Here is a 411,015-nt window from a genome sequence, read left to right on the forward strand (position 1 = left end):
AGATAATATGGACACATAAACTGGATACGTCACGGGGCTACTATTATTTTATCCACAAATTAATATTTATATTTAGATGAAAGTCTAGCCTCTCAAAATATGTTACAGGAAGTATTAAAGCGGCACCAGGCCACTTTTGAACCCGTTATCCCGCTATTACACCAGCATGAAAAATTACTGGTCATGGATTTCACGGCCAATAATACCGTTCTCACAAAAAATATTCTTAACAACATAGACCGGTTTTGCGGATATATCACGCACACCCTGGAAGCAGGCGGCTGCCGCCTGGGTATCGGCGGATACAATGAACACCGGACCATTTATGCGGTAAGCCCCCATTTCGATGCCGGGGAAGAGCCGCGGCGACTGCACCTGGGTATCGATGTATGGGGCCCCACGGGCACGCCTGTTATGGCGCCCATCAAAGGGCATATACACAGCTTCCGGTTCAACGATGATTTCGGGGACTACGGTGCAACCATCATCCTGCAGCATAAACTTGACGGCTATACGTTTTATACGCTGTATGGTCATCTGAGTATCACCAATCTGCAGGGATTGTATGAAAATATGCCGGTAGCTGCCGGTCAGCAGCTGGCCTTCTTCGGTACGCCCGCCGAAAACGGCGGATGGCCGCCGCATCTGCATTTCCAGGTCATCAGGGAAATGCAGCACTACCGGGGCGATTATCCCGGCGTCTGCCGCTACAGCGAACGTGAAAAATACCTGCAGAACTGCCCCGATCCCGATCTTATCTTACAAATGAATCAATACGCACGATAAAAAAGGCCGCCGGTAAATACCAGGCGGCCTTGTGTCTATTATGGTCGGTTTATAATCAGTTACTTGGAATTCTGCTGCAGACTTGAGTTATACGCCAGCGCCTTCACAGAAAAAGGCATAATCCACAACAGCGACTCCGGCTTAATGGAGTAGGTCTTATCCCCTTCCGTTTTAGTAATGGTAGTCCTGAACAGCGGATCGTTATTAAAGCGGCGTATATCCAGGTAAGGCAGCCCCGTTCCGCGGTATTCAGACAGCTTCTCCCGGCGAATCAGCCGCATGGCCTCTTCCAGTGTGGAAGCGGTAGCATCGGCATATAATTCAGGCAGTATGCGCTTCCGGCGAACAGTATTGATATATGTCATCGCTTCGCTGTACCTGCCTGCACGTGCCAGACATTCTGCCTTGATGTAGTACATTTCCGGCGTACGGATACCGCCCGCATTGACGTTATCCATCCTGCGATAGTACCAGATGGTTTCCAGCCCAACACCCATACTTCTTGTCATAAAATTCACCAGAAACCGCGCATCACCTTTATCATACGCGGAAGAATCCGCATGCCTGAGCGAGGAAATATACATTCCCTGAACCTGCATATACTGACTGCCATAGTGGAAAATATAATTCTCCGGATTGGTGAATTCAAACTTGGGAGTATTGATAGAAATTGTTGGCTTATCAATAACAGCCTTATTATCATTGTAATATTTCACATAATCAAACAGGTTGCTGTTATAGCTCAGCGCCGAATCAGCAAAGGCTTCAGCCTGTTTGTAATTCTTCATAAAAAGATGCACACGGGAGAGGAAGGCAAAGCCGGTCCCCTTATTCGCATACAATACGTTTTCAGCCGTTTTGGGAAGATCCGGCATCGCAGCATTCATATCATTCAATACAAAATCATAAATGCTTTTTACAGATAACTGCTGTGGCTTGCCTTCCGGATCGGTGGTAAGATTCAGCACCACGCCCGGATCGCTTGCGGAAGTAGCCGGATCATACATTTTAGCATAGGAGGTAATCAGGTAAAAGTACAGCATGCTTCTTCCCACCCTTGCCTGGGCTACCAGCCGCGCCTTATCTGCAGCGCTGCCCGTAGTAGCTTCAGGTACATTGTTCACCAGTACATTATAGGCAAATATCCCTCTGTAGGCATCGTTATAACCACCGTCATCATTAATCTGGTCTACCCTGCTTTTATCTTCCTGCCAGTTGTAGTTGATGGTAGTGAGATTGACTGCTATCTGCTGTGAGAGCGGCAGGTAGAACTCATTGGCGACTATTGTCTGATTTGAATAATCAAATGTATGTACGAATTTGGATTCCATCATGGGCTTGTAGTCCTCAAACTTCTGCGGGATCTTCTGGCCCTTTGGAACGATCTCCAGGTATTTTTTACAGCTGGTGGCTCCTATCATCAGACTGCCACATAATACTAGTTGTATGATTCTTTTCATAAACAAAATCATTTGCCGGATGAATTAAAGAGAGATGTTAAACCCGAAATTATAAGTAGGCATGACAGGCAGCTGACGGCCACCCAGACGCAGGCCGTTGGCCTCCGGATCAATACCATCCTTATTGAAACTGATATAGAACAGGTTGTCTGCCTGGAAACGCACCCGTGCATCCGCCAGCCTTACCCGCTGTATCCAGCTTTTGGGCAGGGAATAACTCAGGGCAATATTCCTTGCCTTGATGTAGGCAGCGCTGCCCACATTCTGATCGCCGTAGGTATAGTAGGCGCCTCTGAAGTTCGCTTTGCGCTTGTCATACTCCCAGGATACACGTGGTATATTGGTAAATTTCTCATCGCCGGGTTGTTTCCAGCCATTGGCTGCTCCTGACAGAACACCGCCGTAGCTGGCAGTACCGCCAACGGTAGCGGCATCCAGGCGCATTACGTTACCGGCATGGTATACCAGCATCATGGACAACTGGAGGCTCTTATAGCTGAAGTTATTGATCAGCGCGCCACTGAAAGTAGGCACCAGCGATCCGCTGTACACGGCGATAGCCGGGTTAGTGACCGATGAATTCACCGCTTTGCCGTCAAAATTATAGATCAGAGGTTCTCCGTATTCATTGAGGCCGGCATACGGATAGCTGTACATACTTCTGTAAGGATAGCCCTCCTGGAAGTTGCTGCCCATGTCGCCGTCAGATATTAACACGCTGGCAGTAGCCGGCTTGAGATCCACACGGGTCACCTTATTTTTGTTGAAGGAACCATTCAGCGTTACCTCCCATCCAAAGTCGCGCTGACGGATCACTTGTCCCTTGAGAGATAATTCCAGGCCCTTGTTGTTCATAGCGCCGTTGTTCAGCTTGGCGGTGGCATAACCCAGTGTAGGGTCTACGCTGGTATAGGTCAGCAGATCTGTACTGTTCCTGTTATAAATATCAACGGAACCGGATATACGATTTTTCAGTACGGAGAAGTCCACACCGAAGTTGGTGGTAGCCGTACGCTCCCAGCGCAGGTTAGGATTGGGCGGGGATACTACGGAACCCGCCATATTGTTGGTTAATATATTCATGGCATAAGATACCACCATGAACGGACCGGCATCGCGCGCTACGTTTCCGTTGATACCGTAAGAAGCGCGCAGCTTCAGCATATCCAGCCAGGAAACATCTTCCAGGAACTGCTCCCTGTTCATGATCCAGCTACCGCCAACTGACCACAACGGCCGGTACTGATAGGTAGGATTAGTACCAAACAGGTTGGATAAATCATAACGCGCACTTCCGGATACCATATACTTATTGTTATAGGTATAGCTGGCATTACCATAGAAAGAGAAGTAGCGGTTAATATTTTCACCCAGGCTGGACAGATCTCTGTAACTCAGTCTGCCAACCGCCCTGTTCAGCCCTGTCACACCGTTTATCAGGTCGTTCAGGTAACTCAGCGGAATATAATCGAGCGTAAGGTCATCATAGCCGAAGAAGGTCAGGTTATCCCTGTTATTCTTTATCTCCCTGGTTTCAGAACCGGCTATGGCTACTATTTCATGCTTACGGTTGATGTTTTTATTAAAGTTCAGCTGGTTACGCAGCGTATAGGCGCGCAGGCTGTTATTGAACGTACGGAAAGAATTTCCTCTGGGCAGTTTCCATAATACATTCCCTTTATCATCGAGGGTGGTATAGCTGTTCAGTTTCTTCTGCATGTAGTTGGATTGCTCATCCAGCAGCTGTTCTGACCGGCCGTTGTTCCTTTCATACTGGAACATGGTTTCATAGGTAAGCCAGGGTGTTATTCTTGCATTGAGTTTTCCATACAGCCTGGTTTTCATATTCCGGACCCTGGCAGTGTTATATTTCAGTTCATTTTCCAGTACCATCAGGTGCTGGGGATAGAGATTATATTTTTCCAGGTCGGCAATTTCATCCGGGAAGGCGGCATTACGCATGGGCAGTGCCTTTCCGTTCTGATCGAAGATAGGCTCGAATGGCAGTTGATTATACAGGTAGCTGCCGGCGGAAACACCATCTGCTCCGGTAGTAGTGGCATCGCCATAGCTGATAAATGCACCGGCTTCCGCTGTCAGCCATTTATTAATTGACAGGGTATTTCTGAAGTTCAGTCCCAGTGTTTTGCCATGGTCGTTCCGCTCCATTCCCTGTTCATTCCGGAAAGTGGCGGAGAAGTTGAAAGCATTGCCTGCTGTGGCTTTGGAGACAGACAGGTTAAACTGCTGATTGGAGGCCGGGCGCATGAGAGAGAGTATCTGCTTCTTATACAGGTTCTGTGAGCGCAGCTCATTCATTTTAGCGTCGGCTTCGGCCTGCGTCAGCTTGCCTTCTGCTGCCTGCAGCAGTATATCCAGGCCGGGAGTCATGGCGCCCCTGTAGTTACGGATACGTGCCGCTTCCTGCAGTGGCGATGTTTTCAGCGCAGGGTTATCGTTGATATAGCGGTAGATGAGGTCCACGCTTTCGTTGGCATCCGTTGTCTTCAGGTAAGAGAGATCATATTTTGATGTCACGGCATAGTCTCCGGAGAAGTTGATACGGGCCGCGCCGGATTTAGCTTTTTTAGTAGAGATAACGATCACGCCGTTGGCGGCACGCGCGCCATAGATAGATGCTGCAGCGGCATCTTTCAGTACGGTGATGCTTTCAATATCTTCCGGGTTAATATCCGGCGGAGCATCTACTAATCCTCCCATATCGGTATAGGAAACATTTTCAACCGGGAATCCGTCTATTACATAGAGCGGAGCTGCACTGGCAGCCAGGAATGTGCTGGTGCCGCGCACGCTGATTCTTCCGTTGTAGCTCACCACACCTGGCAGGTTACCTTCCAGCATCTGCGACAGTCCGGAGATACGGCGTTTTTCCAGGTCGGAAGATTTTACCGTAGCGAAAGCGCCGGTAGCGCGTTCTTTTGATAACGTCTGATAACCGGTAACTACCACTTCGTTGAGTACTTTGCTATTCAACACTACATTCATGAACGCAGATTTTCCGAGCGGCACTGTTTTACGATCCATACCGGCGAAGGTGAATACCAGCCCGGCAGTATTTGACGGAACGCTGATAACGAAGGAGCCGTTATTATCTGTGAGCGCCCATTTCTTAGCACCTTCCGCCTGGATGGTAACACCGGGTAACGGCGTACCGTTCTGGTCTTTCACTGTACCGGACAAGGTGCGTTGCTCCTCGCCTGCCGTTACGCCGGGGCCTGCCGCCGGCAGGTTGGTAGCCGGCAAATCCTTTTTCTGCCGTGCTACAATGGTGTAATGGTTCTGATCTACATAGAGGAAAAGCAGTCCGTTATTATACAGGATGCTTTTTAATATTTCTTCCACCGGCTTGCCTTTCATGGCATCTACATTGGTGTTGGTATGTTTCTTTTCTACCAATACCCCTTCATACATAAAAGTAGTTCCGTAAAGCTGCGTTACCCTTTGCAGTGCATACTTCACCGGTACAGGCGTTCCTTTTGATGCGGGTGATTGCTGCGCTACAGCACACATGCCCGTGAGTAACAGTACGCATAGGTACAGGAAGCCATACAGGCTTTGTCTGGTACAAATCCTCATTGATCTTGGTTTTAGTAATATGTCATTTAATATCCGCGCTGACCGTTGTCCCGGAATATCAGCGTATCATTGTTCTTCTCAATTTTTACGTTCAGTATTGCAGATAATTCAAACAATACGTTGTTAACATTTTTCAGTGATAATGTTCCTTCAATAGTGCGGCTGGCAATGGATGTATCCTGCAGTATGATGGTAAAGCCATAGGTATCCTGCAGTGTATAAATAATATCCTGTACAGATGTTTGTTTAAGTTGCATTTTATGTACTGTCCACGCCAGCTCAGAAGTCTTGCTGGACAAGGATTTCAGCAGCTGTTTTTTCTCTTCGCTCCAGGCGGCTTTCTGATCCGGCACTAATATCAGCGGCTGTTGTTGTGGAGCAGATACCTTCACCTTTCCCTGTTTCAGGAATACAATGGTGCTGCCGCGGCGTTGCTTTACATTGAATACCGTTCCCAGCACTTCCACATTCACCTGGCCGGCATGTACGGTAAAATGTGGTACGCTGGCTATGTTGACAGGACGCACATCAAACAGTGCTTCTCCCTGCAGCCATACTTCCCGTTTGCCATCCTTCCACCGGGGATACTGTAGTTCCGAGTGCGAATTGAGTACTACTACAGAAGAATCGGGTAATACCACCCTCACCTGCTGCCCGTATCCGCTCCTGACTTTATGCATACGCGGCGGAAGAAGCAGGTACCAGGCAGTAAGGATGAATAACGGTATCAGTACCGCGGCTGCCAGCCAGCGTTTCCTGCTATGCTGCCGCACAGGTATAACCGGCACTGCTGTCAGTTCTGCCTGGATCTGTTGCCAGACCAGTGCTTTATCTGCCGGCGCCGGACTGATACGCTCCAGGCTAAGAATAGCATCCATGGCGGCTATAGCCTGTTCCAGCGCAGCCAGGTTACCCGGAGCCCCGTGATGATATGTTGTCCAGAAGGCAGCTGCTTCCGGGGTGGCATACTTTCTCCACTCCAGAAAAAATGCATCTTCCAGAAAATCATCCTTCGTAAATAAATGATAGTTTTTTTTCAATACCAGTATCTCATTAGCCTCAAAATCGCCCCACAGGAAAGTAAAAATGACTTAGCCGTGTTCATAGAGAACACAAAGAATTTGCAAATCACCCCACTTTTTCTCAATTATTTTATAATTTTTTAATTAAAACTTATAGATGCCTTGATTTTATTGATTTTACGTTCATCAATAATTTTCATATTTATTTATTGCCTGGCAGTTGGCAAACAACCGGGTACGACTATACTTTTTTTTGTACATTTAGCCGATCAAGAGGGAGATGGATCTTTTATCAGCTGCTGACACCGTACTCTGGGGAGCATTCCTACAAGGCAACCAACAGGCATTTGCAACCATATATGACCGTTACTTTGAACGGTTGTACGAATATGGTATGCGCCTGCATTCCGGTAGCGACCTGGTGAAAGATGCCATACAGGAGCTTTTCATTAAACTATGGACCAACCGCAGCACCCTCAGCACTACTGTAGATCCGCGCCCCTACCTGCTGGTAGCCCTGCGCGGTGTTATATATAACCGGCTGCGCCCCCGGAAAAATGTGTTGCTGGTTGCTTTTGACCAGCAGCAGCACGACTTCCACGCACACTTCTCCTCCGAACACGCCTATATTAAAAAAGAACAACTGCAGGAACAGCAGCAGCAGCTATTACAGGCGCTGAACCAACTCAATGCCCGTCAGAAGGAAATCATCTATCTCCGGTATTTTGAAGAACTGGATTATGAACAGATCGCCGGCATCATGGGCATCTCCGTAAAAGGCGCCTACAAACTATCTGCACGCGCGCTCAAAAACATGCGGGACATCATGCAGGTATCCGTTGCAGTAATCCTTAGAATACTGGCGGGTTTGAGACCGGAACACCATTCCTGAATTGCGAATTACGAATTAAAAGCGAAGACTTAAGCGGGTAAATATTATCGTTCGTTTAAATCTTCGCTCCTCATTCGTAATTCGCAATTCGTAATTTGTAATTCTTTCTATCACGTATTATTTTGTGCGTTTAAATCTGAAAAGCATGAAAAAGATATGGCTATCGGGTCTTTGCTGCCTGATGATAAGCGCGGCTATGGCGCAATCACCGTTAAAGGTAATGACCTTCAATATCCGGATGAATACGCCGCACGACAGCTTAAATGCCTGGCCTCACCGTAAGGATAAGGTGGCGTCTACCGTATTATTCCATGAAGTAGCCACGCTCGGCGTACAGGAGGCCCTGTATGACCAGATGCAGGACCTGCAGCAAAGACTGCCGCAATATAAATCTATCGGCGGCGGCCGTGATGATGGGAAAACCAAAGGCGAATTTTCTGCTATCTTCTATGATACTACCCGTCTGCAGTTACTGAAAACGGCTACCTTCTGGCTGTCAGAAACACCGGATGTTCCCGGCAGCAAAGGCTGGGATGCGGCTATTACCCGTATTGTTACCTGGGGGCTGTTCAGAGACCGGCAAACGAAAAAAACATTCTATCATTTCAATACCCACTTCGATCATATGGGTAAGGTTGCCCGCCGTGAAAGCGCTAAGTTCCTGCTGCAGCAGGTGCATAAGATTGCCGGCAGCACCCGCGCCATCATTACCGGCGATTTTAATGCCACACCGGATGATGAACCCATCCAGGTAGTGATGAATGCAGGCGATCCGTTACATTTTACTGACAGCAAAGCTATCAGCACCACGCCACACTACGGCCCCGTGGGCACTTTCAACGGATGGCGCGCCGGCGAAGTGGAAGATAAACCTATTGATTACATCTTCCTGAAAGGCGCATTTAAAGTAAAAAAACACGCCACCCTCTCCGAAACCTGGGGCGGCCGCTATGCCTCCGACCACTTCTCTGTATTCGCGGAGCTGCAGTAAAAAAGAATTTTATTATTTAATTATCTGAGATTTTGTTTCACATAAAAATGCCCGCTGAATTATCAGCGGGCATTTTTATGTGAAACAAAATCTCAAATAATTAAATAACTACATCATAAATTAATTGTGGGTGTGTTCAACAGTCATGCTGTTTTCCAGTGCGTCTACCACTTTGTTGTGGAGATTGCCGTTTACATCCACGCTGATCTGGAGCTTGCCATTGGTAAACGATCCGGTGAAGTCGCCCACCTGCAGCTTGGTCAGGATCAGATCCATAGAAACCTGCAGCTTGCCTTTCCAGATAATGTTTTTGTCTGTTACAACTACATCCTTTCCATGCGCCTTTAACTCGATGACACCGGAGAGGAGAATTTCCATCGGTATCTTCTTGCCATCCCAGGTAAGGAATCCTTTCAGCCTTACAGCAGGATTTTTTCTGTCGCCTTCAACGCGGGCATATACTTTTACCTGCTGGTAGGTACCAACCGGGATTTTAATGCCGCCGATGATAGCTGGTACTTTCTTCAGGTCAATCTGACGATCTGTTCTCAACCTGAATTCCAGTTCATCTTTACCACGTTTTGCATCGAAGCGGATCTCTCTCAGACGTGCGGTAGCTGTGTCCCACGTGATATCGAAACCGCCGGATGCAGCTTTAGCCATAGCAGCGTCGCCGGTGAGGGCAGATAAACGGCCGGAAGCATCAGGTGTTAAGGTGGAGGTTTGGTTGATAGCAGAAACTTCGTAGTTGACAGTAGCTGAATCCTTGATTAAGGCTGGTTGATCGCCCCCATCAGGAGAAGCCATTTCTTTTGAACATGATGCGAGCACCATGGATGCAATGCACACGGCACCGCAGAATTGTAGGATTCCGGTTTTCATATTTGATATGGTTTTAAATGACTATTGGGGAAATTACGCCGGTAAAAATAAATAAGAAATCCGATAAAAAAACTATTTGTGTATTAATTAAAAAAGAAAGATCCGGATGAGACAGTCTCATACCGGATCAATATATGATGCGCTACCCGCCTTTATCTTGCAGGAAGCGGTGCAATTCGTGTAGGCGTTGCCGTACCATTCACAATACTGGTGGAACTGGTGGCAATAGCTTTAATAATATCTGTAATATTTGTTACATCCAATGTAGCCAGCTCATCATCTACCGTGTGATAAAAGGTATCTTTATCGATCTGTGTGGTTGAGATCGTATGTGCAGGTACGCCCAGTCTGGCCAGGGTGGCGTTGTCCGAGCGATAGAACAGATCCTGTTCAGGATAAGGGTCCGGGTAAAAATGGAAAGCGGATCCTTCCAGGCTGCGTTGCAGGATAGTGCCGAAGTCCGATTTATCGAAGCCGGTAATGAAGGCGCTGTTCTTTCCAAATTTGGATTCCTTACCAATCATTTCAATATTGAACATGGCTACCACCTTGGCAGGGTCCAGCTTTTCAGAGAAGTAGGAAGAGCCGTAACCACCGCTTTCTTCGGCAGTGAAAGCAACAAAGATGATGGAGCGCGCCGGACGTTTCTTGCTGAAGTAGCTTGCCAGCGTAATCACCGCTGTGGTGCCGGAGGCGTCATCATCGGCGCCGTTGGCGATGCTGTCGCCAGCAACTGCAGGCAATACACCCAGGTGATCGTAATGCCCGGAGAATACCACATATTCATCCGGTTTGGTGCTGCCTTTAATCATACCGGCAACATTCGCATAATCACGGCTCTTTACTTCACGCGTTACTTCCAGTGACCAGCTGGCAGTATCTGGCACCGGATCTTTTTCGTATATCAGCACTACCTGGTGTGCTGCTTCCTTAGCGATAATCTCTTCCGGGGTGTTATAAAATCTTCCGGAGAAGGAATGGGAAATACCATCGAGATAGCCGGCCATGGAAGGGTCCAGCCAGATAACCAGGTCTTTCTGACGCGGATTTTTATCGCGCAGCAATTTCATCATCTGTCCCGGATCTTTGACGTGTACAATAGTGGTGGATGTATCGTTCTTGATCCGGATATGTGTGCTGGTGCCTACCGGTACTACGGGCCAGTCTTTGCTTTCACCGTTTATCACCAGTTGCTGGCTGACAGGTTGCAGGCCGTATTTGATAAAGTGCTGCTGAAAATCCTTTTCTCCCGGCAGAGGTTTAATACCTGCTTTTTTAAATTCACTGCTGATAAATGCTGCAGCTTTTTCAATGCCGGGAGTTCCGGGGGAGCGGCCCTGCATATCATCAGCAGCGAGGGTTTGAATGATGCGCGCTACTTCTTTCTGCTCAATTTTCTGCGCGTTGGCAGCGGTCATATAACCGGCGGCGAGCGATAACAATAGAATCTTTTTCATATTGCGGTTTAGTCCTTTTTTATTGCTTTTATTTTGTGTCGGGTTGTCGTATTTCCGTGCGGGCACAGGCTGCGGTAAACTAATGTATAACGGCGGCTTATCTGTACCGTACCGCAATGCTAACATTTTTCCGTCAGGTGATACTAACATCTTAGTACCATAGTGCCGGCCGCAGTGGCGGCGGGTATATGGCAGCCATGCAGTAAGGCCGCAGCAGCAGTATGATTGACCTGCATACGGTCAGTCTTCTCTGCATGCCCATTACTGCTCTCCGGGAAATGGTATTGGATGCGGATGCCGGTCAGCCGGCAGAAAGGGGGACGGAATACCATGGTGGATTGCTGGTTGTATAATGGTTGTCAAGATACAAATATCCGGATAAGATACAGTGCCGAATTATTTGGTACTTTTGATACAATTATTATGTCCAATCAGCCTTTAAGACCAGAAGAGAATAAGCTCAGCGCTGCTGAGAAAGAGTTCGAGAACAGTATCCGGCCCAGGGAGATCATGGATTTTTCCGGGCAGGATCAGATTATCGAAAACCTGAAGATATTTATCAAGGCCGCCAAAATGCGGGGCGAAGCGTTGGACCATATTCTGTTCCATGGTCCACCCGGACTGGGAAAAACAACGCTGTCGCGCATTGTAGCCAACGAGCTGGGAGTAAATATCAAGGAAACCTCCGGTCCGGTTATTGAGAAGCCGGGCGATCTTGCGGGATTGCTGACCAACCTGGAAGATAAGGATGTGTTGTTTATTGATGAGATTCACCGGTTAAGCACGGTAGTGGAAGAATACCTGTATTCTGCCATGGAAGATTACCGCATCGATATTATGATTGATACGGGGCCGAGTGCACGCAGTATCCAGATCAACCTGCACCCGTTCACGCTGATCGGGGCTACCACGCGTTCCGGCCTGCTCACCTCCCCGCTGCTGTCCAGGTTTGGTATTAAATCCAGGCTGGAATACTATAGTGCGGCCACCCTGCAGAAGATCATCTGGCGGGCTGCCGGTCTGCTGAACACCAAAATTACCTCCGATGCGGCTGCTGAAATAGCGCGCCGTTCCAGGGGCACTCCGCGTATTGCCAATGGCTTATTACGCCGGGTGCGCGACTTTGCGCAGGTGATAGGTAACGGTGTTATTGATCTTGACATAGCGCAGCTAAGCCTGAAAGCCCTCAACGTAGATGAATACGGCCTGGATGAAATGGATAACCGTATCCTGCAGGTCATCATCGAAAACTTCAAGGGAGGTCCGGTAGGTATCACTACCATTGCCACCGCAGTGGGAGAAGAATCCGGTACCCTGGAAGAAGTGTATGAGCCGTTCCTGATCCAGGAAGGCTTTTTGAAGCGAACCCCGCGCGGCAGAGAAGTAACGGAGAAAGCATACGTGCATTTGGGGAAAAGCCCGTTCAGGGGAGAAGGAAATCTGTTATTTTAATTACGAATTAAGAATGATGAATGATGAGTTAGGGCGAAGATTAAAGCGAAGAACAAATTTTGTCATTCGCTTTAATCTTCGCCCTAACTCATCATTCATAATTCTTAATTCATAATTTATTCCTTCACTACCAGCCTGAATCCATTTCCATGAATATTCACTATTTCAATATTCCCGTCATCTTTCAGGTATTTGCGTAGTTTGGCAATATACACGTCCATACTGCGGCCGTTGAAATAGGTATCGCTGCCCCATATTTTTTTGAGTGCGAGTTCGCGGGGGAGCAGGTCATTTTTATGTTCGCAGAGCATGTGCAGCAGTTCGTTCTCTTTGGGGGAGAGCGTGTGTGTTTCTCCGTTATGAGCCAGTGTGCGCAGGCGGGAGTTGAAGGCGTAGGAGCCTATCTGGAATTCGTGTTGTTCTTCCTCTTTGCTGTTCAGTTCCTGGTTACGTTTCAGGATGGCTTTTATTTTCAGGAGCAGCAGTTCGCTGTCGAATGGTTTGGCGATGTAGTCGTCTGCACCGAGTTTATATCCCTGAATGATGTCTTCCTTCATGGTTTTGGCGGACAGGAAGAACAGGGGGATATCGGGATCTACGTCACGGATTTCTTCCGCGAGTTTGAATCCGTCCATGTTGGGCATCATGATGTCCAGCAGGCAGATATCGAATTTCTCACGGCGGAAGGCTGCCAGTGCCAGGATACCATCGCGGCATAATTCCACGTCATAATCGTTCAGCTCGAGGTAGTTTTTAAGTACCATGCCCAGGTTGGTGTCATCTTCTGCCAGTAATATCTTTGGTTTACGTTCTTCCATAATCATAAAGGGTTGATTATAACAAATATAAAGTTTTTCTGTGGCACGAAAGGTCGGTAAAATTTGGACCTTACGGGTCAAAAGAATTGTTAAAACTCAGGCCGGCGCAGATTATGCAGAGGGTTAACGCTTGTCCAGCAGGGAGCTGAAGGGGTAACGGAGGTTGCTGTAGTTCACCATATCCACGATGATATTTCCAACGGAGATGGGGCTTTCCACGCGCAGGGGTACTTTATTGGCGTCGTCGCTCACCCATACGGTCATTTTTTCACCGCCTTCAAAAATGGTTCCCTTGATAAGCAGGGGTTTGAATTTGATGGCTCTGAACTTACCGAAGCGGGTGTTTACGTCTTCTTTTCCCAGATACCGGATATAGATATTATACACCTGGTCATCGAGGAACATGGCGAAGGGGATTTTATCGCCTTCCTTATACTTGCTGAAGTCGATATTACGGGCGTAATAGATGGCGCTGATAACGTCCTGTACGCAGGGAGGCACGGTAAAGGTGCCGTTGGTACTGATTGCCTGATGGGCAGCCTGGTTGAATACCACGTTGTTATAGATTTTATAACCGCCTTCATTTACGTTGCGCAGAAACTTCAGGGGCTGCATGGTAGCGGTGTCCAGGAAGGTTTCGTAGGTATCGCGCACTTTGAAGATCCAGTCGTAGGCACGGAAGGTTTTTCCGTTGCCGGTGATATGATATACATCGCGGTTGGCGAACCGTTCCAGGGCTACGTGAAAAGTGGCTTCTCCGGCGCCTACATACATGCGGCCGAGGTTGTACATAACTTTAAACGTGATATTTTCTCCTGCGTTGAAGCTGGTATTACGGATAGAGCAGAAGTCGTTTTGCGCTTCAGCGGGGTTAATACAGGAGAGACATAAGATGAGTAGCAGAAAATACCTCATTGCTTTGGTAGCTATTTTTCCTTAAAAATTTTTACTCCTAAAAGCAGCACACTTCCCAACACCGCCGGCAGTACCAGGTTGATCAGCCAGATACCGACAGTGGCGGCTATTATTGCGGCTGTATTGGAACTAAGCAACCCTAAAAAATATATGCTCACTTTTCCCCGGAGTCCTAACTCAGCAATGGCAATGGTAGGAACAATGGCCATTACGAGGTAAATCACGCTGTTTAACAGAAAGCCCTGCCACCACCAAAACTCCAGTCCGAGTGCGTCCAACAAAATCAAATACTGTGCCGAGAAGACGATGTACCGGAGCCCTGAAAGCAGCAACAGATACCGTAAATCACCGGATGAATATTTGACTATGATCTGTACAAATACTTTTGCCTTTCGCAGAAAAGGTATTTTTTCAAATACAGCCAGAATAATTTGTAACCGAAAATATAACAATATCGTCAGCGCACAAATAACTAAAAGTACACCGAACAGTATTTTCTCCCAGAAATTAGGGGCGAAATAACTGTTTTCCTTTACTGGCGCGAAGTTATTGAGGTAATAAATCATCCCGATTAACCCAAAGATAACAGTGATGATCAGCTGGCTGAAACTTCCTACTATGGTTGCCGCAATGGCTTTCAGCTTGTTATGATTTTTGAGATAAAGGATGCGTCCACCGTATTCGCCTACACGATTCGGGGTGTTGATAGACAGGGATACACCTGAAAGGATGGCACTGAATGCCCGCAGGAAAGAGATACTTTCCAGGGGTTTTACCAGCTTTTGCCATTTCCGGGCTTCCAGTCCCCAGTTGAACAGCATCAGTACCAGTACCAGTACAATCCCCATCCAGCCTTTCTTCTCCAGCGATTCGCCCATCTGTCGGAGGGACTGTTCCAGGTTATCCCGGTGGAGCAGCTGATGGTAAATTGAATACGCCAACCAGGCAAAAAGCCCCGTCCCTAATAAGTAATTGAGAATTATTTTGGTACTTTTGTTCAGATATCAAGATTTTTGCAAAAATATACTGTGGTTGGCAAACAAGTCAAAAATAATTCTCGGCATTGACCCCGGCACGCTGGTAATGGGCTACGGACTTATACTCGTAGAAGGAAAAAAAGCCAGTCTGATAGAAATGGATGTGCTGAAACTGTCCAGACTGAAAGATCACTATGAAAGGCTGCAACTGATTCACACACGCGTCCATGAACTGATTCAGCAACACAAACCTACCTGTTTCGCTATTGAAGCTCCCTTCTTCGGTAAAAACGTACAGAGTATGCTGAAGCTGGGCCGGGCACAGGGAGTCGCCATTGCTACCGCCATGCAGGCCGGATTAGCCGTAACAGAATATTCCCCGAAAAAAGTAAAGCAGTCTGTTACCGGCAACGGTAACGCGGACAAAGAACAGGTATGGCTTATGTTACAACGTATCCTCAGCATCACCGTACGCCCTGATTACTTCGATGCCACTGATGCACTGGCCGTTGCCGTATGCCATTACTATCAGGAAACCAACCCCTTGGCCGGCCTTTCCAAAGCAAAAGGATGGGAACAATTTTTGCAAAAGCACCCCGAAAGGATTTCCAGGTAATAAAAGCTTATTTTATAAATTCGTAAATTGTAGTTACTTTGTTTGAAATTGTTCATCCTGATTATAGGGCTAACCCGGTAGCATGACCGGAAAATAGCTTCACTATGAAAAATGACCATCATTTGTTAAGCAGCAATTTTGCAACAAGCTTTTTTATATTAATCAGCATCAGGCAAATATGAAAGCAAGAATCCTATTGGTGGAAGACGATCAATATATTGGTGCAGTTACAAAGAAACGATTGGAAGAAGCGGGCTATGATGTTGTGCACAGTATAGACGGCCAGGCCGCGTGGGAACAGTTCCAGTTGCGCTCTTTCGATATTTGTTTGCTGGATGTGGTAATGCCCAAAAAAGACGGACTGGCACTTGCCCAGCAAATACGTTCCGTTAATGACCACGTTCCCATCTTATTCCTCACTTCCAAAAATGAAAAAGAAGACAGGATCGCCGGGCTGCGCACCGGTGCAGACGACTATATCAGCAAGCCTTTCAGCATGCAGGAACTTATACTGCGTATTGAAGTTTTTCTGAAAAGAACCCGTAGCGCAGGCGCAGATAAAACCAACACCTACGCCATCGGCAAACTGACCTTCGACTACGAAGACCTCCGCCTCTACAATGAGTCCGGCGATGTTTCCATATCCCTGACCCAGAAAGAAGCGGAATTACTCAGATACCTGTGCAACAATCCGAATAAAACCCTGAAGAGAGAAGACATCCTTTCACACGTATGGGGAAAAGATGACTACTTCCTGGGCCGTAGTATGGACGTTTTTGTCACCAAACTGAGAAAACATTTTAAATCAGATCCCCATGTCAGACTGGAAACACTCCATGGCGTCGGATTCCGTTTTAATATCCCGGTAAAATAAATATTACAGCGCGGCGATAATCTGTGCCTGAATCTCCCTGAACTCATCAGGTGTGAGCTTTAACTTGCTGCGGGAAAAATTCATGTCATCCGCTGAATTGATAGGTATGAGGTGCATGTGCGCATGCGGCACTTCCAGCCCTACTACGCTCACCCCTATACGATTACAGGGAACCACCTTCTCAATGGCATGGGCAATAGGTTTCGCAAACAACAGATATTCCCGCATCAGCTCATCCGACACATCAAAAAACTTATCCGTTTCCGCTTTGGGAATAACCAGCGTATGACCCTTTACCAATGGAAAAATATCCAGGAAGGCATAGAAATGATCGTTTTCAGCAATTTTATAACTGGGAATTTCGCCGTTGATGATTTTCGTGAAAATAGTCATGATGCAAATGAATTAGAAATTATGAATTATGAATTATGAGTTAGCACGAAGATCAGAGCGAAAAATCAAATAACGTCATTCATTCCAATCTTCGCGCTAACTCATAATTCATAATTCATAATTTAAAAGAAGGGTTCATAAAAAAGGGAATGCTCCCGCATCCCCTGCAAATATCGTGAAAAAGCCATATCCACACTTAAGCGGAAATATTTTCAATTTTAAATTTAATACTACCGTTCGGCGCCTGCACATCAGCGACCTCGCCTACCTGTTTGCCTAACAGCCCCTTGCCTATCGGAGAAGTCACGGAAATTTTGCCGGCCTTCAGATCAGCCTCGGTTTCAGATACCAGCTGATACGTGAATGTTTTCTTGTTGGCTATATTGGTGATGGTCACTTTACAAAGAATGGAAACCTTGGATGTATCTATAGCATCTGCACTTACAATGCGGGAGGTAGCAATAGCGTTCTCCAGCTGTGCTATCTTGGCCTCGTGTATACCCTGCGCTTCTTTGGCGGCATCATATTCGGCATTTTCCTTCAAGTCGCCCTTTTCACGTGCTTCCGAAATAGCTCTCGCAATCTCAGCGCGTCCTTTGGTTTTCAGGATGCTCAGCTCATTCATCATTTGATCCAGGGTTTCTTTCGTAACGTAGTTTATGCCAGACATAACCTGCTTTGTTTTTATTGGTTATAAGAAAAAAAAATCAACGCCTCCATTTGCACAGAAGCGTTGTTTACTGGTGTTATTGCAAATATAATAAAAAATATGCAAAGAAAAAAAAGTGCCCATCCGGACTAAAACAAGTTGATAATCAACCGTTTACCCCGGACAAAAATGCAATTTTCTTCTTATATGATGTTCAGTTTCTCCAACACAATACGAGCCATTTTAACACTGGCTTCGTGGGAGTAACCTGCTATATGCGGCGTCAGTACCACATTGGGCGCAGCCAGGAAAAAAGCCAGCTGCTCCTTCTCTGCAGCCGTATAAGTAGGCAGCTTTTCATTCTCGATCACATCCAGACAAGCTCCCGCTACTTTACCCTCCTGCAGGGCCTTGATAAGATCACCGTTATTCACCAGCTTCCCCCTCGCAGTATTCATGAACCAGATGGGACGGGCAAACGATGCGAAAAAGTCATGGTTGCCGATATGATGCGTTTCCGGTGTCAGCGGCAGATGCAGACTCACAATCTCCGCCTCGGCAAAGATCCGCTCCAGCGACGCCTCCTGCACGCCGGCAGTACTAAAACCTTTCAGGTATTTATCGTAAGCCAGGATGTTCACATCAAAGCCGCTCAGTTTACGCGCCAATGTGCTGCCGGTATTACCATAACCGATGATACCCACCGTTCTGCCATTCAGCTCAAAGCCACGGTTCAGATCACGCTCCCATAACCCCTGGCGCAACTCCAGATTGCTCTTCAGCACATTGTTCATGAGGCAGAGCAACATGCCCACTGCCTGCTCGCCAACGGCGTCGCGGTTACCTTCCGGGCTGCTCACACAGTGAATACCTTTGCTCTCCGCATAAGGCACGTCTATCAGCTCCATACCGGAACCCAGGCGGCCTATCCATTGCAGCTCCCGCGCATGGTCTATTATATGCTTGTCTACCCTCACACGGGTGGTAACAATCAGCCCTACACAGTCTGCAATAGTGCTGTATACTTCATCATATGTTATTGCCGGCGCATAAATAACTTCAAAACCCTTGTTCTGCAGTTGATCGGTTAAATACGGATGCGTTTTCGCGGTGATTAATACTTTCCTGCTCATATCATCTTATGGGATAATGCTGCAAAGTCGGCTACAGACAACTCTTCGGCTCTTTTGGTAAAGATAGGGTCCTGTAAAACTTCCTTATCGAATAATGGTTTCAGCGGATTACGCAACTGCTTGCGCCGCTGGTTGAATGCTGTTTTTACCAGCACCAAGAATTTCCGCTCAGAGGCAATATCTGCCGGCTGCTCCAGCCTGGTAAGCCGGATCACGCCGGATTTCACCTTGGGCGGCGGATTAAAGCAATTCTCATGTACCTCAAACAGATACTCAATTTTATAGAACGCCTGCAACAGCACACTCAGGATACCATAGTCCTTGTTGCCCTTGTCAGACGCAATACGCACAGCCACTTCCTTCTGAAACATACCTACTACCACATCTACCTGGTTACGCCATTCCAGTACCTTAAACATGATCTGGGTGGAAATATTGTAGGGGAAATTACCAATGAGGCGGAACTGCCCGTCAAACGGCAGTTTCGCATCCAGGATGCTTTCGTTGACCAGCTTGCCTTTAATAGCAGGGTAAGTCTTCTCCAGGTATTCCACCTTCTCCGTATCCAGCTCTATGGCTTTGAAATCAATACCCGGTATCTCCAGCAGGTATTTGGTGATAGCGCCGCCTCCCGGCCCCACTTCCAGCACTTGCTGGCCTTCTTTTACAGGTAGTGCGTCCACGATTTGCCTGCACATATTTTCATCTGTGAGGAAATGCTGACCCAGTGATTTTTTTAATGTGTACATCGGACCGCAAAGATACACCTTTAAAAGCTTATCTTTGCCGCTCATTAGAGGCAATCGTATGAGTACACAACATAAACCGGTTATCGGCATCACCATTGGTGATATCAACAGCATAGGCGCAGAAATCATTATCAAAACCTTCCTGGACAACAGGATGATGGAATTCTGCACGCCGGTGATCTTCGCATCTAATAAAACCATCAACTTTTACCGGAAGCTGATGAATGAAAACAATTTCAACTACCAGAGCATCAAAGACTTTACCCGCCTGAATCACAAGCAGGTAAACGTATATAACTGCTGGGAAGAAGAAGTACAGATCACACCGGGTATACTCAACGAAGCCGGCGGAAAATATGCCGCCCGCGCCCTCGAAATTGCCATCCAATGCCTGAAAGAAGGCAACATTCAGGGCCTGGTAACAGCTCCTATCCATAAGAACAATGTACAAAGCCAGTCTTTCAACTACACCGGCCATACCCCCTTCCTCAAAGCCTCCTTCAATGCCAAAGACGTACTCATGTTCATGACCGCCGATAACATGCGCGTGGGCCTGCTCACAGAACACGTTCCTGTGGCCGAAGTAGCTAAATATGTTACAAAGGAAAATATCCTGAGCAAATTACAGCTCATGAAAGAAAGCCTGGTGAAGGATTTCGGTATAGATCAGCCGCGTATTGCCGTACTGGGCCTCAACCCGCACGCCGGCGATGATGGCCTCATCGGCAGGGAAGAAATTGAACAGATCACCCCCGCTATCAGGCACGCCAAAGGCAACGGTACCCTCTGCTTCGGCCCATACAGCGCTGACGCTTTCTTCGCACGCGAAATGTACCGGCAGTTCGATGGCGTACTCGCCATGTACCACGATCAGGGCCTCATTCCATTCAAATCCCTCGCCAATGGCGAAGGTATCAATTACACTGCCGGCCTCGGCATTGTACGCACTTCTCCGGATCACGGCACCGCCTTCGATATCGCCGGTAAAAATGTGGCAGATCCCGGCTCATTCAGACAAGCCATCTTTACCTGCCTCGAAATTATGGAACAAAGGGAACGCTATGCGGACAACACCCGCAATCCGCTGAAGAAAACAGAACTGGCGTCTGAATAGCGAATAGCGCTACGCCTGGCGGTTGGATTTATTGATGTTCAGATAGGTCTGGATAGAATTCACGTAATTCTCAAAGGCTTTCCTGCCTGCAGGGGTTATCTTGCAAATCGTCTGGGGATAATTGTCTTTAAACTGCTTTACTACCTCTATATAGGAAGCATCACGCAACTTGTTGATCTGAACACTCAGGTTACCGGCTGTAGCATTCGTTTTCTCTTTCAGCAAAGTAAACTCCGCTTCCTTCTCACTCAGCAGCACATTCATGATAGCCAGCCGCAATTGTGAATGCAGCACCGGGTCCAGATCTTTAAAGTCCATCCTTCTTTCAGATTTAGTTTATTGAAATTTAATTATTTATTTACGGATTTTGAGATTTTGAAATTCTGGAATCTGTATACAGCGAATGATGTGCCCGAATATCGCTGCCGCATACAGGATTCCAAAAATTTCAAAATCTCAGCATTTCTACTCCGTAAATATTTTACTGCGCTTTACTCAGCAGTTCTTTGGTATAAAGCTCACCCCAATGAGGCACTATCGGACTTTCTGCCTTGAAGGCTGCATACTTCTGTACAGCTACTTCCAGGTTTTCCTTTGCTTTTACTTTACTACCACCAAACTGCTCAGGCGTAAATAAAAATGACTGACCCAGCAGCATATATACACGCGGATTTTCCGGATTATATGTTTTCGCCAGCTGAATCTGCTGCCCCGCTTCCATACCATATTTCATACCTCTGGTCATCGGATCAACCGTGAGCCTTGCAGAAGCTATCAGGGAACGGATACAGGCAATCTCAGAATTTTTGGGACTGAGTGCCTCAGCCTTATCCAGACTGGCTTCTGCCTTATCTGCCAAAGGATCTATCTTACTTTTATCCTGCAGCAGAAACGCGTGCATAATATTGCAGTAAGCTGCGTAGTAATAAGGTAACCACTGACTTTTTTCAGCGTCAGCAATGCGCTCAAATGTGTTTGCTTTCTGTTGCAGGCCATCCGGGGTAAATACATAACCACTGTCCAGGTCTGATGTCTGCTTCGACATAGCATCCTGGTATTGGGCCGACTGCGCCATAGCGCCGGTTGTCAGGCCGCTGAGCAGTAAAAGGGAATAAATGAAACGTTTCATATCTGTTGGAATTATAAATTATTAATTACATCCTGTCTTCTGTCTATGCCGAAGTTCATGAACATTCCAAGATATATAAATCGTGGAACACTTGGCGTAATTTCACTTCTGCGCATACCATCGCTGGAATAGCGGTAACCGAATACCTGCTTGAAGCCAGGCGCATTGCCCACAGACAATACAAAGATGGTAAACGCTTTCCGGATGCTCGTCAGATAACTGGCGCTCACCCCCAGCGAATTGAAGGTCATGGTGCGGTCTGACATAAACTTGTCTGCCGGCTGATTAGGATTGAAATACGGCCTGCCGGTAGCGAAGCTGTAAGTCAGGCCCAGACTGGTACTCAGCTTTGGAAAGAAGTGCTTGTATACCACACTGGCAGTATGACTGGCCGCAAAGTCAGGCTGCACCTGCATCGGGTAATTCAGGAAATCCCGCTTTGTGTCCAGGTAAGAATAAGACACCCAGTAATCCACGTTCTTAAAGGTTTTCCGGTCGCGCCAGAAAACTTCTACTCCCTGCGCATAGCCCTTACCGTTATTAGTATATGGATTTGTTTTAACCAGGTCTGCATACTTCTTGTAGAACAACTCTGTACGGAAAGTATAATCACTGGCTACCCGCTGAAAACTCACGATGTAATGGGTGGCTTTCATGTAATCCAGGCTATTGGCAAACCGCAGGTACTGCGGTTCCGGCTTCTGGAAATAGTCGCCATAGGCTACTGAAAACTGGCTGAAGTTACTGAGCTTGTACGCCAGCGATACACGGGGCGCTACATTCATGCGGGCCAGTACGGAAGAGTATTCCGCACGTCCGCCGAAACGCCCTACGAAGCTGGGGGTAAAGTATATATCCGTTTCTGCAAATGCAGCGCTGTAATTATCAACGAAGCCCGCATTCAGGCTGTTCAAAGCGCTTTTTTCCACTGCATACTGGTATTCTCCGCCGAAACGCAGCGCTGAAAAACGCCCCAGGTCACGGGTCAGCATCACGCGTGACTGCGCCAGCGTGGAAGTACTTTTGATATAGGCAGGCGGTATCGATTTTACAGAGGTATCAGTGTTGATATTATCCCTGTTGGAGCTGAAGGACAACCCGGCATACAATCTCCAGTTACGGCCAAGGCTCTCTTTATAGGTCAGGTTCGTATATACGTTATCGTTATGCAGCGTAAAAGACTCGGTCGCACCGGGATATTCAATACTTTCAGAACGGAATCCCATATTGCTGCGGTTGTAGTAACCATAAAATTTCAGCATGCCCGTTTTCGATGTCTTCCGGCGGAAATTGGCGGAAGTACCGATGATCTCCGGCCCGAGAATAGGATGCTGCTTGGGTTTGATCAGGTTAAAGTAGGGAGACAGGTTCGTGTAATCTGCTTCGATGCCATAGGATGTTTTTTTATCTTTTGACAGATTATCGATACCGGCATTAACACCTATGACAGATACCCCTACCGAAGAAGAGGAACGGTCAGGCAGGTCAGTAGATTCAAGGATCAGCGCAGAGGAAAGCCCCTGGCCGTACTGAGCGGAATAACCACCGCTGCTGAAAGTGGTTCCTTTGAATAGAAAGGGCGAAAACCTGCCACGGCCGGGTATTTCAGGCATACTGCTGAAAAAGGGGTTCCTCACCAGCATACCATCAATGATGGTTTGCGTTTCGTATCCGGTACCGCCGCGCACAAATAATCCTTCGCGGTCATTGGTCTGCTGCGCACCGGGCAATGTCTTGATAGCGTTGGCAATGTCAGCGCCGGCGCCGGCGGTGGTAACAATATCCAGCGGTGTGAGCACGGTTCCTTTTTTGCTGTCGCTGGCTTCGAAGCTGCCGGCAGATATAGTCACCACACGTAACGCGTTCACCGCGCTTTTCAATACGATGACCAGCTGCTCGCTGCTGCCGGTATTTATTTTCAGTTCCAATGGCTGATAGCCTGTCAGCGTAGCTGCCAGTATCTGGTCGCCGGAAGCGGTGGCTGTAAAGGAAAAACTGCCGTCTGCCGCAGTGGTGGCCCCGTCGTAGGACCCTTTGATGAATACATTCACACCTGGTAACGGATGCTTTTTACTATCTGTGACCTTGCCGCTGATCTTGCCCTGGGCAAGCATATACAGTGGTGACAGCAGTAGCAGAAACAGACATCGGTTGAATCTGGTCATAGTTGGGGATTAATTTGCACATCAAAAATAAACTAGTTTATAATATAAACCAAATATTACGGCAGGAAGATTTTCCTGCCGTAACCTGGTAAAATAAACGTAATTATTGATGGTGGCTATTTTGGGGCTAAGTGGAGAACAGATAAATTCTCCGGGAATATTTTGAGGGGATGACCAGGCAAAGTCTGCTCCTGTTCACTTATTTTTTATGATGCCCCCGCTTGTGCTTTTTATGGGCCGGCACGGAAGGCTTTACTGTCGCAGGCTCCGGCCTTACCGGCTGCGGACAGATTGTTTTACTGATAGGTGCTGTACCGGTATAATTGCGGGTATCAAACGCCAGGCGCTCTATACGGTCGCGGTAGTGCACTCTCACTTCATACTCCGCATCCGGTTCCAGTTTGGCTTCTATCTTGCCGGACGGCGGCGCTACCATATAACACCAGCCTATACCGCGGGTTTTATTATAAAGGTATACGCAGGTTTCTGCCGGCACACAGATATCCACTATAAGCGGAATACGCAGCAGCGGCACGGGTACTGGCTGCAGTCCGGGTATAATGTCCGGTGCAGCGAAGCTGTAAATATCATCTCCGCCCCTGCCACCAGGCCGGTTGGAGGAGATAAAGCCCTGCTGCGCGGTATGCATGGTATAATAAAAATCGTCTCCGCTGGTATTAAACGGCGGCCGCAGATTAACGGGCGCTGACCAGCTGCCTTTACTGCCTTCAGCGGCAAACACATCATAGCCCCCCATACCTGCCCAACCTTTACTGGCATAATAAAGCACATCGCCTGGTCCGAGTACCGGAAACGCATCGTCATCAGGGGAGTTAATAGCTGCACCGCAGTTCTGCGGTGTTCCCCAGGTATTATCTCCCTGTTTCTCGCTGTACCAGATATCCGTTTCCCCGGATCCGCCGGGCTTATCAGACGCATAGTATAAAATATTTCCTGCGCTGTTAAGCGAGGCATGTCCCAGCGAGTAGTCGTCACTGTTATAAGGAAAAGCCACCGGAGATTGCCATTTGTCTTGCTTTTTGGTGAACACCAGCAGTTTCAGTCTGCGGGTGCCATAAACCGGCGCCTCCTTCCTATCATAAGGTATTTTCCTCGCCGGATCAGTAACGGTTACATAGGCAGTATCGCCGTTGGGTGTAAAGCATACCGGTCCTACGTGATATTTATAGTTATTAATAACCGATGAAAAATCTTTACTGTAGCCGATTCCGGACGGGCCGTTCTCTGCTGCGTACAACTTACCGAAGGCGGCATTATTCCGGTAGTAACGATGCCTGCTGCCTTTCACATACCAGATGTCTCCCCGCAGGCTGTCTGACACAAATACAATCTCTTTTCCATAAGGTGTAGCGCCCCAGTCATTGGAACGGGAGTTGATGCCCTGTTCATTCTTCAGTATAACGTTTGCCGGGAGGGATTGCCATACAGTGGCAGAATCGCAGCCGGCTACGCGCAAGGCTACACGCTGCTGGTCGGGATACTGCCGGTATTGCTGCTTTGCTTCTTCATAACGTCCCAGGCTTTTCAGCATATCCCCGTAATATAACCGGGCAGTAGCGCTGTTGGCGCTGTCCTGCAGGAGTTGCGAATACCAGTAGGCGGCCTTATCATACTGATTATACAAACGATAGCTGGTAGCCAGCCTTTCTTTTACCATACCAGCCTGACGGCGGCCTTTGCGTGTCTTTATCAGCCGTTCGTACAACCCGGCAGCCCTCGCATATTCTTCCCGCCGGAAATAAACATCTGCACTCTTCCCGATGGAAGGCTGCTCCTGGGCAGCTACTTCCGCCGGTACTAACGAACAGGCATATACGACAAAGCAAATCAATAGTTGTTTCCTCATACATCAGATGTTTTAGAAATACCGGGGACTGGTGGTACGTGATTTCTTACTGTTAAACAGGAAGCCGACAGAAATTTCATGTGATCCCTGCTGATAACTCGCCATTTTGTTGATGGTAATATCATAGGAATACCCGATTCTCAGCTGCGGGGTGGCGTAAAATTCCACCAGGGCACTGGCGGCATCCAGCTGTTCCAGATCTTTGTCCAGCGCAGGTTTACTCCACAGCTTCACCCCGGTTCTGTAGGAACCGCCGATCCAGAGTTTCTCCGCTATCAGCAAAAACACGTTGATGTCCAGATTGGTAGGGCCTTTGAAATCTTCTTTCACCAGGATAGACGGCTTCAGCTTCAGGTTTTCTGACAGATCCGCCAGGTAGCCCGCCTGAATGTACATATGCTGTGTTTTACGGATGGTTTTATAGTTGTAACCGCCCCAGTAGTAGCGGGAGTTATCGGTATACAGCGAGAACAGGTCCATCACGGAAGCGCCCAGGTAGAATTTGGGCGTGTAGTAATATATCCCGAAGCGGGCATCCGGAATAATCTGGGAAGTTTTACCCAGCGGGATGGCGTTATCGATATCGTCCACATACTTCAGCGCAGTACCGTCAATGCTGTACTGGGTGATACCACCGCCAAGTCCGATACACAAACGGCGGGTATCTTCATCATCGAGCGGAATGCGATAGTTATAGAACCCGTATGCAGAAAGCGTTTCCTGCGGTCCCAGCTTGTCTACCATCACCTGTGCGCCCACCCCTACTCTTTCGTCCCGTGCATTGGTAAGCCCGTCGATAGATATAGCGGCCGTCTGCGGCGCACCGGGGAAATCCACCCACTGGTGGCGGTAAACAGCATGCAGGTACCAGTCCTGCTTGTAGCCCGCATAGGCGGGGTTCACACTCAGGCTGTTGAAAATATACTGGCTGAACTGCACATTTTGCTGGGCATTGACCCGTAACAGGCCTGCACAGCAGGTTGCAAGCAATAATATCCTTCTGATCATAAACTATCTCTGTTTAAAATATTATGGCGCTTATCGCAGCAATTCGATCCATCCCTTGTAAGATTTTTCACCATCCGGCGTTCTCAGTTTTAAGATGTAGTAATAAGTACCTTCATTCAATCCGTTACCATCCCATTCGTTCTGGTAATTCTTCGACTGATACACCTGGTTGCCCCAACGGTTATATATCAGCAGGGTTGAATTCGGGAACCGTTTGATATCGATAATTGTAAACTTGTCGTTCTTGCCATCACCATTCGGCGTGATGACATTCGGAATAAAGATGCCATCGTCATCTACTGTTACCGGCGGTGTCACTGCAGTATTGTTGGACGGATCCGGATCTGGTGTTTCCTGTGTTGCCGTAGCCCTGTTGGTGACTACGCCGTTGTTATTAATCCTTGCAGTAATTCTCAGTGTAGCCGTTTGCGTTGCCGCCAGGTTACCGGCTTCCCATACAATGATTCTGGTCGCCGGATTGTACGTTGCATTACCGCTGCTGGCTACTGCTGCGCCCAGGAGATCCAGGTTGCGGCTCAGCGTATCTCTGACAATAATGCCTTTTGCAGAATCCGGTCCGGCGTTGGTAACGGTAATCTGGAATTCAGCTTTACCGCCGGTCTGCAACGGTGTATTGTTGAGCAGCACCTTCTTCACCTGTACATCTGCTGATTTCGCCAGTATTTTCGGGTTCACGGTAGTACTTACATCACTGCTGGTATTGTTGTTCAGATCCGGATCTGCTGCGCCGTCCGGTACGCTGATGGTTGCTTTGTTAACAAGGGCATTTCCGGTGTTCACGGTGCCTTTCACAGACAGGCGTACGCTGGCTCCCTCTGGGAATGTGCCGATAGCAGCGGTAACGGTGTTGCTATTCACTGCAATCCTCACATCTGCTGCGCCACCGGTAATGGAAAGCACCCTGGCGGTGACATTACTGATACCGGCCGGCACCACATCTGTTACTACTGCCCCGTCGCCGGCTGCCGGGCCGCTGTTGCCGGCAGTGATAATATATTCTATCTCATCTCCGTTAGTAATTTCTGCCGGGCCTGTTTTGGTTACGTTCAGGTCCAGTATACGGCTCACATTGGTGGTGGCAGTGGCGGTAGCGGTGCTGTCGCCGGCACTCACCGAAGCTGTATTGGTAATAGTACCCGCAAATGCCGCCCCTACCTTACCGATAACCATTATATGAATCAAATTGTTGCTTCCGGCCGGTATCATTCCGTTAACAGTAATGTTATTACCGGTACCGCTGCCGGCTCCTGTTACCCTGGCACTGCCACTGACAACCGTTCTCCAGCTCACGCCGGTTAACGTAGCAGGTACCACGTCGCGGATAACAACATTATTAATGTCGGAGATACCCGTGTTGCTGACGATGATGTCATATTGCAGGCTGTCGCCGGAGCTGATGGAAGACGGCGCCTGTTTCTCAATATTGAGGCTGGTGGTTCTGGTGATAACAGTTTCTACCGTATCGCTGGTCACTTTACCGCCGTCAGGTTTGGTGAGCAGGGCGCTGTTCTTCACGCTGCCGGCTGTAATGCTGTTGCTCACCGTACCATTCACGGTAATGAGTATATTATTGGCGCCACCCGCAGGAATATTACCGGTTACGGTAACATTATTGCCGCTGCCGCTGGCCGGACCGGTCACTTGCGCATTGCCTGCGGCGGTGGCTGTCCAGGTAACATTGGTAACACCTGCAGGAACTACGTCAGTAATCTTCACACCGTTGGCAGCAGACGGGCCGTCGTTTGCTGCCACAATCGTGTAGGTGATGGGGCCACCGGCTACGGCAGTCTTCGGCGCTGATTTGGTCAGCGTTACATCCGACCTTAATCTTACCAGGGTAGTGACGAAATCCGTATAGGTATTTCCGTTATTCTCCTTCACATTGGCCATATTGGTAATGTTGCCCGCGAAGCTTTCATTCAGGCTGCCGCTGATGGTGACTATTACCTGGTTAGCCGCCCCTGCAGGCACGGTGGTGGTAAAGCCTATCTGGCTGCCGCTGCCGCTGACCGGCGTGCCCGCTGCCAGGGTGGCGCTTCCCAGCGTGCTGATTTTCCATGTTACATCTTCTACCTGTGCCGGCACCAGGTCGGATACCCTGGCATTTACCAGGTCTGACGGACCTTCATTGCCTAACGTAATCGTGTATACAATATCGCTGCCAGCTACCGCTTCCTGCGGACCTGCCTTAGTGAGTATTACTCCCGGGGTATTGATGATCCGGGTCTGCACCGTATCCACCGCTACCACCTTACCACCTTCAGATACAGAAGTTCCGTTCACCAGCGTGCCGTTGGCTGCTGGTGCGAGCGTACCGGAAATAGTTACCGCTACATTATGGCCGCTGCCTGCCGGCAGATCTGCATTTATACTGATATTGTTACCGGTGCCACTGGTAGCACCGTGCAGGGTAGCGCCGGTAGCCACTGCATTCCAGCTGACATTCTGCACCGATGCCGGCACTATATCCGCGATGGTGATATTGGTAGCAGCTGATGGTCCGGTGTTCTGCACCAGCAGCGTATAGGTGATACCGTTACCTGCCGCTACGGTATCCGGAGCGGATTTGCGCACAGACAGGGAGGTTTCGGCGCTCACCGTTGTTACCACCGGCGGTGTGGTAACCGTATTGCCATTATGCGTGTAGCTGGCTGTGTTGGTGATAGTACCTGTGAAGGCCTGATCTATAGTACCATCCGCAGTAATCACAATCCTGTTGGCAGCTCCGGCAGGCACATTGGCCGTCAGGGCTACATTACCTGTACGGTCAACAATATTACCTCCGTTAATGGTGGCGCTGCCGAACGCTGTTGCTGACCACACGGCATCTTTCAGGACTGCCGGCAGTACATCGGCAACCGTCACGCCGGTAGCGTCGGAAGGTCCGCTGTTCGTTAATACAATGCTGTAACTGATGTTACCTCCGGCAACTGCTTTATCCGGACCGGACTTCACGATTGCAAGTCCGGGCTGATTGGTAACCGTAGTATTTATATCGTTTGATTCGAAATTATCAGTACCTGTTTTCGCGGTAGCCCTGTTATTGATCACACCTGTGAAAGACGCCTGCAAACGACCGGTAACCGTGATGCGGATCACATTACCACTGCCGGCAGGGATGTTACCGCTCAGATTTACATTGCCTGTCTGATGCTGCAGGTCACCACCGCTGACAACTGCTTTTCCAACGGCAACGGCAGACCAGTCCACTGCTTCCAGCTGTGGCGGCAGCACATCTTCTATCTGTACATTGACCGCATCTGAAGGCCCATCATTGAGCACATCAATAGTATAAGTGATCATACTGCCCGCAGCAGCGGTATCCGGTCCGGCTTTCACCAGGCGGATACCCGGTTGTGACAGTATACTGGTATTTACTGTATCTGTAACCGGGAGGCCATTTTCCGGTGTTACAGCCGCAATATTGGTCAGCACGCCTGTAGCTGCTGATGATACCGTTCCTGCCACTGTCACACTGATGGTATTACCGGCGCCCACAGGGATACTGGCAATGAAGTCCACATTACCGGTGGCGTTGCTGATATTACCACCATTGATGGTAGCCGCACCCTGTGCCGTAGCCGACCAGGTAATACTATCAATACCATCCGGCAGCACATCGGTAATATTCACGCCTGCAGCATTGGACGGGCCGCTGTTGGCGACCTGGATATTATAGGAAATCCTGTTACCGGCAGCTATATTATCAGGACCCGACTTCGTAATCCGGAGTCCTGGCTTATTCACCACGCGGGTATCTGTTATATTGCTGGTAATAGGATCGCCTCCGAAGGATGCAAAGGCTTTATTCAGCAGATTACCTTCAAAGTCAGGATTCACCGTACCGCTGATGGTGACGGTTACCATACCGTCTACCGGAATATTGGCGGTCAGCAGCACATTACTGCCGGTACCGGTTCCCGGATCGGTAATAGTAGCGTTGGTAGCCGTACTGGTCCAGGTAACGCCGGTTACCGGAACAGGAATAGTATCGGTGATGGTTACTCCGTTCGCTACAGACGGACCATTATTCCTGATCTGCAGCTGGTAGGTGATATTACTGCCGGCATTTACCTGCATTGGAGCAGACTTGATAACGCTCAGCCCTGCGCGCGCGGTGACAATCGTGTTAACGGTCACCGTTGCAGGACGGGGATCTACCACACCCGGTTCTGGTGTAGCTGTGGCCGTATTGGTAAGTGTACCTGCAAATGTAGGATCTACAATACCATGTATACGCAGTATCACTGTGCCTTTGTTGGCTACCAGGTTCGCCATGGTACTGATGCTGTTACCACTTCCGGAGCCTGTTGTCACAGAAGCGGAATCAACGGCTTCTGCAGTCCAGGTAACATTGGTAATACCTGCTGGCACCGCATCTGCAATTGTTACATTCATCGCATCAGCAGGACCGGCATTTACTACGGTTACTACATAATTTATTTCTTCTCCGGCAGACAGAGATGCCGGTGCTGTTTTATTTATTCTGAGATCAACTGATTTATTGACAGAAGTAACAACGGTGCTTGTTTTGGTACCACCCGCAGTAGCTGTAACGGTATTGGTGATGGTATTGGCAGCATCCGGTTTCACAGTACCGGTTACCACTATGGTGATGCTACCGGAGTTGTTACCTCCCAGTCTGCCGGTTACATTGATATTATTGGTATTACCGCTGACAGGGTTATTCAGGTTAGCGTTACCGGATACAGTGGCATTCCAGGTGACGTTGGTAATATCTGCGGGCACCAGATCAGAGATCGTCAGCGGATCTGCATCGGAGATACCTGTATTGGTCACCACAATGGTGTAGGTGATTTTATCCTTCACATTCACCGTAGCCGGACCGGATTTGGATACCTGTAATCCCAGGTCTGTATTGATAACAGTGCTGATACTGCTGGTATTATTGGCAGGTATTGTTTCTGTTACATCTGCCGGTGGTGTTACCGTAGCCGTATTGACGATGGTACCTGTTGCAGAAGGATTCACCGTACCGCTGATAGTAACAATGATGCTGTTACCTGGCCCTGCAGCGATATTACCGTTAATGCTGATGTTGTTGCCGCTTATAACCGGTGCATTGGCAGCCGCATTGCCGGTGGTGGTAGCAGTCACATTACTGATGAGAATCTGTGCAGGTACATTATCTGTAATCACCGCATTGCTGACATCAGAGATACCGTTGTTGGTAATTTCCAGCTGATAGCTGAAGTTCTGACCGGCAGTCAGGTTAGCAGGACCTGATTTCACGATCACCAGGTCGGCTTCCTTACGTACGGCTGTAGTTACGCTGGAGGTCACCGGCGTCTGGTTTTCCAGGTTAGCCGGTGGTGTAACCGTAACGGAATTGGTGATATTGGAACCATTTGCAGTGGAAGGATCAATTCTTCCTGTTACCGTAATGGTGATGGTGCCTGTATCCGGAATATCAGCCGTGATATTGATATTACCGGTACCGCTGGCAGCAGATACAGTGGTGCCTGCACCGCGGGTAGTGGCGGTCCATTTCGCATCCAGTATGCCGGCCGGAATGAAGTCGGCAATAACTGCGCCATGCACGTTAGACGGGCCGGCGTTATTAACCGTGATCGTGTAGGTGATGTTTTCACCGGCTACTGCAGTACCCGGTCCGCTCTTCGCCACACGTATATCCGCTCTGCGTTTAGTCGTTGATGTTACAGTGGATGTCACCGGTGGCTGACCACTGATTTCCGCAGTAGCGGTATTCTGCAGTTGCGCTCCCGTAAAGTCCGGATTCAGTGTGCCCGTTACCGTTATATCAATCACATTACCTGCACCGAACGGAATGTTTCCGGTGATATTGATATTACCGGTACCGGCAGTGCTGTTCACGGTAGCGGTACCTTTTACAGCCGCTGTCCATTTCGCATTCAGTATTGCCGGGTCAATCACATCGGTGATGGTAATATTCTTCGCATCGGAAGGACCGTTGTTAGACAGGTGGATCGTATAGCTGATCTGCTCTCCGGCGAATGTTTCCGCAGGTCCGCTCTTTGTAATACTCAGGGCAGCCCTGTTATCTATTTTCGTAGTAACGGTGTCTGTAGCCGGTTTCGGCTGGTCTGCGGATGAAGCATATGCAATGTTGACCAGCGGCGGTCCGTCATAGGCCGGATCTATCTGTCCGCTGACTGTTACCAGTATACCATTCACGCGGTTGCCTGCAGGCACATCCACATCTGCTGTAACAATATTACCGCTACCTGTTGCCGGACTGTTAACAACACCGGCGCCCAGCGCCTGTACAGACCAGGTTACATTTTTAATGGCGGCAGGTACGGTATCTTTAAACTGTATGTGTGTAGCATTGGACAATCCGGTATTATGAATAGCTATCAGGTAATGGATTTCATCTCCTGCAGCCAGTTCAGTTGCTCCTACCTTCAGCACTGCCAGTTTCACATTTTTCGTCACATGGGTATTAGTGGTATTGGAAGTCACCGGTGGCTGACCATCGGCAGTAGCTATGGCCACATTCGGAATATCGCCGGTAAATGCCGGATCGATAGTACCGCTGATGGTAATGCGGATGGTGTTACCGGTACCGGCAGGTATACTACCGGTCACGAGTATATTATTTCCCGCGCCGCTGGAAGACTGTGTAATAGCGGTGCCTGTGGCATTGGCCACCCAGAAGATATTTTTGATAAATGCCGGTACAGCATCCGTTATGTTTACTTTTTTCGCATCAGAAGGGCCAGGATTGGTCACAAGCAGCGTGTAGGTGATCTGACCGCCGGCAATAGCAGTATCCGGTGCGCTCTTCACAATCTGCAGCCGCGGTTTGTTCCGCACTACTGTGCTGATGGTATCTGTATAGGCCGTGTCCCTGGCCTGCATTGTTGCATATCCTCTGTTGTGTATTACACCTTCAAAGTCAGGCGCAATAGTGCCGGTAACGTCAATGAATATATGATTATTGGTACCTGCCGGCAGGTCGCCTGTCAGCGCAATGTTATTGCCGGACCCGCTGGCGCCGCTGGTTACTTTCGCGCTGTCGGATACACGGGTAGTCCAGGTAACATTAGTCAGCTGCGGCGGAACAACGTCCTGCATTTTCACATTGCGGGCGTCGGACAGGCCGTAGTTGGTAGCCACCAGGCGGTAGGTGATTTGTTCACCGGCATTTGCGGAATCCGGACCCGCTTTCATGAAGCTGATCTGCGGATTGTTGATCACCACACTGGAAATAGAGCTGGAGGCTGGCGGTTCATTGCCGGTCACAGCATAGGCAGTATTAACAATAGTACCAGCGGCCGCAGGATTCACTACGCCCCTGATATTAACAAGTACTTTAGCGCTGCCAGCTGCCGGAATATCCGCTACGATGCGGATAATACTTCCACCGCCGGTTGCACCGGAAGTAATAGCAGCCCCGCCGCTGGCAGTTGCTGCCCAGTCTGCATTACGGATAACTGCATCCAGTGTATCGGTAATAACTACGCCTCTCGCATCGGACGGACCGGCGTTATTTACTTCCAGGGTATATTGTATGTAGGCACCGGCAACTACTGTACCAGGGCCGGCTTTGGAAATCTGTATACCAGGCTTGTTGGTAAGATGCGTTGTCACCGTATCTGATGTTACCGGCGGGATGCCCGGTACATGCACATCTGCCACAGCATGATTCTGTATATCACCGGTAGCGGCAGGAGAAACCGTGCCGGTAACTGTGATGATGATGTTGTTGTCATTGCCGGTACTGATGTTTCCGGTAACGCTGATATTATTCCCGGAACCGGTAGCGCCGGCGGTCACCGCTGCATTGCCGGTAGCGGTAGCCGTCCAGGTAACATTGGTTACGGCTGCAGGTACCGCATCAGTAATCACTACACCGGTAGCATTTGACAATCCGGTGTTGCCTGCAGTAATAGTATACGTAATCTGCTGGCCTGCCGCAATGGTATCAGGTGCGCTCTTAGTCAGCACAATTCTCGGATTGTTAACAACATTGGTCACCACTACTTCTGAGCGTACATTATCTGCTTTCGCCTGGTTGTTAATTTTTCCGGTGTATCCTGGATCTACTCTTCCCGCGATCAATACAGTTACGTAGTTACTATCTCCGGCAGCTACATCAGCAGTAGCCGTGAACACATTATTGGAAATGGCGGAGGCAGATACTGTTGCCTTACCATGTGTAACGATATATGAGGAAGGGTTGAGGATCACCAGACTGAGGCTATCGGTGATTTTCACCTGCACTGCATCAGAAGGACCGTTATTCACCAGTTTCAGGGTATATAAAATATAACCACCTGCCGATACCGTATCCAGACCGAGCTTCTGTATTGTCAGCCTTGCATTGCGTCCTATTTCTGTAATCACCTCATTGGAAGTCACCTTCTGTACTCCCGGCACCTCTACAGTAGCTGTATTTCTGATATTACCGCTTGCGCCAGGCAGAATGGTTCCGTTGATAGTGACCGTAATTTTATTACTGCTGCCCGCAGGGACATTTGCATTCAAACTCACAGCATTACCGGTACCGGAGGCGCCACTGTTGATAACAGCTGCACCAGTGGCAGTGGCTGTCCAGGTTACATCTTTCAGGGAGTTAGGTCCTGCCAGGTCAGTAATTACAGCATTCACCGCATCTGACGGGCCTGCATTTGTAACGGTTACCGTATAGGAAATCGGTGTACCCGCATCCGCAGTAGCCGGACCCGCCTTCACAATTTCCAGACCCGGCTTCACCTGAACAGCGGTTTTATTGGACGCGTTGGAAGTATCGATACCCGGTAGAATGGCTGATGCCGTATTCAGGATAGTATCGGTGGCGGCAGGATTAACTGTACCGTTAATAATCACCTGGATACTGTTGGCAGCACCTGCAGGAATATTCACCGTAGTACTGATGTTATTGCCACTGCCGCTGGCAGGAGCGCCGCTGGCTACAGCAGCAGTACCATTTGCGTTTACATTCCAGGTAACATTCTGTACTGCTGCGGGCACTACATCTTTCAGCTGGATGCCAATCGCATTTGAAGGACCTGCATTGGTAAGATTCAAGGTATAGCTGATAGATGTACCTGCAGCTACCGTACCTGAAGGAGGCCCGAGTTTGGTGAGGGTAAGCCCTGTTTGTTTTACCACCACCGTATTGACCGTGTTGGACATAACCGGATTGCTACCTGGTACCGTTACACTGGCCGTATTACTGAACGAACCGACAGCTGCAGGGTTCACGGTACCATTGATAGTAATCTCCAGCGTATTACCCGCACCTGCCGGTAAATTTGCATTGAATTGCACATTGCCGCTGCCACTGGTAACAGTGGAAGTGGCGCTGCCTGTTTTGCTCACTGTCCAGGTAGCATTCTGTACTACGGATGGCAGCATATCTGCTACCGCCGCATTGACAATATCAGAAGGCCCATTATTCACAATGGTGACTTTATAGGAGATGGCGCCTCCCGCGGTAGCCCTTGCCGGGCCTGTTTTTACAACGGAGAGATCATAGCGCGGGGCAGGCGTATCTGTATCGGTGGCAGTATTACCAGCCGGATTAATATTGGTATAACCTGATGGAACGGTTACCGTAGCAGTATTCACCAGGTTACCTTTATAATCTGATGGAATATTGATGGTAATGGAATAAATGATTCTGGATCCTGCCGGAATATTCACCTGCTGGTCAATAGGACCATTACCGGAAATTGCCGGCTGTGAGCCATCCGGAGATACGGCTGTCCAGGATGCTACGGTAATACCCGGTGGCAGCGGATCTTTGAAGGTACCTCCTACCAGGTCAGAAGGTCCTTTGTTCACGATCGTAACCCGGTAGAGTGTAGTCGTTCCCGGTGTATAGGTATCTGTATCATCTGTTTTAGTCACCTGGACCTCTACAGATTTAGTTACGGGTGTAACTATAATAGCAGTATCAGGCACGGGATCATTATCTCCCGGCGGCGGAGTTACATACGCCAGGTTTCTCAGGCCGCTGCCGGCGAATTGTGACGATACTGTTCCGGAAATAGTCAGGGTTACCTGCTCACCGGCCTTCATGGTTACACCGGTCCACTGGCTGCTGCTGGCATCGTAAGTTCCGGCAGACGCAGTGTAGGTGGCGCCGGTGAATCCTGCAGGCAGCGAGTCTACTACTTTAAATGCTTCTGTCGGCAGAATTGTGGACGGACCGTTATTGGTTACCGTGATGGTATAGGTTAACGGCTGGCCAGCTACAACCGGCGACGGGCTGGCGGATTTGGTAATTTTAAGATCTGTGACAGCGGGTTGTACTGTGATGGTCACCTTTGCCTGAGCGCATGCGCCCTGGTTATCACATACTTCATATACATAGCTGTCTGTTCCCACAAAACCTGTATTCGGCGTGTAGGTAAACGTACCATCGGCGCGCTGTACTACTGTGCCGTTTGCCGGTGAAGTAACCGGGGTAGTCTTCACCGTTAATGGCTGACCTTCCGGATCGCTGTCGTTGGTTAATACATTACCGCTGACAGGCACATCTCTGGGGGTAGTATAATTATCATCCACGGCTATCGGCGGGTTGTTGGGCACAGTGCCTACTACCTCAGACGTGTTGTTGCTCTGGTCAGGGTCCGGCGTACCGGATGGGAAAGACACTGCTGCAAAATTGTCTATTACATCTCCTCCTTTGGCAGTGGCAGCCACTGTTCCCTTAATAGTAATCACTACTTTGTTACCGGCTGCAAAGGGGATATCGATGGAAGCCCGCACCAGTTGCGGATTAGAGTAATCCGGTGTAACGGTTACACCTGCACCGGTTACCGCATATGTCCAGGATGGATTTACTATCAGGGATGGAATCAGGTCATGCACACCGGCGCCTCTTACATCGGAAGGCCCCAGGTTTTCAATGGTAAGCGTATAGGTAACTTCGCTGCCGGTTCTGTAAGTATTGCCCGCGCCTGATTTAACGATCTTCAGGTCTGCCTGACGTCTGTAGGTAAGTACTACCGTATCTACGGATGGCGGACAGGTACCGTTGGTGATTGTCCAGGTGAAAGTACCGGTAGTATTGGGCTGCAAGGTAACGGTAGTATTTGCGCTGGCGGTATTGTCAATTACTCCGGAGCCGCTCACCAGCGCCCATACACCGGTACCGGCAGCAGGAACGTTGGCATTCATTACAAAAGTACCGTTATTGAATTTCGTCTGATCCGGTCCTGCATTGGCAGTAGTCGGTAAGGCTGCTACTGTAATCTGCATGGTATCGGCAGTGCCGCCGCAGGCGCCGCTGGTAATAGTCCATACCAGCTGGTATACGCCCGCCTGCAGATTGCTGACCTGCGTATTCGCCGCATTCCTGTTGGCAAACGTGGCCGTATTGGGGCCTGCAATCTGCGACCACACGCCGGTTCCGGGAGCCGGGTTATTTCCTGCCAGTGTAGTGGAAGTTACATTACACAGGTTCTGATCAGGACCGGCGTTGGCATTAGGCCCCGGTGCACTGATATTTACCGTCACCGTATCCTTAAATCCTGTACAGGCACCGTTTCTGGTAGACCAGATAAACCGGTAGACGCCGGCGGTTAATCCGCTGACACCTGTATTCGCCAGGGCAGTATCCGCGAAAACAGCGGTATTGGGGCCACTTAGCTGACTCCAGCCACCAGTACCTGTTACTGGCGCAGTAGCTGCCATTGTAGTGGTCGTTACATTACACAGATCCTGATCTGGACCGGCTACCGCTACGCTGGGCAGCGCATCTATCCGCACCTGCACCGTATCCGTAGCTACCGCCGCCGAACATCCGCCGTTGGCCACCTTCCATACAAACTGATATGTGCCCGTAGTAAGGTTGCTAACAGTAGTATTGCTGGCATTGACATTAGCGAAAGCCGCTGTGGAAGGACCAGATGCCTGACTCCAGGTACCTGTTCCGATAGCCGGACTCACAGCAGCCAGTGTGGTGCTGGTAACAGCGCACAACCTCTTATCCGTGCCGGCATTCGCGTTGCTCGGTGTATTTCTTACGAAAGTGGTATCGCGGAGAATATTATTACATCCCCCTCCGGAAGGCGGCGCATTACATTCTGCCAGCGCATTGGAAGGGAAAGGATTGGTAGGATCAGAAGCATCGATATCAAGATCAGTGGCGCTACGCAGCAGGGCCGCTTCAAATATGGCCAGGTCCGCAGGCGCAGGCGCCGTTACCCTGACAGAAAACACATAGCTGACTGTTCCACCAGGACTCAGGGTAATGGAATCAGTATAGCCGGTAGTAGGATTCATACTGCCTGTGCCGAAACTTCCGCCACCGGACGTGATATTACGGCTTACCAGTGTCATCACGTTCAGAGCGGTAGACAATACGTAGGTGAATTTCGTATTGATCGCCGAATCCGGACCATTGTTCCGGATATTCACCTGTACGTTGAAAGGCGTATTCAGACAGCCTTCCTTATTGGGCGGCATCACCAGAGATCCCACCTGCATATCCATATTGCGGCGGGTATCAACCGGGTAAGTGTAAGTATTATTAGCCAGGTTGCTTTCATAGGCATTGCTGACAGTGGTCGTATTGAAGATGCTGTCAGGCGCGTTCACCGCCACTTTCACGGGAATGGTAATATCCGGGTACGAAGCGCCGGAAGCCAGTGCATCGCTACGTGTAGCCGTCACCGTATTTCCGGAAGTACTGATGGTCCATCCTGTTCCGGTAGGAGTGCCAACAGTCATTCCGGCAGGCACGGCATCTGTAACCGTAACCGGACTGAGGTTAGGTTTGGCATCCGGTCCTGCATTCCGCACAGTGATCACATAATTGCCGCTAAGCCCTTTGCGCAGGTTGCCGGTATGTGTTTTCGTGATGGAGAGGTCTGGTACAATTACATTTGTGATGGCCCGCGACGTATCATTGGAGGGGTCGCCGTCCGAAATACCCGTCGGAGACGGATCTACATAAGCCGTATTAATGAGTCGGCCGTCATTCGGCTTAGCCGTCACCGTTCCTTTTACCGTAAATGAGGAAGTACTGTTTCCTCCCATTGTCAGTGAAGCGGAAGACAGGCTGGTAGGCGTATATCCTGTAGCCGTATTACCGGCAAAGCCATCATTGGAGAAGGTAACGCTGGTAGTATTGAATGCGCTGGAGGGAGTAAAAATATCTCTCAGCGGCATGTTGTTAAGCTGGGAGGTTGTTTCGTTATAGGTAGTGATTTTATAGGTCAGTGTATCGCCTATTCTGGCAAGTGGTTTATCTACCAGCTTTTGAATACGCACATTCCCGGGGGTGGTGATAATGAGGTTACGCACTTCGTGGCGGTTAAAGCCGCCGCCTGTAGAAGCAGCAAAGCCCAGCTTGAGCCGGGAAGGCGGAGGAGCCGTGAGGGTGATGGGACCGAAAAGTGTTGTCAGCGCGCCTCCCGGAGTGGTAGTGGATTTCACACTCAGCATGTACTGCCCGGAGCCGTTGGGTTCGATGATTACCTGTACTCTTCTGTAAAACTGCGATGGGGTTGGCCTGGTGCTGGTGATAACGTCGTAGTCCAGCGAGGTGCCTACTGAAGTACCGCTGATAAAGGAATAGGTGGGAGCAGGGCCTCTGGCAGAGATATAATCCCTGAAGTTGAGGTTACAGTTCGTAGAGGCGCCCCCGTTCTTACCGTCACCGCAATTGGAATAGTTACCGAATTCATCGATGCCCACCCCTACGTAACCACCGGCAAGACCGGTATTTCCTGTGCTGGTAGAGTTGGAATATCCGAGGCTTCCGCCGGCAGATCCCAGTTTAAAGGTAGCAGCGGTGATGTTATCATTAAAGAGAAAAACGGAGAAGCCGTCTGCTCCGCCGAAGTTAGGCACGCTTCTTCTCCAGGCCACATATTCGAAATCCATGAGTACCCCCAGGGTGGATGGGAATCCCTGGTTCACGAAAGCATAACCTACCTGGTTGGTAGCATCCTCTGTGAGGCGCAGCCAGCCCTCACCTACGGGGTCGTCTACTCCGGAGGTAAGTTTAGCGGCTCCTCCGAGGGTAACGTTTCCGCTGGAACTGCTTTTAAAGTTTTCTGTAATGGTAAATTGTGCGGCCGCCTGTAGTGATACTAACAGGAAAGCATATACGAATAATAGCCGCCGGCAGGATACCAGACCGTTACAACCTCGAACAATAAAGGATAACGCACGTAAACATACATCCATGGAAAAGCGATTTAAGGGACTTTCCAGGCATGGGGACAAGAACAGGCATTACAGCAGCTGCACTAATCAGGAGCACAAAAAAATGATAATGAGGTGATCTAAAGTCAGGGGCAGGTTATGAACGGGGTAAAAAACGCTTGAAATAGATTTGGTTATACACAGAACAATCTTGTTCTATCAAATATAAAGCGGGCTTTTCAGAAAATAAAAAAAAATTGCACCTGTCATCTTTCTAACAGACTGAAAAGTAATAATATATAAATATTATCATATTTAATTTTTATTTGCATGAAATAGCGGAAAGGATAAAAACGGAAAGGCCTTTGCCGTGCTGGCAAAGGCCTTTCCTATAGTATAAGTAGTTAATTACTAGATGAAGCGTGGTTTCAGTTCATTAGCCAGGGTAACCATTTTCTTGATGCCATCTTCCGGCAGGTTACCTTTTTTGAATTCGCCCAGTACTTCCGGCAGACGAACGGTCATTTCGTTCAGGAAGGCTTCTTCGAAAGCGCGTACCTGTTTAACCGGAACATCGCGGAGCAGGCCGTTAACACCCAGGTAGATGATAGCTACCTGTTTTTCTACTGCCAGCGGGCTGAACTGTGCCTGTTTCAGGATTTCCACGTTACGGGCACCTTTGTCGATAACTGCTTTGGTAGCAGCATCCAGGTCACCCCCGAATTTGGAGAAGGCCTCCATTTCGCGGTATTGAGCCTGATCGAGTTTCAGGGTACCAGATACTTTCTTCATGGATTTGATCTGTGCGTTACCACCTACGCGGCTTACAGAGATACCTACGTTGATTGCAGGACGGATACCGGCGTTGAACAGGTTACCTTCCAGGAAGATCTGACCATCGGTGATGGAGATCACGTTTGTAGGAATGTAGGCAGATACGTCGGACGCCTGTGTTTCGATGATCGGCAATGCTGTGAGGGAACCGCCACCTTTTACCAGGTGTTTGATAGACTCAGGCAGGTCGTTCATCTGCTGTGCGATAGCATCGTTGTTGATGATTTTCGCAGCGCGCTCGAGCAGGCGGCTATGCAGGTAGAATACGTCACCAGGGTATGCTTCACGGCCCGGAGGACGTTTCAGCAGCAGGGATACTTCACGGTAGGCAACCGCCTGTTTGGACAGATCATCATAAACGATCAGGGCAGGACGACCGCTATCGCGGAAGAATTCACCGATAGCAGCACCCGCGAACGGAGCGTAGAACTGCAGCGGAGCAGGATCAGAAGCAGAAGCAGCTACGATGGTAGTGTAAGCCAGCGCGCCAGCTTCCTGTAATGTTTTCATTACACCGGCAACGGTAGATGCTTTCTGACCAATAGCTACGTATATGCAATACACAGGTTTACCTGCGTCAAAAAATTCTTTCTGGTTGATGATGGTGTCGATACAGATCGCGGTTTTACCGGTTTGACGGTCACCAATCACCAGCTCACGCTGGCCACGGCCTACAGGGATCATCGCATCGATCGCTTTGATACCGGTCTGCAGTGGTTCCTTCACCGGCTCACGGTAGATTACGCCCGGTGCTTTACGCTCCAGCGGCATTTCATACAGGTCGCCAGTAATAGGGCCTTTACCATCGATAGGCTCGCCCAGTGTATTAACAACGCGGCCAACCATGCCTTCGCCCACTTTAATGGAAGCGATCTGACCTGTGCTGCGTACTTTATCACCTTCTTTAATGCCTTTTGATTCACCCATCAAAACCACACCCACGTTATCTTCTTCCAGGTTCAATGCAATAGCTTTAACACCGTTGCTGAATTCAACCAGTTCACCATAACGCACATTACCTAAACCGTAAATGCGGGCAATACCATCACCCACCGACAATACTGTACCTATCTCTTCGAGATCGGCAGAAGCATTGAAGTTGCTTAACTGCTGGCGTAATATCGCCGAAATTTCATCAGGTTTAATATCAACCATAATTGTGATTTTAAAAAAAAGTCGTTAAAAGAAATTTGGTATAACGACAACAGCTTTGCGTGTACGCAGCGGCTGCTGTATTTATTAACGTATGTTGGATACGTAAATGTTCTGACTGAATTGTTTTTTGATATCCTGCAGATCGCGCAGTACGGAAGCGTCAAACAGTTTATCTGCTGTTTCCAGTACAAAACCGCCGATCAGTTCGGGGTTTACGGCTGTTTCCAGCTGTATCTGCTGAGGTACCTCAGATGCTATTTTCTGTTTGATAACATCCAGTACAGGTGCATCCAGGGCAGCGGCAGTAGTGATTTTCACCACGCTGATGTTACGGATGATATTGTACTGACGGGAAAACTCCGTAGCGATTTCCGGCAACGCGCTTTCACGTGTCTTGTTAATCAGTAATGTTACGAAAACCTGCGTGGTGGAGCTTACGCGTCCATCCAGGATAGCATTCATGATTTTGATCTTTTTGTCAGCCTTGATGATCGGGCTTTTCAGCAGGTTCACGACATCACGGTTGGACTTCATCAGCTGCTGTAAAAACAGCATATCGTTATGCACCGCTTCCAGCTGGTCCTTTTCCTGAACCAGATCTATCAATGATTTTGCATACCTTGATGCTAAACGGGGATTCTGCATATAGCTTATAGCTTTTAGCCGTAAGCCTTCGGCGCAGGGCCGGAGGCTTACAGTTAATCTCTTAATTCAATTTAATTTCTCCTGCCAGTTGTTTCACGTAAGATTCCTGTGCTGATTTGTCAGCCAGTTCTTTTCTCAGCACTTTCTCTGCCACTTCGATTACGAGACTACCAACCTGGTTTTTCACATCCGTTAACGCAGCCATTTTCTGGTTTTCGATAGCGGTATATGCTTCACTGATGATCTTTTTAGCTTCAGCCTGCGCCTGTGTTTTCGCTTCGCTGATGATCATGTCTTTCGCGTCTTTTGCTTCTTTCAGGATCTTGCTTCTTTCAGCTTTCGCTTCAGCCAGCACGTGTTCGTGCTCAGCTTTCATCTGCGCCATTTCTTCTTTCACTCTTTCAGCGGTAGTGATAGAGTCCTGGATAGAACCTTCCCTTTCTTTCAGGGTGGCGAGGATCGGCGTCCAGGCAAATTTCTTCAGGACAATGAAAACGATAATGAATATCAGTAATGAAATAAGAAACAAGCCTAATGCGGGCTGCAACAGATCCATATAATTAGAATTTTATTATGTTGATTTTTAGTTTTTTCGTTATCCGGTAAGGCAACACTGAAAAGATTACTGCATCCATTGCCCTGTGCGCCGGATGCAGTAAAAAGTTTGGCTTACAGAACTACCGCCAACAGACCAGCGATTACACCGAAGAGGGCAACACCCTCTACCAGCGCAGCAGCCAGGATCATGTTTGCACGGATGTCGTTAGCAGCTTCTGGTTGACGAGCGATAGACTCCAGAGCGCTCTTACCGATGTTACCTACACCAATACCAGCTGCGATAGCAGCGATACCAGCACCAACAGCACCACCAGCTTTAGCTAAACCAGATGCAGCAGCAGCCTGCAATAAAACAGTCAAAAGTGCCATAATGAATATGTATTTGAAATTAAAAATGTTTCTCTCTAAAAGTCGCAGTTAGCTTTCGGCTAATAGCTTAGTGATGATCATCATGAGCGCCTTCCATTGCCTGACCGATAAATACCGCTGTCAGGTTAGCGAAGATGAACGCCTGGATAAACGCTACCAGCAGCTCCAGCATCATCATAACAATGTTGAAGAGGATGGTGATAGGCAGGAAGCCGTAACCAGCTACCTTGTTTAATGAACCAAATATGAACACCAGGGAAATAATACTCAGAATAATGATGTGACCAGCGAGGATGTTGGCAAACAACCTGATCATCAGGGATACCGGTTTGGTGAATACACCGATCAGCTCTACCGGCGCCAGGATGAATTTAACACCGAAAGGCACAGGAGGGTTGAAGATGTGGCCCCAGAAATGCCTGTTGGTGCTGAACATGGTAGCTATAAAGCTGATGAGCGCCAGCGCCGCTGTTACCGCAATATTACCGGTTACGTTGGCAGAACCCGGTAACAGTCCCAGCAGGTTGTTGATAAGGATAAAAAAGAATATCGTCAGAATAAAAGGAACATATTTTTCGTAGTGTTTGCCAGGGATGTTAGGCTTTACTACTTCGTCGCGCATGAAGATAATCACCGGCTCTATCAGGTTCTGGAAACCTTTGGGAGCTTTTTTCGCGCCACGGATTCTGTATGCTTTGGCCACACTCAGCATCAGTACCACCAGCAATACAGCGGCGATAATCATGGAGGTGATGTTTTTAGTCATGGAGAAATCGTAGATCTTCTCGCCGGTAGGATTATCATTAGCATCTACGGCAATGATGGAGCCATCAGCGTATTGATTGGGATCCAGTCCTTTTTCATGCACGTAATGAGCGTTTACCAGGCGGTAACCATCATGTACAGCATGACCATGGTGGAATTCAGAAGAAGAAAAAACGGATGTTCCACGCGCAGGATTGTAGATAATAACCGGCAGCGGCAGCGTAACATGGGTTTCGCCAATGCTCAGCAGGTGCCAGTCATGCGCATCCTTTACGTGTCCGAGAATTACTTCCTTAGCATCGAATTTCTTTGGCTCGGCAGCTTCCGTTGTTTCGTGGCCGGAGGCTGCTTCAGTTCCGTGCTCAGCATGCTGCGCATAGGAAAAATTACCAATACTGTGAAGGCCTAAAACCATCACCAGTGCTACCATTCTATGTTTGAACTTACTGAAAGAAATCACCGTTTTCTGAAATTTTGCGCAAAGATAAAAGATTTTATCTCAAAAATTCAGCGACTATGGAAAAAAAGGTGGATATATTATAAACCTATTGAGACACAGCGAGTTATATACTTGTAAAACCCATAAAAAAAGCGGCCCTTTTTAGCCGCTCTCCCCTGAAAATATCATATATATCTTTTAGTAATACATCACTGCGCTTTGGTCGCATTAAACTGCATGCTATGCAACTTATAATAGAACCCTTCCAATCGCAATAATTCTTCATGTGTTCCCATCTCCCGGATTTCGCCCTTATCCAGCACAATAATCTTATCTGCCTTACTGATGGTAGACAACCGGTGTGCGATTATCACCGCGGTCCTGTCCGCAATCAGCTTGTCGATGGCATCCTGGATCATCATTTCAGATTCTGTGTCTACGGAAGAGGTGGCCTCATCCAGTATCAGGATAGCCGGATTATACAACAGCGCCCTGACAAATGAGATCAACTGCCGCTGCCCCAGCGACAGGGTACTGCCTCTTTCCATCACCTGGTAGTCGTATCCGCCGGGCAGCTGCATAATGAAATCATGAATACCTATCAGGCGCGAGGCATCTTCTACCTGCTGCCGGCTGATATTACTGTTATGCAGAGTAATATTGTCATAAACAGACCCTGAAAACAGGAACACATCCTGCAGCACAACCCCTATCCTGCTCCGCAAAGATTGCAGCGAATATGCCGGGAGGTCTATATCATCTATCTTAATACTCCCCTTCTGTATTTCATATAAGCGGTTCAGGATACTGATAATAGTGGTTTTACCGGAACCGGTATGTCCGACTATGGCAATGGTATCGCCAGGTCTGGCATGAAAGGTAATATCCTTCAGCACATAACGGTCTTCTACATATGCAAAGGACACATGGTCAAATGTAATGGCACCTTTCATGTTATCCGCCTTTTCGTGCCCCCTGTCCGGTATATAATCCTGGTTATCCAGCACTTTGAATACGCGCTCGCTGGCCACCATACCCATCTGCAGGGTATTAAACTTATCTGCCAGCATACGCAGCGGACGGAACAGCATATTCAGATACATGATGAAAGCAATCATCACTCCCTGCGTTACTTCATAATTCAGCACCTTGTTGGAACCCCACCATACCATCAGCCCTAGTGATATGGCCAGGATGATTTCCACTACCGGGAAAAACACCGAATAGGCGAAAATGGCGTCTATATTAGCTTTGCGGTGCTCCTTGTTGATATGCTTAAAGCGGGCAAATTCCCGCTTCTCTCCGGTGAATGCCTGCACCACCATCATACCTGTCAGATGTTCCTGTACAAAGGCATTCAGCGCCGCTACGGCATTACGTACCCGGTAGAAGGATTTATTAACGCTTTCCTTAAAAATATAGGTGGCAAAAATCAGCACGGGGAAGGGTGACAGGCTCACCAGCGTCAGCCGCCAGTCTTCAATAAACATCACCACCAGGATAGCCACAATCATCAGCAGATCGGATACAATGGAAATAATTCCTTCTGAAAACACGTCATTGATGGCCTCAATATCATTGATGGTACGGGTGGTCAGCGTACCGATAGGCGTCTTATCAAAAAAGGCCAGGTTCAGGTGCACAATCTTTTTATATACCGTTACCCTCAAATCCTTTACTACCGATTGTCCCAGCCAGTTGGTCAGATATGAAAAATAGAACCGCACCACGGTTTCCAGCAATAACAGGGCAATCTGGATAACCGTTACGGTTACCACCATCCGCGTAAGCTGATTAGCGATGTATTTATCTACTGTTACCTGAATCAGATAGGGCCTTAACGGGGAAATCACCGCAAATATCACGGTCATAATCATGGACAGGTACAATGCCCGCTTATAAGGCGCCGCAAAAGTGAAAATGCGTCGTAGTAAACTAAAATCAAATACTTTCTTTACGGCCAGATTTTCCAATGAAACCAATTTACCAGTAAAATTAAGCAACATCTTTCATTAATGTAATTACGAATTGCGAATTACGAATGAGGAGCGAAGATTTAAACGGATAAAGAATTTATCCGCTTATGTCTTCGCTCCTCATTCGTAATTCGCAATTCGTAATTATTTCTTCTCGTCCTTCATAATCTGCCTGTACGCTTTGATAAATATGGCGCCGAGATTTTTATGCGGTGGTACATAGTCGCTGAAGAGTTCCCGGTTGCGGGCATCGGGGGCAAATCTTTTGGAGAGCTGCGACCACATGATTACCCAGTCTACATTTTTACCGGAGCGGACTACATCTTCTATGCTGTGAATGATAGGTTCGTTTACAAAGCGTGTTCCTACCTGTTTGGAGGAGATGATATGCGCTTCAGGAGATTTTTCCAGTACGGTAGCCAGGTTATGATAGCCGCCGCAGGAGCCGAGTACTACAATTTTGGCAGAGCTCTGCAGGTTGTCCAGCGTAGTGTTGATGTGGTAGCTGTGTCCGCGGTGAATGAAGATGGTAGGGTGAATATCTTCTTCATCCAGGTAGTCAGACAGCTTGGAGATCGCTTCCTTATCGCCGGGTTCATCGATGGGCAGGTTTGCGTATATAGTAGTAGGCTTGCCTTTGGTAGAACTGATGGTAGCCCAGTACTTGTTCTTCGTTACTCTCCAGTCTGACGACGGGAAGTTGGTCATAAAGCTGGAGAAAGATTCCTGTCCGTCTTTATCCCCGTAGAAGAATACCTGCTGGTAAATGCGGCCACTGTCGCTTTGCAGCGTGCTGTAGGTAACGTAGTTGATAGGCGGTAATGACAGCTGTGCGGCCATATCAGAGGCTTTGGAGGAATCGTTGCCACCTTTGGATTCTGTTTCAAAGAGGCTGGACAGCAGCTGATAAATTACCGTACCGCGTTTATCGTTATGGCGTTTCACGTACGTCAGGTTCTTTTTCACTTCTGTGCGGAGGAAGTCCAGCAGTTTTTCATCGCGGATACTGCCGAAGGAATTGGCAACATCCACGGCGTCTTCCAGGTCTTCCGTCTTCTCCAGGTTCTGCACATATTTCTGCATGAGATAGTTGGCATTCTCCGGAGCCATTGATTTCAGGAAGTGGTCCAGGGTATTGAAGCCTGCCGCCATGGCGATGAATTTCTTGAAGCGGTCGAAGTTTATCTGCATCAGCAGGCTGTCGCCGCGGGAAGGTTTCATGCGCGCCATCATCTGGTCATACAGACCGGCGTTGTTGCGGTTGGTATAGCTGGATGTATAGAGTTCTTCCTGACCGTTGATGATCAGGTAGTAAAGTTCTTCCGGGGTCAGGTCTTTCACGATGCGGAAACGTACCGGCGCTGATTCTTCGTGCAGGTCGTTCACTTCGCGGATATACAGCAGTGATTTGGCCTGCATATTTTCCATCATGGCTTTCAGTCCGTAAGGGTTTTTCCCTTCGTTCTTCATTTTCTGCAGGGCGATGGTAGATTTCACCATTTGCTTATAGTAGGCGTAATCGTTATCAACCGTTTTCTCCAGTTTCTCGATGGTGGTGGTACCTGCGAGCAGTTCATCGATGAAAGGCAGAATTTTGGTGCTCTGGGAAGATTTCCCGATGGCTACAATCTGTCTTACAATCGGATCAGGATTGCGTTTGATGGCGTTGGCCATCGGCGTGTAGGAGGTAGCGTAGGTGAGTACCTGGTTAGGATATTTGCGGGCAACGGCCGCTATGATGGAATCTGTTCCCGGAGCGTCCATATAGTCCACCAGTTTGGGCATGACTGTTTCCAGGTTATTGAATGCGTATTTGGTGAACACTTCGCCGCGGGCATCTTTATAGCCGGGGTTTTCCCGGAATATTTCGATCAGCCTTTCGGAGGCAGCGAATGAGAGGTCGCGGATAAACGGCTGAATGCTCTGCCCTTTGATATCGGCATGCATCATATTGCGGTAGGCCTGAATGATGGCGGGCGCTTCATCCGGTTCTATATTGCGGCGGGCGCGTTTCTGGTTATAATCTTTCAGTACGGAATAGAGGCCGGAAAGGTATTTTACTTTCAGGCGGTGATCCAGTGAAGAATCTTTTTCTATCTCCAGCTGCATATCATCCACTTCCTTGATGAGTGCGTTGGTCACCTGCAGGTTGGTAGTCTGATCTTCGGACACTTTGATCAGATCATCTGCCTTGCCGTCGAACCTGGCTGCAGCAGCCTGTTCTTTATCGATATTATCATGAAATCCCTGTCTGCTGATAGGTATCTGAATATGATTGCTTTGTGCATGTACCCAGCTGCTTTGAGAAGCCGCCAGTAAAAAGATGAATAGAAATTTTCTCATTGTAGATGTACTTTTCACTCGAACCTGATAGCAAATTTACAACCAAAATATAAAGCTGGCGTGCATTCTGCACTATTGCATAAAAATCATCAAAATACGAATATTAAATTTAGAACATATAGAGACATGGTAAAATTTGGCGTAACTTGCTGCATGTCAATGTGAAAGGCGATGGTACTGAATTAACAATTTCATAATGTTAATTTTCCATTAATCACCGAACAGGCTGTATAATTTTGTGCCGTCTTTTAAAAAGGAAATTTTTATGATAGACCAAGCGGTTGCAGGAAAAATACTGGTAGTGGATGATGAGTTGGATATTCTGGAAATAATCAGCTACAATCTTAAAACAGCAGGTTACGATACAGTAACCGCCAAAGATGGCAGCGAAGCTATCCAGAAGGCTAAAATATTCAGACCCGATCTGATTATGCTGGATATCATGATGCCGAACAAAAATGGTATTGATACCTGCCGCGAACTCAGGAAGATACCTGACTTCAAAGACACCATGGTGCTGTTTCTGACAGCGCTGAACGATGAAAAATCAGAAATAGACGGGTTGAACATGGGGGCAGACGATTATATCGCCAAACCTATTAAACCCAAATTGCTGGTAAGCCGTATCAATGCGTTATTCCGCCGCCTGCACAAAGCGGAGGAAACACAGGTACAGCTGGGCGATCTGATCATTGACCGCGAGAAATTCACGGTAACCTATAAAGGCCAGGAAATCATTCTTGCTAAAAAAGAATTTGAATTGCTGCAGCTGCTCGCGTCCAAACCCGGCCGTGTATTCCTGCGCAACGAAATATTAAACCAGGTATGGGGTACCGAAGTGATTGTAGGCGACCGTACTATTGATGTCCATATCCGTAAGATCCGCCAGAAAATCGGCATTGACCTTATCACTACAGTTAAGGGAGTAGGATATAAATTTGAAATGTAGGCGGATAGCCCCTCCCCTTTTCCTCCACCAAACAATTTTTGTTGACCGTCAGTTATAGCAGCCCTATAACTAACGGTTGACAGCTTTTTTTATGGCACGTAAGAAATTTACAGTAATTTCCCATTATTATTCTAATTACTCACTCTGGAGTATGTTTAAAGCAAAAAACCTATCCCCGCAGAAGCTGGCGGGATTTACCGCACTGGTAATATCAGCCGTAATAGCACTGGGCAGCCTGCTTGTAGATGGTAACTGGAAAGTTGTCCTGGGAGCTTTTGTGCTTACCTTCCTGGTATCCTATTACCTGTACCTGTATACCTTACAGAATTTTATCTACCGGAAGATAAAACTCATTTACAAATTCATCTATCAGACAAAAGCATCCAAGCGGGAAGAATTCTTTCACAAGAACATCCTGCCGTTGAAAACCATTGATGAAGTAAGCGAAGATGTGGAAAAATGGGCCAGCCAGAAGAAAGAAGAACTGGAGAGCCTGCGCCGCAACGAAGCCTTCCGTAAAGAGTTTCTGCTTAATCTCTCCCACGAGCTGAAGACGCCGATCTTCGCCGTGCAGGGATACATCCACACCCTGCTGGATGGCGCGCTGGAAGATCCTTCCGTCAACAAGATATTTCTGAAAAACGCGACCAAGAATATTGACCGCCTTTGCCGCCTGATCGACGACCTCGATGAGATTTCCAAACTGGAAAGCGGTGAAATGACGATCAACAGCGAAACATTTGTTATCCAGGATCTCCTGAAAGATGTATTCGATACCCTCTCCCTGAAAGCTAATACCAAAGGCATCAAATTCACCATCAAAAAAGGTTGTGAAGCGCCGGTGCCAGTGCTGGCCGACAAGGAAAAAATCCGCCAGGTACTCATTAACCTGATCGACAACTCCATCAAATACGGTAAACCCGATGGCCATACCATTGCCAGCATCTACAATATGGATGATAAACGGGTGCTGGTGGAAATATCCGATGACGGTATTGGTATGTCTGAAGACCATCTCCCGCGCGTGTTTGAGCGTTTCTACCGTACGGACCGTGCCCGCAGCCGCGACATTGGCGGTACCGGCCTGGGCCTCGCCATCGTAAAACATATTGTGGAAGCGCACGACCAGTCCATTACCGTCAGGAGCAAGCCGGAAGTAGGCAGCACCTTCGGTTTCACCATGGAAGCCGGAAAAGAATAATCAGAAACGATACTGCATCCTGCAGGTAAACACATTATCCCTGATGTCTTCCGTGAAGCCATCAAGGCTGGTAGACTCATTTTTCACCATGTCGTAGTAAAGGGTGAATTTGAGATGCGGGTTAGCATAGTACAGGTAACCGAATCCCAGCGTATTATAGCGTATATCCGCCTCCGTGAGTCCTTCTCCGGGAACACCTATCTCCTTGCCTTTCACCTTTTTATTGGGGTCATACCAGTCATACCGCACTACTACCTGGTGGTGTTCATTACCCAGGTGCTGAATGAAATACAGGTAAGCGCCATCGAAATTCCTGATATACAAAGGCAGCCTTTTGCCCTGTGCATCCACCGGAATAACGCCCGGCGTTTCAGAAGTCAGCGCCGTAGCTGTTTGTGAACCTCGGATATATTCCGCCCGGAACTGCGTACTGCCTTTACCGGGGCCATTGGGAATTCTTACCTGCATATCGGCTCCGTAATAATGGCGGGGCGCGATCCTGCCTACATTGGCGGTAGCAGAATCCCTGATAAAGCCGGGCTGCCCGTTCACTATACCCATCCGGTTAATCACCGGCGTGAACTGCTCCATGCCGCCGTAGAGTACCGACACGCTGCCGGAAAGAATAATATTGGTGCCCTTCACTTTACGCGGCCGTATACTCACACGCCCGATAAAATCCTTGTGGCTGTCGAAATCGGTAGGCCCGGCCAGTCCCTGTCCGTTGAAAACACCGGCATCTATCTTCAGAAAACGCAGCGGATGATCTTTACGCCTTGGCTCAAAAGAAACCATCGCTCCCAGGTCACGCTCCGTTTTCATCAGTATCTGCGACATGCGCCCACGCTCAGGCGTTTCGCGGTCGCCGGAAGACAGGTTGACCTCATAGCCGAACGGCCGTGCAAACATCCCGCCGGCCAGGGAGAAGAGATTGTATTTTGTTTCAAAGACACGTCCGTAGAAATCGCGGATAAATACCCCCCGCTCCGTTCCATCAAACTGAAAGGCAAACTGCACAATGGGCATATTATCCTTGTTATAGCGCTCATAGTCTACACGCAGACGGCCACGACGCAGGGTAAACCGGTTATTCACCGCGGCCCCGAAGTTACCGCCGGCATAACTGTTAATGCCTTTGGCAGCGGCCAGCTGAAACTGCGGCTGTATGTATCCGCTGAAACGCAGCGCATCATACTTCTGATACATCGCCATCATCCCCCTTCCCAGATCTGTTGTGGTATCAATCATATCCATCAGGAACTGCGCACGCGCAGCCATACCGGAAAACAACAGCATAACAAGTAGAGAGAAGATTCTGGCAGTTCGCATCTGAGCTTTAAATTATTGCGCAAAAGTATAGCATTCAGTTTATTAATCATCGGTTAATCACTCGTTAATCCATGCATATCCGCCATGGTAAAAGCTTACATTTAGTTACCATACTCTTTTCCCATGAAGCCATCTACCATTGAATTCTGGAAGTGGAATATCCAGCAGGCTATTTCCTTCGCACATAGTCAACCGTTGGAAGAAATTGAACTACAGGAAGTTGCCGACAGATTACATGTATCGAAAGACAACTTTTCGCACATGTTCAAGAAGATCAGGAAAGAGGCATACCAGCAATTTGTGAAACGCAGCCGCCTGGAAGCAGGTGTGGGATACTTGCGGCACAGTGGTTACAGCATCAGCCAGATCAGTGAAATGTGCCGTTACACACATGCCGCCTTCACCAAGGCCATCAGGTCACGGTTTAACTGTAGTCCCACCCACATGCGTGATGTAGACTTTCTGCCGGAAGAAGCCAATACCCTTCAGCAGACAGAACTTGTCACACATTCCAAAGATTACGCGGATATTTTTAACCTGGATAAAACAGAAGATGTAAGATTACCTTCCATGACCCTCTACTATCATATTCTTCCCGGCCACAACAACCCGGTGAAAAGCATGATGGCCTACATGGATATTTATACCAAACAGCTGCAATATATTATCAGAACGCTGGGCCTGCATGATGCCCGCATCATTACCGGCTCGCTGGATGTTGTACCTATCACCACCTACACTAAAATGATGATGTATGTAGGATTGCTATTGCCGAATACACTTGAATACAACACCGCACACTTCCAGATCATCCAAACCTACCGGGAGAGCTTCCGCCTGGTTCACATGCAGATGGCCGGCGGAGACTTTAAAAAGCTGACCGTACCCATGAGCTTTGCGGAAGCCGGCCTGCCCATGTACAAATTCATTAACAACAACTGCCGGGAAAGCAATTTTAAGATGAGCAACAACTACTTCTTCATCTCCCTGCCCGCACCAGACAAATCGGAGATTTATATTCCGTGGCAGAAAACGCCATGATTATTTGAGATGTGGTTATTTTTTTATTTGAGATTTAAAAATGCAGCGAAGATCCAGGCGTACAATATTTGCTTAGGTCTTCGCTGCATTTTTAAATCTCAAATAAAAAAATAACTACATCTCAAATGATTAAAACTGGAAGTATATCGGAATCATCGGCTGTGTACTTTTTACCTGTACCAGCAGCCAGATGAATATTACCATTACGGCAACGCTGGCGGCAAGGGGCAGGCGGCCGAGGAGTTTTTCGGTAGTAAATTCCATGCGGGAAGGCAGGAAGTGCAGGATGAAGCCCAGTACCATTACCCAGAATACGGCGGTATAGCCCTGGTAGAGTTCAGCCCAGATACCTGGCTGGAAATCATACACGATCTGGTGAATCAGCGACCAGGCATCGTGGAAGGTAGCTGCTTTAAAGAATATCCAGCAGAAGCATACAAAGTGGAAGGTGATGAGCACACCCAGGATCTTCAGGGAAGTAGCTTTCCAGCCGGTGATAACTGTTTTGCTTTTCTTCAGCCAGTCGATACGTACTTTATCTACTGCGAGTGCTGCGCCATGCATACCACCCCAGAAGATGAAGTTCCAGCTGGCGCCATGCCAGAAGCCGCCGATCAGCATCGTCAGCGCCAGATTAACATACTGGCGCACCTTACCTTTGCGGTTGCCTCCCAGCGGAATGTACAGGTAATCGCGCAGCCAGCTCGACAAGGAAATGTGCCAGCGGCGCCAGAATTCCGTGATAGAAGAGCTCTGGTAAGGGGAATCAAAGTTAGGCGGAATCTTAAAGCCTGTCCAGCGGGCAATACCCAGCGCCATATCAGAATAGCCGGAGAAGTCGCAATAGATCACTAACGCGTACCCATATACGCCGATCAGGCATTCCAGTCCTGTGTGCTTGCTGGGATCATCAAAAATATACTGTACAAAGTTCTGGTAGATGAAATCCGAAATGACGATCTTCTTAAAAAGGCCGCCGATAATGAGGTACATACCCTTGCCGATATCGTCTGTATTAAGGCGGTAAGGCTGCGAGATCTGCGGAATAAAATCTGCCGCACGTACGATAGGGCCCATCATCAGTTTCGGGAAGAAGGACAGGAAGAACAGGTAATCCATGAAACGGTTTACCGGCTTGATTTCTCCGCGGTAGACATCTATCGTGTAACTCAGATTTTCAAATGTATAGAAGGAAATCCCGATGGGCAGTAACAGATGCAACGGACGGATATGGCCCTGCGTCAGGTCATTGATGATACCGATAAAGAAATCCGTGTACTTGAAATAAAACAGTAATCCGATATTCAGGATGATACTGAAAACCAGCAGCGATTTTTTCACGGAGCGGCTGGGCGTGTTGTATATCCATCGCGACAGGTTAAAATCCACGATGGCGGAGAGTATAACGAGTCCGACATAAAACCCGCAGGCTTTATAAAAAAAGTACAGGGAAAAAACGGTGTACACCCATACCCTGCCCTGGCTGCTACGGCTGACGGCCAGGTAGCATAACAGGAATAAAGCGAAGAAATAGAAAAAGAAGGCGCTGTTAAAGAGCACAGGATCTGCGGGATTGTACAGCAGTTGAGATAACAGCCTGTTAAAGTCGATCATCAGTGTTAACGGAATTTTTCTTTACCTGTAAATATTGTGCATAGGACTTTTGCAGGGCTTCGTATAAAAGCTGGCCCTGTAACTGATAGCCTTTCACACTAAAATGAATATGGTCTGACGCCCATCCGCCTGCAAATCTATCGCTCTGCGCCTTATTAACTGCATTAAAATTCCAGCAGGCAATACCGTGCTGTCTGGCATATCCTGTAATCTGCTGTGTAACCATAGCGATATAGGGATTCGGGTAGTAAGCGGTTGTATAAAAGGTTTTATACTTACGCTTACTTACTTTTTTTCTGACGGCTTTACGTACCGCGCGCATACAATCCGGCGGCGTTGTCAGCAGAATAGCTGCCTCCGGGCGCTGGCTGCGGATCAGCTGTACCATTCTGTCTATTTCATTTCTGAACTGTAGGGGATCAAAGCGGCTATAGGCTTCATTGGTACCCAGGGAAATGATAATCAGTGAGGGTTTGAGGGCAGAAAGTCCTGCCATCACGGTATTGTTAAGATCGTTGTAGTGCAGGTACATGGCTCCGTTGATACCTACGCTATGATACAGCACCCCCTTATGTCCGTTTTGCAATACGGCGCCGTAGAAGCGGAAAGGTGAGCTGCCGCGTTCGCCCCAGGTGACCTGGAAGGATTGCTGTGGCTGCGGGAAATCGAGGGTAGCCATACCGATGGTAGGCGAGCCGGAAAAGGGTGCGGGCGTTACCGTTACAGAGGCGGAAGGGCAGTAAACAGCGCTGTTTTCGATGCCGGCATCGTACAGTAGCTGTGCTTTGCTGAAGCTGTTGTCTGTTTCCGGATTTTCTTTCAGGGAGAAGGAAATCGTTGGTTCGTTGGCGGTAGTGCTGATGGCGATGGCGCCGGGGCCCAGTACCGGCGGCTTGTAGCGGTCAATGATTCTTTCTGACGACCAGCGGGAGGTGCTGCTCCAGCGGGCGTCGTCGGGACCGTTGGTACCGGCTGTGCTGTACGGGAATACGAAGCCTCTGCCGGCATTGCCGAAGCGTTGCTGCAGCAGGGCGCCGGTGGTCAGTGAAAAATGTCCTGCCTGAATGTGGGAGTCTCCCAGGTGCAGGATGGAAATAACGTTACTGTCTGCGTGATACAGCTGGTTGAAAACACGGTACAGCGCGGTGTCCTGCTGGATATCTCCTGCAGCGTCCTGCTGTGCGTGAGCAGTAAAAGATACGAGCAGCAGCGAAGCTGCGGCCATCATACATTTACTAATGGTTTTCAGCCTGTCTGTAATCATTCATAATAGCTTTATACAGCAGCGCCCCTACTTTGGCCGCTCCCTGTCTGTTTAAATGTGTGTAATCCTTGTTGGCCAGTACGGTATCTCCTTCCACCCATTTCACCATGGAGCCGTCGCCGCCCATGGCAGCGTAGAGGTTCCAGTAGCCGGTACCGAAGCCGGTAGCCAGTTCGTGCTGTACTTTCAGCAGGGCTTCCACACCGGGGGCGGTGATATACCGGTCGCCCTTGCGGTAGGATTTATCTGCAGTGCCTACGATCAGGAAAGATGTTCCCGGCAGGTCATTACGGAGGGAGTCCATTACTTTTTTCATCGGGCGTTCGTACCAGCTGTAGTCTGTCAGTTCCGGGCGGAACAGTACGTTCGCGCCGTAGTGCAGTACTATCAGATCGTACGGGCGCTCTTCCTGCATTTTACGGACCATACCGGCAGAGAGGTGCCCCAGCTCCACACCGCTGATACCGCGGAAGGAGTAGTTGTCTACATACACGCCGTTATCGCTTTCAAAGCATACGCCGTAGAACGGGAGCGACGGGCCGCCGTATTTAATCATCAGCGGGGAAGCGCCGGTATCTGCGCGCAGGTCCAGCCTGTTCACCGGCTGATTGCCGGAAAGCGTATATGCCTTATCGTTAATGCTGAGTGTGGTAGCTTCAGCGGGACCGAATAAAACGGACACTTCTTCAAACTTATCCAGTCGGGGCTTTTTCACTGGCGCATACCTTACCCAGCTGCCACTGGCAGGGAAGAAGGTGTGCCCGGAAAGTCCGAGGGTAATATTGGAAGGGGGAGAATTTTTATAATGATAATCCTTCCAGTCTTTGGAAAAGGTGTGGTTGATAGTAGTTCTGTACGTAGCTACTACGGAGGTAACGGGAACAAACCCGACGCCGGCGCCGCCGAAGTTGGTCTGCAGGCTGTCTCTCAGATCGGAGGTGATCAGGTCACCTTCAATCATGGAGTCTCCGAAATAGGCGATGCGTACTTTTTTACGTTTACCGGCTTTCAGGTCGCGGAGGGCGGTTAGGAACCGGTCGATACCTGCGTTGCCGTCTCCGGAAGCCGGACTGGCATAGTTCAGGATCCCCTTGTACGACATAAAATCGTAGGCGGCATCAGGGTTGGCGGTGCTGCCGGGAGTGGTACCGGCTACCTGCGTAGAATCAGAAAGAGAGAGCTTACTGCTGTCTTTACCAGCAATAAGCTCTCTCTTTTTGTCTGCCGGATCTGTTCTCAATTCTGATAACATATCCAGGCGCCTGAACTGAAAATCTTTTAATGAAAGGTTGAGATGTAACTGGGATAATACAACCAGACAAATCAATGATCCTGTTACGATATAAAAAGGATAGGCAGACTTATTTTCGCCAGGCATAATACAATGAAACGTTTAGTATCACTGGTCATCGGTAGTAGGGGGCGCTCCGACGGTTAACCAAGATGAACCACGGGCTACACTATCCATTCCTTCGTCCAGCTTATACAATTTGTGACTGTTAATGATATTTGTTACTCTTCTTATCCATTCATGGCCTGCGGAGGAATAGCCGCTGTGATTCATGTGTTTTAACCATACGGCAAACTGGTTGTTGCCTTTCAGGTTGTTAAACCACTTCTTTTTCGCGAGCACTGCCACGAAATGCTCGTAGGATGCGAGATCATTTGCATATTGTTTGTACCTGGAACGGGTGCCGGGTTTTATCTGGTGGATGTTGTTTTTACCAACAATACCAAAATGGTTATGCAGTAATCTGGCGTTTCTGCTGGTGCCTGTTCCGGATTCCAGCATGGCCACGCCCAGAATTACACTGGCGGGTATGCCGGTTTCCTGCATCAGTTCCACAGATACCGGTTTAAATTTTTTCAAATAACTACTCGTGGATTGTTGAGCATACCCAACATTGCTGAGCATCAGCAATAAAAACACCGCACATACCCATACCGGCCTTTGGAAGAATGTAAAAATTCTCATGGTCGTACTTTTTGTAGGTGATAGATTGTTGTTTGTTTTCAGCATCATTTCTTACCTCACATATCAACGATGATCACACCGCAATATTACTTTAAAAAATTAAATAATACGTCTTCTCTCTAACCTTATCTTCGTCGTTAATTTCTTGTTAAAAAATATAGTTCCTTATAATTGCGCCAATCCCCTTTGATGCGGCCGGAAGCCATATCAAAGGGGATTTTTTTCGCTTAAAGCATCCGCTTATTGCAAAGATTAGGCCAATAACCAGCTGTGGACGGACGTGGACAGGCATTTATGACAGTTACGTGAGAGTTTGCTATTATCTCACTATATAAATCCCTGACGCTAAAGCCCTCAGCTATTTTACCAGCTGAATCTTTAATTCTTTCAGTTGGGCGTCATCAATAGCAGCAGGAGCATCGAGCATGACATCGCGACCAGAGTTATTTTTCGGGAAAGCGATGAAATCACGGATACTTTCACTGCCGCCCAAAAGCGAGCACAAGCGATCAAATCCGAAGGCAATACCACCGTGGGGCGGTGCACCATATTCAAATGCTCCCAGCAGGAAGCCAAATTTATGTTCTGCTTCTTCTTCAGACATACCCAGCGCAGCGAACATCTTCTGCTGTAAATCGCGCTGGAATATACGGATAGAGCCACCTCCGATTTCTGTTCCGTTCAATACAATATCGTAGGCGTTTGCTTTGATCTTTGCATACTGTGATAAATCATTCATCAGTGCGATATGGTCCGGTTTGGGTGATGTAAACGGATGGTGACGTGCTACCCAGCGGTTTTCCTCTTCTGCATATTCAAACAGGGGGAAGTCTACTACCCACAACGGTTTATAATCGTTTTTATTGCGGTAACCCAGGCGTTCTCCCATTTCCAGGCGCAGCTCGCTCATCGCTTTACGGGTACGCTCTTCCTTGCCAGCCAGCACCAGGATGAGATCTCCGGGTTTAGCCCCGCATTTCTCCGCCCATAATTTCAGTTGTTGTTCGTCAAAAAATTTATCCACCGAGCTCTTCAGTGTGCCATCTGTATTGTATTTCACATAGATGAGTCCGCTCATGCCGATCTGCGGGCGTTTTACCCATTCCGTCAGCTCATCCAGCTGTTTACGGGTATATTCCGAACAACCGGTGGCAGCGATACCTACTACCAGTTCCGCTTCATCAAATACTTTAAAGCCTTTGTTCTTCACGGTATCATTGAGGTTCGCCAGTTTCATTTCGAAACGGATATCCGGTTTATCGTTACCATAGAACTCCATGGCATCGTCCCAGGTCATCCGTGGAAATGCACCGTCGAAACGGATGCCTTTTATTTCCTGGAAAACATGCTTCAGCATATTTTCAAAAGTGTTGAGGATATCTTCCTGGTCCACGAAGCTCATTTCGCAGTCAATCTGCGTAAACTCCGGCTGGCGGTCAGCACGCAGGTCCTCGTCACGGAAGCATTTCACGATCTGGTAGTAACGGTCGTAACCGCTCACCATCAGCAGCTGTTTGAACGTTTGCGGAGACTGTGGCAGTGCATAGAACTCGTTGGCGTTCATACGGCTGGGCACCACGAAATCGCGGGCGCCTTCCGGGGTGGATTTAATCAGGAACGGCGTTTCAATATCCATGAAGCCCTGGGAGTGCAGGTAATTGCGCACTACGCGGCCTACATTGTAACGTAATTCCAGGTTCTGCCTTACCGCATTGCGGCGCAGATCCAGGAAACGGTATTTCATACGCAGTTCATCACCGCCATCCGTATCATCTGTAATGGTGAAAGGCGGCGTTTTAGCTGCATTCAGAATTTTATAGTCGCTTACCGTGATTTCGATATCGCCGGTAGGGATATTTTTATTTTTGCTGGAACGCTCGGTTACCGTGCCGGTTACCTGAATAACGAACTCACGGCCCAGGGGCTGTGCATCCAGTTTGGCGTTCAGGTTTTCGCCGAATAACAGCTGCGTAATACCGTAGCGGTCGCGTAAATCAAAAAAGTTGATGCTTCCAAACTTTCTAACTGTTTGTACCCATCCGGCCAATGTGACTTCCTGGCCCACCTGTTCCATTCTTAATTCCCCGCAAGTGTGCGTCCTATACATGCGTAAATAGTTGTTTTTAAAAGTGTTATGGTTGAAATCCGGAATGTGCTGCCAGCTGATTGCGACCACTCCTTCAGTTGTTCAGCCATGCCCATAAGGGGGGCAAAGATACGGTTTGCAACGGGCATTTACCGCTGAATTATGTTAAAATATCGTGACACGTCTATTTCCTTCATCAGTGGGGCCCTGCCGGCCAGCACTTCTGTGAAATGCGCTGCCATAAAGGGTGCCAGCGAGCAGCCTTTGGTGCCTAATCCGTTAAATATCCCAATGACGGGTATTTCGGGGTGCAGCCCTGCAATAGGCCGGCGATCGTTGCCGGAAGGGCGTACGGCGGCCAGCTGACCGGTTACTTCGTAAGGCACCTTCAGCAGCTGCTGCAGGCTTTGTTCCAGCTTCTCCCGCTGCGCGGCCGTCGGATCATCGTCTGCGTAATCCCATACGAAGGAAGATCCTGCCCAGAACTGTTCAGGCCCCTGCGGCACCAGCGTTATGCTTTTCTTGATAATATCCTGCGTATCAAGCCCGGGAACCTTTACCAGCAACACTTCGCCCTTGTTGGGCAGAAATTTTATATTCCGGAAGAAGGGATACTGCATGGTAGCCATCCCGTCGCAAAAGATGATTTTATCTGCCTGCACATCATTGTATATCACACTGTCATCGCGTATCTCCAGGGAGGACAGGTCGAAATGTACCGGTAGCAGTGCCTCCTGCGATTGCAGGTAATTACGCCACGCCGGAAGCAGCGTTTTCAGGTTAACCGTTGCTCCTTTAATGATGGCTGCACCAAAAGGCTGATCGAGGAAGGAAGCATATTGCAGCTGATCCGGAATCTCCGTATATACGTGACTGTTGGGTTTGGAGAAGAAGGCATCCCGCATTTGCTGCGAGGGGAATACGCTCCAGAGGTTACGTTCTGTGAAGACAGGCACCTGCAGCAAGGCAGATAGCTGGTTGTAGGTATCCTTTGCAAAAGGATAAATGGTATCGTACATCCAGGCCGGCTCAAAGCGGCGACCGGAAACAGGATTAATGATTCCGGCCGCCACTCTGGAGGCACTGTTTATTTTTCCGTCGTCGGCCACCAGTACGCGCTTTCCTGCCTGCAGCAGGAACCAGCTGAGCATGGTGCCGGCTATTCCCTGACCAATAATGAGGTAATCCACTCGTTTCATGGCGGGAAATTACGAATTGCCGCGCAACTACTTCTCCACTACTTTCACGCTGAGACCTTCGCTGTGCGCGCTGAATTCAGGTGCGTACATGCACTGCGCCGTACTTATACCGTTGGAGAACTTACCCTGATGTGTTACAAACAACACATACTCGAATACATAAGTTCCTTTTGGCAGATAGCTGAAGAAGAAGTCGGTGGAAGCGTCTTTGGTGCTTTCATAATAACTCAGTCCGCCCTGCCATTTGCTGGCGCTGATAACATTGAGCGGCTCAAAGCAGGCTGCGCGCATATCTCTCAGGTGGATGTATTCCATTGTTCTGTCCGCACGCAATACAATTCTCACTTTCACCTTATCTCCTACTTTCAGCTCGTTACCTTCAGTTATTTTCGTCAGCGCTGCCCCTTTATCTGTATTCACTTCTTTATACAGTTCCTTTTCCAGTACCAGCGGTGTTTTAGCGGCAGAGATCTTATCGAGGTTCTCGAAATACTGCCAGTACACGGCGCCCCAGGAAGGCTGACCTTTGCTACCGTCAACGGTTACGGTGATATTACCCATATCTGCTTTCACTGCTTTACCATCTATACGTTCCTTGAAGTAGCCGGTACCCGCTTCGGTTGGCTGCGTACTGCTGCTCACCGTGGTTTTACCCAGCCGGATGGTTACCTGCGGAGCTGCTGCCAGCCAGTTGCTGCCGTTGAGCAGCATAGCATAACATGCATCAGCAGTGGCTTTGGTAGTATGCCAGTTGTTGGTTTGCTTATTTTTCAGCAACCAGGTTTTCATATCTGCAACGGCTGTTTTGTCATTGCCTTCTTCGAATGCTTCGATCAGCAGGGCCTGCGTTTCTATCGGCGCTTCGTGCCAGTTGTATCCTCCTGTCAGATCTTTCCAGTACATACCCATTTCAGGATTATTGATGGAATTTTCTTTCAGTGATTTCAGTATAGCCGTTGGCGTTACCTTATCATTTTTTCTGCTGAGGGTAAGCGCAGACATACCTTGTGCGTACTTGCCCAGCTTAGGCCAGTACTGCTTTTCCTGTTCCAGGAAATAATCAAAGGATTTCTGCATGGCAGGCGCAATGTCGCTGCTGAAGAAGCTGCGCGCATACAGGTAATGCACCTGCAGATAACCAATCTGTTGTTTTTTCAGATCAGCCTTATGTTTAATAAGATCGTAATAGTCTTTGTCGAGCTGACGATCCAGCCACGCCATCGCTTTGGCCGCAATAGCTTCTGCTACCGGATCTTCCTTACCGGTGAGTTTACGCAGGTGACCGATGCCGGCAACGATATATTGTGTAATGAACCTGTCAGCCCACATGCCGTTAAACCAGGAGAATGAGCCATCGGGCTGTTGTTTGGCTGCCAGCTGATCCAGTGCGGTTTTTCTTTCCCGCTGCATGCGTTGCAGGTCAAACAGCAGTGCGATATTCTTTTTCTGCTGCTCTTCGTTCTTTGCTTCCAGCACCCACGGTGTCTGTTGCAGCAGTACTGCCTTCAGCTCTTCATTTTTCTGCAGGTTACTCAGCAGGGCGGCAGTATCGGTATTTTTCCATCTTTCAAAAATAGCTTTGATACCGGGTGTAACAGCTGTAATATGAGTTGCCAGGGCATTGGCATAATAACGGTTAAATACCTGTTCTGCACAATCGTACGGATATTCCATCAGGTACGGTAACGCCTGTACGGCGTACCATGCCGGGTTGCTGGTATACTCTACTGTAACGGCCTGCTGGCGTAGTGTTGAAGAAGAATCGCTGTGCAGGAGTTTATCAAAAGTAAAGGTATGTTTCCCGTCGCCACGCACCGGCAGCGGCAGGGATTCAGTTACCAGCATGGAGTTCGTCAGCACAGGTATAGCATTTTCTTCTCCGTCGCTGAAATTGCCGGCCTGCGCGGTTACGCGGTACAGCAAAGCGCTGTTGAATCCGTGCGGCGCCTGGAGCTGGAATGTTACAACGGTACTTTCCCCTGCCTTGGCAGTGAAGTGCTGGGTAGGGAAAATATTCTGGAACCATCCGTCTACCGGCTGCATGGTAGCGGCATCCAGCAGTTCAAGGTGTGCCTGGCCAATGAGCAGGGTATCTGTCAGGTTGCTCACTTTAGCGGTGAAATCAATCTTATCTCCTTCTCTGATGAAGCGCGGCGCATTAGGCTGCACCATCAGTGATTTCTGTGTTACGATGCTGGCATTGACATAACCGAATGCCAGGTCCTTTGTATGTGCCAGCCCCTGGAAGTTCCATTTGGTCAGGGCTTCCGGCATGGTGAATTCGAAAGATACATTTCCGTTTTTATCGGTGCGCAGGTCTGGCAGGAAGAAGGCTGTTTCCTGGAAATTCTTTCTGATGCTGATATTTCCATTGGTATTTTCTGTTTGCTGTTCTGCTGGTTTATTCTCCTGTTGTGCCACGCCTTTACCGGCAGCATCTTCGGCAACTGCGGCGGGAGCTGGTGCGGCAATTTCTGCTATTGCTTCAGACCTGGACCGTTTGTACATAGCGGCAGGTTTGTCTTTACTACCGCTTCTGACACTTATACCAGAAACAACACCGCCCATGAATCCGTTACCGTCATGCATATTCCAGTCGAAGAAATTGAGCGCATCATAGCTTCTGTCTGTTATCGGGTAATCTTTACTCACAGTAGATTCAAAGAAATACTGCGATGTCACCTGCCGGAAATTATCATATGCAGAAAAGCGTCTGCTATTGGAAACGGAAGGGTACAGATAAGGGGCGCTCCACTGGTGTGGTGCAAATGCGTCCAGCGATGCGTCGTACATGGAAGCCAGCAGTTCAGCGGCTACCTTCTCTCCTTTGTTACCGGCTATTTCCACGGTCCACTTTTCTTTTTCGCCGGGCAGCAGCTTATCGCGGTGCGTAGCTGTTTTCACCTCCAGCGTTTTATTATCCCAGGGTACGTTGATGTATTCTTCTGTGGCGTAGAAGCGATTATCTTTTACAAAGACGTAAGTGGCCAGCAAACCGCCTCTGTCCTGCTCAGTAACCGGATACTCCAGTCTGTTCAGACCGGAAAGGTTCAGTGTCGTAATTTTTTCCGGTTGCTGTACAGATTGCAGCGACTGAATGACATGAACATCCTTAGCGGAAGTACCCAGCAGCACAGTTGCTTTCTGACCAGGCTCCCGGCGTGGTTCCGGCTGGAATTGCCACAGATAGGCAGGTGCAGCCAGGGTTTTAGCGTCTGTATCTATCAGCTCAAAAACGGTTTTCTGGATCACCTCTTTCCCGTTTCTGTCTTTGGCAGTTGCTACCAGCTCATAGTAGCCTGGCGCAAGCTTTTTGCTATCCAGTGTTACTTTACCATCAGGAGCAGTAACGAAGCTCTGTTGTATGGCAGCGGCCTTGCGTTGCCAGGAGGCCGGCTTATCTTCATCTTTATAGATATCTGACGGGAACGCCTGTACGAATGCTGCTTCTGTCATCACAAACTGATCCGGCTGTTCCCAGTAGCGTTCGCGCAATAAGCGGCTGGTGGGTTGCAGTGGCAGCAGTTGCAGATTAACGGTAGCTTTCTCGTAAGCGCCGTTAAGATTTTTTGTGAAGATATTCAGCGCGGATAAATCTTTTGCCACCACACGGGATGCCAGCTGTATGCTGATTTCCATTGTCTGGTATCCTGCCTGAATCCATTGCTCAGCACTGCGGGTTTCTCCGTTCAGGTCTGTTATATCAGCGTGTACTACATAGGAGAAAACAGGCAGCGTTGCCGGGTCCAGGGATCTGTCGGGCAATGCAGGGAACTTTATTTCAAAATGTCCGCCGGCGTCGGTGGTAGTTTCTCCATGTGCTATTTCTCTGGAAGTACCGGTGGGTACGTATCTTCCGAACATCCAGGGATACGGGAAGCGCACTTTCCTTTCCACCCGGTATTTAACGATGGCGCCGTTGATATTGTTTCCGGCGTATGCCAGCGCTTTACCATTGGCAGTAACGGTTTCGCCTAAACGATAACTGTTCTTTACGGTATCAAACTCCACGAAGAATTTAGGTCTTTTATATTCTTCCACATGTACTGCCAGGCCACCGATTCCTTCCTTCGTTTCAAGTTTGAAGTATCCGTTCATACGGCCTTCCGGTATTACAAATTTACCGGAGAAAGAGCCGTATTCATTGGTTTGCAGCGTAAGCGTATCCACTTTCTCGCGATTGGCATCGAGCAGTTGTATAGTGGTTTTATATCCGCTTACAATATCGGAGACAGATTGTTCCTGCTTTCTTTTTACTACAATTCCCTTGAACCAGATAGTTTGTCCCGGCCGGTAAATACTTCTGTCTGTAAACAGGAACAGTTCTGGTTTTATGTCTGTTTTTTCAGCAGGCTGATTATGATAGATGTATTTGGTATCATCCAGGAAAAGGAGATCATTCTTCAGTTCCCATTTAATACGGATGGTATTGTAATTGGAGCCTTTGGCGATGGCGGAATCAAATTCCACCCTGCCGTCTCTGGCAGTGGATAATGTTTTATACAGTTTCCAGTTGTCGCCGTCGTAGCTGCCTGTATTACGCCAGACGCCAGCCTGTACATTGGCCAGCGGTTTACCGGTGGTACGGTCCAGCGCATAGTAGCTGGTACCGCTTTCCATATAGCTGATGCTGGAAATCCAGGTAAACTGCAGGGCCATCGGGTTGTCTTTCAGGGCGAAAGCCGGCTGGGTGCTGGCAACGATCATGTATTGTCCGAGCGGCAGGGCATCTATCTTTATTTCAGCGCGGTGGCTGGTATAATCCTTCGGATCTGGAAGTGACTGTTCCCAGTGTTTGGCGGCTGGCCGGGAAGTAATCAGTTTCCAGTAGGCATTTTCGGCTTCCTGGTAGTTATTGCGGGCTTTGCGCAGCTGTTTCAGAAATGCTTCATCAATGGCTACGGCGCGCAGGTATATTTTGCTGATATTCTTATAGTTCACGAGCGTACGGAAAGGAAGTCCGGGTACATTCACCTGCTCTGTAGAAAGCTCCAGGAACGGGGCATTGATCTGATCCAGCAGATAAGCGCAGGAACTGGCGCCATTGGTGTGGGGAAACTGCTTCATGGCATCTTCGCAGATGGCTTTGGCTTTTTTAATATTGCCTGCGCTGTCTGTTCTTTCCGTCTGACCGTTGCGGTAATACCAGGAGGCCAGCTGGTGCATAACACTACTTACTTCCGGCAGCCCCTTATAATCTTTGGTCATCTGTTCCAGTGCCTGGCGGTAGAGTTCATCCTTATTATCCACCACTGCCATCTGGTTCATATAGTCCAGGCGTTTCATATCTACATCCAGCTGAGCGGCCTTATCATTTTCGTGCAGGCGTAACAGTTGCTGCAGCAGCAAAACGGCCTGGTACTGCAGGGAGGTAGCATCGGTGGTTTTGAAGGTATGTGCGGCAAAGGCAGCGGCTGGTGCAAAGGCAGCAGCATCATCCAGTTCAAACTGGTTGGCTGGCTTTGTCAGCCGTTCTTCTCCGCTCTGGAAATAGTCCAGCGCGCGGTGTGCGAGCAGGTCAAATAAGGTATTGCGCAGCGGGCGGGTATGTTGTCCTTTGATAAGAATGGGATCAAAGACAGCGATATCGGTTTTCTCCAGCAGTGTTTTATCTGCCAGGGAAGCCTGGTAGGCGGAGGTGATCTCTTTGGTAAGGCGATCCAGGCTCCAGGAGGTAATATCGTTTCCTTCCTCATGGCTGATGGCCGTACGGTTATAGAATTTATACCGGTTCTGCTGCAGGTAGCCGTATAGCATTTCAGCGCGGATAGTTTGCAGGATGGCGCGGGCAGGGCCTTTGGCTGCGGCAATGTTGCCGTTGATTGTCTCCAGATTCTGCAGGGTGCTGCTGTCGCTGATCTGTGAATTGTATTTCAGCCGGAAGATGAGCGCCTTTATCTGCTGGGCTTCCGCTTTATCTTTCACGGCCTGGGCGTAAATTTTATTTACTTCTTCCAGGGCGGATTTGGGCAGCCCTTTCTCTTCCAGGGCAGACACTTTTTTCCAGTTATTGTCGTAATTCGTCTGGGCCATTATTTTATAGCTGCTAAAGATTAAAACAATGAATAATCCAATGAATGAACGCATAAAGAATCGTTTATTATTGATATTAAGTTACTTTATTTATCAGGATGCGGGAAGAATACAGGTTTCCATAACGGGGCAAAAAAAAAGTGAAAAGTGATGGCAATCCGCTTCACTTTTCACTTTTCTAAAGAAATATCGGAGAGGCTTATGCCAGTGCAGCTTTTTTGCTGAGCACTTCTGCCATTGTTTTACCGATGTTGGCAGGGCTTTCCACTACGTGAACGCCGCATTCGGCCATGATTTTCATTTTAGCAGCGGCTGTATCGTCAGCACCACCGATGATAGCGCCGGCGTGGCCCATACGACGTCCCGGAGGAGCTGTCTGGCCAGCGATGAAACCTACTACAGGTTTAGTACCGTGTTCCTTGATCCAGCGGGCAGCGTCAGCTTCCATACCACCGCCGATTTCACCGATCATGATGATACCGTCAGTTTCAGGATCGTTCATCAGCAGTTCAACTGCCTCTTTGGTAGGCGTACCGATGATCGGGTCGCCACCGATACCGATAGCGGTAGAAACACCCAGACCAGCTTTTACTACCTGGTCAGCAGCTTCGTAAGTCAGGGTACCGGATTTGGATACGATACCGATTCTGCCTTTCTTGAAGATGAAACCGGGCATGATGCCTACTTTAGCTTCTTCTGCAGTGATAACGCCAGGGCAGTTAGGTCCGATGAGGCGGGTAGCAGTACCTTGCAGGAAGTTTTTCGCCTTGATCATATCCTGAACAGGGATACCTTCTGTGATACATACTACGAGAGCAATTCCTGCTTCGGTAGCTTCCATGATAGCGTCAGCGGCAAATGCCGGCGGTACAAAAATGATGGAAACATTGGCGCCGGTTGCTTTTACAGCATCCGCCACGGTGTTGAATACCGGACGTTCCAGGTGAGTGGTGCCACCTTTACCCGGAGTTACGCCACCAACAACCTGTGTACCGTATTCAATCATCTGAGTAGCATGGAAAGTACCTTCTGTACCGGTAAATCCCTGCACAATCACTTTACTATCCTTATTAACTAAAACACTCATCGCGCTTGTTTTATTGGTTTATTATGTAATATATTTCTGCTATAGGTGCGGCAAAAATAAGACATTTTCATTTGGTTATTTGGTTATTTGAGATTTGGTTATTTAAAATGTAGCGGAGATGGTTGCGAATATGATATACGCGAAAATCTCCGCTGCATTTTAAATAACAAAATCTCAAATAACCAAATAAGTAAATATCTAGTCTTTTTTGAGCTGGTCGCGCCAGGAGCCGTCTTTGAAAAGGTCCAGCTGACGCATTTCCTTGGCTTCCCGGAGGAATTCAGAGGCAAAGATGAAGTCGTTCAGCTTCTGGTCCTTACTGAAAACAATGTCCTTGTTGCTGCCTTCCCATTGTTTCTTGCCCTGGTACATGTATACGATATGATCGCCGCTTTCCATTACGGTATTCATATCGTGGGTATTGATGACAGTAGTGATATTATATTCTACGGTCAGCTCCTTGATCAGTTTATCGATGAGCAGGGAGGTCTGCGGATCCAGGCCGGAGTTCGGCTCATCGCAGAAGAGGTACTTGGGGTTGAGTACGATGGCGCGGGCGATACCGACCCTTTTCTTCATACCACCGCTGATTTCCGCAGGGAACTTCTTCGCTGCATCCTTTAGCTGTACTCTCTCCAGGCACTCCATGACACGTTTCTTTTTATCTCTCAGGGTATCCCGGCTGAACATATCCAGCGGGAACATGACATTTTGCTCCACTGTCATGCTGTCAAACAGGGCTGATCCCTGGAACAGCATGCCTATTTTCTGGCGGACGAGTTTTTTCTCTTTCTCTTCCATAGCGGTAAAATCCTCCTGATCATAGAGGATTTTGCCGGTGTTGATGGTCATCAGGCCCACAATGCATTTCATCATCACAGTTTTTCCGCTGCCGCTGGCGCCGATGATCAGATTCACTTTGCCGGACTCCATTACTGCCGAAACGCCCTTCAGAATCTCCTTATCCCCAAAGCTCTTGGTTATGTCTTGCAGTTCAATCATGATTTACAGTAATATAGCCGTTAATGCGTAGTCCATAAATAATACCAGTACACAACTTACCACCACTGCGGTGGTGCTGGCCTTACCGATTTCAAGGGCGCCACCCTGAACGTTATAGCCATAGTAGGCTGATACGCTGGCTATGATGAAACCAAAGGAAAATGATTTGGCCATCGCAAAAAATACGTTGTATGCCTTGAACTCCTGTCGCAGCCCCTGCATAAACTGTTCACTGGAAAGTACGCCGGACAGTACGCCTGCTTCCTTTCCACCCCAGATGCCCAGGAAACCGGCAATAGCGACCAGAACGGGTATCATGAGGGTCGCAGCCAGAATTTTCGGTGCTATCAGGTAACCTTTCGTGTTGATACCCATCATTTCCAGGGCATCAATCTGTTCGGAGATACGCATGTTACCCAGTTCAGAAGCGATCTTGGAACCGATAACACCCGCCAGTACAATACTGGTCAGCGTAGGAGCAAACTCCAGAATGATGGTATCCCGCACCACCTGCGCAATAGTACTCTTGGGAATGATAGGACTTACCAGCTGGTAGGCTGTCTGTAAAGTGGTTACACCACCCATAAAGAGGGAAATGATAAAGACTATCCCAAACGACCCTACGCCAATATCCACACACTGCTGCATAAACTGCTTCCAGTACATCTTAAAGTTTTCCGGACGGGAAAACATGCCTTTCAGCATCAGCAGGAAGTTTCCGAAATGATAGAAGAATTTGAACTCCATAACTTTTCAAAGATATGAATGATTTTGCCAATCATATCTTAATTTAATATTTTATACTATCGTTATCTTAAGCTACTTACTAGCAAGCGTTTCAAACTACGCTCGATAATTTCACCCATTGTTTTGCAACGGGCAAAAACGGGATCATGGTAATAGTCTGCCAGCTCATCTCCCAGCTGCTGGATTTTTTCAGGGAAAGATACGCGGTCTGCCATGATGACGTCCCGAAGATCCTTGATGCGGTGACGCTGCACTTTAATCCTGCGCGCAATCAGCGCCCGCTCCTCCTGCTGATATTGTTTCACTACCTCTGCATTCAGATGTTTCATGGCCAGTTCCACAAAAATCCGGTTCTCTTTGAAAAACTGCGGCATATATAAGGTGCGTTTACCTTCATAAAACTGCTGGTCAAAGTCGATGGCCCTGATACGGAACTGTACATCATCAAAATCAGGTGTGATATCGAAGATAAAATTATAGGAACGCATATCTCCCAGCAGGCGTACAAAGCAGCGCTCATTGAATTTGACGAACTCCTTAGCGATACGCTTGGGATTAAACTCCGGCCTGTCCAGATACTGCAGGATAAACTGATCTCCCGGCACGCCCGCAATATGTTCTTCCACCAGCGTGTTGCCGTCTATCAGGAAGTTCATCCAGTAGGGAGACAGGATATGTTCCAGTTCCAGTCCATAGATACGGGAGGCATCCGCCACTTTGATATAGAAGTAGTCATACACCTCATTGTAATTGTTGACAATTTTTATGCGGAACGGGTGAGAATTACCAAAAGTGCAGTAATCGATGCGTTCAATGTGCAGGTGCTCTTCTGCTGTCTGATCGCCGCCGGCTTTCAGAATGGAGTAGATCCGTTTCAAACCGGCATGAATGGACCCCATCATACTCTGCGGATAAAATACGGTTTCCCACAGGGTATCTTTTCCTTCCTTATCATATACGGAGATGGCATGATCGTAGTAGCGCAGCTCCTGATAAGTCAATGGCAGCTTCACTTCCCGCTCATACATTTTGAGATATTTGCGGAATGCTTGATTGATAGGAAAGAATATTTTCTTCCGGGAGATGGTTTGCATAAAACAAAAATAAGGCTTGGCGGCTGATTTATAAAGCACGAAACCGTTTGGAGATCGGCTCCAAACGGTTTCGTGCTTTATGATGTGCTTCTACTATTTCTTCTTTTTGCCTTTGGCGTCTTTAGCTACGGCGTCGCGGCAGCATTTCTCCTGCGCGTCTACCACAGCGATGTTCACCATATTCACAATCTGCCTTACGGTACTACCCAGCTGCAGAATGTGTACAGGTTTCTTCATACCCAGCAATACCGGACCGATGGCGTCGAAGCCAGCCACTTCCTGTAACAGGTTGTAAGCCACGTTACCAGCGGTGAGGTTCGGGAAGATGAGGGTATTCACCTCTTCGTTCATCAGTTCCGTAAACGGATAGTTATCTTTCAGGATTTCCTTGTTGAAGGCCATCGCTGCCTGGATTTCACCATCAACGATCAGTTGCGGGGCGCGTTGTTTTACAATTTCGCGTGCCTTGCTGACCAGCTGTGCTTCCGGCGTCTGGCTGGAACCGAAGTTGGAGTAGGAAATCATGGCAATACGCGGGGTGATGTTGAAGTGCTGTACTTCCTTGGCCACCATCAGCGTAATATCTGCCAGTTCTTCCGCAGTAGGGTTAAAGTTTACGGTAGTATCGGCCAGGAACAGCGGTCCGCGCTTGGTCTGGATGATATACATACCGGCTACGCGTTTCGCGCCTTCTTCCATACCGATTACCTGCAGCGCCGGGCGGATAGTGTCCGGATATTTGCGGGTAAGACCGGAAATCAACGCATCTGCTTCTCCGGTTTCCACCATCATGCAACCGAAGTAGTTGCGCTCACGCATGATTTTGCGGGCTTCATAATGGTTAAATCCTTTACGTTTGCGTTTTTCGAAGAACAGGTCACCAAAGTGATGGCGTTTTTCCTGCATCTCGTCGCTCTTCGGATCGATGATAACTGCATCATCAATTTCAATGGCATTTTCAATCATCAGCTGACGGATACGTGCTTCATTACCCAGGAGTATCGGGTATGCAATGCCTTCATCATTCACCACCTGAGCGGCCTTCAGGATTTTCACGTTATCCGCTTCTGCAAATACCACTTTACGCGGATCGCGGCGGGCTTTGGTACCAATGACCCTGAACAGCTGGTTATCCAGTCCCAGACGGTTATTCAGTTCCTGCTGGTACGCATCCCAGTCGGTGATCGGGTGCGTGGCCACGCCGCTTTCCATAGCAGCTTTGGCTACCGCAGGAGACACCGTGCTGATCAGTCGCGGATCCAGAGGTTTCGGAATAATATATTTAGGACTGAAGAAGATATTTCTTTCGTTATAGGCCAGATTTACGATATCCGGCACCGGTGATTTGGCCAGGTCGGCCAGCGCACGTACGGCAGCCAGTTTCATGGCTTCGTTGATCTGCGTAGCCCTTACGTCGAGCGCTCCGCGGAAAATGTACGGGAAGCCCAGTACGTTGTTCACCTGGTTGGGGTAGTCAGAACGGCCGGTAGCCATAATGATGTCCGGACGTGCGGCCACGGCTGTATCGTAGGCAATTTCCGGATCAGGGTTGGCCATCGCAAAAACGATCGGGTTTTTCGCCATGCTCTTCACCATTTCCGGCGTTACCACGTTACCTACAGAAAGTCCCAGGAATACATCAGCCCCTTTCATGGCTTCTGTCAGGGAAGTTACTTTCGTATTGGTGGCAAACTGCATGTGTCTTTCGGTCAGGTCGGTACGGGACTTGTTGAGTACGCCGTCCTTATCGAACATAATGATGTTATCGGGCTTTACACCAAGTGCCACGTACAGCTTTACACAAGCCATGGCAGCGGCGCCGGCGCCATTCACCACCAGTTTTACCTTTTCTATTTTCTTTTTTACCAGCTCCAGCGCGTTGAGCAGCGCAGCTGCGGAGATGATGGCCGTACCATGCTGGTCATCGTGCATGATAGGGATTTTCAGCTCTTTGCGGAGCCTTTCTTCAATTTCAAAGCATTCCGGACTTTTGATATCTTCCAGATTGATACCCCCGAATGTGGGCTCCAGGGCTTTCACAGCCGCCACGAAGCTATCCGGATCCTTGGTATTCAATTCAATATCAAAAACGTCGATGTCTGCAAATATTTTGAATAATACCGCTTTTCCTTCCATTACCGGCTTGCCGGCTTCCGGACCAATATCCCCTAACCCCAGTACGGCTGTACCATTGCTGATAACGCCCACCAGGTTCCCTTTGGCGGTATATTTGTACACATTTTCTACGTCCCTGTGAATTTCCTTACATGGCTCGGCTACGCCCGGAGAGTAGGCCAGTGAAAGATCCCATTGTGTTTTAGTGTTCTTTGTAGGTATTACTTCAATTTTACCCGGCCTTCCCATTGCATGATAATCCAATGCATCCTGCTTATTCAGTTTTCTTGCCATATAAATATAAAGATTGTTATTGGGCGTGCAATATACAAAGTATTGCGGTAAGCCTGCTTATCAAAATAGTCAGATACCTGACAGATATTGCACTTTTCAACCGTTAAAATTGCTTACTTTTACAGCGTTAAACATTCACAAATATCATGATACAACGCATCCAGAGTCTTTATCTGCTGTTGGCTGCCGGTGCAGGCACCGCCACCCTGTTCTATAATCTGTGGAAAGCTAAGCTTAGCAATGGTACAGAAACATATGTGAACGCATCCAGCAACTACCTGTTGTTTGTATTGTATGTTATCATCATCCTGCTGGCGTTGACCACCATTTTTCTCTTTAAGAAGCGCAAATTACAATTTCGCCTGACAGTTTTCAACATCCTGTTTGCCTTCGCTGCACTGGCCTATCAATACTATGTAGTACAGCAAACAGCCAATAAAATTGTTGCCGGCGGCGTTGCCATCACTTCCGCTTCCTATCTCATCGCCTCCTTTCTCCCCATCCTGCTGATTGTATTGTTGTTTATGGCAGCAAGAGGCATTTATAAAGATGAAAAGCTGATTAAATCTTTAGACAGACTAAGATAAATTTAATTACGAATTACGAATTGCGAATTACGAATGAGGAGCGAAGATCTAAGCGATTAAGTATAACTTAATATCCTCTTAGATCTTCGCTCCTCATTCGTAATTCGCAATTCGTAATTCGTAATTAACTTATTTCAATTACCTTCTTATTCTTCTGCACCTTCGTTTTCTCCGGTACGTGCATCAGTATTTCTTTCTTAAACGCCTCTATCAAAGCCTGTTTAATAAAGTGGCGATGGGTAACGAGGCTGATTTCCCTTACAGGCTCCGGTGCCTTGAAATAGCGCACCATATTGAGCTGACGGGTAGTGAGGTCCTGCAGGGACAGTTCCGGCAGAATGGTATAGCCTTCGTTGAGGTCTACCATTCTTTTCAGGGTTTCTACACTGCCGGTATTGTATTCCAGGTTTTTGTGCTCGCCCATGGTGAATTTATCCTTGCAGATATTCAATACCTGATTGCGCATACAGTGGCCTTCGTTGAGCAGCCACACATCTTTCAGCTCCAGTTCATCAGCGCGGATAACCTTTTTATCGAAGAGAGGATTGGTTTTGGAGGTATACACTACAAAAGACTCATAAAACAGCGGATGCTCTTCCAGGTGCGGATTGTGAAGGGGAGTGGCCAGCAGTCCGCAGTCCAGCAGCTCCTGCTTTAATTGCTGAATGATTTGTTCTGTAGGATATTCCCAGATTTCCAGCTTTACCTTCGGGTATTTCTTCATGAAACCGGTGAGGATGCGGGGAAGCAGGTACGGGGCCAGCGTGGGGATGATGCCCACTTTCAGGTTACCCTGTATCTCTTTTTTCTGGTCAGCGATGATTTCCCGGATACGGGCATTTTCTTTCAGGATAATCCGTGATTGCGCAATAACGGCAATACCGATTTCAGTAGGTACTACGGGCAGTTTACTCCGGTCAAATAATTTGATTCCCAATTCATCTTCCAGCTTTTGTATCTGCATACTCAGCGTAGGCTGTGTAACAAAACACTTTTCTGCAGCTATCACAAAACTCCTGTAGGTATCTACCGCTACAATGTACTCCAATTGAACCGTTGTCATTCCCCAAAGGTATTGATAAAATCTATCCGATTTTGTAAAAACATTGCCAGCTGACTTTTATCAGTTTTTGATAATCACTGTATAAAAGCGGCTGGCAATAGCTTAGAATATTCTGTATCTGTATTTGATTTTTTCGGTATTGCTGTACAGCTCCCTGATATTGATGGAAGCCTGGATTTCCTGTACGGCATCTGTTTTCAGGCTGCGGAATTCGGCCTGTTTGGTGTCGATAATGCTTTTATCTGCCAGTCCGTTGTCCTGCGCTATCTTCAGCGAATTATTTACTTTGGTATAGTAGGAATCCAGCAGGGTGAAGTATTCATTATACAGATTTTCAAAACGTTTGGTCTGTAATACCAGATCTTCCAGCTGGTTGTTTACTTCTTTCAGATTAGGATTTTCACGCAGCAGCGATTCGTAGTCGATGCGCTTGTTTTTGTTGGTATATTTTGCTTCGAGCTGGTTGAAATAATCGATGACCTTTTCTTTCTTGAAATCGAAGAAGTATTCGTTCATAGTCTGGCTCAGCGGCTGATTACCTTTCTGCGGTGCGGGGAACTTCATGGAAGTAGCCGTAAAGGAAAGGTGATCGTACAGGTTGTCCTGCAGCAGGCTTAACTGATCCTTGTTGAAGTTCAGGCCGTATTCGAACTTCTGGTTGGCGTCATTCAGCGCTGTATAATACACTACGTATTTGTTGAGTTCCTTTTCGAAGTCCTGTAAGGATTTCTGATTGATCTGTTTATTGTTTACGCTGACGCTGTGCAGGAAATTCATTACGGAGTTGGCGATGGCCAGCGGAGGCGTCAGGGAGGTAAAGCTCTGGAAGATCGGACTGTTGATAATGGATTTGGTAGACTCCACGATCTTCGAATTCTTTTCTCCCTTGTCAGATTTATTTTTCAGGATGATTTTTTCTACCAGCTCTACAATGCGGTCGCTCAGCGAAAAACCGAGCGCCTTGCTTTCCGGGTTATTGAGGGAGGTGATGAAAACATCCAGATTGTTGGTAGTAGTACGGGATTTTAAGTCAATGATTTTTTTGTTCAGGAGATAATAGGTTTCGCTGGCGTTTACGATATTAGTTTTCATAAGATCGTATTTGCTCATATTATCTATCTCCTTTCCCTGCAGCAGAGCCTGGATGGCATTGGAGTTCTGCTTGTCGTTATCCGTGATCCGCTGCATTTCCTCCACTATTTTACGGATAGTGGTATCCTGCGTTTTTATGATAGGGGTGGCTTTAATTTCCGGGTCCTGGGCCTGGGCAACCTGCATCGTCAACAAAAAAATAAAAGGAGCGGGAAGCACTTTCATCCATTTGGCAGAGAAGAGTTTCCTGCCTTGCTGTACTAACGGTAATGCCGCACCGGGATGCGTATTCAGACTTGTGTCCTGCCTCATTTCCGTTGGTAGGTATTTTAACATGTTCTTTTTGCTTTTTGTTAACAAAAATTTAAGAAAATATGATGCCAAAAACATCGAAGGACAAAGATAAATAATAAATAACAGTTAAAATTAAATCATGATAGGTGGACTATTTACACAATTGTGCAATATATTTTGAATTATCGGCAGGTGACTTACCTTTGCACCCAAATTTAATCCACTTTCATGCTGAATGATAAAAAGATAGTGGTTGTATTACCGGCCTACAACGCAGCCCTTACGCTGGAAAAAACATACCGGGAAATTCCTTTTGACATCGTGGATGATGTAGTACTGGTAGATGACGCCAGTAAAGATGATACGATCGAGGTAGGAAGAAAGCTCGGGATTAAGCACCTGATCCGCCACGATAATAACAAGGGTTACGGCGGTAACCAGAAATCCTGTTACAACAAGGCCCTGGAGCTGGGAGCAGACATAGTAGTGATGCTGCATCCTGATTACCAGTATACACCGAAGCTGATTAAAGCCATGTGCAGCATTATTGCAAACGACGTGTACCCGGTGGTTTTCGGCTCCCGTATTTTAGGCAAAGGCGCGCTGAAAGGCGGTATGCCTATGTATAAATACATCTTTAACCGTATGCTTACTTTTGCCCAGAATGTCCTGATTGGTCAGAAACTGAGCGAATACCATACCGGTTACCGTACATTTTCTGCAGAAGTACTGCGTAATATCAACTATATGGCAGATAATGACGATTTCGTATTTGACAATGAGATGGTTTCCCAGATCTTCATGAAAGGATATGATATTGCAGAAGTTACCTGTCCTACCAAATATTTCGATGAAGCCTCCAGCATCAACTTCAAACGCAGCGCCATTTACGGGTTGGGCGTACTGAGAGTGTCGCTGCAGCACCGTTTGCATATGTGGGGTATCATTAAAGGAAAGATTTATTAAAATTTCGTATAGCCAGTGAGTTTAGCACAGCAATATAAGTTGGCCGGTAAATACTTCCGGTATTATTTTACAGCCGGAGGCCGGCATGATGTTCATTCCCCTTTTGTATACGCCCTGATTGAAGACGTACTGAGGGATAAGTATAAGCATCCTGCTTTCGGTGAAATAGAACAGCTGCGCAAACAACTGCTGGCAAGCCGGGAAACGCTGCGGGTCACCGACCTCGGAGCGGGTTCCCTTATATCAGCCGGTAATGAACGTAAGGTGAGCGATATTACACGCTATGCCGCCAAACAGCCTAAATTCGGGCAGTTGTTCTACCGGCTGATACAATACCTCCAGCCGCAGACCATGCTGGAACTGGGTACTTCCATGGGTTTGTCCACGGCCTATATGGCCAAGGCCGCCCCTGCTGCCAGGGTATTTACCATTGAAGGCTGTCCCAATATCGCTGCCAGGGCCGCCAAAAATTTTGAAGCGCTGCAGCTGCACAATATCACCCAGGTAACCGGTAACTTCGATACCGTTTTGCCTGAAGTGTTGCACCGCATCGGGCAACCTGACTGGGTATATATAGACGGTAACCACCGTAAAGAGCCCACACTGGCCTATTTTGAGCAATGCCTGCAGCACATTCACGAATACTCCGTACTCATCTTCGACGATATCCACTGGACACCCGAAATGGAAGCAGCCTGGCACACCATCCAGGAAAACAGCCAGGTAACAATGACGATCGATCTCTTCTTCATCGGACTGGTATTCTTCCGGAAAGATTTTAAGATCAAACAGCACTTTACCCTGAAATATTAACCGCCTCTTGATATAGTAACCTTCAGATAGTATATTCGGATTAAAATTTCCCTTATGCGTTATCTGCATCTACTACTATCCTGTCTGCTGCTGACCGGCGGTATGCGCCTGGCTGCCCAGGACTTCAGCCAGTACAGCAATGAAGCCTTCTACCAGAAAGGAGATACCCTCCGGTACAGGTTACTTATGCCGGCCAACTACGACACACATAAAAAATATCCGCTGATCGTATTCCTCCACGGCTCCGGCGAAAGAGGCTGGGATAACAACGCGCAGCTGCTGCATGGCGGCGAACTGTTCCTGCGCGACAGCATCCGGAATAAATATCCGGCTTTCGTTCTCTTTCCGCAATGCCCCGGTAACACCACCTGGGCGCCGATGAACTTCCTCCGGGATTCCACCGGTAAAATAGTAAAGGCCGACTTCCCGGCAGATGCGGCTCCCACCGTTCCGGGCGGATTGGTCATCTCCCTGCTCGACAGCCTCGCCCGTTCCGGAAAAATTGATAATAAACGAATCTATATCGGCGGGCTTTCTCTGGGTGGCATGGGTACCTTCTACCTCATCACCAGGCGTCCGGACCTCTTCGCTGCTGCCTTCCCCATCTGCGGAGCCGGTAACGTAGCTACCGCCGACCGCTTCGCCAAAAAAGTGCCTTTATGGATCTTCCATGGCGACGATGATAAAGTAGTACCCGTTGAAGCCTCCCGCGCCTATAACGAAAAACTCAAATCCCTCGGCGCTGATGTTAAATATACCGAATACGAAGGCGTAGGGCATAATAGCTGGGATAATGCTTTTCATGAACCGGAGCTGGTGAAGTGGCTCATGGAGCACAAAAGAAAGTAACCACGAAATCATTTTATTATTTAGTTATTTGAGATTTTGTTCTAAAAAAGAAGCCCGCCTGACAATCAGGCGGGCTTCTTTTTTAGAACAAAATCTCAAATAATTAAATAATAAAATGAATTTATTTCCCCCCAAGTGATCTGTACAATGAAACCATCCCCTGATACATTCCCCTGCGCGTGGTTACCAGTGCCAGTTCGGCTTCCAGTACGTTTTTCTGGGCGGTGATAACTTCCAGGTAGTTGGCATAACCGGTGGCAAAGAGTGTGTTGGCGGTGGAAACAGCTTCCTGTAATACCTGTACTTCTTTGGTTTTCAGGTTGTATGCCTGTTGCTGATTTTCTACTTTATTCAGGGCGGTGGCTACTTCCTGGTAGCCGTTTACGATGGCCTGCTGATAATCGTAGAAGGCAGTATAGGCGCCTGATCTGGAGAGATTGTATTGGGCGGTGAGCTGCTTTTTATTGAAGAGCGGCGCCGTGATATTACCCAGTACTCCCCAGGCAATAGAGGCGGGCGACTGGAACAGGAGGTCTGCCTTGAAAGCATTGAACCCTACGTAGGGCGTAATAGCCAGAGAGGGCAGGAAGGCTGCCCTGGCGGCGTTTACGTCTGCTTTGGCAGCTGCCAGTTCCAGTTCGGCGCGGTGTACATCCGGCCGTTGTAACAAGAGGCCGGAAGGAATCCCGTTTTTGATGGCAGGAGGCAGTATGGCTGCGGCATCCTGTGCAGTACTGCGTGTAATGGCTTGCGGAAGGCGGCCCATCAGCGCGTTGAGCTGATTTTCCAGCGCGGCGATTTCCTGTTTAACACCATATTCCAGCGCCCGTGTACTCAGCATCTGGGCGGTGAATTGCTGTACAGCCAGTTCTGTGGCTCGTCCGGCAGCTTTCTGAATATTGACGGTAGCTACAGCCGCTTCCTGCAGATGTATGTTACGTTTGATGATAGCCAGTTCGTTATCCAGCGCTACCAGCTCATAGTAGATGCCGGTTACTCCGGCCACAATCTGAGTGGTGAGCAGCCTGCGCCCCTCATTGCTGGCCAGGAAGCGCGCATAGGCAGCTTTATGCTGTTGCTTCAGCTTGCCCCACAGGTCTATCTCCCAGGAACTTCTGATGCCTGCAAAATATTCCGGCGTAGGGCCGGGAATGCGCTGAGCCTTGCTGATGTTGGGAGACAGGTTGGTGTCGTAGTTACCAACGCCGTTGAGTGTGTAGTCCGCGTACCTGTCAACACCGGCAGACAGGGCCAGGTTAACGGAAGGGAGCCATGCATTCCGGGCCATCATCAGGTTGGCCTGTGCGGCAGCTACGCGCTGGGAGGCGGATAACAGGTCGTAGTTGTTATGCAGGGCGCTGTCCAGCAACGATTTCAGATGAGAGTCATTAAACAGTTGCGAGAAGTTATCCAATGACAGCGTATCGGCGGTACTCACTGGAACGGCTATACGTTCCGGCAGTTCCAGTTTCTTTTGTGTGGCACATGCGCCGGCGCCTGTAAGTATACAGGCGTACAGCGCATATTGATATATTCGTTTACTCATTAGTGTAGGCTTTAAGTTCAACGGTTTTTTTACGGATCATGGAAGCAAACAGCACATATAATCCGGGTATGATCAGTACACCGAAAATGGTTCCTATCAGCATCCCGCCGGCAGCGGCCGTACCGATAGAACGGTTACCCATGGCGCCTGCGCCGCTGGCGATACACAGCGGAATCAATCCCGCAATGAATGCAAAAGAGGTCATGAGAATAGGACGGAGCCTGGATACGGCGCCTTCTCTGGCAGCTTCAAAAACAGATGCGCCATGTTTGTTTTTCAGGATCGCAAACTCTACGATGAGGATAGCATTTTTCCCCAGCAGTCCTACGAGCATTACCAATGCCACCTGCGCGTAGATATTGTTTTCCAGGCCGAGTAATTTGAGGGAAAGGAAGGCGCCGAAGATACCTGCGGGCAATGAAAGCAGTACCGGCAGCGGGAGCAGGAAGCTCTCGTATTGTGCCGCCAGCAGCAGGTATACGAATATTAATACGATGATAAAGATGTAAACCGCCTGGTTACCGGAAAGGATCTGTTCACGTGTCATACCGCTCCATTCGTAGCTGTAGCCGCGTGGCAGTTCTTTGGCAGCTACTTCCTGTACGGCGTTGATCGCCTGGCTGCTGCTGTATCCGGGAGCCGCGTCGCCGTTTATCATGGCGGCGGTGTACATGTTATAGCGGGTAAGCTGTTCCGGTCCGTATACGCGTTCCAGTTTTACGAAGTCGGAATAGGATACCTGTTCGCCGCGGTCATTTTTTACATGGAGGCGCAGCAGGTCATCCGGCTTGGTTCTGTAGTGAGGGTCAGCCTGCACCATTACCTTGTACATCTGCCCGAAGCGGATGAAGTTGGAGGCATAGAAGCTACCCATCAGCGTTTGCAGGTTGCTCATGGCATTATCGATGCTCACACCTTTTTTGGCAGCCATGGCCTGGTCCACATGGATAAGATATTGCGGGAACTCCGCATCGAAGCTGGTGAAGGCGCTACCTATCTCAGGTCTTTTCTTCAGCGCTTCGATGAAGTTGTTGGTTGTCTGGGCCGTCTGCCGCAGATCGCCGCTACCACTGCGGTCCAGCAGGCGTAATTCAAAACCGCTCGCATTACCGAATCCGGGTACAGTCGGCGGCGGGAAAAATTCTATGGAAGCATCAGCAATACCTGCGGTCTTCTCCTGTAATTTTTTGATGATATCGTTGACAGTAGCTTTACGCTGATCCCATGGTTTCAGGTTCACCATGCCCATCCCGTAAGATGCACCGGCTACCTCGTTTACGAGGCTGTAACCTGCCAGGGTGGAAACAGATTCCACTTCATCCAGCTGTGCAGCTATTTCCTGTATCTGATCCAGCACATCTTCTGTACGTTCTACGGTAGCGCCCGGAGGAGCGGTCACGTTCACGTAAATCATACCCTGGTCTTCCGTAGGAATGAAGCCTGACGGGAGAATGGCGCTGGCGCCCCAGGTAGCGATGAAGAAGAAAATAAGGATGATAACGGTAAGCAGCTTCCGGCCGGCGATGAAGCTGACCAGTTTCGCATATTTATTTTCAGTAGCGGTATATCCTTTGTTGAATCCGTTGAAGAAACGCTGCAGCAGGTTCTTTTTACGCGGTTTGCCATGGGTATCCTTTAACATGATGGCACAGAGTGCAGGCGTTAACGTTACCGCATTGATACCGGATATAACGATAGAAATGGCGAGCGTCAGGGAGAACTGCCGGTAGAAAACCCCTACCGGGCCGGAGAGGAAAGCCACCGGAATAAATACAGCGGACATTACCAGCGTGATGGCTACCAGCGCGCCGCTGATTTCTTTCATCGCTGCTATGGTAGCTTCCATGGGGGGGAGGTGTTCCTCGCTCATCTTCACATGCACGGCTTCCACCACCACAATGGCGTTATCCACTACAATACCGATAGCGAGCACCAGTGCGAAGAGGGTGAGCAGGTTGATGGAGAAGCCCATCATCTGCATGAATGCCAGCGTACCTATCAGCGCTACCGGCACAGCCAGCGCGGGGATGAGGGTAGAGCGGAAATCCTGCAGGAATATAAATACCACAATGAATACCAGCAGGAAGGCTTCGAACAGGGTTCTTACCACTTCGTGGATAGAAGCGTCGAGGAAGCGGGATACATCGTAGTTGAAGTTGAAAGTCATGCCCGGCGGGAAGGAAGTATTTTTCATCTCCTCCATTTTCGCTTTCACGTTGTTGATAACATCGCGGGCGTTGGAGCCGGGGCGTTGTTTGAGCATGATGGAAGCAGAAGGCTTACCATCTGTTTTGGACACCATGCTATAGGTCAGTGAGCCGAATTCAACATCGGCAATATCTTTCAGGTGCAATACAGATCCGTCGTTTCCGGCGCGGAGTACGATCTGCTGGTATTGTTCAGGTTCGAAGAACTTACCGGTATAACGGAGTACATATTGCAGCATGAGGGGATTCTTATCGGAGCTTTCGCCGGTTTTGCCGGGGGCGGCTTCGATGTTCTGTTTACGTATAGCCTGCACCACCTCTTCAGCGGAAACGTTGTAGGCCAGCATGCGGTCAGGTTTCAGCCATACGCGCATGGCGTATTCTTTTGCGCCCATGATTTCCGCGCGGCCTACGCCGTCAATACGTTTCAGCTCCTGTAATACGTTGATGTCGGCGAAGTTGTAGATAAACTGTTCGTTCAGTGTCGTGTCTTCACTCATCACATTGAGATACAGCAGCATACTGTTTACCTCTTTCTCTGTGGTAACGCCGGCTTTGATAACTTCTTCGGGCAGCTCATCAATGATGGTGGCCACCCTGTTCTGTACGTTTACGGCAGCCTGATCGGGGTCAGTACCTACCTGGAAGAATACCTGGATAACAGTGATACCATCGTTACTGGATACGGACGACATATACGTCATGCCGGGAACACCGTTGATAGCGCGTTCCAGCGGAGTAGACACTGCCTTGGCAGATACTTCCGCATTGGCGCCGGTGTATTTGGCGGTCACTGTAACAGATGGGGGAACAATATCAGGGAACTGGGTCACCGGCAGCGTGAATAACGCAAGAAGGCCTACCAGTGTGATAATAAGCGATATAACCAGTGACAGCACCGGTCGTTTTATGAAAGTTTCAAACATTGATTCCGTTTTCGCGGCCGCAGCCGGGTGATTATAATCTCAATAAGCTATCCATGGGCACTGTGCGTGGCGCAATGCTGATGCCGTCGCGGATATTGCGGACACCTTCGCAGACGATGCGCTCTCCGGGCTGCAGACCGGATTTTACAATATAGAAATGGGAGAAGCGGGCCTGCGGCTCAAAGTTGCGCATGGTCACTTTATTGGCGGCATCTACAACGAAAACATAGTTTTTGTCCTGCATTTCGAAGACGGCTTTCTGCGGAATGATAACCGCACTGTCCATCTCGGTGGTGAGCCTCACTTTACCGCTGGCGCCGTGTTTCAGGAGCTTGCCGGGGTTGGGGAAACGTGCCCTGAAAGCGATGGAACCGGTGTTTTCCTCGAATTCGCTCTCCATGGTTTCTATTTTACCCGGATGATTATAATCACTGCCATCAGCGAGTACAAGCTGTACCTGGCGGTAGCTGTTATCGCCTCTGGCGATGGCTTTACTGTATTGGAGGTATTCTGTTTCCGATACGTTGAAATAAGCATATACTTCGCGTGTATCCGATACCGTGGTGAGCAGGGTACCTTCGCTGATAAGGCTTCCTTTCTTCAGCGGAATACGGTCGATGATACCATCAAAAGGTGCGCGGATACTGGTATAGGAGAGGCGCATTTCTGCATTGCCGGCAGCAGAGCGGGCTTCGTCGATTTTTGCCTGTGCAGCGGCGAGGCGCGCATTGGCTACATCGAGTTCAGAGGCTGCCACTACTTTTTTATCTACAAGCAGCGTTACGCGTTCCAGCTCCAGGCTGGCAGCTTTAGCTTCTGCAACCATATTGCTCAGTACCGCTTTGGCTTTGCTCAGTTCAGTACGGTATTCTGCATCGTTAATACCAAACAGCAGCTGTCCTTTTTTGACTTCCTGTCCTTCGTCTACATAGATTTTATCCAGAAATCCGTTTACACGTGCACGTATTTCCACATTCTGTACGGCCTGTATGTCTGTTACATAAGAGCGGTGCAGGGTGGTGTCTTTGGCTATCAGTCTGGTAACAGGCAATGATTTCAGATCTTCCTTGCCCGTGCTTTCTCCCTTGGTGGCGCAGCCTGCCATGAAAAGAGCGAGCAGCGGTATATATATCCCTGTATATTGGCGCATAGATAATAAAATATTGGTTCCGGTGATGACCGGAAAAGTGAATACAACACAATACAACGCCTATACTGCTATGGGAGCAGCATGCGTCATTTTCGTATTAAAAGAATGATTAAACAGAAAAACAAACAACTGTGAGAGGGTTGTATTCAGAAGGGAGTAAACCGGAAGAGGAATGTATAATACGCAGGAAGAAATGCTTTCTGCCCGTTATATTCTCCGGTTTTATTTTCCTGGATATAACAGCTTTGTGAGATGTAATTGCTGTCTATATAGGCAACGCGGGTAGCTATGCTGAATTGCTGGGAAGAAGCGCTGAGATAGTAGCGGGTTTTGCGGCGATGTTTGGTAGCGTGTATAACATCCGGTGCTTCGGTGTCATCCGCTTCCAGCTGTACCGGTATCCGGGATATCAGCCCTTCCAGATAATCTTCACGGGCGGCCTGTACATTGATTTCCTGCAGCAGCAGGTGCCTGTGTGAGGCAAACGAAGGCATGATGCCTGCTGTAAGCTGAATAATCAGCAGCAGACATATATAGCTCCATCTTTTCAATATGTGTGACTCAACGCTCATGAGTACGCAAAAATAATTTTAATTTTCGGATTTTTTTGCTTCTGCAGAATTTGATAACGTTTTTTACACAGATGGTTTTATGATAAATATTATCGGTAAATAATATCATGATAAAATAAAAAGGGTTGGCGTAAGCCAACCCTACCACTCAGCACAGGATTGAATTGTTAACTATTTTATCGCCTGCATGGCGGATTTCGCTGCATGAATTGTTGCATCCAGTTCTTCGTTGGTGAGTGCATGGCACATAAACCAGCTTTCGAAAGCGGATGGCGGTAAATATACGCCGCGTTCCAGCATGGCGTGGAAGAAGCGTTTGAATAATTCATTGTTGGCGGCAGAAGCGCCGGCAAAGTCAATGATCGGATACTCTGTGAAATGTACACTGAGCATAGATCCCAGCTGATTGATCTGATATACGGTGCCTGCGCCGCCGAATGCTTCGCGAAGACCTTTTACCAGGTATGCAGCTTTTTCTTCCAGCTGCTGATAGATGACCGGATTTTCATTGAGTGTATTCAATAAGGTATAACCGGCTATCATAGCAATGGGGTTACCGCTCAGCGTGCCCGCCTGGTAAACTTTTCCGGCCGGAGCCAGGTTTTCCATCAGCTCCCTGGAGCCGGCTACAGCACCTACCGGCATACCGCCGCCGATGATCTTGCCAAAAGTTACCAGGTCCGCCTTGATACCGAACAGTTCCTGAGCACCGCCGCGGGCGAGACGGAAACCGGTCATTACTTCATCAAAGATCAGTACGATACCGTTTTCATCACATATTTTACGCAGTCCTTCCAGGAAGCCCGGCTGAGGCAGAATACAGCCCATATTACCAGCTACCGGCTCAATGATGATGGCCGCAATCTGATCCGGATTGTCTGCTACCAGCTGTTCTACTGCAGGGAGGTTATTGTAGGGCGCAGTGAGGGTGTCGTTGGCTACGGTGGCTGTAACGCCGGGTACCGACTGGATTCCTAACGTTGCCACACCGCTGCCTGCACTCACCAGGAACGCATCTGCATGACCATGATAGCAACCTTCGAACTTAATGAACTTGTTGCGTCCGGTATAGCCTCTGGCCAGCCTGATGGCGGTCATGCAGGCTTCCGTACCGGAGTTCACCATGCGGACCATATCGATGTTCGGCACCATGCCAACAATCAGTTCCGCAATTTTTATTTCCAGTTCGGTAGGAGCGCCGAAGGAGGTGGAGAAGGTGGCATATTCCTGAATGGCCTTTACCACCGGCTCGTAGGCATGTCCCAGTATCATGGGGCCCCATGAATTGATGTAGTCGATATACTTGTTACCGTCTACATCATACATATAGGCGCCTTTGGCATGTTGCATAAAAACGGGGGTGCCGCCTACGCTTTTGAATGCACGCACGGGAGAGTTTACGCCGCCGGGTATTACCTGCTTTGCCTTCCCGAATAACATTTCACTTTTGCTGTACATGAACCGGAATATTTTGAGATTTACGGATTTGTTGATTTACGTATTTAATACTGAGGGTGCAAGTTACTGAATTATGCATTCAGCAATTTCACGGCATCTTTTGCGAAGTAGGTCGCAATCAGGTCAGCGCCCGCACGTTTAATGCTGGTCATGCTTTCCAGGATGGCTTTTTCCTCGTTGAGCCAGCCCATCTGTGCGGCAGCCTTAATCATTGCGTATTCGCCGCTCACATGGTAGGCGCTTACGGGAACGGTTGTACGATCTTTGAGGATGCGCATAATATCCAGGTAGGCCATTGCGGGTTTTACCATCACTATATCTGCTCCTTCTTCAATGTCCATCAGTGTTTCCTTGATAGCTTCACGGGAGTTGGCATAATCCATCTGGTAGGTTTTCTTATCTCCGAAGCCGGGAGCAGAATCCAGCGCATCACGGAACGGACCGTAAAAGCAGGAAGCATACTTGGCGCTGTAAGACATGATGCCTGTTTTATCGAAGCCGTTAGCTTCCAGGATATTGCGGATAGCCAGTATGCGGCCATCCATCATGTCGCTGGGCGCTACAAAGTCAGCTCCGGCCTGCGCATGACTGAGACTCATCCGTGCCAGCACTTCCACTGTCGGATCATTTACTATCTCCGTACCTTCCACAATACCATCATGGCCGTAGGAAGAGTAAGGATCCAGCGCTACGTCAGTCATCACCACCATCTCAGGTATCGCATTTTTGATACCACGGATAGCACGCTGCATCAGCCCGTCCGGATTCACCGCTTCAGTACCTTTATTATCTTTTACACTGTCAGGCGCCTTTACGAACAGCAATACACTTCTGATACCCAGGCTCCACAATTCCTTCGCCTCCCTGATCGTGAGATCCAGGGAATGCCTGAAATATCCGGGCATGGAGCTGATTTCTTCCTTCACATTTTCTCCTTCTGTCACGAACAACGGCGCGATAAAATCGCTGGGCGTCAATATTGTTTCAGCCACCATTGCACGAATGGCGGGGGAGACTCTCAAGATTCTGTTCCTTCTGACCATTTTATTATTTTTTTATTTAGTTATTTGAGATTTTGTTTCAGCAAGTTGTCCCTGGCTGTTTTACAGGTGGCACTGAAGATAAGAACAAGTTCCTTTGATTCTTTTTAATATATCTTCAATGGTGTTTCCCGGGACAAGATTTGCATCTTTCAAAATCTCCAGCCAGTACATTGATTCGTCTGCATCTTCCGTACCGCCTTATTATTTTTTTATTTAGTTATTTGAGATTTTGTTTCAGCAAGTTGTCTCTGGCTGTTTTACAGGTGGAACTGAAGATAAGAACAAGTTCCTTTGATTCTTTTAATATATCTTCAATGGTGTTTCCCGGGACAAGATTTGCATCTTTCAAAATCTCCAGCCAGTACATTGATTCGTCTGCTTCTTCTAATATCACTTTGATTTTATAAACAAAATCTGCTGGTGATTTAGCATGACATGCAGCCCTGTAATTAGCTCCTACGCTGCCTGCGCTGCGTATTAACTGTTTGGCTATCTGAAAAGCAGCCATATTACGGGGTAGCATTTCACAGAGTTTAATGATACTGATATGAAATCGCTTTGTTCTGTCTTTTAACTGCTGTTTGTTCATTTCATGAGGTTAACAAAATGACATATTCAAATGTATCGAATAACAATCATCTAATTGGCCTCTGTTACCTTCATCCAAAAATGAACAAAAAAATATTCTTCTATTATAAAATGAATAAACTGATTTGCTATTTCTCTCTCTAATCTCTTCGCTTCAATCAAATAAATCTCAAATAATCAAATAATCAAATAATTAAATAATCACGTCCTACGCTCTAATCCCTTTGCTTCAATCAAATCTCAAATAAACAAATAAACAAATAATCAAATCCACACACGGGGTTTCAGATACTCCACCAACTCCTCCTCCCTGCTTCCCGGTTGGGGGTGAAAGTCGTATTCCCAGCGGGCAACGGGCGGGAGGCTCATGAGGATGGACTCCGTGCGGCCGTTTGTTTTCAGGCCGAAGAGGGTGCCCCGGTCGTGGATGAGATTGAATTCCACATAACGGCCACGCCTATACGCCTGCCAGCTTCTGTGGGCATCGGTGTAGGGGAGGTCTTTGGTTTTTTCCACGATGGGCAGGTAGGCTTTCAGGAAAGCGTTACCGTTGGAGGTGGAAAAAGCGAGTAATGTCTCCGCGGTTTTATGGGCATCCGGACGCAGGTAGTCGTAGAAGATGCCGCCGATGCCGCGGGCTTCGTTATTGCGGTGTTTATTGATGAAGTATTCGTCGCAGTGTTGTTTGTAGCGGGGATACAGCTCGGGGCCGAAGGGGTCGCAGGCTTCCTTGAAGGTACGGTGAAAGTGGCGGCCATCTTCTTCTTCGAGGTAGTAGGGCGTGAGGTCGGCGCCACCGCCGAACCAGCTGTCTTTCAGACTGCCCTGCTCATCATATAATTCAAAGTAGCGGAAGTTGGCGTGTACGGTAGGTACAAAGGGATTCAACGGATGAATCACCAGGGAGATACCGCAGGCCATGAACTGGCTGTTGGTAACGCCGAACTGCTGTGCCATGGCTTCCGGCAGTACGCCGTGAACGATAGAGGTGCTGACGCCGCCTTTCTCGAATACGTTACCGTCGGCGATGACACGGGATTTACCGCCACCGCCTCCGGGACGCTCCCAGAGATCTTCGCGGAAAACCGCCTTGCCGTCTATCTTTTCCAGGGCGCTGCAGATTTCATCCTGCAGGCCATGTATGAATGATATGAATTGCTCTTTAATCATGATCTTGTTTTTTAGCGTTTAGCCGTTAAGGTGAGTTAACGACAGCGGCTATCCGTGTGCTTTTACCGTTTCTACGAATGCCCTGGCATGGTCTACCGGTATATTGGGCAGAATACCATGGCCCAGGTTGGCAATGTAACGCTCACGGCCAAAGCCTTTCAGCATGGCTTTCACGGCTTTCTCAATTTCAGGGACAGGAGACAGCAGTTTAGCCGGATCGAAATTACCCTGGAGGGTAATGTTACTGCCGGCAAACTGGCGGGCCAGTTCCGGTTTAATGCACCAGTCGATACCCAGGCCATGCGCGCCGGTGGCGGCCATGTCTTCCAGCGCAAACCATGCGCCTTTGGCAAATACGATCGTCGGACAAACATCCTTCATCGCAGCTACGATCTGGCGGATATAGCGGAGGGAGAAGACTTCAAAGTCCTGCGGGCTGAGGAGTCCGCCCCATGAATCGAATACCTGTACGGTGTCCGCACCGGCGGCCACCTGAGCTTTCAGATATGCAATAGTAGTATCGGTGATCATCTGGAGCAGCTGATGCGCCACTTCGGGTTGCTGGTAGCAGAAGCCTTTGGCTTCATCGAAGGTTTTGGAGCCTTTACCCTGAACCATATAGCAAAGCAATGTCCAGGGAGCGCCGGCAAAGCCGATCAGCGGCACGCGGCCGGCGAGGGTCTGCTTCGTCAGCTTCAGCGCATCAAAAACGTAGTGCAGTCTTTCGTGTACATCGGGAACGCATAAACGTTTCAGATCTTCTGCGCCTTTAACGGGTTGCGGTAACAGCGGGCCTACTTTTTCGATCAGCTGTACTTCCATACCCATGGCCTGTGGCACTACGAGGATGTCAGAGAAGATGATGGCTGCATCTACCCCTACCTGGTCTACCGGCATAACGGTGATTTCGGTAGCGAGTTCCGGGTTTTCACAACGTTCAAAGAAACTATATTTATCACGCAGTTTAATATAATCCGGTAAATAGCGGCCTGCCTGACGCATCATCCATACTGGTGTGCGGGAAACAGTTTCGCCTCTGAGGGCTTTCAGCAGTAAATCATTCTTCAATGCGCTCATTCGTAGCAGTTATTGTTGTTAAAATAATATATGGCTGTTTGTACCATGGAAACTTCCATGGTATCATGGCTCATAATAATGTTGTTGTCAGTATGGCTTTTCAGCGCTGCGGCAGTAGTGCTGCCGATAGCGAAGCAAACGGTTTCCGGAGGTAGTGTGTTGGCGGAAAAGAAACTTTTTACCGCGCTGGGGCTGAAAAACAGGATACCATCATACTTTTCAGCGGTGACTGCCGGTGTGGGCACATTTTCGTAGATCACCATTTCATTTACCTGTATGCCTGCCTGCTGCAGCATCTCCGGCAGTTCATCCCTTCGTTGGTTGCCGCAGAAGAAATTCACTTCGCGTATATGGCCTGTCCGGATGATGGCGGCTGCGAGATCTTTACCATAAGCGGCATCCGCTATTACCGGGCAGTCCGGGAACCGGGTGGTTACTGTTTTACGGGTGTTGCCGGAAATACAGCATACCGGATTACGGATGGTGAAGCGTGCTGGTTGCAGATAAAAGTCATCAAGTATCTGCACGGCATGTGCGCTGGTGAATATGCAGGGCCTGTTATCCCCGAATACCTGCTGTAAGCCGGAAACGTTGGCGAGTGCCGGTAGCAGCAGTGGTTTTATCCGGATGAATTCCTGTACATCAATGAGAATACCGTTTTCACCAGCAGCAGCGATAGTGCTGTCTGTTAATGGCCTGGTGCATAATATGCGGTATTTATAAGGTTGCATTTCTTATCTGGGCTACAATTTCAGCGCCGCCCTGCGCCATGATCTCTTCGGCGGCGGCTTTCCCGATTCCGGCAGCGTTTTCGGCGGCTGTTTCGCGGGAGGTGCTGAAGAACTGTGATCCGTCAAGGCTGCAGAGTTCTCCGCTGAAGTGTACAGTATTATCTTTTATGTATGCATACGCGCTGATGGGAGTGGTACATCCGCCCATCAGGGTGCGCAGGAATTCGCGTTCAATATGTGTGGTGAGGGCTGTTTCCTTATGGTGAAAAGCAGCGCATGCTTCCAGACAGCAGGTATCATCTTCCCTGCAAACGGCTACCACAGCGCCCTGTGCGGGTGCGGGCAGCATCCAGTCCAGGTCAATGGAATTGGCCGGGCGTACGTTGATCCGTTCCAGGCCGGCTACGGCAAAGATGGCGCCGTCCCAGTTTTCGGCAGCGAGTTTCTGCAGGCGTGTATTTACGTTGCCGCGCAGGTTATGTAGCTGGTGTTGCGGATACCGGCGGAGCCACTGGGCTTTCCGGCGTACGCTGCTGGTAGCGATACTGGCAATATATCCAGGCTGTTCCAGGAAGGAAGTATCATTTTTATATACCAGCAGATCCTTTACAGGACCGCGTTCCAGTATAGCTGCATGTACTATTTGCCGGGGAAGTTGTGTGGGTACATCTTTAAAGGAATGTACGGCAATATCAATACGGTTGTTGAGTAATGCGAGGTCCAGGCTTTTGGTGAAGATGCCCTGTACACCTATTTCGTATAGCGGCGTTACCAGGTCGATATCGCCTTCGCTTTTGATAGGCACCAGTTCTGTGCGGTATCCCTGTGCGGTCAGCAGGCTGTTGACCTGATGCGCCTGCCACATCGCCAGCTGGCTTTCTCTTGTACCTATCCTGATAATTTTATCCATTGTATTAATCCTGCTTAACTCCAGTCTCAAAAATATCGTTGATCATAGCGATGTAGAGGTCACTCTTTTCCGTTTCCTTCCGCACTTTACCTGCCATGAGATTGATCATTTTCTGTATGATGCGGGAAGATACCTGTTCCACATCTTCCATTTTATAGTCGTTGCCGTTTTTCTGCTGCTGGATTTCGCGCATGTGTATTTCATGCAGCTTATCTTTCACCGCCTTGAGTACTACGGCATGCTTGCGCATTTTGTACCAGTAGAGGAATTCGGCCATGTGTTCTTCTATGATGCCAAGTGCCTTGGGCACTTCGCCCAGCCTGTTCTGCAGGGTTTCGTCCTGAACTTTGGAGAGTTCATCCACATTTACGAGAGATACTTCCGGCAATTCGCCTACGGCAGCTGCAACGTTGAAAGGAATGGACAGGTCTATCACCAGTTTAGGGCCGCTGTCTGCCAGGTGAGGGGCCAGTACGGTAGGTTGTGGCGCGTTGGAGGCTACGAGTATCACATCGGCGGCCCGCATTTCCGGCACCATATCTTCGATGGGAGCAAAGCGCAGCCCGTGCTGGCCTGCGAAGTCCTGCGCCACCTGCATGGTACGGTTAATCAGCGTAATCTGTTTTACGCCCAGGTATTCAATCATGTTTTTGCAGGTGTTACGGCCTATTTTGCCGACACCCAGCAATACAATCTTTTTATTTCTGATGTCCGGGCAGATGCGTTCCAGCATACGTACCGTTGCGAAAGCTACAGATACGGTGCCTTTGCTAAGGCCGGTTTCGGTTTTAATCAGTTTGGAAACCTGCAATACGCTGTTGACCAGTCTTTCCAGGAAGCCGCCGAGGCATTGCTTCGCTTTGGAAAATTTGGCGGCATTGCGTATCTGTCCGATGATCTCATAATCGCCGAGGATCTGTGAATCAAGACCGGTGCCTACCTGGTACAGATGCCTGATGGCGTCTTCCCCGGATTTGATATAGGCCATTTCTTCCAGCTGCAGCATAGTCCCCTGGGACTTCCGGCAAAGAAGTTCCATCAGATCGCGTGGGCTGGGAGCGAATCCATAAATTTCCGTTCTGTTACAAGTGGAGAGTACAAAGAGATCGTCTAATTGCACAGTCCTGGCATGCTCCAGGAGTTCTTGGTATTGGGCCTGATTAATGGCGTATAATCCCCTGATAGCAGCGTCTGTTTTCTTATAGTTGATCCCAACGATATGAAAATTTGCTATTTCTTTTGAATGACTGACCTGCATGTTTTTGTATAAGCTTCCGGCTGCAAAAATACTTGCATACGCCGCAAACAAACGGGATTAGGCTGTCATTAGTGTGTCATTTCTCCTACTGGTAATCAATACGATGAAAAAATGATTTTTATCAGTTTTTGGGTACCGGATGTTTGAAAGCGGATGTATTACACGAATATACGAAAAGTTGACCGCTAATCATTACAAACACATGACATTAACATGTTCCGGGCCTCGTTTCCGCTGTTTTGAAAAAGCAGTTTATGTGTATTTGTTATTTACTTTTGCAGCAATTTATGAAGAAGGACATGGTCTCAAAATCTGATGTTGGAATAATTCTGATGAACCTGGGCTCGCCGGATTCTACGGCAGTTCCGGATGTGAAACGTTATCTGATAGAGTTTCTGATGGATAAGCGCGTAATTGATTATCCCTGGTTGTTCCGTAAGATATTGATAGAAGGGATCATCGTTCCCCGTCGCGCGGCGCAGTCAGCCAAAGCGTACGAATCTATCTGGTGGGAAGAAGGCTCTCCGCTTATTGCACTCACTAAACAGCTGCAGACAGCTGTACAGCACGATATGGACATTCCCGTGGAGATTGCCATGCGCTATGGCAATCCGCATCCGGAAGTGGCCTATAATAACCTGCTCCGGAAGAATCCAGACCTGAAAGAAGTGATAGTCCTGCCGCTGTACCCGCATTATGCCATGTCGTCCTACGAAACGGCAGCCGAATACGCGAAGGAAATCTATCTGAAGAAAAAGTATACATTCAAACTCTCCGTTATTCCTCCTTTTTATGATGAACCGGATTACATCAATGCCGTAGCTGAAAGTATGCGTCCATACATGCAGCAGGACTACGATTACATCCTGTTCAGCTATCATGGCGTGCCGGAAAGGCATATCCATAAAGGTGACATTACCGGCAGTCACTGCCTGAAAGTAAATGATTGCTGTCATGTCAGATCGGAAGCGCATAAGTTCTGCTACCGCCATCAGGTAACCATTACCTCTGAACTGGTAGCTGCAAAACTGGGACTGCCGAAAGATAAATGGGGTATTTCCTTTCAGTCCAGGCTGGGGCGGGAAGAATGGCTGAAACCATATACAGCAGCCACTTTGGAGCAACTTCCGAAAGAAGGAAAGAAGAAACTGCTGATTGTTTGCCCCGCATTTGTATCTGATTGTCTGGAAACACTGGAAGAAATTGCCGTGGAAGGAAAGCATAGCTTTATGCATGCCGGGGGAGACAGTTACACGATGATACCCTGTCTGAACATCCATCCGCTGTGGGTGAAGGCAGTGGTGAAATACTGTAACCAGATTATGGAAACAACTACTGTTTAATACGCACCATATGCCACAGGAACCAGTACTGATTATCGGAGCCGGTATTTCCGGTCTGAGCATTGCCTATGAACTGCAACAGCTGCAGATACCTTATGTGCTGACGGAGGCTGCCCCGGCAGCTGGCGGTGTTATCCGCTCCCTCCACCAGAGTGGGTTTGAGCTGGATGCCGGACCTAATACCATTGCGGCCACTCCTGAAGTACTGGCGTTTTTCAAATCCCTGGGGCTGGAAGATAAAATACTGGTGGCTGCGGCAGCGGGCAAAAAGCGCTTCCTGGTCCGCAATAACCAGTTGCATGCGGTTTCTCCGCACCCCTTTAAAATCATGGGTTCTCCTTACCTGAGCCGCGGCAGTAAATGGAAACTGTTCACCGAACGTTTCCGCAAACCAGCGCCGGCAGCGGGGGAGGAGTCTGTCAGTAGTTTTGTAGCCAGAAGATTCAATAAAGAGATAGCAGAATATGTATTTGATCCGGTATTATCCGGTATCTATGCCGGTAATCCCGATCTGATGAGCGTTGGAGAAGTATTGCCGGCATTGCCGCGCTGGGAGCGGGAGTACGGAAGTGTTACCAAAGGGCTCATGAAGGAGAAGGAGGTGATGGCCGGCAGGAAAATCATCAGCTTCAAAGGTGGCAACGAAGTGCTTGTCATCCGTTTGCAGGAATTGCTGCAGACGCCGGTGCGTTTCGGATGCAACGTGAAAACCGTTACCCGTAAAGGCGACAGCTATGAGGTAGCTTATGAAGAGAAAGGAACCGCCGGTACACTCACTGCACAACAGGTAATATTTACGGGGCCTGCCTATACGGCCGCCGATCAGATAGCAACGCTGGATGCCGCTACTGCTGCCCTTTTACAGGATATTGTGTATCCGCGTATGGGCGTTATGCATCTGGGCTTCAATACTGCTGATATATCCAGTCCGATAGACGGTTTCGGCTTCCTGGTTCCCCATGCGGAAGGTCTTCATTTCCTGGGCGCTATCTGCAATTCCGCTATTTTCCCCGACAAGGCGCCGGAAGGAAAAACGCTGCTCACGGTATTTATCGGCGGGGCCAGGCAGGAACACTACTTTGACCAGCCGGGCGCTGAGCAGCTGAAACAGCATGTACTGAGGGAAGTAAGCAGCCTGCTGGGTATTACTGCGGCCCCGGTCATGCAACATTTTGGCTATTGGGATAAAGCCATCCCCCAGCTGAATATCGGTCATGCAAAGTTGCGTGCCGCCGCCAAAGCCTTTGAAGAAAAATATCCGGGCCTGCACCTCAGCGGGAACTATCTCCAGGGCGTTGCTATCCCCGGACTGCTGCAACATGCAGCCACATTGGCGGCATCACTGAAGAAAAATTAATGTGTAAAAATTTATAATTGTTGCTGTTTTTTCTTTAAATTCCGATATAAATCTTCCACCAGATGATTGCAGGAATTCTGAAAGAAAAAAACAGCGAAACCAGGGTATCCCTCACCCCAGAAGTAGTGAAACAGCTGCAGCAGATGTCGGTAACCGTGTGGGTGGAGCAGGGCGCCGGCGACGCATCCTTTTATAACGATGACGCCTATATGCAATCAGGCGCACAGATTAAAACTGCAGGTGAAATTTTAGCACAGGCAGATGTCATCTTTACCCTGCAGCCGCCTTCCAGGGAGGTTGCCAGCCAGCTGGCTCCCGGAAAAATCATCATCGGCGTATTACAACCACTTTATCATTCCGCTGAAGTAAGCTACTGGGCTTCCCGGAACCTGACCACGTTCAGTCTGGATACCATCCCGCGCACCACGCGCGCCCAATCAATGGATGTGCTCAGTTCACAGGCCAATATCGCCGGGTATAAAGCCGTACTCCTCGCGGCGTATAGCTATTCCCGTTACCTGCCCATGTTTATGACGGCCGCCGGCAGCATAGCTCCGGCCAAAGTACTCATACTGGGGGCCGGCGTAGCCGGGCTGCAGGCTATCGCTACCGCACGCCGCCTCGGCGCCGTAGTGGAAGTGTTTGACACACGCCCCGCCGTAAAGGAAGAAGTAATGAGCCTCGGCGCAAAATTCGTGGAAGTGGAAGGCGCCGCAGACGCCTCTGCTGCAGGTGGCTACGCCGTGGAACAAAGCGAATCCTATCAGCAGCAGCAACAAAAGAAAATCGGCGAAAGCATCGCCAGGGCAGATATCGTCATCACTACCGCCCAGATACCCGGAAAACCCGCGCCTGTGCTGGTTACACAGCCTATGCTGGACCAGATGCGCCACGGCTCCGTGATTGTAGACCTCGCAGCTGCCACCGGCGGTAATACCAGCGTTACGAAAAATAATGAAACCGTGCACTACAAAGGCGTAACGATCATCGGTAATTCCAACCTCCCCGCAGCCATGCCTGCCGACGCCAGCAAGCTCTATGCAAAGAATGTGTTCAATTTCCTGAAACTGATATTAACAAAAGAAGGCGGCCTCGACCTGAACTTTGAAGATGATATTGTGAAAGGCGCCTGCATCACCCACAACGGTGAAATCGTCAATGAACGAGTGAAGAGCCTGATGCCCGCTGCCAGTGCAATCTAGCAGCCGGACCACGTGCAGCCACGTTATACCCGACTAATCATAAAACCGTAAGCATGGAACATATTCTATCTTTTCTGCATCAGCATATCGAGCTAATCTATATCGTTATCCTATCCATATTCCTGGGCGTGGAAGTCATTTCCCGCGTGCCCTCTGTACTGCATACCCCGCTGATGAGTGGCGCCAACGCCATTCACGGGGTGGTCATCATCGGCGCTATCATTGTCATGGGCAAGGCGGAAACAGATAATTACCTGGCACTCATACTCGGATTCCTGGCCGTAATTCTCGGTACAATCAATGTGGTAGGCGGTTTTGTAGTAACGGACCGTATGCTGGAAATGTTCAGGGGAAAAAAGAAATAATGGTTAAAGCGCTATAATTATGGGTTCCAGCATACTATCTCTGATCTATCTGATCGGCTCTGTTACTTTTATTCTGGGTCTGAAAATGCTCAGCAAGCCGGATACTGCCCGTAAAGGCAATCTGGTGGCGGCTGCCGGCATGACCCTCGCCATCCTCGGCACCATCTTCCTGTATACTTCTAACGGTGAACACCTGCATAACTACGGCTGGATTACAGCCGCCCTGATTATCGGCGGCGTTATCGGCGTAATGTCTGCCAGAAAGGTAAAGATGACCGCCATGCCTGAAATGGTGAGCATGTTCAACGGTATGGGCGGCGCCTGCGCAGCACTTATTTCCGTGGTGGAATTCAATCACCTGATTCACCGCGGCGCCGGCGGACAAATCACCGTCGGCCAGTCGTCCGACAAATTACTGCAACAACTCCTGGAATCACGCATCAGTGAACTGGCAGACACGCTGGCACTGAATCTTAATACGGACCTCAGAGGCTCCCTGCTGATTATCCTGCTCGGGCTCATCATCGGGGCAGTATCTTTTGCCGGCAGCGTCATCGCATGGGGAAAACTCAACGGCAGCATAAAAGACTTCTCTTTCAAAGGACAGCATATCCTGAACCTGGTGGTGATGGCAGTAGTGCTGATCGGTGCTGTGGTCCTGATTTTACAGATAAACGAGAAAGTGATGGCCACCGCCGTGGACGGGCACAGCGCACTGGCCGGACTACAGGTTTTATTCTACCTGGTATTACTCTGTTCCTTGCTATATGGCATCCTCTTCGTATTGCCTATCGGTGGCGCGGATATGCCGGTCGTAATATCCCTGCTGAACTCCTTTACCGGCGTGGCGGCGGCCTGCGGCGGATTTCTCTATGATAATCCGGTAATGCTCACCGGCGGTATCCTCGTAGGCTCCGCAGGTACCATCCTCACCATCCTGATGTGCAAGGCGATGAACAGATCGCTGAAAAATGTGCTGATAGGCTCTTTCGGCGGAACAAAAGCAGTTGCCGCAGGAGGAAAGGAACAGGGAGCGTACAAGGAAATCAGCCTTTCCGATGCCGCCGTTGTACTGGCATATGCCAATAAGGTCATAATTGTACCGGGCTACGGCCTCGCGGTGGCACAGGCCCAGCATGCCTGTCATGAACTGGAGAAACTGCTGGAAGAAAAAGGAGTGGAAGTGAAATATGCCATACATCCGGTAGCCGGACGTATGCCCGGACATATGAACGTGCTGCTGGCAGAAGCTGATGTGCCGTATGAGAAACTGCTGGAGATGGAAGACGCCAACGCAGAACTGCCTGCCACAGATGCGGTGCTGGTACTCGGCGCCAATGATGTTGTGAACCCTGCCGCTAAAAATGATCCTGCAAGTCCGATATACGGAATGCCCATACTGGAAGTGGAAAATGCCAAACTGGTGATTGTAAACAAACGCAGCATGAAACCAGGATATGCAGGCATTGAAAACGATTTGTTTTTTCAACCAAAAACTTCCATGTTGTTTGGAGATGCCAAACAGGTACTTCAGCAACTGGCGGCAGAAATTAAAACGGTCAGCTGACCGTCTGCAGCCTTCAGCAGTTAGTTAAAGACCGGCTGCTGAAAGCTTGCAGCTTTTCTTTAGTTTTGCCGGAAAAAAGACCATTGTCAAATCCATTACCATCTGCACTTGTTGATTCGTTAGCCGGTCTTCCCGGCTTCAACCGGGCATCATTTGAAGCGGTGCATACTGCGGCGGAGAAGATTACTTCCCTGCGATTAAATCCGCTTAAACTGCATACTGCCGTACAACGTGAAGCGGTGCTGCAATCCTTGTCTCCCGCAGGTGTGAGTAAAGTGCCATGGAGTACAGAAGGCTGTTATCTGCCGGAAAGACCTTCCTTTACTTTTGATCCGTTTTTTCATGCAGGCGCCTACTATGTCCAGGAAGCATCTTCGATGTTCCTGGAACAGGCGGTACGCGCTACCGTTGATCTGTCGTCGCCGCTGCGTGTACTGGATCTGTGTGCGGCGCCCGGAGGCAAATCCACACTGCTGCAATCGCTGATAAGTCCGGACAGCCTGCTGGTGGCCAATGAAGTGATTAAGCCGCGTGCGGCGCTGCTGGCAGACAATCTCACCAGATGGGGCGCTGCCAATGTAGTAGTCAGCAATAATGATCCGCGTGATTTTTCCAGGCTGCCAGGGTATTTTGATCTCGTGGTGGTAGATGCTCCCTGCTCCGGTTCCGGACTTTTCCGCCGTGATCCTGAACTGGTAACAGAATGGTCTCCTGAAAATGTACTCCTCTGCAGCCAGCGACAGCAGCGTATTCTGGCTGATATATTACCATCGCTGAAAGAAAACGGCGTACTGATTTATTCAACGTGTTCCTTCTCTGCAGCAGAAGATGAAGCGATCCTGGACTGGCTGGCAGATCATTTTGAACTGGAAAATATTCCGCTGGCACTGGCGGAAGACTGGAATATTGTTACAACGGTAACGGATAAACGAAATTGTACCGGCTATCGTTTTTATCCTGACAGGCTGAAGGGAGAAGGTTTTTTTATCGCCTGTTTCCGCAAGCGCGGGGAAGCGGCTGTACGTAAACAGAAGGAGCAGAAAACATTATTTCTTGCTGCTGCAGAACAGGAACGGCTTGCGGCCTGGGTAAACCTGCCGGAAGGCTACCGGTATATGCTGCACCAGGAAGATGTACTGATATTACCACCGGCACTGGCAGCAGATATCGCGTTGTTGCAGCAACAGTTGTATATTCGCAAAGCGGGTGTAAAGGCAGGGCAGCTGAGCAGGAAAGAGCTGATACCCGATCATCAGCTGGCAGCCAGCACATTGCTGGCAGACGCCATACCTGCAGCAGACCTGGAGTTAAAGGATGCCTTGTTATACCTGCGCAAGGAAGATCCGCGCATTGATACCACGGTGAAAGGCTGGGCGTTGATGCGTTACGGACAGATGAACCTGGGCTGGGCAAAACTATTACCCAACCGCATGAATAATTATTACCCGAAGGAATTGCGCATCCTGAAGGAAATCACCGGACTGTAAAGTTGGCCACCGCTATTTATTCCCTTTGGCACATATCTTGAAACATGCTGCAGGCAAGCAGTTGACAGCAACCCGTCACCGATGGGCTCCACAACAAAATGCCTGTGTTTTTCGTTTGTTTTATGAAATAAATTTGTCAATTTTAACACATATATTCGTTGCCCGAAAATGTATTATCCGGACAGTAATTTTTTTGGTTGTCAACTGAGTTCGGGTAACCGGATCCCAAAAAGTAAAAACTATAATAAACAGAGTTAGTATGGTAAAATCGATTCTATCAATTGCCTTGTTTGGTTTAAGTGCAGGAGTGGTAAAAGCGCAGGACACGCTGCAGGTACAGGGAACCTCACCGGCTCTCTATATAACCCACACCGTTAAAAAGGGAGAAAATTTTTATAGCCTGAGCCGCGCTTATGGTCTGCCGCCGAAAGAAATTGCCGCCGCCAACAAGGTAAGTATGGATAAGGGGTTGCAGCTGGGTAATACACTGCATATTCCTCTCACTGCCTCCAACTTCTCCCAGAAGGCAGAAGCAGCCGGAACGCCTGTATATCACAAAGTAGCTGAGAAAGAAACTTTATATCGTATCAGCGTTAACTTCAACAAAGTACCGCTGGACAATATCAGACAATGGAATAACTTCCAGGGCGATGGTCTTAAAAAAGACAGCTATATCATTGTAGGCTATCTGAAAGCCAATGGTGGCGCCACGGCAGCGGTACCACCGCGTACAGAAGTAGTGAAGAACGAACCTAAAGAAATGCCTGCCCCGGTAACGGAAACACCTAAAAAGGAGATCGAAGCGCCTAAGAAAGAAGTGAAGAAAGAAGCAGAGCAACGTCCGGTTGAAACCGCAGAACCTACTTCTTCAACTCCACCGCCACCGGCTAAACCCGCACCAGTAGCAACCAGTACCGACTTCGAACAGCTCTACGAACAACAGACTAAAGGCGGTAAAAATGCCACCTCTGAAAAAGGCCCCGGCACCTGGTTTAAAAGCAATGCTGTCGGAAAATACTACGCACTGCACAATACCGCACCACGTGGTACCATCATCAAAGTCACCAATCCGCTCAACGGTAAATCTGTATACGCCAAAGTTCTTGACGTTATCCCGCAGATGAAAGCCAACGCCGGCCTCATCGTGAAGCTGAGCGACAGTGCCATGCAAGCTCTTGGTAGCAGTGAAACAAGGTTTTATTGTGAGCTGAATTACGAAATGTAATAGGCAGGAATTGCGAATTACGAATTGCGAATTACGAATGTAAGCCGAAGATAAAAGCAAAGACCGAAGCGACATACTTTTAAGTATTGCTTCGGTCTTTGCTTTTATCTTCGGCTTACATTCGTAATTCGCAATTCGCAATTCGTAATTATCTCAAAACCGGTAACCTCTCAAAAACGCCTCTATCTCCATTTTCTTCTTGCCCTCCAGTTGTATTTCCTCCAGGTAGAGGTAGCCGTCGGGTGCGGCTATTTTAAGGTATGATTTCTGGTCTGTGTCAAAATCACCGGGTGTTTTGGAGGGTGTAGTGTGTTCTTTGCGCGCCTTGAAAATCTTCAGGTTTTTTCCCTGCAGCGTAGTCCAGGCGGTGGGATAGGGGCTGAGGCCGCGAACGAGGTTGTAGATATTGTCGAGCGGATGTTGCCAGTTGATTTCGCAGGTTTCTTTAAAAATTTTCGGAGCATGTTTTACGTCTGCTGCCGGGATATCGGCTTGTGGCGTGCCTTTGGCGGTACCGGCAGCGATGGCCTGTACCGTTTTCAGCAGCAGGGTAGCGCCGGTATGCATGAGGTCATCGTGCAGTTCGCCGGCGGTTTCATCTTCACGGATGGCAACGGTATCGCTGAAAAGTACGTCGCCGGTATCAATTTCATGCTGCAGTTTAAAGGTGGTTACGCCGGAATTTTTTTCTCCGTTGATGATAGCCCAGTTGATGGGCGCTGCGCCTCTGTAGTTGGGTAACAGAGAGGCATGTACGTTGATGGTGCCTTCCGGTGGCATGTTCCATACTATTTCCGGCAGCATACGGAATGCTACTACCACCTGCAGGTCTGCGCGGAGTGCACGTAGTTCTTCCAGGAAGGCAGGATTTTTTAATTTCTCGGGTTGCAGTACCGGGAGGTCTTTGCTTACCGCATATTTTTTCACGGCGCTTTCCTGCACCTGTAAACCTCTGCCAGCGGGCTTGTCAGGTGCTGTTATTACAGCAACGATATTAAAACCGTGCTGTACCAATATATCCAGGGACGCCACTGCAAAATCTGGCGTACCCATAAAAACAATGCGAAGCTCTTTACTCATAGGATGCAAATTTACGCGAAGCGCCGCTTAATACAGCAGGTATTTTGCGCGGATGGCTTTAAACCTTGTCAGCCCCGGTTCCCAGCTTGCGCGTATTTCCTGTTCAGACAGCCCGTTCTTTATCTGTTGTTGCAGCTGTGCATTGCCTGCGAGTTTATTGAAGAAGTTATTGAAGAATTTATCTTTCTGAGGGTATAACTGATATGCCTGCATCAGCCATTTGATCTCCATACGGCGGCCCTTTGCCGGCGTGGATTCCGGCGCATTGCTAAGGTCGAAGCCATAGCACAGTTGATCTTTCAGCGGCGGATTTTTGGCGCCGGGTACGCTGCGGGGCGTAAAGGAAAAACCTTGCTTCGGGAAGGCCGGTGAGCCAAACAGCTGGAAAGGCTTGCTGGTGCCTCTTCCCAGGCTTATCACGGTGCCTTCAAAAAAGCAGGTGGACGGATACAGGTTGATAGCCGCCATATTGGGCAGGTTAGGAGAAGGACGTACCGGCAGCTGATACCAGGTGTGATGGTCGTAATTTTTGCAGGTGATAACCGTGATATCGCATTGTAATCCTTTGCTGAGCCAGCGCTCGCCGTTAAGCAGCTGCGCGTATTCGCCTACCGTCATACCATGTACGACCGGGATGGGCTGCATCCCTACAAAGGAGCGGTAGGTGGTATCCAGTATGGGCCCGTCCACGTAGTCGCCGTTGGGATTGGGACGGTCCAGTATCAGCAGGGGTTTGTGATTTTCTGCAGCTGCTTCCATGAGCTCCTGCAGGGAGGAGATATAGGTATAGAAGCGGGTACCTACATCCTGAATGTCAAATACGAGGATATCCACATCCTGCAGATCTGCAGCAGTGGCCTTTCTGTGTTGCCCGTAAAGAGATACTACAGGCAGGCCGGTATTGGGATCAGTGCTGTTGCCTATCTTTTCACCGGCATCGGCATTACCACGGAAACCGTGCTCAGGGCTGAATATCTTCTGAATACGTACATGTAATTTCAGGAGTGAGTCTACCAGATGCGTATGCCCGATGGTAGCAGTCTGATTCACCAGGAAAGCTACCCGTTTATCTTTCAGTAACGGCAGATAGCGGGATATCTGCGCTGCGCCGGGAATTACATTGATGGCGTATTGCGCCTGCGTGCCTGTGCAGAGGCCGCATAGGAGGATGCAGAGAAATAGTATACGGTTCATGCCTTTAAGATACATCAAAACCAGTACGGACGCCAGAAAAAATGGTGATTCCCGTCTGTTTTAGTATCTTGCGCGTAATTATTAACACTAAACAATTAATTTTTATGCAAGCTGTAAAAAACGGGGATACTGTGAAGGTGCATTACCACGGCCGTTTGACCAACGGAACCACCTTTGATTCTTCAGAAGGCCGTCCGCCACTGGAATTCAAAGTAGGCGCCGGTATGGTGATCAAAGGCTTCGAAAATGGTGTGCTGGATATGAAGGTTGGCGACAAGAAAACGATTCATATCCCTGTTGATCAGGCATATGGCCCCAAAAACGATGAGATGATCATGGAATTTCCAAAGGAAAATATTCCAGCTGACCTGAATCCTGTTGTAGGCATGGACCTTCAGATGAGCAATCCGCAGGGCCAGGTTTTCCAGGTAAAAGTTGCTGCTATCAGTTCCGAATTCATCACCCTGGATGCTAACCATCCGCTGGCTGGTGAAGACCTGGTCTTCGATCTCGAACTGGTTGAAATCGCTTAATTATTTGAGATTTGGTTATTTGAGATTTGGCCATTTTGTTGTTATGCAGGGGTGCCTGCCGGAACAAAACGACCAGATCTCAAATGACCGGATCCTGTACGGTGAATGATCTTCTTCTTTTCTGTCTTTTGTTTTTTCTTTCTTTCTTTCCTTCTTTCTTCCTACTTTTCCGGATCCGGATTTTTCAAGGTCAACTTTAATTTCTTTTAGCGGTGACACCTGGCTTCTTTGGCAGCCATGACCATGTTACGCAGCGCTGTTTCTGTTTCCGGCCACTTCCTGGTTTTCAGACCGCAGTCAGGATTCACCCAGATATTGCGCGCAGGTAGCAGCGTGGCTGCCTTGTCCAGCAGCTTTTCCATTTCAGTAACATCAGGTACACGGGGAGAGTGAATATCATATACACCCGGACCTATCTCATTAGGATAGCTGAAGCTGGCAAAGGCTTCCAGCAGCTCCATCTGGGACCGCGATGTTTCAATTGTAATCACATCTGCATCCATAGCAGCAATATGTGCAATGATATCATTGAATTCAGCATAACACATGTGTGTATGTATCTGCGTAGTGTCTTTAACGTTAGATACTGCCAGCCGGAAGGCTTTTACCGCCTGGTCCAGGTATGTTTCATGCTGTGCTTTCCGTAGTGGTAATCCTTCGCGTAATGCAGGTTCATCTACCTGTATCACCACAATGCCGGCATCTTCCAGGTCTTTTACCTCATCGCGGATAGCCAGCGCCAGCTGAAAGGCTGTATCCATACGTGGTTGGTCGTTTCTGACAAAGGACCATTGCAGAATGGTAACAGGGCCGGTGAGCATGCCTTTCACCGGTTTTTCGGTGAGCGACTGCGCATAGCTGCTCCAGTTAACTGTCATCGGATGCGGACGTTGTATGTCCCCGTAGATAACAGGCGGTTTCACGCAACGGGTGCCGTAGCTCTGTACCCAGCCATTTTGCGTGAATATGAAGCCCTGTAATTGTTCTCCGAAATATTCTACCATGTCGTTCCGTTCAAACTCACCGTGGACAAGTACATCCAGCCCCAGTGCTTCCTGCAGGTGAATAGCTTCACGGATAGCGTTGCGTATATCATTATCATATTCAGTGGCGGTGATATGTCCCTTTTTCAGGTTGGATCGCAGCTGGCGTATTTCTACCGTCTGCGGGAATGAGCCGATGGTAGTGGTAGGAAACAACGGCAGCTGCAGGCGCTCCTGCTGTAACCGCTGGCGTACGGAGAATGGCTGTTGCCTGGTAGTGTCGGCAGCTGAAATCTGCTGCATACGTTCTTGCACTGCTGGAATATGTATGCCGGGCGCGGATTTCCGGCTGTTCATCACCCGGCTGTTTTCGTCCAGCAGGGTGGTGTCGCCTTGCAGGATGCTGCGCAGCGCTGCTACCTCCTGCACTTTCTGCCTGGCAAAGGCCATCCACTGTCTGATTTCCGCATCCAGTTGTGTTTCTTCGCCGAGGTCGTAAGGCGTGTGCAGCAGTGAGCAGGACGTACCGATCATGATGCGGTTTTCGCCGATAGCCGCGATGGCCTGCCGGAGCATGTCAACGGAATTGGCGAAATCATTTTTCCAGATGTTGCGGCCGTCTACTACGCCGAGCGATAGGTGCATATGCGCCGGAAGTGTTTCCAGCACACTGTTCAGCTGTTCCGGTGCACGTACCAGGTCTATATGCAGCGCATCAGCCGGCAGCGAGGTCGCCAGGCTGATATTATCTTCCAGTCCGCCGAAATAGGTGGTCAGCAATATTTTCAGTTCAGGCAGCGCAGTGCGGATGGCGTGGTACGCCTGTTCGTACAGCGCTGTGGCAGCGGGTTCCAGGTCGGTAACGAGGCAGGGTTCATCGAGTTGTATCCAACCGGCGCCTGCCTGCTGCAGTTCCTGCAGCAGCTGAATATAAGGCGGCAGCAGCTGTTGCAGGAGCTGTTCCCTGGTAAGTCCGGCGGATTTTATTTTGCCACACAGGATATAGGTCACCAGTCCTATCAGTACGGGTTTGGTAGTAATCCCCAGTTGCAGGGCCTCTTTAAATTCGTGGACACATTTCCGGGAGAGTATCTCAAATCCGCTGCTATGGTCAAATTCAGGCACCAGGTAATGATAGTTGGTGTCGAACCATTTTGTCATTTCCAGTGCGGTGATATCAAAACCGTTTTTCTGGTAACCGCGGGCCATGGCGAAGTAGAGTTCCAGGCAGGCCGGATTGGCAAAGGATTGCTGCAACGGCCGGAAGCGGGCAGGTATAACGCCCAGTGCCAGGCTCATATCCAGCATCTGGTCATAAAAGGAAAAATCATTGGAAGGAATCAGGTCAATACCCTGCTGCTGCAGTATGTCCCAGTGCTGTTTTCGTAGCTGCCTTGCCGTTAGTTCAAGTCTTTCGAGGGAGAGTTTCCCTGTCCAATAGTTTTCACAGGCTTTCTTCAATTCCCGCTGGATGCCGATGCGCGGGTAGCCGGGGATGTTGGTAATCATGTCCGGGAAGGTTTTTGTTCGTAGCAAACCTATTAATATTAAATATTTGTTCGATCATCTGCTTGAAATTTAGATTTTTGTCTTAAAAAATATCATTTTAGAAGAATAAATTACTTTTTGAGCTATTGTGGGAAATGGTAAAACAGAAAAATGTACGGCAGGAAGGGACACCGGTTTTTTCCTTACGTTTGCAATATGTTTACAAAATATCCATACACCGTAGATACGCGCTTCATCCGTTATGCGCAGATAGATACCCAATCTGATCCGCAAAGCACCAGCTTTCCGACAACTGAAAAGCAGAAAGACCTGTCGCGCCTGCTCGTACAGGAACTGCAGGAAATGGGCATTACCGATGCTGAAATGGACGAGCATGGCTATGTTTATGCTACCATTCCGGCCAATACCGATAAAACAGTACCGGTCATCTGCTTCTGTTCACATGTAGATACTTCTTCAGACAGCAGCGGCACTGGTGTAAAACCTATTATACACCGTAACTATGACGGGGGAGATATTATGCTGCCGGATGATAAAAATGTAATCATCCGCGCGAAGGAACATCCTTACCTGGCCAGCAAAAAGGGAGACGACATTATTACTGCCAGCGGTACCACACTGCTGGGAGCAGACGATAAAGCCGGCGTAGCAGAGATCATGGATGCTGCCAACTTCCTGATGACGCATCCCGAGATAAAACACGGTGCTATCCGCATCCTGTTCACGCCCGATGAAGAGGTAGGCCGCGGAGTGGAAAAGGTAAATATGGAGAAGCTGGCCGCACAATTCGGCTACACAATGGATGGTGGCGAGCTGGGCTCCCTGGAAGATGAAAACTTTTCCGCCGACGGCGCCCGCATCACCGTATACGGTATCAGCGCACACCCGGGATCGGCCAAGGATAAGCTGGTCAGCGCCATCAAAATAGCCGGCGAAATCGTAGATGCGTTACCGAAAGACAGCCTCTCCCCGGAAACTACCGAAGACCGCGACGGCTTTGTGCATCCCGTTCGTATATCCGGCACCGTGGAAAAAACAGAAATAGACTTTATTATCCGTGATTTCGATACCAGCAGCCTGGAAGCGCATGAAAATTTCCTGCGCCGCACCATGGACAAGGTATTGGAGCGCCACCCAGGCGCCAAAGCCACGCTCAAGGTAACGGAACAATACCGCAATATGAAGGAGGTGCTGGATCAGTACCCACAGGTGACTGCCAATGCCGCGGAAGCCATCCGCCGCGCCGGTATACAGCCGCTTAAAATGAGTATCCGCGGTGGTACAGACGGTTCCCGCCTTTCCTTTATGGGCCTGCCCTGCCCTAATATCTTCACCGGCGAAATGGCCCTGCACAGCAAACATGAATATGTGAGCATCCAGGATATGCAAAAAGCGGTGCAGACGATTGTATATCTGGCACAGGTTTGGGAGGAAAAGGCATAATTCGTAATTATTTACTATTTTAACCGTTAATAGAAGAAAATCCATCATGATATTAGGGCTTATTACATTACTACAGGATTCGTTATTACTTCCCAAGGCAGATACGGTGGCACAGGGCGTTTCCGCCACCGCCGCCGCGCAGCAGCAGATACACCTGATTGATATGCTGATGAAAGGAGGCGTGCTGATGATTCCATTAGGCATCCTTTCCCTGTTGGCGGTTTATGTATTTGTAGAAAGATATATTACGATTTCAAAAGCCGGCCGGCTGGAAGATAATTTTATGCCGATGATCCGCGATCAGATCACCTCCGGGAATATTCAGTCCGCCCGCTCGCTGGCCAAGAATACGCAGGGACCTATTGCCCGCATGATCGATAAAGGTATTCAGCGTATCGGCAAGCCGATAGATTCCATCGAGAAATCAATGGAAAATGTAGGTAAACTGGAAATTTACCGGATGGAAAAGAACCTGGTGATACTTTCCATCATCGCCGGTATCGCGCCTATGTTCGGGTTTCTGGGTACTATTGCCGGTATGATCCAGACATTCTTCAACATCTCCATTACTTCTGATATTACGCTGGGCACCATCGCCGGTGGTATCTACGTGAAGATGATCACATCTGCCACAGGTCTGATTATCGGTATCGTAGCATTTATCGGCTACAGCTTTTTAAATGCACAGATAGATAAAGTTGTTAACAAGATGGAAGGCGCTGCTGCAGAATTCACCGACATACTGCAGGAGCCTACCCGCTAAAACCAGGAATAATGAATTTACGCAGGCGAAATAAACGACATGTGGAAATGCACAACTCAGCGTTGAACGATATCCTGTTCATCCTGCTGTTGTTCTTCCTCATTGTATCTACGCTGGCCAATCCCAACGTCATCAAGCTGATGTTGCCGAAAGCACAGAGTAATACAAAGGCCAAACAAACCGTAGTAGTAAGCATCAACGATAAACACGAATTTTTTGTAGGCACCACCAAAGTTCCTTTCGAAGGACTGAAACAAGCGCTGGCGCCGGCCATCGGCAATGAAAAGATCGATCCCACGATCGTTATCAACGCCCAGAAAACCGTTCCCGTAGAAGAAGTAGTGAATGTGATGGAAGTGGCGAAGGAGCTGGGGGCGAAGGTGGTACTGGCAACGGCGAAGAAATAATTGCGAATTACGAATTGCGAATTACGAATGTAGAAGCGAAGAGCTAAACGAAGATTAAAGGTGATGTTTAATAAATATCCCTGATAATCTTCGTTTAGCTCTTCGCTTCTACATTCGTAATTCGCAATTCGCAATTCGTAATTAATCAAATCTTCCCCTTCACCATTCTATCTTTCCCAAACATATCCTGCTTCAGCAGCACTTCTTTAAACCCGTTGTTTTCCATCAGCGCTACTACTTCTTTGCCCAGTGATTCATTGATTTCAAAATAGAGAGCGCCGCCGGCGGAGAGTCTGGTAGCGGCAAACTGTGTGATGTGGCGGTAGAAGAGCAGGGCGTCCTGGTCGGGAACGAAGAGGGCGAGAGACGGTTCGAAGCCCCAAACCTGTTGTTGCATGGTGCTTTTCTCGCTTTGCGTGATGTAGGGAGGATTGCTGACGATGATATCGAAGGTGGGGAGGGTAGCCATCTGTTGCGGATTCAGGGCATCCATCAGTTGAAAGCTTACATCCAGGCGTAACCGCGAAGCATTGCCGGAAGCCACTTCCAGCGCATCCGGGCTTACGTCCACAGCGGATACCTGTGCCGGGGGCAGCGATTTTTTCAATGCCAGCGGAATACAACCGCTGCCTGTACCGATGTCGAGTATATGTAAAGACGGCCTGTGGCCCGCATCCTGTACAATCCATTCCACCAGTTCTTCCGTCTCCGGCCGAGGGATGAGCACATGATGATTAACGAGCAGTTCCATCCCGTAAAACCAGCCGATACCGGTGATATATTGTACAGGTTCCAGCCGTTGCAGGGCTTCTATGGCTGCTTTCAGCTGTGTGTTCTGGTCTGGGGTCAGCAATTTTGCTTTATGGACGAGGCGGTCCAGTTTGTTCATACCGGTAATATGTTCCAGTACGATATGGGCTATGTTAGCCGCTTCGCGCGCATCGTATAAATCGCCTATAGCACCTGTAATATAGGTAAAGGCTGTTTGTATTGTCAAAATTGATAATTTAATAATGGTGGCCGGAAAAATGCAAACCTGGGGAAGATGACATTTTCCGTCGGCTAAAAACGTACTTTTGGCAAAAATATTACATAGCAGGGGATTATGAATAGCACAAACCGTGAAATTTTTATGAAGCGATGCCTGGAGCTGGCAGCTATGGGCCATGCGCAGGCAGCGCCCAACCCGATGGTGGGAGCAGTGCTGGTACACCAGGACCGTATCATCGGTGAAGGCTATCACCGGCAGTACGGGCAGGCGCATGCCGAAGTGAACTGTGTTAACAGCGTGCATCCGGAAGATGAGTCATTGATTGCGCGTGCCACCATGTACGTTAGCCTGGAACCTTGTGCGCATCATGGCAAAACTCCACCCTGCGCAGATCTTATTGTAGCGCGGAAAATTCCGGAAGTGGTCATCGGCTGTGTGGATACTTTTTCTGCGGTAGCAGGCAAAGGCATAGAAAAGCTGGAAAAGGCCGGTGTGAAAGTACATACAGGTATGCTGGAAGCTGCCTGCAGAGATCTGAACAGGCGCTTTTTTACTTTTCATGAAAAGAAGCGCCCTTATATTCTGCTGAAGTGGGCGCAGAGCAGCAACGGGTTGATGGCGGGCAGCGATGGGGCGCCAGTGCGCCTTTCCAACGCCTGGAGCGACCGCCTCGTGCACCGCTGGCGCAGCGAAGAAATGAGTATCCTGGTGGGCACCCGCACGGCTATCACGGACAATCCCCGGCTTAACAACCGCCTGTGGACAGGCAAAGACCCGGTTCGCCTGGTGATAGACAGAACATTATCGGTACCACGGACACACCATCTCTGGGATGGTAGCATACCCACCATCTTTATCACAGCGGAAGCCACGGATACCAGCGGGTTCACAGAAACCATGCAGCTGGATTTCCGCCAGGATCTCCTGCCGCAGCTGATGGAACGCCTGCATCACCGCCAGATCCAGAGCATAATGGTGGAAGGCGGCCCCTATGTATTGCAGCGATTCCTGGAAGCCGGCCTGTGGGATGAAGCGCGCGTGATAACGGGAACGGTTACACTCCCCGGCGGCCAGCCGGCGCCGGTGCTGACAGACGCTGTACCGGAACAGCGCATCAGCCTGAATGGCGACCGTATCGATTTTTACCGTCGTAAACAGTAGTATTTGGTTTTCTAAATTATATAGATGGAGGTTTATTTTACGATTGATAAAACCGCTGTAGCAGAGTTCAAGGACAGAGGCAGCAAATTCCTGGCATATGCTTTCCCCGTTAAATCCACGGAGGCCGTGAAAGAATGCCTGCTGGAAGTTAAGAAGGAACATCCCAAAGCAACACACCATTGCTATGCTTACCGCCTGGGAACAGATGGCATGCAGTTTCGCGCCAATGATGACGGAGAACCCTCCGGATCAGCCGGGAAACCTATCCTGGGGCAGATAGACAGTAAGCAGCTGACAGATGTACTGGTAGTGGTCGTGCGTTATTTCGGGGGAACACTATTGGGGGTGCCGGGATTAATCAATGCCTATAAAATGAGTGCCAGTATGGTATTACAGCTGGTGCCCGCCATACAGAAGAATATTGAAGCCAGGTATCATCTCAGTTTCGACTATACGATTATGAATGATGTGATGATAGTGGTGAAGCAAAATAATTGTACCGTGCTTTCGCAGGAGCTGCAGTTGTTCTGCGCTATGGACATAGGAGTGCCGAAGAGCGGAGAGGAGCTGTGCCTGCTGCGTTTGAAGGACATCCACGGCCTGGAGATAAAACCGGTGAAGTAGCACAGGGTTTAGCAGATCCGTTCAGCTGCAGATGAAAATCCATAATCAGTTCCAGGCAGATAAAAGGCGATTGCAGTGCGCCGGCGCTCTTATCTTTTAACCCTTCCCGCTTCAGCAACATTAACATCGTTGCCATAACGGCTATAGTGATGAAAGTAGCTTTATAACGTTTTAACATGGTAGTAAAATTTCCGGTGATAACAATTGATTATAAAGAATGTGCCAGATACTACAATATTGATAATGTGATAGTTATAAAGAGATTAGTGGAAAGAGATGTCCGTTTACAGGCCGGTAATGTCCGGTATTGAACAAGTCAGCATAGTGGCAAAAGTCCGGGCTCCGGAGAGCACCGGACTTTATATCTTCTCAGAAAATTATTTAAACCGGGTACTCACTACCAGGTCTTTACTGCCGGCAGCGTATTTGTAAAACCCTTCCCCGCTTTTGATGCCCAGGTATCCGGCCGTCACCATATTTACCAGCAGCGGGCATGGCGCGTATTTAGGATTGCCGAAGCCATCATGTAATACGTTGAGTATGGAGAGGCATACATCCAGTCCGATGAAATCCGCCAGCTGTAAGGGGCCCATCGGATGTGCCATTCCGAGCTTCATCACGGTATCAATTTCTTCCACACCGGCAACGCCTTCAAACAAAGAGCAGATAGCTTCATTGATCATCGGCATAAGAATACGGTTGGCAATAAATCCGGGATAATCGTTTACTACACAGGGTACTTTGCCGAGGTTGGCAGACAGTGTAACAATCGTATCTGTTACTGCTCTATCGGTGGCATATCCGTTGATGATTTCCACCAGTTTCATGACAGGTACAGGATTCATGAAATGCATACCTATCACTTTTTCCGGACGTTTGGTAACTGCCGCTATTTTAGTGATGGAGATGGAAGATGTGTTGGTAGCCAGGATTGTTTCCGGATTGGCGTGTTGATCCAGGTCCTGGAAGATTTTCAGTTTGAGGGCTACATTTTCAGTAGCGGCTTCCACTACCAGCGCCACATCTTTCACGCCGGCAGCCATTTCCGGCTGTAAGGTGATGTTGGCAAGCGTCTGCGTTTTATCCGCTTCTGTGATAGTGCCTTTGGCTACCTGTCTGTCAAGATTTTTGCTGATGGTCTGCAAGGCTTTTTCCAGCGCTGCTGCCGATACATCCACCAGGTTTACTGCATGTCCGTTCTGGGCAAATACATGGGCAATACCATTCCCCATAGTTCCTGCGCCGATAACCGCAACTCTCTGCATAAAGAAGGTTTTATTTTTTGGTGCACAATTATAATTACGAATTACAAATTGCGAATTACGAATGAGGAGCGAAAATATCAGCGAATAAAAAAATCATCCACACATATCTTCGCTCCTCATTCGCAATTCGCAATTCGTAATTCGTAATTTCTATTTAATAGTCGTCTTTTCTCTTAAAATCTCCCCGTTTCCAGGCCTGGATAAACTGGGCCCAGGCGAGCGGGTTGAAGATGTTCTGCGGTGGCGGCTGGCCCGCATAATACAGGGATTGCGCCTGTTTGTTGAGATACATACCGGTTCCCTCAGCGCCGTCTACCGGGGTATAACGGGCCATGGCGCGTAGCCTGGCATTCTCTGTATTTTTTCTGGCCACTTCATAGGCATCGTCCGGAATGTCCATGCTGGCGAATGCGCGTTCAAATTCCTGTCTGGACATATACGGTTTGATGATGGTTACCGGCAGGTAAGTGGTATCTTCCACCATCAGCTGTATCAGTGAAAAATTATTTCCTTTCAGGGTGGGCGGTATTTTATAGTCTTTGCGTTTAAATCCTACAGCACTGAATGTCAGCGTATCGCCCTTGAATACCACAATGGAAAATACGCCGGCGTTATTGGAAATGGTTCCGCGGCCCTGTCCTCTGACAACAATACTTACTGCAGGAATGGCCCGCAGGCTGTCTGCCGTCATGGTTACGCCTGAAATCTGGATAACGCTGTCCCGGAATTCCGAAATCTGGGCTTTCAGCAGGAAAGGAGATAAAAGGAAAACCAGTATAAGTGACAGTATGTAGGATCTTTTGTGATGCATGCCGGCCCTAAGATATAGAAATTTAAATTACATATTCCGTCACAGTAAATGGCTGAAACGAGAAATTGTAAATTAACCTCCAATTGGGTTAACTTTGCAGTCTGGATTCAAATTTTAACAACAATTTATGATGACGAAAGAGCAGATTTTACAAGCCCTGAGCAACGTAGAAGAGCCTGATCTGGGGAAGGATCTGGTGACGTTGAACATGGTGAAAGATATAGAGATTGACGGCAATAAAGTGAAGTTTACCGTTGTATTGACAACACCGGCCTGTCCGCTGAAGGACCTGATCAGAAATGCCTGTATCAATGCGATCCATATGATGGTCAGCAGGGAGGCGCAGGTGGAAGTGGTGATGACGGCCAATGTGAGCACCAAACGTAAGGATGGCCAGGGAGTGTTGTCCGGCGTGAAAAATATTATCGTGGTGGCCTCCGGTAAAGGCGGTGTGGGTAAATCCACGGTGGCGGCCAATCTGGCCCTGGCCCTGGGCCGCGATGGCGCCCGGGTAGGCCTGATGGATGCAGATATTTACGGTCCGTCCGTTCCTATTATGTTCGGCCTCCGCGGCGAAAGACCTATGATGGTGAACGTGAACGGCAAAGGCATGATTCAGCCAATGGAGAAATATGGCATCAAGGTGATGTCTATCGGATTGCTGATAGATGAAAGACAGGCAGTTGTATGGCGCGGACCTATGGCCAGCAGCGCACTGCGCCAGTTTATCACCGATGTGTACTGGGATGAGCTGGATTACCTGGTTATTGATATGCCTCCCGGCACCGGCGATATTCACCTGACATTGGTGCAGACAGTTCCCGTTACCGGCGCGGTGATTGTTACCACACCGCAGGATGTGGCATTGGCGGATGCCTCCAAAGGTATCGCCATGTTCAATGGTCAGCAGATTAATGTACCCATTCTCGGACTGGTAGAAAATATGGCCTACTTCACCCCGGCAGAATTACCGGATAACAAATACTACATCTTCGGTAAAGAAGGCGGTAAGAAGCTGGCGGAAGACCTGGAAATTCCATTCCTGGGTCAGATTCCGTTGGTACAGAGCATCCGTGAAGGCGGCGATGCAGGGGTGCCTGCCATGGCGAGCGACGATAAAGTTACCCGCAAGGCATTCCTCGACGTAGCCGGCGCCACTGCCAGAAGCATTGCTATGCGTAATGCCAACATTGCCCCCACCAAAATAGTGGACATCGTCGTGTAATTTTATGATTTGGTTATTTGAGATTTGGTTATTTGAGATTTGCGTTTAATCAAAATACCCGCCTGACTGTTGGAAGGGATCCTGATTAAAAATAAATCTCAGATAAACAAATCTCAAATAACTAAATTCTCTCTGCCGTAGCCCCTTTTAGCGAATTTCTCCGCGTTGGTTTCCGCTCCTTATTCGCCATTCATAATTCGTCATTCGTAATTAATTTTCCTTATCTTTATTCAAGTCATTCCCCGATGAGATTGTCGGTAACTCATAAAACAACCACAACGAATTTTTAGAGTAGAATTACAAGTAATCATAATATATGTTTTAAAACTGCGGCAATGCTTAAGTTTTACTTAACTTTGCGCCCCAAATTAACCGACTATGAATCGACAGGAACTGGTGAATCTAATTAAGGAAAAGCAATCTTACCTCTGTGTAGGATTGGATACAGACATTACGAAGATTCCGAAACACCTGCTGTCTCATGCAGATCCGGTGTTTGCCTTTAACAAGGCGATTATTGACGCTACCAAAGATCTTTGCGTAGCATATAAAATTAATACGGCTTTCTACGAATGCATGGGCATCCGCGGATGGGAAAGCCTGCAACGCACGGTAGAGTATATTCCTTCCGGCATCTTTACCATTGCAGACGCGAAACGCGGTGATATCGGCAATACCTCTACCCAATACGCAAAGACTTTCTTTGATACGTATAACTTTGATTCCGTTACGGTTGCGCCGTATATGGGTAAAGACAGCGTGCTGCCTTTCCTGCAATTCCCTGAAAAATGGACGATCCTGCTGGGACTTACTTCCAACGAGGGCAGCCAGGATTTTCAGCTGCAGCAGACCGGCGACGAGTTTTTATTCGAAAAGGTGATGAAATCCGCCATGGAATGGGGTACACCGGATAACCTGATGTTTGTGGTAGGCGCTACCCAATCCTCTCAGCTGGGGTATATCCGTAAAATGGTACCGGATCATTTCTTCCTGGTACCGGGAGTAGGCGCCCAGGGTGGCAGCCTCCAGGAAATATCCACCCAGGCAATGAACAAAGATTGCGGCCTGCTGGTAAATGCCAGCCGCGCCATCATCTACGCAGGCAACGGTGAAGACTTCGCCACAGACGCCCGCAACGCCGCCCTCCAATACCAGCAGGAGATGGCAACCTATCTGAGCCAAATGGTGTCATCCGAAATTTAAGTGTCATTTACGGATTTTGAAATTTAGGAATTTTGAGATTTATTAAATGCAGCGAAGCTTTCCGCGAAAATCTTCGCTGCATTTAATAAATCTCAAAATTCCTAAATTCCTAAATCCCAAAATCAATTGAACAGGCAGTTCTTCTCTGTCCACCAGGGGAGTATTTCGAAATTTAACCGGCCTGCTTTTACGGCGGGATCCTCCGCAGCCAGGTTTGCAGCCTCCAGGCTGTCTTTACAGTTCAGGATAAATATGCCACGCAGCTCTCCTTCATTACCGAAAGGTCCGGCCAGGATCAGTTTCCCGGACTTCGCCAGGTAATTTATATTCTTCATGTGATCCTGTTGGATTTTCTCTGCTTCCGCTGCAGGCTGATCGCGGTGGAGGCCTTTTTTCAGTAATACCATCCAGTAACATTTGATGTGTTGGGGGGCTGTATTTTTCCGGGATTGTAATACGGACAGTGCAGCATTCTTCATCGGGGGGTGAAAGGAAACAATCACAACAACCAGAAATCCCAGCAGCAGCAGCGCAGGAACTACTTTGCTTGTCATAGTGCTCGAATTTGCAGCTAATATACCAAGTACTTAGCAATTAGGGTGTTAATCATTTGCGATTACAAATCTGATTTGCGGATTTTGTGATTGACGGATTTTACGATTTTATCGGGCAGCGATGATTTTCCCGGATATCATTCCGGCAGGATAAAATTCCAAAATTGGTAAATCAAAAAATCCGTAAATTCCTGAATTCTTTATATTGAGAATTAAATAACGAGTAGATGTTAAAAGATTTGTTCCAGTCCCCTGATTACTTTGCTGTAGATGGTTTGTTAACGGAAGAACACCTGTTAATTCGCGATTCCGTCAGACAATGGGTAAAGAAAGAAATTTCTCCCATCATTGAAGATTATTGCCAGCGCGCAGCTTTTCCTTCGCAGATTATTTCCGGCCTGGGACAGCTGGGCTGTTTCGGACCCACTATTCCCGCAGAATATGGCGGGGCCGGATTGGACTATATTTCCTATGGCCTGATGATGCAGGAGCTGGAGCGGGGAGATAGCGGTATCCGATCAACTGCCTCGGTACAGGGTTCCCTGGTCATGTTCCCTATTTATACGTTCGGCAGCGAGGCTCAGAAACGCAAATACCTGCCCAAACTGGCCAGTGGCGAATGGATGGGATGCTTCGGGCTTACGGAACCGGATCATGGTTCCAATCCTGCCGGTATGATTACCAACTTCCGGGAAGATGGCGACCATGTTATCCTGAACGGCGCCAAAATGTGGATATCCAATGCACCTTTTGCGGATGTTGCCGTAGTATGGGCCAAGGATGAATCCGGCGATATCCGTGGCCTCATCGTGGAGCGCGGTATGGAAGGTTTCAGCACTCCGGAAACAAAAGGTAAATGGAGCCTGCGTGCCAGCGCTACCGGCGAACTCGTATTCGATAATGTACGCGTACCGAAGGAAAATATTTTCCCGGAAGTGAAAGGGCTGAAAGGACCTTTAACCTGCCTGTCATCCGCCCGTTATGGTATTGCCTGGGGTGTTGTAGGCGCTGCCATGGATTGTTATGATACTGCATTGCGCTACGCAAAAGAACGTGTGCAGTTTGGCCGCCCGATTGCCGGTTTCCAGCTGACGCAAAAGAAGCTGGCAGAGATGATAACAGAAATCACCAAGGCACAGCTGCTCAACTGGCGGCTGGGCGTATTGAAAAATGAAGGCAAGGCCACACCGGCACAAATATCCATGGCTAAACGAAATTCCTGCGAGATAGCGACCAAAATCGCCAGGGATGCACGTTCTATATTAGGTGGTATGGGTATCACCGGCGAATTCCCCGTTATGAGACATATGATGAACCTGGAAAGCGTACTCACCTATGAAGGCACGCACGAAGTACATCTGCTCATTACAGGTATGGATGTTACCGGACTTGATGCGTTTAAATAATTCCCGGAGAAAATAATAATGAGATTTTTTCAGTTACTGGCCTGCCTGCTGCTTACATTGCGGCTGACAGCCCAGGAGGCGCCGCCATTGCGGTTGGTGGCCTGCGAAGGTAAGGCGCAGGGTACCTATTATATTGTCAAATATTTATCTGCTGATACTACTTCCCTGCAACCACGTATAGATTCTCTGTTTGAGGTGATAGACAAATCCCTGTCGCTTTACAGGCCGGGTTCTCTTATCAACATCTTCAATGCTACCGGCAGCGTACAGATGGATGAACATATGAAAGCAGTAGTGGAAAAAGCCGTTCTAACGTCGAAGGCTACACGGGGTATTTTTGATATAACCGTCAAGCCGCTGGTATACCTCTGGGGATTTGGGGTTACAAAGCCATCATTTAAGGGAATACCGCCGCAGGACAGTATCCGGAAGGCATTGTCGTATGTGGGTTACCGTTATCTGAAGATAAACGGCAACCGGCTTACTGCTATTAAAAAACATACAGAGATAGATTGCAATGGTATTGCACAGGGGTACACGGTAGATGTGCTGGGGAAGTTCCTGGAGCGGCAGGGGATCCGCAATTACCTCGTAGACGTAGGCGGAGAGCTGTGTGCCAAAGGAATGAATCAGCAGCATAAAACCTGGCGGATAGGCATTGAACGGCCTGCACCGGGGGATACCGCCTATGAGCCCATCCAGGGCCTGGTACAGCTGCCCGACAAAGGGATTGCCACCAGTGGCAACTACCGCCGTTTTTTTGATCAGGGACGTACCCGTTTCGCGCATACCATTGATCCGGTTACCGGCATGGCGCTGCACAACCACATCATCAGCGTCACCGTGATTGCAAGGGATTGCTTTACGGCGGATGCATTTGATAATCCGCTGATATTAATGGGCGTTGAAAAAGGGCTGCAGTTTATCGCGCAGCATCCGGAATATGACCTGGAAGCTCTCTACATCTATAAAGCGGCGAATGGTACTATCAGCGAAGCCTGTAGTAACGGATTCAGAAAATATATGGAATAAAAAAATCCCGCGTTGTGTACACAACGCGGGATGACATCCTCACATTTTCCTCTTTCATGAATATGGATAAAGTCTTGTCAATTCAGGTGGAATTTCAAACCGATGCTTCCCTGTATTGAATTGAAACTGGTAATCTCATTATATTTATACGGTGCATAGTTGTAGCGTACATTGGCGTTGAACATCACCGGTGAGTATGCCCCGAAAGGCACGTTGATACCCACTTCCGGGCTTACCATAAACTGCCAGCTGTTATTCTTCTCCACGAACTGTCCCCAGTATTTTTCGTAATTCATGCTGGCTGCGCCGATGCCCAGGTTGGCATAGGGAATCACCGGGCTGCTGGCTTTGGTGAAAGCATAGCCGATGGTAGCCTGAATAGGTATTACCTGCAAGGTGCGTGACTGCACCGCAGATACGTCGCCTTGTTTATCAGGGTATACAGCGCGCGGTACTCTTTCGTAGAAGTCCTGGTAGCCGCTGCGCAACCCTACAGACAGGTTATCGTTCAGCATATATTGTAACCCGGCAGTCCAGCCATGGAAGCTGGTTTTATTGCTGTAATCTTTCAGAGAGCCGAGCGGTTGAGCTATGGAATAATTGATATCAACGGATAATGGTGGGCGACTTTGAGCTGAAACCGCCTGTGCAGCAATACATCCCGCAAAAATCAACAGCCAGTTTTTTATCTTTTTCATCTTTCTATCAATTTAAAATTTTCAAAATCAACGTTATTTATTCCTGGTCAGATAGGCAGACTGGTCGAAGGATGCCTGTACCATACTGTTTACATTACCGGTATCCCACACGCCGGAGCCGCGCCAGAGGGCATTCCATACGGCGGTGAACTTGTCGCCTTTCGGATTTTTCAGATCAAATACGTCGATAGCAGTTTGTTTGTCTCTGACCTGGTATACGGTGTAGTAGGAAGGCCAGTACCAACCCCAGCCGCCGCCGGGAAATCCCCAGTAACCAGGGTCCCAGTAGCCGGCGCCGCCCCACCATCCCGGATTCCAGGAGATGTTGGTGTAGGAGTTATCAATGCGGGTAAGGTTCACTGCCAGGTCAGGCTTGGCTGATTTGCTGACGAGCGTGTAACCTCTCTGTTGCAGCTGTGTGGTTACAGCTGATATCAGCTGTTTGTCGTAGGTAGTCAGTGCTTTCTTTGCGGCATCGCTGCCACCGGCGAATACAGCTACTGAATCTACTATACTGAAGGTGTTATAGGAGGTGAAGTTAGCCTGGCTGTCGTGGTTGGTGATATAAATCCTGGATTCTTCTTCCGTCATATCTTTTAACGGGTCTTTACGACAGCTGCTGAAAGTGATTGCCATCAGAGCGGCAACCGTGCCTAGTAAATACAATGTTCTTTTCATATCCTAGCGTATTAATTTTAAAAATGGTCACAGCGAAAAGAAAAGGTTAACAGCGGAATGCGTGTCATGAAAATCTGCCGGCTGGCACGCGGCTGCAGGAAAAAAAGTTTCCGTTTTCTTTACTGTTTAACGCTTTAGATAGCAAGATGTTACCGGAGGTTTAGCATAGATATGTTAAGGTATTCATAAAATGAACACCCGGCTAACAAAGACAATAAATAACAGAGATGATTAACTTAATATATTTTTCTTTGCTAATTCATCTTTTAACTGGTCGGGGTGCAGGTAATGAATACTGCTGATACCGCATTCTTCTGCTGCCTTCACATTGCGCAGGTTATCATCAACAAAAACCGCTGTATCCGGATTTACCTGGTAGCGATCCAGCAGCAGCTGGTAAAAGGAATGATAAGGCTTGCGTTGTTTTTCACGGCCGGATACCACGAGGCCGTCAAACCATTGAAGAAAGGGGAATTCTACCAGCGCCAGCGGAAATGTTTCGTTGGACCAGTTGGTGAGAGCATATAGTTTATACCGGCCGCTGTTTTTCAGTGTCCGGAGTATTTCTACAGAAGCGCTGATTTCTCCGGCCAGCATTTCTTTCCAGCGGCCATAGAAGGCGCGGATAGCGGCTTCATATTCCGGATGTTGGGTAATCAGCAGTTCTGTGCCTTCCTGAAGGCTTCTGCCGGCATCCTGTTCTTCATTCCAGTCTGCCGTACAAACATGTTGCAGAAAGTGTGCAGCTTCTGCTTCGGTAGCAAAGAATTTATTATACAGATAGCGTGGGTTCCAATCAATCAGCACGGCGCCCAGGTCAAAAATAATAGTATCGTACACTTGATGATGCTGGTTTTTCATAGGTTTTAAAAAATAATAAGACAACTTGATGTTTGTCAGGTTTAATGGAACATTCAGTTTATTTAATCGGTATCGTTGGTATTATTCAAGTATTTCATCGGCGGCATCTTCCAGCAGCTTCAGGTCAACGGAGTCGCTGCCGGCAATGCCTTCGATGGAGCCTTTGATATGAGCGGCGTTGAGCAATACTTTTTCCAGTTGTTTTTCGCGTGCCTTCCATAATTTTTCCATGGCATCGCGTTCCCGCTGAATGGATATTTTCATGGCCATGAAACCTTCGCGGATGGCTTTCCATTGTTCGGCAAACTCGCTGCTGGTAAGGTATGCATAGAGCATATGCATTTTGTCTCCTTTGTTTTCCTGCGTGCGGACGCTGCCGGCTATTTTGATGATGCCGTCGCGTAATACGTGTGCGAGTGCCTTCACCTCTGCGAAGGTACAGATCCAGATGCCTTCCTTTTCTCCGAAGCGCTCCATATCTTTTGGCATGGTCTGGGTAACGAGGATGGCTACATCCACGCCCTGGCTGCGCATATCGGCTTTTAGTTTTTCCACCCAGTCGCGCACAAATTCCTTGGTACGTTTGCTTTCATAGATGATGCGGCCGCATTCCTGGCCTACGGAATTACGGATCAGCTGAATACAGTCTGCCCCGCGGATGCCTTTACCCACGGGAGTTACCTCGTCAAACGGGAAGGTGCTGCGGAGCATTTCTTCCAGTACCAGTTCCTGTATTTCGCCATGTAGCTGGGAAGAGCCTTGTTCGGCGCGGCGTTTCATTTCTTCTGCGAGGCGGCGCTGGTCTTCCAGCTGTTTTTCCAGTTCGCGGAGGCGCATCTGGTGCTCGGTTTCCTTGAGGCTGTTACGCTCTGCCTCTTCTTTTCTGATCTTTTCGGACAGTTCTGAGCGGGCTTCCAGCAGTTTTTTCTGCAGGTCTATTTCCAGTTCCTGTTCTTTATTTTTAAGATCCTGTTCCTTGCGCAGAAATTCCAGTTCCTGCAGACGGGCTTCTTTCAGCTTGGTTTCCTGTTCTTCGTTGGCTTCGCGGAGCAGGGCCAGCTGGTTGTCGAAATCAGCGGAAATGGTTTTACGGAGGTCTTCAGACAGGGTATCGTGCAGCGTTTTTTTCTCTGCCTGTACGCGGCGCGCGATTTCTTCTTCCTGCTGCTGCCGGAGCATATCTATCTGCTGGCGTTCCTGAACCATTTTATTTTTTTCTGAAAGCAGGGTGTTTTTTTCAGCCTGTAATGCATCCAGGCGCCTGCGCCATTCAGATTCCATTTTACCCCGCATTTCTTTTTCTATATCTGCAGCAAAAGCATCTTCCATGACAAATTGATGCTTACAACTCGGACAGGTGATTGATGTTCCCATAATCTTCTTTCAAAAAATTAAGTAAAGATAGGGAATAAAAAAAGGAAGGTATAAGCCTTCCTTCCAGTCAACATAACGGCACAAACAATAGTAAAATAAGGTTTCCGTAATAAGAAAGTCTGAATCCTGCGGGGTTACTGCTAAATTCCCCTTTTATTATTAGCTGTCTGTTAAGCGGGTATTACGAAATTGTTAAAACGGGAAAGAATAAAAAAAAGCAAGACCCGCGGTTGTGGCGGGTCTTGCTTTAATGCTGCAGACAGCGGTTATTTTATCATTTTCTTTTTCCCGGCCTCATTCGTCATGGAGGCATTATCGGCGGCGGACAATTCGGCCGGTGGCAGAATTTCGCCGTCATGGATAGCGTTGTCTATTTCTACCCAATAGTTAACAATTCTGCCTACATCTACCTTGGCAATAATGGTGTATCCTGTTTTCTTTTTGCCGAAAGCCTTCAGGGCTCTGATCCTGACAGACTTTCCGGCCATGCTGCTGGGAGCATGTTCGTTTTTTGTTGACCGCTGGTAGATGAAAGCAAACGATTTGTCGGGCATGGTACCGCGTCCTAATCTGAGCTTGTCGCCCTCACGGATGGTCCAGCCGGAAGGTGTGGTGTAGCCTTTCGAGAGCTGGGATTCAGCCTTTGCACGGCTTGTTCCTGATGGGATGACAGAAGGTGATTGCTGGCAGAAGGAGATGGCGGGAAACATCAGGCTGGCGCTGATGAGAAGGGAGGATAAGCGGTTCATAAATGGAAGTTTTATAACAACTTTCTATGAAATAATAATGCCACATTTTAACAGTAGTAAAAGAAAAAAGGAACATGGAAAGTTGCATCCGATTGAAGGAAAAAATACGGTGTTTATAACAGGGATTTGCTGTTTACCGGCACTGAAAAAATGAGAATTGTTTACTTTCAGTTAAAATATTGATATGGCCCGATACCATTCCTCTTACCCCTGTTTGAAAGTAATACAGACTGTTATAACGATGCTGCTGTTGCCGGCCGGCGTATTTGCCCAGGCGCTTCAGGATTCACTTACTATTAAACTGGAAGAACAGTTTCAGCATTCCGCCTTCCCCGGATTTGTGACTGCTATTGTGAATGCTGATACCATCCTGTACGAGCGGGCCTTTGGCTATGCAGATATTGAGAATAAAAAACCATATACGCTGCAAACGTTGCAGCCGGTTGCTTCTGTCAGCAAGCTGCTGATAGGCATGGCAGTCATGAAGGCAACTGATCAGCAGTTACTGACACCGGGTACGGAGATTAACAGCATCCTGCCGTTTACGGTAACCCATCCGGGGCAGCCGCAGGTGCCGGTAACCGTGCTGCATCTGGCAACGCATACTTCCGGTATCAGGGATAATCCTGACATGTACAGAAAGACCTATTTTTTCTATCCGCCGGAGCCTGCGGGGAATCCGGTATACCAATACATGAAAGCCAAGGGTTATGGCGCCGCCCTTCCTCCTGCAGATACAACGCTGGCAGGCTTTCTCAGAGATTATCTGAGTCCGCGGGGAGCTTTCTATCACAGGAGCAACTTTGGGAAATATGCACCCGGCAAGGCGTACAGTTATTCCAATATAGGAGCGGACCTGGCGGCGTTACTGGTAGAATACAAGGCAGGCGAGAGTTTTGCCGCCTATACGAAGAAAAATATATTCCTGCCGCTGGGGATGAAGCATACTTCGTGGACGCGTGATCTTGCGGACATTGCTTTATATGCAGCTTTGTATACAGGCAGCCGGCAAAGGTATCCGGCGTATGGGTCCGTATGTTATCCGGATGGCGGCCTTATTACATCCGGGCATGAGCTGGCCTTGCTGCTGAAGGAGAATATCTCCGGATACTTCGGGAAGTCAGCGGTTTTATCTCCTGCTGCCTGTGCAACTTTAATGCAGCCTGTATTTTCAGCTGATAATACACCGCGGGACACAGACCCTGCCAACCCTAATTCGGGAATATTCTATGCCATCAAAAAGTCCGGCATTATCGGGCATACCGGTGGCGATGGGGGAGTCTCTTCCTTTTTCTATTTTAATCCGGCGAAGAAGTTTGGTATGTTGTTGCTGACCAATACGGAGATAGAAGGGGCAGATGGTATTAATAAACAGGTGCTCGAAGATTTTGAGAAGGTATGGCGGGTGCTGGGGCAGTATGGAGAGCAGTTGCAGCGCGGCTATCAGGGAGAGCGCCGGTAGCAGGGGATGCTGAAAAAAAAACGAGACAAGTGAGGAAAGCCTCATTTGTCTCGTTGGTGCGAAGGAGGAGATTCGAACTCCCAAGCCCTTTCAGGCACTACCACCTCAAAGTAGCGCGTCTACCAATTTCGCCACCTTCGCATCTGGTAGATTGGGGTGCAAAAATAACGGCTTTTTCAAAATAAGCAAATTTATTTATGCTTTTTCTCAGAAATATGTTTGAAAATATTTTTCAGAATCGGCTACTTCCTAAGCAGGATGCGGAAAGTAGTGCCTTTACCTACTTCGGAATTTTTTACATAAAGTCTTCCTTTATGGTATTCCCCGATGATTCTTTTGGCGAGTGAGAGCCCAAGTCCCCATCCTCTTTTCTTGGTACTGAAGCCGGGTTTGAAGACTTTTTCAAAATTCATTTTTGGGATTCCCTTGCCGGTATCGGCTACATCGATGGTGATGAAGGTGGGGTGATTTTCTATGGTGATATCTATTTTTCCGGTACCTTCCATGGCGTCGAGTGCGTTCTTCAGCAGGTTTTCCACAACCCAGTCAAACAGTGGCGGGGAGATCATTGCAGCCAGTTCCGTTTCCTGTGTATGGATATTGAACTGTACTTTCTGCGGCGCTCTTTTCCGGATGTAGTTGGTCATATTTTCTATCTGCTGCACGACGTCCTTTTCTTCCAGTTTGGGTACGCTGCCTATTTTGGAGAAGCGGTCAGTAATAAGTTTGAGGCGGTCCACATCTTTGGCCAGTTCATTTACCATCATGGAGTTGGCTTCATTTTCCCGGAGTATTTCCAGCCATGCTTCCATAGAGGAGAGGGGAGTGCCCAGCTGGTGGGCGGTTTCCTTGGCAAGGCCTACCCATACCTGGTTTTGGGTGGCGCGGTTGGTACTGGAGAGTGCAAAAAGTACAATACCGATGAACAGGGTAACCACCAGCAGCTGTATATACGGATAATAGCGGACCTGTTTCAGGATGAGGGAGTCGCCGTAATAGATGTAGTTATATAATTTCTGGCGGGCATCCACTTCCATGATAAAGGGGGGATGTTGTTTTTTAAAGGCCAGGAGCTGTTCCTGCAGGTAGGTAGGATTTTGTGCGATACGTGCTGAATCCAGGTTGCGGCTATCGAGTATGCGTCCTTGTTCGTCTGTCAGGATCAGCGGTATAGTGGTATTGGTGGTAACAATTTCGATGGCCAGGTTGAGGTTGGCGCCGGTGCTGTCCTGCAGTACTTCCCGGTTCGCTGCTACCCAGGTGGCTACCTTCTTCCGTTCTTCTTCCTGTATTTTTCTCGACAGGTTGCTGACAAACCATATGGTGGTCACAATAATGACCATTGCTATGGAGGTCAGTACGAACTTCCACCCGATATACTGTTTAAACATACTTCTAATTTAAGCCTAATTCCGCTTTGATGTTTCTGTATTTGGAAGCAAATATTAAAATCCTTTGTCGCATATTTGCATCTCCTAAAATTATTGTTCACGCATAAACGTAATATCAGTTGCCCATATTGCCATCAGTAGCAGTTGTTATTTTAAATTGGAATGGAAAGGCTTTCCTGGAGAAGTTCCTGCCGTCTGTCTGCGCTTCCACGTATGGCAATCTGCAGCTGGTATTGGCGGACAATGCCTCTACGGATGACAGTGTTGCGTTTGTGCGGGCTAACTATCCGGCTGTCAGTATTATTCAGAATCCGCGCAATGATGGTTTTGCGGGAGGGTATAATGACGCGCTGCAGCATGTAAAGGCAGACATTTACGTATTGCTGAATCAGGATGTGGCCGTAGAGCCGGGATGGATAGAGCCGGTAGTAGCCCTGATGCAGTCTGATCCGCGTATTGCTGCCTGTCAGCCTAAAATGCGGGCCTACCATCAGCCGGACGAATTCGAGTATGCCGGCGCTGCCGGCGGCTGGATGGATGTGCTGGGATATACGTTCTGCCGTGGCCGTATTCTCTACACTACCGAAAAGGATAATGGTCAGTATGACGATGTCCAGGATATTTTCTGGGCTACCGGGGCCGCTTTGTTTATCAGGTCGGCCTGTTTCCACGAGGTCGGCGGTTTTGACCGTGATTTCTTTGCGCATATGGAAGAAGTAGACCTTTGCTGGCGGCTGCAGCGGGCAGGATACCGCATCTGCTACTGCCCGGATTCAAAGGTATTCCATGTGGGCGGGGGCAGTCTGCCGCAAGGCAATCCGCGCAAGCTGTACCTGAATTTCCGGAACAACCTGATGATGCTCTGGAAGAACCTGCACAGTGAAGACCGCTGGATCGTACTTTCACAGCGTTTCTTCCTGGATATACTGGCAGGCGTGAAGAGCCTGGTGGCCGGTAAACCCAGGGATATGACCGCCATTTACCGCGCTTACCGCGACTACTGCCGCTGGCGCAAACGATACGTAAAAAAGGACCAGCTGCCCGAAATGAAACTGATGAAGATGAGAGGAGTATTTCATGGTATTATGATATGGCGGTATTACTTTTTAAGAAGGAAGAAATTCTCGGAACTCATTTGAGATTTGGTTATTTTATTATTTTATTATTTGAGATTTGCATCTTATACAGGCTTGCTTTGAAATATCAAAAAATACCAGGATGGGAAACAAATCTCAAATAATAAAATAACCAAATCTCAAATGACATTTTAATTTCTAAATCCGTAAATAATTTATTAGGTTTGCAGCGGAAATAATCTGAATATGGAACACAATACAGTAGAAAATAAGAATGACATCACCCGTGACAGGGTTTCCCGCTCCCGCTTTATGTTTTACGTGCAACTGTTTTGTATCGTAGCTTTCATGCTGGGTGGTTGCTATAACCTCTACAAACACAGATATGCAGGTAAGCCTGAGGTAGCTGTACCAGAGAGCACACTGTATAATCCGAAATATAAATAAGCTAACAGCTTCAACATAATTATCCAGCCTCCTCCGGTTATTCCGGAGGAGGCTTTTTTGTGCCTGTTTTTCCTTTTGCGTAAAAGAATTTCCGGAATTGAGTAAGGAATCAGCTGATTTACCGGCAATTTTGTATCTGCCGGTGGTGTTTGCCGGCAGATGATCTGAAAACTATGCTCAGCAGAAAAAAGAAGGAAGCAAAACATCCGGCGAAGAAAAAATCGCTGGCCAGACTGATTGTTGAAAAGCTGCATTTGTGGCTGGGATTGGCATCAGGTATTATTGTAGTTATTATCAGCGTAACCGGCTGCTTGTTTGTCTTCCAGAAAGAAATCAATGACGTAGTTTACAGAAAAGCCCTGTTTGTAGCACCGCAGACCACCGGCGTACTACCGCTCAGTACCCTGAAGCAGCGCGCACAGGAAGCGCTGGGCCCCGATAAGCCTGTGTATAATGTTACGACCTACACTGCCCCGGACAGGGCCTGGGAGTTCATGACCTATAAAGGAAACGATACGGCGCTGACTTACTTCGGCGCATTGGAATACTATGATGTTGTTACCGTAAACCCTTATACCGGAAAAGTTACGGGGCAGCTGGACCTGAAATATAATTTCTTCAACATCGTGAAGATGATGCACTGGAGCCTGCTCCTGAAAGATTCCATAGGACAGCCCATTGTAGGCTGGAGCACTTTTATCTTTGTTATACTACTGATAACCGGACTGGTATTATGGTGGCCCAAACGCTGGAACAAGGCTTCCCGCGAGCAGAGCTTTAAAATAAAGTGGAAAGCCAGCTTTAAAAGAGTCAACTACGACCTGCATAACGTACTCGGTTTCTATAGCCTGCTGATAGCGCTGGTATTGGGGCTGACAGGAATGGTATGGGCTTTTAAATGGTTTGAATCCACCGTGTATGTTGTCGCTTCCGGCAGTACGGCAGCGCCGGTGGTGAAAGAAGAAAAATCCGTGAAGCCGGCGGCCGCCATTACCGGCAACCCGCTGGATATAGCTTTCAATACCGCTTTGCCCATGCTGAAAGGCGCTGATCGTGTTTTCGTATATCCGGCAACGTTTCCCGAAGGCGTGAACGTTGTGGGCGGTTTAAAAGGCAGGGAAATCTATTACGGCGCAGATGAGCTGAAGTTTGACCAGTACACCGGAAAGCTGCTCGGAAGGCGGAATAACACGCATAAAAACCGCGGAGAGAAACTGCTGGAGATGAACTATGATATTCACGTAGGCGCGATAGGAGGTATTGTTGGAAAAATCATTGTGTTTATCACAGGACTTATCTGCGCATCGTTACCCATCACCGGTTTTTATGTATGGTGGGGAAAACAGAAAAAGACAAAAAAGAAACTGGTAAAGCCGGTAGCCAGACTACATACTGTACAGTAATGAAAGAAATTTTATGAAATTCTTGAAGCCTTGAAATGGTTGTTGGTACAGCCTTTCAAGGCTTTTTTGTGTATAGTGGAAACAAAAAAGTTTATAAAAGAAGCAAAAAAAATTTTGTGTTTTCAGTCCGTTTCCTATCTTTGCAATCCCAACGAAAAACGCCACACGGCAAAGCAAACGGAAACGTTGCTGACAAGTTGGAAAAGCTCTTAACAAAACGAAAGTTTTACACACCTGCGGAAGTAGCTCATTTGGTAGAGCACGACCTTGCCAAGGTCGGGGTGGCCGGTTCGAGCCCGGTCTTCCGCTCCAAAGTCTGATGGCAGCATCAGCAACAAGTTCTTACAAAACGAAAGTTTTACACCTGCGGAAGTAGCTCATTTGGTAGAGCACGACCTTGCCAAGGTCGGGGTGGCCGGTTCGAGCCCGGTCTTCCGCTCTAAAAGCCTGATTGATTCATTCAATCAGGCTTTTTTTATTTTATTATTTTATTATTTGAGATTTACATAAGAAAGGAGATCTGAGCAAATATTTCTGCTCAGATCTCCTTTCTTATGTAAATCTCAAATAATAAAATAATAAAATGACTAGTATTGGCCGCTTGCGCCTCCTCCGCCTCCGGTGCCGCCGCCGAACTCCATGCCCTGCTGGGGGGCAGAAGGGGTGAGGGTTTCGGATATAATCAGCGACTCAACCTGAAGTTTATCCATGAGGGCCTGTTGGTCCGTTTCTTTGTAGGTGAAGCCGTTCCTGGGTGTCTGGAGGTATCTGATCAGCAGCCATGCTCCGCCGATGAGCAGGATACCTGCCGCTACCATGGCTGTTTCCAGAGGCAGCAGGTGATGGTAGTAACGCACGGTAAATACAATGGCCGCTACCAGCAACAGGCCGGTACGCAGCCGTATCACATCTTTTTTGCGGATCCCGTAATACAGGTACAGCAACGGAATGGTTACCGTCAATATCCAGAACAGCCAGCCGAAAGGTATGTCCTGACCAGGGGCCAGCTCTATTTCAAACATGGTAATACTTAATTCACGCACAATGTAATAGTTGCCCGCAGCGTATAAAGTAATGAGGGAGAGGACTTCCACCACTGTGAGACAATTCCTGTAATAACGGAAGCTATTCCGTGTTTTCCATTTTCTCACTGCCAGATAAACGCCTCCGGAAATAAGCATTATCAGGAAAGGCAATACGGCCATGGCTACCGGACCTGTACTCAGATTGAAGATAAGCATGAGCAGGGCGAGGTAGGCAACGCCCGCACAGAACGCGTTGGCAAAACGGAGTGTAGCCAGTAATGTTAATAGCAGTGCGATGGCACTGTGCACTGTCATGGAAGGATCGCTCTTCAGCGTAAGTCCGCCATGAATAAAGATAATAGCGCCATACAGCAGCGCATCGTCAATACCGCAATGAAAGCACTGTCTGCCACCACGAACAGATAACTCACACGCAACGTAACAGAGCAGTCCCCAGACAATACCTAAAATATGGAAGTTATCGCCAAACATCTCCAGGTTAAGCAGACCAAAAAAACACAGCGATAAAATGATAACGATACAGGTAAGTATAAACAGGCCGATGCTGATCATCAGGTTGGGCATGTAGAGCTTTACCGGATATGCTTCATGGATAGCGCGTTGCATATCTTCGCTGATGCATCCCTGTTTAAATGCTTCGTTGGCCTCCTGCCGGATTTCGAGGTTATCAAGACTTTGTCGATTATAGGCAATCATGATTTAATTTTTTTGTTGAGATGAATCAGGAGGATAATAATACCTGTAGCAGAAGCAATGAGATAGAATAACGCCAGGAGAATAGCATCGATGTCTGCAAAGCGGTAGAGCACACACCCTATAGTGATGGTGAGCGCCACATACATATACAGGACTGCTATCAGCACAAAATAGAAGGAGCGGAGTCTGAATCCATGGCGGATGACCAGTGCACCAGCGCCTGCTGCCAGCAGGAACCACAGCACATATGTGTGCTCAAATACCACGATAGCCGCGCAGGCTGCAATAAAGAAGATGTGTGCGCCGAAGTTCTGATAGGTGAAGGCAAAATGCGGCTTGATTTTTTTCTGTTCAGACAGTATGCCCGCGATGTATAATCCTGCACCGAGTAACAGCGCGGTGTAGGTAAGCGTATGATTGGAAAAATCGTTGGCGTAGAGTATGCGTCTCAGGGAAACGGTAATGCCGGCCCATGCTGCCAGGTTGGTAATTGCCAGGGATAATACGCCCAGATGGTCGAAATAATAGGCGCTGAAGAACAGGACCGCCATGGGTACAAAGGTAGCCAGCCCGTACCGGGAGCCGAACAGGCCGTACTGGAACTGGAGGTAGCCGATGAAGGTCACGAAAGTCAGACAACCTAACAGCAACGCATAATCGAAAAATGCGTTGGGGGATTCCACTTTATCGTAGGAAAAGGGAGCTTTTTGTTTGTAGCAGTAGGTGAAACCGGCGATGCTGACGGCCGCCAGGAGTACAATGATAATCTGGTGCCCGATGGTATCCAGGTTTTTGTAGACCAGGATGCCCAGGCCGCCGCTGAGTAGTAAAACGCCGAGGTACAGGATGGTTTTGATTTCCCAGTGCAGGGAAAAGAGACGGTTACGGTTGGCAGTCTCCATCTTTTCAAGTGCCGTTGCATCAATCAGGTTTTCCTGATACAGTTTTTTAAATAAGAGAATGTTCATGTGGGGAATACTATAATTATGAGGTGTAAAATTAAACGGAAAGCGGTATAATTTCATCAAATAATGTGTGCCACAGCCAATTTCGGGCTATTATGCCCTTGCGGGTACTGTTGCAGACTGCCGGTATCCGGTTGAAAAAACGCAGGTCTGCAGCAGCAACTTACAGAAAAATCGATATTTTGGTATAGCCGGCTGCATTTAAATTAAAAAATGACACAACTGTGCGTAACAGTGATGCGGCGGGTATAACCTGATTAATAACCGGAACAGTTTATTTTATGGAGATATTTCAGGCATCCTTATTTTCAGCGGAGCAGTATGAACTGGGGGAAGGTGCTTTCTGGTGGCCGGAGCGGGCAGTATGGTGCTGGGTAGATATCCTGGGGCATACGTTTTATATGCAGGATCCGGCCGGCCGGCGCAGCACATTTCATATAGGCGAATACGTTAGTGTAATGGTGCCGGTGGCTGGCAGCGGGGAACTGTTGTTGGGCTTACAGGGGCGCGTGGTGCGGTTTTCGCCGGAGCAGGGGCTGGGCCGTATGCTGACGGTACTGGACGGTAATCCCGGGATGCGTTGTAATGATGGCGGCTGTGACCCTGCCGGCCGGTTATGGATAGGCACCATGCACCTGATTACCCAGCACGACAACGGGGCTTTGTATTGCGTGGAAGGCAACCGGCCGCCGGTGATCCGGCTGGCGCAGGTAAGCATCCCCAACGGGATCGTATGGAAGGGAGATCTCATGTATTTTACCGATACAGCCACGAATATGATACAGGAATACCGCTATGATGTGGAAAAGGGTACCGTGAGCCAACCCCGGAGGGCGGTGACGGTACCGGCGGAGCTGGGAAGCCCGGATGGTATGACGATAGACAGTGAAGGGATGTTGTGGGTGGCGCATTGGGGTGGCCGGGGTGTATATCGCTGGAATCCTGTCAGCGGGGAACTGCTGGCACATATTGAAATACCGGCCCTGCAGGTCTCTTCCTGTATTTTCGGAGGGCCGGATATGCAGGATATGCTGATTACTACTGCCCGGGAGCATATGACTGCAGAGCAGTTACAGCAATATCCCCTTAGTGGTAGCCTGTTTCACGTTAAATTGCCTTACAAAGGTTTACCAGTCAATTATTTTAAATATTAATTATTTATACATTTAAATGTTTCACGTTAATGTGCTGCTTATTTCGTATATTTGCAGCCGGAATAGCTTATTGAAGGTATTTTAATACCATATCACGCTAGATTGACATTACTACTTTCCCTTTTTGCAGAAGATACTTTCCTTTTAGTACGCTACTATAAGAGCACAGTTTGTATAAACTAATTAATGATCATGAAGGATTTCAAAATTATTGACAACAAGGAAGCCAGACAGTTTGAGGCGCATATTGCCGGACAGTTGGCGAAAGTGATTTATGAAAGAAACGGCAGCCGTATTTTCCTGACAGGTGCGGAAGTACCTCCTACCCTGGAAAAACAGGGCGTTTTGCCGGTGATGCTGGGAAAAGTGATGGAAGAAATTTCTTCCCAGAACATCCGCATGGTACCTTCCAGCAAGAAGGTAGCGGAGTATGTACGCAGTAACCCGCAGTGGAAGACGCTGCTGGCGCACGGCCTGCATATTTAATTACGAATTACGAATGATGAATGATGAGTTAGGGCGAAGACCTAAGCGACTAAAGAAATTTAATCATCGCTTAGGTCTTCGCCCTAACTCATCATTCATCATTCGTAATTCATAATTTTTTGATTTCGGTATCCGGACAACAGCGATGATCTCCTTTTTAGAATGGCGGAAAGAGAACAACACACAGGAGGAGTCGCCGGACCCGAAATCAGAAACGTAAACAGGTGAATTATTTATTTTAACCCCAGTCTGGCTTTTACTGCTTCCAGCAGGTCATCCGTTTCTGAGGCGATAAGTACGGCATCTTTGGAATTATCTATCACCATCGTATAGCCTTTACCGGTAGCCACTTCTTTCAGTGCCTTTTTCGCTTTCTCCATAATCGGTTTCAGCAGCAGCTGGTCTTTCTGGGCTATTTTCTCTTCCATGCGCTCCCGGTAATCGGTGATTCTTGTCTGCGCATCCCGGATTTCCTTTTCCATTCCGGCCAGTTTCTCCTGGCTGGCATGGGTGTTGGCTCCGGTGCTGTCATATTGCTTTACAAGCCTTGTATATTCATCTACCAGATATTGCCCGTCTTTAGCCAGTTCATCCTGATACAGGCGTAAAGTATCATTTGCCAGTTTAGTTTCCGGCATGAGCCCGATCAGCTGCTGAAAATTGATGTAGGCTGTCTTGCTTTGTGCAGATACTCCCAGGGTAACGAAAAATAACAGTGTGGCAGTAAAGATGAACCTCATGGTATAGTTTTCAGCAATATTATAGAATAGATATATAAGATAATGTTAAATTGGCCTTAATCAGGACAATAATATCCCGAAAAGCAATTTTTTCACAGGGCGTAGGGGTACTTTCTGCTCAGCGTGTCGTTAAAGAAAGCATTTCAATTGGCAGAAGGAATTATCTTTGACCTCAGTTATCAAAACTTTAGCATGGATTTGCATCATCCAGGTGATACCTCATTACTGGAAAAAGAAGACACATTAACCTTTGAGCAAGCCTTTAAAACTCATTTTAAGGGTCTGCATGCCTATGCCTGCACTATACTGAAGGACGAGATCATGGCCGAAGAAATGGTGCAGAATGTATTCTGCAAACTCTGGGAGAAATCCGGAGATATAAAGATCAGGCAATCCATATCAGGATACCTCTACCGCGCTGTATATCATGAAAGTATCAATTACCTGCGGCATCAGAAAGTGAAAGCCACCCATCAGGCACATACCCAATACCAGATGAGCAATAACAGGGATACCGGCAATACCTCCGGTAAGGTGACCATGAAAGAGCTGGAAGAAAAGCTGGATAAGGCACTGCGCGAACTGCCGGAAAAATGCAGGACCGTTTTCCAGATGAGCCGGTTTGAAGAATTAAAGTACCAGGAAATTGCTAACCGCCTGGACATCTCCGTGAAAACAGTTGAAAATCAGATGGGTAAAGCATTACGGCTGCTTCGCCTGAACCTGGTAGACTTTCTGCCCCTGATTTTATTATTGCTCAATCTTCTAAATTTTTGATAAGGTGAAAAAGCGTACGGATCATATTAATGATGACCTTCTGGTAAAATACCTGCTGAAGATAACGACCGCTTCAGAGCAGGCGGACGTAGAACAGTGGATGGCAGAAGATGCAGCCAATGCGCGGTATTTCGAACATTTCCGCCTTATCTGGGAGGAGAGCAGGAAGCTGGCAGCTGTGAGCACCGTGAATGAAAACGATGCCTGGATGCGCTTTCAGCAACGTGTAGGCGCAAACGAACATAAACAGGAAGCCCGTATTATACAGACAGATACCTCCTTCTGGAAACGTAATCTGAGCATCGCCGCTTCGCTGCTGGTACTGCTCGGCGCCGCAGGATACTGGTACATGTCCAATTTTCATGTATCCCAGGAAGTACTGTATTCCCATACGGCTGTCAGAACAGATACCCTCCCCGACGGCTCCTTTGTGACACTCAATAAAGAATCTTCCCTGCGCTTCCCTTCTTCGTTCGGCAAGGAACGCCAGGTAAAACTGGAAGGCGAAGCCTTCTTCAACATAGCCCAGGATCCGGGGAAACCCTTTGTCATCCGGGTGAATGAAGTAACCGTAACAGTATTGGGTACATCTTTCAATATCAAAAGCGCCAACGGAAAAACAGAAGTTATTGTGGAAACAGGCGCCGTAGAAGTCTCTAAAAATAATAACAGCATACAACTCCGGCAACATGAAAAAGCTGTGGTGACAGCTGCAGATGCCAGCCCGGTAAAACAGGAGAATACAGATGAGCTGTATAACTATTACCGCACCCAGACTTTTGTCTGCAACAATACACCCCTGTGGAAACTCGCAAACATCCTGCAGGATGCCTATGGCGTGGATATTGTGATTGCCGATGCCGCCAAAAGAGAGCTGCCGATCAATGTCACTTTCGAAAACAGTTCGCTCGACAGCATCTTAAAAATTATTGGCCTCACCTATGATATTACCGTAGAAAAAAACGGGAATCAGATTATCTTGAAATAATTGTATGCCATTCAGCAGAATAATTTTAATCATATTACTGACAGCAGGATTGTCATGGCAAACGGCCGCACAAAGCCTGTTAAACAAAACGGTTTCACTGGAAGTAAAACGGCAGCCACTTTCCGAAGTACTCAACCAGATCTCCAGACAAGGCAATTTTTATTTTTCCTACATCAGTAATATTCTGCCGCAGGATAGCCTGGTCAGTATCAGCGTAAACAGGAAATCGGTCAGACATGTACTGGATATATTATTTGAAGGCGACTATGTATACAAGGAATCCGGAAATTATATCATCCTGCTGAAGAAAGTGTCGGGACAGGCCTATTACCAGATCAGCGGGTTCGTCACGGACAAGCGAACGGGAATGCGCATTTCCAATGCCAGCGTGTATGAACGACAGCAACTCATCTCTACACTAACAAATAACGACGGATACTTCAGGCTGCGGTTAAAGGATAAATATCCTACCGCAGCCATCAGCGTTAGTAAGGAGCTGTATGCAGATACCTCGCTGACGATTAACACCGGCCAGGATCAGGAAGTAGCGGTAACCATTTCTCCGGTTACCTTTCAGCTGAAAACTGTTGAAATTACCAGCCAGGTGGAAAGAACATGGCTCGGCCGTATGCTCTTATCTTCCCGCCAGAAAATGCAGAGTATGAACCTCACCTCTTTCCTGGCGGATAAGCCCTACCAGGCATCCCTGGCTCCCGGCCTGGGTACGCACGGCAAAATGGGCGCTCAGGTTGTCAATAAATTTTCTGTCAACATATTAGGCGGTTATACTGCCGGTGTTGATGGTGTGGAGATAGGTACCGGATTCAATATCGTAAAGGGGAATGTGAAGAATGTTCAGATAGCTGGTATCTTCAACGTAGTAGGTGGTAAAACCAGCGGTGTACAGATAGCAGGGCTGCACAATAACGTGCTGGATTCCATGAATGGCGTGCAGGTAGGCGGCTTCAGCAACATTACCAGGGGCAACCAGGAAGGGGTGCAGATCAGCGGCGTCTACGGACAAACGAGAGGTAATTTCAGCGGCGTGCAGTTATCGGGCGTACTGAACGTCAGCAAAGGAAATATAGACGGGTGGCAGGTAGCAGGCGTGGTAAATGTGGCAGCTAAAAATGCCAAGGGCGTGCAGCTCAGTGGTATTGGTAATTTCACACAGAACGAATTTCATGGCGTACAGCTCACCGGTATCGGCAATATCAGCAAGAGCACCGTTAAGGGTGTGCAGCTCAGTACCATATTCAACTATGCCCGCAGGCTGGACGGCGTGCAGGTAGGGCTGGTCAACATTGCAGATACTACCACCGGTTACAGCATTGGCCTGATCAATTTTGTGAAAAAAGGATACCACAAGGTATCTGTATTCAGTACAGAAACGCTGAACCTCAACGTAGCCTGGAAAAGCGGCCGGAAAGAACTCTACAGCATACTGCTGGCAGGTATGAATGCCGGCACTGAAAAGGCTTATCAGATAGGATATGGTATCGGTAAGGAAATTCCTTTCAACAGAAATTTCTTCCTCGCTGCAGAAATCACCGGCGCCAGCCTGTATATTGGTGATAAAGATGGTATCAATACACAGATGATGCGTATGCAGCCGATGCTGAACCTGAGACTGGGCAAAAGTGTTTCTATCTTTGCAGGCCCTTCCTTCGTGATGCACTTCTTTGATAAAATAGAGCCGAAAGAAGGCTTTAAAACAAATATTCCGGGGAACAGTTACCCATCTTTCAATATGGGAGAACATGTTAAAGGATGGCTGGGGTGGCAGGCCGGCATCACTATCCTGTAAATTAAATTTTTTTGCGTAGGGGTATGTTCTTCCTGGCGTGTCGTTAATCAGTACGAAATAATTAACACAGCCATGAGAACAACGATCAAACTGATAATCTTATCCCTCTTTGTAATTTTATCCGGAACCATTGCGCAGGCGCAGGACAGCACACAGAAGGTGCCTAACCTGACCAGTGTGGCGCACATCGGATTCGTATATCCTGTCAGCTCCAATGGCAGGAAAGCAGGAGAGTACACAAATGCATTTTCCTTACATATTTTAGCAGGTCTTTCCAAAGCTGAAACCGGTACCAGTATTGCCGGTATCTCCAATGTTGTAAGAAAGAATGCACGCGGCGCACAGGTCGCCGGCATTTCCAATCACCTCGGCAGTACCACCGGCAGCGCTACCATTGCAGGTATTGCCAATATAGTAAAAGGCAGGGCAGAAGGTGTCATGACAGCCGGTGTGCTGAATAAGTCTGCTTCTCTGAAAGGTGCTCAGGTAGCGGGTTTTGCTAACCTGGCAGATAACAGTACTTCAGAAAGCGTACAGGTAGCAGGATTCCTGAATAAATCAGATAGCGTCAACTCCTCCCTGGCCGGATTTATCAATATGGATAAGCATGCCCAGGTACAGGTAGCCGGATTTATAAATACTACCGGTAACGCACACACGCAGGTAGCCGGTTTTATGAACATCGCTAAAAAAGTTAAAGGCGTACAGGTGGCAGGCTTCCTCAATATTGCCGACAGCAGCGATTATCCTATCGGATTAATCAACCTGGTAAAAGGCGGCGAGAAGCAGCTCAGCATCAGTATCGATGAAAGCAGCACCACTATTCTCTCCTTCAAATCAGGTGGCCGTACCCTGTATGGTATCATCGGCGTAGGATACAACTTCAAGGATAAAAAAAGTAAGTATGCCCTGCAGGGTGGTATAGGTGCACATCTGCCATTACTCTCACATTTCCGTATCAATCTGGAAGTTACTTCCACTTCCCTGACAGACTTCAAACGCTGGGAATATCACCGTGCATCCTTCGGCGCTTATCCTGCCTACCGCTTTGGCAGAAAGATAGAGGTATTTGCCGGACCCACCTTCAATCACGTATACACCAAAAACGGCGCTGCCCAGGATCTCGTAAGCCACTATTTCTGGACCCGTGAGAAAGGCAATAATAAATTCCAGGGCACGTATATAGGGGGAACGCTGGGGGTACAGGTGAAGCTGTAAATAAAAAATTAATTACGAATTACGAATTGCGAATTACGAATGCGGAAGCGGAGATTTAATCGAAGATGAATAGGATGAAGGATTAAATGCCTTTCTTTCTTCGAATAAATCTCCGCTTCCGCATTCGTAATTCGTAATTCGCAATTCGTAATTCCTGATTAAAACTTCATCACATTGCCTTCCATCATAGCCGGTGTTATAATCTTTCCGGATTTGTCGATGGTGAAATCGGCGGGGCCGGAGATGGGTTCTTTGTTGAGGGTAACAACTTTTCCGTTGTTGATGTCCAGTTCAATGATAACACCTTTTTTCTCGAAGGCTACCCAGTCGGATATGATGAGTTTACTGTTTTTGGTGAGGGTGATGCCATCATAATAGCCGGTGCGGGTGGTGAGCGGAACAAATTTCTTTTCGGGGGCGGAGAGGTCTATATATCCGATTTGTCCGTCAGGGGCGCCGAGGGAGCCGAAACCGCAGGCGTACAGCCGTTGGCGTTTGCTGTCGTAGGCGAGGCCGTTGGCGCCTCTGATGGGGTTGAATATTTTCACTTCTTCAAAAGAGGGAATATTCCCCAGTTGCACGATGTAGATTTTGTTGATGTCAGTAGCAGAAACAAAGATGCTGTTTTCATCGCGGGGGGTAATATCGTTGAGGAGGGCAGAGCCGGTAGCGGACATGTCCAGGTTGAATACCTGTTTACCGTTACGGAGGTCGTATCCGCGGATGTGGTCTACATCAGTAACGTAGAGGATGTTGCGGAAGATGGCCGAACCTTTGGGAGAGTCCAGGCTGTCTGCAAATACAGTTACATCGCCCTGTGGGGTCATCTTGTAGATAACGCCGTCTCCGTCTTTTTTGGTAGGGTCTCCGCCGGTATCGCTGATATAATAGTAACCGTCATGTATGATAACGCTCTCCGGCGCTTTCATGGGAGTTTTGTTGATTCTGGTCTGGGTATGGGCCGCTATGGCTATTCCCAGCAGTGGCAGTAACAAGGCTGTTGCTTTCATAGTTTGTGATGATTTATGACAAAGGTAGGGTGAGCGGTGAATGGGCTGATAACAGGATCCGTTCAAAAAGTAGCAGTTTTGGTTCGCTGTGTATTTTTGGGTGTGATGCCATACAGCTGCTTGTATTGGCGTATGAAATAGGAGGTACTCTCAAATCCGCACTCATCGGCTATTTCATTGACATTTTTAGGTGTATGCTGCAACAGGTAGTGTGCATGCTTCAGTTTCTCTTCGTTAATCCATTTTTTGGGAGGCGCCTGGTATAGTTTAGCGAATTCTCTTTTGAAGGCCGAAAGGCTTAATCCGCATATTTTAGCGTATTCCGCCAGTGACAAGGGTTTTAGCAGATGTGCCCTGATGGTCATTGTCAGGTTTTCTGCACTGGTATCAAAGAGATGGTGCAGGAATGAAAGCACAGCGGCGCGGTGTTTACCAGATAGCAGCAGTAACAGCACTTCTTTTATTTTCAGTTCCAGCAGCCGCGGCGTATGTTCGCCGGGTTGCTGCATGTAGCTGATGATACTGTCGCGCACAGCGGTCAGTTGTGTAGAACAAGGCAACACCATGGGAATGTTTGTCTGCGTTTCCTGCACGTGTTGTACATCATCGAGGAAGCTCCGGAGAATATTATCATCCACACAAAGCATGAGTCCCTGGTATTCTGCGCCGTCGGTCAGGAAAGCAGACATAAAATAGGTGCCTCTTTTCAGCAGCATGACATCACCGGAGCCGGCAATGATTTTGCCTTGCGGCAGATGCACATGTTTACTGCCGCGGATAACGAATACCAGTGTATTTTCTGTAAGAAAGCCCTCTGCCTTGTCCTGACGGTCCAGTAGCCTGAACCAGGCCATGGCCGATTTTCCGCTGTGGCATAATTGTAGTGGCGGGATTTCCTGAAATGCTGCTGGCAGGCGATATAACATAATATTACCGGAGATTTTGATTTTTACAAATATCAGCATTTTCATATTTGTATAAGCGAATTTTGTGGCATTGTATTTGGATTATGCGGACAAAAGCGTTTCGTATGAAAACATGGCTATACTTACCACTGTTATTGCTGGGTTTCATATTGCCCGGTTGCACCAAAACCACGAATGAAGTGGTAATTCCCAACAAAACAATTCTTCAGGACGTACCGCCCAACAAATGGGGCGTTGATGGTAATGTACGTTATGTACAGATCGCCGTTCCGGAACTGGATGCCACCTCCAATCAGCTGGATGGCGTTATTGTGTCTATCGCCAGGGATGGAACGTTGTATGAACTTTTACCTGAAGTATTTGATGGTGAAAGTTATAATGTGATCCATTCCAGCCAGGAAAAAGGTTTTGTGACAGTGGAACTGAGAGGCGCCAATGGTCAGCTGGCCAAGCCGGTTACAAAGACCTACCGCTTCAAGATAGTTATTATTCCGTCTTCACAGATTGACTAATTCATCTTTACCATTTACTTCAACATAAAGGTTTCCGTCACGTACGGAAACCTTTTTTGTTGCCCTTATTTTTACCATTCCTCCCTGTTAATTGTGAGGTAACATTCTTTTTGTTATTTTAAGCGGCATTTTAGACAAAACCCTTATTGACAGGGAGTAACAGTGAACAGGTAAAAATTCATTATTCATGGATACCAGAAGAGATTTTATAAAGAAGGCAGCACTGCTGTCCGGGGCCACCGGCGTAATGGGCACCCTGCCCGGCTCCATTCAGCGCGCATTGGCCATAAACCCCAGGCCAGGCACCACCTGGCAGGATGCGGAGCACATTGTAATACTGATGCAGGAGAACCGCTCTTTTGACCATTGCTATGGCTCCCTGAAAGGTGTCCGCGGTTATAACGATCCCCGCGCCATACAACTGCCTGATAAGAACCTGGTATGGCTGCAAACGAATGAAAAAAATGAAACCTTTGCACCTTTCCGGCTGAATATAAAAGATACCAAAGCGACGTGGATGAGCAGCCTGCCGCACTCCTGGGCCAACCAGGTGGATGCGCGCAACGGAGGAAAATACGATCAATGGCTGCTGGTGAAAGCCTCCGGCAATAAAGAGTGGGCGCCTATGCCGCTTACCATGGGCTTCTACAACAGAGAAGATATTCCTTTCTATTACGCTATGGCAGATGCTTTCACCGTATGTGACCAGAACTTCTGTTCCTCGCTGACAGGCACTACACCCAACCGCCTTTATTTATGGACCGGTACCCTCCGCGATGAACAAAAGGCATCGGCCAAAGCCAACGTATGGAATGAAGATGTTGACTACGGTGCAGAAGCACACTGGACAACTTTCCCTGAACGCCTGCAGGATAACGGCATCAGCTGGAGAATATACCAGAACGAAATCAGCGCCGCCGGCCTCGAAGGAGAGAAAGACGGGATGCTGGCCAACTTCACCGATAACCCGATAGAATGGTTCAGCGCCTTTAATGTGCGCTTCTCCACCGGGCATATCAAATACCTGCAACGCCGTTTGCAGCAGCTGCCGGAAGAAATCTCCGGGCTGCAGGGGAAAGTGGCTGCTGCCGCTGCCGGCAGCGAGGAGGCCGCAAAACTGCAACGGCAGCTGGAACGCAAACAAAAGGAACTGGAAAAGGTAAAGCAGGATGCGGTGACCTTTACCGCTGCCAACTTCAGCAAATTATCCGCGAAGGAACAGGAACTGCATAACAGGGCCTTTACCACCAATATCGGCGACCCCGATTATCATGAACTGGAAACCCTGAAGTATAAAGACGGCGATACAGAAAGAACCGTACAGATACCTAAAGGAGATATCCTGCATCAGTTCCGCACTGATGTTAACAGCGGACAGCTACCCACCGTTTCCTGGCTGGTAGCCCCCGGTGAATTCTCTGACCACCCCGGAGCGCCCTGGTATGGCGCCTGGTATGTGTCTGAAGTGCTGGATATTCTCACCCGGCAGGAAGAAGTATGGAAGAAAACCATTTTTATCCTCTGCTATGATGAAAACGATGGCTACTTCGACCATGTGCCGCCATTTACCGCTCCCTTCAAACCCGGTACCGGACTGGTTTCTAAAGGAATAGATACTGCCCTGGAATATGTGGGGAAAGCACAGGAAGAAGCTAAAAGACATGTAGGCAAAAACGAGGTGCGGGAAAGCCCTATCGGCCTGGGATACCGCGTGCCGCTGGTGATAGCATCACCCTGGAGCCGCGGTGGTTACGTGAACTCCCAGGTGTTTGACCACACTTCTATCCTGCAGTTTATGGAGCAGTTCCTCCAGCATAAAGGCAAGGCCGTTAAAGAAACGAATATCAGCGCCTGGCGCCGTACTGTTTGTGGTGACCTGACCTCTGTTTTCCGGCCGTTTAACGGAGAAAAAATAAAGGTGCCTTTCCCTGAACGCAAAGAGTTCATTGAAAGTGTTTACAATGCCCGCTTCAAGAAGCTGCCGGATGAATTCAAAAAGCTGACAACTGCAGAGATAGAGAAGATCAACAGCGATCCCGCCCATGCAGAATGGATGCCGCGCCAGGAGAAAGGCACCCGCGTATCCAATGCATTGCCGTATCAGCTCTATGCTTCGGGTAAACTGAGCGCAGACAGGAAAGCATTTGAAATCAGCTTCTCTGCCGCCAGCGAAGTATTTGGTAAAAAAGCCGCTGGCTCTCCGTTCAACGTATACGCTCCCGGAAAATACCTGCAGGCAGAAACCCGTCAGATGGAGCCTGTACGTACCTGGGCCTACGCTGTTACCGCCGGAGACACCCTCCGTGACACATGGCCGCTGCACGCTTTCGAAAATGAACATTATCACCTGCGTACCTACGGTCCTAATGGTTTCTACCGCGAATTCCGCGGCAGCATCCAGGACCCGCAGGCCTCCATCGTGTGCGAATACCATCACGCTGCCGGTAATACGAAAAAACTCAGCGGCAATGTACTGCTGCGCATTATCAACAGCAGCGCCAAAGCCATTACTGTCATCATCGAAGATAAAGCCTACGGCAAGCCTCCGGTAAAGAAAACCATCGCTGCAAAAACAGAAGGCGCCGTTATCATGGATCTCGCCTCCAGCCACAACTGGTACGACTTCTCCGTGAAAGTCAACGACTACGCTGACTTTGAACAACGTTACGCCGGCAGGGTAGAAACCGGGAAAGAAGGAATCAGTGATCCGGCTATGGCATAACATAACATAACATAACATTTAGTTATTTAGTTATTTGAGATTTGGTTATTTAAAATGCAGCGGAGATCGTTGCGGATATGATATACGCGAAAATCTCCGCTGCATTTTAAATAACCAAATCTCAAATAACCAAATAACTAAATGACAGGTCTTTTAACCTTTAGCCGTCAGTTGTTGTTATTTATTCAACTGACGGCTGAAGGTTGTTCAGTTGGTACCCGATTTGATGTGTGACCAATATGATGAAACTTATCCTGATTTTTAGCCTCATAACAGCAGTGGTTGCCGGCTGCCATTCCCCAGCAGCACCGGCAGAAGCTACCCGGATGTACACGGATAGCATTACCCCCCGCAATATCTCCATTACCAGCTCCGGCAGCTATAATGACCTGTTTCTCGACAGCAATGCAGTGACCCGCTTTATCACCGCACAACACCTGGATGATACCGTCGCCAACAGGTTAATCAGTTTTTACAATGCACGTAATTATGAGTTTGCATGGCTGGACAGTACGGGGCTGACAGAAGAAGCCGCCGCTTTCCGCAGCCTGTACAGCTATCTGAAAGACAGTGTGCATAACAGGGAACTGGATACCCGTATGAATGCGCTGATGGAGGAAGACAGTCTGCATGTCAGTGCCAGAGATCCTGCCATGGTGAATACGGAGCTGATGCTGACCATCCGCCTGATACAATATTTCAGGGAGAAAGGTGGCAGCGTTGCCGTGATGGAACAAATGGTGCCTGTCAGCAAACAGACTACGGAACAGCTGACGGAAACCATGATGGGCGTGGATGATAAGCTGTATCCTGCTGCCGCTGCAATGAAGCCCTGGCTGAAAAAGTACCGCGATATAGTAAAGAACGGCGGCTGGGAACCGGTGGCCATCTCGCGTAAAGCATACAGCAAAGGTCAGTCATCTCCCGAAATAATACCACTGAAGAAAAGACTGGCGATAACGGGAGAATTAAAACAGATGGATTCCACAACAGTGTTTACGGAAGAACTGGAAGCAGCAGTGAATACCTTTCGTAACGCGCACGGATATACGCAAAATGGCGTCATCAACGATACGGTTATCAGAGCGATGAACATACCTGCCGCACAGCGGCAGCAGCAGCTGCTCATCAACATGCAGCGTATGAAATGGATGCCGGCAGAGCCGGAAGGGAAGCTCATACTGGTGAATATACCGGCCTTTGTACTGCATGTCACCAATAAAGGGAAGAAAGTATTTGACATGGATATTGTGGTAGGAAAAGAAGGCCACAGTACCACTATGTTCTCCGGTAAACTGAATATGGTGGTGTTCAGTCCGTACTGGAATATTCCACGTAGTATTGTCCGCAAGGAAATATTGCCGGCCATGCGACGCAACAGTAGCTACCTGGCCAGGCGTAACATGGAAATTACCAAGGTGGTGAACGGCGTACCCAGGATCAGGCAGCGACCAGGCCCCCGGAATGCGCTGGGCCGTGTAAAATTTCTCTTCCCCAACAGCTTTAACATCTACTTTCATGATACGCCGGAGAAGAGTCTTTTTAACCGCGATATACGCGCCTACAGCCACGGCTGTATCCGACTGCGGGAGCCACTGAAGATGGCGCAGTTCCTGCTGGAAGACTCACCCCGGTGGACAAACGAAAAAATTGATTCTGCCATGAACAGCCGTAAGCAGCAATATATTCCCATACGGCCGCCGGTGCCGGTCATTATCACCTATTTCACCTCCTGGGCGGATGACGCAGACGGGCTGCATCAGGTGACTGATGTATATGGCCACGATGAAAGAATGCGTACGAAAATGTTCCTTTAGATATCGATGCTGTCCTTCAGCATTTTGGTGTGCAGGGAATAATATTTATCCGGACTGTAGGAAAACAGGCAGGTACCGTTGCGGATACGTTCAATTACCTTGCGGTGGAGCTTCTCCGGGATGGCCGGGCATCCAAGACTGCGGCCGATATATCCCTGACTTTTTATCAGATTATCATTTACATAGGCGGCGCTGTGCATCACAATACCTCTGCTGAGCGCATTGTCATTGATACCCGCTTCTTCGCCCTGAAGGCGGAGAGAATAGCCGTGTTCACCAATGTAGGTATCTCCGGTGATGAAAAATCCCAGGCTGCTTTTGTAACTGTTCATCGCATTGGAGAAAGTATTGGCGTTAAGTGTGCCGGAATTCCTGCCATGCGATACCAGTGTATTAAACAGCAGCAGTTTATTTTTGAGGTCGATCACAAATAATCTTTTCCTGCTGGAAGGCAAAGAGTAATCGATGATAGAAATAATATCCGGATTTTTAATACGTCCTTTTTCTTCCAGTTGCTCATAGCCACGCATGGCGTTGTCGAAGGCATCCCTGGACAAGCCCGCACTGTCTAGCCCCAGCTGTTCGTACAGGCTTACCGGTACGGTCATGAGCGTAGAATCTGCCGGCATCAGCTGCCTGGCGGAAACAGTATTTTTTTCAGTAGTGGTAATAGTGGTAATCAGGAATGCAGACAAGCTGGTTGTTACAACGAATATAAACGGTTTAATCAGTTTCTTCCATTTCAATTTCATGTTCACGCCGTTAATATTTTTAATAGGTTAGCAATAAATTATCAATAGCACATCAGACGAAATTAACGCATATCGCGCGGAAATAGTATGAAAAAGGATTGTTTCAGATTGCTTGTAAAGTCATTTTAACATAGTGTTGACATAACAGAAAAATAGTTATATAGAACAAGATTAATGAAATAACGGACAATATCAGCATAGTGAAAGAATAGCGGGTGATTATCTTTAAGTGCAGGAAAAAGCGCTTTTATATATGAAAAAACAACGAATAGTAATTTTTGCTATCATGATTATCAGCTGCGGGCTAAGTGCGCGTGCGGGCGAGCCGGTAAAGGAGCTGATTCAGCAGGTGAATGCAGATGTGGATGACCTGCACCGCGTATATATTTTCCGTCAGAGTCCGGAGTACTTCAACAGGATGCGCGCTTACTACAACGGTACGCTGCAACAGCTGCGTAAGCTGGATTTCAGCTCCCTGCCCGTGTCTGAGCAGATAGATTATCTGCTGCTGCAGCGTAAGGTAACGCAGGAACAGCAACGCCTGAACGAAGATGAAAAGATGTACGGCCAGCTGCAGCCGGCTATTCCCTTTGCAGAGGAGATCATGACCCTGCAGCAGCGCCGCCGCCGCGGCGATAAGCCGGACGCAGCAAAAGTAGCGGCCACCCTCCGCCAGGTGCAGGAAGAGATCCTCTCCGCCCGCCAGGCGCTCACTGCCAGTAATCCCTTCAGCGCCGCGCAGGCGCGCAGAGCCGCAGAAATTACCGGTAGTCTGCGCAATGGCCTGAACCACGTCTATACATTTTATTACGGCTATGATCCGGAATTTACACGGCAGGTAAAAGCTCCGTATGCCGTGACCGATTCCCTGCTGGGAAAATATGCAGCCTTCCTGCAGGAAGAGCTGGCAGACAAGCACGACAAATCCCTGGATGCTTCCGGTATCAAAGGAACGCCGATAGGCAGAGAAGCGCTGATAGCGCAGCTGCAATATGAAATGATTCCCTATACGCCCGAAGAACTGGTGGATATGGCCAACAAAGAGTTTGCCTGGTGTGATGCCGAAATGCTGAAAGCCTCTGCTGCACTCGGTTTTAAGAAAGACTGGAAAAAGGCGCTGGAGAAAGTGAAGGAGAACCATGTAGCGCCCGGAGAACAACCCGAGCTGATTCACCGCCTGGCAGATGAAGCCATCAGATTTGTGGAAGACAGCAACCTGGTGACCATCCCTGCGCTGGCGAAGGAAACCTGGCGCATGTCCATGCTCAGCAAGGAACAGCAGCGTTTCGCACCTTTTTTCCTGGGCGGAGAATCCATACTGGTGGCCTATCCCACGGAAGATATGGATGAAGCTACCAAAGCGATGAGTATGCGCAGCAACAATTATGCATTTGCACATGCCACCGTTTTTCATGAACTGATTCCCGGCCACAACCTGCAGGGCTTTATGAATAAACGCAACCGGCCGTACCGCCGCATGTTCAGCACGCCATTCTCCGTAGAGGGGTGGGCGTTATATTGGGAGATGCTGCTGTGGAATAAGAATTTTCACAGTACACCCGAACAGAAGGTAGGCGCGCTTTTCTGGCGCATGCACCGCTGTGCGCGGATCATCTTCTCGCTGAATTATCACCTGGGCAGATGGACGCCACAGCAATGTATTGACTTCCTGGTAGACCGTGTAGGACATGAACGTTTCAGCGCGTCTTCAGAAGTACGCCGGTCCTTTGAGGGCGACTATGGCCCGCTTTACCAGATTGCGTATATGATGGGCGGGCTGCAGCTGCGGGCATTGCATCATGAAGTAGTTGACAGTGGTAAGATGACGGAGCTGCAATTGCACGATGCCTTCCTGAAAGAGAACGCTATTCCCATAGAGCTGTTCCGCGCCATCATCACCGGACAGCGCCTTACGCCCGATTTCAAGACGCAATGGCGTTTTGCAGATCATTGATTATTTTTAAAGAAAAAAGCCATGCCTGAATTACCCGACCTGCAGGTATTCCGTTCCAATCTGGAAAAGGCCCTGTTGCATAAAAAACTGAAGACGCTTACTGTCATCAATAAAAAGAAGCTGCACCAGTCCGAAAAGGAGCTGAAAGAGGCGCTGGAAGGACAGGCGCTGGAAGATATAGTAAGAATCGGAAAAGAGCTGCATTTTGTGTTTAACAACGGGCACGTACTGGGGATGCACCTGATGCTGCATGGTAAACTGTACCTGTTTAAGGACGAATACACAGACAAGTACCCGGTATGCACGCTGTTGTTTACCGGCGGTACCGGGCTGGCACTCACCGATTACCAGGGGCAGGCCAACATCACGCTGGATCCTCCGGAGAAAGAAGCGCCGGACGCGATGTCTAAGTCTTTCACAGAAAAGTACCTGAGCGAAGCGCTGGCAAAGAAGAAGATAACTATCAAAAAATATCTGCTCGACCAGAAAAATGTGCTGGGTATCGGTAATGCCTATGCAGATGATATTCTGTGGGAAGCGCGTATCTCTCCGTTTTCTGTCTGCAACAAAATTCCGGCAGTGCAGGTGAAAAAACTGCATACTGCTATCAGGGAAGTATTACAACGGGCAGAGAAGATGATTAAAAAAAATCATCCGGATATTATCAATGGAGAAGTGAGGGATTATATGCTGGTGCATAGTTCCAGATTGAAGGAAAGTCCGGGTGGCGCACCTGTTCTGCATGATACCGCCGGCAGAAAAACATATTATACCGATGAGCAGGTATTGTATGCATAAAAATATCAGCGGGCAGACAGCAGCGATTGCAGCGTCTGCCCGTTTTTTAAGGCATAGCCGTGACCATCATTGTTGAAGAAAGCCCAGATGTTATGTTGCTCCCGCTCCCACGCCTGAATCTTTTCCGCATATTCTTCCATCGTTTTTTTCGTGTAGGCAGTATCGTAATGACCATTGGGACCATGAAACCGCAGATAGATATGTTTAGCCGTAACGAATTCTGCAGAAGGCCAGCGTTTGCCGGCCACAGCTATTACCCAGGCAATATGATATTGCTGCAGCAGTTGTGTGGCTGACGTTTCCAGCCAGCTGTCATGCCTGGCTTCCAGTGCAAACCGGTAGCCCCGGTAGCGGCTGTGTAGCAATGAGAAAAAAGGAGTCACCCGTTCCGGGTCAAAAGCCAGTGATGGCGGGAGTTGTATAAGTACCGGTCCCAGATGTTTTTTTACAGGATCGAAAATATCAAAGAATTTCTGCACAGGCTCTTCCGGATCCAGCAATCGTTTTATATGAGTAAGGTAGCGGCTGATTTTAGGACAGAACTTAAAACGTTGTGGAACTTTTTCTACCCATCCTGCCACAGTAGCAGATTTGGGAAGATGATAAAAACTGGTGTTGATTTCCGTTACGTGAAAGAACCGGCTGTAGTAATGCAGCCACTCTGCCGGCTTCAGATCCGGCGGATAGAAGATTTCCTTCCAATGTTTATAACTCCATCCCGAAGTACCAATGTGAGCCATGTTATTATTTGGTTATTTGAGATTTATCCCCAAAAAAGATGCCTTCCGATTGTTCCGGAAGGCATCTTTTTTTTATACAAATCTTAAATCTTAAATAATCAAATAACCAAATAATAAAATGGTTGCTATCTGATGATGGTGATAAAGCCTTTGAATAATGGAGCGCCGGTACCCATGTCGATGGCAAAGTAGTAGGTGCCTTCTGCGAGTGGCTGTCCGTTGACGGTGCCATCCCAGGTGTTGCTGTAGCTCTTCTGTCTGAACAGGAGGCGGCCTGCGCGGTCAAATATTTTCACTTCATTCTGCGGATACATGTCGATGTTTTTCACAATCCAGCGGTCGTTGATACCATCGCCGTTAGGTGTGAGTACGTTGACAGCTTCCAGCTTATAGTCTTCCTTAACAATGATGACTATGGATCTGGTGACACTGCATCCGTTGCCGTTGCTGATGACTACTTCGTAGGTAGTGGTTTCAGCGGGGCGGCAGATGGTTACCGCTGTGTTGGTGCTGCTCAGGCCATTCGCCGGCTGCCATTTGTAGGAGGCGCCGCCGGAGGCAATCAATGTCAGGGCATCGCCTTTACTGATGGTGGTATTGCCGTTGGCGCGCACGCTGCCGGAAGGAACCGGAGTAACGGTAACGGCTATACTGCTTGTGCTCAGCTGGTAGCCGTTTTCAAATGTTACGGTAACGGAGTAGCTGCCGCTTTCTTTTGCATCGTACTGGCGGCTGCGGGCGCCGTTAACAGCAACGCCGTTGCGGTACCACTGGTAGGCGTTGGCAGGGGTGGAGGTGAGGGTTACCTTACCGCCTTCGCAGAAGGTAACACTGCTTTCCGGTGTGATGACCGGCGCCGGCCAGTTGGATACATGAATATCGAAAGTAACCGGAGGTGCAGCGTTGTAGTTACTGTTACCCGGCTGGGTGATAGTGATGGTAGCAATACCTGCTATGCCTACTTTGGCGGTAGCGCCGGTGAGGCTGATAACAGCGGAGTTGTTGCTGGCAATAGCTACCGGCAGTCCGCTGCTGGCGCTGGCACTGATCGTGAAATCAGGGTCTCCCTGGTTTTTATTGCTCACAGCCGTGTAAGTAATCTGCTGTGTTGCTTTTCCTATCACTAAGGTTCCCTGCTGGTAAGTGATGGTATAGTTGGCGCTGCTGAGGCCGGATGGCATAATGATGTAGCTGCCGGCATTTACAGCTCCCTGTGAACTGCCGCCGTAGGCAAGCGTTCCGGAGAGTACCGCCGCCTGTTCACCATACACCAGGCCGGTGTAGGTAACACCATTTCCGCCCGTATAGGCGTTGCCGGTATAGCCCTGGCTGTCGTCTTTTGCTTTTACTGTCAGGGCAGCCGGTGTAACCGTGAATGTCTGCGTCACTGCCGGAGCTGCATTATAGCTGCTATTGCCGGGCTGGTCAGCAGTAATGGTTATGCTGCCGGTTCCGGTGATGGTTACCACATTGTTGCTGACAGTTGCCTTGCCGGATGTAACCGTTAATACCGGAGTAAGTCCGGAAGTAGCGGTAGCACTGATGGTGAATGGCGCATCGCCGTACACATGATTGCTGATAGCCGGGAAGCTGATAGTCTGATTGCCTTTTCCAACGGTAAGTGTGCCGGGCTGGAAATGGAAGGTGTAATCAGCTGCTGCCAGACTTCCTTGTGCTACGGTGACAGGGTATGTGCCTACCGGAGAATTTATATCGGCAGTAGTGCTTATTGCCGGTGTGCCTGTGAGAACAGCTGCATTGTCAGTATATACAAATCCGCTATACGCCCAGGTGAGCAACGGATTAGCCGTATTGACCAACCTGGATTTATCATCAGCTTTTACCGTCAGGGTAGCTTTGCTGATATGTACGATGAAGTCAACGGGTGAAGCTGCTTCGTTGTTGGCATCGCCTGCAGCACTGGCCGTTACGGTTACATCGCCGGCATGTGTGATGGTGAAGGTGCTGCCGCTGATGCCGGCATTTGCTGCACCCGATTTGATAGTGTATACAACCGGGAATCCTTTGGAAGAAGCGGCTGTTAAGGTAAATGGTGCATCACCATATTGTTTGGAGACATCCACCGCCTGTGTGATCTGCTGGGTGGCTTTGCCGATTACCAGTATACCTTTTACAAAGGTGATGGCATAGTTGGCGCTGCTGAGTCCTGCGGGCATAATATCGTAGGAGCCGGCATTTACAGCCCCCTGTGCGTTACCGGTATAACTGAGCGGCCCGTTAAGTACGGCAGGCTGTTCGCCGTATACCAGACCAGTGTAGCTAACACCGTTACCGCCCGTATAGGCGTTGCCGGTATAGGTGCGGTTGTCATCTTTCGCTGTGATGGTTAACGCAGCCGGCGCAACGGTGAATGTGTGCGATACATCCGGAGCAGCATTGTAGCTGTTGTCGCCGGCTTGCGCCGCGATGATGGTAACGTTCCCTGTTCCGGTGATGGTCACCACATTATTGCTGATGGTGGCATTACCTGAAGTAACACTCAGTACCGGCGTGAGTCCGGAAGTGGCGGTAGCGCTGATGGTGAATGGCGCACCGCCGTATACATGGTTACTGATAGCGGGGAAGCTGATAGTCTGATTGCCTTTACCAACGGTGAGTATACCAGGTTTGAAGCTGAAGGTATAATCGGCCGCTGCCAGGGAGCCCTGTGTGAGTGCAATCGGATAAGTGCCTACCGGCGAGTTAAGGTCAGCGGTAGTGCTGATGACCGCTGCGCCGGTAATGGCGGTAGCGTCATCGCTGTAAACAAATCCGCTGTAGCTCCAGGTGAGTGCCGGATTAGCAGTATTAAACTGTTTGGATTTATCGTCTGCCTTTACTTCAAGCGGCGCTTTGCTGATATGTACGATGAAGTCAACGGGTGAAGCTGCTTCGTTGTTGGCATCGCCTGCAGCGCTGGCCGTTACGGTTACATCGCCGGCATGTTTGATGGTGAAGGTGCTGCCGCTGATGCCGGCATTTGCTGCACCTGATTTGATAGTGTATACAACCGGGAATCCTTTGGAAGAAGCGGCTGTTAAGGTAAATGGTGCATCACCATATTGTTTGGTGACATCCACCGCCTGTGTGATCTGCTGGGTGGCTTTGCCGATTACCAGTGTACCTTTTACAAAGGTGATGGCATAGTTGGCGCTGCTGAGTCCTGCGGGGATAATATCGTAGGAACCTGCATTTACAGCCCCCTGTGCGTTGCCGGTATAGCTGAGCGGCCCGTTAAGCACGGCAGGCTGTTCGCCGTATACCAGACCGGTGTAGGTAACACCGTTACCGCCCGTATAGGCGTTGCCGGTATAGGTACGGTTGTCATCTTTCGCTGTGATGGTTAACGCAGCCGGTGTAACGGTGAATGTTTGCGATACATCCGGAGCAGCATTGTAGCTGTTATCGCCGGATTGCGCCGCGGTGATGGTAACGTTCCCTGTTCCGGTGATGGTCACCACATTATTGCTGATGGTGGCATTGCCGGAAGTAACGCTTAGTACCGGCGTGAGTCCGGAAGTGGCGGTAGCGCTGATGGTGAATGGTGCATCGCCGTATACATGGTTACTGATGGCGGGGAAGCTGATGGTCTGATTGCCTTTGCCAACGGTGAGTATACCTGGTTTGAAGCTGAAGGTATAATCGGCTGCTGCCAGGGAGCCCTGTGTGAGTGCAATCGGATAAGTGCCTACAGGCGAGTTAAGGTCAGCGGTAGTGCTGATGGCTGCTGCGCCGGTAATGACGGTAGCGTCATCGCTGTAAACAAATCCGCTGTAGCTCCAGGTGAGTGCCGGATTAGCAGTATTGAACTGTTTGGATTTATCGTCTGCCTTTACTTCAAGCGGCGCTTTGCTGATATGTACGAGGAAGTCAACCGGTGTAGCTGCTTCATGGTTGGCATCGCCTGCAGCGCTGGCCGTTACGGTTACATCGCCGGCATGCCTGATGGTGAAGGTACTGCCGCTGATGCCGGCATTTGCTGCACCTGATTTGATAGTGTATACAACCGGGAATCCTTTGGAAGAAGCGGCTGTTAAGGTAAATGGTGCATCACCATATTGTTTGGTGACATCCACCGCCTGTGTGATCTGCTGGGTGGCTTTGCCGATTACCAGTGTACCTTTTACAAAGGTGATGGCATAGTTGGCGCTGCTGAGTCCTGCGGGGATAATATCGTAGGAGCCGGCATTTACAGCTCCCTGTGCGTTACCGGTATAGCTGATCGGCCCGTTAAGCACGGCAGGCTGTTCGCCGTATACCAGACCAGTGTAGGTAACACCGTTACCGCCCGTATAGGCGTTGCCGGTATAGGTGCGGCTGTCATCTTTCGCTGTGATGGTTAACGCAGCCGGTGTAACGGTGAATGTGTGCGATACATCCGGAGCAGCATTGTAGCTGTTATCGCCGGCTTGCGCCGCGGTGATGGTAACGTTCCCTGTTCCGGTGATGGTCACCACATTGTTGCTGATGGTGGCATTACCTGAAGTAACACTCAGTACCGGCGTGAGTCCGGAAGTGGCGGTAGCGCTGATGGTGAATGGTGCATCGCCGTATACATGGTTACTGATGGCGGGGAAGCTGATAGTCTGATTGCCTTTGCCAACGGTGAGTATACCAGGTTTGAAGCTGAAGGTATAATCGGCCGCTGCCAGGGAGCCCTGTGTGAGTGCAATCGGATAAGTGCCTACCGGCGAATTAAGGTCAGCGGTAGTGCTGATGGCCGGTATGCCTGTGAGAACAACTGCATTGTCAGTATATACAAATCCGCTGTAGCTCCAGGTGAGTGCCGGATTAGCAGTATTAAACTGTTTGGATTTATCGTCTGCCTTTACTTCCAGTATTGCTTTGTCAATCTGTACGGTAAAATCAACTGGTGCAGCATCTGCATAATTGGCATCACCTGCGGCGCTGGCGGTGATAACTACTGTGCCGGCATGTGTGATGGTGAAAGTGTTACCTGTAATATTACCGTTACCTGCGCCGGATTTGATGGTATAGGTTACCGGGAATCCTTCGGAAGAAACGGCATTCAGGGTATAAGGAGCATCCCCGTATTTTGCTTGAATACCAGCAGCTCCGGTGATCTGATGGGTAGCTTTTACAACCTGCAGTGTTCCCTGGGAACCGCTGACAGTATAGTTGTCAGCCGATGTGGAGCCATTCTGGTATACAATCGGATAATAACCAGGCGCTGAAGTTTTAACTGCCACTGTGGTGAATACAGGTGGAGTTTTTAATACATCAGGCTGGTCATTGCGTTTCAGCCCCAGTACCTGGAAGCTGAATGTAGGATTATCGGTATTGTAAGGTCTGATGACATTGACAGGCACAATGGTTAACGGCGCCGGCGCCACGGTGAAAGTGACCTGTGTCTGTGCCGGAAGGTATTCACTGTTTCCTGCCTGATTTACGGTTACTGTGATATTACCTACATTACCGGTGATGATGGCTGTGTTGTCAGCATTCATGGCGCCATCGCCTGTAACCGTATAAGTAAGCGGTAGCCCGGAATTGTTGCTGGCAGAGAATCCTATGTCAGTGCCATAGCGAACTGTTCCACCAAGCGGCACATTGATATACTGTGTTTTTTTGTTGATAATGAGTGTTCCTGCCTCATAGTTCAGCAGATATTTGCCGGAAGTATAAGTTGCATTTGTTATGCTGATGATATATGACCCCGGTGTATTGTTGTTGGGGGCATTGTGACTGTAGGTGACATTGAGACTGGAAATATCACCCGGACCATCACTTCCAACAAATCCGTCGAGACGATAGGTAAATGCCGGGAATGCATTGCCCGGATTCATGCTTTTATCTTCTGCAATAATCCGCAGTATTGCTTTTGCTGCAGTGAAACTGCCTGTAACGGTAGTAGCAGGTAAGGTGTTGCCATCTCCTGCCTGGCTCACCGTAAACGTGATGTTACCTGCACCTGTGATAACGATGTTGCCATCAGGGTTGACAGCAGCAGGGCCGGAAGTAATGGTATATTTCACCGGTAAGCCGCTGGTGCTGTTATATCCCGGATCAAAGGGAGCATCTCCGTATGTTTTGTTAAATGCCGCAGGGCTGTTGATCGCCTGTGTCCTTTTATTGATAGTTAAAGTGCCCTGCTGGAAATTAAAGGTATAGTTATCAGCTGCCAGGGTACCGGCAGTGATAGCAATGGTATAGTTGCCTGCCTGTGTATCCTGATTTACAATTGACAATACAGGTTCTCCGGTAAGAGAGCCGGCGGCATTATCTGTGTATTTAAATCCGGTGGCAGACCAGGTCAGTGCCGGTGGCACAGGATCGCCGTATGTCTGGGTTTTATCATCGGCAGTAATGTTCAATACCGCTTTGCTGATATGTACGGTGTAAGATACTTCCGGTGCTGCTTCATAGTTCACATCTCCGGGCTGACTGGCTTTCAGTACGATGTCGCCGGCTCCCTTAATGGTAAGCGTGTTTCCTGAAACAGCAGCCAGTGCTGCGTATTGTGCATCCAGTGTATACGTTACCGGTAGCCCGGAGGTAGTGAAGCCTTTCAGCGGGAAAGGCGCTGCTCCATAGGTAACGGTGGTATCCGGATTAACGAATTTAACGGTCTGTAATTGTTTGATGATATTGTAGTTGCCGGGTTGCAGATTGAAAGAATAATTATCTGCATCCAGCGAGCCTTGCGTCATCGTGATATTGTACTGACCGGGAGAACCGGCAGGATCAGGGTTGAATACGGGAGTACCTCTTACCACATCTTTCGTGTCAGAGAATACAAAGCCCGCATATTCCGGTATCCAGGAAGGGAATGCTTCCCCATAGTGAATCGTTTCCGGTTTTACGGTTACCGTCAGCGGATGTTTGACCACATTGAGCATAAGGGAGGCTGTAAGCGGCAGGAATTTATTGGAGCGTATGGCCGTTACCGTTACATTGGTAGTACCCGCTTTAATACCGGTGAATTTACCGCCGGTAGTATCCGCCAGTTTGGTTACCTGCGCATATTGCAGAGGGCTGGAAGCCGTTACCTGCGGGTCTTTATCAGTATCTCCGTAAGTGATGGTGAACGGATTGCTGCCGAGTGTAATAGTTTGAGGCTGCGCCTGATATTCATACGCACCGAGATCTATGATGGTGTTGCTGATACGCAGCTGACCGGTAATATCCCTGGCGCCTGCCTGTACAGCGCCGGGGTTGTTGGTTTGCGGGTCGCCGGCATTGAAAACAGACTTCGGAATATTGATATCCGGTGCGTAATTGAAGGTGGCTGCGTTGGGGAAGGCAGAGGTAATTACCGTTCCATCGCTGACGCCGCTGCCGTTAAAGTACCGGTTGTTTACAATGCTGTACCTCAGCATGGCAGATGGAGAATTGGCGCCTCCCTTATAGATCGACTCTGTAATGAGACTATTATAGATAATAATTCCACCGGTTACCGAATTGTTGTTATAGTTTATGGATGTTGAGCGGTTACCGGTACTGGTAACATTGATCAACGTATCATTGTTATCTGAATACTTGACGAAGGAGCTGCTGTTGTTGTAAAATGCACTGTTAAGGATGGTTACGCCTCCGTTGCCGGAAGTGTAACATGCTCCGCCATCCGTTAAGAATGTTTTGTTATACCGGAAGTGTATATTTCTGAGTTTGAGGGAGAAGCTGGTATTGTTGCCGTTTGTTATCAGGCCGGCTCCTACGCGGGAAAGCGTGGTACCGCCATCTGCCAGACCGCAGGTGATAACGAAACCATCCAGCACAGTTCTGTTATTCACGCCTATAGCCGTTACTACGTGATAGCTGTTATTACCGGTAATGCCTGTCAGGTCAGCAGCTGCTGTATTATCATTATCGTCGATATCACCGGAAAGTATGGTCTGGTTGATATCCAGCTTTCTTAAAGCAGGATCATTTTCTCCGTCAAAGCCGCCGAATACTTCTACGTTGGCGGCCAGTGGGAATGACAGCGTTCTGTCGCCGGTAGCAGTAGGTTTATGTGTACCTTTTGCTACCCATATCTGTTTTATATCGCCGTTGGAAGCTGCTGCTGCCACGAGTGCGTTGCGGAGGTCGGGATAGGCGCTGGTCCAGCTGCTGCCGTCGCCGTTCATGCCGGCTTTATTATCTACATATACAATATGATTGGCATCGGGATTTACTACAACCAGATTGGCAGGTGTGGCGCCGGGAAGCTGAAATCCGGCAGGAGCGGGGCTGATCTGCGTCTGGTCCTGCCGCCATCTGGCAGGGTCCTGTAAATAGGCGCGGAGACTATGTGGTGTACCGGCAATTACGCTGTTATCATATTTTCCGTTGATGGCGGTAATAACCGGGAAAGCGACATCGGTGGCGCTGGTAGCCGGTTTTACACTGGAGGATGCTGTCAGCTCATCGTCGAGTGAAGCGTCCCAGTCGGTTCTGTTAACAGCAACACCCGCAATGATTTTCACCTGGTTACTGATTTTGGTATAGGCAATCAGCTGATCGCCGGCCAGCCCTATACTGATATATTGTTTCTGCGGGGCAGAGATGGTATTGTACGTTGGCTGTGTAAGGCTAACCGTGCCTTTGCTGGCACTGGGGGCATATTTACAGAATACGACAATCTGCGTGCCTGCTTTTATCAGGGTAGCGCCGCTTTTCCATTCTATGATGCCATCAGACTGTGTGCCGTAATTGGGATCATTGGAAATCTGGAAAGTGGCGCCGCCGGATTTAAGGCCGATGTCTGTGAAGAATACGCTGGTGTTAGGCTGGAGGTCTACCAGCGTTACAAACGAGAATGCGTCATTCTGCGTAGTGCCGTTTGCGTTATCATCAAAAAGATTAAAGGCGGTAATGGCGAGGTCGCCGGGTTTTAAAACTGTTTGTGCATGCAGGCCAGCGGACAATAGCGTACTGGCTGCTAATAGCAATAGTGGGGCAATCCTGCGTAAAAATAATTTCATGGCAAGGGTATCTTAATGAGTTAAATCAGGTATTTGTCAGGCACACAGATAGGTGTTGATCCATCCGGAAGAAATGCCGGTACGCTTTTCTTCTGCGATGTATTTCCACACATCATCTGTCTGACTGACACAGGTAACAACAGATAGCTGAAAGTTAGGGTCTGCCTGTACATACCAGGCAGGTGCAATAATATGATGGGTATTATTATCCATGGAAATCGGGCCCCTGGGGCTGTTAATGGCAATGTCACGAAGCAGTTGCACTATTTTTCTGCCATTGAACTCATGTGAGGGGGCGTTATGAAACAGGTGTGCCAGCAGCAGGCCGTTTTCCCAGCCATGCATAGACAGCACGCTGCCTTCGCGTTTCGCGAAGCTGCGGAAATGTTGAAGGAACTGTTTGTTTTCTTCCGTATCCAGCGTACGTGTCCAGGGTACGTAGCCGCCTATACGAAAATGGGGATTGAGTTCGCCGTATACAGGTGCTAAGGTTTCATCCAGCAGCATAGGGCTGGCGAAGATGTTCTTTCCGGCCGCTTCCGGTAACTGTTGCAGCCGGTGTAAAAAATGCCAGGCAAGATCACCGTTGAACAACGTCAGCAGGGAAGGAGTATCAGGGTTTGTCTGCAGAAATGCCTGTAGTTGCTGCAGATGAAAGTCCTTCACTTTATAGTCGCTGACAAAATTAAACATTACTTTTCCTCCATGATCTGCATATGCCTGGGACATAGCATGTACATGAGAATAGCCGCCGTCATAGTAAGAGGTGCATACGCCTGCAGCGCCATGTGCAGCGGCATGAATACCGGTAAGTCTGCATTGCACCACATTCTGCAACGTATGATAAAGGACAACAGGGTTAGGCGCTATATCTTCCTGATACTTTGCACCGTTGTTGACGATGATTACCAGTTTGTTTAACGACAGCGCCAACTGTTGTATGGCAGACAGTTCCGGCTGATCGCCATAAACAATGAGTATATCTGCCTGTTCCTGGAAAAACATTTTTTCTGCTTCTGCCCTTACCTGTTCCTGGTTAATGCCATAGTTGATATTGGCAGTAACAAGCGTTACCTCCTTGTCAATACCGGCGTATTGTAATGCCGCCTGCAATCCCTGCAGGAAATCATGCCGTATCAGCGGCAGCATGGTAGAACCGGGAAGAAGTAGACCTGCTTTCATCATACTGGCTGAGGGTAAACGCCAAAAAGCGAAATAATAAAATTAATGGTGAGATAAGGTTTGAGCAGCGAGTAAGGCTGATAACCACCGGTGTAATCTACCTGCATCATACTGCCGGCAGTAGGGCCGGCGTTAACAGTCAGCGGCGCCAGTTTCGCAGAGGCGTGCCTGGTTTTGCTGTACAGCTGTGTGGTGGTATGAATAGCAGGATAATGTGCAGCAGGAGAGGTGCTGTTGCCTGGGTTTTCTCCCAGTGCCTTTATTGCCAGTCCTCCTGTTATCCCGTGTGAATGGGTCGGAAGCTGCTGGGGCGTTAACGTATGAGTTTCACTTCCCAGTTTTTGTCCGAGCGTATAGGTTTCTGTAAGTGTGGTAGTTCCCAGTTGGTACTTAAGCGTCCCTGAGCCTATTGGTATTCTGCCCTGCAGGTCGGGGAGGGCAAAGGTATTTTCTCCGTCGCCGCCATAGGTAGTGCCTATAAGATTGAATAGTGACTCATACTCTGCGATGAGGAGCAGTTGCCCCTGGCAGAATGCCCAGTCTTTAGGCGGAAAATTGCCTGCGAACATTTTTATCTGTCCTATATATGGAGTAGCCATAATTTTGTTTTAGTGTTTTACGGTCGCTCTGGAAATATTCCCTGAAGTGCGATGCAGATGTTGATTCCCAGCATAGGTTGCTTGTTATTTAAAGCCTGGCTGGCTCCTGCCGGGGTAAGTTGTAAGGTAGACCGGAGCTTACCGGATTCGCCTGTGGGCGCCTCTGCGGCATATTGTTGCAGTCCGGCTCCCGTACCCAGATATGCATTGATCGGGTTGGTGGTATTGTTTGTATTTCCTGCCGGTATAGCGAGTGGCAATTTTTTAATTTCGTGTGTGTGACCCGGAATTTCGGTTTGCAACAATGTAATTTCAGCCGCACCTCCTGCCTGGCCTTGCCAGTATTCACTCAGGCCCGGGCCCTGCCCGGCGCCCAGCGGTGTGGCGTTCTGTAAATTGGGTAATGCAAAAGTACTTTTGCCATCGCCTCCGTACGTGGTGCCCAGTAAGGAGAACAGCGCTGTATTCTGGGAAATAGGCAATACCTGACCATTACAGAATGCATAGCCTTTGGGGGCAAAGTTAAAACCGTACATGACTATTTCTGCTACGAAAGATTCTGCTGCCATAGGGGTTACGTTTGACTGGGAAATATTCCCCTTAATGAGATAATGAAATTAACTACAAGAGAAGGCATTAAATGCCCGTAGGGGTCACCGGTGGAAACGTAGTTCTCCGTCGTTGCCGGCATACCCAGGTCTGCTGCACTGATAGTTGCCATGTGTTCATCTGCGGCCGTACCGAAATACGCAGTTGTTCCCGGCGCCAGGTAATGGCCGGCAGGATCATCACTGTTGCCCGCGGGTGCTACAGGTAATGTTACGGCAGCATTCAGCGTATGCGAGTGTGCAGGGATGTTGTCGGCAGACAATTTATTGACGGGGAGGCCGGATGCCTGACCCAGCGTAACCTCGCTGCCAAAGTGAACAGGGCAACGGCCCCGGAAATCAGGTAAGGCAAAAGTAACTACACCATCACCTCCATAGGTGGTACCCAGTAAAGAGAATAAAGCCTGATTGGAACTAATGGGCAATAATTGCCCGTTGCAGAGGGCATGACCTGTTGGGGCATAAGGAAAAGCTACCATGGAGATTTCTGCCAGAAAGAATTCATCAGCCATCGTTGGTAAGGGATATAAAAGTGACGTATATATGAAAAACCGGAACAAAAATATATCTTCTTTAGGTGACATGCAATTTTTGCACTGCTTAATTTGAAAACTGTTTCTATCTTTGTCGTGATTTTACCCCCTTACCAATGAATATACATCGTCGCTCCTTTCTTCGTAATGCCTCACTGGCAACCGGTTTGCTGCTGATAGAAAAGCCGTTGCGCGCCGCCGCAGGCCTGGCAGAGAATGCACAAATCATCTCCGGCAGCAGTAATGCCCTGATTATCAGACATACCAATGATCTGCATGGCATATTACGGTCACGCTTATATGAAAATGGCGCCGGGCTATTGCTGGATGCCGGTGATTTCCTGGATGATAACCATAGCGTTGCACAGCAACGCGCTACCATTCAGGCAATGAATCAGGCAGGCTATCATGCTGCTACTATCGGCAACCGGGAGCTGAGCAACGGCCAGGAACAACTGGCTGCCCTGCTGCCAGACATGAAGTTTCCGCTGGTAAACTGCAATTACCGGTTTACCAATGCAACATTAACGCAGCATGTCCGCCCTTATGTGATTGTGTATGCAGGACCTTATAAAGTGGGGATTACCGGCGCAGGCCCGGAATTAAAAGAGGTAAAAGGCGTTACCTGCCTGCCGGCTGTTGAAACAGCCAATCAGACAGCCAGACATTTAAAAACAGTTATGGGCTGTGATTTTGTTATCTGCCTCTCTCACCTGGGTTTTGTACAGAAAGGTGATGTGGCAGACAACAAAACCATGGCCACCGCTTCTTCGCATATCAACTTTGTTATCGGTGGGCATCAGGATACCCTGATACCTTCTACCATGGTGTATCGTAATGAATTACACCAGGAAGTGTATTTAAGCCAGGCTGGTAAAGACGGCCGTGCTATGGGGCAACTTACCTTTCATTACAATGATGAAAGACAGGCAATTGGCATAGCGCCACACATTATCCTGTCGTAAGTGTAACTACCGCCGCTTTTTCTTTGGGTACGTAGATATTGGCTGCTATTTTTTCCACAAAGGTTTTGGGGAAGAATTTTGGCAGCCATGCATTCAGCTTATTGGTGAATCCCGGAATAATTTCCGCCTTTCCTTTGAACAGTCCGTCAACGGCAATTCTGGCCACGCTTTCAGCGGTCATGTTGAAACGGTCTGCTATCTTCCGTGTGCTGTCACCCATGCGGGCGCGGTTCACGAAATCAGTATCCGTGCTGCCAGGACTTAATGCACTCACCGATACCGGCGAATGCCGCAGCTCATGCCGCAGCCCGCGGGTAAATGACAAGGCAAACGCTTTAGTGGCCGCATAGATATTCAGATAGGGCACCGTCTGATAAGCAGTAGTACTGGCCAGATTGAGCAGGTACGCTTTCGGAAACTGCCGCAGCACCGGTATGTAGGCATACGATAGCCCTACCTGCGCTTTTATGTTTACGTCAATGATGTTGAACTGTTCTTCCAGTGATAGCTCTTCAAATGCGCCATTGAGGCCATATCCGGCGTTATTCACCACTACCGTCAGTTCCTGGTGCCAGGGCCGGCTCCAGCCTGTAACCCGCTGCAGGGCTTCCGGATGCGAAAGGTCCTGATACAGCGTATGTACGTTCACGTGATAAGCCGCCGCCAGCTGTGTGGCAGTATCATGCAATGTTTTTTCATCCAGATCTATCAGCAGCAGATGGTAATTTCTTTGTGCCAGCTCCGCCGCAATTGCTTTACCAATGCCTTTGGCAGCACCGGTGATTAATGCGTAAGACATACTGTTTTTATTTTTCAGATAGATGAACTGTTTACTTCGGCCAGCGCGCCTTCAGTGCTTTTGATGGCTGCCCATTGCGGTTTGCCGCCGTAGAACGACTGCTTCAGCTGCGCCAGCTTATGATAAAAAGGTGTAGGCGATTGTGCGTGTTTGGGTTGATAAGCACCGGTGATAATAGGAATATACATCACTCTTCTGCGGCTCTTTTCACCTGTATGCGGTGATTGCTGCACGCGGTGCCACAGCCGGCCGTCATGTACGGTCAGGTCGCCGGCTTCAATATCAAAACCCACTTCTTTCTTATCAGGATTATTATCGATAAAATATTTTTTCCTGAACAGCAACCTGAATATTCCCTGCCGGTGCGTACCCGGCAACACTCTCAGGCCACCATTGTCCAGCGGGCAGTCATCCAGATGGATACCCACATTGAGCATAGGCAGAATGCGTGAACCCAGGAACAGGTCCCGCGGACTGTCCGTATGCCAGCCCAGTTGCCTGAACTGGCTGTCTGCCGAATTCACATAGTGATTCACTACCAGTCCGTCTTTCTCATTTTCTCCGATGCGGCCGTGATAGTCGCCCAGCAAATGAATGAGGGACTGTAGCCTTTCCTCTTTCAGCAGCCCGCGTAAAATGCTGCTGTAATGAGAGGCAAAGGCGATACGCTGAATCAGCGGGCTGCCATCCAGGTCGGTACCAAACTTCAGCGGTATGCCATTGACTTTCTGAATATTATTTCTGAGTAATAATTGTTGTACATGCGTGACTTCCTGTAGTATAAGCGCCAGCGTATCCTTGTCCAGGAAATTTTTAAACTGGATGATTCCATGCTGTTGAAAGTATGCGAGATGCGTATCCGTTACCGCTGTGTCTAAGCGGAAAACGGGTTGGGTATTCGTTTTCATGACGATCGGTTTTTGTGGCAGTAAATAATGGTTGTACTGTTTAATAGATCACAGATGCGGAAATTGGTGGGGTAACCGCAGAGAGGAAGGCATTAACAACAACAATAAGCGAACATGACAGCCGGTGAATAATTGGCTGAAGCCCCATTCGGGCGCAGGTTTAGGTTTTGATGATAACTTTCCATTTTTGCAGATTTTTAATAGTCCACTAGTTTTGTAGACAAATATAGGGAGTAATTTTGAAAGAAAAAAATAATTACGAATTACGAATTGCGAATTACGAATGTAGAAGCGAAGATTAAAGTGAAGATTTAAGGTGATATTTAATTGTTATCGCTTTAAATCTTCACTTTAATCTTCGCTTCTACATTCGTAATTCGCAATTCGCAATTCGTAATTACTTCATATTATGATAGTCATCCGGCGTATCAATATCTATTGCTCCCTGCGGAAAATCTACGGTAGCGATATCTTGCGGGTGGGCGCGGAGAATTTTCCTGGCGCCTTCCTGGCCGGTGAGAGAGAGGAGTTGGGGAAAGAAGGATTGGTGGAAGAGGACGGGGGTGCCTGCGATGTCGTTGTAGGCGGAGGCGATGATGTTTTTGCCGGTGGTGGTTTGCAGCTGCATCATTTCCTGCAGGAGCGGAGTAGTGATGTAGGGCTGGTCACAGAGGAGCAGGAAGGTACTGCTAACGTCGGGGGATATACGAAGTAGGGTTTCCATGCCGGTGCGTATGGAGCCGCCCATACCTTCCGGCCAGCGGGTGTTGACAACGGTGTGTGCGGCGGTGGTGGTGATATCTTCCCTGATGCCGGCTGCGTAAGCGCCCAGCACCACTATTACAGGAGAACAGGTGGTTTGCAGGGCGGTATCGGTGATTCGTTGCAGCAGTTTCTTATCTTCAAATACAAGTTGCTGTTTAGGTGTGCCGAGCCGCTTGGAAGCGCCGGCAGCGAGTATGATGATGCCTGTTGATTGCATTAGTCAGATTTTGAGTGAATAGATGTTTTTTTGTTTCGCAGGGGTTGCGCACTGGCATTACTCATGACAGCCCTGATTTCGCTGATGATGGAGAGCGCTATTTCATCGGCGGTTTCTGCATCGAGATCAAGACCGGCAGGGCCGTATATGCGTTCCCGTTGTTCAGGCGTTATGCGGATGCCGGTAGCTTCCATTTCCGAGAGCATGCGTTCCAGTTTTTTAGCCGGACCAAGTACGCCGGTATAGCGGACAGCCTGGGGGAGTAACGTGGTGAGCATAGCAAGATCGTAGTTGTAATTGTGTGTCATCAGCACAACTGCAGTATACGCATCAACGGTGAAATGGGACAACACTTCATGCGGTTTGGCGGCGATAACGCTGCCGGCTTCGGGGAACCGGCTGGCTGTAGCATAGGCCGGGCGGCCATCGGCTACCAGTGTCTGCCACCCCAGGATAGCTGCCATCTTCACCAGCGGCATTACATCGTTGCCGGCGCCGGCTACCAGCAGCTGAACAGCCGGCGGCTGGAAGGCTATCAGCGCTGTCAGTTGCTGACCGCCGCTGTGATAGTTTTTCAGTGCATGATGTTTGCCATCCAATGCCTGCTGCGCATCATGTTTTACTGCCAGCAGCAGGTCGCTGTCGGCGATGCACTGCTCGAACAATCCGTGGTTGCTCAGCAGCAGGCAGGTGCCGGGTTGTGGCGCGTTGCGGTACTGCAGATCGAACAGGGTGACCATAACGGTGGCCTCGCGGGTACCGGCAACGGCCTGCAGGAGCAGCAGCGGATTAAAATAGCTGCGGGGATACAGCGGTTCCAGCAGGATATGGATAATACCGTTGCAGCCGAGTCCTACGCCCAGTTTGGCATCGTCTTCATCCATCGTGTCGTAGGTTACCAGCATGGGCCGGTCCTGCATCATAGCCAGCTGTGCTTTCCGCAGGGCGTCGCCTTCCAGGCAGCCGCCGCTGATGGCGCCTGTCAGTTCTCCCTTTTCGGTGATGAGCATACGTGCGCCCGGCCGCCTGTAGGAGGAACCCTCCACATGCACTACCGTCGCCAGCGCCGCTTTGATGCCCTGTTGATACACTTCCTGATACCGTTGTACGATATCTTCCAACTCTTTCAGCATGATGGCGTTTAGCCTTTAACGTTAGGTAATAGCTTGTCTGGTGTGATGGGCAGATCCCGTACACGCGTGCCCGTTGCATTGAATACCGCATTGGATACCGCAGCGGCGAAGCCTATCAGGGCTATTTCGCCCATTCCCTTGGAACCCATCGGATTGATTACAGGATCTTTTTTATTGATGAACAGCACGTCCGTCGGCGGCGTATCCGCATGTACGGGTACGTGATAGTCTGCATAGTTGTTATTCACAAAACGGCCAAAGCGATGATCTATCAGCGCTTCTTCTGTCAGCGCCATACCAATGCCGCCCACCACGCCGCCAATCATCTGGCTGCCGGCAGTTTTGGCATTCACGATAGTGCCGGAATCAGCTACGCTGACAACATGTTTAATCCGTACCACTCCGGTAGCGGGATGTACATGTACTTTGGCGAAGTGTACGGAGAAGGAGTACATGGAATACTTCCTTCTTTCTTCCCCGCCCTGCGAGGTGGCGGTCACTTGTAGTTCAGGTTGCTGCCGGTGCTGCAGCACTTCCCGGAAACCGGCTCTTATAGCAGGCTTCCCGGTAACGATGAGCTGCCCGTCTTCATATCCTATATCGGCAGGCTTTACATCTTTAAAGGCGGGCATGCTTTCTGCCGCCATTTCCCCCAGCTTTTGCAGCAGCAGTTTACATACATCGCTGACAGCGCTGCCCACGGTAGAAACGGTGGAAGAACCACCCTGCCGCGGCGCTTCCGGGTATTCGGATTCTCCCAGTAAGAACCTGATTTTCGCAGGGGCGATACCGGTGGCGTCCGCAGCTATCTGCACCATGGCAGTGGCGGTGCCAGGGCCTATGTCTGCCGCCGCACTGCGGATGGTTAGTGTGCCATCTGCTCCAAAAATGGCGCTGGCAGTAGCTTTACCGCGTCCTGCGCTGAAAACGCCGCTGCTCATGCCGTAACCTACCAGCCAGCCGTCTTCCTGTAACTGCCGTGGTTCCATCGTTCTGTTCTTCCAGCCTATCTTCTCCGCGCCCATCTCATAAGCCTCTTTCAGGTATTTGCTGGAGAAGGGAAGATTTTTTTCCGGGTCTGTATCTGCGTGGTTGATCACGCGGAATTGGAGCGGATCCATTTTAAGTTTATAGGAAAGCTCGTCGATGGCGGATTCCAGCGCAAAGGAGCCGGTAGCTTCGCCGGGGCCGCGCATCCATACCGGCGTGCTCAGGTTCAGCGGCACCAGCTGGTAATGCGTATTTACATTGGGGCAGGCATACATGAATTTGCTCATGCCCACAATAGCTTCGGTAAAATCTTCGTAGGGAGAGGTCACGGCTACCGCCTCGTGGGTGATGCCGGTCAGTTTACCGTCTGCCGTAGCGCCGATACCGATTTTCTGCATCGCAGCAGGGCGGTAGCCCACCAATGTAAACATATCTTTTCTGCCGATGACCAGCTTCACTGGCTTGCGTACTTTTTTTGCGGCGATGATGGCAGCCACTTCCATGGGCCATACGCGGAGGGCCATCCCGAAGGCGCCGCCTACAAAGAGCGAATGCACAACAATATTCTGTTCTGGCAGCTGGAAAAGATTTTTGAGTGTCTGCTGCACGCTCTTGACGCCTTGTGTTTTGGCGTACAGCACCAGTTTGTCCGGCGTTTCCCAGTGTGCGGTAATGCCGGCCAGCTCCATTGGGTTATGCACTTCCAGGGGAATATTATATTCCGCTTCCACGGTTACCGGCGCTTTCTTCCAGGCGTCGGGTTCGCCGCGCAGGTAGTCTTTCATACTTTTATTCTGAAAGGCTTTGTCCAGGTTGGCGTACAGGTCGGTGGCATGGGTTTCCTGGTTATAGGTAACTTTCACAAGGGAGGCCGCATGTACTGCACGCTCCAGCGTGTTAGCGACTACGATGGCTACCGGCTGTCCGTTGGAATAGATGCGGTCGTCATGGAATATTTTCAGTCCCTGTTTGGGATTGGGGGTTTCCTGTTTATAGCCGGGAACGGGAGGGGCGTTGAGGTGAGATATCACATCTGTTACGCCGGGCGCGCGGAGCGCCTCTCTGGCATCAATAGCAGCAATGCGGCCGCTGGATACGGGGCTGCATACCAGGGCGGCATACAGCATACCTTCCAGCTGATGATCCGCGAAGTACCTGGCAGCGCCGGTTACTTTCAGGCGGCCGTCTACACGGTCCATGGATTGCCCTACAGCAGGTTGCTTCATATGGCGGCGGCTTTAGAGAGTGCGGTAATAATGCTGTTCTGTGCCATCGGCACCTTGAAGGCATTGTGTTGAAAGGTGGCGGCAGACCGGGTTGCTACGGTGGCGGCTATACGGAAATTTTCTTCCGTAGGCGCTTTGCCTGTCAGCATTTTTTCTGCTTCGTATAACCGCCAGGGTTTATGCGCTACACCGCCCAGTGCCAGGCGTGCCTGGCGGATGGTGCTGCCGCTGATGTCCAGGGCGGCTGCTACGGATACCAGCGCAAAAGCGTAGGAAGCGCGGTCGCGCACCTTGAGGTAGTATACATGCCTGGTGAAGGGATTGGCGGGGATTTCCACGCCGGTAATCAGCTCTCCCTTACCCAGGTTATTGTCTTTTTCCGGCGTATTACCCGGCAGCCGGTGGAAGTCCGCAAAAGGGATGCGTCGTCCGCCTTTAGGCCCGGCTACGATAACGGTAGCGTCGAGCGCTGCCAGCGCAATGCACATATCGCTGGGATGTACGGCGATACACTGATCGCTGGCCCCGAAGATGGCATGCATGCGGTTGATGCCGCCGATAGCACCGCAGCCTGTACCCGGGCTACGTTTATTACACGGCATGGTAATATCATAAAAGTAGCTGCAGCGGGTACGCTGCATCATATTACCGCCGGTGGTAGCCATATTGCGCAGCTGCTGCGATGCGCCTGCCAGCAGGGCCTGCGACAGCAGCGGGAAATGCGTTTTTACCAGCGGATGTGCCGCCACCTCACTGTTGATAGTGGTAGCGCCGAGGTGCAATATATTGTTGCTGAAACGGATATCTTTCAGGGGCAGCCGGTTAATATCCACCAGCTTCTCCGGCGCGGTCACCCCGTTTTTCATGAGATCCAGGAGGTTGGTGCCGCCGGCGATAAAGCGCGCGGTATTATCCCTGAAAATAGCGTCTATCGCCGCTTTCTGACTGGCGGGTCTTACATAGGAAAACTGGTTCATACGGATTGCCCTCCCTGTTTTACTTCCATAATAGCGGCTACAATATTATCATATGCGCCGCAGCGGCAGATGTTGCCGCTCATAAATTCACGGATCTCACCGGGCGAGCCGGCATGCCCTTCGCGGATGCAGGCTACCGCCGACATGATTTGTCCGGGTGTACAGTAACCGCACTGGAAGCCGTCATGTTTAATAAAGGCCTCCTGCATGGGATGCAGCTGATCGCCGGCGGCCAGCCCCTCTATGGTGGTGATTTTTTTCCCTTCCTGCATCACGGCGAGGGTGAGACAGGAGTTCACCCGCTGCCCGTTGACATGCACTGTACAGGCGCCGCACTGTCCGTGGTCGCAGCCTTTTTTGGTGCCCGTCAGCGCCAGCTGTTCCCGCAAAAGGTCCAGCAACGTCACGCGGGGTTCTACAGAAAGGCGATACGCCTTTCCGTTGATCTCCATATTCACCGGCATCTTCTCAAAGATGCCCGCAATCGCTTCGTCATGCTCCCCGGCTTTGACGATCAGCGGAGGAGCCAGCGCCAGCGCCATAATGGCGGAAGATTGCCTGAGAAATTCGCGCCTGGCTTCGTGTTTGTCCGGTTTACCCGGACAAGATGATTGTTCCTTATCAGCTTGTGACATGTACACAAGATTTTTAATCCGGTAAAAAGTTATATTTTTTTTGAGAGATCTGCAAGCAGAATGTGACCACTGACAAACACAGCCTGTTAATATTTGTCGCTTTTCAAAAAAATATCTACATTACCATAGTTTAACGTTTTAGCCGACAAATAAACCGAAGTCTGTTTTCGCTGTAAATGATCCACGCATGCCTGCAATGAAAGACAAGTTTTTCAGTGACGATGATTTATGGAAGCGGTTTAAATCCGGTGATAGATCAGCCTTTGCGCTTATTTATCAGGAGTATACCGTTTATCTTTTCCAGTATGGCTTCCGGTTCTGCGATGACCGGGAAAAACTGAAGGACATTATCCAGGATTTGTTTGTAGAGATGTGGAACAGCCGGGAGGCTTTGTCGGAAAAAGTGATGATAAGATTTTACCTGTGCCGCAGCCTGAAATATAAGCTGCTGCGGGCCAATTATCAGTTCCGCAGTAAAACGGGCCGGCAGCACCAATACCTCCATGAACAACCGGCCACCATTACCGAAAGTACGGTGGAAGACAAGCTGATAGATGCAGAAAATAACGCCTGCCGCAGCGTACTGCTGGAAAACGCCATCCGCAAACTCTCCCGCCGCCAGCAGGAAATTATTACCCTCCGTTTTTATATGGGCTTCACCAATGCCGAAATTGCAGACCTGATGCATATGAAGTATCAGTCTGTCAGCAACCTGTTGTACAACGCCCTGAACCGTATTAAGGAAACCCTCCAGACCTCTCCGCTGACAGTTCGGCTGCTGGAAACCCTCCGCGTGTTTTTTATTTGATTATTTAATTATTTGAGATTTTATGTTCATCAGGATGCTCCTGCAGCCCTGAAAGGGTTTTTATTGCCGGGAAAAAAATATCTCCCGGAATGAGTATAAAAATATAGTTGTTGTCATTTAGTGTTTATAGGGATACTGTGGGATGATCCTGCTGAAATTTTCTTCCGGAAAAGAGAGTTGCCTGAAACTCTTCGGCAGGGGCATTCTATGAGAGAAATCCCAGATGAAAAAATCTCAAATAACACAATGGAGCATTTTAACGAAGAAACGTGGGAACTGATACAGGATGATACTTTCATCGGGTGGGTATTGTTTCCGGATGCGGAAAGCAATAGTTACTGGGAACGGTGGAAGGCAGCTAATCCCGGAAGAGTGGAAGTGCTGCAACATGCGCGGGCAGCTGTGCTGGCTATGCGGGATTTGCCGCAGCCTGCAGTACCGCAGTCTTTACTGCAGGAAGTGTATGCCAACGTGGAAGAAAGAATTGCTACCGGCCGCGAAGACACTGAAATAAGTGTAGAAATGACACCCATCGGAAGAAGTGTGCCGTTCCGCTGGATAGCGGTAGCAGCGGCTGTTATGGCCGGTATGCTGGTAGTGTCATTGCTGGTGCGCAGGAATACTCAGCTGCCTGCCATGGCGCAGCTGGAAAGCAGAATGGAAAACGATAAAATGGTGCGTACCAACAAAACCGGGGAGCGGCAGGTGGCTTATCTGACAGACGGTTCTACCGTGGTATTACAATCCGGTGCTACTATTCAGCATCAGTCGTTTTTTGTACAGCCGCAGCGGGAAGTATACCTGCAGGGAGGGGCCTTTTTTAATATTGCCGGCGATGCACAGCGGCCGTTTGTGGTGTATACGCCCAAAGTGGCTATCCGGGTGCTGGGAACCAGCTTCTATGTAAAACAGGAAACGGACGGGCATATCACCGTTACTGTAAAAACAGGTAAGGTAGCGGTTTGCAGCAGAACGAAACAGGAAGAAAGTCATATTGTAACACCGGACCATCAGCTGCGTTTTGATCCGGGTACCCAGCATTTTACCGATGCCGCCATCAGTGCGGATGAAACAACAATTCCGGAAATACCGGTTATGCACGCGAAAGATTTTATTTATGAAGAAGAACCAGTGAACAATATTTTCAAAGCCCTGGAAAATGCCTATGGAATTAAAATCAATGTCAACGAAGCGGTCTTCAGCAAATGTAACATCACCACCAATGTGTCCGGTGAAACATTTGAGAACAAGCTGAAGATCATTTGTGCGGCTATCAACGCAACGTACCGGATTACGGGCGAAGCAGTATTCATACAGGGAAAGCCCTGTAATTAGTTAAAATTTATCAACCAACACGTTACTTGTAATCCTGCTAAAACTGATCTCATGTGTACCTAGTTTTATCCACCAATTAAAAAGTGGCGATGCGTCAACATCGCCACCTGTAATTTTTTTCCTGCACCAGTCTGGTCCACTTCTGCAGGAAGCGCTTTGCTGTACTCATTATTTACTATCACAACAAAACAATTGAAGTTATGCACAAATTTGCAAACTCCAACCGGACAGTCATTTTTTTTATGAGGGTTGCGTTGCTACAAACAGGTTTGTTGTTCTGTCTGCTGACCTGCACTTTCGCTGAAACGCTGAGAGGGCAGGAGGTGTTGAACAAAAAGTTATCACTGGATATGCCGCCCAGTGATCTGAAGCATATTCTAAAGGCGATCACCGAGAAAACCACGGTGAATTTTACCTACAGTAACAACACCCTGCCTGCCCGGCAGCGTGTGGCTGTATCTGCGCGTAATGAGCAGCTGGGAAGTTTGCTGCAACGCCTGCTTTCTCCCCTGCACATCACTTACGAAGTAATTAACGAGCAGGTAATTCTCCGCCGGGAAAAAGCTGCGGAAGGCAGTATGATTATTGACGCCGGCAATGTACTTTTCCAGAAGATCAGCGGCACCGTACGTGCTACCGACGGCTCTCCGCTGCCGGGCGTAGGGGTAATGATCCTGGGCACCAGTAAGGGCACGGCTACCGATGTAAACGGCCACTTTGAGCTGGAAGCCAAAGAAGGCGACGTACTGGTATTTTCTTCTATCGGGTTCACACAAAAACGTATTACCGTTGGCGCTGCCGCGGTGATAGATGTGGTGCTCGCCAGCACGGCCACCTCCCTGGATGCTGTGGCTGTTACTGCGTTAGGTATCAAAAGAAGCAAACGCACGCTGGGCTATTCACAGGAAGAAGTGAAAGGCGCAGAAGTGGCGCGCTCCAACGCTCCCAACATCATCAACGCCCTTGGCGGAAAGATGGCGGGCGTAAATGTCACCAATCCCAACGGCGTGGATGGCGGAAGTACCCGTATTGTGATCGGCGGAAATAACGCCATACAGGGCGATAACCAGCCGCTGATTATTGTGGATGGGATGCCTATGGCCAACGATATGCCTACCCAATACAATGTGCGCACCGCTCCCACAGGCAGCGCCATATTTGCCGGAGACAAGGCCGATGCTACCAGCACCAGCTCTCCCAAAGATTATGGCAGCCCTATCAATATGATCAACCCGGAAGATATTGAATCTATCAGCGTGCTGAAAGGGCCTACGGCTGCAGCGTTGTACGGCGGTAAAGGCGCTAATGGCGTTATCCTCATCACTACCCGCAAAGGCGCCAAACGTACCGGCCTGGGTATAGACTATACCTACGGCTACAAGAATATTCAGCCCTACCGTTTCCTGAAGCTGCAGAACGAATTCGGCGCAGGGGGGATGGTATCGCTGAATGAACCACAGTACCGCCTGGTGAACGGCAAGCCTGCCCTGACCTCCGGCTGGGATGGCATGTATGTGGATCCCAAAACAGGCTCCGGTCCTTATGGCATAAATACCTACAGTCAGGCAGGATGGTCCGGCGCAGGCCTGTCATGGGGCCCGCGCATGACCGGGCAGATGATTACCTGGTGGGATGGCACGCAGCAGGCGGATGTACCGCAGCCGGATAATATCAGGCAGCTGTACAGAAACGGATTACAGTCTACACATAATGTGGCGCTTTCGGGCGGTAATGAATGGGGCTCTATACGCGCCTCCTTTTCCCGGCTGAGCAACGCAGCAGTATTGCCCAACAGTGATTACAGCCGTAACACCTTCAACCTCGGCGCTAATGTTAAAGTGACCCAGAAGGTGAATATGCAGATCACTTCTTCCTATATCGTCAACAATTATCATAATCCGCCACAGCTTGGGAACAATGATGCCAGCTCCTGGCAGAAACGCCTGCTATATAATGCAGGACGTAATTACAAGGGAGAAGATATTGCCATGTATAAAAATCCGGATGGCACACAGAACACGCTGTCAGGCTTCCCCTGGGCGGGTAACGGCGGTTACATGATCTGGAACCTGCTGGAAAACAGCACAGATCAGAACCGGCGTAAACTCATCGCCGGCGTGCAGCTGAACTATGAAGCTACTCCATTTCTGGACTTCATCTTCCGGGGCGGTATCGATAATAACACCAACGAACTGGAAACGAGAAATCCGCCTACGGATGCACTCGGAATCAAAGGATACTATGGCCATGGCACTGAGCGCGATAACGCCTCCAATATGGATTTCATCGGTACCCTGCACAAGGAGAAAATGGTGAATGGCGCCCTGAATGCAAAGTTTTCTGTCGGCGGTACTATCTATCGCCGCGATATGTACGGACAGTTTAACTACAACGATAACTGGTCTATTCCCTACATCTATTCCGTTAACGACGGTACTTACCTGGGCACACCGCATCCGCCGGTAGAAAGCCAGCTGCGTAAACGCATGAATTCTGTCTACAGTTTCCTGAACCTATCCTATAAAGATTTTCTGTATCTGGATATCACCGGACGCAATGACTGGTCTTCCGCCCTGCCAAAGGGACAATGGTCTTACTTCTTCCCGTCTTTTGCCGGCAGCTTCGTGTTCTCCGATCTGTTACAGACAGATCCCGCAGTCCTGAGCTTCGGTAAGTTAAGGGTAGCATGGGCGCAGGCCGCCGTAGATCCGGCGCCGTACCAGGTAAACTATAACTTCACGGCTTCTACCTTTGCCGGACAGGCAGCAGTGAAGCTGCCCACTTCTCTCCCTGCCTTCGGCTTCCGGCCGGCCATCAATACCACCATCGATTTCGGCTTGGTACTGGGCTTTCTCAACAACCGCCTCAACCTGGATATGCGTTACTACAGAGGTAAATCCAGGAACCAGATACTGCGCTCACCATTACCGCTCAGCAGCGGAGTAGATAACATTGTTGTGAATACGGGCGTGTTGGAAAATTCCGGCGTGGAGCTGATTCTGAATGCTAAAATCATCGATCAGAAAAATTTCAAATGGGAAACAGGTCTTAACCTCGCTCACAGCAATAACAGGCTGCTGTCGCTCTCTGACGGTACCGACCGGGTAGACATGGGCAGTACCTGGAACGACGGCGGCGCACATGGTCCCGTTGTATCTGCCAGGGTGGGCGACCAGTTCGGCACCATCTACGGATATGACTACATGTATGATAAAGCAACAGGTCTGCCGCTGATGATTAAAGACCCGTTCGGCAAACCGGAAATGAATGGTACCATCTACCAGGCTACCCCCGGACTGGTACCTATCGGTAACGCCACACCGCGGTTAACCGGCGGTATCACCAATACCTTCACCTTTAAAAACGGTATATCGGTAGGAACCCTCATTGATTGCAAGATAGGAGGAGACATCTGGTCCGGCACCTATTCCACCATTATGCAGTTGGGACAGGCGCCTGAAACGCTGAAGGAAAGAAATGGCGGCGGACTGCCCTATACTACTCCTGACGGCACCAAAACCAACTGGGGCGTGGTTTTGCCGGGTGTGTTCCCAGATGGAAAAGTGAATGATAACGTAGTACATTACTACTATAAATACATGACTTACGGCGTATGGAGCAGCACCGACCTGGGCAAAGGCGTGAAGGGCAGCGACTGGATAGACAAGAACGGTGTATTTGAAAATACCTGGGTGAAAATGCGGGAGATCTCCGTTAACTACCAGGTGCCTGCCAGCTTCGTGAAAAGAACAAAGATCTTCCAGTCAGCCTCCCTCTCACTGGTAGGCAGGGATCTGTTTTACCTGTATACCACTCTGCCCGACAACATCAATCCCGAAGGCGTGAATGGCGCAGGTAATGCACAGGGCCTGGAATTTATGTCCCTGCCCAGTTTCCGCTCACTTGGCTTCCAGGTAAGGGTATCATTCTAGTCACCATTAAATTCAGTACACATGTGTTATGCTAAGAAAATACTGCTTTATATATCCGGTATGTCGCTGATGTGGAGCGCCTGTACCAAAGATTTTGAACAGATCAATACCACACCGGGACTGCCGGTCACTACCGGTATAGGACCGCTGGTGAATGGTGTTATCAGCACCCTGTTCCTGAAAGGTCAGGAGCAGGCAGCCATTCACAATGAATACTATTATCCGGTAACACAGCTGGGGGCCATCAGCGGTAACTCCGGCTACCTGGTGCAAAACGGTGCGCTGGACATCTGGACGGATTACTACGCCACCCTGCAGAACCTGAACCTTATACAGAGCAAGATAGATGCATATACCGGCGATAAGGTCCGTATGGATAACATCCAGGCCATCACCTATATCCTGCGGGCCTATAAAACGTTCAGGATTACCGATCAGTTCGGGGATATGCCGTACTTTAAGGCGGGCATGGCCTTCACCAATGCCACCGATCAGTTCAGACCGGCCTATGACTCACAGCAACGTATATACGAAGATCTGCTGTCACAGCTGAAATGGGCATCCCAGCATCTGTCCGCAGCGGCGACTACGCCATCGGGCAATGCCTATGAGTCATTGGGATCTTCCGAAACATTATTTAATAATAACATTGGCAAATGGCAGAAATTCTGTAACTCCCTGATATTACGCTATGCCATGCAGATGGTAGAGAAGGCGCCCGAAAAGGCTGCACCACTGATCCAGTATGCACTCAGCGGTATACCTTTAATAGGAGAGAAAGAAGATGCAGGCATGTGGCCTCAGCTGCTCAACAACTACATTCTTACCGACAGCCGCTTCTGGGCGTTCAGCTCCCACAAGTTTGTGCGTATGAGCACCACCTGCTGGAACATGCTTGCTGATGGGCTTACCACCGATAAAATTTTCGATCCAAGAGCATATCTGTTTTTCGAAACCAACCAGGCAGGCGCCTGGGCGCCGTTACAGCCGGGCAGTACACTGACAGACAACCGGAATCCCTACCAGGATAAAAGGGATAACACCCCGGAAGATAAAGACAATGCCATCTATTCTGCCTTTAACTACTACCTGGTGCGGGACCTTTACTATCAGCCGGAACTGTTTATGACAGCGGCAGAAGTGCAGTTCCTCACCGCAGAAGCGTATCATCGCGGTCTGGGTGTACCGAAGGATGCCGCCCGCGCTGCTACCGCCTACAAGGCAGGCGTCACATCTTCCGTGAAGTTCTGGTACTACATCGCCCGCAACACCAATGTGGTCAACGATAACTGGGCTGCCATAGCTCCGCCGGATCCTACTCCCGCACAGATGGACGTGCTGATGAACAATCCTAAAGTTGCCTTCACCGGTACCGATGAGGAGAAGCTCAATAAAATCTATGCACAGGAGTGGTTATCTTTCTTCCGCGAACCCTGGCTGGCCTTCAATCTGTGGAGAAGAACGCAGCGCACTCCGCGGGACGGCAATCCCGCCACCTACGCCAGCTTCTACCGGCTACAATATCCTGAACGCGAATCAATTGATAATACGCTTAATTATAAGGCGCAGGAACAGGCTATGGGAGGGAATTCTACGGGAGTGAAGGTGTGGTGGATGAAGTAGGAGGAAGTCTAATTGCGAATTACGAATTGCGAATTACGAATGTAGAAGCGAAGATTAAAACGAAGATTTAAGAGGATGCCTAGTAGTTATCTCCTTAAATCTTCGTTTTAATCTTCGCTTCTACATTCGTAATTCGCAATTCGTAATTCGCAATTACTATTTCAGCACCGATATCCATTGTTTCGCAAACTCATTCCCTGGTTCCAGCTCCAGTACGCGCTCAAATGAGGCGATGGCAGCCGGAATATTTTCCATGTGGTAAAAGAGGATGGCGCGGTTCAGGTGAATGAAGGTGTTGTCGGGGGCCAGGGTCAGGGCTGCGTCGTAGGAGGCGAGTGCAGCGGGATAGTTTTCCTGCAGCAGGTGAAGGGAGCCTTTGTTGACCAGGATGCCCGGATCGTTGGGCGCCAGCTCAACTGCTTTGGCGGCATATTCCAGGCCTTGTGCCAGTTTGTTGCCAACGGCTTCCTGTATAGCATCATCATGACCGTTATCTTCCATGGAGGCGATGGCCTGATTAATTTCTTCCAGGTAGCGGCGTACCTGTGCATCGTACCAGGTGGCGGTTTTTTCTACCTCCTGCGTGAAGGGGATGGAGTCGAGGTCTATCTCTTCTGCTGGTTCGTCGGCGGTAGTTTTCATTTTATCTTTTGCCGGTTCATACCACCAGGCGCAGAATTTTCCCAGTTCGCCGCCAACGGGCAGTTCATCGGCCGGCGGTAAGCCTTCCCCGCTGATGGCATCTTTGCTAACGACCAGCTCCAATATAGATTCCAGTGCTTTGTAGTTGATGGTAGTACCTTCCTGCTCTGCCTGCATCACCATGTAAGGCAGCAGCTGGTACCAGCTGTTGAGGAGGTCTTTATTTTCCTGTTCTGCAGCGGTTTCCGCCACTTCATATGCCAGGGTAAATACGTCCGTGACTTCCGGCGCCACGGCGTCGTTACCTGTCAGCGTACCTTTGGCTACCAGCGCTTCCCACAGGGGGGAGCCGGCATCACAATAAAGGATATACGATGCTGACGGATGGTCATAGTTCGCGTAACCCGCTACCGGGTTGGTTGCTGCATCCCATTCCTTTTCCGGATCGGTATAGATGAAGCTGAACTTGCCTCCTGCTGCCAGCGCATCAAAATATGCCGCATGCTGCGCATATGCGGGATGCGCCGTTACCGGGAAGGTATAAACAAAACGGTGCTGAATAAGTATATCCATCACCCGGAAATGTGTAAAGCCTGTATCAAACTGCTGCTGTAACTGGTAGAGGTTATAGAAAAGACTGCGCCTGTCCAGCTCCTCGTCTTTGCTTTCATGCAAACTATAAACGGATAATTCCACCAGTGATTCAATTTCATGCATAGACATGGTGTCTTTTTGGTGCGAATGTAAGATTAATTACGAATTACGAATTGCGAATTACGAATGCAGAAGCGAAGAGCTAAACGTAGATGAAAGCGGATATTCTAAGGTATTATCTTTCATCTACGTTTAGCTCTTCGCTTCTGCATTCGTAATTCGCAATTCGCAATTCGTAATTATTTCAACAGCGTGTTTTTCACATACTCAAAACTCTTCTTTGTGCTTTCAAACGGGTCGCCGTTAATTTTGTCCTGTTCAACAAAGAGATGTTTCACGCCTGCCTGTCTGGCTTTGGCGAAGATGTCCCTGAAGTGGATGCTGCCTGTGCCTACTTCGGCGAAGGTTACACCGGAGAGGAGTTCCATGGAAGATTTGTTTTCGTTGCCGGCGGCGGTGAGGCTGGCAGTATTGTTTTTATCCATGTCTTTCACGTGCCAGGCAACGAAGCGGCCGGGTGCTTTCTGAAAGAGGCTGAGTGGGTTTACACCGGATTTGACGGCCCAGAAAAGGTCCAGTTCAAAGGATACCAGTTTGGGATCTGTGTGTTGCAGGAGTACGTCATATCCGGTCTGGTGGCTGTCAGCCAGTTTTTTGAATTCCCAGTAGTGGTTATGGTAGCCGATGTGTAGCTGGGATTTTTTGCATTGTTCACCGGCTTTGTTGAGCTGGTCGGCCATATATTTATAGTCATCTGTGGAGAGATGTTTATCCCACAGGGACAGGGGTAATACAGGTACAATGAAGTACTGCTGCCCCAGGGCGGCGGCGAGGTCTATCTGTGGCTGAAGAGCGTCAGCATTGCCATTGCCGCGGGTGAGGTAGTCGTTGAGCTGATAGTGGCCGCTGGGTGTGCTCAGTTGATGTTGCTGCAGCAGCGCTTTGAGGGCGTTGGGCTTCATACCCCAGAATTCGCCGCTGTCCTGCGGACCTTTATAGCCGTAGAAAGTTTCCACTTCCTGGTAGCCTGTCTGCGCCACCCTGGCGATAGTGCCGCGGGCGTCTTTATCCAGTTCATCACGGAGTGTGTACAGCTGGATACCTATTTTTTTAGGCAGTGCAGGATGAGGCGCTGCAGTCAGTATACCGCGCGGCAGCATCATGGCGGCAGCCATTACGCCTGCCTGCTGAATAAAGGAACGTCTGGAAGATTGCATGAGTCGAAAATTTTATAACGTGGATAAAAATACATCCGCTGTCAGATGAAGGTATGAAGGTAACAAAACGATTTTATCCGGTATGTTTTTTTAGTGCAAATATTACTGCGCCCTTGCTGCAGGCGGATTTGCCGGTGTAATTTTTCTGTTTAAATGATTTTTATTGGTTAAATTGTTTAACAACATATTTATCCTAAAGCGCAACTTGATGAGTTTTATTTTCAGTAAGCGAAGCAGGACAGATAGTGGGGTACAGCGGAAGAAATCTAAAGTAAGGGAATGGACAGAAGCTGCACTTTTTGCGATAGTAGCAGCCACCATTATCAGGATGTTTATCTTCGAAGCGTATGTTATCCCCAGCAGTTCAATGGAACGGACACTGCTTATCCATGACTACCTGTTCGTCAGTAAAATCAGCTACGGTCCACGTATCCCCATGACGCCGCTCGCATGGCCGTTTACACACCACACCCTTCCTTTCACCAAACGTACCAATGCCTACTCCACTGCCGTACAGTGGCAGTACCACCGCCTGCCCGGCTTGTCGTCACTGAAGCGTAACGACATCGTGGTGTTTAACTATCCCTGTGGCGATACGCTCTATAAAACAACGGACGGCAGCGATGTGGACTATTATATCACCAACCTGGAAATAGGGCTTAAAGCCGCCCTTAAACAATACGGGCAGCCGGTATACCGCCCCGTAGATAAAAGGGAAAACTGGATAAAACGTTGTGTCGGCATCCCCGGAGATACCCTGCGGGTGATAAAGGGCGACGTATATATCAACGGGAAACCCAGTGATAACCACCCTTTCCGCCTGATGGCCTACAATATAAAAATGCCTAACTACTGGCCTATCGGGAAAGATACCCTCGCTCAGATGGGACTGCCCAGGAATGAATACTTTACTGGCTCTATAGATTCCGGTGTTTATATCTACAACTTCACTCCGGAAAATGTAAAAAGTATCAAAGCGCTCGGCGCTGAAGTAAAGGCTGACCTGCGCGACAGAAACAGCATCCGCATCTTTCCCTTCGATACCCTCAAATATCCGTGGAATATGGATAACCTGGGCCCCGTCTACATACCGCAGCAAGGTGTTACCATCGCCATAGATACTTTTAACCTGCCTTTCTACAAACGGATCATCAGCACGTACGAACATAATACCCTCGCAGTTCGCAACGGAAAAATATTCATCAACAACCAGCCTGCATCTTCCTACACCTTCAAAATGAACTACTACTGGATGATGGGCGATAACCGTCATGAATCCACCGATTCCCGCTTCTGGGGCTTCGTTCCGGAAGACCACCTTGTAGGGAAAGCCTGGCTGATATGGCTGAGCTACGGAGAAGGAGGGTTGAGATGGAGGAGGATGTTCAGGTTGATAAAATAATGTTGAAATAATTATGAATTACGAATTATGAATTATGAGTTAACGCGAAGATTGTAGCAGATAATACTATTTACTTAATCGCTATAATCTTCGTGCTAACTCATAATTCATCATTCATAATTCATAATTATTTCAACATCTCTTCAATCCCTTCCTGGTTTATCAATTTCCCTTTTACTACTACTGCATTTATCCGTTGTGTATTCGTGATATCTTCCAGCGGGTTGGCGTTGAGCAGGAGAATGTCTGCTTTCTTGCCGGGGGCGATAGCGCCGTAGTTGGTTTTATGCAGGTATGCAGGGGAGTTGATGACAGAAGCCTGCAGGGCCTGCAGCGGGGTGAGGCCGTATTTTACCATCAGGGCGAGTTCGCGGTGGAGGCCTATGCCGGGATAGGTGAATGAGTTGAGGTATCCGGCGTCGGTACCTGCCATGATGCGGACGCCTGCCTTTTGGAGTAATGGTAATATGGAAGATGATTTTTCGTAGATGAGCTTACGCCACGCGATGGCGGCGCTGTCGTCCTGAAGGACATGTTTGATACGCATTTCGTAGGTACGCTGCAGGCCTTTGCCGATATATTTCAGATAGGGATCGTTTTGGTGATTGTCCTGATCGAAGTAGGCAAGGATGTGTCCCAGCGAGAGGGTGGGCGTAACGGCAGTGCCGTGTTGCGCCATAAAGCGGTAGGCTTTGAGGGCAGCGGCTGTGTCGAAGTGTTCGAGGATGTACCGGTTGATATCCCGTCCTTTGATGGCGCCGGCGGCGATGCTGCGGGAGAGGGCAGCTTCGTCCTTTACGCCGGCTTTCCATACATAGGAGAGGTGTTCAACGGCACTGAGTCCTGCTTCGCTGACCTGTTGCAGGGTGAGGGAATAGGGCACATGGCCGGAGATGGCGAAACCCCGTTTCCTGGCAGCTTTTACTGCTTCGAGGTAGAGTTCCGGTTTAATGGTGTTGTCGGTGATTTTTACGAAATCGACCTGTAGTTTTTTGAGAGAATCGAGGGCCTGGTGAAGCTCTGTGATAGTACCTATTTCAAGGTCGCCCAGCCATACGGATTTGTAGCCTTCCAGTTTAGGACCGGAGGTGAAGATGGTGGGACCCTGAAGGGCGCCGTTATTAATTTCATCGCGCCACCGGAGAACGAGGTGGCTGATGTCTGCGGCACAGTCGCGGATGGTGGTGATGCCATGTGCGAGGTAAAGGGAGAGGAAGCGTTCATTTTCTGCTGCGAGCGTATCACCTCCGCCGAAATGCATATGCATGTCCCACAGGCCGGGCATGGCGTATTTACCGCTGCCGTTGTAGGTCTGCCTGGCAGTGAATTTTTTCGCGTGCCGGTTGCTGACAACGCCGATGATGGTATCATGACGCACGATGATCGACTGATCCGGTGTGACGCTGCCGGTTTTTACATCTATGACCTTTACGGAGGAGATGATGAGGTCTGCCGGCTGCTGCCGGGCGGAGGACAGGAGTGCGCCCAGCAGGGCAAGGGTGGTGAACAGTAGTTTTTTCATGTTGTTGTATTGTTCCTTTTTTTCAGGTTGATGAGCAGGGCGGCAGCGATGAAGGCGGCGCCCAGTATACATACACCGGTCCAATGCCAGCTGCTCCATACCTGCGCGCCCATCCATGATCCGATAGAGCCGCCGGCAAAGGAGCCGGAGATGTAGATGGTGTTGAGTCTGCTGCGTGCTTCCGGGCGCAGGGCAAATACTTTCGACTGGTTGGAGATATGCGTTACCTGCATACCGATATCCAGGAGAATGACGCCGGCTATGAGTCCTGTCAGCGAGGCGCCGGAGAAGCCCATAATGCCGTATGCTGCCAGTGCGGCGGTGATGCCTGCCAGGATGGTAAACTGAGGTCCTCTGGCGTCGGTGGATTTGCCGGCCAGCGGGGCTGCCAGCGCGCCGCAGGCGCCTATGAGTCCGAACATGCCTACCATATCGCTTTTATAATGGAATGGCGGCCCTTCCAGCAGGAATACCAGGGTTGTCCAGAAGATGCTGAATGCGCCGAACATAAAAAATCCGGTGAGCGCTGCCTGTCGCAGTGGCGGCAGCTCTCTGAGCAAGGTGCCGAGCGACCGCATCAGGTGGCTGTAACTGCCGGTGAAGGTGGGCGGGTCTGCGGGTAGCATCATCGCCAGGGTGACAGACAGCAGTATCATCATGGTTGCGCCGAAGAAGAAGACGGCCCGCCATCCGAAATGTGCGCCCATAAGGCCGCTCAGCGTTCTTGATAAAAGAATGCCGATGAGCAGGCCACTCATCACGCGGCCTACAATTTTTCCTCTGGTAGCAGATGGCGCCAGGGTGGCCGCCATCGGTAGCAGCAACTGCGGCACAGCGGAGAAAAAGCCTATAAACAGGCTGGCCACCAGCATCATATAGTAGTTGGCGGCAACAGCGGCTACGAGCATGCAAATGGCTGCGCCGGCCAGTTTCAGCAGTATCAGTTTCTTTCTTTCGGTTTTGTCGCCCAGGGGTACAATAAATAACAATCCCAATGTATAGCCGGCCTGGGTAATGGTGGCGATAGCACTGATGCGGCTTTCGCTGACATGGAAGGCTTCTGCCAGCTGCAGCAGCAACGGCTGATTGTAGTAGATGTTAGCTACCACCATACCGCAGGTGAGCGCCATCAGCAGTACCAGCGTACTGTTCATGGCATTGCCGGCGGCGGCGGTCATCACATTTGATCTTTCCTGTTTCATCTGTACAAAATTACCCGGCAATGGCGGCGTAAGATGGTACTGATTAAAACAGAGCGGGTACTTTTTATGCCTGACGACGGAAATCCACCGGTGTTTGTCCGGTATATCTTCTGAAGAAACGGGAGAAGTAGGAGGTATCATTGAATCCGAGCGAATACGCTATCTCCTTGACATCCATTCCGGTGAGCGTGAGCATGCGTTTGGCTTCCAGCAGCAGCCGTTCACGGATATATTCCCCGGCGGTGGTGCCGGATTCCTTTTTACAGACGAGGTTCAGGTAGCTGGGAGTAACATGTAGCCTGTCGGCATAATAATTCACTTCACTGTGCTGCATGTAGTGTTTCTCCAGCAGCTGCAGAAAACGGTTGATAAGATGATTCCCTGCTGCTGCGGCTTCTGCCGGATGTGCGGCCACATACCACCGTTGCAGTAACAGCAGCACAATCTGCAGCCGGTGTTGCAGAATATCGGCTGCCTTTTCGGTGGTCATCAGCTGCAGCTCTGCTGCCAGCTGTCTGTATTGCACGGCCTCCAGCTGCAGGAGCGGAACGGCAGCCGGTGTAAAGAAGGGCCACAGCGGCCCCTTGGGCAACATAAAAGCTGCAGAAAACATCACCTGGTAGCCACTGGTATTCCGGGAAAGATACCACTGGTGCGCCTGTCCGGGAGCCAGAAAAAAAACGGTATGATTACTTACCGGATACTCCCTGAAATCAATGGTATGCGTACCCTTCCCCTTTTCAATCACCAGCAGCATAAAAAAATCATGCTTATGCGCTTCCGTTATCTCCGGCTGATTGATCGGCGCATGATGCATAATTTTAAAATCTTCCTGCCGGTACGGCAGGTTGAAAATTTTTTCTATCCCAAAGGTTGGAAGCTGCATGGTGCGAAAGTAGGATTAATTATGAAACCCATTCTGATTAGGATCAGCCTTTAAAATAATTATGAATTAAGAATTATGAGTTAGAGCGAAGATTATAGCAATTAATACCATTTACTTAATTGCTATAATCTTCGCTCTAACTCATAATTCATAATTCTTAATTCATAATTATTTTAAAGGCTGATCCTAATCAGAATGGGTTTCATAATTAATCTTAATTTCGCACTATGCCGGTATTAGCCCATTCCAATTACCACGCGCCTTTTTTGCTGCAGAATCGTCATATGATGACGATCTATCCTTCTTTGTTCAGGAAGGTGCGGCCGGTGAATTATGATCGGGTGCGTATTGATACGCCCGACGGGGATTTCCTGGATCTGGATTTCAGCAGAACGGGGGCGGAGAACGATAGCATTGTAGTGATTCTGCACGGACTGGAAGGGAATTCCACGCGTAAGTATGTGCTGGGGATGGTACATATTTTTAACGGGGAAGGGATAGATACGGTATCGGTGAATTTCCGGGGATGCAGTGGTGAGCCTAACAGGAAGCTGCGGTTTTACCATAGCGGGGAAACCGGCGATCTGGATACGGTGATCAGCTATCTCGTGTCTTTGCAGCAGTATAAGGTGATACACCTGGTGGGCTTCTCACTGGGAGGTAATGTAACGCTGAAGTATGTGGGAGAAAGAGGAGGGAGCCTTTTGCCGGCAATCAGGTCGGCGGTGGCTATTTCCGTACCCTGCGACCTGAAAGGCAGCACTGCCGAGCTGGAGAAGCGGCATAACATGATTTATATGCAACGCTTTATCCGGGAGCTGGGAGAGAAACTGCGGCAGAAGCAGGTATTTTTTCCGGAAGATATTCAGCTGGACGGATATGAGAAAATCCGTACGTTCAGACAGTTCGATGATCGCTATACTGGTCCTATGCATGGTTTCCGGGATGCGCTGGATTATTGGGAAAAGAGCAGCTCCTGCAACTGGCTGCATCAGATCAGGATACCTACCCTGCTGATTAATGCCAAAGATGATCCCTTCCTGGGGCCTGGTTGTTTTCCGTATGCCGTTGCTGCACAGCATGACTTTTTCTTCCTGGAAACGCCTCTCCTGGGCGGACATGTCGGCTTTGTCGGTTTCGGGGAAGAATACTACTGGACAGAACGCCGTGCGCTTGACTTTATCCTCAGCACCCGCGGGTAGCCCCGATATTGTTATATTTACTCCTTTTAACTATTTTACGGCCTGCCGGAAGCTGCCGGTGATCTAATTATTACCACCTGTTATGGAGCGAATGCCATCTGAAGAGGAAGTGTTGTTACGGATGATAGCGGGAGATGAGTCAGCTTTTTCCAGTATCTACCGGCATTACCATCCTTCTCTCTATATCTATCTGTTACGTTTCTGCAAAGTGCCTTCCCTGGCGGAAGACCTGGTGCATGACGTATTCCTGAAAGTCTGGGAGATCAGGGAGCGTATCAATCCGGAATTATCTTTTTCCGGTTACCTGTACCGTATTGCCCGTAATCACGTGCTGAAGACGATCAACAGGATAGCGACAGATGAGCAGTTGCGGGAACAGCTGTTCCGGCAGCTGGCGGTACCGGAACAGCCGGAGCAGATTGTGTATGAGCGCGAGTATAACAGGCTTTTCCAGGAAGCGCTCTCCCGGCTGACTACCCAGCGCCTTAATGTATTCAGGCTGTGCCGGCAGGAAGGCAAAAGCTATGATGAAGCTGCCGCCCTGCTGGGTATTTCACGTAATGCCGTCAAAAAACATATGGTGCTCAGCATGCGGTTTATCCAGGATTATATCTATCGCCACGGAGATATTCTGGTGGCGATATGGCTGATAAAAAATCTTTCTTAAAAAAATATTTTTCCGCAGGGGTACCCTCTTTCTTCATTTCCGGATATTATATGCAGAGGCCCGGCAATTAACCCGGCGATCCACGTAATGCAGCCACCCGAAAACAACCAGGAAGAACTGATAAAACGCTATCTCGACGGGCAATGTACACCGGAAGAGGCGATAGCCTTGTATGAACAGCTGCAGGCTTCCGGATCGCAGCGCGCGCTTCTGGCGGTAATGCAGGCAGAGTTCGGCCGGCTCATGTCCGCCCCGCAGGAGATTTCACCGGCTATCAGCAACCGTATTGAAACGCGGCTTTTACAGGAAATCGGCAGGGGCAGGGTAGTATCCCTGCGGGCCCGTTACCGCCGTATATGGGCGGTAGCTGCAGGGTTGCTTGTATTGATAATAGCCTCCGGCATCCTCATCTTCCTGAACAAAAAATCAGTTACCGCACCTCCCGCTGATATGCTGGCAGATGTAGCCCCGGGCAGCAACAAGGCTATGCTCACGCTGGCCGATGGTTCGGTAGTAACGCTTGACAGCAGCGGCCACCAGATAATACAGCAGGGACAAACGAAGGTGCAGCAGGTCAACGGACAACTGCAGTACGATGCTGTACATAAGGAGGCCGCTATCGGCTACAATGTGCTGGCAGTACCCAGAGGCGGACAATTTAACGTGGTATTGCCCGATGGCAGCCATATCTGGCTCAACTCAGCTTCCAGTCTGAAGTACCCGACTGCATTCTCCGGAAATATACGCCAGGTGGAGCTGCAGGGGCAGGGCTATTTTGAAATCAGCCCTGACAGCCGGCAACCGTTTGTCGTAAAAGTGAATGACATGGAAGTACAGGTGCTGGGTACCCATTTCGATATTATGGCCTATAACGATGAAAACGAAACCCGGACAACACTGATACAGGGAGCTGTAAAAGTGAAGCAGGGCCGTGCGGAAAAAGTGCTGAAGCCGGGGCAACAGGTGGCTGTGGATAACAGCACAGGCGCCTTTTCTGTTGTCGATGCGGATATACAGGAAGTCACCGCCTGGAAAACCGGCTTCTTTGAATTTGATAATACTGACATGAATACCATTGTACGGCAACTGTCACGCTGGTACGATATAGAAATTGATAACCGCGCCGCCACCTCCGGGCGCCGTTTCGGCGGCCGCATCAGCAGGAACCTGCCCTTGTCGGACATCCTGCATATGCTGGAATCGAATGGCGCCACATTTAAACTGGAAGGAAGAAAACTGACGGTAGGATCTGCCGCACCATAATATCGTATAGCCGTAGCTGTTTCCACGGACAGCCGGCGGAAGTAAAACTGAAAAAACTGATAAACTCAAACAACATGGCAACAACCGGTACTGGCTAGTCGGGAAGGTATGCCCATAAAAATGCCGGAATGCTCGCAACACTCCGGCAGGATTGGGTTCCCGTAACATTATCCCTTTTACGAACTATTTACAAGAAATTCCCAAACACTACAAAAGTATGCAATTAAACTTTAGTGGTATGGTTTCCTGTGCCCGGAAACTACTATCGACCAAAATGTTCTGCGTTATGAAATTGACCACTGTTTTGCTGCTCGCAGCCTGCCTGCACATCAGTGCCAAAGGTTTGTCCCAGCAGGTCACCCTGTCAGCAAAAAATGCTCCCCTCAAAAAGGTACTGAAAGAAGTGGCGCGGCAAACGGGAATGTCGCTGGTATATGACGAACAAATGATTGCCGTGGCTCACCCGGTTACCATACAGGTGAAGAACGCCCCCGTACAGCAGGTAATGGATGAATGTCTGAAAGGACAGCCTGTAAGCTATGTGATGGAAGGAAAAAGAATTACCCTCATCAACAATACTTCCACCCATCTGGCCGATTCTGCCATCACCATTACCGGTGTGGTTACCGGCGAGAAGGGGGAACCTATTCCCGGTGCAACGGTACGCCTGCAGGGCGCAGTTACCGGTACCGCTACAGATATCAACGGCCGGTTCACCCTCCGGGTGCCTGGCAGCAAAAGCAGGCTGCTGGTATCTTTTATCGGTTATGAACAGGCGGTGGTAACTGCTTCCGGCTCCCCGCTGCAGGTGAAACTGGTGCCTGCACAAACTGCACTCACCGAAACGGTGGTGGTAGGTTACGGCGTACAGAAGAAAAGCGTCGTAACCGGCGCTATCTCCAGTGTACGCGCAGCAGATATAGAATCGCAGCCCGTAACACGCCTGGAGCAGGTGCTGCAGGGCCGCACCTCCGGTATTACGGTAGCTACCAGCTCCGGACAACCCGGCTCCGATGCATCTGTCCGCGTACGTGGTATCACTTCTTTCAATAACAATAACCCGCTGTGGGTGATTGACGGCGTGGTGGTAGACAACGGCGGCATCGGCTACCTCAATCAGTACGATATTGAATCGGTGGAAGTGCTGAAAGATGCTGCCTCCCAGGCGATCTACGGTGCGCGTGCAGCCGCCGGCGTTATACTCGTGACTACCAAGAAAGGGAAGTCAGGGAAGCTGTCTGTCAGCTATAACGGCTACTACGGCACTTCTGCCCCTGCCCGGAAATTGAAGCTGCTCGACGCCACGCAATACGCTACCCTCATCAATGAAGCTACGGCGGCCGATGGCGGCGCACCGGTATATGCCAATCCATCTTCTTTCGGCAAAGGCACCGACTGGCAGGAGCTGATCTTCAACAAACATGCAAAACGCCAGAACCACGAAATCAGCATCAGCGGCGGCGGCGATAAATCTACCTTTTATACTTCTTTCGGATACCTGAAACAGGAAGGGGTGATCGCCACAGATATCTCCAAATATGAACGCGTCAACTTCCGGCTGAACTCCACACATAAAATTACACCCTGGCTCACCTTCGGCGAAAACGTAGGATATGCCTATGATAAATCCATCGGTATCGGCAATACCAACAATGAATTTGGCGGACCGCTCAGCTCTGCTATCAACCTGGATCCGATAACGCCGGCAATCATCACCGATCCTGCGGTAGCGGCCACCTATACGCAGGCAGGCATCCGCCGCGATCCGCTGGGCCGCCCCTACGGCATCGGTATCGTGCAGCAGGAGATCACCAACCCGCTTGCCTATATCTCTACCCGCCTCGGCAATTACAACTGGTCGCATAACATTGTTGGCAACACCTACCTGGAAATGGAGCCTGTAAAGGGACTGCGCATACGCTCTACCCTGGGCGCCAAAATAGCCTTCTGGGGAGATGAAACCTTCAACCCTATCTCTTACCTGAACAGCAGTACCATCAACAGCCGTACTTCTTTCAAACGCGGTACCCACCAGGGGTACAACTGGAACCTGGAAAATACGGTATCGTATACACGTAGTTTCAATAAACATGCTGTAACACTGCTCGCCGGCCAGGGCGCGTATATGGAGAACAGGACCCGCGAAACCAGTGTGATGTTCTATGATATTCCGGCAGATAATTTCAACGACGCCTCACTCAATTTTAAATCCGCACAGGCAAACCGTATCTCCGACGGGGGCGAAGGCATTGAACACCACGTGTCCTCGCTGTTTGGCCGTATCAACTATAACTACGATGAGAAGTACCTGCTGGAAGCTATCATCCGCCGTGATGGTTCCAGCCGCTTCGGTGCTAACAAGAGATATGGCGTATTCCCTTCTTTCTCCCTGGGGTGGGTAGCTTCCAAAGAGTCCTTCTGGCCGCAGAATGATGTGGTAGACTTCCTGAAATTCCGCGGCGGCTACGGTGTTGTCGGCAGCGATGAAATCGGCGACGGCGCATTCCTCTCTACTATCGGCAGCGGCAGGAACTATACTATCGGTACCGGCGATCAGGCTATCGTGATAGGATACAGCCCCAATGCGCCTTCCAACCCGAACCTGAAATGGGAATCTACCAGCCAGGCTAACATCGGCTTTGAAGCGACTGTCCTGAATAATATCACCATCGGGTTCGACTGGTTCAGTAAAGAAACCAGGGATATCCTCATGAAACCACGTATACCCCTGTACGTAGGTGCTATTGATAATCCGGCAGACAACGTAGGCTCCATGAAAAATACCGGTTTTGAGATAGAACTGGGATACCGGAAGAAACTGGGAGAAGTAAATTTCAGCGCCAACGCCAACGTATCACATATCAAAAATACCGTTACCTGGCTGGGCAACGGCGTATCCTTCCTCACCGGTCATGAAGTGAATTTCAAGAATATGGACCAGATCGTAAGAACTGCTGTAGGACATCCTTTCAACGCTTTTTACGGGTATCAGTCAGCCGGTATTTTCCAGACGCAGCAGGAAGTAGACAGCTATGTAGACAGCAAAGGCAAGAAGATACAGCCGGATGCCCAACCCGGCGATTTCCGCTGGGCTGATCTCGACGGCGACGGCGTTATCACCGATAAGGACCGCAAGTTCCTCGGCAACCCTACGCCTACCTGGACTTACGGTATTACCCTCAACGCTGCCTGGAAAGGTTTTGATATCGTGGTATTTGGCCAGGGTGCAGGAGGTAACAAAGTATTCCAGGGGTTACGCCGCCTGGATATTGCCAATGCCAACTGGCAGACAAAAGCCCTGGACCGCTGGACAGGAGCCGGTTCTACCAATGACAATCCGCGTCTGACCATGCAGGATAAAAACAAAAACTATAACAGGCTTTCCGACTTCTACCTCGAAGACGGCAGCTATTTCCGCCTGAAATCCCTGCAGATTGGCTATTCGCTGCCCGCATCCGTAACAGGTAATATCGGCCTGCAGAGAATCAGGATATACCTGATGAGCGAAAATCTCTTCACTATCACCAAATACACCGGATACGATCCTGAAATCGGTGGTACCAACGCGCTGAGCGTAGACCGCGGCGTATACCCGCAGGCACGCTCCTTTATGGCAGGACTGAACGTTACCTTCTGATCACTTTAAAGCTGAATGAAAATGAGAACAAAACATATCTTCCCTATCATAGCACTGGCCGCAGGCATGCAGCTGGTCACCTCCTGCAAGGACAGTTTCCTGGACGTACAACCCAAAGGGTCCTTCCTGGAATCTAATTATTACCGCAATGAAGCAGAAGCCTATACCGGCCTGGTAGCCGTATATGACGTAGTAGGCTGGCAGAGCGCCGGCTTCATCACCAAAGTAGGTACGCTCAACAGTGCCTCCGACGATCACTTTGCCGGCGGCGCTACTATCGGTGATATACAGGCCTACCAGGTAATGACCAACTGGCAGATAACACCGTTTATCGGTCCGCAGGAAGACCTCTGGAAGAAAGGCTTTGCCGGTGTATTCCGTGCCAACACCCTGCTGCAGAAGCTGCCCGCAGTGCCCATGGATGAAGGCAGGAAAAAACGTTTCGTGGCGGAAGCCAAATATCTCCGTGCTTTCTTCTATTTCGACCTGATCAGGTTCTTTAAAAATATACCGCTGCTCACGCAAACCGTCACACCCGCCGGCATGTACGATGTGCCGCAGGCTGCGCCTGCCGACGTTTACGCGCAGATCATCAGCGACCTGAAAGATGCCATTGCAGAAACGAATCTGCCTGACCGCATACCGGTAGCTTCCGAAGGCGGCCGCATCAGCAGAGGCGCCGCTCATGCGCTTCTCGGTAAAGTGTATCTGTACCAGCAACGCTGGACAGAAGCTGCTGCAGAACTGAAAGAGGTAAACGGTGAAACACCCGGTCAGCCCAGCGCTAAATACGGCTATCAGCTGGTGGAAAAATTCGCTGACCTCTGGCGCTCTGATGTAGCCCATAAATTCAACAGTGAGTCTGTTATGGAAATCAGCTTCACCTCTCTCTCCGGCGGTACCTGGGGTACTGCGGCAGGCACAGAGGGTAATATGCTGAACATCCTCGTAGGCCCGAGAAAATATGAACCAAAGGCCGGCTTCACCGTACCAGACTTCGTTTCCGGCTGGGGCTTCAACGTGGTATCAAAAGAGTTGTATAATGTATTGCACTTCGATCCCCGCTTTAATGCCACCATTGCGGATCTGGATAGTATGGAACGTATCGGGGCAGTGAAATATGAACATTCCTATAACAACACCGGCTACTACCTGAACAAGTTCGCCGGCCGTGTGTCTAACGAAAGCCAGGGCGGCGGCGACAAACCGCTGAATTTCCCGCAGAATATGTACGAAATACGTCTCGCAGACACCTACCTCATGGAAGCAGAAGCCCGTGTAAAAGCAGGTGAGGGAGGTGGTGCAGGCACCCGCGCCTATGCACTGCTCAATGCTGTCCGCACCCGCGTCGGCTTAGGCCCGGTAGTAGCTACCTTCGATAACATCTTCAACGAAAGAAGACTCGAACTCGCCGGTGAAGGTCACCGCTTCTTTGACCTCGTCAGAACAGGGAAAGCAGCAGCCTTCCTCAGCACCCGCGGATTCACCCCTGATAAAAACGAAATCCTTCCCATACCACAACTGGAGCTGGAAAATACAAAGCTGGAGCAGAGCAGGGAGTGGGGAGGGAATAAATAGCATGTTGTAATTACGAATTACAAATTACGAATTGCGAATGTGGAGCGAAGAGCAGAGCGGATGTGGTATGGGAGATTTTTTGTTTGGAATGTTGATACCCATCATAGCATTCTTTTGTACCTGTAAGCCAGGGGAAACATGGATTCATGTCAGTAGCTCAAATAAAAAATCTCAGATTGTGATCCGCTTCGGTCTTCGCTTTACATTCGTAATTCGTAATTCGCAATTCGTAATTACCCTAAATCACCATCAATATGATAGCACTATTCCTGCTCTTATTGGATACTGTGGCACCGGTGCAGCAGCGCCGCGCAGCATTCGAAACCACACCTGTGTGGGCGGATGAGTTTAATATAAATGGGTTGCCGGATACCGCGAAATGGAATTATGATACGGGAGGTAGCGGCTGGGGAAATCATGAGCTGCAGTATTATACCGGTCGCGGTGGAAATGCTGTGGTGGAAAATGGGGTATTGAAGATTACTGCACGGAGGGAAGAAAAAAATGGTAACAGGTATACTTCAGCGCGGATGGTGACCAAAGGGAAGGGCGATTTCCTGTACGGACGTTTTGAAATCCGTGCAAAGCTGCCGCAGGGAAAAGGCACCTGGCCCGCTATCTGGATGTTGCCTACTGACTGGGAATATGGCCCCTGGCCTAATTCGGGCGAGATAGATATCATGGAACATGTAGGATATGCTCCGGATACCGTGCATGTCAGTACACACAGTGCGGCGTACTATTTCAAAATCAATACGCAGAAAACAGCCCGGCAACACGTGGAAGGCGCTATGACCGGCTTTCATCTCTACCGGGTGGACTGGACACCGGATGCTATCCGCGGATATATTGATGACCGGCTGGTATTTGAATCGCTGAATGAGCAAAAGACTTTCCGGGAATGGCCTTTCGATAAACGTTTCCACCTGCTGCTGAATGTGGCGGTTGGCGGCGACTGGGGCGGAGCGCAGGGTATTGATGAAAATATTTTCCCTGCAACGATGGAAGCAGATTATGTACGCGTATATAAAATGATAACTAAGTAATGAAACGTATCTGCCTGATAGTATTAATGCTGGCCGTTTATTTCCCAGCATTGCCGCAAACGCTGCAGAGCAGGGTAACTGCTGGGGATAGGTCAGCTGTGTTGCAACCCGGCGCCATAGCGGTATTCAACCATAAGGATAATGGTAGTCCGGTTATTGAGGTGAATGAGACGGAAACGTATCAGTCCGTAGACGGTTTCGGATTTACCCTTACCGGTGGCAGCGCAACACTGATTAATAAAATGCCGGCTGCACAGCAGCAGCAATTACTACGGGAACTGTTTCTGACAGCTGGGAATGGGATTGGTATCAGCTATCTGCGTGTTACCATCGGCGCTTCCGATCTGAGCGATCATGTTTTTACCTACGATGAGATGCCCGCAGGACAGACGGATACTGCATTGCAGCATTTTAGTATGGATGTGGAGAAGGCAGACCTGATACCGGTACTGCAGAAAATTGTGGCGCTTAATCCGGCTGTTAAGATTTTGGGTTCACCATGGACAGCTCCTACCTGGATGAAGAACAATCATGCTTTCATTGGCGGAAGCCTGCAACGGCAATACTTCCGGGCATATGCCCGCTATTTTGTGAAATATATCCAGGCGATGAAAGCAGCCGGTATTACGATAGACGCCATTACACCGCAGAATGAACCGCTGCATCCCGGCAATAATCCCAGTATGCTGATGCTGGCGGAAGATCAGCGCGACTTTGTGAAATATAACCTGGGACCAGCTTTCAGAGAGGCGGGCCTCTCCACAAAAATTATTCTCTACGATCATAACTGCGACCGTCCTGATTACCCGTTGTCGATTTTGCAGGACAGCGTCGCGTATCCCTTTATCGACGGTTCGGCGTTTCACCTGTATGGTGGCGAAATTACCGCGCTGACTACCGTCCATAATGCATTCCCGGAGAAGCACGTGTATTTCACGGAACAATGGTCCGATGGGAAGGGCCGCTTTGACCGCGAGCTGAAAGGTAATGTTACCCGTCTCATTATAGGCGCTATGCGCAATTGGAGCCGTAATGTGCTGCAGTGGAACCTGGCCGCCGACCCGCAATGGAATCCGCATACTGATAAAGGCGGCTGTACGCAGTGCCTGGGCGCGGTAACGATCGATGGCAGCGAGGTTACGAGGAATTCGTCTTACTATGTCATCGGTCACGCTGCTAAGTTTGTGCCGGCAGGATCCGTCAGAATTGCTTCCGGTAGCATACCACAGCTGGATAATGTGGCGTTTAGAACGCCTGCCGGGAAAAAAGTGCTGATAGTGGTCAATAACCATCTGCAGCAACAGTCCTTTCAGATCAGGAGCGGAGGCAGGCTTGCCGCCGTTAGCCTGCCATCCGGCGCAGTAGCCACTTACGTCTGGTAATATTCCAAAAAGAAAAGGATACAACAACTAATACTGACCTGACCCATCATTGGGGCTCCTGGAAAGCGCTGCCATGGCGCAGCAACGCGTAACTGTCTGCACTTATTTGATTATGTAATTTTTTGAGATTTGTTTCTGTTACAGATGTCCGTTACCTTCCATGAGGCATCTTGAACAGCACAAATCTCAAATAATCAAATAATCACATGAATAATGAACTGATCAACTTCACGGCTTTTCAATCTTCGCCGGAATTACGGGAGAAGCTCTATGAGCATAGTGTTATCCGTACTTTCAGCGAAGGGGATGTGATATTGCAGGAAAACGCGAATATCTACGCTATTCCTATTGTGGTGAAAGGAAGCATTCGGGTGATGCGTACGGAAGAAGACGGGCGGGAGATCCTGCTGTATTATATCCGGGCGGGCGAGAGCTGTATTATGTCATTCCTGGGAGGGATGCATCAGGAGAGCAGCAAGATAAAAGCGGTGGTGGAAGAGGAAGCGGAGATTTATTTTCTGCCGGTAGATAAGGTGAATCTCTTTATCAAAGAATATCCGGAGTGGCTGGATTATATATTCAGATTATATCATAAACGTTTTGAAGAATTGCTGGAAGTGGTAAATGCCGTAGCATTTAAGAAAACGGATGAACGTTTGCTGCAATTGTTAAGAAAGAAGTCGGAGCTGACCGGCGCCGCTACGCTGCGGATTACGCATGAACAGCTGGCCAATGAGCTGGGAACAGCCAGGGTAGTAGTTTCCCGCCTGCTGAAACAACTGGAGGATGCTGGCGTAGTCACCCTCGGCAGAAATAAAATTACCCTTATGTAACAAAAGTAACCGGGCAGCCGCCGGATAAAACAGACCTTTGTCGTATGGTAACTGTTTTATTATTGTTGGGTATACTGATCGGGCTATTGCTCGGTTTAACCGGCGCAGGAGGGAGTATTCTTACTGTTCCTGTGCTGGTATATATTGCAGGGCTGGAAACTTCTGTTGCCACGGCCTATTCTCTTTTTATAGTAGGCGTGACTGCCCTGTACGGCGCTGCCGGTCCTGTGATGCAGGGCAAAGTTGATTTCCGGACAGCCCTGTTGCTGGCCATACCTTCCTTTATCGCTGTTTTTTTTACCCGTCATTTACTGCTGCCGGTTATCCCGGAACATTGGGTACATACCGGACGTTTAACAATAGATAAGTCCGGTGGCCTGATGCTGCTGTTCGCGCTGGTGATGTTGTGGGCCGGCAGGGCCATGGTGACGCAGCCAGTGCGTGTAACCGGTACCGTTAGTTATCCGGCCGTGTTGATTGCCGGTGTGCTTACCGGTGTGGTAGCGGGGCTGGTAGGGGCCGGCGGTGGTTTCCTGATTATTCCGGCGCTGATATTGTTTGCCGGCATGGATATGAAAACAGCTGTCAGCACTTCGCTGGCCATCATAGCGGTGAACTCACTGCTGGGCTTTTCGGGAGATCTGTTGAACGGATTGCATCCGGACTGGCGTTTTCTGGGTTGGTTTAGTCTGCTGACTGTAGCGGGAATGATGGGTGGCAGGCTGCTGGAAAGAAAAGTCCGCAGTCATCAGCTGAAAACACTTTTCGGATGGCTGGTGATGGTGCTCGGCGTTATTATCATTATAAAAGAATTGTTATGCACATAGAACAGATTTATACCGGCTGCCTGGCGCAGGGAGCCTATTATATCACTTCAGGCGGCGAGGCTGCTATTATTGATCCGTTGCGGGAAACGAAGCCCTATCTGCAGCGTGCGGAAAAAGACGGTGTGACGGTTAAGTACATTTTTGAAACACATTTTCATGCAGATTTTGTTTCCGGTCATCTCGATCTGCACGAACAGACGGGCGCACCTATTGTGTACGGACCCGGCGCTAATCCTGCTTTTGCTGCTGTCATTGCGGAAGACGGGCAGGAGTTCCGCATAGGAGATGTTACCATTAAGGTATTGCATACGCCGGGGCATACACTGGAAAGTGTTACCTATCTGCTGAAAGATGAAACGGGAAAGGACAGGGCTATTTTCACCGGGGATACGCTGTTCCTGGGAGATGTAGGCCGGCCGGACCTGGCGCAGAAAGGGGCAGACCTTACGCAGGAAGATCTGGCAGGTATGCTGTATGATAGCCTGACACAAAAGATACTACCGCTGGCAGATGATATCGTCGTATATCCGGCACATGGCGCAGGGTCTGCCTGCGGCAAGAATATGATGAAAGAAACCTCCGATACGCTGGGACATCAGAAGGCTATGAACTACGCCCTCAATCAGCCGGACAAAGCGGCTTTCATCGCTGCCGTTACGGAAGGACTGACGCCGCCTCCGGCTTATTTCCCCATGAATGTGCTGATGAATAAAAAGGGATATAAGCATCTGGAAGATGTGATGAAGCAGGGGCTTATCGCTTTTCCGCCGGAGGAATTTGAAACGGCCGCCAACAGTACACGTGCGCTGATCCTGGATACACGGAACAGCGATGATTTTGCCAAAGGCTTTGTGCCGCAGTCCGTCAATATAGGGCTGAATGGCGATTTCGCACCCTGGGTAGGCGCGCTGGTAGCCGATGTAACGCAACCTTTGCTGCTGGTGGCCGCACCGGGTACAGAAGAGGAAGTAATTACACGCCTGAGCCGGGTAGGCTTTGATAATATCCTGGGATACCTGAAAGGCGGCATAGAAGCCTGGATCGCAGCCGGGAAACAGGCAGATACCGTTAACCGTATTCCGGCTTCAGCATTGGCGGATGCATTTACCCGGGATGTAACGGTGATAGATGTACGAAAAGAAACAGAATATCTCAGCGCTCACGTGGAGGGTGCATTTAATAAGCCGCTGAACTATATCAGCAGCTGGGTCCGGGATCTGGACGATAGTCAGCATGTTTACCTGCACTGTGCCGGCGGCTATCGCAGTATGATGGCGGCCAGTATATTACAACTGCATGGCTTCCGTAATTTCAGCGAGATAGCCGGCGGCTTCAAAGCTGTCAGTAACAGCGGTGTACCTGTTACCACCGCTCCTGATGAGGATAAAATATTTAAACCGTAAGTAATGGAACAATGGATCGAAACGTTGCAGCAGCCCTGGCCCTGGTATGTGGCAGGGCCGCTGATAGGGCTGACTGTGCCCTTGTTATTGTGGCTGGGCAATAAATCATTTGGCATCTCTTCTTCACTGCGGCATATCTGTGCCGCCTGTGTACCTGCAGGTATTTCTTTCTTTCAGTACAACTGGCGCAAAGAAAAGTGGAACCTGTTTTTTATCGCCGGTATTCTGGCCGGTGGTTTCATAGCGGCGCAGCTGCTGGACAACGGCGCGGCTGTCAGCGTACATCCTGCGCTTGCCGGAGAACTGGCGGGGTATGGTATTACCCGTTACGATTCCCTGATACCTGCAGAGCTGTTCAGCTGGCAGCAGCTGTTTACCTGGCGGGGCATACTGCTGATGGCGGGAGGCGGGCTGCTGGTAGGCTTCGGCAGCCGCTATGCCGGCGGATGTACCAGCGGCCATGCCATCATGGGCCTGGCTACCTTACAGTGGCCGTCACTGGTAGCTACCTGCTGCTTTATGGCCGGCGGATTTATCATGGCTAATTTTATATTGCCGTTTATTCTTTCTCTCTGAATCTGAAAAAATGTTGAAATATTTACTGGCAGGAACTGCCTTCGGAATTATATTGTATAAAGCGGAGCTGATAAGCTGGTTCCGTATTCAGGAGATGTTCAGGCTCCAATCCTTTCATCTGTACGGTATCATTGGCAGTGCGGTGCTGGTAGCTATGGCGGGCGTATGGCTCATGAAAAAATTCCGCATGAAAAGTATAGACGGTACCGTTATCAGTACTGCTCCGAAGCAATTCAGCCGCGGACAAATATACGGAGGCCTGCTGTTCGGATTTGGCTGGGCTGCCACAGGCGCCTGTCCGGGCCCGCTGTTCGCTCAGGTGGGCGCCGGCGCCGGTGTAGTGCTGGTGACTATCGCCTTCGCTGTTGCGGGTACGTGGTTATACGGAAAATGGAAACACCGGTTGCCACATTGACGCAACGTATCCGATCTTTTTTTATTTTGGTCTCCGAAAAAATCAGATGAAGTAACTTCACCGTTTTATATCTGTAATGACCACCACAAACCATCCGGATAAACCAGACAGTTTCCGCTCCCGGCTGCAATGGTATAAATGGGGCCTCGCAGCTGCCCTGGTTATCATCGCGGCTACCGCCCTGTACCTGCTGCTGCCGGACCTTACCGTGCCCTCCGCACGGGAACTGGTGAGAACACGTATGTATGTGCCGCTGCAACGTCCGGTACAGCTGATGATGGCCGGAAACGTTACCTGCAGCCTCACCGGGGACAGCGCCATTCATACTAAACAAATAGGAGATATTACCCTGTATAACACTACTAACGGTATTGCCTATACGGGAACATCCCGAAGCAGCTATATGAATACCCTGCTGGTACCCGCGGCACAAAGCTATCGCATCACTTTGCCAGATAGCAGCGTAATATGGCTGAATGCCGCTTCCAGAATACGTTTCCCGTTTACCTTCTCCGGAAACAAACGGGAAGTGTATATGGAAGGAGAAGCTTATTACCGCATCATGCGGAATGACAGGCAACCTTTCATTATTCACACGCCTAATACTACCGTGGAGGTAACAGGCGCTTCTTTTAATATTAATGCCTACGATGCAGAATGGGTACGGGTGTCCGACATTGAAGGCGCTGTGCGCGTAACCGGCACTACTGATACTGCCGTGACGCTGAAGCCCGGTATGGAAGCCATCTATGGCGATTATTCCGGTATCCGTACCGACTCCTTCAAGGCGGAAGGTACCGCCAGCTGGCTTAAAAGTAAAACTACTTTCAGCCAGCGCAGGCTGCGTGACGTAAAACCTATCCTGCAAAGATGGTTCGGGGTGCAGGTGATACTGGATGAACCGGAGCTGGGCAATTACCAGGTCAGCGGCCCGCTGGAAAAAGGCGGCCTGATGGCTTTCCTCAGCCACCTGGAAGCAACTACGCCCCTGCGTTATTATTTTGTCGACAACGAGCTGCACCTTCACATGAAGCAATAATACTTTCTTCACATTTTCCGGATATGGTTTCTCCTCCGGATACAACAACATAGGAATTTTTTTATCTTGAATGCAGTGGACAATCGCAGCAGCATGCACGTACACCTGCGCCTGACCCTGTCAACCACAGGCGTATCATCTGCCTATCCATATACAAAAGCACCATCGTTATGACAATGCAACGCAGAAAATTTATCAGGAATGCGGGTCTTTCCATGGCCGGTATCATCAGTCTGCGGCTGCCTGCCGCCGGCATAAGCCGCTGGGTCAGCAGTCTGCAGCCCGACGCCGCCTGGATAAATTCCCTATATGAAAGAGGAAAAGTCACTACCTATCTGAAAAGCAGGAATGAATTACAATATATCGGTATGCCGGTTGGCGGCATCGGTTGCGGTACCGTATACCTCGGTGGCGATGGCCGCCTGTGGCTGTGGGATATCTTCAATAAAAACCAGGAAGGTATAGAGCCGAAGGTTGTAAGCTGGAATGCTGAGGTGCTGGACGGCGGCAAAAAGGTGAGGTCCCGCGACGGCGCCTGTTATATTGCGCCATCCAAAGACATACGTCCGCTGGACCAGGGCTTTGCTCTGCAGCTGACCTATGGCAATACCACCATCATCCGCCCGTTTGATGAAGCCAGCTGGCCGGAGATCAGCTTCGAAGCTACCTATCCGATGGCTACCATCCGCTACTCAGATCCTTCGTTGCCGGTGGCTGTTACGCTGGAAGCCTTTTCCCCGTTCATCCCGCTGAATGAAGATGACAGCGGGCTGCCGGTCACGCTGCTGTCCTGGCAGATAAAAAATACCGGCAAAGTGCCTGTCACCGCGGCTGTTATAGGCTGGCTGGAAAATAAAACGGCGCTCTATAATGCCGTTGCTGCCAGACATGAAAGAGTGAATACCGTTACCGCCGGTAAGGGATGGAAAGGCGTTCAGCTGTCCGCACGCACCATCGGTGGCGATAACAGCCACTTTGCGCAGCAGCATGATTTCGGGAATATGTGCCTGGCCGCACTGGATAATACCGCTGTTACCGTTACAGACATGCCACCGGGCCCGCTGACAGCCGCCACTTTCAGGTCGGCCGTAACGAAGCAGGCCGTTAAAGGTATTACGGATAAACTACAGGCAGCAGTTACAACAGTACATAGGATACTACCGGGAAAGGATATACGAACAACATTTGCTGTCAGCTGGTATTTTCCCAATTTGCGTTTTAAAGATATTCAGGGAGAAGGCAGATATTATACCAATAAGTTCAGCGATGCCGCTGCTGTTATGGGTTACGTACAGCAGCACTATGCAAGGCTCAGCGCCGAAAGCCGCCTGTGGAAAGATACGTGGTATGACAGCGTATTGCCCTGGTGGTTTATGGAACGTACCTTCCTTAATATATCTACGCTGGCTACCACTACCGCACACCGCTTTACGTCCGGCCGCTTTTATGCATGGGAAGGCGTAGGCGCCTGCGAAGGTACCTGTACCCATGTGTGGCAGTATGCGCAGGCCGTTGGCCGCATCTTCCCGGCGCTGGAACGGGATACCCGGCAACGGGTAGACCTGGGCATCGCCCAGCAACCCGATGGCGGCATCCTATTCCGGGGAGAAGCCGAAAAGCGCCCGGCTATTGACGGGCAGGCAGGCACCGTACTGCGCATCTACCGCGAACATCAGATGAGTACAGACAGCTCCTTTCTGCAGCATAACTGGCCGCAGATCAAAAAAGCCACGCAGTTCATCATCAACCAGGACCGCAACGGCGACGGCATGGAAGATACGCCCATGGAAAATACCCTCGACGCCATATGGGACGGAGAAATAGCCTGGATAGTAGGCTTATGCATCGCCGCCGTCAAAGCAGGAGAACTAATGGCCATTGAAATGAAGGATGACGACTTCGCCGCCGCCTGCAAGTTGTACGCAGACAAAGGCCGGCGTAATATGGAAACGCAGCTCTATAACGGAGAATACTTCATTCACCAGCCGGATAAAATAAAAGGACGGTCTGTAATCGGCAGCTATAATACCTGTCATATAGACCAGGTATATGGCCAGAGCTGGGCCTTCCAGGTAGGCATGGATCGCGTGCTGGATAAAGAAAAAACATTGTCTGCCCTCCACGCCCTCTGGAAATATAATTACATGGCCGACGTAGGCCCGTATATAGCTAAGCATCCCGGTGGCCGCCCCTATGCATTGCCGGGAGAAGGCGGCATGATCCTCAACACCAATCCCCGCAGGGAAGAATTTCCTTTCGGTGTAAAAAACGCCTGGCAGCTGGGATATTTCAATGAATGCATGAGCGGATTTGAACATCAGGTGGCATCGCATATGATGGCCGAAGGTATGGTAACAGAAGCGCTTACGCTGACCCGCGCTGTTCATGACAGATACCATGCTTTCAAGCGTAACCCCTTCAATGAAATAGAATGCAGCGATCACTACGCCCGCGCCATGGCCAGTTATGGTACCTTTGTTACCGCCTGCGGTTTTGAATACCATGGTCCTAAAGGTCATATCGGCTTCGCACCTGCTATGCGTGCCGATCAGTTCAGGGCGCCATTCGTTACTGCCGCCGGATGGGGCGTATATTCACAGCACCTGACAGGCAGCCGCCAGCAACATGTGCTTACGCTTAAATATGGTAACTTAACAGTGCAGACATTAAAGTTCCGTAAAGCACAGCCTGCCACCATCACCGTAACAGCAGACGGCCGGCAGCTGCCAGCCACTTTTTCGGCTACGGATGGATGCGTACATATTCAGCTCGCAGCCCCGGTTAAGATACAGGCAGGTCAATCGCTTAACATTTCAATTGCATAGCATGAAAGTATTTATTCATATAGCCGTTACCGTTATATTGCTATCATCCTGCCTGCAGGAAGCCAAAGTATCAGATATAGTACCCGGTTCCCGCAACAGCTGGCACGTACAGCTGGACAGCCTCCTGCCATTGCTGGGCCACCGTAACTGGATACTGGTAGTGGATAAAGCGTTTCCCCTGCAATCGGCCCCGGGTATCGTATATATCAATACCACCCTGCCACTGCCGGAAGTAGCGGCCTATACCATCAAAAAAATCAATGCTTCTTCACATGTAAAGCCCATCGTTTATACAGACAAAGAGCTGGCCTATGTGCCGGGAGCCGCTGCCTACCGCGATTCCCTGCAAGCGATACTGCAGGGATTCACCCCGCAACAGCTGCTGCACGATTCCGTATTCACCAAACTGGATAAGGCTTCCTCCCTGTTTAAGGTAGTCGTACTGAAAACCACTACCACCGTGCCTTATTCTTCCGTATTCATCAACCTGGATTGCAAATACTGGAATGCGCAATCGGAGAAGAAGATGAGGGAGGTGATGAAGAGCGAATAGAATAATCAATTACGAATTACGAATTGCGAATTACGAATGAAGAAGCGAAGAGCTAAACGTAGATTTAAGCGGATATTTTAAATTATCACCTTTCATCTACGTTTAGCTCTTCGCTTCTTCATTCGTAATTCACAATTTATAGTTCAATCGCCAGTTTACCTCTGGTTTTACCGGTAGCAATCTGCTGATGGGCTTTTGCCATCTCTTCAAACGGATATACTGCGGATACATGGGTGCGTAAGGCGCCGGAGGCCAGCAGGTCCGCCAGCTGCTTCATGTCTTCTCCATTGGAAACAACGAGTATACGGTTGGCGCTTACATTTTTCTGTTTTGCTTTTTCTGCTACCTCGCCTTCAATAAAGGTAAGCAGGCTGATAAGACGGCCCCCGTTTTTCACGGCATCCAGGGAGCGGAGAATCTGATCGCCGGCAATAGCCTCAAATACTATATCTGCATCTTTTACGCGGTCTTCAAATTTTTCCCTGGTATAATCAATGAACTCATCTGCTCCCAGGCTCTTAACAAAGTCTTCGTTGGCTCCCGAACCGGTGGCAATTACATAAGCGCCCAGGTGGTGCGCAATCTGCACCGCATAGTGCCCAACGCCGCCGTTAGCGGCATGAATCAGCACCTTTTCCCCTTTCTTTAACCCGGCAATAGTTACCAGCCCCTGCCAGGCAGTAAGCGCTGCCAGCGTGGCGCCAGCGGCCTCTGTATGAGGGGTGCCGGCGGGTTTCAAAGCCAGGTGGGAAGCGGGCGCTGCTACATATTCCGCATAGGCGCGGCCCTGACCAGGGAAATTAACCATGCCAAATACTTCGTCACCGGCTTTGAAGTCCTTTACTGTGCTTCCGACAGCTTCTACCACCCCGGAAATATCCCATCCCAGGATGAAGGAATCCTGGTCGGGCAATGGTTTGAAATAGGCATTTAAACCGGTTCTGTCCTGTCTTAAATAATTGTCCACCGGATTGATGCTGATCGCTTTATTCCTGATCAGTACTTCATCTGCCCTGATTTCAGGCTTAGCCACATGGGCAATAGTCAGTTTTTCCGTTCCGCCGTTTTCTGTAATTATAATCGCTTTCATCGTATGTGTTTTAAAATTTGATAACACAAAACTCGGTCAGGACGGAGGTTAAATTCTTGTATAATTTTGGGTTAATTAAGTAGTTTTACAGGTATGCAGACAGAAAATTTGTTTCAACCCTTTGCAATTGAGTTTAAGACAACGGATGATTGTCCGGTGAAGCCGCATAAGCATACTTTCTTTGAGCTGGTCTATATTCTGGACGGGAAGGGGATACATCACATCAATCAGAATAAATTCCCCTATGAACCGGGGAACCTGTTCCTGCTGATGCCGATGGATATGCATCATTTTAATGTGACTACCACTACTTCTTTCCTGTTTATCCGTTTTAACAATGTGTACCTGAATTCCCAGAAAAGCAGTGATAAAGGTCAGCTGGGAGAATGGATACAGAAGCTGGAATATATCTTTCAGAACAGCAGTCACCCGGAGGGTTGTATTCTGCGTAATCCCCTGGACCGGCCGCTGACGAAAGCCGTACTGGATGCTATTATGCTGGAGCTGAAGAATGAGCAGACGCTTCACCAGGAATTGCTGCAGCAGCTGGTAAATACGCTTATCACGATAGTGGCGCGCAATATATCCCTGATAGTCAGAGATACGATGCCTGCAGCTACACAGCAGCATATGTCTATGGAAATGCTGCATTATATTCACCGCTATATATATGAGCCGGAAAAACTGAAAGCAGAAGCGATGGCTGCTCATTTCAATATATCGCTGAATTATATCAGCGAATATTTTAAGAAGCATACCAACGAAACCCTGCAGCAGTATATCATCAATTATAAGTTGTCGCTGGTAACGGTGCGGCTTGCTCACAGCGATATGCGGCTTAATGAAATTGCCTGGGAACTTGGCTTTACCGATGAAAGCCACCTTACCAAAACATTCAAGAAATACAAGGGAATGAGTCCGGCTGCCTATCGTAAGAATCTGCCGGCAATAGCCTCCTGACCTTATTACTAAAATATCATTGTTAAATGGAACCGTTAAAATTGTATATGCTATTGCTGGGAGCCGATCTTCCCGGCCGCCATATTGAGCAGCATGATATTTTCTTTGGCATTGCGCCCTCCCTGAAAGAGCTGGTCCCTGACATTAAAGCGCACTGGCCGGAAGCCGGTGAAAAACTCCATATCGATGGCTGGAGAGAAGTGAACTTTGTAGAAGGATACCAGGTAGAAGTAGTAGCCAAAGGCGCCGCCGGAAACAATCCGCTGGGATTATTCTTCCTGAACCTGGGTGGCTACAAACCCAACGAGATGGAAGAATATCACTACAAAATGATCAGCGTGAGCAAAGACATGGGGGAAGCCATCCGCGCCGCCAAAGAAACCACCTTTTATAAACATACTGGATTCGGCAATCTCGCCGCCTCTCATGTGGATAATAAATACGGCGTAGATGTAGACAACATCTATGAAGTGAAAGAAATATTACCTGCCCACATGCGTGAAAAATATCAGCTGAAAATTACGCCTGTCACAGAACCCAAAGACGACGAAATACACCTGGGGTATTTCCAGCTGCACAAAATCTAGGTATTTTATTATTTGGTTATGTGAGATTTGGTTATTGGATTTACGGATTTTGGAATTTTCTGATTTTGAGATTTTAAAATGCAGCGGAGATATACGCGAATATATCTGCTGCATTTTAAATCTCAAAATTCCAAAATCCGTAAATCATTAAATCATTCTCCACCGGGCTTTCCGGGCTTCTTCTCCTGCTGCTTCTTCGGTTCGGGTGTTGCGGGTTCTTCTTTGCTGATATCGAAGTTATTGGTGTTTTCTGTTTGCTGGAACTGGCCTGTCCGTTCCCGGAGGGGAGCGTTTGTGTTGTCGGTGTCGGGTGCTTTTTTTTGCTTTGCCATATACCGTTTTTAATAAATGCGGCACAAAGACTACGCCATGACGTGATGCATTCATTGTCAATTAATAAAGGGGAGGAGGTGGGCAGATATTCTACATTTTTGCGTGTTGGCTGAAGAGAAATGGAGACAGGAAAGGAGGGGAGATGAAAGGAAAACCAGCAGGGAAAAGCATTTGAGCCCTGATTTAAATGACAGCCGGATTGGAGGACTGATAAAAAAATAATATTTTGCCGGCAAAACCAACCAACCAACGATGAAAAAAACGGTATTTGTATGTCTGGCGCTTTCTGCGACCAGTCAGCTGTTTGCCCAGAAGACAGGCATAACCATTACAGGTAAGGCGCCTGCAGTCCTCAATGGCCAGCTTATTTACCTGCTGCCTGCAAAAGGTGGTCATGCCAGCGATTCAGCCCGCATTGAGAAAGGATCATTTAAAATGAATGCGGCGTGGACGGATACAGCAGCAGCTGTATTGACAGTACATTTTAAGAATGGGAATGAATTTGTTTCCGGTAGAAGGGAACTGGTGCTGGCTCCCGGAGATAAAGTGAAATTTACAGCAAAAGAGACGGCTTCCGCCAATTTACTGGATGACAGTAAAGTGTCAGGCTCCGTGTTTACCCGCCAGCAGGACGAATTTAAAGCAATCACCCGTCAGGTGGATAAAAGTATTGATTCTATGCGTAATATTTTTATGCAGAAGATGAGAGAGGGGGGTAATGATACTACGGGCTTGTATGCACGCAGTATGGTGATGAATGAATGGTTCAAACAGCGCGATGGGATGCAGTATGATTTTATTGCAGCACATCCTGATTATTACTATAGCCTGATGCTGCTGAGAGATAAAATAGGCAAGCGCGTGGTGGATGTGGCAGCTATGCAGGCGCGCTTTGACAAGCTGACGCCTGGTCTGAGATCCTCTAATCTGGGTCTGGCGGCAACAGCCATACTGAAGGCTTCTGCAACAGTAGCTGTAGGACAGATGTCCATGGATTTTGCAGCCCCTGCGCCGGATGGCAAGATCGTTAAGTTATCAGACCTGCGTGGTAAATATGTATTGCTTGATTTCTGGGCCAGCTGGTGTGGTCCCTGCCGTGCAGAAAATCCGCATGTAGTAAAAGCCTATAACCGTTTTAAAGATAAGAACTTTGATATTCTGGGTGTTTCCCTGGACCGCGAAGGCGACCATGACAAGTGGACTGCGGCTATTGAAAAAGACGGACTTACCTGGCATCACGTAAGTGAGCTGAAATGGTGGAAGGGTGAGATATCAAAGAAGTACCTGATTACCGCTATTCCCCAGAACTTCCTGTTGGATCCTTCCGGCCGCATTATCGCGGTGAATCTGCGTGGAGAGGCGTTGGAAAAGGAACTCGAAAAAGTATTACAGTAGCAGTTTAATATTCCGGAATCATGGACATATGTGCATGATTCCGGAATAAAATATCTTCAGAAATGATCCGGAAAACCGGTGACGATTGAATTCCTGTCTGCCATTGATGTTGTTAATTACTATCTCCCACAGAAAAAGAACTATCTGCCGCTTTGCTGTTTTGCCTGTTAATGTTCCAGTATTGCGGTAACACCCATTCCGCCGGCAGTACAGATAGATACCAGCGCTCTGCCTCCGCCGCGTTCCTGTAGTGTTTTAGCTGTTTGCGCCAGTATTCTGGCTCCGGTAGCGGCAAACGGGTGTCCTATGGCTACGCTGCCTCCTTTGATATTCAGTTTGCTGCGGTCAATACTGCCCAGTGGCGTGTCATATCCCAGTTTTTTGCAGTAGTCTGCATCTTCCCAGGCTTTGAGGGTACACAGTACCTGGCCGCAGAAGGCTTCATGAATTTCATAGATATCGAAATCCTGCAGGGTAAGGTGCCGACGTTTCAGCATACGTGCCACGGCATAGGTGGGGGCCATGAGCAGGCCTTCGCCGTGAACATAGTCCACTGCGGCAGATTCGGCATCGATGAGGTATGCCAGTACCGGCCAGTTTTGCCGTTGTGCATATTCTTCAGAGGCCATCAGGATGGCGGCAGCGCCGTCTGTATAGATGGTGCTGTTGCCCGCTGTGAGCGTGCCTTTACCGCTATGGTCGAAGGCGGGTTTCAGTGCGGCCAGTTTAGCCGGCGTGGTGTCCGGACGCACGATGGTGTCTTTTTCCACACCTTTAAAGGCAAAGACAAGATCGCGGAAGAAGCCTGCCTCATATGCCTTTGCGGCATGTATATGGCTGTCGTATGCCAGTGCATCCTGCTGTTCGCGGGTGATGCCCCATTCCTTCACCATGAGTTCCGTATGTTGTCCCATTGACAAGCCTGTTCTGGGTTCCACGATGGAAGGGTACAGGGGAGAGAGGTCTTTAGGTCTGAAGGAGGCCAGTATTTTCAGGCGTTCTCCGAATGATTTCGCTGCTCTCAGTGCTACTATTTTCCAGGCGAACTGCTGACTGAACATAATGGGGAGGTCGCTGTTGGTATCGCTGCCTCCGGCGATGCCGGTGTCTATCTGCCCGGCGGCGATACGCAGCCCTATCTGTATGGCCGCATCAAGGCTGGTGCCGCATGCGCGTAATACGTTGTAGGCAGGCGTATGAGGGTCGAGCGTAGTGCCGAGTACGCACTCGCGTGCAAAATTCCATTCTGTGGAGCGGTTCAGCAGGGTGCCCAGTGCTACGTCTCCGATGCGCCGGCCTTCCAGTCCGAACTGCCGGACCAGGGAAGACAGACAGGCGGTCAGCATTTCCTGATTGGATATCCTGTTATACTCGCGGAACGACTTTACAAAAGGTATCCGTTGTCCCCCTATGATGGCCACTTTACGCATAGTATTGTATTTAATTAAAGTTAATGATTAAAATAACACACGTATAGTTTTAAACTATATCTTTGCGATCCAGTTCTTTACAGATCTATCGCATTATGGTGGGCGTGTATAACGCTCTTAATAAGGAACCGTGTGTAAATCACGGGCTGTCGCGCAACTGTAAGTAACGTTTCAGGTTGTTGCCGCTGATATCCATTTTTCCGCCAGGAAAGAGAAGGATGGCAATAATGTTACAAGCCAGGATACTTGCCATATTGTTACAGACAAATGCTTTCGCGGTTTTGAAGCAGTAGTCGGAATTGCCCTGCAGGCAGCTCTGATTACTAATTACGAATTACGAATTGCGAATTACGAATGTAGAAGCGAAGATTAAAACAAAGATTAAAGAGGATGCCTAGTAGTTATCTCCTTAAATCTTCGTTTTAATCTTCGCTTCTACATTCGTAATTCGCAATTCGCAATTCGTAATTAGTAATCAGCATCTCCACGGGTATTTCATATCTACATTATTCCCGGAAGCATACCAGAAAACGTAAGGAGCATTATTCACATAATGTTTACAACCAGGTTTTATGCGTATGCTAAAAATTTACATGATTGCCGGCGCGCTGACGCTGCCAGGCGCTGCTATGTCTCAGCAGCAGGATTCCCTGAACAATAAAACACTGCAGGAGATAGTGGTACTATCAGGTACGGCTACACGAACTTCTTTCAGTAAGCTGGATGTGCCGCTTCGTACAATTCCGGCTACGATTAACAACATCAGCGGTGCTTCGCTGCAGCTGCAGGGTATTGATGATCTTACCGGCGCGCTGGCAAAGGTGCAGGGAGTCAGACCAGTATCTACCTATGGTGCATTTCAGCACTATGTGATACGTGGTTTTAATGATTTTCTGCTGGTGGTGGATGGTTTCCGCGATGACAGGCAGAACATTGCCTCCAGTGCACCTATGACCAACCTGGCGGCAGTAGATCATATAGAAGTGCTGAAAGGCCCTGCCGGTGCTATGTTTGGTCATTCAGGCATTGGCGGTATCATTAGCGTTGCCCGTAAGACGCCGGGAACAACGCCGTCGGCGGAGTTCAATATCCTCTACGGTGGTTTTAACACCCGCCGTATCAGTGCCGGTGCGGGCGGCCCGCTTTCTCCGACCCTGCGGTACCGCGCAGATGCCGGTATCTCGGCCACCGACGGTTGGCGCGGTGCTGGCAGTAACCGCAACAGTGCCTATCTGGCGTTTGATTTCACCCCTACAGAGAAGGACCGTTTTCAGCTGCGCCTGGGCGCCAATAAGGATATGTATGACAACGATGCCGGTATTCCTACGGTCAACGGTGAAATGCTGCCGGAGGTAAAACGGAGTTACCGCTATAATACCACCCAGAGCTATACCAAAGCCAATCATGCTGATGTGCAGCTGCAGTACACACGCCGGCTCAACAGTCGTATGACCGTTACAGAACAGCTGTCCTATGCGACAGATCTGATAAACTACCTGTCTTCAGAATCGCTGGAACTTACCCGCGGTAAGGATAGCGTAGCACGGGGTTACCTGCAGTTTGAACATCATACGCAGCCTTTCCAGCACTCGCTGGACTTCACCTGGGATGTGCCTTCCGGCCGCATACAGCAGAAGATACTGGCGGGGTGGTCGCTCAACGTACTGCATCGTTATACAGATTATGATAATCCGCTGCGCAGCAGAACGGCTACCACTATTCCGCTGACAGCCCCCCTGGATAACCAGGGTAATCTGCCGGTTATCAACACGCATCGCAAAACAATCGATGAAACGATGAACGGCATCTACCTGCAGGATTGGCTTAACTTCTCCCCGAAATTTAAAATACTGGCTGCTATCCGCTTTGATCAGTTCAGTGGCAGCTACCGCAGCGATACCCTGCAAAGCCCCACTACTACTGCCTCAAAGGGCGATCCTTACCGGAAGCATACCAGCCGCCTTACTTACCGCGCAGGTTTTGTATATGAGCCACTGGAAGCGGTGAATATCTATGGCTCCTATGCGACCTATTTCAAACCGGCCAGACAGGTACCCGGAGTAACGAACCTGTCACTTGATCCTGAAAGCGGCTATCAGGCTGAACTGGGTACGAGGCTTACCCTGGCCCGTCATCTTACGCTTAATGTGGCAGGCTTCTATCTCCTTAAACGAAATATCATTGTGAGCCTCGGTAAAGGATTATATGACCAGGCCAGCGAGGCGGCTTCCAAAGGAATAGAAACAGACATCACCTGGCAGCCGTTGCCGGTATTCAGTATTTCCGCAGGGTATGCCTTTACGGATGCCCGTTTTAAAAACTATACCAGCAAGGTCACCGGTGCCGGCAATCTCACTGATAAAAGACTGCCATTCGCTATGATACATCAGTTCAATATACAGTCCAGCTATACCGTATGCCGCGGCGCTACTGTATTTGCGGGGCTGAGCTATAACGGCGACAACTACACGGATTCCCGCAATACTGTATTACTGCCGGCTTACTACCTGGTAAATGCCGGTGCATCCTATACTTTCCGTCGTGTGCGCGTTACCGTGAATGCGGAGAACCTGCTGGACAACCGGGAGTATTTCATAGGGGCGATCAATAATACGCAGCTGTATCCCGGTGCGCCGGTGAATTACAACGTAGCATTACATTATACCTTCAACGGCCGCTGATATGCCTGTTAAAAGAAGTCACTGGTTACTGCGCATACACCGCTATCTGGGCCTGCTGTGCAGTGTTTTGTTCCTGATATGGTTCCTGTCAGGCATGGTAATGATGTATGTACGCTATCCCGTGTTAACACGGGAAGAGCGTGTCCGCCATGCACCGCTGCTGCGTACAGCAGCGGTGACCACACCGCCTCCATCCGCAGATGCGGTGCTGGGAATGCTGCTGGGCAGGCCGGTATACCGCAGCAACAAGGGCGTGGTCTATGCGGATGATAATACCGTTATGCCTGGTATCACCTCCGCCCAGGCCAGGCAGACGGCCATTGATTATTTTGCTGCGCGTTACACCATCCGGGATATGCGGTGGATTACCACGCAGGATCAATGGCTCAATAAGGGCAGTTTCACTGCTTACCTTCCTGCATGGGTCATTCAGCTGAATGATCCGGCGCATACTTCGCTCTACGTTTCTGCTGCTACCGGCGAGGTTTTTCAGGATGTCAGCCGCAGGGAGAAGATCCTGTCATGGCTGGGGCCCATACCACACTGGATTTACTTACGCGTACTGATTATCAAACCACACCGGTACATCTGGACACAGGTAGTCATCTGGACTTCCCTGCTGGGATGTATCATGTGCCTGAGCGGCATTGCTGCGGGCCTTATCCGCTGGAAGCGAAAACGTATTTCTCCCTATAAAAAGCCCTGGCTGCGCTGGCATCATTATACCGGCCTGCTGTTTGGACTGTTTACCTTTACCTGGATACTGAGCGGCCTGTTTTCCATGGATCCGTTGCATATGGGCAGTCGCCGTGCCGCTGCTCCGGCATCGCCACAGCCGGCTGCTGCCGCTGCCTGGCTGCCGGCGTTACAGCTGCTGCGTCAGCAACCGGTAAAGGAAATTCATTTTACGGTTGTGGGACAACACCCTTACCTGATTGCCGGCACGGAGGCACAGCGGCCATTGGTGATATCGGCTCTCAGCGGACAACAGGTAGCCGGTGTTGATGCTACCCTGCTGGACAGTGCCATCCTGCAGACCGTAGCCGCCCCACTGCTGGAGCGTACCCTGCTTACTCATTATGATGCCTATTATCGTGCGCGCGACAGCAGCAGGCCATTGCCCGTTATCCGCTACCGTTTCGCGGATGAAGGAGCTACCTGCGTATATGCAGACCCGTTAACGGGAGCAGTCCTGTCACGCCAGGATAACAGCACACGCCGCCTGCGCTGGCTCTATAACGGCCTGCATAGCTTTGACTTTCCCTGGTTTCACCATCAGCGACCACTATGGGACATTACCCTGCTGATACTCCTGCTGGGAGGAGCAGCACTGAGCGTCACCGGCGTGGTGCTCTCCTTCATATGGCTGCGCCATAAGGGAACTAAAACAAAACTGATGTCACGGAACAGGGGGTAACAACAGGGTAAAAATAAAGAGCGAAGATGAAGCGAAGATGAAAAATCATCCCGGCGCTTCTTCTCCGCTCTTTTATTTTGAAAAAAGTTACAGGCTGGTTACCTGGTTGGGTAACGGCTCGCCCTTCATGGAAGCAATAATATTCTGTGCTGCCATCTCACTCATTGCATTCCTGGTTTCTGCAGTAGCAGAGCCTATATGCGGCAAAACAGCTACTGTAGGCATCTCCAGCAAAGGATTATCCGGCTGCATCGGTTCCGGATTAGTAACATCCAGTCCTGCGCCCCAGATAATACCCTGTTGTATAGCGGCTATCAGATCTCCTTCATGATGTATTGCACCTCTGGCGGCATTCACAAAAATGGCAGAAGGTTTCATCTGTGAAAAGGCTGTCATATTAAACCTGCCGGCTGTTTCCGGCGTCAGCGCAGTATGCACGGAAAGCACATCGCTCTGTGCCAGCAGTTCCTCAAACGATACCCGTTGCGCTCCCAGCTCTTTTTCTGCGGCTTCATTACGGCCCCGGTTATGATAAATCACTTTCATGCCAAATGCCTGCACACAGCGCTGCGCCATCACATAACCAATGCTGCCCAGTCCCCATATACCCAGGGTCTTTCCCTCCAGCGCAATACCCAGATTGGCCGTAGGTTCTGAAAAGCCCCATTCGCCGCGTATAATCCGCTTATGCTGAAAGAAGGCTTTCCTGGAAGACGCCAGCATCAATAGAAATGCAGTATCTGCCGTAGCAGCGCTCAGTACCCCCGGCGTATTGGTAACCGGTATGCCCAGCTCATTGGCTGCAGCGATATCTACCTTATCGTATCCTACCGACAATAAACTGATGACCTTCAGGTGGCGGCACTGTTCCAGGAACGCACGGTCTATAGTATTGTCGCTGGCCAGCAGCAACGCATCATACTGCTGACAATGCGCTACCAGCTCATCGTGCGACAATCCCCGCCGCTCCGTCCACTGCGTAACCTGAACGCCTGCACGTTCCAGCATCGCCAGCCCCGCCGGCGGCAATACCCTCGTGATAAATATCTTCATACTTTATACTTTAATTACTTACATAATCCATACCCACCAATCTCCGCTGTCTTCCAAATCTCAAATAACCAAATAATCAAATATTAAGGTCGCATCAGCTTCCACACTTCAAACCACAACACAGACACTGCGCCGGTAACTGCACATATACCCAGCGAACCCCCATCCAGCGCCCTGATATGAAAAAACTCCGCTATAGGCGGAATGTACAACATCGCTGCCAGTAATGCCAGTGTCAGCATAATAATACCGGCCATCAGCCGGTTGCCGTTACGCATACTGGTGATAAAGGAGTAGTGAAAAGACCTGTTTACCTGTGTGAGAAAAACATTGGCAAATATCAGTGTGGTGAATACCATACTCCGCGTATATGTTTCATCTGCCTGCCCCCGCAGGCTCCACTGATATACCAGCAGCACGCCCGCTGTAATCATCAATCCCTGCAGTATGCTGATGTTCATCTCCCGGAAAGATAAAAAAGTTTCTGAAACCGGCCGTGGAGGCACTGACATGGCATTCTTTTCCATCGGTTCGTTTTCATAAACAATGGAGCAGGTGGGCCCCATGATCAGCTCCAGGAAAATAACATGTACGGGTGTGAATATATTGGGATACACCCAGCCCAGAAACAGTGGCAGCGATACGGTGAGTATGATGGGGATATGAATGGAGATGATATATTGTACTGCTTTTTTGATATTGGTATAAATGCGCCGTCCCATGGCAACGGCGTCCACCATAGCGGACAGGTCATCATTCACCAGGATGAGCGCTGCTGCCTGTTTGGCGATCTCTGTGCCTTTCCGGCCCATCGCAATTCCAATATGCGCCGCTTTCAACGCCGGCCCGTCGTTGACACCGTCTCCTGTCATCGCTACGGTTTCATTACCGGCCTTCAGTGCATTGATGGCTGCCAGCTTGGCTTCCGGAAACATCCGTGTGAAGATATTTACCTGCTTCAATTCCTGCTGCATAACGGGAACGTTCATACGTAGCAATGTTTCTCCGTCCGTCGCTTTGTCCGGCTGATGCAGCCCTGCCTGTGCCGCAATGGATTTGGTGGTGGCGCTGTTATCTCCGGTGATGATTTTTATCTGGATGCCTGCCTGGTAAAACTGCCGGAATACATTGCTGATATTGGCTTTGGGCGGATCGTAGAAGGCTGTCAGTCCGGAAAATGTAAAAGAGAAGTCCTGCTGTGCTGCGGGATAATTGTTGCCATCAAATGTGGCGGTAGCGATACCCAGCAGACGATATCCTTTTTCTGCCAGTGATTTTATCTGTTGTTCGATTTCTTTTTTTGCTTCGGCAGATAACGTGCATACTGCCAGTATCGCTTCGGGTGCACCTTTGGCAGCAATGATCCGGTGTCCGTTTCTGTCTTCGAAAATATGCGTCATCATCGGCGGCCTTCCTTCCAGCGGATATTCATGAACGATCCGGTAATGTGGTCTTTCATCCTGAGGAGTACTTTTTTCATATAACTGATGCAGGGTTTTTTCCATCGGGTCAAACGGTACCGGTTCGCTGGCCCACATGGCGGCGTTTATAACATCCTGCGGCCAGGGCGCCTGTTCGTACAACCTGCGGTTGGCGTTGCTGTACACTGCCTGCAGGCTCATCCTGTTCTCTGTAATGGTGCCGGTTTTATCTGTGCAGATGATAGTGGCGCTGCCCAGGGCTTCTACGGTACGTATCTTTTTTACAATGATGCCGAGCTGCATGAGCCTCCTGGAACCCAGGGCCATAAAGGTGGTAAAGGCAACGGGTATTTCTTCCGGAAGTATGGACATCGCCAGTGTAAGCCCTTTCAGCAGGCTGTCCGTAAAATTGCCGCTCTGCATAAAATTATATCCCCAGACGGCCAGAAACACTACAACACCTGCTGCTGCCATCCACTTCACAAATTGCCGGATCTGTAACTGCAGGGGAGTAGGCTCTTCTTTTATGTCGAGAATGGCCGCGCCCAGCTGCCCCGTTTTAGTATGTTCTCCTACTTTCTCTACCCGGCAGATAGCCAGTCCGGATACCACTACGGTGCCGCTGTATACATAGTTGTCCTCACTGTCTGCCTCCTTGAAAACAGCATATGGTTCGCCGGTAAGTACGGATTCATTAACGGAAAAATCGTTACTGTGTACAATGACGCCGTCTGCATTGATGGTATTACCTTCGGCTACCACCATCATGTCGCCGGTAACAATATCCGCTGTGGGAACGGATTGCAGCGCACCATTGCGTATCACCCTGCTCAGCGGCTCATTTAGTTTCTCCAGCGCTTCCAGCGCCTTACGGCTGCGGCTATCCTGGTAAAATGAAATACCGGACACCACCCCGATGGCTGCCAGCATAAAGTAAGCCTCTCCGTATTCTCCCATCACAAAATAGATGGCCGTTACCGCTATCAGCAATACCAGCATCGGCTCCTGCAAGATCTCTTTCAGCAATGCCAGCACCGGATTGATAAAAGGCTCCGGCGGCACATTCCTGCCGTAGGAAAGCCTGGATGCTGCTACTTCTGCATCGGTAAGACCGGTTATGTGTTCTGGAAGATTTATCATTATAATTACGAATTACAAATTGCGAATTACGAATGAAATGCAGCGAATAAAAAGCGCGAAGATTAAAGGAGATACTAAAATAAAGCATCTCCTTTAATCTTCGCGCTTTTTATTCGCTGCATTTCATTCGTAATTCGCAATTCGTAATTCGCAATTGCATTACAGATGCAGATCCACAATGCCTCCCACTTCCGTACTCACTTCTCCCAGCAGCCTGTCCTGATTGCCGGGATCATTTGACAGGTTGCCATTGCAGTTCTGGCCGGTGTATACTTTGATGAAGTCAATGTATTTCAGGTTTACTTTTTCGCCTTTGGCATTGACTGCGGTGGAGATGTCCAGTGTATTGTAGCCTCTTCCCTTTGCTTCGGTGAGATCCTGGTATTCTTTGGAGCCGTTGTCTGCATAGCCGGCGCCGACGGGTTTATTGTTGAACAGCTCGCTGTGGTATACCGGGTTGTACTCCTTTACGAGCGTATTGCGGAGAAGGGTGCCTTCAAACACCAGCGAATCCTGGTTGGGAGCAAAAAGGGGATAGTAGCTCTGGTTGTGGAAAGTGTTGGACAGCACATATCCTGATTTGCCCTGGTTATCTTTCCATAATACATCGGTGGCAGTAGCCTTTTTAGGGTTGTAGTAGATGATGCGGTAATTTCTGATAGTGCCGGGAGCGTTGTATTCATTGCCAGCCAGCTCATACCATTCGCCGTCATCGGGTTTACCGTTGCCGTTGAGGTCCTGCATCACCATGATGATGCCGGGTTCTGACCAGTCTGTGCCATTCCCCAGGATAACATTGCCGTAAATGCCGAAGTCCATACCGGCCTTGTTTTCGATGGAGTGATCAAACCCTGTGATGACATATCCGCCGAAGCTGCCGAGGGAAAGTAATCCGTTGATGCCGCCGATCAGCTTTTGTGCGCCGGCCGGTGAGCCGAAGGTATTTTCGTTCACGAATTGCCCTGGCGCCGGTTTGTATTCCAATATCTGGCTGATGTATTTACTGCTGTTCGGAGTGGCAGGACGCATACCGTCTCTGGTAGGTGCACCGTTATCCTCATTGTTTTTGGAACAGGCAGCCAGGGCCATGGTAGCGGCTAAGCAGGTGATACGCAGCGATGTTGATAATTGCATGATAAATAATTTATGATGATAAGCATGTTTACTTTTTCAGGAAGGCAAAATGGGCGGGAATATCTCCTGTCTCCATTTTCCATTTCTGTTTGCCGGTTTTATCAAAGCAGTACAGGATGCCGGGAGATACATAGTCCAGCGCATCTGTTACAAATACGTCTTCTGTATCCGGATCTACGGCAATGCCGTAGGGAATTTCAATTTTGGCGTCGGTGCCGTCGGTGATGAATTTGCGGTCCAGCAGTGTTTCTGAGCGCACATCTATCATCGCATAGGAAATGGTATTCTTATGGGTATGATAGCTCCACTCCACACAGTAGATATAGGCCAGATTCCCGTTAATACAGATGTTGCTGGCGCCGATGGGAAACTCTTTCTTGACAAGGTCCGTTTTGGTGTCAATAACGTATAGCCGTGAAGGTATGTCGTAGTAATCACCGCGGGAGGTCACGTAAAGGTCGCCGTACTTATCGGCCACAATACGGTGCAGATTGATGGCTACGTCTATGCGTTTCAGCTCCTGCTGCGTATCCAGATCTATAACGGAAACGGTGCGTTCATAATTTTTAGGATTGTATCCGCCGGAGTTGGCTACGTATAGTTTGTTGCCTGCAATTGCCATCTGTTCCGGATTGCGGCCGGTCGGAATACGCGCTGTTTCCTGCAGTGCGGTGGTATCCATCACGGAAATATATCCGGCATTGGAAGTAACGTATGCTTTCTCTTTATAAAAGGTAATATAGCGGCACTGCTGGATAATAACCTGCCTGATACGCTTTCCGGTGGCGGCATCCAGTACTTCTACCTTGTTGGAGTTGTTGATGATGGCGTAGAGCTTGCCGCCGTAGATCTGCAGGTCATTGCCTACATCTCCCAGCCCCTTTACCACTTCCGGGTTCTGTGCTTCATAGGTTCTGCGTACATATGCTCCGTTAATCAGGTCTACATAATCCAGTGAGGATTTGTTCATGTTCATGTTGCCTTCGTTGAGCAGATAGAACCCCTGTACGGTGCCCGCGCCGTCCGGCTGTCGCTGAAATCCGGGGATTTCTTCGGACATGATGGAGGGTATAATAATGCCCTTCCGGCAGGAGGCCAGCAGGAGGAGGGAGCAGACAGTTAAAAATAATGATCGCATCATGACTTAATAGTTTACGCTCAGCGTTACTCTGTAATTACGTCCCGGCATGGGGAAGTTGGCAATTACATCATACTGCTGGTTGAGCAGGTTATTGAGTTCTGCTGTCAGTTTATATTGATGATGGCGCCAGGATGCTGATACATCGCTGGTATACCAGGGTTCTGTATAATTGAAGATGTTATTCCTTTTCTGATTATAGCGTTCGCCGGTGTAGATAAAGCTGTAGTTCAGATTGAATTCCCGCCAGTCTATGCCTGCCGTGAAAGAGCCGCTGTGCCAGGGGGTGTAGGGTATCTGCTGCCCGTAATTATGCGAGCCCGCGCCGGTGGTACGGTCCTGCGCATCCTGGAAGGTGTACGCCACGGCAGCGTTGAGCATGATGTCGCGCCAGGGCATCCAGGCGGTAGACATATTCACATCAACACCTTTGATGACTACGAGTCCGAGGTTCATCATAGACCAGCCGAAGAGATTTTTAGACGGTACGGCTACAATTTTATCGTTCACCCGGTTGTAGTAGGCATCGGCCTGAATGGAGAAGAACTGCCATCTGCCGCGCAGGGCGGTAGTATAGGTGAATCCGGCATCGTATTGCCGCACGAACTCAGGCTTCAGGTCGTTGTTGCCGATATAGGTATAATACAGGTCGTTGAAGGTAGGCATGCGGAAGATGTTCTTGTAGAATGTGCGCAGCCAGAGGTTTTTACGGGCAAAAGGCTGCCACGCCAGGGAGATGGCCGGCGTATATTCCTGTTTGTTGCCTGCGCCTGCATAGGCTTTCACGTTTTCCTGCACCAGGGTGGCCAGTACGTTTCCCTGTATCTCAAAGCGCCTGAAATGTACGCGGGAAGCAAGGGAGATCAGTTCTGAATAACGGGTGGGATAAGGAAACCTGTCTATGTTGGAGTTCATGGTGTTTACGATGAAATCTCCTGCCAGCGCAGTTTCCAGCCAGGGGGTAATATCATATTTGTTTGCTATGGAGGCATAGATTTCCTGCTGCCGGTAATGATTGATGAGCAGCCTTTCCTGGTTGAGATATTCCGGATCGGTATATACGTTATAGAAGTTGCTGTACCGGGCATTGGCCATGATACTGTATTTGCGGCCTATCTTTTTACTCCAGGAGCCTTGTGCAAACATATCCTGGTCTTTCAGGTGCTGTCCGTAATGGAATTCGCCGCCTACTACTGCACCGGGAAGTCCGCGGGCGGAGCTGTACAGGTAATATTTCAGGCTCCAGGCGTTGCTGTCGCGCAGGGTGCCGTACAGACCGGCTTCTGCACGGAAGGCATTCACGTTGCCATTCAGGCGGGTGGCGGTGGAGTCATATTTCCGGTCGCGCATCCGGTAAGGGTAGCGGCCGTTGGCATTGATCCATTCGGCGCTAACGGTGCTGTATAAACGCTGATTGATTTTCTGCTGCCACAGCACAGCCGGGTTAATCAGGCCGTAGGAACCTGTTTTGACGGAGGCTTTGCCATGCCAGCGGGCGGAGTCGGTGAACTGCGGTATTTTGGACTGCAGGTAAAGCACACTGCCGGCGGAGAAGGCGCGGGCGGTCTGGAAGATATTGTTCCGCTGCCCGTTGTATAAAGATATTTCTTCGATGTTGTCGAGAGAGAACTTTCCCAGGTCTACCTGCCCGTTCTGTGCGTTGCCTGTCATCATACCATCGTAGAAAACAGAAGTATGATTGGTGCCCATACTCCGTACGTTGATGGTTTTAAGTCCGCCTACACCGCCGTAATCCTTGAGTTGTACGCCGGAGAAATAGCGTACGGCATCTGCTACAGAAAGACTGTTCAGCCGTTCCAGCTTTTTGCCGGAAAGTGTTTGCACGGGCGTTACCGGGTTAATATTTTCCGGGATACGCTGCGCATTCACATGAACTGCTTTTAAGGTATCCGTTTTCTGCTGTGCTGCCACGCTGGCGGATAGCAGTAGTAATAATACGGATACATATTTTGGTATACACATAGTTGTTGCCATGTGCGCCTGGGAGAATGAATTGTATCAGTAGTTGAGAACATATGCCTTGTGGGCTTACATTCCTGGCCTTTCACCCGAAAGCGCTGAATGATGTAATACTTCTGGCAGGTCTTCTGGCTTTCCTGGTTTCCGGCGGCCTTCCCGTTTTGGTAAACAGTGGCGAGGAGTATTTGCCGGAAATGAGTTCCGCCGCAAAGTAGCGGCAGGAGCAGGATTACAGCTACGGGGATAGCTCCGGTTTCGCACCGGATTCCCTTTTAATGCGGCGAGGATTGGTCAGCCGCAACCAGTTGTGGTTGCAAACCTACAGTATACGCAGGGAATAACCAAAATCTGTTGAATCCCGGAATGGTTCTTGCGGGTAGCAGACTGACTGTCACAAACTTACATTTATACATGAGAAAACCCGCTACGGCCCATGCATGGATAGCCGCTGTCGCCGCAAACCGGTGGATGGCTATTGCGATTATTATCATCACCATGCTGAGAATCTCTTTTATATGGGTGATGGGCCTGATGCCGCAGGATGCCTACTATTATTTCTACGGACAACATTTTGCGCTGTCCTATTTTGATCATCCGCCTGCCATAGCGTGGATACTGCGCGGGTTTACCACGCTGCTGGGCCGTCATGCCTATGTGATCAAACTGGCAGATACGCTGGTGACCTTATGTACTATACTGGCTTTTTACCGGCTGGCAACCTGCTTCCTCTCGCGGCGCGGCAGTCGCAATGCCTTGCTGCTGTTATGTTCCACGCTGATGGTTACCCTGCTGTCGCTCGTGTCTACGCCGGATGTGCCGCTGATGCTGTGCTGGACGCTGGCGCTGACAGCCCTGTACAAAGCGCTGTTCGAAGAACGCCGTGCTGCCTGGATATGGGCTGGTATAGCCATGGGGCTGGCATTCGACAGTAAATACACCGGCCTTTTTCTTCCTGCAGGCACGATCCTGTTTTTATTATTATCAAAAAGATACCGTCATTATCTGTGGTCGCCGTGGTTGTTACTCTGTGCCGCGTTCTTTATGCTGATGATCTCACCGGTGATTATCTGGAATGTGGATAACCAGTTTGCTTCTTTCCGTTTTCAGTCGGCCGGCAGGGTGAGTGGTATAGAACTGCATCTGACGGACTTCTTCGGCGTATTGGGGCATCAGGCGGCAGTACTGATGCCGGTGCTGCTGGCGGCCTTGTTTTATTACCTGTGGAAGGCAGTGAGAAAATACGGCCTGCATATCTTCCGGATACCGGAGCAGCAGCGTTTCCTGCTTTGTTTCTTTCTGCCATTGTTTCTTGGTTTTATCATCATCTCCCCGGTTTACTGGGTGAAGCTCAACTGGATGATGCCGGCTTATATCACGGGGATTATCTGGGTCAGTCTGTGGATGGGACTGCGGTATATCCGCTGGCAGTGGATGATTTCGCTGGTGGTGCATATCGCACTGGCAGTGGAAATTATTTTTTATCCGGTGCCTATTCATTCAGACGATACGATGGTGGGCTGGGAGGGCCTGGGGCAAGGAGCTGCTGCGCTGCACCAGCAGTATCCGGATGATTTTATTTTTTCTGCAGATGATTACAAAACCAGCGCCATGCTGAATTTCTATCTGGGAGAGCTGGTGTATTCAAAAAATATCCTGGGCGAAAACGCCCTGCAGTTTGATTTTATAGGTACTGACCTGGAAACGTTGAAAGGCCGCGATGCTATATTTATCAACTCACTGACCGATGTGAATGATGAACAGGATGAACAGGCGTTTGTGCAGGAGCTGCAGCCGTTTTTTGCCAAAGTAAAGCCGTTGCCGCCCATTGTGGTAAAGCGCCAGGATAAAGTGATCCGTAAATTTCTGGTATTCCGTTGTTTTGATTATCGCCCGCCTGAAAAGAAAGGAAGGTAGCGGCTATTTGTCCCTGAAGATTTCGTTCTCCATATCGTGCTGCAGCATGGGAACCACGCGTTTGGTGGTATCGAGCAGCTTTTGCAGGCTTTTATCAGTAGCCTTATCCCAGCTGCCTGTCTGTTCAATCTTAACAAAATGAGGTTGCAGGTAATCCATGCCCAGGGATGTGAAGCTGCTGCTTGTCTTGTGTGTCAGCTGTTTGAGAGAGGTAAGGTCGCCTGCCTGCGCTATGTCTGCAGCCTGCTGCTCAAAATCGAGCAGGGACACGATAAATAGCAATGTCATCATTTTTACAAATGAGAGATCCCCGGCCCCTACCAGCTCGAGGTACTGGTAGGAGTAAAGCTGTTCTCTGGCAGCTTCCTTTGGTCTGATTTTATCTGCTGTATAATTCATAAGGGTTAGGATGATAAGGGCTGTAACCTGCAATTTACGGGAATCTCCGGGAAAGTGATGATGACCATCACCGGAAGGGGTGATTTCTATCATCTGTTTTGCCAAAAATATCATTGTTCAGGGTACAGGCTGATAGTACTTTTGTGTTGTCGGGAATGTTTAATGGTTTTCTATTTTAATTGAAAGTATATGTTTTCCGGTTTTTTTTCTTCCTCTCTGCAACGCCGATTCTGTGAAGGGTTTTTGTTTTACCCGATCCGGCGCCTGAGACAATACGGGGGATTTATTTATAAACAATATAAATCCAAATCAGGTATTAAGAGCTTGCTGGAATCTCACCGCGAGGTCTTCGATTATAACGGATATTACGCAGGAGAGCTGGCAAGGCAGGTGAAGTATGCAGCATTGCCGCAGGCTGCAAAAGTAATGCAGCAGCTGGAGGCATTGTATGTGACGAGCCGCGATGAGATGATGAACAATGCCGTGATATACCTGGAGTTCAATGAAGTAATCGTGTCGTATTACCATGAACTGAGCACGTATCAGTCGGTAGTACTGGAAAGCCTGGGCAAGGAACTGAAGCCCGCCCTGAAGATAAGTGCAGAAGACACGGCGGTAGCCACTTTCCGGGTGGAATATCATGCCAGTGTACGTGATGTGATGAAGGCATTCATCAGGCAAAGTAACCGTACGACAAAATTTTTGCAAAATTGTGTACATAATGACAATGATATTCATGATATTTGTGCGGACAGAAAAATGCAGGAGTTGATAGCTGGTATCAGGGAAATGGCCATGATACAGCGAAAGATGGTGAATATGTTGCAATACTGGGAATCCCAGCAGCTGCTCAACGGCCTGCAGATGTATTACAACTAGCATAATTAATATGAATAACCAGGAAGAAAATAAGAGAACATACCTCCAGGATCAGCAGGTATGCAGATCGTGGCTTAAAATCCTGGAGTCATTAAGACAGGAAAACGCGTTGTTGCTGAACCGGCTGGCAGAAGCACTGAGAGATGCAGACAACCCACGTTTTCTGGAACAGGCTGAAATCTTCCAGACAAAAATAATTTCGAAAGAGGAATCCCTGGTACTGTTACGTCATGAAGTAATGGAACAGCTGGATTGGCTGGATATTGTGCCTCAACCTACAAAAGAAGCTCCGCACGAGTTTGCCGTGCTGGAAAAAGATGTGAACAAGATGCAAGTGGAGTTTGAGAAGATGCAATACACTTTTAATTTGTTTCTTAAAAACTGAGAGAAGTAGTTGCGGAAGATGATGAATTATGCCGGAGATGTTGATAAGATTGGAAATGATGAGGGGGAGACGAACAAGGGGAATGTTTTGTGCGCGTGATGTTCGGGAATGGTGATGAAAGGGGCAGTGAGATGTTTTTAAAAAATAAAGAAAGTAGTTGCGATGAAAGGGCGAAGCCATCAGGCTTCGCCTTTTTTATTTTTATGCGGATTAATTTCTCAGTTCCGCAATTTTATTTTTCTGTATCAGGATAATAGCGCCATCTTTCAGCGTAATCAGCTTTTCATCCCGGAAATCGCCCAGGGTGCGGATCAGTGATTCTTTGGCCACGCCCGCGACGGCAGCCAGGTTCTCCCGGCTGATGTCTATTTCAAAATGACTATCCTGCGTGGTATTGTATTTGGCATCGAGCGTAATGAGGGCGGCAGCCACTTTTTTCCGCAGGGAATTATAGGCCAGCGCAATCAGTTGCTGTTCCTTCTCCGCTATATTTTTGGCGAGCAGCTGCACAAAACGTCCCAGCACTTCGGGGTTGCTGCTGACCAGCTGCTCAAAATCCTGATAGGGTATAATGGCCAGCTCTGTATCTTCCAGTGCTTCCGCACTTTCCTGGTACACGGCGCCTTCCAGCAGGGGGGTGTAACCCAGGAAATCGCCCTCGTTATAAAGACCGGTAATCAGTTCCTTGCCGTCATCGTTACGATGATAGGCTTTTACTTTTCCATGCAGGATGTAAAAAAGACAATCCGGGTGATTGCCGGCGGCATATATCTGTTGCTTTTTTTTGTAGTGGTTGGTGTTACGGTCTTCTTTCAGAGAGGAGAGTAAATCCTTACCGGTAGCGGCAGAGAGTAGAGTGTGAAGGCCGTTGATACCGGAACTCTCTGTTTGCCTGATTTCGGCGCTGCGCCGCAGCCGGCTTTCAATGGCGCTGAGCAGTTCCGCCCCCTCAAAAGGTTTGGTGATGTAGTCGTCCGCTCCCATTTCCATACCCCGCCTGACATCCGTACGTTCCGTTTTGGCGGTCAGGAAAATAAAAGGGATAGGGCGCAGGCTTTCGTTTTTATGCAGCATATGCAGCACGCCGTATCCATCGAGTACGGGCATCATAATATCGCATACGATAAGGTCAGGTTGTTGCTCCAGCGCAATGGTCACGCCTTCTTTTCCGTTAGAAGCCGTCAGTACGCTGTAGTTGGCCAGTTCAAGGATCTCCGCCAGGTTATTGCGGATATCTTTGTTGTCTTCAATGAGCAGAATTTTTTCCACGGTTAATCAGTTTTGAGGGGTAGGAATGGTAACGGTAAATTCGGTGCCTTTATTTTCTTCACTGGTAAAGGTAATGCGTCCTTTCATGATCTCGGTGTATTTGGCTACGATATGCAGCCCAAGACCGGTTCCCTGAATATTGTCCACGTTGCTGCCACGGAAAAATCTTTCAAAAAGATGCTGCTGATCGGCCATGGCAATACCGATACCGGCATCTTTCACCCGCAGCACCAGCTGCTGGTGATCTGCATGTGAATATACGCTGATTACGCCATCATCTGCAGAAAATTTAATTGCATTGGAAACAAGGTTCATCAGGATATGCCGGAGCAGGTTGGCATCCAGCGATATGGTATCAGTACCCTCATGGTTATATTCAATCCGCTGCTGCTCTCTTTTTAACCCTTCCATTTCCCGCAGCAGCTGTGAGATATACTTCCCGGTGTCCAGTATGCTGTAACGCACCTGGATCTTCCCTTCTTCTATTTTTCCGAGCGACAGAAAATCATTGAGAATATCCGTGAGCATATTCACTGCGTTGGTAATGCGCTGGATATGTACCTGCCTTTTAGGATGATCGGCAGTGGTTTCGTATTTAGACAGCAGGTAGGTGGAAGACAATACCGTGCTGAGCGGCGTACGGAATTCATGCGAGGCAATAGATACGAAGCGGGATTTCAGTATGTTCAGCTCCCGTTCCTTATCCAGTGCGATTCGCAACTCTGTCTCCGATTTTTTACGGGCGCTGATATCCAGTCCGATAGCGATGTAACCGGTAATGATCTTCCCGTCGCGTATAGCCGATACCGTTAGCGACACAGGAAAGCGGCTGCCGTCCTTACGGATATACGTCCATTCATATTCATTGGGGAGGTTGAGCCGTGCACGGATGGTCAGCGCTTCCAGCCCGGGCTGTACATGCTGGCCCAGCTCTTCAGCAAACTGGTCGGCACGTTGCGTCAGCTCCTCTCGGTCGTGAAACAGGAGCAGCGTATTGATGTCGCTTACTTCCCGGGTAGGATATCCCAGCATCCTTTCGGCAGCAGGATTGAAAAAGCGGATCTGCCCCTGGGTGCCGGCTACAATGAGAATGGCGTCCAGGTTAGTCCATATGCTGTAAAGAAAAAGATTAATCCTTTTGAAAGAGGCATCTTTGCCGCGGGAAATAATGGTTTCATACTTCAGCGCATGTTGTGCATGAGTCAGTGCATTGTTTTTTTCTGTTGCCTGCGCCTCTGCCCTTTTCTGTGCACTGAGGTCGGTAATAAAAACGAGATGCTGCTGCTCCCACGGCGTGGTGCTGATGTTGACAGGAATAGTATGGTTACTCTTGTTAATCAGTATGGATTCCTTATCACTGGTGCCGGTATCAAATGCAGGTAATATCCTGGATACCCTGTTTCCCCGGAGTTCTGTTGCCGTATAGCCGCAAAGCTGCTGTATGAAAGGATTGGCAAGCAGTATGCTGCCTGCCTGATCGGTCAGCAGTATGCCCTGGGTGGCGTGCTCAAATAAAATATCAAATCCTGGGTTATTGCCGGAACTAAAAATTGTCATGGATGTCGGTCTGCTATAAATGTAAGCATTTAGATTAATCCGTCCGAATCCGGACAACCTTTGTTGCAATATGAACAAAGTATTTATTTAAATAATTGCTAATGTATTCATTTTTATATAATTATGCATTGGTACATTTATAGCCGGCCTGAAAAATATGATAAATAGTTATATCAAAGTAGCATCCCGGAACCTGATCCGGAACAGTATTTACTCCACCATCAATATCACGGGGCTGTCCGTCGGCATAGCGGCACTCAGCATTGCATTGATCACAGTGAGCTATCATGCGGTACGCGCTGCACTGGCCAATCCGGTGAAAAGCCTGCAGCAGTAGTAATCTATTTCTGATTCACCGGCGTTTCTATCACCAGGAACTCCGTTTGTTCTCCGTAACGCAGGCTGATTTCGCTGACATCCCACAAACCGGCAGCATCACGGGGATGCAGCCGCTGCTGCTGTACCTGCAGCGTGCCGGCAATCAGGAAAATGAAAAGACATTTGTTTACCGGGTTCAGCACATAAGGAATGGAACCGGGGTGTTCATAATAACCTAATGACAGGCGTGTATTCTGATTTATCCAGCAGTGCGCCTGTCCTTCTTCATGCGATACAATGGTTGTCAGACTGTTTTTCCGGCGTTCCTTCGGAAAGCTGCGCTGCTGGTACCGGGGCATGATATTCTGTAGTTTAGGCTCGATCCATATCTGGAGAAAATTTACATCTCCGTCGCCGATATTATATTCCTCATGACGCAGACCTGCGCCTGCACTCATGATCTGCACCGCACCGGCTTCCAGTTTGGTGCTGTAGCCCAGGGTATCCTTGTGGTTCATTTTACCTTCCAGCAGTACAGAGATGATTTCCATGTTCACGTGCGGATGAATGCCAAAGCCCTTTCCCGCAGTCACATAGTCATCGTTGAATGCTGTCAGCGTTCCGAAAGCACTGCGCATCGGGTGGTAGTAATCGCTGAAACTGAAGAAGAAATGGCTTTTCAGCCAGCCTGTATCTTTCACGCCTCTTTCACCGGCAGGGAAATATTGTATTTGCATAGCAGATGATTTACGTATACTGTAAACAGCTGCCGCACATATTGTGTTCAATAAAGAAGAAGAGGAACTGCAAAAAAAATCCCACGACTCCGGAGAGCCGTGGGACGGTATAATGCAGTGTTATCATCAGCTGTTGAAGCTGTTGTATCTTTCAATGAGATAATCGTAGTTCCTGTTCAGATTATCCAGCTGGTACTGCGTCAGGCTTCCGGCATCGCCGGCGTCGCGCAGAATTTTACGGGATTCCAGCAGGAAGTCATGCATCCTGTCATAGAACAGTTTGTAGGCATTGTCCTTGTGGGCTTCTTTCGCATTGTCGATTTTAATCTGACTATGCTCGCTCTGCGCTTTCTCCAGGGCATTGTAGGCTGTCTGCGCCTTATCTTTTACTTTGGTAAAACTGCTGTCGCTTTCCACAATATCGATGAAGCTGCGCACCGCCTGCAAATCGGCTTTCATCGCGAGGATGTAATCTTTCAGCGGACTATCCTTCAGTACAATAGCTTCGCTGGCATCTGCAATTTTATTTACCTTGCCGATCAGTTCCGCTTTGATGGTCAGCAGCTGCTGGGTGCTGAGACGAACGGAATCCACCAGTGCCAGGCCTTTCACGCTTTTATCATCTTTGTAGTCCTGTGCTTTCAGGTAATCGCTCAGTTGTCCGTACTGATCCTGTATCTTTTTAAAAGCGGTATTGTAAACACCTACTTTTTCCTTAAAGAATTTTTTGTCTTCGCTGCTCAGTTCATCTACCGGTTCTTCCGCCTTTACTTTGCTGTATCTAAGCGGGCCGTGGTAAGAAGGGGAGATAATACCGATAAAGGCAAAATGGTCATCCGGCTTATGCAGCCCTTTCTCAATCTTATCAAGGTTTTCCAGTACGCGGTCGATATAATCATTCTGCTTATTGGAAATATCGATCAGCAGATTGGTATATTCTATCACATGACTGGCTGCTTCGGCAGATTTATTTTCATAATCTGCCGCATTGCCGCCTTTGGAACTGTTGTTACAGGAGGCTGAGGCTAATAGCAAGGATACGCTTAACGACGTGTACAGAATTGTTTTCTTCATGACTTTTCCGGGTTAAAATTCAGATTTGCCCGCAAATTAGCTAATCTATGCGAATTCTGCATTATTTCAGCCTGTTTGTGTCCGGTTCCGGTGGCACAGAATGTGTGACGCATGTGCTGTAACCAAATACCGGAAACTATGGCAAACCCAAAAGATCCACAGCAGGATAAAAAGACGGAGAACCTCGCTCCGCACACGGCAGATAATGCAGACCAGTTGCTGACTACCAACCAGGGGCTGCGGATTAATGACAATCAGCATTCTCTCAAGGCCGGTGAGCGTGGGCCGAGCCTGCTCGAAGATTTTATTTTACGGGAGAAAATTACCCATTTTGACCATGAGCGTATTCCTGAGCGGGTAGTGCATGCACGCGGATCCGGAGCACATGGTTACTTTCAGGTGTACGAGCCGATGGGAAAATATACCAAAGCAGGTTTTCTGAATGATCCTTCCCGGAAGACGCCGGTATTTGTCCGGTTTTCCACAGTGGCGGGCTCCCGCGGATCTACTGACCTGGCGCGGGATGCGAGAGGCTTTGCCGTAAAATTTTATACGGATGAAGGGAACTATGACCTGGTAGGAAATAACATACCGGTATTTTTTATTCAGGATGCGATGAAGTTCCCTGACTTTGTACATGCCGTTAAACCGGAGCCGCATCATGAGATGCCACAGGCGGCTTCTGCACATGATACCTTCTGGGATTTTATTTCCCTGATGCCGGAGAGTATGCACATGATTATGTGGGTGATGAGCGACCGGGCCATTCCGCGCAGTTACCGCATGATGGAAGGTTTTGGCGTGCATACTTTCCGGTTTATTAATGAAGCGGGGCAGTCGCACTTTGTGAAGTTCCACTGGAAACCATTGCTGGGCGTGCATGCTGTAGCCTGGGATGAAGCCCTGAAAATTTCCGGCAAGGACCCCGACTTTCACCGGCGCGATCTGTGGAATGCCATTGAAAGTGGTGCCTTCCCCGAATATGAACTGGGTGTGCAGATAGTACCGGAAGAAGATGAACACAAGTTTCCCTTTGATCTGCTGGACCCGACGAAGATCATCCCGGAAGAAGTAGTGCCGGTACAGCGGATCGGCAGGATGGTGCTGAACCGCAACCCGGATAACTTTTTTGCAGAAACCGAGCAGGTAGCCTTTCATCCGGGCCACCTGGTGCCGGGTATTGATTTCAGCAATGATCCCTTGCTGCAGGGGCGGTTGTTCTCCTACCTGGACACACAGCTTTCCCGGCTGGGCAGTCCCAATTTTCATGAGATACCCATCAACCGGCCGGTGGCGCCGCTGCATAACAACCAGCGCGACGGGCATATGCGGCAAACCATTAACAGGGGCGGTACTTCCTATGAACCCAATACGCTGGGAGGAGGGTGCCCTTTCCAGGCGAAGATGGCAGACGGTGGTTTCACCTCACATCAGGAGCGCGTGGAAGGCCATAAGGTCAGAGCCCGCAGCCGCAGCTTCTTCGATCATTTCAGCCAGGCGGCCCTGTTTTATCACAGTCAGTCAGCACCTGAAAAAACACACATAGTGAACGCACTCCGTTTTGAACTGGGTAAAGTAACGGTAACGGATATACGTATCCGTATGCTGGGTTTGCTGAACCAGGTAGATACATCGCTGGCAGCACAGGTAGCAGCAGGGCTGGGGCTGGAAGTACCCGCCACGCCGGAGCAGCCGGTCAACCACAGCATTCCGGCCGACGGAGATCCGGAACAATTCCAGCCGTTTACCGTAGCGCAGCAGGTGACTGCCTCTGCAGCACTGAGTATGGCGCACACCGTGAAGAACACCATTAAATCAAGGCAGATTGCCTTCCTGCTGGCCAATGGCGTAGCGGCAGAAGAAGTGGATAAAATGAAAACAGCATTGGAACGGCAGGGGGCCGTAGTACAGCTGGTAGCGCCACATCTGGGAGCCATCACCACCGATACGGATAAGGTACTGGAAGCGGATCAGAGCTTCCTGACCACCGGTTCTGTACTGTTTGATGCCGTATATATTCCCGGCGGTGCCGCCGGCACTGCACAGCTGCAGACGCATCCGGACGCGTTGCATTTTATCCGGGAAGCCTGCCGCCATTGTAAGGCCATTGCAGTTACCGGTGCCGGCGCCACCGTACTGGAAGCCGCTTTCATTCCACCGGCAGATGACCCAGGCATCATTACTGATGGCCATCCGGAGGCATTTATAGCTGCCATTGCACAGCACCGCTGCTGGGACAGGGAAAGCCAGCGTAGCATACCCGCATAATCCGTTTTTATGCTGATTTTTTCCTTCTTTTGCGATAGTGAACAAGTTGTCAGCATCAACCTAAAACTATCTGCATGCATTACAGGAACCCCTGGCGAAAATTACTGCTGGTACTGCTGTGTGGCGGTATCTGCCTGTCTTTGTCCGCACAGTTCAGAGATCCGCGGCCAAAGAAAAAGCAGCCCAACATCATCGTTTTCCTCGTGGATGATATGGGCTGGGAAGATACTTCCGTGCCTTTCTGGACGCAACTAACGGAAAAGAATAAACGATTCCGCACGCCCAATATGGAACGCCTGGCACGCCAGGGGGCTAAGTTTACCAGCGCCTATGCCACACCGGTATGCACGCCCTCCCGCGTAAGCCTGATGACAGGCATGAACGCCGCCCGTCATGGCGTTACCAACTGGACATCCCCGCGGAAGGATAACAACTCCGACGCACCTGATACGCAGGTGGGTGCTGCCGACTGGAACTACAACGGCTTCAGTCCGGTCAGCAACGTGCCGCATACCGTATATGCCACCCCGTTACCGGCATTGCTGAAAACGGCCGGATATTATACCATCCATGCAGGCAAGGCGCATTGGGGAGCAATGGGCACACCGGGAGCCAATCCCTATAATATGGGCTTCCAGGTAAATATTGCCGGTCATGCCGCCGGGCACCCCCAGAGCTACCTGTCGGAAGAAAATTACGGCAACATGCCCGGAAAAGCCACCGTGCAGGCAGTTCCGGACCTGGAAGAATATTATGGCAGCGGTACTTTCCTCACAGCGGCACTTACGCAGGAAGCGCTGAAAGCCGTGAACGACCCGGTACGCCTGCAGCAGCCGTTTTACCTCTACCTCTCGCACTATGCAGTGCATGTTCCGCTGCAGGCAGACAAACAATACATACAACGTTACCTGGATATGGGACTGGAAGAGCCGGAAGCCCGCTACGCCTCTATGATAGAAGGTATGGATGCGAGCCTGGGCGCAGTGATGGACTACCTCGATGCAAAGAAGATAGCAGATAATACGGTGATTATTTTCATGAGCGATAACGGCGGACTGAGTCTGGCGCCACCCCGCGGCGGGCAGCCCTTTACGCAGAATGCGCCGCTGCGCGCAGGCAAAGGTTCCGTATACGAAGGCGGTATCAGGGAACCCATGCTGGTAAAGTGGCCCGGCGTAACGCAGCCCGGCAGCGTGATTCCGCAGTATGTGATAATAGAGGATTTTTTCCCGTCTGTATTGGAAATGGCGGGCATACAGCTGTATGAAACAACGCAGGAAACTGATGGCCGCAGCTTTGTTCCGCTGTTGCAGCAACCGTCTGTAACAGATTCCATGCGTACGCTGATCTGGCATTATCCTAATAAATGGATACCCGACGACGGTCCGGGCATCAACTACAAAAGTGCCTTGCGGCAGGGCAGATGGAAGCTGGTGTACGACCTGCTCAGCGGTCAGACAGAGCTGTACGACCTGGAAACAGATATAACAGAAAAAAATGATCTGGCAGTAAAAGAACCTCAGCGTGTAAAAAATCTGACCCGTTTATTGGCTGCCGAACTACAGCGGCGTCATGCACCTATGCCACTCAACAGGGCCACCGGTAAGCCTTTCCCCTGGCCGGGCCAGCAGCCGCTGTAAATTGTTGGTAACCTCCGGGAAAGTAATCTATGTTTTATTACATCTGCTACCTACCTTTGCAGGGTGTTACTAACAGTGTAACAGTTGTAGGTTATCTGATGACTGGAATAATCTTATCCCGGGTCCAAATAAAAGAAAGCGCCGTGAATACTATTCACGGCGCTTTCTTTTGAATTACGAATTACGAATTGCGAATTACGAATGAGGAGCGAAGATATAAGCGAATTAATAAGAGTTTAATATTCGCTTACATCTTCGCTCCTCATTCGTAATTCGCAATTCGTAATTCGTAATTCAAAGAAAAAGTTTTACTTTACGTTAAAATGACGCAAACGAATGAAGCAATTTCATGAATACCAAAACCCTTCTCTGGCAGTGGATCTCGTAGTATTTGGCTATCATGATAATACCTTGTCGGTATTGCTGCTGAACAGGAGGGAGGAGCCTTTTAAGGATTGCTGGACTTTGCCGGGAGGTTTTTTGCAGATGAATGAAACGTTCCGGGACACCTGTTCCCGTATCCTGAAAACCAAAGTGGGGATGGATAATGTGTTCCTGGAGCAGCTGTATTCATTTGATGATCTGCAGCGTGATCCGCGGGGGCGGGTGATAGCGGTAGGGTATTATGCCCTGATTAATCCGGCGCGGTTCAGCATTATAGCGGGCAGCATGGCCAATGATGTGAAGTGGTTTAACGTGCGTAAAATGCCGGCGCTGGGGTTTGATCACCGGGAAATATTTCAGCTGGCGCTACAGCGGCTGAAATCCAAAATATTGTATTATCCGGTAGGCTTTGAGCTGCTGGATGAGCTGTTTACCATTACGGAGCTGCATGAGTTGTATGAATGTATCCTGCAGACAACCATCGACAGAAGGAATTTCAGAAGAAAGATACTGGATGCGGAATATATCATCAATACCGGCACCAAGCGGGAAGGGTTACAGAACCGGCATCCGGAATTGTACAGATTTAATAGGAAGCTGAAGAAAAATAATTTTCAGATTAATATTAACATATCATGAGTATCGAAATTGTTAACTACACACCGCAGATCGTTGTGCTGAAAAATTTTCTGACTCCTGCGGAATGCACCGCCCTCATAGATAAGAGCGAGGCGATGGGATATGAAGAAGCTACCGTGGATGTAGGCAACGGGGTGCAACGGATGATAAAAGGCGTCCGTAATAATGAACGGGTGTTGTATAAGGATGAAGCTTATGCTACCTTTATGTGGGAAAAGCTCAGGCCCTATGCGCCGGAAGGAGACGAGAACAGGGCTGCCTGCGGTCTTAATGAACTGTTCCGCTTTTACCGGTACAGCCCCGGCCAGCGCTTTAAAATGCATAAGGACGGGAGCTTTCAGCGAAACAGGTTCGAAGCCAGCCAGTATACCTTCATGATATACCTGAATGAAGGCTATGCCGGCGGCGAAACGGTATTTAAATCAGGCGAAACTATCCGGCCTGAGACCGGCGCCGCACTGATTTTTTATCATCCGCTGCTACACGAAGGCGCACTGCTGACGGAAGGTATCAAATATGTGCTCCGGACGGATATAATGTATAAATAAAAACAGCACATGTCTGCTACTTACGTGATTGGCGATATGCACGGCGCATTGAAAGCGCTGCAACAACTTATAGAACGGATTTCGCCGGAGAAAGATGACCGGTTTATTTTCCTGGGTGATTATGTGGATGGCTGGTCCGAATCAGCACAGCTCATCTCCTGGCTGATGGAACTGGAAAAACAATATACCTGCATCTTTATTAAAGGAAACCATGATGCCTGGTGCGAAGCCTGGCTCGCCGGAGAACAACCGGTGCAAAGCTGGCTGCAACACGGTGGTACCGCTACTGCTGCGAGTTACAAACACCTGTCCGGAAAAGAAAAGTTGCACCATCTCGCTTTTTTTAACCGGATGCTGAACTATTATGAAGACGACCACCGCCGGCTTTTTATACATGCCGGCTTTGCCTCCCTGCACGGCCCCTCCCACGAAAGATTCCAGGCCATGCACTACTGGGACCGTACCCTTTGGGAACTCGCCATGTGCATGGATAAACGCCTGAAAAAAGACTCCAGATGCTACCCTAAAAGATTATTACTGTACGATGAAATCTATATCGGGCACACCCCTACGCTCAACTACGACGAAACAATGCCCATGAACGCCGTTAACGTATTTAATATAGACACCGGCGCTGCTTTCACTGGCCGTATCTCCGCCATGAACATAGAAACTAAGGAAGTATGGCAGAGCGATGTGGTACAAATGCTGTACCCGGATGAGAAAGGAAGAAACAACTAGGAAGAGATAGGGTTATTTTGTTATTTGGTTATTTGAGATTTTGTATCTGATCCTGGTTGCCGGTGTACTTACAGGTACAAAAGAAAACCAGGATCAGATACAAAATCTCAAATAACCAAATAATAAAATTATTGAACGACCTCCTGCATACTCTGCATTCCCGCACCCATGTTTTTGCGTTTGAACAGGCCCACATCGACTTTACCGAAGCGGTAGGCGAAGTTCAGGCGGATCATCTGCGGATCTTTGAGACGGTTGTAGTATTGAATGAAGTAGGGGCTTTCAGCGTATTGGTTCATGCTGCGTGTTCTGAAAATATCGGTGAAGCTCAATGTCACAGAGGCGGCATTGTTCTTCAGGAAACTTTTCTTGATGGCGGCATCGACGCCGTAATAGGAGGCGATATAACCCTGTGAGGCGCTCTGGGACTGTGTCATTGGTGGTCCGTCCTGGCGGCCTTTGTTTTCATTGACAGGCAGGTTGGATTTGGACTGATAGGTACCGGAGAGCTGTACTTCAAAGTTGGCCGGCAGCTTGAACGTATTGTTTATTTTACCGAACCAGCTCACCATGGCGTCCTGCGACGCACCGTCTACATTATCTGTATTGATTTTCGAGTTGTAGATGTTCACGTTACCGGTGAGCGACCACCACTTCCTGACGTTAATCATGGTTGTTAACTCTGCTCCCATTGCATAGCTGGAATTGGCGTTGATAAAGGTGTTAACCAGTATTTCATTGCCGTTCGGATCCATGTCTTTGGTCAGGTAACGGGTAATCAGGTTGTTGGTGTGTTTATAGTAAACAGATCCGAGGAAGGTGTGGTTACCTTTGAATGTTTTCAGGTAAGACATTTCCACGGATTGTGTGAACTCCGGCACCAGCGCAGGGTTACCTTTGGTGATGTTCAGCTTGTCGGTGGAATCGGTGAACGGAATGAGCTGGAAGAAGTTCGGACGGTTGATCCTGCGGGTATAGCTCAGCTGCAGTTCCTGCTGGTGTTTCAGCTTCTGGCTCAGGAAGAGGGAAGGAAACAGGCTGACAGGATAACTGTTTTTGAAGTATTGTTTTACATTGATCAGCTCACCGTCGTATTCGGAACTTTCTGCACGCAGCCCCACTTTGTAACCGAAGTTACCGAGGGTGTGACCGATGCTTACATAGGCAGCATATACCTTATCATTGTTTTTAAAATTGCTGGAAGCGGCTGGTATCAGCACGTATTCACCTGCTCCATTCTGGAAGTAGTTATCGAAGTTACTTTCCGTATGGCGGATAGACACGCGCAAACCTGTTTCCAGCTTTAATTTCGGCGTAAGCGGGTTTACGTAGTCCGTCTGTGCGGTGAAGAAGGTGATTTTACCATTACCGCGGATCTGTTGCCGGTCGGTACGGTATATTTTGTCCAGCCTGTAGTAATCGGTGGTATAGTCAGCGTTGTTATCGCTCTTACCGCCAAAGTAGTTGGCGTCTACAGTAAACTCTTCTCCTTCTTTGGGGAACAGGCGTTTCAGTCCCAGTACCAGGCCGTTGGCATTGAATTTCATATCGGTCTTGGAGTTACGGTGACTGAAGCCGTAGTCAAAGCCATCTGCCGGGCGCAGGGTATCGCTGTGTATGTCGATGGATTCGGACGGTTTGAATCCGCCGTGTACCTTGATACCGGCAATGGAGATGGTGGTACGGTTGGTAACAAAGTAGTCCAGCCCCAGTTTACCGAAGACGAACCCGCCATCGCTTTTGTTATAGTTGTCCTGGAAAACGTGATTGGCAGGAGTGGTAAAGTTGGTACGCTCTGTTGTACCGGTGGTGCGGCTTTTAACCTGGTTACCCATTACGCTGGCAGAGATGTTTACTTTACCCTGGCGTACGTTGAAATCGCCGCCGCCGTTGAGGGCGCCGCGTTTGTCTACTCCGGCGCGGAGGTTACCATTGTAGCCGGTTTTACGGTTTTTCTTCAGCACGATGTTGAGGATACCTGCATTACCACCGGAGGCGTCGTATTTGGCAGAAGGGTTGGTGATCACTTCCACGCTTTCGATGGCGTCGGCGGGTATCTGTTCCAGGGTAAGGGTAGTGGGCCTTCCGTCTATAAACAGCTGCGGAGCGCTGTTTCGGAGGGTAACGTTACCGTCTATATCCACGTTTACGGAAGGAACGTTTTTCATAACATCTACTGCAGTACCGCCGGCACTGGTAAGATTTTTCTCCACGTTAAATACTTTCTTGTCGATGTCCATCTGCATCAGCGGCTTGGTACCTGCTACGGTAACGCCCTGGAGCTGGTTGATGCTGACTTCCAGTTTGATGTTGCCCAGGTCTTTATCGACCGGAGGGAACGTAACGGGGAGTACACGGGTTTTATATCCGGTGCCGGATATCTGCAGTTTCAGTGGTCCTCTCAGCGGCAGTTCGTCGAGGCTGAATTCTCCGTTGGTTTTGGTGAGTACGCCTTTCAGGAGTACATCTTTCATTTTCTTTGTTGCTGTGTCCATACGGCCCTGTAAGATAATAACAGAGGCATAGTTAACCGGTTTGTTTTCAGGGTCAAGAACTTTTCCGTACACATGCCCGATATTGCCCATGGCATTACCTCCTCTCGGAGCCTGGGCGTTCACCTGCCACGTCAGCAGGGAGAGCATAATCACAAGGTAGATTTGTCGCATGTTAGTGGTATTCAATGATACAAAGTTAGAAGGTGCGAAATCGTTTTTTTTTGTAAATGAGATAAGCGGGCGAAATATATCTACAAACGGGTTGTCTGAACGATGGCACGTTGGCATTCCCGGAAATGCAGGCAGATAGCCGGCTGACATGGCTTTTAGATGTTGTCACAACTGATTTTTACCCGCGATGGCATATACGGCATCCCGGTAGGTTTCTCCGACAGGCAGTTCAAGATCCTGCAGAAATACACTGGTTTTTCGAATCGCAGTAATGGCTGCTACGGAAACGATATACGATTTATGTATGCGGATAAAACGGGAAGAGGGAAGCTGTTCCTCCAGCCCTTTGATACTCATCCGTGTTACCGTAGGCCTTGGCATGTTTTTCAGGTGTATTTTTACATAGTCTTTCAATCCTTCTATCCAGATAATATCGGTAAAAACAATTTTTACCAGGCTGTAATCCACATTCACAAAAAAGAAATCAGCCTGATCTTTACCATTTTTACCGGCAGTTTTCAGTTGATGCAACTCCTGCGCTTTATTGCACGCTTTGATGAAACGCTCCAGCGACACCGGTTTTACCAGGTAGTCTGTTACATCCAGGTTAAAACCCTCCAGCGCATATTTTTCATATGCTGTAATGAGGATCACCAGCGGCTTGCTGGCCAGGGATTGTAAGAACTGTAAACCTGTTAAGCCAGGCATCTGGATATCAAGAAAAATCAGGTCCACCTGTTCCTGCCGTAAAATTTCCATGGCTTCAAAGGCGTTACTGCATTTGCCTGCCAGCTGCAGATAGGGTACTTTACTGATATTATCTTCCAGCAGATCCAGCGCTAAAGGTTCATCGTCAATGGCTATACATCGCATGAGACATGTTGTTGTAAATTCAGAATTTTGGTTTCAGATTTTGATGCGCTTTAGTTTAAAGGTTAAGGGAAATGGATTATACAGATTAATTACTTCCTTAATGTAGACTCAACTGCAATGTTACATAAAACCAATCATCTTTTTTATTTATCTGTAAAACATAATTCTCTCCATATAATAAATTTAAGCGTCTTTTTACGTTGGCCAGCCCTATTCCGCTGGTTTTATCCTTTACGTCCGGAGTAGTATCACTATACCGGTTCTTGACGGCAAAGAAAAGCTGATCCGTGGTGGTAAACAGGCTGATGTAAATCTGAGCGTCCGGAATCAGGCCGGTACCATGTTTGAAGGCATTCTCCACAAACGGGATCAGCAGCATTGGTTCAATTTCGTACGTGCTCTCCGGTACATTCATCTCCACCTGTATGGTTACATTGCGCTGAAACCGCTGCCGCTGCAGGTCTATGTAACTCTGCAGGTACTCTACCTCCCGCTGCAGGGGCATCTTTTCTTCATCTGCTTCATAGAGCATATACCGCATCAGGGAAGAGAGCTTTATCAGGGATGGCTCCAGCAGGTCCGACTTTTTCCGGGCCAGCGATACCATGTTATTCAGCACGTTGAACATGAAATGCGGACTTACCTGCGACCGTAGCAGGGACAGCTCGGTTTTCAGGTTTTCATTCTCCTTTGCCGTCACCCGGCGCTCCAGCTCTAACCGGTCGCGTATCATCCGGAAGGCGGTACTGGCAGATAATACCAGGAAAAATATAAAAAACAGGAACAAAATCAGGGGTTTGACATCCCTGACAGGTTCTTTCAGAAAAAGTTTCTCAAATCCGTACCGCAATCCCAGGAAGTAACAGAAAATCAGTATCACCGCAGTAATATATTCTGCGTACCTTTTTTTATGTAACAGCCTGGGAATGAGATAGAAGGCATTCAGGTAAAAAAAGCCGGCCATGGTCAGGTAAAACAGCAGCATATACCACATCCATTGTGGCTGCTCCGCAGTCATTTTACTATGCGCTTCCTTACTGTAGGTTGGTTGCAGCAGAAACGGCAACGAAAAGAATATAGCCCAGAACAGCACGTGCCATACCATCACCATCCCCTTCCGGTTGTACCATAACATTGTCATGCCGCAATTTACAGCATTGCGGCTGCCCCGTTGGTAAAGTTGCGACCAACTGCGGGATTTATTCGATGAAAGGCTTAGTTTACTGCAGGCTGGCCGCTGATCATCTGCTGTATCCTCGTCTGGCTGGTGATGACATTGGCTTTCAGGTCACTCAAAATGGAATACAGGCCGAAATAGGTCCTGTTGATGTACAGGCTATGCCTGGAACCTCTTGCTACCTTGGATTCCCGGATTTCTTTCATATTGTACAACTCATCCATGTAGGCGTAGATTTCATTGAAATACGCTTCATTCCCGAAGTCAAAGTTCTCAAGTGTGAACGGCAGGGTGAGCAGGTCAATCATATGCTGGAAAAGGCCGGAGAAGAATTCGATTTCCTTCGGCGTATCTGTCGGATGAATCATTTCCAGGTTAGTATAAATTTCGTAGCGGCGCTTATCGTCTTTCAGCACTTCCTTGTCTACCAGCAGGAAATAGTTGACATAAAAGTCTTCCGGAATTTCCTTCACGCAGCCAAAATCAAAAATACCGACGGTGCCGTCCGCCCGCATCAGGAAGTTACCGGGGTGCGGATCGGCATGTACCTGCCTGAGTTTATGTACCTGGAACTGGTAGAAATCCCACAGCGCCTGTCCGATTTTATCCCTGGCTTCCTGGCTGGGATTGGTTTGCAGGAACTCTTTCAGGTGCAGGCCATCCAGCCAGTCCATGGTGATAATACGTTCTGATGACAGCTCCGGATAATATCCCGGAAATCGGAGGTGCGGAATGTGGGCGCATTCACGGGAAAGGGCCATAGACCGGCTCAGTTCCAGCTTGTAATCCGTTTCTTCCAGCAGCTTGCTTTCTATCTCATCAAAATATTTATCCATATCCACCTCGTTCATACCTACTATTCTGATGGCGAAAGGCTTTACCAGCCGGAGGTCTGACTTAACGCTGTTAGCTACGCCGGGGTATTGTATTTTCACCGCCAGGGGCTTGTCATTTTTCCAGGCTTTATGTACCTGGCCTATGGAAGCAGCATTGGAGGCGTGCATATCGAACTTGTCGTACAGCTGTGAGGGCGATTTGCCCAGCGTTTTCATAAAGGTATTCACCACCAGCGGGCCTGATAGCGGTGGGGCGCTGTATTGCGACATAGCGAATTTTTCGCTGTATGCCTTTGGCAGCATGCCCTTGTCCATACTGAGCATCTGCGCCACCTTGAGGGCGCTGCCTTTCAGGTTGCTGAGGGTATTGTAGATATCTTCCGCATTATCCTGATGCAACGCCTCTTTGGTAACGGAGGGGTCCATCAGTTTGCGGGTGTAATGCTTAATATAATTGCTGCCTACTTTCAGCCCGGTGGTAACAAATTTTCCTGCCCTTTCCACTTTGGTGGTCGGGATGTTGGATTGTTCTTTCATAATGCCTGTTTCCGCGTAAAAATAAATTTGCCGAAGTCCAGCAGACTATCCAGCGTATTGGACCGTATCAGCTGGAAGCTGAGATTAACGGCCTTTTCGATGGCGGCATCCGTCATTTCGAAATTAACGCTGGTGTCATTCAGCCAGTATTTGAGTACAAATAATGCCTGTACCCAGAAACCATGGACGTATTGATCGGAAATATATTTTCTCTCTTTTATTTCGCTGGAAGAATATCCTTCTTTTATCAGCGCCGTTACATAATCATAAAAGGCGTGCTTGAACGTTTCCAGCTTGCTGCGGTACAGGTCCGGCAGGCGGAACTGCTCTTTCTGCAGCAGCAGGTAGCTCCGGTCTTCCTTCAGTTTCTGTACCCAGAGGAAATAAAATGCCAGCAACTTTTCCTGTGCGCCGTACTGCTGATAAATTTCATCGTTGCTGAGCTGGTCCAGCGTTTCCCGGAAAATTGCCAGCCATACATCTTTTTCAATGGCTTCCAGGGAGCTGTAGTACTCATAAAAGGATGCCTCTGTGATTTCCAGCTGTTTGCACAGCGCATACACTGAAACGGGCGCTTTCCCGTTTTCCAGCCAGTGAAGTTTATACGCGTTGAGGATGAGTTGTCTGTCCATGACTGCAAGGTTTTACTATGTTGTAATACCCCGCCCGGATAAGGCTTCCGGCGGTTTAACATCTGCGGGGGAAAGTACATACAAATTTACTGCATCCGCCGTTATAAAGCCTCCGGAGTTTCTATTTCAAATGTTAAATTTCCTGCCTGAAAAGTTAAAATCTTTCCATATCTTTGCGCCCGCAGATATTTATTTATCTGAAAATTTTCATTTGAGATTTTCAGCTGCTATGGGTCTTCGTCAGCATTTTACAGAGGCAGCAGTTGCAGAAATCACTTAGAATGAATTACCGGAAAAATGATTGTTTCATTTTAAAAGTAAAGAAGTCATGACTGCACGTTTCTACATATCACCTCTTGCTCTCCGTGCCTGCTAAGGCAACGCCGTTATTCCTTTTATGTAATAACCCGGATTGAGCTGACATTATTATTAATGTCCGCATACCCTTTGTCATTTTATTATTTTATCATTTTATTATTTGAGATGTAATCCTCTGAGATGTACTTCAGATGGGCCATCTGTTATTTTATCATTTTGTTATCTGAGATGTCAGATAGGGTATCTCATGCCAGGTTACCCCTGCATGGCAACAAATAACCCAATCTCAAATAATAAAATTCCATTCACACTATATGGGCAATTTAAAAACCAAGGACCTCAGTAAAATAGGTTATACCAACGACCGGGCGCGCAGCCTGGTCATCAATATTATATCGCGCCATTTCAAGCATCATGATAAAGCGGCGCTGACAGCGCTGTTAACAGCTGTAAAAGACAGGCCGCAGGATTATGCGGATGACCCGGTGCTGGGTCCGGTGGCAGCTACATTTATGGACCGGGAGATCACCTGTGATTTCCGTTCTTTTCAGCTGCTGGAAGCAACCGGGCAGCTGAAGATTTATGGCGCCAGAGAAATTGAATATGCTGCCAGGCAGCAGATGGAAGTAGCCATGTCGCTGCCGGTTACCGTTCAGGGCGCCCTGATGCCGGACGCTCACATGGGTTACGGGTTGCCGGTGGGCGGTGTGCTGGCTGCCGATAACGCCGTGCTGCCTTTTGCCGTCGGCGTAGATATCGGCTGCCGTATGGCCCTCAGCATCTTCGATGAAGGCGCTTCCTTCCTGAAGCGTTACGGCCACCAGGTAAAAGTAGCGCTGAAGGAGTTCACCCACTTCGGTATGGAAGGCGGACTGGAATTCCATCAGGAGCATGAAGTGCTGGACAGCCGCGTGTTTCAGTCTACCGACCTGCTGCGTAAGCTGCAAGGTAAGGCTGCACGGCAGCTGGGATCTTCCGGCAGCGGCAATCACTTTGTAGAGTTCGGACTGATTACCCTGAAAGAAGATAATGCCCTGCAACTGCCCGCGAAGGAATACCTCGCGCTGTTGTCGCACTCCGGCAGCCGCGGCCTCGGAGCTACTATCGCGCAGCACTATACGAAAATAGCGATGGATACCTGCAAACTGCCAAAGCCTGCTCAGCAGCTGGCCTGGCTGGATATGAACACGGCAGCCGGACAGGAATACTGGATGGCCATGAACCTCGCCGGCGATTACGCTCAGGCCTGCCATGACAGGATTCATCTCAACCTGAAGAAAGCGCTGGGATTGCAATCGCTTGCCACCATCGCGAACCATCACAACTTCGCCTGGGAAGATACGCTGGCAGATGGCCGTCAGGTTATCATTCACCGGAAAGGAGCCACCCCGGCGCATGCCGGCGAGATGGGCATCATCCCTGGCAGCATGACAGCGCCTGCTTACCTTGTACAGGGAAAAGGCGTTGCATCATCCCTTTTCTCTGCGTCGCACGGCGCCGGCAGAATGATGAGCCGCAGCCGCGCCAAACAGAAAATGACCATGTCGGCGCTTAAAAAACTTATCGCCGATGCAGGCGTAACCCTCATCGGTGGCAGCGTGGAAGAAAACCCGCTCGCCTACAAGGATATCGAAAGGGTGATCGCTGCACAGCAGGACCTGGTAGCTATTCAGGGAAAGTTTGTGCCGGTAGTGGTGAGGATGAACAAAGAATAACTATTTACGATTTTGGAATTTTTTGATTTACGTATTTAAAATGCAGCGAATAAGAAAGAGAGGCGCTATGAGTTTTCCAGTATATCTTCGCCGCATTTTAAATACGTAAATCAAAAAAATCCAAAATCGTAAATTGTTTGCGTAAATTTATTTATATTCGATATTGCTTTACTTTGCGTATATGCAGGCGGGTTAGTAAGGGTGTTGTAAAGGATGCTTGCATAAATGGCAGAAACAACCATTATCACATATCTTTAAATTCGCCGTCGTAGCAGCTTTTAGCTCATATTGCGGAATTTGACTCATGGCGGCAGATGCAATGTATCGTTTTGTACTACTTCCGGGATTTTTGAAAAACCATTTCCTGGTCATACAGTGCGGCAATTTTCTGATACTGTACTGATAGCAGGAAAATCAATCAGGAAGGATAGGGTAGCCATCAACGTTATACCCCCGGCGGCAGATAAAAGGGGAGTGCCGGCCGGAAGTTGCTTGTCAGCAACAAATCAGCACGCGGAAAAATGAGAACGTGGGATTATCCATTGGATATAACCCGGATATAGCCGGTAGTATACCTGTTATCAATGGCAGTATTGCTTTGCATAGCGGTACACGGAACCGGAGAAAGATAACAATGCGGTATTGCTGTATAAAAAACAGCCGTGCAGTGATCCGGTTATTTATTAAGAAGATATATTTCAGAACTTCATAGCTATCTTAGAAACCCCTGTGAAAAAGCCCTGGCAGCAAGCCGGGGCTTACCCTTTTTCAGGGCTCTTCCTTCAGTCCGTTTACCATCAGTATAATCGCCAGCCCGCAAACAGCCATGATGCCGAAAGACCAGCGCAGACTGGATGCCTGGGCTACAAAACCTATCAACGGCGGTACCATCAGGAATCCGAGGTAACCAATAGTGGAAATAGATGCGAGCGTTTGCCCGCTGTTAGTTTGCTTCGATTTACCGGCCATGCTGAAAACCAGCGGCACCACACAGGATACCCCCAGCCCGGTAAACATATAGCCGATACCGGTAGTAACAGGGTAAGGCAGCCCGATCGCCAGCAGCAGCCCTATCAGTATCAGCCAGCCACTGTTGCGCAGCATGGTTTTAATGCCAAGCCTGACTACCAGCCTGTCGCCAAGAAACCTTCCGGTGGTCATGGAAATCATGTAAACCACAAAAGCCGCAGTGGCCGCCGCTCCGGTGCCTCCCACTATTTTATGGAAATAAATACTGCTCCAGTCATACATGGTATTTTCTGTGGCCATACATGCGAAACAGATAAATGAAAAACGCAGCAGCGACTTGTCCGGCAATGAAAAGGCAGGCTTCTTTTCGGTCTGCGGCAGCGGCTGGTCCGCATAGGATTTCGGGTAATAATACCACGTAAAAGCCAGCAGCAGCACGCTTACCGCCAGCAGGTGCCAGGAGGGCGCAATATTCATGGACACCATCAGGTAACCGATAGCCGCTCCAATAAAACCGGCAACGCTCCAGATACCATGGAAGGTAGTCATGATAGATTTACCATACATGTGCTGTACCTGCACCGCCTGCGCATTCATAGACAGATTCAGCAGGTTGCGGGAAGAGCCGAAACAGAAAAGTACCAGCGCCAGCTGCCATACGCTGGTGGTAAATCCTGGCAGACTGATAACAACATTAAATATCATCGCCCCCAGCAGCATGATCTTCCGGCTGCTGAAACTGCCCAGCAGCCTGCCCGTAACAGGCATGGTCAGCATCAGCCCGATAGGCAGCGCAAACAATACAGCTCCCAGCTGCGCTTCATTCAGCTGCAGTTGCTGTTGTATAGAGGGAATCCTGGATGCCCAGGTGGAATATCCCAGTCCGGAGATAAAAAAGAAAACGGAAATAGCAATCCTGTACTGACGGATATGGCTTTGCTGCTGAACGGCTGCGATCATTGACTATCGTACACACAACTTTTGTGTTGTCATGAGAAGCACAAAGGTAGAAAAATCACCTCATTCCGTTTTACGTTTATGTGCTTCGCTGATGATTTCCTTGTTAAATATCCTGACCTCTCCGACCATCAGCAGCCGCATGTCTGCTACAATGTAATCGGCCAGCTCCCGGTCGCTGATATCATCTCCGGGGATATCCAGCCTGAAATCTTCTCCGTTAAGATGACCTCCGTTGGTAAATGAAATATGGAAGTCAAATTTTACTCTTTTATGCATAGCTTTATAGTGTTACTAAAAATTTACTTCCTCGAAATGAACAAGAAACCATTTGAGTTAATCTCCTACCAGCAGGCAGTTTCACAGTACCATATCGCTGCCGCAGTCTTCGAAAGTGAAGACGTATTTAATGATGTTATCGATGAAAACCTGCCATTTTATCTGTATGAAGGCGACCTGAAAATATCCGGTAACCTGAACCTGGATACGGATGTTGTAGACAGAATCCTCAACGAGAATGAAGTAGCCGGTTATATTATCACCGGCAACCTGGAAGTGACCGGTAACATTATCAATGACGAAGGCGATTATGGTCCCATCTTCTACGTACAGGGAGATGTTTCCTGCCGGAGCCTCGTGATCGGCGGCTGCCCCACACGTATCACCGGTAATGTGCTTGCGGAAGAGGTCATCATGCTGCACTACAATCATGGGTGGATGCAATGCGACGGCGCATTCATTGCGCCGGTAATGATTGTGGAAGACTATCACCTGCAACCCGGTGCGGCCAAAAACATCAGCCGCTTTTATTACAATGACCGTGAAGAAGAGTTCCGCGATGAAACCGGCGAATGGCGCATCCCCGCCGCCCTGCAGGAAATGCTGAACAACCGGCTGACCACCGATTTTGAAGAGCTGCGCCGTGACCTCGTTGCCGGTGAACACGTACTGCTGCAGCAAGACAGGCCTTATGCCTACTGGGAGCAGAAGGTGGCTGCCAACTGGCGTGATCTGCAACGGGTGCCGGTAACCTTCCGCAAGGAAGCATTATGTATGACCGCCCTGCACCAGTATGTAGGCGCCCTGGAATTTTTTCCGGCACTGCTCATCACCGACTCGTTGGTAGAGTATGTTATAACCCGCGACGGTAAAGGATTACGCTATGTGCCTGCCTCCATGGTTACCCCGGAACTATGCCGCGTGGCTGCCCGTAACGGCGCTTCCCTCAAAGCAGATTTTCCGGAAGATATGCTGGACTACGAACTGGTATATACCGTTATCCAGAACGACCCCGCAGAAATGGAAAGCGTGCCCGTACATTTCATCGATGAAGACCTGCTGGCGGCATACGTGAAAACCGGGTACAACCTGTGGCTGCAACGGTATTGCGACCTGGCAGGCATCGCCAAGATAAAGGTGCTGCAACGCGTCATGGATGAAGGCGTAGATCAGGTAGACTACGTATTCCGCGCTTTCCTCACCAACGAGGTGTACCACTACGCCAGGGAACGTTATGATACCGTTTCTTCCCGGCCGCAGTGGGAGGATCTGACGCAGCGGTATGCAAAGAAGATCGCAAAATTTTATTGATCCATGTACATCACCAGCTTGCGGCCATTGGTCTGATTAGCTTCCATCATCATGTGCGCCTGTCTGACGGCAGCTGCGCTGAGTTTTCCGGTAATATGCACTGCCGGCGGCGTAATGACGCCTGCCTGCAGCAATGACGTCATGTGTTGCAATGTCTGCCCGTACCATCCCAGCCGGTTGTCTGCCGCATATGCATAGTTGGAAATATTCAGGATAAAGCAGCCTTTATCAAACAGTAGTTCCCTGGTGCGTGGCGTGCTCAGGAAGGTGATGTCTGCATATCCTTTATTAACGCCCAGTACTGCGGCTGCGGTGGCTGAAATACTGCCGCCTGCAATATCCACGGCCCAGTCGAACGGCTGCTGGCCGCGGATCGCCATGATTTTTTCTTCCAGCTGTTCCTGTTTATAGGAGATGATTTCGCGGGGAGATAACCCGGCTGCTATTAATGCCGCCACGCTATGTTCATTGCCGGCGGTAGACATGATGAAGGACGTGCCGTGTGCCCGGAGCAGCTTGATCAGTACGCTGCCAACGCCACCGGCGCCGCCGGTGATGAATACGCTTTCCCCTGGTTGCACGTTCATTCTGCTGAATGCCTGCCAGGCGGTAAGTCCGGCAGTAGGTACGGCTGCTGCGGTTTCAAAGGAAATTCCGGCGGGCATATGCGCCACCATACGATAGTCCAGCGCAATATATTCCGCATAGGTGCCATTGGAGCCTTTGCTGCCGGCTGCAGCTATGACAGCGTCGCCGGGGAGGAAACCGGTGGTATGCCTGCCTGTCTCCACTACCGTGCCCGCCAGCTCCCTGCCCAGTACAGGCGAGTGCATATGTGCGCTTTCCCTGCGCCCCTGCCGCATCTGGTAATCAATAGGGTTAAAGGCCGCCGCCCTGATCTGTATCAGCAGCTCATGATCCTTCGGAACAGGCCGGGGGAGGGTTGTCTGCCTGAACTGATCCACTTCTCCGAAGCCTTCCAGTACAATAGCCTGCATAGTATCCATAATGACGATTGTTGTATTTTTGGCAAAGCTAATCTGCCGGAAAGGAGCATTCAATAACTCCGGAAAAAGAGAGCTACTCAATAAAAAGTGAGCGGTAACATGACGAAAGTAACTTCTAATGCATTGAACAGGGCCTTCCTGCATAGTTCCTGCCGGATTAATGCCGCTTTGGAAATGATTGCAGGCAGATGGAAGCCATTGATATTAATACACATTTCTGAAAATCAGAATCGTTTCAGTTTACTGAAGCAGGCGATGCCTGGCATCTCGGATCAGGCGCTGGGCAAGCAACTAAAGGAGCTGGAGGCCGACCGGCTGGTGACAAAGGAAATCATTCCTGCCATCCCGGTGCGGGTGGATTATAGTCTGACAGAAAAGGGCGCCGCGCTGCTGCCTATCCTGCAGGCGCTGGCGGAATGGAAGGATCTGTAGGGATCACCCTTCTGCTGTTTTCCGTAATTTTTTTTCGTTGAGGATCGTAATGGTTTTTCCTTCTGTAGTAATCAGCTGTTGCTGTGTGAAATCCTGTATGATCCTGTAGATGGTTTCATAGGTAGTACCGGCAAAGGAGGCCAGATCCTGCCGGCTGATGGTAAATTGTTTGTTGTTATATACCCGGCTTATTTCCAGCAATGCTTCTGCCAGTCTGCTTTTTACCTCCATGTGCACCAGGTTGCGCATTCTCTTTTCTGCTTCCTGCAATTCGTCTGCATAAAACTGCATCAGCTTATAAGTGAGGGCAGGGTTTACTTTCAGCGAGGCTTCGAAAAAACTGATGTCGATATAGCAGGCGGTGCTGTCTTCCAGGGCCGTCGCGGAAACCGGGTATACGCGCTGGTTGCCGCCCAGGCCACGATGCCCCAGTATGTCACCTGTTCTGGCAAAGCGTACGATGAGATCTTTATCTTCCCCCCATTGTTTATGCACTTTCACTTTCCCGTCATACAGGAAGTAAATACCTGTAGCCGGAGAACCTTCCCGGAAAAGAGTTTCCCCTTTTCTGTAAGCCAGGTGCTGCCGGTTCACGGCCACTGCCGGAATCCATTCCGCCATGCTGCAACGGCATAGAAAACATGTCTTTAAATCACAGTCGCCCGCTTTTTTCATGGTTGCAATAGTAATACTTTTTTTAAGTTTTTGCCTTAAAAAGTGTTTTTTATATGATTTGAATCATATTTTTGTGTTGTTTTCAGCAACTGTTACAAGTAATAATATAATATGAATCATAAAAAACGGGATAAGTCGCCCGGAAATGTATCGAGAAGAGTTTTTTACCTGAGCGTGCAGGCATTTATGAACGCTGTTCTGGTGGGTTTTGTGGCGAAAGGGCTGGTGATGCTGATTAGTTTATTCACCAATTTATCTTTCTACGGAGAATTTTCTTTTGAAGAAAGGGGGCCGGCGGGCAATCATCTGGGCTGGTATGTGGTGCTGGTGCCCATAGCGGGCAGCCTGATTGTGGGGGTGATGGCGCGTTTTGGCAGCAAGGCTATACGGGGTCATGGTATTCCGGAGGCCATGGAAAATATTATTCTGAATGAAAGTAAGATACCACCGATTATCACTTTTCTGAAACCTTTATCAGCAGCCATTTCGATTGGTACGGGTGGTCCCTTTGGTGCAGAGGGGCCTATCATTGCCACGGGCGGTGCTATGGGATCGTTTACCGGACAGGTAATACATATTTCTTCTGCGGAACGTAAAGTGTTGCTGGCGGCAGGCGCCTGCGCCGGTATGTCGGCCATCTTCGGCAGCCCGCTGGCAGCTATTCTGCTGGCGATAGAGTTACTGTTGTTTGAGTTTTCGCCGCGGGCGGTGATCCCTGTGGCTATTGCATGTATTACCGGTGGTGGTATGCACCTGCTGCTCTTTGGGGCAGAGCCGGTGTTCATGATGCCGGCAATACCGGCAGTATCGGACATGGCGCTGGTAACCTACGTACTGATGGGCGTAGCTATCGGTGTGGTAGCTGCACTGGTGTCCAGATCCGTTTACCTGGTGGAAGACCTGTTTGAGAAACTGCCTGTACACTGGATGTGGTGGCCGGCGCTCGGTGCTGTAGCCGTAGGCGTTATCGGGTATTTTGCGCCACATACCATGGGAGTGGGGTACGACAACATCACCACATTGCTGACGGGCAATGTACCGCTTAACCTTATCATATCATTGTGTTTATTGAAATACCTCTCCTGGGTTATATCCCTGGGCAGCGGCACCTCCGGAGGAACCTTAGCGCCCCTGTTCACTATCGGCGGGGCGCTGGGGGCGCTGACCGGCGTGCTGGTACTGCAGCTTTTCCCGAATTGCGGCATTAACCTGGCCACTGCCGCGCTTATCGGCATGGCGGCTATGTTTGCCGGAGCCTCCCGCGCATTGCTGACAGCCATCGTTTTTGCGATGGAAACCACCGGACAGCCGCACGGATTACTGCCACTGATCGGCGCATGTACGGCTGCCTATTTCGTCTCCTTCTTTTTAATGAAAGGAAGTATCATGACAGAAAAAATACGCCGCAGGGGAGTAGTAGCGCCGGAAGAATATACCCCGGACATGATGCAGCTGATTAACGCCGGCTCCCTGCAGGAGCAGCCTTTGACGGTATCTTCCCGGCTGGCATTGTCAGAAGTAAATTTCCTGCTGAAAGATTATCCCTGGTATCACCGTCACCTGATCGTGACAGATGATGGAGGTAACTTCAACGGCTATCTGAATATGGAAAAATTACGGGAGAACACCTCGCTGAAAGTCAGTGAAGTCATGGAAAAATCAGCTCCCTTTGTAAACCAGGGTGACGATGCGGCGGCTATATCCCTGTTACTGAACAGGTATCAGCTGAGTATCATGGCTGTGATGAAAGACGGCAAACTAACGGGCATCGTATCTGCAGATGCCATCCTGCACGGATATGCGGAACGCTATCATGCTACCACCAAATATCATTCTGCCTTCCTGGGTAATATCCGCTTGCTGCGGCTCATGGCAGGCGGTAAACGTATCCTGCAACGTTAAATATCTGTCATAAAAATGCCGTGTTGTGAAATATGGTATTTTTGTTGCGGAATTTACCACCATGCATCATAAGTCATTGTCACCCAAAGATAGAATTTTAAGATCGCAGCATTTTAAAAACGGCGCGTTTCAGAATTTATCTCTCACCCCGATGAAATCGGAGGACGTCTCTTATTTTAAAATAATTAAGGACGCCCTCCGCAGAGCCGCCAACGTGAAGCCTCCGGTGGTGCTGCCATCCGTTAAAACAGACCTGAAAGCGGTACAAAGCACCAAGCCGGTAGTCACCTGGTTCGGGCATTCCTCGTACCTGATTCAGATCAATAACTTCAATATACTGGTAGACCCGGTGTTCAGCGGCAGCGCGTCGCCCATGTCTTTCGCCGTGAAAGCCTTCCCCGGCGCTGATGTATATGCGCCTGCCGATTTCCCCGCCATCGATATGCTTATCATCACGCATAATCATTACGATCATCTCGACAGAAAAACCATTGCCCGGTTGCTGCCGCAGACCAAAGCGGTATATACCGGCCTGGGGGTGGGCAAAGATCTGCAGGGTTGCGGATTACAGTCAAAGCTGATTACGGAACTGGACTGGTGGGAAACGGTGGAAGTATCAGATGAAATCATACTAACGGCGACACCTGCACGACATTTCTCCGGCCGTGGCCTCAAAAGAGGCGGCAGCCTGTGGGCTTCTTTCGTACTGCAGCTGTATGGCTACACGCTGTTTCTCGGCGGCGACTCCGGATATGATACGCATTTCAAGACAATAGGCGACGAATACGGTCCGTTTGACCTGGCCATCCTGGAATGCGGGCAGTACAACCTGGACTGGCCCTTTATTCACATGCAGCCGGAAGAAACCGTTCAGGCAGCGCTGGACCTGGATGCAAAGGTATTGTTACCCGTACACTGGGCGAAGTTTACCCTGGCTAGTCACCCCTGGAATGAGCCACCCACAAGGGTTACAGCCATTGCTGCAGAAAGAGGGCTGGCAGTCACCACCCCGCTGATAGGCGAACAGGTCATCGTAGGCGAAAGTTACCCGCAGCATCATTGGTGGAATCTATAAACGGAAAGATGCCATCTCCATAATCCCTTCCCCGGGTTCGTGAAACACCTGGTTACGGCCTGTTAGCCTTTTTTCTGTTTCAGATAAACTTTCCAGCCTGTCAGGAATACCTCCCAGCTCCGTAATGAGCGCCAGCAGCGACGTTTTGTTGTGCAGGTTGAACCTGCCGCTGATATGCTGTTCCAGCAAGGCTATCACCTGGTGGTGTACAGGCAGGAATTTTTCCGGTACGGTATCTTCCCGTATGGTGTAATTCATGGCTATCATATTACGCAGGTCATCAGTCTGAAACAACTGCATGATGCCGGTAAATTCTTCATTGGTGATATACGCAATAACACCCTCAAAAACAATGACAGCGGGCTCACCGGGCTGAAAACCGTGTTGCCCCAGCGTGGCATACAGTTTTACCGTATCAGTGATATCGCATAGTATCAGCTGCAGCGGGCTGTCTTCCTGCAGTATTTTATCATATATTTTTTTCTTCTCTGTAATATACCCGTTGTCTACTTCCAGTATGCGGCTGATACTACCGGGGTATGTTTCCAGCAGGTGCAGGGAAAGCGGATCCAGTCCGGCTCCCAGTATAATCACCTGTTGCGGGGCCTGTTGCTGCAAACGTTCCCTGACAGCTTCCCGGATGAATTTTTTGCGATAGCAGACCGCGTCGCTGAACCAGGCACAGGTACGTCTGATGTCGCTGGCTACCCGGCTGGTTTCACTGAAATCAATGGCGTCGAGGTACGCCTTCTCCAGCGGGGATTCATACATTTTAATCGCGTGCTCCAATATCAGCCGTGACGTTGAGGGAACTTTTAATTTATCCGTCATGGGGAAATGGTTATTTTTATAAAGCTAACGGAAAACCGCGCGTTTATGCAGCAGTCATACGCCCTGAAACGGCTTTCTGCTATTAGCGCTGAAATAGGAGCGGAGCTGAACAAATGCCCCTCCGCTTTGTTTGTAAGGAATGTCAACAATCCAGTCTTATGCAACAACGAACCGCCTCGCTCAGTAAATTGGAAAAAGAAGGACGGCAGATCTCCAGGCTGCCATTTTCCATCAGGATTTTGCTTGAAAATGTGTTACGTAATCACGACAACTTTGCTATCACGGATGAACATGTGGAGACACTGGTGAACTGGAAACCGGAAGGCACCGAAAAGGAAATTCCGTTCAAGCCCGCCAGGGTATTGATGCAGGACTTCACCGGCGTTGCCGCCGTGGTAGATATCGCCTCCATCCGCGCCGAAGTGATCCGGCGGGGAAAAGACGGATCGAAAATTAATCCGGCTATCCCGGTGGATCTTGTGGTGGACCACTCCGTACAGGTAGATTTTTTTGCTACTGACTACGCCTATACGAAAAATGTTACCTACGAATATGAACGCAACAAAGAGCGCTATCAGCTGCTGAAGTGGGCGCAGCAAGCGTTTGATAACTTCACCGTTGTACCGCCGGGTATGGGCATCTGCCACCAGGTGAACCTGGAATACCTGGCGCAGGGCGTCATCAGCCGCGATGGCTGGGTGTTCCCGGATACATTGGTAGGCACGGATTCGCATACGCCCATGGTTAACGGTATCGGCGTACTTGGATGGGGAGTAGGCGGTATCGAAGCGGAAGCCGCTATCCTCGGCCAGCCGATATATTTTACCTGTCCGCAGGTAATAGGGCTGAAACTCACCGGCGAACTGGGAGAAGGCGTTACTGCTACGGATATGGTGCTGACCATCACCCAGCTCCTGCGTAAATACGGGGTGGTTGATAAGTTCGTGGAGGTATTCGGTGATGGGCTGGACCACCTGTCTGTTCCCGATCGTGCCACCATCTCCAATATGTCGCCCGAATTCGGATGTACCGTTACCTATTTCCCCATTGATAAACAAACCTTGCAATACATGCGCCGCACTAACCGCCACGGAGAGCAGGTGGCGCTGGTAGAACAGTACTGCCGGGAAAATATGCTGTGGCGTCATGGAGATGAAAAAATTGAATACTCGGATATTATTGAGCTGGACCTCGCCCAGGTACAATCTTCCGTGGCAGGCCCCAAACGCCCGCAGGACCGCATCCTGGTCAGAAACCTGCATACTGAATTTGAATCTCTCCTGAGTAAGGAATTTAAGCGGATGTATACCCCTGAAGGTAAACGCCGGGATACCGCCTGGCTGTCTGAAGGCGGCTCCGGCACCACTTTCACCTACGAAATACAGAAGCCGGTGGAAGAAGTGGCCGTAGAGGTAGACTACCTGAAATCTGTCCGTATCAAACTGAGAAATGAAGAATATGTGCTGAGCGACGGCGCTATCGCCATTGCGGCAATTACCAGCTGTACCAACACTTCCAACCCCAGCGTAATGATAGGAGCCGGACTGGTGGCAAAGAAAGCCATCAGCCGCGGACTGTATGTAAAGCCCTGGGTGAAAACCAGCCTGGCGCCCGGTTCCAGGGTGGTGACAGAATACCTGAAACGTTCCGGCTTATTATATGAACTGGAAGCCCTGCGTTTTCATATTGTAGGTTATGGCTGTACTTCGTGTATAGGTAATAGCGGGCCGCTGCCGCCGCATATTGCAGAAGCGGTAGACAAGGGCAGCCTGATCGTAGCCTCTGTACTATCGGGTAACAGGAACTTTGAGGCGCGCGTGCATCCGCAGGTGAAGATGAACTTCCTGGCCTCTCCGCTGCTGGTAGTGGCCTATGCGATCACCGGTCGCGTAGACGTGGACCTCTTCACCGATCCGCTCGGATACGATCCCAACGGAGAACCGGTATATCTCCGCGACATCTGGCCTACCCAGCAGGAAATCAACGATGCTGTGGCCGCCGCTGTTAAACAGGAAGACTTTGAACAGGTCTATAAAGTCATATTCGATGGAGATGACCAGTGGAAAGGACTGCTGGCGCCTACCGGCAAAGATTACCACTGGAGCAGCGATTCTACCTACATCAAGGAAGCGCCTTTCTTCCAGGGACTGCCGGACCACCCCGCCGCCGCTGAAGATATTAAAGATGCCCGCGTACTGCTGATGCTGGGAGATTCAGTTACCACCGACCATATTTCGCCTGCCGGCTCTTTCAAAGCGGAAACACCTGCCGGCAAATATCTGCTGGATCATGGCATAGATCCCAGGATGTTTAACTCCTACGGTTCCCGCAGGGGCAACCATGAAGTGATGATCCGGGGCACCTTCGCGAATGTGCGTATCAAAAATGCGCTGTCGCCCAAAGAAGGCGGTTTCACCACCATGATACCACTAGGTATGGTGCTGCCGGTATTCGATGCGGCCATGCAATATGCCACCGCCAGAGTACCGCTCATCGTACTGGCCGGAAAGGAATACGGCAGTGGCTCCTCCCGCGACTGGGCCGCCAAGGGTACCAATCTGCTGGGGGTAAAAGCAGTTCTCGCTGAAAGCTATGAACGTATCCACCGCAGCAACCTCGTAGGCATGGGCGTACTGCCCCTGGAATACCTGAACGGCGAAAGCGCCTCCTCTCTCGGCCTCACCGGCACAGAATCCTACACCATCACCGGTATCGCCGAAGCGCTGCTACCCAACAAAATCATAACGGTAACGGCTAAACCGGCTTCCGGTCCCGATATTGTCTTTGATGTAAAATGCAGACTGAATTCCGCAATAGAAGTGGAGTATTATAGGAATGGAGGGATTTTGCAGTACGTATTGAGGGAGTTTTTAAATAAGTCGAAGTAGATAGTGGAAATTACGAATTACGAATTGCGAATTGCGAATGAAAAGGCGAAGATCTAAACGTAGATTAAAGAGGATATTTTATAGTTATCACCTTTAATCTACGTTTAGATCTTCGCCTTTTCATTCGCAATTCGTAATTCGTAATTTGCAATTACACTTTATCTTGTCTTCTCGCCAACTCCTCAATCTTCTTCCTGTTTCCTACCAGCCACACTACATCTTCCCATTCAAAGATCAGGTCTGATGGTGGGTTGAGGATGCGTTGTCCGTTGCGGGCGATGCCTACTACGAGGGCCAGTGTTTTTTCCCGGATGCCGGAGCTGCGGATGGTCTGGCCTTTCAGGCCGTTATGTTCGTCTACGATGATGCTGGTGAGCCCGATGTTTTCATCGGAGCGTTCATCGGCGCGGACTACATTGAGGGTATTCACAACGCGGTTGAATTCTTCCAGCTGGGCTTCTGTGCCGATGGCGGTGATGACATCGTATGGGAAGAGCTTTTCGTCCCTGGTGGGGGCATAGATGGTTACTTCGCCTCTTCTGATGGAGCCGATATTGATACCGTATTTTTCGCGCAATCCCAGGTCCTGTAATGGTTTATCCACAAGGGTGGACCAGGGGTTGATTTCAATTTCCGATACCTGTGCATCCCAGGGCAGCAGGTCGGCGGATTTGGCTTTGTTGGCCGCCGCATCAGCTGCTTCGCGGGCATTGAGGTTGGAAAGAAAGCGGTGTTCTATACGGTTATAGTATTTCTGCAGTTGCTGACGTAAGGCAAGCAATACTACCAGCATCACGATGGAGGTGCCCAGGATAGCCCACCAGAAAGGGAAGAACTGGTTCAATAGGAAGCCTACCAGCAGTACGGCAATCACGTTACGGATGACCTCTACCACTACCAGCGGACCGCGGTTGTATTTGGAATCGAGCCACAACGCTTTGTAGGCGCTGCTTTGTACCTTTTTGATGGTAAGCGCGGAAATAAAGGGCGCCATCATGGCAATGGCGATGACTACTGCCAGGAGCTTCGCCAGCAGCTGGTTTTCTATATACTTCGCGATGAACGGACCTACGTAATAGGTGTTGAGTAGTATGATCGCAATCAGGATTACGCTGTTGAGAATAATCACTTTCAGATAGGAGTTCAGCACAATGCGCCAGTCACTTTCACCCTGTAAGGTCTGCGAACTCGCGGAATAGCGGTTCAGCGCTGCCATCCAGCGGGCGGGAATTATTTTCTCCAGCCAGTTATAGAAAGGTACCGCAAAGCGGATCATGTAAGGTGTGGTGAAGGTGGTGATGGCAGAAACACCTACCGCCACGGGGAACAGGAAGCCGCTGGTTACTTTCAGCGTGATGCCGAGTGTAGCAATGATAAAGGCAAATTCCCCTACCTGCGCCATACTCATGCCCACCTGCACAGATTCTTTCAGTGGCCGGCCGGAAACGAGGGCGCCGAAAGAAGTGCTGAGGAACTTGCCGGAGATGGTCAGCAGGGTTATCCAGAATACCGGCCAGCGGTATTCAATAATCATCTGCGGATCTATCAGCATACCTACCGATACGAAGAAAATAGCGCCGAACAGGTCTTTCACAGGCTGAATCAGATGCTCCACTTTTTCGGAAGAAGTGGTTTCCGCGATGATGGAACCCATGATAAATGCGCCCAGTTCAGCAGAGAAGCCTACCTGCGTAGCCAGTATCACCATTCCCAGACAAAGCGCAATACTCAGTATGAGCAATGTTTCGCTGTTCATATACTTCTCCATTTTCTTCAGGAAGGTAGGCAGCAGGAAGATGCCTGCCAGGAACCATACCGCCAGGAAGAACAGCAGCTTGGCAATGGTGAACAGCATCTGTGTACCTTCAAACTGCTTGCTCACAGCCATGGTGGATAACAACACCATGAGGAGGATCACCACAATGTCTTCTATCACCAGTACACCGAATACAATCTTGGTAAAGGGTTTTTTCTTGATGCCTAGTTCTTCAAACGCCCTGATGATAATGGTGGTGGAAGAACTGGCCAGCAGCCCGCCGAGGAACAGGCTGTCCATCACGCCCCATCCCATCAGCTGACCGGTAAAGTAACCGGCTACCGTGATGAAAATAATTTCTACAAAAGCCGTGATGGCAGCTGTGCCTCCGACACGCATCAGTTTTTTGAAGCTGAATTCAAGTCCGAGTGAAAACAGTAAAAATATTACCCCGATTTCTGACCAGATCTTAATGCCTTCCCCGTCACTGATAGAGGGAAATAAGTGAAAGTGAGGTCCAACAATAAAGCCCGCGATGATATAACCTAATACCATAGGTTGTTTCAGCCGCTTGAATAATAACGTAATAATGCCCGCCGCTCCTAAAATTAATGCCAGGTCAATAATCAATTGTGGTAAATGCATACAGTATATAATCGATTTATATGATTGCGTAATGTACTTTTATGACAACGTGCGAAACGCCGAACATATGTATCAATGCCAGTTTCCGGGTCCTCCGATTATCGCTAATATATTGTTTTTTTGCGCGGGAATCAAGAGAAATATTGAACGGAAGGGTGTTAATTGTACATTAAGCCTGCTGTATTCCTTTACCACAAAGGATCAGGAGCGGGTGTATCTTGCTTCAACAACGCCGCTGCTGTAAGTTTTGACCAACTCCAGACCGAAGGTCTTTTCCATGGGAATGCCTGTAAATACAGATCTGCCGGCGCCCAGCACCACCGGCATGGTGTGAATAATCATCTCATCTACCAGGTCATGTTCCAGTATGGCTGCATTCAGTTCGCCGCCGCCTATCAGCCAGATGTCCTTTCCCGGCAGGGATTTCAGGCGGGAGACAAACGCGCCGGCTTCTTCTTTTACAAATGTGACAAATTCGGTATCCTGATGGGATTTATCCCGTGAGAATATGTAATTGGCCAGGCCCGGATAGGGAAAGGTTTCTGAGAGCTTCAATACATCCTGATAAGTTTTGTATCCCATCAGCGTGGTATCAATGCCAGCCAGAAAATCAGCGTATCCATAGTCCGTTTGCTCCGGATTCGGAAAGCCTGTCAGCCATTCAATATTACCGTTATGATCCGCAATATAGCCGTCCAGACTGGTAGCGATGTAAATTTTCAGTTTGCGCATATGATTATTTTTCTGACAAAGATGGGGCAGTTGGCAGCAAAAAAATTGTATAAAATTTTCCGGGAGAAGAAAACTTGATGAAGAATATTTTCCTGCAGAGATAGGGAAAAAACGATCTTGGCAAAAAAATCCTATGAAAGGTGAAATGCTTCATGAGCAGCTGTTCAGGCGCTGGATAGCTGCATGTGAGGAATACGCTGTAAAAACCGAAAGAGAAAAACAGGTTGTTCACACTGTTTTTGCGGAAACCAGGTGCTATGATATATCGCAGTTCAGCGGCGGCCGCCTGCCTGCGGGCACTCCTGTCAGCCATACCAGATATCCTGACTGTAATTATGTATATGGACTGGATGCTGCCGGAAAACCTTGCTGCTACTATCCTGACGTAGAGGATGCGTTGCCGTTTTCTGCCGGTATATTTAATTATGGTAATGATTTCGCCGAATACATTGAATATGGTAATGATGATTTACTGCTGCCGGAGAAACTGGACCGGATGGAGCTGCAGGATGGTAAACCGGTTGCTTACCTTTCACTGGTAATGCACCTGGGGCGCCTGCCTGCGGCGTGCCCGAAGGAGGAAGACGACTGGCATCCGCTGATCGGGAAGTACTCATTTTTTTATCATGTGGAGCGCTATATCTATGAGGGGGGGCGTATAGTGGCTGCTGAAGGATATGCATCCGAGCCTGCCGGCGCTCCGGTGCATTACCGCAAATATTATCGCTATGGGGCTGATGGTTTACCGGATGAAATACGCAAGGAAACAGACAGCGGATGTATCAGTTATGAATATGTACGGTTCCCGGCGGCAGACCTGGAAAGGCTGACAGATGAGCTGGCGGTGCTGGTGGCAGCATCCATAACAGAAGGGATAGCCGCTGCTGAATATGAAGGCCCGCTGACACAAGTACATCTGCGATACAGCGATAAGAAGTATTACTGGCCGCAGGTGTTTGTACTGCCGGTAGCGAAGGATAAGGATATTGTTTCGCGGGAGCGGGAAACGTTCACCTGGGGAAAGGCTGACAGGCAATTTGTGGCGCATAATGTTCTGGCCTATCAGCGGCCCTTTACCGCACTGATGGGATATGTCAGGGAATCCGGAGATTATTCAGCTGTGGAGAATATGTTGCGGAAGGCCGCCTGTATGCTAACGAAAGAGCAACTCTCCGGAAGAGTATCTGTAACAGCCGCCTTTATTGCACTGGCACTGGACACGTGGTCGTACACTGATGTGGCATTATGTGTCAGCCGGCAGGAGGAAGCATGCAGTCCTGTATTTACAGCCTGATGGTATTCGGAAAAGTATCATTTACTTTTCCTGCCACCACCGCTTTTTTATATGCCATCGGCGTCATACCGGCAAAGGAGCGGAATACGCGGATGAAATGTGCCTGGTCATAGAATCCGTTGTCATAGGCTATTTCCGTGAGTGCCTTGTCCGGCGTAGCGGCTATCTGTGCGATGGCTGCGTTGATGATATGCAGCTGTACATATTTTTTCGGCGTATAACCGACCACGTTATGAAATGTCTGAATATATTTTTTAGGGGAGATGTGGTGGTTGTCCTGCAGGGAGCGGATATGTCCCCGTTCCAGCGAGGAGCTGTGGCCTGCCTCCAGTATTGCCTCCGGTATGGGCTGTGGCCGTGCGTGGGCCAGTATAAAGCGTTCCAGGGTATAGATTTTTTCTATCGGCATCGCGCAATCCTCGAGTTGTAGCAGCAGTTGCTGCGTTTTATCTCCCAGTATATCATCTAACCGCAACAGCTGCTGATGCAGGAGAGGGGCATGTACTCCGAAAAGGCGGTATAGCCCGAAGGGTTTGAGAATAATGCCTAACGCTTTGTACCGCCCGCTGACGCTGGTGATCATAGGGCGGGAATACAGGCCGGACAGGCCTCCCTGTGGGCCATAATCAAAAGCCTGTGATGCTGTGGTAATGGAAAATTGATCGCCCAGGTTCAGTATCAGCTCCTGGTGCAGGTAAGGGATACTGTACCAGGCCTGATCCATATGGCCGGCCTCGTGATACCAGCAGCAGTCAATCGCTTCGCGCAGCTCGTTCTGTGGTATATGTACGATGGCATTCATGGTGTAAAAATAGTGCATATTCAGTAACTTGGCACCTGAATCAGCAGTGCATGAACCACCCGGTTACCAACAAATCATACCCGCGATGGCAGCTGTTCCTGTTATCCTTCCGGGATGCCTACAGGGAGCTGCAGGCCAATGACCCGCTGCGGCTGGCCGGGGCTACCGCTTTTTTTACCACTTTTGCGTTACCGGCAATACTGATTATCATTATCCAGCTGCTGCGTTTTATTTTCCGGATAGAGCATCCCGGCAGGCGGTTATCCTCGCAGCTGGAATCGATGTTCGGAAGGGAAACAACTGATGCCATCCTGCATACGCTGCGGGCTTTCCGGAGTATTGCACAGAACTGGCTGATTACGATTGCGGGTTTTCTCTTTTTATTATTTGTGGCTACCACGCTCTTTAAAATTATTAAAGGCGCTATCAATGAACTATGGAAGATAAAAGCTGTGCGCCGCGAGAATTTCGGGCAGGTGATGTTGTCCCGGCTAAGAGGCGTGCTGGTTATACTGTTCGCCGGATTGCTGTTCCTGATTGATATCATCGCTGAAACAGCGCAGGCATTTTTATCGCAATATATAGAACGATTTCTGCCGGCTATTGCCACCTATTATAACAGTGCGTTGAATTATGTATTGTCTGTTGTGATTGTGACGATCTGGTTTTACCTGGTGTTTTACTTTATACCTGACGGGCGCCCACGCTGGAAACCCGGACTGGTAGGCGCTCTGGTGACAGGTGTATTATTTACCATCGGTAAAATAATCCTGAAGGTGATGCTGACCTACAGCAGCATCAATACTATTTACGGCGCATCGGCCTCTACGGTGCTGCTGTTGTTGTTTATGTTTTATTCCTCCCTGATTTTTTATTTCGGGGCAGCGTTTACCAATGCCTGGTCTATGCGTACAGACAGGCCGATCCGGCCGCTGCATCATGCTGCGCATTACGAAGTAACGCTACCGTCGCATCCGGATCATTCATCTCCCATGGCATAGCGGATGCCGCCCAGTATATGTTGCAGGAACAGCGTATCCCGCCAGGCGTCGGTACTATGGCCCAGCGCTGTGTAAAAGGAGCGGCCGCCATCAAATCCGCCGCACCATGCCACCGGGTGAAAGGCGCCGTGTTTGCCGCCGTTGTAGGTAGTTTCATCTACTTCCAGCAATACCCGCACATTGGCCGGCAAAGCCTTGAAATTATACCATTCGTCTGTCCATCGCCATCTTGCCGGCAGATGACTCACCGCTATATGGCGTATATCCGTTACTGTTACTACGGCCTCCTGTGGTTTAGGATGTCCGTTAAACCAGGCCCCTGCCAGTTGTCCGTACCAGGGCCAGTTGTATTCCGTGGTTGAAGCGGCATGGATGCCCATGTATCCGCCTCCCTGGCGTATATACGCCATGAAGGCCGCTTTCTGCGTGCTGTCAAATACTTCTCCGCTGGTATTCAGAAATACTACCGCCTTATATGTTCCCAGCTGTTTTGTAGTAAACCATTCCGCCGCTGTAGTAGTATCCACCTGAAAATGATGCTGCTGTCCCAGCTCCCGGATCGCTGCAATACCAGCCGGAATAGACGCATGATGGTATCCTGCCGTTTTGGAAAATACCAGTATTTTCCCCTGTTCCTGTGCCCATCCGCTGCCTGCCGCCATGATCATCAGTACCACCCAACCAAATATCTTCTTCATAGAAATCGATAATTATTATCTCCCCAAAATAATAACTAACCTCCTTATTTTTTTGCAAACCTTTGCAACTCTGCTCCAAACTCATCTTTCACCCTCCGCATCTCCGCACCAATTCATCATTCATAATTTCCATCTCCCCACTTATCTCCGCTCTTCATTCGTAATTCCCAATTCGTAATTCGCAATTTTTTTTTGTAGGTTTGCCCCGCATTTGGTTGAACATGTGCCTGCCGCATGTATCATTAAAAGGGAATCCGGTGTAAAACCGGAACTATCCCCGTAGCTGTGACCTGATAAATATTTTCCCGGAGACGCTCCGCGCCACTGTTCCGCCAGCCGGAATGGGAAGGCTTCCGGTAAAACAGGAAAGTCAGAAGACCTGCCAGATGCTGTATTTGTATTGCTTTCGGGAGAAAGGGAATACAAACCGCCTTTATTCTGTAGTCATTAATAAGTTCCATTGTGATGGCATCGGACTGTTTTCGTACAGGCATGTACGTATTTCATGCTGTTGCGGAAGTCGTTGTTATTCACCTGGAGCCAGCTATAAGTTATGCGTTTTAAGAGAAGTATATTGTCATGCATGGCCGTACTGCCATTAGCGGTACAGGCACAGGAAAAAGATTCACTCCGTCACCGGCGGGAGCTGCAGGAAATAGTAATTGCCGGAAAGCAGGATGGCTACAAGCAGGATATTTCCTCCCTCGCGACGAGATCGCCGTTGTCACTGCTGGAAACGCCGCAGGCCATACAGGTAGCGGGACAGCAGGTTATCAGGGATAAGCAGGCATTTACCCTGAACGATCTGACACCGGTGCTCACCGGTGTGAAGGCCAACAATGGTATGGGCGCATTCGGTATGCGCGGCTTCAATGGCTATAACCATTTTGATGGCGGCTTCATTACGTTTAATGGTATCCGTGGAAATTTTTATATGTGGAACCAGGCGCCGCTGCTGTACAATATTGAAAGGGTAGAAGTGCTGAGAGGCCCGGCCTCCGCGCTTTTCAGCGAAGGCTCCCCCGGCGGACTGATCAACATGGTCACCAAAAAGCCACAGGCTGGCCGGCAGCTGAGCATTGATGCGGCCTGGGGCAGCTGGAATTATGCCCGCTTTGCGATAGACGCTACGGGCACATTATCTGGGAACAAACGCTGGCTGTACCGCGCTATCGGCGGGTACGACAGAAGCAACAGCTACCGCGATAACCAGTTTGCAGAAAACATCTTCCTCGCCCCGTCCGTTACCTGGCTTGCATCTGCAAAAACAGATGTGAACCTGGAGCTGAACTATTCCAGGTCTAATGCCGTGCAGACCTATGACCGCGGCACCTTTGTAAAGAAGCGGGCAGACGGCACCTACGATTTTGATTTTTATCCCGGCAACCTGACGGTACAGAGTCCTTCCGACTTTGGCCGGAATACCAATACTTCCGCTACACTGACCTTTAACCACCGGGTGAACGACCGCTTGTCTTTCGCTGTAGTACAGCGTCTGGTACGTAGTCAGCTTAACTTTGCCGATCATTTTCTGAAAGGAGAGATTGTAGATGATAAAATCAAACGCAGCTATCAGACCTGGGATTATGTGCAATTCAGTGCGCAGACAACCGCCTACGCGCATTACCGGCTGCAGACCGGCAGCGTGCAGCATAATCTGCTGGCGGGCATAGATTACAACCGTTACGGCTGGTCCAAGAATCTGTACCGCGACGCCGCCAGCACTACCATGGATATCTTCCGTCCGGACTACAGCAAGGATGTACCGGCGCCTGATCCCAGCGATTACTACGATGATAACAAACAGGCGAACACCCTCGCCGGCGGGTATATTCAGGACCAGATTAATATCCTGAAACAGCTGAAAGTGCTGTTATCGCTGCGTTACGATCATTACGAGCTGTTACAGACGCCGATGTCCGCCAAAGATGACCTGCAGGGAGATACCTCCCGGACATCCGCCTGGACGCCGCGCGCAGGCATCGTATACATGCCGGCGCCGCACATGGCCGTATATGCCAGCTATACCCGCTCCTTTAATCCGCAGTTATCCAATGCAGGCAGCAGGGGAGGACCGTTTCCGCCCAGAACTGCCACGCAGTATGAGATAGGCTATAAGGGCGATTTCTTCGGGGAGAAGTTATCTGTCATGGCAGCATTGTACCATATCAATTATACCAATATCCTGGCAGATGCAGGGATACCGGAAAGTCCGCGTCAGCAGACAATTGTGCCGGGCACCCGCAGCCGCGGTGCAGAGGTCACGCTGCAGGGTAACCTCCGGAACCTCAGCATTGTGGCAGGTTATGCGTATAACCAGCACCGTCTGACCAGGAACTCCAGTATTGGTAAGGAGGGCGACCGGTACGTAAATGCACCCGATCACAATGCCAATATCTGGGCGAAATACCAGTTCAGCAGCACGCGGTTGAAGGGGCTGGGAATCGCTGCCGGCGGTCGTTATATCAGCAGTCAGGTAGGTAATATGAAAACGCAGGACTTCATCATCCCTTCGTCTGTTGTGCTGGATGCCGCGCTGAGCTATGCTTACAGCCGGTATAATTTCCAGTTTAACCTGAATAATCTTACCAATACCCGTTATTTCAACGGCGGCCTGTCCCGCACGGCGGTAGCGGCATTGGGTAATCCACTGAATTTTCGTTTAGGCGTTAACGTTTTAATATTATAATTATGAAGAAATTGTTCCTGGCCACCGCTATCCTGTGCAGCAGCGTACTGGCCTTCAGCCATGAGTTCTGGCTGCAGCCGCTGAAGTTTATCCTGAAAGTGAATGAACCGGCAGCCGTTAATGTGATGGTAGGTGAAAGCTATAAGGGGGAGCGTTCTGACGGGCGCAAGTACGAAGTACTGCAGCTCAAGCATTTCAGCGCCACGAAGGAAGAAGACCTGAAATCAGCACTGGGCGGCCCGAAGAAATCCAGCATGACAGTAGCCTTCTCTGAACCCGGCAATCACCTGCTGGCCTTCAGTAATACCGGCAAGTACATTGGACTGGATGCCAAAAAATTCAATGAATACCTGGCCGAAGAAGGACTGGATAACGTAAAAGAGTGGAGAGAGCAGCACCAGCAGGCTGATAAGCCCGGCCGCGAATTTTACCAGCGTTGTGCCAAAACGCTGTTCCAGGTGGGCGATCAGCATGATGACACCTATGCCCGCAACACCGGCATGCGTATAGAGCTGATACCTGCTTCCAATCCATACACCATCGCTTCCGGCGATCAGATCACCTTCCGCGTACTGTTTGATAACGTACCCGTGAAGAATGCACTGGTACTGGCCTGGCAGGTAAAGCAGAATAAAACCAGCGTCAATAAATTCCGCAGCAATGATGCCGGCGAAGTAACTTTCCCCATAGAAAAGGCTGGCAGATGGATGATCAGCAGCGTACATATGATCCCGGATGCTAGCGGCGAAAAGGCTGACTGGCAGAGCTTCTGGGGAAGCTACACTTTTGGATTTTAATATTTTATAATTTAATTATTTGAGATTTAAAAAATGCAGCGGAGATTTGCAGGGATAATGCAGATCTCCGCTGCATTTTTTAAATCTCAAATAATTAAATAAATAAATCTCAAATAGAAATGGATATCGATTACAAAAAAGTGGCTGCTGTGGCTGCGGTAGCTTATATACAGCCGGGGATGACGGTGGGGTTTGGTGCGGGTAGTACGATGGCGCATATGATCAACCGGTTAAAGGAAGTACCGGAGCTGGTGGCGGAAGTGGCGGTAGTGACCTCGTCTTACAATACGCGGCAGCTGTTGCTGGAGGCTGGTTTCCGGTTGCAGGAACCAGGTATGATGGCGGCGCTGGATATTTACTTTGATGGTTGCGACCAGTTTGATGTTTCGCTGAATGCACTGAAGAGCGGCGGTGGTATTCACACAAAGGAGAAGCTGCTGGCTGCTATGGCCACGCGTTTTGTGCTGGTGGCCGATGGCTCCAAGTATGTAGAGCGGCTGTACACGACGTTTCCGGTGGTGATAGAAGTGATTCCGGAAGCGGTAACTTTTGTGCTGCGGCGTATCAGGGAATTATTCAGGGAGGTGAATCCTCAGCTGAGGCTGAGTAACCGCAGGGATGGAGCGGTAATGACAGACAACGGCAATATGCTGATAGATATCTGGTTTACACAGTTCCCGGAGTTGGCGGAGATCAATCCGTTGCTGAAAGGGATTCCGGGAGTACTGGAGACATCGCTTTTCTACTGGATGGCACATGAGGCGGTGATCGCCGGGAGAAACGGAGTAGAGGTGATTTATAAAAAGGAATAGAACGGTCTGTCTTTTCCGTAACTTTGTATGTATGAAACAAAAGATCAGCGATCCCAGGCAGCGGCTGTTGGATACAGCTACAGAACTGTTTTTCAGGCAGGGATACCATGCCACCGGGATAAACCAGGTGATTCAGGAGGCGGGCGTGGCAAGAGCCAGCCTGTACCAGCATTTCAGTTCCAAGGAAGCCTTGCTGGAAGCATTCCTGGAACACCGGCACGAGGCCTGGTTTAAAGGGCTGAGAGCTTTTACCGATAAGGTGAGCAAACCAAAGGATAAGGTGCTGGCAGCTTTTGATTTCCTGGTGCATATGAATGAGCAGGAGCATTTCCGGGGATGCGCCTTTTTAAATATACTCTCTGAGATAACGGATGAAGATGCAGGGGCGCTGCACATTATTCAGGAGCATAAGAAAGACCTGCGGCGTTACCTGGCTGATATCCTTTCAAAAGAAAAGCAGCTGCTGCAGGACCATGTCTACCTGCTGTTTGAATCCGCGATAAAGGAAAGTCAGCTGTACCGGAATCAATGGCCGGTGCTGGAGGCAAAAAAAATGGTGGCAGGGCTGCTGTAAATCAGTCGTTACGGTAAGAATAAAAAAAAAGATAGACAGATCTGTCTGTTTTTGAAATTTTATCACTTACCTTTGTCCTAACAAGTGAATCCAGGTGATTCGCTTTTTTAAAATCCATTAAATAGACAGGTTGGTCTGTCTGTGTTTCATCTTCAAAAAAATGCACCATGGAAAAGAGATTTCCCGTTCCTCCCTTTACATTAGCCACAGCGCTGGAGAAAGTACAACTGGCAGAAGATGCCTGGAACAGCCGTGACCCGCAACGCGTATCACTGGTATACACGCCGGATACGGAATGGCGTAACCGCGACCAGTTCATTAACGGCCGGGAAGAAGTAGTAGCCTTTCTCACCGGCAAATGGGCGAAAGAGCTGGACTATAAGCTGAAGAAAGAACTGTGGAGTTTTACTGATAATAAAATTGCCGTAAAATTTGAGTATGAGTGGCATGACGCCGCCGGTAACTGGTTCAGGTCTTATGGCAACGAACTGTGGGATTTCAATGCCGATGGCCTGATGCAGCGCCGATTTGCCGCTATCAACGATGTACCCATCAACAGCCGTGACCGCAAATTCCGCGATGCCGGCGACGAACTCGTACTGGCCTGCTAGTTGTAGTGGTAACAGCTGATCCGGAACGTCCGCAAACATTCCGGTATTTTCAGTTGTTCCATCATTAACAAGCACATGCCATGGCAGCAAAGCGAACAGTAAAAAGTGACCATATTCCGATGCCCGGGGATCTGTCTCCCATGCTGGCAACGCTCGCTGCCAAACCTTTCAGCGAACCCGGATGGCTATACGAAATCAAATGGGACGGCTACCGGACACTGGCCTATCTGCAGGCAGGCGCTGCGGAAATGCGCTCCCGCAACAATACCACCTTCAACGAAAAATATTTCCCGGTATTGAAGGCCCTGGAGAAATGGAAAGTCAACGCTGTTACAGACGGAGAAATAGTCGTGATCGACGGGCAGGGCATGCCGCAGTTCAATGCCTTGCAGAACTGGCGCAGCGAGGCAGACGGACAACTGGTGTACTATGTGTTTGACCTGCTCTGGCTGAACGGGAAAGACACTACCCGCCTGCCGCTGATGCAGCGTAAATCGCTGTTACGCCGGCTGATGCCGGTAGATAACAGTATCATCCGCTTCAGCGAAGATTTTGTGACGGATGGTATCGACTTCTTTCAGCAGGCCGTCAAGCTAAAACTGGAAGGTATCATTGCCAAGAAAACGGATAGCCTTTATTATCCGGGTGTGCGTTCAAAAGAATGGCTGAAGATCAAAACCGCTGCCAGGGAGGAAGCCGTCATCGGAGGTTTTACCAGAAATGAAGACAGCAGCAAGCCATTCAGCTCCTTACTGGTAGGGGTATACGAAAACGGGAAGTTGCAGTACACCGGCAAGATCGGTACCGGATTTTCACAGGAGCAGCAGCAAGAACTGCTGCAGCGTTTCCGGCCGCTGATCCGCAAAACAACGCCTTTCGCCGCTTTGCCTGACATCAACAAACCTAACCGGTTTCGCCCCAATCCGCCAAAAGCCACCGCCACCTGGCTGAAGCCGCAGCTGGTGTGTGAGGTGAGCTTCCGTGAAATGACGCCGGATGGCGTGATGCGGCATCCTTCTTTTATAGCCATGCGGGAAGACAAGCCCGCCAGGGAAGTGACCAGAGAACAGGCTGCGGAACTACCGGAAACCGCGTCTCCTGTGAAACCCCGCAACACAAAACGAAAGGACGAAGGCTGGCTGCCACCGGGAGAAGAAACACAGGTACGCACCATCAACGGCCATGCACTGAAGTTTACCCATCTCAGTAAAGTATTCTGGCCAGAAGAGCAGTATACCAAACGGGATATGCTGAACTACTACCATGAAATAGCACCGTATATTTTACCTTATCTGAAAGACCGGCCACAGTCGATGAACCGCTTCCCGAACGGCATTACAGGCGAGAGCTTTTACCAGAAAGATGTGTCGGGTAAAGCGCCGGAATGGGTGCATACCCTGCCATACACCTCTTCCAGAGAAATCAGGGAAAAGGAACTGCTGATATGCGGAGATGAAGCCAGCCTGATGTATATGGCTTCCCTGGCCTGTATTGAGATGAACCCCTGGAGCAGCCGATGGCAGCAGCCGGATTATCCGGACTGGTGTATCATAGACCTGGACCCTGATAATACCACTTTTGAACAGGTCATCACCGCTGCGCAGGTCACGCACCGGGTGCTGGAAAATGCGGGTATCGGCAGCTGCTGCAAAACTTCCGGGTCTACGGGCCTGCATATCTATATTCCCCTGGGTGCGAAGTATACCTATGACCAGTCGCGGGAATTTGCCCGTATCATTGCGCAGCTGGTACACGCCGAAATTCCTGATATTACCAGTATTGAGCGTAAAACGGCCATGCGTAAACGAAAAATGTACATTGATTTTTTACAGAACCGCGCCAAAGCTACCGTAGCCGCACCTTATTCCCTGCGTCCCAGACCCGGCGCCACCGTATCTATGCCCCTCCATTGGGAGGAAGTAAAGAAAGGTCTGTCTATGAAAAATTTCAATATACGCAACACCGCAGCGCGGTTGCGTAGCACTGGCGATCTTTTTAAACCCGTGTTGGGTAAGGGAATCAACATGCAACGTGCGGTAGCTAACCTGGAAAAAGCCTATCGGAAACTTTCTTCCTGAAAAAATGCTGTGGTAGATTACTTTTGCCATTCACCGAAATGATCAGCATGCAACCAACCACCGTATGTTTTGGCGAAATGCTCTGGGACATATTCCCCGATGGGGCAAAGCCCGGCGGCGCGCCCATGAATGTGGCCTATCACCTGGGAAAGGCAGGTATGGAGAGTTATATCATCAGCCGCACCGGCACAGATGAAAGGGGGCATGCGCTCCGGCAGCAGCTGCAGCAGTGGGGCCTGCCAACAGATATGTGTCAGACAGATCCGCAGTATCCGACCGGAACAGTCATTGCTACTGCGGGAGCAGACCATGAAATGTCGTACGATATTATAAAGCCTGCCGCCTGGGATTATATTGCCTGGGAGCCTGCACAGATACCGCTGCTGCAACGTTCCGCCGCCTTTGTTTTTGGCAGCCTGGCCACCCGTAACACTGTTTCCCTGCATACCTTACAGCAGCTGCTGAGGGTAGCGCCGTATAAAGTATTTGATGTGAATGAACGGCCGCCGCACAGCGATATGGAAATCATCCGCCACCTGATGTTTCAGACAAGCCTGGTAAAGATGAACCAATCGGAGCTGCAGGCATTGCTGGCAGCGGAAGGGATGAGCTACAGCGGACCAGCAGCGGGTGCTGAAGATATACTGCAGATTTTTCCTGTAGATGAAGTGATTGTCACTCTGGGTAGTCAGGGGGCTTTTTATATGAATCATGATATGGAATGGATGCAGCCGGCAGAAAAAGTGATGGTGAAAGATACCGTAGGCAGCGGTGATTCTTTCCTGGCGGGATTCCTGGCGAAACGCCTGCGGGGAGCCTCCGTGGAAGAAGCCATGGCAGCAGCAGCGAAGTTAAGCGCTTTCGTAACTACGCAGGAAGGCGCCTGTCCGGATTATGATCCTGCCTTTTATTAATCAGTGGTTTGAATTTTGTAATTTTGGTATATGCCCAAACCGCAATCCATAGAAGAATTTTACCAGGAGAAAATGAACTGGCTGCCGGATAACCTCCAGGAGGATATCGGGCATTTCAACGTTTTCCGGCTGAGTGATTGTCTGAAAGACGGAACAATGACGATACAGTACAGCCGCCGCGATTTTTACAAAGTGAGTATCATCAGGGGAAGATACCTGTATCACTATGCTGATAAAACCATTGAAACCACTGGTACCACACTGATGTTCTTCAATCCACAGGTGCCTTATGCCTGGGAATCCCACGAGGAAGTGCCGGATGGCTATTTCTGTATCTTCAAGGAATCCTTTTTTATGGATAAGGTACGGGGCAATCTGGGAGGTATGCCGATGTTTGCGCCCTCCGCACGGCCCTTCTATTCCCTGGATGCAGTACAGGAGCAGAAAGTAACAGAACTGTTTCTGAAGATGCTGGAAGAGATCAACAGCGATTACCTGTATAAATACGACCTGCTGAGAAATTATGTGGCAGAAATCATTCATATAGCGCTGAAGATGGAGCCATCTGAAGCCCTGTACCAGCATGCCGATGCGAAAACGCGTATTACGGCAGTGTTCACTGAACTGCTGGAAAGGCAGTTCCCGATAGAAACGCCGGCACAGCAATTCAAGCTGCGCTCTGCCAGCGATTTCGCCTCGCAGTTGTCTGTACACGTAAACCATCTGAACAGGGCCATCCGCGAAACCACCGGCAAAACCACTACCGCGCATATTACAGAAAGGGTTACCAGCGAAGCCAAGGCCCTGCTGAAACATACCAACTGGAATATCTCGGAGATCGGCTACTGTCTGGGTTTTGAAGAGCCTTCTCACTTCAATAATTTCTTTAAAAAGCAAACCAGTATGACGCCCTCTGCCTATCGGGATGTTTGAATTTTGTAAGTATTGGTTTGGATACTGTAATGGCAGGTGCATTTCTGTGTTCTAATTTTGTTTCAACAAAAACAGACACACTATGAGCACCAATAAAGTATGGTTTATAACAGGCGCCTCCAGAGGATTTGGACGCGACCTTGTAACGCAGCTGTTAGAACAGGGATACCGCGTGGCCGCTACTTCCCGTAACCTGGATGAACTTCGTAAAATAGCCAACGAAGATAATTTCCTGCCACTGACAGCCGACCTGGGCACAGAAGCCAGCGTAGCGAAAGCTATTGCAGATACCGTGGAACGCTTCGGTCGTATCGACGTGGTGGTGAACAATGCCGGTTACGGACAGGTGGGCGGCCTGGAAGAATTATCTGATGAAGAATCCCGCGCCAATTTCGATATCAATGTTTTCGGCTTACTGAATGTAACCCGTCAGGCATTACCCTACCTGAGAAAACAAGGCTCCGGGCATATTCTCAATATATCTTCCATTGCGGGTACCATCGGCAGCTTTCCGGCATTCGGCATCTACTGCGCTACCAAATTTGCCGTAAACGGATTGTCTGAATCACTAGCAGAAGAGGTAAGACCTTTCGGTATAAAAGTAACCATTGTAGCTCCCGGATATTTCAGAACCTCTTTCCTTTCTTCCGGCTCCATGAGTACCCCTAAAAAGGAAATAGCAGAATACCAGAACGTACGTGAGACACAGCTGGCGCACCAGCAACACTATAACGGCAACCAACCCGGCGATCCGGTAAAAGCCGCACAAGCCATGATTAAAATCACAGAAGTGGAAAACCCACCGCTACACCTGTTCTTAGGCGAAGACGCACTGGGACTGGCAGAAGAAAAAATTAACCGGCTTACCACAGAGATGAAGGAGTGGAGGGAGATAACGGTGTCGACTGGTTTTTAGAATTACGAATTACGAATGGCGAATTACGAATGTAGAAGCGAAGATCAAAACGAAGATCAAAGGTGATAAGTATTAAAGTATCACCTTTAATCTTCGTTTTGATCTTCGCTTCTACATTCGTAATTCGCCATTCGTAATTCGTAATTAATTTTTCTGCACAGAAAAATTACCATCCAGCAAGTACTTCCCTGCTTTGCCTTTAGTAACAAGATCCTGTATTTGTTTGTCGGTTAGTTTTTTTCCGTTGAATTCGAACGGGATTTTGAAACCGCAGATGTTGAAGTTGGCGCAACCATAGGCGGTATTACCTTTTTTGAGCGGATGTTCCTTGCATTTAGGGCAGTTCAGTTCATCCAGTACTACTGGCTTTTTCTCTTTGGGTTTGCGTTCCTTCTTAGGCTTCTCCGGGGCTGGTGGTGGCTCCGGCGCGAAGGTGATGGTTTTATAGCCGGCAGTTTTTACTTCTTTGGTGAGGTCTGCAACCATCTGGATCAGTTCTTCCTTGAAGGTATCCATGGCGTATTCCCCTTTTTCGATCAGCCGCAGTTTGCGTTCCCACTGGCCGGTCAGCTCCGGACTTTTCAGGAGTTCTGTCTGTATCGTATCGATGAGGTCTATGCCGGTTTGTGTAGCATAGATATTCTTTTTCTTTTTATCGATATATTTTCTGCGGAAGAGTGTTTCAATGATATTGGCGCGGGTAGATGGGCGGCCGATACCGTTATCTTTCAGCAGTTCGCGCATTTCTTCGTTATCCACCTGTTTGCCGGCGGTTTCCATGGCGCGCAGCAGACTGGCCTCTGTGAAGGCTTTGGGCGGGGAGGTTTTGCCCTGGTGTATGCGTGGTGTATGAGGGCCGCTTTCGCCTACCACAAAATCCGGAATGAATTTTTCTTCTTCTTCCCCTTCCTTTTTCATACTGACATCGTTGGCATACACTTCTTTCCAGCCCGGCTCCAGGATCTGTTTACCGGTTACCTTAAACGGCACCTGGCCAACTTTCCCGAGTACGGTGGTGTTGGAGATCTTACATTCCGGGTAGAAGGCAGCGATGAAGCGGCGGGCGATCAGGTCGTAGATACGTTTTTCTTCCAGGCCCAGTCCGCCGGGATATACGCCGGTAGGGATGATGGCGTGGTGATCTGTCACCTTTTTATCATCGAATACGGTTTTCAGCTTTGGAATGGGCTGTGTCAGCAGCGGCGCGGTCAGCGCAGCATAGGGGGTAAGGTCCTGGAGTATGCCAGGTATTTTCGGGTGCAGGTCTTCAGAGAGGTAGGTGGTATCTACCCTGGGGTAGGTCACCAGTTTTTTCTCGTAGAGGTTCTGCACATATTTGAGTGTATCATCGGCGGAGAAGGCGTATTTTTTATTGGCGTCTACCTGCAGGGCGGTGAGGTCGTACAGGCGGGGATTTCCTTCCTTGCCGTCTTTTTTCTCGAAAGAAGTTACTTCGAACGGATGTTCCAGCAGGTAAGCCAGTCCTTTCTGTGCTTTTTCGACATTGCCGAGGCGGTCGATGGCGGCCGTGAATTCCGTGTCACGGTAAAGGGTTTTGAGTTCCCAGTAGTCTTCCGACACGAAAGCGTTGATTTCCTTCTGGCGGGCAACGATCATGGCGAGGGTGGGAGTTTGTACCCTGCCGATGGAGAGGACAACTTTCCCGATAGCGAATTTTTTAGTGAAGAGGCGGGTGGCATTCATTCCCAGGAGCCAGTCGCCGATAGCGCGGGCGCTGCCGGCAGCATACAGGTTATTGTATTGGTCGCTGTTTTTCAGCTGCTGAAAACCGTTGCGTATAGCCTCTTCCGTTAGGGAGGAGATCCAGAGTCTTTTAATGGGTGCGGTGCATTTGGCTTTGAGCAGTACCCATCGCTGGATCAGTTCACCTTCCTGACCGGCATCCCCGCAGTTGATGACTTCTTCGCATTGTTGCACCAGTGTTTCGATGATTTTGAATTGTTTCTCTACACCGGAGTTTTCTATGAGTTTGATACCGAAGCTGGGGGGTATCATGGGGAGGTCTTCGAGCCGCCAGAACCTCCATTGTTCGTAGTAGTCGTGCGGTTCCTTCAGGGTGCAAAAATGGCCGAAAGTCCAGGTTACCTGGTAGCCATTACCTTCGTAGTAGCCATCTTTGCGTTGCTTCGCACCGATTACTTCTGCTATATCCCTGGCTACACTTGGTTTTTCTGCAATGCAAACTTTCATAAAAAGTTGAAATAGGGTAACAAATATCGGATAAATTAACGGAACGAATATACAAAAAAGAAAAACCGGGTTCCATATCTTTCGATATGAAAGCCCGGTTGATAGGGGTTTCCGTAGGATAGTCTACCGATGGAGGCCCCAGGCGTAAAATTGTTTACGAATTCTGTTAAGCAGTACGCCATTGAATTCAATGGCGGCTCCTGTGAAGAATTCCTGCCAGGTCATATCGCTGTTGGTGGAGGCGAGGGTATCACCATCGTCAAAGAATATTACCAGCTGGGAAGTTTCCCGGAGAATTTGAAAGTTACCTTTTGCATTGATGAGCAACCGTCGTAAAGCGCCCCGCTGCATGTATTCCACGGCAGTATCTGAGCTGAGTGGAAATAAAGTTTGTACCATTACATAATCTGACAGGAAGGGTTGAATATGAAAATGAGCTGCAGCCTGTAAGGACATATCATGATATTCAACCGTATCTTTCATACTATTTCCAGGTTTTTTCACCTTTCCTCATTTTTTCCAGCGTATCCTGGTAAGTTTTCTTTTCGTTATCCGGCGCCAGTTTCAGGGCTTTTTCCTCGTAGGTGATGGCATCCGCCTTGTTCCCTGATTTATAGAGTACATTGGCGTATGTGTCGATGAAGCTGGGTTCGTCTCCCTGCTGGATGCACAGCTTACTCCATGCCAGGGCATTGGAGAGATGGGTGGCATCTGACAGGTTTTCAAATACGGACCAGGCATAATTGTTCAGTTCCTGGGCGGAGATATTGGCGGCGAATTTATCCACGTATCTGTCTGCCGTAGAAGCAAAGCTGTTCCAGTCCTGTTTGTTGAGCAGGTGAATGGTTTTGGCGCGCAGGAATATTTCTTCTCCTGCGGGTCCGTATTGATTGCTTTTTTCCTCCATGCTGTTCCAGTCCGGGTTTGCGTCCGGGGATTTCACATGTGGTTCAATGATTTCCTGGTAAACGATGGTCATCAGTTTCACGTCAGCCTTCCGGTTGCCCAGTACGCGGTTCATTTCATCGCGGCCCTGCTGAATGAGGGAGAAGCCTTTGTCTTTGGAGGAGTTGGTGAATTTATTGATGAAAGACCATTGATTGGCGGTCAGCGGCTGGTGCAGCTGGCTGATATAATCTTCTGCGATTCTGGCCGCATTGGTTTTATCATTTACACGAAGGGCCATCTGGGCGAGGTCGCGGAGGAATATCTGGTCTTTTTTTCCGTTTCTGTATTGGTCCAGGAGGGCGGCGTATTTGTTGTCGGGGTTGGTGGTATCAATATCCCTGACAGTAAAGTTGGCGGCCACATCGCTGGTAGGTGGTACCAGGGTGCCGTGAATTTGTCTGAGTTTACCGACTGGTATTTTGATGATTTCGCGATCATAGGAGATCAGGCCGTTTTCTTCTGTTTCCACGTCGAATGGTTCGGTGTAGATAGAGCCGCTGAGTCCTTCTTCTTCCAGTATTTTCAGGTGTTTGTTGAGGAAGGAATATTTTTCGGTGAAGGCTGCTGCGGGGATGGAGATATATCCCCAGCCGTCCGCGTCATTCCACTGGTGTTGTGGTGTTTTCACCTGTACGCCGCCCCATTCGCCGAGTACGCGGGCTTTTCCGGGGAGTGCCGGCGGGATGCCGGGGCCGGGATAGTCGTGTATGTCGGTCATGTCGCTGCTGATCCATTTATCCAGTGGGTTGTTGGGGGAGCCGCGGTCGTAGTTTTCGCCGGTATGTCCGTCAACGATGCGGGAGGGGTCCATTTTCTTCATGGCTTCCGTGAGGCGTTGCTGGTCGTATCTGGCCCATCCTTCGTTGAAAAGTACCCAGCAGATGATGGAGGGATAGTTATACAGCTGTGTTACGTTTTCTATGTTTTCCTTTTCGAAATTTTTTCTGGCGGCGGCGGTTTCATTCGCGCAGGTGACCATATCCTGCCATACGAGGATACCTTCCTTATCGCAGTGGTAGTACCAGCGGGCGGGTTCCACCTTTACGTGTTTGCGGACGGTGTTGAAGCCCATGGATTTGATGGCGAGAACGTCGAATTTCAGCGCTTCATCCGTGGGGGCGGTATAGAGGCCGTCGGGCCAGAATCCCTGATCCAGTACGCCGAGGTTGTAGGTGTATTTATTATTGAGGAAGATGCGGTCTTGTCCTTTTTCATCTTTTTTGATTTCGATTTTACGCATGCCGAAGTAGGAGCGTACGGTATCGATGACTTTATTTTTATAGAGCAGTTTTACGGTGAGGTCATAGAGGAAGGGGTCGTTAGGTGACCAGAGGTGCGGGTCTGGTACGGGTACCTGCAGGCTGGCGTTGGCTTTGCCGCTGGTGTTACCGATGGTAGCGCCGTTGTTCTGTGCGATAGCCTGTACGGTGTAGTTAGCGGCATCGCCGGGTACGTTGACCTGTAGGGAGAGGTAGCCATGATCGGGCGCCGGTGTCATTTTGAGGGAAGCGATGTGTACGGCGGGTACGGTTTCCATCCAGACGGTCTGCCATATACCGCTGCTGGCGGTATAGAGGATATTGGCCGGTTTCAGCACCTGTTTGCCGTGCGGGTTGGGACCTTCGTCGGACGGATCGTAAACGCCAACGATCAGTTCATTGTCGCCGTTTTTGAGGGCGCTGGTAATATCGAAGGAGAAGTTGAAATAGCCGCCGGTGTGGTCGCCTATTTTTTGTCCGTTGATATATACGATTGCTTCCCAGTCGACTGCTCCGAAGTGGAGTAATACTTTTTCGTTGTTTTTTATTTCCGGTTTTTTGATAGTTCTTTTATACCAGAGGCGTTGTGAGGGCAGCAATGGTTTTTTAACGCCGGACAGTGCTGATTCCAGGGGGAATGGCACGAGAATCTGGTCGTTGAAGGTGGTGGGTATGGGGGCATCTTTTTCGGTGATGGTATAGTTCCATATGCCGTTGAGATTTTCCCAGTTGCTGCGGATCATTTGCGGGCGTGGGTATTCCTGGAGGGTAGCTGATGGTGTTACGTTTTTTGCCCAGCGTGTTTGCAGGGGGGATGGTTGCATTTTCCAGGAAGACTGTGCAATGGCCAGTAGGCAGAGGCAATTACAGAGTGTGGCGATAATGATCGCTTTGGTGAATTGTTTTACCATAGGAGGTTGGTTAAAATTACGATAAGCGTCTATTGATAAATATCCGATACAGTTCCTGATGGCGTTCTTTTTCAGATTTGGTTGTTGCTGCGTTTAGCAGTCAGCAGGTTATTCGTGCCGGAATGTTTCCGGGCACGGATAATCTATTGGGGGGTAAAGCCCTATTCGAAGTGCAGGATACCCTGCTGATCGAAGTGGTATTTAACAGAATCGGAGGCCTGCAGGTTGTGCAGGAAATTATCCAGGGGTTGATTTCTGTTAACGATACCGAAGAAGCGCCTGTTGCTGACACGTTCGTTGTCCAGTATCACCTTTACGCCGTACCAGCGTGGGATGATATCGGAGAGGTCTTTCAGGGTGGCGCTTTCGAAGGTAAAGATACCCTGTCGCCAGCTGAGGACTTTGTCTGCATCGAAACGGGAGAGTGTCATACCGTTTTCGGTGCTGGTTATTTCGAATCCAGGTTGTAATATTTTGTTGTTGCCGGCGGATTCCACTTTTACGGAACCGTTTACCAGTGCGATTTTGGCGGTACCTTCCTCATAGGTGTTGATATTGAAGGAGGTACCGAGTACTTTGATGGTGTTGTTGGGGAGGTGAACGATGAATGGTTTGGCGGCGTTACCGGCTACGGTAAAGTAGGCTTCTCCATTGATGGTTACTTCCCTGGTGCTGCCCGTGAAATTGAACGGGAAGCTGATGGTGGTGGCGGAGTTGAGTTGTATCTGTGTACCGTCGGCGAGGAGTATGTTATAATCTTTGCCTGGGGGGACAGTAAGTGTATTCAGTCCGCTTTCCGTGTGATTTGCTGAGGTAAAGCTCAGTGTTTTCTGTGAATTTTTTAAGGTGGTATGTCCTATCTGCATGGCGGTGGTATCTTCAGACAGGTCTATCTGTTTACCATTAGCCATGACGAGTTGGATATGCTCCTGGCCGGCTGTTGTTGCAGCGATTGGTTTGTGACTTTTACTGTTAAAGAAGTACCAGCTTCCTGCTATGGCGAGCAGGGTAGCGGCGGCAATGCCAGTCATTTTCTGGAAAGAGAGGCGGCGGTTTCCGGAGATAAGTTGTTCTACGACTTCTTCTGCCGGGTGTTCGTCCAGACTTTCTTTCGCATCAGCAACCAACCAGGGGCTTTCATCATGTATTTTTTTCCATATTAACCAGGCGTCTTTATCTTCCTTGATGGCGTTGTACAGAAAAGCCTTATCCTCTGGAGTAATGCTACCATCCAACTCATCGAAAGTCAGCGCCTCAATTTTCTTATAATCCATGACTAACCGGATAATAACTTATAAACGAACAAAGCAGAAAAAAGTACTACTGTTCATAAGCTGATTTTAATTTTTTACGGAGAATTTTCAGCGTGGTGCTGATCTGATTTTTGACTGTCTGGAGGGAGATCCCTTTTTCGTCCATGATTTCGCGCTGGCTTTTATCCTGGAGGTAGGAGAGTTCGAAGACATTCCGCTGGGCGAGTGGCAGTGCATTAATGACGTTGGCGATTTGCAGGGATAATTCTTTGTTTTCGAGCGGATTGAACTGTATGGAGAGTTCTTTCAGCTCGGCATATCTTTTCTCGTTTTTTTCCTTGATCATTTTTTTGCGGATCTTGTCCATGCATTTGTTTTTCACGCAGGCGGACAGGTAGCTTTTCAGGAACATGTTTTCGGGCAGGCTGTCCCGTTTCTTCCAGATGGTAACCAGTACATCGTGGATGACATCAGCGGCCTCGTCCTTGTCTTTCAGCACGTAGTTAGCCTCCATGTGCAGTCTTGCGTAATAGCGGTTGTAGATCTGTGTAAAAGCCCATTCGCTCCCACTTTTCAGGTCATTCACCAACAGATCATCAGGTAATGATTGCATGATAAGCCCCCTTTAGATATTAGTACAGTTGTATTTTTAATCACATGACCTTCCCGTCATTAACAAGAATTGAGTGTCGTTGTAATGGTCACCGGGAAACCTATTATTATATAAATAACAAAATAGGGAAAGAATCAGCGTAGTAACAACCGTGACTTTTCAGTACCCAAGATATAATAATTATTTAACGTAGTCTGTTAATAATTTGTAAAGCACGTGAAATTTAGGAATAACGGCATCTTTAAGCCATTGTAATCCTGAAAGTTAATTATTAATTTATTGTTACCGATTTGTTAACAGTGATAGTACTTTTTATTTCATACCACGTCTAAATTCAAAACAAACAATTTTTCAATTGCTGTCATGTGTTTTTTTATACCAAAATCTTCCCTTATGCTTAAAAGTATACTTACCCCAATGCTTGCCGGCGTGATGATGGTTGCTGTGATGTCTGGTATACCGGGAGCCCTGCAGGCCTCGCGCCTGGAGGTAGCTCAGGACGGGCCGGAACATCTGAGGGTGAATGTGAACGTCCGGAACGTACCACTGAAAGAAGTGTTTAAACTCATCACCAAGCAGACAGGTCTGAACTTCTTCGGGAGCGCCATGGGGAACGCCTACGAAGAACGGGTATCTTTTAAAGCCAGCCAGGAAGAATTAAAGAAAGTACTCGACGACCTGCTCATACCCATTGACTACACCTGGATAGTCAACAATGACGTGATCATCGTCAGAAAAAAAAACAAAATTCCGATCTCGGAGACGCTCGTCACTGATACCAGTGCGCTGCTGCCTGTAGTAGGCGGCATCGTCACAGATGTAAAAGGCGTTCCCATCCCCGGAGCCACCATCGTCATAAAAGGAACCCGCAAAGGCGTTACCACCGATGTTAACGGCCGTTTCACCCTCAAAAGCGTACCAGAAAATGGAAAACTCCTCATCACCTACATAGGGTATGAATCCAGAGAAATACCCGCTGCTACCAAAAATATTATCGCCCAGCTGAAAGTCAATACCAACAACCTCGATGAGATGGTAGTGGTAGCGTATGGTACCACGACTAAAAGGTTTAACGTGGGGAACGTGACGTCGATTAAGGCGGAGGATATTGAGCGGCAGCCAGTGACGGACCCGATGCTGGCATTGCAGGGGAGAGTGCCGGGATTGGAAATTACGCAATCGAGTGGAGTGCCGGGAGGATCAATAACAGTGAGGGTACAGGGGGAGAATAGTATTATGAATGGGAATGATCCTTTTTATGTGGTGGATGGAGTGCCGTACCCTTCACAGGCATTGCCCAACAGAGGTACTGAAGTACTGGGAAATGGAGCTAGTGGAAGTCCGCTTAGCTACATTAATCCTGCCGATATAGAAAGTATAACAGTTTTGAAAGATGCAGATGCAACTGCCATATATGGATCCAGAGCTGCAAACGGAGCGATAATTATTACGACAAAAAAAGGTACGGTAGGGCGAACCCAGGTTAGTTTGAACTATCAAACAGGATGGGGAAATCTGGTGAAGAGAATGCCCCTTTTGAATACAGAACAATATCTGATGATGCGGAATGAAGCATTGAGAAATGATCAAAAAACAGCTAGTCTGTTGAATGGTGACTATGATCTGTTACTGTGGGACACAACACGGTATACTGACTGGCAAAAGGAGTTAATAGGTAAAACAGCACATTTTACAAATGTGAATGCTTCTGTTTCAGGAGGAAATGATAACATACAATATTTAATTGGAGGTACCTATCGCAAGGAAACATCGGTTTTTGCCGGTGATTTTTCTGATGTAAAAGGAACTGTTCATTTTAATATCAATTCAATCTCACAGAATAAAAAATTCAATGTTTCATTATCGGGTAATTACCAGATGGATAATAATCAATTACCCCGAACAGATCTGACCAATTTAGCTGCGACGCTCGCACCTAATGCACCTTCCATGTTTTTACCAGATGGCACCCTTAACTGGGCCCTGAATTCGGAAGGTGTGAGTACCTGGATAAATCCTTATTCCCTGGTATATCGCAGATATACAAATAAAACAACAAACCTATTAGGAAACTTAGTTCTGAGTTATAAACTGTTCCCTGGCTTGGAAATAAAGACCAGTCTTGGTTATAATAGTTTATTAACCAACGATTTGAGCATTAGGCCGATGACAGCCATTGAACCAGAAGCACGCCCTTATACTCCAAGAAATGCAGGGTTTGGGAAAAATTCAATATCCTCCTGGATCGTTGAGCCTCAGGTAAGTTATGGAAGAACAATCGGCAGAGGAAAATTGGATGTTTTGGTTGGAATGAGTATAAATCAAAAGAAAGATAATACTCTGATGATATTCGGGCAAGGTCAGAACAGTGACCTTTCCTTAAAGAATTTACAAGCAGCTCCACAGGTATTTGTATCAAGTTCAAAGTATGCGATGTATAATTATATCGCTTTGTTTGGCAGGGCTTCCTATGTTTTACAAGACAGATATATGTTGAATCTGACAGCCAGAAGAGATGGAACATCGCGGTTTGGTCCTGAAAGCAGATTCCACAATTTTGGTGCTGTTGGTTTAGGTTGGGTTTTTTCAGAAACAAGATTAATAAAAGACCGGTTTCCAATAGTTAGTTTCGGTAAAATAAGAGCCAGTTATGGTACTACTGGTAATGATCAGATTGATGATTACAGATATATGAATTTGTTTAATCCGATTTTTGCACCAGTACCATACTTAGGAACAAATGGTCTTGCTCCTGATGGATTAACTAATCCATATTTACAATGGGAAGAAACTAAAAAATTGACTATAGGAGTGGACCTTAATTTTTTAAAGGATAGGATAAATTTTGTGGGAAACTATTATAACAATAGATCATCTAATCAGCTCATTCTATTTAATCTACCTATAATAGCAGGTTTCCCCAACGTTTTTAAAAATTTGCCGGCAACTGTTGAGAATTCCGGTTATGAGTTGTCATTAACGTCAACAAATATAACCAGTAAGGATTTTAAATGGGTTACAAGCATTAATGTAACAATCCCAAATACTAAACTGATAGCATTTCCGGATTTAGAAAAATCCCCTTACAATTCAGCATTCATACTTGGTAAACCTGTAACAATCTACAGATTATATAAATCCAATGGAGTAGATCCTGCTACCGGTGTTTATCAATTTATTGATAATCATGGAGGCATTACTTCGACTCCTTCCTATCAAACAGATAGAATAGTGCTAGAGAATTCAAGGGCCGATTTTTATGGAGGCTTGCAGAATGACCTTTCCTATAAAGGGATTAGTCTGAATTTTAATGTTCAATTTACGAAAGTCATTGCACCCAATTACCGGGGAGGGTTTCCTGGTGCAAGGAATCAGAATCAACCAACTTGGGTTTTATCTAGATGGCAAAAGCCAGGTGATAATAGTTCCGTACAGAAATTTAATACTGATTTTTCATTAGCGGAACCTATCGGATTTGCTAATAATAGTGATTTGTTCGTAAATGATGCATCCTTTATAAGACTTAAGAATATTTCATTGTCATACAGGCTTCCAGCAGAATGGATGAAAAATTTACACATAGAGAGGTGTAGTTTATTCGTGCAAGGACAAAACTTAGTCACAATATCCAGTTACCAGGGATTAGATCCCGAAACTCGTTCTGTAAATACTTTGCCTCCGCTGAAAATTGTTATGATAGGCATGCAGCTGGTGTTATAATGTAAATGTTTGATTGAAAGTTCATAGTATCATTGTGAATCGGAAATCTGATTGTTGGAAAAATAAATATTATTACCATGATAAGGTATAATGAAAAAAATGAAAGAACCGCTTACTATAAGATGCTTTTGCTAGTTGTCATAATTTTATTGAATATGTCTGGTTGCAAGAAGTTTGTTGATATAGATCCACCAGAGACATCTTTGACAGGAGATAATGTTTTTCGTGATGATGCAACCGCAAATGCTGTTATGCTGGGTGTTTATACGAATTTGAGCAGTGGCGCTCTGTTTACCGGATCATTTGTTGGTTTAAGTTTTTTTCCCGGACTATCTGCTGATGAATTGACAATTTTTAAGGATGTGATTGACGCACCTATGATCCAGTATTATACAAATATGCTGAAAGGTACACAAATTGCAGATAGGATTGAATTCTGGAGCAGTATTTATCAAACGATATATATAGTTAATTATACAATTAACGGTTTGTCAAAATCATCCTCTCTAAATCCTTCGGTAAAGAAACAACTAATGGGAGAAGCCTTGTTTATGAGGGCATTCTGTTATTTTTACCTTACAAATTTATATGGTGATGTACCACTGATAACCAGCATTGATTATTCTGTTAATTTGGGAATGCCAAGATCCCCGCAGAAGGTTATTTATTCTCAGATAGTATCAGATCTTAAATCTGCGAAAGAATCATTGAATCCAGGATATGTGGATGCAAGCGGAATTAATAAATCTACAGAAAGAGTGCGGCCAAATAAGTTTGCGGCCGCTGCTTTACTGGCAAGAGTCTATTTGTTCACGGGAATGTGGGACGAGGCGTGGCGAGAGGCAGATTTTGTAATATCCAATGCAGGACAATATCAATTGGAAAAGGACTTGGGTAGAGTGTTTCTGAAGAATAGTGTGGAAGCAATCTGGCAATTACAACCAGTCAATTTAGGAGAGAATACTTCTTATGGTTCCGGGTTTGTACTTACAAGAGGATATAATAATGGTATTAATCCTGTATATCTTAGTCCGGATATAACAGATGCTTTTGAAAAGAATGATTTAAGAAAAATTAGCTGGATTGGTATCGATTCTTCAACAGGTAAAAAATATCCTTTTGCATATAAGTATAAGCAATATGAATATGGAAAGCCTGTTACAGAATATTATATGGTTATGCGCCTTGCAGAACAATTTCTGATCAGATCGGAGGCTAATTTACATAAGGGGAGATTGACTGAGTCTATACTGGATTTGAACAAAGTGAGAAGAAGGTCGGGGTTAGCAGATATCGGGTTAATAACTCCTGATGGTATTGTTAATGCTATTCTGCAGGAAAGAAAGGTTGAGTTCTTTACAGAATGGGGACATAGATGGTTTGATCTCAAGAGAACAGGAAAGATCAATGAGGTTATGACGTCTGTTACAAGTAGGAAAGGAGGTGTTTGGCAGCCTTATAGCCAACTATATCCAATTAGCCTCACAGAATTAATGAAAACGCCGTCCATTAGTCAGACTCCTGGCTATAACTAGTCTTAGAAGAATTATTCAATTTAAAACATATTAGATGCAAAAGAGAAAAATCGGACTTGTGTTATTATTATTGATGCCTTTATTTGTAACTGCACAGGAAGACGGTGTGAAGTTTAAGAATTTTACATCATGGAAAGAAGTTGTGACAACTACGCAGAAACAAAACAAACATATTTTTATAGATTGTTATGCTACGTGGTGTCTTCCATGTAAGGGAATGGATAATGTTACTTTTCGGGATTCTGCAGTGAAAAATTTTATGGATAAAAATTTTATCGCAGTTAAAGTACAGGTGGATAGTACAAATCTAGATGCAGAGGAAGTAGTCAGATGGAGAAAAGAAGCAGCCATAATCAAAAGTAGGTATAATGTGAATGTAGTGCCTACATTTCTTGTCTTTAATGCTAATGGTGAACTGGTGCATAAGGGGCAGGGAGGATTTGATCCTGCATCATTTATGCAATTGCTGCAAAATTCACTGGATTCTTCTAAGCAATATTTTACTTTGTTGAAGAAGTATGAACAAGGAAAGAAAGACTATAAAGAATTAATATATCTGTCAAAAACAGCCAAAAGTAACGGAGATAAGGAAGTGGCGAAGAGTATTGCCAGGGACTTTATGGATAACTATCTCTTCAAACAACCGATAGATAGCTTATTCGATCGTGATGTAATTGTATTTGTAGCAGAAAATATGGATGATACCCGGAGCCCTGAGTTTCTTTTCTTTTCAAAGTATTCTAAGCGTATTAATGACCTGATGGATGCTAAAGACTATGTAGAAATGATAAATAGTTATCTGATAGCTAAGGAAAGGATTGATCCTAAAGTTTGGCCTGGTAACAAAGCAATTGAAAATATGCCAGATTGGGAGGTGTTGAGAGGCGATGTTCGAAAAAAATTTGGTCAGAATTATGCTGATCGAGTTGTTTTAAATGCAAAGGTCAGATGGTATGCGGAAAAGGAGAATTGGCCCATGTTAATTAAGTGTCAGATTGAGAAAAAAGAAAAATATGGGTATGATACTAGCGCATTAGGTAAATTAAAACTGAATAATATAATTTATGAATTATTCTTCTTCTATGGTAATGAAAATGAACTTAGAAAGGGCATTGAATGGATGAAAGGTTTATTGTTAACGAATCCAGAGGATCCTTCCTATATTGACACCTATGCTAATTTGCTGTATAAGTCCGGCCAAAAAGCCGAAGCAATCAAATGGGAGCGCAAAGCCTTAGAAATAATTGAGAAGACAAATTCCTCGGAGGTGCAGGGGTATCAAGAGACACTTGATAAGATGTTAGCCGGATTACCAACATGGATTAAGAAGTGAGTAGTTTTATTTGTTTTTTTGTATCTTATAATATAGATATAATTCTTTCATTTGTAGATATGTTTCTATATGTCAACTGATTAAATAAACGTATAAATTTATTTATGAGATCTCTGTTTTTGTTTTTAATCCTTCTTTGTTCCTTCCTCGCTAATGGTCAAAAAAAAGTAATAGATATCTGTCAGCCTTGGGGAGGTGTTGGTTCAGCAGCTATATCTGCAGATGGGCTATATGCATGCTATATAATCGGAAATAAACCCCAGGTAGGTGATTATGCTTTGGAAATTGTAAAGACTGACTTGAGCAAAAGAATGCTACTGCATGATGCTGTTGTATTTATGTTTAGTAGAAGCGGAAAGGAGTTGCTCTTTAAAAATAAAGGGGATAGCTTAGGGATACTCAACTTAAGTAGCTCTGAAATAAAGTACATTCCAGATGTACAGGAGTTTTACTTGCCGCAGAATAGTGAGGGTAATATTTTCTCATACCTTTTGAAGTCAGGTAAATTTATTGTTTATCGGGGAAATCAAAAGGAAGAGTTAAGCTTTCCGCATGTAAACACGTATTACTTAAATGAAACAGGAACCATTTTAGTGTTAAATCAGAATTCCAGACTAGAGGAAGGGCAAAAGGAACTTGTTTGGGTCAATGTGAAGTCCGGAGAGAAACATACAATATGGAGTGGTAAACAGCTGGGTAATGCCATATTTAATAAAAGTGGCGATAAATTGATATTCTTTACTTATAAAAATGCTGTAGATCGTGAGGTAAATGTTTCAAACGGGAGTAAGACTGTTAATCTGAGTATAAAACTCCCGACTGGTTATACTATTGATGCAGGAGGCGATATTTTCGTGAATGAGAAAACAGATTATTTATTTTTTAAGGTAATCAGAATTGCAGCTGAGTATAAAGCTCCGGAGATGAATTCAGTTAATGTATGGAGTTATAAGGATATCAGACTGCAACCCCAACAGGTATCCGAATTGCCTGCTAATAGTACTGGAGATGTTAAAACAGAAGAAGAGCCACTGCTTGCATCCATGAGTTTGGTTAGCGGAGAAGTAAATGTGATTACAAAGGCACATGAATCCTTGGAATCAGTTAGCAGCAACGGTGATTTTTTGATACTAAGGGAGTTGTGGGGTTATCATAATGAAGCTAATTGGAATAAGGATGCGAGGGCTTCCGTTACACTGTATTCTGTCCGGGATCAATCCAGGAAATTACTTAATAATGGAATCCCAAGTTCGGTAGCTGAATCCTATGTGATCACACCTGATAGTAAATTTGTTATTTACTTTGATGCAACAAAACAGAGTTATTTCAGTTATGAGATCAGTACTGGGAAGTTGAGGGATATTACTGAAGGAACGAATGCAGTTTGGACCGTAGATTTTACTAGTGATCAACCCAATGGTGATCAATTTCCTATGAGAGTTGCGGGATTCTTGCCTGGGGATAAGGGCATTTTTATTTATGGGCGCTATGATATATTCCTGGCAGACCCATATGCTAATAAGAAAACAATTAGTATAACCAATAATTATGGGTATAAAAATGGTATGGTTTTCCGATTCGCGCAAGGACGAAAATTTGGAACAGGGTTATCTGATAAGAAAATGCTTTTAAGCGCATTCAATATCCATAACAAGAATGATGGATTTGCAATGGTGGAGATAGAAAAGCAACAAGATCCAAAAATTATACTTCAGGAGCCATATTTTATTTGTGGAGATCTGGGGTTAGAAGGATATACTCCATATGTTTTTCAAAAAGCAAAGGATAAAAATATTTATATAGTGCAGAAACAAAGTGTATCTGAAGCTCCCAATTATTTTGTGACTGAAGATTTTATCAAGTTTCGCCAATTAAGTTTTGAATATCCTGAAAGGTCTTATAAATGGATGAGAGCAGAGTTGATACATTGGAAAAATATAGACGGAAAAGAGTTACAAGGTATTTTGTATAAACCTGATGATTTCGATTCTACAAAACCCTATCCAATCATCTTTACCTATTATGTCAGAAATTCAAATGCTTTACACTATTATGAAGCACCAGGCTTATCAGGTGGATTTAATTTACCCTATATGGTAACTAATGGATATCTTGTGTTTATCCCGGATATTTATTACAAGATTGGTGAGCCTGGCAGAAGTGCCTATAATAGTATAGTGTCGGCAGCTAATTATCTAGGTCGGTTTTCATGGATTGACAAAAAGAAAATGGGGTTGTATGGTCATAGCTTTGGTGGATTTGAAACAAATTATGTTATTGCACATACAAATATATTTGCGGCTGCAGTTTCTTCGTCAGGTATGAGCAATTTTATCAGTGCTTATGGAAGCATAATCGGAAACGGGAAAACCAGACAAGGACAGTATGAACTGGGTAAGGATAGAATTGGAGGAACTCCTTGGAATGAAGTAGATAAGTATATTGATAATTCTCCCGTTTTTCGGGCAAATAATATTGAGACTCCGTTATTAATGATGGGGAATAAAGATGATGATGATGTGCCGTTTTCTCAAGGAGTAGAATTATTTACTGCCTTACGTAGATTGGGTAAAAAGGTTTGGATGATGCAGTATGATAACGAAGGGCATATAATTGCTGGATGTGATAATGCTCCGAAGGATTGGACATTAAGAGTCCGATCGTTTTTTGATTTTTATCTGAAAGATAAACCTGCCCGTAAATGGATGACGCAAGGTGTGCCTGCAGTGAAGAAAGCTTTTTTTAGTGGAATGGAAATTGATTCTTCCCATGTTACACCTTGATTTAAGGTGTAACGCAGGAAGGTTTAATAAAATTATAGATTTCGCATTTCAGAAGTTTAATATTTAAGATTCTTATTCAACTCTAACTGTTTCTTTATTAGTTAAAAGGAGCAGTAGTAGTGCATATTGTTAGAGGGCAGGGAGCGGTTGTAGGACTTAATCCTACGCGTGTTTTGAAGGGGCATCCCTCAAGAATTGTAATGCCAGTTTTTTTTATTGTACACTGCTGATTTATAGGATCTTGAAAATATAGTGCCTTGGTATTATTAGATTTGTATGCTGAAATACTTCCTATAATCGTAATTAGAAGTAAAACGATTAATGCTATTTTTGATTTTATTTGTAACATACGAGAGTTAAGTTTAGTAAGAATTAAGATTTTGTCTTAGTGAAATCAGTTTTAAATTGCTAGTTACAGTAATGAATAGATGGATTGACTAGGAGGCTTTAATAGATTGGCTGTAGATTACCAGTTGTAGTTTAATTGCAAAGTGTCTTTTTCGCTTGTGTGGAATAGTGTCCCTTATAGAAGTTCTGTTCATTTGACCTGTTTTTAAGGTCATCCTAATAATCTGTTTAAGAATATTGCATCTTTTCTTACGGCAAACAATTACTTAGAAATTGTCTTGAGTAATTGAGGTAACCTGTTCTCTAATGCCGTTTGATTGTAGATTTATCAGTTTTGTTCCGGAATACCCAGTGTTTTCAATCACTAGAAAAAACAGGCGTGAGTGGTGTTTGAGCGACTACAATGTTCTACTAGCCAATCTGCTAATTTCCTAAGGAATAATGTATAGTGTTGGCAAGTCTTCTTTGTTTCTAATTGATTTCTGACTTTTTCTGCAAATTCTAATCTAAATTAAATAGTATTTCTTTAGCGGAGGAGGAATTCTGCTTAGTTTGCAATAGTCGTAATGTAGGTTACCTTACAGCTAAGGGTGGGTTGTAATGTCGCCATAACTCTACGACCTGATTCATCTGTGAATGTGTGTCCAGTTACTCTGTTGGTACATTCTAATCCAAGTGTTGTGATGCCAGTGTAGACAAAGTAACGCTCTGCATTATTAATTTTATAGGCTAAGGATCCTCCCACAATTCCAATTACGATAAGACCTGTTAAAATTAGTTTTCGTTTATTCATACTCAGATTTTATCGGTTAAAAGATAATATTCACTCAATTTATTGATAGAAAAGAACTGATTAAGTAATCAGTTCTTTTCTATTTATCTAGGATTCAAAAATAATTGAAATTAGATTTGATCTTAGTTGATCGGAGCAGGTTTAGTATAAGTAATAACTGCTGGGCAAGGAGCCAGAGTAGATAAAAGAGATGCACGTGTCGGAGTCAGGTTAGGTGTTTCAGAGAACACAACTGAACTTCTTTTTACTGTGCACTGTTGGTTAATTGGATCCTGGAAATACAAAACTTTAGAATTTGTAGTTTTGAATGCCAGAGCACCACCTACGGTTGCCAGAACAGCTACTGCTGCTAACAGGATTTTTGCTTTTTTCATAATAGTAGTTGCTTTTTAATCAAAAAGCTAAACTTTGGTATTGAATTATGCCTACTCTGTTATAATGGTTTTCAGCTACCCCATTTTTATTGGATGGATTTACTTGCAAGAATCATCCATCTTGTTACGTAACAAAAGTTGTTGCTTTTGAAAGTATTATTTAAGAATCAGTTCCTTAAGCCGTTTAATCTTTGTCTGACCATTAATTACTCTTTTCAAGAGTTTGTTTTTATCATAAATGGCTATGAAAGGAACAGATGTTATTTCAAAGTAATTAAAGAACTTCTGTTGATCATCAACTCCGGCAATTACATCTGGATGGTCTTTAAATTTGAATTCGTCATAATATGGTCTGAATTCAGATAAAGGAGTAAATGTCAGAAAGCAAAGTTGCACATCATTCAACTTTTCGCTATTGTTTAAGAACTCTTCTGTCTGTGCTCTGCAATAGGGACATGTTGGACTGAAATAGAAAACAACAATTGGTTTTGATCCTTTAAGCTGATCTAATTGTATCCGTTTCGTACTGTCATATTCTAAAACCGTAAACTTCTCCATACCTTTTCCTTCTTTTCCAGTTGGGATATATGGCTGTTCTTTCGGCTTACAGCTGATAAGTATCGTAGTCAGGATGATGGTAATTCCGGTCCACTTCATATGAAATCGTTGTATCTATTGAATAATAGTGCTGCTTAATTGTCTGTGTTCTTTTCTGTTCAGATAAATAGCCCAAGCTGATAAACATGTGAATATTACATTGAAGACAAGATGTGTCTGCCAGGACATTTCTTCCAGTACACCTCCGCAACTGCATGGGATGTGCTCACCATAGCTCAGAATAGCAATAATATATGCGGTAAATATTATCATCATCATAAATGCTAGATATAAACCTATCCATCTGGTTTTAGGAATAAAAAGTAGTACAGCAACTATGCACTCAAATGTGGGCAATGTCATTGCAATAAAAGGTGCTACCGGTTTTAAAATCGGTGATGTACCGATAACTCCCTTGAATAGCGGATAATCCAGCATTTTACTTATTCCTGTATATAAAAACAGAATAACAAGAAGTAAAGAGATGATTTCTATAATAACTGTACGTTTCATTACTACTGTTTTAGATTGTTTCTTTTTTTGTAGCCGCCACATATAGTAATCCCAGAATAAATATTGCAAATGCGGATGTTACCAGAAAAGGAAAGTATTGGAACCGTAACGCTATTGGTGAGGCGAATACGCTGAAGGCCATGTTGGTTATCCATAACAGGAAAGAAAGAAGAAATATTTTCGTCAGTAGCTTCCCTTGTTTATAAACTCCCAGAATGAGAATGCAGATCATACCAAAGAAATAAATAACATTCATCGTACCTGAAAGAATTGGATATATTTCCAGTATGGTAACCCTGAATGTTTTAACCCTGGTGAAAACATTGCCGCTTTTATAATGAAACCATTTCTGTCCTTCTAACCCAATCTGTTTATCTCCCATGTTATACGCCGCAAGAAATTCAGTTGGGGGCGTATAATATTTTATAAAGTTTGGCCATATATAGTGTTGTAAGAAGGATACTGGATATTGCTTTATTATATAAGATCCATACTCCTGATAGAGTGGAGCTACTTTAGCCCATTTCGTAAGTATATCAGTTGTAGAGTCTTTTTTAAACTGGAGCGCCATATAGTCCTGCAAAGGCATACCTGGTGACCACATATAAAAAGTACTTGCAGCGATTGCCTCATGTGGAAATTTCTTCGTATCCCTCGTGCTATCAAAATACTCCCTTATCATATTATCCAGCTTCCTGAACTTGGCCGGTACCGGCTTACGAGCCGCACTATCAATATACCTATAGGTATACATCGCATTGTTTGCCATCTGCCAGCCTGTGAAAGGCGTAAACTGCCTGGTGCCTGTCTTCTCCTTATACGCATTTACATTGAACTGAATAAACCATCCGATGAGTAACACGCTTAATCCGAAGGTCCAGATCTTTTTCTTCCAGGAGGCAGCCGAAAGGAGCAGGGCAAACGCTGATAAGGCGGGATACCACAAGGCGTTATATCTTACAGTGAATGCCAGGAAGAGCACTATGCAATGCCAGAGCAATACTTTCGTGGTCGGCTTGTATATGATCCAGAGAAGCAGTGTTAACCAGGTCAGGCTCAGGCCAAGGAACAAGGCGTCGCTGGAAACGTAATTGCTGATGTAGAGCAGTGCCGGATTAGCCAGTACAAAAACAAGCATCGCAATTTTGATTCCCTTGATAGGTTCAAAGAACTTGAAAATTGTAAAGACAAATCCTAAAACACTGATCTGAACGAAGAAATACTGAATGGCAATTAAGGCGGTGTCATAATGTGTGAATACGCTGAGTAGTCGTAGAAACTTAGAGTACCCGATCGGATAAGTATTGATATCCATGTTATGAATGGCCGTCTCCAGGTACGCATATGAATCCCCGTTGATAAACCCTGCAAACGGATATATATACTTAAACACCCCAAACTGCACTACCATCGCCAGCACAGAAGCTATCACATACCACCGGTTCTTCGGGTTCCTGAACACATAGTCCGCCAGTGTCTTCTCTTCACGGACCACCTTACTCCCTGATAACGGCGTGGCCCATATATTCTCCTTCTCTGCTACGCCGCTGTTGATGTTCTCCACGGTGGTGGAAGCGGTGGCAGTGGCATAGGTTATGTCATTATTCTTATGCATGGCATTGCCGCCTACGAGAAACAAATTCTTAAATCTGTCAAAGAACTCACGAACAGCGCCAAACTGTTCATATTGTGTGGAATACACGGCTAATGCCTTTTCGGTCCTTGTGACCGCTGTATCCAGCACATTGGTGGAGCAGGATAACCCTGACTTGTCCAGCTCTGCGATGGCGAGTTGTTGTATTTCTTCGTCGCTGAGCCGCCATAGGGCATCCCCATGGGAGCAGTAGTATTCCATGTTTACCCACACGGCGCCCTGTACGGGTGTATTCACCTGTATGCGGGCTGCTTTAATATCTTTTCCGGCGATATAGATGGCACAATCCTTTACTTCGAATGGTTTCCATTCTCCGGTGGATTTGTTGAGGAAGGACAACTTCTTCAGTAGTATGCTGGCGGTGATCACATTTCTGTATTTCAGCCCGGCAGCGGTCTCCTTGATTTCCGGCGGCGTGTAACCGTTCAGGTTATTGACCAGGTCCTGCGCCGGAATAGTGGAGATGAAGTAGTCTCCTTCCATATGTACCGCTTCTTCTGTAACATGATTGAAGGCGGTGATGGAGGTAATGTTGTCATCTTTAACGCTGATCTCCTGTATGCCATGATATTTCAGAATCTTTCCGCCCATCACTTCTACCTGGTGTGTCAGATTATGTCCTGTCGTGGCGTTGTTCATCGGAGGGATACCCCAGGAGGCGGGTATTTCCCTGCAGGTAAGACCACACAGCTTTTCTGTATAATCTTTATAGAAGGCTTCGTATAATGCTTTGCCGTAACGGTTCACCATGGCGTCTTCCAGTGTTTTCTCCTTCCTGCGTGGAAAAAGCTGTGCTTTGATATAGGAAGGAACGAGACGCAGACCAGCTCCTACGCCCAGATGACGCAGGGTGTCCATATTTAAATGAACCGGATTGGCAAATAGTCTGTTGTTGTAGTAGATATATGATTCATGCTGTACACCCATCCCCGACGCATTTCCCGTACTCCCTGACTCCTCCAGAATTACAGGAATGATATCCGTCCGCTGCAATAATGTATACGCTGTAATAAGGCCGGCAGGGCCAGCACCAATTATGATGGCTTTTTTATTCATGGTTTATATATGAGGGAACTACCGGATGTTGCAATAAATCGAATCACGTATGTCGAGAAAAGATGTCTTTATCGCGACAGTGCCCTGCCTGGATAAACAGGGCTTCTTTTCTCAAAATAACTATGTATGTTAGAAGGCACATAACGTGCTTCTGTAAACGGTAGCATTTTCATAGTAATTTTTTTTCGTTAAATAAGGTATCGTTTTCGGCATAGCGTACCCGCATTCGATAACGGAAAACAGGCACTGATGTATGGGGAAAAATAATGTCAATAACGGTTATTTGTTTTGAGTACAATTGCTGGCATCACGTTTTTCAAGAGTTTCAAGAGGTTATTTTCAATAAGTGTTTTTTCATTTTCTTATGTGAATTTCTACAATTACTCCTGAATAAATCTTCAATATTTCAAATTAAAAACTAGAATTTTTCGGCAGAGGCTTCCATTTTACGATACATGGACGGCGTCACATTGAAGTGTTTACGGAAAACCTGCGAGAAGTAATTAGGGTCTGTAAATCCCACTGCATACGTGATTTCCTTCACCTGTTGCTGCGTATTCTTCAGCAGCCACGCTGCCTGTTGGATACGGCAGAATTCCAGGTATTCCCGTGGCGTTCTCGCATACAGCTGCTTGAAACCCTTTTCCAGGCTGGTGGTATTCATCCCCGCCAGCTGGCTTAATTTAGGAATCGCGATGTGCGACTGGTAATTCTTCCGGATATACTCCTTTACATGATGCAGGGCATTCTCCAGCTCCTCTTTATAAGGAGATACCGTTTTCTTCTCCTGCAGCAGCGCCATAAAATACAGGGCCAGTATATCATGTATATACCTCCGGATATTAAATTTACCCAGTGTATCTTCCGGGTTAATCATCCGGATCTTATACAGGATGTCTATGCCCATCGGCGGAATGCTGAAGGCCGGCAACATATCTGCTGTACCACTTTCTGCCTGCTGCGCGTCATATATCTCCCGGAACCGGGGATGTAACTCCAGAAAACTTTCCAGAAAGGAGGAAGAGAACGAAAAGTAGGCAATCTCATAATTCCCTTTACGCAAACTGCAGATACTCCGCGGTAACGGTGGGGTATATATGAAATTGAACTGCTGGGCAGACAATAGAGCTGGTCCGTATGTCCCCAGCTCTATATCTATCTCTCCCTGCAGGACTACCTGCAACGACACCATCGGATGCGTGGGCGCTGCATGTACCTGCAAAGACCTTGTCAGGAAAAAGTTGATCCAGCCGAATGTCCAGTCACGGTCGCTGATCTCCTGCTGGAAATAGCAACCGAAAGGTCCTTCGGTGTATTGTATATGGGCGCCCTGGATGCTGTATTTAGCAAAGGCAGTGGGTAACAAATATCGTTGCTCTTCGTTGGTCATGGTTTTGCCAGGTAGATAAAACTGAATGCTGCCCGGCACGCGGAAATTTACCATCTTTCTTCGTTTGAGGGGACAAAGTAGATCGGATCTTTGAATAGGCCGTTGTGTCTGTATAGCAAAATAATATATGCCTCTGCGCCTTCACTGCAGGAGAGGGATCTGCGGAAAAAAATAAGGATTCCTGCCACTGTCAGCGGTCGCAGACTGCTGCCCGGATGCACTTTCGCTGCTTTTGTCAGCCTTACTGCAAACAAATGGCAATAAATGCTACATTTATGTTGTCCCGCAGATTGAAACACACGGGCTTATATCCGGTAAAACAACAGATTGTATGGAGATTCGCCACCTGAAACTAGTTAAAGCCATCGTAGAACAAGGCAGCATCGCTAATGCCATCGATGAACTGCACCTTACCGCCAGCGCCCTCAGTTACCAGCTGAAGGAGGCGGAACAGCAACTGGGCACTCCCATCTTTCTCCGTGTCAATAAAAAGCTGGTGCTGACCGCCGCCGGCCATGAAGTATATAATACGGCTGTCAGCATCCTAAAGGAACTGAACCAGCTCAGCAACAATGTGAAAGAGGTACAGCAGGGCCGGTCAGGCACTATCCGCCTGTCAGTCCAGTACTATACTACCTGGCACTGGCTGCCGGCGGTTATCAGCCGCTTTCATGAGTCATTTCCCAATATAGATGTACGGGTGGTATTTGCAGAGAATGAGATTGCCATGGAAGAACTGCGCGGAGGAAGTATCGACCTGCTGCTGACGTGTATGCAGACGGAGAAGCACCCCGTTACATACGCTACTTTATTTAAAGACGAGATGGTGGCACTCACACCGGATAATGATTACTGGAGAAGTAAAACTTTTGCTGCCGCAGATGATTTCCGCGACGCTAACCTCATTGTACATGCCAGACCAGAGAAGTCGGATGTATTATATACAGAGGTGCTGCAGCCTGCGGGTATCACGCCCCGGAGTATTACAGTATTACCGCTGGCGGATGCTGCCCTGGCTATGATCCGCAGCGGCATGGGCGTGTCTGTGATGACGCGCACTGCGGTACAGTCGGCGCTCACGGGCGAAGATATCCGTGTGCTGCCGGTCACCGCACACGGACTCTTCAAATACCAGTATGCGGCTATGCTGCACCAAGAACATATGCCGCCCTACCTGGATGCGTTTATCCGCCACCTCAGCTTCAGCTCTGTGAAGCCAGCAGTACTTTAAGATGATCGTCTATAAAGGCGGTATCCGGCGGATGTATACCCCTGCCGCCTGCGAAGTGCCCCCAGATGGAAGGAACAGGCACCAGCGTGGCGTTGGGCATATGCTCCACCGCCAGGCGATGATCTTCTACCGGGAAGTACATATCCGTGCTGCCGGGCATCACCAGCGCCCTGGCCCTGATAGCGTTCAATGCGCGTACATGGTCATGCTGAAAAACTTCGTTGGCGCTGATGTCTGCGCCATATTGCCCGGTCTTTATCATACTTAATATATCCTGCGGATCCCAGCTGAGAAAAGACGCCTCCCAGAAACCCCGCAGGAAATCTTCCAGGGATGCGAATCCCAGCGCTGTCCGGAATAATTCTTCCCGGTAAAAATCCTGCGTAAAGGCCCAGCCTGCCAGCACGCGGGCCATGGCCCGCAATCCCTGCTCCGGCGTAATACCGCCTTTGAGCGCTGCTGCCAGCCCTTCCAGGAACACAAAGGTATGCGGTGATGTACGCGGCGTGCCACAGAATGGCGCTATCCGTGCTACCATATCCGGGTATAAGGCTCCCCACTGGTATACCTGAGCAGCGGCCATCGACCAGCCTACGGCCAGCTGTATATGCCTGACACCCAGATGCCCGGTCAGCAGCCGGTGCTGCAGCCGCACATTATCATAAAGGGTTACCTGCGGAAAATAGGCGCCGTTGAAAGGAGGAGGCGTATTGGACGGGGAAGAAGACAAGCCGTTCCCCAGCATATTGGGAACGATGATAAAGTACTGCTCCGGGTTCAGGGCCATCTGCGGGCCTATCAGCCATTCATTGTCTGTGTGCCGCCCTGAAAACCAGGTCGGATACAGGATGGCATTATCTTTGGCGCTGTTCAGCCGGCCGTAGGTCTTATAGGCAATACGGCAGTCCGGGAGTGTGATGCCGCTCTGTAGTACTACATCTCCCGCTTCAAAAATCTGGTAATCTGTCTGCATGGCTTGTTAAAATTTATATAACAGGAATGGATATACGTAAATTGCCTTTGTCTGCTGTAAAAGTAAGCGGGCAGGCCATACGGGAAAAGTGAAAAGAATTGTACATCATGCTGAAGGAAATTCAGCAGTAAGTGACGGACAGCAGGGACGCAACCGGGAAAACATTTATATCGTATATTGCTGAAGTGAGTATAGCGGAAAGAAACAATATTGTCATTATAGGCGGCGGACTGGCAGGGCTGACCAGCGCCATTCATCTATGCCGCGCAGGATTGCAGGTAACGCTGATCGAGAAGCATACATATCCCGGACATAAAGTTTGCGGAGAATATATCTCTAATGAAGTGCTGCCCTACCTGCGATGGCTGGGAGCTGATCCTGCCGTACTGGAACCGGCGCAGCTTTCAAGGGTAGCGGTGTCGGTGGCCGGAGGCCGCACCATCACATCGCCGCTGCCGCTGGGCGGCTTCGGCGTCAGCCGCTATACGTTGGACCATTTCCTGATGCAACATGCAGCAGCAGCAGGCTGCCGCATATTGCAGGATACGGTAACGGACATACGTTTCTCCGGAAATGAGTTTGCCATCACAACTGCCCGGCATGGTATGCTGCAGGCGGAGATGACCATCGGCGCTTACGGAAAGCGCGCTGCCCTCGATACCCGCCTGCAGCGCGGATTCCTGCAGCAACGCTCTCCCTGGCTCGCAGTAAAAGGCCACTATGAAGGCGATTTCCCGGAACAGCTGGTGGCGCTGCACAATTTCTCCGGTGGTTACTGCGGCGTGTCCCGCATCGAAAATAAGAAAGTGAATATCTGCTATCTCGTGAGCTATGACAGCTTCCGGCGCAGTAAAAACCTGCAGGCGCACCGCGAAGAAGTGCTTTACCGTAATCCGCACCTGCGACGCATATTTGAAAACTGCCGCCCCCTGTTTCCGCAACCGATGACCATCAGCCAGATTGCATTCGGACCTAAACAACCAGTGGACGCACATGTGCTGATGACGGGCGATACCGCCGGCATGATACATCCGCTCTGCGGCAATGGCATGGCCATGGCGATAGACAGTGCGCGTATCGCGGCGGAACTGCTGACAGCTTATTTCAAAGAGCATAAATATAACCGGCAGCAGCTGGAAACAGCTTACACTGCTGCATGGAACAAAGCCTTTAAAAGCCGCATGCAGATGGGCAGCCTGCTCAACGGCCTGTTCCTGAAAGAAAAATTATCCGCCGCTACCATGCGCGCGCTGACGGTATTCCCGGCATTGCTGCCGGCTATCATCCGCCGCACGCACGGCAAAGCGGCCAATACTTATATGTCATGATACCCGATACTACCTACAGATCATCAGCGCCTGAAATTATGGACGACTTCCACATGGAAGGCATGCAGCTGGCGAATGCGCTCGATAAAATCGCGCGTATCAACCATATGCTGGGTGGTAACCGGATCACGCTGAAAGGAGTGGAAGCACTGATGAAAAATATACCGGCGGGGCAGGAGGTAATCATGGCAGATATTGGCTGCGGTAACGGTGATATGCTCCGCACACTGGCGGAATATGGCAGGAAAAAACGCTGGAACCTGCGCCTCATCGGTATTGACGCTAACAGCTTTACCATCAGGCATGCAACGGAATTGTCTGCTGCCTATCCTGAAATCGCCTACCATTGTATGGACATCATGCAGCCGGCATTTGCTGAACTGTCGTACCACATTGCTTTGTGTACGCTTACGCTGCATCATTTTACAGACAGGGAAATCGTTGCGCTCATGCAACGGTTACGCACAAACGCCGTTACCGGTATTGTTGTCAACGACCTGCAGCGCAGCCGCCTGGCCTGGAGCCTTTTCCGCCTGCTGTGCTTTGCGCTGCGCGTCAACCCGATGACAAAGGCAGACGGACTTACATCTATCTTACGCGGATTCAAAAAACAGGAGCTGATCCGCTTCGCAGAAAAATTACAGGTCACACAATATACTCTCCGCTGGCAATGGGCTTTCCGCTACCAGTGGATCATTTCAAATGTATGAACGTTAAAGTACAGGCAGTAGCTAAGGCATTACCGGCACATTCAAGAACAACCGCTGAAATCATGCCCTTCCTTGATATATGGCTGGGCGGACAGGAAGAGCGGTTTGTCAGAAAGGTGAAGAAAATTTTTGAGAATGCAGGCGTAGATAAACGCTATTCGGTGATGTCGCCGGAAGAAGTATTTCATCAGACTTCTTTCGAAGAGAAGAATAATATTTATGTGAGAGAAGGGATCAAGCTCGGACAACGCAGTCTGGAAGCCGCGCTGCAGAAGGCCGGACTCCGGGGCGATCAGCTGGATTATATCATCACCGTCAGTTGTACGGGTATCATGATTCCGTCGCTGGACGCCTACCTGATCAATGCATTGCAGCTGCGTCAGGATATTGTACGCCTGCCGGTAACGGAAATGGGTTGCGCCGCGGGCGTTTCCGGGATGATCTATGCCTACCAGTTCCTGAAAGCCAATCCTGGCAAGCGCGCTGCCGTTATCGCTGTAGAGTCGCCTACGGCCACCTTCCAGCTGGATGATTACTCCATGGCCAATATTGTGAGCGCTGCTATCTTCGGCGATGGCGCCGCCTGCGCTATTCTGTCTTCCCACGAAGCAGATGCAGGGCCGGCTATCACCGCTACGGAGATGTATCATTTCTATGACGCCACGCACCTGATGGGTTTCCATCTCTCTGATTCCGGCCTGAAAATGGTACTGGATGTGGAAGTGCCGGAGCAGATAGCCACTCATTTCCCGGATATTATTCATCCGTTCCTGGCCAGCCAGGGCCTGCGCATGGAAGATATACAACACCTGATCTTTCATCCGGGCGGAAAAAAGATTGTGCAGACAGTAGAAGAGCTGTTCCGCGATATCGGGAAAAATATCGACGACACAAAAGAAGTGCTGCGGAGTTATGGCAACATGTCCAGCGCTACGGTATTATATGTACTGGAGCGCTTTATGGACAGGGTGCCGCCGGCCGGCGACAGGGGCCTGATGCTCAGTTTCGGTCCGGGTTTTTCTGCGCAAAGAATATTATTACAATGGTAAAGGAATTTACACCACATCACTACTGGGCGCTGATCCTCGGCGGCAGCAGCGGGCTGGGGCTCGCCGCAGCAAAGAAACTGGCTGCCCACGGGATGCACCTGTGTATTGTTCACCGGGATACCGGCATAGAGATGGAAAAAATCAGGGAAGCATTTGACGCACTGCGCGCCACAGGCGTGCAGGTCATTACCTTCAACGCTTCCGTGACCAATGCGGAGAAACGCGGAGAAATATTACAGCAGCTGAAAGCCCTTATGGGCACGGAAGGGCGCATACGTTGCCTGCTGCACAGCATAGCCCGCGGTACCCTGAAAGCCATGGACGGTGAAACGCCGCTCACAGCAGACGATTTTATGGTCACGCTGGAACATATGGCGGTAAGCCTGTATGACTGGACCAGCGCGGTGGTGCAGCAACAGCTGTTTGCGCCGGATGCGCGGGTACTATCCTTTACCAGCGAAGGCAGCCACCGCGCATGGAAGCATTATGCCGCGGTATCTGCCGCCAAGGCGGCGCTGGAAGCTATCAGCCGCAGCATAGCCCTGGAGTATGCGCACAGGGGAATCCGCGCCAACTGCATACAGGCTGGTATCACAGACACCCGCTCCCTGCGCATGATCCCCGGTCATGAACAGCTGCTGGCATATGCGCAGGAACATCATCCCATGCAGCGCGCCACCACGCCGGAAGATGTTGCCGCTATAGTATACCTTTTGTGTAAAGATGAAGCCGCCTGGATAAACGGAGCTGTTATTCCGGCCACCGGCGGATCACATATTGTTTAGCTGATGACCATCGATAATATTCTCGCAAAACTGCCCTACGCAAAACCTTTTTTGTTTGTAGACGCACTGCATGCCATTGATGAAGAGAAAGTCAGCGGTAGCTTTACCTTTCATCCGGAGATGGAAGTATACAAGGGGCATTTTAAACACCATCCGGTAACGCCTGGTGTACTGCTCACAGAAGTGATGGCGCAGATCGGGCTGGTATGCCTCGGTATATATCTTACCAACGGGGAACAGCTGTCTTTTGCGCTGACTTCTGCGGACGTAGAATTCCTGAAGCCGGTGTATCCCGGAGAAACCGTTACGGTAACCGGTTATAAGCAATACTTCCGTTTCGGTAAACTGAAATGTAAGGTGGTAATGGTGAACGAAAAGATGGAAGAAGTATGTACCGGCACTTTAGCGGGTATGATTATTTCCGGAAAATAAATTTATAAGATGAATACGCGTGTTGTTATCACCGGTTTGGGTATCATTGCCCCCAATGCCAGCGGGGTGGCTGATTTCAGGGATGCTCTCCAGGAAGGGAGGTCCGGTATCCGCCATGATGCGGCACTGGAGGCACTGCAGTTCTCCTGTCAGATAGCCGGTACCCCCGTGGTTACGGCTGAAATGCAGTCGCGTTACTTTGATGCTCTGGAGCTGAAAGGCTTCAACAGCAGCGCCATCCTGTACGGAGTACTGGCAGGTATGGAAGCATGGCAGCGTGCAGGGCTGACAGCCGCCGTTAATACAGACTGGGACAGCGGCTGCATCTTCGGCACCGGCTCCTCCGGTGTTGACAAGCTCCGCGAAGCTATTTATAAAGTGGATGAAGGTCAGCTGCGGCGTTTAGGCAGCACCGTTGTAGCGCAAACGATGGCCAGCGGCATCAGCGCGTGGCTGGGAGGGAAGCTGGGACTGGGAAACCAGGTCACGACCAATTCCTCTGCCTGCATTACCGGCGCGGAAAGCCTGCTGATGGCCTATGACCGCATCCGTGCGGGAAAAGCCACCCGCATTCTGGCAGGGAGCACCAGCGACAGTGGCCCCTACATCTGGGGCGGCTTTGACGCAATGAAAGTATGCACCTTTAAAAGCAATGATAACCCGGCTGCTGGCTCCCGTCCTATGAGTGCTACTGCGGCAGGCTTTGTGCCGGGCGCCGGCGCTGGGGCATTCGTGGTGGAATCGCTGGACAGCGCCCTGGCACGCAATGCGCCTGTCTGCGCGGAAATACTGGGCGGACATATTAACTCCGGCGGTCAGCGTAACGACGGCACCATGACTGCCCCCAACAGCGAAGCGGTGCAACGCTGCATCCGTGAGGCTGTCCGTGAAGCAGGCATCAGCCCATCGGATATAGATGCCATCAATGGCCACCTGACAGCCACCGGTAAGGACGCACTTGAAATACAGAACTGGAGCGCCGCCCTCGGCAGAAGCGGGACAGATTTTCCTTACATCAGCGCACTGAAAGGTATGACAGGACATTGTCTCAGCGCCTCCGGCAGCGTAGAGCTGGTGGCGGCAGTATTGCAACTGCAGCACGGTTTCCTCTTCCCCAATATCAACTGCGAAGATCTGCACCCGGATATACGCGCAGTGGTGGACCCGGAAAGAATACCGCAGCAGCTGCGCTATAAAGATCTGCAGGTAATCGCCAAGGCCAGCTTTGGCTTCGGCGATGTTAACGCTTGCGTCATCCTGAAAAAATATCATGCAAATGGATAGAACAACATTACTCGCAACGATCAGGGAAGTGGTTACGCCTTACGCTAAAAACCAGGAAGCCCTGCAACAGCTGAATGAAGACACGGATTTTATCAAAGACCTGAAGATAAATTCTGCCAACCTGGTGGATGTTATCCTGGATGTGGAGGAAAAATTCAACATCATTATTGATAATGAATCCATGGAGAAGATGATCAACGTGAAAGCTGCGATCGATATAGTGGAAAGTAAACTCGCCGGTTCATGACCGGCAACGATATTATAGATCTGCAGCTGGCTGCCACAGAAAGCAACTGGCGGCGGAAAGGCTATCTGGAAAAGGTGTTTACACCGGCAGAACAGGAACTGATAACAGCTGCCACTGATCCGGACGTGATGGTATGGTTGCTCTGGAGCGGCAAAGAGGCGGCCTACAAGATTTTTAACCGTGTATCACGCCAACGGATATACGCTCCGCAGAAATGGGAGGTGACGCCGCTGGTCTGGCAGAAGGATCAGATCTCCGGAAGTATTAAGGGAGCCGGAGCAAGCTATGCATTCAGCAGTAAACTGACGGCAGGATATATTCATACCGTCGCTGCCGTTAGCGGAATTAACCCGGCGGTATTACCGGTACGTATTATGCTGGCAGCTGCAGATGATGCCTGTCTGCGGCATACCGGTTTTATGAACCATCAGGAGTCGTTACGGAAAGAGGAAGGATTACCGGTTGTTATGAACCGTGCCGGACACTCCTGCATCGCCTCGATAAGCCATCATGGCCGGTATTGGAGTGTGGTAAGGATGCAGCAGCATCAGGGCGCGGTCAGTATAAAATCCTTTATGGCGGTCACCAGTCCGGGTTTCAGCGGAAGCGCCGGCAGGCCGTAGGTGGCCATATTGGCAACAGGATCGGCAGGAGCATCTTTCAGCACATGGTTCATCTCATCTATGATGGTCAGGGTGGCTGCCGGATATGCCTTCTTCAGTAATGCTGCCTCCCCGGCAGCTACCTGTAAATCAGTAGTACCCTGAATAATCAGTACGGGTATGGATAATTTTTTTATCTCCGTTTGCGGATCATATTTCAGCCAGGAGCTCATATAGGGCTGTACACTGCTGCGGAACAAAGCATTCAGCGGACCGCCCGGCTCCTGTACGGGATGCCCTTTTTTCAGACTGTCGAGCAGCGGAAATATTTTGTCTGCGGACCCAGGTGCATTCTGGCTGATCTGTCTTTTCAGCATCACATCTGCCTGCTCTCCTGCGCCGGCGATGGAAATAAATTTATCTGCTTTCCCCTGTGCTGCTGCCAGTATGCCTATCAGCGATCCTTCGCTGTGGCCGGCGATGATAACGGAGGAAAACCGTTTGTCTTTTTTCAGTTGCTGCACGTAGGCTACGGCATCGGCGGTTAAGGTATCCAGCGTCAGCTGCGATTCATCTGCCGGTGAGCTGGCGCCAATGCCCCGCTTGTCGTAACGTACACAGGCGATACCATTTTCCAGCAGCGCTGCAGCCAGCATTTTATAGGTATTGCCTTTCACGCCAAGCGGATTATTGCCATCTCTGTCGGTAGGACCGGAGCCCGCTATCAGCAGTACCACCGGTACTGCTTTGTTTCCCGGTGGTAAAGTAAGTGTGCCGCTAACAGTAACGCCTGCACGCTCCAGGTTATAATCCGTACCGCTTTCCTTCTTGTCTTCATAGGGCATAAAACGCAGCCCTTCCAGCTGACTGCTGTCGTTCAGCGCCAGGATGAGCAGCAGCACGCCTTTGGTGAAGGTAGCCTTGTAGCTGGTGGAGGCGGCATCGCGGGTAATGACTTCCAGGCTGGTAATGTTACCATACTGCGCGTGCAGCTGCGATGATATTTCCTTTGTTTTGTCCAGCGGCAGCGCTGCTTTCACAATCGGGCTGTACATGGCGAAGAGGCTGTCTGCCTGCTGCTGGTTAAAGTAACGCTTGAATTTTTCGGCGGCTTCGGGGTAATTGGCCTGGGCGCTGACTATTCCCAGCCGCCATGCCAATACAAGGGTTATCAGTACTATTCTTTTCATGGTAGGTATGTATGATTAAGAGATAAGTAGTAACTACGCAAAGATGCCTGTATTTACTGCCGGCGCTGATTCCTGTATGTAAGGCAACATCTGCGGAACAATGAATTTAAAGAGAAAAAACCAATCGGCTGTTTTTTGTACGGGGAGATAACAATTACCTGCCTTATTTGTTGATAATAGCATGTTCCGTATTCTTATCATAACAGATAAACCGGCGCAGGCAAAGGACCTGCGCAATATACTGGAAGGGTTTGGTCATGAAACGATTACCACTGTTGATGGTAAGTCCGGTATAGAGGCGGCACGCCTGCAACTGCCGGATGCTATCCTGTGCAGTGCTGCGCTGAAAGGCGGTATCGATGGCTCCGGCGTACTGGAGGTGCTGCGCAGAGACAGCCGCTTTCAGCTGACACCGTTTGTACTCCTGGCTGAAAAGTACCAGGCCACTGTATTCCGGACGGCGATGAACCTGGGGGCAGATGATTTCCTGGTAAAACCATTCTCCAATCATGACCTGCTGCAGACCATCGAAACACGGTGCCGGCGGTGGGAGGCAGCCGGCACGGGGAAACAGGAACACAGCGATTTTAAGAAAGTAGTGAAAGACTTCCTGGAGAACCGGAATACCATTAGGGCAGCAGCCCCTGAAACAATTTATCATGAGGGAGGCACGCCCCGCTTTCTCTATTATATTATTTCCGGAAAGGTGAAAACAATAAAGACACATGAAGATGGAAAAGACCTGGTGATAGGGCTGTATAATAAAGGAGATTTTTTCGGGTATATCGCATTGCTGGAGGAAGAAACCTACAAAGCAACCGCCGTGGTGATGGAAGATGCAGAAATAGCGCTGATACCCAAAGAAGATGCTGAAGCGTTGTTCGATCATACGCCGGTGATGGTGCAGCGTTTTATGCGGATGCTGGCACGGAATGTAACGGAAAAGGAAGAAAGGTTGCTGGGCATCGCCTATAACACTCTCAGAAAGAAGGTAGCCAGTGCGTTAATACATCTCCGGAACAAATACCAGCAGGACAGAGCGGTGGATTATACTATTCATATTCCGCGGGATGAACTGGCGGCATTGGCCGGAACAGCTACAGAATCGCTGATACGTACACTGGGAGAGTTTAAGAACGAGAAACTGATAGCTGTAAAAAATACCAGCATCACCCTGCGTAATCCGGGTAAGCTGGAAGATATAGCCTATCATTAAGAAAAAAGAAAGGTAAGCCTGCCCCACTCTGCACTTGGCCTTTGTCAGTCTGCACATGGCAGGACTTACCTTATTTATGAATAAACGGGAAAAGTACTTTTTGCTGTTAGTTTACATAATGCGGGTGTATCATATTCTCGAAGGAATAGATTTCATCCCATTGCTGTTGCGTGATATAAGCCTTTTCATCTACTACAATCTGGTGTATTGATTTCCCGCTGTTCAATGCTTCTTTTGCGATGGCTGCACAGGTTTCATAACCGAGCAGCGGATTGAGCGCAGTGACAATACCGATGCTGTTCATCACCATTTCACGGGATGCTTCCGCATTGGCAGTGATGCCGTCCACACATTTTTTGCGCAGGGTATCACAGGCGCGCTGCATGTAGGTGAGCATGGTGAAGAGGCTGTACGCGATCACCGGCTCCATGACGTTGAGCTGCAGCTGGCCCGCTTCGGAGGCCATGGTGATGGTCAGGTCTGCACCTATAACATAGTAGGCGGTCTGGTTCACCACTTCCGGAATTACCGGGTTCACTTTACCTGGCATAATAGAAGAGCCGGGTTGCAGCTGAGGAAGATTTATTTCGTGTAACCCTACCCGTGGTCCGGAAGACAGCAGGCGGAGGTCATTACAAATTTTGGAGATTTTCACCGCAGTACGTTTAAGCATACCGGAAATGAGTACGTAGGCGCCGGTATCGGAAGTCGCTTCAATGAGGTCGGTGGCCAGTACTATCGGAAGACCGGTAATTTCGCCGAGGTATTGGGTAACCAGTTGCGGGTAACCTTCCGGCGCATTAATGGCAGTACCGATAGCAGTAGCGCCCATATTCACTTCTGTGAGCAGCGCCTGCATTTCGCGGAGCCGTTGAATATCTTCCCGCAGGGTAGTGGCAAAGGCGTTGAATTCAGCGCCGAGGCTCATGGGAACAGCATCCTGTAATTGCGTACGGCCCATTTTGAGCACGTTGGCAAACTCTTTTCCTTTTTTACCGAAAGACCGCTGCAGCAGATCAAGAGAACGGAGCATACCGTTGATTTTCAGATACAGCGCAATGCGGAAAGCGGTAGGGTAAGCATCGTTGGTGGACTGTGAGCAGTTCACATGGTTGTTGGGATGCAGGTATTCATAGGCGCCTTTCGGATGGCCCATGTATTCCAGTCCTATATTGGCGATGACTTCATTGGCGTTCATGTTTACGGATGTGCCGGCGCCGCCCTGAATCATATCAGTAGGGAACTGATCGGTCAGTTCGCCGCTGATTAAACGGTCACTGGCATAGATGATAGCCTGCGCTACATCCGCGGGTATAACACCCAGTTGCATATTGGCCATGGCGGCGGCTTTCTTTACATAGCCCAGCGCCTGGATGAATAATGGTTCCTGTGATACCGGTGTTCCTGTAATGTGGAAGTTTTCAATCGCTCTTAATGTCTGAATACCATAGTAAACACTATCATCGATTTTTCTTTCACCGAGGAAATCATGTTCGAGTCTGAATGTCTTTTTCATATGATAATATTTTAAGTGATAGCTTCTTGTTGATGACATCACAAAAGTACTGCTGCCCGGAAGGGTAATAAATGACCGGAGTCAGCTGCAGCCTGATTCACGTCAGTTGGTACCTGTTTTGTGGCTGCTCCATTACTTTCTCCCACTAAAAAAAGCTGTGTATGAAAACGATGTCAATAGCAGAAAAGAGCATCAATACGATCCGCTGTTTATCGATGGATGCGGTACAGCAGGCCAATTCGGGGCATCCCGGTACGCCGATGGCCCTGGCGCCGGCCGCTTATGTATTATGGATGGAGCATCTGCAGTTTAATCCGCAGCATCCGGAGTGGTTCAACCGCGACCGCTTTGTGTTGTCCAACGGCCACGCTTCGATGCTACAATATGCGGTATTACATCTCACCGGCTATAATATCACGCTGGATGACCTGAAGCACTTCCGGCAGTGGGGCAGTAATACGCCGGGACACCCGGAATACCGGCATACGCCCGGAATAGAAACTACTACAGGGCCGCTGGGGCAGGGTATTATGACGGCCGTAGGGATGGCTTTGGCAGAAGCGCATCTGGCAGGCATCTTCAACAGGGAAGAAGCGCTGATTCATCATTATACCTATGCTTTCTGCAGTGATGGCGATATTATGGAGGGCGCTTCTCATGAAGCCGCATCTGTAGCCGGTCATCAGGGGCTGGGCCGTCTCATATGCCTGTATGATAACAATCACATCACCATTGAAGGGAATACTTCGCTTACCTATTCTGATGATGTGGTAAAGCGTTTTGAAGCATATAACTGGCATGTACAGGATCTGGGAGATAAAGGCAATGACCTGCAGGCGATCTCCGCGGCGTTTGCGGCTGCAAAAGCGGTGACAGACAAACCTTCACTGATTGTGCTGCGCACGCATATCGGCTATGGCTCCCCGCATAAGCAGGATAAGCCGGAAGCACATGGTTCCCCGCTGGGAGAAGAAGAAATCAGGCTCACCAAAGAATTTTACGGCTGGCCGCCGGATGAAAAATTCCTCGTGCCCGAAGATGTCAAAGCACACATGCTGACATGTATCACGGGCGGCGCAGCGCAGGAAGCAGCCTGGAATACGCGGCTGAAGGAATATTCGCTTGCATATCCTGACCTGTATGCTTCCCTGCAGCAATACCTGGCGCAGCAGCTGCCGGCAGACTGGGACCAGAAAGTACCCGTGTATCAACCGGCGGACGGGCCTAAGGCTACGCGGGAAATCACCGGCGCATTTATCGGGGCAGTGGCAGACAAGCTGCCATGGCTGGTGGGCGGCAGCGGCGACCTGGAGCCGTCTACACTGACGCTGATAAAATCTTCTCCCTACCTGCAGAAGGATAATTACAGCGGCCGTAACCTGGCCTGGGGCATACGCGAGCATGTGATGTGCGCCGCCACCTCCGGCTTGCAGCTGCATGGCGGGCTGCGGGCATATGCCTCTACCTTTTTTATCTTCACGGACTATGCGCGCCCTGCTATCCGGCTGGCCTGTATTATGCAGCTGCCGGTGATCTATGTGATGACGCATGACAGTATAGGGCTGGGAGAAGACGGTACTACGCATCAGCCGGTGGAACACCTGGCCTCGCTGCGTGCCATGCCGCACCTGTCGCTGATACGGCCGGCAGATGCCAACGAAACCACGTATGCCTGGCGCGCCGCCATTCAGCACACCGGCGGTCCCACCATGCTGGTGCTCACCAGGCAGAAGTTGCCGGTCATCGATCGCAGCAAAACTGCTCCCGCAGATAATCTGCTGAAAGGCGCCTACGTGCTGTCAAAAGAACAGGGCGCTGTACCTGCTGTGATCCTGATGGCCACCGGTTCGGAAGTATCGCTGATACTGGAAGCGCAGCAACAGCTGCTGCAGGAAGGTATAGATGCCAGGGTAGTGAGTATGCCCAGCTGGGACCTGTTTGCCGCACAACCGCCCGAATACCGGGAATCCGTACTGCCGGCGGCTGTCACGGCACGCGTAGCCGTGGAAGCTGCATCGCCGCTGGGATGGGAACGATGGACCGGCGACAGGGGAATTATGATCGGTATGGAAGGATTCGGCGCCAGCGCACCCGCCAAAGAATTATTTAAACATTTTGGTTTCACGGTGGAAAATGTTGTCGCCCGCACCAAAGCATTATTATCCGCATGAAGCAGCTCATGGTATTCGACCTCGACGGAACGCTGGCACAGAGTAAGTCGGCAGTAGACGAAGAAATGGCCCCGCTGCTTGCAGCGCTGTTATCCGTCATGCAGGTAGCCATCATCTCCGGCGGCAGCTGGCCGCAGTTTGAGAAGCAGGTACTGCATTATCTTCCGGCAGCTGCGCCGCTGCATCGTTTGTCTATCCTGCCCACCTGCGGTACGCAGTTTTATCAATATGATAACGGCTGGAAACAACGGTATGCAGAAAATTTTACGCCTGCAGAGAAGAAGACCATCATTGCCGCACTGCAGCAGGCCGTAGCTGAAACCGGATTTACGCCGGAGAAAACCTGGGGCGAACAGATAGAAGACAGGGGCAGCCAGATTACCTGGTCTGCCCTGGGACAGGAAGCGCCGCCGGAGGAAAAGAAAACCTGGGATCCCGGTTTTTCCAAACGCAAACAGATCAGACAAATATTGGATACGCTGCTCAGTGCGTATGCCGTGAACCTGGGGGGCATGACATCTGTAGATATTACCAGATCGGGTATAGACAAGGCTTATGGTATCCGTAAACTCCGGGATACGCTGGGGATAAGCATAGAAGAGATGTTGTTCGTGGGAGATGCCCTGTTTGAAGGTGGTAACGATTATCCGGCGAAACAGGCAGGTGTTGCCTGTATTGCGGTAAGAGATCCGGAAGAAACCAAAAGGGTAGTGGAAACAGCCATCGCCTTCCTGAAGTAATCAGCACAGTCATCAAATAATTATGATGGTATTGCTGACATAGTTGTAGCTTTGCGTTTTAAAATTTTCTCCACAACAAAGATCTTATGAAAAGCAAACTACGTTTACTCATTGCCGTTAGTGCAATGGTGGTGGTGTTCCCTACACTGGTGAAAGCCCAGACTGACCTCGGTATCAAAGGTGGTCTGAGTATTCCCAACCTGACATCCGGCAATTCCGGAAACCCGCTGAACAGTGGCTACAAATCCCGCGTGGGAGCAGACTTTGGCATTCATGCCGAATTCCATCTTACCAAACATTTTTCTATCCAGCCGGAAGTACGTTATTCTTCCCAGGGTGGTAAGAAAGATGGCGGACAGGCTTTTGTAACGCCTCAGAATTTACCTGTTCCTCCGGGCACCCCATTACCGCCATACCTCTATGCTGATTACAAGAGCGTGGCAAAAATCAATTACCTGATGGTACCTGTACTGGCAAAGTATCATTTTGGTTTCAGCAGCAAATGGGATCTGTATGTAGCAGCCGGACCGTTTGTCAGCTTCCTGGTATCTGCTAAAAATGAAACCAGCGGCGCAGGCCCGGTATTCCTGGATGCAGAGCATAAACAGCCCATCATGCCGTCAGCAGATTTTAATGAGAAAAGAGACATCAAAAATGAACTGAAAGGCACCAACTTTGGTCTGGATGGTCATGTAGGTATCGCGTACCGTTTCAACAGAAGCAGCATCTTCGTTGAAGGTGGCGGCCACTACGGATTTGTAAAAATCCAGAAAGATAAAGTCAACGGTGAAAACAACACCGGCGCCGGTGTGGTAGTAGTAGGTTATTCCTACCGTATCTGCGGTAAATAATTATGCCAGCAGATTAAAAGACACGATCACAATAGTGACGCTAATACAAACAAGAGACAGGAGGAAGATGTAATCAGCCACTTCCTCCATCTTTTCACTCCGCTTCCGGTTCCTGGACCGCATCGACAGAAAGGACAGGATACAACTCCCCATCAGCAGTATCGCTGCAATTCCCGTACAATCATCAATAATAGTCACCTGGTTGAAATGTGCCACCCGTATGGATGTCAGCACAATCAGACAAAACCCCAGCAGGTTGGTAGAAGTATTCAGTATATGCGGTGATTTACTTTCGTTTGTCATAGCCTGATATTATTACTGTAAGATAAATATTAGCCGGCCGCCGAAAAAGTTAAAATACAATTATGGGCGCTTAAAATAAGATTAACGGGGGCGTATAACTGTATTATCTTTCGGCTTTCAAACCGTTATCCGTTATGAAACATGTGATCTCGTGTATACTGGCCTGTATGCTGGCCGGTTCCGTAAATGCGCAGTCGCTCTGGTATACGCGTCCTGCAGACGCTATTGCCAAAGATACGCCCCTGGCCTGGAAAGATGATCCCGCCTGGCTGCAGGCATTGCCGCTCGGTAATGGTAACATCGGCGCCATGGTTTTCGGAGATGTCAGTCATGAACGGGTACAGCTGAATGAAAAATCACTGTGGAGCGGTAGTCATGATGATAATGATAATCCCGACGCCGTAAAATACCTGGCAGAGATCCGCAGCCTGCTGTTCCAGGGCCGTTTCAAGGAAGCCACTGCACTGACTAACCGCACACAGGTATGCAAGGGTGCAGGTTCCGGACATGGCAACGGCGCCAACGTACCTTTCGGCACCTATCAGACGCTGGGTGACCTGCGTATAGATTTCCACCGGCAGCGTCCCTACACCCGTTACAAACGTTCCCTGAACCTGAAAGAAGCCATCGCTGCGGTCAGCTATGAACAGGATGGGATCACCTATACCCGTGAATATTTTATCAGCGCACCCGCCAATGTGCTGGCCATCAGACTCACTGCCAGCCGCAAAGGCGCCCTGAGCTTTTCTTTAACGATGGACCGCCCGGAACGCTTTACTACCTCGGCCGATAAAGGCGATCTGGTCATGAGTGGTGTGCTGGCCGACGGCAAAGGTGGCAACGGAATGGAATATATGGCGCGGCTGCGTGCGAAGCTGACCGGCGGAAGCCAGTCCTGCAGCGGGAATACGCTGACTGTAAAAAACGCAGACGAAGCGGTGCTGTACCTTTCCGCTTCTACCAGCTATCTGCCTGTATACCCCACCTATACCGGCAGGGACTACAAAAACCTGGTAGGCAAAGCACTGGAATCCGCTGCCAGACAGTCTTACCAGCAGCTGAGACAATCACATATCAAAGATTACCAGCAATTTTATAACCGCGTGGATCTTCGTTTGGCCGCTCCCGATAGTCCGGATGATATCCCGACTGATGAACGCCTGCAACGGATGAGAGCTGCCGGCAATGATAACTTCCTTACGCAGCTGTATTTTCAATACGGCAGGTACCTGCTGATAGCTTCTTCCCGTCAGGGCTCGCTGCCGGCCAATCTGCAGGGTATCTGGGGCAACAAGCTACAGTCGCCGTGGAACGGGGATTATCATACCGATATCAACGTACAGATGAACTACTGGCTGGCAGAGAATACCAACCTGGGAGAGCTGCATCTTTCACTGACCGATTTTATCCGCAGCATAGAGAAGCCGGCTACGAAGTCGGCCGCCGTACAGTTTGGGATGCGTGGCTGGAGTATCAGCCCGATTGTTAACGTATGGGGTTTTACCTCACCGGGAGAACATCCTTCCTGGGGGCTTACCTCCGGCGCCAGCGGCTGGATATGCCAGCATCTGTGGGAACATTATGCCTTCTCCCGGGATAAAAAATACCTGCAGCAGATATACCCGGTGTTGAAAAATGCAGCCCGTTTTTATATGGACTGGCTGGTGAAAGATCCGGTTACCGGTAAGCTGGTATCAGGTCCTGCGTCCTCTCCGGAAAATGCTTTTGAAGCGCCGGATGGCAGCAACGGTACTATCAGCATGGGCCCCTCGCACGATCAGCAGATCATTCAGGAGCTGTTCACCAACGTATTGCAGGCAGCGTCCATCGTTCAGGATAAGGATACATTCCTGGACAGCCTGCAGGCTGCCCGCCTAAACCTGTTAACTACCCGCATCGGCGATGACGGCCGTCTGCTGGAATGGGCGCAGCCATACAAGGAAAAAGAACCAGGCCATCGTCACCTTTCGCACCTGTATGCCCTGTATCCGGGCAATGCCTTCAATACCATTACCACACCTGAATATGTGACCGCTGCCCGCAAATCGCTGGAATACCGCCTGCAGCACGGCGGCGGACATACCGGCTGGAGTGCTGCATGGATTACCAACCTGTGGGCCAGACTGAAAAACGGTAGCGACGCATTAAAAGCATTCAACTCCATCCTGCTGCATAAAACCGCTTATAACCTGTTTGATCTGCATCCGCCATTTCAGATAGACGGTAACTTCGGCGCTACCGCCGGTATTGCGGAGATGCTGGTCCAGAGCCACGAAGAGCGGATTGAGTTACTGCCCGCCCTGCCATCTGAATGGAAAGACGGCTCCGTAAAAGGACTGCGCGCCCGCGGAGGTTACACCGTAAATATGACATGGAAAGATGGAAAACTGGAAACAGCAGAAATTTTTTCCACAGTACCAGGTAAGTGTAAAGTGAAATATGGAGATGAAGAAGTGATGCTGGATACAGAGAAAGGCAAGTGGAGCCGGCCGGTGTGGAAGAAGTCTTAAAGAGGAAAGCGGAGCAAGGCTCCGCTTTTTTTATGGAATAATTATGAACGGGAGAAATACTTTTACAGCATATGGATAAGTATTGTAAGATTTTTATTGCTGTTGATATGCCTCGCGAGTCGCTGATATCAATAATCGCGGATAAATATGATTTGGAAGGCAGCCCTTTTGGAAGTTGGAGCAGCGGTTATTTTGATATGGATATCCGGATAAATAAGGATTTTAATGAGCAGGCGTCAAAGCTATTTCCTGATGGATTCCTGCATTTTGAATACTATCTGGATATTTTGTTCCGACAGGATCTGGAAGATGATGAGGTGATGATTAATATGATATCGGATTTGTTAGTCTGGTTGTGGGGGAATAATTATCCGGCAATCGCGGCGTGCGATTTTGAAAATTTGCTGCCGGAGAAAGGTGGGTATAACAGCCCGCATGTACCATGGCCTGAACCAGTTACCCCCTAAAATCACCGGAACCAGTGATTTTTATTAATAACCTGCTGCCCGCCCCTGCCATGCTGATCCTTTACCCTACCTTTGCACTTTAACTTTAGCAATGAACATCAGAATTATTCTTACAATTGTAGCATTTGTCTGCATATCCCTGAACGTAACTGCACAGGAAACTCCTTATACCTGGCGTGTCAGTCAGGACGAAACACGTTACATTTACGCAGATACCGCCTATGTCCGCGCAAGTCCTGATACGAAACAGTCTCCACTGGATACCCTGCTGCTGGGTCAGGAGGTAAAAGCGCTGGAAACGACGGAGAAAACGCTCAGTCTGAAAAGGCTGGACCTGCCCTGGGTGAAGGTTACCTATAGCAAAAATGGGGAGGAGAAATCCGGATATATCTGGCAGGGGCTTTTATCTTTTCCGCAGATCCGCCGTGGGGAAACCAAATTCATCTTCGGGGTAGAAAGAATGGTAGATACCACCGTTACGTATGAGGATGGCAACAAAGCGGTTCAGCACAAGTTTGTCATCAAACTGAAGATAGCAGTGGCAGATAAGCTTACTACCAGCAGCCAGTGGAAAATTCCTGCTGATGAATCATCCGGTTTTTCACAGACTAAGGTGATGAGCGGCCTGGGGCTTTCCAACGTACAGCACATCATTGTCATCAGCTTCGGCGGAGAAGCCTGTGGTATTGCTACCGAATACTACTATCATGCCCTGACTACAGACGGCCGGCTGATGAGCCTTCCGTCCAGAATGGAGGTAGGCGATGCCGGCGTGTATTATCATACTGAATCCTTTGTGTTCCCGGCAGAGAAAAACGGCAGACCGGACATTATCACTAAAGAAACAGAAGAGGGCGAAGACACCGAAAAAACAGATAAACAGGGTAATGTGATTTATAAAATCACCAGGTCTTCCGTTGGCTGGATCTGGGACAGCACCACTGGTTACAAGGAAATAAAAAAGTAAAAAGACATGTCATCAGATGTAACGGCCGTTCATCTATTATGATGCGATCCTGATGCAGTAACGTTTTAGTTTTGCTATCCTAAAGGATGCACTGCCATCACATCTTATGCCCGTTTACCATCAGCCCAGAAAACGTATTATACTTCTTATTATTACCGCGCTCGCCCTGCTGCTCATAGCAAGGCTGTCTTACCTGCAGCTGGTAGAAAAAAAATATTCCCGCCTGGCAGATGCCAACGCTGTTTTCAAAAAAATTATTTACCCCGGCAGAGGGCTTATCCTGGACAGGCATAACCGGAGCATCCTCGGAAATGACATCCTGTACGACCTGATGGTAACGCCGTCGGCTGTACGTAATGTAGATACCGCCTACCTGTGCAGGATCCTGCAGATAGATAAGACGGAATTTAATTCCCGTATAGCCGATGCCGTTCGGAAGAACGGAAAGGTACGTCCTTCGGTATTTGCCGGATTATTGCCTGCCGCGGTTCACAGCCGGCTGCAGGAAGGGATGTACCTGCTGCAGCCCGGCTTTGAGCTGGTGCCGCGGCCTGTCCGCTCGTACCCGTACCGTGCTGCCGCCAATATCCTGGGTTATATCGGTGAGATCTCTCCCGGTATGCTGAAGATGGAAAGGTATGCAGATTACCAGTCAGGCGATTACATAGGGCTGGCCGGACTGGAGAAGACCTATGAGCGTGTATTGATGGGGCAGCGTGGTATTCAGTACATAGTAAAGGATAACCTGAACAGGCCGCAGGGCTCCCTGGAAAACGGCGCCTATGATACGGCCGCCATCGCCGGAAAGAACCTGCAGCTCTCCCTGGATATAGAACTACAGGTACTGGGAGAGCAGCTGATGCATAATAAAACAGGCAGCATCGTAGCCATAGATCCTGCTACGGGCGGCGTGCTGGCTATGGTGAGCGGTCCTTCGTTTGATCCTAACCTGCTAACGGGTACCGAGCGTACGAAAAACATCAGTCAGCTGCTGGCAGATTCCTCCAGACCTTTTCTGAACCGGGGTATACAAGCCACCTATCAGCCCGGATCTGCCATGAAGCCGCTCACCGCGCTGGCTGCGCTGGATGAGGGTGTTATCACACCGGCTTTCGGTTATCCCTGCCACGGCGGCTACTTCAGTTGTGGCAGGCGTATCGGTTGCCTGCACAGCGATGCCGGACATGCGGACAATCTCCGCCTGGCGATGTCGCATTCGTGCAACGCCTACTTCCTCCACCTGTACCGGCTGATGGTTGACAGCGACAAATGGGGTGGCGTAAAAAAAGGGCATGCCCGGTGGCGGGAATATATGGCCAGCTTTGGGCTGGGCCACCGCCTGGGAGTAGACATCCCCGGTGAGCATCCCGGCATCGTGGCCGACACCGCTGCACTCAACAGGGAATACCATGGCGCCTGGAACTCCTGCTCTGAACTATACGTAGGCATGGGACAGGGGAAAGTGGCTGTTACTCCCATGCAGATGGCCAACGCCATGTGTATCATCGCCAACCGTGGCTACTACTATACTCCCCACTTTGTAGATCATATCGATCATGCCGACGATACCCTGCTGCGCAGCTTCCGGGAAAAGCATGTAGTGGCCCATGTGTCCGATACAGCCTACCACTCCGTCGTATATGGTATGGAAGACGTAGTGGCACACGGCACGGGTAAAGGCGCCCGGATAGACGGTATCGCGGTATGCGGCAAAACAGGCACCGCCCAGAACAGAGGCCGCGTCAATGGTGTTGTCACCGACCTCAAGGACCACTCGGTATTCGTAGCCTTCGCCCCCCGCGATAATCCACGTATAGCCATCGCCGTTATCGTGGAAAATGCCGGCACCGGCGCACTCTTTGCTGTACCTATCGCCAACCTCATGATGGAAAAATATCTCAGGGATTCTATTCCTTTAGCGAAAAGACCGATGTTGGAAAGAATGATGAAATAATTTAATTACGAATTACGAATTGCGAATTACGAATGAGGAGCGAAGACATAAGCGAAGAAGTAAATTCTTTATCCGCTTAGATCTTCGCTCCTCATTCGTAATTCGCAATTCGTAATTCGTAATTAAATCTGTAATTAATCTTCAGCTTTATTCTTCATCTTTCCCAGCAATGCATACGCTCCCTGTACTACTATTTTTACATTTTTCAGCGGGGCTTCTCCGGAAGTTATCTGAACAAACTGATTTTCTCTTCTGCCGGTGGTAACAGGTGTAAGGGTGTAAGCGTTGTTATCGGTGGTGGTAAAGATATATTCCTTGCCCATATAGCGGAGTACGGATGCTTCGGGTACGGCCAGTGCCAGCTGGTTGTCCATTTCGAAGGTGGCATTGAGGAACATGCCGGGCAGGAGGTCATGACCGGGATTTTCAAAGTGGCAGTGAATTAATCCGTTGCGGTTGTCGGTAATGTTTTTGGTGACGAGAATGGTTTCTATGTCGTATTCTTTGCCGCTTTTGTCTGCCAGGGTTACTTTACCTTTCAGCCCTTTGTGGAAAGAGGTGATGTCTTTCTCGAAGATGGTGACGGCAGCGTGGATGTCGTCAGGGTTTACCAGCTCAAACATCACATCACCGGGCATTACATATTTGCCGATGTTCACATTCACTTTCGTGACATAGCCGTTGATGGGAGAATATACGGGCACAGTCCGGGAGATACTGCCGACGGTGAGTTTATCCGGATTGATGTTGATGATACGTAATCTTTCGCCCAGCGATTTAAGGGCTACCTGCGTAGTTTTAAATTCGCTGAGTACCTGCTGGTATTTCTTTTTGCTGATGGCGTCAGCTTCGCTGAGGGTGCGCTGGCGTTCCATGTCGGCAGACAGGTATTCCATACTGGCTTTGGCAGTGAGGTAGTCCTGTTGCAGTTGTATAAAGCTCTGATCTTCCATGGTGGCAAGTATCTGGCCTCTGGTAACCTGCAGGCCGGGGAGCATGGTGGTGCTTTTGAGATAGCCGCCGGAAGGGAAGCTGACAGAGATAAGGTTCTGCGGTGGTACATCTACAATACCGCTGGCACGCAGGGTGGTATGCATATTCATGATACGTGCGGTGTCCAGCGTAATGGCGGCATTCCTGCGCTGGAGGCTGTCCAGCGTAACGATATTGTCTGCGGTATGATCTTCCTGTATGTTCTCCGTCTCTGCTGCCGGTTTTGCTTTACAGGAAAGTAAAATGGCGGCGATGGCTATATATATGATAGGTTGCTGCATCTTATTGCTGATTGTATTGTAGTAAATATTCCAGTTCTGTTTTGCGGATGTTGAGTTCTTTCAGCACGTCGATATATTGACTGCGCAATGTGATTGCGTTGCTGACAAGGGTGCTCCATTCGATGTATCCTATTTCGCCGTTTTTATAGCTGATGTTGGCGGTATTCACGATGATGTCCGACTGTGGCAGGGCAGACGTGCGGTAGTATTGAACGGCCTGCCGGAATTTCATATAGTCGTTCATGTTTTGTTCCAGGCGGGTGCGCAGGGATACTTCTGCTACCGCTGTGGCGGTGGCGGCGCTGGCCTGCATTTGTTCTGCTGCCTTGATTTTCGCTTTCTGTGCGCCGGTAAAGATGGGAATACCGATGCCTACCTGTGCGGCAGAAAAGCGGCGTGCGCCGGTGTAATAGCTTTCATTGCGTTGTTTGTCAGTCTGCCAGCCTATGAAAGACTGGTTGGTATATCCGAGCAGCCATTCCGGCAACAGGCGCGCTTTTTCCAGCTGTGCCATACTTTGAGATACCTGCTGCTGTTGTTTATACAGCTGCAGGTAAGGATGTTGCTGCAGCGTGGTGCTGTCAAACGCAATGATGGCTGCTGCAAGCGTATCAGCTGCGCTGAGGGTTCCCGGAACCTGCAGCAGGGCAGCCAATTGGGTGGCGGCGGTTTTATGATCTGACTGCAGCAGTTCCAGTTGCATCTTTACCTGTTGCTCCTGGTTTTCCAGGGTAGCTTTTTCCAGGAGGTTGCTTTCGCCGTTGTTGTAGCGAAGCCTGGCCACCCGGGAATAGTTGGAGAAGATGCTGTCTGTTTGCTGCAGCAGCTGATTTTTGGCCTGTATGAATTGTAATTCCAGGTAGGCTAGTTTCACCATCCTGGTGATGTCTGCCTGCTGCAATGTTGTTTGCAGCTGCGCATGCTGCCACTCCTGCTGATATACCTGTCTTTGCCTTTTATATACGGCAGGCAGGGAGAAATTCTGCGTAAGTGAAAATCTGTTGTCAAATGCGATGCTGTTGACATTGCCCAGTTCTGCTGTCAGCTGGGTTTTGGTCAGCTCGGCGCGGGTATGTGTCAGGGCTTCGTAGTAGGCTGCCTGTTGTCTGCTCAGCTTTACCTGCAGGTTTTGCTGCTGTGCGGTGCGGATAGCATCCTGCAGGGTGATAGCTCCTGCAGGTACTGACTGTGCGTGCATCAGCGATGGGAAGAGCAGCAGCAGTATGATGCCGGTAGCGGCAGCTGCTTTTTTAGGTTTCCATCCTTCTTCAAATAACAGGAAGAGAGCAGGCAATACCACCAGTGTGAGCAGCGTGGCGGTGATCAGTCCGCCGATTACCACTGTTGCCAGCGGGCGTTGCACTTCTGCTCCTGCGCCGTTGCTGAGCGCCATCGGCAGAAAGCCGAGAGAAGCCACAGTAGCCGTCATCAGCACAGGACGTAACCTGTCGTGCGTAGCTTTGAAAATGATTTCGCGGATGTTGGTCATACCATCATTTTTTAACTGGTTCATTTCGCCGATCAGCACTATACCATTCAGTACGGCTACGCCGAACAACGCAATAAATCCTATGCCCGCCGATATGCTGAAAGGCATATCCCGCAGCCAGAGGGCAAATACGCCGCCGATGGCCGACAAGGGGATGGCAGAGAAAATCAGCAGGCAATATTTTAATTTACGGAATGCGAAAAACAACATGAGGAAGATGAGCAGCAGCGCTACCGGTAAGGCTATACTGAGCCGTTTGGTAGCATGCTGCAGATTTTCGTACTGGCCGCCATAGGTGATATAATACCCCGGCTGAAACTTCAGCTGGCGCTTTACCTTCTGCTGCAGCTCCTGTACAATGCTCTGTACATCGCGGCCTCGTACGTTGAAGCCAACGGTGATCCTGCGCCGGGCATCTTCGCGTTGTATCTGATAAGGACCATCCTGTATGTCAATGGTTGCAAGCATATTCAGCGGCACCTGCTCTCCGTTGGGAAGCCCTACCGGCAGGTTGTTGATTTCGCTGAGGTCTTTCTTTTCATTTTCGTTCATGCGCACCACGAGGTCGTATCTTCTGTCGCCCTCGAATACCAGTCCGGCGGTAGCGCCGGCATAGGCAGACTGTATCGTATTGTTCACATCGGCTACTGAGGCGCCGTACCGGGCAATAGCTTCGCGGTTGTAGCTGACTACCAGCTGCGCCACGCCTGTCACCGTTTCAGTATAGAGGTCTTTCGCACCGGGTACAGTTTTGATGATGCGTCCTATTTTATCCGCATACATCGCCAGCGAATCCAGGTCGTCGCCGAAAATTTTACATACCACATCCTGGCGGGCGCCCGTCATCAGCTCGTTGAAGCGCATCTGTACCGGGAACTGGAATCCGGTGGTAATACCGGGGATTTCTTCCAGCGCCTTGCTCATTTTGCCGGCCAGCTCCGGGAAGGTGGAGGCGCTGGTCCATTCACTTTTAGGTTTCAGTATTACCATCATATCGGCAGCCTCCATCGGCATGGGATCGGTCGGGATTTCACCTGCGCCTATTTTGGTCACTACTTTTTCTACTTCAGGGAATTGCTTTAACAGCAGGCCGGCAGACTGCCTGGTGGTATTAACGGTAGTGGTGAGAGATGAACCGGGCAGCAGCCGGGTGTCTACGGCAAAGTCACCTTCTTCCAGCTGGGGGATGAATTCGCCGCCCATGCGGGAAAGGATAAAGGCAGCTATCACAAATAATACCACGCCTGTAGCTACGATGGCCGCCGGTACACGCATGGCACGCCGTAGCAACGGGTCGTACAGCCGCTTCACCCGCTCCATCATCTTATCTGCAAAGCTGTCTTTATGACTTAACTTTCTGTTGAGGAAGAGTGCTCCCATCATCGGAACATAGGTGAGCGACAGGAGGCAGGCGCCCAGTATTGCAAAGGACACCGTTTCCGCCATAGGACGGAACATTTTGCCTTCAATGCCCTGAAGGGAAAGGATGGGCAGGTATACAATCAGAATGATGACCTGTCCGAATGCCGCGCTGTTCATCATACTTTTGGCAGAAGCAGCTACTTCTGCATCCATCTGTTCCCGCGTCAGCTCCCTGGTATTACGCAGCATAGCGCCTTTGGTCAGCTTGTGCATAACGGCTTCAATGATGATAACGGCGCCATCTACAAGCAGCCCGAAGTCGAGCGCTCCCAGGCTCATCAGGTTGCCGCTCACCCCGAAGATGTTCATCAGAATCAGCGCAAACAGCATGGAGAGCGGTATTACAGATGCTACTATCAGCCCCGCGCGTATATTACCCATGAAGATGACCAGCACAAGAATTACGATGGCGGCGCCTTCCAGCAGATTGCGTTCTACCGTGGAGATAGCATTGTCCACCATTTTGGTCCTGTCGAGGAATGCTTCTATGACCACGCCTTCCGGCAATGTTTTTTCTATCTCCCTGATTTTCTCCTTGATATTTTTGATGACCTGGTTGCTGTTACCGCCTTTGAGCATCATCACCACCGCACCGGCTACTTCCCCCTGATCGTTGAATACCGTTGCGCCGTAACGGATGGCAGTACCCATTTTTACGGTAGCTACATCCCTTACCAACACGGGCATAGCGCCGTTGATGCGTTTTACCGCAATATTCCCGATGTCCTCCAGGTGCTGTACCAGGCCCTCGCTGCGGATGAATAACACATTGGGGCCTTTTTCAATATAGGCGCCACCGGTGTTCTGGTTATTGGCTTCCAGACTTTTATATACATCGGCGATGGTCAGCTGAAAGCTCTTTAATTTCTCAGGGCTGACAGCCACCTCGTATTGTTTTACGGTTCCTCCGAAGCTGCTGACATCCGCCACGCCTTCCGTACCGAGCAGCTGCCGCCTTACCAGCCAGTCCTGGATATCCCGCAGGGAGGTCAGGTCATATTTGCCTTCATAACCGGGTTTAGGCTTTACCACATATTGAAATATTTCTCCCAGCCCGGTGGTAACCGGCCCCAGCTCAGGTTCTGTCATGCCCGGCGGTATCTGCTGCCGCACCTGTGCCAGCCGCTCGCTCACCTGCTGCCGTGCCCAGTATACATCGGTGGCATCATTAAACACAATAGTCACAAGGCTCAGCCCAAACCGCGAAAAGCTCCGCTGTTCGATAATGCCCGGAATATTGCGTGTTGCCTGCTCTACCGGCACTGTGATAAACCGTTCTACATCCGGCGCTCCCAGGCTGGGAGCGGAAGAAATAATTAACACCTGGTTGTTGGTAATATCAGGCACTGCATCTATAGGCAGCCGGGTAACAGCATAACTTCCCCAGCCTATCAGTGCCAGTACAAACAAGCCAACAATCAGCTTGTTGCTGATTGAAAACTGAATAATTCTGTTTAACATGAAAATGTGTTCGTAAAATTGACGAATCAATTACGCATTACAGCGGATGAATAACGAGTGTGGATCGCACCAAAGATATCAGCACCTGATGTTATCAAAGCATATTCGCAATAACATTACAGATATCTCCGCTTTGATCTTCGCTCAATATTCGCCATTCATCATTCGTAATTCGTAATTCCTGTTTATGATGAGTATAATTAAAACAGGTTCATCTTCGGAGGCTGGAAAACATTATCCGGCAGCCTGTACATAGGCGCGCCTTCATTTTTGAGCAGATAGTTTTCCCGTAGTATCTCCTTTACAGGGACAAACAGGGTAACCGGGGCGGGAACAAGCGTGGGCATTACCATGCAGATGGCGTCAGGAGATTTAAATGGCAACTGCATGTCCTGTTGATAATCATCATCAAAAGGTTGCTCATCTATATAATGTAACTTCAGAAATGATGTCAGGGTAATATGGGGATCTTCCTGCTGATGTTTCTGATAATGTTCTATCAGCAATGGCAAACGCAGCAACTGATTAGCATCCGTAGTGCCAAGCAGGTAAACCAGAAATAAAAATATGGCCGTTGCTTTCCTCATTTGCAAATTTGATCCGCAGCAAAGATAACTATATTTGAGATTTATTCATTTGAGATTTATTTATTTAAAATGCAGCGGAGATAAAGTGTTTGTTTGGGGATGTTGATGTGTTTTTGTATTTTTTTAATACTGCCGGGATAATCCGCTTTTATCTTCGCTGCATTTTAAATAAATAAATCTCAAATAAATAAATCTTAAATGATACTATGGAGCATCAGGAACAACATTTTACAGGATCGGCGTTGCTGCGGGATATTGTTATTGGTATGTCCGATGGGCTGACGGTGCCTTTTGCGCTGGCTGCAGGGCTCAGCGGCGCCGTGAAGGATGTAAATCTTATTGTGGTGGCCGGGCTGGCGGAAATTGCGGCAGGGTCCATTGCAATGGGATTGGGAGGTTACCTGGCGGGAAAGACGGAAGTAGACCATTATGAAAGTGAGCTTCGCCGTGAATATGCCGAGATTGAGACAGTGCCCGACAGGGAACGGGAAGAGGTGGAAACCTTCTTCGCGGAGCTGGGACTCAGCCGGGAGCTGCAGGTGAAAGCCGCTGCAGAACTGATTGCTGATAAGGACCGCTGGGCGGACTTTATGATGAAGTATGAACTGGGCCTGGAAAAACCGGATGCACGCCGCGCTACCAAAAGCGCTTTAAATATCGGGGTGTCCTATATTATAGGCGGACTGATTCCGCTGATGCCCTATTTCTTCGTGAACGAAGGGCTGGAAGGACTAAAAATATCCGCCGCCGTCACTATTGCCTGTCTTTTTGTTTTCGGATATGCCAAGAGCCGTATAACCGGGCTGGAACCGCTCCGGGGTGGTCTGCGTGTAGCCGTAATAGGTACTATCGCCGCCGGTTGCGCTTTCGGTATCGCCCGCCTGATAGGTGGCTGATGTTTTTAATGTATTATTGCGCAGGAGAACCAGCTAACAAATCACCGGAAAAGAATTAATGGGAGTAGTAAAACACCAGAGCTTAAAATCCACCGTACTGATCTATTTCGGCTTCCTGGTGGGAGGAATCAATACCCTGCTGCTGTTTCCGCATTTTTTTTCAGATGACGAATTTGCGCTGACCCGCCTCTTCCTGGATATAGGCGTTATCCTTGTTCCCTTCTGTACCCTGAGCACCGGACCATCTGTTAACCGTTTCTTTCCATACTATGCCAGTCATCTGAAGGAGAAAGATAACGACTTGATTAGTTGGGCTTTCCTGTTTTCATTGCTGGGCTTCTTTTTATTTGTTCTGGCAACCTTCGTGTTTCATAACTGGATACTCCGGGAATATGCTGCCAATTCTCCCTTGTTTATATCTTACTTCTACCTGTTGTATCCATATGTTTTTTTCTTCAGCCTGTTCGGGCTGTTCGAGAGCTACAGCGGCTCCCGGCACCAGACGGTGCTGCCTAATTTTCTGAAGGAGGTAGTGGTAAGGGTGGCTACCACTGCGCTGGTAATAGCCTGCTACCTGCATTGGATCAGCTTCACCGCCTTCATGTGGCTCTTTTCCCTGCTGAGCGGTTTTACGCTGGTGATATTGCTGGTATACCTCCGCCGGCGAAAAATGCTGCACTTCACCTTCCGGATGAGCAATGTTACCAGGAGGTTGTTTCCCCGGATGGCCGTGTACTCGTTATCGTTACTGGGCGCAACCATTTTCTCGCTGCTGGCGCAGAATATAGGCAGCCTCATTATTTCCAGCCGGCAGGGATTGAAGCATGTGGCATACCTGAGCATTGCCTATTATATTGCTACCCTGATACAGGTGCCGCAACGCAGTATTGCAGGAATTGCCACGCCGGTGCTGGCACAGTCATGGAAAGAGCGCGATATGGAGAAGATAGGAGAGATTTACCAGAAATCCTCCCTGCTGCAGCTGATTGCAGCACTGTTTATCTTCCTGGCTATCTGGCTGAATATCGACAACATCTTTTCCTTTCTGCCGCCGTCATATAGTGTGGGTAAATATGCGGTTTTCCTGCTGGGACTGTCAAAGGTGATTGATATGGGCACGGGCCTTAACAGCCAGCTGCTGAGCACTTCCCGCTGGTGGCGCTTTGATCTTTACAGCTCCGGCATACTGCTGGCATTATCTGTACCGCTTAATGTTGTGCTGATAGAAAAATACGGACTGGATGGTACGGGGTATGCCGCATTGCTGTCTATGTTTGTTTTTAATACCGTACGTTGTTTGTTTATCTGGAAGAAATTCGGTTTGTTACCTTTTACAGCCGCTACAGGCAAAGCCATCCTGATAGCCATCAGTGCGTGGCTGGCGGCGGTGTGGCTGCCTGCCGCCCCGTCGGCCCTGGCTGATATCTGCCTCCGGGGCGCATTGTTTGCTGTGGTATTTATCGGTGGCATATTGCTGTTCCGCGTTTCCGGAGATATTAACAGTACTGCCGGCGCTATGCTGCAGAAAATATTATCCTATCTGTTCCGCAGCCATAAGCAGTAACGCAGTATTACGGCATCATGATTAAGATGATGATGAAACTGTCATGCAGTTATGCCTCTCTATGTGGATAATTTTGCAGATAATGAATTCCTGCTAAACCCAATACCGTTGTGAATTATCCCCGATACTCCCTTTTCTGCCCATCTTTTCCAGCTGCAATTTTAACTTATCCGATGTAACCCGTTCGCCTGCTATCACCATACTGGCCTTTATCTTCATACGTATATTGTCATGTAATCACTGTTGTAATGTAATTACCTTAAAATTACGTATAACCATCAGCGTTATATTCCATGCGCTGGGCAGACTGCTACGGAGACGACCATTTATTACCATCTGCAAAAGAAAACTGTATTTATGAAAGGAAAGGTGTTGATATTACTGCCTGTTCACAACCGGAAAGAGATAACCCGCAATTTTATGTCATCCCTGCTGCAGCAGGACTATCCCCATTATCACCTGGTGCTGATTGACGACGGTTCCACAGACGGCACCGCGGAGATGGTCACTTCACTGCTGCCCGCTGCTACCATTATCACCGGCAACGGTAACTGGTGGTGGGGCGGCAGCTTGCAGCAAGGTTATCAGTGGGTGATGAAAAACTCCGCGCATCCCGATGATGTGGTACTGATCCTCAACGATGATGTTGAGTTCGGTACAGACTACCTGCGCAAAGGTGTGGAATTTGTCATGCAATACCCTGATACGCTGCTGGTATCGCAGGCCTGGAGCAAGCAAACCGGCGTACTGCTGGATGCAGGCGTACATATCAACTGGAAAAAAATGTCTTTCACCAATGTAACCGGCAAGGAAGATATCAACTGCCTGTCTACCCGCGGCCTGTTCATGAAAGCGCCGGCGTTTAAGTCTGCCGGAGGTTTCCGTCCACACCTGCTCCCACATTATCTCTCTGACTATGAATTTACCATCCGCGCAGGAAGAAAAGGATTCACCCTCCTGACAGATCCCGGCATCCGCCTCGTGATGAACGAAGCCACTACCGGCATCCATACACTCAAAAAACTGTCGGTAAGTAAATTTATAAAGCACCTTTTTTCCCTCCGCTCTTCCGGTAATCCCTGGTACTTTTCCATCTTTCTTATAATGGTATGCCCACCCCTGTGGCTCCCCCTGAACCTCGCCAGAATATGGGGCGGCAGCCTGAAGAAACTGCTAACCAGGAACAGATAGTATTTTATTATTTGGTTATTTGGTTATTTGAGATTTGATTTACGGATTTTGGAATTTTTTGATTTACGGATTTATTAAATGCAGCGAAGAATTTAGCGAATAATTCCGCTTAAATCTCCGCTGCATTTAATAAATCCGTAAATCAAAAAATTCCAAAATTCCAAAATCCATAAATCAAATCTTAAATAACTAAATAATAAAATAACTAAATTTAGAAAAATGTTGTCATGAAGCCGAGAAAAGCCTATCCATCTGCCGTTACTATTTTCGGGGCAAAAGGGGATCTTACCAGGCGTAAGCTCATCCCAGCTTTGTATAACCTGTATATTGCCAATCATCTGCCGGCAATATTTTCTATCTGGTGTGTTGATTTTTTGCCATCTGATATAGATGTTTTTAAAAAGGAGTTATTGTCCGGGGTAAATGAGTTCAGCCGGAGCGGGAAGGCAGATCCCCGCCAGTGGGAAGCATTTGCAGAGCATATTTATTATCTGCAGGGAGATTTTAATAAGGAAGATACCTACATGCAGCTGAAGAATGAGATAACTGCCTTTGAGACAGAAAGCAAGCAACGGGGAATCCGGATGTTTTATTTTGCCACGGCTCCGCGGTTTATTGAAACCATTGCAGCGGCGCTGTATATGCATAAGCTGTGTAATAACAGGAATCAGCATCGTATTGTGGTGGAGAAGCCTTTCGGTACCGATCTGGCATCTGCTAAGAAGCTGAATCAGTTTCTGGTAAAGCGGTTTGATGAGAAGCAGATATACCGTATCGATCATTACCTGGGCAAGGAAACGGTGCAGAATATTATGGCTTTTCGTTTTGCCAACTATGTGTTTGAACCCTTGTGGAATAAAAAATATATAGATCATATTCAGATCAGCGTGGCGGAACAGGTGAGCGTGGGCAAGCGCGGCGGATATTACGACAGCAGCGGAGCGCTGCGGGATATGATACAGAACCACCTGCTGCAGCTGTTATGCATTGTCGGGATGGATTGCCCCGGCGCTTATAAGGCAGAAACTATCCGCGACGCCAAAACGAAAGTGCTGAAAAGTGTGCGGCCATTTACTGCCGCGCAGGTGTTCAAACAGGTGATCCGCGGACAATACACCGCCGGCGAAATCAATGAGGTGCCGGCAGTGGCCTATCGCCAGGAAGAGCATGTGGCGGCGGAGTCCAACACCGAAACCTTTGTGGCCATGAAGCTGTTTATTGATAATAAACGCTGGGAAGGTGTGCCTTTCTTCCTGCGCACGGGGAAATCGATGACGCGCCAGTCTTCTGTGATTGTTGTGCAGTTCAAGGATTCGCCGCATAAGATTTTCAAGGATGATATTGTACCCAACCGGCTCATCATCAGTATTCAGCCGGAGCTGGAGATAAGCCTGCTGTTTGAAAGCAAGGTGCCGGGTCTGCAGATGAAGCTGGTACCGGTAGAGATGGATTTCACCTACCAGGACGCCTATACGGAAACATTGCCGGAGGCATATGAAGCCCTGCTGCTGGACGTATTACACGGCGATGCCACGCTGTTCATGCGTGCCGACCAGGTGGAAGCCGCCTGGAAAGTGGTAATGCCGGTGCTGGATGCCTGGAAGAAGAATCCGTCCAAACAGCTGCAGTTCTATAAGTCCGGTAGCTGGGGCCCCGCAGTGGCGTCAAATCTGCTGAAGCCTTATGCGAAAGAGTGGTTCCGCCTGCCCTCCAGTGAAATTGTGAAGAAAACAGCAGCAACAATCTGATCTTATTGTTTAAACCTGACAGATGAATACAGACTGGAACTGGTTTTTCAGCTCTTTTTGCCAGAGTGCGGCAGCGTTGATCGGTATCATCGCTGCCTTTCTTATTTCCCGGCTTATCGGTATGAATGAGAAAGTTAATGCGATCATCTCCGGATTCGGAGAACTGGTGATAGACCGGAATAAAATTATACACGGGCTGGGACAGCGGCGTTTCCGCTGGTATAACTCCACCCTGATGCGTTATAACGAACACCTGGTGGAAGATATACGCCGCGGGCATTTCAGCGGATTTTCCGAAATTGATATACTGGAAAAAATTTATTCGGAAGATGACCGCCTGTTTAAAGCCAACGATGTGGTACTCCATACTTTTGCTGAAATGCGGGAGAAGTATGGCGGTGGCCGCTCCGCTGCGATAGAGATGCCGCCGAAAGACACCTGGGAGCAGATACGTAAGGAAAGAGAACTGATAGACCACCTGGAAATGGAGGCCCGCAAGCTGATACAGCTGTTCAAGAAAAATGAACAGGAGCTGAAAGTTTTCCGCGATACCTTCCGGCCGTTGAGTTATATCATCATTGTATTGATGATAGCGTTTCCGCTGACCGTTATTTATCCGCTGCATTTCATGCCGGTACAGAGCAACCGGCCGCCGGTGCTAACCCTGCACTGGTCGGTTATCCTGCGTACGGTAATGAGCCTGAAAGGCTTTCTGCTGGCTATATTTTTTGTTACCATAGAAGGCATCTTCCTGTATTTTCTCACGCTGGTCAATAAGATGCGCAGAGAGGTTATGACAGCCGCCGGGCGGCATTCACCTGACTACCAGAAAATACATTATTATTCTCCTTACCTGGATACCTGATCAGCGCAGGGCCTTCCTTATTTTCAGGCAGGTAGGCGCCGTGGTGAGGTAGCCGTCAGGCAGAAATGTAAAGATCATGCCGGTGATATTTTTCTCGTGGTTGATCCAGGGATGGCTGCCAAATGCACCGGGGCTGCTGTTTTCAATGAGTGTGCCGCCGGCGCCGGTGAAGTCGCGCCAGTTACCGATACCATAGAACTGTGTTGTATTCAGCCATACCAGCGGATAGGGGCAGTAGGCTACTGTTGTAAGACCCGTATAGCCCTGCTCCATGGCAGCTATTGCTGCAGCGCTCAGCACACGTGTACCGTTGGAGGCAACGCCTTTCTGCAGCAGCATATTCAGAAATTTCATATAGTCGTTGGCGGTACTCCGTGCGCCGCCGCCGATAAGCGGGTTGGCAGTGAGACCGTAGTCGGTATTATTCATGCCGCAGGGCCGGAAGATTTTTTCTGCCGCCAGCGTCTTCCAGTCTTTCCCGCTCACTACTTCACAGATCCGCCCTGCTACCTGCATACTCACGCCGCCATAGTTGAAGGTAGTTCCGGGGGTACTTTGCAGCGGCACATTCCGGGCAATGTTATTAACAGCAGCTTCCAGCGTGGTGAAGGCATCGGATTCGTATCCCTGCTGCGAATTGCCGGGGAAGCCGGAAGTATGGGAGAACAGCTGCGCAATGGTTATTTTTCCTTTGCCGTTGGCGGTAAGTATGGGCAGATATTTTCCGGCAGTATCTGTCAGATTGATTTTTCCCTCATCAGCGAGCCGCATCAGTACGGCTGCTGACAACCATTTGGTACAGGAGGCGATAAGCAGCCGTGTATCTCCGGTGTAGCCCCCGAAACTTCTGCTGTAGGCCGGTTGCCCGTTAATATGCAATACGGCAAAACATTTGCCTCCGAAAACGGAAGGCACGGAATCTGTCAGTATCTGATCAATTGCGCTGTAGTCGCCAGGCTGGGAAATGATGGTCTTATCGTTTTTCTTCTGGCAGGAAACAGCCAGTATGCCAGTCAGGCAGTATAACAGGCAGGTATAGATCGCTCTCATGACAATAGTTTGGTGATAACAATTGTAATATAACTGCAATCTGTTGAAATTATTATCCGGATGCCCGTTTTTTATTTGTGGTAAAAGAGAGGTCGGTATAACGGAAATGCATATACGTAGATATTATTGATTCTGCAGCTGTGCGGGTTGCCACTGTTACCCTGGCAGGCGGGCGCGGGCGGCACAGTCTTTGTGCGCCGGTAGTATGCAACAGAATACCTGGAAACCTCCCCATAAAGAATTTTCCGGCTTCCTCCGCGTACGCGGCGCACGGGAGCATAACCTGAAGAACATAGACCTGGAAATACCCCGTGACGCTTTGGTGGTATTTACCGGCGTTTCCGGTTCCGGCAAATCATCGCTGGCATTCGGTACCCTATATGCAGAGGCGCAGCGCCGCTACCTGGAATCGGTATCACCTTATGCCCGTCGCCTTTTTCATCAGATGTCGGTGCCGGAGGTAGACGAGATTACGGGGCTGCCACCGGCAGTGGCTTTACAGCAGCAACGCGGACTGGCGACTACACGTTCGTCTGTAGGCAGCGTAACCACTTTGTCCAATCTTATACGCATGTTGTATTCCCGTGCCGGCGATTATCCCGCCGGTCAGCCACACCTGGAAGCAGAAGCGTTTTCTCCCAATACCCCTGCCGGCGCCTGTCCTTCCTGCCACGGCCTGGGACGCATATACGAAGTGACGGAGCGTTCTATGGTGCCGGACGATTCCCTTACCATCCGGGAAAGAGCGGTGGCGGCATGGCCGGTGGCATGGCACGGACAGAACCTCCGTGATATACTCATCACGCTGGGATATGATGTGGACCGCCCCTGGCGCGACCTGCCAAAGAAAGACCGGGACTGGATACTCTTTACCGAAGAACAGCCTGTAGTACCGGTATATCCCGGCTTCTCCCATGAGGAAGTGAAAAGGGCCATCAGGCAAAACGTAGCTCCTGCCTATAAGGGTACCTTCTCCGGGGCTAAAAGATATGTGCTGCATAACTTTTCCAATACAGAAAGCGCTGCTATGAAAAAGCGGCTGCAGCAGTTTATGGAAAGTGCGGAATGCCCGCTGTGCCAGGGCAAGCGCCTGCGCCGGGAATCGTTGTCCGTGAAATTCGCCGGTATGGATATCGGAGAAATATCCAGGCTGCCGCTGCATAAGTTATCTGCGCTCATGCAGCCATTTGCCGATGGTACCGCACTCCGCGGAAAACGCCAGCAGGCACACCCGGAGCGGGAGCTGGTGGCACAACGCATCGCGGCGGACCTGGTTGGCCGCCTTGATGTACTGCTGGAGCTGGGGCTGGGCTATCTTCTGCTGGAACGCAGCACGCCTACGTTATCGCCGGGAGAGCTGCAGCGTCTCCGCCTCGCCACGCAGGTGCGCTCCAATCTTTTCGGCGTTGTATACGTACTCGATGAACCCTCCGCCGGCCTGCATCCCGCCGATACCGAAGCGCTGCTGTCGGCACTCGAAAAACTGAAAGCCGCCGGCAACTCCCTCTTTGTAGTGGAACATGACCTCGATGTAATACAACATGCCGACTGGCTGGTGGATGTAGGTCCTGACGCCGGCGAGTACGGCGGACATATTCTGTACAGCGGCCCGCCGCCCGGACTTGCCGCCATAGCGGATTCCAAAACGGCGCAGTATCTCTTTGCCACTAAAGTACCGCCGCCGCATCAGCCGCGTACGCCTGCAGGATGGCTGGAGCTGGCGGGCGTTACCCGCAACAACCTGCACCAGCTGGATGCCGCTTTCCCACTGGGATGCCTCACAACTGTAACCGGTATCTCCGGATCTGGTAAATCAAGCCTGGTAAGCCAGGTGCTGATAGAGCTGGCCTCCACCCACCTGGGTATGGAACTGACGGCAGAAGCAGAAGAGGGAGAGGGGCTGGAACATACAGCCCCTGTCACGCTGGGGGGCCGCATCACCGGCGGTATGGAACATATTAAACGGCTGGTACAGGTAGATCAGAAACCTATTGGCCGCACACCACGGTCTAACCTGGCTACCTATACGGGGTTGTTTGACCAGGTACGTAAACGTTTTGCGGAAACGAAGACCGCCAAAGCCCGGCGCTACGATGCCGGCCGCTTCTCTTTCAACGTGGCGAAAGGCCGCTGTGAAACCTGCCAGGGTGAAGGCTTTGTAATGGTGGAACTGCTTTTCCTGCCCAGCGTATATGCGCCCTGCCCTACCTGCCATGGTGCACGCTACAATGCTAAAACACTGGAAATAACGTGTAACGGGAAAAATATTGCAGAGGTGCTGGAAATGACGGTAGATACTGCCTATGAATTTTTTGCAGACGATCCGAAAATACACCGTTCGTTAACAGTCCTGCGTGAAGTGGGACTTGGCTACCTGCGGCTGGGACAGCCGGCTACACAGCTTTCCGGCGGCGAAGCGCAGCGCATCAAACTGGCTACAGAGCTGCAACGCATAGGGCGCGGTGATACGCTTTACATTCTTGATGAGCCTACCACCGGACTCCATCCATCCGATACGGAGAAGCTGGTCACGCAGCTGGACAGCCTCGTGGAAGCCGGCAACACCGTAATAGTGGTAGAACATGAAATGAGGGTAGTGGCAGCCAGCGATTGGGTAATAGATATTGGTCCGGGCGCCGGAGAAGCAGGAGGTAAAATCGTAGCAACAGGTACGCCGGCTACTGTAGCCAAAGCCGCCGGAAGCCGCACGGCGCCTTATCTGGCAAAGTTCCTGGAACAAACCGGTCAGCTTTCCTGATCATATTCCAGTAACAGCTTGTCCATCATCTTACCATCTATATACAAATCAAAGCTGTGGGGGCTGAGTATCCTCTTCTCCCGCAGCTGTTTGATGGTCCGGTTAAAACTCCTCAATGACACCGCCAGATAATCTGCCAGGTCCTTTTTGGGTAACACTACCTGCTGGTTGGCCAGCAGCGAAAATAATTTCATCATCGTATATTCTGCCGGATATATCTGCTGGTAAGAAGCCCTGGCAGAGGTTTCGCTGACCCTTGCCGCCAGCGCCTGCAGCAACAGCTGATTGAATACCGGGTACTGCGTCATCAGCTTTGAAAAAAAATCGTAGGTGATGCAATAGGATGTCACCGGCGTTAAAGCCGCAATAGAAGTCACATTTTTCGTCTTCCTGATAATTTCTATCTCACCCATCAGTTCCCCTTCTCCCAGAAACTCAATAATAAATTCCTTACCGTTTGCTTCCGTGATATAACATTTGGAAATCCCTTCTTTCTGTATAAAAACATATTTGTTGCCCTGTCCCTGCATCAGCAGATGTTCGCCCGGAGCATAGCCCTTCAGGAACACCCGGTCTTCCTTCTCTTCGGAAGTCAGCGTCTGTTCTATAAAGGATAGTATAGCTAGATTGGTACGTATCATGACATATGGTATGAGACAAATGTCCCGTTTTTTTGAAGTAGGAGAAAGTAATTTTGCAGAAATTTAGATAAATAATCAGGAAAGATGACTGGTATACAAATAATTGCATTTGATGCAGACGATACATTATGGGTAAATGAGCCTTATTTCCAGGAAGCAGAGCAGAAATTCTGCGGACTGCTGGAAGACTATCTGCCACACCACAGCGTTTCACAGGAACTGTTCAGAACAGAGATGGAACGGTTGCCGTTATATGGTTATGGCGTTAAGTCCGTTATGCTCAGCATGATAGAAACAATTCTCCGGGTAACCAACAATACTGCACGCCCTGAACTGATTCAGAAAACGATTGAATATGGTCAGGAACTGCTCAATAAACCCATTGAGCTGCTCGACGGTGTACAGGAAGTGCTGGAAGCACTGAAAGGTAAATACCGGCTGGTAGTGGCCACCAAAGGCGATCTGCTGGATCAGGAACGCAAGCTGAATAAATCAGGGCTGGCGCACTACTTTCACCACATCGAAATTATGAGTGATAAAAAGGAGAAGGATTACTATAAACTGCTGAAACACCTGGACTGCAAACCGGAAAATTTCCTGATGATCGGCAACTCCCTCAAATCGGATGTGATGCCGGTGCTGGAGATCGGCGGTCATGCCATCCATATCCCTTACCACACCACCTGGGCGCATGAAATGGTATCCCATGAGGTGAAGGGAGATAATTTTTACACTTTTGAAACTATCTCGGATATACTACCGAAACTATTGTCATGAAACAATTATTAAACCTGGACACCTGGGCGAGAAAAGATCACTTTCAATTTTTTACACAGTTCGAGGAACCATTCTTTGGGGTATGCGTTACCGTAGACTGTACCAGGGCATACACCATCGCAAAGGAAAAGGGGTATTCCTTTTTTCTGTATTACCTGCATGCCTCGCTGGCGGCAGCCAATGCCACCGAACCTTTCCGCTACCGTATCAGCAATGGTGAGATATGGATTTATGATGCCGTTCATGCCTCTCCGACCATCAACCGTCCGGATGGCACTTTCGGCTTCGCCTATATGGACTACCACCCCGACTTCCAGGCCTTCGCTGCAGCAGCCCAGGAGGAAACCAACCGCGTACAGCAAAGCACCGGCCTGATACCTGCTGTCTCCGGTGAAAATGTTATTCACTGTTCTTCTCTGCCCTGGATAGATTTTACCAGCATATCCCACGCACGCAGCTTCAGCTTCAAAGACAGCTGTCCTAAAATATCTTTCGGCAAAATGACCAGCACCAATGGAATTATGACCATGCCGGTATCCGTACATGTGCATCATGCATTGATGGATGGGTATCATGTGGGGAGGTTTCTGGAGGTGTTTCAGGAAACAATGAACAGAGAGTAATTACGAATTACGAATTGCGAATTACGAATGTAGAAGCGAAGAGCTAAACGTAGATTAAAGGTGATAATTTAAAAATATTTTCCTTAATCTACGTTTAGCTCTTCGCTTCTACATTCGTAATTCGCAATTCGTAATTCGTAATTCAAAGCGCTTGTATATGCAGATGATCCAATGCATCTGCAAACAGGTACCGTATATTAACGCCTCTGGAGGCGGCGTTGCTGATAGCGGTACGCAGGGCGTTGCGCGAGTTTTCGTTGGTGATATGGTTCAGATCTGTTGCCGTGCTGCCGGTGGGCGAGTGTTCGTTCCAGCGGTTAGGCAGGAAGAAATTGCCGGTAGTAGGCAGGTTCTGGTATTGCGGCAACAGCGTAGGTGGTGTGGTGTTGCTATAGACGGTGATATGGCCGTTGTAGGTTCTGAAATCGTGGTCTGCTCCTGCGCCGTCGGCGTATGGTGGCCTTGGAAGGCCGAGTGCATAGCTGCCGGGTGCGAGGTTGTTGATGGCAGTGATGACGGCGTCGAGGCATTGCTGCTGGTTGCGCACATCGATGCGGATGCCGTCGATATGGGTGAGGTCTACAGCCGTACCGTTGGAATGGTGAGAGGATGCAGGCCTGATGTAGCTCAGCATACCGAAAGCGGGGTTAGCACTGCGGTTGTGATCCAGGGAGAAGTAGCAGATGGCGGCGATGCTTTGCAGCAGGTTGAGAGAGGGTACAAAGGTAGTGCCGTTGAGGGTGTAGTTGCCATGATCCCTGATATATTCAAGTTGCTGGCGGATGTTATTGGCAAAGACTACTCTGCCGGGATTGTTGAGCAGGTCTGAAGCGAAGCCCTGCACGTCGGAACTGTTGGCGCCTGATACGGGTGGTGCAGCAGGAGCCGGAGGTGTATCAAAGCGGGTGAGGTTATTATGATCGATGATAGAAATAAGCGTGCTGGCGTAATCCGGAGCGGTAGCGTATCCTGCCCGTGCAATTTCCTGGGCAAACCGGTGTGCGTCGTTGGTGAAGTTGAATGCGTTGCGGTAGCGTGCATTATTCACGAGGAAGTTGCCATGGTCGTTGAAGCTGTCAACTGCGTTGGCGTATGCCCTGAAATAATCTTTTACGCGCCAGCGGTAGCGGGTATTACCGCTGCTGTCGGTAAATTGTTCTATGGAGATGATTTCGGGGTATGGATGTCTGGACCGGTCGTTGTCACTGTGAATTTCGGTGGTGGTGAGCAGCTGCCGTTCGCCTGTCCAGCCGGAGCCGGCTTTGATGCCGAAGAAGTTGAAGCGGGGGGCGCTCCTTCCCCAGCCTGATTCCAGTGCTGCCTGTGCGAGGGTAACGGAAGCGGGTACACGCGTTTGCCGCATGCTGTCTACTGCATTCTGGCCGTATTGCTGAATGAAATCGGATTGTACGGTGAAGTCAGCGGCGAAGAACTGGCTGTCATCGGCAAGCGACTGAGCGCCGCTGCCTACGGGCCTGTTCCAGAGTTCTATTTCAGCATTTCTTCTGTTGATGAGTCCCTGTGAATCTACGAGTACGCCGTTGCGGCGTACTTTCACCCATTTACGCATTTCGGTGGGCACGGCGCTGTAGTTGCCCTGGTTGAGTAATCTGCGCAGCGTACTGGCGCGGAAAGCGCCGGTGCCTATATTGTATACGAAGCTGACGAGTGCATCGAACTGGTGTTGGTTGAGGGCTACGGTGATACCTTCGTTGACAGCCTGCTGGAAGCCGGTGAGCCGTTCCATGAGCAGTTCGGTAGCACGCTGCTCGGTGATGCCGCCGGCGTAGGGTGCTTCAGAGGCAGCGCCGTTGCAGTTGCCCTGATGTATGAGCGTACCATAACCGATGGTACAATGACCGGCCTGGTCATTGTATTTCTGTGCGCGGAATCCTTCCAGTCTTTTGATAAGGTCTATGCCGTCAGTAGAAATGACGGTAAGGGCAAATGCGGTATTGTTCCAGGTGAGGGAGTGGCTGACAGCCGCTCTGGCAGGGAAGTGTACGATTTGTATGCGGCCGTTCCAGTCGTCGCTGACCCGTACTTCGCGTTCGAATTTGGTCAGAAATTCGGAGAACCTTTCCTGGTAAACGGTGCCGCGTGCGGGGTCTACGATGGTCAGCTGTGTGCCGTCGGGAGTGCCGTCGCCGCGGATGGCGGTCATGATGCGGGCATGTATACCAAAGCGTGCATCAGTGCCTTCAGCGGTGGTGACCCATATGGGGCCGTAGTTACGGAGTAATCTTTCCCAGCCTTGAATGGTGAGGCTTTGCGGGTATTCAAAATCCATTCCGGCGGCGCGCAGGAAGGATTCTTTTTCAGCAGCCATGAGGGTGCGGTTGTTCCTGAATTTCTCCAGCCAGGTGGCGCCGATGCTGCCGATGACTGTTTCGATAGGAGTTGAGCGCTGATCTCTCCAGGAGATCATCATGGTGGCTACGGTTGCCCAGCATACGAGGCCGGAAGGCTGCCGCAGCGGATTCACGGTACCCGGCACGGTATAGTCTACCGCGTCAAATGAACTGGCAAATCTGTCCACGATGGAGGCGGCGCCGGCATAACCCTGGTGTCTGCGTTTCCCGGTGAGCAGGGCATTTGTTTCGAAGAAACGATTTTCCATTGTAATGGTGTTGAGTAGCTGAAAAAAATTTATACTGTTCTGCCTAGTTCGAAGTGCATCCCGTCTTTTCTGCTGCGGAAGTGGCCGCCCCAGAAGAATCCGTGCTGATTGGCGATGGCTACCAGCTCACGCACGCAGCCTGTTTGCCCGACGAGGGCAGGCTCGCTGCCCAGCGCATTCCATGGCGCGTTGATGTCGAAGGCGGTGCCCCAGGCGTGGTTGCTCAGTGGCCGCGGATTACGGTCGCGGGTGCCACGGATGTACCTCGCCGCATAGCCTCCTTCAAAGGTGGTGATCCTGTCCAGCAGGCCGGCAGTTTCCCATGCTGCCCACAGGCGGCGTAGTCTGTCCGCACCGGCCCGGTGGAAGTTGATAGTACCGTTTTGAATAACGCGGCTGCCAAAACGTTTACCGTTCAGCTGCGGTATGGAAACGGGAATGATATTATCGTGGTACCAGCTGTTGGTAACGCGTATACCGTCACCGTTGAACGTTGAAGGATCTGCTTCGTAGGTGAAGGTCCCGAATTCTGTGGCACGCTCTGCTGTTGACAGCGGCCGTATGCTGGTGGGGCGCGGCGGCCAGTTGGGGTCTGCAGCCGGTGCAGCCGGTGTGGCTACCTGCTGGGCGGTGACTGCCGGCTGCGGCGCTGCTTCTACGGTGGCTACTACGTCTGATGGCGGTGGCGTATCGGATGGCGACTGTTTCTTGCGCATCTCATCCAGGTCCTGCATGAACTCCGCAGGATTGAAATCTTCCTGTATACTGTAGGGGTTATCTTTCCGGGTCACAGATTGCGCTGCAGCAGCCGGCTGAGGCGTACTGCGTTTAGCCGGCGGCGTTTGTTCAAATTCATTGAACCGGTTATTCAGTTCTTCTGTATCTACCTGGATGGTGCCCAGGTTATACGCATTGGCATACTTCATATTCTGTGCAATGCGATCGAAGATGGCATGCTCGTTTTTAAATCCGGGATCCTGTTCCTTTGGCGGGGCGGGCGCTTCAACGGATTGCTGCTTACCCAGGTCCTCACGGTTGACGGTGCGTTTGGTGGCAGGATCATATACTTTTTTGCCGGAAAGAATGGCTTGCAGGTCATTGGCAATTTCCTGTTCTTTTTCTGACAGGGTGCTGCTGCTGTCTGGTGGCGGCGCTTCAGCGCTGCGCATCTGTTTGATGTCATCCAGCAGGGCATCGGTGTCGGGATGCGGCGTGGTGGCATTGTCTGCCGCCGGCGAAGGAACCGGTTTAGCACTGCTGACCGGAGCTGCTGCTATATCGCTGGCATATGTATAAACGGCATTGCCGGAATCCGTATCCGGTTCCAGCACATTGGTGAGCAGATCCTGATGATGGCTCACAGGAGAAAGATGTATTTCTTCCTGAATATCATTGGTATAACTGTCATCACTATACGAAGCTGACAGTACCACATATTCTTCCGCTGCTGCCGGTTCATCCGTGGCAGATGAAGCCACTACATACTCATCGAAGAAGTTGCCATCTTCATCCACGGCGGCGGCTACTACGTATTCTTCTGCCGGTACGGCATCCTTGCTGACAAGCACTTCGCCGTTATCGAAATTCCGCGATACGGCACGGCGCTTTCTCCGGCTGGCAGGACGGATACAGCCGTAATAGTCGTTGAGCATATCATCGTAGCAAGCGTAAGGTGTTTGTTTCTTCCTCATATGCCAGAGAATTTTTTATATCCTGATATTCATTTTTACCAGCGTATACGGATCGAATGTCATAATCAGCTCTGCTTCATTTGTTGTCAGGTGATTTTTCTGCAGTAATATCTTCAGCTCGTCCGGACTGTAATCCAGGACTTCTGCCAGGTTGTTGTTCACTACGGTTACCGGCGGGTACCGCGGGTCCATGGTGAAATTTTCGCCGCGCACATGCAGGTAGGGCCGTTGCTGGTCATCCACGGAAAGGCTGACAGCCTTGACTTTGGGCGGGGTCTGGTTCCGCCTGGATTTCTGTATCTGGTTGGCGAGTGTTTTATAATCAATCTCATTATCTGATACACGTTGAATATCTACCTGTTTTTTTTCCACCTGCTGCAGGTCATCTACAGAGCTGACGCCGAGCTTGCGCAGCTTCTTCTGTGTTTTCTGGTCTACGCCTATCTCTTCAATTTTGGTGTCGTTTTTCAAACCGCTCATTTTGGTGGTGGCCCTGACCTGCTGGTCTGTGATGGAGCCGAGCTGTATATTTACTTTGGAAGCCCCTTCCTGTCCGGGTTGCGCGGTAATGAACCGGATCTGGTCGCCATCAAAGGTGGGGAAGATGTTAAGGTCTATCGCCAGGTCCTTGACGGTGTAGGTCAGCGGTTTATTAATGGCTTTGATGGCCAGCGTTTCGCGGGTCTTATCCAGTTCCACTACCAGGGAATCCACAAAGTCTTCCAGGTTCCAGTATTGATTTTCATTCGCCATTGTCTGGTATATATTTTTCAGCTTTTATTGTAATGCTGTGATAAGATGGCCTGAAGCTGGTGTTCACGCGGTATACAGGCGGAACGCTGCCAATGGTTACCTTACCGTTTTCATCCACGCTGATATCCAGTTCCACCGGCGTACCTATTTCTATTTCGTAGATGTAGGAGTGTACGCCGTTTTCTTCATCGGTGAATTCCCCCTGAAAGGACAGGAGGTTTTCCAGCATCTGCCGGAAAGAGAAAAATGATTCGTCTGTCATGACTGTCCGGTTTTGCTGACAGGATTAAGTGCCACTTTTACGTTGATTTCAATATCATACCCGTCGAATGTATATTCCGGTGTATCCGGGGCTCCCGGCTGCTGGCCGGACAGCGGATCTTCCTCGCTGTCGTCTGCAGACATGGTGTATCTGTACGGATAGTTCATAGCTTATTGATTTGCAGATTTAAGACCTAATATCCTGGCGCTCACCGGCAGCGGAAATTTCACTTTCATGGGCGTTACCTCCTGTACATATCCTTCCGGTGTAAGGGCGCCTACCTGTGCCAGGGTGATTTCAAACAGTCTGAATACCGGTACAATCCATACCATACCCTGTTCGTAAGTGCGGCCTTTCAGTTTAATATTGTAAATCATCTCTGAAAGATTGTCCGCCGCGAAGGCCGGGTTACGGATAGCGGCAAGCATTTCATCATTCAGTGGTGTGTTGTTATCCCAGTTGCCAAGTAATTTGTTCAGTTCTGCCATGCTCAGTTCTATGCCTGCTTTCATGCGTCCGGAAGTAGTATCCGTGAGGCTTTCCGGATCTTTGGGATCCAGCGCCATTTTTGTGTCAGTAGCGCCGTTGGCAGCATGTTCCGCTGAAAGCGATACTGTGTAGCGCAGGTCAGCGTTCAGTTCCCACAGGGATTTGGATTTGCCGAGGGAGGGTGACTGCCAGATCTTATTCCAGAAAGCACGGTAGACTTTCATATCTGTCAGTTCTTTTTCCGGAGAAACAGCAACACCCTGTTCCTGCACGAAATAATTTTCCACCAGTATCACCGGTGTGCTGCCGATAGCTTTGTACTCCCGGTTGCTGCGGGTTCTCCAGCGCATCTCTGCAAAGACTTCTATTTTTTTATGCAGCGGGAGGTGCAGCAGTTCGTCCTGAAGGAACTCAAAGTCAATGGCAGTGTTGGCGCGGATGTCTTTCTGTTTGAATGTTTTTTCAAACAGCAGCTGCCTGGTGGCGGCATCTTTAAAGTAGAACGTGTAAATAGCTTTAGGCAGGGGCGTAGCGGGGTTGCTGGCCACATGCAGTTTTACACGGAATATTGTTCTGGCAGACTGTTTTATCAGCAGTACTTCTTTTCCGTTTACCACGATGGGTTTCAGGGATTCAAAAGTAAGCACCACATTGTTACTGAGCGTATACGCCTTTCCGTTAGTATGCAGGGACAAGCTGGCTGCTGCTGCAGGAGCAGGTGAGGGTGCCGGTGCCGCAGCTGGTGCAGGAGCCGCTGCCGGTGCATTTTGCAGCTGGGTGAGCAATGCGGCCAGCACCGCGGGATCTATATTCGGCGTGGCGCCTGCAGCCGGTTGATGTTGCAGGAGTTGCTGCAGCATGAGCCGGCGTTGTACATCACCTGCCAGGGTGGTCATCAGCTGGTTGTTGGCCTGTAATGTCTGTAATTTATGCTGGTTGGCAGCGTTGATCAGCTGCGGGATCACCTGTATGCCCTGCTGGATGATAGGCCCTGCCAGGCTGGCCAGCAGCGCGTCGTCGATGCCGAATATGAAAGGTCTTGAAAAACGGTTGTCATCTGCCTGTGGTGTACTCATGGAATGGGCTGCACTGAATCCGGGAATATTTGGCGCCACCGTGCGTAATACCGCTCCCAGCAGACTGGTAAGCAGGGTGGTGGTATCTGCTGCCGGAGCAGAGCCGGAACCGCTGCTGCCGGAACTACTGCCGGAACTGCCGCTGCTGCCGGGATTCAGCACATTGATGGCTGCGGGTAATACAGCTCTTACCAGGCTTCCCAGAATATCTTCAATAGAAGACTGCTGCGATAAATACTGTTCATCGTGGGAAATTTTTCTGACGGGATGAAAAGCTGTCGTACTCATAGTAATACTTGCTGGAGGTAAACTAAAACGTTCATTGTTGATGCGCTGCATAGCCGCCGGAATTTTAATTACCCTGGAAACTGCCGGGGACGTGCCTTTCATGTCTTTAGCACTGAAAAGCTGCACATAGCAGTGCTGTTCATCGAAGTAACTTTTCGGCAGACTGACTTCTTCTTCACTATCGCCGAGAAAGGTGAGTTTTTGTTTCTGCCGGAAGGGCGTTGTCCGGGAAACAGCGTCTACCCACCTGATACCGGCTCTTTCTACGACATGTCTGCCTATTTTGAAGCGGTAGCAGGTGTTGGTGCCGATATCGATCCTGAACCGATAGTTGCGGCTGTCTGCTGATTCCCAGTGTAAAATTGCCAGGGCCATGATCGCTGGTTGTTAACGTGGCGCCGCTACTCCTGCAGGCGGTGCGATAGCAGGTTGGTTACCAGCCGGGTGAAGCGCTGCCACGCCGCCGTCAGCGTACATATTGGCGAAATTATCCAGTTTAAAGTAGTCTGTTTTGAATTTGATATTTACATGTCCTTTTAGGGTGGCGGTCAGATCATCAGTAGCCTTTTTATCGGAAGTATTTACCTGTATGTTGGTATTGGTAATATCTGCGGTAACGGACGGTCCTCCGAAGATAGCGCCGAGTATACCACCATCTGCTTCAAAGTGTGTATTGACGGTATTGATGTTCTGATCGTCGTGGTGCGCGGTACTGGCGCGGGTGGCTTTAATGCTGAATTCTACCTGTGCATCGATCTCTCCTTTTTCTACTACCAGGCGCGTAACGCCCATGAGCAGTACTTCCCGGAGTGCGGCCCGGTGTTCTTTTGCCATATTGATTTTTGCTTCGAGAATATGTTTTTTCACTTCTGCATCTTCCAGATCGGCGCGTTCTCCTTCCGGATTGGTGAGCTGCAGCTTGCTGCTGCCGTCAGCCTGTTTCTCGGAAACGACATTGTATTGTCCGCCGCGTGATTCAGCCAGCCGGGCAAAGGTTTCATCGTCCTTTACTTTTTTAATGAAATCGGCGGTGGATTTAGTCGCTTCTTTCATCAGCTTGATATAGCTGTCTGTCTGCGTTTTCATCACTTTCAGGTTGGCATCGAATACGGCCTTGAGCAGGTCGGCCACAAATTTCGGGAAGTCTACGGAGTCCACCAGTTCCTTGAAAGATTTGGTATCGCCGGAGAAACCGGGATCGTATCCTTTGTAGCCCATATCCTTGCCACTGTCAGTAGCCATACTTTCGGTAAGGCCATGTTTCTGCAGCTGTTTGCTGGTATAGTCGTCTATCAGTGACAGGTAAATACTTTTCTGATCATCCAGCGGCATATTCCTGAAAACATCACTGCTGCCCAGCACTTCCCGTGCCTGTGCCCTGGCCATTTCCCTGATTTGCCCGTGAGATGGTATTACATTGATATCCATAGCTGGTTATACTTTTTTTGTTAGAAGAAATCAAACCGTGTCCATACCTGATGTTACTCAGAAGTCCCACTCATCTTTTCCGGAGGCTGGTGCGGGAGGGGCGCCGGAAGGACTATCCTCTTCTTCCTGCCGGTCCGGCTCCCGGTCGCGGTGACGCCTGTGCGCAGGTTCTTCTTCTGTGTCTTCCTCATCACGGCCCTGCAGCTGTGCCTGGCTGATGATGAAAGCATCAACGTTGCTGATGAAAGTGGAGAAACGTTTGTCATCTTCAAAGGTGACAGGGTTGTAATCTGCCACAGAATTGAGTATTTCGTAACCCAGCTTGGCCTTGTTATACAGAATGGTTGTTTTCGGACGCTGATGTTTCATGCCCTGGTACAGCATTTCCACTACCTTCCACCAGTTGCCGCCGGCAGGTACCAGTTGTTTTACCACTTCCGGATGACTGAGTATGCGTTTAATCACGAAGTACAACTCGTCATAGATGATGGGGGAGATAACGTTAGCCATACCGGAACAGTGGGTAGACAGGTTATACTGCAGATCTTCCACGGCCTGCATAACAGGCTGACGGGAAACATAACTGTCAGGGTTCGGACTGTCCTGTGCACGCTGTATGTAGCGGGCCACTTCCATAATCAGGATGCGCCAGCATTTCGGGAACTCGCGGTTCACCACTACATCGTCGGTAACCGGTGCATTGCCGAAGTTGAATACCTGTTTGTAGAACATCTGTCTTTCAGCAGGCCGGGTACGGTCAACTATTCTGCCGGTTCTGGGATGGGTGAATTTATTGGAGAACACATACAGCTGCAGATCTTCCCGCAGTTGTGTATCAGCAATCTGGATGTTGCCGCGTACCATGAATTTATGTGTAAAGAAATTCACGACGCTGAAAATATCCAGTTCATCACCGAGCGTCATAGAGTAGAACATCTGCGCCGCGCAACGGATATTATCTGCCAGCACCTGTACCACAGAGGCGTCTTCATCGAGGAATACCACGCTGAAATCAGGAGAGCCGTCATCTTCCGTGGTTTCCGTATCATCTTCCCAGCCGGGTGTATTTTCTATTTCATTCATGAAGATGGGCAGCAAGGTGTCTATATTGCCGGCGGTTACCGGCAGTATGGATTGCTTGATCATTCTGATCAGCTTCGGGATCATGACGGCCGGAATATCATCGAAGTATTTGGAGTGCTTCAGCAGTTCCAGTTCCTTGCTGTTGGAGACATAGTTACCCACTACCTTTTCCACGAAATTGTTAAATGTCAGGGAAGAGAAAGAGGGATTGCCTTTCAGCAGGTCGAGTATGACCGGGCTGGTTTCCGAATTGAAGGTAACATCTACCTTATCTGCATGGATGTACTGGCGGGCGGCGCTGACCTGCGTGTAGGCGACTACGTTACGCTTGCCGGCGCGGTTGCCGAAAATGAAGTTGGTGAGTCCGTTTACTTCCGTGTATCCTGCATTATATCCCATCGCCAGCAGGTAGTTGACGATGCCGGGATAGCTGAGAATAGTGCGGGTATTGAGATCCAGGTTGTTCCAGTTATTGGCCAGCCGGTCGGTGAAATCAAATTTCAGCAGGGAGAGTTTTTCTTCTGCATCAATATATTCTTCCAGGCTGTATACCTTGTAGGTACTGCCGTTGCTGATGGTGGCAGCTTTTGCGTCGTAATTGTTGCGGTTAACGGCGTTATAGAAAGTGTACAGCAGGCTGTCATCTTCCCATTGCTGTTCTTCCTTGTATTTGCTGCCTATGCGACGCGCTTTGAGCGGCAGGGTGATAAAATCGGCGACCGATGTATCATCAGGCCCCTGCCAGCCATTATCATAATCGCGGGTGAGAATGGGCTTGCTGATGAGATCGTTGAGATAAGCCAGTTGTCCCTTTACGTTCACATCGATGTCTGCGCTGACCCCATTGGTCGTAACATTGGTTCTGCGTATTTTAACGCCGTTGGACGAAGGGAAAAAGTTGAGCGTTGCCATTGACATTATTGTTTAAAAGAATTATGATAAAATAGCGTTCAGCATTTTGAAAGAATCAGCCAGGTTGAGCAGGCCATAACCTGCGCGTTGATCCCGTACTTTACTCGTAAGCCTGTCGGACGTATTTTTCAGGATATAGTTGATATCGTTGTTGGATAATTTTTTTCCTTTCTCTGCGGCGTAGGATTTCATCAGCGCTACGGCGCCGCTTACGAAGGGCGAGGCCTGGGAGGTACCGGAAGAAAGCGCATAGCCGTTGTTGAGATAGGAGCTGTATATATTGGATCCGGGGGCTACCACACTGATATTGGCGCCAAAGGAAGTGAAGCCTGTTACCTGTCCGCCGTTATCCACCGCGCCAACGGCGAATACGCCTTCGAGTGCGCCGGGATAGTATTTTTCGGAGGTGCCGTCATTACCGCTGGCGGCTACAATCGTAACGTTTTTGCTGAGTGCATACTTCACGATGTCTTCATGAGGCAGCCCGCCGCCGGAATGCTTAATACCCAGGCTCATATTGATGACATCCGCGCCATTGTCCACCGCCCATTTAATGCCGTTGTTGATATTATCCACAATGCCTGCGCCTACGATACGTTCTCCGCTGCGCATGGCGGCGAGTACGCGCACCACCATCAGGCTGCACGACGGGCATACGCCTTCATTCATTTTAAGTCCGCGTGCTGCCAGGATGCCCGATACATGGGTGCCGTGGCCTACCTGGTCTTCCGGGAGGGCGTTGATGTTCAGTACATCGCCAATGAAGGAAGAGGTATCCAGTCCCTGCAGGTCTACAAAATTTTTACGCAGCACTATTTTATCTTCCAGTTCCGGGTGGCTGAAGGTAGCGCCGGTATCGAGAACGGCTATACGAATATCCCTGACGCCTTTGGTCCATTCTTTCGCGTAGGGGAGATAGATCATATCGCCGGGATCAGTAGCGGGTACAGTGAGCGCAGCGGCCACTTCTCCCGGAAATTCTGTTGTGCCGATCTGCAGGGTACGGAGTTCCGCCACAAAGGGCAGGTGTCTGATCTGTGCTATGGCATTGTCCGGCAGGCTCCCATGCTGCTGCAGGATGAGACGGTAGGTAAGATGGAGGCGGGAGGCCTGTTCGTCGGAGCTCCATTGCCCGGGCGTACGGGGCTTGTATTCACGCGTTGTCCAGAAGCGGAAGTGATGCTCCGCGAAGATGCGGTCTATATCAGGATGGAATCTTTCCACCACATTGGTTTTATCGCTGATGAAATCCATCCAGTACGGAACCGGCTCCGGGAGAAGATCCCGGACGGCAGTCACTACTTTGATGATGATGTGCTCTTTCATGAACGCGTGATCGTTATGTATACGCAATAGGTATCTGTTCTCAGACGGATCTGAAATTCGTTTTCGGGGAAGCAAACGGCAATAGTACGACTGGCAACGTGGACGCTGCGGTGTAGCAGACATACGTTGTTCATGTACAGTACGGATACTATGTGCCGTAAGCTGTAACAGCTATAAGTGTTGACCGGCGTATATCTGCCGGTAACAATACAAAAGCGGCGGCGCTGAAGGATTGCATGCGCGGAGTGTGGCTGCCCTGAAAGTGTTCATGAATCAGGGTATCGCCGTATCCCTGCGGTAGTGCAGTGTGTAGTGACAGTTGCCGGGCCGCCTGTTGCGATGCCGGAATAAAATTTTACATCATGAAAAAATTGTTGCGCAGATCTTCAGTATTGTCCGGTTAGTAATAGCAAAGGTAAAATTGACACGCTTCGAACATTGTGCTCTATTGGATTTGAGGTGTTACGTGCTAATCGTCTGAAATTTGGGGTCTGGACTTAATACCTGGGGTCTGGACTATGAAGCTAGGAAATATTATGGATTCTGCAAAAAAATTATCCGGACTCCTCACGGGAAATTTATCTGCCGGCAGATTTTAACAAAATTGATGATATGACATTGATGATTAATCATTAAATTTGAATAAAACGGTAAAATATCATTTTCACCTGTAAATATTTATGTCATGAAACGGTTTGAGAACAAGGTGGCATTCATCACCGGCGGTAATTCCGGTATCGGTAAAGCTGCTGCCATACTGATTGCCAGAGAAGGAGCCCGGGTGGTTATTGCAGATCTGAAAGAAAATAACGCCGTACTGGAAGAAGTACGCCGGGAAGGAACAGCAGCTATCTTTGTAACATGCGATGTATCCCGGCATGAAGACCTGAAGCAGGCGGTGGAAACCACCGTAGCGGAATTCGGCAGTCTGGATATAGCATTGAATAATGCGGGGATAGTAGATAGCGCGCCTATTCATGAGAAAACGCCGGAAGAATGGCAGCGGGTATTGAATATCAATCTGAGCGGCGTCTTTTATGGTATGAAATACCAGATTGAACAGATGCGCCGGCAGTCTGGCGGCGGCGCTATTGTGAACATGGGTTCTATCATGAGCCAGGTTGCAGAGCAGGGCATTGCGGCATACGCCTCTTCCAAACATGGGCTGGTAGGGCTTACCAGGGTAGGCGCCCTGGAAAATGCTACACATAACATCCGGGTGAACGCTATCGGACCGGGATACGTCGAAACGCCGTTGCTGCTGGATAATTCCGCTTCCGGGACAGATTACAGAGCTTACATGGAGTCAAAACATGCCATGAAAAGATTGGGGAAACCGGAAGAAATTGCAAAAGCATTTCTCTTCCTGGCATCAGACGACGCCAGTTTCTGCACAGGCGCTTATCTGCCGGTTGACGGAGGTTACCTGATCCAGTAATATATCTTTATGAAGAAAAATAAAAACGCGCGCGGAGAAGCGCTACCTGCACGCAGACTGCTGGGTATTAACCTGGTCAGAACATTTAACCAGGTGTACGAGCAGTCGCAGGTATTCTTTGCTGCATACGGATTAACCTCCCAGCAGTACAATGTGCTGAAGATACTGCTGGATGCAGACATGCCCATGTCTACCTCCGGTATACTGGAGAAGATGATTGAGAAGAATGCCGGCGTATCCCGGCTGGTAGACAGGCTGGTGCTGAAACACCTCGTGAAGAAGAAAGACAGTGCAGCAGATAAACGGCTGATTGACGTAATGCTCACCACCGAAGGAAAAACACTGGTGCGTACCGTAACGGCCCACCTGGAGGACGTAGATGACGTGTACGCCGCACTGAATGACAAAGAAGTGGCCACGCTTAACCGGCTGCTGGAGAAACTGAGAAATGATCCGTAGTCCGGACCTGAAAAGGTTCCGGACTTTTTTTACCTGAAACAGGTATTTTCTTAACAGAAAGAATCAAAATTTCAATCGATTGTTTAAATTGACATTATTCCACAGAACTGATTCTCTTTGTTATGAAAGCTATACCAACCGGGAGATGGCTGTTCCTTCTCCTTTTTTGCAGCGGGGCAGCCAGTGCGCAGCTCAGGCCGGTCATCCTGCCGGAAGCCACGCATGTTGCAGGCATCAGCCATGATACCATTTTCCTGGTTAATGGCAGCACATACGCCTTCACCGTTGACTCGCCGGAAGATCAGGGACCCGTATCCACCGGAGCAGATGTACCTACCTTACTGGCAGAGTTACCTCCGCAGCCTGGACAACAGTACACCGTAACTAACGCTCACGGCACTACGAAGCAGTCAGGTATGATTGTTACCGGAGACAGGCTGCTGCTGACCAATGGCCGGAAAACGGCCGTATTCCGGCTGCTGCTGCAACCGCTGGCACTGAATGCCAGACTGACATTGCTGCAACCTTACCTGACGGCTGCTACGCAAAAGGATATTACACTGCACTTTACCGCCGGCCAGCGATCACCTGACGCCACCGTACAGTTTGAACTGCCGGAGCAGATTGTCATCACACCGGAAAACACTACTGTCAACATCATCGGCCGGGGAGCCGTAAAACTGAAAGACCTGGCTTCCCAATCAATCGGCCGCACCGGCACAAAATACTCCTATACCCGCACCGGCACCTTTGACATAGAACGGCACAGACTCACACTACGCCACCTGGATCTCCGGCCTGCCAACGGCCCGGATGTAGTACTGACTATCCGGAACGTTACAGTGCCCGCACCCGGAGCCTATCACTTCAAGGCCAGTTATATCACCGCACAGCCGGCAGTACTGCATAGTGAAACCACTGCTGCCACGTTAACGGCTACACGTCATATTGCTGATCTGGAAAGAGTGGTGGCAAGCGGACAACCTTTTCATACTATCTCCCATGACTATACGAATATGAGCTTCCGCTGGAACGCGGTTGCGGACAATAAAAATGTGGTTCTTCAGCAATCGCCGGACAGTGGCATCACCTGGCAGTCCTGCCGGGCAGTCATCACCGGCAATACAGCAATGGTCACCGGTCTGCTGCCGGACAGGCTGTATGCCTTCCGCCTCGCCGTGAAAAGCGGCAGCAACAAAGGATATTCCAATACCGTATACGGTTTCACGGGGATGATGGATATTAAACGCTTCGGCGCCGCCGGCAAACCAGGAGATGACTATACTGCTGCAGTCAACGCTGCGGTACTGTACCTGCACCGCATCGGCGGGGGCACGCTGCGCTTCTCCGAAGGGAGCTACGGCGTACGTACCGTTCACCTGCAGAGCAACGTATACCTGTATGTAGATAAAACCGCTACCATCAAGGCATTACCAGGTGCAGACGCACCGGAAACAACCTGGTTCAGCGATAAACGCTACCGCTCCGGCCTTTCGCCCACTGATACAGGTCCCTACGCTGATCCGGAAAACTACCTCACCAAACAGGATGTAGGCCACCACTATTTCCGCAATGCCATGTTCTTCGGAGAAAGACTGGATAATGTGAAAATCATCGGAAACGGCCGTATCACCGGCGATGGTCATCTCGCTACCAGTGATAAAGTCATGAACAATACACCGGATAAGCGCGCTGATAAAATGTTTGTACTCAAATGCTGCACCAACCTGGAAATCGGAGGCATATACCGCCCGGAAGACCTGTGGTACGATGAAACCACAGATGAACCGTATTATACCGGTAACGGGGGTACGAAAATTACAGACCAGGGCAATATGCTGCATATAGACCAGGCCGGACATTTTGTATTGCTCGCCACAGGTACGGATAGTATCTATGTACATAATATCTATTTCGGGAAATACAGTCAGCGCAACGCCCGCGATATTTTCGACTTTATGGCCTGCAATCAGGTAATGGCTACCAATATATATTCCCGTGTCAGCTCCGATGACATCATCAAGCCGGGATCTGACTGCTCCCTCGGATTTACCCGTCCCGCAAGGCATTACCGGGTACGCAATATTATCGGAGACACCAACTGCAACCTGTTTCAGATAGGCTCCGAAACTGCGGATGATATCACGGACATCTGCGTGGATAATATCTGGGTGCTGGGCGCGAACAAAGCAGGGTTTTCCATCTCCACCAACGACGGAGGACACATCAAGGACATACACCTGAACTGCGGCCATACCGGGCGGATTCACGCCCGCTCGCGCATGTACCGGACCGCTGCGCCGTTTTTCCTCTCCATCTCCAACCGGGCCAGGGTGCTGGGCGCCGTCACCGGTAAATATACCTTCACAGAAAACGGCAGGCAACGTGAAGAGCTGCTGGTGAAAAATGTAAACATCGGCAGCGTGGAAAATATCCTTATCAACGGCATTGATATAACAGCAGTATACAGCGGCAGTTCCTACAACGGGCAACGCTGGAAATCCTACGATGGCTCCCAGAAGCGCGCTACCTCCATTATTGCCGGCTACGCATTGCCGGATACGGACAGTGTTAGCGGCGGGCTTGATTTCCGGTTACCCGATGGCAGACATACGGGATATATCGAAAACGTTTCCTTCACGGATGTACATATCACCGATAAAGGAGGAAATCCCTTGTCAGATACAGCCTGCACACCACCGGAACTGGGTGTGGGACAGTACAATGCCGCCAATCTTAAAGTACAGCCTGCCTATGGATTGTGGGCGCGGCATGTAACAGGACTGACAGTAAAGGAAAGTTCATTCCGGTATGAGAAGAGAGACAGCCGTTATGCCCTGTTCCTGGAAGATGTAAAGGGAGCCGTGCTTTCGGGCGTCAGCGCCGTACGTGCTGCGGATGCCGAGCATGTCATTAAAGTAAAGCGATCTTCCGGAATCAGCATCAGCAGCTTACTGTATTTTGAAGATGAATGGAATCAACATCCAAGGGAAGCGCCGGAAATAAAATACGCGGGAGATGCCGCCACAGCTGCATTCCCGCGTAAGTAACCATTACCCTGATTATTTGGCCCTGACGGCCTTATCGATGGTAATCACCAGTTTCTTTTCATCAATATCTTTCAGTGGTACTTCTGTTTCATCATGGGTAAAATATACTTTTTGCTGCAGCGTTTCGCCTTTATTCAGGCCGTCTTCAAACAATGCAATACCATAAAGGTCCTTATCTGTTTCAGAGGTAATGGCTATACGAATTTCAGCCAGGTTATACGCGCCGTTGTTTTTTACCGTTACCGTACCCTTGCTGTAGGTAAAGCTGATACCTTTGATAGTAGCCAGATAGGTTGCATTGGTGCTGACAGGGCCTTTGTATGTTTGCGCATAGCTGCCGGTGCTGCCCGCGATCATCAGTGATACCAGTACAATCAGTTGTTTCATTTATTCTGTCAGTTTTGTTATCGGTGTTAAATCAATCTTTCTGAACTCCACTTCCGAACCTTCGGCCTGCAGGGCTATACTGCCTTTGCTGGCGGTGCAGTTAACCCCGTAGTTAACGAGGTCACCGTTCACCCATACTTTCACGGCATTGCCTACGCATTCGATCACCATGGTATTCCATTCCCCCAATGGTTTCTCTGAGTCGTCCGTGAGGTTTTTGATGCGGCGTTTTTTTCCATCCACAACACCCCATTCCGCTTTGGGTCCCCGGCGGGTTTCCATGTCTGGCACGGTAATATCTTCCCCTATGCACCAGAAGTCGCCCGCATTTTTATGCATCAGCTGACATTCCATTGATTTAGGAAACATGCCGTATAGCACCCTGGGCGTGGAAGCATGTACCAGCACGCCACAGTTGCCGGGTGTACCGGGAAAGCGGTATTCCACCTGCAACCGGTAGTTCTCGTAGGAGGCATCGGTAATGAGGTGACCTTGCGGTTTAGCCAGGCTGACCATATATCCGTTCCGGATAATGAAAGGCGTTTTCACGGAACTATCCGTATCCATAGCCGGAACATCCTGGTGCCATCCGGTAAAATCCCTGAAGTTGGCGAGGCTGCGCGTCTGCGCCTGGAGGCCCGTCACAGCAGGAAGCAGGGCCAGGAGTAAAAGGAGCTTTTTCAATGGTATAACTTTTAGCATCAAAGTAAGGAATTAAAATGAAGAGAGCGTGCGCAGATATTGATGAATATTTACGGATTTTGTGATTTTGTGATTTGAAATGCAGCGATTGTTCTTCGCGAAAATCTTCGCTGCATTTCAAATCACAAAATTCCAAAATTCCAAAATCCGAAAATATCTCATAGTGTTTCATCTACCAGGTACAACACGGATTCATAGTTATGTTTCACTGCTGTGGACATAGCTATTTCGCAGGTTTTGGTAGAAGAATAATAGCCATCGGCGGAGTGGTGTGCCAGCTCGGTGGCTTCGGGACGTGTGGCCGATGCCGTTAGTTCGGGGAAGAGGAAGCCCCGGTCGCCGGCCATGCCGCAGCATCCGGCATTTTTGGGAACGGTCACTTCTTCTGCGAAATGGTTGGCTATGGCTATAAATTTATGGGTGGTTTTCATTTTCTCCAGCGAGCATACGGGGTGCAGCACGATGTTCTTTTTCTTCTGCGAAGCGGTAGCGCGCGGAAGGATATATTCATGTAGAAAGTCTACGCTGTCGAGTATACGCAGCTGATCGAATTTCTGTTGGTTGGCTGCAGTGAGCACCGGGCGTACGTGATGGAGGGTGTATGCGCAGGAGCTGACATCAGTTACCACCGGGAGGGCGCCGTTGCGGGAGGCGGCCCACATTTTCTCTATGGTGCTGTTGGCAGTCCAGGCGTAGGCATCTTTAAAGCCTTTGGAAGAAAATATCTGGCTGCAGCAGCTGCCGCTGAGTTGTTCCGGAACGATGACGCTGATGGCGGATTTACGGCATATGCTCATAAATGTCTCCAGCAGGTTTTTGCTTTTCCCTTTATAGCTGCCCATCATACGGGAGATGCATGCCGGAAAATATACGATGGTGTCTTGTTGGCCAGAAGCTGGTGCAGCAGTGCTTTTCAGTATGCTGAGATGCGGTGGCGGGGTCATTTCCGCGGACCATAGCGGTATGGCGGGGATGAGCCGCCGCAGTGCCGCGGTGATATTTATCATGGCTTTTTCGCCGAATATACTGTTGATGGCGGCGCCCGTCTTTATGGCCATGCGCGCCGTGGCTTCCACTGTTTTAAAATGGCGGGCTGCGCGGAGTGCCATTTTGTTGGCGGAGGCGGAATGGTTTTCCCTTCTCAGGCGTTTTACCAGGTCGCCGGTGTTGATATCTACGGGGCAAGCGGTAGCGCAGAGGCCATCTACTGCACAGGTTTCGAGGCCATCGTACTGATATTGGTCCAGCAGCAGCTGGTAATGTTTTTTATCGCCGTCGTTTTCCAGTTTCTTCAGGGCGCGCCGGATAACGATTCTTCGTCTGGGCGTTGCCGTTATATCGCGGCTGGGGCATTTATGCTCACAGTAGCCGCATTCGATGCAGCGGTCTACTTCCTCTTCCACTGCAGGAAGCTCCTTCAGGTTTTTCAGGTGTACTTCCGCATCGCTGTTGATGATAACGCCGGGGTTGAGCAGGCCGTGCGGATCTGCGGCGGCCTTTATTTTCTTCATGATCTCATAGGCATCGCCTCCCCATTCGGTTTCCACGAAGGGCGCCATATTGCGGCCGGTGCCGTGTTCTGCTTTGAGGGTGCCGTCGTATTTGTCCACTACCAGCGTAACCACGTCGCGCAGGAAGCGGTCGTAGCGCGTTACTTCATCCGGCGTGTTAAAGGATTGGGTAACGACGAAATGTATGTTGCCATCTTTGGCATGACCAAAGATGATGGCATTCAGGTAATTGTATTGCAGGAAGAGCTGCTGTATATCGGAGATGGCGTCGCCGAGTTTTTCCACGGGGAAGGCAATGTCTTCCAGTATGACGGTGGTACCGCTGGCGCGTACTGCGCCCACAGCAGGAAACAGCCCTTTCCTGATTTTCCAGAAGAAGGCCTGTGCTGCAGGATCGGTGGTGAATACTGGTGTTTCGGAGAGCGACAGCCTGCCGGTTGATGCCAGGAAATTTTGTACCCTCGTGTCCAGTTCCTGCTGACTGTTCTCCTGGAACTCTACGAGCAGCGCAGCAGCGGTTGGCGGCAGTGTTTTCACTATAGCAGGGATGCCATCCATATTTTCTACGGCACGCAGCGAGGCTCTGTCCATCAGCTCTACCATGAGCGCGCCTGCCCGGGTGAGTGGCACAATGGCCTGGCAGGCATCATAGATGGTGGGGAAGTAGAGCAGGGCAGTGGATTTAAAGGCGTAATCCGGCACGGTGTCCAGTACGGCTTCTGCGATGAATGCCAGCGTGCCTTCCGCACCGATGAGCAGATGTGCCAGTATATCTAACGGGTGCGCATAATCGATAAAAGCATTCAGCGAATAGCCCACCGTATTTTTAGTCTGGTATTTATAACGGATCCGCTGCTGCAGCTTTTCATCGCTCGTGATCTGTTCCCGGAAAGTGGCCAGCTGCAGAAACAGCTCCGGACACTGGTCCTTGAACCGCTGATAGTCTGCCGGATTCTCTGTGCTGAAAGCCCTGCCATCGGGCAGTATAAAGCGTATGTAACGGGTGGTATGATAAGAGTTCTGGACAACGCCGCAGCACATGCCGCTGGAATTGTTGGAGAGAATACCGCCCATCATGGCGGCGCTGATGCTGGAGGGATCAGGACCTATTTTGCGGGAATGCCTTTTCAGATGGGCATTCACCATTGCGCCGGTAATGCCTGGCTGTACCCGCACGCGGTTGCCGGCATCTTCTACCTGTATCTTATTCCAGAACTGGCTCAGGTCTACCAGTATGCCGTCGGTGATAGACTGTCCTGACAGGCTGGTGCCGCCGGTTCTGAATACCAGTGGTATCCGGTGCTGCTGCGAGAAACGGAAGAGGGCGATGATTTCTGCTTCTCCCACAGGTTGTACTACGGCGGCAGGTACCAGGTGGTAAAATCCTGCGTCTGACGCAAAGGAGATAACATCTATATACCTGGTTTTAATCCTTGTCTCAGGTAAAATCTGCTTTAATTCCTGCTCTATGTTCATGGTTGTTCCGGTTGCGCTGTTATACAGGCAAGTTATAAAATAGCTGCGGGTTTTGCTCCTTCCGGGATTTCCGGAGATAAATTCCTCCGGATGATAGTTATATGAATTGAGTATAATGATTTGATTTTCATAAACTTCGTCTGTTGTCAGGCGGAAAGGAGCTTGATATATTCTTTCGGTGATACGTTTTTGATTTCGCGGAAAAAGCGGTTGAAGTTGGACAGACTGTTGAATCCGCATTCAAATGCAAGCAGGGATATCTGCTGCGGCCCTTCCGCCAGGAGTTTGCAGGCGTGCCCGATCCGTACTTCGTTGACGAACTGCACGAACGTTTTCTGTGTGCGGTTTTTGAAATACCGGCAGAATGCCTGCTTGTTCATATTTACCATCGCTGCGGCTTTATCGAGGTGGATATCTGTTTTGAAGTCGCTGAAAACATATTTGAAAACAATGTCGATACGATCATTGTCTTTCATCTGGTAGGTATTAACATATCCCTCGCTGGCCAGCAGCTCATATTCTCTGGTATGCGAGAGTTTTTCAAGCACCTGTATAAACGTGGAAAGCTGCGTCAGCTGGTCCTGCGTGGTCATTTCCAGCAAAAGCGTTTTCAGGGCCTGTTTGGTAGCGCCATGAAACTTCATGCCACGGCTGCATTTTCTCATCAGCGACACTACCTGTTTCGAAAGGCCGAAGATTTCCATCGCCGCCAGTAATTTTTCAGGATGAAAAAATAAGGCGACGGAACGTGCATTGTTTCCCTTCTTTTTCTTATCAAAATACTTGCTGTTGTTGTGCCAGACATGGGGAATGTCTGGCCCGAGAAGAATAAGCTCGTCGCTGCTGAAGTCTTCAATGCTATCGCCAATAATCCTTTTGCCTTCGCTTTGCTCTACATATACCATCTGACATTCCTTGTGAAAGTGAAATTCTGTGGTGAAATACGGAAGATCAATCACCCGTACGGCAAATACATTCATCTGACCATCTTCCCGGATCTTGGCAAAAACTGGCTTCATATTAACTTATTGTTGATTAGAATATTCAGTATATGGCTAAAATATGCATTATTTCTTAAATGATAACCGTTATTTGTCCTGATTATCAATAGTTAGGCATATTTTAAGCAAATATCTGCACAGTATTTATCAAAGCAACGGTAGACCCGCAGCAGGTAGCATATTATTTTTGTTTAGGAAGAATGTTCAGACCTGTTAATGGGAGGAATCCTGTTACTTCATAAAAAAAACAGCACATGCTTAAAGATAAAGTGATCCTGCTTACGGGCGGGGCTGATGGCATCGGATGGGAGTGCGCGGTGGCTTTTGCAAAATCCGGCGCCGCAGTTTGTATCGCAGATATAAATGAAGGCGGGCGGGACAGGATAGCTGAGCTTCCCGGAAGTGGCCATCTTTTCCGGCGTTGTGATGTAACCAGCGTAACGGATGTGAAAGAAACCATATCCGCCATAACGGCCCTGCATGGCCGGCTTGACGCGGTGCATAACAATGCCGGGCTGGCAAAGCCTTCCAGTCCATTGCATGATACCACGGAAGAAGAATGGCAGGCACTGATGGATGTGAACCTGAAAAGTATTTACCTCACCACACGTTTTGCCTTTCCGCATCTCAGGGAATCGAAAGGATCCATTTTATCCACCACCTCGCTGGTGGGCACGATCGGGCAGAACAATCACGCTGCATATGTAGCAACGAAAGGAGCCGTGAGTGCGCTTACCAAAGCGATGGCGCTGGACTATGCACCATATGGTATCCGGGTGAATGCGGTAGCGCCGGCAGCCGTGAGTACGCCGATGCTGGAAAAATGGAGCAGCGAGCAGCCGAATGCAGACGTAATGCAACAGTACCTGGACAGGCTTCATCCGCTTGGTCCTATGCCCGAAGGAGATGTGATTGCAGATGCCTGCGTATTCCTGCTCAGCCATGCAGCAAGATTCATTACAGGTTGTATACTGCCCGTGAGCGGCGGCGCGGAACTCGGCTACCGCACATGTCCGTTTTGAAATACCGGAAATTTTTAAACATAGCATGATACAACGATTCGAAATCAGTGATGCGCGTTATGAGCTGAAGAACGGCGCGGGCAGCGATGCCATTCATAAAGATCCGCAATATGCGTATGCCGTTACCAAACTGCTGGACGGCAACAGCATCAGCGGTACCGGCCTGGCTTTTACACTGGGTGAAGGCAATGATCTGGTGTGCCGTGCGGCCGGGTTTTACGCCAGCCGGTTGCAGGGGCGCGGCATCGAAACGCTGATGGCTGACTTTGGCAACACATTCAATGAACTGTCAAATGAACAGCAATTCCGCTGGCTGGGACCTCACAAGGGCGTGGTGCATCTGGGCCTCGCATCCGTGACCAATGCCTGTTTCGATCTCTGGGCAAAAAAAAGAGGCCTGCCGCTGTGGAAACTGTTGATAAGTCTCAGCCCCGAAGAGATCGTAAACACACTCGATCTTTCCTATCTCGAAGACGTGCTGACCAGGGAAGAAGCCATTCAGCTGTTACGCGATGCAGCACCCGGCGCACCTGCGCGCGAAGCGGTACTGGCTGCCGGATATCCCGGATATGATACATCTGTGGGCTGGTTCAGTTACGATGATGAACAGGTGAGAGAAAACTGTAAGGCTGCACTGGATAAGGGGTTTGTTGCCATGAAACTGAAAGTCGGATCGAAAGATGCATTGCGGGACATACGCCGCGCCAACATCGTTCGGGAAACAGTAGGAAGCAATGTGAAGGTGATGCTCGACGCAAACCAGCAATGGACGTTGCCACAGGCCATTGCGATCTGTGAGGAGCTGAAAAAAATGAATCCTTACTGGGTGGAAGAGCCCACGCATCCGGACGATGTGCAGGCGCATACCATTCTCGCAAAATCGGTTGCGCCGGTGAAGCTGGCAGTGGGAGAACATGTTCCCAACCGTGTGCTGTTCAAAAACTATCTGCAGGCGGGTTGCGCCGGATTCATGCAGGTGGATGCGGTACGTGTGGGTGGTGTCAGCGAGTTCATCACCATCAGCCTGTTGTGCAGGAAATTTGGTGTGCCGGTTGTTCCGCATGTCGGAGATATGGGGCAGCTGCATCAGCATCTGGTGCTGTTCAATCATATCGCCATGGGGCACGAAGCCCTTTTCCTGGAACATATTCCGCATCTTTCTGCACATTTCGTACATCCTGTCAGGATTGAGAACGGCGTGTATATTACGCCGCAGGAGCCGGGCAGTAGCTGCGACCTTAAATAATCAGCCATGATCGGTACAACAGATATTATCATTTCAATCGGTTATATTCTCTTTATTGTTACTATCGGATTGTGGGCAGGCGTAAGGAAACGACCCGATACCGGCCCTGCGTCCGGCGCTTATTTTCTCGCCGGGAAAACGCTTCGCTGGCCGATGATCGGCCTGGCCCTGTTTGCCACGAATATTTCCTGCCTTCATCTTGTAAGTCTTGCCCAGAGCGGTTTCGATACAGGGCTGCTAAACGGTAATTTCGAATGGATGGCGGCCTTTACACTGATGCTGCTCGCACTTTTTTTTGTACCGTTTTATATCCGCTCCGGCGTTGCCACCCTGCCGGATTTCCTGGAAAGGCGATATAACCGTGCCTGCCGCGACTGGCTGGCTATTGTATCCATCATTTCAGCCGTCGTGATTCATATTGCCTTTTCTTTTCTGGCGGGAGGTATTGTGCTGGAAACGTTGTTCGGCATTAATATATATGTCAGTATTATCGCGATCGCCGCTCTCACCGGACTTTATACCATTGTGGGCGGTTTACGCGCGGTAGTGGTGACGGAATCAGTGCAGAGTGTGGTGCTGATAGCCGGCGCCGTGATTATCACGGTAGCTGCCTGGAACAGGGTTGGCCATTGGGATCAGGTAACGAAGGTATTAACGGCAGCAGGAGAGGCAGACAAACTCAGTATGATACGGCCTGCCGGAGATCCTTCCGGTATGTCGTGGATGGCCGTATTTCTGGGATATCCGGTGCTGGGCATCTGGTACTGGTGTGCAGATCAGACAATCGTTCAGCGCGTACTCGGTGCAAAGGACGAAAATCATGCACGTGCAGGCGCCTTGTTCTGTGGGTTCATTAAAATACTGCCGGTATTCATTTTTGTATTGCCTGGCCTGCTGGCGTATGTGCTTTTCAAAACAGGCGCGCTGGATATTTCAGCGCTGCAGCACACCGCTACGGATGGGAAAACCGTGACAGATACGAAAGGTATTTATACCCTGATGATTACCCAGCTCTTACCAGGAGGGCTGATTGGTATACTTGTAGCAGCGCTGCTGTCGGGCCTGATGAGTCAGATCGCAGGTGCGTTGAATTCCATTGCCACACTTGCCAGTTATGACCTTTATAAACGCTTCAGGCCGCAGACATCAGACGAAGAGCTGGTGAAAGCGGGGCGCTGGGCTTCCGGTATCGCCCTGCTGGTTGCGGTTGCGCTGCTTCCCTTGCTGAACCTCTACCAGAGCCTGTTTGAAGGGATCAATGATATTATTGCCCATATTGCGCCACCTATCACCTGCGTGTTTCTGCTGGGGATCTTTTGGGCAAAAGCCTCACCCCGTTCTGCGCAACTTACGTTATGGCTAGGTTCTCTGCTGGGCGCCACCGTGTATACCATCAACAAAGTATATCCCGAAGGCTGGCTGGGCGGTATTCCTTTTATGATGATGGCGTTTTACCTGTTTGTTGTTTGTGTGATATTGCAGATCTGCTTTACGTTTATTTTTCCTGCAGATGTACACACGAAAGACAGCGGCCTGTACTGGAAAGGATTCCTGGAACCCTTGCAGAGCAAGGGATGGAGTGGTGTCGGCAATTATAAATTTTTATCTGCTCTGTTGCTGCTGGTAATGGCAGTTTTATACGGGATATTCCGTTGAGTTATCAATCAAATTTAAAAATCAAACTGATGCTAAAGAAAATTGTTGGTCTGACAGTAATATTGTTGGGCGTTTTGCAGGTGAGCTTTGCGCAGCAGGCCACGTTAAAGGAATTTATGAAAATGCGGTTCGGCATGTTTATCCATTGGGGGCCGGTAACATTGCGTGGGACAGAGATCGGCTGGACCCGCGGAGGATCTGTGCCGAAGGAAGAATATGATAATCTTTACAAAGAGTTTAATCCGGTGTTGTTTAATGCAGATGAATGGGTGAAAACAGCGAAGGATGCAGGTATGAAATACCTGACCATCACTGCCCGGCACCATGATGGTTTTTGTCTCTGGCCTTCTGCATATACCGAATATGATATTATGTCTACGCCCTACAAACGCGATATAGTAGGCGCATTGGCGACTGCGTGTAAAAAACAGGGGATTAAATTCTGCATCTATTACTCGGTGCTCGACTGGTATCATCCTGATTATCCCATTCACGGATCGAATGACCAGCGCATCGATTCTTCCGCGAACATGAGCAGATATGTGCAGTTCATGAAAGATCAGCTGAAAGAACTCATCACGAAATATGATCCATACATGCTGTGGTTCGATGGGGGCTGGGAAAAGCCCTGGACAGAAGATATGGGCAGAGACATGTATGCCTACCTGAAGCGCCTGAAGCCTTCCGTTATTATCAATAACAGGCTGGGAAAAGAAATCGCGGCTGTAGAGAACAAACAGATCGATGCATCAAAAATGATCGGAGACTATGATACGCCGGAGCAGACGGTGGGCCGGATGAATATGGAAATGCCCTGGGAAAGTTGTTTCACCATTTGCGAACAGTGGTCATGGAAGCCAAATGATAAGATGAAACCCCTGAGCCAGTGTCTGAATATTCTTTCGCGTACAGCCGGTGGAAATGGTAACCTGTTGCTGAATGTAGGACCTATGCCGGACGGTCGCATCGAAGCGCGGCAGATAACCCGTTTACGTGAGATCGGAGATTGGTTAAAGGTGAACGGAGAGGCAGTTTACGGCACGCTTGGCGGCCCGTATGCCCCTGGTGATATTTTTACGGCTACCAGGAAAGGGAACAGGATATACATTCATGTGCTTGATGCTTCCCGTTCTTCCCTGGTATTGAAAAATATTCCGGGCCGGAAAGTACAAAAGGCGGCGCTGATGAATGGAACAGCTGTCAGCGTTGAACAATCTGCAGATGATATTAAACTGAACCTGCCTGGCATAAAGGCCGGACAGGTGGTAATGCTGGAGATGAACGGGCCGGTAGAAGATATTCCTGTTATCTGATTAAACTTTTTACATGCCATATTTAACATCATTCCTCCGGATAGTGTGCATCAGCGTAACTACCGTCTTATCGGCGGGCTGTATGTCTGAGCCTTCCGCCAAAGTTACACGTTATGCCATGGTAACCGGCATTAAGCCGGACAAGATCGGCTATTACAAGGAGTTGCATGCGAAAGCCTGGCCTGGTGTGCTGAAGACGATCCGGAGTTGCAACATCCGCAATTATTCCATTTATCTCAGAGAGATAGATGGCAGGTTTTATCTCTTCGGATATTTCGAATATACAGGCAACGATTTTAAAGCGGACATGCGCAAAATGGGGGAAGATTCCGTTACGCAAAGATGGTGGCGCGAGACAGATGCCATGCAGCTGCCATTGCCGGAAGCAGAAAAGGCCGGAGAAATATGGACGCCCATGGAGGAAGTTTTTCATACGCCCTGAAAAGATGTTAATGTGTCAAATCCGGTAGCAATAATGCCGGTAGCAAAAGCCCCGGTATGGGGCTTTTATCTTTCAGAAAAACCATGCGCATGCTTCTTACTGAAAAAAAATTGAACAATTGTTTAAAACAAATGTTCAATATTCGGAAAAATGATTACTTTTGATTCGGAAATCCGGATATTTAATACCAAAAATCAGAATAAATGGCTGCAGGAACAGGCAAGAAGGAAAAAAGAGATGCTTCTACGGAAGAAAGAATACTGGCGGCAGCCAGAACGGTGTTTACGAAGAAAGGATATGCCGGTACCAAAGTGCGGGACATAGCCGCGGAAGCGGATATTAACCTGTCGCTGGTCAACTATTATTTCCGCAGTAAGGAAAAGCTGTTCCAGGTAATCATGCAGGAAACAGTACAGCAGCTGATAGGAGATGTAAGCCGCATCTTTGATAAGGAGGAAACATCGCTGGAAGAAAAGGTGGGTGCGCTGGCGGATCATTATGTGAATCTGCTGCTGAAGAATCCTGATTTCCCGTTGTTCCTGGTAAATGAGATACTGTCCGGCAATGATATTTTTTCCTCCCATGCAAAGAAGGAGACCTTGTTCCAGTCGCACTTCTTTAAACAGATAGGCGCACTGAAGGTGAATTACAACCCCGTGCATATCATCATGAATACTTTCGGGATGTTGGTACTGCCATTCCTGGCCAGGCCCATCCTGCAGAACAACGGCATTGTAAAACCGGCTGAGTTCAAAGCACTGATGGAAGAACGTAAGAAGCTGATCCCCGTCTGGATCAAAGGAATGATCGGGTAACACCGGTTTTTTTTGTCTATGGATTGAACAAGTTTTTAAAACAATAATTCAAACTGATAGCATGCGTTTAAGTAAAACATGGTTTTGCCTGATCGCGCTGGCAGCGGGGCCTTCGTATGCCCGTGCGCAGGAAGCGCCTCTGACGCTCGACGAGTGTTACACGCTGGCGCGGCAGAACTATCCACTCATCAAACAACATGGCCTGATTGCACGTACGGCAAAATATGCGGTGGAGAATGCCGGAAAAGCGTACCTGCCTCAGCTGACCATCAGCGGGCAGGCCAGCTACCAGTCGGAGGTGATTAATTTCGGAGAAGTTATTCCGCCGGTTCCAGGCATGGGATTCCCGGTGCTGAGCAAAGATCAGTACAAGATTCAGGGAGAAATCACCCAGCAGATTTATGATGGCAGCGTCGCAAAATTTCAGAAAGAAGCCAGCCGTACCAGCGAGGCGGTGCAGCAACAGCAACTGGAAGTAAGCCTGTACGCGGTTAAAGAGCGCGTGACGCAGCTGTATTTCGCGATCCTGCTGATGGAGGCGCAGTTGCAGCAGAATGCCCTGCGCCGCAGCGACCTGCAGACAGCTGCCGATAAAATGAGCGCTGCCCTCGCCAATGGCGTAGCCTACCGGAGCAATGTAGACGAACTGAAAGCAGAGATCGTAAATGTGGATATTGCCGCTACAGAATTTGCTGCTAACCGTAAAGCCTATACGAAAGTACTGGCAGCTTTCATCAACCGGCCGTTGTCAGACAGCGTACGGCTGACTTACCCCACAGGCATATCTCCTGCAACAACTATCAACCGCCCTGAACTGGCTTTATACGATCTGCAGAAAAAATCATACGACGTACAGCAAAAACAGCTGCAATCAGGTTATCTGCCCCGCCTGAACGCCTTTATACAGGGCGCTTACGGCCGCCCCTCCCTCAATATTGTCAAAAATGAATTCGGTCCCTGGTGGATCGGCGGCATACGGCTCAGCTGGTCCCTCGGCAGTTTGTATTCCCTGAAGAATAACCGGCAGCAGCTGGATATCAGCCGGCAGCTGCTGGATGTAAACAAGGAAACATTTGCTTTCAATACCACGCTGAGCATGCAGCAGCAGGCTCAGGACATAGAGAAATACGCAGCCATGGCAGAACAGGATGATGCGGCTATCCGGCTGCGTGCTGCCGTGAGCCGCTCCGCCAAAGCGCAGCTGGACAACGGAATCATCACGGTACACGAATATATTCAGCAGGTAAACGCGGAAAACCTCGCCAGGCAAGCGCGCATCCTCCATCAGATACAATGGCTGCAGGCGCAGTACACTTATAAAAATACTTCCGGGAACTGATTAAACTCCGTATATGAAATACAACACCATACTGCTTACAGCCGCTGTAACAATGTTGTGGGCCTGTGGCAACGGCAAAAAGGATTATGACGCTTCAGGAAATTTTGAAGCGGATGAAGTTATCGTATCTGCTGAACAGAACGGCACTATTCTCGCCTTCGCGGTAAATGAGGGCGACAGGCTGACTGCCGGCCAGACTGTTGGCCAGATAGATGTGACCATCGCCAACCTGCAGAAGGAACAGGCATTGGCTACCATCGGCGCACTGCAGGAAAAAACCAATACGGCCGCGCCGCAGACAGAACTGGTAAAGCGGAAACTCATCGTACAGGAAGCCCAGCTGCAGCAACTTTACCACGAGAGAAAGCGTACGGAGAACCTGGTGAAAAGCGATGCTGCTACACAAAAACAGCTGGACGACATCAATGCACAGGTAGATCAGCTGGAAAAACAGCTGAATGTTACCCGCCAGGAAATTAATCTCAACAACTCCAACATCGCTACCCAGAACCGCAGCATCCTCAGTGAAAAGGCGCCACTGGAAAAGGCCGTCGCCCAGTATGCGGAGCAGGCACGCAAAGGCGTGATCGTAAACCCGGTGAGCGGTATTGTGCTTTCCCGCTATGCACTGCGCGGAGAAATGGCTACCACGGGAAAACCGCTGTATAAAATTGCCAATACAGATACCCTTCGGCTGAAAGCCTATATCACAGGCGAAAAGCTACCACAGATCAAACTGGGCCAACCGGTGCAGGTACGCATTGACCAGGGAAGGAAATCCTGGAAATCCTATCCAGGCATCATCACCTGGATTGCAGATAAGGCGGAATTTACACCTAAAACGATTCAGACAAAGAACGAGCGCGCCAACCTGGTATACGCTGTAAAGATACAGGTGAAGAACGACGGCTATCTGAAGATAGGCATGTACGGAGAAATGTTGCTTGATAAATAAATTTTCTGCGATGAGTGCCGTTATACTGGATCATATCACAAAAACATACGAGAACGGTAAGGTCACCGCTGTGGATGACGTATCGCTGGAAGTATCTCCGGGAGAGCTTTTCGGACTGATTGGCCCGGATGGTGCAGGAAAAACATCTGTTTTCCGTATCCTTACCACATTGCTGCTGCCTGAAAAAGGAACAGCCAGCGTGCTGGGTTTTGACTGCGTGAAAAACTACCGGGAGATACGTAACCGGGTAGGTTATATGCCCGGCCGCTTCTCGCTTTACCAGGATCTTACCGTGGCAGAAAACCTGCATTTCTTTGCTACTCTTTTCGGTACCACTATTGAAGAAAACTATACCCTGATAAAAGATATTTACGAACAGATAAAGCCATTCAGCAACCGCCGCGCGGGAAAGTTGTCAGGTGGTATGAAACAGAAGCTGGCGCTGTGCTGTGCGCTGATCCACAAACCGGAAGTGCTGTTCCTGGACGAACCGACGACCGGCGTAGATGTAGTATCGCGCAAGGAATTCTGGGCCATGCTGCAGCAACTGAAGCAACAGGGCATTACCATCATGGTATCCACTCCCTATATGGATGAAGCGGTACTGTGCGAGCGCATTGCGCTGATACAGGCCGGCCGCATTATGTCGGTGGATACCCCGGAGAAAATCATCGATACTTTTCCCGCGCAGCTGTTCGCCGTCAAGGCAGCCGATATTTACCGGCTGCTCACGGACCTGCGCAATGATCCGGCTACGGAGAGCTGTTATACTTTCGGGGAATACCTGCATATCACCTTCCGCGGGCATCCGGATACCAACCCGCAGCAGCTGCAGGAATGGCTGGAGCAACGCGGCCACCGCAACGTAGCCGTAAAACAGATACGCGCAACTATTGAAGACAGCTTCATCAGGTTGATGAATGAAGCATAAATTTTTGATGCTATGGCAGAAAAAGTGATTGAATGCAGAGAGCTTACCAAGCAGTTCGGTGATTTTATCGCCGTCAATAAAATCTCTTTTGATGTAATGAAAGGGGAGATATTCGGTTTCCTGGGTGCTAACGGCGCAGGTAAAACCACAGCTATGCGCATACTCTGCGGACTCTCTTACCCCAGCTCAGGAACCGCTGCCGTAGCAGGTTTTGATGTATATAAACAGCAGGAATCCATCAAACGGAATATCGGTTATATGAGTCAGAAGTTTTCGCTCTATGAAAACCTGACTGTAACCGAGAATATAGAATTTTTCGGAGGCGTATATGGGTTACCCATGCAGGAAATCCGCCGGCGCAGCAATGACCTGATCCGCACGCTGGGGCTGACAGCCGAAGCAAAGAAGCTCGTAGGGGCATTACCGTTAGGATGGAAGCAGAAACTGGCTTTTTCAGTGGCTATCTTTCACCGTCCGCGTATTGTATTTCTGGACGAGCCTACCGGCGGCGTGGACCCCGTTACCCGCCGGCAGTTCTGGGATATGATCTATGAAGCAGCCGCCTCCGGGATTACCATTTTCGTTACCACTCACTACATGGACGAAGCAGAATATTGCAACCGGGTCACCGTTATGGTAGACGGTAAAGTGGAAGCGCTGGATACGCCCGCCCGCCTGAAACAGCAGTACCAGGCAGATAATATGGACGAAGTATTTTACAGGCTGGCCCGTGGCGCTAAAAGGTCAGCCGATTAAACACAGGTTATGAAACAGCTATTGGTATTTATCAGAAAGGAGTTTTATCATGTCTTCCGCGACAGGCGTACGCTGCTGATCATGTTCGGGCTGCCGGTAGCGCAGATTGTGCTGTTTGGCTTTGCGCTCACCAGCGAGGTGAAAAATATCAGCCTCATCATCATCGATCAGGCCCGCGATGTAAATTCGCAGGAGCTGACGGGAAAAATAAAATCATCTGCCTACTTTATTACAGATGAATCTGTCACGGATTATAACGATATAGAAAAGGCTTTTAAGCAGGGAACTGCCAGGTGTGCGCTGATCATCCCTGCCGGCTTCGGCAATGATCTGCTGCATGGAGGCAGCGCGCCGGTGCAGATCCTGACAGACGGATCCGATCCTAATACCGCTAAAACAGTAGTCAACTATCTCACTTCCATCATGACCGGCTACCAGCAGGAGCTGAGCAAAACACCGCCGCTGCGCTACCTGATCCAGCCGGAGCTGCGTATGCTGTATAACGAGGAAGGCAATGGTTCGCTGAACTTCATCCCCGGTGTGATGGCGCTGGTGCTGATGATCGTCTGCACGGCACTGACTTCCGTGTCGGTAGTGCGGGAGAAGGAGCTGGGAACAATGGAAATATTGCTGGTATCGCCTTTCAGGCCGCTGCTGGTGCTGGTGGCAAAAGCGATTCCTTACCTGGTGCTGTCGCTGGCCAATTTTCTGCTCATCCTCTTTCTGTCTGTTTTTGTGCTGGACGTTACCGTTAAAGGCAGCATCCTGTTACTGGTGGCGGAGAGTATGTTGTTTATCACTACCTGTCTGTCGTTCGGACTGATGATTTCCAATACCACCAACTCCCAGCAAACCGCCCTGCTGCTGTCTATGATGGGAATGATGCTGCCCACCATGATCTTCACCGGATTTATGTTTCCGCTGGAGAACATGCCGGTACCGTTTCAGGTGATCTCTAACATTGTGCCGGCACGCTGGTATTTTCTGATTATCAAGGCGGTGATGCTGAAGGGGCTTGGGTTTGGGTATGTATGGAAAGAAACGCTGGTGCTGACAGGCATGATGCTGGCAACGCTGGGTATTGCATTAAAGAACTTTAAAACCCGCTTATCATGAAGGTGCTGCGTTTTATTCTGCGGAAGGAATTCAGGCAGATTTTCCGGGATAAGACCATCCTGGCGATGATGTTCGCCATGCCTACCATTCAGCTGATTATTCTGCCGCTGGCGATGAATTTTGATGTGAAGCATGTGAAGGTAGCGGTGGTAGATAACGATCATAGCAGTTATTCCCGGCAGCTGATCGCCAAGGTGGGTGCCTCCGGGTACTTCAGGATTGTGGCGGCGATGCCGTCTGTCCGGGAGGCCATGCAGTATATAGAAAGAGAGCAGGCAGACGTGGTACTGGAGATTCCGCCTGCATTTGAACAGCAACTGATCCGGGAAGGGAAACAGCGTATAGGCGTTTCCGTTGATGCCATCAACGGCACGAAGGCTGCGCTGGGAGGAAGCTACCTGGTAACAGTGATCGGAGACTTCAACCGTCAGATAACGGTGAACAGCACTGCCGATCCGGCTGCCGCCAACACCATTGCCATTACTTTTTCCAACTGGTATAACCCGCTGGCAGAATACAGGTTCTACATTGTGCCCGCCATCCTGGTATTGCTGCTGACACTGATAGGCGGATTTCTGACAGCACTGAATATTGTGCGGGAGAAGGAAGCCGGCACTATTGAGCAGATTAATGTTACACCCATCAGGAAGTGGGAATTCATTCTCGGAAAGCTGATTCCCTTCTGGGTGGTAGGTATTACGGTATTCACGCTGGGACTTGCCGTGGCATGGGGTGTATACGGCATATGGCCGGTAGGCAGCTTCGCCCTGCTGTATACGTTTGCAGCCGCGTACCTGTTAGCCGTGCTGGGTTTTGGCCTGCTGGTATCTACGTATACCGACAATCAGTTGCAGGCGATGTTTGTGGCCTTCTTCTTTATGATGATATTTATGCTGATGAGCGGACTGTTTACGGCTGTAGAGAGCATGCCTGCCTGGGCCCGTGCAATTGCGCACTGCACACCGGTAACTCATTTTGTGAAGGTGGTACGGATGATTGTTTTGAAAGGCAGCACATTTGCAGATGTACAATATGAATTTTACATCCTCGTGTTTTTTGCCCTGGCACTCAATGGATGGGCTATCCTGAATTACCGTAAAACCAGCTAACCATGCAGCTTCCAGGCCTTGTACTGTTCACGCAGGCAATGGCCGCAGGGGCGGTAGCCATAAGACGCCGCCTCCTGCTCATTGCGGAAGAACACACGGTTCCCTGCTTTCATGCGCTTGCCCGATGCGCAGGAGAGCAGGCCGTATATCTTCAGTTGTTTATTACCGCCCAGCGTAACAGCGCCGGCTCTTATCATCTGCCGGATGGCTATCGGGTCGAAATCTATTTGTAATATCATGTCAGCGCGTCGTGGAAGATGATGCCTAATGTATGCCGGTTGCCCGTATGCAGCGGGCTTACGCCATGTTTCATATTTACGCGGTAGTAGCCCCTGCTGCCTTTCACCGGCCGGAAATTGGTGGTGAATATCAACATGTCTCCCTGCCGTGGCTGCAGCACATTGGCTTTGGATTGCGCGCGCGGGATCTGTTCTGTCAGTACAAACTCGCCGCCGGTATAATCTTTACCTGGTTCATTCAGAAACAGTACGATCTGCATGGGGAAATAAATATCGCCGTAGAGGTCCTGGTGCAGCGTATTGAAGCCGCCCGGCCCGTATTTCAGTATCAGTACGGTGGGTTTGTCCTGCCCGTTTTCCCGGCATTGCTGCTGCAACGCTTCGTGGGTGTCCGGGAATTTTGTCTCTGTCTGTAATACTTCCATCCATTTATTGGCTACAGGCGCAATGTGCGTATATACTTCCTGCCTGATAGCTGTAATCAGCGGTGGCAGCGGATAGCGAAAGTATTTGTATTCTCCGCTGCCGAAGCGGTAGCGTTCCATGGAAATAGTTTTGCGATAGGTATCCGGCGCCTGATAATCTTTTATCAGCTGTTCACATTCCGCCGGCGTCAATATATTTTCAACAATGCTGAATCCTTTGCTGTGCAGCTCTTCTGTGGCAGTGGCCCAGTCGGTCGCCTGCAGGCGTGCGGTTATATCTGTCATATCCTGATAGCTTTTATTCCACAAAAGTAGACAGATGCAAGAGCGGAGAAAACCCGGTTCTTGCTTTTTTGCTGTCAGAAAAAGTAATCATGCAAATAACTTTTGGTTATCGTTTATAAACAATGGTGATTTCTCTCAAACTGTCTGTGCTTCTACCTTTGAGCTACATCAAAGAACAATGACCATGAGAATTGACTGGTTCCCGTTATGCCTGTTTACCGTTGTGGCGATTGTGATCGCCAGAGAATGTATCTGCAGTTATGAAGAAAAAGAACGTGATAATAAAGCGTTCGCTGCTTATCTTGCCACGCAGCATGGCGACAGCGTATGGACAGGCCGCCGTCCGCAACAGATTCCTTACTTTACCGATACGGGCGCGCTGGTACAATACGGCTACGAGCTGATAGCCAATACAGCTGCGTATCTGGGGCCTGAAGGCAGTATAGCGAAGCTGAGCAATGGCATGAACTGCCAGAACTGCCACCTGCAGGGCGGCGTAGTACCTTTCGGTAATAACTTCGGAAAGGTATTTGCCACCTATCCGCAATACCGTGCGCGTAACAACGGGATACAGGATATCCCGCAGCGTATTACGGACTGCTTTGAAAGAAGCCTGAACGGTCATGCACCGGATACCGGCAGCAGGGAGATGAAAGCGATTACCGCCTATATCCGCTGGCTGGGCGATGGGGTGCCTAAAGGCATGAAGCCGCCGGGTACCAGCATTATGAAGCTGCCATACCTTCACCGCAGTGCAGATGTGCGGCAGGGGGAACGGATATACCGGGAGCAGTGCAGCAGCTGCCACGGTAAGGATGGGGAAGGCGTGGAAAGTAAGGTGGTAAAGGGTTACAGCTATCCGCCGCTATGGGGCGAACACAGCTACAACGATGGTGCAGGATTGTACCGTCTCAGTAACTTCGCCGGCTTTGTATATAACAACATGCCCTACGGTACAGATTATCATCGTCCGAAACTGAGTGTGGAAGAGTCCTGGGACGTAGCGGCATTTGTCAACAGCCGGCCGCGCCCGCACTTCAATCAGCAGCATGACTGGCAGCTGGTCGCCGGAAAGCCGGTAGACTATCCCTTTAAGCCTTATGCAGACACCTTCACGGAATATCAGCATAAGTTTGGTCCGTTTCAGCCGATAAAAGAGGAACAACGAAAACAATTAGTTACCAGATAAAAAAGATGAACATGAAGAAGTTAATGATGATTGCCGTAATGCTGCTGCTGATGAGTGCAGGCTATGCGCAGGTACATGATTCCCTGTTACTGAAGAACCGCGCCTATACAGGCGCTGTGGCCAAGCGTCACCACTACTATGCGATCTATCAGCTGGATAAAAATGATCCCAAGGTGATCCAGAAAGCTATCCGCAATATCAACAATGCACTCAACGACCCGCGCCTGAAAGGCAAGCTCTCTGTGGAACTGATTGCTTTTTCCGCAGGTACTGACGCCCTGCTGAAAGGCAGCGAATATGAAAATGACCTGAAGAACCTGGTGGGCAGAGGGGTGATCGTAGCGCAATGCAGCAATACCTTACAGGAACGCAAGATCAGCAAAGATCAGCTGTATGATTTCATCGCGCTGGTGCCCAGCGGCAACGGTGAGCTGATTATCCGCCAGGCCGAAGGCTGGGCGATTGTTAAACCATAACAACAGATTTTTATGAAGAAGATATTTTTACTGGCCACCCTCCTGGCAGGGATGGCAACGGCTGCCTGCGCCCAGGACTACCGTTTTGATCCACCCTGGAATACGCCTCCCGCCAGCAAGGTTATGTTTACAGTTCCCGGCGTGGACAATGTCCCTGATCTCTACGGTGATATCAACGATCCGCAGCTGGTCATATTTTTTGCGGGCAACCAGTTTATGTGCATCGATGAACTGATTACCGCTTTTAAAGCAGCCTATCCGCAATATACCCGTGTATTTGCAGAAACGCTGCCGCCGGGCATCCTGGCACAGCAGCTTATCGGCGGCTCTCTTACCATCGGCAACATGCGCATCACCCTGCAACCCGATGTGTATACTGCCGGTAAAAGCCGCATCACCCAGATGCAGCCTTATTTCAGCGATACCGTTGCCTATACGCATAACAGGCTGGCCATTATGACGCCTGCCGGAAACCCGGCACAGGTACACTCCCTGCAGGATCTCGGTAAACCGCATGTACGTGTGAGCATGCCCAATCCCGAATGGGAAGGCATTGGTAAAAGAATAGAGGAAGCATTCATCAAAGCCGGCGGTACCGCACTGCAGCAGCAGATCATGCATGCCAAAGTGAAGGACAGTACTACTTTCCTCACCCAGATACACCACCGGCAATCACCTATGCGCATACTCTACCATCAGAGCGATGCTGCCCCCGTCTGGTACTCCGAAGCCTACTATCAGCAAAAAGCCGGTCACCCGGTTACGCTGATACCCATCCCGGATGAACACAATATCACTGCCACCTATATGGCCGGCCAGTTGAAGAATGCTCCCCATCCGCAAGCTGCCGCAGATTTCATGACCTTTATCGTCAGCGCGAAAGCAAAGGAAATTTACAGGAGTTTTGGATTCAGGTAGATTTTGAATTACGAATTACGAATTGCGAATTACGAATGAGGAGCGAAGATTTGAGCGAAGAAGTAAATCCTTTATCCGCTTAAATCTTCGCTCCTCATTCGTAATTCGCAATTCGTAATTCGTAATTCCCATCTCAATAGTTTTTCCCCGGAAGCGTTATACAAAACCCTGTTTTCTGTATCTGTTGTACAAATTGCTGCGGGGTGGCGCCGAGGTAGTGTTGAAAGTCTTTGATGAGGTGGCTTTGATCGTGGTAGCCGAAGTCAAGGATGATGTCGTACCAGTCGGGAGCGGGAGAAGGGTTGTCCTGCAGTCTTTGCAGTACCTGCTTGAAGCGGATGAAGCGGAGCAGTTCTTTGGGGGATGAGCCGGTGTATTTCCTGAAGCGTAGCTGTATGCTGCGTTCGGTAAGTTGTGCATCCCTGGCGATGGCTTTTACGGGCTGTACAGCAGGGTTGCCGAAGTAGGGAACGCCTTGCAGCAGAGGTTGTGTACCGGTTTCTGACTCCTGCAGGTAGGCGGTGATGTAGTTGCTGAGAATAGCTATTCTGTCTTCCAGACGGGAGGTATTATGCAGTATCTGCCAGAGTTCTTTTATCCAGGGAGTGGTATGGAGTGTAGCCGGGTCCGTTAGTTGTTCTGCGGGAATATTTTCTACCGGGGTGCGGAAGAGCCGGTAGAATCCGTCGAGGGTGAAAACGGTGACGATAAGATCTGTGCCCGGTTGTATTTCATAATTGAGCATTCTCTTCAGTGGTCCGAGTACGGCTACATCTTTCAGGGGTTCTCCGCCCACAGGTTCTCCTGCAAAGGAGATATGGAGGGAGGCTCCGAAATTCAGCAGCAGCAACATATCGAAGTTAGGAGACAGCCGTGCCACTTCCCGTTCAAACCCTGCTGAAGTCTGTATCACATAAAAATGCCTGACAGCATCTTCTAATGCAGGCGGCGCCTCAAAATGACGATTTATTTGAGATGTGGTCATTTTATTATTTGAGATTTAAAAAATGCAGCGGAGATCAGCACAAAGGTATTACATAATATCCCTGCTGATCTCCGCTGCATTTTTTAAATCTCAAATAATAAAATAATAAAATAACAAAATAATCAGAGTGTTTTGAAGGTTGCCGCTACCTGTTCTTTGCCGAAGCCGGCGTCCTGGGCTCTTTTCAGGATAGATTTGATGAAGACGGGGACGTCGGTGCTGATGTTGGACTGGCGGGCGTGCTGGATAAAGAGGTCCATGCCGTTAGCGCAGATGTCCAGGGAGCTTTCCGGGTTGCTGTAGTCGCCGGACTCGATGGTGTCGCCCTGTCGTTTGATCATTTCACCGATAACGGGGGCTACCTGGTGGATCATGTTGCCGAGGGCGCTGATAGGTATGCCTTCTGCGGCAAATACTTTAGCTCCGTGGAAGAAGCCGGACATAGCACCAAACATGGTGATGAGGAAACCGATGTCCCAGGTGGCGGCAGCGCCGGCATCTTCGCCCATATAGGCGATGCCGCCGGCGAGGGTGCGGAGGGCGGGCTCGCTTTGCTGCCAGGCTGCGGCAGCACCGGAAACGAAGAGGGGGGTGTCCGGGCGGCCCATCTGGCTGGGAGTAGCGAGGATAGCGCCGTCGATATACCCTATGCCGTTGGAGGTAGCCCACTGTTCTGCGGTGCGGGCTTCCTGCGGTATGCCCGATGTCAGCTCTACCAGTACCCGTCCTTTCAGGGCAGCCGTGGCTTCCGGCGTTTGCAGCAGGCTGCTGCTGATATTATAGTTGGTGACGCAGACGATCACGATGGGACTGGCTGTAATGGCTGCCGTCAGTGAGGCGGGAGCATGAGCGCCGGCAGACTGCAGCGGCGCTGCCTTTTCGGGAGAACGGTTCCATACTGTTACCTCATATCCATGCTGCAGCAAGGTGCCCGCCAGTACTGCGCCCATATCTCCCAGACCAATTACAGTCACTTTGTTCGTTGTATTTGTTGTCATCGTCGTTTGTTTTTTACCGGGACAAATGTGGGAATAACCAGGAAGGTGAACAATACGGGGAGAAATAATTCAGCGGGGGAAAATTTTATCCCTATTGGTCCATGGCGGTTTCCGGCTGAGGAGGTAAGCGGTAAATGGCGTATCTTTAGCGTCAAATTAAAGTGAACCATGTACGAAAAGAAAATTCCGGAAAACCTGGACTGTGGTATCAGCATCGCTATTAAAGTACTGGGCGGAAAATGGAAGGCCTGGATCATCGATAAAATCAATATAGGCGTACGGCGTCCCAGCGAGCTGCATCGCGATATTTATCTGGCCAGTCCGCGGGTAGTGAACATGCACCTGAAGGAGCTGGAGGACATGGGCATCATCTACAAAAAGACGTATCATGAAATTCCGCTACGGGTGGAATATTACCTGACTGCGCTGGGAGAGAGCGTTCTGCCGGTGATTGCCGCCATGGAAAAATGGGGCAATGAGCAGCGGGAGCACTTCGATCAGGCGGTAAGCCTATAGCAATCATCACGTTAACCCCTGTACGCAATCCGGAAAAAAAATCTGCTGCTTTTCCGCTTAAAATTTCCTGATCTCGCAAACGATTCCATCCGTTATGGAATAATTTTGCAGACAGATTAATACCTATATCGTTGATTGTACACAGATCCGGTTGTTGTTTAACCGGTTGAGGCCATTACACCAGGCCGTCTGCACTTTGGTATTTCAATCCGTGTATCACGCAAAAATGAAGGGGGAAGCCCCGTCCGGCATTTTATTGCCAGAATTTCAATCATCAGTTAAAAGATATCAATACATCAGGAAATGCAGCACATGACAAAGATTCTACTGACAGGCTTTTTAAGTATCATTACCTTATTCGCCCTTGCCCAGTCAGATGGCGGAGCTTCTATCAGCGGCCGTCTGACAGACGAGGCCGGTAACGGTATTCCGGGTGCCTCCATCAGGTTACAGCAGGGCAAAGCGCTGGCTATCACCAATGTGGACGGCGCCTACCTGGTAAAAAAAATCGCACCGGGAAAACATGTACTGGTTGTTTCTGCCGTGGGATATAAAAATGAGCAGTCTGCCATAGAGGTAACCGCCGGCCAGCAGCTGGTACTGCATTTCAACATGAAGGCTGCCGTGAGCGAAATCGGTGAAGTGGCAGTACTGGGCCGCTCTGCAGCAAAAGAGGTGAACAGACAGGCCTTCAACGTTACCGCCGTTGACGCCAAAAAATTATACAACTCCACCCTGGACCTGTCGCACGCACTGGACCGCGTTTCCGGTGTCCGCGTACGTGAAACCGGCGGCCTCGGCTCCCGGATGAACTTCTCCCTGAACGGCTTCACCGGCAAACAGGTGAAATTTTTCCTGGACGGCGTGCCTATGGATAACTTCGGCTCTTCTTTCCAGCTGAATAATATTCCTATCAATCTTGCTGAAAGAATTGAAGTGTACAAAGGCGTAGTGCCTATCTGGCTGGGTGCTGACGCACTGGGCGGCGCTATCAATATTGTTACCGGCAACAGCCGCAAAACATACGTGGACGCTTCCTACTCCTACGGTTCCTTCAACACCCACCGCTCCGCCATTAACGCCGGATATACCGCCAACAGCGGATTCACCGTGCAGGTAAGCGCTTTCCAGAACTACTCCGATAACAACTACCGGGTACGCGTGGATGTGGCAGATCTTAAAACAAAAGAATATTTCCCGCGTCAGTGGGTAAGAAGATTCCATGATACTTACCATAACGAAACCGTTATTGCCAACGTAGGTGTGGTAGGAAAAAAATATGCAGATAAGTTGCTGGTTGGTCTGACACTGGGTCAGAACTATGCTGAAATGCAGACCGGCGCACGTATGACCACCGTATTCGGACAATGGCACCGCAGAGGTACCACGGTAATGCCTACCCTGAAATACCAGGTAAAAGACCTGTTCGTAAAAGGGCTGAACCTGAGTGTTAACGGTAACTACAACCTGGGGTACGAACAGAATATCGATACTTCTTCCAGAAGATACAACTGGTTCGGCGATTATTCCTATAACATGGGCCAGGGCGGAGAGCTTACCAGAACCATGTATAAATTCCGTAACCACAACGGACTGGGAACGGCTAACCTCAGCTACCAGCTGAGCCCTAAGCACTCCTTCATGGTGAACAACGTGTTCTCTACGTTCAAGCGTTCCGGTAGTGATGAACTGTATCCGAATGATGAAAAATACGATCAGCCTAAGAAAGTAAGCAAAAATATTCTCGGACTGGGATATAAATTCGAATACAACGAAAAATGGAATACTTCCGTCTTTGTAAAGAACTACTCTCAGGTAAACAGCTACGCGAAAAGCTATAACCCCAGCGGCGGATGGGGCGACGTAGCCTACACGCAGATGCGCATACGCTACAGCAACCAGGGTTACGGACTGGCTACCACCTACTTCATTAAACCTACGCTGCAGCTGAAAGCATCTTACGAGAAAAGCTACCGTATGCCGGAAACAGAAGAACTGTTCGGCGACGTTGTGCTGCTGGAAGGTAACATAGACCTGCGTCCTGAAAGCAGCCATAACTATAACTTCGGTGTCAGCTACCAGACAAAGATCAACCAGGACCACCGCCTGAGCTTCGATGGCTCCTTCCTGTACCGCGATGCCAAAGATTATATCAGACCAACGCTGAACCAGAACCAGAGCATGCAGACCTACGGCAACCTGGCCAGCGTAACCAATATGGGCCTGGATGGTGAAATCCGTTACTCTTACAAGCAGTTTCTTACTGCCGGTGTAAACGCTACCTACCAGAACCTGCGCAACAACACCCGCATTGAACAGGGACAGAAGGAAGAAAGCTCGCTTTACCGTGACCGTATTCCCAATATGCCCTTCCTGTTCGGTAATGCTGATGCATCCCTGTTTTTCAGAAACGTGCTGAAGAAAGGCAACATGCTCACCATCGGATATAACTTCCTGTATGTACATGAGTATTATCTCTCATGGCCTAGTCAGGGTACAGACAGGAAAAAAATGATGATCCCCCGCCAGTTTAACCAGGACGTGAATATCGTTTACACCCTGGCTAACGGTAAGTATAACATTGCACTGGAATGTAAGAACCTGGTAGACAACAGGCAGTATGATAACTTCAGTCTGCAGAAACCAGGCAGGGCTTTCAACGCCAAGGTGAGATATTTTTTCAGTAAATAAACAAAGACCGGGATCTAAAAATAATCAGACATGAAGAAGATGAACAAGATATTAGCAGCACTGGCATTCGGCGCAATTTTCCTGGGCTCCTGCGATAAGGAAGATCAGATGGGTACCGTTGACTTTGTAGAATATGAACCCAAGGGAAATATCAAATACGTTATAACGGCAACGCCTATAGGAACTACCGGTATCGCAGACTACCTGCTTACGGCAGACAACCTGAGCGGTGGTATGATCAGCACCAGGGGGAATGGTATAGAGCAGGATGGTTCCTACCGTTACTACATGACACATAAAGGCCGTTTCTTCAGCCTGCTGTATGGCCAGGGTAATCCCGGCGATGTGACCACGTATCGCATGCAACCCAACGGCGAGCTGGTGAAGACAAAATATTTCCAGACAGAAACAGTGCAGGCATTTACCAAAATAAATGATGAACTGCTGCTGATAAAGATCCCGCGTTCCGGTCAGCCGAACGCTATGTTCTTCCGTATCGATGCCCTGCAATCCAGGATGATAGACCAGAAGCCGGTGAATATTGTAGACCTGGCCGCCAACGGCGAGCGGGCGCACTTCACCTGGGCCACGCAGGTAGGCAATAAGGTGTTTGCCCCGTACATGAGCATCAAAGGCTGCTGCGGCGATGCTTTCGGTACCGCTTATCCGGATAGCAGCTGGGTGGCTGTTTTCTCTTATCCTGCCCTGGAGCTGGAAAAAGTTATCCGCGATAACCGCACGAGCTTCATCGGTAACTATTTCAACAACGGACTGGCAGTAGTGGAAAATGGTGATGTATATGGTTTTTCACCGGCATCCGCCAAACTGAATTCACAGCTGACCACTACCAGACCTTCTGCTATGGTGCGTATCCTGAAAGGCACCACAGAGTTTGATAAGAGCTATTTCTTCAATGTAGAGGAAAAATCCGGCGGACATCATATTTCAACACAAACTTATCTCGGCAATAATAAATTCCTGCTGACCATGTATGGCACACCGAAAAGTACTTCCGGTTACCTGAGACTGGCGCTGGTAGATGTGGTTTCCCAGCAGTTTACCTGGCTGAAAGGCGCGCCGGAAGAGATCAACAGTGTTTCAGCCGCATATAATAACAACACAGGTACAGAAGACGGGAAAATCGGCTATGTAGGGGTGAACACTACCTCCGGTAGCCAGGTGTATAAAATTGATATTCAGTCAGGCGTTGCTTCCCCCGGATTGAAGGTCGACGGGGGCACTATCACGGCCATTACCAAGATGGAGTATTAATCATCATAAATTCTGCTGCGTATGAAAGTCGGATCAAATAATACAGCCAAAAAAAGACCGGATTCCAGGTCCCGTTTCTATCGTATTTCGGCCTGGTTGCATCTGTGGCTGGGATTGGTCGCTGGCATCATCTTCGTGATCGTCTGCCTCACCGGTTGCATATGGGTATTCAATGAAGAAATCACTACCATGCTGGAACCGGAAACCAGGGTGGCAGTACAACATAACCGCCCGGTGATTACGCCTTCGCGGATCATGGAAGTTGTAGACAAGGAGTTTCCGGGAAAAATTCCCGGTGGTGTTACCTACAGAGAAGGTAAAACAGTGGAAGTGTATGTCGGCGAGCGCCGGGGAGGCTCTATACTGAAACTGAATCCGTATACCGGCGAGGTGGTGAAGAAAGAAATACGTAAAGAAGGGCAGACAGGTTTCTTCCGCTGGATATTAAACGGACATCGTTTCCTGTGGCTGCCCTACAAGATAGGACGGCCTATCATCAACTACAGTACGCTGGTATGCGTTATTACGCTGCTCACCGGTCTGGTATTATGGTGGCCCAAACGCTGGAATAAAAATACCCGTAACCAGAGCTTCAAAATTAAGTGGGGCGCCAGTTTCAAACGGGTGAACTACGATCTGCATAATGTACTGGGCTTTTATGCCCTCCTGATCCTGCTGGCCATCGGGCTTACCGGTATGGTTTGGGGAATAGAATGGTTCAGCAAAGGGCTGTACTGGGCTACCTCCGGCGGACGCACACTTCCGGAGTATGTAGAGGCTAAATCAGATACCACGCAGGCAGGAAAGCATACATACACCCTGGCAGCAGCTATGGACAAAGCCTGGCAGGAGGTAACTACTAAACATCCGCAGGCATCCGGCTTTTATCTGACTTTCCCCGTGAAGAAACGTCCCGAAGCTGCTATTGCCATCTATGTATATCCCAGCAAAGGAAGATTCTTCGACAGCCAGGGATATATGTTTGACCAGTATACGCTGTCGCCTGTAAAGGCCAATAAACTGTATGAGCAATCTTATCAGGAGGCCGCCTTTGGCGACAGGCTCCGTAAGATGAACTATGATATTCACGTCGGCAGTATCCTGGGGTTACCGGGCAAATTCCTTGCCTTCTTTGCCAGCCTCATCGGCGCATCCTTACCTATTACCGGAGCTATCGTCTATTTCGGAAAGAAAAAGAAGAAAAAGAAACCACCGGTGGTAAAAGCGACGAAAGCAGTGAAAGCGGAAAAAATACTTCAGCATTAATTAAGAATTACGAATTGCGAATTACGAATTACGAATGAGGAGCGAAGACATAAGCGAAGAAGTAAATTAATCTTCGTTTAGTTCTTCGCTTCTACATTCGTAATTCGCAATTCGTAATTCATAATTATTTCCTCCACATCATCCCATCTTGCTACAATTCCCCAGCCATAGAAATCATTTGCCACCCCGATCAGTAGTTCGTTGCCGCCTTTTTTCAGGGGGAGTGTGAGGGTCGTGTTTTCCAGGGAGCATCTGCCGGCAGGCGTTTTCATGATGAGTGCGCCGAAAGTATTTTTATCTGCCAGGAGTAATGAGCCGTTGAGGTATATCCATATGTCATCGCTGAAGCCGAGGCGTAATTGTTTGTTCAGGTCGGCGTTGGCCTGTATGCTGGTTTTAAGCCATACTATTCTTCTCTCTTTTGAAGCGCCGAATTTGCGGGTGAGGTTGATGAGTCCTCTGCGTTCCGCCCGGATGGTATCCCAGCCGGTGCTGTTTGCTGTGTATTTACGGGAGCTGAAAATATCGGTACCTGCGGGGATGATGGCAGGCTGGCTAACCAGCCAGCTGCGCAGATAGCGGGTATCGTTGGATACCGGATCTATGCCGGGAAGCGGGGAGAGGCCGGCTGGTTGTCCGGGTTGCACCATGAGATTGGCAATAGCTACCGGGCCATCGAAGGCGATGGAGCCGCTCTGGCTGTTGCCTTCCAGTTGCGGTACCTGAAGTATGGGATGCTCCATATCATTTACAAATACTGCCAGCTGTTTGCCGGAGATGACCAGCTTAACATGGTTCCACTGATGGAGCTGATAGCTGGCGCCAGCCTGGAAATGATGGTACATATCCCACATGTTGGTACCGGAGAGCATGGGAGCATATTGTGTGGCGTAGAAAGCCTCCGGATGGCCGGCATTATCTGCGCGGAAGTAAAATATTTCACTTTCCAGTGCGGAGCTTCTCCTGAAATAGATGCCGGTGAAAGTTTTTTCCATTGGCTCCATATCGTATTCAATGATGCCATCAGTCATGTTGAAGTCTTTCAGCACCAGCTGTCCTTTTCCTTTCAGGATGACGGCCGGTACAGATTTGTGCGTGGTGAAGGTGGCTATCTTGTTTTCATCTTCCCAGCTGGCAGGTTGTAAAGGGATGGTGATAGCGCCTTTGTTTTTCGTAGATGCGCCGACGTTGGTCCGTTGCTGAGCGCCTGCCTGTGTTGTTGCTAAGAGCATAATCGCCGCGGCTGTTTTCCAGATCATGATGTGTTGGATTTTAATGTAAAAGAATACAGCCGCTAAAATGAATAATGAGTAACTTGAAAGCCATTCAACCCGGAAACAAGTTGATGCAAGTACGTTCAAGTTGATAATGCTATGTGCTTTAGTTTGAAATATGGATGAAAATATTTTAATACGTGAGTGCCTGTCAGCCGTAGAAAAGCGGTTGAACTGGGGTAGCAGCCAGGAGTGGACCACCTACGACTTTGAAAAACTGAGTGTGGAGATACAGGAATCCACTGGGGTAACGTTGAGTATCACCACCTTGAAAAGATTATGGGGCCGGCTGGAATATCATCACATGCCGGCAGTGACCACGTTGAATACAATGGCCAGGTTTGCCGGATATGCAGACTGGCGCGATTTTAAAAAGCAGCAGGGAACAGCGGCGGTAGTTGTTCCGGCTGAACCGGCAGTGACAACAGCGGCAACGCCGCGTATATCCATCCGGGTGATGCTTCCGGTGCTACTGTTGCTCGCAGCAGGCGGATTTGCATTCTGGAAAAGCAGCAACACCACCGTGAGCCGGTCAGCGGATTATACCTTTGTCAGCAACAAAACAATGAGTGCGGGCGTCCCCAATTCTGTTATTTTCAGTTATGATGCTACTGCAGCCAACGATACCGTTTTCATAGCACAGAGCTGGGATGTTAGCCGTAAAACAGCTGTACCCAAAGACCAGCACCGGTATTCCACCATTTACTATTATCCTGGTTATTACAGGGCCAAGCTGATGACAGGAGAGAACATCGTGAAAGAGCATGACCTCATGATAACCTCCGGCGGCTGGGTAGCGCTGATTGAACAGGAAAAGGTGCCTGTGTACATCAGGCCGGAAACTTTTCAGCAGGATACTGTCATTAGTGTGAATGAAGCAACGCTGGCCGCCTATAATATACCGATGCAGCCAGTCACGCCGCAGCTGCGTTTCATCAATGTAAAAGATATGCCGGGGCTGATGAATGACCATTTCACCCTGGAAACTACCATAAAAACCACCTACCGTGAGGGCTCCGCCGCATGTCAGTTTGCGGATCTCTTGATATTATGCAAAAACGATGTAATTATTGTACCACTCAGTGCAAAAGGATGTGTGGGAGAGCTCAGCCTGCTGGCCAGAGGGGCTTCCGTGAAAAGCAGTCAGGCTGACCTGTCGGGTTTCGGATGCGATCTTACCCAATGGGTGAAAGTGCGGGTAGAAGCCAGCGGAACACACATGCGTTTCCTGGTAAATGATAAAGCAGCCTATACGCTGGAAGCAAAGCGGCCACCCACCGGTATTGTAGGACTGCAATACCGGTTTAACGGGACAGGAGCTATTAAGGACACGCGGTTTGTGGCTGACAGAGATACGGTGGTGATGAAATAATTGCGAATTACGAATGGTGGGTTATTTTTTTATTTAGTTATTTGAGATTTTGTGCCTGATCGTGATGCTCCCTGGGCTTACAGGTTCCAGAGAGCATCACGATCAGGCACAAAATCTCAAATAACTAAATAAAAAAATAACCCACCATTCATCATTCGTAATTATTTCTCTTTATTTCCATACCGGAATACTCACATAACTTTCACCTGACCATTTTATCCGCAGGGGAGTGTTGCCATCGGCAATGGTTTCGTCGCTGACATCTTTTCCGGAGCCGTAGTTGACTTGTTCAAAGGGGCTTTGGTTGATGTTGAGGATGACAACCAGGCGGCTGCCTTTGCTGATTTTTTTGCAGATGATGCGGGTGTTACTGAAGGGGAAGACGGCTGGCTGCCCGGGTTCCAGCAGGGTACGTGTTTCCAGGCTGCGGGCGTAGCTGGCGCGTCCTATGAAATAGGAGAGCTGGAAATAGCGGCCGTCGGGAAGATGTTCATATAGCAGTATACCGGCATCGAGGTCTTTTTTGTTGGCAGTCAGATGTAGTTGTCCGGAGAAGGCGCCGTTGATGGTGAGTGCTTCGGTTAGTGGAGCGCTTTCGTAGCGGATACCATTGGTCATATTCGGGCTGTTGCTGATGGTAGGGTATTGAATGGCATTGTAGGTGAAGCCGCCTTGCCTGTCTGCCAGTGGAATTTCCTGTGTGAGGAAGCCCTTTCCTGCTGAGGGAGAGGGGCGCAGCAGATGACTGGTATCAAGGTAGAAGGTGAGGGTATCGTTATTCATCTGCGCGAGGGAGGCTGTGTGTTTCCATTCGTTGGTACCTGTTACCTGGTAGTTGACATAATCCTTCAGGAGAGCCGGTCGGGGGCCTCCGCGAAGAATATGAGCGAACCATTCATAGATGAGCTGGTGTATGCTGATATTGGCTGTGTCGTCAATTTTATAACCGCTGACGAAGGGCGTAGCCACGTGCTGACAGCCGAGGTGATCCCAGGGACCTATCACGAGGTAGTGCTGTGCTCCGGGGCGGTATTGCATGTGCTGGCGATAGTAATACATAGCTCCTATTTGTGCGCCGTCATAATAGCCGGTGGTAGTCAGCACGGGGATATTAACGCGGGAAAAATCTTCCCGGTAGCAGGTCATATCCTGCCAGTATTTATCATAGGAAGGATGTGATATCCAGCGCCGGAATATTTTGCTGGGCACGCCGTCGATGCTGTCCATGGTACGGTAGGCTGCGCCGCTGTGATACCAGTTGAAGCTGAGGTTGCGCCAGTGGGGCTGGTTATTGTAGCTGACATTGTCCAGGTATTTGTTGTTGGTGACATAGGGTATCCAGGGATATACGAAGTTCATGAAAACATTGTTTTCCTTGGGTACATCAAAGCCGGGAACAACGGCTGCGGAAGGCACAATGGTTTTAAGGGCAGGATGTACGCCCTGCTTTACGGCGGCCCACTGGGTGAATCCGACGTAGCTGCCGCCATACATGCCTATGCTGCCGTTGCACCAGGATTGTTTGCTGATCCAGTCGGTAACATCCCAGGCATCGCGGCCATCGTGTTCATAGGGTGTTACTTCGCCGGAGCTGCCTCTTTTACCGCGGGAGTTGGCTACTACGCCTACGTATCCTCTGTCTGCAGCTTCCTTGGCGATGCTGAGGTTTTTGATTTCGGTGTAAATCGTAAAGAAGAAGATGACGGGCAAGGGCTGCTGCTGATGTTTCGGGCGGACAACAATAGCCGGCACCTCAGCGCCGTCCCTGGTGCGGATCAGTATACTGTCGTTGATAAGATAGTGCTGCCGGTTCTCCTGTGCTATCAGTGGCGCGGCCAGTGGCATTACGGCGGTAGCAACGCGCCAGGCATTATACCGGCGGCAAAGGGTAATGGCATTATTCACGTCTATACTGTCGCGCTGCTGCCACCGGTCCAGCTCCCGCCGGAAGTCGGCGGTAACGGCAGGTAAATCAAAGGTAAACCAGCTGTCTGTATCAAAGCGGTTGCAGGGTGTGAGCTGTTGCAGGGCTGTGGCAAAGGCACTGCGGAAAGCCTGTGGAAATTGCCGGTGGTGTTGCTGTTGCAACAGCTTTGCGCGGGCATAGGTATGGTACTGTATAAAACGAATGCCTGCCATGCAGGTATCTGTCCGGCTGTATATTGCCCTGTAGGCAGCGATAGTACGCAGGGCGGCATCGTACCTGCCGGCGGTCATCTGTACCATAAACAGGGTGGGCAGGGAAGACCATTTGTCTTCTTCCTCCTGCAGGAGGGGTAGCAGGCGGGCGGCGAGTGCCTGCATAGCAGCAGGGAGCTGCGGGGAGCTATGGGAGGCTTCCCGCGGGAAATACAATTGCTGCGCAGTCATACGGCTCACCGGCAGGCACAGCACGGCCAGTGAGAACATTGCTCTCATCATTTTTTTCATATGCTTGATGTAAGGGTAAGTGGTTATCTGTTATTCCATTGCCTGAATTTTACCGTCTGCCGGCTGGATACTTCCAGCTCAGGGCCGGCTGTCAGCAGTACTTTCAGTCTGCCGTTGCCGGCGGCGCTGATGGTTGAAATATGCTTTCCGTTGATAATCTGGTTCCGGTTGATCCGGAAAAAAACAGCCGGGTCAAGTTTTTCTTCCAGCTGATTCAGGGAAATTTTCATCAGGGCTTTTTTCTCTCCGAAGTAAATCCGTGCATAGTTGGCAGCAGATTCGATGAGATATATATCATGGTGGCGTACAAAAAAATACTGTGTGCCATCTTTGATGAACAGCTGCCGTTCGGCGGGCTGCGGCTGTATCTGCCACTGGCGGCGGTGTTTTTCGATGGCCTGGGCAAACCGTTCGCTGCGGATGGGCTTCAGCAGATAGTCCAGCGCATTGGTATCAAATGCCTGTACAGCATACGTATCATATGCGGTGGTAAAGATGACGGCAGGCGTTTCTTCCAGGGAAGCCAGTAGTTCAAAGCCGGATTCTTCCGGCATCTGAATATCCAGGAAAAGCAGGTCCGCCTTGCCGGCGGTAATCAGCGCCCTGGCTTCTTCCGCATTGCGCGCTTCGCCGGTGATCTCGTAGTCCGGATAGTCCTGTAAGGCCCGCCTGATCTCTTCTCTGGCTGCACGTTCATCGTCCGCAATAATGACGCGTACTTTCTTCATGACGCTGATAGTTTTAATAAATGCTGTATAGTGCCGCAGGTAATATGTGCGGTTACGTTACGGTGTTCCTCCTGCAGGAATATCAGGCAACTGAATAACTGCGGTAACAGTACCGGTGGCAGAGGTAACCGCAAAATCCGCCTTCCCCTGGAATTGCAGCTGCAGCCGCTCGCGCAGGTTTTTCAGCCCCAGGCCTGCGGGTGCATGTTCCTGCAGGCGGCCCGGATGATGAACAATGATCTGTACGCCGGTCTTGTTACGTGTAACCGTTACTGTTATAGTACCACCATTTTTTAAACGGCTGATACTGTGCTTGATGGCATTTTCCACCAGTGTTTGTATACTGAGTGGCGGAATACGTATATCCAGCAAGGTGGTATCAATATCAAAAACAGGGATCAGTCTTTCTTCCAGCCGGAGTTTTTCCAGTTCCAGGTAATCCTTTACGAGCTGTAGTTCTTCCGCGATGGATATGAGTTGGTCTGTTCTGTTGTAGAGAGAAGTGCGCAGCAGTTCCGACAGCAGATCTATCGCTCTTCTTGCCTGTGAAGGATCTTCCAGTACCAGTGACTTGATGGTGTTCAGCGAGTTAAAGAAGAAATGGGGATTCAGCTGGGCCGTTAAATTTTCAAGTTGTATTTCTTTGGCAATCAGCTGCAGCCGCGCATTTTCACGGGTGATACGGATTTCCCGCTGTGCATAGTGATACATGTGCCAGGCCAGTACCCAGATAGACATGATCCTGATACCGGTGACGAAAGGCGTCCAGCCAAAGTCAGCCATGTGTTGCGGCCAGGAACCCTGGTACCAGCCTGTCAGGTAATGATCCAGCAGGTAAAAACGCAGGGACACGCTGAGGGCAAAGCCTGTTGCCAGCAGCAGCACAGCAGGGATAATACGTCCGAGTAACCTGCGGGGAGGCAGCGTATGCCACGCATGGCGCATGGCATAACGGCGGTAGGCATCGGTGAGCAGTATATTAACGAGGATATCTGCCGCGAAATTAATAATGCCCAGCGTTACATTAAATTCCTTGCTGCGGATAAAAGCTTCCGCTTCCCAGTAAAGGGCTGCCGCCGTCCAGCCGGCAAGCTGACATTTCCAGTAAAGAGAAAGTGATGGCTGCTTTTTCATATGCTGTTAATCCGACAGGTACAAAGTAAGCAGTTCCCATGCAGATAAAAAAAGTAAAGTAGCCGGATGCAGAAAAGCGGGGATAAGCGTGGGGAAAGATGACGTTCAGAAAAGAAAAGACCGCCCTTTGCGGGGCGGTCAGGACTACGGGTACAGGTTTTATAATGGCAGATGTAGCTGGTAAGACATTTTATAGGAAGAGAAATCTATCAGGGAACGCGTGCGGAAAGTAATGGGCGTACCCGGTTTATCAGGTGATAATACAGCCAGCTGCTGAAATCCGGTGATGATTTCACGGAGTTCCTTCAGCCCTTTAATTTCCCTTACAGCCATATCATTGCCTGTTGTTTCATCTTTGTAATAATATCGGATGAATGCTTTTTCCAGCATGTCAGCTTCGTTGTTGCTGATATCTTCCTTTCTGCTTACTTTGACGGCAGCAGTTCTGAGTCTGACGAGATCCTCCGGGTTCTTCGACCTGGAGGTAACCAGCAGGGCTGCCCGACGGCCATAGGTGACACTGGCTACATATACAGGATTCTCCTTTTTTGAAGTCTCGCTGAGAGGAGTCGTGAAGAACTCACCGTCTCTGGGTATATCTATAGTCAGACTAAATAATTCTATATCATAATTAAAACAAACACCTCCGGAGATATCGAAGGTTTCAATCTGTGTGTGATCAGGCTTTCCATTCAGAGAAACCAGTATTTTGCTGAATTTTTCCGCTCCGCTGATTCCGGCTAACATAACGCGGCTGCCGGAATTATTTCCTTTCAGTACGTTTTTGATATATGCTTTGGTAACATCCGGCCCGGGAGCATCTGTTGTTAAGGGAAGTGCATTTATATCTGTACTCATCACCACTGCCTGCGGCTTGTATGTATATCCGGTCAGCGAAACATAATTTCCGCTTTCGATGCTGTTACCCTTCAGTACTGCACCCGGAAAAACCTTATCCACATTGATAGGGACAACTGGCAGCGCCAGTGTTTCAATAAAGATAGAATGTCCTTTTTTGTCGGGCCAGATACTGTCTTTCTGAATATCTGTTCCAATCGGATAGAGTACAAACACACCGGCCTGCCTGATGCCGGAAGTATCTGGTTGGTCATCCGGTATTCCTCCCGGAGCAGGATTAACAGTAGCATCATTTTTTTTGCACGCCACCATACCGGAAAATAGTACGCTCAGTAGTAACAGGTTTCTTTTCATCCTTTGAATATTTGATCAACCTGATGTAAAAATAATGCCAGAATACTTATGAACAGGGCATTCCGGCAGATATTTTCTACCTTGATGTGTTGGTGCAGAAATAAGCAAAATGAAAAAAAATGGCTGGTTGCCCGTTAAAAATTGCTTGTTATCTGTAAAGGTATATCCAGTGTTTTTTTGCTTACTGATAAGTAAGTTTATGTGTGTAATAATTTAATAAATCATTTACACGGGGCTACAGGTTTTATAATGGCAGATGTAGCTGGTAAGACATTTTGTAGGAAGAGAAATCTATCAGGGAACGCATGCGGAAACCAATGGGCGTACCTGGTTTATCAGGTGATAACATTTTCAGCTCCTGAAATCCGGCCATCACTTCCCGGAGTGCATAAAGCCCTTTAATATCTTTCACTTCCATATCATGACCTGTTGTTTCATCTTTATAATAATAACGGATAAATGCTTTTTCCAGCATGTCAGCTTCCGCATAACTGATTTCTTCTCCTGTACTTACTTTAACAGCAGCAGTTCTGAGTCTGACGAGATCCTCCGGGTTCTTTGACCTGGAGGTAACCAGCAGGGCAGCCCGGCGGCCATAGGTAACACTGGCTACATATAAGGGATTTTCTTTCCGGGAAGCCTCACTGAGTGGCGTAGTGAAAAGCTGGCCATCTTTGGGTATTTCCGTAGTCAGCGTAAATAGTTGCGTCTCAAAGCTGAAACAAACGCCTCCGGCGATGTTGAAGGTTTCGATCTGCGTTGCATCAGGCTTCCCGTTAAGAGATACGAGTATGCTGCTAAATGTTTCCACTCCGGAGATGTCACTTTTCATAACACGGCTGCCGGCATCGGTTCCCCGCAGTACATTTTTGATATACGCCCTGACAGCATCCGGACCGGGAGCATCCGTAGTCAGGAGCAAGGTATTTATATTGGTACCGATTACGATGGATTGCGGTTTATAGGTATATCCGGTGAGCGGTACATAATTTCCGCCCTCTATGCTATTACCTTTCAGTACTGCACCCGGAAAAATCTTATCTGCATTGGCCGGAACAACCGGCTGCATTACTGTTTCAATCAGCAGGGAGTGTCCCTTTTTATCAGGCCAGATACTATCCTTCCTAATATCAGCGCCATAGGGATAGAGTACAAATACACCGGTATGTTTTATTCCGGAAGTATCCGGCTGGTTATCGGGTAACCCTCCGGTGTTAATACGGGTGTCGTTTTTTTTGCATGCCAGCATACCGGTGAATAATACGCCCAGCAATAATAAATTCTTTTTCATCCTTTGAACATTTGGTTGGTTTCGCATAAAAGTAATACCGGAATACTTATGAACAGGGCATTTGGGACGAATAAAAAATACTTGATATGTTGATGCTGACGTACTTGAAAAGAAGAATGTATGCCTGGTTGTCTGCAATTATTGCCTTGTTATCTGCAAAATCATAATTAATATTTTTTTACTTACTGGTAAGTAAGTAGATTGCATAACAATTTAACAAATAGTTTATGTCAGGAACGAGAGAGAAAATAGTGGAAATGGCGGATAAGCTGATCCGGGTGAAAGGATACAATGCTTTCAGCTATAAGGATATTGCTGATCCGCTCGAAGTAAAGAATGCAGCCATCCATTATCATTTCCCTGCTAAATCGGACCTGGGGGAGGGCGTCATCATACATGAGCTGGAAACCTTCGCGGTGCAGCGGGAGCAATGGAGGCGGCTGCCGGAAGATGAGCAGCTGGATAAATTGTTTGATGTATTCCGGCGGCACTGCAAAGCGGGTAATATCTGTCTTATTGGTTCGCTGGCGCCGGACTTCGAAACCCTGCCGGAAGATATGCAGGGAAAGATCCAGGAAATGACCCTGGAAATACTGGAATGGGTGACCGCCTGCCTGGAGAAAGGCAGAAAAAAGAAACTGTTTCATTTTAAAGGAGATGCGGAAGACCGCGCACTGATGGTGATGTCAAACCTGCAGTCGTCCCTGCTGCTGTCAAGAGTACTGGGACCACATGTCTGTCAGCGTATCACCAAACGTCTCCTGGAAGATTTACGCTAAAAACATACTTATGATGAAAAGAGTTGTCGTGACCGGTCTGGGTGCAGTAACGCCTGTCGGTAATACTACCGCTGCTTTCTGGGAAAGCCTGGTGGCAGGTAAAAGCGGGGCCGCTACCATCACCCGCTTTGATGCGGGCAGGTTCCGGACGCAGTTTGCCTGCGAGCTTAAAAATTATCAGCCTGCCGATACCCTCGACAAAGCAGAGATCAGGAAAACAGATCCCTTTACGCAATATGCACTGACAGCCGCTGGGGAAGCAATTAAAGACTCCGGGCTGGACTTCAGCACCATGAATCCTTTTGATACCGGTGTTATCTGGGGCTCCGGGCAGGGAGGCATGCAGACATTTGAGGAGCAGGTAACGGAATATGTTACGGGCGACTATAACCCGCGGTTCAGTCCGTACTTTGTTCCCCGGCTTATCACCAACATGGCTTCCGGCATGATCTCTATCCGGTATGGGCTGATGGGGATCAACTATACCACTGTTTCAGCGTGCGCTACTTCCAACACAGCTATTATGGATGCATTAACGTATATCCGTCTGGGTAAGGCAAAGGTAATTATCACCGGCGGTTCGGAAGCGCCCGTAACACCGGCGTCTGTAGGTGGCTTCTGTGCCATGAAGGCCATGTCTGTCCGCAACGGTGATCCGGCATCAGCTTCCCGCCCTTTTGATACGGAACGCGATGGCTTCGTGATGGGAGAAGGCGCCGGTGCGCTGGTACTGGAAGAATATGAACATGCCAGAGCAAGAGGCGCCGTTATCTATGCGGAAGTGGCTGGTGCTGCTATGACGGCAGACGCCTATCATATGACAGCTACTCACCCCGAAGGACTGGGCGCATACCAGGCTATGAAATCAGCCCTGGAAGATGCAGGATTAAATGACACCGACGTAGATTACCTGAATGCGCACGCTACCTCCACCCCGGTGGGCGACCTGAGTGAAATCGCTGCCATCACCAGGATGTTCGGCAATAACCCGGAACGGCTGCACATCAGCGCCACCAAATCCATGACCGGCCACCTGCTGGGCGCTGCCGGCGCTATAGAAGCCATTGCCAGTATTATGAGCATCCGGACAGGCATCATTGCACCCACCATTAATACCACTACCCTGGACCCGGCCATCCCTGAAGGTTTACAGATTATTCTCGGACAGGCAACAGAGAAAAAGGTAGAGGTGGCCATGAGCAATACCTTTGGATTCGGTGGCCACAACGGTATCGTGGTTTTCAGAAAAGTATAAAATTACCGACCTTTCAGATTCAAACTGATTGTTATGGAGCAACAAGAACACTGGGATAATATTTACCGCCACAAGGCCTCTGACGAAATGAGCTGGACACAGGACATCCCGCAGGTATCGCTGGATTTTATCCGCAGCTTTTCAGTAGCCAAAGATGCTCCCATCATCGATATAGGCGGAGGAGAAAGTAAGCTGGCCGATTTCCTGCTGGAAGAAGGATATACTGATATCACCGTGCTGGATATCTCCGCACCGGCACTGGAAAGAGCCCGGCAACGACTGGGAGACAAGGCCGGCCTGGTGAAATGGATCGTATCCGATATCACAACGTTTACGCCTGAACGTAGCTATACTGTATGGCATGACAGAGCCACCTTCCATTTCCTCACCACACCGGAACAAATTACGGCCTACCTGAGCATCGCCGGAAAAGCAGCCACCGGCTATCTTGCCATCGGTACCTTCTCCGATAAAGGCCCCGACAAATGCAGCGGCCTCGTCATCAAAAAATATTCGGAAGACGAACTGACACAACAGCTGGTATCATCTTTCGAAAAAATTAACTGCATCACAGAAAATCACACTACCCCCTTTCATACGACGCAGAATTTTCTGTTCTGCAGCTTCAGAGCAAGAAACGCGGGGTGAGATTTACGGATTTTGGAATTTTTTGATTTTGGAATTTATAAATGCAGCAATTGCTCTTCGCGAATATCTTCGCTGTATTTAAAATCTCAAAATCAAAAAATTCCAAAATTCCAAAATTCTTCTCAACGCACTAATAGCGCCTGCGTACGCCGCGATACACCATTCTCATTAATGGCTTCTATGCTGAAATAATACGGTTGTTCCTTATCCATGCCTTTGAAGTAATAATCATTGGCATTATGCACCATGATGCAGTTATAAAGTTTATCGGGAGCAATGCCCACGTAAATATTATAGGCGTAGGCATTATCAACGGGTTCCCATTTGATCCAGGCGCTGCGTTTATCCTTTTCCGTGCGAAGTACGATCAGTGATTTGACGGTATCTGGCGTAGGTCCGTTACCGTTACCAAATACGCGGAGGCCGCTGACAGCAAATTTACCGGTAGGCATATGGATATTTTCCAGGCGGATGTACCGTGCTTTTACAGGTTGGGGCAGCGGAACGTAATCATGTGGTACATCGGTTTTGTTATTGCTTTTATCTGCCAGGATATGCCATTTTTTTCCGTCGGCAGAATAGCGGAGGATATACTGATGGCAGATATCTGTCTGTTTACCGAGGAAGGCCGCGTCCTGGTCGGCATAATTGATCTGAACGGCATGGACGGTGCTGAGAGCGCCGAGGTCTGTCCCGATCCATTCGCCTTTGTTGCCGGTGGCGGCGCTCCAGTAGGTTTTGATGTTTTCATCGACAGCGTTATTGGGCAGGTAGCCTCCCAGCGTGGAAGAAACGGTGACTGGTTTGTTGTAGTTCAGCAGCATCCAGCCGGTGAAGGTACTGCCATCCTGTTCATAGGAGCCGTCGCCTTTTTTGCTGACGGGCCTGTCCAGGTAGTGCGGATAGTCACCGAAGGCGGTATTGCAATACATGACCCCATCTTTATCGAAGCCGGCTGGCCAGAAGCCCAGTCTTCTTTCAAAACTGTTTTTTACAGAGATCACCATGGTAGAAACATGCCACCATTGCTGCCGGTTGTCCTGGAAGGTGCTGCCGTGGCCGGCTCCGCGGACAAAGCCGCCGGGTTTGAATGAAACGGGATTATGTGCCTGCGGGGTGAAAGGCCCCAGCGGGTGATCGCTTACTACCACGCCATCGGCATAGCCGCTGAATTCTGTACCAGGGGCTCCGTACTGGAGGTAATACCTGCCTTTGTGTTTAGTCATCCAGGCGCCTTCGATAAAAGGATCCAGGAACGTGTTGTCCATGTATTCACCGAAACGCTGCCAGCCGTAGCGTTCATGGTTCAGCAGGTACAGTTCCCTGCGTGCGCCTTTCAGCTGCATGGTGCTGCGGTTTATTTCAGCGCCGTACAGCGGATAGGCGTTGCTGCTGCCGTTGTACATATATAGTTTCCCGTCGTCATCCTGGAAGAAGGCGGGGTCCCAGCCGCCTGCCTCAAAGGAATCCACCCTTTCTTTCCACTGGTTGTTTTTAGGATCTGTGCTCATCCAGACGGGGAAGTTACTGGTATAGGTGGAGCCGAAAACCATCATGGTATCACCGCTTACCCATACGGCCGGTGCGCACAGGTCATCATATACTTTATGCCAGGGTTTTAAAAATTTGCGGGAGATGAAATGCCAGTCGCTCAGGTCGTGGCTCCACCAGTAACCCCACTGATTAGTGGAGAACAGATAGAAATCTCCTTTATAGTTGACTATCACGGGATCCGCGGTGGCCCTGTGTTTGCCCCATGCTGCAAAATCGGGGATAGGGCAGTAACCGTAATCCAGGTTAACGGGATTACAGTAGGTGCGTTGCGCCTGCAGTGGCAACAGTGGCCATGTGCAAAGCAGCAGTATCCATACAAGCGCTGATGGTTTCATATTTCTGTCAGTTTAAATGCGGGCTGGAGAAGTCCAGTTTTTTCAATCCGGTTTTTATTTCCGGGCAGCTCATGAATAGTTTCCAGAGCAGGCCGCTGCGATAGTTTTCAATCATGACAATGATGGGTCCCTGGTCAATGGCGATGTGTGAAGTGGCGTACCATTGTTTCGTTTCATTGAACGCATCTGTAAAACCGTACTGGCTCCATATGTTGCCGCCCAGTTTAAAATAGAAATGTTTAAGGGCCTGCATGGAGTATTCCGGTGTGTAAGGGAAGGAAGACAGTGCGGCGGTGGGTGCTATGGTTCCGAAGTCGTTGGTGGGGGAATGTGCATCGTAGCCATCGTAGGTATCACAGGCGGTAAGGCCCCAGCAGTCGGCGCTGTAGCCTTTGAAACCTTTCGGATTGCGGATGCAGTATTCCCTGTTGATGAGCGTATGATTTTTGTTTTGTGTCCAGTAGTCGGCGTACCGGTCTTTCAGCCCGTGCGGATCCAGGCCCAGAAAGGAATAGTGGGTAAAGAACAGTGGCCCGCCGTAGTCGAATCCCAGCGGGAGCCTGATGCCATAGAAATCGCGGTCATTGCGGAAGTAGTTGCTGGCGGCCCAGCCTTTGTGATATACCTCTGCTTTCACCGGGTAGGAAGGGGAGGATGCAGCGAGTACATAGGTAATCAGGCATTCGTTCCATCCCAGGATGCGATGGTTCATAGCCCAGCCGTTATTGGGGCTCCAGTGCCAGTAGAGGACATCTCTGCCGTCGCGGGTATACCAGTCCCATTCAGCTTCCTTCCATGTCCAGTTGATGTTGTCGCGCAGTTCCCGTTCTGCAGGAACACCCTGCTGAAAGTATTGTCTGGCTGCCAGCAGGCCCTGGAAGAGGAAGGCGGATTCCACGAGGTCGCCGCCGTCGTCTTTTCTGCCGAAAGGAATGGTTTTACCGGTTTCACCGTTCATCCAGTGGGGGAATATGCCATGGTAGTGATCAGCTTTGCGCAGGAAGCTGATGATTTTCAGGAGGCGGGCAACGGCCTGTTCCCGCGTGATCCATTTTCTTTCTGTGGCTACGATGATGGCCATGACGCCAAAGCCGGTACCGCCGGTGGTTACCACTTCATCGCCATAGTCAGGTGATTTGTTGCTGCGTTCGCGGGCCATCCCGGAAACAGGATGCGCAAAATCCCAGAAGTAGCGGAAGGTCTGTTGCTGAACAAGATCCAGTAGCTGAGAATCGGAGAGGTTGGGTTGTATCTGCAGGCTTTTATCGGTGATCTTCTTACCGGAAGATTTTTTTACCTGCGCCTGCCCGCCGGAGGCGAGCAGGCATAACAGGTATGTATATACGAAGTATTTCATTACTGTTGTTGTTACATGTCATCATCAATATCCGGGATTCTGTTTCAGTTTGCCGGCGCTGAGGTCAATTTCAGTCTGTGGCACGGGCCATACTTCATTTCTGCCGGCTACAAAGCCTTTAGGGCCCAGTACCTGAGCGGCTCTGCCCTGACGGATCAGATCAAAGAAGCGGTCGTTTTCCATTGCCAGCTCCACATGTCTTTCATGCCAGATAGCGTTGCGCAGCTGTGTTTTATCGGTGACGGTAACATCCGGGAGAATGCCGGTTTGTCCGTTTCTGGCGCGGGCCCTTACTTTATTCAGTGAGGAGAGTGCCACGGTAGTGTTACCCAGTTCATTGGCGGCTTCTGCATTCATCAGCAATACTTCTGCAAAGCGGATGACACGGAAGTTCTGATCTGCGCCTTCGTTAAAGCCTGAAACCCATACGCTGAAAGGCACGTATGATTTCTGGTTAAACCTCGGATTGATACCGGCGGGATCAATTTTATCTCCCTGTGGTGTTGTTTCTCCGCGGAAGATGATGGTGGCATCTTTACGCGGGTCGCCAGGTTCATAGGCAGCTACGAGGTCCTGTGTGGGGGTGTTAAAACCCCAGCCGCCGCCGGCTTGTGCCTTCACGCCCTGTATCTGTGAGTACTGGGAATTGGAGGCGTCTTTATTACCGGGCACCATCTGTGCCTGTACTTCAAAGATGGATTCAACGGAATTTTCGTTGGGTACGCGGAACAGCGCCTCGTAGTTGGGGAACAGGGAGTAACCCAGTCCCATCACCTGGTTGGTGTAAGTAAGTACGTCGGTCCATTTTTTCTGATACATGGCAACTTTGGCATGAAGGGCCAGCGCAGCGCCTTTGGTGGCGCGGCCTACATTGGCGGCATCATAAGCGGCCGGCAGTACGGCAGCTGCTTCTGTCAGATCTTTTTCAATGGCGGCCCATATTTCAGCTTTCGGATTTCTGGGAATGTTGTATTCCGTTTCATCTTTTGGGAGTGATAAGCGCAGCGGCACATCTCCAAAAGCGCGTACCAGCCTGAAATATGCATAGGCGCGTATAAATTTGGCTTCCGCGAAGTAACGGTTTTTCAGATCTTCATTCATTTTGATATCCGGTACATGCTGCAGTATCTGATTACAGAAGTTGACGGACTGGTACTGGCTGCTCCAGAAATCAGCAATCTGCCCTTCTGTAGCGGTTACACTGAAGTTATCATATTTCAGGAAGAAGGCGGCATCATTCGGGTCGCTTCCTTTCTCTGCTTCATCAGAGGGAATACTTTCGATGGCAATAGCGGCAAAAGCCGTTTGTTTCCAGTCACGCAGATAAGCGTACATGGCGTTAACAGCTTTGGTGGCATCGCCTTCCGTCTGCCAGAACTGAACACTAGGCTGCTGTCCCTGCGGTGGCACATCCAGGAAGCCTTTGCCACAACCTGCGCTGACAGCAAACAATACCGGTATCACGTAGCCGGCTATACGCTTTTTATACAGAGGAATATTTCTTTTCATGATTCGTCAGTCTTTAGATTAGAAAGTCACATTTACACCGAAATTGTAGGTGGCAAACAGCGGATACACATTGGTGTCGATACCGGCGCTTAAAGGAGGGCCACCGATTTCAGGTGAGAAGCCTCTGTATCTGAAGAAGTTGAATGCGTTCTGTGCATTCAGGTACAACCGCAGTTTTTTCATCTTCCAGCGGTTAGCTATTTCTCCCGGTAAGGTGTAACCCAGCTGAATATTCCTGATACGGAAGTAAGCGCCGCTTTCTACGAAAAAGCTGTTGGGCTGATAGTTGTCACGGCCGCCGATGTAGGAAGACGGGTAAGTGTTGGAGGTGCCTTCTCCATGCCATCTGTTGTTATAGAAATCTTTGGTGAAGTTTTCATTACCAAAGCGGAGGCCCAGATTGGAGTTATATACATCTACACCTGCCACGCCCTGAAAATCGAGGGCCAGGTCAAATGCTTTGTAAGTAAAGGAGGTGTTGAGACCGTACAGATATTTCGGATTCGGGTTACCGAGGGCTACGCGGTCATTGCCATCAATTTTACCATCAGGAATGCCGTTAGGACCGCTCACATCGCGGTAAATAAAATCGCCGGGCCTTGCTGATTCCTTCTGTGCTGAACCGGCTACCTGCGTTGCATTCTGGAAGATGCCATCCACAATATATCCGAAGAACTGTCCGATAGGTTCACCCAGTACTGTGCGGGTAGCTCTGGCCCCGCCGGTGGAAGCATTGCCGCCGCCGGGAATCGGGATATTACCTACCCTTACTTCCGTAACCTTATTTTCATTTACACTGATATTACCGCCGATGGAATAACTGAAATCCTTGCCGATCTCATCTCTCCAGGTGGCTGCAAATTCAAGGCCCCGGTTGCGGAAGTTGGCCTGGTTGGTCAGGATAGTGGATTTGTTGATACCTACAGAGGAAGAAATAGGCACCTCGAAGATAGCATTTTGTGTCAGCTTGCTGTAGTAGCCGGCTTCGAGATACAACCTGTTTTTAAGTATGCTGGCTTCTATACCTACATCTGTGCCGGTAGTATGTTCCCATAACAGCCAGGGCACCACTACTGAATTGATGTTGGCGCCTGTCTGCAGGGTATTGCCCAGTACGGCGGACAGCTGCGGTGTTTGTGCTACCTGCAGGATGGGAATACCGGTAGGCACGGAGGCGTTGCCCACGCGGCCCCAGCTGGCGCGTATTTTCAGGTTATTAATTACCTGGCTGTTTTTCAGAAAGGATTCTTCGCTTACCACCCAGCCAAGACCTACGGAAGGAAAATATCCCCAGCGGTCATCGGCAGAAAACTGGGACGCGCCGTCAGCGCGCAGGGAGGCGGTCAGCAGGTATTTATCCCTATAGGAATAGTTCACCCGGCCGAAGTAGGAGGCTATCGTATACAGATCGCCTTCATCCTTTACTTCCCTGCCAGCAGTATTTCCCAGTTTCAGGTACATATCTCCTTCGCTGTTGTTGGGTACGTTCTGGGCAGAGGCTATCAGTTTATACAGGCTGTAGCGTTGTGCGCCCTGTCCCAGCAACACTTTCAGGGAATGATCCCCGAATTTGTTATCGTAGGTGAGGGTGTTTTCCACAATCCAGTTACGGCGTTCAACGGTAGTGCGCATCAGGGAGCTGGTGTTGTTGAACTGCCTGGTAGTAGCCTTGTATACCGGTGTATAGTTACGGATGATACTATCTCCGTATTCTCCGCCGATGCTGGTATGAAAGTTAAAATGTTTGGCGATGCGGAGGTCTGCATATACGCTACCGGTGACCATATATCTTTTGGTGCGCTGATCGTAGACATCCAGCGATACCTGCGGGTTGTTGGCAGCGCCGGTACCGAGGTTGAATTTATCGGGGTCGCCATAGGAGCCGTCTGCATTCCGTACCGGCACTACCGGGGAGGAAGTAAACAGTTGTCCGAAGATATTATCCGGAACATCATGGGAGGTATAGGAAGAAGCAACGATACTATATCCTATTTTCAGCGGCTCAAATACCTGGAACTCGTTCTGTAGTCTTGCTGTGAAGCGGGTGAAGTCATTGCCTTTCACCAGTCCTTCCTGTTTCAGGTAACCGAGGGAGAAGTTGTAGGTAGATTTTTCAGTACCGCCGCTTACAGACACCTGGTGGTTGGTAACAAAGGCATTGCGTAGTTCCTGTTTGTACCAGTTGGTGCCTTCGCCGTATTTGCCTGTCAGCAGGGGCGGCTGGCCGTTTTCCTTGCTGATTTCGTTAATCAGGGTCGCGTATTCATCGCCATTGGCCATTTTCACCATATTGGTCACGCGCTGGAATCCTGCAAAGCCGTTGTAGTTTACCATGGGTTTTCCAGCCTTGCCTTTCCGGGTGGTAATCAGCACTACGCCGTTGGCAGCTTTCATACCATAGATAGCTTCGCTGGAAGCGTCTTTCAGGATACTCATATTTTCGATGTCGGCAGGGTTGAGGAAGGAGATATCGTCGAACCATACGCCGTCTACGACATAGAGGGGGCTGAGACTACCATACACGGTACCTGTTCCTCTGATCCTGATAGTGGGTGCAGCGCCGGGTTTGCCGCTGTTGGTTACCTGTACGCCCGCTACCTTGCCCTGCAGGCTGCTCATCGGGTTGCCGGCAGGTTGCTTGTTGATTTCATCTCCCTTTATCTGGGCAATGGAACCGGTGATATCTACCTTACGCTGTGTGCCGTAACCTACTACCACCACCTGGTCTATCTGTTTGACGGATTCTGTTAAGGCAATATCTATCTGCTGGCGGTTATTCACGGGTATTTCCTGGGTGGTGAACCCGATGAAGGAAACCACGAGGGTACTGTTTTCCGGGGCCGTCAGGGTAAAGCCGCCGTCCGCGTTGGAGACAGTGCCGCGGTTGGTGCCTTTTATGCTGATAGTTACGCCGGGTAATGGCTGGCCGCCGTTACCGTTGGTAATTTTACCGGTAATTTTTATATCCTGTATCTGTGGCGCATCAGACATGATGACCACCAGGTTGTTTTCAATCACTTTATATTTCAGAGAAGTACCGGAAAAAATATCCTTCATCACCTCCTCCAGCCCGGAGTTGGTGACATTGACATTTACCTTTTTCCTGATTTCAGTTAAAGCATTGTTGTACAGAAAGCGGTAGTTGGCCTGTTGTTCAACGCTGTTCAGCACGTGCGCGATCTCCACCTTTTTCATTTTAAGGGTGATGGTACCTTGTCCGCTGACAGCGGCAGATACCTGCATCAAACACGCCAGCAAAAAAAACGTGGTGAGTTTCATAATTAAAAGAGCTTTTTTCAGGGCATGAGATGTCCGCTCCCTAGGAATTAGCGATTTTTTCATACATTTAATTCAAGAGATAATAAGAATGGAAGCTGCTGCTGCTTTTCACTACCGGCAAGCACTTCCGTTTAACTCGGCGGGAAATGTTGGCGCATTTCCCGTTTTTAGTTTTGGTTTGCTCAGGTGCTGTTACTGCTGCTTTCTTTCATAACTTTCATAACGATGTGTGATTATAAGTAGAATAACGTGCTATCAGTAGATAACGATTTCTTCAGCTGTTATTTTGTATTGAAAATCTGCTGTCATCCGCAGGGCATCAAGCGCCTGCTGTATGTTTTCTTTCTGGAAGGTGCCGGTAAAGCGCAGCCCGGCCTGCTGAGGATTTGTCAGACGAACACGCACACCATAAAACCGCTCCATATCTTGTGCCAGTTCTGCGAAGGACATATCCCTGAACATCAGTTTGTTTTCCATCCAGGATGTTTCCACGATGGCGTCGGGCTTGGCCTCATAATAGGTGAGATGCTGAATGGCGACGGCTGCAATGGCAGTCTTCCGCCCGGTGCGGCTTTCCTTATTACCGGCAGGAGTATGCTGCACAATAATTTTTTCGGTAGGCCGGAGTATAATTTTCTCCTGGCTATTATTGAGGGATGCTTCGATACTACCCGAGAGCAATGCCGCTTCTGTGGCATGGTCGCCGGGATAGGACCTGATGTTGAATTTAGTTCCCAGTACGCGAATATTTACGGCGGTGGTATGAATAACAAACGGATGCTCTGCTTGTTTGCTTACATCAAAAAATGCTTCTCCGGAAAGGGTGATATTTCTGTTGTGCAGTCCGAAGTTCTTATCATAGGTGAGTTTGCTGCCTGCGTTTAGCCATACCCGTGTACCATCGGGTAGTTCAATACTGGTGCGTGCGCCGTTACGGGTAGCCACTTCGCTGAGCTGCTGTGTTTTACCGGCCGGCGCCAGCCACCAGGCAGCCGCTGCCATCATCACCGCAGCCACTGCTGCCGCTATCCGCCAGTAACGGCGGCGAACGCCGCTTTCGGGTAATTGTAAAAGCGTGGTTTCCGTTGCCCCGGCATCATCTCCGATAGCGATGCCTCTTGCCTGCATACGTTGTATATGCCGATCATGCGCCGCCGCTGCATGATGATCTGTATCTTCCGGCGCCGGCCCGTTCCATAACTCCGTCATGGTATGGGCCGGAAAATGTTGTTCCGGATGGGCACGCAGCAACAGCTCCAGCTCCTGCAGCTCCTCCGCAGAAGCCTCTCCGGCCAGTTTCCTCCCCATAAGTTCCCATAAACGCCTGTTGTTCATAACATGAAATACGATGTCCTGTATATAGGATCCGGAAGTGGGGGGAATCCCCTAAGGGATTGGGAAGTTTTTTTTTAATTACGAATTACGAATTGCGAATTACGAATGTAATAGCGAAGATTTAAACGGAGATTAAAGGTGATATTCAATACTTATCACCTTTAATCTCCGTTTAAATCTTCGCTATTACATTCGTAATTCG

319 protein-coding genes, 3 tRNA genes and 3 riboswitches (1 of these 325 running past the window's edge) are annotated in these 411,015 nt (G+C 49.1%); of the genes, 156 read left to right on the top strand and 166 right to left on the bottom strand.

The features are described from left to right. Positions 1 to 33 carry the beginning of a prolipoprotein diacylglyceryl transferase gene (locus GWG06_RS13870; RefSeq protein ID WP_160713884.1) on the bottom strand. It extends 726 nt beyond the left edge of the window, so the window shows 33 of its 759 coding nt (coding positions 1–33); the start codon lies at positions 31 to 33; its stop codon lies off the left edge, out of view. 66 nt (positions 34 to 99) lie between these two features. Here GWG06_RS13870 and GWG06_RS13875 point away from each other — a divergent pair, with 66 nt between their 5' ends. After that, positions 100 to 786, top strand: a complete 687-nt coding sequence (locus GWG06_RS13875; protein ID WP_127038247.1) for a peptidoglycan DD-metalloendopeptidase family protein — start codon at positions 100 to 102, stop codon at positions 784 to 786. Positions 787 to 845: 59 nt separating this feature from the next. Here GWG06_RS13875 and GWG06_RS13880 read toward each other — a convergent pair whose 3' ends face one another. Genes GWG06_RS13880 through GWG06_RS13890 form a run of 3 tightly spaced genes read right to left on the bottom strand, consistent with a single transcriptional unit; the run spans position 846 to position 6,883 of the window. After that, the gene (locus tag GWG06_RS13880; protein WP_160713885.1) at positions 846 to 2,246 is read right to left on the bottom strand and encodes a RagB/SusD family nutrient uptake outer membrane protein; all 1,401 of its coding nucleotides are present in this window, start codon (positions 2,244 to 2,246) and stop codon (positions 846 to 848) included. 24 nt (positions 2,247 to 2,270) lie between these two features. After that, positions 2,271 to 5,843 carry a SusC/RagA family TonB-linked outer membrane protein gene (locus tag GWG06_RS13885; protein ID WP_160713886.1) on the bottom strand — a complete coding sequence of 1,191 codons (3,573 nt, stop codon included), beginning with the start codon at positions 5,841 to 5,843 and terminating at the stop codon, positions 2,271 to 2,273. Positions 5,844 to 5,869: 26 nt separating this feature from the next. Next, complete coding sequence (locus tag GWG06_RS13890; RefSeq protein ID WP_160713888.1) at positions 5,870 to 6,883, bottom strand: FecR family protein; 1,014 nt, start codon at positions 6,881 to 6,883, stop codon at positions 5,870 to 5,872. A 262-nt stretch (positions 6,884 to 7,145) separates the two neighbouring features. Here GWG06_RS13890 and GWG06_RS13895 point away from each other — a divergent pair, with 262 nt between their 5' ends. Both GWG06_RS13895 and GWG06_RS13900 read left to right on the top strand, forming a co-directional pair. Further along, on the top strand, positions 7,146 to 7,757 hold the full coding sequence (locus GWG06_RS13895) for an RNA polymerase sigma factor (RefSeq protein ID WP_160713890.1): 612 nt from the start codon (positions 7,146 to 7,148) through the stop codon (positions 7,755 to 7,757). A gap of 145 nt (positions 7,758 to 7,902) precedes the next feature. Then, entirely contained in the window at positions 7,903 to 8,748 is an 846-nt protein-coding gene (locus GWG06_RS13900; protein ID WP_160713892.1) for an endonuclease/exonuclease/phosphatase family protein, read from the top strand. 120 nt (positions 8,749 to 8,868) lie between these two features. Here GWG06_RS13900 and GWG06_RS13905 read toward each other — a convergent pair whose 3' ends face one another. From GWG06_RS13905 to GWG06_RS13915, 3 genes are all read right to left on the bottom strand, one after another. Further along, a complete protein-coding gene (locus GWG06_RS13905) occupies positions 8,869 to 9,630 on the bottom strand; it encodes a hypothetical protein (protein WP_160713894.1) in 762 nt (253 codons plus the stop codon). A 152-nt stretch (positions 9,631 to 9,782) separates the two neighbouring features. Further along, positions 9,783 to 11,087 carry a M20/M25/M40 family metallo-hydrolase gene (locus GWG06_RS13910; RefSeq protein WP_127044470.1) on the bottom strand — a complete coding sequence of 435 codons (1,305 nt, stop codon included), beginning with the start codon at positions 11,085 to 11,087 and terminating at the stop codon, positions 9,783 to 9,785. Between the two features lie 143 nt (positions 11,088 to 11,230). After that, positions 11,231 to 11,419 (bottom strand): hypothetical protein, encoded by a 189-nt coding sequence (locus tag GWG06_RS13915; RefSeq protein WP_160713896.1) that lies wholly within the window; start codon positions 11,417 to 11,419, stop codon positions 11,231 to 11,233. 91 nt (positions 11,420 to 11,510) lie between these two features. On the opposite strand from GWG06_RS13915, the gene ruvB reads away from it, so the two are divergent. Next, entirely contained in the window at positions 11,511 to 12,539 is a 1,029-nt protein-coding gene (gene ruvB / locus GWG06_RS13920) for a Holliday junction branch migration DNA helicase RuvB (RefSeq protein WP_127044472.1), read from the top strand. A gap of 116 nt (positions 12,540 to 12,655) precedes the next feature. Here the strand turns inward: ruvB and GWG06_RS13925 are convergent, their stop codons facing one another. From GWG06_RS13925 to GWG06_RS13935, 3 genes are all read right to left on the bottom strand, one after another. Further along, entirely contained in the window at positions 12,656 to 13,363 is a 708-nt protein-coding gene (locus GWG06_RS13925) for a response regulator transcription factor (RefSeq protein WP_235938336.1), read from the bottom strand. A 117-nt stretch (positions 13,364 to 13,480) separates the two neighbouring features. Continuing rightward, the gene (locus GWG06_RS13930; protein ID WP_127038831.1) at positions 13,481 to 14,272 is read right to left on the bottom strand and encodes a DUF3108 domain-containing protein; all 792 of its coding nucleotides are present in this window, start codon (positions 14,270 to 14,272) and stop codon (positions 13,481 to 13,483) included. Positions 14,273 to 14,283: 11 nt separating this feature from the next. After that, entirely contained in the window at positions 14,284 to 15,213 is a 930-nt protein-coding gene (locus GWG06_RS13935; protein WP_160713898.1) for a lysylphosphatidylglycerol synthase domain-containing protein, read from the bottom strand. Positions 15,214 to 15,304: 91 nt separating this feature from the next. Between GWG06_RS13935 and ruvC the strand changes: the two genes are divergently transcribed. Beyond that, positions 15,305 to 15,865, top strand: coding sequence for a crossover junction endodeoxyribonuclease RuvC (gene ruvC / locus GWG06_RS13940; RefSeq protein ID WP_173962884.1), 561 nt, complete (start codon positions 15,305 to 15,307; stop codon positions 15,863 to 15,865). A gap of 178 nt (positions 15,866 to 16,043) precedes the next feature. Then, positions 16,044 to 16,739: a response regulator transcription factor gene (locus GWG06_RS13945; RefSeq protein WP_127038822.1), complete on the top strand. Its 696-nt coding sequence runs from the start codon at positions 16,044 to 16,046 to the stop codon at positions 16,737 to 16,739. Positions 16,740 to 16,742: 3 nt separating this feature from the next. Here the strand turns inward: GWG06_RS13945 and GWG06_RS13950 are convergent, their stop codons facing one another. The 4 genes from GWG06_RS13950 to rsmA form a co-directional block, all read right to left on the bottom strand. After that, positions 16,743 to 17,132, bottom strand: coding sequence for an HIT family protein (locus GWG06_RS13950; protein WP_202183022.1), 390 nt, complete (start codon positions 17,130 to 17,132; stop codon positions 16,743 to 16,745). Between the two features lie 196 nt (positions 17,133 to 17,328). Beyond that, positions 17,329 to 17,802, bottom strand: coding sequence for a transcription elongation factor GreA (greA, locus tag GWG06_RS13955; RefSeq protein WP_127038817.1), 474 nt, complete (start codon positions 17,800 to 17,802; stop codon positions 17,329 to 17,331). Positions 17,803 to 17,984: 182 nt separating this feature from the next. Further along, the gene (locus GWG06_RS13960) at positions 17,985 to 18,914 is read right to left on the bottom strand and encodes an NAD(P)-dependent oxidoreductase (protein WP_127038814.1); all 930 of its coding nucleotides are present in this window, start codon (positions 18,912 to 18,914) and stop codon (positions 17,985 to 17,987) included. Then, entirely contained in the window at positions 18,911 to 19,663 is a 753-nt protein-coding gene (rsmA, locus tag GWG06_RS13965) for a 16S rRNA (adenine(1518)-N(6)/adenine(1519)-N(6))-dimethyltransferase RsmA (protein ID WP_160713900.1), read from the bottom strand. The genes GWG06_RS13960 and rsmA overlap by 4 nt, the downstream gene beginning before the upstream one ends. Positions 19,664 to 19,721: 58 nt before the next feature. Between rsmA and pdxA the strand changes: the two genes are divergently transcribed. Continuing rightward, positions 19,722 to 20,777, top strand: coding sequence for a 4-hydroxythreonine-4-phosphate dehydrogenase PdxA (pdxA, locus tag GWG06_RS13970; protein WP_127038808.1), 1,056 nt, complete (start codon positions 19,722 to 19,724; stop codon positions 20,775 to 20,777). Between the two features lie 9 nt (positions 20,778 to 20,786). On the opposite strand, the gene GWG06_RS13975 is transcribed toward pdxA, so the two are convergent. The 13 genes from GWG06_RS13975 to GWG06_RS14035 all read right to left on the bottom strand — a co-directional run bounded on the left by GWG06_RS13975 (position 20,787) and on the right by GWG06_RS14035 (position 50,163). Next, positions 20,787 to 21,095 (bottom strand): winged helix-turn-helix domain-containing protein, encoded by a 309-nt coding sequence (locus GWG06_RS13975; RefSeq protein WP_127038805.1) that lies wholly within the window; start codon positions 21,093 to 21,095, stop codon positions 20,787 to 20,789. Between the two features lie 163 nt (positions 21,096 to 21,258). Further along, complete coding sequence (locus tag GWG06_RS13980; RefSeq protein ID WP_127038801.1) at positions 21,259 to 21,906, bottom strand: hypothetical protein; 648 nt, start codon at positions 21,904 to 21,906, stop codon at positions 21,259 to 21,261. Positions 21,907 to 21,917: 11 nt separating this feature from the next. Then, the gene (locus GWG06_RS13985; protein WP_235938337.1) at positions 21,918 to 24,071 is read right to left on the bottom strand and encodes a TonB-dependent receptor; all 2,154 of its coding nucleotides are present in this window, start codon (positions 24,069 to 24,071) and stop codon (positions 21,918 to 21,920) included. A 199-nt stretch (positions 24,072 to 24,270) separates the two neighbouring features. Continuing rightward, positions 24,271 to 25,938 (bottom strand): tetratricopeptide repeat protein, encoded by a 1,668-nt coding sequence (locus tag GWG06_RS13990; protein WP_160713902.1) that lies wholly within the window; start codon positions 25,936 to 25,938, stop codon positions 24,271 to 24,273. A gap of 12 nt (positions 25,939 to 25,950) precedes the next feature. Further along, entirely contained in the window at positions 25,951 to 26,946 is a 996-nt protein-coding gene (locus GWG06_RS13995; RefSeq protein WP_127038794.1) for a PorP/SprF family type IX secretion system membrane protein, read from the bottom strand. A gap of 30 nt (positions 26,947 to 26,976) precedes the next feature. Then, entirely contained in the window at positions 26,977 to 41,121 is a 14,145-nt protein-coding gene (locus GWG06_RS14000) for a T9SS type B sorting domain-containing protein (RefSeq protein ID WP_160713904.1), read from the bottom strand. A 369-nt stretch (positions 41,122 to 41,490) separates the two neighbouring features. After that, positions 41,491 to 43,068 (bottom strand): F0F1 ATP synthase subunit alpha, encoded by a 1,578-nt coding sequence (gene atpA / locus GWG06_RS14005; protein ID WP_127044052.1) that lies wholly within the window; start codon positions 43,066 to 43,068, stop codon positions 41,491 to 41,493. 84 nt (positions 43,069 to 43,152) lie between these two features. After that, positions 43,153 to 43,713, bottom strand: a complete 561-nt coding sequence (gene atpH, locus GWG06_RS14010) for an ATP synthase F1 subunit delta (RefSeq protein ID WP_127044053.1) — start codon at positions 43,711 to 43,713, stop codon at positions 43,153 to 43,155. Positions 43,714 to 43,774: 61 nt separating this feature from the next. Then, the gene (gene atpF / locus GWG06_RS14015) at positions 43,775 to 44,269 is read right to left on the bottom strand and encodes a F0F1 ATP synthase subunit B (RefSeq protein ID WP_127044054.1); all 495 of its coding nucleotides are present in this window, start codon (positions 44,267 to 44,269) and stop codon (positions 43,775 to 43,777) included. A gap of 113 nt (positions 44,270 to 44,382) precedes the next feature. Further along, a complete protein-coding gene (gene atpE / locus GWG06_RS14020; RefSeq protein ID WP_078670146.1) occupies positions 44,383 to 44,640 on the bottom strand; it encodes an ATP synthase F0 subunit C in 258 nt (85 codons plus the stop codon). 67 nt (positions 44,641 to 44,707) lie between these two features. Next, on the bottom strand, positions 44,708 to 45,865 hold the full coding sequence (gene atpB / locus GWG06_RS14025; RefSeq protein ID WP_160713906.1) for a F0F1 ATP synthase subunit A: 1,158 nt from the start codon (positions 45,863 to 45,865) through the stop codon (positions 44,708 to 44,710). Positions 45,866 to 46,053: 188 nt separating this feature from the next. Continuing rightward, positions 46,054 to 47,817, bottom strand: coding sequence for an ABC transporter ATP-binding protein (locus GWG06_RS14030; protein ID WP_235938340.1), 1,764 nt, complete (start codon positions 47,815 to 47,817; stop codon positions 46,054 to 46,056). A gap of 147 nt (positions 47,818 to 47,964) precedes the next feature. Continuing rightward, entirely contained in the window at positions 47,965 to 50,163 is a 2,199-nt protein-coding gene (locus GWG06_RS14035) for a hypothetical protein (RefSeq protein ID WP_127044057.1), read from the bottom strand. Between the two features lie 265 nt (positions 50,164 to 50,428). Between GWG06_RS14035 and GWG06_RS14040 the strand changes: the two genes are divergently transcribed. Together GWG06_RS14040 and GWG06_RS14045 are read left to right on the top strand one after the other, a co-directional pair. Further along, entirely contained in the window at positions 50,429 to 51,112 is a 684-nt protein-coding gene (locus GWG06_RS14040; protein ID WP_127038118.1) for a response regulator transcription factor, read from the top strand. Between the two features lie 151 nt (positions 51,113 to 51,263). After that, positions 51,264 to 52,313: a sensor histidine kinase gene (locus GWG06_RS14045; RefSeq protein WP_173962881.1), complete on the top strand. Its 1,050-nt coding sequence runs from the start codon at positions 51,264 to 51,266 to the stop codon at positions 52,311 to 52,313. Here GWG06_RS14045 and GWG06_RS14050 read toward each other — a convergent pair whose 3' ends face one another. Beyond that, the gene (locus GWG06_RS14050; RefSeq protein ID WP_235938341.1) at positions 52,314 to 53,642 is read right to left on the bottom strand and encodes a porin; all 1,329 of its coding nucleotides are present in this window, start codon (positions 53,640 to 53,642) and stop codon (positions 52,314 to 52,316) included. It abuts the gene before it with no gap. A gap of 123 nt (positions 53,643 to 53,765) precedes the next feature. Here GWG06_RS14050 and GWG06_RS14055 point away from each other — a divergent pair, with 123 nt between their 5' ends. Continuing rightward, positions 53,766 to 54,683, top strand: a complete 918-nt coding sequence (locus tag GWG06_RS14055; protein WP_127038122.1) for a helix-turn-helix transcriptional regulator — start codon at positions 53,766 to 53,768, stop codon at positions 54,681 to 54,683. Between the two features lie 129 nt (positions 54,684 to 54,812). Here the strand turns inward: GWG06_RS14055 and GWG06_RS14060 are convergent, their stop codons facing one another. The 12 genes from GWG06_RS14060 to GWG06_RS14115 form a co-directional block, all read right to left on the bottom strand. Beyond that, positions 54,813 to 56,297 carry an MBOAT family O-acyltransferase gene (locus GWG06_RS14060; protein WP_160713910.1) on the bottom strand — a complete coding sequence of 495 codons (1,485 nt, stop codon included), beginning with the start codon at positions 56,295 to 56,297 and terminating at the stop codon, positions 54,813 to 54,815. Then, the gene (locus GWG06_RS14065) at positions 56,284 to 57,561 is read right to left on the bottom strand and encodes a GDSL-type esterase/lipase family protein (RefSeq protein ID WP_127038126.1); all 1,278 of its coding nucleotides are present in this window, start codon (positions 57,559 to 57,561) and stop codon (positions 56,284 to 56,286) included. Before GWG06_RS14065 ends, GWG06_RS14060 begins: the two co-directional genes overlap by 14 nt. Further along, positions 57,533 to 58,813, bottom strand: a complete 1,281-nt coding sequence (locus tag GWG06_RS14070; RefSeq protein ID WP_160713912.1) for an SGNH/GDSL hydrolase family protein — start codon at positions 58,811 to 58,813, stop codon at positions 57,533 to 57,535. The genes GWG06_RS14065 and GWG06_RS14070 overlap by 29 nt, the downstream gene beginning before the upstream one ends. A 147-nt stretch (positions 58,814 to 58,960) precedes the next feature. Then, complete coding sequence (locus GWG06_RS14075) at positions 58,961 to 59,431, bottom strand: glucosaminidase domain-containing protein (protein ID WP_158631453.1); 471 nt, start codon at positions 59,429 to 59,431, stop codon at positions 58,961 to 58,963. Positions 59,432 to 59,894: 463 nt separating this feature from the next. Beyond that, complete coding sequence (gene aspS, locus GWG06_RS14080; protein ID WP_160713914.1) at positions 59,895 to 61,643, bottom strand: aspartate--tRNA ligase; 1,749 nt, start codon at positions 61,641 to 61,643, stop codon at positions 59,895 to 59,897. A gap of 128 nt (positions 61,644 to 61,771) precedes the next feature. Then, positions 61,772 to 62,821 (bottom strand): NAD(P)/FAD-dependent oxidoreductase, encoded by a 1,050-nt coding sequence (locus GWG06_RS14085; protein WP_160713916.1) that lies wholly within the window; start codon positions 62,819 to 62,821, stop codon positions 61,772 to 61,774. A 27-nt stretch (positions 62,822 to 62,848) separates the two neighbouring features. Beyond that, positions 62,849 to 68,854 (bottom strand): alpha-2-macroglobulin family protein, encoded by a 6,006-nt coding sequence (locus GWG06_RS14090; RefSeq protein ID WP_235938342.1) that lies wholly within the window; start codon positions 68,852 to 68,854, stop codon positions 62,849 to 62,851. Positions 68,855 to 69,053: 199 nt separating this feature from the next. After that, positions 69,054 to 69,941 (bottom strand): succinate--CoA ligase subunit alpha, encoded by an 888-nt coding sequence (gene sucD / locus GWG06_RS14095; RefSeq protein WP_127038139.1) that lies wholly within the window; start codon positions 69,939 to 69,941, stop codon positions 69,054 to 69,056. A 198-nt stretch (positions 69,942 to 70,139) separates the two neighbouring features. Then, on the bottom strand, positions 70,140 to 70,943 hold the full coding sequence (locus tag GWG06_RS14100; RefSeq protein ID WP_127038141.1) for an ABC transporter ATP-binding protein: 804 nt from the start codon (positions 70,941 to 70,943) through the stop codon (positions 70,140 to 70,142). A 3-nt stretch (positions 70,944 to 70,946) separates the two neighbouring features. After that, entirely contained in the window at positions 70,947 to 71,690 is a 744-nt protein-coding gene (locus tag GWG06_RS14105; protein WP_127038143.1) for an MlaE family ABC transporter permease, read from the bottom strand. A 62-nt stretch (positions 71,691 to 71,752) separates the two neighbouring features. Next, entirely contained in the window at positions 71,753 to 72,784 is a 1,032-nt protein-coding gene (locus GWG06_RS14110; RefSeq protein ID WP_127038145.1) for a hypothetical protein, read from the bottom strand. Positions 72,785 to 72,877: 93 nt separating this feature from the next. Then, on the bottom strand, positions 72,878 to 75,193 hold the full coding sequence (locus GWG06_RS14115; RefSeq protein ID WP_160713920.1) for an NADP-dependent malic enzyme: 2,316 nt from the start codon (positions 75,191 to 75,193) through the stop codon (positions 72,878 to 72,880). 146 nt (positions 75,194 to 75,339) lie between these two features. Between GWG06_RS14115 and GWG06_RS14120 the strand changes: the two genes are divergently transcribed. Then, a complete protein-coding gene (locus GWG06_RS14120) occupies positions 75,340 to 75,780 on the top strand; it encodes a DUF4293 domain-containing protein (RefSeq protein WP_127038149.1) in 441 nt (146 codons plus the stop codon). A gap of 124 nt (positions 75,781 to 75,904) precedes the next feature. On the opposite strand, the gene GWG06_RS14125 is transcribed toward GWG06_RS14120, so the two are convergent. Further along, complete coding sequence (locus GWG06_RS14125) at positions 75,905 to 76,843, bottom strand: hydrogen peroxide-inducible genes activator (RefSeq protein WP_127042832.1); 939 nt, start codon at positions 76,841 to 76,843, stop codon at positions 75,905 to 75,907. Between the two features lie 102 nt (positions 76,844 to 76,945). Further along, complete coding sequence (locus GWG06_RS14130; protein ID WP_127042834.1) at positions 76,946 to 78,247, bottom strand: hypothetical protein; 1,302 nt, start codon at positions 78,245 to 78,247, stop codon at positions 76,946 to 76,948. A gap of 210 nt (positions 78,248 to 78,457) precedes the next feature. Between GWG06_RS14130 and GWG06_RS14135 the strand changes: the two genes are divergently transcribed. From GWG06_RS14135 to GWG06_RS14145, 3 genes are read left to right on the top strand one after another with little or no spacing between them, the layout of a single operon-like run. Beyond that, a complete protein-coding gene (locus GWG06_RS14135; protein ID WP_127042836.1) occupies positions 78,458 to 79,195 on the top strand; it encodes a glycosyltransferase family 2 protein in 738 nt (245 codons plus the stop codon). 15 nt (positions 79,196 to 79,210) lie between these two features. Continuing rightward, positions 79,211 to 80,008: an O-methyltransferase gene (locus GWG06_RS14140; protein WP_127042838.1), complete on the top strand. Its 798-nt coding sequence runs from the start codon at positions 79,211 to 79,213 to the stop codon at positions 80,006 to 80,008. A gap of 54 nt (positions 80,009 to 80,062) precedes the next feature. Next, entirely contained in the window at positions 80,063 to 80,857 is a 795-nt protein-coding gene (locus GWG06_RS14145; protein ID WP_160713922.1) for a carboxylesterase family protein, read from the top strand. Between the two features lie 121 nt (positions 80,858 to 80,978). Here GWG06_RS14145 and GWG06_RS14150 read toward each other — a convergent pair whose 3' ends face one another. The 12 genes from GWG06_RS14150 to hemA form a co-directional block, all read right to left on the bottom strand. Beyond that, positions 80,979 to 82,403 carry a TolC family protein gene (locus GWG06_RS14150; RefSeq protein WP_160713924.1) on the bottom strand — a complete coding sequence of 475 codons (1,425 nt, stop codon included), beginning with the start codon at positions 82,401 to 82,403 and terminating at the stop codon, positions 80,979 to 80,981. Beyond that, positions 82,396 to 85,536: an efflux RND transporter permease subunit gene (locus GWG06_RS14155; RefSeq protein ID WP_127035962.1), complete on the bottom strand. Its 3,141-nt coding sequence runs from the start codon at positions 85,534 to 85,536 to the stop codon at positions 82,396 to 82,398. The genes GWG06_RS14150 and GWG06_RS14155 overlap by 8 nt, the downstream gene beginning before the upstream one ends. A 31-nt stretch (positions 85,537 to 85,567) precedes the next feature. Continuing rightward, positions 85,568 to 86,686: an efflux RND transporter periplasmic adaptor subunit gene (locus tag GWG06_RS14160; protein ID WP_160713926.1), complete on the bottom strand. Its 1,119-nt coding sequence runs from the start codon at positions 86,684 to 86,686 to the stop codon at positions 85,568 to 85,570. Between the two features lie 146 nt (positions 86,687 to 86,832). Next, on the bottom strand, positions 86,833 to 87,258 hold the full coding sequence (locus tag GWG06_RS14165) for a hypothetical protein (protein ID WP_127035966.1): 426 nt from the start codon (positions 87,256 to 87,258) through the stop codon (positions 86,833 to 86,835). A gap of 171 nt (positions 87,259 to 87,429) precedes the next feature. Then, entirely contained in the window at positions 87,430 to 88,716 is a 1,287-nt protein-coding gene (gene hemL / locus GWG06_RS14170) for a glutamate-1-semialdehyde 2,1-aminomutase (protein WP_160713928.1), read from the bottom strand. 71 nt (positions 88,717 to 88,787) lie between these two features. Then, on the bottom strand, positions 88,788 to 89,759 hold the full coding sequence (gene hemB, locus GWG06_RS14175) for a porphobilinogen synthase (protein ID WP_127035970.1): 972 nt from the start codon (positions 89,757 to 89,759) through the stop codon (positions 88,788 to 88,790). A 217-nt stretch (positions 89,760 to 89,976) separates the two neighbouring features. Further along, a complete protein-coding gene (locus GWG06_RS14180) occupies positions 89,977 to 90,348 on the bottom strand; it encodes a four helix bundle protein (protein WP_160713930.1) in 372 nt (123 codons plus the stop codon). Between the two features lie 263 nt (positions 90,349 to 90,611). Then, positions 90,612 to 91,517 carry an oxygen-dependent coproporphyrinogen oxidase gene (gene hemF / locus GWG06_RS14185; RefSeq protein ID WP_235938343.1) on the bottom strand — a complete coding sequence of 302 codons (906 nt, stop codon included), beginning with the start codon at positions 91,515 to 91,517 and terminating at the stop codon, positions 90,612 to 90,614. Between the two features lie 48 nt (positions 91,518 to 91,565). Further along, a complete protein-coding gene (gene hemE / locus GWG06_RS14190; RefSeq protein ID WP_160713932.1) occupies positions 91,566 to 92,594 on the bottom strand; it encodes a uroporphyrinogen decarboxylase in 1,029 nt (342 codons plus the stop codon). Beyond that, positions 92,591 to 93,325, bottom strand: a complete 735-nt coding sequence (locus tag GWG06_RS14195; RefSeq protein WP_160713934.1) for a uroporphyrinogen-III synthase — start codon at positions 93,323 to 93,325, stop codon at positions 92,591 to 92,593. The genes hemE and GWG06_RS14195 overlap by 4 nt, the downstream gene beginning before the upstream one ends. Then, positions 93,312 to 94,235 (bottom strand): hydroxymethylbilane synthase, encoded by a 924-nt coding sequence (gene hemC / locus GWG06_RS14200; protein ID WP_160713936.1) that lies wholly within the window; start codon positions 94,233 to 94,235, stop codon positions 93,312 to 93,314. Before hemC ends, GWG06_RS14195 begins: the two co-directional genes overlap by 14 nt. Positions 94,236 to 94,239: 4 nt before the next feature. Continuing rightward, entirely contained in the window at positions 94,240 to 95,493 is a 1,254-nt protein-coding gene (gene hemA / locus GWG06_RS14205) for a glutamyl-tRNA reductase (RefSeq protein WP_127035980.1), read from the bottom strand. Positions 95,494 to 95,792: 299 nt separating this feature from the next. On the opposite strand from hemA, the gene hemH reads away from it, so the two are divergent. The 7 genes from hemH (at position 95,793) to GWG06_RS14240 (ending at position 104,039) form a co-directional block, all read left to right on the top strand. Beyond that, entirely contained in the window at positions 95,793 to 96,836 is a 1,044-nt protein-coding gene (gene hemH / locus GWG06_RS14210; protein ID WP_160713938.1) for a ferrochelatase, read from the top strand. A 10-nt stretch (positions 96,837 to 96,846) separates the two neighbouring features. Beyond that, entirely contained in the window at positions 96,847 to 98,193 is a 1,347-nt protein-coding gene (gene hemG, locus GWG06_RS14215; protein WP_160713940.1) for a protoporphyrinogen oxidase, read from the top strand. 62 nt (positions 98,194 to 98,255) lie between these two features. Further along, positions 98,256 to 99,395 carry a Re/Si-specific NAD(P)(+) transhydrogenase subunit alpha gene (locus GWG06_RS14220; protein WP_160713942.1) on the top strand — a complete coding sequence of 380 codons (1,140 nt, stop codon included), beginning with the start codon at positions 98,256 to 98,258 and terminating at the stop codon, positions 99,393 to 99,395. A gap of 53 nt (positions 99,396 to 99,448) precedes the next feature. Next, positions 99,449 to 99,760, top strand: coding sequence for an NAD(P) transhydrogenase subunit alpha part 2 (locus tag GWG06_RS14225; protein WP_127035986.1), 312 nt, complete (start codon positions 99,449 to 99,451; stop codon positions 99,758 to 99,760). Positions 99,761 to 99,779: 19 nt separating this feature from the next. Continuing rightward, entirely contained in the window at positions 99,780 to 101,327 is a 1,548-nt protein-coding gene (locus tag GWG06_RS14230; protein WP_160713944.1) for an NAD(P)(+) transhydrogenase (Re/Si-specific) subunit beta, read from the top strand. An 83-nt stretch (positions 101,328 to 101,410) separates the two neighbouring features. After that, positions 101,411 to 102,814 (top strand): methyltransferase RsmF C-terminal domain-like protein, encoded by a 1,404-nt coding sequence (locus GWG06_RS14235; protein ID WP_160713946.1) that lies wholly within the window; start codon positions 101,411 to 101,413, stop codon positions 102,812 to 102,814. Positions 102,815 to 103,073: 259 nt separating this feature from the next. Then, positions 103,074 to 104,039, top strand: coding sequence for a LysM peptidoglycan-binding domain-containing protein (locus GWG06_RS14240; protein ID WP_160713948.1), 966 nt, complete (start codon positions 103,074 to 103,076; stop codon positions 104,037 to 104,039). Positions 104,040 to 104,192: 153 nt separating this feature from the next. On the opposite strand, the gene fmt is transcribed toward GWG06_RS14240, so the two are convergent. Further along, complete coding sequence (gene fmt / locus GWG06_RS14245) at positions 104,193 to 105,119, bottom strand: methionyl-tRNA formyltransferase (protein WP_235938345.1); 927 nt, start codon at positions 105,117 to 105,119, stop codon at positions 104,193 to 104,195. Positions 105,120 to 105,146: 27 nt separating this feature from the next. Beyond that, a complete protein-coding gene (locus GWG06_RS14250; RefSeq protein ID WP_160713950.1) occupies positions 105,147 to 106,313 on the bottom strand; it encodes an exo-beta-N-acetylmuramidase NamZ family protein in 1,167 nt (388 codons plus the stop codon). 104 nt (positions 106,314 to 106,417) lie between these two features. On the opposite strand from GWG06_RS14250, the gene GWG06_RS14255 reads away from it, so the two are divergent. Continuing rightward, a complete protein-coding gene (locus GWG06_RS14255) occupies positions 106,418 to 106,846 on the top strand; it encodes an FKBP-type peptidyl-prolyl cis-trans isomerase (protein ID WP_127035995.1) in 429 nt (142 codons plus the stop codon). 206 nt (positions 106,847 to 107,052) lie between these two features. Here GWG06_RS14255 and metE read toward each other — a convergent pair whose 3' ends face one another. After that, positions 107,053 to 109,338, bottom strand: coding sequence for a 5-methyltetrahydropteroyltriglutamate--homocysteine S-methyltransferase (metE, locus tag GWG06_RS14260; RefSeq protein ID WP_160714278.1), 2,286 nt, complete (start codon positions 109,336 to 109,338; stop codon positions 107,053 to 107,055). Between the two features lie 195 nt (positions 109,339 to 109,533). Between metE and pepT the strand changes: the two genes are divergently transcribed. The 3 genes from pepT to GWG06_RS14275 are packed head-to-tail and all read left to right on the top strand — an operon-like array spanning position 109,534 to position 111,951. Next, the gene (pepT, locus tag GWG06_RS14265; protein ID WP_160713952.1) at positions 109,534 to 110,781 is read left to right on the top strand and encodes a peptidase T; all 1,248 of its coding nucleotides are present in this window, start codon (positions 109,534 to 109,536) and stop codon (positions 110,779 to 110,781) included. A 46-nt stretch (positions 110,782 to 110,827) separates the two neighbouring features. Next, entirely contained in the window at positions 110,828 to 111,544 is a 717-nt protein-coding gene (locus tag GWG06_RS14270) for a MotA/TolQ/ExbB proton channel family protein (RefSeq protein WP_127035999.1), read from the top strand. Positions 111,545 to 111,555: 11 nt separating this feature from the next. Next, positions 111,556 to 111,951: a biopolymer transporter ExbD gene (locus GWG06_RS14275; protein ID WP_127036001.1), complete on the top strand. Its 396-nt coding sequence runs from the start codon at positions 111,556 to 111,558 to the stop codon at positions 111,949 to 111,951. A gap of 145 nt (positions 111,952 to 112,096) precedes the next feature. Here the strand turns inward: GWG06_RS14275 and prmC are convergent, their stop codons facing one another. Next, positions 112,097 to 112,948 (bottom strand): peptide chain release factor N(5)-glutamine methyltransferase, encoded by an 852-nt coding sequence (gene prmC / locus GWG06_RS14280; protein WP_202183023.1) that lies wholly within the window; start codon positions 112,946 to 112,948, stop codon positions 112,097 to 112,099. Positions 112,949 to 113,056: 108 nt separating this feature from the next. Here prmC and ribD point away from each other — a divergent pair, with 108 nt between their 5' ends. Further along, the gene (gene ribD, locus GWG06_RS14285) at positions 113,057 to 114,103 is read left to right on the top strand and encodes a bifunctional diaminohydroxyphosphoribosylaminopyrimidine deaminase/5-amino-6-(5-phosphoribosylamino)uracil reductase RibD (RefSeq protein WP_160713956.1); all 1,047 of its coding nucleotides are present in this window, start codon (positions 113,057 to 113,059) and stop codon (positions 114,101 to 114,103) included. A 24-nt stretch (positions 114,104 to 114,127) separates the two neighbouring features. Further along, on the top strand, positions 114,128 to 114,727 hold the full coding sequence (locus GWG06_RS14290; RefSeq protein WP_160713958.1) for an IMPACT family protein: 600 nt from the start codon (positions 114,128 to 114,130) through the stop codon (positions 114,725 to 114,727). A 377-nt stretch (positions 114,728 to 115,104) separates the two neighbouring features. Here the strand turns inward: GWG06_RS14290 and GWG06_RS14295 are convergent, their stop codons facing one another. Continuing rightward, on the bottom strand, positions 115,105 to 115,992 hold the full coding sequence (locus GWG06_RS14295; RefSeq protein ID WP_160713960.1) for a 3-hydroxyacyl-CoA dehydrogenase family protein: 888 nt from the start codon (positions 115,990 to 115,992) through the stop codon (positions 115,105 to 115,107). Positions 115,993 to 116,146: 154 nt separating this feature from the next. Next, the gene (locus GWG06_RS14300) at positions 116,147 to 116,803 is read right to left on the bottom strand and encodes a carboxypeptidase-like regulatory domain-containing protein (protein ID WP_127036011.1); all 657 of its coding nucleotides are present in this window, start codon (positions 116,801 to 116,803) and stop codon (positions 116,147 to 116,149) included. Positions 116,804 to 116,930: 127 nt separating this feature from the next. Between GWG06_RS14300 and GWG06_RS14305 the strand changes: the two genes are divergently transcribed. Both GWG06_RS14305 and pyrF read left to right on the top strand, forming a co-directional pair. Beyond that, positions 116,931 to 118,028 carry an Mrp/NBP35 family ATP-binding protein gene (locus tag GWG06_RS14305; RefSeq protein WP_127036013.1) on the top strand — a complete coding sequence of 366 codons (1,098 nt, stop codon included), beginning with the start codon at positions 116,931 to 116,933 and terminating at the stop codon, positions 118,026 to 118,028. A 378-nt stretch (positions 118,029 to 118,406) separates the two neighbouring features. After that, positions 118,407 to 119,231 carry an orotidine-5'-phosphate decarboxylase gene (gene pyrF, locus GWG06_RS14310; RefSeq protein WP_127036015.1) on the top strand — a complete coding sequence of 275 codons (825 nt, stop codon included), beginning with the start codon at positions 118,407 to 118,409 and terminating at the stop codon, positions 119,229 to 119,231. Positions 119,232 to 119,353: 122 nt separating this feature from the next. Here the strand turns inward: pyrF and GWG06_RS14315 are convergent, their stop codons facing one another. After that, positions 119,354 to 119,785 (bottom strand): YciI family protein, encoded by a 432-nt coding sequence (locus GWG06_RS14315; protein ID WP_127036017.1) that lies wholly within the window; start codon positions 119,783 to 119,785, stop codon positions 119,354 to 119,356. Positions 119,786 to 120,012: 227 nt separating this feature from the next. Between GWG06_RS14315 and GWG06_RS14320 the strand changes: the two genes are divergently transcribed. Together GWG06_RS14320 and GWG06_RS14325 are read left to right on the top strand one after the other, a co-directional pair. Further along, positions 120,013 to 121,191 (top strand): acyl-CoA dehydrogenase family protein, encoded by a 1,179-nt coding sequence (locus tag GWG06_RS14320; RefSeq protein ID WP_127036019.1) that lies wholly within the window; start codon positions 120,013 to 120,015, stop codon positions 121,189 to 121,191. A gap of 18 nt (positions 121,192 to 121,209) precedes the next feature. Continuing rightward, the gene (locus GWG06_RS14325; protein WP_160713962.1) at positions 121,210 to 122,223 is read left to right on the top strand and encodes an FAD:protein FMN transferase; all 1,014 of its coding nucleotides are present in this window, start codon (positions 121,210 to 121,212) and stop codon (positions 122,221 to 122,223) included. Between the two features lie 77 nt (positions 122,224 to 122,300). Here GWG06_RS14325 and GWG06_RS14330 read toward each other — a convergent pair whose 3' ends face one another. The 5 genes from GWG06_RS14330 to GWG06_RS14350 form a co-directional block, all read right to left on the bottom strand. After that, positions 122,301 to 122,921 (bottom strand): outer membrane beta-barrel protein, encoded by a 621-nt coding sequence (locus GWG06_RS14330; RefSeq protein ID WP_160713963.1) that lies wholly within the window; start codon positions 122,919 to 122,921, stop codon positions 122,301 to 122,303. A gap of 33 nt (positions 122,922 to 122,954) precedes the next feature. Beyond that, entirely contained in the window at positions 122,955 to 123,599 is a 645-nt protein-coding gene (locus GWG06_RS14335) for a DUF4136 domain-containing protein (RefSeq protein WP_127036025.1), read from the bottom strand. A gap of 231 nt (positions 123,600 to 123,830) precedes the next feature. Then, positions 123,831 to 124,460, bottom strand: a complete 630-nt coding sequence (locus GWG06_RS14340; protein WP_127036027.1) for an HAD family hydrolase — start codon at positions 124,458 to 124,460, stop codon at positions 123,831 to 123,833. 81 nt (positions 124,461 to 124,541) lie between these two features. Then, the gene (locus GWG06_RS14345) at positions 124,542 to 125,789 is read right to left on the bottom strand and encodes a DUF2130 domain-containing protein (RefSeq protein ID WP_235938349.1); all 1,248 of its coding nucleotides are present in this window, start codon (positions 125,787 to 125,789) and stop codon (positions 124,542 to 124,544) included. A 311-nt stretch (positions 125,790 to 126,100) separates the two neighbouring features. After that, on the bottom strand, positions 126,101 to 126,583 hold the full coding sequence (locus GWG06_RS14350) for a hypothetical protein (RefSeq protein WP_160713965.1): 483 nt from the start codon (positions 126,581 to 126,583) through the stop codon (positions 126,101 to 126,103). 184 nt (positions 126,584 to 126,767) lie between these two features. Between GWG06_RS14350 and GWG06_RS14355 the strand changes: the two genes are divergently transcribed. After that, a complete protein-coding gene (locus GWG06_RS14355; RefSeq protein ID WP_160713967.1) occupies positions 126,768 to 128,045 on the top strand; it encodes a serine hydrolase domain-containing protein in 1,278 nt (425 codons plus the stop codon). A 54-nt stretch (positions 128,046 to 128,099) separates the two neighbouring features. Here the strand turns inward: GWG06_RS14355 and GWG06_RS14360 are convergent. Together GWG06_RS14360 and GWG06_RS14365 are read right to left on the bottom strand one after the other, a co-directional pair. Then, positions 128,100 to 128,186, bottom strand: a tRNA-Leu gene (locus tag GWG06_RS14360). A gap of 101 nt (positions 128,187 to 128,287) precedes the next feature. After that, positions 128,288 to 129,436: a sensor histidine kinase gene (locus GWG06_RS14365; RefSeq protein WP_127036035.1), complete on the bottom strand. Its 1,149-nt coding sequence runs from the start codon at positions 129,434 to 129,436 to the stop codon at positions 128,288 to 128,290. Positions 129,437 to 129,555: 119 nt separating this feature from the next. Between GWG06_RS14365 and GWG06_RS14370 the strand changes: the two genes are divergently transcribed. From GWG06_RS14370 to GWG06_RS14390, 5 genes are all read left to right on the top strand, one after another. Further along, entirely contained in the window at positions 129,556 to 130,575 is a 1,020-nt protein-coding gene (locus GWG06_RS14370; protein ID WP_160713969.1) for a glycosyltransferase family 2 protein, read from the top strand. Positions 130,576 to 130,758: 183 nt separating this feature from the next. Beyond that, a complete protein-coding gene (locus GWG06_RS14375) occupies positions 130,759 to 130,959 on the top strand; it encodes a hypothetical protein (RefSeq protein ID WP_127036039.1) in 201 nt (66 codons plus the stop codon). Positions 130,960 to 131,132: 173 nt separating this feature from the next. Beyond that, positions 131,133 to 132,362: a PepSY-associated TM helix domain-containing protein gene (locus GWG06_RS14380; RefSeq protein WP_127036041.1), complete on the top strand. Its 1,230-nt coding sequence runs from the start codon at positions 131,133 to 131,135 to the stop codon at positions 132,360 to 132,362. 236 nt (positions 132,363 to 132,598) lie between these two features. Further along, positions 132,599 to 132,674, top strand: a tRNA-Gly gene (locus tag GWG06_RS14385). Between the two features lie 54 nt (positions 132,675 to 132,728). Beyond that, positions 132,729 to 132,801: transfer RNA gene (locus GWG06_RS14390), tRNA-Gly, on the top strand. Between the two features lie 148 nt (positions 132,802 to 132,949). Here the strand turns inward: GWG06_RS14390 and GWG06_RS14395 are convergent. Both GWG06_RS14395 and GWG06_RS14400 read right to left on the bottom strand, forming a co-directional pair. Beyond that, positions 132,950 to 134,104, bottom strand: a complete 1,155-nt coding sequence (locus GWG06_RS14395) for a hypothetical protein (RefSeq protein ID WP_160713971.1) — start codon at positions 134,102 to 134,104, stop codon at positions 132,950 to 132,952. Continuing rightward, entirely contained in the window at positions 134,101 to 135,072 is a 972-nt protein-coding gene (locus GWG06_RS14400; protein WP_160713973.1) for a DUF2157 domain-containing protein, read from the bottom strand. The genes GWG06_RS14395 and GWG06_RS14400 overlap by 4 nt, the downstream gene beginning before the upstream one ends. A 278-nt stretch (positions 135,073 to 135,350) precedes the next feature. Between GWG06_RS14400 and GWG06_RS14405 the strand changes: the two genes are divergently transcribed. Then, positions 135,351 to 136,223 carry an SMP-30/gluconolactonase/LRE family protein gene (locus GWG06_RS14405; RefSeq protein ID WP_160713975.1) on the top strand — a complete coding sequence of 291 codons (873 nt, stop codon included), beginning with the start codon at positions 135,351 to 135,353 and terminating at the stop codon, positions 136,221 to 136,223. A gap of 192 nt (positions 136,224 to 136,415) precedes the next feature. Next, the gene (locus GWG06_RS14410; RefSeq protein ID WP_158631689.1) at positions 136,416 to 136,709 is read left to right on the top strand and encodes a GNAT family N-acetyltransferase; all 294 of its coding nucleotides are present in this window, start codon (positions 136,416 to 136,418) and stop codon (positions 136,707 to 136,709) included. Positions 136,710 to 136,942: 233 nt separating this feature from the next. Here the strand turns inward: GWG06_RS14410 and GWG06_RS14415 are convergent, their stop codons facing one another. Beyond that, complete coding sequence (locus GWG06_RS14415) at positions 136,943 to 137,449, bottom strand: OmpH/Skp family outer membrane protein (RefSeq protein WP_127043058.1); 507 nt, start codon at positions 137,447 to 137,449, stop codon at positions 136,943 to 136,945. A gap of 192 nt (positions 137,450 to 137,641) precedes the next feature. Here GWG06_RS14415 and GWG06_RS14420 point away from each other — a divergent pair, with 192 nt between their 5' ends. From GWG06_RS14420 to GWG06_RS14435, 4 genes are all read left to right on the top strand, one after another. Next, positions 137,642 to 138,226, top strand: a complete 585-nt coding sequence (locus GWG06_RS14420) for an RNA polymerase sigma-70 factor (RefSeq protein WP_160713977.1) — start codon at positions 137,642 to 137,644, stop codon at positions 138,224 to 138,226. A gap of 4 nt (positions 138,227 to 138,230) precedes the next feature. Continuing rightward, positions 138,231 to 139,214, top strand: coding sequence for a FecR family protein (locus GWG06_RS14425; protein WP_127043062.1), 984 nt, complete (start codon positions 138,231 to 138,233; stop codon positions 139,212 to 139,214). Between the two features lie 4 nt (positions 139,215 to 139,218). Continuing rightward, a complete protein-coding gene (locus GWG06_RS14430) occupies positions 139,219 to 141,021 on the top strand; it encodes a carboxypeptidase-like regulatory domain-containing protein (protein WP_160713979.1) in 1,803 nt (600 codons plus the stop codon). Positions 141,022 to 141,093: 72 nt separating this feature from the next. Then, positions 141,094 to 142,239 (top strand): hypothetical protein, encoded by a 1,146-nt coding sequence (locus tag GWG06_RS14435; protein WP_160713981.1) that lies wholly within the window; start codon positions 141,094 to 141,096, stop codon positions 142,237 to 142,239. A gap of 158 nt (positions 142,240 to 142,397) precedes the next feature. Here the strand turns inward: GWG06_RS14435 and GWG06_RS14440 are convergent, their stop codons facing one another. Next, positions 142,398 to 143,249: a YncE family protein gene (locus GWG06_RS14440; protein ID WP_160713983.1), complete on the bottom strand. Its 852-nt coding sequence runs from the start codon at positions 143,247 to 143,249 to the stop codon at positions 142,398 to 142,400. Positions 143,250 to 143,311: 62 nt separating this feature from the next. Beyond that, complete coding sequence (locus tag GWG06_RS14445) at positions 143,312 to 144,220, bottom strand: helix-turn-helix domain-containing protein (RefSeq protein ID WP_160713985.1); 909 nt, start codon at positions 144,218 to 144,220, stop codon at positions 143,312 to 143,314. A gap of 59 nt (positions 144,221 to 144,279) precedes the next feature. On the opposite strand from GWG06_RS14445, the gene GWG06_RS14450 reads away from it, so the two are divergent. The 3 genes from GWG06_RS14450 (at position 144,280) to GWG06_RS14460 (ending at position 149,226) form a co-directional block, all read left to right on the top strand. After that, positions 144,280 to 144,687 carry a hypothetical protein gene (locus GWG06_RS14450; RefSeq protein ID WP_127043072.1) on the top strand — a complete coding sequence of 136 codons (408 nt, stop codon included), beginning with the start codon at positions 144,280 to 144,282 and terminating at the stop codon, positions 144,685 to 144,687. Between the two features lie 187 nt (positions 144,688 to 144,874). Then, a complete protein-coding gene (locus tag GWG06_RS14455) occupies positions 144,875 to 147,409 on the top strand; it encodes a phosphocholine-specific phospholipase C (RefSeq protein ID WP_160713987.1) in 2,535 nt (844 codons plus the stop codon). 239 nt (positions 147,410 to 147,648) lie between these two features. After that, positions 147,649 to 149,226, top strand: a complete 1,578-nt coding sequence (locus GWG06_RS14460) for a L,D-transpeptidase family protein (RefSeq protein ID WP_160713989.1) — start codon at positions 147,649 to 147,651, stop codon at positions 149,224 to 149,226. On the opposite strand, the gene GWG06_RS14465 is transcribed toward GWG06_RS14460, so the two are convergent. Next, positions 149,223 to 149,978 carry a murein L,D-transpeptidase catalytic domain family protein gene (locus tag GWG06_RS14465; protein ID WP_160713991.1) on the bottom strand — a complete coding sequence of 252 codons (756 nt, stop codon included), beginning with the start codon at positions 149,976 to 149,978 and terminating at the stop codon, positions 149,223 to 149,225. The two genes, GWG06_RS14460 and GWG06_RS14465, sit on opposite strands and share 4 nt — an antisense overlap. Positions 149,979 to 150,231: 253 nt before the next feature. Between GWG06_RS14465 and GWG06_RS14470 the strand changes: the two genes are divergently transcribed. Together GWG06_RS14470 and GWG06_RS14475 are read left to right on the top strand one after the other, a co-directional pair. After that, the gene (locus GWG06_RS14470; protein ID WP_160713993.1) at positions 150,232 to 151,932 is read left to right on the top strand and encodes a DUF885 family protein; all 1,701 of its coding nucleotides are present in this window, start codon (positions 150,232 to 150,234) and stop codon (positions 151,930 to 151,932) included. Between the two features lie 21 nt (positions 151,933 to 151,953). Continuing rightward, positions 151,954 to 152,730 (top strand): DNA-formamidopyrimidine glycosylase family protein, encoded by a 777-nt coding sequence (locus GWG06_RS14475; RefSeq protein ID WP_160713995.1) that lies wholly within the window; start codon positions 151,954 to 151,956, stop codon positions 152,728 to 152,730. 5 nt (positions 152,731 to 152,735) lie between these two features. Here the strand turns inward: GWG06_RS14475 and GWG06_RS14480 are convergent, their stop codons facing one another. From GWG06_RS14480 to GWG06_RS14505, 6 genes are all read right to left on the bottom strand, one after another. Continuing rightward, entirely contained in the window at positions 152,736 to 153,470 is a 735-nt protein-coding gene (locus GWG06_RS14480; RefSeq protein WP_160713997.1) for a DUF72 domain-containing protein, read from the bottom strand. Between the two features lie 125 nt (positions 153,471 to 153,595). Continuing rightward, positions 153,596 to 162,397, bottom strand: coding sequence for an MBG domain-containing protein (locus tag GWG06_RS14485; RefSeq protein ID WP_160713999.1), 8,802 nt, complete (start codon positions 162,395 to 162,397; stop codon positions 153,596 to 153,598). Positions 162,398 to 162,433: 36 nt separating this feature from the next. Next, positions 162,434 to 163,582 (bottom strand): ABC transporter substrate-binding protein, encoded by a 1,149-nt coding sequence (locus tag GWG06_RS14490; protein ID WP_160714001.1) that lies wholly within the window; start codon positions 163,580 to 163,582, stop codon positions 162,434 to 162,436. After that, positions 163,579 to 164,178, bottom strand: a complete 600-nt coding sequence (locus GWG06_RS14495) for a phage tail protein (protein WP_160714003.1) — start codon at positions 164,176 to 164,178, stop codon at positions 163,579 to 163,581. The genes GWG06_RS14490 and GWG06_RS14495 overlap by 4 nt, the downstream gene beginning before the upstream one ends. 17 nt (positions 164,179 to 164,195) lie before the next feature. After that, a complete protein-coding gene (locus GWG06_RS14500) occupies positions 164,196 to 164,747 on the bottom strand; it encodes a phage tail protein (protein ID WP_160714005.1) in 552 nt (183 codons plus the stop codon). 5 nt (positions 164,748 to 164,752) lie between these two features. Continuing rightward, positions 164,753 to 165,298 carry a phage tail protein gene (locus GWG06_RS14505; protein WP_160714007.1) on the bottom strand — a complete coding sequence of 182 codons (546 nt, stop codon included), beginning with the start codon at positions 165,296 to 165,298 and terminating at the stop codon, positions 164,753 to 164,755. A 137-nt stretch (positions 165,299 to 165,435) separates the two neighbouring features. Between GWG06_RS14505 and GWG06_RS14510 the strand changes: the two genes are divergently transcribed. Further along, on the top strand, positions 165,436 to 166,284 hold the full coding sequence (locus GWG06_RS14510) for a metallophosphoesterase (protein ID WP_160714009.1): 849 nt from the start codon (positions 165,436 to 165,438) through the stop codon (positions 166,282 to 166,284). On the opposite strand, the gene GWG06_RS14515 is transcribed toward GWG06_RS14510, so the two are convergent. The 7 genes from GWG06_RS14515 to GWG06_RS14545 all read right to left on the bottom strand — a co-directional run bounded on the left by GWG06_RS14515 (position 166,271) and on the right by GWG06_RS14545 (position 173,934). After that, positions 166,271 to 167,083 carry an SDR family NAD(P)-dependent oxidoreductase gene (locus GWG06_RS14515; protein WP_127043153.1) on the bottom strand — a complete coding sequence of 271 codons (813 nt, stop codon included), beginning with the start codon at positions 167,081 to 167,083 and terminating at the stop codon, positions 166,271 to 166,273. The genes GWG06_RS14510 and GWG06_RS14515 overlap by 14 nt on opposite strands. Before the next feature lie 14 nt (positions 167,084 to 167,097). Next, positions 167,098 to 167,991, bottom strand: a complete 894-nt coding sequence (locus GWG06_RS14520) for a phytanoyl-CoA dioxygenase family protein (RefSeq protein WP_127043155.1) — start codon at positions 167,989 to 167,991, stop codon at positions 167,098 to 167,100. A gap of 397 nt (positions 167,992 to 168,388) precedes the next feature. After that, complete coding sequence (locus GWG06_RS14525) at positions 168,389 to 168,973, bottom strand: nucleotidyltransferase family protein (protein ID WP_160714011.1); 585 nt, start codon at positions 168,971 to 168,973, stop codon at positions 168,389 to 168,391. Then, positions 168,973 to 170,106, bottom strand: a complete 1,134-nt coding sequence (locus GWG06_RS14530) for an XdhC family protein (RefSeq protein WP_235938351.1) — start codon at positions 170,104 to 170,106, stop codon at positions 168,973 to 168,975. The genes GWG06_RS14525 and GWG06_RS14530 overlap by 1 nt, the downstream gene beginning before the upstream one ends. Positions 170,107 to 170,114: 8 nt before the next feature. Next, positions 170,115 to 172,322 (bottom strand): xanthine dehydrogenase family protein molybdopterin-binding subunit, encoded by a 2,208-nt coding sequence (locus tag GWG06_RS14535; protein WP_160714013.1) that lies wholly within the window; start codon positions 172,320 to 172,322, stop codon positions 170,115 to 170,117. Next, complete coding sequence (locus tag GWG06_RS14540; RefSeq protein ID WP_127041235.1) at positions 172,319 to 173,299, bottom strand: FAD binding domain-containing protein; 981 nt, start codon at positions 173,297 to 173,299, stop codon at positions 172,319 to 172,321. The genes GWG06_RS14535 and GWG06_RS14540 overlap by 4 nt, the downstream gene beginning before the upstream one ends. Further along, the gene (locus tag GWG06_RS14545) at positions 173,296 to 173,934 is read right to left on the bottom strand and encodes a (2Fe-2S)-binding protein (protein ID WP_127041238.1); all 639 of its coding nucleotides are present in this window, start codon (positions 173,932 to 173,934) and stop codon (positions 173,296 to 173,298) included. The genes GWG06_RS14540 and GWG06_RS14545 overlap by 4 nt, the downstream gene beginning before the upstream one ends. Positions 173,935 to 174,121: 187 nt before the next feature. Here GWG06_RS14545 and GWG06_RS14550 point away from each other — a divergent pair, with 187 nt between their 5' ends. From GWG06_RS14550 to GWG06_RS14565, 4 genes are all read left to right on the top strand, one after another. Next, positions 174,122 to 174,742 (top strand): RNA polymerase sigma factor, encoded by a 621-nt coding sequence (locus tag GWG06_RS14550; RefSeq protein WP_127041240.1) that lies wholly within the window; start codon positions 174,122 to 174,124, stop codon positions 174,740 to 174,742. A gap of 246 nt (positions 174,743 to 174,988) precedes the next feature. Continuing rightward, the gene (locus GWG06_RS14555) at positions 174,989 to 176,077 is read left to right on the top strand and encodes a FecR family protein (protein ID WP_160714015.1); all 1,089 of its coding nucleotides are present in this window, start codon (positions 174,989 to 174,991) and stop codon (positions 176,075 to 176,077) included. Positions 176,078 to 176,277: 200 nt separating this feature from the next. Next, on the top strand, positions 176,278 to 180,009 hold the full coding sequence (locus GWG06_RS14560; protein WP_160714017.1) for a SusC/RagA family TonB-linked outer membrane protein: 3,732 nt from the start codon (positions 176,278 to 176,280) through the stop codon (positions 180,007 to 180,009). A gap of 21 nt (positions 180,010 to 180,030) precedes the next feature. After that, complete coding sequence (locus GWG06_RS14565; RefSeq protein ID WP_160714019.1) at positions 180,031 to 181,632, top strand: SusD/RagB family nutrient-binding outer membrane lipoprotein; 1,602 nt, start codon at positions 180,031 to 180,033, stop codon at positions 181,630 to 181,632. Positions 181,633 to 181,788: 156 nt separating this feature from the next. Here the strand turns inward: GWG06_RS14565 and GWG06_RS14570 are convergent, their stop codons facing one another. Together GWG06_RS14570 and GWG06_RS14575 are read right to left on the bottom strand one after the other, a co-directional pair. Beyond that, the gene (locus GWG06_RS14570; RefSeq protein ID WP_127041247.1) at positions 181,789 to 182,997 is read right to left on the bottom strand and encodes a tetratricopeptide repeat protein; all 1,209 of its coding nucleotides are present in this window, start codon (positions 182,995 to 182,997) and stop codon (positions 181,789 to 181,791) included. 170 nt (positions 182,998 to 183,167) lie between these two features. Further along, positions 183,168 to 184,145 carry a sugar phosphate isomerase/epimerase family protein gene (locus GWG06_RS14575; protein WP_160714021.1) on the bottom strand — a complete coding sequence of 326 codons (978 nt, stop codon included), beginning with the start codon at positions 184,143 to 184,145 and terminating at the stop codon, positions 183,168 to 183,170. A gap of 208 nt (positions 184,146 to 184,353) precedes the next feature. On the opposite strand from GWG06_RS14575, the gene lepB reads away from it, so the two are divergent. Then, complete coding sequence (gene lepB, locus GWG06_RS14580) at positions 184,354 to 185,547, top strand: signal peptidase I (protein ID WP_160714023.1); 1,194 nt, start codon at positions 184,354 to 184,356, stop codon at positions 185,545 to 185,547. A gap of 127 nt (positions 185,548 to 185,674) precedes the next feature. Here the strand turns inward: lepB and GWG06_RS14585 are convergent, their stop codons facing one another. From GWG06_RS14585 to GWG06_RS14595, 3 genes are all read right to left on the bottom strand, one after another. Beyond that, positions 185,675 to 187,069 (bottom strand): amidohydrolase family protein, encoded by a 1,395-nt coding sequence (locus tag GWG06_RS14585; protein WP_202183024.1) that lies wholly within the window; start codon positions 187,067 to 187,069, stop codon positions 185,675 to 185,677. After that, complete coding sequence (locus GWG06_RS14590; protein ID WP_202183025.1) at positions 187,066 to 188,271, bottom strand: MFS transporter; 1,206 nt, start codon at positions 188,269 to 188,271, stop codon at positions 187,066 to 187,068. Before GWG06_RS14590 ends, GWG06_RS14585 begins: the two co-directional genes overlap by 4 nt. Before the next feature lie 64 nt (positions 188,272 to 188,335). Continuing rightward, on the bottom strand, positions 188,336 to 189,157 hold the full coding sequence (locus tag GWG06_RS14595; RefSeq protein ID WP_127041255.1) for a helix-turn-helix domain-containing protein: 822 nt from the start codon (positions 189,155 to 189,157) through the stop codon (positions 188,336 to 188,338). A 227-nt stretch (positions 189,158 to 189,384) separates the two neighbouring features. Here GWG06_RS14595 and GWG06_RS14600 point away from each other — a divergent pair, with 227 nt between their 5' ends. From GWG06_RS14600 to GWG06_RS14670, 15 genes are all read left to right on the top strand, one after another. Further along, positions 189,385 to 190,359 (top strand): YheT family hydrolase, encoded by a 975-nt coding sequence (locus GWG06_RS14600; protein WP_160714027.1) that lies wholly within the window; start codon positions 189,385 to 189,387, stop codon positions 190,357 to 190,359. 82 nt (positions 190,360 to 190,441) lie between these two features. Further along, on the top strand, positions 190,442 to 191,026 hold the full coding sequence (locus GWG06_RS14605) for an RNA polymerase sigma factor (RefSeq protein ID WP_127040049.1): 585 nt from the start codon (positions 190,442 to 190,444) through the stop codon (positions 191,024 to 191,026). An 87-nt stretch (positions 191,027 to 191,113) separates the two neighbouring features. Continuing rightward, positions 191,114 to 192,289, top strand: a complete 1,176-nt coding sequence (locus tag GWG06_RS14610; protein ID WP_160714029.1) for a FecR domain-containing protein — start codon at positions 191,114 to 191,116, stop codon at positions 192,287 to 192,289. 286 nt (positions 192,290 to 192,575) lie between these two features. Then, positions 192,576 to 195,926: a TonB-dependent receptor gene (locus GWG06_RS14615; protein WP_160714031.1), complete on the top strand. Its 3,351-nt coding sequence runs from the start codon at positions 192,576 to 192,578 to the stop codon at positions 195,924 to 195,926. A gap of 21 nt (positions 195,927 to 195,947) precedes the next feature. Next, the gene (locus GWG06_RS14620) at positions 195,948 to 197,504 is read left to right on the top strand and encodes a RagB/SusD family nutrient uptake outer membrane protein (protein WP_160714033.1); all 1,557 of its coding nucleotides are present in this window, start codon (positions 195,948 to 195,950) and stop codon (positions 197,502 to 197,504) included. Positions 197,505 to 197,758: 254 nt separating this feature from the next. Continuing rightward, positions 197,759 to 198,550 (top strand): glycoside hydrolase family 16 protein, encoded by a 792-nt coding sequence (locus GWG06_RS14625; protein WP_160714035.1) that lies wholly within the window; start codon positions 197,759 to 197,761, stop codon positions 198,548 to 198,550. Further along, positions 198,550 to 199,932, top strand: coding sequence for a glycoside hydrolase family 30 protein (locus GWG06_RS14630; RefSeq protein ID WP_160714037.1), 1,383 nt, complete (start codon positions 198,550 to 198,552; stop codon positions 199,930 to 199,932). The genes GWG06_RS14625 and GWG06_RS14630 overlap by 1 nt, the downstream gene beginning before the upstream one ends. Before the next feature lie 206 nt (positions 199,933 to 200,138). After that, a complete protein-coding gene (locus GWG06_RS14635; RefSeq protein WP_160714039.1) occupies positions 200,139 to 200,765 on the top strand; it encodes a Crp/Fnr family transcriptional regulator in 627 nt (208 codons plus the stop codon). Between the two features lie 44 nt (positions 200,766 to 200,809). Continuing rightward, positions 200,810 to 201,592 (top strand): sulfite exporter TauE/SafE family protein, encoded by a 783-nt coding sequence (locus GWG06_RS14640; RefSeq protein ID WP_160714041.1) that lies wholly within the window; start codon positions 200,810 to 200,812, stop codon positions 201,590 to 201,592. Next, positions 201,583 to 202,995, top strand: coding sequence for an MBL fold metallo-hydrolase (locus tag GWG06_RS14645; RefSeq protein ID WP_160714043.1), 1,413 nt, complete (start codon positions 201,583 to 201,585; stop codon positions 202,993 to 202,995). Before GWG06_RS14640 ends, GWG06_RS14645 begins: the two co-directional genes overlap by 10 nt. 3 nt (positions 202,996 to 202,998) lie before the next feature. Further along, positions 202,999 to 203,571 (top strand): YeeE/YedE family protein, encoded by a 573-nt coding sequence (locus tag GWG06_RS14650; RefSeq protein ID WP_127040022.1) that lies wholly within the window; start codon positions 202,999 to 203,001, stop codon positions 203,569 to 203,571. Between the two features lie 10 nt (positions 203,572 to 203,581). Continuing rightward, entirely contained in the window at positions 203,582 to 203,986 is a 405-nt protein-coding gene (locus GWG06_RS14655; RefSeq protein WP_160714045.1) for a DUF6691 family protein, read from the top strand. Between the two features lie 76 nt (positions 203,987 to 204,062). Beyond that, positions 204,063 to 205,025 (top strand): FecR family protein, encoded by a 963-nt coding sequence (locus GWG06_RS14660; protein WP_160714047.1) that lies wholly within the window; start codon positions 204,063 to 204,065, stop codon positions 205,023 to 205,025. Positions 205,026 to 205,195: 170 nt separating this feature from the next. Then, the gene (locus GWG06_RS14665) at positions 205,196 to 207,850 is read left to right on the top strand and encodes a GH116 family glycosyl-hydrolase (RefSeq protein WP_160714049.1); all 2,655 of its coding nucleotides are present in this window, start codon (positions 205,196 to 205,198) and stop codon (positions 207,848 to 207,850) included. Position 207,851: 1 nt separating this feature from the next. Further along, positions 207,852 to 208,403 carry a hypothetical protein gene (locus tag GWG06_RS14670; protein WP_160714051.1) on the top strand — a complete coding sequence of 184 codons (552 nt, stop codon included), beginning with the start codon at positions 207,852 to 207,854 and terminating at the stop codon, positions 208,401 to 208,403. Positions 208,404 to 208,539: 136 nt separating this feature from the next. Here the strand turns inward: GWG06_RS14670 and GWG06_RS14675 are convergent, their stop codons facing one another. Next, positions 208,540 to 209,493: an NADP-dependent oxidoreductase gene (locus GWG06_RS14675; RefSeq protein WP_160714053.1), complete on the bottom strand. Its 954-nt coding sequence runs from the start codon at positions 209,491 to 209,493 to the stop codon at positions 208,540 to 208,542. Positions 209,494 to 209,586: 93 nt separating this feature from the next. Between GWG06_RS14675 and GWG06_RS14680 the strand changes: the two genes are divergently transcribed. Then, positions 209,587 to 210,453 (top strand): AraC family transcriptional regulator, encoded by an 867-nt coding sequence (locus GWG06_RS14680; RefSeq protein ID WP_160714055.1) that lies wholly within the window; start codon positions 209,587 to 209,589, stop codon positions 210,451 to 210,453. Positions 210,454 to 210,479: 26 nt separating this feature from the next. Next, positions 210,480 to 211,040, top strand: coding sequence for a DUF1543 domain-containing protein (locus tag GWG06_RS14685; RefSeq protein ID WP_160714057.1), 561 nt, complete (start codon positions 210,480 to 210,482; stop codon positions 211,038 to 211,040). Positions 211,041 to 211,192: 152 nt separating this feature from the next. On the opposite strand, the gene GWG06_RS14690 is transcribed toward GWG06_RS14685, so the two are convergent. Beyond that, complete coding sequence (locus GWG06_RS14690) at positions 211,193 to 211,372, bottom strand: hypothetical protein (RefSeq protein WP_160714059.1); 180 nt, start codon at positions 211,370 to 211,372, stop codon at positions 211,193 to 211,195. 253 nt (positions 211,373 to 211,625) lie between these two features. On the opposite strand from GWG06_RS14690, the gene GWG06_RS14695 reads away from it, so the two are divergent. Further along, positions 211,626 to 212,768 (top strand): TlpA disulfide reductase family protein, encoded by a 1,143-nt coding sequence (locus tag GWG06_RS14695; RefSeq protein WP_160714061.1) that lies wholly within the window; start codon positions 211,626 to 211,628, stop codon positions 212,766 to 212,768. A 167-nt stretch (positions 212,769 to 212,935) separates the two neighbouring features. Here GWG06_RS14695 and GWG06_RS14700 read toward each other — a convergent pair whose 3' ends face one another. Further along, the gene (locus GWG06_RS14700) at positions 212,936 to 214,198 is read right to left on the bottom strand and encodes an acetyl-CoA C-acetyltransferase (protein WP_160714063.1); all 1,263 of its coding nucleotides are present in this window, start codon (positions 214,196 to 214,198) and stop codon (positions 212,936 to 212,938) included. A 79-nt stretch (positions 214,199 to 214,277) separates the two neighbouring features. Continuing rightward, a riboswitch (cobalamin riboswitch) is annotated at positions 214,278 to 214,466 on the top strand. Between the two features lie 304 nt (positions 214,467 to 214,770). On the opposite strand from GWG06_RS14700, the gene GWG06_RS14705 reads away from it, so the two are divergent. Next, on the top strand, positions 214,771 to 216,879 hold the full coding sequence (locus GWG06_RS14705) for a TonB-dependent receptor (RefSeq protein ID WP_160714065.1): 2,109 nt from the start codon (positions 214,771 to 214,773) through the stop codon (positions 216,877 to 216,879). A 1-nt stretch (position 216,880) separates the two neighbouring features. Continuing rightward, complete coding sequence (locus GWG06_RS14710; RefSeq protein WP_160714067.1) at positions 216,881 to 218,296, top strand: PepSY domain-containing protein; 1,416 nt, start codon at positions 216,881 to 216,883, stop codon at positions 218,294 to 218,296. An 87-nt stretch (positions 218,297 to 218,383) separates the two neighbouring features. Here GWG06_RS14710 and GWG06_RS14715 read toward each other — a convergent pair whose 3' ends face one another. The 5 genes from GWG06_RS14715 to GWG06_RS14735 form a co-directional block, all read right to left on the bottom strand. Further along, positions 218,384 to 219,349: a 2-hydroxyacid dehydrogenase gene (locus tag GWG06_RS14715; protein ID WP_160714069.1), complete on the bottom strand. Its 966-nt coding sequence runs from the start codon at positions 219,347 to 219,349 to the stop codon at positions 218,384 to 218,386. 83 nt (positions 219,350 to 219,432) lie between these two features. Further along, positions 219,433 to 221,910: a cation-translocating P-type ATPase gene (locus tag GWG06_RS14720; protein WP_160714071.1), complete on the bottom strand. Its 2,478-nt coding sequence runs from the start codon at positions 221,908 to 221,910 to the stop codon at positions 219,433 to 219,435. Between the two features lie 159 nt (positions 221,911 to 222,069). After that, on the bottom strand, positions 222,070 to 223,044 hold the full coding sequence (locus tag GWG06_RS14725) for a PKD domain-containing protein (protein WP_160714073.1): 975 nt from the start codon (positions 223,042 to 223,044) through the stop codon (positions 222,070 to 222,072). 28 nt (positions 223,045 to 223,072) lie between these two features. Further along, complete coding sequence (locus GWG06_RS14730) at positions 223,073 to 224,185, bottom strand: YncE family protein (RefSeq protein WP_235938353.1); 1,113 nt, start codon at positions 224,183 to 224,185, stop codon at positions 223,073 to 223,075. Positions 224,186 to 224,188: 3 nt separating this feature from the next. Then, entirely contained in the window at positions 224,189 to 226,165 is a 1,977-nt protein-coding gene (locus tag GWG06_RS14735) for a TonB-dependent receptor plug domain-containing protein (protein ID WP_235938355.1), read from the bottom strand. 98 nt (positions 226,166 to 226,263) lie between these two features. Further along, positions 226,264 to 226,483: riboswitch (cobalamin riboswitch) on the bottom strand. A 90-nt stretch (positions 226,484 to 226,573) separates the two neighbouring features. Here GWG06_RS14735 and GWG06_RS14740 point away from each other — a divergent pair. Next, on the top strand, positions 226,574 to 228,076 hold the full coding sequence (locus GWG06_RS14740; RefSeq protein ID WP_160714075.1) for a glycosyltransferase family 39 protein: 1,503 nt from the start codon (positions 226,574 to 226,576) through the stop codon (positions 228,074 to 228,076). Between the two features lie 3 nt (positions 228,077 to 228,079). Here the strand turns inward: GWG06_RS14740 and GWG06_RS14745 are convergent, their stop codons facing one another. Then, positions 228,080 to 228,580 (bottom strand): hypothetical protein, encoded by a 501-nt coding sequence (locus GWG06_RS14745; RefSeq protein WP_160714077.1) that lies wholly within the window; start codon positions 228,578 to 228,580, stop codon positions 228,080 to 228,082. Between the two features lie 219 nt (positions 228,581 to 228,799). Between GWG06_RS14745 and GWG06_RS14750 the strand changes: the two genes are divergently transcribed. Both GWG06_RS14750 and GWG06_RS14755 read left to right on the top strand, forming a co-directional pair. Continuing rightward, positions 228,800 to 229,354: a hypothetical protein gene (locus GWG06_RS14750; RefSeq protein ID WP_127035717.1), complete on the top strand. Its 555-nt coding sequence runs from the start codon at positions 228,800 to 228,802 to the stop codon at positions 229,352 to 229,354. A 10-nt stretch (positions 229,355 to 229,364) separates the two neighbouring features. Then, positions 229,365 to 229,739 carry a hypothetical protein gene (locus tag GWG06_RS14755; RefSeq protein ID WP_127035719.1) on the top strand — a complete coding sequence of 125 codons (375 nt, stop codon included), beginning with the start codon at positions 229,365 to 229,367 and terminating at the stop codon, positions 229,737 to 229,739. 210 nt (positions 229,740 to 229,949) lie between these two features. Here GWG06_RS14755 and GWG06_RS14760 read toward each other — a convergent pair whose 3' ends face one another. Both GWG06_RS14760 and GWG06_RS14765 read right to left on the bottom strand, forming a co-directional pair. Then, complete coding sequence (locus GWG06_RS14760; protein WP_160714079.1) at positions 229,950 to 231,008, bottom strand: response regulator; 1,059 nt, start codon at positions 231,006 to 231,008, stop codon at positions 229,950 to 229,952. Between the two features lie 6 nt (positions 231,009 to 231,014). Beyond that, on the bottom strand, positions 231,015 to 232,565 hold the full coding sequence (locus tag GWG06_RS14765; RefSeq protein WP_160714081.1) for a sensor histidine kinase: 1,551 nt from the start codon (positions 232,563 to 232,565) through the stop codon (positions 231,015 to 231,017). Positions 232,566 to 232,722: 157 nt separating this feature from the next. Here GWG06_RS14765 and GWG06_RS14770 point away from each other — a divergent pair, with 157 nt between their 5' ends. Then, positions 232,723 to 232,902, top strand: a complete 180-nt coding sequence (locus GWG06_RS14770; RefSeq protein ID WP_160714083.1) for a hypothetical protein — start codon at positions 232,723 to 232,725, stop codon at positions 232,900 to 232,902. A gap of 4 nt (positions 232,903 to 232,906) precedes the next feature. Here GWG06_RS14770 and GWG06_RS14775 read toward each other — a convergent pair whose 3' ends face one another. Further along, positions 232,907 to 233,620, bottom strand: a complete 714-nt coding sequence (locus GWG06_RS14775) for a pirin family protein (RefSeq protein WP_160714085.1) — start codon at positions 233,618 to 233,620, stop codon at positions 232,907 to 232,909. Positions 233,621 to 233,746: 126 nt separating this feature from the next. Next, a complete protein-coding gene (locus tag GWG06_RS14780) occupies positions 233,747 to 234,694 on the bottom strand; it encodes a YiiG family protein (RefSeq protein WP_160714087.1) in 948 nt (315 codons plus the stop codon). A 138-nt stretch (positions 234,695 to 234,832) separates the two neighbouring features. Between GWG06_RS14780 and GWG06_RS14785 the strand changes: the two genes are divergently transcribed. The 5 genes from GWG06_RS14785 to GWG06_RS14805 all read left to right on the top strand — a co-directional run bounded on the left by GWG06_RS14785 (position 234,833) and on the right by GWG06_RS14805 (position 240,914). Next, positions 234,833 to 236,962 (top strand): catalase, encoded by a 2,130-nt coding sequence (locus tag GWG06_RS14785; RefSeq protein WP_160714089.1) that lies wholly within the window; start codon positions 234,833 to 234,835, stop codon positions 236,960 to 236,962. Between the two features lie 74 nt (positions 236,963 to 237,036). Further along, complete coding sequence (locus GWG06_RS14790) at positions 237,037 to 238,602, top strand: sulfatase (RefSeq protein WP_160714091.1); 1,566 nt, start codon at positions 237,037 to 237,039, stop codon at positions 238,600 to 238,602. A 336-nt stretch (positions 238,603 to 238,938) separates the two neighbouring features. After that, positions 238,939 to 239,625: an NUDIX hydrolase gene (locus tag GWG06_RS14795; RefSeq protein WP_127035733.1), complete on the top strand. Its 687-nt coding sequence runs from the start codon at positions 238,939 to 238,941 to the stop codon at positions 239,623 to 239,625. Further along, the gene (locus tag GWG06_RS14800) at positions 239,622 to 240,173 is read left to right on the top strand and encodes a 2OG-Fe(II) oxygenase (RefSeq protein ID WP_160714093.1); all 552 of its coding nucleotides are present in this window, start codon (positions 239,622 to 239,624) and stop codon (positions 240,171 to 240,173) included. The genes GWG06_RS14795 and GWG06_RS14800 overlap by 4 nt, the downstream gene beginning before the upstream one ends. 9 nt (positions 240,174 to 240,182) lie before the next feature. Beyond that, positions 240,183 to 240,914, top strand: a complete 732-nt coding sequence (locus GWG06_RS14805; protein WP_127035738.1) for a metallophosphoesterase — start codon at positions 240,183 to 240,185, stop codon at positions 240,912 to 240,914. Positions 240,915 to 241,042: 128 nt separating this feature from the next. On the opposite strand, the gene GWG06_RS14810 is transcribed toward GWG06_RS14805, so the two are convergent. From GWG06_RS14810 to GWG06_RS14830, 5 genes are all read right to left on the bottom strand, one after another. Continuing rightward, the gene (locus tag GWG06_RS14810) at positions 241,043 to 243,580 is read right to left on the bottom strand and encodes a TonB-dependent receptor (RefSeq protein ID WP_127035740.1); all 2,538 of its coding nucleotides are present in this window, start codon (positions 243,578 to 243,580) and stop codon (positions 241,043 to 241,045) included. Between the two features lie 165 nt (positions 243,581 to 243,745). Then, complete coding sequence (locus GWG06_RS14815) at positions 243,746 to 244,453, bottom strand: LytR/AlgR family response regulator transcription factor (RefSeq protein WP_127035742.1); 708 nt, start codon at positions 244,451 to 244,453, stop codon at positions 243,746 to 243,748. Between the two features lie 97 nt (positions 244,454 to 244,550). Continuing rightward, positions 244,551 to 245,594 carry a sensor histidine kinase gene (locus tag GWG06_RS14820; protein WP_160714095.1) on the bottom strand — a complete coding sequence of 348 codons (1,044 nt, stop codon included), beginning with the start codon at positions 245,592 to 245,594 and terminating at the stop codon, positions 244,551 to 244,553. A gap of 74 nt (positions 245,595 to 245,668) precedes the next feature. Continuing rightward, on the bottom strand, positions 245,669 to 247,003 hold the full coding sequence (locus tag GWG06_RS14825) for an ABC1 kinase family protein (protein ID WP_127035746.1): 1,335 nt from the start codon (positions 247,001 to 247,003) through the stop codon (positions 245,669 to 245,671). Continuing rightward, positions 247,000 to 247,635: a TetR/AcrR family transcriptional regulator gene (locus tag GWG06_RS14830; protein ID WP_127035748.1), complete on the bottom strand. Its 636-nt coding sequence runs from the start codon at positions 247,633 to 247,635 to the stop codon at positions 247,000 to 247,002. Before GWG06_RS14830 ends, GWG06_RS14825 begins: the two co-directional genes overlap by 4 nt. Between GWG06_RS14830 and GWG06_RS14835 the strand changes: the two genes are divergently transcribed. Both GWG06_RS14835 and GWG06_RS14840 read left to right on the top strand, forming a co-directional pair. Continuing rightward, the gene (locus tag GWG06_RS14835; protein ID WP_160714097.1) at positions 247,634 to 247,915 is read left to right on the top strand and encodes a hypothetical protein; all 282 of its coding nucleotides are present in this window, start codon (positions 247,634 to 247,636) and stop codon (positions 247,913 to 247,915) included. The genes GWG06_RS14830 and GWG06_RS14835 overlap by 2 nt on opposite strands. A 352-nt stretch (positions 247,916 to 248,267) precedes the next feature. Then, positions 248,268 to 249,668, top strand: a complete 1,401-nt coding sequence (locus GWG06_RS14840) for an RtcB family protein (protein WP_160714099.1) — start codon at positions 248,268 to 248,270, stop codon at positions 249,666 to 249,668. Between the two features lie 768 nt (positions 249,669 to 250,436). Here GWG06_RS14840 and GWG06_RS14845 read toward each other — a convergent pair. Both GWG06_RS14845 and GWG06_RS14850 read right to left on the bottom strand, forming a co-directional pair. Continuing rightward, complete coding sequence (locus GWG06_RS14845) at positions 250,437 to 251,597, bottom strand: MFS transporter (RefSeq protein ID WP_127035752.1); 1,161 nt, start codon at positions 251,595 to 251,597, stop codon at positions 250,437 to 250,439. 60 nt (positions 251,598 to 251,657) lie between these two features. After that, a complete protein-coding gene (locus GWG06_RS14850) occupies positions 251,658 to 251,873 on the bottom strand; it encodes a cyclase (protein ID WP_160714101.1) in 216 nt (71 codons plus the stop codon). A gap of 36 nt (positions 251,874 to 251,909) precedes the next feature. On the opposite strand from GWG06_RS14850, the gene GWG06_RS14855 reads away from it, so the two are divergent. After that, entirely contained in the window at positions 251,910 to 253,184 is a 1,275-nt protein-coding gene (locus GWG06_RS14855) for a polymer-forming cytoskeletal protein (RefSeq protein WP_160714103.1), read from the top strand. Here the strand turns inward: GWG06_RS14855 and GWG06_RS14860 are convergent. Next, positions 253,178 to 254,191, bottom strand: coding sequence for a quinone oxidoreductase family protein (locus GWG06_RS14860; RefSeq protein WP_160714105.1), 1,014 nt, complete (start codon positions 254,189 to 254,191; stop codon positions 253,178 to 253,180). The two genes, GWG06_RS14855 and GWG06_RS14860, sit on opposite strands and share 7 nt — an antisense overlap. A 99-nt stretch (positions 254,192 to 254,290) precedes the next feature. Between GWG06_RS14860 and GWG06_RS14865 the strand changes: the two genes are divergently transcribed. After that, positions 254,291 to 254,623: a winged helix-turn-helix transcriptional regulator gene (locus GWG06_RS14865; protein WP_127035761.1), complete on the top strand. Its 333-nt coding sequence runs from the start codon at positions 254,291 to 254,293 to the stop codon at positions 254,621 to 254,623. Positions 254,624 to 254,626: 3 nt separating this feature from the next. On the opposite strand, the gene GWG06_RS14870 is transcribed toward GWG06_RS14865, so the two are convergent. Next, the gene (locus GWG06_RS14870; RefSeq protein ID WP_235938357.1) at positions 254,627 to 255,244 is read right to left on the bottom strand and encodes a Crp/Fnr family transcriptional regulator; all 618 of its coding nucleotides are present in this window, start codon (positions 255,242 to 255,244) and stop codon (positions 254,627 to 254,629) included. A gap of 165 nt (positions 255,245 to 255,409) precedes the next feature. Here GWG06_RS14870 and GWG06_RS14875 point away from each other — a divergent pair, with 165 nt between their 5' ends. Together GWG06_RS14875 and GWG06_RS14880 are read left to right on the top strand one after the other, a co-directional pair. Then, complete coding sequence (locus GWG06_RS14875) at positions 255,410 to 257,200, top strand: chloride channel protein (protein WP_127035765.1); 1,791 nt, start codon at positions 255,410 to 255,412, stop codon at positions 257,198 to 257,200. A gap of 151 nt (positions 257,201 to 257,351) precedes the next feature. Continuing rightward, entirely contained in the window at positions 257,352 to 258,275 is a 924-nt protein-coding gene (locus tag GWG06_RS14880; protein ID WP_235938359.1) for an MBL fold metallo-hydrolase, read from the top strand. Here the strand turns inward: GWG06_RS14880 and GWG06_RS14885 are convergent. Continuing rightward, entirely contained in the window at positions 258,270 to 259,106 is an 837-nt protein-coding gene (locus GWG06_RS14885; protein WP_160714107.1) for a class I SAM-dependent methyltransferase, read from the bottom strand. The two genes, GWG06_RS14880 and GWG06_RS14885, sit on opposite strands and share 6 nt — an antisense overlap. 158 nt (positions 259,107 to 259,264) lie before the next feature. Here GWG06_RS14885 and acnA point away from each other — a divergent pair, with 158 nt between their 5' ends. After that, the gene (acnA, locus tag GWG06_RS14890) at positions 259,265 to 261,994 is read left to right on the top strand and encodes an aconitate hydratase AcnA (protein ID WP_160714109.1); all 2,730 of its coding nucleotides are present in this window, start codon (positions 259,265 to 259,267) and stop codon (positions 261,992 to 261,994) included. A gap of 151 nt (positions 261,995 to 262,145) precedes the next feature. Here acnA and GWG06_RS14895 read toward each other — a convergent pair whose 3' ends face one another. Continuing rightward, positions 262,146 to 264,395, bottom strand: coding sequence for a cation:proton antiporter (locus GWG06_RS14895; RefSeq protein ID WP_127035771.1), 2,250 nt, complete (start codon positions 264,393 to 264,395; stop codon positions 262,146 to 262,148). Between the two features lie 201 nt (positions 264,396 to 264,596). Further along, positions 264,597 to 265,127, bottom strand: a complete 531-nt coding sequence (locus GWG06_RS14900; protein ID WP_160714111.1) for a dihydrofolate reductase family protein — start codon at positions 265,125 to 265,127, stop codon at positions 264,597 to 264,599. A gap of 133 nt (positions 265,128 to 265,260) precedes the next feature. Between GWG06_RS14900 and GWG06_RS14905 the strand changes: the two genes are divergently transcribed. Beyond that, entirely contained in the window at positions 265,261 to 266,421 is a 1,161-nt protein-coding gene (locus tag GWG06_RS14905; protein ID WP_160714113.1) for a hypothetical protein, read from the top strand. Here GWG06_RS14905 and GWG06_RS14910 read toward each other — a convergent pair. Beyond that, entirely contained in the window at positions 266,411 to 267,241 is an 831-nt protein-coding gene (locus tag GWG06_RS14910; protein ID WP_160714115.1) for an AraC family transcriptional regulator, read from the bottom strand. The two genes, GWG06_RS14905 and GWG06_RS14910, sit on opposite strands and share 11 nt — an antisense overlap. 32 nt (positions 267,242 to 267,273) lie before the next feature. Between GWG06_RS14910 and GWG06_RS14915 the strand changes: the two genes are divergently transcribed. Continuing rightward, complete coding sequence (locus GWG06_RS14915) at positions 267,274 to 268,224, top strand: YihY/virulence factor BrkB family protein (protein ID WP_127035779.1); 951 nt, start codon at positions 267,274 to 267,276, stop codon at positions 268,222 to 268,224. Here GWG06_RS14915 and GWG06_RS14920 read toward each other — a convergent pair. Further along, positions 268,203 to 268,922, bottom strand: coding sequence for a ThuA domain-containing protein (locus GWG06_RS14920; RefSeq protein ID WP_160714117.1), 720 nt, complete (start codon positions 268,920 to 268,922; stop codon positions 268,203 to 268,205). The genes GWG06_RS14915 and GWG06_RS14920 overlap by 22 nt on opposite strands. Before the next feature lie 195 nt (positions 268,923 to 269,117). After that, a riboswitch (cobalamin riboswitch) is annotated at positions 269,118 to 269,323 on the top strand. 182 nt (positions 269,324 to 269,505) lie between these two features. On the opposite strand from GWG06_RS14920, the gene GWG06_RS14925 reads away from it, so the two are divergent. The 9 genes from GWG06_RS14925 to GWG06_RS14965 all read left to right on the top strand — a co-directional run bounded on the left by GWG06_RS14925 (position 269,506) and on the right by GWG06_RS14965 (position 279,246). Then, the gene (locus tag GWG06_RS14925; RefSeq protein ID WP_202183026.1) at positions 269,506 to 271,611 is read left to right on the top strand and encodes a TonB-dependent siderophore receptor; all 2,106 of its coding nucleotides are present in this window, start codon (positions 269,506 to 269,508) and stop codon (positions 271,609 to 271,611) included. 2 nt (positions 271,612 to 271,613) lie between these two features. Next, positions 271,614 to 272,408 carry a DUF4198 domain-containing protein gene (locus GWG06_RS14930; RefSeq protein WP_160714121.1) on the top strand — a complete coding sequence of 265 codons (795 nt, stop codon included), beginning with the start codon at positions 271,614 to 271,616 and terminating at the stop codon, positions 272,406 to 272,408. A gap of 119 nt (positions 272,409 to 272,527) precedes the next feature. Further along, positions 272,528 to 273,220 (top strand): ribose 5-phosphate isomerase A, encoded by a 693-nt coding sequence (gene rpiA, locus GWG06_RS14935; protein ID WP_160714123.1) that lies wholly within the window; start codon positions 272,528 to 272,530, stop codon positions 273,218 to 273,220. Positions 273,221 to 273,251: 31 nt separating this feature from the next. Next, complete coding sequence (locus GWG06_RS14940) at positions 273,252 to 273,794, top strand: TetR/AcrR family transcriptional regulator (RefSeq protein ID WP_173962925.1); 543 nt, start codon at positions 273,252 to 273,254, stop codon at positions 273,792 to 273,794. Positions 273,795 to 273,961: 167 nt separating this feature from the next. Next, positions 273,962 to 274,405: a nuclear transport factor 2 family protein gene (locus GWG06_RS14945; protein ID WP_160714125.1), complete on the top strand. Its 444-nt coding sequence runs from the start codon at positions 273,962 to 273,964 to the stop codon at positions 274,403 to 274,405. Between the two features lie 80 nt (positions 274,406 to 274,485). Further along, positions 274,486 to 276,483, top strand: coding sequence for a DNA ligase D (gene ligD / locus GWG06_RS14950; RefSeq protein ID WP_235938361.1), 1,998 nt, complete (start codon positions 274,486 to 274,488; stop codon positions 276,481 to 276,483). A 47-nt stretch (positions 276,484 to 276,530) separates the two neighbouring features. Continuing rightward, positions 276,531 to 277,397 carry a carbohydrate kinase family protein gene (locus tag GWG06_RS14955; RefSeq protein WP_160714127.1) on the top strand — a complete coding sequence of 289 codons (867 nt, stop codon included), beginning with the start codon at positions 276,531 to 276,533 and terminating at the stop codon, positions 277,395 to 277,397. Positions 277,398 to 277,427: 30 nt separating this feature from the next. After that, on the top strand, positions 277,428 to 278,330 hold the full coding sequence (locus tag GWG06_RS14960) for a helix-turn-helix domain-containing protein (protein ID WP_160714129.1): 903 nt from the start codon (positions 277,428 to 277,430) through the stop codon (positions 278,328 to 278,330). Positions 278,331 to 278,412: 82 nt separating this feature from the next. Then, positions 278,413 to 279,246: an oxidoreductase gene (locus GWG06_RS14965; protein WP_160714131.1), complete on the top strand. Its 834-nt coding sequence runs from the start codon at positions 278,413 to 278,415 to the stop codon at positions 279,244 to 279,246. 144 nt (positions 279,247 to 279,390) lie between these two features. On the opposite strand, the gene GWG06_RS14970 is transcribed toward GWG06_RS14965, so the two are convergent. The 5 genes from GWG06_RS14970 to GWG06_RS14990 all read right to left on the bottom strand — a co-directional run bounded on the left by GWG06_RS14970 (position 279,391) and on the right by GWG06_RS14990 (position 286,441). Continuing rightward, a complete protein-coding gene (locus GWG06_RS14970) occupies positions 279,391 to 281,457 on the bottom strand; it encodes a DNA topoisomerase 3 (RefSeq protein WP_160714133.1) in 2,067 nt (688 codons plus the stop codon). 123 nt (positions 281,458 to 281,580) lie between these two features. After that, the gene (locus GWG06_RS14975; RefSeq protein WP_127043276.1) at positions 281,581 to 281,940 is read right to left on the bottom strand and encodes a hypothetical protein; all 360 of its coding nucleotides are present in this window, start codon (positions 281,938 to 281,940) and stop codon (positions 281,581 to 281,583) included. Between the two features lies 1 nt (position 281,941). Next, positions 281,942 to 284,575, bottom strand: a complete 2,634-nt coding sequence (locus GWG06_RS14980) for a glycoside hydrolase family 2 protein (protein ID WP_160714135.1) — start codon at positions 284,573 to 284,575, stop codon at positions 281,942 to 281,944. A gap of 161 nt (positions 284,576 to 284,736) precedes the next feature. Beyond that, the gene (locus GWG06_RS14985) at positions 284,737 to 285,849 is read right to left on the bottom strand and encodes a FecR family protein (RefSeq protein WP_127043278.1); all 1,113 of its coding nucleotides are present in this window, start codon (positions 285,847 to 285,849) and stop codon (positions 284,737 to 284,739) included. 46 nt (positions 285,850 to 285,895) lie between these two features. Beyond that, positions 285,896 to 286,441 carry an RNA polymerase sigma-70 factor gene (locus GWG06_RS14990; protein ID WP_127043279.1) on the bottom strand — a complete coding sequence of 182 codons (546 nt, stop codon included), beginning with the start codon at positions 286,439 to 286,441 and terminating at the stop codon, positions 285,896 to 285,898. 393 nt (positions 286,442 to 286,834) lie between these two features. Here GWG06_RS14990 and GWG06_RS14995 point away from each other — a divergent pair, with 393 nt between their 5' ends. From GWG06_RS14995 to GWG06_RS15010, 4 genes are all read left to right on the top strand, one after another. After that, a complete protein-coding gene (locus tag GWG06_RS14995; protein ID WP_160714137.1) occupies positions 286,835 to 290,161 on the top strand; it encodes a SusC/RagA family TonB-linked outer membrane protein in 3,327 nt (1,108 codons plus the stop codon). Positions 290,162 to 290,238: 77 nt separating this feature from the next. Next, the gene (locus GWG06_RS15000; RefSeq protein ID WP_160714139.1) at positions 290,239 to 291,696 is read left to right on the top strand and encodes a RagB/SusD family nutrient uptake outer membrane protein; all 1,458 of its coding nucleotides are present in this window, start codon (positions 290,239 to 290,241) and stop codon (positions 291,694 to 291,696) included. A 34-nt stretch (positions 291,697 to 291,730) separates the two neighbouring features. After that, the gene (locus GWG06_RS15005; RefSeq protein ID WP_160714141.1) at positions 291,731 to 293,029 is read left to right on the top strand and encodes a thioredoxin family protein; all 1,299 of its coding nucleotides are present in this window, start codon (positions 291,731 to 291,733) and stop codon (positions 293,027 to 293,029) included. A gap of 104 nt (positions 293,030 to 293,133) precedes the next feature. Then, on the top strand, positions 293,134 to 295,812 hold the full coding sequence (locus GWG06_RS15010; RefSeq protein ID WP_160714143.1) for an alpha/beta hydrolase family protein: 2,679 nt from the start codon (positions 293,134 to 293,136) through the stop codon (positions 295,810 to 295,812). A 1,263-nt stretch (positions 295,813 to 297,075) separates the two neighbouring features. Here the strand turns inward: GWG06_RS15010 and GWG06_RS15015 are convergent. The 5 genes from GWG06_RS15015 to GWG06_RS15035 form a co-directional block, all read right to left on the bottom strand. Beyond that, the gene (locus GWG06_RS15015) at positions 297,076 to 297,327 is read right to left on the bottom strand and encodes a hypothetical protein (RefSeq protein WP_160714145.1); all 252 of its coding nucleotides are present in this window, start codon (positions 297,325 to 297,327) and stop codon (positions 297,076 to 297,078) included. A 156-nt stretch (positions 297,328 to 297,483) separates the two neighbouring features. Further along, on the bottom strand, positions 297,484 to 297,984 hold the full coding sequence (locus GWG06_RS15020; RefSeq protein WP_160714147.1) for a TlpA family protein disulfide reductase: 501 nt from the start codon (positions 297,982 to 297,984) through the stop codon (positions 297,484 to 297,486). Positions 297,985 to 297,999: 15 nt separating this feature from the next. Further along, positions 298,000 to 298,437, bottom strand: a complete 438-nt coding sequence (locus GWG06_RS15025) for a MauE/DoxX family redox-associated membrane protein (RefSeq protein WP_160714149.1) — start codon at positions 298,435 to 298,437, stop codon at positions 298,000 to 298,002. A gap of 10 nt (positions 298,438 to 298,447) precedes the next feature. After that, positions 298,448 to 301,147 carry a hypothetical protein gene (locus GWG06_RS15030; protein ID WP_160714151.1) on the bottom strand — a complete coding sequence of 900 codons (2,700 nt, stop codon included), beginning with the start codon at positions 301,145 to 301,147 and terminating at the stop codon, positions 298,448 to 298,450. A gap of 418 nt (positions 301,148 to 301,565) precedes the next feature. Continuing rightward, the gene (locus tag GWG06_RS15035) at positions 301,566 to 302,591 is read right to left on the bottom strand and encodes a helix-turn-helix transcriptional regulator (protein ID WP_127037235.1); all 1,026 of its coding nucleotides are present in this window, start codon (positions 302,589 to 302,591) and stop codon (positions 301,566 to 301,568) included. Positions 302,592 to 302,868: 277 nt separating this feature from the next. Between GWG06_RS15035 and GWG06_RS15040 the strand changes: the two genes are divergently transcribed. After that, complete coding sequence (locus GWG06_RS15040; RefSeq protein ID WP_160714153.1) at positions 302,869 to 303,768, top strand: LysR family transcriptional regulator; 900 nt, start codon at positions 302,869 to 302,871, stop codon at positions 303,766 to 303,768. Here GWG06_RS15040 and GWG06_RS15045 read toward each other — a convergent pair. Next, complete coding sequence (locus tag GWG06_RS15045; protein WP_160714155.1) at positions 303,740 to 304,741, bottom strand: alpha/beta fold hydrolase; 1,002 nt, start codon at positions 304,739 to 304,741, stop codon at positions 303,740 to 303,742. The two genes, GWG06_RS15040 and GWG06_RS15045, sit on opposite strands and share 29 nt — an antisense overlap. A gap of 131 nt (positions 304,742 to 304,872) precedes the next feature. On the opposite strand from GWG06_RS15045, the gene GWG06_RS15050 reads away from it, so the two are divergent. Genes GWG06_RS15050 through GWG06_RS15085 form a run of 8 tightly spaced genes read left to right on the top strand, consistent with a single transcriptional unit; the run spans position 304,873 to position 311,199 of the window. Then, positions 304,873 to 306,069, top strand: a complete 1,197-nt coding sequence (locus GWG06_RS15050) for an NAD(P)/FAD-dependent oxidoreductase (RefSeq protein ID WP_235938363.1) — start codon at positions 304,873 to 304,875, stop codon at positions 306,067 to 306,069. Further along, positions 306,066 to 306,779 carry a methyltransferase domain-containing protein gene (locus GWG06_RS15055; RefSeq protein ID WP_160714157.1) on the top strand — a complete coding sequence of 238 codons (714 nt, stop codon included), beginning with the start codon at positions 306,066 to 306,068 and terminating at the stop codon, positions 306,777 to 306,779. Before GWG06_RS15050 ends, GWG06_RS15055 begins: the two co-directional genes overlap by 4 nt. Further along, complete coding sequence (locus GWG06_RS15060; protein WP_160714159.1) at positions 306,776 to 307,828, top strand: type III polyketide synthase; 1,053 nt, start codon at positions 306,776 to 306,778, stop codon at positions 307,826 to 307,828. Before GWG06_RS15055 ends, GWG06_RS15060 begins: the two co-directional genes overlap by 4 nt. Continuing rightward, positions 307,822 to 308,613, top strand: a complete 792-nt coding sequence (locus GWG06_RS15065; protein WP_160714161.1) for an SDR family oxidoreductase — start codon at positions 307,822 to 307,824, stop codon at positions 308,611 to 308,613. The genes GWG06_RS15060 and GWG06_RS15065 overlap by 7 nt, the downstream gene beginning before the upstream one ends. A gap of 3 nt (positions 308,614 to 308,616) precedes the next feature. Beyond that, entirely contained in the window at positions 308,617 to 309,045 is a 429-nt protein-coding gene (locus GWG06_RS15070; RefSeq protein ID WP_160714163.1) for a 3-hydroxyacyl-ACP dehydratase FabZ family protein, read from the top strand. A 9-nt stretch (positions 309,046 to 309,054) separates the two neighbouring features. Beyond that, on the top strand, positions 309,055 to 310,329 hold the full coding sequence (locus GWG06_RS15075; protein ID WP_160714165.1) for a beta-ketoacyl-[acyl-carrier-protein] synthase family protein: 1,275 nt from the start codon (positions 309,055 to 309,057) through the stop codon (positions 310,327 to 310,329). Continuing rightward, a complete protein-coding gene (locus GWG06_RS15080; RefSeq protein ID WP_127037220.1) occupies positions 310,322 to 310,576 on the top strand; it encodes an acyl carrier protein in 255 nt (84 codons plus the stop codon). The genes GWG06_RS15075 and GWG06_RS15080 overlap by 8 nt, the downstream gene beginning before the upstream one ends. Continuing rightward, positions 310,573 to 311,199 carry a 4'-phosphopantetheinyl transferase family protein gene (locus GWG06_RS15085; RefSeq protein WP_160714167.1) on the top strand — a complete coding sequence of 209 codons (627 nt, stop codon included), beginning with the start codon at positions 310,573 to 310,575 and terminating at the stop codon, positions 311,197 to 311,199. Before GWG06_RS15080 ends, GWG06_RS15085 begins: the two co-directional genes overlap by 4 nt. On the opposite strand, the gene GWG06_RS15090 is transcribed toward GWG06_RS15085, so the two are convergent. Then, a complete protein-coding gene (locus tag GWG06_RS15090; RefSeq protein ID WP_160714169.1) occupies positions 311,124 to 312,368 on the bottom strand; it encodes an alpha/beta fold hydrolase in 1,245 nt (414 codons plus the stop codon). The two genes, GWG06_RS15085 and GWG06_RS15090, sit on opposite strands and share 76 nt — an antisense overlap. A gap of 181 nt (positions 312,369 to 312,549) precedes the next feature. Between GWG06_RS15090 and GWG06_RS15095 the strand changes: the two genes are divergently transcribed. Then, positions 312,550 to 313,584, top strand: coding sequence for a cyclic nucleotide-binding domain-containing protein (locus GWG06_RS15095; RefSeq protein ID WP_160714171.1), 1,035 nt, complete (start codon positions 312,550 to 312,552; stop codon positions 313,582 to 313,584). Positions 313,585 to 313,690: 106 nt separating this feature from the next. Here the strand turns inward: GWG06_RS15095 and aspA are convergent, their stop codons facing one another. After that, positions 313,691 to 315,100, bottom strand: coding sequence for an aspartate ammonia-lyase (gene aspA, locus GWG06_RS15100; protein ID WP_127037213.1), 1,410 nt, complete (start codon positions 315,098 to 315,100; stop codon positions 313,691 to 313,693). A 161-nt stretch (positions 315,101 to 315,261) separates the two neighbouring features. On the opposite strand from aspA, the gene tkt reads away from it, so the two are divergent. The 3 genes from tkt to GWG06_RS15115 all read left to right on the top strand — a co-directional run bounded on the left by tkt (position 315,262) and on the right by GWG06_RS15115 (position 318,862). Continuing rightward, entirely contained in the window at positions 315,262 to 317,271 is a 2,010-nt protein-coding gene (gene tkt, locus GWG06_RS15105; RefSeq protein ID WP_160714173.1) for a transketolase, read from the top strand. Further along, a complete protein-coding gene (locus tag GWG06_RS15110; RefSeq protein WP_160714175.1) occupies positions 317,268 to 318,011 on the top strand; it encodes an HAD-IIB family hydrolase in 744 nt (247 codons plus the stop codon). The genes tkt and GWG06_RS15110 overlap by 4 nt, the downstream gene beginning before the upstream one ends. Positions 318,012 to 318,097: 86 nt before the next feature. Continuing rightward, positions 318,098 to 318,862: a porin family protein gene (locus tag GWG06_RS15115; RefSeq protein ID WP_160714177.1), complete on the top strand. Its 765-nt coding sequence runs from the start codon at positions 318,098 to 318,100 to the stop codon at positions 318,860 to 318,862. Here the strand turns inward: GWG06_RS15115 and GWG06_RS15120 are convergent, their stop codons facing one another. Next, positions 318,863 to 319,165, bottom strand: coding sequence for a hypothetical protein (locus tag GWG06_RS15120; RefSeq protein WP_127037205.1), 303 nt, complete (start codon positions 319,163 to 319,165; stop codon positions 318,863 to 318,865). 134 nt (positions 319,166 to 319,299) lie between these two features. Here GWG06_RS15120 and GWG06_RS15125 point away from each other — a divergent pair, with 134 nt between their 5' ends. The 4 genes from GWG06_RS15125 (at position 319,300) to mrdA (ending at position 325,063) form a co-directional block, all read left to right on the top strand. After that, positions 319,300 to 321,675: a glycoside hydrolase family 95 protein gene (locus GWG06_RS15125; RefSeq protein WP_160714179.1), complete on the top strand. Its 2,376-nt coding sequence runs from the start codon at positions 319,300 to 319,302 to the stop codon at positions 321,673 to 321,675. A gap of 71 nt (positions 321,676 to 321,746) precedes the next feature. Further along, a complete protein-coding gene (locus GWG06_RS15130) occupies positions 321,747 to 322,142 on the top strand; it encodes a 1,4-dihydroxy-6-naphthoate synthase (protein WP_160714181.1) in 396 nt (131 codons plus the stop codon). 91 nt (positions 322,143 to 322,233) lie between these two features. After that, positions 322,234 to 323,109, top strand: a complete 876-nt coding sequence (locus tag GWG06_RS15135) for an SH3 domain-containing protein (RefSeq protein WP_160714183.1) — start codon at positions 322,234 to 322,236, stop codon at positions 323,107 to 323,109. Between the two features lie 106 nt (positions 323,110 to 323,215). Then, positions 323,216 to 325,063, top strand: a complete 1,848-nt coding sequence (mrdA, locus tag GWG06_RS15140) for a penicillin-binding protein 2 (protein WP_160714185.1) — start codon at positions 323,216 to 323,218, stop codon at positions 325,061 to 325,063. A gap of 134 nt (positions 325,064 to 325,197) precedes the next feature. On the opposite strand, the gene GWG06_RS15145 is transcribed toward mrdA, so the two are convergent. The 3 genes from GWG06_RS15145 to GWG06_RS15155 form a co-directional block, all read right to left on the bottom strand. Continuing rightward, positions 325,198 to 326,337 (bottom strand): efflux RND transporter periplasmic adaptor subunit, encoded by a 1,140-nt coding sequence (locus GWG06_RS15145; RefSeq protein WP_160714187.1) that lies wholly within the window; start codon positions 326,335 to 326,337, stop codon positions 325,198 to 325,200. A gap of 1 nt (position 326,338) precedes the next feature. After that, on the bottom strand, positions 326,339 to 330,709 hold the full coding sequence (locus GWG06_RS15150) for a CusA/CzcA family heavy metal efflux RND transporter (protein ID WP_160714189.1): 4,371 nt from the start codon (positions 330,707 to 330,709) through the stop codon (positions 326,339 to 326,341). 200 nt (positions 330,710 to 330,909) lie between these two features. Then, entirely contained in the window at positions 330,910 to 331,296 is a 387-nt protein-coding gene (locus GWG06_RS15155) for a hypothetical protein (RefSeq protein ID WP_127037189.1), read from the bottom strand. Positions 331,297 to 331,502: 206 nt separating this feature from the next. Between GWG06_RS15155 and GWG06_RS15160 the strand changes: the two genes are divergently transcribed. The 5 genes from GWG06_RS15160 to GWG06_RS15180 all read left to right on the top strand — a co-directional run bounded on the left by GWG06_RS15160 (position 331,503) and on the right by GWG06_RS15180 (position 337,560). Beyond that, positions 331,503 to 332,192, top strand: coding sequence for a VIT1/CCC1 transporter family protein (locus GWG06_RS15160; protein ID WP_160714191.1), 690 nt, complete (start codon positions 331,503 to 331,505; stop codon positions 332,190 to 332,192). A gap of 58 nt (positions 332,193 to 332,250) precedes the next feature. Beyond that, complete coding sequence (locus GWG06_RS15165) at positions 332,251 to 333,756, top strand: oligosaccharide flippase family protein (RefSeq protein WP_160714193.1); 1,506 nt, start codon at positions 332,251 to 332,253, stop codon at positions 333,754 to 333,756. Positions 333,757 to 334,113: 357 nt separating this feature from the next. Next, positions 334,114 to 334,947: a glycosyltransferase family 2 protein gene (locus tag GWG06_RS15170; protein WP_127037183.1), complete on the top strand. Its 834-nt coding sequence runs from the start codon at positions 334,114 to 334,116 to the stop codon at positions 334,945 to 334,947. A 227-nt stretch (positions 334,948 to 335,174) separates the two neighbouring features. Continuing rightward, positions 335,175 to 336,695 (top strand): glucose-6-phosphate dehydrogenase, encoded by a 1,521-nt coding sequence (zwf, locus tag GWG06_RS15175; RefSeq protein ID WP_160714195.1) that lies wholly within the window; start codon positions 335,175 to 335,177, stop codon positions 336,693 to 336,695. Between the two features lie 22 nt (positions 336,696 to 336,717). Further along, a complete protein-coding gene (locus GWG06_RS15180; protein ID WP_160714197.1) occupies positions 336,718 to 337,560 on the top strand; it encodes a hypothetical protein in 843 nt (280 codons plus the stop codon). On the opposite strand, the gene GWG06_RS15185 is transcribed toward GWG06_RS15180, so the two are convergent. Next, positions 337,561 to 338,610 carry a serine hydrolase domain-containing protein gene (locus tag GWG06_RS15185; protein WP_160714199.1) on the bottom strand — a complete coding sequence of 350 codons (1,050 nt, stop codon included), beginning with the start codon at positions 338,608 to 338,610 and terminating at the stop codon, positions 337,561 to 337,563. Positions 338,611 to 338,815: 205 nt separating this feature from the next. On the opposite strand from GWG06_RS15185, the gene uvrA reads away from it, so the two are divergent. Beyond that, positions 338,816 to 341,368 (top strand): excinuclease ABC subunit UvrA, encoded by a 2,553-nt coding sequence (gene uvrA / locus GWG06_RS15190; RefSeq protein ID WP_160714201.1) that lies wholly within the window; start codon positions 338,816 to 338,818, stop codon positions 341,366 to 341,368. Here the strand turns inward: uvrA and GWG06_RS15195 are convergent. Further along, a complete protein-coding gene (locus GWG06_RS15195) occupies positions 341,356 to 342,009 on the bottom strand; it encodes a Crp/Fnr family transcriptional regulator (RefSeq protein ID WP_127036518.1) in 654 nt (217 codons plus the stop codon). The genes uvrA and GWG06_RS15195 overlap by 13 nt on opposite strands. Before the next feature lie 84 nt (positions 342,010 to 342,093). Between GWG06_RS15195 and GWG06_RS15200 the strand changes: the two genes are divergently transcribed. Both GWG06_RS15200 and GWG06_RS15205 read left to right on the top strand, forming a co-directional pair. Beyond that, positions 342,094 to 342,786: an HAD family hydrolase gene (locus GWG06_RS15200; RefSeq protein WP_127036516.1), complete on the top strand. Its 693-nt coding sequence runs from the start codon at positions 342,094 to 342,096 to the stop codon at positions 342,784 to 342,786. Continuing rightward, positions 342,783 to 343,409, top strand: coding sequence for a chloramphenicol acetyltransferase (locus GWG06_RS15205; RefSeq protein WP_160714203.1), 627 nt, complete (start codon positions 342,783 to 342,785; stop codon positions 343,407 to 343,409). The genes GWG06_RS15200 and GWG06_RS15205 overlap by 4 nt, the downstream gene beginning before the upstream one ends. Positions 343,410 to 343,551: 142 nt before the next feature. Here GWG06_RS15205 and GWG06_RS15210 read toward each other — a convergent pair whose 3' ends face one another. From GWG06_RS15210 to GWG06_RS15250, 9 genes are read right to left on the bottom strand one after another with little or no spacing between them, the layout of a single operon-like run. Beyond that, positions 343,552 to 346,029, bottom strand: coding sequence for a glycoside hydrolase family protein (locus GWG06_RS15210; protein ID WP_160714205.1), 2,478 nt, complete (start codon positions 346,027 to 346,029; stop codon positions 343,552 to 343,554). 29 nt (positions 346,030 to 346,058) lie between these two features. Next, positions 346,059 to 347,720 (bottom strand): M15 family metallopeptidase, encoded by a 1,662-nt coding sequence (locus tag GWG06_RS15215; protein WP_160714207.1) that lies wholly within the window; start codon positions 347,718 to 347,720, stop codon positions 346,059 to 346,061. Positions 347,721 to 347,735: 15 nt separating this feature from the next. Then, positions 347,736 to 348,473 (bottom strand): hypothetical protein, encoded by a 738-nt coding sequence (locus tag GWG06_RS15220; RefSeq protein WP_160714209.1) that lies wholly within the window; start codon positions 348,471 to 348,473, stop codon positions 347,736 to 347,738. Continuing rightward, positions 348,463 to 348,735, bottom strand: coding sequence for a hypothetical protein (locus tag GWG06_RS15225; RefSeq protein WP_127036506.1), 273 nt, complete (start codon positions 348,733 to 348,735; stop codon positions 348,463 to 348,465). The genes GWG06_RS15220 and GWG06_RS15225 overlap by 11 nt, the downstream gene beginning before the upstream one ends. Next, positions 348,732 to 348,902 (bottom strand): hypothetical protein, encoded by a 171-nt coding sequence (locus tag GWG06_RS15230; protein ID WP_158631385.1) that lies wholly within the window; start codon positions 348,900 to 348,902, stop codon positions 348,732 to 348,734. The genes GWG06_RS15225 and GWG06_RS15230 overlap by 4 nt, the downstream gene beginning before the upstream one ends. A gap of 3 nt (positions 348,903 to 348,905) precedes the next feature. Further along, on the bottom strand, positions 348,906 to 350,963 hold the full coding sequence (locus GWG06_RS15235) for a hypothetical protein (RefSeq protein WP_160714211.1): 2,058 nt from the start codon (positions 350,961 to 350,963) through the stop codon (positions 348,906 to 348,908). 12 nt (positions 350,964 to 350,975) lie between these two features. Beyond that, on the bottom strand, positions 350,976 to 352,016 hold the full coding sequence (locus GWG06_RS15240) for a hypothetical protein (protein WP_173962933.1): 1,041 nt from the start codon (positions 352,014 to 352,016) through the stop codon (positions 350,976 to 350,978). Between the two features lie 57 nt (positions 352,017 to 352,073). Next, positions 352,074 to 354,011 (bottom strand): hypothetical protein, encoded by a 1,938-nt coding sequence (locus GWG06_RS15245; RefSeq protein WP_160714213.1) that lies wholly within the window; start codon positions 354,009 to 354,011, stop codon positions 352,074 to 352,076. Between the two features lie 21 nt (positions 354,012 to 354,032). Next, positions 354,033 to 355,337: a S8 family peptidase gene (locus GWG06_RS15250; protein WP_127036500.1), complete on the bottom strand. Its 1,305-nt coding sequence runs from the start codon at positions 355,335 to 355,337 to the stop codon at positions 354,033 to 354,035. 685 nt (positions 355,338 to 356,022) lie between these two features. Here GWG06_RS15250 and GWG06_RS15255 point away from each other — a divergent pair. The 3 genes from GWG06_RS15255 (at position 356,023) to GWG06_RS15265 (ending at position 360,284) form a co-directional block, all read left to right on the top strand. Then, on the top strand, positions 356,023 to 356,775 hold the full coding sequence (locus tag GWG06_RS15255) for an SDR family NAD(P)-dependent oxidoreductase (protein ID WP_160714215.1): 753 nt from the start codon (positions 356,023 to 356,025) through the stop codon (positions 356,773 to 356,775). A 9-nt stretch (positions 356,776 to 356,784) separates the two neighbouring features. After that, entirely contained in the window at positions 356,785 to 357,234 is a 450-nt protein-coding gene (locus GWG06_RS15260; protein ID WP_160714217.1) for a MarR family winged helix-turn-helix transcriptional regulator, read from the top strand. Between the two features lie 122 nt (positions 357,235 to 357,356). Beyond that, positions 357,357 to 360,284, top strand: coding sequence for an endopygalactorunase (locus GWG06_RS15265; protein ID WP_160714219.1), 2,928 nt, complete (start codon positions 357,357 to 357,359; stop codon positions 360,282 to 360,284). A gap of 12 nt (positions 360,285 to 360,296) precedes the next feature. Here the strand turns inward: GWG06_RS15265 and GWG06_RS15270 are convergent, their stop codons facing one another. The 4 genes from GWG06_RS15270 to GWG06_RS15285 all read right to left on the bottom strand — a co-directional run bounded on the left by GWG06_RS15270 (position 360,297) and on the right by GWG06_RS15285 (position 365,379). Further along, positions 360,297 to 360,671, bottom strand: coding sequence for a hypothetical protein (locus GWG06_RS15270; protein ID WP_160714221.1), 375 nt, complete (start codon positions 360,669 to 360,671; stop codon positions 360,297 to 360,299). Then, positions 360,672 to 361,355 (bottom strand): 3-keto-disaccharide hydrolase, encoded by a 684-nt coding sequence (locus GWG06_RS15275; protein WP_160714223.1) that lies wholly within the window; start codon positions 361,353 to 361,355, stop codon positions 360,672 to 360,674. A gap of 176 nt (positions 361,356 to 361,531) precedes the next feature. Next, a complete protein-coding gene (locus GWG06_RS15280; protein WP_127036486.1) occupies positions 361,532 to 364,360 on the bottom strand; it encodes an FAD-binding and (Fe-S)-binding domain-containing protein in 2,829 nt (942 codons plus the stop codon). 146 nt (positions 364,361 to 364,506) lie between these two features. Beyond that, positions 364,507 to 365,379, bottom strand: a complete 873-nt coding sequence (locus GWG06_RS15285; RefSeq protein ID WP_127036484.1) for an AraC family transcriptional regulator — start codon at positions 365,377 to 365,379, stop codon at positions 364,507 to 364,509. A gap of 236 nt (positions 365,380 to 365,615) precedes the next feature. Between GWG06_RS15285 and GWG06_RS15290 the strand changes: the two genes are divergently transcribed. From GWG06_RS15290 to GWG06_RS15345, 12 genes are all read left to right on the top strand, one after another. Beyond that, positions 365,616 to 366,383: an SDR family NAD(P)-dependent oxidoreductase gene (locus GWG06_RS15290; protein ID WP_160714225.1), complete on the top strand. Its 768-nt coding sequence runs from the start codon at positions 365,616 to 365,618 to the stop codon at positions 366,381 to 366,383. 25 nt (positions 366,384 to 366,408) lie between these two features. Next, positions 366,409 to 367,629 (top strand): enolase C-terminal domain-like protein, encoded by a 1,221-nt coding sequence (locus GWG06_RS15295; RefSeq protein WP_160714227.1) that lies wholly within the window; start codon positions 366,409 to 366,411, stop codon positions 367,627 to 367,629. A gap of 6 nt (positions 367,630 to 367,635) precedes the next feature. Next, positions 367,636 to 369,285, top strand: coding sequence for a sodium:solute symporter (locus GWG06_RS15300; protein ID WP_160714229.1), 1,650 nt, complete (start codon positions 367,636 to 367,638; stop codon positions 369,283 to 369,285). A 29-nt stretch (positions 369,286 to 369,314) separates the two neighbouring features. After that, entirely contained in the window at positions 369,315 to 370,598 is a 1,284-nt protein-coding gene (locus GWG06_RS15305; RefSeq protein ID WP_160714231.1) for an alpha-L-fucosidase, read from the top strand. Between the two features lie 13 nt (positions 370,599 to 370,611). Continuing rightward, the gene (locus GWG06_RS15310) at positions 370,612 to 371,040 is read left to right on the top strand and encodes an L-rhamnose mutarotase (protein WP_202183027.1); all 429 of its coding nucleotides are present in this window, start codon (positions 370,612 to 370,614) and stop codon (positions 371,038 to 371,040) included. Positions 371,041 to 371,243: 203 nt separating this feature from the next. Continuing rightward, a complete protein-coding gene (locus tag GWG06_RS15315) occupies positions 371,244 to 371,855 on the top strand; it encodes a TetR/AcrR family transcriptional regulator (RefSeq protein ID WP_160714233.1) in 612 nt (203 codons plus the stop codon). Between the two features lie 61 nt (positions 371,856 to 371,916). Further along, positions 371,917 to 373,194: a TolC family protein gene (locus tag GWG06_RS15320; protein WP_160714235.1), complete on the top strand. Its 1,278-nt coding sequence runs from the start codon at positions 371,917 to 371,919 to the stop codon at positions 373,192 to 373,194. A gap of 13 nt (positions 373,195 to 373,207) precedes the next feature. After that, positions 373,208 to 374,149 carry an HlyD family secretion protein gene (locus GWG06_RS15325; RefSeq protein ID WP_160714237.1) on the top strand — a complete coding sequence of 314 codons (942 nt, stop codon included), beginning with the start codon at positions 373,208 to 373,210 and terminating at the stop codon, positions 374,147 to 374,149. A 10-nt stretch (positions 374,150 to 374,159) separates the two neighbouring features. Next, on the top strand, positions 374,160 to 375,080 hold the full coding sequence (locus GWG06_RS15330; protein ID WP_127036468.1) for an ABC transporter ATP-binding protein: 921 nt from the start codon (positions 374,160 to 374,162) through the stop codon (positions 375,078 to 375,080). Positions 375,081 to 375,092: 12 nt separating this feature from the next. Beyond that, a complete protein-coding gene (locus GWG06_RS15335) occupies positions 375,093 to 375,836 on the top strand; it encodes an ABC transporter ATP-binding protein (RefSeq protein WP_160714239.1) in 744 nt (247 codons plus the stop codon). A gap of 9 nt (positions 375,837 to 375,845) precedes the next feature. Then, a complete protein-coding gene (locus tag GWG06_RS15340; protein WP_160714241.1) occupies positions 375,846 to 376,952 on the top strand; it encodes an ABC transporter permease in 1,107 nt (368 codons plus the stop codon). Further along, positions 376,949 to 378,061 (top strand): ABC transporter permease, encoded by a 1,113-nt coding sequence (locus GWG06_RS15345; RefSeq protein WP_160714243.1) that lies wholly within the window; start codon positions 376,949 to 376,951, stop codon positions 378,059 to 378,061. Before GWG06_RS15340 ends, GWG06_RS15345 begins: the two co-directional genes overlap by 4 nt. Here the strand turns inward: GWG06_RS15345 and GWG06_RS15350 are convergent. Both GWG06_RS15350 and GWG06_RS15355 read right to left on the bottom strand, forming a co-directional pair. After that, complete coding sequence (locus GWG06_RS15350) at positions 378,058 to 378,300, bottom strand: Ada metal-binding domain-containing protein (protein WP_160714245.1); 243 nt, start codon at positions 378,298 to 378,300, stop codon at positions 378,058 to 378,060. The two genes, GWG06_RS15345 and GWG06_RS15350, sit on opposite strands and share 4 nt — an antisense overlap. After that, positions 378,297 to 379,010: a 2OG-Fe(II) oxygenase gene (locus tag GWG06_RS15355; protein WP_160714247.1), complete on the bottom strand. Its 714-nt coding sequence runs from the start codon at positions 379,008 to 379,010 to the stop codon at positions 378,297 to 378,299. Before GWG06_RS15355 ends, GWG06_RS15350 begins: the two co-directional genes overlap by 4 nt. Positions 379,011 to 379,188: 178 nt before the next feature. Between GWG06_RS15355 and GWG06_RS15360 the strand changes: the two genes are divergently transcribed. The 3 genes from GWG06_RS15360 to GWG06_RS15370 are packed head-to-tail and all read left to right on the top strand — an operon-like array spanning position 379,189 to position 381,593. Further along, positions 379,189 to 380,199 (top strand): c-type cytochrome, encoded by a 1,011-nt coding sequence (locus tag GWG06_RS15360; protein ID WP_235938365.1) that lies wholly within the window; start codon positions 379,189 to 379,191, stop codon positions 380,197 to 380,199. 11 nt (positions 380,200 to 380,210) lie between these two features. Beyond that, entirely contained in the window at positions 380,211 to 380,675 is a 465-nt protein-coding gene (locus GWG06_RS15365; protein WP_127036456.1) for a DsrE family protein, read from the top strand. 12 nt (positions 380,676 to 380,687) lie between these two features. Then, positions 380,688 to 381,593, top strand: a complete 906-nt coding sequence (locus tag GWG06_RS15370) for a substrate-binding domain-containing protein (RefSeq protein ID WP_160714248.1) — start codon at positions 380,688 to 380,690, stop codon at positions 381,591 to 381,593. Between the two features lie 133 nt (positions 381,594 to 381,726). Here the strand turns inward: GWG06_RS15370 and GWG06_RS15375 are convergent, their stop codons facing one another. Both GWG06_RS15375 and GWG06_RS15380 read right to left on the bottom strand, forming a co-directional pair. Continuing rightward, positions 381,727 to 382,578, bottom strand: coding sequence for a helix-turn-helix domain-containing protein (locus tag GWG06_RS15375; protein WP_160714249.1), 852 nt, complete (start codon positions 382,576 to 382,578; stop codon positions 381,727 to 381,729). A gap of 122 nt (positions 382,579 to 382,700) precedes the next feature. After that, positions 382,701 to 383,576, bottom strand: coding sequence for an NAD(P)-dependent oxidoreductase (locus tag GWG06_RS15380; protein ID WP_160714250.1), 876 nt, complete (start codon positions 383,574 to 383,576; stop codon positions 382,701 to 382,703). Between the two features lie 168 nt (positions 383,577 to 383,744). On the opposite strand from GWG06_RS15380, the gene GWG06_RS15385 reads away from it, so the two are divergent. The 4 genes from GWG06_RS15385 to GWG06_RS15400 all read left to right on the top strand — a co-directional run bounded on the left by GWG06_RS15385 (position 383,745) and on the right by GWG06_RS15400 (position 389,321). Beyond that, the gene (locus tag GWG06_RS15385) at positions 383,745 to 384,092 is read left to right on the top strand and encodes a winged helix-turn-helix transcriptional regulator (protein WP_127043995.1); all 348 of its coding nucleotides are present in this window, start codon (positions 383,745 to 383,747) and stop codon (positions 384,090 to 384,092) included. 312 nt (positions 384,093 to 384,404) lie between these two features. Further along, positions 384,405 to 386,783: a TonB-dependent receptor gene (locus tag GWG06_RS15390; RefSeq protein ID WP_202183028.1), complete on the top strand. Its 2,379-nt coding sequence runs from the start codon at positions 384,405 to 384,407 to the stop codon at positions 386,781 to 386,783. Between the two features lie 30 nt (positions 386,784 to 386,813). Next, positions 386,814 to 388,055 carry a DUF4374 domain-containing protein gene (locus GWG06_RS15395; protein WP_160714252.1) on the top strand — a complete coding sequence of 414 codons (1,242 nt, stop codon included), beginning with the start codon at positions 386,814 to 386,816 and terminating at the stop codon, positions 388,053 to 388,055. A 21-nt stretch (positions 388,056 to 388,076) separates the two neighbouring features. Further along, positions 388,077 to 389,321, top strand: coding sequence for a PepSY-associated TM helix domain-containing protein (locus tag GWG06_RS15400; RefSeq protein ID WP_160714253.1), 1,245 nt, complete (start codon positions 388,077 to 388,079; stop codon positions 389,319 to 389,321). Between the two features lie 77 nt (positions 389,322 to 389,398). Here GWG06_RS15400 and GWG06_RS15405 read toward each other — a convergent pair whose 3' ends face one another. Next, positions 389,399 to 390,580 (bottom strand): hypothetical protein, encoded by a 1,182-nt coding sequence (locus GWG06_RS15405; RefSeq protein WP_160714254.1) that lies wholly within the window; start codon positions 390,578 to 390,580, stop codon positions 389,399 to 389,401. A 133-nt stretch (positions 390,581 to 390,713) separates the two neighbouring features. Between GWG06_RS15405 and GWG06_RS15410 the strand changes: the two genes are divergently transcribed. Beyond that, the gene (locus GWG06_RS15410) at positions 390,714 to 391,967 is read left to right on the top strand and encodes a hypothetical protein (RefSeq protein WP_160714255.1); all 1,254 of its coding nucleotides are present in this window, start codon (positions 390,714 to 390,716) and stop codon (positions 391,965 to 391,967) included. Between the two features lie 171 nt (positions 391,968 to 392,138). Here the strand turns inward: GWG06_RS15410 and GWG06_RS15415 are convergent, their stop codons facing one another. The 5 genes from GWG06_RS15415 to GWG06_RS15435 form a co-directional block, all read right to left on the bottom strand. After that, complete coding sequence (locus tag GWG06_RS15415) at positions 392,139 to 394,388, bottom strand: CocE/NonD family hydrolase (RefSeq protein ID WP_235938367.1); 2,250 nt, start codon at positions 394,386 to 394,388, stop codon at positions 392,139 to 392,141. A 32-nt stretch (positions 394,389 to 394,420) separates the two neighbouring features. After that, positions 394,421 to 395,125 carry a LytR/AlgR family response regulator transcription factor gene (locus GWG06_RS15420; protein WP_127042176.1) on the bottom strand — a complete coding sequence of 235 codons (705 nt, stop codon included), beginning with the start codon at positions 395,123 to 395,125 and terminating at the stop codon, positions 394,421 to 394,423. A gap of 57 nt (positions 395,126 to 395,182) precedes the next feature. Then, positions 395,183 to 396,259 carry a sensor histidine kinase gene (locus tag GWG06_RS15425; RefSeq protein WP_160714256.1) on the bottom strand — a complete coding sequence of 359 codons (1,077 nt, stop codon included), beginning with the start codon at positions 396,257 to 396,259 and terminating at the stop codon, positions 395,183 to 395,185. Positions 396,260 to 396,418: 159 nt separating this feature from the next. Next, positions 396,419 to 397,471 (bottom strand): hypothetical protein, encoded by a 1,053-nt coding sequence (locus GWG06_RS15430; protein WP_160714257.1) that lies wholly within the window; start codon positions 397,469 to 397,471, stop codon positions 396,419 to 396,421. 244 nt (positions 397,472 to 397,715) lie between these two features. After that, entirely contained in the window at positions 397,716 to 398,762 is a 1,047-nt protein-coding gene (locus GWG06_RS15435) for a hypothetical protein (protein WP_160714258.1), read from the bottom strand. A gap of 227 nt (positions 398,763 to 398,989) precedes the next feature. On the opposite strand from GWG06_RS15435, the gene GWG06_RS15440 reads away from it, so the two are divergent. The 3 genes from GWG06_RS15440 to GWG06_RS15450 are packed head-to-tail and all read left to right on the top strand — an operon-like array spanning position 398,990 to position 401,444. Beyond that, the gene (locus tag GWG06_RS15440; RefSeq protein ID WP_160714259.1) at positions 398,990 to 399,541 is read left to right on the top strand and encodes a TetR/AcrR family transcriptional regulator; all 552 of its coding nucleotides are present in this window, start codon (positions 398,990 to 398,992) and stop codon (positions 399,539 to 399,541) included. Between the two features lie 13 nt (positions 399,542 to 399,554). Continuing rightward, the gene (gene fabF, locus GWG06_RS15445; RefSeq protein ID WP_160714296.1) at positions 399,555 to 400,796 is read left to right on the top strand and encodes a beta-ketoacyl-ACP synthase II; all 1,242 of its coding nucleotides are present in this window, start codon (positions 399,555 to 399,557) and stop codon (positions 400,794 to 400,796) included. A 33-nt stretch (positions 400,797 to 400,829) separates the two neighbouring features. Continuing rightward, a complete protein-coding gene (locus tag GWG06_RS15450) occupies positions 400,830 to 401,444 on the top strand; it encodes a class I SAM-dependent methyltransferase (protein WP_160714260.1) in 615 nt (204 codons plus the stop codon). 122 nt (positions 401,445 to 401,566) lie between these two features. On the opposite strand, the gene GWG06_RS15455 is transcribed toward GWG06_RS15450, so the two are convergent. The 5 genes from GWG06_RS15455 to GWG06_RS15475 all read right to left on the bottom strand — a co-directional run bounded on the left by GWG06_RS15455 (position 401,567) and on the right by GWG06_RS15475 (position 410,786). Continuing rightward, on the bottom strand, positions 401,567 to 403,333 hold the full coding sequence (locus tag GWG06_RS15455) for a family 43 glycosylhydrolase (RefSeq protein WP_160714261.1): 1,767 nt from the start codon (positions 403,331 to 403,333) through the stop codon (positions 401,567 to 401,569). Between the two features lie 7 nt (positions 403,334 to 403,340). Further along, positions 403,341 to 404,690: a glucoamylase family protein gene (locus GWG06_RS15460; RefSeq protein ID WP_160714262.1), complete on the bottom strand. Its 1,350-nt coding sequence runs from the start codon at positions 404,688 to 404,690 to the stop codon at positions 403,341 to 403,343. 24 nt (positions 404,691 to 404,714) lie between these two features. Next, a complete protein-coding gene (locus tag GWG06_RS15465; protein ID WP_160714263.1) occupies positions 404,715 to 406,199 on the bottom strand; it encodes a RagB/SusD family nutrient uptake outer membrane protein in 1,485 nt (494 codons plus the stop codon). Between the two features lie 18 nt (positions 406,200 to 406,217). Further along, on the bottom strand, positions 406,218 to 409,478 hold the full coding sequence (locus GWG06_RS15470) for a TonB-dependent receptor (protein ID WP_158631578.1): 3,261 nt from the start codon (positions 409,476 to 409,478) through the stop codon (positions 406,218 to 406,220). A gap of 255 nt (positions 409,479 to 409,733) precedes the next feature. Then, positions 409,734 to 410,786, bottom strand: a complete 1,053-nt coding sequence (locus GWG06_RS15475) for a FecR family protein (protein ID WP_160714265.1) — start codon at positions 410,784 to 410,786, stop codon at positions 409,734 to 409,736. Positions 410,787 to 411,015: the final 229 nt, after the last annotated feature.

Origin of the sequence: Chitinophaga solisilvae (assembly GCF_009928525.1) — a bacterium.
Classification (GTDB): domain Bacteria; phylum Bacteroidota; class Bacteroidia; order Chitinophagales; family Chitinophagaceae; genus Chitinophaga; species Chitinophaga solisilvae.

What these genes read in the sequence shown, in the direction of transcription:
- GWG06_RS13875 (WP_127038247.1), top strand. Translation starts at nt 100, where the DNA reads ATGTTACAGGAAGTATTAAAGCGGCACCAGGCCACTTTTGAACCCGTT.
- GWG06_RS13880 (WP_160713885.1), bottom strand. Translation starts at nt 2,246, where the DNA reads ATGAAAAGAATCATACAACTAGTATTATGTGGCAGTCTGATGATAGGA.
- GWG06_RS13885 (WP_160713886.1), bottom strand. Translation starts at nt 5,843, where the DNA reads ATGAGGATTTGTACCAGACAAAGCCTGTATGGCTTCCTGTACCTATGC.
- GWG06_RS13895 (WP_160713890.1), top strand. Translation starts at nt 7,146, where the DNA reads ATGGATCTTTTATCAGCTGCTGACACCGTACTCTGGGGAGCATTCCTA.
- GWG06_RS13900 (WP_160713892.1), top strand. Translation starts at nt 7,903, where the DNA reads ATGAAAAAGATATGGCTATCGGGTCTTTGCTGCCTGATGATAAGCGCG.
- GWG06_RS13905 (WP_160713894.1), bottom strand. Translation starts at nt 9,630, where the DNA reads ATGAAAACCGGAATCCTACAATTCTGCGGTGCCGTGTGCATTGCATCC.
- GWG06_RS13910 (WP_127044470.1), bottom strand. Translation starts at nt 11,087, where the DNA reads ATGAAAAAGATTCTATTGTTATCGCTCGCCGCCGGTTATATGACCGCT.
- GWG06_RS13915 (WP_160713896.1), bottom strand. Translation starts at nt 11,419, where the DNA reads ATGGTATTCCGTCCCCCTTTCTGCCGGCTGACCGGCATCCGCATCCAA.
- ruvB (WP_127044472.1), top strand. Translation starts at nt 11,511, where the DNA reads ATGTCCAATCAGCCTTTAAGACCAGAAGAGAATAAGCTCAGCGCTGCT.
- GWG06_RS13925 (WP_235938336.1), bottom strand. Translation starts at nt 13,363, where the DNA reads ATGATTATGGAAGAACGTAAACCAAAGATATTACTGGCAGAAGATGAC.
- GWG06_RS13930 (WP_127038831.1), bottom strand. Translation starts at nt 14,272, where the DNA reads ATGAGGTATTTTCTGCTACTCATCTTATGTCTCTCCTGTATTAACCCC.
- GWG06_RS13945 (WP_127038822.1), top strand. Translation starts at nt 16,044, where the DNA reads ATGAAAGCAAGAATCCTATTGGTGGAAGACGATCAATATATTGGTGCA.
- GWG06_RS13950 (WP_202183022.1), bottom strand. Translation starts at nt 17,132, where the DNA reads ATGACTATTTTCACGAAAATCATCAACGGCGAAATTCCCAGTTATAAA.
- greA (WP_127038817.1), bottom strand. Translation starts at nt 17,802, where the DNA reads ATGTCTGGCATAAACTACGTTACGAAAGAAACCCTGGATCAAATGATG.
- GWG06_RS13960 (WP_127038814.1), bottom strand. Translation starts at nt 18,914, where the DNA reads ATGAGCAGGAAAGTATTAATCACCGCGAAAACGCATCCGTATTTAACC.
- rsmA (WP_160713900.1), bottom strand. Translation starts at nt 19,663, where the DNA reads ATGTACACATTAAAAAAATCACTGGGTCAGCATTTCCTCACAGATGAA.
- pdxA (WP_127038808.1), top strand. Translation starts at nt 19,722, where the DNA reads ATGAGTACACAACATAAACCGGTTATCGGCATCACCATTGGTGATATC.
- GWG06_RS13975 (WP_127038805.1), bottom strand. Translation starts at nt 21,095, where the DNA reads ATGGACTTTAAAGATCTGGACCCGGTGCTGCATTCACAATTGCGGCTG.
- GWG06_RS13980 (WP_127038801.1), bottom strand. Translation starts at nt 21,906, where the DNA reads ATGAAACGTTTCATTTATTCCCTTTTACTGCTCAGCGGCCTGACAACC.
- GWG06_RS13985 (WP_235938337.1), bottom strand. Translation starts at nt 24,071, where the DNA reads ATGACCAGATTCAACCGATGTCTGTTTCTGCTACTGCTGTCACCACTG.
- GWG06_RS13990 (WP_160713902.1), bottom strand. Translation starts at nt 25,938, where the DNA reads ATGAGGAAACAACTATTGATTTGCTTTGTCGTATATGCCTGTTCGTTA.
- GWG06_RS13995 (WP_127038794.1), bottom strand. Translation starts at nt 26,946, where the DNA reads ATGATCAGAAGGATATTATTGCTTGCAACCTGCTGTGCAGGCCTGTTA.
- GWG06_RS14000 (WP_160713904.1), bottom strand. Translation starts at nt 41,121, where the DNA reads ATGGATGTATGTTTACGTGCGTTATCCTTTATTGTTCGAGGTTGTAAC.
- atpA (WP_127044052.1), bottom strand. Translation starts at nt 43,068, where the DNA reads ATGGTTGATATTAAACCTGATGAAATTTCGGCGATATTACGCCAGCAG.
- atpH (WP_127044053.1), bottom strand. Translation starts at nt 43,713, where the DNA reads ATGCAGAATCCCCGTTTAGCATCAAGGTATGCAAAATCATTGATAGAT.
- atpF (WP_127044054.1), bottom strand. Translation starts at nt 44,269, where the DNA reads ATGGATCTGTTGCAGCCCGCATTAGGCTTGTTTCTTATTTCATTACTG.
- atpE (WP_078670146.1), bottom strand. Translation starts at nt 44,640, where the DNA reads ATGGCACTTTTGACTGTTTTATTGCAGGCTGCTGCTGCATCTGGTTTA.
- GWG06_RS14035 (WP_127044057.1), bottom strand. Translation starts at nt 50,163, where the DNA reads ATGAGAAAATTTCTATTCATCTTTTTACTGGCGGCTTCTCAAAGCAGC.
- GWG06_RS14040 (WP_127038118.1), top strand. Translation starts at nt 50,429, where the DNA reads ATGATAGACCAAGCGGTTGCAGGAAAAATACTGGTAGTGGATGATGAG.
- GWG06_RS14045 (WP_173962881.1), top strand. Translation starts at nt 51,264, where the DNA reads ATGTTTAAAGCAAAAAACCTATCCCCGCAGAAGCTGGCGGGATTTACC.
- GWG06_RS14050 (WP_235938341.1), bottom strand. Translation starts at nt 53,642, where the DNA reads ATGCGAACTGCCAGAATCTTCTCTCTACTTGTTATGCTGTTGTTTTCC.
- GWG06_RS14055 (WP_127038122.1), top strand. Translation starts at nt 53,766, where the DNA reads ATGAAGCCATCTACCATTGAATTCTGGAAGTGGAATATCCAGCAGGCT.
- GWG06_RS14060 (WP_160713910.1), bottom strand. Translation starts at nt 56,297, where the DNA reads ATGATCGACTTTAACAGGCTGTTATCTCAACTGCTGTACAATCCCGCA.
- GWG06_RS14065 (WP_127038126.1), bottom strand. Translation starts at nt 57,561, where the DNA reads ATGATTACAGACAGGCTGAAAACCATTAGTAAATGTATGATGGCCGCA.
- GWG06_RS14070 (WP_160713912.1), bottom strand. Translation starts at nt 58,813, where the DNA reads ATGTTATCAGAATTGAGAACAGATCCGGCAGACAAAAAGAGAGAGCTT.
- aspS (WP_160713914.1), bottom strand. Translation starts at nt 61,643, where the DNA reads ATGTATAGGACGCACACTTGCGGGGAATTAAGAATGGAACAGGTGGGC.
- GWG06_RS14085 (WP_160713916.1), bottom strand. Translation starts at nt 62,821, where the DNA reads ATGAAACGAGTGGATTACCTCATTATTGGTCAGGGAATAGCCGGCACC.
- GWG06_RS14090 (WP_235938342.1), bottom strand. Translation starts at nt 68,854, where the DNA reads ATGGCCCAGACGAATTACGACAATAACTGGAAAAAAGTGTCTGCCCTG.
- sucD (WP_127038139.1), bottom strand. Translation starts at nt 69,941, where the DNA reads ATGAGTGTTTTAGTTAATAAGGATAGTAAAGTGATTGTGCAGGGATTT.
- GWG06_RS14100 (WP_127038141.1), bottom strand. Translation starts at nt 70,943, where the DNA reads ATGATTGAACTGCAAGACATAACCAAGAGCTTTGGGGATAAGGAGATT.
- GWG06_RS14105 (WP_127038143.1), bottom strand. Translation starts at nt 71,690, where the DNA reads ATGGAGTTCAAATTCTTCTATCATTTCGGAAACTTCCTGCTGATGCTG.
- GWG06_RS14110 (WP_127038145.1), bottom strand. Translation starts at nt 72,784, where the DNA reads ATGCAAACCATCTCCCGGAAGAAAATATTCTTTCCTATCAATCAAGCA.
- GWG06_RS14115 (WP_160713920.1), bottom strand. Translation starts at nt 75,193, where the DNA reads ATGGCAAGAAAACTGAATAAGCAGGATGCATTGGATTATCATGCAATG.
- GWG06_RS14120 (WP_127038149.1), top strand. Translation starts at nt 75,340, where the DNA reads ATGATACAACGCATCCAGAGTCTTTATCTGCTGTTGGCTGCCGGTGCA.
- GWG06_RS14125 (WP_127042832.1), bottom strand. Translation starts at nt 76,843, where the DNA reads ATGACAACGGTTCAATTGGAGTACATTGTAGCGGTAGATACCTACAGG.
- GWG06_RS14130 (WP_127042834.1), bottom strand. Translation starts at nt 78,247, where the DNA reads ATGAGGCAGGACACAAGTCTGAATACGCATCCCGGTGCGGCATTACCG.
- GWG06_RS14135 (WP_127042836.1), top strand. Translation starts at nt 78,458, where the DNA reads ATGCTGAATGATAAAAAGATAGTGGTTGTATTACCGGCCTACAACGCA.
- GWG06_RS14145 (WP_160713922.1), top strand. Translation starts at nt 80,063, where the DNA reads ATGCGTTATCTGCATCTACTACTATCCTGTCTGCTGCTGACCGGCGGT.
- GWG06_RS14150 (WP_160713924.1), bottom strand. Translation starts at nt 82,403, where the DNA reads ATGAGTAAACGAATATATCAATATGCGCTGTACGCCTGTATACTTACA.
- GWG06_RS14155 (WP_127035962.1), bottom strand. Translation starts at nt 85,536, where the DNA reads ATGTTTGAAACTTTCATAAAACGACCGGTGCTGTCACTGGTTATATCG.
- GWG06_RS14160 (WP_160713926.1), bottom strand. Translation starts at nt 86,686, where the DNA reads ATGCGCCAATATACAGGGATATATATACCGCTGCTCGCTCTTTTCATG.
- GWG06_RS14165 (WP_127035966.1), bottom strand. Translation starts at nt 87,258, where the DNA reads ATGAGCGTTGAGTCACACATATTGAAAAGATGGAGCTATATATGTCTG.
- hemL (WP_160713928.1), bottom strand. Translation starts at nt 88,716, where the DNA reads ATGTACAGCAAAAGTGAAATGTTATTCGGGAAGGCAAAGCAGGTAATA.
- hemB (WP_127035970.1), bottom strand. Translation starts at nt 89,759, where the DNA reads ATGGTCAGAAGGAACAGAATCTTGAGAGTCTCCCCCGCCATTCGTGCA.
- GWG06_RS14180 (WP_160713930.1), bottom strand. Translation starts at nt 90,348, where the DNA reads ATGAACAAACAGCAGTTAAAAGACAGAACAAAGCGATTTCATATCAGT.
- hemF (WP_235938343.1), bottom strand. Translation starts at nt 91,517, where the DNA reads ATGATTAAAGAGCAATTCATATCATTCATACATGGCCTGCAGGATGAA.
- hemE (WP_160713932.1), bottom strand. Translation starts at nt 92,594, where the DNA reads ATGAGCGCATTGAAGAATGATTTACTGCTGAAAGCCCTCAGAGGCGAA.
- GWG06_RS14195 (WP_160713934.1), bottom strand. Translation starts at nt 93,325, where the DNA reads ATGCAACCTTATAAATACCGCATATTATGCACCAGGCCATTAACAGAC.
- hemC (WP_160713936.1), bottom strand. Translation starts at nt 94,235, where the DNA reads ATGGATAAAATTATCAGGATAGGTACAAGAGAAAGCCAGCTGGCGATG.
- hemA (WP_127035980.1), bottom strand. Translation starts at nt 95,493, where the DNA reads ATGCAGGTCAGTCATTCAAAAGAAATAGCAAATTTTCATATCGTTGGG.
- hemH (WP_160713938.1), top strand. Translation starts at nt 95,793, where the DNA reads ATGGTCTCAAAATCTGATGTTGGAATAATTCTGATGAACCTGGGCTCG.
- hemG (WP_160713940.1), top strand. Translation starts at nt 96,847, where the DNA reads ATGCCACAGGAACCAGTACTGATTATCGGAGCCGGTATTTCCGGTCTG.
- GWG06_RS14220 (WP_160713942.1), top strand. Translation starts at nt 98,256, where the DNA reads ATGATTGCAGGAATTCTGAAAGAAAAAAACAGCGAAACCAGGGTATCC.
- GWG06_RS14225 (WP_127035986.1), top strand. Translation starts at nt 99,449, where the DNA reads ATGGAACATATTCTATCTTTTCTGCATCAGCATATCGAGCTAATCTAT.
- GWG06_RS14230 (WP_160713944.1), top strand. Translation starts at nt 99,780, where the DNA reads ATGGGTTCCAGCATACTATCTCTGATCTATCTGATCGGCTCTGTTACT.
- GWG06_RS14240 (WP_160713948.1), top strand. Translation starts at nt 103,074, where the DNA reads ATGGTAAAATCGATTCTATCAATTGCCTTGTTTGGTTTAAGTGCAGGA.
- fmt (WP_235938345.1), bottom strand. Translation starts at nt 105,119, where the DNA reads ATGAGTAAAGAGCTTCGCATTGTTTTTATGGGTACGCCAGATTTTGCA.
- GWG06_RS14250 (WP_160713950.1), bottom strand. Translation starts at nt 106,313, where the DNA reads ATGAACCGTATACTATTTCTCTGCATCCTCCTATGCGGCCTCTGCACA.
- GWG06_RS14255 (WP_127035995.1), top strand. Translation starts at nt 106,418, where the DNA reads ATGCAAGCTGTAAAAAACGGGGATACTGTGAAGGTGCATTACCACGGC.
- metE (WP_160714278.1), bottom strand. Translation starts at nt 109,338, where the DNA reads ATGATTACCAACATCCCCGGCTACCCGCGCATCGGCATCCAGCGGGAA.
- pepT (WP_160713952.1), top strand. Translation starts at nt 109,534, where the DNA reads ATGTTTACAAAATATCCATACACCGTAGATACGCGCTTCATCCGTTAT.
- GWG06_RS14270 (WP_127035999.1), top strand. Translation starts at nt 110,828, where the DNA reads ATGATATTAGGGCTTATTACATTACTACAGGATTCGTTATTACTTCCC.
- GWG06_RS14275 (WP_127036001.1), top strand. Translation starts at nt 111,556, where the DNA reads ATGAATTTACGCAGGCGAAATAAACGACATGTGGAAATGCACAACTCA.
- ribD (WP_160713956.1), top strand. Translation starts at nt 113,057, where the DNA reads ATGAATAGCACAAACCGTGAAATTTTTATGAAGCGATGCCTGGAGCTG.
- GWG06_RS14290 (WP_160713958.1), top strand. Translation starts at nt 114,128, where the DNA reads ATGGAGGTTTATTTTACGATTGATAAAACCGCTGTAGCAGAGTTCAAG.
- GWG06_RS14295 (WP_160713960.1), bottom strand. Translation starts at nt 115,992, where the DNA reads ATGCAGAGAGTTGCGGTTATCGGCGCAGGAACTATGGGGAATGGTATT.
- GWG06_RS14300 (WP_127036011.1), bottom strand. Translation starts at nt 116,803, where the DNA reads ATGCATCACAAAAGATCCTACATACTGTCACTTATACTGGTTTTCCTT.
- GWG06_RS14305 (WP_127036013.1), top strand. Translation starts at nt 116,931, where the DNA reads ATGATGACGAAAGAGCAGATTTTACAAGCCCTGAGCAACGTAGAAGAG.
- pyrF (WP_127036015.1), top strand. Translation starts at nt 118,407, where the DNA reads ATGAATCGACAGGAACTGGTGAATCTAATTAAGGAAAAGCAATCTTAC.
- GWG06_RS14315 (WP_127036017.1), bottom strand. Translation starts at nt 119,785, where the DNA reads ATGACAAGCAAAGTAGTTCCTGCGCTGCTGCTGCTGGGATTTCTGGTT.
- GWG06_RS14320 (WP_127036019.1), top strand. Translation starts at nt 120,013, where the DNA reads ATGTTAAAAGATTTGTTCCAGTCCCCTGATTACTTTGCTGTAGATGGT.
- GWG06_RS14325 (WP_160713962.1), top strand. Translation starts at nt 121,210, where the DNA reads ATGAGATTTTTTCAGTTACTGGCCTGCCTGCTGCTTACATTGCGGCTG.
- GWG06_RS14330 (WP_160713963.1), bottom strand. Translation starts at nt 122,921, where the DNA reads ATGAAAAAGATAAAAAACTGGCTGTTGATTTTTGCGGGATGTATTGCT.
- GWG06_RS14335 (WP_127036025.1), bottom strand. Translation starts at nt 123,599, where the DNA reads ATGAAAAGAACATTGTATTTACTAGGCACGGTTGCCGCTCTGATGGCA.
- GWG06_RS14340 (WP_127036027.1), bottom strand. Translation starts at nt 124,460, where the DNA reads ATGAAAAACCAGCATCATCAAGTGTACGATACTATTATTTTTGACCTG.
- GWG06_RS14345 (WP_235938349.1), bottom strand. Translation starts at nt 125,789, where the DNA reads ATGGAAGATGCTTTTGCTGCAGATATAGAAAAAGAAATGCGGGGTAAA.
- GWG06_RS14350 (WP_160713965.1), bottom strand. Translation starts at nt 126,583, where the DNA reads ATGAACCGCTTATCCTCCCTTCTCATCAGCGCCAGCCTGATGTTTCCC.
- GWG06_RS14355 (WP_160713967.1), top strand. Translation starts at nt 126,768, where the DNA reads ATGGCCCGATACCATTCCTCTTACCCCTGTTTGAAAGTAATACAGACT.
- GWG06_RS14365 (WP_127036035.1), bottom strand. Translation starts at nt 129,436, where the DNA reads ATGTTTAAACAGTATATCGGGTGGAAGTTCGTACTGACCTCCATAGCA.
- GWG06_RS14375 (WP_127036039.1), top strand. Translation starts at nt 130,759, where the DNA reads ATGGAACACAATACAGTAGAAAATAAGAATGACATCACCCGTGACAGG.
- GWG06_RS14380 (WP_127036041.1), top strand. Translation starts at nt 131,133, where the DNA reads ATGCTCAGCAGAAAAAAGAAGGAAGCAAAACATCCGGCGAAGAAAAAA.
- GWG06_RS14395 (WP_160713971.1), bottom strand. Translation starts at nt 134,104, where the DNA reads ATGATTGCCTATAATCGACAAAGTCTTGATAACCTCGAAATCCGGCAG.
- GWG06_RS14400 (WP_160713973.1), bottom strand. Translation starts at nt 135,072, where the DNA reads ATGAACATTCTCTTATTTAAAAAACTGTATCAGGAAAACCTGATTGAT.
- GWG06_RS14405 (WP_160713975.1), top strand. Translation starts at nt 135,351, where the DNA reads ATGGAGATATTTCAGGCATCCTTATTTTCAGCGGAGCAGTATGAACTG.
- GWG06_RS14410 (WP_158631689.1), top strand. Translation starts at nt 136,416, where the DNA reads ATGAAGGATTTCAAAATTATTGACAACAAGGAAGCCAGACAGTTTGAG.
- GWG06_RS14415 (WP_127043058.1), bottom strand. Translation starts at nt 137,449, where the DNA reads ATGAGGTTCATCTTTACTGCCACACTGTTATTTTTCGTTACCCTGGGA.
- GWG06_RS14420 (WP_160713977.1), top strand. Translation starts at nt 137,642, where the DNA reads ATGGATTTGCATCATCCAGGTGATACCTCATTACTGGAAAAAGAAGAC.
- GWG06_RS14430 (WP_160713979.1), top strand. Translation starts at nt 139,219, where the DNA reads ATGCCATTCAGCAGAATAATTTTAATCATATTACTGACAGCAGGATTG.
- GWG06_RS14435 (WP_160713981.1), top strand. Translation starts at nt 141,094, where the DNA reads ATGAGAACAACGATCAAACTGATAATCTTATCCCTCTTTGTAATTTTA.
- GWG06_RS14440 (WP_160713983.1), bottom strand. Translation starts at nt 143,249, where the DNA reads ATGAAAGCAACAGCCTTGTTACTGCCACTGCTGGGAATAGCCATAGCG.
- GWG06_RS14445 (WP_160713985.1), bottom strand. Translation starts at nt 144,220, where the DNA reads ATGAAAATGCTGATATTTGTAAAAATCAAAATCTCCGGTAATATTATG.
- GWG06_RS14450 (WP_127043072.1), top strand. Translation starts at nt 144,280, where the DNA reads ATGAAAACATGGCTATACTTACCACTGTTATTGCTGGGTTTCATATTG.
- GWG06_RS14455 (WP_160713987.1), top strand. Translation starts at nt 144,875, where the DNA reads ATGGATACCAGAAGAGATTTTATAAAGAAGGCAGCACTGCTGTCCGGG.
- GWG06_RS14460 (WP_160713989.1), top strand. Translation starts at nt 147,649, where the DNA reads ATGATGAAACTTATCCTGATTTTTAGCCTCATAACAGCAGTGGTTGCC.
- GWG06_RS14465 (WP_160713991.1), bottom strand. Translation starts at nt 149,978, where the DNA reads ATGAAATTGAAATGGAAGAAACTGATTAAACCGTTTATATTCGTTGTA.
- GWG06_RS14470 (WP_160713993.1), top strand. Translation starts at nt 150,232, where the DNA reads ATGAAAAAACAACGAATAGTAATTTTTGCTATCATGATTATCAGCTGC.
- GWG06_RS14475 (WP_160713995.1), top strand. Translation starts at nt 151,954, where the DNA reads ATGCCTGAATTACCCGACCTGCAGGTATTCCGTTCCAATCTGGAAAAG.
- GWG06_RS14480 (WP_160713997.1), bottom strand. Translation starts at nt 153,470, where the DNA reads ATGGCTCACATTGGTACTTCGGGATGGAGTTATAAACATTGGAAGGAA.
- GWG06_RS14485 (WP_160713999.1), bottom strand. Translation starts at nt 162,397, where the DNA reads ATGAAATTATTTTTACGCAGGATTGCCCCACTATTGCTATTAGCAGCC.
- GWG06_RS14490 (WP_160714001.1), bottom strand. Translation starts at nt 163,582, where the DNA reads ATGATGAAAGCAGGTCTACTTCTTCCCGGTTCTACCATGCTGCCGCTG.
- GWG06_RS14495 (WP_160714003.1), bottom strand. Translation starts at nt 164,178, where the DNA reads ATGGCTACTCCATATATAGGACAGATAAAAATGTTCGCAGGCAATTTT.
- GWG06_RS14500 (WP_160714005.1), bottom strand. Translation starts at nt 164,747, where the DNA reads ATGGCAGCAGAATCTTTCGTAGCAGAAATAGTCATGTACGGTTTTAAC.
- GWG06_RS14505 (WP_160714007.1), bottom strand. Translation starts at nt 165,298, where the DNA reads ATGGCTGATGAATTCTTTCTGGCAGAAATCTCCATGGTAGCTTTTCCT.
- GWG06_RS14510 (WP_160714009.1), top strand. Translation starts at nt 165,436, where the DNA reads ATGAATATACATCGTCGCTCCTTTCTTCGTAATGCCTCACTGGCAACC.
- GWG06_RS14515 (WP_127043153.1), bottom strand. Translation starts at nt 167,083, where the DNA reads ATGTCTTACGCATTAATCACCGGTGCTGCCAAAGGCATTGGTAAAGCA.
- GWG06_RS14520 (WP_127043155.1), bottom strand. Translation starts at nt 167,991, where the DNA reads ATGAAAACGAATACCCAACCCGTTTTCCGCTTAGACACAGCGGTAACG.
- GWG06_RS14525 (WP_160714011.1), bottom strand. Translation starts at nt 168,973, where the DNA reads ATGCAATCAACAGGCATCATCATACTCGCTGCCGGCGCTTCCAAGCGG.
- GWG06_RS14530 (WP_235938351.1), bottom strand. Translation starts at nt 170,106, where the DNA reads ATGCTGAAAGAGTTGGAAGATATCGTACAACGGTATCAGGAAGTGTAT.
- GWG06_RS14535 (WP_160714013.1), bottom strand. Translation starts at nt 172,322, where the DNA reads ATGAAGCAACCTGCTGTAGGGCAATCCATGGACCGTGTAGACGGCCGC.
- GWG06_RS14540 (WP_127041235.1), bottom strand. Translation starts at nt 173,299, where the DNA reads ATGAACCAGTTTTCCTATGTAAGACCCGCCAGTCAGAAAGCGGCGATA.
- GWG06_RS14545 (WP_127041238.1), bottom strand. Translation starts at nt 173,934, where the DNA reads ATGTCACAAGCTGATAAGGAACAATCATCTTGTCCGGGTAAACCGGAC.
- GWG06_RS14550 (WP_127041240.1), top strand. Translation starts at nt 174,122, where the DNA reads ATGCCTGCAATGAAAGACAAGTTTTTCAGTGACGATGATTTATGGAAG.
- GWG06_RS14555 (WP_160714015.1), top strand. Translation starts at nt 174,989, where the DNA reads ATGGAGCATTTTAACGAAGAAACGTGGGAACTGATACAGGATGATACT.
- GWG06_RS14560 (WP_160714017.1), top strand. Translation starts at nt 176,278, where the DNA reads ATGCACAAATTTGCAAACTCCAACCGGACAGTCATTTTTTTTATGAGG.
- GWG06_RS14565 (WP_160714019.1), top strand. Translation starts at nt 180,031, where the DNA reads ATGTGTTATGCTAAGAAAATACTGCTTTATATATCCGGTATGTCGCTG.
- GWG06_RS14570 (WP_127041247.1), bottom strand. Translation starts at nt 182,997, where the DNA reads ATGTCTATGCATGAAATTGAATCACTGGTGGAATTATCCGTTTATAGT.
- GWG06_RS14575 (WP_160714021.1), bottom strand. Translation starts at nt 184,145, where the DNA reads ATGCAATCTTCCAGACGTTCCTTTATTCAGCAGGCAGGCGTAATGGCT.
- lepB (WP_160714023.1), top strand. Translation starts at nt 184,354, where the DNA reads ATGAGTTTTATTTTCAGTAAGCGAAGCAGGACAGATAGTGGGGTACAG.
- GWG06_RS14585 (WP_202183024.1), bottom strand. Translation starts at nt 187,069, where the DNA reads ATGAAAAAACTACTGTTCACCACCCTTGCCCTGCTGGGCGCACTCCTG.
- GWG06_RS14590 (WP_202183025.1), bottom strand. Translation starts at nt 188,271, where the DNA reads ATGAAACAGGAAAGATCAAATGTGATGACCGCCGCCGCCGGCAATGCC.
- GWG06_RS14595 (WP_127041255.1), bottom strand. Translation starts at nt 189,157, where the DNA reads ATGCAGCTTCCAACCTTTGGGATAGAAAAAATTTTCAACCTGCCGTAC.
- GWG06_RS14600 (WP_160714027.1), top strand. Translation starts at nt 189,385, where the DNA reads ATGCCGGTATTAGCCCATTCCAATTACCACGCGCCTTTTTTGCTGCAG.
- GWG06_RS14605 (WP_127040049.1), top strand. Translation starts at nt 190,442, where the DNA reads ATGGAGCGAATGCCATCTGAAGAGGAAGTGTTGTTACGGATGATAGCG.
- GWG06_RS14610 (WP_160714029.1), top strand. Translation starts at nt 191,114, where the DNA reads ATGCAGCCACCCGAAAACAACCAGGAAGAACTGATAAAACGCTATCTC.
- GWG06_RS14615 (WP_160714031.1), top strand. Translation starts at nt 192,576, where the DNA reads ATGAAATTGACCACTGTTTTGCTGCTCGCAGCCTGCCTGCACATCAGT.
- GWG06_RS14620 (WP_160714033.1), top strand. Translation starts at nt 195,948, where the DNA reads ATGAGAACAAAACATATCTTCCCTATCATAGCACTGGCCGCAGGCATG.
- GWG06_RS14625 (WP_160714035.1), top strand. Translation starts at nt 197,759, where the DNA reads ATGATAGCACTATTCCTGCTCTTATTGGATACTGTGGCACCGGTGCAG.
- GWG06_RS14630 (WP_160714037.1), top strand. Translation starts at nt 198,550, where the DNA reads ATGAAACGTATCTGCCTGATAGTATTAATGCTGGCCGTTTATTTCCCA.
- GWG06_RS14635 (WP_160714039.1), top strand. Translation starts at nt 200,139, where the DNA reads ATGAATAATGAACTGATCAACTTCACGGCTTTTCAATCTTCGCCGGAA.
- GWG06_RS14640 (WP_160714041.1), top strand. Translation starts at nt 200,810, where the DNA reads ATGGTAACTGTTTTATTATTGTTGGGTATACTGATCGGGCTATTGCTC.
- GWG06_RS14645 (WP_160714043.1), top strand. Translation starts at nt 201,583, where the DNA reads ATGCACATAGAACAGATTTATACCGGCTGCCTGGCGCAGGGAGCCTAT.
- GWG06_RS14650 (WP_127040022.1), top strand. Translation starts at nt 202,999, where the DNA reads ATGGAACAATGGATCGAAACGTTGCAGCAGCCCTGGCCCTGGTATGTG.
- GWG06_RS14655 (WP_160714045.1), top strand. Translation starts at nt 203,582, where the DNA reads ATGTTGAAATATTTACTGGCAGGAACTGCCTTCGGAATTATATTGTAT.
- GWG06_RS14660 (WP_160714047.1), top strand. Translation starts at nt 204,063, where the DNA reads ATGACCACCACAAACCATCCGGATAAACCAGACAGTTTCCGCTCCCGG.
- GWG06_RS14665 (WP_160714049.1), top strand. Translation starts at nt 205,196, where the DNA reads ATGACAATGCAACGCAGAAAATTTATCAGGAATGCGGGTCTTTCCATG.
- GWG06_RS14670 (WP_160714051.1), top strand. Translation starts at nt 207,852, where the DNA reads ATGAAAGTATTTATTCATATAGCCGTTACCGTTATATTGCTATCATCC.
- GWG06_RS14675 (WP_160714053.1), bottom strand. Translation starts at nt 209,493, where the DNA reads ATGAAAGCGATTATAATTACAGAAAACGGCGGAACGGAAAAACTGACT.
- GWG06_RS14680 (WP_160714055.1), top strand. Translation starts at nt 209,587, where the DNA reads ATGCAGACAGAAAATTTGTTTCAACCCTTTGCAATTGAGTTTAAGACA.
- GWG06_RS14685 (WP_160714057.1), top strand. Translation starts at nt 210,480, where the DNA reads ATGGAACCGTTAAAATTGTATATGCTATTGCTGGGAGCCGATCTTCCC.
- GWG06_RS14690 (WP_160714059.1), bottom strand. Translation starts at nt 211,372, where the DNA reads ATGGCAAAGCAAAAAAAAGCACCCGACACCGACAACACAAACGCTCCC.
- GWG06_RS14695 (WP_160714061.1), top strand. Translation starts at nt 211,626, where the DNA reads ATGAAAAAAACGGTATTTGTATGTCTGGCGCTTTCTGCGACCAGTCAG.
- GWG06_RS14700 (WP_160714063.1), bottom strand. Translation starts at nt 214,198, where the DNA reads ATGCGTAAAGTGGCCATCATAGGGGGACAACGGATACCTTTTGTAAAG.
- GWG06_RS14705 (WP_160714065.1), top strand. Translation starts at nt 214,771, where the DNA reads ATGCGTATGCTAAAAATTTACATGATTGCCGGCGCGCTGACGCTGCCA.
- GWG06_RS14710 (WP_160714067.1), top strand. Translation starts at nt 216,881, where the DNA reads ATGCCTGTTAAAAGAAGTCACTGGTTACTGCGCATACACCGCTATCTG.
- GWG06_RS14715 (WP_160714069.1), bottom strand. Translation starts at nt 219,349, where the DNA reads ATGAAGATATTTATCACGAGGGTATTGCCGCCGGCGGGGCTGGCGATG.
- GWG06_RS14720 (WP_160714071.1), bottom strand. Translation starts at nt 221,910, where the DNA reads ATGATAAATCTTCCAGAACACATAACCGGTCTTACCGATGCAGAAGTA.
- GWG06_RS14725 (WP_160714073.1), bottom strand. Translation starts at nt 223,044, where the DNA reads ATGCAATTATCAACATCGCTGCGTATCACCTGCTTAGCCGCTACCATG.
- GWG06_RS14730 (WP_235938353.1), bottom strand. Translation starts at nt 224,185, where the DNA reads ATGATGCGATCATTATTTTTAACTGTCTGCTCCCTCCTCCTGCTGGCC.
- GWG06_RS14735 (WP_235938355.1), bottom strand. Translation starts at nt 226,165, where the DNA reads ATGTGTATACCAAAATATGTATCCGTATTATTACTACTGCTATCCGCC.
- GWG06_RS14740 (WP_160714075.1), top strand. Translation starts at nt 226,574, where the DNA reads ATGAGAAAACCCGCTACGGCCCATGCATGGATAGCCGCTGTCGCCGCA.
- GWG06_RS14755 (WP_127035719.1), top strand. Translation starts at nt 229,365, where the DNA reads ATGAATAACCAGGAAGAAAATAAGAGAACATACCTCCAGGATCAGCAG.
- GWG06_RS14765 (WP_160714081.1), bottom strand. Translation starts at nt 232,565, where the DNA reads ATGACAATTTTTAGTTCCGGCAATAACCCAGGATTTGATATTTTATTT.
- GWG06_RS14770 (WP_160714083.1), top strand. Translation starts at nt 232,723, where the DNA reads ATGATAAATAGTTATATCAAAGTAGCATCCCGGAACCTGATCCGGAAC.
- GWG06_RS14775 (WP_160714085.1), bottom strand. Translation starts at nt 233,620, where the DNA reads ATGCAAATACAATATTTCCCTGCCGGTGAAAGAGGCGTGAAAGATACA.
- GWG06_RS14780 (WP_160714087.1), bottom strand. Translation starts at nt 234,694, where the DNA reads ATGAAGAAAACAATTCTGTACACGTCGTTAAGCGTATCCTTGCTATTA.
- GWG06_RS14785 (WP_160714089.1), top strand. Translation starts at nt 234,833, where the DNA reads ATGGCAAACCCAAAAGATCCACAGCAGGATAAAAAGACGGAGAACCTC.
- GWG06_RS14790 (WP_160714091.1), top strand. Translation starts at nt 237,037, where the DNA reads ATGCATTACAGGAACCCCTGGCGAAAATTACTGCTGGTACTGCTGTGT.
- GWG06_RS14795 (WP_127035733.1), top strand. Translation starts at nt 238,939, where the DNA reads ATGAAGCAATTTCATGAATACCAAAACCCTTCTCTGGCAGTGGATCTC.
- GWG06_RS14800 (WP_160714093.1), top strand. Translation starts at nt 239,622, where the DNA reads ATGAGTATCGAAATTGTTAACTACACACCGCAGATCGTTGTGCTGAAA.
- GWG06_RS14805 (WP_127035738.1), top strand. Translation starts at nt 240,183, where the DNA reads ATGTCTGCTACTTACGTGATTGGCGATATGCACGGCGCATTGAAAGCG.
- GWG06_RS14810 (WP_127035740.1), bottom strand. Translation starts at nt 243,580, where the DNA reads ATGCGACAAATCTACCTTGTGATTATGCTCTCCCTGCTGACGTGGCAG.
- GWG06_RS14815 (WP_127035742.1), bottom strand. Translation starts at nt 244,453, where the DNA reads ATGCGATGTATAGCCATTGACGATGAACCTTTAGCGCTGGATCTGCTG.
- GWG06_RS14820 (WP_160714095.1), bottom strand. Translation starts at nt 245,594, where the DNA reads ATGACAATGTTATGGTACAACCGGAAGGGGATGGTGATGGTATGGCAC.
- GWG06_RS14825 (WP_127035746.1), bottom strand. Translation starts at nt 247,003, where the DNA reads ATGAAAGAACAATCCAACATCCCGACCACCAAAGTGGAAAGGGCAGGA.
- GWG06_RS14835 (WP_160714097.1), top strand. Translation starts at nt 247,634, where the DNA reads ATGACTGCAAGGTTTTACTATGTTGTAATACCCCGCCCGGATAAGGCT.
- GWG06_RS14830 (WP_127035748.1), bottom strand. Translation starts at nt 247,635, where the DNA reads ATGGACAGACAACTCATCCTCAACGCGTATAAACTTCACTGGCTGGAA.
- GWG06_RS14840 (WP_160714099.1), top strand. Translation starts at nt 248,268, where the DNA reads ATGGGCAATTTAAAAACCAAGGACCTCAGTAAAATAGGTTATACCAAC.
- GWG06_RS14845 (WP_127035752.1), bottom strand. Translation starts at nt 251,597, where the DNA reads ATGATCGCAGCCGTTCAGCAGCAAAGCCATATCCGTCAGTACAGGATT.
- GWG06_RS14850 (WP_160714101.1), bottom strand. Translation starts at nt 251,873, where the DNA reads ATGCATAAAAGAGTAAAATTTGACTTCCATATTTCATTTACCAACGGA.
- GWG06_RS14855 (WP_160714103.1), top strand. Translation starts at nt 251,910, where the DNA reads ATGAACAAGAAACCATTTGAGTTAATCTCCTACCAGCAGGCAGTTTCA.
- GWG06_RS14860 (WP_160714105.1), bottom strand. Translation starts at nt 254,191, where the DNA reads ATGGATACTATGCAGGCTATTGTACTGGAAGGCTTCGGAGAAGTGGAT.
- GWG06_RS14865 (WP_127035761.1), top strand. Translation starts at nt 254,291, where the DNA reads ATGACGAAAGTAACTTCTAATGCATTGAACAGGGCCTTCCTGCATAGT.
- GWG06_RS14870 (WP_235938357.1), bottom strand. Translation starts at nt 255,244, where the DNA reads ATGGCGGAATGGATTCCGGCAGTGGCCGTGAACCGGCAGCACCTGGCT.
- GWG06_RS14875 (WP_127035765.1), top strand. Translation starts at nt 255,410, where the DNA reads ATGAATCATAAAAAACGGGATAAGTCGCCCGGAAATGTATCGAGAAGA.
- GWG06_RS14880 (WP_235938359.1), top strand. Translation starts at nt 257,352, where the DNA reads ATGAAATCGGAGGACGTCTCTTATTTTAAAATAATTAAGGACGCCCTC.
- GWG06_RS14885 (WP_160714107.1), bottom strand. Translation starts at nt 259,106, where the DNA reads ATGACGGATAAATTAAAAGTTCCCTCAACGTCACGGCTGATATTGGAG.
- acnA (WP_160714109.1), top strand. Translation starts at nt 259,265, where the DNA reads ATGCAACAACGAACCGCCTCGCTCAGTAAATTGGAAAAAGAAGGACGG.
- GWG06_RS14895 (WP_127035771.1), bottom strand. Translation starts at nt 264,395, where the DNA reads ATGCATTTACCACAATTGATTATTGACCTGGCATTAATTTTAGGAGCG.
- GWG06_RS14900 (WP_160714111.1), bottom strand. Translation starts at nt 265,127, where the DNA reads ATGCGCAAACTGAAAATTTACATCGCTACCAGTCTGGACGGCTATATT.
- GWG06_RS14905 (WP_160714113.1), top strand. Translation starts at nt 265,261, where the DNA reads ATGAAAGGTGAAATGCTTCATGAGCAGCTGTTCAGGCGCTGGATAGCT.
- GWG06_RS14910 (WP_160714115.1), bottom strand. Translation starts at nt 267,241, where the DNA reads ATGCACTATTTTTACACCATGAATGCCATCGTACATATACCACAGAAC.
- GWG06_RS14915 (WP_127035779.1), top strand. Translation starts at nt 267,274, where the DNA reads ATGAACCACCCGGTTACCAACAAATCATACCCGCGATGGCAGCTGTTC.
- GWG06_RS14920 (WP_160714117.1), bottom strand. Translation starts at nt 268,922, where the DNA reads ATGAAGAAGATATTTGGTTGGGTGGTACTGATGATCATGGCGGCAGGC.
- GWG06_RS14925 (WP_202183026.1), top strand. Translation starts at nt 269,506, where the DNA reads ATGGCCGTACTGCCATTAGCGGTACAGGCACAGGAAAAAGATTCACTC.
- GWG06_RS14930 (WP_160714121.1), top strand. Translation starts at nt 271,614, where the DNA reads ATGAAGAAATTGTTCCTGGCCACCGCTATCCTGTGCAGCAGCGTACTG.
- rpiA (WP_160714123.1), top strand. Translation starts at nt 272,528, where the DNA reads ATGGATATCGATTACAAAAAAGTGGCTGCTGTGGCTGCGGTAGCTTAT.
- GWG06_RS14940 (WP_173962925.1), top strand. Translation starts at nt 273,252, where the DNA reads ATGAAACAAAAGATCAGCGATCCCAGGCAGCGGCTGTTGGATACAGCT.
- GWG06_RS14945 (WP_160714125.1), top strand. Translation starts at nt 273,962, where the DNA reads ATGGAAAAGAGATTTCCCGTTCCTCCCTTTACATTAGCCACAGCGCTG.
- ligD (WP_235938361.1), top strand. Translation starts at nt 274,486, where the DNA reads ATGGCAGCAAAGCGAACAGTAAAAAGTGACCATATTCCGATGCCCGGG.
- GWG06_RS14955 (WP_160714127.1), top strand. Translation starts at nt 276,531, where the DNA reads ATGCAACCAACCACCGTATGTTTTGGCGAAATGCTCTGGGACATATTC.
- GWG06_RS14960 (WP_160714129.1), top strand. Translation starts at nt 277,428, where the DNA reads ATGCCCAAACCGCAATCCATAGAAGAATTTTACCAGGAGAAAATGAAC.
- GWG06_RS14965 (WP_160714131.1), top strand. Translation starts at nt 278,413, where the DNA reads ATGAGCACCAATAAAGTATGGTTTATAACAGGCGCCTCCAGAGGATTT.
- GWG06_RS14970 (WP_160714133.1), bottom strand. Translation starts at nt 281,457, where the DNA reads ATGAAAGTTTGCATTGCAGAAAAACCAAGTGTAGCCAGGGATATAGCA.
- GWG06_RS14975 (WP_127043276.1), bottom strand. Translation starts at nt 281,940, where the DNA reads ATGAAAGATACGGTTGAATATCATGATATGTCCTTACAGGCTGCAGCT.
- GWG06_RS14980 (WP_160714135.1), bottom strand. Translation starts at nt 284,575, where the DNA reads ATGGTAAAACAATTCACCAAAGCGATCATTATCGCCACACTCTGTAAT.
- GWG06_RS14985 (WP_127043278.1), bottom strand. Translation starts at nt 285,849, where the DNA reads ATGGATTATAAGAAAATTGAGGCGCTGACTTTCGATGAGTTGGATGGT.
- GWG06_RS14990 (WP_127043279.1), bottom strand. Translation starts at nt 286,441, where the DNA reads ATGCAATCATTACCTGATGATCTGTTGGTGAATGACCTGAAAAGTGGG.
- GWG06_RS14995 (WP_160714137.1), top strand. Translation starts at nt 286,835, where the DNA reads ATGCTTAAAAGTATACTTACCCCAATGCTTGCCGGCGTGATGATGGTT.
- GWG06_RS15000 (WP_160714139.1), top strand. Translation starts at nt 290,239, where the DNA reads ATGATAAGGTATAATGAAAAAAATGAAAGAACCGCTTACTATAAGATG.
- GWG06_RS15005 (WP_160714141.1), top strand. Translation starts at nt 291,731, where the DNA reads ATGCAAAAGAGAAAAATCGGACTTGTGTTATTATTATTGATGCCTTTA.
- GWG06_RS15010 (WP_160714143.1), top strand. Translation starts at nt 293,134, where the DNA reads ATGAGATCTCTGTTTTTGTTTTTAATCCTTCTTTGTTCCTTCCTCGCT.
- GWG06_RS15015 (WP_160714145.1), bottom strand. Translation starts at nt 297,327, where the DNA reads ATGAAAAAAGCAAAAATCCTGTTAGCAGCAGTAGCTGTTCTGGCAACC.
- GWG06_RS15020 (WP_160714147.1), bottom strand. Translation starts at nt 297,984, where the DNA reads ATGAAGTGGACCGGAATTACCATCATCCTGACTACGATACTTATCAGC.
- GWG06_RS15025 (WP_160714149.1), bottom strand. Translation starts at nt 298,437, where the DNA reads ATGAAACGTACAGTTATTATAGAAATCATCTCTTTACTTCTTGTTATT.
- GWG06_RS15030 (WP_160714151.1), bottom strand. Translation starts at nt 301,147, where the DNA reads ATGAATAAAAAAGCCATCATAATTGGTGCTGGCCCTGCCGGCCTTATT.
- GWG06_RS15035 (WP_127037235.1), bottom strand. Translation starts at nt 302,591, where the DNA reads ATGGTAAATTTCCGCGTGCCGGGCAGCATTCAGTTTTATCTACCTGGC.
- GWG06_RS15040 (WP_160714153.1), top strand. Translation starts at nt 302,869, where the DNA reads ATGGAGATTCGCCACCTGAAACTAGTTAAAGCCATCGTAGAACAAGGC.
- GWG06_RS15045 (WP_160714155.1), bottom strand. Translation starts at nt 304,741, where the DNA reads ATGCAGACAGATTACCAGATTTTTGAAGCGGGAGATGTAGTACTACAG.
- GWG06_RS15055 (WP_160714157.1), top strand. Translation starts at nt 306,066, where the DNA reads ATGATACCCGATACTACCTACAGATCATCAGCGCCTGAAATTATGGAC.
- GWG06_RS15060 (WP_160714159.1), top strand. Translation starts at nt 306,776, where the DNA reads ATGAACGTTAAAGTACAGGCAGTAGCTAAGGCATTACCGGCACATTCA.
- GWG06_RS15065 (WP_160714161.1), top strand. Translation starts at nt 307,822, where the DNA reads ATGGTAAAGGAATTTACACCACATCACTACTGGGCGCTGATCCTCGGC.
- GWG06_RS15070 (WP_160714163.1), top strand. Translation starts at nt 308,617, where the DNA reads ATGACCATCGATAATATTCTCGCAAAACTGCCCTACGCAAAACCTTTT.
- GWG06_RS15075 (WP_160714165.1), top strand. Translation starts at nt 309,055, where the DNA reads ATGAATACGCGTGTTGTTATCACCGGTTTGGGTATCATTGCCCCCAAT.
- GWG06_RS15080 (WP_127037220.1), top strand. Translation starts at nt 310,322, where the DNA reads ATGGATAGAACAACATTACTCGCAACGATCAGGGAAGTGGTTACGCCT.
- GWG06_RS15085 (WP_160714167.1), top strand. Translation starts at nt 310,573, where the DNA reads ATGACCGGCAACGATATTATAGATCTGCAGCTGGCTGCCACAGAAAGC.
- GWG06_RS15090 (WP_160714169.1), bottom strand. Translation starts at nt 312,368, where the DNA reads ATGAAAAGAATAGTACTGATAACCCTTGTATTGGCATGGCGGCTGGGA.
- GWG06_RS15095 (WP_160714171.1), top strand. Translation starts at nt 312,550, where the DNA reads ATGTTCCGTATTCTTATCATAACAGATAAACCGGCGCAGGCAAAGGAC.
- aspA (WP_127037213.1), bottom strand. Translation starts at nt 315,100, where the DNA reads ATGAAAAAGACATTCAGACTCGAACATGATTTCCTCGGTGAAAGAAAA.
- tkt (WP_160714173.1), top strand. Translation starts at nt 315,262, where the DNA reads ATGAAAACGATGTCAATAGCAGAAAAGAGCATCAATACGATCCGCTGT.
- GWG06_RS15110 (WP_160714175.1), top strand. Translation starts at nt 317,268, where the DNA reads ATGAAGCAGCTCATGGTATTCGACCTCGACGGAACGCTGGCACAGAGT.
- GWG06_RS15115 (WP_160714177.1), top strand. Translation starts at nt 318,098, where the DNA reads ATGAAAAGCAAACTACGTTTACTCATTGCCGTTAGTGCAATGGTGGTG.
- GWG06_RS15120 (WP_127037205.1), bottom strand. Translation starts at nt 319,165, where the DNA reads ATGACAAACGAAAGTAAATCACCGCATATACTGAATACTTCTACCAAC.
- GWG06_RS15125 (WP_160714179.1), top strand. Translation starts at nt 319,300, where the DNA reads ATGAAACATGTGATCTCGTGTATACTGGCCTGTATGCTGGCCGGTTCC.
- GWG06_RS15130 (WP_160714181.1), top strand. Translation starts at nt 321,747, where the DNA reads ATGGATAAGTATTGTAAGATTTTTATTGCTGTTGATATGCCTCGCGAG.
- GWG06_RS15135 (WP_160714183.1), top strand. Translation starts at nt 322,234, where the DNA reads ATGAACATCAGAATTATTCTTACAATTGTAGCATTTGTCTGCATATCC.
- mrdA (WP_160714185.1), top strand. Translation starts at nt 323,216, where the DNA reads ATGCCCGTTTACCATCAGCCCAGAAAACGTATTATACTTCTTATTATT.
- GWG06_RS15145 (WP_160714187.1), bottom strand. Translation starts at nt 326,337, where the DNA reads ATGCAGCAACCTATCATATATATAGCCATCGCCGCCATTTTACTTTCC.
- GWG06_RS15150 (WP_160714189.1), bottom strand. Translation starts at nt 330,709, where the DNA reads ATGTTAAACAGAATTATTCAGTTTTCAATCAGCAACAAGCTGATTGTT.
- GWG06_RS15155 (WP_127037189.1), bottom strand. Translation starts at nt 331,296, where the DNA reads ATGAGGAAAGCAACGGCCATATTTTTATTTCTGGTTTACCTGCTTGGC.
- GWG06_RS15160 (WP_160714191.1), top strand. Translation starts at nt 331,503, where the DNA reads ATGGAGCATCAGGAACAACATTTTACAGGATCGGCGTTGCTGCGGGAT.
- GWG06_RS15165 (WP_160714193.1), top strand. Translation starts at nt 332,251, where the DNA reads ATGGGAGTAGTAAAACACCAGAGCTTAAAATCCACCGTACTGATCTAT.
- GWG06_RS15170 (WP_127037183.1), top strand. Translation starts at nt 334,114, where the DNA reads ATGAAAGGAAAGGTGTTGATATTACTGCCTGTTCACAACCGGAAAGAG.
- zwf (WP_160714195.1), top strand. Translation starts at nt 335,175, where the DNA reads ATGAAGCCGAGAAAAGCCTATCCATCTGCCGTTACTATTTTCGGGGCA.
- GWG06_RS15180 (WP_160714197.1), top strand. Translation starts at nt 336,718, where the DNA reads ATGAATACAGACTGGAACTGGTTTTTCAGCTCTTTTTGCCAGAGTGCG.
- GWG06_RS15185 (WP_160714199.1), bottom strand. Translation starts at nt 338,610, where the DNA reads ATGAGAGCGATCTATACCTGCCTGTTATACTGCCTGACTGGCATACTG.
- uvrA (WP_160714201.1), top strand. Translation starts at nt 338,816, where the DNA reads ATGCAACAGAATACCTGGAAACCTCCCCATAAAGAATTTTCCGGCTTC.
- GWG06_RS15195 (WP_127036518.1), bottom strand. Translation starts at nt 342,009, where the DNA reads ATGATACGTACCAATCTAGCTATACTATCCTTTATAGAACAGACGCTG.
- GWG06_RS15200 (WP_127036516.1), top strand. Translation starts at nt 342,094, where the DNA reads ATGACTGGTATACAAATAATTGCATTTGATGCAGACGATACATTATGG.
- GWG06_RS15205 (WP_160714203.1), top strand. Translation starts at nt 342,783, where the DNA reads ATGAAACAATTATTAAACCTGGACACCTGGGCGAGAAAAGATCACTTT.
- GWG06_RS15210 (WP_160714205.1), bottom strand. Translation starts at nt 346,029, where the DNA reads ATGGAAAATCGTTTCTTCGAAACAAATGCCCTGCTCACCGGGAAACGC.
- GWG06_RS15215 (WP_160714207.1), bottom strand. Translation starts at nt 347,720, where the DNA reads ATGAGGAAGAAACAAACACCTTACGCTTGCTACGATGATATGCTCAAC.
- GWG06_RS15220 (WP_160714209.1), bottom strand. Translation starts at nt 348,473, where the DNA reads ATGGCGAATGAAAATCAATACTGGAACCTGGAAGACTTTGTGGATTCC.
- GWG06_RS15225 (WP_127036506.1), bottom strand. Translation starts at nt 348,735, where the DNA reads ATGACAGACGAATCATTTTTCTCTTTCCGGCAGATGCTGGAAAACCTC.
- GWG06_RS15230 (WP_158631385.1), bottom strand. Translation starts at nt 348,902, where the DNA reads ATGAACTATCCGTACAGATACACCATGTCTGCAGACGACAGCGAGGAA.
- GWG06_RS15235 (WP_160714211.1), bottom strand. Translation starts at nt 350,963, where the DNA reads ATGGCCCTGGCAATTTTACACTGGGAATCAGCAGACAGCCGCAACTAT.
- GWG06_RS15240 (WP_173962933.1), bottom strand. Translation starts at nt 352,016, where the DNA reads ATGGATATCAATGTAATACCATCTCACGGGCAAATCAGGGAAATGGCC.
- GWG06_RS15245 (WP_160714213.1), bottom strand. Translation starts at nt 354,011, where the DNA reads ATGGCAACGCTCAACTTTTTCCCTTCGTCCAACGGCGTTAAAATACGC.
- GWG06_RS15250 (WP_127036500.1), bottom strand. Translation starts at nt 355,337, where the DNA reads ATGAAAGAGCACATCATCATCAAAGTAGTGACTGCCGTCCGGGATCTT.
- GWG06_RS15255 (WP_160714215.1), top strand. Translation starts at nt 356,023, where the DNA reads ATGAAACGGTTTGAGAACAAGGTGGCATTCATCACCGGCGGTAATTCC.
- GWG06_RS15260 (WP_160714217.1), top strand. Translation starts at nt 356,785, where the DNA reads ATGAAGAAAAATAAAAACGCGCGCGGAGAAGCGCTACCTGCACGCAGA.
- GWG06_RS15265 (WP_160714219.1), top strand. Translation starts at nt 357,357, where the DNA reads ATGAAAGCTATACCAACCGGGAGATGGCTGTTCCTTCTCCTTTTTTGC.
- GWG06_RS15270 (WP_160714221.1), bottom strand. Translation starts at nt 360,671, where the DNA reads ATGAAACAACTGATTGTACTGGTATCACTGATGATCGCGGGCAGCACC.
- GWG06_RS15280 (WP_127036486.1), bottom strand. Translation starts at nt 364,360, where the DNA reads ATGAACATAGAGCAGGAATTAAAGCAGATTTTACCTGAGACAAGGATT.
- GWG06_RS15285 (WP_127036484.1), bottom strand. Translation starts at nt 365,379, where the DNA reads ATGAAGCCAGTTTTTGCCAAGATCCGGGAAGATGGTCAGATGAATGTA.
- GWG06_RS15290 (WP_160714225.1), top strand. Translation starts at nt 365,616, where the DNA reads ATGCTTAAAGATAAAGTGATCCTGCTTACGGGCGGGGCTGATGGCATC.
- GWG06_RS15295 (WP_160714227.1), top strand. Translation starts at nt 366,409, where the DNA reads ATGATACAACGATTCGAAATCAGTGATGCGCGTTATGAGCTGAAGAAC.
- GWG06_RS15300 (WP_160714229.1), top strand. Translation starts at nt 367,636, where the DNA reads ATGATCGGTACAACAGATATTATCATTTCAATCGGTTATATTCTCTTT.
- GWG06_RS15305 (WP_160714231.1), top strand. Translation starts at nt 369,315, where the DNA reads ATGCTAAAGAAAATTGTTGGTCTGACAGTAATATTGTTGGGCGTTTTG.
- GWG06_RS15310 (WP_202183027.1), top strand. Translation starts at nt 370,612, where the DNA reads ATGCCATATTTAACATCATTCCTCCGGATAGTGTGCATCAGCGTAACT.
- GWG06_RS15315 (WP_160714233.1), top strand. Translation starts at nt 371,244, where the DNA reads ATGGCTGCAGGAACAGGCAAGAAGGAAAAAAGAGATGCTTCTACGGAA.
- GWG06_RS15320 (WP_160714235.1), top strand. Translation starts at nt 371,917, where the DNA reads ATGCGTTTAAGTAAAACATGGTTTTGCCTGATCGCGCTGGCAGCGGGG.
- GWG06_RS15325 (WP_160714237.1), top strand. Translation starts at nt 373,208, where the DNA reads ATGAAATACAACACCATACTGCTTACAGCCGCTGTAACAATGTTGTGG.
- GWG06_RS15330 (WP_127036468.1), top strand. Translation starts at nt 374,160, where the DNA reads ATGAGTGCCGTTATACTGGATCATATCACAAAAACATACGAGAACGGT.
- GWG06_RS15335 (WP_160714239.1), top strand. Translation starts at nt 375,093, where the DNA reads ATGGCAGAAAAAGTGATTGAATGCAGAGAGCTTACCAAGCAGTTCGGT.
- GWG06_RS15340 (WP_160714241.1), top strand. Translation starts at nt 375,846, where the DNA reads ATGAAACAGCTATTGGTATTTATCAGAAAGGAGTTTTATCATGTCTTC.
- GWG06_RS15345 (WP_160714243.1), top strand. Translation starts at nt 376,949, where the DNA reads ATGAAGGTGCTGCGTTTTATTCTGCGGAAGGAATTCAGGCAGATTTTC.
- GWG06_RS15350 (WP_160714245.1), bottom strand. Translation starts at nt 378,300, where the DNA reads ATGATATTACAAATAGATTTCGACCCGATAGCCATCCGGCAGATGATA.
- GWG06_RS15355 (WP_160714247.1), bottom strand. Translation starts at nt 379,010, where the DNA reads ATGACAGATATAACCGCACGCCTGCAGGCGACCGACTGGGCCACTGCC.
- GWG06_RS15360 (WP_235938365.1), top strand. Translation starts at nt 379,189, where the DNA reads ATGACCATGAGAATTGACTGGTTCCCGTTATGCCTGTTTACCGTTGTG.
- GWG06_RS15365 (WP_127036456.1), top strand. Translation starts at nt 380,211, where the DNA reads ATGAAGAAGTTAATGATGATTGCCGTAATGCTGCTGCTGATGAGTGCA.
- GWG06_RS15370 (WP_160714248.1), top strand. Translation starts at nt 380,688, where the DNA reads ATGAAGAAGATATTTTTACTGGCCACCCTCCTGGCAGGGATGGCAACG.
- GWG06_RS15375 (WP_160714249.1), bottom strand. Translation starts at nt 382,578, where the DNA reads ATGACCACATCTCAAATAAATCGTCATTTTGAGGCGCCGCCTGCATTA.
- GWG06_RS15380 (WP_160714250.1), bottom strand. Translation starts at nt 383,576, where the DNA reads ATGACAACAAATACAACGAACAAAGTGACTGTAATTGGTCTGGGAGAT.
- GWG06_RS15385 (WP_127043995.1), top strand. Translation starts at nt 383,745, where the DNA reads ATGTACGAAAAGAAAATTCCGGAAAACCTGGACTGTGGTATCAGCATC.
- GWG06_RS15390 (WP_202183028.1), top strand. Translation starts at nt 384,405, where the DNA reads ATGACAAAGATTCTACTGACAGGCTTTTTAAGTATCATTACCTTATTC.
- GWG06_RS15395 (WP_160714252.1), top strand. Translation starts at nt 386,814, where the DNA reads ATGAAGAAGATGAACAAGATATTAGCAGCACTGGCATTCGGCGCAATT.
- GWG06_RS15400 (WP_160714253.1), top strand. Translation starts at nt 388,077, where the DNA reads ATGAAAGTCGGATCAAATAATACAGCCAAAAAAAGACCGGATTCCAGG.
- GWG06_RS15405 (WP_160714254.1), bottom strand. Translation starts at nt 390,580, where the DNA reads ATGATCTGGAAAACAGCCGCGGCGATTATGCTCTTAGCAACAACACAG.
- GWG06_RS15410 (WP_160714255.1), top strand. Translation starts at nt 390,714, where the DNA reads ATGGATGAAAATATTTTAATACGTGAGTGCCTGTCAGCCGTAGAAAAG.
- GWG06_RS15415 (WP_235938367.1), bottom strand. Translation starts at nt 394,388, where the DNA reads ATGATGAGAGCAATGTTCTCACTGGCCGTGCTGTGCCTGCCGGTGAGC.
- GWG06_RS15420 (WP_127042176.1), bottom strand. Translation starts at nt 395,125, where the DNA reads ATGAAGAAAGTACGCGTCATTATTGCGGACGATGAACGTGCAGCCAGA.
- GWG06_RS15425 (WP_160714256.1), bottom strand. Translation starts at nt 396,259, where the DNA reads ATGAAAAAGCAGCCATCACTTTCTCTTTACTGGAAATGTCAGCTTGCC.
- GWG06_RS15430 (WP_160714257.1), bottom strand. Translation starts at nt 397,471, where the DNA reads ATGAAAAGAAACCTGTTACTACTGAGCGTACTATTTTCCGGTATGGTG.
- GWG06_RS15435 (WP_160714258.1), bottom strand. Translation starts at nt 398,762, where the DNA reads ATGAAAAAGAATTTATTATTGCTGGGCGTATTATTCACCGGTATGCTG.
- GWG06_RS15440 (WP_160714259.1), top strand. Translation starts at nt 398,990, where the DNA reads ATGTCAGGAACGAGAGAGAAAATAGTGGAAATGGCGGATAAGCTGATC.
- fabF (WP_160714296.1), top strand. Translation starts at nt 399,555, where the DNA reads ATGAAAAGAGTTGTCGTGACCGGTCTGGGTGCAGTAACGCCTGTCGGT.
- GWG06_RS15450 (WP_160714260.1), top strand. Translation starts at nt 400,830, where the DNA reads ATGGAGCAACAAGAACACTGGGATAATATTTACCGCCACAAGGCCTCT.
- GWG06_RS15455 (WP_160714261.1), bottom strand. Translation starts at nt 403,333, where the DNA reads ATGAAACCATCAGCGCTTGTATGGATACTGCTGCTTTGCACATGGCCA.
- GWG06_RS15460 (WP_160714262.1), bottom strand. Translation starts at nt 404,690, where the DNA reads ATGAAATACTTCGTATATACATACCTGTTATGCCTGCTCGCCTCCGGC.
- GWG06_RS15465 (WP_160714263.1), bottom strand. Translation starts at nt 406,199, where the DNA reads ATGAAAAGAAATATTCCTCTGTATAAAAAGCGTATAGCCGGCTACGTG.
- GWG06_RS15470 (WP_158631578.1), bottom strand. Translation starts at nt 409,478, where the DNA reads ATGAAACTCACCACGTTTTTTTTGCTGGCGTGTTTGATGCAGGTATCT.
- GWG06_RS15475 (WP_160714265.1), bottom strand. Translation starts at nt 410,786, where the DNA reads ATGGGGAGGAAACTGGCCGGAGAGGCTTCTGCGGAGGAGCTGCAGGAG.